This window comes from Novosphingobium oxfordense (genome assembly GCF_044029435.1).
Taxonomy (GTDB): Bacteria; Pseudomonadota; Alphaproteobacteria; order Sphingomonadales; family Sphingomonadaceae; genus Novosphingobium.
The window spans coordinates 2,730,469-3,176,490 of record NZ_CP147005.1 but is presented as its reverse complement, the minus strand read 5'-3'; the positions used below and the strand labels follow the sequence as shown (position 1 = coordinate 3,176,490).

At 65.1% G+C, this 446,022-nt stretch carries 453 protein-coding genes, 2 tRNA genes and 2 pseudogenes (2 of these 457 cut by a window edge); 244 read left to right on the top strand and 213 right to left on the bottom strand.

Annotation, left to right across the window (positions count from 1 at the left end; translation table 11 throughout):
• The 3 genes and pseudogenes from gltB to WBP07_RS15075 all read right to left on the bottom strand — a co-directional run.
• Positions 1–3,863, bottom strand: a pseudogene (gltB, locus tag WBP07_RS15085) (glutamate synthase large subunit); it reaches 776 nt to the left of the window's first position.
• 484 nt (positions 3,864–4,347) lie between these two features.
• Positions 4,348–6,447, bottom strand: coding sequence for a hypothetical protein (locus WBP07_RS15080; protein ID WP_395392281.1), 2,100 nt, complete (start codon positions 6,445–6,447; stop codon positions 4,348–4,350).
• Positions 6,448–6,495: 48 nt separating this feature from the next.
• The gene (locus WBP07_RS15075) at positions 6,496–7,737 is read right to left on the bottom strand and encodes a TIGR04063 family PEP-CTERM/XrtA system glycosyltransferase (protein WP_395392279.1); all 1,242 of its coding nucleotides are present in this window, start codon (positions 7,735–7,737) and stop codon (positions 6,496–6,498) included.
• A gap of 66 nt (positions 7,738–7,803) precedes the next feature.
• Here WBP07_RS15075 and WBP07_RS15070 point away from each other — a divergent pair, with 66 nt between their 5' ends.
• From WBP07_RS15070 to WBP07_RS15025, 10 genes and pseudogenes are all read left to right on the top strand, one after another.
• Positions 7,804–8,028 (top strand): hypothetical protein, encoded by a 225-nt coding sequence (locus WBP07_RS15070; RefSeq protein WP_395392277.1) that lies wholly within the window; start codon positions 7,804–7,806, stop codon positions 8,026–8,028.
• Entirely contained in the window at positions 8,021–9,418 is a 1,398-nt protein-coding gene (locus tag WBP07_RS15065; RefSeq protein ID WP_395392275.1) for a putative O-glycosylation ligase, exosortase A system-associated, read from the top strand. The genes WBP07_RS15070 and WBP07_RS15065 overlap by 8 nt, the downstream gene beginning before the upstream one ends.
• A 169-nt stretch (positions 9,419–9,587) precedes the next feature.
• On the top strand, positions 9,588–10,283 hold the full coding sequence (ctrA, locus tag WBP07_RS15060) for a response regulator transcription factor CtrA (protein ID WP_395392273.1): 696 nt from the start codon (positions 9,588–9,590) through the stop codon (positions 10,281–10,283).
• 240 nt (positions 10,284–10,523) lie between these two features.
• Entirely contained in the window at positions 10,524–11,693 is a 1,170-nt protein-coding gene (locus tag WBP07_RS15055; protein WP_395392272.1) for a PepSY-associated TM helix domain-containing protein, read from the top strand.
• Between the two features lie 43 nt (positions 11,694–11,736).
• On the top strand, positions 11,737–12,453 hold the full coding sequence (locus WBP07_RS15050) for a tRNA (guanine(46)-N(7))-methyltransferase TrmB (RefSeq protein WP_395392270.1): 717 nt from the start codon (positions 11,737–11,739) through the stop codon (positions 12,451–12,453).
• Positions 12,454–12,526: 73 nt separating this feature from the next.
• Positions 12,527–14,066, top strand: a pseudogene (locus WBP07_RS15045) (peptide chain release factor 3).
• A 119-nt stretch (positions 14,067–14,185) separates the two neighbouring features.
• Positions 14,186–14,890: an endonuclease/exonuclease/phosphatase family protein gene (locus WBP07_RS15040; RefSeq protein ID WP_395392268.1), complete on the top strand. Its 705-nt coding sequence runs from the start codon at positions 14,186–14,188 to the stop codon at positions 14,888–14,890.
• A 151-nt stretch (positions 14,891–15,041) separates the two neighbouring features.
• Positions 15,042–15,380 (top strand): P-II family nitrogen regulator, encoded by a 339-nt coding sequence (locus WBP07_RS15035; protein ID WP_021232713.1) that lies wholly within the window; start codon positions 15,042–15,044, stop codon positions 15,378–15,380.
• 29 nt (positions 15,381–15,409) lie between these two features.
• Entirely contained in the window at positions 15,410–16,711 is a 1,302-nt protein-coding gene (locus tag WBP07_RS15030; protein ID WP_395392267.1) for an ammonium transporter, read from the top strand.
• 183 nt (positions 16,712–16,894) lie between these two features.
• Positions 16,895–17,233, top strand: coding sequence for a P-II family nitrogen regulator (locus WBP07_RS15025; RefSeq protein WP_395392265.1), 339 nt, complete (start codon positions 16,895–16,897; stop codon positions 17,231–17,233).
• A gap of 14 nt (positions 17,234–17,247) precedes the next feature.
• Here WBP07_RS15025 and WBP07_RS15020 read toward each other — a convergent pair whose 3' ends face one another.
• On the bottom strand, positions 17,248–17,676 hold the full coding sequence (locus WBP07_RS15020; protein WP_395392263.1) for a TIGR01244 family sulfur transferase: 429 nt from the start codon (positions 17,674–17,676) through the stop codon (positions 17,248–17,250).
• 300 nt (positions 17,677–17,976) lie between these two features.
• Here WBP07_RS15020 and WBP07_RS15015 point away from each other — a divergent pair, with 300 nt between their 5' ends.
• The 6 genes from WBP07_RS15015 to queC all read left to right on the top strand — a co-directional run bounded on the left by WBP07_RS15015 (position 17,977) and on the right by queC (position 23,133).
• A complete protein-coding gene (locus WBP07_RS15015; RefSeq protein ID WP_395392261.1) occupies positions 17,977–18,720 on the top strand; it encodes a cold-shock protein in 744 nt (247 codons plus the stop codon).
• A 146-nt stretch (positions 18,721–18,866) separates the two neighbouring features.
• Positions 18,867–20,057: an aspartate aminotransferase family protein gene (locus WBP07_RS15010; protein ID WP_395392259.1), complete on the top strand. Its 1,191-nt coding sequence runs from the start codon at positions 18,867–18,869 to the stop codon at positions 20,055–20,057.
• Positions 20,057–20,983, top strand: coding sequence for an ornithine carbamoyltransferase (gene argF / locus WBP07_RS15005; protein ID WP_395392257.1), 927 nt, complete (start codon positions 20,057–20,059; stop codon positions 20,981–20,983). Before WBP07_RS15010 ends, argF begins: the two co-directional genes overlap by 1 nt.
• The gene (locus WBP07_RS15000; RefSeq protein WP_395392256.1) at positions 20,980–21,888 is read left to right on the top strand and encodes an Hsp33 family molecular chaperone HslO; all 909 of its coding nucleotides are present in this window, start codon (positions 20,980–20,982) and stop codon (positions 21,886–21,888) included. Before argF ends, WBP07_RS15000 begins: the two co-directional genes overlap by 4 nt.
• A gap of 54 nt (positions 21,889–21,942) precedes the next feature.
• Positions 21,943–22,395, top strand: a complete 453-nt coding sequence (locus WBP07_RS14995; RefSeq protein WP_395392254.1) for a DUF3617 domain-containing protein — start codon at positions 21,943–21,945, stop codon at positions 22,393–22,395.
• Between the two features lie 39 nt (positions 22,396–22,434).
• Complete coding sequence (queC, locus tag WBP07_RS14990; RefSeq protein WP_395392252.1) at positions 22,435–23,133, top strand: 7-cyano-7-deazaguanine synthase QueC; 699 nt, start codon at positions 22,435–22,437, stop codon at positions 23,131–23,133.
• A 153-nt stretch (positions 23,134–23,286) separates the two neighbouring features.
• Here the strand turns inward: queC and WBP07_RS14985 are convergent, their stop codons facing one another.
• The 19 genes from WBP07_RS14985 to WBP07_RS14895 form a co-directional block, all read right to left on the bottom strand.
• Complete coding sequence (locus WBP07_RS14985) at positions 23,287–24,330, bottom strand: OmpA family protein (protein ID WP_395392251.1); 1,044 nt, start codon at positions 24,328–24,330, stop codon at positions 23,287–23,289.
• A 191-nt stretch (positions 24,331–24,521) separates the two neighbouring features.
• A complete protein-coding gene (locus WBP07_RS14980; RefSeq protein ID WP_395392249.1) occupies positions 24,522–24,980 on the bottom strand; it encodes a DUF2793 domain-containing protein in 459 nt (152 codons plus the stop codon).
• A gap of 45 nt (positions 24,981–25,025) precedes the next feature.
• Positions 25,026–27,218, bottom strand: a complete 2,193-nt coding sequence (locus WBP07_RS14975; protein WP_395392248.1) for a phage tail protein — start codon at positions 27,216–27,218, stop codon at positions 25,026–25,028.
• Positions 27,219–27,227: 9 nt separating this feature from the next.
• Entirely contained in the window at positions 27,228–27,620 is a 393-nt protein-coding gene (locus WBP07_RS14970) for a hypothetical protein (RefSeq protein ID WP_395392246.1), read from the bottom strand.
• On the bottom strand, positions 27,617–28,441 hold the full coding sequence (locus WBP07_RS14965; RefSeq protein WP_395392245.1) for a DUF2163 domain-containing protein: 825 nt from the start codon (positions 28,439–28,441) through the stop codon (positions 27,617–27,619). The genes WBP07_RS14970 and WBP07_RS14965 overlap by 4 nt, the downstream gene beginning before the upstream one ends.
• A complete protein-coding gene (locus WBP07_RS14960; RefSeq protein WP_395392244.1) occupies positions 28,438–30,780 on the bottom strand; it encodes a TIGR02217 family protein in 2,343 nt (780 codons plus the stop codon). The genes WBP07_RS14965 and WBP07_RS14960 overlap by 4 nt, the downstream gene beginning before the upstream one ends.
• Before the next feature lie 13 nt (positions 30,781–30,793).
• Positions 30,794–31,372, bottom strand: a complete 579-nt coding sequence (locus tag WBP07_RS14955; RefSeq protein WP_395392242.1) for a tail tape measure protein — start codon at positions 31,370–31,372, stop codon at positions 30,794–30,796.
• Positions 31,362–31,559 (bottom strand): phage tail assembly chaperone, encoded by a 198-nt coding sequence (locus WBP07_RS14950; RefSeq protein WP_395392241.1) that lies wholly within the window; start codon positions 31,557–31,559, stop codon positions 31,362–31,364. The genes WBP07_RS14955 and WBP07_RS14950 overlap by 11 nt, the downstream gene beginning before the upstream one ends.
• The gene (locus tag WBP07_RS14945) at positions 31,556–31,879 is read right to left on the bottom strand and encodes a gene transfer agent family protein (RefSeq protein ID WP_395392239.1); all 324 of its coding nucleotides are present in this window, start codon (positions 31,877–31,879) and stop codon (positions 31,556–31,558) included. Before WBP07_RS14945 ends, WBP07_RS14950 begins: the two co-directional genes overlap by 4 nt.
• The gene (locus WBP07_RS14940; RefSeq protein ID WP_395392238.1) at positions 31,876–32,283 is read right to left on the bottom strand and encodes a phage major tail protein, TP901-1 family; all 408 of its coding nucleotides are present in this window, start codon (positions 32,281–32,283) and stop codon (positions 31,876–31,878) included. The genes WBP07_RS14945 and WBP07_RS14940 overlap by 4 nt, the downstream gene beginning before the upstream one ends.
• A 177-nt stretch (positions 32,284–32,460) precedes the next feature.
• A complete protein-coding gene (locus tag WBP07_RS14935) occupies positions 32,461–32,850 on the bottom strand; it encodes a DUF3168 domain-containing protein (protein WP_395392237.1) in 390 nt (129 codons plus the stop codon).
• Positions 32,851–32,854: 4 nt separating this feature from the next.
• On the bottom strand, positions 32,855–33,037 hold the full coding sequence (locus WBP07_RS14930) for a hypothetical protein (protein WP_395392235.1): 183 nt from the start codon (positions 33,035–33,037) through the stop codon (positions 32,855–32,857).
• Positions 33,034–33,582 carry a hypothetical protein gene (locus WBP07_RS14925; protein ID WP_395392233.1) on the bottom strand — a complete coding sequence of 183 codons (549 nt, stop codon included), beginning with the start codon at positions 33,580–33,582 and terminating at the stop codon, positions 33,034–33,036. The genes WBP07_RS14930 and WBP07_RS14925 overlap by 4 nt, the downstream gene beginning before the upstream one ends.
• Positions 33,583–33,712: 130 nt before the next feature.
• Positions 33,713–34,852 (bottom strand): phage major capsid protein, encoded by a 1,140-nt coding sequence (locus tag WBP07_RS14920; RefSeq protein ID WP_395392231.1) that lies wholly within the window; start codon positions 34,850–34,852, stop codon positions 33,713–33,715.
• 74 nt (positions 34,853–34,926) lie between these two features.
• Complete coding sequence (locus tag WBP07_RS14915) at positions 34,927–35,349, bottom strand: HK97 family phage prohead protease (protein WP_395392230.1); 423 nt, start codon at positions 35,347–35,349, stop codon at positions 34,927–34,929.
• Positions 35,346–35,654, bottom strand: a complete 309-nt coding sequence (locus WBP07_RS14910) for a DUF6127 family protein (RefSeq protein ID WP_395392228.1) — start codon at positions 35,652–35,654, stop codon at positions 35,346–35,348. Before WBP07_RS14910 ends, WBP07_RS14915 begins: the two co-directional genes overlap by 4 nt.
• Positions 35,651–36,823: a phage portal protein gene (locus tag WBP07_RS14905; RefSeq protein WP_395392226.1), complete on the bottom strand. Its 1,173-nt coding sequence runs from the start codon at positions 36,821–36,823 to the stop codon at positions 35,651–35,653. Before WBP07_RS14905 ends, WBP07_RS14910 begins: the two co-directional genes overlap by 4 nt.
• 54 nt (positions 36,824–36,877) lie before the next feature.
• Positions 36,878–38,206: a DNA-packaging protein gene (locus tag WBP07_RS14900; RefSeq protein ID WP_395392224.1), complete on the bottom strand. Its 1,329-nt coding sequence runs from the start codon at positions 38,204–38,206 to the stop codon at positions 36,878–36,880.
• The gene (locus WBP07_RS14895; RefSeq protein ID WP_395392222.1) at positions 38,193–38,714 is read right to left on the bottom strand and encodes a hypothetical protein; all 522 of its coding nucleotides are present in this window, start codon (positions 38,712–38,714) and stop codon (positions 38,193–38,195) included. Before WBP07_RS14895 ends, WBP07_RS14900 begins: the two co-directional genes overlap by 14 nt.
• A gap of 342 nt (positions 38,715–39,056) precedes the next feature.
• Between WBP07_RS14895 and WBP07_RS14890 the strand changes: the two genes are divergently transcribed.
• The 3 genes from WBP07_RS14890 to WBP07_RS14880 all read left to right on the top strand — a co-directional run bounded on the left by WBP07_RS14890 (position 39,057) and on the right by WBP07_RS14880 (position 41,010).
• Complete coding sequence (locus WBP07_RS14890) at positions 39,057–39,695, top strand: YqaA family protein (protein ID WP_395392221.1); 639 nt, start codon at positions 39,057–39,059, stop codon at positions 39,693–39,695.
• Between the two features lie 69 nt (positions 39,696–39,764).
• Complete coding sequence (locus WBP07_RS14885) at positions 39,765–40,316, top strand: nuclear transport factor 2 family protein (protein WP_395392219.1); 552 nt, start codon at positions 39,765–39,767, stop codon at positions 40,314–40,316.
• Between the two features lie 145 nt (positions 40,317–40,461).
• Positions 40,462–41,010: an NADPH-dependent FMN reductase gene (locus WBP07_RS14880; protein ID WP_395392217.1), complete on the top strand. Its 549-nt coding sequence runs from the start codon at positions 40,462–40,464 to the stop codon at positions 41,008–41,010.
• On the opposite strand, the gene WBP07_RS14875 is transcribed toward WBP07_RS14880, so the two are convergent.
• The 4 genes from WBP07_RS14875 to WBP07_RS14860 all read right to left on the bottom strand — a co-directional run bounded on the left by WBP07_RS14875 (position 41,007) and on the right by WBP07_RS14860 (position 44,691).
• Positions 41,007–42,431: a PQQ-dependent sugar dehydrogenase gene (locus WBP07_RS14875; protein ID WP_395392215.1), complete on the bottom strand. Its 1,425-nt coding sequence runs from the start codon at positions 42,429–42,431 to the stop codon at positions 41,007–41,009. The two genes, WBP07_RS14880 and WBP07_RS14875, sit on opposite strands and share 4 nt — an antisense overlap.
• 305 nt (positions 42,432–42,736) lie before the next feature.
• Complete coding sequence (gene spt, locus WBP07_RS14870) at positions 42,737–43,975, bottom strand: serine palmitoyltransferase (protein ID WP_395392214.1); 1,239 nt, start codon at positions 43,973–43,975, stop codon at positions 42,737–42,739.
• Positions 43,976–43,986: 11 nt separating this feature from the next.
• Positions 43,987–44,226, bottom strand: coding sequence for an acyl carrier protein (locus WBP07_RS14865; RefSeq protein WP_395329981.1), 240 nt, complete (start codon positions 44,224–44,226; stop codon positions 43,987–43,989).
• A 102-nt stretch (positions 44,227–44,328) separates the two neighbouring features.
• The gene (locus WBP07_RS14860) at positions 44,329–44,691 is read right to left on the bottom strand and encodes a response regulator (RefSeq protein ID WP_395392212.1); all 363 of its coding nucleotides are present in this window, start codon (positions 44,689–44,691) and stop codon (positions 44,329–44,331) included.
• Positions 44,692–44,811: 120 nt separating this feature from the next.
• Here WBP07_RS14860 and WBP07_RS14855 point away from each other — a divergent pair, with 120 nt between their 5' ends.
• The 5 genes from WBP07_RS14855 to WBP07_RS14835 are packed head-to-tail and all read left to right on the top strand — an operon-like array spanning position 44,812 to position 48,055.
• Positions 44,812–45,045, top strand: coding sequence for a DUF3572 domain-containing protein (locus tag WBP07_RS14855; RefSeq protein WP_395395801.1), 234 nt, complete (start codon positions 44,812–44,814; stop codon positions 45,043–45,045).
• Positions 45,042–45,701, top strand: a complete 660-nt coding sequence (locus tag WBP07_RS14850; RefSeq protein WP_395392210.1) for an HAD family hydrolase — start codon at positions 45,042–45,044, stop codon at positions 45,699–45,701. The genes WBP07_RS14855 and WBP07_RS14850 overlap by 4 nt, the downstream gene beginning before the upstream one ends.
• Positions 45,698–46,171 (top strand): RidA family protein, encoded by a 474-nt coding sequence (locus WBP07_RS14845; RefSeq protein ID WP_395392208.1) that lies wholly within the window; start codon positions 45,698–45,700, stop codon positions 46,169–46,171. Before WBP07_RS14850 ends, WBP07_RS14845 begins: the two co-directional genes overlap by 4 nt.
• Positions 46,134–46,922 (top strand): glycerophosphodiester phosphodiesterase family protein, encoded by a 789-nt coding sequence (locus tag WBP07_RS14840; RefSeq protein WP_395392206.1) that lies wholly within the window; start codon positions 46,134–46,136, stop codon positions 46,920–46,922. The genes WBP07_RS14845 and WBP07_RS14840 overlap by 38 nt, the downstream gene beginning before the upstream one ends.
• A complete protein-coding gene (locus WBP07_RS14835) occupies positions 46,919–48,055 on the top strand; it encodes a GNAT family N-acetyltransferase (RefSeq protein ID WP_395392204.1) in 1,137 nt (378 codons plus the stop codon). The genes WBP07_RS14840 and WBP07_RS14835 overlap by 4 nt, the downstream gene beginning before the upstream one ends.
• A gap of 7 nt (positions 48,056–48,062) precedes the next feature.
• Here WBP07_RS14835 and WBP07_RS14830 read toward each other — a convergent pair whose 3' ends face one another.
• On the bottom strand, positions 48,063–48,398 hold the full coding sequence (locus tag WBP07_RS14830; protein ID WP_395392202.1) for a hypothetical protein: 336 nt from the start codon (positions 48,396–48,398) through the stop codon (positions 48,063–48,065).
• Positions 48,399–48,705: 307 nt separating this feature from the next.
• Between WBP07_RS14830 and dksA the strand changes: the two genes are divergently transcribed.
• The 5 genes from dksA to WBP07_RS14805 all read left to right on the top strand — a co-directional run bounded on the left by dksA (position 48,706) and on the right by WBP07_RS14805 (position 52,214).
• Complete coding sequence (gene dksA, locus WBP07_RS14825; RefSeq protein ID WP_132389811.1) at positions 48,706–49,164, top strand: RNA polymerase-binding protein DksA; 459 nt, start codon at positions 48,706–48,708, stop codon at positions 49,162–49,164.
• Between the two features lie 344 nt (positions 49,165–49,508).
• A complete protein-coding gene (locus WBP07_RS14820) occupies positions 49,509–49,874 on the top strand; it encodes a PilZ domain-containing protein (RefSeq protein ID WP_395392200.1) in 366 nt (121 codons plus the stop codon).
• Between the two features lie 124 nt (positions 49,875–49,998).
• Complete coding sequence (locus tag WBP07_RS14815; RefSeq protein ID WP_395392198.1) at positions 49,999–51,579, top strand: ABC transporter substrate-binding protein; 1,581 nt, start codon at positions 49,999–50,001, stop codon at positions 51,577–51,579.
• A gap of 69 nt (positions 51,580–51,648) precedes the next feature.
• Positions 51,649–52,038, top strand: coding sequence for a DUF4112 domain-containing protein (locus WBP07_RS14810; protein ID WP_395392196.1), 390 nt, complete (start codon positions 51,649–51,651; stop codon positions 52,036–52,038).
• Positions 52,038–52,214 carry a hypothetical protein gene (locus WBP07_RS14805; RefSeq protein ID WP_395392195.1) on the top strand — a complete coding sequence of 59 codons (177 nt, stop codon included), beginning with the start codon at positions 52,038–52,040 and terminating at the stop codon, positions 52,212–52,214. The genes WBP07_RS14810 and WBP07_RS14805 overlap by 1 nt, the downstream gene beginning before the upstream one ends.
• Positions 52,215–52,260: 46 nt before the next feature.
• Here WBP07_RS14805 and arfB read toward each other — a convergent pair whose 3' ends face one another.
• Genes arfB through pabB form a run of 4 tightly spaced genes read right to left on the bottom strand, consistent with a single transcriptional unit; the run spans position 52,261 to position 56,308 of the window.
• On the bottom strand, positions 52,261–52,677 hold the full coding sequence (arfB, locus tag WBP07_RS14800) for an alternative ribosome rescue aminoacyl-tRNA hydrolase ArfB (protein ID WP_395330003.1): 417 nt from the start codon (positions 52,675–52,677) through the stop codon (positions 52,261–52,263).
• Positions 52,674–53,327: an RluA family pseudouridine synthase gene (locus WBP07_RS14795; protein ID WP_395392193.1), complete on the bottom strand. Its 654-nt coding sequence runs from the start codon at positions 53,325–53,327 to the stop codon at positions 52,674–52,676. Before WBP07_RS14795 ends, arfB begins: the two co-directional genes overlap by 4 nt.
• 1 nt (position 53,328) lies before the next feature.
• Entirely contained in the window at positions 53,329–54,498 is a 1,170-nt protein-coding gene (locus WBP07_RS14790) for a pyridoxal phosphate-dependent aminotransferase (protein ID WP_395392191.1), read from the bottom strand.
• A 13-nt stretch (positions 54,499–54,511) separates the two neighbouring features.
• Complete coding sequence (pabB, locus tag WBP07_RS14785) at positions 54,512–56,308, bottom strand: aminodeoxychorismate synthase component I (protein ID WP_395392190.1); 1,797 nt, start codon at positions 56,306–56,308, stop codon at positions 54,512–54,514.
• A gap of 161 nt (positions 56,309–56,469) precedes the next feature.
• On the opposite strand from pabB, the gene WBP07_RS14780 reads away from it, so the two are divergent.
• A complete protein-coding gene (locus WBP07_RS14780; protein ID WP_395392188.1) occupies positions 56,470–58,068 on the top strand; it encodes a helicase HerA-like domain-containing protein in 1,599 nt (532 codons plus the stop codon).
• 76 nt (positions 58,069–58,144) lie between these two features.
• Positions 58,145–60,757, top strand: a complete 2,613-nt coding sequence (locus WBP07_RS14775; protein WP_395392186.1) for a M1 family metallopeptidase — start codon at positions 58,145–58,147, stop codon at positions 60,755–60,757.
• 195 nt (positions 60,758–60,952) lie between these two features.
• Here WBP07_RS14775 and WBP07_RS14770 read toward each other — a convergent pair whose 3' ends face one another.
• From WBP07_RS14770 to WBP07_RS14740, 7 genes are all read right to left on the bottom strand, one after another.
• Positions 60,953–61,717 (bottom strand): isocitrate lyase/phosphoenolpyruvate mutase family protein, encoded by a 765-nt coding sequence (locus tag WBP07_RS14770; protein ID WP_395392185.1) that lies wholly within the window; start codon positions 61,715–61,717, stop codon positions 60,953–60,955.
• Positions 61,714–62,799, bottom strand: a complete 1,086-nt coding sequence (locus tag WBP07_RS14765; protein ID WP_395392183.1) for a bifunctional transcriptional activator/DNA repair enzyme AdaA — start codon at positions 62,797–62,799, stop codon at positions 61,714–61,716. The genes WBP07_RS14770 and WBP07_RS14765 overlap by 4 nt, the downstream gene beginning before the upstream one ends.
• Positions 62,800–62,895: 96 nt before the next feature.
• On the bottom strand, positions 62,896–64,368 hold the full coding sequence (locus WBP07_RS14760) for an ATP-binding protein (protein ID WP_395392181.1): 1,473 nt from the start codon (positions 64,366–64,368) through the stop codon (positions 62,896–62,898).
• Positions 64,369–64,381: 13 nt separating this feature from the next.
• Positions 64,382–65,116: a response regulator gene (locus WBP07_RS14755; protein ID WP_395392180.1), complete on the bottom strand. Its 735-nt coding sequence runs from the start codon at positions 65,114–65,116 to the stop codon at positions 64,382–64,384.
• Between the two features lie 21 nt (positions 65,117–65,137).
• A complete protein-coding gene (locus WBP07_RS14750; RefSeq protein WP_395392178.1) occupies positions 65,138–65,911 on the bottom strand; it encodes an EF-hand domain-containing protein in 774 nt (257 codons plus the stop codon).
• 434 nt (positions 65,912–66,345) lie between these two features.
• Entirely contained in the window at positions 66,346–66,747 is a 402-nt protein-coding gene (locus tag WBP07_RS14745) for a cupin domain-containing protein (RefSeq protein WP_395392176.1), read from the bottom strand.
• Positions 66,748–66,813: 66 nt separating this feature from the next.
• Positions 66,814–68,646 carry an aminopeptidase P family protein gene (locus tag WBP07_RS14740; RefSeq protein WP_395392174.1) on the bottom strand — a complete coding sequence of 611 codons (1,833 nt, stop codon included), beginning with the start codon at positions 68,644–68,646 and terminating at the stop codon, positions 66,814–66,816.
• Positions 68,647–69,038: 392 nt separating this feature from the next.
• Here WBP07_RS14740 and WBP07_RS14735 point away from each other — a divergent pair, with 392 nt between their 5' ends.
• Together WBP07_RS14735 and WBP07_RS14730 are read left to right on the top strand one after the other, a co-directional pair.
• A complete protein-coding gene (locus WBP07_RS14735; RefSeq protein ID WP_395392172.1) occupies positions 69,039–71,123 on the top strand; it encodes a S9 family peptidase in 2,085 nt (694 codons plus the stop codon).
• A 157-nt stretch (positions 71,124–71,280) separates the two neighbouring features.
• A complete protein-coding gene (locus WBP07_RS14730) occupies positions 71,281–71,679 on the top strand; it encodes an acyl-CoA thioesterase (RefSeq protein WP_395392170.1) in 399 nt (132 codons plus the stop codon).
• Here the strand turns inward: WBP07_RS14730 and WBP07_RS14725 are convergent.
• Together WBP07_RS14725 and ald are read right to left on the bottom strand one after the other, a co-directional pair.
• A complete protein-coding gene (locus WBP07_RS14725) occupies positions 71,666–73,411 on the bottom strand; it encodes a diguanylate cyclase (protein WP_395392169.1) in 1,746 nt (581 codons plus the stop codon). The two genes, WBP07_RS14730 and WBP07_RS14725, sit on opposite strands and share 14 nt — an antisense overlap.
• 54 nt (positions 73,412–73,465) lie before the next feature.
• Positions 73,466–74,581 carry an alanine dehydrogenase gene (gene ald / locus WBP07_RS14720; protein ID WP_395392167.1) on the bottom strand — a complete coding sequence of 372 codons (1,116 nt, stop codon included), beginning with the start codon at positions 74,579–74,581 and terminating at the stop codon, positions 73,466–73,468.
• Positions 74,582–74,718: 137 nt separating this feature from the next.
• Here ald and WBP07_RS14715 point away from each other — a divergent pair, with 137 nt between their 5' ends.
• Complete coding sequence (locus WBP07_RS14715; RefSeq protein ID WP_395392165.1) at positions 74,719–75,174, top strand: Lrp/AsnC family transcriptional regulator; 456 nt, start codon at positions 74,719–74,721, stop codon at positions 75,172–75,174.
• A gap of 224 nt (positions 75,175–75,398) precedes the next feature.
• Here WBP07_RS14715 and WBP07_RS14710 read toward each other — a convergent pair whose 3' ends face one another.
• A complete protein-coding gene (locus WBP07_RS14710) occupies positions 75,399–77,153 on the bottom strand; it encodes a cation:proton antiporter (RefSeq protein WP_395392163.1) in 1,755 nt (584 codons plus the stop codon).
• A gap of 174 nt (positions 77,154–77,327) precedes the next feature.
• Here WBP07_RS14710 and WBP07_RS14705 point away from each other — a divergent pair, with 174 nt between their 5' ends.
• The gene (locus WBP07_RS14705) at positions 77,328–78,935 is read left to right on the top strand and encodes a M20/M25/M40 family metallo-hydrolase (protein WP_395392162.1); all 1,608 of its coding nucleotides are present in this window, start codon (positions 77,328–77,330) and stop codon (positions 78,933–78,935) included.
• 287 nt (positions 78,936–79,222) lie between these two features.
• Here WBP07_RS14705 and WBP07_RS14700 read toward each other — a convergent pair whose 3' ends face one another.
• A complete protein-coding gene (locus WBP07_RS14700; RefSeq protein WP_395392160.1) occupies positions 79,223–79,852 on the bottom strand; it encodes a LysE family translocator in 630 nt (209 codons plus the stop codon).
• Between the two features lie 9 nt (positions 79,853–79,861).
• Positions 79,862–81,346 carry a pyruvate kinase gene (gene pyk / locus WBP07_RS14695; RefSeq protein ID WP_395392158.1) on the bottom strand — a complete coding sequence of 495 codons (1,485 nt, stop codon included), beginning with the start codon at positions 81,344–81,346 and terminating at the stop codon, positions 79,862–79,864.
• 77 nt (positions 81,347–81,423) lie between these two features.
• On the opposite strand from pyk, the gene WBP07_RS14690 reads away from it, so the two are divergent.
• On the top strand, positions 81,424–81,735 hold the full coding sequence (locus WBP07_RS14690; protein ID WP_395392157.1) for a DUF1244 domain-containing protein: 312 nt from the start codon (positions 81,424–81,426) through the stop codon (positions 81,733–81,735).
• A gap of 185 nt (positions 81,736–81,920) precedes the next feature.
• Here the strand turns inward: WBP07_RS14690 and sugE are convergent, their stop codons facing one another.
• Positions 81,921–82,238, bottom strand: a complete 318-nt coding sequence (gene sugE / locus WBP07_RS14685; protein ID WP_395392155.1) for a quaternary ammonium compound efflux SMR transporter SugE — start codon at positions 82,236–82,238, stop codon at positions 81,921–81,923.
• 267 nt (positions 82,239–82,505) lie between these two features.
• On the opposite strand from sugE, the gene WBP07_RS14680 reads away from it, so the two are divergent.
• Entirely contained in the window at positions 82,506–82,742 is a 237-nt protein-coding gene (locus WBP07_RS14680) for a DUF2312 domain-containing protein (protein WP_142636167.1), read from the top strand.
• Positions 82,743–82,809: 67 nt separating this feature from the next.
• On the opposite strand, the gene WBP07_RS14675 is transcribed toward WBP07_RS14680, so the two are convergent.
• Positions 82,810–83,541 carry a type II CAAX prenyl endopeptidase Rce1 family protein gene (locus tag WBP07_RS14675; RefSeq protein WP_395392154.1) on the bottom strand — a complete coding sequence of 244 codons (732 nt, stop codon included), beginning with the start codon at positions 83,539–83,541 and terminating at the stop codon, positions 82,810–82,812.
• 181 nt (positions 83,542–83,722) lie between these two features.
• Here WBP07_RS14675 and WBP07_RS14670 point away from each other — a divergent pair, with 181 nt between their 5' ends.
• The 7 genes from WBP07_RS14670 (at position 83,723) to ruvB (ending at position 88,187) form a co-directional block, all read left to right on the top strand.
• On the top strand, positions 83,723–84,487 hold the full coding sequence (locus WBP07_RS14670) for a YebC/PmpR family DNA-binding transcriptional regulator (RefSeq protein WP_132468669.1): 765 nt from the start codon (positions 83,723–83,725) through the stop codon (positions 84,485–84,487).
• Positions 84,488–84,603: 116 nt separating this feature from the next.
• On the top strand, positions 84,604–85,068 hold the full coding sequence (locus tag WBP07_RS14665; RefSeq protein ID WP_395392152.1) for a hypothetical protein: 465 nt from the start codon (positions 84,604–84,606) through the stop codon (positions 85,066–85,068).
• Between the two features lie 4 nt (positions 85,069–85,072).
• On the top strand, positions 85,073–85,549 hold the full coding sequence (ruvC, locus tag WBP07_RS14660) for a crossover junction endodeoxyribonuclease RuvC (protein ID WP_147220699.1): 477 nt from the start codon (positions 85,073–85,075) through the stop codon (positions 85,547–85,549).
• 20 nt (positions 85,550–85,569) lie between these two features.
• Entirely contained in the window at positions 85,570–86,079 is a 510-nt protein-coding gene (locus WBP07_RS14655) for a nucleoside deaminase (RefSeq protein WP_395392150.1), read from the top strand.
• A 54-nt stretch (positions 86,080–86,133) separates the two neighbouring features.
• The gene (ruvA, locus tag WBP07_RS14650; protein WP_395392148.1) at positions 86,134–86,742 is read left to right on the top strand and encodes a Holliday junction branch migration protein RuvA; all 609 of its coding nucleotides are present in this window, start codon (positions 86,134–86,136) and stop codon (positions 86,740–86,742) included.
• Positions 86,739–87,149: a hypothetical protein gene (locus tag WBP07_RS14645; RefSeq protein ID WP_395392146.1), complete on the top strand. Its 411-nt coding sequence runs from the start codon at positions 86,739–86,741 to the stop codon at positions 87,147–87,149. Before ruvA ends, WBP07_RS14645 begins: the two co-directional genes overlap by 4 nt.
• Positions 87,150–88,187, top strand: coding sequence for a Holliday junction branch migration DNA helicase RuvB (gene ruvB, locus WBP07_RS14640; protein WP_395392145.1), 1,038 nt, complete (start codon positions 87,150–87,152; stop codon positions 88,185–88,187).
• Between the two features lie 499 nt (positions 88,188–88,686).
• Here ruvB and WBP07_RS14635 read toward each other — a convergent pair whose 3' ends face one another.
• From WBP07_RS14635 to WBP07_RS14625, 3 genes are all read right to left on the bottom strand, one after another.
• Entirely contained in the window at positions 88,687–89,172 is a 486-nt protein-coding gene (locus WBP07_RS14635; protein WP_395392143.1) for a hypothetical protein, read from the bottom strand.
• Positions 89,173–89,660: 488 nt separating this feature from the next.
• On the bottom strand, positions 89,661–92,333 hold the full coding sequence (gene acnA / locus WBP07_RS14630; RefSeq protein WP_395392141.1) for an aconitate hydratase AcnA: 2,673 nt from the start codon (positions 92,331–92,333) through the stop codon (positions 89,661–89,663).
• Between the two features lie 173 nt (positions 92,334–92,506).
• Positions 92,507–93,361, bottom strand: a complete 855-nt coding sequence (locus WBP07_RS14625) for a DMT family transporter (RefSeq protein WP_395392139.1) — start codon at positions 93,359–93,361, stop codon at positions 92,507–92,509.
• Positions 93,362–93,564: 203 nt separating this feature from the next.
• On the opposite strand from WBP07_RS14625, the gene WBP07_RS14620 reads away from it, so the two are divergent.
• The 4 genes from WBP07_RS14620 to WBP07_RS14605 all read left to right on the top strand — a co-directional run bounded on the left by WBP07_RS14620 (position 93,565) and on the right by WBP07_RS14605 (position 96,515).
• Positions 93,565–95,121: a L,D-transpeptidase family protein gene (locus tag WBP07_RS14620; RefSeq protein WP_395392137.1), complete on the top strand. Its 1,557-nt coding sequence runs from the start codon at positions 93,565–93,567 to the stop codon at positions 95,119–95,121.
• A gap of 243 nt (positions 95,122–95,364) precedes the next feature.
• On the top strand, positions 95,365–95,646 hold the full coding sequence (locus WBP07_RS14615) for a hypothetical protein (protein WP_395392136.1): 282 nt from the start codon (positions 95,365–95,367) through the stop codon (positions 95,644–95,646).
• Positions 95,647–95,677: 31 nt separating this feature from the next.
• Positions 95,678–95,977, top strand: a complete 300-nt coding sequence (locus tag WBP07_RS14610) for a hypothetical protein (protein ID WP_395392134.1) — start codon at positions 95,678–95,680, stop codon at positions 95,975–95,977.
• A gap of 127 nt (positions 95,978–96,104) precedes the next feature.
• Positions 96,105–96,515 carry a hypothetical protein gene (locus WBP07_RS14605; RefSeq protein ID WP_395392133.1) on the top strand — a complete coding sequence of 137 codons (411 nt, stop codon included), beginning with the start codon at positions 96,105–96,107 and terminating at the stop codon, positions 96,513–96,515.
• 12 nt (positions 96,516–96,527) lie between these two features.
• Here WBP07_RS14605 and WBP07_RS14600 read toward each other — a convergent pair whose 3' ends face one another.
• The gene (locus WBP07_RS14600) at positions 96,528–96,980 is read right to left on the bottom strand and encodes a YaiI/YqxD family protein (RefSeq protein ID WP_395392131.1); all 453 of its coding nucleotides are present in this window, start codon (positions 96,978–96,980) and stop codon (positions 96,528–96,530) included.
• Positions 96,981–97,087: 107 nt separating this feature from the next.
• On the opposite strand from WBP07_RS14600, the gene WBP07_RS14595 reads away from it, so the two are divergent.
• Positions 97,088–97,738, top strand: coding sequence for a glutathione S-transferase family protein (locus WBP07_RS14595; protein ID WP_395392129.1), 651 nt, complete (start codon positions 97,088–97,090; stop codon positions 97,736–97,738).
• A gap of 131 nt (positions 97,739–97,869) precedes the next feature.
• Here WBP07_RS14595 and WBP07_RS14590 read toward each other — a convergent pair whose 3' ends face one another.
• Together WBP07_RS14590 and recQ are read right to left on the bottom strand one after the other, a co-directional pair.
• Positions 97,870–98,316 carry a YiiD C-terminal domain-containing protein gene (locus WBP07_RS14590; RefSeq protein WP_395392128.1) on the bottom strand — a complete coding sequence of 149 codons (447 nt, stop codon included), beginning with the start codon at positions 98,314–98,316 and terminating at the stop codon, positions 97,870–97,872.
• A 21-nt stretch (positions 98,317–98,337) separates the two neighbouring features.
• Positions 98,338–100,125: a DNA helicase RecQ gene (gene recQ / locus WBP07_RS14585; RefSeq protein WP_395392126.1), complete on the bottom strand. Its 1,788-nt coding sequence runs from the start codon at positions 100,123–100,125 to the stop codon at positions 98,338–98,340.
• Positions 100,126–100,273: 148 nt separating this feature from the next.
• Here recQ and WBP07_RS14580 point away from each other — a divergent pair, with 148 nt between their 5' ends.
• A complete protein-coding gene (locus WBP07_RS14580) occupies positions 100,274–101,119 on the top strand; it encodes an SDR family NAD(P)-dependent oxidoreductase (protein ID WP_395392124.1) in 846 nt (281 codons plus the stop codon).
• A 65-nt stretch (positions 101,120–101,184) separates the two neighbouring features.
• Here the strand turns inward: WBP07_RS14580 and WBP07_RS14575 are convergent, their stop codons facing one another.
• A complete protein-coding gene (locus WBP07_RS14575; RefSeq protein ID WP_395392122.1) occupies positions 101,185–102,390 on the bottom strand; it encodes a cation:proton antiporter in 1,206 nt (401 codons plus the stop codon).
• Between the two features lie 275 nt (positions 102,391–102,665).
• On the opposite strand from WBP07_RS14575, the gene WBP07_RS14570 reads away from it, so the two are divergent.
• Positions 102,666–102,968, top strand: a complete 303-nt coding sequence (locus WBP07_RS14570) for a hypothetical protein (RefSeq protein ID WP_395392120.1) — start codon at positions 102,666–102,668, stop codon at positions 102,966–102,968.
• A 14-nt stretch (positions 102,969–102,982) separates the two neighbouring features.
• Here the strand turns inward: WBP07_RS14570 and metH are convergent, their stop codons facing one another.
• From metH to WBP07_RS14545, 5 genes are read right to left on the bottom strand one after another with little or no spacing between them, the layout of a single operon-like run.
• On the bottom strand, positions 102,983–105,607 hold the full coding sequence (metH, locus tag WBP07_RS14565) for a methionine synthase (RefSeq protein ID WP_395392118.1): 2,625 nt from the start codon (positions 105,605–105,607) through the stop codon (positions 102,983–102,985).
• Positions 105,608–105,640: 33 nt separating this feature from the next.
• Positions 105,641–106,177, bottom strand: coding sequence for a GNAT family N-acetyltransferase (locus tag WBP07_RS14560; protein ID WP_395392117.1), 537 nt, complete (start codon positions 106,175–106,177; stop codon positions 105,641–105,643).
• A 16-nt stretch (positions 106,178–106,193) separates the two neighbouring features.
• Positions 106,194–107,258: a homocysteine S-methyltransferase family protein gene (locus tag WBP07_RS14555; protein ID WP_395395800.1), complete on the bottom strand. Its 1,065-nt coding sequence runs from the start codon at positions 107,256–107,258 to the stop codon at positions 106,194–106,196.
• Positions 107,258–108,160, bottom strand: coding sequence for a methylenetetrahydrofolate reductase [NAD(P)H] (metF, locus tag WBP07_RS14550; RefSeq protein ID WP_395392115.1), 903 nt, complete (start codon positions 108,158–108,160; stop codon positions 107,258–107,260). Before metF ends, WBP07_RS14555 begins: the two co-directional genes overlap by 1 nt.
• Complete coding sequence (locus WBP07_RS14545) at positions 108,157–109,173, bottom strand: ArsR/SmtB family transcription factor (protein ID WP_395392113.1); 1,017 nt, start codon at positions 109,171–109,173, stop codon at positions 108,157–108,159. Before WBP07_RS14545 ends, metF begins: the two co-directional genes overlap by 4 nt.
• 167 nt (positions 109,174–109,340) lie before the next feature.
• On the opposite strand from WBP07_RS14545, the gene WBP07_RS14540 reads away from it, so the two are divergent.
• Positions 109,341–109,517, top strand: coding sequence for a hypothetical protein (locus tag WBP07_RS14540; protein WP_185928626.1), 177 nt, complete (start codon positions 109,341–109,343; stop codon positions 109,515–109,517).
• 416 nt (positions 109,518–109,933) lie between these two features.
• On the opposite strand, the gene WBP07_RS14535 is transcribed toward WBP07_RS14540, so the two are convergent.
• Positions 109,934–111,499 carry a S10 family peptidase gene (locus WBP07_RS14535; RefSeq protein WP_395392111.1) on the bottom strand — a complete coding sequence of 522 codons (1,566 nt, stop codon included), beginning with the start codon at positions 111,497–111,499 and terminating at the stop codon, positions 109,934–109,936.
• 158 nt (positions 111,500–111,657) lie between these two features.
• Between WBP07_RS14535 and gltX the strand changes: the two genes are divergently transcribed.
• The 4 genes from gltX to WBP07_RS14515 all read left to right on the top strand — a co-directional run bounded on the left by gltX (position 111,658) and on the right by WBP07_RS14515 (position 116,660).
• Entirely contained in the window at positions 111,658–112,989 is a 1,332-nt protein-coding gene (gene gltX, locus WBP07_RS14530) for a glutamate--tRNA ligase (protein WP_395392109.1), read from the top strand.
• 142 nt (positions 112,990–113,131) lie between these two features.
• The gene (locus WBP07_RS14525; protein ID WP_395392107.1) at positions 113,132–114,403 is read left to right on the top strand and encodes an MFS transporter; all 1,272 of its coding nucleotides are present in this window, start codon (positions 113,132–113,134) and stop codon (positions 114,401–114,403) included.
• Between the two features lie 105 nt (positions 114,404–114,508).
• Positions 114,509–115,579, top strand: a complete 1,071-nt coding sequence (locus WBP07_RS14520; protein WP_395392105.1) for a VOC family protein — start codon at positions 114,509–114,511, stop codon at positions 115,577–115,579.
• 103 nt (positions 115,580–115,682) lie between these two features.
• The gene (locus WBP07_RS14515) at positions 115,683–116,660 is read left to right on the top strand and encodes a nucleoside hydrolase (protein ID WP_395392103.1); all 978 of its coding nucleotides are present in this window, start codon (positions 115,683–115,685) and stop codon (positions 116,658–116,660) included.
• A 6-nt stretch (positions 116,661–116,666) separates the two neighbouring features.
• Here WBP07_RS14515 and WBP07_RS14510 read toward each other — a convergent pair whose 3' ends face one another.
• From WBP07_RS14510 to hisD, 7 genes are all read right to left on the bottom strand, one after another.
• Positions 116,667–117,653, bottom strand: coding sequence for an MBL fold metallo-hydrolase (locus WBP07_RS14510; protein ID WP_395392102.1), 987 nt, complete (start codon positions 117,651–117,653; stop codon positions 116,667–116,669).
• Between the two features lie 63 nt (positions 117,654–117,716).
• Positions 117,717–118,004 (bottom strand): antibiotic biosynthesis monooxygenase family protein, encoded by a 288-nt coding sequence (locus tag WBP07_RS14505; RefSeq protein WP_395392100.1) that lies wholly within the window; start codon positions 118,002–118,004, stop codon positions 117,717–117,719.
• Complete coding sequence (locus WBP07_RS14500) at positions 118,001–118,408, bottom strand: VOC family protein (protein WP_395392098.1); 408 nt, start codon at positions 118,406–118,408, stop codon at positions 118,001–118,003. The genes WBP07_RS14505 and WBP07_RS14500 overlap by 4 nt, the downstream gene beginning before the upstream one ends.
• On the bottom strand, positions 118,401–119,447 hold the full coding sequence (locus WBP07_RS14495) for a Rieske 2Fe-2S domain-containing protein (protein WP_395392096.1): 1,047 nt from the start codon (positions 119,445–119,447) through the stop codon (positions 118,401–118,403). The genes WBP07_RS14500 and WBP07_RS14495 overlap by 8 nt, the downstream gene beginning before the upstream one ends.
• A 59-nt stretch (positions 119,448–119,506) precedes the next feature.
• The gene (locus tag WBP07_RS14490) at positions 119,507–120,658 is read right to left on the bottom strand and encodes an alpha/beta hydrolase (RefSeq protein WP_395392094.1); all 1,152 of its coding nucleotides are present in this window, start codon (positions 120,656–120,658) and stop codon (positions 119,507–119,509) included.
• Positions 120,659–120,683: 25 nt separating this feature from the next.
• Positions 120,684–121,439 carry an SDR family NAD(P)-dependent oxidoreductase gene (locus WBP07_RS14485; protein ID WP_395392092.1) on the bottom strand — a complete coding sequence of 252 codons (756 nt, stop codon included), beginning with the start codon at positions 121,437–121,439 and terminating at the stop codon, positions 120,684–120,686.
• A gap of 2 nt (positions 121,440–121,441) precedes the next feature.
• Positions 121,442–122,773: a histidinol dehydrogenase gene (gene hisD, locus WBP07_RS14480; protein ID WP_395392091.1), complete on the bottom strand. Its 1,332-nt coding sequence runs from the start codon at positions 122,771–122,773 to the stop codon at positions 121,442–121,444.
• A gap of 174 nt (positions 122,774–122,947) precedes the next feature.
• Here hisD and WBP07_RS14475 point away from each other — a divergent pair, with 174 nt between their 5' ends.
• From WBP07_RS14475 to WBP07_RS14465, 3 genes are read left to right on the top strand one after another with little or no spacing between them, the layout of a single operon-like run.
• Positions 122,948–123,892 carry a fumarylacetoacetate hydrolase family protein gene (locus tag WBP07_RS14475; RefSeq protein ID WP_395392089.1) on the top strand — a complete coding sequence of 315 codons (945 nt, stop codon included), beginning with the start codon at positions 122,948–122,950 and terminating at the stop codon, positions 123,890–123,892.
• On the top strand, positions 123,889–124,437 hold the full coding sequence (locus WBP07_RS14470; protein ID WP_395392088.1) for a cupin domain-containing protein: 549 nt from the start codon (positions 123,889–123,891) through the stop codon (positions 124,435–124,437). Before WBP07_RS14475 ends, WBP07_RS14470 begins: the two co-directional genes overlap by 4 nt.
• Positions 124,437–125,186 carry an SDR family NAD(P)-dependent oxidoreductase gene (locus tag WBP07_RS14465; protein ID WP_395392087.1) on the top strand — a complete coding sequence of 250 codons (750 nt, stop codon included), beginning with the start codon at positions 124,437–124,439 and terminating at the stop codon, positions 125,184–125,186. The genes WBP07_RS14470 and WBP07_RS14465 overlap by 1 nt, the downstream gene beginning before the upstream one ends.
• A gap of 223 nt (positions 125,187–125,409) precedes the next feature.
• Here WBP07_RS14465 and WBP07_RS14460 read toward each other — a convergent pair.
• Positions 125,410–125,483: transfer RNA gene (locus WBP07_RS14460), tRNA-Gln, on the bottom strand.
• Between the two features lie 142 nt (positions 125,484–125,625).
• On the opposite strand from WBP07_RS14460, the gene WBP07_RS14455 reads away from it, so the two are divergent.
• Genes WBP07_RS14455 through WBP07_RS14445 form a run of 3 tightly spaced genes read left to right on the top strand, consistent with a single transcriptional unit; the run spans position 125,626 to position 128,260 of the window.
• On the top strand, positions 125,626–127,047 hold the full coding sequence (locus WBP07_RS14455) for a Ppx/GppA phosphatase family protein (protein ID WP_395392085.1): 1,422 nt from the start codon (positions 125,626–125,628) through the stop codon (positions 127,045–127,047).
• Positions 127,044–127,715 carry an RlmE family RNA methyltransferase gene (locus tag WBP07_RS14450; RefSeq protein ID WP_395392084.1) on the top strand — a complete coding sequence of 224 codons (672 nt, stop codon included), beginning with the start codon at positions 127,044–127,046 and terminating at the stop codon, positions 127,713–127,715. The genes WBP07_RS14455 and WBP07_RS14450 overlap by 4 nt, the downstream gene beginning before the upstream one ends.
• Positions 127,712–128,260: an RBBP9/YdeN family alpha/beta hydrolase gene (locus tag WBP07_RS14445; protein WP_395392082.1), complete on the top strand. Its 549-nt coding sequence runs from the start codon at positions 127,712–127,714 to the stop codon at positions 128,258–128,260. The genes WBP07_RS14450 and WBP07_RS14445 overlap by 4 nt, the downstream gene beginning before the upstream one ends.
• Before the next feature lie 99 nt (positions 128,261–128,359).
• On the opposite strand, the gene WBP07_RS14440 is transcribed toward WBP07_RS14445, so the two are convergent.
• On the bottom strand, positions 128,360–128,986 hold the full coding sequence (locus WBP07_RS14440; RefSeq protein WP_395392081.1) for a c-type cytochrome: 627 nt from the start codon (positions 128,984–128,986) through the stop codon (positions 128,360–128,362).
• Positions 128,987–129,107: 121 nt separating this feature from the next.
• On the opposite strand from WBP07_RS14440, the gene WBP07_RS14435 reads away from it, so the two are divergent.
• The 10 genes from WBP07_RS14435 to WBP07_RS14390 all read left to right on the top strand — a co-directional run bounded on the left by WBP07_RS14435 (position 129,108) and on the right by WBP07_RS14390 (position 138,264).
• Positions 129,108–130,016 carry a prephenate dehydratase gene (locus tag WBP07_RS14435; protein ID WP_395392079.1) on the top strand — a complete coding sequence of 303 codons (909 nt, stop codon included), beginning with the start codon at positions 129,108–129,110 and terminating at the stop codon, positions 130,014–130,016.
• 75 nt (positions 130,017–130,091) lie between these two features.
• On the top strand, positions 130,092–130,787 hold the full coding sequence (locus tag WBP07_RS14430) for a hypothetical protein (RefSeq protein WP_395392077.1): 696 nt from the start codon (positions 130,092–130,094) through the stop codon (positions 130,785–130,787).
• Positions 130,784–132,109 (top strand): DUF4350 domain-containing protein, encoded by a 1,326-nt coding sequence (locus tag WBP07_RS14425; protein ID WP_395392075.1) that lies wholly within the window; start codon positions 130,784–130,786, stop codon positions 132,107–132,109. Before WBP07_RS14430 ends, WBP07_RS14425 begins: the two co-directional genes overlap by 4 nt.
• Entirely contained in the window at positions 132,106–133,092 is a 987-nt protein-coding gene (locus WBP07_RS14420; protein ID WP_395392073.1) for an AAA family ATPase, read from the top strand. The genes WBP07_RS14425 and WBP07_RS14420 overlap by 4 nt, the downstream gene beginning before the upstream one ends.
• A gap of 4 nt (positions 133,093–133,096) precedes the next feature.
• Positions 133,097–134,437 (top strand): DUF58 domain-containing protein, encoded by a 1,341-nt coding sequence (locus tag WBP07_RS14415; RefSeq protein ID WP_395392071.1) that lies wholly within the window; start codon positions 133,097–133,099, stop codon positions 134,435–134,437.
• Positions 134,434–135,486: a stage II sporulation protein M gene (locus WBP07_RS14410; RefSeq protein ID WP_395392070.1), complete on the top strand. Its 1,053-nt coding sequence runs from the start codon at positions 134,434–134,436 to the stop codon at positions 135,484–135,486. Before WBP07_RS14415 ends, WBP07_RS14410 begins: the two co-directional genes overlap by 4 nt.
• Positions 135,483–136,424, top strand: coding sequence for an RDD family protein (locus tag WBP07_RS14405; protein WP_395392068.1), 942 nt, complete (start codon positions 135,483–135,485; stop codon positions 136,422–136,424). Before WBP07_RS14410 ends, WBP07_RS14405 begins: the two co-directional genes overlap by 4 nt.
• Positions 136,421–136,888, top strand: a complete 468-nt coding sequence (locus WBP07_RS14400) for a GNAT family N-acetyltransferase (RefSeq protein ID WP_395392066.1) — start codon at positions 136,421–136,423, stop codon at positions 136,886–136,888. Before WBP07_RS14405 ends, WBP07_RS14400 begins: the two co-directional genes overlap by 4 nt.
• On the top strand, positions 136,888–137,403 hold the full coding sequence (locus tag WBP07_RS14395; protein ID WP_395392064.1) for a GNAT family N-acetyltransferase: 516 nt from the start codon (positions 136,888–136,890) through the stop codon (positions 137,401–137,403). Before WBP07_RS14400 ends, WBP07_RS14395 begins: the two co-directional genes overlap by 1 nt.
• 9 nt (positions 137,404–137,412) lie before the next feature.
• Positions 137,413–138,264: a sulfurtransferase gene (locus tag WBP07_RS14390; protein ID WP_395392062.1), complete on the top strand. Its 852-nt coding sequence runs from the start codon at positions 137,413–137,415 to the stop codon at positions 138,262–138,264.
• A 69-nt stretch (positions 138,265–138,333) separates the two neighbouring features.
• On the opposite strand, the gene WBP07_RS14385 is transcribed toward WBP07_RS14390, so the two are convergent.
• The 5 genes from WBP07_RS14385 to WBP07_RS14365 all read right to left on the bottom strand — a co-directional run bounded on the left by WBP07_RS14385 (position 138,334) and on the right by WBP07_RS14365 (position 141,975).
• On the bottom strand, positions 138,334–138,879 hold the full coding sequence (locus tag WBP07_RS14385; RefSeq protein WP_395392060.1) for a glutathione peroxidase: 546 nt from the start codon (positions 138,877–138,879) through the stop codon (positions 138,334–138,336).
• A gap of 68 nt (positions 138,880–138,947) precedes the next feature.
• Positions 138,948–139,904, bottom strand: coding sequence for an NAD-dependent epimerase/dehydratase family protein (locus WBP07_RS14380; protein ID WP_395392058.1), 957 nt, complete (start codon positions 139,902–139,904; stop codon positions 138,948–138,950).
• A 4-nt stretch (positions 139,905–139,908) separates the two neighbouring features.
• Entirely contained in the window at positions 139,909–140,595 is a 687-nt protein-coding gene (locus WBP07_RS14375) for a glutathione S-transferase family protein (RefSeq protein WP_395392056.1), read from the bottom strand.
• Positions 140,596–140,617: 22 nt separating this feature from the next.
• On the bottom strand, positions 140,618–141,268 hold the full coding sequence (locus WBP07_RS14370; protein ID WP_395392055.1) for a CoA transferase subunit B: 651 nt from the start codon (positions 141,266–141,268) through the stop codon (positions 140,618–140,620).
• Positions 141,268–141,975, bottom strand: a complete 708-nt coding sequence (locus tag WBP07_RS14365) for a CoA transferase subunit A (RefSeq protein ID WP_395392053.1) — start codon at positions 141,973–141,975, stop codon at positions 141,268–141,270. Before WBP07_RS14365 ends, WBP07_RS14370 begins: the two co-directional genes overlap by 1 nt.
• Positions 141,976–142,063: 88 nt before the next feature.
• Between WBP07_RS14365 and WBP07_RS14360 the strand changes: the two genes are divergently transcribed.
• From WBP07_RS14360 to WBP07_RS14350, 3 genes are all read left to right on the top strand, one after another.
• Entirely contained in the window at positions 142,064–142,945 is an 882-nt protein-coding gene (locus tag WBP07_RS14360) for a LysR family transcriptional regulator (protein ID WP_395392051.1), read from the top strand.
• A gap of 128 nt (positions 142,946–143,073) precedes the next feature.
• On the top strand, positions 143,074–143,856 hold the full coding sequence (locus WBP07_RS14355; protein WP_395392049.1) for a universal stress protein: 783 nt from the start codon (positions 143,074–143,076) through the stop codon (positions 143,854–143,856).
• Positions 143,857–144,523: 667 nt separating this feature from the next.
• Positions 144,524–146,836 carry a CDC48 family AAA ATPase gene (locus WBP07_RS14350; protein ID WP_395392047.1) on the top strand — a complete coding sequence of 771 codons (2,313 nt, stop codon included), beginning with the start codon at positions 144,524–144,526 and terminating at the stop codon, positions 146,834–146,836.
• Positions 146,837–147,058: 222 nt separating this feature from the next.
• On the opposite strand, the gene WBP07_RS14345 is transcribed toward WBP07_RS14350, so the two are convergent.
• From WBP07_RS14345 to polA, 3 genes are all read right to left on the bottom strand, one after another.
• A complete protein-coding gene (locus tag WBP07_RS14345; RefSeq protein WP_395392045.1) occupies positions 147,059–147,826 on the bottom strand; it encodes a glutaminyl-peptide cyclotransferase in 768 nt (255 codons plus the stop codon).
• A gap of 41 nt (positions 147,827–147,867) precedes the next feature.
• Positions 147,868–149,004 carry a mechanosensitive ion channel family protein gene (locus tag WBP07_RS14340; protein WP_395392043.1) on the bottom strand — a complete coding sequence of 379 codons (1,137 nt, stop codon included), beginning with the start codon at positions 149,002–149,004 and terminating at the stop codon, positions 147,868–147,870.
• 238 nt (positions 149,005–149,242) lie between these two features.
• A complete protein-coding gene (gene polA / locus WBP07_RS14335) occupies positions 149,243–152,098 on the bottom strand; it encodes a DNA polymerase I (protein WP_395392041.1) in 2,856 nt (951 codons plus the stop codon).
• Positions 152,099–152,357: 259 nt separating this feature from the next.
• On the opposite strand from polA, the gene WBP07_RS14330 reads away from it, so the two are divergent.
• Complete coding sequence (locus WBP07_RS14330) at positions 152,358–152,681, top strand: hypothetical protein (protein WP_395392039.1); 324 nt, start codon at positions 152,358–152,360, stop codon at positions 152,679–152,681.
• A 106-nt stretch (positions 152,682–152,787) separates the two neighbouring features.
• Here WBP07_RS14330 and bla read toward each other — a convergent pair whose 3' ends face one another.
• The 4 genes from bla to WBP07_RS14310 form a co-directional block, all read right to left on the bottom strand.
• On the bottom strand, positions 152,788–153,825 hold the full coding sequence (gene bla, locus WBP07_RS14325) for a class A beta-lactamase (protein WP_395392037.1): 1,038 nt from the start codon (positions 153,823–153,825) through the stop codon (positions 152,788–152,790).
• Between the two features lie 342 nt (positions 153,826–154,167).
• Complete coding sequence (gene groL / locus WBP07_RS14320) at positions 154,168–155,811, bottom strand: chaperonin GroEL (RefSeq protein ID WP_395392036.1); 1,644 nt, start codon at positions 155,809–155,811, stop codon at positions 154,168–154,170.
• 46 nt (positions 155,812–155,857) lie between these two features.
• Positions 155,858–156,145, bottom strand: coding sequence for a co-chaperone GroES (groES, locus tag WBP07_RS14315; RefSeq protein WP_086492655.1), 288 nt, complete (start codon positions 156,143–156,145; stop codon positions 155,858–155,860).
• 186 nt (positions 156,146–156,331) lie between these two features.
• Positions 156,332–157,711 carry an MATE family efflux transporter gene (locus tag WBP07_RS14310; RefSeq protein ID WP_395392034.1) on the bottom strand — a complete coding sequence of 460 codons (1,380 nt, stop codon included), beginning with the start codon at positions 157,709–157,711 and terminating at the stop codon, positions 156,332–156,334.
• 165 nt (positions 157,712–157,876) lie between these two features.
• On the opposite strand from WBP07_RS14310, the gene WBP07_RS14305 reads away from it, so the two are divergent.
• The gene (locus WBP07_RS14305; RefSeq protein ID WP_395392032.1) at positions 157,877–158,308 is read left to right on the top strand and encodes a c-type cytochrome; all 432 of its coding nucleotides are present in this window, start codon (positions 157,877–157,879) and stop codon (positions 158,306–158,308) included.
• 100 nt (positions 158,309–158,408) lie between these two features.
• Here the strand turns inward: WBP07_RS14305 and WBP07_RS14300 are convergent, their stop codons facing one another.
• The 8 genes from WBP07_RS14300 to WBP07_RS14265 form a co-directional block, all read right to left on the bottom strand.
• The gene (locus tag WBP07_RS14300; protein ID WP_395392030.1) at positions 158,409–159,029 is read right to left on the bottom strand and encodes a hypothetical protein; all 621 of its coding nucleotides are present in this window, start codon (positions 159,027–159,029) and stop codon (positions 158,409–158,411) included.
• Positions 159,030–159,115: 86 nt separating this feature from the next.
• On the bottom strand, positions 159,116–160,063 hold the full coding sequence (locus WBP07_RS14295; RefSeq protein WP_395392028.1) for a GNAT family N-acetyltransferase: 948 nt from the start codon (positions 160,061–160,063) through the stop codon (positions 159,116–159,118).
• 177 nt (positions 160,064–160,240) lie between these two features.
• Positions 160,241–160,612 (bottom strand): 50S ribosomal protein L7/L12, encoded by a 372-nt coding sequence (rplL, locus tag WBP07_RS14290; protein ID WP_395392026.1) that lies wholly within the window; start codon positions 160,610–160,612, stop codon positions 160,241–160,243.
• Between the two features lie 87 nt (positions 160,613–160,699).
• Positions 160,700–161,212 (bottom strand): 50S ribosomal protein L10, encoded by a 513-nt coding sequence (gene rplJ, locus WBP07_RS14285; protein ID WP_395392024.1) that lies wholly within the window; start codon positions 161,210–161,212, stop codon positions 160,700–160,702.
• Positions 161,213–161,533: 321 nt separating this feature from the next.
• Entirely contained in the window at positions 161,534–161,794 is a 261-nt protein-coding gene (locus WBP07_RS14280; protein WP_395392022.1) for a helix-turn-helix domain-containing protein, read from the bottom strand.
• A complete protein-coding gene (locus tag WBP07_RS14275; protein ID WP_395392020.1) occupies positions 161,794–162,342 on the bottom strand; it encodes a DUF2975 domain-containing protein in 549 nt (182 codons plus the stop codon). Before WBP07_RS14275 ends, WBP07_RS14280 begins: the two co-directional genes overlap by 1 nt.
• A 25-nt stretch (positions 162,343–162,367) precedes the next feature.
• Positions 162,368–162,559, bottom strand: a complete 192-nt coding sequence (locus WBP07_RS14270; protein WP_395392018.1) for a hypothetical protein — start codon at positions 162,557–162,559, stop codon at positions 162,368–162,370.
• A gap of 226 nt (positions 162,560–162,785) precedes the next feature.
• The gene (locus tag WBP07_RS14265; protein WP_395392016.1) at positions 162,786–163,829 is read right to left on the bottom strand and encodes a hypothetical protein; all 1,044 of its coding nucleotides are present in this window, start codon (positions 163,827–163,829) and stop codon (positions 162,786–162,788) included.
• Positions 163,830–163,847: 18 nt separating this feature from the next.
• Here WBP07_RS14265 and WBP07_RS14260 point away from each other — a divergent pair, with 18 nt between their 5' ends.
• The 3 genes from WBP07_RS14260 (at position 163,848) to rpoC (ending at position 172,886) form a co-directional block, all read left to right on the top strand.
• Positions 163,848–164,057, top strand: a complete 210-nt coding sequence (locus WBP07_RS14260; protein ID WP_395392014.1) for a hypothetical protein — start codon at positions 163,848–163,850, stop codon at positions 164,055–164,057.
• A 296-nt stretch (positions 164,058–164,353) separates the two neighbouring features.
• Positions 164,354–168,505 carry a DNA-directed RNA polymerase subunit beta gene (gene rpoB, locus WBP07_RS14255; RefSeq protein ID WP_395392012.1) on the top strand — a complete coding sequence of 1,384 codons (4,152 nt, stop codon included), beginning with the start codon at positions 164,354–164,356 and terminating at the stop codon, positions 168,503–168,505.
• Between the two features lie 76 nt (positions 168,506–168,581).
• The gene (gene rpoC, locus WBP07_RS14250) at positions 168,582–172,886 is read left to right on the top strand and encodes a DNA-directed RNA polymerase subunit beta' (protein WP_395392010.1); all 4,305 of its coding nucleotides are present in this window, start codon (positions 168,582–168,584) and stop codon (positions 172,884–172,886) included.
• Positions 172,887–172,973: 87 nt separating this feature from the next.
• Here rpoC and WBP07_RS14245 read toward each other — a convergent pair whose 3' ends face one another.
• The gene (locus tag WBP07_RS14245; protein ID WP_395392008.1) at positions 172,974–173,123 is read right to left on the bottom strand and encodes a hypothetical protein; all 150 of its coding nucleotides are present in this window, start codon (positions 173,121–173,123) and stop codon (positions 172,974–172,976) included.
• A gap of 186 nt (positions 173,124–173,309) precedes the next feature.
• Here WBP07_RS14245 and WBP07_RS14240 point away from each other — a divergent pair, with 186 nt between their 5' ends.
• Positions 173,310–175,493, top strand: coding sequence for a putative bifunctional diguanylate cyclase/phosphodiesterase (locus WBP07_RS14240; RefSeq protein WP_395392006.1), 2,184 nt, complete (start codon positions 173,310–173,312; stop codon positions 175,491–175,493).
• 292 nt (positions 175,494–175,785) lie between these two features.
• On the opposite strand, the gene WBP07_RS14235 is transcribed toward WBP07_RS14240, so the two are convergent.
• From WBP07_RS14235 to hisS, 9 genes are all read right to left on the bottom strand, one after another.
• Entirely contained in the window at positions 175,786–176,313 is a 528-nt protein-coding gene (locus tag WBP07_RS14235) for a TIGR02281 family clan AA aspartic protease (protein ID WP_395392004.1), read from the bottom strand.
• 23 nt (positions 176,314–176,336) lie between these two features.
• Positions 176,337–177,074 (bottom strand): hypothetical protein, encoded by a 738-nt coding sequence (locus WBP07_RS14230; protein WP_395392002.1) that lies wholly within the window; start codon positions 177,072–177,074, stop codon positions 176,337–176,339.
• On the bottom strand, positions 177,071–178,204 hold the full coding sequence (gene ispG, locus WBP07_RS14225) for a flavodoxin-dependent (E)-4-hydroxy-3-methylbut-2-enyl-diphosphate synthase (RefSeq protein ID WP_395392000.1): 1,134 nt from the start codon (positions 178,202–178,204) through the stop codon (positions 177,071–177,073). Before ispG ends, WBP07_RS14230 begins: the two co-directional genes overlap by 4 nt.
• A 157-nt stretch (positions 178,205–178,361) precedes the next feature.
• A complete protein-coding gene (metK, locus tag WBP07_RS14220) occupies positions 178,362–179,579 on the bottom strand; it encodes a methionine adenosyltransferase (protein ID WP_395391998.1) in 1,218 nt (405 codons plus the stop codon).
• 41 nt (positions 179,580–179,620) lie between these two features.
• The gene (gene lnt / locus WBP07_RS14215) at positions 179,621–181,219 is read right to left on the bottom strand and encodes an apolipoprotein N-acyltransferase (protein WP_395395799.1); all 1,599 of its coding nucleotides are present in this window, start codon (positions 181,217–181,219) and stop codon (positions 179,621–179,623) included.
• 233 nt (positions 181,220–181,452) lie between these two features.
• A complete protein-coding gene (locus WBP07_RS14210; protein WP_395391996.1) occupies positions 181,453–182,316 on the bottom strand; it encodes a DUF4167 domain-containing protein in 864 nt (287 codons plus the stop codon).
• A 239-nt stretch (positions 182,317–182,555) separates the two neighbouring features.
• Positions 182,556–183,398, bottom strand: coding sequence for a peptide chain release factor N(5)-glutamine methyltransferase (prmC, locus tag WBP07_RS14205; protein WP_395391994.1), 843 nt, complete (start codon positions 183,396–183,398; stop codon positions 182,556–182,558).
• Positions 183,391–184,461, bottom strand: a complete 1,071-nt coding sequence (gene prfA / locus WBP07_RS14200) for a peptide chain release factor 1 (protein ID WP_395391992.1) — start codon at positions 184,459–184,461, stop codon at positions 183,391–183,393. Before prfA ends, prmC begins: the two co-directional genes overlap by 8 nt.
• Before the next feature lie 91 nt (positions 184,462–184,552).
• Positions 184,553–185,809, bottom strand: coding sequence for a histidine--tRNA ligase (gene hisS, locus WBP07_RS14195; RefSeq protein WP_395391990.1), 1,257 nt, complete (start codon positions 185,807–185,809; stop codon positions 184,553–184,555).
• Between the two features lie 298 nt (positions 185,810–186,107).
• Between hisS and WBP07_RS14190 the strand changes: the two genes are divergently transcribed.
• Positions 186,108–188,075: a M61 family metallopeptidase gene (locus tag WBP07_RS14190; protein WP_395391988.1), complete on the top strand. Its 1,968-nt coding sequence runs from the start codon at positions 186,108–186,110 to the stop codon at positions 188,073–188,075.
• Between the two features lie 205 nt (positions 188,076–188,280).
• The gene (gene ppa, locus WBP07_RS14185) at positions 188,281–188,826 is read left to right on the top strand and encodes an inorganic diphosphatase (protein ID WP_132388120.1); all 546 of its coding nucleotides are present in this window, start codon (positions 188,281–188,283) and stop codon (positions 188,824–188,826) included.
• A gap of 258 nt (positions 188,827–189,084) precedes the next feature.
• Here ppa and WBP07_RS14180 read toward each other — a convergent pair whose 3' ends face one another.
• Entirely contained in the window at positions 189,085–189,834 is a 750-nt protein-coding gene (locus WBP07_RS14180; protein WP_395391986.1) for an SDR family NAD(P)-dependent oxidoreductase, read from the bottom strand.
• 357 nt (positions 189,835–190,191) lie between these two features.
• A complete protein-coding gene (locus WBP07_RS14175) occupies positions 190,192–191,646 on the bottom strand; it encodes an NAD-dependent succinate-semialdehyde dehydrogenase (RefSeq protein WP_395391984.1) in 1,455 nt (484 codons plus the stop codon).
• A 180-nt stretch (positions 191,647–191,826) separates the two neighbouring features.
• On the opposite strand from WBP07_RS14175, the gene WBP07_RS14170 reads away from it, so the two are divergent.
• From WBP07_RS14170 to WBP07_RS14140, 7 genes are all read left to right on the top strand, one after another.
• A complete protein-coding gene (locus WBP07_RS14170; RefSeq protein ID WP_395391982.1) occupies positions 191,827–193,302 on the top strand; it encodes an aldehyde dehydrogenase family protein in 1,476 nt (491 codons plus the stop codon).
• Between the two features lie 39 nt (positions 193,303–193,341).
• Positions 193,342–194,142 (top strand): SDR family NAD(P)-dependent oxidoreductase, encoded by an 801-nt coding sequence (locus WBP07_RS14165; protein ID WP_395391980.1) that lies wholly within the window; start codon positions 193,342–193,344, stop codon positions 194,140–194,142.
• Between the two features lie 2 nt (positions 194,143–194,144).
• Positions 194,145–195,467: a cytochrome P450 gene (locus WBP07_RS14160; RefSeq protein WP_395391978.1), complete on the top strand. Its 1,323-nt coding sequence runs from the start codon at positions 194,145–194,147 to the stop codon at positions 195,465–195,467.
• 8 nt (positions 195,468–195,475) lie between these two features.
• Entirely contained in the window at positions 195,476–196,498 is a 1,023-nt protein-coding gene (locus tag WBP07_RS14155; RefSeq protein WP_395391976.1) for an NADP-dependent oxidoreductase, read from the top strand.
• Positions 196,499–196,528: 30 nt separating this feature from the next.
• Positions 196,529–197,557, top strand: a complete 1,029-nt coding sequence (locus WBP07_RS14150) for a DUF2889 domain-containing protein (protein WP_395391974.1) — start codon at positions 196,529–196,531, stop codon at positions 197,555–197,557.
• 283 nt (positions 197,558–197,840) lie between these two features.
• Positions 197,841–201,311 (top strand): indolepyruvate ferredoxin oxidoreductase family protein, encoded by a 3,471-nt coding sequence (locus tag WBP07_RS14145; RefSeq protein WP_395391972.1) that lies wholly within the window; start codon positions 197,841–197,843, stop codon positions 201,309–201,311.
• 90 nt (positions 201,312–201,401) lie between these two features.
• Positions 201,402–202,409 carry an LLM class flavin-dependent oxidoreductase gene (locus tag WBP07_RS14140; protein WP_395391970.1) on the top strand — a complete coding sequence of 336 codons (1,008 nt, stop codon included), beginning with the start codon at positions 201,402–201,404 and terminating at the stop codon, positions 202,407–202,409.
• Between the two features lie 59 nt (positions 202,410–202,468).
• On the opposite strand, the gene WBP07_RS14135 is transcribed toward WBP07_RS14140, so the two are convergent.
• Positions 202,469–203,329, bottom strand: coding sequence for a LysR family transcriptional regulator (locus WBP07_RS14135; protein WP_395391968.1), 861 nt, complete (start codon positions 203,327–203,329; stop codon positions 202,469–202,471).
• Positions 203,330–203,454: 125 nt separating this feature from the next.
• Here WBP07_RS14135 and WBP07_RS14130 point away from each other — a divergent pair, with 125 nt between their 5' ends.
• The 7 genes from WBP07_RS14130 to WBP07_RS14100 all read left to right on the top strand — a co-directional run bounded on the left by WBP07_RS14130 (position 203,455) and on the right by WBP07_RS14100 (position 210,101).
• Positions 203,455–205,056 carry a carboxyl transferase domain-containing protein gene (locus WBP07_RS14130; protein WP_395391966.1) on the top strand — a complete coding sequence of 534 codons (1,602 nt, stop codon included), beginning with the start codon at positions 203,455–203,457 and terminating at the stop codon, positions 205,054–205,056.
• Positions 205,057–205,061: 5 nt separating this feature from the next.
• Positions 205,062–205,373 carry a DUF3088 family protein gene (locus WBP07_RS14125; RefSeq protein ID WP_395391964.1) on the top strand — a complete coding sequence of 104 codons (312 nt, stop codon included), beginning with the start codon at positions 205,062–205,064 and terminating at the stop codon, positions 205,371–205,373.
• Complete coding sequence (locus WBP07_RS14120) at positions 205,370–207,214, top strand: acetyl/propionyl/methylcrotonyl-CoA carboxylase subunit alpha (protein WP_395391962.1); 1,845 nt, start codon at positions 205,370–205,372, stop codon at positions 207,212–207,214. The genes WBP07_RS14125 and WBP07_RS14120 overlap by 4 nt, the downstream gene beginning before the upstream one ends.
• Before the next feature lie 109 nt (positions 207,215–207,323).
• Positions 207,324–207,725 carry a hypothetical protein gene (locus tag WBP07_RS14115; RefSeq protein WP_395391960.1) on the top strand — a complete coding sequence of 134 codons (402 nt, stop codon included), beginning with the start codon at positions 207,324–207,326 and terminating at the stop codon, positions 207,723–207,725.
• A 55-nt stretch (positions 207,726–207,780) separates the two neighbouring features.
• On the top strand, positions 207,781–208,233 hold the full coding sequence (locus tag WBP07_RS14110; protein WP_395391958.1) for a MaoC family dehydratase: 453 nt from the start codon (positions 207,781–207,783) through the stop codon (positions 208,231–208,233).
• A 591-nt stretch (positions 208,234–208,824) separates the two neighbouring features.
• Entirely contained in the window at positions 208,825–209,601 is a 777-nt protein-coding gene (locus tag WBP07_RS14105; RefSeq protein WP_395391956.1) for a DUF4019 domain-containing protein, read from the top strand.
• A 182-nt stretch (positions 209,602–209,783) separates the two neighbouring features.
• On the top strand, positions 209,784–210,101 hold the full coding sequence (locus WBP07_RS14100) for a hypothetical protein (RefSeq protein WP_395391955.1): 318 nt from the start codon (positions 209,784–209,786) through the stop codon (positions 210,099–210,101).
• A 105-nt stretch (positions 210,102–210,206) separates the two neighbouring features.
• Here WBP07_RS14100 and WBP07_RS14095 read toward each other — a convergent pair whose 3' ends face one another.
• Positions 210,207–210,995 carry an IclR family transcriptional regulator gene (locus tag WBP07_RS14095; RefSeq protein WP_395391953.1) on the bottom strand — a complete coding sequence of 263 codons (789 nt, stop codon included), beginning with the start codon at positions 210,993–210,995 and terminating at the stop codon, positions 210,207–210,209.
• Between the two features lie 131 nt (positions 210,996–211,126).
• Between WBP07_RS14095 and WBP07_RS14090 the strand changes: the two genes are divergently transcribed.
• From WBP07_RS14090 to WBP07_RS14070, 5 genes are all read left to right on the top strand, one after another.
• The gene (locus WBP07_RS14090) at positions 211,127–212,728 is read left to right on the top strand and encodes an acyl-CoA synthetase (protein WP_395391951.1); all 1,602 of its coding nucleotides are present in this window, start codon (positions 211,127–211,129) and stop codon (positions 212,726–212,728) included.
• Positions 212,729–212,858: 130 nt separating this feature from the next.
• Positions 212,859–214,001 (top strand): MaoC family dehydratase N-terminal domain-containing protein, encoded by a 1,143-nt coding sequence (locus WBP07_RS14085; protein WP_132267982.1) that lies wholly within the window; start codon positions 212,859–212,861, stop codon positions 213,999–214,001.
• A gap of 96 nt (positions 214,002–214,097) precedes the next feature.
• Positions 214,098–215,138, top strand: coding sequence for an alpha/beta hydrolase (locus WBP07_RS14080; protein WP_395391949.1), 1,041 nt, complete (start codon positions 214,098–214,100; stop codon positions 215,136–215,138).
• Positions 215,135–216,343, top strand: a complete 1,209-nt coding sequence (locus WBP07_RS14075) for a CaiB/BaiF CoA transferase family protein (RefSeq protein ID WP_395391947.1) — start codon at positions 215,135–215,137, stop codon at positions 216,341–216,343. The genes WBP07_RS14080 and WBP07_RS14075 overlap by 4 nt, the downstream gene beginning before the upstream one ends.
• Before the next feature lie 49 nt (positions 216,344–216,392).
• Positions 216,393–217,313, top strand: coding sequence for an SDR family NAD(P)-dependent oxidoreductase (locus WBP07_RS14070; protein ID WP_395391945.1), 921 nt, complete (start codon positions 216,393–216,395; stop codon positions 217,311–217,313).
• A 201-nt stretch (positions 217,314–217,514) separates the two neighbouring features.
• On the opposite strand, the gene WBP07_RS14065 is transcribed toward WBP07_RS14070, so the two are convergent.
• Positions 217,515–218,135, bottom strand: a complete 621-nt coding sequence (locus WBP07_RS14065; RefSeq protein WP_395391943.1) for a TetR/AcrR family transcriptional regulator — start codon at positions 218,133–218,135, stop codon at positions 217,515–217,517.
• Positions 218,136–218,154: 19 nt separating this feature from the next.
• Here WBP07_RS14065 and WBP07_RS14060 point away from each other — a divergent pair, with 19 nt between their 5' ends.
• Both WBP07_RS14060 and WBP07_RS14055 read left to right on the top strand, forming a co-directional pair.
• The gene (locus tag WBP07_RS14060; RefSeq protein ID WP_395391942.1) at positions 218,155–218,871 is read left to right on the top strand and encodes an alpha/beta fold hydrolase; all 717 of its coding nucleotides are present in this window, start codon (positions 218,155–218,157) and stop codon (positions 218,869–218,871) included.
• Positions 218,872–219,069: 198 nt separating this feature from the next.
• Positions 219,070–219,507: a hypothetical protein gene (locus WBP07_RS14055; RefSeq protein WP_395391940.1), complete on the top strand. Its 438-nt coding sequence runs from the start codon at positions 219,070–219,072 to the stop codon at positions 219,505–219,507.
• Positions 219,508–219,902: 395 nt separating this feature from the next.
• On the opposite strand, the gene WBP07_RS14050 is transcribed toward WBP07_RS14055, so the two are convergent.
• The 19 genes from WBP07_RS14050 to WBP07_RS13960 all read right to left on the bottom strand — a co-directional run bounded on the left by WBP07_RS14050 (position 219,903) and on the right by WBP07_RS13960 (position 236,212).
• Positions 219,903–220,505 carry a response regulator transcription factor gene (locus tag WBP07_RS14050; protein ID WP_395391938.1) on the bottom strand — a complete coding sequence of 201 codons (603 nt, stop codon included), beginning with the start codon at positions 220,503–220,505 and terminating at the stop codon, positions 219,903–219,905.
• A gap of 172 nt (positions 220,506–220,677) precedes the next feature.
• The gene (locus tag WBP07_RS14045; protein WP_395391936.1) at positions 220,678–221,049 is read right to left on the bottom strand and encodes a flagellar protein FliS; all 372 of its coding nucleotides are present in this window, start codon (positions 221,047–221,049) and stop codon (positions 220,678–220,680) included.
• A gap of 1 nt (position 221,050) precedes the next feature.
• Positions 221,051–222,505 (bottom strand): flagellar filament capping protein FliD, encoded by a 1,455-nt coding sequence (gene fliD, locus WBP07_RS14040; RefSeq protein ID WP_395391935.1) that lies wholly within the window; start codon positions 222,503–222,505, stop codon positions 221,051–221,053.
• A gap of 72 nt (positions 222,506–222,577) precedes the next feature.
• Positions 222,578–223,714 carry a flagellar biosynthesis protein FlhB gene (locus WBP07_RS14035; RefSeq protein ID WP_395391933.1) on the bottom strand — a complete coding sequence of 379 codons (1,137 nt, stop codon included), beginning with the start codon at positions 223,712–223,714 and terminating at the stop codon, positions 222,578–222,580.
• 9 nt (positions 223,715–223,723) lie between these two features.
• The gene (gene fliR, locus WBP07_RS14030; RefSeq protein ID WP_395391931.1) at positions 223,724–224,506 is read right to left on the bottom strand and encodes a flagellar biosynthetic protein FliR; all 783 of its coding nucleotides are present in this window, start codon (positions 224,504–224,506) and stop codon (positions 223,724–223,726) included.
• Positions 224,503–224,793: a flagellar biosynthetic protein FliQ gene (locus tag WBP07_RS14025; RefSeq protein WP_395328988.1), complete on the bottom strand. Its 291-nt coding sequence runs from the start codon at positions 224,791–224,793 to the stop codon at positions 224,503–224,505. Before WBP07_RS14025 ends, fliR begins: the two co-directional genes overlap by 4 nt.
• Positions 224,794–224,797: 4 nt before the next feature.
• Positions 224,798–225,565, bottom strand: coding sequence for a flagellar type III secretion system pore protein FliP (gene fliP / locus WBP07_RS14020; protein WP_395391929.1), 768 nt, complete (start codon positions 225,563–225,565; stop codon positions 224,798–224,800).
• Positions 225,562–225,855, bottom strand: coding sequence for a flagellar biosynthetic protein FliO (locus tag WBP07_RS14015; protein WP_395391927.1), 294 nt, complete (start codon positions 225,853–225,855; stop codon positions 225,562–225,564). Before WBP07_RS14015 ends, fliP begins: the two co-directional genes overlap by 4 nt.
• A 7-nt stretch (positions 225,856–225,862) precedes the next feature.
• Positions 225,863–226,171 (bottom strand): flagellar motor switch protein FliN, encoded by a 309-nt coding sequence (gene fliN / locus WBP07_RS14010; RefSeq protein WP_395391925.1) that lies wholly within the window; start codon positions 226,169–226,171, stop codon positions 225,863–225,865.
• Between the two features lie 43 nt (positions 226,172–226,214).
• Positions 226,215–227,096 (bottom strand): FliM/FliN family flagellar motor switch protein, encoded by an 882-nt coding sequence (locus WBP07_RS14005; RefSeq protein WP_395391923.1) that lies wholly within the window; start codon positions 227,094–227,096, stop codon positions 226,215–226,217.
• Between the two features lie 8 nt (positions 227,097–227,104).
• Complete coding sequence (gene fliL / locus WBP07_RS14000) at positions 227,105–227,710, bottom strand: flagellar basal body-associated protein FliL (RefSeq protein ID WP_395391921.1); 606 nt, start codon at positions 227,708–227,710, stop codon at positions 227,105–227,107.
• A gap of 26 nt (positions 227,711–227,736) precedes the next feature.
• The gene (locus WBP07_RS13995; RefSeq protein ID WP_395391919.1) at positions 227,737–229,242 is read right to left on the bottom strand and encodes a hypothetical protein; all 1,506 of its coding nucleotides are present in this window, start codon (positions 229,240–229,242) and stop codon (positions 227,737–227,739) included.
• 8 nt (positions 229,243–229,250) lie between these two features.
• A complete protein-coding gene (locus tag WBP07_RS13990) occupies positions 229,251–229,688 on the bottom strand; it encodes a hypothetical protein (RefSeq protein WP_395391917.1) in 438 nt (145 codons plus the stop codon).
• A 4-nt stretch (positions 229,689–229,692) separates the two neighbouring features.
• Positions 229,693–231,015 carry a FliI/YscN family ATPase gene (locus tag WBP07_RS13985; protein WP_395395798.1) on the bottom strand — a complete coding sequence of 441 codons (1,323 nt, stop codon included), beginning with the start codon at positions 231,013–231,015 and terminating at the stop codon, positions 229,693–229,695.
• The gene (locus tag WBP07_RS13980; protein WP_395391915.1) at positions 231,015–231,701 is read right to left on the bottom strand and encodes a FliH/SctL family protein; all 687 of its coding nucleotides are present in this window, start codon (positions 231,699–231,701) and stop codon (positions 231,015–231,017) included. Before WBP07_RS13980 ends, WBP07_RS13985 begins: the two co-directional genes overlap by 1 nt.
• Positions 231,694–232,701 carry a flagellar motor switch protein FliG gene (fliG, locus tag WBP07_RS13975; RefSeq protein ID WP_395391913.1) on the bottom strand — a complete coding sequence of 336 codons (1,008 nt, stop codon included), beginning with the start codon at positions 232,699–232,701 and terminating at the stop codon, positions 231,694–231,696. The genes WBP07_RS13980 and fliG overlap by 8 nt, the downstream gene beginning before the upstream one ends.
• A complete protein-coding gene (gene fliF, locus WBP07_RS13970; RefSeq protein ID WP_395391911.1) occupies positions 232,701–234,476 on the bottom strand; it encodes a flagellar basal-body MS-ring/collar protein FliF in 1,776 nt (591 codons plus the stop codon). The genes fliG and fliF overlap by 1 nt, the downstream gene beginning before the upstream one ends.
• 6 nt (positions 234,477–234,482) lie before the next feature.
• On the bottom strand, positions 234,483–234,884 hold the full coding sequence (fliE, locus tag WBP07_RS13965; protein ID WP_395391909.1) for a flagellar hook-basal body complex protein FliE: 402 nt from the start codon (positions 234,882–234,884) through the stop codon (positions 234,483–234,485).
• Positions 234,881–236,212, bottom strand: a complete 1,332-nt coding sequence (locus WBP07_RS13960; RefSeq protein ID WP_395391907.1) for a sigma-54 interaction domain-containing protein — start codon at positions 236,210–236,212, stop codon at positions 234,881–234,883. The genes fliE and WBP07_RS13960 overlap by 4 nt, the downstream gene beginning before the upstream one ends.
• Before the next feature lie 271 nt (positions 236,213–236,483).
• Between WBP07_RS13960 and WBP07_RS13955 the strand changes: the two genes are divergently transcribed.
• Positions 236,484–237,302 (top strand): flagellin, encoded by an 819-nt coding sequence (locus tag WBP07_RS13955; RefSeq protein WP_395391906.1) that lies wholly within the window; start codon positions 236,484–236,486, stop codon positions 237,300–237,302.
• A 166-nt stretch (positions 237,303–237,468) separates the two neighbouring features.
• Positions 237,469–238,530 (top strand): class I SAM-dependent methyltransferase, encoded by a 1,062-nt coding sequence (locus WBP07_RS13950; RefSeq protein ID WP_395391905.1) that lies wholly within the window; start codon positions 237,469–237,471, stop codon positions 238,528–238,530.
• A gap of 343 nt (positions 238,531–238,873) precedes the next feature.
• Here WBP07_RS13950 and WBP07_RS13945 read toward each other — a convergent pair whose 3' ends face one another.
• The 13 genes from WBP07_RS13945 to flgB all read right to left on the bottom strand — a co-directional run bounded on the left by WBP07_RS13945 (position 238,874) and on the right by flgB (position 248,654).
• The gene (locus WBP07_RS13945) at positions 238,874–239,707 is read right to left on the bottom strand and encodes a flagellar motor protein MotB (protein WP_395391903.1); all 834 of its coding nucleotides are present in this window, start codon (positions 239,705–239,707) and stop codon (positions 238,874–238,876) included.
• 1 nt (position 239,708) lies between these two features.
• Positions 239,709–240,572 carry a flagellar motor stator protein MotA gene (gene motA, locus WBP07_RS13940; protein ID WP_395391901.1) on the bottom strand — a complete coding sequence of 288 codons (864 nt, stop codon included), beginning with the start codon at positions 240,570–240,572 and terminating at the stop codon, positions 239,709–239,711.
• Between the two features lie 84 nt (positions 240,573–240,656).
• A complete protein-coding gene (locus WBP07_RS13935) occupies positions 240,657–241,577 on the bottom strand; it encodes a flagellar biosynthesis protein FlgL (RefSeq protein WP_395391899.1) in 921 nt (306 codons plus the stop codon).
• Positions 241,578–241,596: 19 nt separating this feature from the next.
• Positions 241,597–242,934, bottom strand: a complete 1,338-nt coding sequence (gene flgK / locus WBP07_RS13930; protein WP_395391898.1) for a flagellar hook-associated protein FlgK — start codon at positions 242,932–242,934, stop codon at positions 241,597–241,599.
• 3 nt (positions 242,935–242,937) lie between these two features.
• The gene (locus tag WBP07_RS13925; RefSeq protein ID WP_395391896.1) at positions 242,938–243,285 is read right to left on the bottom strand and encodes a rod-binding protein; all 348 of its coding nucleotides are present in this window, start codon (positions 243,283–243,285) and stop codon (positions 242,938–242,940) included.
• On the bottom strand, positions 243,282–244,373 hold the full coding sequence (locus WBP07_RS13920) for a flagellar basal body P-ring protein FlgI (RefSeq protein WP_395395797.1): 1,092 nt from the start codon (positions 244,371–244,373) through the stop codon (positions 243,282–243,284). The genes WBP07_RS13925 and WBP07_RS13920 overlap by 4 nt, the downstream gene beginning before the upstream one ends.
• A 50-nt stretch (positions 244,374–244,423) precedes the next feature.
• A complete protein-coding gene (locus WBP07_RS13915) occupies positions 244,424–245,104 on the bottom strand; it encodes a flagellar basal body L-ring protein FlgH (protein WP_395391894.1) in 681 nt (226 codons plus the stop codon).
• Between the two features lie 2 nt (positions 245,105–245,106).
• A complete protein-coding gene (gene flgG / locus WBP07_RS13910) occupies positions 245,107–245,895 on the bottom strand; it encodes a flagellar basal-body rod protein FlgG (protein WP_395391892.1) in 789 nt (262 codons plus the stop codon).
• A gap of 13 nt (positions 245,896–245,908) precedes the next feature.
• A complete protein-coding gene (locus WBP07_RS13905; RefSeq protein WP_395391890.1) occupies positions 245,909–246,667 on the bottom strand; it encodes a flagellar basal body rod protein FlgF in 759 nt (252 codons plus the stop codon).
• Positions 246,668–246,681: 14 nt separating this feature from the next.
• The gene (locus WBP07_RS13900; RefSeq protein ID WP_395391888.1) at positions 246,682–247,494 is read right to left on the bottom strand and encodes a flagellar hook-basal body protein; all 813 of its coding nucleotides are present in this window, start codon (positions 247,492–247,494) and stop codon (positions 246,682–246,684) included.
• A gap of 25 nt (positions 247,495–247,519) precedes the next feature.
• Positions 247,520–247,882: a flagellar hook capping FlgD N-terminal domain-containing protein gene (locus WBP07_RS13895; RefSeq protein ID WP_395391886.1), complete on the bottom strand. Its 363-nt coding sequence runs from the start codon at positions 247,880–247,882 to the stop codon at positions 247,520–247,522.
• A complete protein-coding gene (gene flgC / locus WBP07_RS13890) occupies positions 247,879–248,304 on the bottom strand; it encodes a flagellar basal body rod protein FlgC (RefSeq protein WP_395391885.1) in 426 nt (141 codons plus the stop codon). Before flgC ends, WBP07_RS13895 begins: the two co-directional genes overlap by 4 nt.
• Before the next feature lie 2 nt (positions 248,305–248,306).
• Positions 248,307–248,654: a flagellar basal body rod protein FlgB gene (gene flgB / locus WBP07_RS13885; RefSeq protein WP_395328917.1), complete on the bottom strand. Its 348-nt coding sequence runs from the start codon at positions 248,652–248,654 to the stop codon at positions 248,307–248,309.
• 224 nt (positions 248,655–248,878) lie between these two features.
• On the opposite strand from flgB, the gene WBP07_RS13880 reads away from it, so the two are divergent.
• From WBP07_RS13880 to WBP07_RS13845, 8 genes are all read left to right on the top strand, one after another.
• A complete protein-coding gene (locus tag WBP07_RS13880) occupies positions 248,879–249,658 on the top strand; it encodes a MotA/TolQ/ExbB proton channel family protein (protein ID WP_395391883.1) in 780 nt (259 codons plus the stop codon).
• Positions 249,655–250,167, top strand: a complete 513-nt coding sequence (locus WBP07_RS13875) for a hypothetical protein (RefSeq protein ID WP_395391881.1) — start codon at positions 249,655–249,657, stop codon at positions 250,165–250,167. The genes WBP07_RS13880 and WBP07_RS13875 overlap by 4 nt, the downstream gene beginning before the upstream one ends.
• Positions 250,164–250,661 carry a flagella basal body P-ring formation protein FlgA gene (locus WBP07_RS13870; RefSeq protein ID WP_395391879.1) on the top strand — a complete coding sequence of 166 codons (498 nt, stop codon included), beginning with the start codon at positions 250,164–250,166 and terminating at the stop codon, positions 250,659–250,661. The genes WBP07_RS13875 and WBP07_RS13870 overlap by 4 nt, the downstream gene beginning before the upstream one ends.
• A gap of 152 nt (positions 250,662–250,813) precedes the next feature.
• Complete coding sequence (locus tag WBP07_RS13865) at positions 250,814–251,125, top strand: flagellar biosynthesis anti-sigma factor FlgM (RefSeq protein WP_395391877.1); 312 nt, start codon at positions 250,814–250,816, stop codon at positions 251,123–251,125.
• Positions 251,125–251,478 (top strand): flagellar protein FlgN, encoded by a 354-nt coding sequence (locus tag WBP07_RS13860; RefSeq protein WP_395391876.1) that lies wholly within the window; start codon positions 251,125–251,127, stop codon positions 251,476–251,478. Before WBP07_RS13865 ends, WBP07_RS13860 begins: the two co-directional genes overlap by 1 nt.
• Positions 251,479–251,685: 207 nt before the next feature.
• Positions 251,686–252,582, top strand: coding sequence for a lytic transglycosylase domain-containing protein (locus WBP07_RS13855; RefSeq protein WP_395391874.1), 897 nt, complete (start codon positions 251,686–251,688; stop codon positions 252,580–252,582).
• 77 nt (positions 252,583–252,659) lie between these two features.
• Positions 252,660–254,723, top strand: a complete 2,064-nt coding sequence (locus WBP07_RS13850; protein ID WP_395395796.1) for a flagellar biosynthesis protein FlhA — start codon at positions 252,660–252,662, stop codon at positions 254,721–254,723.
• Positions 254,720–255,475, top strand: a complete 756-nt coding sequence (locus WBP07_RS13845; RefSeq protein ID WP_395391872.1) for a sigma-70 family RNA polymerase sigma factor — start codon at positions 254,720–254,722, stop codon at positions 255,473–255,475. Before WBP07_RS13850 ends, WBP07_RS13845 begins: the two co-directional genes overlap by 4 nt.
• A gap of 254 nt (positions 255,476–255,729) precedes the next feature.
• Here WBP07_RS13845 and WBP07_RS13840 read toward each other — a convergent pair whose 3' ends face one another.
• From WBP07_RS13840 to WBP07_RS13830, 3 genes are all read right to left on the bottom strand, one after another.
• The gene (locus tag WBP07_RS13840) at positions 255,730–256,596 is read right to left on the bottom strand and encodes an SMP-30/gluconolactonase/LRE family protein (RefSeq protein ID WP_395391870.1); all 867 of its coding nucleotides are present in this window, start codon (positions 256,594–256,596) and stop codon (positions 255,730–255,732) included.
• A gap of 198 nt (positions 256,597–256,794) precedes the next feature.
• Positions 256,795–258,591, bottom strand: a complete 1,797-nt coding sequence (locus tag WBP07_RS13835; RefSeq protein WP_395391868.1) for an IlvD/Edd family dehydratase — start codon at positions 258,589–258,591, stop codon at positions 256,795–256,797.
• Between the two features lie 20 nt (positions 258,592–258,611).
• Positions 258,612–259,706, bottom strand: coding sequence for an aldose epimerase family protein (locus WBP07_RS13830; protein ID WP_395391866.1), 1,095 nt, complete (start codon positions 259,704–259,706; stop codon positions 258,612–258,614).
• 241 nt (positions 259,707–259,947) lie between these two features.
• Here WBP07_RS13830 and WBP07_RS13825 point away from each other — a divergent pair, with 241 nt between their 5' ends.
• On the top strand, positions 259,948–261,270 hold the full coding sequence (locus WBP07_RS13825; protein WP_395391864.1) for a sugar MFS transporter: 1,323 nt from the start codon (positions 259,948–259,950) through the stop codon (positions 261,268–261,270).
• A 332-nt stretch (positions 261,271–261,602) separates the two neighbouring features.
• Here WBP07_RS13825 and WBP07_RS13820 read toward each other — a convergent pair whose 3' ends face one another.
• Positions 261,603–262,355 carry a FadR/GntR family transcriptional regulator gene (locus WBP07_RS13820; protein WP_395391862.1) on the bottom strand — a complete coding sequence of 251 codons (753 nt, stop codon included), beginning with the start codon at positions 262,353–262,355 and terminating at the stop codon, positions 261,603–261,605.
• Between the two features lie 130 nt (positions 262,356–262,485).
• Between WBP07_RS13820 and WBP07_RS13815 the strand changes: the two genes are divergently transcribed.
• From WBP07_RS13815 to WBP07_RS13765, 11 genes are all read left to right on the top strand, one after another.
• Positions 262,486–264,012, top strand: a complete 1,527-nt coding sequence (locus tag WBP07_RS13815) for an aldehyde dehydrogenase (NADP(+)) (RefSeq protein ID WP_395391860.1) — start codon at positions 262,486–262,488, stop codon at positions 264,010–264,012.
• Between the two features lie 82 nt (positions 264,013–264,094).
• On the top strand, positions 264,095–265,099 hold the full coding sequence (araD1, locus tag WBP07_RS13810) for an AraD1 family protein (RefSeq protein WP_395391858.1): 1,005 nt from the start codon (positions 264,095–264,097) through the stop codon (positions 265,097–265,099).
• Between the two features lie 3 nt (positions 265,100–265,102).
• Entirely contained in the window at positions 265,103–266,029 is a 927-nt protein-coding gene (locus WBP07_RS13805) for a Gfo/Idh/MocA family protein (RefSeq protein ID WP_395391856.1), read from the top strand.
• 22 nt (positions 266,030–266,051) lie between these two features.
• Complete coding sequence (locus WBP07_RS13800; protein ID WP_395391854.1) at positions 266,052–267,629, top strand: alpha-N-arabinofuranosidase; 1,578 nt, start codon at positions 266,052–266,054, stop codon at positions 267,627–267,629.
• The gene (locus WBP07_RS13795; RefSeq protein ID WP_395391852.1) at positions 267,626–268,528 is read left to right on the top strand and encodes a 2-dehydro-3-deoxygalactonokinase; all 903 of its coding nucleotides are present in this window, start codon (positions 267,626–267,628) and stop codon (positions 268,526–268,528) included. Before WBP07_RS13800 ends, WBP07_RS13795 begins: the two co-directional genes overlap by 4 nt.
• Positions 268,525–269,157, top strand: coding sequence for a 2-dehydro-3-deoxy-6-phosphogalactonate aldolase (locus tag WBP07_RS13790; protein ID WP_395391850.1), 633 nt, complete (start codon positions 268,525–268,527; stop codon positions 269,155–269,157). Before WBP07_RS13795 ends, WBP07_RS13790 begins: the two co-directional genes overlap by 4 nt.
• A gap of 2 nt (positions 269,158–269,159) precedes the next feature.
• Positions 269,160–270,176: an arabinan endo-1,5-alpha-L-arabinosidase gene (locus WBP07_RS13785; RefSeq protein ID WP_395391848.1), complete on the top strand. Its 1,017-nt coding sequence runs from the start codon at positions 269,160–269,162 to the stop codon at positions 270,174–270,176.
• A gap of 98 nt (positions 270,177–270,274) precedes the next feature.
• Positions 270,275–271,717, top strand: a complete 1,443-nt coding sequence (locus WBP07_RS13780; RefSeq protein ID WP_395391846.1) for a family 43 glycosylhydrolase — start codon at positions 270,275–270,277, stop codon at positions 271,715–271,717.
• Positions 271,718–271,933: 216 nt separating this feature from the next.
• Entirely contained in the window at positions 271,934–274,765 is a 2,832-nt protein-coding gene (locus tag WBP07_RS13775) for a TonB-dependent receptor (RefSeq protein ID WP_395391844.1), read from the top strand.
• Between the two features lie 161 nt (positions 274,766–274,926).
• Positions 274,927–276,990, top strand: coding sequence for an MGH1-like glycoside hydrolase domain-containing protein (locus WBP07_RS13770; RefSeq protein ID WP_395391842.1), 2,064 nt, complete (start codon positions 274,927–274,929; stop codon positions 276,988–276,990).
• Between the two features lie 66 nt (positions 276,991–277,056).
• A complete protein-coding gene (locus WBP07_RS13765) occupies positions 277,057–277,212 on the top strand; it encodes a hypothetical protein (protein WP_395391840.1) in 156 nt (51 codons plus the stop codon).
• 20 nt (positions 277,213–277,232) lie between these two features.
• Here the strand turns inward: WBP07_RS13765 and WBP07_RS13760 are convergent, their stop codons facing one another.
• Together WBP07_RS13760 and WBP07_RS13755 are read right to left on the bottom strand one after the other, a co-directional pair.
• Positions 277,233–277,364, bottom strand: a complete 132-nt coding sequence (locus tag WBP07_RS13760) for a hypothetical protein (RefSeq protein WP_395391838.1) — start codon at positions 277,362–277,364, stop codon at positions 277,233–277,235.
• Positions 277,365–277,599: 235 nt separating this feature from the next.
• Positions 277,600–279,663, bottom strand: coding sequence for a protein-disulfide reductase DsbD family protein (locus WBP07_RS13755; RefSeq protein ID WP_395391836.1), 2,064 nt, complete (start codon positions 279,661–279,663; stop codon positions 277,600–277,602).
• A gap of 99 nt (positions 279,664–279,762) precedes the next feature.
• On the opposite strand from WBP07_RS13755, the gene WBP07_RS13750 reads away from it, so the two are divergent.
• Positions 279,763–281,442 (top strand): alkaline phosphatase family protein, encoded by a 1,680-nt coding sequence (locus WBP07_RS13750; protein ID WP_395391834.1) that lies wholly within the window; start codon positions 279,763–279,765, stop codon positions 281,440–281,442.
• Complete coding sequence (locus tag WBP07_RS13745) at positions 281,439–282,683, top strand: FAD-dependent monooxygenase (protein WP_395391833.1); 1,245 nt, start codon at positions 281,439–281,441, stop codon at positions 282,681–282,683. The genes WBP07_RS13750 and WBP07_RS13745 overlap by 4 nt, the downstream gene beginning before the upstream one ends.
• 294 nt (positions 282,684–282,977) lie before the next feature.
• On the opposite strand, the gene WBP07_RS13740 is transcribed toward WBP07_RS13745, so the two are convergent.
• From WBP07_RS13740 to hemC, 3 genes are all read right to left on the bottom strand, one after another.
• Positions 282,978–283,898 carry a hypothetical protein gene (locus WBP07_RS13740; protein WP_395391831.1) on the bottom strand — a complete coding sequence of 307 codons (921 nt, stop codon included), beginning with the start codon at positions 283,896–283,898 and terminating at the stop codon, positions 282,978–282,980.
• Between the two features lie 19 nt (positions 283,899–283,917).
• Positions 283,918–284,547 (bottom strand): uroporphyrinogen-III synthase, encoded by a 630-nt coding sequence (locus WBP07_RS13735; protein ID WP_395391830.1) that lies wholly within the window; start codon positions 284,545–284,547, stop codon positions 283,918–283,920.
• A gap of 68 nt (positions 284,548–284,615) precedes the next feature.
• A complete protein-coding gene (gene hemC, locus WBP07_RS13730; protein WP_395391828.1) occupies positions 284,616–285,569 on the bottom strand; it encodes a hydroxymethylbilane synthase in 954 nt (317 codons plus the stop codon).
• A gap of 60 nt (positions 285,570–285,629) precedes the next feature.
• Between hemC and tsaD the strand changes: the two genes are divergently transcribed.
• From tsaD to WBP07_RS13705, 5 genes are all read left to right on the top strand, one after another.
• Positions 285,630–286,664: a tRNA (adenosine(37)-N6)-threonylcarbamoyltransferase complex transferase subunit TsaD gene (gene tsaD, locus WBP07_RS13725; RefSeq protein WP_395391827.1), complete on the top strand. Its 1,035-nt coding sequence runs from the start codon at positions 285,630–285,632 to the stop codon at positions 286,662–286,664.
• Positions 286,661–287,674 carry an NAD(P)H-dependent glycerol-3-phosphate dehydrogenase gene (locus WBP07_RS13720; RefSeq protein ID WP_395391825.1) on the top strand — a complete coding sequence of 338 codons (1,014 nt, stop codon included), beginning with the start codon at positions 286,661–286,663 and terminating at the stop codon, positions 287,672–287,674. Before tsaD ends, WBP07_RS13720 begins: the two co-directional genes overlap by 4 nt.
• Positions 287,671–289,194 carry a lipopolysaccharide biosynthesis protein gene (locus WBP07_RS13715; RefSeq protein WP_395391824.1) on the top strand — a complete coding sequence of 508 codons (1,524 nt, stop codon included), beginning with the start codon at positions 287,671–287,673 and terminating at the stop codon, positions 289,192–289,194. The genes WBP07_RS13720 and WBP07_RS13715 overlap by 4 nt, the downstream gene beginning before the upstream one ends.
• Positions 289,195–289,236: 42 nt before the next feature.
• On the top strand, positions 289,237–289,956 hold the full coding sequence (locus WBP07_RS13710; RefSeq protein ID WP_395391822.1) for an OmpA family protein: 720 nt from the start codon (positions 289,237–289,239) through the stop codon (positions 289,954–289,956).
• Positions 289,957–290,125: 169 nt separating this feature from the next.
• Positions 290,126–290,776, top strand: coding sequence for a hypothetical protein (locus tag WBP07_RS13705; protein ID WP_395395795.1), 651 nt, complete (start codon positions 290,126–290,128; stop codon positions 290,774–290,776).
• 112 nt (positions 290,777–290,888) lie between these two features.
• Here WBP07_RS13705 and WBP07_RS13700 read toward each other — a convergent pair whose 3' ends face one another.
• The 4 genes from WBP07_RS13700 to uvrB form a co-directional block, all read right to left on the bottom strand.
• The gene (locus tag WBP07_RS13700) at positions 290,889–292,394 is read right to left on the bottom strand and encodes a S10 family peptidase (RefSeq protein ID WP_395391820.1); all 1,506 of its coding nucleotides are present in this window, start codon (positions 292,392–292,394) and stop codon (positions 290,889–290,891) included.
• A gap of 270 nt (positions 292,395–292,664) precedes the next feature.
• Entirely contained in the window at positions 292,665–294,149 is a 1,485-nt protein-coding gene (locus WBP07_RS13695) for an acetyl-CoA hydrolase/transferase family protein (protein WP_395391818.1), read from the bottom strand.
• A gap of 148 nt (positions 294,150–294,297) precedes the next feature.
• Entirely contained in the window at positions 294,298–295,266 is a 969-nt protein-coding gene (locus WBP07_RS13690) for a helix-turn-helix transcriptional regulator (protein WP_395391816.1), read from the bottom strand.
• A gap of 397 nt (positions 295,267–295,663) precedes the next feature.
• The gene (uvrB, locus tag WBP07_RS13685) at positions 295,664–297,850 is read right to left on the bottom strand and encodes an excinuclease ABC subunit UvrB (protein ID WP_395391814.1); all 2,187 of its coding nucleotides are present in this window, start codon (positions 297,848–297,850) and stop codon (positions 295,664–295,666) included.
• Positions 297,851–298,034: 184 nt separating this feature from the next.
• Here uvrB and WBP07_RS13680 point away from each other — a divergent pair, with 184 nt between their 5' ends.
• Entirely contained in the window at positions 298,035–298,571 is a 537-nt protein-coding gene (locus WBP07_RS13680; protein WP_395391812.1) for a DUF3617 domain-containing protein, read from the top strand.
• Between the two features lie 52 nt (positions 298,572–298,623).
• Positions 298,624–299,358, top strand: a complete 735-nt coding sequence (locus WBP07_RS13675; protein WP_395391810.1) for an esterase/lipase family protein — start codon at positions 298,624–298,626, stop codon at positions 299,356–299,358.
• Here WBP07_RS13675 and WBP07_RS13670 read toward each other — a convergent pair.
• On the bottom strand, positions 299,355–300,239 hold the full coding sequence (locus tag WBP07_RS13670; protein WP_395391809.1) for an EamA family transporter: 885 nt from the start codon (positions 300,237–300,239) through the stop codon (positions 299,355–299,357). The two genes, WBP07_RS13675 and WBP07_RS13670, sit on opposite strands and share 4 nt — an antisense overlap.
• A 519-nt stretch (positions 300,240–300,758) precedes the next feature.
• A complete protein-coding gene (locus WBP07_RS13665) occupies positions 300,759–302,267 on the bottom strand; it encodes a YifB family Mg chelatase-like AAA ATPase (RefSeq protein ID WP_395391807.1) in 1,509 nt (502 codons plus the stop codon).
• Positions 302,268–302,436: 169 nt separating this feature from the next.
• Here WBP07_RS13665 and WBP07_RS13660 point away from each other — a divergent pair, with 169 nt between their 5' ends.
• Positions 302,437–303,216, top strand: coding sequence for an alpha/beta hydrolase (locus WBP07_RS13660; protein WP_395391806.1), 780 nt, complete (start codon positions 302,437–302,439; stop codon positions 303,214–303,216).
• Positions 303,217–303,241: 25 nt separating this feature from the next.
• Here WBP07_RS13660 and WBP07_RS13655 read toward each other — a convergent pair whose 3' ends face one another.
• Complete coding sequence (locus tag WBP07_RS13655; protein WP_395391804.1) at positions 303,242–303,484, bottom strand: hypothetical protein; 243 nt, start codon at positions 303,482–303,484, stop codon at positions 303,242–303,244.
• A 240-nt stretch (positions 303,485–303,724) separates the two neighbouring features.
• Between WBP07_RS13655 and rpmH the strand changes: the two genes are divergently transcribed.
• From rpmH to WBP07_RS13610, 9 genes are all read left to right on the top strand, one after another.
• Positions 303,725–303,859, top strand: coding sequence for a 50S ribosomal protein L34 (rpmH, locus tag WBP07_RS13650; protein ID WP_039388288.1), 135 nt, complete (start codon positions 303,725–303,727; stop codon positions 303,857–303,859).
• Between the two features lie 148 nt (positions 303,860–304,007).
• A complete protein-coding gene (gene rnpA, locus WBP07_RS13645) occupies positions 304,008–304,394 on the top strand; it encodes a ribonuclease P protein component (RefSeq protein ID WP_395391802.1) in 387 nt (128 codons plus the stop codon).
• A 26-nt stretch (positions 304,395–304,420) separates the two neighbouring features.
• Positions 304,421–304,636 (top strand): membrane protein insertion efficiency factor YidD, encoded by a 216-nt coding sequence (gene yidD, locus WBP07_RS13640; protein ID WP_395395794.1) that lies wholly within the window; start codon positions 304,421–304,423, stop codon positions 304,634–304,636.
• Between the two features lie 72 nt (positions 304,637–304,708).
• Positions 304,709–306,475, top strand: a complete 1,767-nt coding sequence (gene yidC / locus WBP07_RS13635) for a membrane protein insertase YidC (RefSeq protein ID WP_395391800.1) — start codon at positions 304,709–304,711, stop codon at positions 306,473–306,475.
• 3 nt (positions 306,476–306,478) lie between these two features.
• On the top strand, positions 306,479–307,126 hold the full coding sequence (yihA, locus tag WBP07_RS13630) for a ribosome biogenesis GTP-binding protein YihA/YsxC (protein WP_395391798.1): 648 nt from the start codon (positions 306,479–306,481) through the stop codon (positions 307,124–307,126).
• Between the two features lie 437 nt (positions 307,127–307,563).
• Positions 307,564–308,700: a DUF47 family protein gene (locus WBP07_RS13625; protein ID WP_395391796.1), complete on the top strand. Its 1,137-nt coding sequence runs from the start codon at positions 307,564–307,566 to the stop codon at positions 308,698–308,700.
• A gap of 15 nt (positions 308,701–308,715) precedes the next feature.
• Entirely contained in the window at positions 308,716–309,717 is a 1,002-nt protein-coding gene (locus WBP07_RS13620) for an anion permease (protein ID WP_395328787.1), read from the top strand.
• A 225-nt stretch (positions 309,718–309,942) separates the two neighbouring features.
• Positions 309,943–310,605 (top strand): glutathione S-transferase family protein, encoded by a 663-nt coding sequence (locus WBP07_RS13615; protein WP_395391794.1) that lies wholly within the window; start codon positions 309,943–309,945, stop codon positions 310,603–310,605.
• Positions 310,606–310,613: 8 nt separating this feature from the next.
• On the top strand, positions 310,614–311,474 hold the full coding sequence (locus WBP07_RS13610; protein WP_395391792.1) for a S1/P1 nuclease: 861 nt from the start codon (positions 310,614–310,616) through the stop codon (positions 311,472–311,474).
• A gap of 189 nt (positions 311,475–311,663) precedes the next feature.
• On the opposite strand, the gene WBP07_RS13605 is transcribed toward WBP07_RS13610, so the two are convergent.
• A complete protein-coding gene (locus WBP07_RS13605) occupies positions 311,664–312,128 on the bottom strand; it encodes a cupin domain-containing protein (RefSeq protein WP_395391790.1) in 465 nt (154 codons plus the stop codon).
• Between the two features lie 70 nt (positions 312,129–312,198).
• On the opposite strand from WBP07_RS13605, the gene dapE reads away from it, so the two are divergent.
• Both dapE and WBP07_RS13595 read left to right on the top strand, forming a co-directional pair.
• Positions 312,199–313,356: a succinyl-diaminopimelate desuccinylase gene (gene dapE, locus WBP07_RS13600; RefSeq protein ID WP_395391788.1), complete on the top strand. Its 1,158-nt coding sequence runs from the start codon at positions 312,199–312,201 to the stop codon at positions 313,354–313,356.
• Positions 313,357–313,490: 134 nt separating this feature from the next.
• Positions 313,491–314,810: a dicarboxylate/amino acid:cation symporter gene (locus WBP07_RS13595; protein ID WP_395391786.1), complete on the top strand. Its 1,320-nt coding sequence runs from the start codon at positions 313,491–313,493 to the stop codon at positions 314,808–314,810.
• Between the two features lie 135 nt (positions 314,811–314,945).
• Here WBP07_RS13595 and WBP07_RS13590 read toward each other — a convergent pair whose 3' ends face one another.
• Genes WBP07_RS13590 through dapB form a run of 3 tightly spaced genes read right to left on the bottom strand, consistent with a single transcriptional unit; the run spans position 314,946 to position 316,738 of the window.
• Positions 314,946–315,338, bottom strand: a complete 393-nt coding sequence (locus WBP07_RS13590) for a hypothetical protein (RefSeq protein ID WP_395391784.1) — start codon at positions 315,336–315,338, stop codon at positions 314,946–314,948.
• Between the two features lie 15 nt (positions 315,339–315,353).
• Positions 315,354–316,013, bottom strand: a complete 660-nt coding sequence (nth, locus tag WBP07_RS13585; protein WP_395391782.1) for an endonuclease III — start codon at positions 316,011–316,013, stop codon at positions 315,354–315,356.
• Positions 316,010–316,738 (bottom strand): 4-hydroxy-tetrahydrodipicolinate reductase, encoded by a 729-nt coding sequence (dapB, locus tag WBP07_RS13580; protein ID WP_395391781.1) that lies wholly within the window; start codon positions 316,736–316,738, stop codon positions 316,010–316,012. Before dapB ends, nth begins: the two co-directional genes overlap by 4 nt.
• Positions 316,739–316,862: 124 nt before the next feature.
• On the opposite strand from dapB, the gene WBP07_RS13575 reads away from it, so the two are divergent.
• Together WBP07_RS13575 and WBP07_RS13570 are read left to right on the top strand one after the other, a co-directional pair.
• The gene (locus tag WBP07_RS13575) at positions 316,863–317,564 is read left to right on the top strand and encodes an NAD-dependent deacylase (RefSeq protein ID WP_395391779.1); all 702 of its coding nucleotides are present in this window, start codon (positions 316,863–316,865) and stop codon (positions 317,562–317,564) included.
• Positions 317,561–317,899 (top strand): GFA family protein, encoded by a 339-nt coding sequence (locus tag WBP07_RS13570; protein WP_395391777.1) that lies wholly within the window; start codon positions 317,561–317,563, stop codon positions 317,897–317,899. The genes WBP07_RS13575 and WBP07_RS13570 overlap by 4 nt, the downstream gene beginning before the upstream one ends.
• On the opposite strand, the gene WBP07_RS13565 is transcribed toward WBP07_RS13570, so the two are convergent.
• From WBP07_RS13565 to mutM, 6 genes are all read right to left on the bottom strand, one after another.
• Positions 317,878–318,687 carry a HesA/MoeB/ThiF family protein gene (locus tag WBP07_RS13565; RefSeq protein WP_395391776.1) on the bottom strand — a complete coding sequence of 270 codons (810 nt, stop codon included), beginning with the start codon at positions 318,685–318,687 and terminating at the stop codon, positions 317,878–317,880. The two genes, WBP07_RS13570 and WBP07_RS13565, sit on opposite strands and share 22 nt — an antisense overlap.
• Positions 318,684–319,085, bottom strand: a complete 402-nt coding sequence (locus WBP07_RS13560; protein WP_395391774.1) for a DUF983 domain-containing protein — start codon at positions 319,083–319,085, stop codon at positions 318,684–318,686. The genes WBP07_RS13565 and WBP07_RS13560 overlap by 4 nt, the downstream gene beginning before the upstream one ends.
• A 124-nt stretch (positions 319,086–319,209) precedes the next feature.
• On the bottom strand, positions 319,210–320,076 hold the full coding sequence (locus WBP07_RS13555; RefSeq protein WP_395391772.1) for a diguanylate cyclase domain-containing protein: 867 nt from the start codon (positions 320,074–320,076) through the stop codon (positions 319,210–319,212).
• 482 nt (positions 320,077–320,558) lie between these two features.
• Positions 320,559–321,995 carry a chromosomal replication initiator protein DnaA gene (dnaA, locus tag WBP07_RS13550; RefSeq protein ID WP_395395793.1) on the bottom strand — a complete coding sequence of 479 codons (1,437 nt, stop codon included), beginning with the start codon at positions 321,993–321,995 and terminating at the stop codon, positions 320,559–320,561.
• Between the two features lie 946 nt (positions 321,996–322,941).
• Positions 322,942–323,202 carry a 30S ribosomal protein S20 gene (gene rpsT / locus WBP07_RS13545; RefSeq protein ID WP_395328751.1) on the bottom strand — a complete coding sequence of 87 codons (261 nt, stop codon included), beginning with the start codon at positions 323,200–323,202 and terminating at the stop codon, positions 322,942–322,944.
• 145 nt (positions 323,203–323,347) lie between these two features.
• On the bottom strand, positions 323,348–324,160 hold the full coding sequence (gene mutM, locus WBP07_RS13540) for a bifunctional DNA-formamidopyrimidine glycosylase/DNA-(apurinic or apyrimidinic site) lyase (RefSeq protein ID WP_395391771.1): 813 nt from the start codon (positions 324,158–324,160) through the stop codon (positions 323,348–323,350).
• Positions 324,161–324,298: 138 nt separating this feature from the next.
• On the opposite strand from mutM, the gene WBP07_RS13535 reads away from it, so the two are divergent.
• From WBP07_RS13535 to dut, 6 genes are all read left to right on the top strand, one after another.
• Positions 324,299–325,201 (top strand): DMT family transporter, encoded by a 903-nt coding sequence (locus WBP07_RS13535; protein ID WP_395391769.1) that lies wholly within the window; start codon positions 324,299–324,301, stop codon positions 325,199–325,201.
• 61 nt (positions 325,202–325,262) lie between these two features.
• On the top strand, positions 325,263–325,994 hold the full coding sequence (locus tag WBP07_RS13530; protein WP_395391767.1) for a class I SAM-dependent methyltransferase: 732 nt from the start codon (positions 325,263–325,265) through the stop codon (positions 325,992–325,994).
• 8 nt (positions 325,995–326,002) lie between these two features.
• The gene (gene ubiB / locus WBP07_RS13525; RefSeq protein ID WP_395391765.1) at positions 326,003–327,571 is read left to right on the top strand and encodes a 2-polyprenylphenol 6-hydroxylase; all 1,569 of its coding nucleotides are present in this window, start codon (positions 326,003–326,005) and stop codon (positions 327,569–327,571) included.
• Complete coding sequence (locus WBP07_RS13520) at positions 327,535–328,770, top strand: hypothetical protein (RefSeq protein WP_395391764.1); 1,236 nt, start codon at positions 327,535–327,537, stop codon at positions 328,768–328,770. Before ubiB ends, WBP07_RS13520 begins: the two co-directional genes overlap by 37 nt.
• Before the next feature lie 37 nt (positions 328,771–328,807).
• Positions 328,808–330,433: a bifunctional phosphopantothenoylcysteine decarboxylase/phosphopantothenate synthase gene (locus WBP07_RS13515; protein WP_395391762.1), complete on the top strand. Its 1,626-nt coding sequence runs from the start codon at positions 328,808–328,810 to the stop codon at positions 330,431–330,433.
• Positions 330,417–330,887 carry a dUTP diphosphatase gene (gene dut, locus WBP07_RS13510; RefSeq protein ID WP_395391761.1) on the top strand — a complete coding sequence of 157 codons (471 nt, stop codon included), beginning with the start codon at positions 330,417–330,419 and terminating at the stop codon, positions 330,885–330,887. Before WBP07_RS13515 ends, dut begins: the two co-directional genes overlap by 17 nt.
• A 256-nt stretch (positions 330,888–331,143) precedes the next feature.
• Here dut and WBP07_RS13505 read toward each other — a convergent pair whose 3' ends face one another.
• The 3 genes from WBP07_RS13505 to WBP07_RS13495 form a co-directional block, all read right to left on the bottom strand.
• Positions 331,144–331,323, bottom strand: a complete 180-nt coding sequence (locus WBP07_RS13505) for a hypothetical protein (RefSeq protein WP_395391759.1) — start codon at positions 331,321–331,323, stop codon at positions 331,144–331,146.
• Positions 331,324–331,553: 230 nt separating this feature from the next.
• Positions 331,554–331,733: a hypothetical protein gene (locus tag WBP07_RS13500; RefSeq protein ID WP_395391757.1), complete on the bottom strand. Its 180-nt coding sequence runs from the start codon at positions 331,731–331,733 to the stop codon at positions 331,554–331,556.
• 185 nt (positions 331,734–331,918) lie between these two features.
• A complete protein-coding gene (locus tag WBP07_RS13495) occupies positions 331,919–332,596 on the bottom strand; it encodes a DUF4136 domain-containing protein (RefSeq protein WP_395391755.1) in 678 nt (225 codons plus the stop codon).
• A gap of 190 nt (positions 332,597–332,786) precedes the next feature.
• On the opposite strand from WBP07_RS13495, the gene WBP07_RS13490 reads away from it, so the two are divergent.
• The gene (locus WBP07_RS13490) at positions 332,787–333,467 is read left to right on the top strand and encodes an MOSC domain-containing protein (protein WP_395391753.1); all 681 of its coding nucleotides are present in this window, start codon (positions 332,787–332,789) and stop codon (positions 333,465–333,467) included.
• Between the two features lie 221 nt (positions 333,468–333,688).
• Here the strand turns inward: WBP07_RS13490 and trpS are convergent, their stop codons facing one another.
• The 3 genes from trpS to secB all read right to left on the bottom strand — a co-directional run bounded on the left by trpS (position 333,689) and on the right by secB (position 337,390).
• Positions 333,689–334,708: a tryptophan--tRNA ligase gene (trpS, locus tag WBP07_RS13485; protein WP_395391751.1), complete on the bottom strand. Its 1,020-nt coding sequence runs from the start codon at positions 334,706–334,708 to the stop codon at positions 333,689–333,691.
• Positions 334,709–335,087: 379 nt separating this feature from the next.
• Positions 335,088–336,656 carry a murein biosynthesis integral membrane protein MurJ gene (gene murJ / locus WBP07_RS13480; RefSeq protein WP_395391749.1) on the bottom strand — a complete coding sequence of 523 codons (1,569 nt, stop codon included), beginning with the start codon at positions 336,654–336,656 and terminating at the stop codon, positions 335,088–335,090.
• A 218-nt stretch (positions 336,657–336,874) separates the two neighbouring features.
• On the bottom strand, positions 336,875–337,390 hold the full coding sequence (gene secB / locus WBP07_RS13475; RefSeq protein WP_395391747.1) for a protein-export chaperone SecB: 516 nt from the start codon (positions 337,388–337,390) through the stop codon (positions 336,875–336,877).
• Positions 337,391–337,764: 374 nt separating this feature from the next.
• Between secB and WBP07_RS13470 the strand changes: the two genes are divergently transcribed.
• The 3 genes from WBP07_RS13470 to WBP07_RS13460 all read left to right on the top strand — a co-directional run bounded on the left by WBP07_RS13470 (position 337,765) and on the right by WBP07_RS13460 (position 340,404).
• A complete protein-coding gene (locus WBP07_RS13470; RefSeq protein WP_395391746.1) occupies positions 337,765–338,460 on the top strand; it encodes a Tim44/TimA family putative adaptor protein in 696 nt (231 codons plus the stop codon).
• 130 nt (positions 338,461–338,590) lie between these two features.
• The gene (locus WBP07_RS13465) at positions 338,591–339,826 is read left to right on the top strand and encodes a murein transglycosylase A (protein WP_395391744.1); all 1,236 of its coding nucleotides are present in this window, start codon (positions 338,591–338,593) and stop codon (positions 339,824–339,826) included.
• Positions 339,823–340,404, top strand: coding sequence for a Smr/MutS family protein (locus tag WBP07_RS13460; protein ID WP_395391742.1), 582 nt, complete (start codon positions 339,823–339,825; stop codon positions 340,402–340,404). Before WBP07_RS13465 ends, WBP07_RS13460 begins: the two co-directional genes overlap by 4 nt.
• Positions 340,405–340,504: 100 nt before the next feature.
• Here the strand turns inward: WBP07_RS13460 and WBP07_RS13455 are convergent, their stop codons facing one another.
• From WBP07_RS13455 to ahpC, 4 genes are all read right to left on the bottom strand, one after another.
• Entirely contained in the window at positions 340,505–343,324 is a 2,820-nt protein-coding gene (locus WBP07_RS13455) for a TonB-dependent receptor domain-containing protein (protein WP_395391740.1), read from the bottom strand.
• 369 nt (positions 343,325–343,693) lie between these two features.
• Positions 343,694–344,392: a spermidine synthase gene (locus WBP07_RS13450; RefSeq protein WP_395391738.1), complete on the bottom strand. Its 699-nt coding sequence runs from the start codon at positions 344,390–344,392 to the stop codon at positions 343,694–343,696.
• A 266-nt stretch (positions 344,393–344,658) separates the two neighbouring features.
• A complete protein-coding gene (ahpF, locus tag WBP07_RS13445) occupies positions 344,659–346,260 on the bottom strand; it encodes an alkyl hydroperoxide reductase subunit F (protein ID WP_395391737.1) in 1,602 nt (533 codons plus the stop codon).
• Positions 346,261–346,430: 170 nt separating this feature from the next.
• Positions 346,431–346,997 (bottom strand): alkyl hydroperoxide reductase subunit C, encoded by a 567-nt coding sequence (ahpC, locus tag WBP07_RS13440; RefSeq protein WP_395391735.1) that lies wholly within the window; start codon positions 346,995–346,997, stop codon positions 346,431–346,433.
• A gap of 197 nt (positions 346,998–347,194) precedes the next feature.
• Here ahpC and WBP07_RS13435 point away from each other — a divergent pair, with 197 nt between their 5' ends.
• Both WBP07_RS13435 and WBP07_RS13430 read left to right on the top strand, forming a co-directional pair.
• Positions 347,195–347,569, top strand: a complete 375-nt coding sequence (locus WBP07_RS13435) for a hypothetical protein (RefSeq protein WP_395391733.1) — start codon at positions 347,195–347,197, stop codon at positions 347,567–347,569.
• A gap of 176 nt (positions 347,570–347,745) precedes the next feature.
• Positions 347,746–349,428 carry a sulfatase-like hydrolase/transferase gene (locus tag WBP07_RS13430; RefSeq protein ID WP_395391731.1) on the top strand — a complete coding sequence of 561 codons (1,683 nt, stop codon included), beginning with the start codon at positions 347,746–347,748 and terminating at the stop codon, positions 349,426–349,428.
• A 49-nt stretch (positions 349,429–349,477) separates the two neighbouring features.
• Here WBP07_RS13430 and aroC read toward each other — a convergent pair whose 3' ends face one another.
• Positions 349,478–350,545 (bottom strand): chorismate synthase, encoded by a 1,068-nt coding sequence (gene aroC / locus WBP07_RS13425; protein ID WP_395391729.1) that lies wholly within the window; start codon positions 350,543–350,545, stop codon positions 349,478–349,480.
• Positions 350,546–350,639: 94 nt separating this feature from the next.
• Here aroC and WBP07_RS13420 point away from each other — a divergent pair, with 94 nt between their 5' ends.
• The 4 genes from WBP07_RS13420 to WBP07_RS13405 are packed head-to-tail and all read left to right on the top strand — an operon-like array spanning position 350,640 to position 352,411.
• Positions 350,640–350,954, top strand: a complete 315-nt coding sequence (locus WBP07_RS13420) for an antibiotic biosynthesis monooxygenase family protein (protein WP_395391727.1) — start codon at positions 350,640–350,642, stop codon at positions 350,952–350,954.
• A complete protein-coding gene (locus WBP07_RS13415; RefSeq protein ID WP_395391725.1) occupies positions 350,951–351,298 on the top strand; it encodes an ArsC family reductase in 348 nt (115 codons plus the stop codon). The genes WBP07_RS13420 and WBP07_RS13415 overlap by 4 nt, the downstream gene beginning before the upstream one ends.
• 25 nt (positions 351,299–351,323) lie before the next feature.
• A complete protein-coding gene (pnuC, locus tag WBP07_RS13410; RefSeq protein ID WP_395391724.1) occupies positions 351,324–351,905 on the top strand; it encodes a nicotinamide riboside transporter PnuC in 582 nt (193 codons plus the stop codon).
• Positions 351,902–352,411 carry an AAA family ATPase gene (locus WBP07_RS13405; protein WP_395391722.1) on the top strand — a complete coding sequence of 170 codons (510 nt, stop codon included), beginning with the start codon at positions 351,902–351,904 and terminating at the stop codon, positions 352,409–352,411. Before pnuC ends, WBP07_RS13405 begins: the two co-directional genes overlap by 4 nt.
• 176 nt (positions 352,412–352,587) lie before the next feature.
• Here the strand turns inward: WBP07_RS13405 and ubiG are convergent, their stop codons facing one another.
• Positions 352,588–353,337, bottom strand: a complete 750-nt coding sequence (gene ubiG, locus WBP07_RS13400) for a bifunctional 2-polyprenyl-6-hydroxyphenol methylase/3-demethylubiquinol 3-O-methyltransferase UbiG (RefSeq protein WP_395391720.1) — start codon at positions 353,335–353,337, stop codon at positions 352,588–352,590.
• A gap of 81 nt (positions 353,338–353,418) precedes the next feature.
• Here ubiG and WBP07_RS13395 point away from each other — a divergent pair, with 81 nt between their 5' ends.
• Positions 353,419–354,678 (top strand): aspartate kinase, encoded by a 1,260-nt coding sequence (locus WBP07_RS13395; RefSeq protein WP_395391719.1) that lies wholly within the window; start codon positions 353,419–353,421, stop codon positions 354,676–354,678.
• A 64-nt stretch (positions 354,679–354,742) separates the two neighbouring features.
• Here the strand turns inward: WBP07_RS13395 and WBP07_RS13390 are convergent, their stop codons facing one another.
• Positions 354,743–355,270 (bottom strand): DUF2239 family protein, encoded by a 528-nt coding sequence (locus tag WBP07_RS13390; RefSeq protein ID WP_395391717.1) that lies wholly within the window; start codon positions 355,268–355,270, stop codon positions 354,743–354,745.
• Positions 355,271–355,360: 90 nt separating this feature from the next.
• On the opposite strand from WBP07_RS13390, the gene WBP07_RS13385 reads away from it, so the two are divergent.
• A complete protein-coding gene (locus tag WBP07_RS13385; RefSeq protein WP_395391715.1) occupies positions 355,361–355,696 on the top strand; it encodes a GIY-YIG nuclease family protein in 336 nt (111 codons plus the stop codon).
• Between the two features lie 196 nt (positions 355,697–355,892).
• Here WBP07_RS13385 and WBP07_RS13380 read toward each other — a convergent pair whose 3' ends face one another.
• Positions 355,893–357,188, bottom strand: a complete 1,296-nt coding sequence (locus tag WBP07_RS13380) for an acetyl-CoA hydrolase/transferase family protein (protein WP_395391713.1) — start codon at positions 357,186–357,188, stop codon at positions 355,893–355,895.
• Between the two features lie 151 nt (positions 357,189–357,339).
• Between WBP07_RS13380 and WBP07_RS13375 the strand changes: the two genes are divergently transcribed.
• The 3 genes from WBP07_RS13375 (at position 357,340) to WBP07_RS13365 (ending at position 359,753) form a co-directional block, all read left to right on the top strand.
• Entirely contained in the window at positions 357,340–358,359 is a 1,020-nt protein-coding gene (locus tag WBP07_RS13375; protein ID WP_395391711.1) for an NAD(P)H-dependent flavin oxidoreductase, read from the top strand.
• A gap of 11 nt (positions 358,360–358,370) precedes the next feature.
• Positions 358,371–359,225 (top strand): formyltetrahydrofolate deformylase, encoded by an 855-nt coding sequence (purU, locus tag WBP07_RS13370; protein ID WP_395391709.1) that lies wholly within the window; start codon positions 358,371–358,373, stop codon positions 359,223–359,225.
• Between the two features lie 123 nt (positions 359,226–359,348).
• Entirely contained in the window at positions 359,349–359,753 is a 405-nt protein-coding gene (locus WBP07_RS13365; protein ID WP_395391707.1) for a VOC family protein, read from the top strand.
• A gap of 9 nt (positions 359,754–359,762) precedes the next feature.
• Here WBP07_RS13365 and WBP07_RS13360 read toward each other — a convergent pair whose 3' ends face one another.
• The gene (locus WBP07_RS13360) at positions 359,763–360,215 is read right to left on the bottom strand and encodes a hypothetical protein (RefSeq protein WP_395391706.1); all 453 of its coding nucleotides are present in this window, start codon (positions 360,213–360,215) and stop codon (positions 359,763–359,765) included.
• A gap of 97 nt (positions 360,216–360,312) precedes the next feature.
• On the opposite strand from WBP07_RS13360, the gene WBP07_RS13355 reads away from it, so the two are divergent.
• Entirely contained in the window at positions 360,313–361,188 is an 876-nt protein-coding gene (locus WBP07_RS13355) for a dienelactone hydrolase family protein (RefSeq protein WP_395391704.1), read from the top strand.
• A gap of 212 nt (positions 361,189–361,400) precedes the next feature.
• Here WBP07_RS13355 and WBP07_RS13350 read toward each other — a convergent pair whose 3' ends face one another.
• Positions 361,401–362,384, bottom strand: coding sequence for a CorA family divalent cation transporter (locus WBP07_RS13350; protein ID WP_395391702.1), 984 nt, complete (start codon positions 362,382–362,384; stop codon positions 361,401–361,403).
• 104 nt (positions 362,385–362,488) lie between these two features.
• On the opposite strand from WBP07_RS13350, the gene msrB reads away from it, so the two are divergent.
• Positions 362,489–362,887 (top strand): peptide-methionine (R)-S-oxide reductase MsrB, encoded by a 399-nt coding sequence (msrB, locus tag WBP07_RS13345; RefSeq protein WP_395391700.1) that lies wholly within the window; start codon positions 362,489–362,491, stop codon positions 362,885–362,887.
• A 170-nt stretch (positions 362,888–363,057) separates the two neighbouring features.
• Here the strand turns inward: msrB and WBP07_RS13340 are convergent, their stop codons facing one another.
• On the bottom strand, positions 363,058–365,307 hold the full coding sequence (locus tag WBP07_RS13340) for a transglycosylase domain-containing protein (RefSeq protein ID WP_395391698.1): 2,250 nt from the start codon (positions 365,305–365,307) through the stop codon (positions 363,058–363,060).
• Positions 365,308–365,481: 174 nt separating this feature from the next.
• Between WBP07_RS13340 and WBP07_RS13335 the strand changes: the two genes are divergently transcribed.
• A complete protein-coding gene (locus WBP07_RS13335) occupies positions 365,482–365,784 on the top strand; it encodes a YciI-like protein (RefSeq protein WP_395391696.1) in 303 nt (100 codons plus the stop codon).
• Positions 365,781–366,179 (top strand): nuclear transport factor 2 family protein, encoded by a 399-nt coding sequence (locus WBP07_RS13330; RefSeq protein ID WP_395391694.1) that lies wholly within the window; start codon positions 365,781–365,783, stop codon positions 366,177–366,179. Before WBP07_RS13335 ends, WBP07_RS13330 begins: the two co-directional genes overlap by 4 nt.
• Positions 366,180–366,186: 7 nt before the next feature.
• Here WBP07_RS13330 and WBP07_RS13325 read toward each other — a convergent pair whose 3' ends face one another.
• Positions 366,187–366,717, bottom strand: a complete 531-nt coding sequence (locus WBP07_RS13325) for a hypothetical protein (protein WP_395391692.1) — start codon at positions 366,715–366,717, stop codon at positions 366,187–366,189.
• A gap of 215 nt (positions 366,718–366,932) precedes the next feature.
• Between WBP07_RS13325 and WBP07_RS13320 the strand changes: the two genes are divergently transcribed.
• Complete coding sequence (locus WBP07_RS13320) at positions 366,933–367,301, top strand: hypothetical protein (protein ID WP_395391690.1); 369 nt, start codon at positions 366,933–366,935, stop codon at positions 367,299–367,301.
• A gap of 92 nt (positions 367,302–367,393) precedes the next feature.
• Here the strand turns inward: WBP07_RS13320 and WBP07_RS13315 are convergent, their stop codons facing one another.
• Entirely contained in the window at positions 367,394–367,684 is a 291-nt protein-coding gene (locus WBP07_RS13315; RefSeq protein ID WP_395391688.1) for a hypothetical protein, read from the bottom strand.
• Between the two features lie 342 nt (positions 367,685–368,026).
• Between WBP07_RS13315 and WBP07_RS13310 the strand changes: the two genes are divergently transcribed.
• Complete coding sequence (locus WBP07_RS13310; RefSeq protein WP_395391686.1) at positions 368,027–368,557, top strand: COG3650 family protein; 531 nt, start codon at positions 368,027–368,029, stop codon at positions 368,555–368,557.
• A 293-nt stretch (positions 368,558–368,850) separates the two neighbouring features.
• Here WBP07_RS13310 and WBP07_RS13305 read toward each other — a convergent pair whose 3' ends face one another.
• Both WBP07_RS13305 and WBP07_RS13300 read right to left on the bottom strand, forming a co-directional pair.
• Positions 368,851–369,279 (bottom strand): OsmC family protein, encoded by a 429-nt coding sequence (locus tag WBP07_RS13305; protein WP_395391685.1) that lies wholly within the window; start codon positions 369,277–369,279, stop codon positions 368,851–368,853.
• Between the two features lie 193 nt (positions 369,280–369,472).
• Positions 369,473–369,685 carry a DUF2061 domain-containing protein gene (locus tag WBP07_RS13300; protein ID WP_395391683.1) on the bottom strand — a complete coding sequence of 71 codons (213 nt, stop codon included), beginning with the start codon at positions 369,683–369,685 and terminating at the stop codon, positions 369,473–369,475.
• Between the two features lie 180 nt (positions 369,686–369,865).
• Here WBP07_RS13300 and WBP07_RS13295 point away from each other — a divergent pair, with 180 nt between their 5' ends.
• The 3 genes from WBP07_RS13295 (at position 369,866) to WBP07_RS13285 (ending at position 371,567) form a co-directional block, all read left to right on the top strand.
• A complete protein-coding gene (locus WBP07_RS13295; protein WP_395391681.1) occupies positions 369,866–370,258 on the top strand; it encodes a hypothetical protein in 393 nt (130 codons plus the stop codon).
• 231 nt (positions 370,259–370,489) lie between these two features.
• The gene (locus tag WBP07_RS13290) at positions 370,490–370,801 is read left to right on the top strand and encodes a hypothetical protein (protein WP_395391679.1); all 312 of its coding nucleotides are present in this window, start codon (positions 370,490–370,492) and stop codon (positions 370,799–370,801) included.
• Positions 370,802–370,982: 181 nt separating this feature from the next.
• On the top strand, positions 370,983–371,567 hold the full coding sequence (locus tag WBP07_RS13285) for a hypothetical protein (RefSeq protein WP_395391677.1): 585 nt from the start codon (positions 370,983–370,985) through the stop codon (positions 371,565–371,567).
• A 1-nt stretch (position 371,568) separates the two neighbouring features.
• Here WBP07_RS13285 and WBP07_RS13280 read toward each other — a convergent pair whose 3' ends face one another.
• A complete protein-coding gene (locus WBP07_RS13280; RefSeq protein WP_395391676.1) occupies positions 371,569–372,009 on the bottom strand; it encodes a cupin domain-containing protein in 441 nt (146 codons plus the stop codon).
• 126 nt (positions 372,010–372,135) lie between these two features.
• On the opposite strand from WBP07_RS13280, the gene WBP07_RS13275 reads away from it, so the two are divergent.
• Positions 372,136–372,933 (top strand): sugar phosphate isomerase/epimerase family protein, encoded by a 798-nt coding sequence (locus WBP07_RS13275; protein WP_395391674.1) that lies wholly within the window; start codon positions 372,136–372,138, stop codon positions 372,931–372,933.
• A 99-nt stretch (positions 372,934–373,032) separates the two neighbouring features.
• Here WBP07_RS13275 and WBP07_RS13270 read toward each other — a convergent pair whose 3' ends face one another.
• The 10 genes from WBP07_RS13270 to WBP07_RS13225 form a co-directional block, all read right to left on the bottom strand.
• Positions 373,033–374,619 carry a GMC family oxidoreductase gene (locus WBP07_RS13270; RefSeq protein WP_395395792.1) on the bottom strand — a complete coding sequence of 529 codons (1,587 nt, stop codon included), beginning with the start codon at positions 374,617–374,619 and terminating at the stop codon, positions 373,033–373,035.
• Between the two features lie 660 nt (positions 374,620–375,279).
• Positions 375,280–375,483, bottom strand: coding sequence for a hypothetical protein (locus tag WBP07_RS13265; RefSeq protein WP_395391672.1), 204 nt, complete (start codon positions 375,481–375,483; stop codon positions 375,280–375,282).
• Between the two features lie 138 nt (positions 375,484–375,621).
• Entirely contained in the window at positions 375,622–376,047 is a 426-nt protein-coding gene (locus WBP07_RS13260) for a DUF1810 domain-containing protein (RefSeq protein WP_395391670.1), read from the bottom strand.
• Positions 376,048–376,051: 4 nt separating this feature from the next.
• Entirely contained in the window at positions 376,052–376,315 is a 264-nt protein-coding gene (locus WBP07_RS13255) for a hypothetical protein (RefSeq protein WP_395391668.1), read from the bottom strand.
• A gap of 3 nt (positions 376,316–376,318) precedes the next feature.
• A complete protein-coding gene (locus WBP07_RS13250) occupies positions 376,319–376,588 on the bottom strand; it encodes a hypothetical protein (RefSeq protein ID WP_395391666.1) in 270 nt (89 codons plus the stop codon).
• 179 nt (positions 376,589–376,767) lie between these two features.
• Positions 376,768–377,604, bottom strand: coding sequence for a 2,3,4,5-tetrahydropyridine-2,6-dicarboxylate N-succinyltransferase (dapD, locus tag WBP07_RS13245; RefSeq protein ID WP_132388437.1), 837 nt, complete (start codon positions 377,602–377,604; stop codon positions 376,768–376,770).
• Between the two features lie 117 nt (positions 377,605–377,721).
• Positions 377,722–378,495 (bottom strand): hypothetical protein, encoded by a 774-nt coding sequence (locus WBP07_RS13240; protein WP_395391664.1) that lies wholly within the window; start codon positions 378,493–378,495, stop codon positions 377,722–377,724.
• Positions 378,496–378,601: 106 nt separating this feature from the next.
• A complete protein-coding gene (gene gmk / locus WBP07_RS13235; protein ID WP_395391662.1) occupies positions 378,602–379,270 on the bottom strand; it encodes a guanylate kinase in 669 nt (222 codons plus the stop codon).
• Positions 379,271–379,368: 98 nt separating this feature from the next.
• Complete coding sequence (locus tag WBP07_RS13230) at positions 379,369–379,878, bottom strand: hypothetical protein (RefSeq protein WP_395391661.1); 510 nt, start codon at positions 379,876–379,878, stop codon at positions 379,369–379,371.
• A 34-nt stretch (positions 379,879–379,912) separates the two neighbouring features.
• Positions 379,913–380,416 carry an SspB family protein gene (locus WBP07_RS13225; RefSeq protein ID WP_395391660.1) on the bottom strand — a complete coding sequence of 168 codons (504 nt, stop codon included), beginning with the start codon at positions 380,414–380,416 and terminating at the stop codon, positions 379,913–379,915.
• Positions 380,417–380,746: 330 nt separating this feature from the next.
• Here WBP07_RS13225 and hisB point away from each other — a divergent pair, with 330 nt between their 5' ends.
• The 19 genes from hisB to WBP07_RS13130 all read left to right on the top strand — a co-directional run bounded on the left by hisB (position 380,747) and on the right by WBP07_RS13130 (position 394,131).
• A complete protein-coding gene (hisB, locus tag WBP07_RS13220; protein ID WP_395391658.1) occupies positions 380,747–381,349 on the top strand; it encodes an imidazoleglycerol-phosphate dehydratase HisB in 603 nt (200 codons plus the stop codon).
• Positions 381,349–381,642 (top strand): YciI family protein, encoded by a 294-nt coding sequence (locus WBP07_RS13215; RefSeq protein ID WP_395391657.1) that lies wholly within the window; start codon positions 381,349–381,351, stop codon positions 381,640–381,642. The genes hisB and WBP07_RS13215 overlap by 1 nt, the downstream gene beginning before the upstream one ends.
• Positions 381,639–382,262: an imidazole glycerol phosphate synthase subunit HisH gene (gene hisH / locus WBP07_RS13210; RefSeq protein WP_395391655.1), complete on the top strand. Its 624-nt coding sequence runs from the start codon at positions 381,639–381,641 to the stop codon at positions 382,260–382,262. Before WBP07_RS13215 ends, hisH begins: the two co-directional genes overlap by 4 nt.
• A 144-nt stretch (positions 382,263–382,406) precedes the next feature.
• Complete coding sequence (gene hisA / locus WBP07_RS13205; protein WP_395391654.1) at positions 382,407–383,138, top strand: 1-(5-phosphoribosyl)-5-[(5-phosphoribosylamino)methylideneamino]imidazole-4-carboxamide isomerase; 732 nt, start codon at positions 382,407–382,409, stop codon at positions 383,136–383,138.
• Positions 383,139–383,146: 8 nt separating this feature from the next.
• A complete protein-coding gene (locus WBP07_RS13200; RefSeq protein ID WP_395391653.1) occupies positions 383,147–383,365 on the top strand; it encodes a hypothetical protein in 219 nt (72 codons plus the stop codon).
• On the top strand, positions 383,362–383,607 hold the full coding sequence (locus tag WBP07_RS13195) for a hypothetical protein (RefSeq protein ID WP_395391652.1): 246 nt from the start codon (positions 383,362–383,364) through the stop codon (positions 383,605–383,607). Before WBP07_RS13200 ends, WBP07_RS13195 begins: the two co-directional genes overlap by 4 nt.
• Positions 383,608–383,628: 21 nt before the next feature.
• Positions 383,629–384,390 (top strand): imidazole glycerol phosphate synthase subunit HisF, encoded by a 762-nt coding sequence (gene hisF, locus WBP07_RS13190; RefSeq protein WP_395391650.1) that lies wholly within the window; start codon positions 383,629–383,631, stop codon positions 384,388–384,390.
• 142 nt (positions 384,391–384,532) lie between these two features.
• The gene (locus tag WBP07_RS13185) at positions 384,533–384,766 is read left to right on the top strand and encodes a PEP-CTERM sorting domain-containing protein (protein WP_395391649.1); all 234 of its coding nucleotides are present in this window, start codon (positions 384,533–384,535) and stop codon (positions 384,764–384,766) included.
• 63 nt (positions 384,767–384,829) lie between these two features.
• A complete protein-coding gene (locus WBP07_RS13180; protein ID WP_395391647.1) occupies positions 384,830–385,174 on the top strand; it encodes a phosphoribosyl-ATP diphosphatase in 345 nt (114 codons plus the stop codon).
• Positions 385,175–385,191: 17 nt separating this feature from the next.
• Entirely contained in the window at positions 385,192–385,569 is a 378-nt protein-coding gene (locus tag WBP07_RS13175) for a histidine triad nucleotide-binding protein (RefSeq protein WP_395391645.1), read from the top strand.
• A gap of 178 nt (positions 385,570–385,747) precedes the next feature.
• Complete coding sequence (locus WBP07_RS13170; protein WP_395391643.1) at positions 385,748–386,248, top strand: YbgC/FadM family acyl-CoA thioesterase; 501 nt, start codon at positions 385,748–385,750, stop codon at positions 386,246–386,248.
• Positions 386,245–386,955 carry a protein TolQ gene (tolQ, locus tag WBP07_RS13165; protein WP_395391642.1) on the top strand — a complete coding sequence of 237 codons (711 nt, stop codon included), beginning with the start codon at positions 386,245–386,247 and terminating at the stop codon, positions 386,953–386,955. The genes WBP07_RS13170 and tolQ overlap by 4 nt, the downstream gene beginning before the upstream one ends.
• Positions 386,955–387,416 (top strand): protein TolR, encoded by a 462-nt coding sequence (gene tolR, locus WBP07_RS13160; RefSeq protein WP_395391641.1) that lies wholly within the window; start codon positions 386,955–386,957, stop codon positions 387,414–387,416. The genes tolQ and tolR overlap by 1 nt, the downstream gene beginning before the upstream one ends.
• 15 nt (positions 387,417–387,431) lie before the next feature.
• Positions 387,432–388,436 carry a hypothetical protein gene (locus WBP07_RS13155; RefSeq protein ID WP_395391639.1) on the top strand — a complete coding sequence of 335 codons (1,005 nt, stop codon included), beginning with the start codon at positions 387,432–387,434 and terminating at the stop codon, positions 388,434–388,436.
• Positions 388,433–389,872, top strand: a complete 1,440-nt coding sequence (gene tolB, locus WBP07_RS13150; protein ID WP_395391638.1) for a Tol-Pal system beta propeller repeat protein TolB — start codon at positions 388,433–388,435, stop codon at positions 389,870–389,872. The genes WBP07_RS13155 and tolB overlap by 4 nt, the downstream gene beginning before the upstream one ends.
• A 205-nt stretch (positions 389,873–390,077) precedes the next feature.
• Complete coding sequence (gene pal, locus WBP07_RS13145) at positions 390,078–390,566, top strand: peptidoglycan-associated lipoprotein Pal (RefSeq protein WP_395395791.1); 489 nt, start codon at positions 390,078–390,080, stop codon at positions 390,564–390,566.
• Between the two features lie 129 nt (positions 390,567–390,695).
• Entirely contained in the window at positions 390,696–391,232 is a 537-nt protein-coding gene (locus WBP07_RS13140) for a J domain-containing protein (protein WP_395391636.1), read from the top strand.
• Positions 391,233–391,545: 313 nt separating this feature from the next.
• Positions 391,546–393,486 (top strand): AAA family ATPase, encoded by a 1,941-nt coding sequence (locus tag WBP07_RS13135; RefSeq protein WP_395391634.1) that lies wholly within the window; start codon positions 391,546–391,548, stop codon positions 393,484–393,486.
• A gap of 123 nt (positions 393,487–393,609) precedes the next feature.
• Positions 393,610–394,131, top strand: a complete 522-nt coding sequence (locus tag WBP07_RS13130) for a GNAT family N-acetyltransferase (RefSeq protein WP_395391632.1) — start codon at positions 393,610–393,612, stop codon at positions 394,129–394,131.
• An 85-nt stretch (positions 394,132–394,216) separates the two neighbouring features.
• Here WBP07_RS13130 and infC read toward each other — a convergent pair whose 3' ends face one another.
• Together infC and pdeM are read right to left on the bottom strand one after the other, a co-directional pair.
• On the bottom strand, positions 394,217–394,738 hold the full coding sequence (gene infC, locus WBP07_RS13125; protein ID WP_395328535.1) for a translation initiation factor IF-3: 522 nt from the start codon (positions 394,736–394,738) through the stop codon (positions 394,217–394,219).
• A gap of 230 nt (positions 394,739–394,968) precedes the next feature.
• Complete coding sequence (gene pdeM, locus WBP07_RS13120) at positions 394,969–395,661, bottom strand: ligase-associated DNA damage response endonuclease PdeM (protein WP_395391631.1); 693 nt, start codon at positions 395,659–395,661, stop codon at positions 394,969–394,971.
• Positions 395,662–395,720: 59 nt separating this feature from the next.
• Here pdeM and hemF point away from each other — a divergent pair, with 59 nt between their 5' ends.
• Positions 395,721–396,587, top strand: coding sequence for an oxygen-dependent coproporphyrinogen oxidase (gene hemF / locus WBP07_RS13115; RefSeq protein WP_395391629.1), 867 nt, complete (start codon positions 395,721–395,723; stop codon positions 396,585–396,587).
• Positions 396,588–396,654: 67 nt separating this feature from the next.
• Here hemF and WBP07_RS13110 read toward each other — a convergent pair whose 3' ends face one another.
• A complete protein-coding gene (locus tag WBP07_RS13110) occupies positions 396,655–398,412 on the bottom strand; it encodes a transferrin-binding protein-like solute binding protein (RefSeq protein WP_395391627.1) in 1,758 nt (585 codons plus the stop codon).
• A gap of 215 nt (positions 398,413–398,627) precedes the next feature.
• On the opposite strand from WBP07_RS13110, the gene WBP07_RS13105 reads away from it, so the two are divergent.
• Positions 398,628–399,050: a hypothetical protein gene (locus tag WBP07_RS13105; RefSeq protein ID WP_395391625.1), complete on the top strand. Its 423-nt coding sequence runs from the start codon at positions 398,628–398,630 to the stop codon at positions 399,048–399,050.
• 40 nt (positions 399,051–399,090) lie between these two features.
• On the opposite strand, the gene WBP07_RS13100 is transcribed toward WBP07_RS13105, so the two are convergent.
• Positions 399,091–399,570, bottom strand: a complete 480-nt coding sequence (locus tag WBP07_RS13100; RefSeq protein WP_395391623.1) for a PilZ domain-containing protein — start codon at positions 399,568–399,570, stop codon at positions 399,091–399,093.
• A gap of 317 nt (positions 399,571–399,887) precedes the next feature.
• Between WBP07_RS13100 and WBP07_RS13095 the strand changes: the two genes are divergently transcribed.
• The gene (locus tag WBP07_RS13095; RefSeq protein ID WP_395391622.1) at positions 399,888–401,981 is read left to right on the top strand and encodes a RelA/SpoT family protein; all 2,094 of its coding nucleotides are present in this window, start codon (positions 399,888–399,890) and stop codon (positions 401,979–401,981) included.
• 101 nt (positions 401,982–402,082) lie between these two features.
• Here the strand turns inward: WBP07_RS13095 and WBP07_RS13090 are convergent, their stop codons facing one another.
• Together WBP07_RS13090 and WBP07_RS13085 are read right to left on the bottom strand one after the other, a co-directional pair.
• Entirely contained in the window at positions 402,083–402,403 is a 321-nt protein-coding gene (locus WBP07_RS13090) for a DUF1905 domain-containing protein (RefSeq protein WP_395391620.1), read from the bottom strand.
• Complete coding sequence (locus tag WBP07_RS13085; RefSeq protein WP_395391618.1) at positions 402,400–403,335, bottom strand: peptidylprolyl isomerase; 936 nt, start codon at positions 403,333–403,335, stop codon at positions 402,400–402,402. The genes WBP07_RS13090 and WBP07_RS13085 overlap by 4 nt, the downstream gene beginning before the upstream one ends.
• Positions 403,336–403,410: 75 nt before the next feature.
• Between WBP07_RS13085 and WBP07_RS13080 the strand changes: the two genes are divergently transcribed.
• The 4 genes from WBP07_RS13080 (at position 403,411) to WBP07_RS13065 (ending at position 406,840) form a co-directional block, all read left to right on the top strand.
• Positions 403,411–403,501 (top strand) — tRNA-Ser (locus WBP07_RS13080).
• A 114-nt stretch (positions 403,502–403,615) separates the two neighbouring features.
• Positions 403,616–405,106: a tyrosine-type recombinase/integrase gene (locus WBP07_RS13075; RefSeq protein WP_395391616.1), complete on the top strand. Its 1,491-nt coding sequence runs from the start codon at positions 403,616–403,618 to the stop codon at positions 405,104–405,106.
• Between the two features lie 229 nt (positions 405,107–405,335).
• A complete protein-coding gene (locus tag WBP07_RS13070; protein ID WP_395391615.1) occupies positions 405,336–406,247 on the top strand; it encodes a hypothetical protein in 912 nt (303 codons plus the stop codon).
• Positions 406,244–406,840, top strand: coding sequence for a hypothetical protein (locus tag WBP07_RS13065; protein ID WP_395391613.1), 597 nt, complete (start codon positions 406,244–406,246; stop codon positions 406,838–406,840). The genes WBP07_RS13070 and WBP07_RS13065 overlap by 4 nt, the downstream gene beginning before the upstream one ends.
• Before the next feature lie 10 nt (positions 406,841–406,850).
• Here WBP07_RS13065 and WBP07_RS13060 read toward each other — a convergent pair whose 3' ends face one another.
• The 4 genes from WBP07_RS13060 to WBP07_RS13045 all read right to left on the bottom strand — a co-directional run bounded on the left by WBP07_RS13060 (position 406,851) and on the right by WBP07_RS13045 (position 408,437).
• Positions 406,851–407,042, bottom strand: a complete 192-nt coding sequence (locus tag WBP07_RS13060; protein ID WP_395391612.1) for a helix-turn-helix transcriptional regulator — start codon at positions 407,040–407,042, stop codon at positions 406,851–406,853.
• Positions 407,039–407,815: a Bro-N domain-containing protein gene (locus WBP07_RS13055; protein ID WP_395391611.1), complete on the bottom strand. Its 777-nt coding sequence runs from the start codon at positions 407,813–407,815 to the stop codon at positions 407,039–407,041. Before WBP07_RS13055 ends, WBP07_RS13060 begins: the two co-directional genes overlap by 4 nt.
• On the bottom strand, positions 407,812–408,192 hold the full coding sequence (locus WBP07_RS13050) for a hypothetical protein (RefSeq protein ID WP_395391610.1): 381 nt from the start codon (positions 408,190–408,192) through the stop codon (positions 407,812–407,814). The genes WBP07_RS13055 and WBP07_RS13050 overlap by 4 nt, the downstream gene beginning before the upstream one ends.
• A 62-nt stretch (positions 408,193–408,254) precedes the next feature.
• Positions 408,255–408,437 carry a helix-turn-helix domain-containing protein gene (locus tag WBP07_RS13045; RefSeq protein ID WP_395391608.1) on the bottom strand — a complete coding sequence of 61 codons (183 nt, stop codon included), beginning with the start codon at positions 408,435–408,437 and terminating at the stop codon, positions 408,255–408,257.
• 114 nt (positions 408,438–408,551) lie between these two features.
• Between WBP07_RS13045 and WBP07_RS13040 the strand changes: the two genes are divergently transcribed.
• A complete protein-coding gene (locus tag WBP07_RS13040) occupies positions 408,552–409,193 on the top strand; it encodes a hypothetical protein (RefSeq protein WP_395391606.1) in 642 nt (213 codons plus the stop codon).
• Positions 409,194–409,554: 361 nt separating this feature from the next.
• Here the strand turns inward: WBP07_RS13040 and WBP07_RS13035 are convergent, their stop codons facing one another.
• The 4 genes from WBP07_RS13035 to WBP07_RS13020 all read right to left on the bottom strand — a co-directional run bounded on the left by WBP07_RS13035 (position 409,555) and on the right by WBP07_RS13020 (position 412,729).
• Positions 409,555–410,496 (bottom strand): hypothetical protein, encoded by a 942-nt coding sequence (locus tag WBP07_RS13035; protein WP_395391605.1) that lies wholly within the window; start codon positions 410,494–410,496, stop codon positions 409,555–409,557.
• Positions 410,493–411,254, bottom strand: coding sequence for a hypothetical protein (locus tag WBP07_RS13030; RefSeq protein WP_395391603.1), 762 nt, complete (start codon positions 411,252–411,254; stop codon positions 410,493–410,495). Before WBP07_RS13030 ends, WBP07_RS13035 begins: the two co-directional genes overlap by 4 nt.
• Positions 411,255–411,257: 3 nt before the next feature.
• On the bottom strand, positions 411,258–411,914 hold the full coding sequence (locus WBP07_RS13025; protein ID WP_395391602.1) for a hypothetical protein: 657 nt from the start codon (positions 411,912–411,914) through the stop codon (positions 411,258–411,260).
• Positions 411,915–412,102: 188 nt separating this feature from the next.
• A complete protein-coding gene (locus tag WBP07_RS13020) occupies positions 412,103–412,729 on the bottom strand; it encodes a LexA family protein (protein ID WP_395391600.1) in 627 nt (208 codons plus the stop codon).
• A gap of 92 nt (positions 412,730–412,821) precedes the next feature.
• Between WBP07_RS13020 and WBP07_RS13015 the strand changes: the two genes are divergently transcribed.
• The 5 genes from WBP07_RS13015 to WBP07_RS12995 all read left to right on the top strand — a co-directional run bounded on the left by WBP07_RS13015 (position 412,822) and on the right by WBP07_RS12995 (position 416,518).
• A complete protein-coding gene (locus tag WBP07_RS13015; protein ID WP_395391598.1) occupies positions 412,822–413,022 on the top strand; it encodes a helix-turn-helix domain-containing protein in 201 nt (66 codons plus the stop codon).
• A 95-nt stretch (positions 413,023–413,117) separates the two neighbouring features.
• Positions 413,118–413,828 (top strand): hypothetical protein, encoded by a 711-nt coding sequence (locus tag WBP07_RS13010; RefSeq protein ID WP_395391597.1) that lies wholly within the window; start codon positions 413,118–413,120, stop codon positions 413,826–413,828.
• 153 nt (positions 413,829–413,981) lie between these two features.
• Complete coding sequence (locus WBP07_RS13005) at positions 413,982–415,400, top strand: DnaB-like helicase C-terminal domain-containing protein (protein ID WP_395391595.1); 1,419 nt, start codon at positions 413,982–413,984, stop codon at positions 415,398–415,400.
• 29 nt (positions 415,401–415,429) lie between these two features.
• Positions 415,430–415,762 (top strand): hypothetical protein, encoded by a 333-nt coding sequence (locus WBP07_RS13000; RefSeq protein ID WP_395391593.1) that lies wholly within the window; start codon positions 415,430–415,432, stop codon positions 415,760–415,762.
• 87 nt (positions 415,763–415,849) lie between these two features.
• Positions 415,850–416,518 carry a hypothetical protein gene (locus WBP07_RS12995; protein WP_395391591.1) on the top strand — a complete coding sequence of 223 codons (669 nt, stop codon included), beginning with the start codon at positions 415,850–415,852 and terminating at the stop codon, positions 416,516–416,518.
• Here the strand turns inward: WBP07_RS12995 and WBP07_RS12990 are convergent.
• From WBP07_RS12990 to WBP07_RS12980, 3 genes are all read right to left on the bottom strand, one after another.
• Entirely contained in the window at positions 416,515–417,081 is a 567-nt protein-coding gene (locus tag WBP07_RS12990; protein WP_395391589.1) for a helix-turn-helix domain-containing protein, read from the bottom strand. The two genes, WBP07_RS12995 and WBP07_RS12990, sit on opposite strands and share 4 nt — an antisense overlap.
• A gap of 11 nt (positions 417,082–417,092) precedes the next feature.
• Positions 417,093–417,341: a type II toxin-antitoxin system RelE/ParE family toxin gene (locus tag WBP07_RS12985; RefSeq protein ID WP_395391587.1), complete on the bottom strand. Its 249-nt coding sequence runs from the start codon at positions 417,339–417,341 to the stop codon at positions 417,093–417,095.
• 152 nt (positions 417,342–417,493) lie between these two features.
• The gene (locus WBP07_RS12980) at positions 417,494–417,718 is read right to left on the bottom strand and encodes a hypothetical protein (RefSeq protein WP_395391585.1); all 225 of its coding nucleotides are present in this window, start codon (positions 417,716–417,718) and stop codon (positions 417,494–417,496) included.
• Positions 417,719–417,861: 143 nt separating this feature from the next.
• Here WBP07_RS12980 and WBP07_RS12975 point away from each other — a divergent pair, with 143 nt between their 5' ends.
• The 24 genes from WBP07_RS12975 (at position 417,862) to WBP07_RS12860 (ending at position 439,563) form a co-directional block, all read left to right on the top strand.
• A complete protein-coding gene (locus WBP07_RS12975) occupies positions 417,862–418,176 on the top strand; it encodes an HNH endonuclease (protein ID WP_395391584.1) in 315 nt (104 codons plus the stop codon).
• The gene (locus tag WBP07_RS12970) at positions 418,173–418,427 is read left to right on the top strand and encodes a hypothetical protein (protein ID WP_395391582.1); all 255 of its coding nucleotides are present in this window, start codon (positions 418,173–418,175) and stop codon (positions 418,425–418,427) included. Before WBP07_RS12975 ends, WBP07_RS12970 begins: the two co-directional genes overlap by 4 nt.
• Complete coding sequence (locus WBP07_RS12965) at positions 418,424–418,609, top strand: hypothetical protein (RefSeq protein WP_395391580.1); 186 nt, start codon at positions 418,424–418,426, stop codon at positions 418,607–418,609. Before WBP07_RS12970 ends, WBP07_RS12965 begins: the two co-directional genes overlap by 4 nt.
• Positions 418,610–418,765: 156 nt before the next feature.
• Positions 418,766–419,191 (top strand): hypothetical protein, encoded by a 426-nt coding sequence (locus tag WBP07_RS12960; protein WP_395391578.1) that lies wholly within the window; start codon positions 418,766–418,768, stop codon positions 419,189–419,191.
• Positions 419,136–421,001 (top strand): terminase large subunit, encoded by a 1,866-nt coding sequence (locus WBP07_RS12955; RefSeq protein WP_395391576.1) that lies wholly within the window; start codon positions 419,136–419,138, stop codon positions 420,999–421,001. The genes WBP07_RS12960 and WBP07_RS12955 overlap by 56 nt, the downstream gene beginning before the upstream one ends.
• Entirely contained in the window at positions 420,998–422,302 is a 1,305-nt protein-coding gene (locus WBP07_RS12950) for a phage portal protein (RefSeq protein ID WP_395391575.1), read from the top strand. Before WBP07_RS12955 ends, WBP07_RS12950 begins: the two co-directional genes overlap by 4 nt.
• Positions 422,302–423,000 (top strand): HK97 family phage prohead protease, encoded by a 699-nt coding sequence (locus WBP07_RS12945; RefSeq protein ID WP_395391573.1) that lies wholly within the window; start codon positions 422,302–422,304, stop codon positions 422,998–423,000. Before WBP07_RS12950 ends, WBP07_RS12945 begins: the two co-directional genes overlap by 1 nt.
• 11 nt (positions 423,001–423,011) lie before the next feature.
• On the top strand, positions 423,012–424,313 hold the full coding sequence (locus WBP07_RS12940; protein WP_395391572.1) for a phage major capsid protein: 1,302 nt from the start codon (positions 423,012–423,014) through the stop codon (positions 424,311–424,313).
• A gap of 106 nt (positions 424,314–424,419) precedes the next feature.
• Positions 424,420–424,710 (top strand): hypothetical protein, encoded by a 291-nt coding sequence (locus WBP07_RS12935; RefSeq protein ID WP_395391570.1) that lies wholly within the window; start codon positions 424,420–424,422, stop codon positions 424,708–424,710.
• A gap of 2 nt (positions 424,711–424,712) precedes the next feature.
• On the top strand, positions 424,713–425,276 hold the full coding sequence (locus WBP07_RS12930; RefSeq protein WP_395391569.1) for a head-tail connector protein: 564 nt from the start codon (positions 424,713–424,715) through the stop codon (positions 425,274–425,276).
• A 2-nt stretch (positions 425,277–425,278) separates the two neighbouring features.
• Positions 425,279–425,632 (top strand): phage head closure protein, encoded by a 354-nt coding sequence (locus WBP07_RS12925; RefSeq protein ID WP_395391567.1) that lies wholly within the window; start codon positions 425,279–425,281, stop codon positions 425,630–425,632.
• The gene (locus WBP07_RS12920; protein ID WP_395391566.1) at positions 425,629–425,946 is read left to right on the top strand and encodes a hypothetical protein; all 318 of its coding nucleotides are present in this window, start codon (positions 425,629–425,631) and stop codon (positions 425,944–425,946) included. Before WBP07_RS12925 ends, WBP07_RS12920 begins: the two co-directional genes overlap by 4 nt.
• A 116-nt stretch (positions 425,947–426,062) precedes the next feature.
• Complete coding sequence (locus tag WBP07_RS12915) at positions 426,063–426,509, top strand: HK97 gp10 family phage protein (RefSeq protein ID WP_395391564.1); 447 nt, start codon at positions 426,063–426,065, stop codon at positions 426,507–426,509.
• A 29-nt stretch (positions 426,510–426,538) separates the two neighbouring features.
• Positions 426,539–426,916 carry a hypothetical protein gene (locus WBP07_RS12910; RefSeq protein ID WP_395391562.1) on the top strand — a complete coding sequence of 126 codons (378 nt, stop codon included), beginning with the start codon at positions 426,539–426,541 and terminating at the stop codon, positions 426,914–426,916.
• Positions 426,916–427,110, top strand: coding sequence for a hypothetical protein (locus WBP07_RS12905; protein ID WP_395391560.1), 195 nt, complete (start codon positions 426,916–426,918; stop codon positions 427,108–427,110). Before WBP07_RS12910 ends, WBP07_RS12905 begins: the two co-directional genes overlap by 1 nt.
• A gap of 65 nt (positions 427,111–427,175) precedes the next feature.
• Entirely contained in the window at positions 427,176–427,652 is a 477-nt protein-coding gene (locus WBP07_RS12900; RefSeq protein ID WP_395391558.1) for a hypothetical protein, read from the top strand.
• A gap of 104 nt (positions 427,653–427,756) precedes the next feature.
• Entirely contained in the window at positions 427,757–428,206 is a 450-nt protein-coding gene (locus tag WBP07_RS12895) for a hypothetical protein (RefSeq protein WP_395391556.1), read from the top strand.
• Between the two features lie 68 nt (positions 428,207–428,274).
• A complete protein-coding gene (locus tag WBP07_RS12890) occupies positions 428,275–428,622 on the top strand; it encodes a hypothetical protein (RefSeq protein ID WP_395391554.1) in 348 nt (115 codons plus the stop codon).
• Positions 428,591–429,019: a hypothetical protein gene (locus WBP07_RS12885; protein ID WP_395391552.1), complete on the top strand. Its 429-nt coding sequence runs from the start codon at positions 428,591–428,593 to the stop codon at positions 429,017–429,019. The genes WBP07_RS12890 and WBP07_RS12885 overlap by 32 nt, the downstream gene beginning before the upstream one ends.
• A gap of 167 nt (positions 429,020–429,186) precedes the next feature.
• The gene (locus tag WBP07_RS12880) at positions 429,187–433,434 is read left to right on the top strand and encodes a hypothetical protein (RefSeq protein ID WP_395391550.1); all 4,248 of its coding nucleotides are present in this window, start codon (positions 429,187–429,189) and stop codon (positions 433,432–433,434) included.
• Positions 433,435–433,485: 51 nt separating this feature from the next.
• On the top strand, positions 433,486–437,844 hold the full coding sequence (locus tag WBP07_RS12875; RefSeq protein WP_395391548.1) for a beta strand repeat-containing protein: 4,359 nt from the start codon (positions 433,486–433,488) through the stop codon (positions 437,842–437,844).
• Between the two features lie 167 nt (positions 437,845–438,011).
• Positions 438,012–438,146: a hypothetical protein gene (locus WBP07_RS12870; protein ID WP_395391546.1), complete on the top strand. Its 135-nt coding sequence runs from the start codon at positions 438,012–438,014 to the stop codon at positions 438,144–438,146.
• On the top strand, positions 438,146–438,886 hold the full coding sequence (locus WBP07_RS12865) for a hypothetical protein (protein ID WP_395391544.1): 741 nt from the start codon (positions 438,146–438,148) through the stop codon (positions 438,884–438,886). Before WBP07_RS12870 ends, WBP07_RS12865 begins: the two co-directional genes overlap by 1 nt.
• A gap of 50 nt (positions 438,887–438,936) precedes the next feature.
• The gene (locus WBP07_RS12860) at positions 438,937–439,563 is read left to right on the top strand and encodes a hypothetical protein (protein ID WP_395391542.1); all 627 of its coding nucleotides are present in this window, start codon (positions 438,937–438,939) and stop codon (positions 439,561–439,563) included.
• Here WBP07_RS12860 and WBP07_RS12855 read toward each other — a convergent pair.
• A complete protein-coding gene (locus WBP07_RS12855) occupies positions 439,499–439,843 on the bottom strand; it encodes a hypothetical protein (protein WP_395391541.1) in 345 nt (114 codons plus the stop codon). The two genes, WBP07_RS12860 and WBP07_RS12855, sit on opposite strands and share 65 nt — an antisense overlap.
• Here WBP07_RS12855 and WBP07_RS12850 point away from each other — a divergent pair.
• The 7 genes from WBP07_RS12850 to WBP07_RS12820 all read left to right on the top strand — a co-directional run bounded on the left by WBP07_RS12850 (position 439,842) and on the right by WBP07_RS12820 (position 444,081).
• Positions 439,842–440,135, top strand: a complete 294-nt coding sequence (locus WBP07_RS12850; protein ID WP_395391539.1) for a hypothetical protein — start codon at positions 439,842–439,844, stop codon at positions 440,133–440,135. The two genes, WBP07_RS12855 and WBP07_RS12850, sit on opposite strands and share 2 nt — an antisense overlap.
• Positions 440,135–440,722, top strand: a complete 588-nt coding sequence (locus WBP07_RS12845; RefSeq protein WP_395391537.1) for a hypothetical protein — start codon at positions 440,135–440,137, stop codon at positions 440,720–440,722. The genes WBP07_RS12850 and WBP07_RS12845 overlap by 1 nt, the downstream gene beginning before the upstream one ends.
• 14 nt (positions 440,723–440,736) lie before the next feature.
• Complete coding sequence (locus WBP07_RS12840; protein ID WP_395391535.1) at positions 440,737–441,102, top strand: phage holin family protein; 366 nt, start codon at positions 440,737–440,739, stop codon at positions 441,100–441,102.
• Positions 441,099–441,488 (top strand): hypothetical protein, encoded by a 390-nt coding sequence (locus tag WBP07_RS12835; RefSeq protein ID WP_395391534.1) that lies wholly within the window; start codon positions 441,099–441,101, stop codon positions 441,486–441,488. Before WBP07_RS12840 ends, WBP07_RS12835 begins: the two co-directional genes overlap by 4 nt.
• Before the next feature lie 64 nt (positions 441,489–441,552).
• The gene (locus WBP07_RS12830) at positions 441,553–441,702 is read left to right on the top strand and encodes a hypothetical protein (RefSeq protein WP_395391532.1); all 150 of its coding nucleotides are present in this window, start codon (positions 441,553–441,555) and stop codon (positions 441,700–441,702) included.
• Positions 441,703–442,234: 532 nt separating this feature from the next.
• Positions 442,235–442,681, top strand: a complete 447-nt coding sequence (locus WBP07_RS12825; protein ID WP_395391530.1) for a BA14K family protein — start codon at positions 442,235–442,237, stop codon at positions 442,679–442,681.
• 776 nt (positions 442,682–443,457) lie between these two features.
• Complete coding sequence (locus WBP07_RS12820; protein ID WP_395391529.1) at positions 443,458–444,081, top strand: hypothetical protein; 624 nt, start codon at positions 443,458–443,460, stop codon at positions 444,079–444,081.
• Positions 444,082–444,125: 44 nt separating this feature from the next.
• Here WBP07_RS12820 and WBP07_RS12815 read toward each other — a convergent pair whose 3' ends face one another.
• Both WBP07_RS12815 and WBP07_RS12810 read right to left on the bottom strand, forming a co-directional pair.
• Positions 444,126–444,530, bottom strand: coding sequence for a hypothetical protein (locus WBP07_RS12815; RefSeq protein ID WP_395391527.1), 405 nt, complete (start codon positions 444,528–444,530; stop codon positions 444,126–444,128).
• Positions 444,531–444,664: 134 nt separating this feature from the next.
• Entirely contained in the window at positions 444,665–444,880 is a 216-nt protein-coding gene (locus tag WBP07_RS12810; RefSeq protein ID WP_395391526.1) for a hypothetical protein, read from the bottom strand.
• 794 nt (positions 444,881–445,674) lie between these two features.
• Between WBP07_RS12810 and WBP07_RS12805 the strand changes: the two genes are divergently transcribed.
• Positions 445,675–446,022, top strand: partial view of a tyrosine-type recombinase/integrase gene (locus WBP07_RS12805; RefSeq protein WP_395391525.1) — the 5' portion only. It continues 924 nt past the right edge of the window; the window shows 348 of its 1,272 coding nt (coding positions 1–348); its start codon is at positions 445,675–445,677; the stop codon falls past the right edge of the window.

Below are 446,022 nucleotides of genomic sequence, written 5' to 3'. Positions count from 1 at the left end.
GGGCGACTTCGCCCGAAAGCATGGCGCCGACGGTGCGGTTGACGTTGATCACCGGCTTTTCGATTCGCACCGGCTCACGCTTTTCCAGCGCGTCGGCGGCTGCTTCGATCAGCACGTTGTCCAGCGCATGCTCCAGACCGTGGTCCTGCGTCTGGCTCCAGTTGAGCGACGGGCTGTCACCCAGCGGGGCCTGATAGAGCACCTTGGACAGATCGACGCCCTTGGCCTTCCAGTGGGTGATCGCCTTCTTCATGTCGAGACGGTCGACGCGGCCGACCATCTCCGCGATCGTGCGGAAGCCCAGCTCCGCCATGATCGCGCGCAGCTCTTCGGCCACGAAGAAGAAGTAGTTGATCACGTGTTCCGGCTGGCCGGTGAAGCGCGCGCGCAGCACCGGGTTCTGGGTGGCGACGCCGACCGGGCAGGTGTTCAGGTGGCACTTGCGCATCATGATGCAGCCGGCCGCGATCAGCGGGGCAGTGGCGAAGCCAAACTCGTCGGCGCCGAGCAGCGCCGCGATGGCCACGTCACGTCCGGTGCGCAGGCCGCCATCGGCCTGAACCACCACGCGGCTGCGCAGGTTGTTGAGCAGCAGGGTCTGCTGGGTTTCGGCCAGGCCGATTTCCCAGGGCGAACCCGCGTGCGTCAACGAGGTCAGCGGCGAAGCGCCGGTGCCGCCTTCGTAGCCCGAGATCGTGATGTGGTCGGCACGGGCCTTGGAGACACCTGCGGCCACCGTGCCGACACCGACTTCGGACACCAGCTTCACCGAGACTCGCGACGTGGGGTTCACGTTCTTGAGGTCGTGGATGAGCTGCGCGATGTCTTCGATCGAGTAGATGTCGTGGTGCGGCGGCGGCGAGATCAGGCCGACGCCCGGCGTCGAGTGACGGGTCGCGCCGATCGTCTTGTCGACCTTGTCGCCAGGCAGCTGGCCACCTTCGCCGGGCTTGGCGCCCTGGGCCATCTTGATCTGGATGTCGTCGGCGTTGACCAGGTACTCGGTGGTGACGCCGAAGCGGCCCGAGGCAACCTGCTTGATCGACGAACGCATCGAATCGCCGTTCGGCAGCGGCTTGAAGCGGCTGGGATCCTCGCCGCCTTCACCGGTGTTCGACTTGCCGCCGATGCGGTTCATCGCCAGCGCCAGCGTGGTGTGCGCCTCCCACGAGATCGAGCCGTAGCTCATCGCGCCGGTGGCGAAACGCCGGACGATTTCGCTGGCGGGTTCGACTTCGTCGAGCGGCACCGAAGCGCCGGGCACGAAGTCCATCAGCCCGCGGATGGTCAGCAGGCGGCTGGACTGGTCGTTGATCGACTGAGCGAATTCGCGGTACTTTTCGGGCACGTTGCCGCGCACGGCGTGCTGAAGCGCGCCGATGTTCTCGGACAGACCAGGCATGTTCCTCACCGCGCACGCGCGATCCGTAGATGCCGCCGACGTCGAGCATGTTGGCGTAGACCGGATCGTCGCCATAGGCCGAAGCGTGGCGGCGAACGGTTTCTTCCGCGATCTCGGTCAGGCCGGCGCCTTCGATGGTGGTGGCGGTGCCGGTGAAGTACTTCTCCACGAAGGCGCTGGACAGGCCGACCGCGTCGAAGATCTGCGCGCCGCAGTACGACTGGTAGGTCGAGATGCCCATCTTGGACATGACCTTACGGATGCCCTTGCCGATCGCGTAGATGTAGTTCTTGCGCGCCTTTTCGGCGGTCACCGGCAGGTTCTTGCGGGTGCGGATTTCCTCGATCGTCTCGAACGCGACGTAAGGGTTGATCGCTTCCGCGCCGAAGCCCGCCAGCACGCAGAAGTGGTGCACTTCACGCGCTTCGCCGGTTTCCACGACGAGGCCGGTCTGCATGCGCAGGCCCTGGCGGACAAGGTGGTGGTGGACGGCAGCCGTCGCCAGCAGCGCCGGCATCGGGATGCGGTCCGGACCCTGTGCACGGTCGGACAGAACAAGGATGTTCTTGTCCGCCAGCACGGCCTCGGTGGCGGCCCAGCACATTTCCTTGATCGCCATTTCCAGGCCCGTGGCGCCGGCAGAGGCGTCCCAGGTCATGTCGATGGTCTCGGTACGGAAGGCACCGTCCAGCGCGGCTTCGACCGAGCGGATCTTGGCCAGGTCCTCGTCCGTGAGGATCGGCTGGCTGACTTCCAGACGCTTGTGCGAACCGGCGTCGTGACCCAGCAGGTTCGGGCGCGGACCGATCATCGAGACCAGGCTCATGACCAGTTCCTCGCGGATCGGGTCGATCGGCGGGTTGGTGACCTGCGCAAAGTTCTGCTTGAAGTAGTCGTAGAGCAGGCGCGAACGGTTCGACAGCACCGGAATCGGCGTATCGGTGCCCATCGAGCCGAGCGGATCGTCCGCGTCCACGGCCATCGGTTCGAGGAAGCGCGAAGTGTCTTCCTGCGTGTAGCCGAAGGCTTGCTGGCGATCGAGCAGGGTGCCGGTCGGTTCGGGGATCTGGGCCAGTTCGGGCTCGATCACGTCGAGGTCGGCGAGGTTGTACTGCGCCATCTCAAGCCACTTCTCGTAAGGCTCTTCGCCTGCGAGCTGGTTCTTGATTTCCTCGTCCTCGATGATGCGACCTTCTTCGAAGTCGATCAGCAGCATGCGGCCGGGCTGGAGGCGCCACTTGCGGACGATGTTGTCTTCCTTGATCGGAAGCACGCCCGATTCAGACGCCATGACGCAGAGGTCATCGTCGGTGACGAGGAAGCGCGCGGGGCGCAGGCCGTTGCGGTCCAGCGTGGCGCCGATCTGGCGGCCATCGGTGAAGGCCACGGCGGCCGGGCCGTCCCACGGCTCCATCAGCGCGGCGTGATACTCGTAGAACGCGCGGCGTTCCGGGGTCATCAGCGGGTTGCCCGCCCATGCCTCGGGGATGAGCATCATCATCGCGTGGCTCAGCGAGTAACCGCCGGCCAGCAGCAGTTCTAGCGCGTTGTCGAGGCACGCGGTGTCCGACTGGCCGTGCGGGATCAGCGGCCACATCTTGTCGAGGTCGGCGCCCAGCAGCTCCGATTCCATGGTGCGGCGGCGAGCGTTCATCCAGTTCACGTTGCCGCGAACCGTGTTGATCTCACCGTTGTGCGCCATGAAGCGGAACGGGTGCGCCAGCTTCCAGCTCGGGAAAGTGTTGGTCGAGAAGCGCTGGTGGACGAGGCCGAGCGCGGAAACGAACTCGGGGTTGCGCAGATCGTCGTAGAACGAGCCGACCTGGGTCGCCAGCAGCAGGCCCTTGTAGACGATCGTGCGGGTCGAGAAGCTGGGCATGTAGAGCTCGGTCAGCCCCGGCATGTTGTGCTTTTCGGCCATGGCCGTCAGCGGGTTCTGCGTCTGCTTGCGGATCGCCAGGATCTTGCGCTCGAACGCGTCCTGATCGGCGCAGTTTTCACCGCGGCCGACGAAGCACTGGCGGATCACCGGCATCGATTCGAGCACGGTCTTGCCCAGGCCGTCCAGCGTCACCGGCACGTCGCGCCAGCCGATCAGGGTTTGGCCTTCCTTGGCCACGAACTTTTCGAAGGTCTGCGTGATCAGATCGCGGCAGGCTTCGTCCTGCGGCAGGAAGCACATCGCCACGGCATAGTCGCCCGCCTTCGGCAGTTCGACGCCGGTGGCGGCCGCCCAGCTGCGGAACAGCGTATCGGGAAGCTGAGTCAGGATTCCCGCGCCGTCACCCAGCAAGGGGTCGGCGCCCACCGCACCGCGGTGGTCAATATTTTTAAGGATTTCCAGAGCCTGGGTAATAATGGCGTGGCTTTTGTTTCCTTTGATATGGGCGACAAAGCCCACACCACAGGCATCGTGTTCATTACGCGCATCATAAAGGCCCTGGGGCTTAGGAAATCCCATCGATAAAACCCATCCTGTCGTTGTCCGGGGTTCGCACCATGCGCCTCGCTCTGGCGCGCGCGAATCGCACGCGGCCAAAATCCGCCATGGTGTCCCCTAAGCGCCCCCATGACGATTACGGGACGGTTTTGCAACCGCGAACGCATGCTCTCGCGCAGATTTAGTGCGTTGACACGGTAAAAATGGGAATTTTGTTGTCCGTTTCGGATGCCCAAACGATGGCATCGCGTGATGGATCGCGGGATTTCGGCAGATTCCGGCGGATTCTTGCGACAGAAGCGGAAATGCTGCGATCGGTCCGCGAACGGAGAACGGCGACGGCCGGTTGGCAGGGCGGCTGCACCATGAATTGCGCCGTTACACCAAGCCCTCTTTTCACGATCTGCCGGATCGAACACCCAGTGCAAACGGCCGAGACGCCGTCAAAAGAGAAGAGGCGGGAGATCGCTCTCCCGCCTCTATCAACTCATCTACACGAGATGGCTCAGGCCGCGCCGCTCATCCGCTGGAGCGTGGCCAGTGCCGCGCGCAGGGCCTTTTCGGTTTCCACCGGATCCTGGTGGCCGGGCGGATCGAACAGGCGCGCGCCGGGAAGCGGCGACGGGGCGAAGGTTGGTGACGCTTCGTCGGTCACCGGCGAGGTGCGCTCTTCCGAGGCTTCACCCATTGGCATGGCCGAGGCGTCATCTTCCGCGGCATGATCAAGGCCGAGAAGGCCGGGACGCGTTTCGGTGCGGCGCTGGAGGTTCAGCAAGGACGAGTATCCTTCATCCAGCACGTCCTCCTCGACGATATCCGCACCGTCTTCGGCAAACTCTTCCGCGTCGCCGAACGCTGTCGGGGTGTCGGCCTCTTCTTCGTCCTCGTCTTCATATGGGGCGAAATCGTGGCCGCCGGCCAGACCCGCCATCGGACGGTCGCCGGCATCATCGGGCGTTTCTACAACGGCTGCAGGTGCAGCCGGCATGGCGATGCGGCGCGGCGGGATATAGCCGGGGACGGCATCGTCGTCATCGAAGGCAGTCAAGCCTACGGGGCGCAGCGCGGCCGGAACAGGGGCGGGCGCGTTCGGTTCGGTGCCGGTCTGCTGGCCGGTTCCGATCTGCGTTTCGGTCTCCGCAAGGGCCTCATCGCCATCCGACCAGCCGCCGATGGCGTTCGAATCGGTAGGCGCGTTCGATGCGAAATCCTCCACCGGCTGTACCGGCGCGTCGTCGGCATCGTCGGCGGCGTAAGTCAGGCGCGAACCGAAGGGCGGCGGGGCAAAAGGGGGTGGCGCAAAAGGCGCGCTGGTGCCGAGCGACGAAAGCCGTTGGAGGATCGGCGCGATGGGCGGAGCTGGGGGAGGCGGAGCTGCGGGGGACGGCGCCGCGGGAGAATGGTCGTCAGTACCGCTTTCAAGCCCGTCGTCATCGTGGATGGCATCGACGGTTTCCGGTTCCGAACGTGCAGGGCCCTGATGCGCGCCGATGGCTGCGGGCTTCTCGGCAGCGGCGGCCGCGAAAGGCACGACCGAAAGCGACGAAGTCTGAGCGAGCGCCAGCTTTCGGCGCTGCTCTTCCATTGCCATCGCCAATCGCTCCAGCAGTTCGACGTGCGAGAGGTCGTCCAGGCTTGCGGCAGCAATGCGTTCGGCGGCCGGCGACATGGCCGGCGTTGCCGTATCGAGAACCGTTCCCGTCGCGTCCTTCGCCTCGGTGGCCGACCCGCGCGCCGCGTGAGCGTCCAGACTGCGTGTATAGGCTTCGAAAAGGCGCGCGACCGGCGCTTCCGTGTCGTCTGCCACGTCATCGTCGACGTCTGCTTCGACTCCGGCGTCTGCCTCGACGTTTGGAACATGAACGGGATCGGCCCAGGCGGCGGGCGAGAAGGCATCGGCCAGGTGGGAGGGCGCCGTATGCTCGTCTTCGATCACGCCCGGCGCTTGCGGTGCAGTCTCCGCTTTTTGGGGGGCAAGGCGAGCTGCAATGTCGTGGAATTCGTCTTCTTCGCCGACCTCGGTTTCAGCCGGTTCGAATCCCAATTCGCTGGAGACGACGGGCGCCGCGAAGGCGTTGGGATCGAAATCGTCATCATCGAGGTCGGAAAGCTGGAAGATGCTCGATGCCGGAGCGGGGGCCATCGTGCCCGGTGCGGCGAACGATTCCGGTTCTGCTTGCTCGACGGTTTCGGTGGGAGCGACGAAGCCGCGACGGCGGTTGGGGAGGCGGCCGACGGCGGGTTCCGCCTCATCACCGTCAGCATCCGCGCTGCCAGTCAGGTCGTACATGGCTTCTGCGCGCGGCGCATTGCGGGCGGAGAGGCGCAGTCCGATCAGCACGCCGACCAGGCCGCCGATTCCCGTCAGCCCCAGTGCGACCAGCAGGCGTGCCGTGCCGCCCAACGGCGGCGCCGCCATCGGAATCGTCCTGGCAAGGCCGCTGGCGGCAACGACGTGTTCTATGCTGGCGGTGCTCAGCAGAAGACTGCCAAGCCCGAACAATGCGGCGAACCACAAGGCAATGATCGCTGGAAAAAGCGGATGGCGGGTGATCGGCTGGCTGCCACCCCGCTGCGGGTTGCGTTCCTGTTTCGCCACCTTCATCACCCCGTGCTAACCTGTGGTTTGCGACCTGGCCTTATCCGCGGACCATCAGGCCGCGGCATCAAGCCCATCTCGAACCTTATCGACTGGCAGGATTTGGTAAACGTCTCGATAACGACGGACATTGCAAGCCCAATCGTGACCGGACCGAACATGTTCCAACCCCGCCGCGCGCATCGCGTCCCAGCTTTCGCGATTGGAGAGCAGACTTGCAAGCGCCTTGGCGCAGGCCGCCGGGGCGTCGGGCGCGAAGAGGGTTCCCGTGACGCCGTGCTCGATCAGTTCGCGATGCCCGCCGACGTCGCTGGCGGCCACCAGCTTGCCTTGCGCCATCGCCTCCAGCGGCTTGAGCGGGGTGACGAGGTCGGTCAGCCGGCTTTTCTTGCGGGGATAGGCCATGACATCGCAAAGCGCGTAATAGCGATCGACCTCATGGTGCGGAACGCGGCCGATAAAGCGGATGGCCGCGGCGGCGCTGGAGGCCTCCGCCTGCGCGCGCAGGGCTTCTTCGCGCGGGCCGCCGCCAACTAGCAGCAGGCGGGCATCGGGTTGGCGTTCCAGCAGCAGCGGCATGGCGGCGATCAAGTCGTCCAGCCCCTCGTAATCGTAGAAACTGCCAATGAAGCCGATCACCGGGCAGGGCCGTCCACCGACCTCGAAGCCCAGTTCGCGGGCAAGCGCGGCGTCGCGCTGCAGCGGCTCGCCAAACAGCGTCAGATCGACGCCGTTGGGTGATACTGTGATCTTCCCGGCCGGCGTTCCGCGCGCGATGAGGTCTTCGCGCAGGCCCTGGCAGATGGTGACGACCGCGTCTGCCTTGACGACGACACGGTTTTCCAGCGCGCGAATCAGGCGATATTTAAAGGAGCCCTCGGTCCCGGTGCCGTTGCCGACGGCGGCGTCTTCCCAGAAGGCACGAATCTCGTAGACGCAGCGGATGCCGTGGCGGCGTGCCACCCGCAGTGCCGCGGCACCGCACAGCGCGGGCGAATGGGCGTGGATCACATCGGGGCGCCATTCGCGAACGGCGGCTTCGATTCCCTGCTCGAATAGCGCGATCTCGTGCCATTCGCGCCAAATCGGCGGGCCGCTGGCTCGGCCTTCGCTGCGATGGAAGGTCAGTCCGTCGAAATGTTCGCACGGGGTCGATCCGGCGTGGTAGCGGGGGCCGGTGACTCCGCGCACTTCCCAGCCCATGGCCTCCTGCGCCTTGAGGATGGCGCGGGTGCGGAAGGTATATCCGCTCTGCAGCGGCAACGAATGGTCGAGGACGTGGAGAACCCGGGTCATGGGCGGAATGCCTAGCGTAGAAGGCTTAACGCGGCGTCAACCCGGCGCTGGTAGCGGTGGTGGACCATGGTCGACATTTTCGCCCTAGTTTTGAGCCACGGCCTGTTGGCGCTGGCTGCCTGGCGCCTGTTACTGCGTCCCGATCTCGACGTCGAGAGTGCGGCGCCGGAGAAACGAAAGGCGGAGAAGCGGCCGAAGGAAGGTGCCCGCGAAAAGGAAGATCACCCCGGCTCCGGCCGTGCGGCGCGGCGGGGCATGATCTGGAACCGGGGGACGGGCGAGGATGCTTGACCTTGGCCTTACGGCCTTTCTCGCCACGTTCCTGGCGCTTGGCTTTCGGCGACCATTCATTTGGGTGCTGTGCTATCTCTACGTCGACATCGTCGCGCCCCAGCTCATTTCGTGGGGTATTCTTTCGCACATCCCCGTCTCGCTCATGGCTTTCGCGGCGGCCTTCGGCGGTTGGCTCCTGTTCGACGACAAGCGGGACACGCGGTTCAACGTCCGCCAGGCATTGCTGATCGCACTGCTGCTCTACTGCGCGGTCAGCACGCTGACGGCGGTCTATCCCGAGGCGGCGCAGGAGAAGTGGGCCTGGGTGTGGAAAGCGCTGGTCTTCGCGATCTTTCTTCCTTTCGCCTTGCGCACGCGGCTGCGGATCGAGGCTGTGGCGCTGGTCATGGTCCTGTCCGCCAGCGCACTGATCATCGACGGCGGCATCAAGACGGCGATGGGCGGGGGCGGCTACGGCTCGCTGCGGATCTTCGTGGAGAGCAATACTGGCCTTTTCGAAGGCTCGATCCTGTCCAGCGTTGCCATCTCGATCATCCCGCTGATTCTCTGGCTGGCGAAGTACGGCACGATCTTCCCGACCGACTGGCGCGTGAAGCTGTTTGCCGCTGCACTGATCTTCGCCTGCGCGCTGATTCCGGTCGGCACGCAGGCGCGTACCGGGCTTGTCTGTCTGGGCGTGCTTTGCCTGTTCTATCTGCGCACGGCAAAGCACAAGGTGTTGATTGCAGGAGGAATGGCGCTGGCGGTCGTGCTGGCGGTGCCATTCCTGCCGCCTTCGTTCCTCGCGCGCATGGGCACGATCGAAAACCACCAGGCCGACCAGTCCGCCAGCACGCGAATCGGCGTGTGGAAATGGACCTGGGACTATGTGAAGCAACATCCGATGGGCGGCGGTTTCGTGGTCAATATCGCCAGCAAGGTGTCTTACGACACCATCGCAACCAATACCGACGGCGGCAATACCACGATCACGCGCACCCGCGTGGTGGAGGAAGGCCGCGCGTTCCATTCCAGCTATTTCGAGATGCTGGGCGAGCAGGGCTTTCCCGGTTTCGCGCTGTGGATCGCGCTCCAGCTTTCGGGGCTGGTGCAGATGGAACTGATTCGCCGCCGCTGGAAGAATCGCAAGGATCCTGAAGATGCCTGGGCCGCGCCGCTGGCGGTGGCGTTGCAACTGGCGCAGATCGTCTATCTGATCGGATCGCTTTTTGTGGGCATCGCTTTCCAGCCCTTCATCCTGATGCTGGTTGGCCTGCAATGCGGGTTGTGGACCTACCTGAAGCGGATCGATCGGGCGGAGCCCGCCGGACGACGCGTCAAGGCCGAAATCCGGGCCGCGAAAACCGGCCGCGCCATGCTTGCCCAAGGACCTACGCAATCTTCCTGAGGGGCGCCTTACTTATGATCCATTGCTTATCGGAGCAGGGTTTGCCTTTTACGGCAAATTAACCTTTAACCTTCATTGCTCATATGGTTAATACACGGCAATGTCCGTTTAGGCCCGGTTAGCGTAGCGTTGGCGGAGGCGGACAGAGGGGCAAAAGGGGGGCAACCCAATGCGAGTGCTGTTGATCGAGGACGAACCTACCACGGCGCGTGCGATTGAGCTTATGCTCACCGCCGAGGGGTTCAACGTTTACTCCACCGACCTGGGCGAGGAAGGCCTGGATCTCGGTAAGCTCTATGATTACGACATCATCCTGCTCGACCTGAACCTGCCCGATATGCACGGGTACGATGTTCTGAAGAAGCTGCGCGTTGCCAAGGTGCAGACGCCGGTTCTGATCCTTTCGGGCATTTCGGAAATGGACTCGAAAGTCCGTTCGTTCGGCTTTGGCGCCGACGATTACGTGACCAAGCCTTTCCACCGTGAAGAACTGATCGCTCGCATCCACGCCGTCGTGCGCCGTTCGAAGGGCCATTCGCAGTCGGTGATCCGCACCGGCAAGCTGGTCGTCAATCTCGATGCCAAGACCGTCGAGGTCGATGGCGCACGCGTGCACCTGACGGGCAAGGAATACGCGATGCTTGAGCTGCTCTCGCTGCGCAAGGGCACCACGCTGACCAAGGAAATGTTCCTGAACCACCTGTATGGTGGCATGGACGAGCCCGAACTGAAGATCATCGACGTCTTTATCTGCAAGCTGCGCAAGAAACTTGCGCATGCCTGCGGCGGTGCCAACTACATCGAAACCGTCTGGGGCCGCGGCTATGTGCTGCGCGATCCGGACGAACTGGCCGACGTTGCGTAAGGCCTGATTTTCCGGTTGGGGGACCGGTACTGGATTGCGATCCCCTCGCAGTGAGTGAAAGCGGCCTGCCCTTTCGGGTGGGCCGTTTTTCGTTGTTCTGCTCGACGGCCTCATTGGACCCGTTCAATCGTATGATCTGGACGTTTCAAAGGGCCAGTTTGCACCGGAAACCCATGACCATGCTGGCAGGAGGGGTATAGGTCCGTCATGAAGTCCGTTCCGCGTTCACCCTGGATTATCTTGCATCGCTACCTGGGGCTGGTGGCGATCCCTTTCCTGTTCTTGGCGGCGGTCACGGGTTCGCTGCTGTGCTTCGTTCGTCCGATGGATGCCTGGCTCAATGCGGACCTGTTTCATCAGCCGGTGGCGATCGAGAAGCCGCCGGAAGTGGTGGGGATCATGGACCGCTTTGCGTCCGCGCATCCCGAATGGATCGTGCGCAGTTTCCCGATCGCTGTGCCGGGCGATTCGCGAATTCCCGTGAAGGTGCAGGCGGCGCCCGGTCATCGCGATTTGGGCATCGACCAGATTTTCCTCGACCGGGCGACGGGCACGATCGCGGGCGGCCGTTCGGCGGAGGCGGCGTTCGACCGGCGCGGCATGGCCGAATGGCTGGTCGATTTCCATTCGAAGCTGGTGCTGGGAACCTGGGGGCGCTGGTTGATGGGGGCCGTGGCGATCGCCTGGCTGGTCGGCCATCTGATCGGCTTCTACCTGACCTTCCCGCTGAAGAAGCCATTCTGGAAGGGCTGGAAGAAAAGCTGGAAAGTCAGCTTCCGGTCGCTGTTGGCGAAGTTCATGCTCGATTGGCACAAGGCGAGCGCGCTGTGGCTGTTCGTGCCGCTGACCGTGCTGGCGCTGACCTCGATCGGCTTCAACTTCTTTAGCGAAGCCTATGCGCCGGCGGTCGAAGCGCTGTTCGCCAAGGACAAGTCGGAACCTGTGAAGGCGCCGCCGCTGGCGCACGAAATGAACTTTGCCGATGCCGTTGCTGCGGGTCGTGCCGAAGCCGCGCGAGAAAAGATCGACTGGCAGCCGGCAACCGTGCTGGCCGATCCCAAGGAAGGCACCGTAGGCGTGACGCTGACCGACGATGGCCGGCTCAATTATCACGGGCTGGGGCCGATCTATTACTATTTCGACCGCAGGAGCCATGCTCTGGTGGAAACGCTCGATCCCTATCACGGGAACACCGAACTGGCCGGGTATCGCCTGCTCTATCCACTGCACAGCGGCCGCGTGGGCGGCAATTTCACGATCCTGCTCGTCTTCCTCTCGGGGTTGGCGACGGCGGGGCTTTGCGTCACCGGAGTCTATGTCTGGTGGAAGAAGCGGCAGTCTCGGGTAGCGGCGCGCAAAGCGCAGGCCAAGCGGGCCACGGCAATCGCGAGAGCAAGCCCGGCCGCCTGATCCTCGTTGACCTTGCGCGGCGTTGCTGTCAGTGCGCCGCGCCATGACGGCTCATAAATCCGGCGATCCGACCACGCTCAACCGCCTCTATGGCCGCGCCAAGGGCAAGCCCCTGCGCGCGGGCCAGCAGGCGCTGGTCGATACTCTGTTGCCGCGTATCGCGGTTCCGCTCGAAGGTCCGGTCACGGCCAAAGAGCTGTTTGGTGACGACCGTCCGATGCATTTCGAGATCGGCTTCGGCGGTGGCGAGCACATGGCCCAGCGCGCCGACATGCTGCCCGATCACGGCTTCATCGGCTGCGAACCGTTCATCAACGGCGTTGCCCAGGCCCTGACTCATGTCGCGGGCGACAACGGCGCGCATCCGCCCATCGGCAATGTGCGGATTCATCATGGCGACGCGCTGGAAGTGCTGGCGCGGATTCCCGATGGCTCGCTTTCGATGCTCTATCTGCTGCATCCCGATCCCTGGCCCAAGGCACGCCATGCCAAGCGCCGCATGATGAACGACGGCCCGGTCGACATGTTCGCCGCCAAGTTGAAGAAGGGCGGCGAATTCCGCTTCGGTACCGACCATGACGTCTATCTGCGCCATGCGTTGATGGTGATGGAACGGCATACCGACCAGTTCGAATGGCTTTGCGACAAGCCTACCGACTTCCAGGTCCGTCCCAGCGGCTGGCCGGAAACGCGCTATGAAACCAAGGCGCGCACCGTCTACGGGCATGAGGTCTGGTATTTCCGCTATCGTCGGAAGTAAGCGGCCGGCCTCCGGTCGTATGCGAATCGTGGGGGGAGTTGCGGGAGATCGCCTGCGCCACTAAAGCGCGCCGATGAGCAACTCTCGCCGTACTTTCGCGATCATCTCGCACCCTGACGCCGGTAAGACCACCCTGACCGAAAAGCTGCTGCTGCAAGGCGGCGCAATTCACCTTGCCGGTCAAGTGAAGGCACGCGGTGCCGCCCGCCGCGCGCGGTCGGACTGGATGAAGATCGAGCAGCAGCGCGGCATCTCGGTCACCAGCTCGGTCATGACGTTCGAGCGTACCGATGCCGACGGCAACACGGTCACCTTCAACCTGCTCGATACGCCGGGCCACGAAGACTTCTCGGAAGATACGTACCGCACGCTCACTGCGGTCGATTTCGGCGATCATGGTGATCGACGCGGCCAAGGGTATCGAGCCGCAGACGCGCAAGCTGTTCGAAGTCTGCCGCCTGCGTTCGGTGCCGATCATCACCTTCATCAACAAGGTGGACCGCGAAGGCCGCGCCTGCTTCGACCTGATGGACGAAGTGGCGGACATGCTGGCGCTGGACGTTTGCCCGATGTCCTGGCCGGTGGGCATGGGCGGATTGTTCGAGGGTATTCTTGACATCGCCACCGGCAAGATCAGCCGTCCCGAAGGGCCGAGCAAGGAATTCCTCGGCCATGTCGATGAGAACGCGATGCTGCCCGATGCCGTGGCGGAAGAACTGGAGCTGGCGCAGGCCGGCTATCCGGAATTCGATGTCGACGCCTATCGCGGCGGTGACCTGACGCCGGTCTACTTCGGTTCGGCACTGAAGAATTTCGGCGTGGCCGAACTGATCGACGCGATCGCCCGATTCGCGCCGCCTCCGCGCCCGCAGCCTTCGGAAGCGGGTACGATCGAGCCGGAGGACAAGGAAGTCACCGGCTTCATCTTCAAGGTGCAGGCCAACATGGACCCCATGCACCGTGACCGCATCGCCTTCATGCGGCTCGTCTCGGGCACGTTCAAGCGCGGCATGAAGCTGACGCCATCGGGTCTCGGCAAGCCAATCGCCGTCCACTCGCCGATCCTGTTCTTCGCGCAGGACCGCGAGATCGCCGACAGTGCCGAGCCGGGCGATATCATCGGCATTCCCAACCACGGCACCTTGCGCGTGGGCGATACGCTGTCCGAGAAGAATCAGGTCCGCTTCACCGGCCTGCCCAACTTCGCGCCGGAAATCCTGCGCCGTGTGGCGCTGAAGGATCCCACCAAGACCAAGCAGCTGCGCAAGGCGCTGGACGATCTTTCTGAAGAAGGCGTCATCCAGGTCTTCTATCCTGAAATCGGTTCGCAATGGATCGTCGGGGTGGTGGGGCAGCTGCAGCTCGACGTGCTGATCAGCCGCCTCGAAGCCGAATACAAGGTGGAGGCGGTGCTGGAAGGCTCGCCGTTCGACACTGCCCGTTGGATCAAGGGCAACGACAAGGCGCTGCGCGACTTCGGCGAGTTCAACAAGATGAACCTCGCCAAGGATCGGGACGGCGACCCGGTGTTCATGGCACGCTCGGCTTGGGACGTCAGCTACCAGCAGGAACGCAATCCGGATCTGACCTTCAGCGCCACAAAGGAACGCTGAGGAGAGCGCACGCGACGGGAACCGACCGTGGTTCTCGCGAATTGGATGCTTCACCGCCTTGGCATGGCCAAGGCGGTGAGCCTAAGCTTGCCAATTACAGTCCGTCGCGGAAGCCATCGTTGCAGATCACGTTCGCCAGCTACAACATTCACAAGGCCGTCGGGCTCGACCGGCGGCGCGATCCCGAACGTATTCTGACGGTATTGCGTGAGATCGATGCCGATGTGGTCGCGCTCCAGGAAGTGGACCGTCGCTACGGCCGGCGCATGGCGGCATTGCCGCTGGATGTGATCCATGGCGCGTCCGACTATGTGCCGGTGCCGCTGTCGATGAAGCCGGATAGTCTCGGCTGGCACGGCAATGCGATCCTTGTGCGCAAGGGCATCGAATTGCGCGATGCCGCACCTGTGCCGTTGCCGGTACTGGAGCCGCGCGGCGCGGTCAGGGCCGATCTGGAATTGGAGGGGCACCGCTTCCGGGTCGTGGGCATGCACCTTGACCTGTCGGGCCTGCGCCGCCGGTTGCAGGTGCGAAGTGTACTGGCTCATGTCGGCGAATGCGATGCCCATATTCCCACCGTACTGATGGGCGATCTCAACGAATGGTCGCATCGCGGCGGCTGTTTTCGTGAGTTTACAAAGCCATGGCACGTGCTTGCTCCCGGCCGAAGCTTCCCCTCACGACGGCCCCTAGCCCAGCTCGATCGCATCATCGTGTCCAACGAATGGGCAATCGTTGGAACAAATGTCCATCACAGCCCCCTTTCGGCGACAGGATCTGACCATCTGCCGGTGTTTGCCACGTTGCAGCTGCCTAAAAAATAGGCAGTTGCTCAGGAATCGAGCGACGATTCGTGCTGCATGTGCGAGCGTTAGATAAAAATCTCGCGCATTCGTGTCGTTTTGTGAACTGGCACGGCCCTTGCTTGACATGATTGCAGCCGGTGCTGGGGCCGGTGGCAAGCAGGGGATAGGCATGAAGTTCATCATAGCCATCATCAAGCCCTTCAAGCTCGACGAAGTTCGGGAAGCGCTGGGCGCGATCGGCGTCGCCGGCATGACCGTGACCGAGGTGAAGGGCTTCGGCCGTCAGAAGGGCCAGACGGAAATCTACCGTGGGGCCGAGTATTCGACCAACATGTTGCCGAAGGTGAAGATCGAGGTCGCCGCTCCGGACGATCTGGCGCCGAAGATCGTGGAAACGATCCAGCAGGTCGCCAGCACCGAAGCCATCGGCGACGGGAAGATCTTCGTTCTCGACCTCGCCTCGGCCGTGCGTATCCGCACCGGCGAATCCGGCGACACCGCGCTTTGACCGGCGCTTCCCACAGGAGGGATTTCACGATGAACCGCAAGTTTCTTTGCGGCGCCGGCGCTCTGGGAGCGTCGCTGTTCGCCGCCATGCCTGCCTGGGCGCAGGCCGCCGCGACGCCGACGATCGACAAGGGCGACACCGCCTGGATGCTGACGTCGACGCTGCTCGTCTTTCTGATGATTCTCCCCGGCCTTGCGCTGTTCTACGGCGGCCTCACCCGTTCGAAGAACATGCTTTCGACGATGACGCAGATCGGCGCCGCGGCCAGCCTGGCCATGCTGATCTGGGTGATGTGGGGCTACACCATGGCCTTTGGCGATGGCGGCAATGCTTTCGTCGCGGGCTTCGGCAAGGCTTTCCTCAAGGGCGTGACCCCTGATTCGGTTTCGGGCACCATCCCCGAATACGTCTTTGCCTGCTTCCAGATGACCTTTGCAGCCATCACCGTTGCACTGGTCCTCGGCTCGACCGTCGAGCGTATCAAGTTCTCGGCCGTGATGGTCTTCGCGGTGATCTGGCTGACGATCGTCTACTTCCCGATCGCGCACATGGTCTGGGCACCGACCGGCTACTTCTTCGGCCTCGGCGCGCTCGATTATGCAGGCGGCACCGTCGTCCACATCAACGCCGGTGTTTCGGCATTGGTCGCCGCGATCATCCTCGGCAAGCGCAAGGGCTTTCCGAATGAGCCGATGCCGCCGCACTCGCTGACGCTGACCTTTGTCGGCACCGGCCTGCTGTGGGTGGGTTGGTTCGGTTTCAACGCCGGTTCGGCTCTGGCTGCCAACGGCGCCGCCAGCCTTGCCATGATCAACACCTTCGTCGCCACCGCTTCGGCAGGCCTGTTCTGGATGCTCGCCGAGCGTCTGGCCGGCCACAAGGGCTCGGCTCTGGGCTTCTGCTCGGGTGTTGTTGCTGGTCTCGTTGCTGTCACGCCTGCTGCGGGCAACTCGGGTCCGTTCGGTGCGATCGTGCTGGGCGCCATTGCTTCGATCATCTGCTTCCTGGCCGTCAGCAAGCTCAAGCCCGCGCTGGGCTATGACGATGCTCTCGACGCTTTCGGTGTCCACGGCATCGGCGGCATCATCGGTGCGATCGGCACGGGCATCGTCTACTCGCCGGCACTTGGTGGGCCCGGCAAGGCGGACTTCGACATGGCGCACCAGCTGATCGTGCAGATCGAAGCGGTGCTGAGCACCGTGGTGATCTCCTCGATCGGCACCGTGATCGCGATCTTCATCGCCAAGGCAGTCACCGGCCTGCGCGTCAGCTCCGAAGTCGAACTGGAAGGTCTCGACATCGGCGAGCACGGCGAGCGCGCCTACAACTAAGTTTTTCGAGTTTGGCGGCGGCGGGACTTTCTCCTCTCCTCCTTCCCGTTGCCGCCTACCGGTGTTCCTCCTGCGAACACAAACTAAAGGGCCGGAGCCAGCCGCTCCGGCCCATTTTTCTTTGTGGTGGAGGGGGCTTTATGTGATGCTGCGTAGATCACTCACCCGGCCAGGGAGATGGGCGTGAAGTACATCATCGCGATCATCAAGCCGTTCAAGTTCGCCGAAGTGAAGGAAGCTTTGGCTAGCGCCGGAGTCTCCGGGCTGACGGTGTCGGAGGTGAGCGGTTTCGGTCGCCAGAAGGGCCAGACCGAAATCTATCGGGGCGCGGAATATGCCTCCAGCCTCGTGCCCAAGATAAAGCTGGAAATCGCCGTGTCGGACGCCTTTGCCGACACGGTCATCGAGATTATCGGCAAATGTGCCAGCACGGATGAAATCGGAGACGGCAAGATCTTCGTCCTCGATCTGGCGGACGTCTTGCGGGTGCGCACCGGAGAGCAGGGTGATATTGCTCTATAGGGTGCGCCGGGATTTCAGCCGCCGGCCGACAGCATCTCGATCAGTTGGCGGACAGGCGTCACGTCATAACCGGCAGCAGCGGCCTTGGACGCGATCACCGCCGGACTGTCGCCCGCCTTGGCGCGCGCAAGGGCCCACAGAAGCGTGGATCGCGTGCCCGACCGGCAATAGGCCAGCACTGGGCCATCCGCGGTATCCAGCGCCTGGGTCATGGCATCGACCTGCGCCTGGCTGAAGCCGGCGTGAGTCACCGGGATCGCCACGTAATCGATGCCGGCTTCGCGCGCGGCGGCTTCGATGGCGTCGCCGGGAATCTGGTCGTCGCTTTCCCCTTCGGGACGATTGTTGATGATCCGCACGATGCCGAGCGCTTTTGCCTCCGCAACGGCCTCAATCCCGATCTGCGGGCTGGCAAAGACGGATTCTGAGACCTGACGAAACATCTGAGAAAAGCTCCCTCGCAAAAGCGGCGGTTGGGTCGCGGTTGAGCCCGAAATTCACCTGCGTCAAGCACATACTTTTGGACAAGATGTGAACGCTCACCCAGTCAAAATGCGGCCTTTCGGTTACACCGTGGCAAAAAGAGGCGTAATTGTGTTCGCCTTGCCCGTACGACTCGTGTATGACTCGGCGTTGCAGGTGCTGGGAGAGCTGTGTCTCTTCCGCTTATCTGACGGTCGGCACGGTTCGTCCACGTGTCCGGGTGTATATTTTTGGGGCGCAGCGAAGGTACGTTCGTAGACATGGGTTTTGACAGAGGTCGTCGCGGAAGGGGACGCGACAAGCGCGATAGTTTTGGTGAGAACGAGTTCGATCCGTTCTTCGCCGGCCAGGATCGCTTCGGCGGCGGTGACCGCTTCGGTGGCGGCGGCGATCGCTTCGGCGGTGGCGGTGGCGACCGCTTCGGCGGTGGCGGCGGCGGTTCGCGCGGCGGCTTCGGCGGCGGCGGTGGCGGCTTCGGCGGCGGTCCCCGTGGCGGCGGCGGCGGCGGTATGCCGGCCCAGGTCGTTGGCCAGGGTAAGGGCGTCGTCAAGTTCTTCAACGGCGCCAAGGGTTTTGGCTTCATCCAGCGCGAAGAAGGCGGCGATGATGTGTTCGTGCACATCAGTGCGGTGGAACGCGCGGGTCTTGAAGGTCTCGCCGAAGGTCAGCAGCTGGAATTCCAGCTGGTTGATCGTGGCGGTAAGATTTCCGCCAGCGAACTGGTTATCCTTGGCGACGTGATCCCCGTCGAGAAGCGCGAGCCTGCCCCGCAGCGTCAGCTGACCGGTGAAAAGGCCAGCGGGACTGTCAAGTTCTTCAACTCTATGAAGGGCTTCGGCTTCATCACCCGTGATGATGGCCAGCCGGACGCTTTCGTTCACATCAGCGCGGTTGAGCGTTCGGGGCTTTCGGGCCTGAACGAAGGCGATCGCGTGGAGTTCGACATCGAGGTCGATCGACGAGGCAAGTACTCGGCGGTCAACCTGTCGGCGCTCCAAGGTTGATCTAGCCTGCATTCTCCCCGGTCGTTTGACCGGGGAACTGCAAACGCATAGAAGCGCGCAGATGGCGGTCCGGATAGGGCCGCCATTTGTCGTTTTTCGATTCCCGATCTTTTTCGCTTCACTGATTCGTTTCGAGGAATAACGTCATGTCGATCACTCCACTGATGCCTGTGTACCCCCGGTGCGGGGTTCGTCCCGTTCGCGGCGAACACTGCCACCTTATCAGTGAAGACGGCCGCCGATTCCTCGATTTTGCGAGCGGTATTGCCGTCAATCTGCTGGGGCATTCGCATCCGGGCCTGATCGGCGCGATCCAGGCACAAGCGGAAACGCTGATGCACGTGTCGAACCTCTACGGCAGCCCGCAGGGTGAGGCGATTGCCAAGCGCCTTGTCGATCTGACCTTCGCGGACACTGTGTTCTTTACGAATTCGGGCGCGGAAGCGGTCGAGTGCGCGATCAAGACGGCGCGTGCCTATCATCAGCACGTGGGCAACACCGAAAAGTACGAACTGATCACGTTCAACAATGCCTTCCACGGCCGCACGATGGCGACGATCAGTGCATCCAATCAGGAGAAGATGCACAAGGGCTTCCTGCCGCTGTTGCCGGGCTTCAAGTACGTAGAGTTTGACGATCTTGAAGCGGCCAAGGCGGCGATCGGGCCCAATACGGCGGGCTTCCTGGTGGAACCGATCCAGGGCGAAGGCGGCATTCGCATTGCTTCGCCCGAATTCATGACGGGCCTGCGCGCGCTTTGCGACGAACATGACCTGATGCTGGTGCTCGACGAAGTGCAGAGCGGCGTCGGCCGCGCCGGCACGCTGTACGCCTATGAGCAGTACGGCATCGTTCCGGATATCATGTCGACTGCGAAGGGCATCGGTGGTGGCTTCCCCGTTGGCGCCTGCCTAGCCACCGAAAAGGCGGCGCGGGGCATGGTGAACGGCACGCACGGTTCGACTTATGGCGGCAATCCCTTTGCCATGTCCGCGATCGGCGCCGTGCTCGACGCCGTGGCCAACGAGGAATTCCTGTCCGACGTCCGGGCCAAGGGCGAGCGGCTGATGGCCCGCCTTGAGCAGTTCATCGGCAATTACCCCGAGCTGTTCGAATCGGTGCGCGGCAAAGGCCTGTTCATCGGCATCAAGCTCAAGGTCGAGTCGCGTCCTTTCGTCGCCCACATGCGCGATAACCACAATCTGCTGACGGTGTCCGCTGGCGATAACGTGGTGCGCATTCTGCCGCCGCTGGTCATCGACGACAGCCACATGGACGAGTTCATGGAGAAGCTTTCCGCTGCCGCGGCGAGCTATCAGCCTGAAGAGGTTGCGTGATGGCGCGTGATTTCCTCAATCTGACAGACGCGGGCGGCAATGTCCTTGCCGCGATGATCAACGATGCCATCGATCGCAAGGCGGCCCGAAAGGGCTGGGCCAAGGCACGGCCGGACGCAGATGCGCCGCTGGCCGGCCATGTGCTGGCCATGATCTTCGAGAAGAATTCGACACGGACCAGGGTGTCGTTCGACATGGCCATGCGCCAATTGGGCGGCAGCGCGCTGATCATGGAGGCCGGCAGCACCCAGATCGGCCGTGGCGAGACTATCGCCGATACGGCGCGCGTGCTTAGCCGCATGGTCGACGCGATCATGATCCGCACCGACGATCACGCGAAGATCGAGGAACTGGCTCACTATGCCGACGTGCCGGTCATCAACGGCCTGACCGATCTGTCGCACCCGTGCCAGATCGTTGCCGACCTGCTGACCACCGTCGAACATGGATTTGCACTTCCCGGCCTGCAGATGGCGTGGCTGGGGGACGGCAACAACGTCGCCAATTCGCTGATCGAAGCGGCTGGCTTGTTGAAGTTCACGATCCGCATCGGCGGTCCGGCGGGTTACGAGCCGGACGAGGCCTTCATTGCCCGGGCCCGCGCAGCCGGCGGTGAAGTTGTTCTGACCCAAAGCGCGGAAGAAGCCGTGGCAGGGGCACAGATAGTGGTCACCGACACCTGGGTTTCGATGGGCCAGGCGGGCGGCGAAGTTCACGTTGCGGCGATGCAGCCTTATCAGGTCAACGGCGCGCTGATGGCCAAGGCCGCTCCGGGCGCGAAGTTCTTGCACTGCCTGCCGGCACATCGCGGCGAAGAGGTAACGGACGAGGTGATCGACGGGCCGAACTCGGTAGTTTGGGATGAGGCCGAGAACCGAATCCACGCCCAGAAATCGGTTCTTCTCTGGGCGCTGGGCAGGCTGTGACCGACGATATCCTCATCCGTACCGACGATACCGGTTTCGATCGCGTCCTTGCTTTTACCGTTCCCGTGCGCAATGCGCGCGGACGCGTTGTAAGGCTTGGGCCGGTGCTGGAAACCGTGCTTTCCGCGCATACTTACCCCAAGGTGGTGAAGCACGTCCTAGCTGAGGCATTGGTTCTATCGGCGCTGATGGGATCGTTGCTCAAGGATGAGGATGCGCAGCTGACCTTTCAGGCGCAGGCGGAAGGCGGGGCGGTGGACCTGCTCGTCTGCGACTATCGCAATGGTGAGCTACGCGGATATCTTCGCCACGATCCCGTCCTGGCCGAGCGGCTTGAGGATGATTGCTCGCTGGAAACCATTTTCGGAAAAGGCTTCCTGGCAATCACGTTCGATCTGGCGACGTCGGGGGCGCGCTATCAGGGCATCGTGCCGCTTGAAGGCGCTTCGTTGGCGCATGCCTGCGAAAACTACTTCGCGCAGTCCGAACAGGTGCCCACGCTTATCCGCGTGACGGTTCGATCCAGCGGACCTCGCTGCGTGGCGGGCGGACTTCTCGTTCAGCATCTTCCTGATGGTGAGGAGGGCAAGGAGCGTCTTCATGCCAAGGAGCAGCACCCGGATTGGGAGCATGTTGCGATCCTGGCTGGGAGTGTCCGGGAAGGGGAGCTGGTCGACCCCGTGCTCAATCTGGAGCAACTCGTCTGGCGTCTCTTTCACGAGGAGGAGGAAGTGCGCGTGGAGCCGCTCCTTCCGCTTCAACGCGGTTGTCGCTGCACCGTGGAATATTATCGGGAAATTCTGTCCCGTTTCCCAGAGACCGAGCGGGTGAACATGCGTGACGATACCGGGCTGATCCCTGTAGACTGCGCTTTCTGTTCGAAAATCCTGCACATTCCGGCCTGACCGACAGGGCTTCCTCGGTTGTGGAAGGCGGCCGGGATGCTCTAAGGGGAATCCATGGATAAGGCGGACGGTCTGGTGTCGAAATCGCGTGGTGCGCCCTTTTCGGGAAGGATGCTTAGGGCTGCCTTGTTCGGCCTGACCTCCATCGGGCTGGCGGCTATGCCATGGCCCGGTGTTGCGCAGAAGAAGCCCCTTGCCATGTTGGATCAGCTCGATCGTGGCAGTTGGGAACTTCGCGGGCTTGGAAATGCTGGCAAATTGTGCCTGCGCAGCGGCCATGAACTCATCCAGCTAAAGCATCCCGGCATGGCGTGCACGACCGTGATTGTGGACGACACGATCAACGAGGTTACCGTGCAATACACCTGCCCGGGGCAGGGCTACGGCCGTACCCATATTCGCCGTGAAACCGGAAACCTCATCCAGATAGACAGCCAGGGCATTGCGAATGGCCGGCCCTTTGTCTTTGCCACCGAAGGGCGGCGGGTCGGCAACTGCGGCGGCTGACGGTTGTCAGCGTGCGTGGGAAGGCCTAGCGCGGTGATCATGCAAGACACTTCTCCCCCCTCGGCGAGCCGGAAGGCGGTCGTTCTTCTTTCCGGTGGTCTCGATTCCATGGTCTCGGCAGGTATCGCGCGAGAGCAGGGCTATGAACTCTATGCGCTGACGATCGACTATAATCAGCGCCATCGCCGGGAAATTGACGCAGCGCGGGAAATAGCAGCCGAACTGGGCGCCAAGCGTCACGTCATCCTCCCTCTCGACCTTCGCCAGTTCGGCGGTTCGGCGCTCACGGACGACATCGCCGTGCCCAAAGAGGGGCTGGAGCCGGGCATTCCGGTGACATACGTCCCGGCGCGTAACCTGGTGTTCCTGTCACTTACCTTGGCCTGGGCTGAGGCGATAGAGGCTTCGGACATCTTCATCGGGGTGAACGCGCTGGATTACTCCGGCTACCCCGATTGCCGCCCTGAATTCATTGCCGCTTTCGAGGATATTGCCACGCTGGCGACGAAGGAAGGCGATGAGGGAACCAAGTTCCACATTCGCGCGCCGCTGCAGTTTTTGGGCAAGGCAGATATTGCACGCGAGGCGGCGCGGCTGGGGCTCGATGCCGGGATGAGCTGGTCTTGCTACGATCCGCAGCCCGATGGCCGCGCTTGTGGATCGTGCGACAGTTGCCGTCTTCGCAAAGCGGGCTTCGAGGAATCGGGACTTGTGGATCCGACCCCTTACTCAGCCTGAAAGCCGCTTGAAAAGGTAACAACAAAAAACGCCCCGCTCTGATTGAGCGGGGCGTTTTTTGTTGCTCATGCCCGTTTGGTAACGCCGACGGCAGGCAAAAGAAAAGGGGGCCGGATTGCTCCGACCCCCCAATCTTTACCGTTGCCGGTTCGCTTACATGCCCGAACCCGGACCGTAAGTGATTTCGACGCGACGGTTCTGCAGTTCGCGCACGCCGTCTGCGGTCGGAACGCGGGGCTGCGTTTCACCGAAGGCCTGGCTCGAGATCGCGCCATCCGGGATACCGTGGCTGGTCAGGTAAGCGCGGACCGAGTCGTTACGGCGAGCCGAAAGACCCATGTTGTACTTGGCGCTACCCGAGCGGTCGGTGTGACCGGCGAGCATGATCGGAACGCTGTTGCAGTTGCCGTATGCCGTGATCGCGCTGTCCAGAATGGTGCCGGCTTCCGGAGTGATGTCCGCCTTATCCCAATCGAAGAACACGATGTACGGGCCCTTGTTGCAGACCACCGGCGGAGGCGGCGGAGGCGGCGGGGGCGGCGGGGGCGGCGGGGGCGGCGGGGGAGGCGGCGGCGGAGCAGCCGGTTCGCCGAAGTTGTAGGCCAGCGTGGCGAGCAGCGAGTGCGAGCGCCAGCGGGTCTTCAGGTCGTCGCCAGCCGTCGTAACAACCTTGACGTTGTCGACGTTCATGAAGCGATACTTCAGGCCGACGTCTACGTGCGAGCTGAGCGGCGCGCGGATGCCGGCGAGAGCCTGCCATGCAAAGCCAGTGTCCGAATCGTCGACGTTGTCGAGATCGACACGAGCAACACCGGCACCACCGCCGACGAAGCCCTGAAGACCGTCATCCGGACCGAAGTCCAGAAGGCCGTTGACCATGAACGACAGGTTGCTGGCGTTGCCGGAGTGCTTCACCGGGCCAGCGGCATCGGTATAGGTGCCGATCTTGGCCTGACGATAGCTGGCTTCGGTTTCCAGACGGAAACCACCGAAGTCATAGCCGATCACGCCGCCGCCATCGAAGCCGGTCTTGAAGTCGTAATCGCCGGCATGGCTAACGCCATTGATCTTGGCGCTTGCGTCTTCAACGATCATGCCGCCGAAGTCGAGTTCCAGATACCAAGCGTCGTCGCGCGCGAACGCGGGCGTGGCGATAGCTGTAGAAGCCAGCGCCAGTCCGATGACGAGTTTCCTCATACGTTTCCCCTACTAAGAGATTTGGAGCCACCGAGTGCCGTAAGTGTCTACCCCCACAACAAACTGCGTGCAAGCGCACAATGACGACATGTGTTGCAAGAATGTCGCGTTTTCGGGGCCTTGGCGTCGTCTTGTGACTCCATTCTTCGAAATCGACGACATCGTATTGGCCCCGGTTGCATTGGCGCTGGTCACGCCGAAGGCAGGATACCCACGGCTTGCAGGGACGCCACCAAGTTGACGATGGCAGCCCGAGCTTCCCCATCAACGGTCGAGCCGCCGACAGGTTCCGCAAGGGGGGAAGCTTTTCTCCAATAACCGGAAAACAGCCGATCCTGACGAGTGCTGCCATCGAAAACGCGCATGCCGATGCGCGGCGCAATGAAAATCCATGCTCCATTCGCGCGAGAGGCCAGCATGCCATCCTTTCCGCTCCAGTCGCCGGAGGCCCCCGTGGCAATGATCCAAGTCGCGCCGTCGGTCGCATTTTCGGGTGGTGCGGTGGCTTCACCTTCCACGGTGCAGTGAAGGAGCGCGTCAGCGAGCGTGAAAGCCTCGTTTACGAAAACCTCCTTTTGCGCCTGCCCGGTATAAAGCAGCGGGAGCGCGAATCGCGGTGTGGTGCTGTCGAATGCAATAGGATCGGTCATGGGAAACCTTGCAGACAAGAGTTTGGAAAAACTGGAAAGATCGGCTCAGTCGAGCCGGACCAGGGGCAGGCTGGAAGACATTACATACGTGCCCTGATGGGCGACGCGGAGCCATTGTCCGGGCCCCTTGGCCGCCAGTTGCTCGCGCAGAACGGGCGACAGATCTGTCCAAGGGGTCTGGGTTGTCCACATGGCCAATGGCGCATCTGTGGGACCGAAGGTTACGAGATAGCTTTCCATTTCCTCGATCAGTGGAACGTCCACGCCATTTTGCCACGGCAGGGCGCCACGCGCTCGGCGGGTCCAGGCGATATGCCAGCTTCCGTCGGGCAATTTGGTGATGCGGGGATGGACCGGCGGCAGCGGACGCAAGGTAAGGCCCGAGAGGGCTGCACCGGCACGCACTTCCTCGATATCCCCGCGACCGATGGCGACCACGCTGCGTTCGTCCCCATTGCCGAGCAAGGCCGGATCGATGGCGATTGCCCTGCCATCGAGCTGGATGAATTTTTCTCCGACAGCATGGCCGACGACCCCCGCTTCGGTGCCGCCGCAACCCCGTAAGAACCCCTGGAGCAGCCAGGCCGCGTCGCCCAGCGACGTCGCTTGTGCGAACTGAACCAGCTCTTCGCCGACAAGCGCGAGATTGGCGCCCTCTGCAAGCTGGCTCGCGCTGACGGATGCGAGATGCATCGAGGGATCGGCCAATCGGACGATCAGCCGTGATGCTCGGTCGAACACCAGCGGACTGCAGGCTTCAAGAGCGGTGACAGTCGTGCCCATCGTGGCGCGTAGGCGGCCGCTCGGCCCGAGCGGTTGAAGCTGACCGTCGCCGCGATCCGCATAAAGCGCCGCTCCGCTCCAATTGGACTGGGCGGAGGAAACAGCGGCAAAAGGCCGAGGCTTGCCGGCGGCGCCGAAAGTTGGATCGTATGGCAGTTCGAATGCCGCGAGAAGGGTGGTCGCCACGGGCAGGTCGGGTTGCGGATAGCTTTGGCCGGGGTCGCTTGCGAGCACCGGCGGCGTGTCGGCACCAATGGGCGCGAGGCGAACCGCCGAAATTTCCACGCCGGTATCGCGCCATTCCCATTCCCGGACGCGCCATGTTCCCGGAAGATGGGGCACCGTGACATGGGTGCCCGGGGCGATCTGCGCGTCGAGTTCGGCTGTGCGCCATGTCAGGGTGTCGCGGCTCCAGTCCAGAGACCGTGAGGTCCGCTCGACCAGCGCGCGGGCATCGGCAGTTGCGAGCGCGGCGGGCAGTTCCAGAATGCGCGGCTGCCCTGGTGAGGGGCGGCCGGTGGCGTACTGAACGCCGGGCAGATAGTCCCGCGCGGGTTCGTAGTATCGCAGCGCTGCAATGGGCTGTTCCGGCATTGGTGCGCGGTGGCGGGCAAAGCCGGTGGCGGCTGCGAATTCGCCATCATCCACGGCCCTGGTCGCTTCGCTGAGAACGAAGGGCGCCGTTTGAAGCCGGTCGCGGCCGATCACCAGAATATCGCCAGCACAGTCCACGTCCAGCGGATCCACCTGATCGAGCAGCGCCAGCGTATCGGTCAGTGAACCCTCATTCGAGAAGCCTGCAAAGCCATCGAGCGCGACCGCGGCGTCCACGTCCTGGACCACATCCTCGATAATCTCGGCGAGGCCGAATGCATCGTCGGCGACGAGCTCGAACGTGAGCGATGGAATCCGGTTGTAGAAATCGGACAGGTCGAGATCCTCGAACACTACATAGGCAAAGTCGCGATGTGCGGGCGCATGGCTGCCCTCCGCCGCAAGCAGCAGCGGGTCGACCGCTTGGTCCCCTTGGCCCGTATGGATGCGCAGAGTGCCGGCAGTCTTGAGATCGCCTGCGGCGCCGCGCAGCAGCTTGCCGTCGGCCCATATCCGGCCGAGATCGATGATCGGGCGGCTGGAAAGCGCGACGGCGAAACTGGCGGTGTAGCTGTATTGGGTCACAGCAGCCGAGCCCTTGCCGCCGCCCAGCACTTCGCTGTGTTCGACAAGTTCCGCGGCCCAGATGATCTGCCCGGCGATGCGCATGCGTCCGAAATGCCGGGCGATCGGCTGGCCGTAGCTTGATGCGGTGACATCCAGTTCCTTCAGGCGTGCGCCTTGCCGGTTGGCTGGCCCGAACAGCGCGTCATCGAACTGGCTGCCGACCATGGAGCCGATCGCACCACCGATCGGGCCGGCGATCATGGTGCCGACCGTATTCAAAACGAGAGTTGCCATGTCGCTTCCTCAGGAATGAAGGCGCCAGTGATCCAGAACGGGCCAGCCGGACGGCAGTGGGCCGTGAACGACACGGCGCAGGCCAGCGTGGGCATGGACGATCATCCCGGCGCCGGTGGAGATGGCCAGATGAAGCTGGCAGGGGCCGGGGCGGAGCAACAGCGCATCACCCATTTCCGGATGTCCGCCTACCGAAACGAAGCCCAGCGATCGGGCCACGGCGGCCACGGCCTCTACCTGTCCGCCCTGCATGCGGTAGCCGTTGGGAATTCGCGCCGTCTGTCCCAGCGCGACGGCGAGAACGCCCACGCAGTCAAGGCCGATGCTGGGATCGCGTCCATGCAGCCGGAACGGCGCCCCGACCAGCGCCAGCGCAGCACCGGCCAGATCCTTTCCGGTCATGAAGACGGGGTGGGATAGCTGGCGAGCAGGTCGCTGCCCGGCAGAAAGGGCTCTCCGCGAAAGTTCACCGCGTTGCCGAAGCGCGTGGCACAACTGTCGAGTGTGTGATCGCAGCCTTCGCGCAGACGTACACGGGCACCGGCCGGGATTGCGATGTCCAGCGGGGCGTCGAGAAGCACGCTGCCGGCGGAACTGACGGAAACGATGCCCATCGTGGTGCCGGCCATCGGACCGTCGAGCCATCGCAAGGTGCCACCCGCGTGAGTCCCAGCGTCGGGCGTCTCGTCAAGCTGCACGGTGTTCGCGGTGACGTCCATCTGTGTCATCGCCATCTCCCGGGTGAAGACTGCCGCGTTCAGATTGCATCCCGGACCGCAGAATGCAGCGCGGCATGCAGGGCTTGTGCGCGGTATGGGATCGCGTTGCAGTTCTGCCTTTCGCGAGACCAGTTCGGCGGAAAACTGGCCATCCTCCGTGTTGATCGAGCCAAGCGTTCCGGCATGGAGCAGCAGCGTCTCGCGCGTTTGCCAATCCACCAGCCCGATGCGCACGGCGGCACCGTCGAACCGGCCGGACGCAAGGTCGGCCGCGGCGATGGCGTCATGGGTGAGCGTTCCCCGCACTTCGGCGCTGTCGGCCTCGAAGCCGGCCGACTTGCGGATGGAGGAGGGCACCATTCCTGGCGAGGCGCGATGCAGCACCCCGTCGAACCACAAGTCGGCATCGTGGGTAGTGAAGCCGAGTGTCACGCCGTCCCGCCGGATCAGGCGCCAGAAGGTGGCCACGGTCTCCAACTCGGTCGAGAACCATGTGCGGGTCATAACGCCTCCCGAATCTCGACGACGGGCACGCTGGGGGCCTCCCCGGCGGCGAAGGCGGTGCCGGCGATTTCCAGGCTGTCCTCGGCGAAGCGTACCGGCACGTCGAATTCGAACCCGGCCCGGATCACCGCACCGGCAGCGGGCGCGGCATCGAAGTGAATCACGCCCAGATCGTCGAGCGTCCAGTTGCCGACTTGAATCGCGCCGTCGATCGAAACGAGCAGCGTGGCGAAATCCGGTCGGGTAATGCGCCGGACCTGCACGGCTTCCCCGCTGCCGTAATGCTTCACCAGCGCAAAGGCGGAGAGGATGCCGTCGCCAGTGCCCAGTTCCTGATCGGTGGCGGCGGGCGCGCCGGTCATGCCGTTCGAACTGAAGTCGCTGGGGTCGCGCAGGCGGAAGCCGCGCGCCGGGCCCCGGCGGGCGCGGAAGAAGGCGATCAATTCGCCCAGTTCCGCGTCGGACCGCACGCCGGGGCCCACATCGAAGCGCAGCCGCGCATTCGACCACAGGCTGTTGCGACGCTCGAAACCCGATGCGGTGACCGAGATCGTCGTCGAGAATTCGGGGATCACGGTGGCATCGCGGCCCAGCGGGATCGGATAGAGCACATCGTCGATGGCCTGCATGGCGTCGCTTTCTGAACTGTCGGTCGGAGGGGGCAGGCGGACGAAGCCGTCGCGGGTGACTTGCGGAAGCGCCCAGACGACGATCTCATGAGGGGACCGGGAGAGCGCCTCGTCGATGCCGGCATCGATCCGGCGCCATTGAACGGCATTCGCGCCATCGAGCACGAAGCCGGCGAGATAGTCCTGTTCTTCGGGCGGATAGCCCAACCGCAGGTCGATCGTTTCGTAAGCCTTGCGGCGCTGTGCATCGGCGCCGGCGGTCAGCCAGTCGTAGTCCTCCACCTGCAAGCGATCGAAGGCCGGCGCAGCCCAGCCGACCGGCAGGTTGGCGCGCCGCAGTTCGGGCATTGTCGGATCGAGCAGGGTCGGCGTGAAGACCAGCGCCAGCGCCTCGACGGGCAGGGAGCCCGCTGCGGTTCGGACCGCTTTGACAAGGGCTGCGGTCGATTGTGCCAGCAGTGCCCCCGCCGCATCCAGAAGGGCCTTCTGGGCCGTGTCCAGGCCCGTGCGCATGTCAGCGATAGCGACGGGCGATCCGCCGAACGCCGCGCGAGCAGCATTGTCGTAGAGGCAGATGCGCCCGTCGGCGAAAGTCCACCACCAGGGCTCACCGACCTGGAAGCGGATCGGTGCACCGGCCTCCATCATCAGTCGCGCGGCAGCGGAGCCGACCGATTGCAGCCATGCCATCGCCTGCGTATTGGCCGGTGACAGCAGCGTGGAGGGTGGATCCCATCCGGTGAGCGCGGGATTGCCGTTGAAGTCGCGCTGTTTCCAATCCGCCGGGGCATGCTGGTCTAGAATTTCGTAGGAAAGTGAGGCGATGGGGCTCAGCCCGCGGTCGGCGCATTCGGCGAAGAAAGCGCGGTGCCATGCGCGCGTCGGCGTGTTGAGCGGGTCCGATCCGACGCCGGCAAGATAGCCGCCATCACCATGGGAGAGCCGGAAATAGTGGCTCATGCCAAGATAATGGACCACCGATCCGCGATAGCCGAGCTGGATCACGTTGCGGACCAGCCGTGCCGGTGTCTGCACGCCCTGATCGTCGAATCCCGTCGCGATGGCGAGACCGTGCGGCGGCACGATCACGTCGCCGATCTCCAGCATCGCCCGCCCGCCATCGGCGCGGATATCGCTGATCTCGACCCATCCTTCGGCTTCGACGGACAGCGGATCGGCGCTGCCGTCATAGCCGGGCGGGGCGAAGGAGATGAACAGTCGGTCGATCGCTTTCGGCCAGACCGGATCGGCCTGCGACGGCAGCATGAAGCCGCCGTCCAGCGCGGAAAAGCGCAAGGTGATCTGTGCGTCCTCACCCGTGCCCTGCGCGTAGTTCCAGAGGCGCACGTACCAGGTGCGCGCATTGCCGGCCTGATCGCGTCCCTCCACCGTCAGCGTCGGGCCGTAGACATCGCTCAGCGGCAGCACGCCGGAGGATCGCCAGCGAAAGCTGAGCGAGGTGTGCGAATAGTCGCGGTCGGTCTTGTAGGCGAGCAGCGGGTGATCGTGCCGGTCGGCGCTTTCCCAGATCAGGCCACCCAGATCGCCCTTGCGCAGGAACGCGGCGTCGACGCGCAGCGAATCCGGGCCGGTGGAGATCACTGTCGCCATCATCGGGCGCGGGAAGTTGACCGTCCAGAAACGCGGGTCGAAACGCTGGATCCAGTCGCTCGCCTGCCCCTCGCGCTTGGTCGCGAGCCAGAATGCCATGGGAATGCTCCGTTCAGCGGGTGGAGAGGGCGCGGCGAACGGCGCTGGCCACTTGGCGCGAGGAGCGCTGGAGCGACTGCGGCACGCTGCTTCCGCGCGGGCTGGTCAGGTTGATGGCGACACTGACGTTGCGGCCGCCGAAGCCAGTCCCGCCGGTCTCGATTCGCCCGGCCGAAGTCGGCACGAACATCTCCGGCCCACGCTCGCCCACCATGTAGCCGCGTCCGGGGGAGACATTGCCCCCCGTGGCGCGGCCCGGCAGGCCGAGCAGACTGGAGAACAGGCCCGACAAGCCCGCCGAGGCCGAGGTCGTGGTCGTTGAGGTTCCCCCGCCGAGCGACGCGAACAGGCCCTGCATCGATTGCGCCGCAATTTCGGAAAGGGTGCTGGTGGCCACGCGCTTGAGGTCGTCGAACCCCAGGTTGCCGCGCCGGATTGCGCTGGTCAGGCTCTTTTCCAGAACCTGTCCGGCCTGGGTGAAGCCGCCGACCAGATCGCCGTCGATGCTGGACCGCATCGTCGCGATGTCGCGTGCGAAGCCATCGGTGCTGGCGCGCACGTCCACCAGCAGGCTGTCGATTTCATCGCTCATGATCGTGCTCCATCATCTTTTCGAGCATCTGGCGGTCGATGCCGGCCGACGTACCATCGGCAGGCAGGCCCAGCGCGGCGGCGAGTTCGGCCGGGGTGGCGTTCCAGAATTCCTGCGGTCGCCACCCCAGCACACGCGCCGCAACGGGGCAGAGCGCCAGTGCGGCGCCCGCGAAGCTGCCGGTCACGCGGTGCCTTTGAGGATCTGGCCGAGCAGCGTGCGCAGCGGGGCCGTACAGGCGGCGAGGCCTTGCGCCACGACGGCCTCGCCCACGGTCTCCCGCGTCAGCCCTTCGCGGCGGACGAGGCAGTGCCAGAACAGTGTGGCCAGTTCGGACAGGCGAAGCTGCCCCGCTCCGGCCCGCTCGACGAGGGCGAAAAGCGGGCCAAGCTCCTCCTCAGCGGCGACCAGCGCGGTGAAGCTGGGGCGGAGGAGGTGCGCGGTTCCGCCGATCTCCAGCATGGCCTCGCCCCTCAGCGGATTGGCCGAAGGATTGTCGGGCGTCATGCCGAGGCGACCTTGCCCGAGCTTTCCAGCTGGAGCGTGTAGTTGCGCTCGCCATTGAAATCGCCCGCATAGTCCAGCCGCTGGACCAGGAACTTGCCGCGCAGTCTGTCGCCGTCCTCGAAGCTCAGTTCGTAGTCGTCGAGCGTGCCGGCCATGGCATTGGCGCGGATCTTCGCCTCGGCCACGCTGCCGAGGAAGATGCCCGCCGCGCTGACCGAGACGGAGCGGGCGCCGGCACCGGAAAGCAGTTCGCGCCAGCCGCCGCTGTCCTTGCTGGTGACCACCACGGTGTCTCCGCTCACCGACATCTGCGTGGTGCGCAGGCCGGCGACGGTCTGATAGGTGACGGGGGTGGCCCCGTCGCTGATCTTGAGCAGGAAGGCGCTGCCGTTCTGGGCGGGCATGATGAGGCTCCTTTAAGGTTTCTGTCCTCCCCGTGCCGGGGAGGTGGCAGCGCGAAGCGCTGACGGAGGGGAGTTTCGGCAGGGCGCGGTGGAGGGGGCGTGCGAGAGAGGTCGCGTCAGGCCGCGAGTCTCCTCCACCACCCTTCGGGCGGTCCCCCTCCCCGTGGCGGGGCCGACTTATTCCGCCAGCAGGCGGAAGCGGTATTCGAGCAGGACCGCGCGGCGGCTCTCGCCGCGCTGCTCGGCACGGGCGCGCAGGAACTGGGCGGTGACGATGCGGAAGCCAACCTGATCGCGCGGCAGGGCTTCCAAGCGCGCCTCGATCGCGGCGACGAGGTTTGCCGCCGTATCGGGCGCGTCGCCGCGACAGTGCAGTTCCAGGGCGACCCGCACTTCGCGGCCGGGCGCGGTCTTGCAGCTCCAGTCGGCACTGGCGCTGGAGGCGATGGCGAGCCAGGGCAGACTGGTGCGCGAAGGCGCTTCCTCCACCACCGCGTTGAGTTCGGTGCCGAGCACGGGATCGGCGGCCAGCCAGCCGACCAGCGCCGCGCGAAGGGCGATTTCCATGGGGCTATCCTTTCGCGAAAAGCGGCCAGACGAGATCGGGTCGCCGCCACCGGCCTTCGTCGTCACGCCCGGCAAGCGCCTGCGTTTCGGCCTGCGCGGTGGCGAGAGCGGCGGCGCGGGTCGCAAGGCGCCGGGCAAGATCGTCGAAAGCCGTGTCCGCCTCAGCGGCGATCATCGGCTTGCTCATGCCAGCCGCATCCGCCGCCAGGGTCGCCACAGCGCGCAGACCGAGGCGGGAGGCAGCGGCGATGCGCCCTCGCTCTCACGCTCGCGATGCTGGTGCGCGGCAAGGCGGATCATGCCGTGGCGCATGGCATCCGGCAGTCCGTCCCAGTCCGTCGAGAGCCCGGCGGTGAAGCGCACGGCGACCCGGCTTGCTCCGCTCGATGTCGACAGACGCACGCGCCCGCTGCCATCGGCACCAAGGTCGACTTCGTAAGCGGAGGCGGGCAATGCGAAGCGCGTGCCGTCGGCGGCGATCGCGTATAGCGCGGTGATCGCCTGCACTGGCCGGGTGGAAAGCGTGTTCCAGCCGGCATCGACAGTCAGCATTTCCTCGCATTCGGCGGCGAACGGCATCTGCCCGGTGAACGCCTCGAAAAGGTCGAGCGCGCTGGCAAGCAGGGCGGACAACGGCGCGTCATCGCGGGCGGTGGAAATTCCGAGCCACTGCTTGAGCTCGGCAAGCGCCGAGGACGGCAGCGCGGCCGGCGTAAGGATGACCCGGTTCATGGGTGTCTCCGATCTGGATGGGAATGAAGGCAGGGGACGGCCGGTGAGGGGCGGCACGAAACCGCCCCCTGCGCGAAAGCGGCGCGCCGGGAAGGAGGAAGGCAGCCTTCCCGGCGCATGTCCGCTTCCGTCAGGCCGAGATCTTGAGCAGCTTGATCGCGTCCGAATCGAGCACCTGCCCGCCGATCCGCTTCGTCGCGTAGAAATTGACGAAGGGCTTGTTGGTATAGGGATCGCGCAGGATCGAGGTGGTGCTGCGCTCCGCGATCAGATAGCCGGCGCGGAAGTTGCCGAAGGCGATGGGGAAAGCATTGGCGGCGACATCGGGCATGTCTTCCGCCTCGACCACCGGATAGCCCAGCAGGCGGTTCGGCTGGCCGTCCATCAGTCCGGGCTGCCACAGGAACGACCCGTCCGCCGCCTTCAGCTTGCGCACGACTGCCAGCGTCTTCGAATTCATCACCCAGCTCGCGCCCTGGCGATGGCCGCCCTTCAGCGCGTGGACCAGATCGATCAGCTTGAGTTCGGGCGCGGTGTCGAACCCGGTGGCATTGCCGGAGACGAGGAACTGCAGCGTGCCGAAAGCGCGCGCCGCATCGTCGGAGGCGCTGGTGGGCGCGGCCAGGAAGCCTTTGGGCTGGTTGGCGCCGGTGCCGCTGATGAAGGCCGCCCCTTCGGTGCGGGCGAATTCCATCGCGATCTCGTCCGCCAGCCATGACTGCACATCGAACATCGCATCGTCGAGCATGGCCTGGCTGGCCGCCGGATTGGCATAGAGTTCACCCGTGGGCGGGGCGATCTCGGCCAGGCTGGGCGTGGCGGTTTCGGTGCGCGCGCCGGTCTCGCTCACCCAGCCCGATGCGGTGCCGCCCACGTTGATCAGCTTGCGATAGCCGGCGGAGCCGGTCTGCACGACATGGGCGATGGCGCGGATCGGGCTGACGTTCTTGAGCCGGCTGGAGATCAGTGCATCGATCTCACGCGGGACCGCATAGCCGCCGTCGGAGGCGACCAGGCCGGACATCGATTTCAGCTCGGTCTCGCGGCCCATGCGCAGATAGCCGTCGACGAAGCCCTTCACCTCAATGCTGGGGGCTGGTGCGGCGCCTGCGATCAGTGGGCGCGCGGCGGCGCGGCTGACGCGATCGAGGCGGGACTTCACATCCTCGACATCGCCGCGCAGCGCGTCGACGGCGGCATCGGTGGCATCCTGACGGGCAACGAGATCGAACGAGGAGTCGAGCGCGTCGACCGGGGGCGTGATTTCCATGGGGCATTCACCTTTCGGGTTGGAGCCGTCTGCCAGACGGCAGAAAAAGCGGCAGAAGGAACGGCGGGAAGCAATCAGGAGATGAGATGCACCCGCGCGCCGTGCTGCATCGGGTGGGTGACCAGGCTGACTTCGAAGAGTTCGAGGTCGAGCAGTTCGCGGCCTTCGGCGCCCATGCGGCTGGATCGGACGCGGTAGCCGAACGACAGTCCGGTCACGGTGCCGCGCCGCAGGGCCAGACCGGCGGCGCCGTCAGGATTGGCCACCGCCGCGACCACGCGCAGGCCGCGCGCATCCTCGGCGACGGTTTCCACCCAACCGATGCGCAGTTCGGGGCGGTGCTGCCAGTAGAGCGGGATCGGATCGCGCCGCTCGGCCAGCGTGCGGGCAAAGGCGCCGGGCCGGATGGTGTCGCGCCCGGAATCGCGCAAGTCGAACAACGCGGCGTAGCCGGCGAAGCGAAGGAGGCCCTGGGGGCGCTCGCCCACAGGCATCATCGCAGCAGATCCGTCGTGCCGCAGCGCACGGCAAGGCCCAGCAGCAGCGCCGCCAGCACCGCACGCACCAGCCAGCCGATCGCAGCGGCTTGCGCGCTCGCCTTGGCATCGCGCCAGGCCTGGAGCAGTTCGCGCAGTTCGGAGAGGTCGTTCACCGCCGTGGCATCATCGAGGCCGATGCGCGTCAGCATCCGCCGTGCGCCGACTTCGCTGGCTTCCTCGACGATGGCGCGCAGCGTCACCAGATCGCTGCCTTCGAGGGCCGCCTGCGCAAGCAGGCCGGCAAGCATGTCTTGTTGGTTCATGATTTGTTCTCCAATTCCTTCGCGGCAGGCGCGCGTTCGGGCAGGCCGAGCAGGGCGCGCTTCTCGTCGGGATCGAGGAAATCGGCGGCACTGACTTGCGCCCACAGCCGCTCCCGGTCCTCCGAAAGCGCGGGCACGCGGTCGAGATCGATGGCAAGGCAGGCCTCGGGGAACCACGGCGCCAACCCCTCGCAGAGCGCGGCGAAGATCTTGCTGGCCAGCGGCAGCAGCGTCAGCCGCCAGAGCGCGCGGTTCGCCTCGCGGTAATTGGCGTAAGTCGCGTCGCCGGGCAGGCCCAGCAGCATCGGCGGCACTCCGAAGGCCAGCGCCACGTCACGCGCGGCGGCGGCCTTGAGCGTGGCGAAGTCCATGTCGGCCGGCGTCAGCGCGATCGCCTGCCACTTCAACCCGCCTTCCAGCAGCATCGGCCGCCCGGCATTGTGCGATCCGGCGTAGGCGTGGGTCAGCTCGGTCTTCAGCCGGTCGAACTGCTCGGTGGTGAGCGTATCGCCGCCGTCGGTTTCGTAGACCAGCGCGCCGGAGGGGCGGGCGGCGTTTTCCAGCAACTGGCGGTTCCACTGCGCGGCGGCATTGTGCGTGGCGATCGCCTCGTCGGCGGCGACAAGGCAGCCGGCGCCGTAGTGATCGTCCGCCGGGTGGAAATGCCGGATGTGGATCATGTTGGGTGAGGCATCCTCATCCAGCATCGGGATCGCCATGCGCCGCCCGGCAACGTCATAGGCATAGGCGGCGGGCCAGCCATCCTCACCGGCGACGATCGTCACCCGCTCTGGCCGCAACGCGAACAGCTCGACCGGCCGCCCGCGCGCGTCCTTCAGCACTTGCACATAGGCATTGCCGTGAAGCAGCAGGTGGCAGGCCAGCGTTTCCAGCAGCGACTGACCGGCGCTGGTTTCGCTCACCAGCGCGAGGAGTGCAGCATCGGCCTCTTTCAACGGCGCGCCGGCGATCCCCTCTGCCACCAGGCGCACCGCGCGCTGGGCCACGGGATTTTCGAGATAGGCCCGGCGCACGGCCGAGGCATATTCGAAGGGGGCACGCCCGCCGCCGCTATCGGCGAAGAACCATGGCGAAGCCGGCCCTCGCGCCAGAGGCACGCGAGCACTCTCGCCCTTGAAGGCGGCGACGAGCGTATCGATGAAGGACACTGGGGGTTCCTTTCAATGGGATGAAATTTCGCGGGTTCGTGCGAACCCGATTGTTCAAGGCAGTCTGACGCGCGGATCGACGGCCTTTCCAAGCATCAGCTCAGTCAGCGCCCAGACCAGCGCATCGGCCCGGTCGGGCGAGCGGCCCGGCCCCTGATAGGTGCCGCCGGCAACCAGCCCGCACATTTCGTCCTCCAGCGCCGGGAATAGACCGGCGTGGCGCACGCGTCCGGCTTCGTAGAGCGCGGCAACCGGCTCGGCGCGGGCGACTTTGCCCCGGCTGGCGTGGACCAGCCGCAAAGGCAGCGAAATCTCCGCCGCGCGCAGGACCGATCCGACCATAGCGCCGCCCTGGTTGGCCTCCGCAACGACACGGTCGGCATTCCAGGCCTCCGCCGCTTGCGCGACGGCGCGCGCCCAGCGTTCGGGGCCGGCTTTCTCCACCGAGGCGTCGGCCAGCACATGCGCGGTGCCGTCGGCAGAAAGCCCGACGACGACGATCCCGCAGGCATCGCCACCCGCAGAGGCCGGCGGATCGACGCCCACGACCACACGGTTGCACTCAGGCGCGGCATGTTCGCGGCGTTGTTCCAGCAAGGCGCGCGTCCACAGCGCGCCTTCGATATCGGCGATCAGTTCGCCGTCGATCTCCTGCCGGCCCAGCAGGCTGCGGCCGAAGCTGCGACGCATGGCCGAAAGGAAGCGCGCCGGCAGGTTCGCGGCATTGTCGAACGTGCTGCCCCGCGTGACGGCAACCTCGCCCGAGGCGGCATCGGCTATCAGCCGCGCCACCAGCGGCGTGCTGCGCGGCGTCGTGGTGGCGACCATGCGCGGATCGTCGCCCAACCGCAGGCCCATGAGCAGGTTGTCCCAGCAGGAAGTCGCCCGTTGCGCCGCATTGTCCCACTTGGCGATCTCGTCGCACCAGGCGTGGCTGTGCTGCGGGCCGCGCAGCGATTCGGGCTCGGCGGCGGAATAGAGCGTGGCCTGCGCGCCATTGGGCCAAGTCAGCCGCCGCAGCGACGGTTCGAACACCGGCCGCCGCCACGGCGCGCCGACAGAAAGCAAACCGCTCTCACCCTCGACCATCACCGCGCGCGCCTCACCCAGATTCGCGGCGACGAGGGCGATGCGCGCGTCCGGATTCTCCTCCGCCACCAGCCGGACCCATTCCGCCCCGCAGCGGGTCTTTCCGAACCCGCGCCCGGCCATCACCAGCCAGACGCGCCAGTCGCCCGCTGGCGCCAGTTGCGCGGGACGGGCGCGGATCGCCCAGTCCCACCGCCATTCGCGCCGTTCCTTGCAGCCCAGACCGGCCATGAACGCCTCGATCTCCGCGCCTTCAGCCTCGACCAGCCATTGCAGCGGATCAGTTTCGAACATGATCGGCCTCCTCTTCGGCGCTATCCTGGGGGGCTCTGCGCGCGGTGACCTGCTGGCGAAGCTGCGCCAGCTTGGCCTGGATGGAGGCACGCACGGCGCCGATATCCTCGTCCTCCCGCATCGCCCGTTCGCGCGCCACCGTCTCGCGGTGGAGGCCCAGCAGGCGCAGGGCATTGGCATTGTCGAACTTCACGTCGCCGTCCTTCGCCTCGCCGAAGCGCAGGCGCTGAAGCAGCTCCATTTCCAGATTCTCGTATCCTTCCAGCAGCGCGCCGCGCCATTCGCGGGCGAATTCGGGTTCCAGACGCCGCACCTTGTAGGGGCGTGTGGGGTGGACGCCGGCCGTCACGGCGGCGGCGGTGACGTTCGAGGTTTCGGCCAGCGCGGCCAGGAATTCGGCGCGCCAGTGGCGGTTGGACTTGTCCTCGCCCTTGGCGAGATCGGCATTGATCTTCGTCCGGGGTCTGCGCGGGGCAGCACCGGACGAAGCGCGCTTCGGCTCCACCATGCGGAAAATCCTGTTGTTATGGAGTCTGTCTGGAAAATGCCCGCAGGGGCATTTTCGTCCGGCACCGGCCCGCTCCCCCCACCCGACCACCCATCAGGATACACTCGTGGGTGGTCGGGTGGGGGAGCGGGCCGGTGCCGCGAAATTCGCTTTTACGCGAATTTCCAAACAGACTCTGAGGTTCGCGAGGGAGCCGCCGGGCGACTCGGTATTTCGCGATGTTCCTGATATGTACCCAATCGGCGTGACGCTGTCAATAGAAATAACCAAATGGGTTACAGGCTTGCCGCGATGCGGCCCCGCCCCTAAGCACGCGGCCGGGATCATTTTGCGGAGAATTCGATGCTGCGGCGCCTTTACGACTGGACCATGGCCAAGGCGTCGCACCGCCATGCGCAATGGTGGCTGGCGCTTTTCGCGTTCATGGAGGCCAGCTTTTTCCCGGTGCCGCCGCATCCGCTGCTGGGCCTGATGTGCCTGGCGGAACCGAAGAAGGCGATTCGCTTCGCGCTGATCGCCACACTCGCCTCGGTTACCGGCGGGCTGCTCGGCTATGCGATTGGCCATTTCGCCTATGCCGCTTTCGGCGAGGCATTGCTGCGCGCGCTGGGGCTGGCGGCCAGCTTCCCCAAGGCGGCCTGCTACCTGCGCGAATACGGCGCGGAGATCATCGTGGTGAAGGGGGCGACGCCGATCCCGTTCAAGCTGCTGACGATCACCGCCGGCTTCATCGGTATGAACCTGTTCGTGTTCCTGGGCGCCTCGGTGATCTCGCGCTCGATCAGCTTCCTGATCGTGGGCGTGCTGTTTCGCCTGTTCGGCGCGCCGATCAAGGCGGTGATCGACAAGCACCTGGGCAAAGTCACCGCCGCATTTGCGGTGGCGGTGGTCGCAGGATTCCTGGCGGTCGCCTTCCTCGGCGGCGGTGCGAAGCAGACCAACCAGAAGTGCGATGTGATCGCGGCCACGAATAAGGCCTGACCCGACTTATCGATTGGCGAAGGCCCGGCTAACCTCGCGCAACACGCTGCGCGCGAGGGGAGAGAGGCCATGACCGATCCTGCATCCAGCCCGATTGATTTCAGACTCGCCGAACTGGTCGACCGGCACGATATCCATCAGCTCCTGCTCCGTTACGCACGCGGGCTGGACCGGCTGGACAACGCTCTCGCCCGTTCCTGCTACTGGGACGATGCGATCGAGGATCACGGCCATTTCGTCGGCACGCCGGACGATTTCATCCCGTGGGCTGACGGCACCACGCTGCGTTTCGAGACGACGCAGCATGCGATCCTCAACCACGTCTGCGACCTGCAGGGGGATGAGGCATTCTGTGAGACCTACTATCACTTCTCCGGCACGACTGCCGAAGGGCCGCACTTCATGTCGACCGGGCGCTATGTCGATCATCTCCAGAGGCGCGATGGCAAATGGCGGATCGCCAACCGGGTGACTGTGGTGGAAGGCGTCTACGACGTTCCACGCGCTGCGTTCGCGCCCGATCCGTCCACGGCCTACACCGCCGATGCGCCGAGCCAGGCGCGGCGGGATCGCGATGACGTGAGCTATCACCGCCCGCCAGTGCCACGCCGTCCTGGCTAGCAGTGGGGGGACCGAGCACCCCAAATCCCGCAACGCGACCGCCCGCCAAGCCCTTGCCGCCAAGCCCTTGCGATCGCGGGGACTTCAAAGTGACTCCGTTTGCACCGATACTCCGGCCGACCGTCATCACTCTGAAGGAGTCGTCATGTCGAAGATCGTCGTTGTCGTCGGAAGCCTGCGCGCCGAATCGTTCAACCGCCAGTTTGCCGAGGCGCTGACACGTCTGCCGGCCGGCGCAGGGCATGAATTCACGTTCGCGGATATCGGCTCACTGCCGCTCTACGATCAGGATGACGATGGCGATCAGGCCGAATCGGTGAAGGCGCTGAAGGCGCTGATCCGCGGTTCGGACGGCGTGATCTTCGTGACACCCGAATACAACCGTTCGATCCCCGGTGTGCTGAAGAACGCCATCGACAACGCCTCGCGCCCCTATGGCGACAGCGCCTGGGCCGGGAAGCCGGCGGGCGTGATCGGCGTATCGATCGGCGCGATCGGCACCGCACTGTCGCAGCAGCACTTGCGCAACGTGTTGGCCTATCTCGACATGCCGACTCTCGGCGCGCCGGAGGCCTTCATCCAGTGGAAGGATGGCTTGGTGACGGCGGACGGCACCATCGGCGAACAGTCGGCGGGCTTTGTCGGCGGCTGGCTGGAGAACTTCCTCAAGCTGGTCGATCGCCACAAGGGCTAGGCGAGCACCTCGAACGGACTTGGCGCATCGACACGAAAGAGCTCTCCGTCCTCGTCTAGGATATAGAGGTCGCCAAGCGCATCTATGGCGAAGCCGACCGGTTTGTCTATCGAACCGGTATCGGGTTTGAAATCTTCGTCGCGGATTTCGATCGCGTTTGCCTGTAAAGTGCCCCCATCAGCCAACTGGGGCCATGGCGCGGTGAAGATGTGCCCGTCCTTGTCCGCAAAAAGATAGGTGTTGTTTATGCTTAAACGCGCTCCAGTGTAGAATAGACCCGCTACGATTCCTCGACTTTCGTGCGTACCGGTGCCCTTGGCTAGGATGAGGGCGGGTGTAACCAATCCCGGCAGAGCGGCTCCACCCGCATTGCGTTCTCTCAAGCCGTCGTAGAATGGCCAGCCGAAATTGTTGCCTTCGAAAGTTTCGGTGACCGAAATCTCGTCGAACGTTTCTCCTCGGTCCGCGACTGCAAGGCGGCTACCAGGCAGGGTGGTCAGCCCGGAAGGAGCGCGCACGCCGATCCCCACGACCCGTTCGTCGAAATAGTTCGGTGTCGAGCCTTTCAACGGATCGGGATCGAGCGGGTAATTGTAAATCTTTCCGTAGTGGGACGCGGCCCCGGTATCTTGGGAATGGGTGCCGTCCTTGTCCCCAATCGCCACATAGGCGAAGCCCTGATAGCGATTCAGGATGATCGCCGTACCGTCCGAAATGTCGGCAATGTCCTCTTCGACGACGTCCAGGTCGTGGCGCGAATACCAGCAGTGAATGCAGGCGATCGACGCTATTCCGCCCTTTTCCTTAAGAACATAGAGGCTCTTGTTGGGACCGAAGGTATAGGCGTAGGCAAGGCCCAGCACGGTAATGCCGTTGGCCGGACGCCCGTCGGCATCGGTGAAAACGTGAAGCACCGATGACTGGCCAGTGGCACCATTGACCTGAACGATGCCGCCGGCGGATCCACCGATGGCAAGCAGGTGCCCGTCTTCGAGGCTGGCAATTGCGCGCGATGCACCAAGAGTGGCCACGCGTTTGACCGCGATGCCTTCCCGGTCGTTGTGTACCGTGATCGCAAGCGCCTGTCTGCTGCTCAGTTTGCCGTCGCTCGCTTCGAGTAGAACCTCGTAGACATTGTCGCCATTGGCGTCGCTGTAGAGATCATAGTTCGGTGGCGTTCTGAAGTAGAGGTCGCCGGTGGTATCGAGCCAAAAGGCCGATGCGTCGGCGCCGCCGGCAATGCTGAAAGCGATGGTATTTGCTTGAGCATCGTTTGCACTGACGCGGAGGAGAGGCCCATTTGCGTTCTCGATGGTGCTGGCAGTGGTGGGCGAGGTGAACACCGGCGCGGTATTGGTGGCCGGGCTTGGGCTTTCGCCGTTTCCGGCGCTATCTCCGCCGCCGCAAGCGCTGAGCGCCAAACCGAACACAATGCACGCCGCCCGCCCGCGACGTGCGCCCCGTAGGGCCTCACCAAATATCACTGCATTTCCCCCCAAATCGCACCGAGGGGATGACTACTCGAATTGAGATCGATCGCAAGACATGGACTTGGTCGTTCGACTTATGACCGGGAACGTCATTGGAGCGGATGGCGCGGGCGCGCCGTCAGCCGGTGACCGCCCCGCGGGTCGCAAAGACCAGCCCCATAAGGAAAAGCCCGAGCACGACGGTGCGAAGGCGCACCACCATGCCCGGGTCTTCGCCGGATACGTTCAAGGACGTGTCAGCCGAGGATGCCGGCCGTCTTCCCCGCACGCGTGAACATGCCGATGATCTGCTGGACCTGCTCGGCCGAATGTTCGGCGCAGAGCGAGCAGCGCAGCAGGGTCATGTTCGCAGGCGTTGCCGGCGGACGCGCAAGGTTCACGTAGAGACCTTCGTGCAGCAGCGCTTCCCACATCATGGCGCCACGTTCGAGGTCGGGCATGATGACGGCGATGATCGCGCTCTGCGGTTCCTCGGTGCCGAGCTGGAAGCCGGCATCGGTCAGGCCCTTGTGCAGGACCTTGGAGTTTTCCCAGAGGTGCGCGCGCTTGTCGGCGGCGTGCATCAGCTTGCGCACCGAAGTGGCGGCCGTGGCGACGACGCTGGGCGGCAGGCTGGCGGTGAACACGTAGGGACGGCAGACGAGGCGCATGATCTCGAACTTCGGGTGGTTCGAAACGCAGAAGCCGCCGACGGTGCCGACCGACTTGGAGAACGTGCCGATCACGAAGTCCACGTCGTCAAGGCAGCCCTGATCCTCGGCCACGCCGCGCCCGTTGGGGCCGATGAAGCCCATCGAGTGCGCTTCGTCCACCAGGACCATGGCGCCGTACCTCTTGGCGACCGCGATCATTTCCTTGAGCGGGGCGATGTCGCCCAGCATCGAGTAGACGCCTTCGAGGACGACCAGCTTGCCCGCGCCCTCAGGAATGCGGCGCAGGCGCTTTTCCATCGCCTCGATATCGTTGTGCTTGAACGGCACGACTTCGGCGTCGCCCATCTTGCAGCCGTCCCAGATCGAGGCGTGGCTGTCGATGTCGAGGATGATGTAGTCACCCTTGCCGGCGATGGTGGAGATGATGCCCAGGTTGGCCTGGTAACCGGTGGAGAACACCATGGCGTGCTTCATGTCGTAGAAGTCGCAAAGCGCTTCCTCGACCGCCTTGTGCCCGGCGTACGTTCCGTTGAGGACTCGGCTGCCGGTGGTGCCCGAACCGAAGTCGTCCAGCGCCTGCTTGCCGGCCGCGATCACGTCCGGATCGAAGGTCATGCCCATGTAGTTGTAGGTGCCGAGCAGGATCGTCTCACGCCCGTTGCACAGGGCGACGGTGGGCGAGATCACCTTTTCCATGACGAGGCCGAACGGGTCGGTGACGCCGGTGGAGAGCAGGCCCTGGCGCATCTCGATCAGGGGATCGAACTTGCTGAACAGGTCGGTATGCGCTTGCGTTTCGTTTTCGCTGAGCATGTCGGTCATCGCGAAATCCTTCAGCCCTGGAGCTTGACCACGGCGTCTACGAGCTGGCCGTAGTTCTCGATCTCGGCCTGCTGGTTCATCGAGATGATGATGTCGAACTCGTCCTCGATCGCGGCGACGAAGTCCATGACGGTCAGGCTGTCGAACTCAAGGTCGTCGGTGAAGCGGGTCGCATCGGTCACGGCCACGCCCTTCTTGTTGAAGGGCTCGATCAGCGCGGCGATGCGGGTCGAGGTCTCTGCGCGGTCCATGGTTCTTCTAACTCCGGTAATTTCGGGCGGCGCTCTGGCCGATAATTGCGGCGCAAAAGCGGCGGCGGGGGGTAAAGTCAAGCACAGGCGCGCCGGGAAGGGTCACACAAGCGCCCGGACTGCCTGCATGAAGGGGCCGATCGAGACCGGCTTGGCAAGATATCCTTCGGCGCCGGCTTCGCGGATGCGTTCCTCGTCGCCCTTGCCGGCATAGGCGGTGACGGCAAGCACGGGGATCGTCCGCAGTACCGCGTCCTTCTTGGCCGCCTCGATCAGGTCCAGCCCGGAAACGTTGGGCAGCTGGATGTCCATGATGACCAGGTTCGGCACGAATTCGCGCGCCCTGTCGAGCGCGTCCAGCCCATCGGCCACCGGCTCCACAGTGAAGCCCTGGCTCTTGAGCACGTCGCAAAAGAGCTTCCGGTTGAGGTCGTTGTCCTCGACAACGAGGATTCGCTTTGCCATTCCGCGCCTGAACCCCATCTTGCGGTTGAATACCGCTCCAGATGAATACCGCTCTAGGACAGGCAAGCGAGGCTGACAATTCTAGGAAGTTCATCATCCTCATCGCACGATCCCGCGGCACTGGCGCTGAACGCGCTTGGCTGGGTACTGGTCGACGACGATCGCGCCGCGCGTTTCCTGGCCTTGACGGGGCTGACGCCGGATCACTTGCGCGCTTCGCTGGGAGAGCCGGGCACGCTGACCGCCGTGCTCGATTTTCTTTGCGCGCATGAGGCCGACCTCGTTTCCGCTGCCGATTTCCTGGGCGTTGGGCCAGAGGAACTGGCCGGAGCCCGCGAAAGGCTCAGCCGATGACGCGCCCGCTGCTGATCACCGATTGCGACGAAGTGCTGCTCTACATGGTCTCGCACTTCCGCGACTGGCTGGCCGAGGACGAGGGCGTGAGCTTCGACATGTCGCGCGGCGATTTCTCCAGCGCGATGCGCCGCACGGATTCGGGCGCCGTGCTCGAACAGGCGGAAATGTGGTCGCTGCTGAACAAGTTCTTCGACGGGCAGATGGATCGCCAGACGCCGGTCGATCACGCCGTCGAGGCGATTCGCGCGATCGGCGAACACGCCGATGTGGTGGTGCTGACCAACCTCATGGATTTCCGCCAGGATGCTCGTCGGCGCCAGTTGGCCGCGCACGGCATCGATGTGCGCGTCTATACCAACCAGGGGCCGAAAGGGCCTGCGCTGAAGGCGATCCTTGACGAATACGCGCCCAGCCGCGCGGTCTTCATCGACGATCTGGCCCAGCATCACGGTTCGGTAGCCGAGTTCGCGCCGGATATCGGCCGCCTTCACCTCTGCGCGGAGCCGCTGCTGGCCCCGCATATTGCCTGCGCTCATGCGGCCGGGCACGCGCATGCACGCATCGACGACTGGAAGACAGCCACGCCGTGGCTGCTCGACTGGCTGACCAAAACTGACGCTAACCCAAATCTAGAGGGAACTGCCCCGTCATGACTGAGATCGAAACCCGCCTTGCCGCCCTTGGCCTGACCCTGCCGGAGCCGGCGGCCCCGGTTGCCGCCTATGTGCCGGTGGTGATCGCCGGCGACATCGCGCATGTCTCGGGCCAGCTTCCCTTCGTCGACGGCAAGCTGGTGACTGGCCGGCTGGGCGAAGACGTCAGCCTGGAAGCCGGTGTCGAGGCGGCGCAGGCCTGCGCGGTGATGATCCTGGCGCAGCTCAAGGCCGTGCTCGGCTCGCTCGATCGGGTGGAGCGGGTGGTCAAGCTGGGGGCCTTCGTCAACTCGGCCGGCGATTTCACCGATCAGCCCAAGGTCGCCAACGGCGCTTCGGAACTGATGGTCGCGGTTTTTGGCGATGCCGGCAAGCATGCGCGCAGCGCGGTTGGCGTGCCCGTGCTGCCGCTGGGCGCCGCCGTCGAAGTGGATGCCATCGTGGCCCTTCGTGCTCCTCGCCTCGATTGATCGATGGCTGGCGCCGGCCCCCGACCCCAAACGGGTCGGGTGGATCGGCGCGCGCGACTATGCGCATCGGGGCCTGCATGGCGTGGGCATCCCGGAAAACTCGCTGGCCGCCTTCGACGCGGCGTTGCGCGGCCAGTTCGGTATCGAGCTGGACGTGCAGCGCGCGGGCGACGGCACGCCGGTGGTGTTCCACGATTCGACGCTGGATCGCCTGACCGGAGAAACCGGCCCGGTATCGCGCCGCAGCGCCGCCCAACTGGCGGCCGTGCGGCTGACGGGTAGCGAGGAAACCATCCCCTCGCTGCGCCGGGTGCTGGATCGCGTGGCCGGCCGGGTGCCGGTGCTGATCGAGATCAAGTCCAGCCGCAACGCACGCGTTGCCGCCCTCTGCCTGGCGGTACGGCGCGTGCTGGAGGGCTATGCCGGCGACTATGCGGTGATGAGCTTCGACCCGCGCGTCGCGCATTGGTTCCGCGTCCATTCGCCGCTGACCGTGCGTGGGTTGATCGTCAGCGAGGGGGAGGATCGTGCTCTACCGGGCACGATTCGCCGCCACGTGTCCTTGTGGAAGGCGCGCCCCGATTTCCTCGCCTACGACGTGCGCGACTTTCCCAGCCGCTTTGCTCGCAGCCAGCGCGAACGCGGGTTGCCGGTCGCGAGCTGGACGGTGCGGACCGATGAACAGCAGGACCGTGTGCGCGAACACGCCGACGCCGCGATCTTCGAACAACTGGCAGAGACGGCGGAATGAGCGAAGGCGAATTCACCGCCCGGATCAACGGCAGCGTCGCCGCGCTGTCGGCGGATGAATGGGATGCGCTGTCGGACTGCGGAAATCCCTTCGTTAGCCACGCCTTTCTTTCCGCGCTCGAAACCTCGGGCAGCGTCGGGCGGGGAACCGGCTGGAGCCCGGTGCCGATCACGGTCGAGGGGCCGGACGGGCGGCTGGCAGCAGCACTTCCGGCCTATCTCAAGGAGCACAGCCAGGGCGAATACGTGTTCGACCATGCCTGGGCCGATGCCTGGCACCGTGCGGGCGGCTCCTATTATCCCAAGCTGCAGATCTCGGTTCCCTTCACCCCCGCCACCGGCCCGCGCCTGCTGACGCCGCATCCCGAATTGCGGCTGCCGCTACTACGCGCGGCGGAAACGCTCTGCCGCGAACATGGCCTCTCCTCCGCCCACGCGACTTTCATCGAGCCGGAGCAGGTGCCGGTGTTCGAAGCGGCGGGATGGCTGCTGCGCGAGGATATCCAGTTCCACTGGGAGAATCGCGACTACACCAGTTTCGACGAATTCCTGGCCGCCCTGTCGTCACGCAAGCGCAAGGATATCCGCAAGGAGCGCGAAAAGGCCCAGGAAGGCGTGGAGATTCGCAGCCTCACCGGCGCCGACTTGCAAGAGGAGCATTGGGACGCGTTCTGGGCGTTCTACCAGGACACCGGTGCGCGCAAATGGGGTCACCCCTACCTCACGCGTGAGGCGTTTTCACTGCTGGGGGAGGCGATGGCGGACCGCATTCTGCTGGTCATGGCCCATGTGGATGGCGAGCCGGTAGCTGGCGCGCTGAATTTCATCGGCAAGCAGGCGCTATACGGCCGCTATTGGGGCGCCGTGGTGGAGAAGCCGTTCCTGCATTTCGAGCTGTGCTACTATCAGGCCATCGATGCGGCGATCGCGCTGGGCCTTTCGCGCGTGGAGGCCGGCGCCCAGGGCGGGCACAAGCTGGCACGCGGTTATGAGCCGGTGCGCACGATTTCCGCGCACTACATCGTCCACGACGGGCTGCGCGCGGCGATTGCCGACTATCTCGAACAGGAGAGGGCGGGAATCGCGCAGGACCAGATCTGGCTGGGCGACCGCACTCCCTTCCGCAAGAGCTGAACGCCGATCAGGCGGCCTTGCGGCTGCTGGCGGCCAGCCACTGGCGGGCGCGGCGCTGTGCTTCGGCAATTTCGCGCGCGGTCATCTCGTCGGATACTTCGGCGCGGCAGGCAGGCGCTTCCTCGTGACCGGCAACGGCGGCAAGGTTGAACCACTTGTGCGCCTCGATCAGGTCGCAGGGCACGCCCTGGCTTCCGGTCGAATAGGCGACGCCCAGGTCGAAGTAGGCCGAATAGTCGCCCTGCGCCGCCGCGGCGAGCCGATCGGCGACCAGCAGGTTTTCGGCGTTGATATCGGCTTCACATGCGGTGATGCCGTGAACATTGATCCAGACAGTACCCATAGTAACCCCCTTCGTCCGACCGTTCCCGCGGCCTTCCGATGAGGTGAAGTTGCGCTTTCATGGTCAACAACCCGTTAACGACAATTCGAAAACCTCCCGCAGCGATCGGCCGTGTAGTTTCGGACACAGGTTTTTCGCTTATCGAACAGCGATTCAGGTTTTTTGTGGACGGTTTAGCTTATGACCTTGTGCAGCCGGAATGCCGGCCTTATAGGCCGCCGCACCACGGTTTGCCGGGAGGTCACTGGAAAAATCCGGGGCCGCAGGGCGTAGGCAGGCCGCGGGGATTCGTGCGGAGATTCTCTGGATGGCAACGGCCCTAGCTGACGAAATTGATGTCCTCGCCAAGGCCAAGCGCTTGCTTGGCGGTTCCTATGTTCCCGCTGAGAACGAGCCTTATATGTGCGAGGCTCAGCAGGATTACTTCCGGCGTCTTCTGCTCGCCTGGAAAAAATCGATCCTCGATGCCTCCGCCGGAACGCTGGCGCAGTTGCAGGACGGCCCGATCCGGGAGCCCGATCTGAACGATCGCGCCTCCAGCGAGACCGACTGGGGAATCGAACTGCGCACCCGCGACCGCCAGCGCAAGCTGATCGCCAAGATCGATTCCGCCCTGCGCCGGATCGAGGAAGGCGAATACGGTTATTGCGAAGTGACTGGCGAGCCGATCGGCCTTGGCCGTCTCGAAGCCCGCCCGATCGCGACGATGACGGTGGAAGCGCAGGAAGCGCACGAGCGCCGCGAAAAAGTCTCGCGCGACGATTGATCCGTGCACTTCGGGTGAACCGGGAGCGCGTCCGGCGCTGCCGGTAGCCCGTCTTGGCGAATCCACGGCATCGCAAGGGTGGCGGCAACGGCGGCGGCTTTGGTCCCGGCGCGGTTCAGTGCGTTGGCATTCAGCATTGCGGGCCCATCGCGGGGGCACAAAGGGTCGTGACCACATTTTAACCGTGTAAGAGCACGGCTGGGGCTGGTCCCGGAAGGGCATTAAGGCTTTCTTGGTGACTGCCCTTTAGAACGCATGGGCAATCGTGTTAGGCTTGCCGGGTGGCTGCGCCCGCTTTCATTGGCACGATGCCGGCGGACGCATCGAATACCGGACGAGAATGCATGAGCGAAGAGAATCGACAAATCGCACGCGACAGCCTGTTTCTGATGGCTGACCTGCGCGTCGATGGGCTGGAAGGCGAAAGCCGTATCAAGGTCCGCAATCTCTCCCCCGGCGGCATGATGGGCGAGGGAGCGCTGCGTATCGTGCGCGGCACCTCGGTCAAGGTCAACATCCGCAATATCGGCTGGGTGCCCGGTGCAGTGGCCTGGGTGCAGGACAACCGCTTCGGCGTGGCCTTCGGGGTGGAGATCGATCCGAAGCTTGCACGCGTCAATGTCGGGGCGGCGGAAGCCGATACCCCGCGCTTCGTGCGGACGCATGAGGCACTCTATTCTCCGGATACCTCCGCACTACGCAAGATTTGACGATTCGCGTCCGGAATGCGCGGCGGCACATCTCCCGGCGCTACCAAGATTCATCGCGGCTTTTTCTCCCCGATGGATGCACCGGCCATTTGCGGCCCCGCCGAAATCGACTAGTCCCAATGGCATGATCGGTTCGCGCACAGGTTTGCCCGCGTTTGCCTTTGCGGCCGCGCTCGCGCTTGCCGGGTGCGGTTCATCGAGCAATTCGGCGCTCAGCGTGGCAGTGATCGGAGAGGCCGGCGATCCTTTCGGCACCGGGCTGCAACGCCCCCTGGCTGGCCAGCTTACCCACGCCGCGACAACCGAAGGACTGGTCTCGTTCGACGAGAAGGGGCGGGTGATTCCCGCGCTGGCGGACCGCTGGATCGTCACGGATGACGGACTGAGCTACATTTTCCGCCTGCGCGACGGCAACTGGCTGACAGGGGATCCGCTGACCGCCCAGTCGGCCAAGCGCGCGCTCGATTCCGCGCTGGATGCCCTCAAAGATACGCCCCTGGAACTCGACCTTGCGGGGATCGACGAGACCCGGGCGATGGCCGGCCGGGTGATCGAGATTCGGCTCAGGCGGCCGATGCCTTACCTGCTGCAGCTGATCGCGCAGCCCGAACTGGGGTTGGTGCACAAGGATCGCGGAGCCGGCCCGATGCGGCTGGAGCGGGATCAGGCGATCGCGCGGATGGTGCCTATCGACCCCTCGCGGCTGGGCCTGCCGGCGATCGAGAACTGGGCGCGCCGTACCCGCCGTGTCGACTTGCGCGCGCTGGGCGGTCCGGCGGCGGTCAATGCCTTCAACGATGGCAAAGTCGATATCGTGATGGGCGGCGAGATCCAGGATTTCCCGCTTACCCGATCTGTCGGCATCCTGCGCGGCACGATCCAGCTCGACCCTGTGGTTGGCCTGTTCGGCCTTCAGGTGATGAACGACAAGGGCTTCCTGGCCGATCCCGCGAATCGGGAGGCCATTGCCATGGCGATCGATCGCGATGCCCTGATCGCGCCTTTCGGTGTGGGCGGCTGGACGGCGACGACTCGTCTGGTCACGCCCAGCCTCGACGGCGATCTGGGCACCATCGGTGAGCGTTGGACCAACCAATCGATGGACGAAAGACGCGGCGTGGCGGCGGCGCGGGTGCGGCGCTGGGAAGGCAACCCGGCCCCCGTTGCAGCACCGCTAGCATCCTCCGACGCGCAGCCGGTGCGGCTGGCGCGCAAGATATTCCAGCGCAGCCCGAAAGCGCCTGCCTCCACCAGCCTTGCCGAGCGCGCACCGCAGCTTGTGCTCTGGCTGCCGGGCGGGGAGGGCGCGGATACGCTGTTCGACAAGCTCTCGTCCGACATGGCCGCCATCGGCATTCGCCTGGTCCGCACACAGGACGCGGCGACTGCGGACCTTGCTCTGGTCGACGACATTGCCCGCTATCCGCGCGCGGCGTGGTTCCTCAACCGTCTCTCCTGCCGCGCGCGCCATGGCATCTGTTCGACGGAAGCCGATGCGCGTGCAGAGGAAGCGGCGGTCACGCAGAGCCCGGCGGAACGGGCGTCCCTGCTGGCGGAGGCTGAGGCGGAGCTGACTGCCGCCAACGTCTTCATTCCATTCGGAACCCCCATCCGCTGGTCGCTGGTGCGGGGCAGCGTGGACGGCTTCGCACCGAACACTTGGGGGTGGCACCCCTTGATGCCGCTGGCCTGGGTGCCCAAATAATCCAGACGGTGCTCATGCCGTTCGAGGAGTGTATCGACTTTGGCGACTGGACAGGCTTCTGCCCGCCGCATGGAAATGGACCTTCCGCTGGGGTCCGATCCGGTTTCCATCACCCGCCGCGTGGAAATAGTGGAGCGCGTTCTGGAGAACGCGTTCACGATCCCCGGTCTGCGCCGTAAGGTGGGGCTGGACGCGGTCGTCGGGCTGGTTCCGGTGGCGGGCGACGTGATTTCGGCGGTGCTGGGCATGTACTTGGTGTGGGAAGGCCGCAACCTCGGCATGTCGAAATGGCAGCTTGCCCGCATGAGCGCGAATGTCGGCGTGGACACGCTGCTCGGCGCGATTCCGCTGGTGGGCGATGCGTTCGACTTCCTGTTCCGATCGAACACGCGCAACCTCAAGATCATCCGCAAGCATATTGCGAAGAACCATCCCCATGCGCAAGTGATCGAGGGCTGATGAAGGCCCTGTTCCGACTTGCATTGGCGGCAGGTGTGCTGCCGCTGGCAGGATGCGGATCGTCGGCACCCGTTCCGGGGCCAGTCACCTCGGACGAGGCGCAGGCACTGGATCAGGCGGCGGAGATGCTGGATTCGCGACCTTCCGATGTGCCTTCGGATGCGGCGACGCCTTAGAGCGCTTTCTAATCAGGTGGAAACACCTGATGACTCGGAAACTGCTCTAGTCGAAGCTGACCTTGCCGCGCCCTGCCTTGACCGAGCCGCGCAGCTTCTTCCCCTTCAGCCGCTGTTCCTTGCCCACCCGGTTCAGGCGGCTCTTGGCGCGCTTCTCGGGCAGCTTGTGGGCATCGCGCAGCATTTCCGCCAGCCGTTCGCGCGCATCGGCACGGTTGGCTTCCTGCGTGCGGAAACGGCGGGCGGTGAACATCAGTTCGCCGGCCGCGGTCATGCGGCTGCCCGCCAGTTCCTTAAGCCGCGCGAAGACCGGCGGGGTCAGCCGCAGGGCATAGACGTTGATCCGCAGTTGGACCGCCGTCGCCACTTTGTTGACGTTCTGACCGCCCGGCCCGGTCGAGGCGATGAAACTCTCGCTCGCCAGGGCCTGGGCGCGGTCTATCGTGGCTTCAACCTCGCTCATTCATCGCTGAAGCCGAGCGCGGCGAAATCGCGCGGCAGCGGCGCCACGGCGACGATCGGCTCCTTGTCGCCACGCGGCACGGTCAGGCCGGCGGCGTGCAGCATCGTGCGCGGCGCGCCCTTGCTGGAACCGTAGACCGGATCGCCCAGCAGCGGGTGGCCGAGACCGGATGCCGCATGGACGCGAATCTGGTGGGTGCGGCCGGTTTCGGGGCGGAATTCCACCAGGGTCAGGCCGTTCTTCTCATCCAGCTTGCGCCAGTGGGTGACGGCGGGCTTGCCCTTCTTCGCCGGGATCATGCGCCAGCCGTCCTTGGCGGTGCTGACCTTGGAAAGATTGAGCGCGATCGTGCCTTCCTCTTCCGCCAGCGTGCCGGCGACGATGCCCAGGTAGCGCTTCTCCACCAGCTTCTCTTCGAAGGCGGCGGAATAGCGCTTTAGCGCCTTGGGATTGCGGGCCAGCAGCAGGCAGCCCGAAGTGTCGCGGTCAAGTCGGTGCACCGGCGCGGGGTGCCGGTGGAAACCGAGTTTCAGCTCGTCCAGCCGGTCTTCGAGGCTCGGCCCGCCGGCGCGCGGCGTGTCGAGCGGGAGGCCGCCGGGCTTGTCGATGACCAGCGCTTCGCCGTCCTCGAAGAGGATTTCCAGTTCCATGTTACGTCAATGCTTTCTCTATGCGCCGCAGCGCTTCTTCAAGCCGCGCTTCGTCCGCGGCGAAACTGATGCGGAAGCCGTCATGGCCGCCGAAGGCCGAGGCTGGGACCAGCGCCACGCCATGCTCCAGCAGATGCAGGGTCAGCTTTACATCATCTCCGCCGAAACGGTCCATCAGCGGCGTTGCGTCGATCATGCAATAGAACGCGCCGTCGGGCGTCGGCGTGGAAAGGCCGGGAATCGCGTTGATCGCCGAGACGACCATGTCACGCCGCTGGCGGAACCGCTCGCACCATTCGACCAGGAAGTCCTGCGGGCCTTCGAACGCGGCGACGGCGGCCGCCTGGCTGATCGAGCAGGGATTGCCCGAGGAGTGCGACTGGAGCTTTTCCATCGCCTTGATCAGCCATTGAGGACCGGCGGCGACGCCGATGCGAAAGCCGGTCATCGCGTGGCTTTTGGACACGCCGGAGACGGTCAGGATGCGGTCGGCCAGATCCGGGCAGAGGTTGGCCAGAGTCGCATGCGGGCGGCCCGTATAGTTGATCGGCGCGTAGATATCGTCGGACAGCACCATCACGCGCGGATGGCGGCGCAGCACTTCGCCGATGCCGCGCAGCATGTCTTCCGGATAGTAGGCGCCGGTCGGGTTGCCCGGGCTGTTGAGCAGTACCCAGAGCGTGCGCGGGCCGATCTGGGCTTCCAGATCGGCGGGGGTGAAACGGAAGTTGTCCTTGGCCGAGGTGCGCAGCGGCACCACTTTGCCACCGGCGAAGCGCACGATCTCCGGATAGCTGACCCACCAGGGCGAGGGCACGATGACCTCGTCTCCTTCGCCGATGGTTGCCAGCATGGCGTGGAAGATCGCCTGCTTGCCGCCGGCGCTGACCGTCACTTGCGAAGGCGGAACCTCGATGCCGAGGTCGCGCTTGAAGTGCAGTGCGGCGGCCTGCTTCAGCTGCGATGTGCCGCCGACCGCGGTGTACTTGGTCTGGCCCGCGTCCAGCGCGGCCTTGGCCGCCGCGATCACATGGGCTGGGGTATCGAAATCGGGCTCGCCCACCGAAAGCGAGATCACGTCGCGACCGGCTTCGCGCAGTTCGATCGCGCGGTCGGTCATCGCGGTCGTCCCCGAAGGGGCGATGCGGGCAAGGGCAGCAGAAGTGTGCATCAGGTAAGCGCCGTCACTTGAGGAGCTGGGCGGGCATCAGGCCGCGCAGCGCATTGCCGATCAGGAAGCCGTTCGCCAGATCGTCCAGCGTCAGGTCCGCCTCCATCGCGCGGCCCTGCTCGATCAGCGAGCGACGCAGCACGCCGGGCAGCAGCCCCAGCGCGGCGGGCGGGGTCAGCAGCATGCCGTCACGCTCGACGAACAGGCTGGTGAAGCTGCCTTCGGTCAGCAGGCCGTCATCGCGCAGGAACAGCACTTCCTGTGCGCCGGCGTTCGTGGCCACGGTAAGGCCGGCCTCATAGAACGCGCGGTCGCTGGTCTTGTGACGCAGGCGCCAGTCGCCGGTGTCGACCGGAAGGGGCAGCACGCCGACCGTTACCGGGCCGTCGAATGCGGCCGGCAATTCCGCCAGTTCCAACGCATAGGCACCGCTGCGCGCGGAAACGAGGCGCAGTTTGGCGGGCGCATCGGCATCGAAGCACAGCGCCTGGATCGCATTGCGCACAGCATGGCGGTCAAAACTGAAACCCAGCGTCTCGGCGCTGGTACGGACCCGCTCCAGATGGAGTTCGAGGAGCGGGATGCCCTCTTCGGGCGTGAAACGCATCGTCTCGACAAGATCGAAACTGGCGGGTGAAGTTGCCCCTGCCGAATCTCGCACGAAACCCCCTTTGACCAGGCATTCCCGCCATTCGGGAAGCGCTTGTGAATCGGCGACCACTGCCGAACCGACACCGAGTAAAGCTCGGCCTGCCGTTCCCTTGCCATCCGGCATCAGGCGTAACGTGCGGATTGCCACATTGAACGCGGCATCGCCAGTGGGTTCGATGAAACCGATCGAGCCGCAATAGGGCCCGCGTGCGTGGCGTTCCACCTCGGCGATCAGTTCCATCGCCCGGATCTTGGGGGCGCCGGTGATCGATCCACAGGGGAACAGCGCGCGCAGCAGATCCACCGCACCCATGCCCGGCATGAGGCGGGCGTGGACTGTGGAGACCATCTGGTGGACGGTCGGATAGCTTTCGATCGCGAAGGGCTGGTCCACGCGCACGCTGCCCGCCTCCGCCACGCGCGACAGGTCGTTGCGCATGAGGTCCAGGATCATCAGGTTTTCCGCGCGATCCTTGGTGCTGGTCGCCAGTTCCTCGCGCAGCCGCGTATCCTCGTCCGCGTCCCGTCCGCGCGGGCGGGTGCCCTTCATCGGGCGGACCGTCACGGTGCCTTGGTCCAGCGCGAAAAACAGTTCGGGAGAGAAGCTGAGCAGCCAATCGGTGCCATTGCAGATCGCTGCGCCATATCCGGCGGCGGCGGCCGGGCGGATCGCGGCGTAGAGCGCCAGCGGATCGCCCTGCCACGGGCCTTCCAGCGGCATCGTCAGGTTGGCCTGATAGATGTCGCCCGCCTCGATGGCGTCATGGATCGCATCGAAGGCGCGGGTGTAGTCGCCTGCGGAGATCAGCGGCTCCAGCGGACCGATTCCGGCCCGCCCCGGCCAAGCCTGCTCGACCAGCCAGTGAGGGACTTCGGCGGCGGGAACCGTTTCGAAGCCTTCGAACGCCCCGAACCAGACGAGCGGGCCGTCGGTCTGGCGCAGCCCGGCAAGGCGCGGTTCCAGTGCCTGCCCCGCTTCGTAGGCAAGGTATCCGGCAAGATGCAGCCCTGCGGCCACCAGCGTCTCGATCCGGTCGAGCGCGGGGCGCACCTCATGCTCGGCCTGCGCGACGACGATCTCCACCGGATCGCGGTAGACGCGTGCGTCGGCCGCGCCTTCTGGGCGGGCATCGTCGAAAAGAAGGAAGGGCTGGGGCATGTTCGCGCCTGCGCCTTTAGCGTCCGATGCCTGATGGCACCAGTGCACTTTACCGCAAGCCATTGTCCCCTCCGGGCGATCTCGTTCGCAGCACTGTAAAATCCCCCTCGCCCTTGCCCAAGGTGCGCTCTATCACTTTGGAACGGTGCAAGGAGGCATGAATGGAAGAGATTTTCCTGGGACTCGGTGCCAACGGTGAACGGCAGGTCCTGCGCCTTGGTCGCGCCAATCGCCACGGCCTTGTCGCGGGAGCGACAGGCACCGGCAAGACGGTGACGCTGCAGACCGTTGCCGAACAGTTTTCCGCTGCCGGGGTGCCGGTGTTCCTTGCCGATGTGAAAGGCGATCTTTCGGGCATTTCCATGTCCGGCAGCCCGCAGTTCAAGAACGCCGCGATCCTGGAAGCGCGCGCCAAGGAAATCGGCCTTACCGACTACACCTATTCCGATAATCCGGCGATTTTCTGGGATATCTACGGCGAGCAGGGGCACCCCATCCGCACCACGATCTCCGAAATGGGGCCGCTGCTGCTTTCGCGGCTGATGGACCTCAACGATACGCAGGAAGGCGTGCTCAACGTCGTCTTCCGCTATGCGGATGAGAAGGGGCTGCTGCTGCTCGACCTGCCCGACTTGCAGGCGATGCTGACTTTCGCGGCGGAGAACGCGGCGGAGCTTTCCACCAAGTACGGCAATGTCACCAAGGCCAGCATCGGCACGATCCAGCGCCAGCTCCTCGCGCTCGACAGCCAGGGCGCGGCGCAGTTCTTTGGCGAACCGGCGCTGGAAATTGCCGATTTCATCCGCTGCGACGACAAGGGGCGCGGCTACATCAACATTCTGGCTGCCGACAAACTGATGCGCAGCCCGAAGCTCTACGCCACGTTCCTGCTCTGGCTGCTGTCCGAACTGTTCGAAGTGCTGCCCGAGGTGGGGGATCCCGAAAAGCCAAAGCTGGTGTTCTTCTTCGACGAGGCGCACCTGCTGTTCGACGATGCGCCCAAGGCCTTGCAGGACAAGGTGGAGCAGGTGGTCCGACTCGTCCGTTCGAAGGGTGTGGGCGTCTACTTCATCTCGCAGAATCCAATCGATATTCCCGAGGATATTGCGGGTCAGTTGGGCAACCGCGTGCAGCATGCACTGCGGGCCTTCACTCCGCGCGACCAGAAGGCGATCAAGGCGGCGGCGGATACCTTCCGCATCAATCCCGCACTGAATGTCGTGGAAGCGATCACCGAGCTGAAAGTCGGCGAGGCGCTGGTTTCCACGCTCGACGATGAGGGCGCGCCAACGATCGTCCAGCGCACGCTGATCGCGCCGCCGCGCTCGCGACTGGGGCCGGTGGATCCCAAGGAGCGGGCGATCATCCAGTCGATCAGCCCCTACCAGGGCAAGTACGACACCCCCGTCAACCGTGAGAGTGCCGAGGAAGTGCTGGCCGCCAAGGCCGCCGATGCGGCCGCAACCGCGCAGGAAGTGGCGGAAAAGGGCGCTGCCGAAGTGGGCAAGCAGGAGCGCAAGAGCCCCAGCCTGTGGGACGGGCTGGGCGGCAAGGTGGCCAAGGCGGCGGCGGGCGCGGCGGCGGCGAGTGCCGGTTCGATCCTGGCCCAGTCGATGCAGGGCAAGAAAAGCCGCGCGAATCCGCAGGCTTCGGCGGCCAGCGCGGCGGCGGGGACGATCGGCGATTCCCTTGGCAAGGCCATCGGCTTTCCGGGCCTTGGCCGCTTTGCGCGCAACCTTATCGGCGGGCTGATGCGCTGACTTGGTGGGCGTTTCCTGTCGTCTGGCCCAGATTTTGGCCATGCTTTTGGCGCTGCTTGCAGCGCCTGGTGGAGCCATGGCGCAGGAGGCGACCGTGCCCGTGGCGCAGCCCGCGCCGGACCTGCCGTTCGGCCGCCTGAGCGATGCGGTGCGCCCTACCGCCTATCGGATCGACCTGACGCTGGACCCGAAAAACCCACGCTTTTCGGGCCGGGTCGAGATCGACCTGAACGTGACCCGAAGTGCACCTAAACTCTACCTGCACGGCCGCAACCTCGACGTGGCGAAAGTTACCGCGCGGGTCGGCGGCGAAACGCTGACGGGCCAATGGCGACAGCTTGACGCCACCGGTTTGGCTCAAGTCTCTTTCGACCGGGACCTGCCTGCGGGACCCGTCACGCTGGCCTTCGATTACGCTGCTGCTTTCGCCGATGGCCCCTCCGGCCTGTTCCGCGTCAATGTCGAAGGCGACTGGTACGTGTGGAGCCAGTTCCAGTCGATCGACGCGCGTGCTGCCTTTCCCGGTTTCGACCAGCCCGGTTTCAAGACGCCCTTCACTTTGACCCTGCGCACGCCGCCCGGCCTCACCGCGATCAGCAATGCGCCGGAGTCGGGCGTGGCGCAGGTCGAGAACGGGCTTGCCGTTCATCGCTTCGCGCCTAGCCTGCCGCTGCCGACTTATCTGCTGGCGGTGATGGTCGGGCCTTTCGCCGCGCTGGAGGGTTCGGTGCCCCCTACGCCGGAGCGCGCTGTACCGCTGCCGCTGCGGATCGTCTCGACGCGGCAGAACGCCGCGAATCTGGCTTTCGCGCTCGACGGCAGCGCGCGGATCGTCACGCAGCTGGAGGATTTCTTCGGCGAGGCGTTCCCGTTTCCCAAGCTGGACCAGATCACCAGCCCGGTGCTGCCGGGCGCGATGGAGAACCCCGGCGCCGATCTCTATCGCGACGATATCCTGGTGATGGACGCCGCCGCCCCGGTCGAGCAGCAGCGCCAGTTCGGCACTATCGTCGGGCATGAGTTGGGCCATCAGTGGTTCGGCGATCTCGTCACCCCGGCGTGGTGGGACGATATCTGGCTGAACGAGAGCTTCGCCAACTGGATCGGCTATCGCATGGGCGACCAGTGGCGGCCCGATCTGGGCATTGCCGGCGATGCCCTGCAGACCGGGTTCGAGGCGATGGAGACCGACGCGCTTGTCGCGGGGCGTCCGGTGCGCCAGCCGATCAAGACCAGCGACCAGATCGATTCCGCCTTCGATGCCATCACTTATGGCAAGGGCGGGCAAGTGGTGGCGATGATCGCGGCGTGGCTGGGCGAGGATCGCTTTCGCGAAGGCGTGCGCCGCTACATCGCGGCGCATCGCGGCGGCAATGCCACCAGCGACGATTTCTTCGCGGCGCTGGCCGAAGTGGCCGGCGATCCCCGGCTGGTGCCTGCCTTGCGCAGTTTCGTGGAGCAGCAGGGCGTGCCGCTGCTGGCGATGAAGCAGCAGGGCGACCGGGTGGGTATCACCCAGCTGCGCTACACCACGGCCGGGATCGCGCCGCCGGAAGGGCGCTGGATCATCCCGATCTGCCTGCGTCGCGGGGCGGAGCGAACCTGCACGATCATGGACCGCCAGAGCCAGACGTTCACCGTGCCCGGCACTGGCCCCGTGTTCCCCAATGCCGGCGGCAGCGGCTATTACCGCTTCGAACTGGCCGCCGGGCACTGGCAGTCGCTGATCGCCGGGGCCGGCAGCCTGCCTGCCGGGGAGGCGCTGTCTCTGGTCGATTCGCTCGATGCCTCTATCCGGGGCGGGCGCGGCAATGTGTCGGAAATGGCGCTGCTGGCCCGGGCGCTGATCCGCCATCCCGATCCCCATGCCGCCGATGCCCCGTTCGAGGCGCTGTCGCGCTATGTCATGCAGGGCCTTGTCACCGGCCGTGGGCGGCTGGGCTTCAATGCTCTGCGCGAGCGGCTCTACGTGCCCCTGCTGAAGGAATACGGTTTCGATCCGCGCGCCGGCGTCTACGCGCACGAAGCGCCCGCGCGGATCCAGCGCCGCGTGCAGGTGGTGGAGGCGCTGCTGGCCACCAGCCGTGGCGGCAAGCTGCGCGACCAGTTGGCGCAGGCGATGGAAGCCTATCTGGGCGGTGACGCCGCCGCGCTCGACCCGGCGTGGATGGATCATGCGCTGGACGTCTACCTGTTCAAGCAGGGGGCAGATAAGCGGGGCGCCGATGCCGCGCGCGATCTGGTGGAGCGGGCGCTGTCCTCCGACGATCCGGTGTTCCGCCCCGCCGCGCTGGCGGCGGCGGCGCGGACCAGCGATCCCAAGCTGGCGACATGGCTGCTGAACCTTCAGGACAAGCGCCTGCGCGATGGGGAGCGGCTGAGCTTCCTGGACGGCGTGATGGCCCGCAGCGCCACGCGCGATATCGGTTATCAATGGGCGCTGACGCATATCGACGATCTTGGCGCGGCAAGCGGCGGCCTGTTCTTCGCCAAGCGCCTGCCGCAGATGCTGGGACGCTATTGCTCGGTCGACAAGGCGGCGCAGATCACCCACGATTTCGCGCCCAGCCTTGAAGGCACGCCGGGTGCGCTGGAACTCGCCCGCGCCAGCGAGCGAGTGCGCAATTGCGGGTTGCTGGACGATCTGGTGGGCGCGCAGATCGATGCGGACTTCGTGAACATGAAGTGAGGGGGTGTTTTGAAAATGCCCCAATGGGCATTTTTAGAGCGGCATCGGCCCACTCCCCCACACCGACCTCCCACTGGTGTATCCTTGATGGGAGGTCGGGTGGGGGAGTGGGCCGGTGCCGCAAAATGCGCCCTAGGCGCATTTTCAAAACAGAAGCCTCCGAGGCCGTCCGGTGTTCCGGACGGCTTTCTCACTCTAAAAGAACAACGCCGCGTCCCGCTCCAGATGGGCCGTCATCCGGATATAGGGCGCCGGGCCCAGGCTGATGCGGGAGACGCCGAGGGCGGCGATTTCGCGTGCCTCGTCCGGCTCGCCCATCACCATCACGTTAATCGGCAGCGTGGCCTGTTCGCATATCCGGCGGATCAGCGCCTTGTCCTTCAGTCCGGGCACGAAGAAGCCGTCCGCCCCCGCCTTGGCATAGGCCGCCTCGCGCGCCAGCGCTTCGTCCACCAGGCCGGCGTGATCCACATCGGGCGCCGCTTTCAGGAAGACATCGGTGCGCGCGTTGATGAAGGCGGGCACGCCCTGATCGTCCGCCGCCTTGCGCACCGCGCGGAGCCGGGCAACCTGATCGTCGATAGCGTGGAGGCCGGGGCCATCCACCACCTGGTCTTCGAAGTTCAGGCCGACGGCGCCCAATGCCAGCAATCGCCGCACATTCTCACCCACCAGCGCCGGGTCGGTGGCGTATCCGCCTTCGAAATCGACCGTGACCGGCAGGTCCACTTTTGCAACGATCCGGGCAGCGATGGCCAGAGCGTCGTCGAGTGAAATCTCTTGTCCATCGGTATGGCCCTGGGCGGCAGCGACGGACCAGCTTCCGGTCGCGATCGCGCGGGCCCCGGCGCGGGCAACGGCCACGGCGCTTCCGGCGTCCCAGACGTTGTAGAGCACGATCGGCTCGTTTGGCTTGTGCAGGCTGTGGAAGTGCCGGGCCGCGTCGATCTGCGATGTCATGCGATGGTTTCCTTCGCTTGGGTGGTTCCGGTGGATTTCAGTTGTCGCTCGATTTCGATCAGCCGCTGCTTGCGCCACAGTCCGCCGCCATAGCCGGTGAGCGACCCGTCGCTGCCGATGACGCGGTGGCATGGTATCATGAGTGCGATCTGATTGGCGCCATTGGCCCGCGCCACGGCCCGCGTGGCGGCCGGCCGGCCGATCCGGCTGGCAATCTGCGCATAGCTGCGCGTCTCCCCCGCCGGAATTTCGCGCAGCGCATCCCAGACTTCGCGGGTGAAGGCGCTGCCGGCCTGCGCCAGCGGCGTTGCGAAACGGGCGGAGCGCGCGGCGAAGTAATCGTCCAGTTCGACGGCGGCCTGTTCGGAAGGGGGCATGGCGCCGATGCCGATCCGTTCGTTCACCCCGGATTGCAGGCGCTTCAATTCCGCCGGCAGGCCCTTGCGATCGACGAATTCCAGCAAGTGCAGATGCCGCTTGCTGCTGACGGCGATCATGTCGCCCAGCGGCGTTGCGATCCAGGTTGCGCGCATCAGGCTCGCCTGCCGCAAATCGGCGGGCGGGCAGCCCAGCAGGCGGGCAAAGGCGGCGCGAAAGGCGCTGGGGGAATCGAAGCTGGCCTCATGCTGCGCGGCGATCACCTTGCCACCTTGCGCCAGGGTATCGAAGCCTTCGCGGATGCGGCGCTGCCGCGCCATCTCCAGAAAGGTCATCCCGAACTGGCGCTTGAAGCTGCGCCGCACGGTCGAAAGATCGAAGCCCAGTTGCTCCACATGCCGTTCGGACCACCGCTTTTCCGGCGATTCGTCCAGCGCCTGAAGCAGCGCGGCAATGGCGGGATCCGCCAGTGCCGCCGCTTGAAGCGGGTGGCAGCGGCGGCAGGAGCGAAAGCCGGCCTCTATGCATTCGCCGATGGTACCGAAGAACGTGCAATTCTCACGCTTCGGCTTTCGTGCCGGGCAGGTGAGGCGGCAGAACACGCCCGTCGACGCGACGCAGACGAATGCCTGCCCGTCGTAACGGGCATCGCGCTCCAGCAGGGCGGTATAGAGCGTCGCGTGGTCGGGCAGATCGAACAACATCCGACGCTTCTACTCTGCCTTGAAGCGCGATGCCGCCGATTTTCGGGCGTCTATTTTTTTGCCGCAGCGTCTTGCGTTAGCTGATGTCAGCCGATGTCAGCCGATCGGGATTGGCAGTTCCACTTTCGCGCGCAGACCTTCCACTTTGCCGTCCGCGCCCAGCCGGTTGGCCAGCACCAGCGCGCCGCCGTGCTGTTCGGCAATGGCGCGGGCGAGGGCCAGGCCAAGGCCGGCGCCGCCGGTGGCGCTGTTGCGCGATGGGTCGCCGCGCGTGAAGGGGTTCATCATCGCGTGGATCTGGTCGTCGGGAATGCCGGGGCCGTCATCGTCGATCACGATCACCGCATTGCGCCCCTCGCGCGTGTCTTCGCGTGTCAGGGAGACGCGCGCGCGTTCGCCATAGCGCAGGGCGTTGCCGATCAGGTTGCGCAGCGCGCGGCGGATCCAGGTGGGGCGCAGTTCCAGCGCCATGCGCGCGGTTTCGCCCACTTCCACCGGCTCGCCCATGTCCTCGTACTCTTCGATCACCGAGAACATCAGCGCGGAAAGTTCGGTACGTTCCAGCGGGTCGCTCGGGCGGCCGACGCGGGCGAGCGAAAGGATGTCGTCCAGAGTGCGGACGATATCCTCGATCGTCGTCGCCATGCGGCTGCGCTCGACATCGTCGGACACCGATTCGATGCGCACGCGCAGCGCCGCCAGCGGGGTCTTGAGATCGTGGCCGATCGCGCCCAGCATCACGTCCTTCTCGTCCAGCAGGGCGGCGATGCGCGATTCCATTGCATTGTGGGCGACGATCAGCCGCTGCATGTCCTCCGGGCCGGAGGGGGGAAGCTGGCCATCCACGTCCTGCGTCGCGGCAAAGCGTTCCAGCCGGCGGGTCAGCGCGGCAAGCGGGCGGGTGATGCGCCGCAGGATCAGCGTCACCGCCACCATCAGCACCACGTAGATGCTCAGGGTCTGGATCAGGATCGGCTTCAGCAGCACGTTTTCCGGGCGCGGCGCGCGCACGCGGGCGATGATCCAGCTGCTGTCCTCGCTCGTGCGCACGCCCACCACCATCAGGTTGGAGCGCATCAGGCCGTTGGTTTCGTCGTGCGACAGGCCATAGCTGGCCGCGCGCCGCATCAGCCCGCGCCGGGCATAGCGGTCGCTGCCGGCCGCGCGGTGGACGACCACGACATCGCGCACTGCAAAGTCCTGATCGGCCAGGATCTTGGCAAGGTCGGCCTCCGCCTCGGTATCGCGCGCTTCGCCTGCCATGGCCGGCGAACTGGTGCTGTATTCGAGGTGATAGCCCCTGGGCGGCGGGCCGGAGAGCGGGCCGGGCGGGTCGTTACGGGGGCCGTTCTGGTGGCGCATGATTCCGCGCGGACCGCGCGTTTCCATGATCACGCGGAAAACCGCGGCATTCAGCATGCCTGCCTCATACCCCTCACGCTGGGCGCGGTAGACGAGGAAAGCGCCAAGGCCTTGCACCAGCAGCAGCGCGGCGGCCACGGCCAGGAGCATCTGGCCCATCAGGCTGTGCGGGCGGGGCAGGCGCACGGGTAAGCGAGCAGACGTCATGATGGCAGCTTGCTCAGTCCGCCGGGGCGGTCATGCGGCGCACGTCGGCGGCGAGCATGTAGCCGCCGCCCCACACCGTCTGGATCAGTTGCGGATTGCGCGAATCGACCTCGATCTTGCGGCGCAGGCGGCTGACCTGGTTGTCCACCGCACGGTCGAACAGATGCGCTTCGCGCCCCTGCACCATGTCGAGCAGGCGATCGCGGTTGAGCACCTGGCGCGGGTGTTCGAGGAAGGCCATCAGCAGCCGGAATTCGACCGAGGAGATCGCCACCGAGGCGCCTTCCGAGTCAGTAAGGCGGCGCTTCAGCGGATCGAGCAGCCAGCCTTCGAATGCAAAAACCTCGTTCTCCGGCGCGGAAGTGGCGATGCGGTTGGCGCGGCGCAGCACGCTGCGGATTCGCGCGACCAGTTCGCGCGGCTCGAACGGTTTGACGACATAATCGTCCGCGCCGATTTCCAGGCCGACGATCCGGTCGGTCGCCTCGCCCCGCGCGGTCAGGAAGATCACCGGCACGTCCTGCGCTTCCACCAGATGGCGGCAGAGCGAGAGGCCGTCCTCGCCCGGCATCATGATGTCCAGCAGGACCAGATCGGGCTTCTCGTCACGCAGCAGGTTGCGGGCGTCGGCGGCGCTCTGGGCCTGTTTCACGGCGAACCCCTGGCGCGAGAGGTACTCGGCCAGGGGTTCGCGCAGGGCTGCCTCGTCATCGACGAGCAGCAGTCGGGCAGTTGCGGTATCGTTCATCGGTATCCGTTCAGGCGGCGCTTACTGCGCCGGAGTGGCGGCGGGCGGCGGGGGAGGAGCGCCCTCCGGCGGGCCGCGCCGTCCGCCGCGCATTTTCGGGTGGGCGGCCTGGCGTTCCGCCTTGGTGACCTGGCCGTCGTGGTTGGTATCCATCGCATCGAAGCGCTTCATCGCGGCGGCCACGAATTCGGCCTTGGAGATGGAGCCGTCCTTGTTGGTATCGGCCATGGCCATCATGTCACCGCGATCGCCGCCGAAGCCCCGGCCGAAGTGGCCGCGATCGCCCATGCGACGGTCGCCCTTTCCGGGGCCGCCGTCCTGGCCGGGAGCACCGGGAGCGTCGGGCGCACCGTCCTGGCGAGGAGCGCCCGGAGGCGGCGGCATGTCCGGGCGGCCTTCGGAGCCACGATCATGCGGGCCGCGCTTGCCGGGCCCGCCACGCGGACCACGGTCGCCCCAGCCTTCGGGGCCACGGTCTGCCATGAATTCGGCCTTGGAGATCACGCCGTCGTTGTTGGTGTCGAGGCGCTTGAACTGTTCCTCGCGCATCTGGGCGCGGCGTGCGTCGCGGTCGGCCTGGTCGAGCTTGCCGTCCTTGTTGACGTCGAGCCGGGTGAACTGGGCTTCGGCAGCGGCCTGCGCTTCGGCGCGGGTGATCGTGCCGCCGCCATTGGCGTCCATGCGGAAGGGATCTTGGGGCGGGCTGCTTTGGGGCGTCTGCGCGCAGGCAACGCCGCCGATGGCGAGTGCTGCGGCGGAAAGGCCGATGGCGAGCTTGGTCAGGCGGTTGGTCATGTTAACTCTCGACCTCTCCGGCAAAAAATGGGGCGTCAAAAGCGGCCCGTCGGCGATACGGCGCCGGTAAAAAGGCGAAAGCCACGGAGCAAGGGAAGGGAGGGGGAAGATATGCCCCGCGGCTTTCATGGCTTGTTCTACCGGGTGCTTGTCGCGCAGTTGTGCCGCCGTCCTGAATTATTGTCGTCAATTGTCACAAGTTTGGCACCGCGCTTACCGGGAGGCAAGCGATCTGAAGCTGTTCGAAAATCCGCTGTTGGCGGATTTTGGCGGCACCGGCCCACTCCCCCACGCGGCCACCCACGAGTGTATCCTGATGGGTGGTCGGCCCCCTCAGCGAAAAGGTCCCCCGGACCTTTTCGTGTTCTTCGGGACGGGAGTGGGCCGGTGCCGCACGCCTTCGACGTATGTCGAAGGCTTTGACAAACGGCGAATCAGCGCGGACGGTTCTGCGTGCCTTCGCCGGCCGTCACGAACAGCGCGGTCACCGGCCCGGAAACGTCGGCGGTGTGCCAGGCGCCGGGGGGATTGATCGCATATTGACCGGTGGTGAGCGTCACGCTCTGCTCCGTTCCGTCGCGCAGTTGCTGGTGCAGGGTGATCTCGCCGGAAAGGCAGACGACCAGTTCGTCGCCGGCGGGATGCATCTCCCACGAATCCCAGCTTTCGGAGAAATCGTACATCGAGACGAGCCGCCCTTCGGCGCCGTCCGCGGCGGTGCGCGCCGAGTAGGCGGCGTACCATTCCATGCCGGTGAAGGCCGGCTGCGCTTCGGCTCTGGCGCCGAGGCCGAGGTGGACCGGATTGGTCCTCAGGTCATGAACGGAATCGGTCATCGGCGCTTCCTTCCGGCAATGCGCTTGCCGGAAGGAAGCTACCGCTGTGGGCTCCTGCCTACAAGGTCAGAGAGGAGCGCACTGGGCTTCCAGCCACGCCAGCGTCGCCGCATCATCGGCGGCGGAAAGCTGCGGGCCGATCACTTGCAGCACGCGGGCGTGATAGGCGTTCCACCACGCGGTCTCGTCGGCGGTGAACAGCGCGGTATCGACCAGACGGCGTTCGATCGGCGCGAAGGTCAGCGTTTCGAAGCCGTAGTATTCGCCGTCCGCACCGGGGAACTCGCGCTTCACGACGAGCACCAGATTCTCGATGCGGATGCCGTATTCACCGGCCTTGTAGTAGCCCGGCTCGTCGCTGAGGATCATGCCGGGGATCAGGTCCTGCGCGGTGCCGGCCTGTCCGCCCGCCGACTTGGCGATGCGCTGCGGCCCTTCGTGGACCGAGAGGAAGCTGCCGACGCCGTGGCCGGTGCCGTGGGCGTAGTCGAGGCCGACCTGCCACAGGAACTGGCGCGCCAGCGCGTCCAGCTGGCTGCCGGTGGTGCCCTTGGGGAACACCGCGCGGTCGATGGCGATGGTGCCCTTCAGCACGCGGGTGAAGCGGTCCTTCACTTCGGCAAGCGGCGCTCCGTTCCCGATCCACACGGTGCGGGTGATGTCGGTGGTGCCGCAAGGATACTGGCCGCCGGAGTCGACGAGGTAGACGCTTTCCGGAACCAGCGTGAGGCTCGATTCTTCCGACACGCGGTAGTGCGGGCTGGCGGCGTTGGGGCCGGCGCCCGAGATCGTGTCGAACGACAGATCGCGCAAGTCGCCGCAGCGCTGGCGGAATTCCAGCAGCTTGGCCGCCGCGCTCATTTCCGTCACTTCGCCCTTCGGCCCTTCGACCGAGAGCCAGTGGAGGAAGCGGGTCATCGCCACGCCGTCGATCGCCTGGGCATCGCGCTGGCCCTGCTGTTCGACCGGGTTCTTCACTGCCTTGGGCAGGATGGTGGGATCGCGATTTTCGACCACGGTGGCGCCGGCGGCCTTCAGCGTTTCGAAGATCGCGGCCACGGCATTGTCCGGATCGACCGAGACGCGCATGCCGGCCAGCTTCTTCAGGCCGGCCACGAACTGGTCGCGCGAAAGCACGGTCACGGCATTCCCCAGATGCTGGCGCAGGTCCGGCGTCACCTTCTCGTCTGCGATGTAGAGGTCGGCGGTGCCGTCGGCATGGGCGACGACGTAGGACAGCGCGACAGGCGTGCGCTCCACGTCGGTGCCGCGCAGGTTGAGCAGCCAGGCGATCGAATCGAGCGCGGAGATCACCGTCGCGTCGAGGCCCTGTTCGCCCAGCCATTCGGACACGGCGGCGCGCTTGGCCTTGCTCGATTCGCCGGCGAACTTGTCATCGTGGACGATGGCGGGCGCGGGCGAGGGTTCGGGCTGGTCCTGCCACACCGCGTCGATCGGGTTGCCGTCCACCGGCACCAGCGTCGCGCCCCTGGCGGCGAGGGCAGCCTGCGCGGCCTCCACCCACTTGGATCCGTGGAGCCAGGCGTCGTAGCCGATCTTCGCACCCTTGGGCGCGTTCTCGCCCAGCCAGCGCGCGGGGCTGGTCTGCGGCACGCTTTCGTAGGCGTAGAACTTGCCGTCCACCTGCTCGCGCACTTGCAGCGTGTAGCGACCGTCCACGAACATTGCCGCCGCCGGGGAGAGTGTGGAATCGGTCAGCACCACGGCGGTGCCGGCCGAACCGCCAAAGCCGGTGAGCCAGGCAAGGCGCTGCGCATAGGCGCCGACATACTCGCTCATGTGCTCGTCGCTGATCGGGATCACGAAACCGTCGAGGCCGCGCGACTTGAGTTCCTGGCGCAGGGCATCGAGCCGCGCTTCATGGGTATTCATCAACATGGATCTGGTATCCGGCTTGCGGGGGTCATGGGGGCAACATAGGGCCTGTGCTGCGGAAGGGAAAGCATCGGGGCAGCGTTGCGCCCGGCGCAAATCCGGCGAAACAGCATGCGATCCCGCCAAGCGTCTCCATTCAACACCTCGTCGTCCCCGCGAAGGCGGGGACCCCGCTGCCTTCCTTCTCTTCGCGCTGGTTCTGCCGACGCCGCAAGAAAAGCGGGGCCCCCGCCTTCGCGGGGGCGACGGGGTTGTTTTGGGTAATATGGCTGTGGGTCGCAGTTGTGGATATTGTCCGAAAGCTGCCAGAGGCTGTGGGGACGAGCCTATCTTGCGGGTCCGTAACCACAACCACGATACTTCCACTTTCGCAGGACAGGCCCTAGATCGTGCCCATGGCAGATTCCACCCAGACCCTTTCAGGTCCTCCACAGGCGGCGAAGAAGCCGCATAGCTTCACCCGCCACGGCGTGACCGTCGAGGACGATTACGCATGGCTGCGCGATCCCGGCTATCCCGAAGTGACCGATGCGGAAGTGCTGGCCCATCTCGAAGCGGAAAACGGCTGGTTCGAAGGTCGCATGGCCGGACAGCAGGGCAAGATCGACCTGCTGTTCAAGGAAATGCGGGCGCGGATCAAGGAAGCCGATCGGTCGGTGCCGCAGAAGGACGGCGACTACCTCTACTGGATCGAGTTCGAAGAAGGCGCCGAGTACAAGAAGTGGTGGCGCAAGCCCGTCGCTGGCGGCCCTGACGAGCTGATCCTCGACGAAGTGGCACTGGCTGCGGGCAAGGAATACTTCAACCTCGGCGCGATCTCCACCAGCGCCAACGGCAAGCTGCTGGCCTATTCGGTGGACGACAACGGTTCCGAACGCTTCACCGCGCGGATCAAGGATCTGACCACCGGCGAACTGCTGGCGGACGAAATTCCCGGCACGCTCTCCGCGCTCGTCTGGGTCGCGAACGACACCGGCCTCGTCTACTCGCTCGCCAACGAGCAGTGGCGCACGGACAATGCCCGCCTGCACTGGCTGGGCCAGCCGGCGGACAGCGACGTTGAACTCTATCACGAGGATGACGAGGGCTTCCGCGTCGGTTCCTCGCTCTCCGCCAACGAGCAGTGGCTGCTGATCGGCACCAGCGATCACGAAACCAGTGAAACGCGCATGGTGCGCGCCGACGATCCGCTGGGCGAACAGATCCTGGTCAAGCCGCGCCAGAAGGGCGTGGAGTACGACGTCGATGAGCGAGAGGGCGTGCTCTACGTCCACACCAACGACACGCACGAAAACTTCCGCCTCGCCACCGCGCCGCTCACCAATCCCGGCGAGTGGACGACGCTGATCGAAGGCAGCGACGCGTTCTACCTGACCGGGGTGGACCTGTTCCGCGATTTCTATGTGGCCGAAGGCCGCAAGACGGCAGGCGTCGGCGCCGGGCTCGACCAGATCGAGGTGCGGTACTACGACGATCCCGCCCGCGTGGAGCCGGTTACCTTCCCCGAGGCGAGCTACTCGGCGGAACTGTCGAACAATCCCGAATGGCACGTGACGACGCTGCGGCTGACGTACGAATCGATGGTCAGCCCTTCGACCGTCTACGATTACGATGTTTCCACGCGCACGCTGGAAGTACTGAAGGTGCAGGAAATCCCCTCCGGCTACGACGCGTCGCTCTATGCGACCGAGCGGCTGGAGATTGAAGCGCGCGATGGCACGATGGTGCCGGTTTCGGTGGTCTATCGCCGCGATCGTGCCGGTGCGGGGCCGCTGCACCTCTATGCCTATGGCGCCTACGGCATCTCGATCGATCCGGGGTTCTCCACCGCGCGGCTCAGCCTGGTCGATCGCGGGTTCGCCTATGCCATCGCGCATATTCGCGGTGGCGACGATCTGGGCCGCGCCTGGTACAAGGCGGGCAAGCTGGATCGCCGCACCAACACGTTCAACGACTTCGTGGACGTGGCCAAGGGCCTGATCGCGCGCGGCTTCACCGAAGCGGGCAAGATCTCGATCTCGGGCGGCTCGGCAGGCGGCGAGCTGATGGGCGCGGTGGTCAATTCGGACCCGGATCTGTTCGGCGCAGTGGTGGCGCATGTGCCCTTCGTGGACGTGCTGAACACCATGCTCGACGATTCGCTCCCTCTGACGCCGGGCGAATGGCCGGAATGGGGCAATCCCATCGAGGACAAGGCCGCGTTCGAGCTGATCCTCGGCTATTCGCCCTACGATCAGGTCACGGCCCAGGCCTATCCGCCGCTGATGGTGACCGCCGGCCTGAACGACCCGCGCGTGACCTATTGGGAACCCGCCAAGTGGGTGGCCAAGCTGCGCGAGGTGAAGACCGACGGCAACGAGCTGATCCTGAAGACCAACATGGGCGCCGGCCACGGCGGCAAGTCGGGCCGGTTCGAAAGCCTTAAGGAAACGGCGGAGGAATTCGCCTTCATCCTCTGGCAGCTTGGTGTTGAAAATTGAGATGAGTTTGAAAATCCGGCCGTAGCCGGATTTTGCGGCACCGGCCCACTCCCCCACCCGACCTCCCACGAGTGTATCCTGATGGGTGGCCGGGTGGCGGAGTGGGCCGGTGCCGCACGGAAATGCCCGGATGGGCATTTCCGATCAGGAGAAAGACATGAGCGACCGGTTCTCCAAGACTTTCACGGCGACGGCCCATGACATTGACGTCATGGGCCACGTCAACAATGCCGTGTGGGTGCAGTGGATGGAGGCGATGGCCGTCTCGCACTGGGAGGCGGATGCCACGCCGGAGCAGGTCGACAAGTACGTCTGGGTCGTGACCCGGCACGAGATCGACTATCGCGGGAATGTTACCGAGGGCGAGAGCGTTTCGGCGGAAACCTTCATTCCCGAAGGCCCCACCGGCGCGCGCTTCGTCCGCCATGTCGATTTCCGCAATTCCGCCGGAAAGGTGATCGTGTCGGCCAAGACGACCTGGGCGATGATCGACAAGGAAACCGGCCGCATCATGCGCGTGCCGCCAGAAGTTAGCGCACGCTTCAGTGCAGGCTGACGACGTTCTGCTCTGGCTCTGACGGCGGCAGCCCGAGGGACGATGCGGAGGCAGAGAAAGTGTGCATTTCGGTGCGGTTCCGCCCGGCGGCCTTGGCTTCGTAGAGCAGGCGGTCGCACTTGCGATAGAGATCGGCAAAGCGCATCGGCGGCGCGCCGGTGACAAGGCCCATGCTGGCAGTGACCGGCCGGTCCAGCATCGGCACTTCGGCGGCGATGCGCGCGGGGATCGCCTGGCGGCGGCGCTCGGCCCGCTCCGCCCCGTTCTTGCCGCGTAGCAGCAGCAGGAATTCCTCACCGCCGATGCGGACGACCACGGTATCCTCGTCCGGCATCAGTGCCAGCGCCACCGCGCGCAGCACCGCGTCGCCGGTGGCGTGGCCGCGCGTGTCGTTGATCGACTTGAAGTGGTCGAGATCGAGCACCGCCATCGTGCTGAAACCATCGAGCACAAGGCGGGTATAACGCTCCTCGAACCCGCGGCGGTTGTAGAGGCCGGTCAGCGGATCGCGCTCCGCCAGGCTTTCGAGGATGCGCGCCTGCGTCAGCGCGCGGTCGCGCTGGTCCTTGATCGCCATGAAGCGGTCTGCCGCGCCCAGCGTCGTCACCAGCACTTCGAAGGCGATGGAGAAATGCTGCGCGCTCATCAGCCCCATCGGCGTGTCGGTCGCCCCCAGCATCGAGGTGATGCGCACCACGCCCATCGTGATCAGCGGCGCCCAGCCTATGATCTGGAACCATACCGTGCGGCTGCCGCGCATCGCCGCCGTGGCCATCGTCCAGGCAAGCAGGCCGATGAAGGGCAGGAACGATGCGTAATAGACGCTCGCCACGCTGGACAGCAGGGGGCCGCCGGCAAGGTTGTAGTAGACCGACCAGAACAGCACCCAGGGGATCACGCCCAGCAGCAACTGCTTCTGTCGTTTGCCCAGCATGCCGGGTTCCAGCAGATCGTCGAAGAAGCGCGAGGCGGCGATGATCGTCAGGCTCCAGCTCAGCGAGGAGAGCAGGCAGATCTGGTTCAGGGAAAGCGAGACGAAGCGGTTGACGATACCGCTGGCCACCGCCGTCTGCGTCAGCATCGCGAAGACGCCCAGCGCGTGCCACAGCGCAAAAGGTTGCCGCAGCACGCGGTAGATCGCGAAGTTCAGCGCCAGCGGCATCAGCATCAGGCCGCAGAGCGCGGCCAGAATCAGCTCGTCATCCCCCACCGCGCGCTCATCGGGGGCAGGTGCAATCTCCACGTCGGAGAGCAGGCCCTTGTGGCGCGCGCCGATCACTTTGACGACGTAGGCCTGCACGGCCGCCCCGCTTTCAAGCCGGGGCAACGGCATCCGCATCGTCCAGGACGTGGAGGCGAAGCGCAGATCGTCATGCGCGATCTCACGCGTGGCGGTGCTGCCGTCGGCGCCGATTGCGGTGATCCACAAGGCGCCGAAACGGGTGAGGCGGGTATTGAGCGTCTCGTCCGGAACGGGCGTCCCACCACGGGGGAGTCCGGTCATGTCGATTCGCACGAAGCTGGCGGCGTTTCCGTCGACGCGCCAGCGCGCGCCGTTGCACTGCCAGCGGGCGGGATCGCGGACGAGATTGGCTGCCGATTCGCTGTCCGGCGCCAGAATCGTGCACAGCGATCCAGGGGCAAAAACCGTTTCCGCTGAGGCCGGTAGGGCCAGCAGCGTCAGGATCGCCCCCGCAATCGTTATCAGGAAGTGCCGTGCCCCGGGAAACATGATTGTTCCCTTGATAGCACGGCACTCAAGATATGGTTAACTGCTAGGCAAAAATTACCCAAGCAGACTAGCTGTAGGGACGTATTCGTAGCCCAGCTCGGTCGCCACGGCTTCGAAAGTTACGTGGCCGGCATGGACGTTCAGGCCAGCGGCCAGATGCGGATCGGCCTTCAGCGCGGCCTTCCAGCCCAGGTTGGCAATGGCAAGGGCGTGCGGCAGCGTCACGTTGTTCAGCGCATAGGTGCTGGTGCGGGCGACGGCGCCGGGCATGTTGGCCACGCAGTAGTGCACCACGCCGTCCACCACGAAGGTCGGTTCGGCATGGGTGGTGGGGTGGCTGGTTTCGAAGCAGCCGCCCTGGTCGATGGCCACGTCCACCAGCACGGCGCCCGGCTTCATCGTCTTCAGCATCGCACGGCTGACCAGCTTGGGCGCGGCGGCGCCGGGGATCAGCACGGCGCCGATCACCAGATCCGCATCGGCCACGCTTTCAGCGAGGTTGGCGGTGCTGGAAAAGCGCGTCTTGGCGCGCGCCTCGAAATAGATGCCCAGGCGTTCCAGCACGTCCGGATTGCGGTCCAGAATCGTCACGTCGGCGCCCAGGCCGACGGCCATCTGCGCGGCGTTGAAGCCGACGACACCGCCGCCGATCACCGCGACCTTGCCCGGCATCACGCCCGGAACGCCGCCCAGCAGGACGCCGCGCCCGCCGTGGGCCTTTTCGAGAGCGGTGGCGCCCGCCTGGATCGACATGCGGCCGGCCACCTGGCTCATCGGCTTCAGCAGCGGCAGCTGGCCACCAGGGCCGGTGACGGTTTCGTAGGCGATGGCGGTCACGCCGGACTTCACCAGGTCCGCCGTCTGCTCCGGATCGGGCGCCAGGTGCAGGTAGGTGTAGAGGATCTGGCCTTCGCGCAGCATTGCGCGCTCATTGGCCTGCGGTTCCTTCACCTTCACGATCATCTCGCAGCCGTCGAAGATCTCCTTCGCGGTGTCGATCAGCTTCGCGCCCTGCTTGGCATAGGCTTCGTCGCTGGCGCCGATGCCCATGCCGGCACCCTTTTCGACCCAGACTTCGTGCCCATGGGCGACGAGTTCGCACACGCTTTCCGGCGTGAGGCCGACGCGATATTCGTGGTTCTTGATTTCCCGAACGGTTCCGACACGCATTTTTTTCGACTCCGCAAAAACTTTCCTGCCGACCGAAATACACCTGCCCCCGCGCAAAGTTTCACCGAATTGGGCTTTGCTTCACGCCGGAACAGGAATATTTCCCATGCTTGAAACAAACGGCAAGAGATTTTTCCATGGACCGGGCGGACCGCGCACTTCTTGAAGCGTTGCAGGCAGACTCCTCGCGCTCGATCGCCGACCTTGCCTCGCTGGTGAACCTGTCACCCTCCGCCTGCCACCGCCGCATCCGGGCGCTGGAGGAGCAGGGCCTGATCCTTGGCTATGCCGCGCGCGTCGATGCGCGAAGGCTGGGCCTGTCGGTGGAGGTCTTCGTGGAGATCACGCTGACCAGCCAGAGCCGCGAAGCGATGGAGCGCTTCGAACGCGCGGTGGGGGATTTCGACGATATCCTCGAATGCCACCTGATGTCCGGCGCGGCGGACTATCAGTTGCGCGTGGCGGCGGCGGATCTGGACCACTACGACCGCATCCACCGCGACTGCCTGGCCCGGCTGCCCGGGGTGTCGTCGATGCGGTCGAGTTTCTCGCTGCGGCGGATCAAGCGGTTTGAGGGGTATGCGGTGCCGTGAGGGGCGGTGCTGGCCCACCCCGCTGCGGCCAACAATTCCAACCGCCCGAAACACGCCGTCGCCCCCGCAAAGGCGGGGCCCCCGCTTCCTTGATCCACAGCGCGAGAGAAGAAAGAACAAGCGGGGTCCCCGCCTGCGCGGGGACGACGGAGTGGTTGTTTGACAGCGCAGAGTGCCGATCAGGCCTGTGGTGGGGCGGGTAACGGAACGAGGATCAACCTCCCTCAATGCGCGTCGCGCAGGTCCTGGGTGATGATGCGGTCCCGCGCGGCGCGGATGTCGCCGGTTTCGTACTGGATCGACAGCCGTTCCTTGTCGCTGGCGCGGTAGGTATTCTCCGCATTGTCGATCTGCTCGCCCGAAAGGCCAAGATCTTCCAATGCCTCGCGCGCCATGGCGACGGCCGATTCCATCACTTCGCGCACCATGAAGGTGACCGGCGCGTCCATCAGCCGGATCATCGTGCGCCGGTCGTAGACGCGGGCCATGATGCGGGCCTCCGGAAAAGCCTCGTGAACGCCTTGCAGGAAGCTTTCGGAAAGCTGGTCGCCGTCGATGCAGAAGACGATCATCTTCGCCTCGCCCGCGCCGGCCTGCCGCAAGAGGTCGATCCGGGTGCCGTCCCCGAACCAGACTTTCGCGCCGAAGCCGCCGGCAACGTCGATCATCTCGATATCGGTGTCGATCAGCGTCACTTCGACCTCGGCGGCGATCAGGACCTGGGCGACGGTTTGGCCGAAGCGGCCGTAGCCGACCACCAGCGCACGCGCGCCATCCTTGCGGGGCCCCTCGCGGGTTTCCTTGCTCGTCGGCATCTCGCGGATGCGCGCCGTCGCCATCATCAGGAACGGGGTGGTCACCATCGAGAGGGTGACGATGGCGCTGAACAGGCTTGCGGCGCTGGGGTCCACCAACCAGGCGTCCTTGGCCTGTGCGAACAGCACGAAGCCGAATTCGCCGCCCTGGCTGAGCAGCAGGCCCAGCGCCAGCGCGCTGCGCCAGTTCATGCGGAAGGCCAGGCCGATCAGGAAGATCACGCCGCTCTTCACCGCGATCAGCGCCAGCGCCATGGTGGCGACGAACATCGGCCGCTCGGCAATGGCGGAAAGGTCCAGCATCATGCCGACGGACATGAAGAACAGGCCCAGCAGCAGGGTGCGAAACGGTTCGACGTCGGCTTCAAGCTCATGGCGATAGGGCGTGTCCGCCAGCATCACGCCGGCAACGAAGGCGCCCAGCGCGGTGGAAAGGCCCAGCGACTGCATCAGCGCGGCCGAGGCGATCACCGTGAACAGCGCGGCGAACACGAACATCTCACGCTCGCCCAGATTGCCGATCAGGCGGAACAGCGGGCGGATCACGAAGCGGCCGGCCAGGATCAGGCCGGCGATGGCGGCCAGCGTCTCCAGCACCAGGATCCAGCCGGGAGGGCCTTCGGGCAGATGCGGATTGCGGTTCATCGCCGCAATGATCGTGATCAGCGGGATGATCGACAGGTCCTGAAACAGCAGGATCGCGAAGGACCGTTCGCCGAACGGGGTATGCAGGCGGCCCTCGCTTTGCAGCAGCGGCAGCACCTGCGCGGTGGAGGACAGGCCTAGCGGCAGGCCCAGCGCCAGCGAGGCGGCAATGCTGAAGCCGGTGGAGAAATAGATCACGGCGGTGATCGCAAGGCCGCAAAGCGTCACTTGCAAAAGGCCCAGCCCGAAAATTTCGTTCCGCATCCGCCAGAGCCGGCGCGGCGCCAGTTCCAGGCCGACGATGAACAGCAGGAACGTGATGCCCAATTCGGCAATGCCCAGCTTGTTCTCCGGATCGCCGACCAGGTTCAGGATGAAAGGCCCAAGGATCGCGCCCGCCAGCAGGTAGCCCAGCGTGGCACCCAGCCCCAGGCGGCGAAACAGCAGGACGAAGGCAAGCGCGGTGCCGAGCAGCAGCATGCCGTCGCGCAACAGGAATGCCTGGGAATGATCTTGCATCGGGTCCTTTCGGGGGCAGCGGGCCTCTCGGCTGGCCGTCAGGGTAGGGGGTTCGACGAGGAATTGTAAGGCCGCCGTTGGCATGGCTTGACCTTGCCCGCCATTCCCGCTTCCTTCGCCGCATTGTGGGGAGTGAGATACCCCATATTCAAGTGATTCTAGGGGGTTATCCGAATGCGCACAATCTTGCTGGCCGGGGCTGCGGCTCTGGCAACGCTGCCGCTGTCTATGGCCGGGGCGCAGTCCACCGATGCCCAGATCGACAAGGTCATCGCCGAAGGGCTCAGCCATAGCGGGGCCATGGCCAATGCGTCGGAACTGATGGACGGCATCGGCCCGCGCCTCTCGCACTCCGAGAACATCGAGCGGGCGCGCGATTGGGCCATCGCCAAGTTCAACGGCTACGGCCTTTCCAACGTCCACCGGGAGCCGTTCCGCTTCGGCGTGGCCTGGAATCTCGATTCCTGGTCTGCATCGATGGTCTCGCCCCGTCCGCTGGTGATGCGGGCGATCCCGGTGGCGTGGTCGCCCGCAACCTCGGGCATGCTGCGCGCGCCGGTGATCCTGGCGCCGATGAGCAAGAAGGAGCACTTCGACGCGTGGCGCGGCAAGCTGGCGGGCAAGATCGTGATGGTCAGCCTGCCGGGCACCGGCAGCGAGCCGGACAAGCCCGCCTTCCGCCGTCTGGAAGCGGCCGAGATCGCCAAGAAGGACCACTTCGACCTGCCGGCGGACGAGGACGACGATGACGCCCGCTTCGTGAAGCGCGTGCTGTTCGCCAAGGAGCTTTCGGAATTCCTGAAGTCCGAAGGCGCGGTGGGCATGGTCCGGATCAGCTATCGCGACGGCGGGCTGCTCCATGGGGAGGGTTACAACCTTTCGCCCGATCAGGGGCTGGCGCTGCCGTTCATGGAACTGGCGGCGGAAGACTACCGCCGCCTCGCGCGGTTGGAAGTGACCGGGAAAGCGCCGACGATGGAAATGGCCATCGCCGCGCGGTTCGACCGCACCAATCTGGACGACGCCAACGTCATTGCCGACATTCCGGGCCGCGATCCCAAGGCGGGCTATGTGATGGCAGGCGGGCACTTCGACAGCTGGATCGCCGCCGATGGCGCCAGCGACAACGGCGCGGGCAGCGTGGTGGTTATGGAGGCCGCGCGTATCCTGGCCAAGATGCCGAGGCCCCGCCGTACCATCCGCTTCGCGCTGTGGTCGGGCGAGGAGCAGGGCCTGCTCGGCTCGATCGCCTATATCGAACAGCACATGGCCACGCGCGGGCTGGATCCCAATGTCGCGGGGCTCGACCGCATGGCGCAGTGGACCGCAGCGTGGCCGATCACCACCAAGCCGGGCTATTCGGAAATGAAGGCCTATTTCAACCTCGACAACGGATCGGGCAAGATCCGCGGCATCTATGGCGAGGGCAACATCGCCGCGATCCCGACGCTGCAGAAGTGGCTGAAGCCCTTCGCCTCCATGGGCGCGACCGATGTGGTTGCGGGCAGGACCGGCGGCACGGATCACCAGTACATGCAGGCGGTAGGGCTTCCGGCTTACCAGTTCGTGCAGGATCCGCTCGATTACGGCAGCCGCGTGCACCATTCGAGCATCGATACCGTCGATCACATGAAGGTGGACGATATCCGTCAGGCCGCGACGATCATGGCGGGGATGTTGTGGCAGGCGGCCAACTCGGAGGTCGAACTGCCGCGTCCGCCGCTGCCGCTGAAGCCGGGCAAGGCGGATCCGTTCAAGGTGCAGGATCCGGACGACAACTAAGGGGTGAACTGTCCTCCCCGGTTCGGGGAGGTGGCAGCCGCAACGCGGCTGACGGAGGGGATTGGCGGCCTCAAGCGGCGCTGGCGCTGATGGCGAATTCCCTCCACCATCCTTCGGGCGATCCTCCTCCCCTTGCAGGGGAGGACGGGCATGGCATTCGCGCGGTTACGCCAGCGGGGCGATCCGCTCTACCTTACGCGGCCTGAAAATTCCCCGTCGTCCCCGCCTTCGCGGGGGCTACGAGTACCCTGGGGTAGGTGGTGCTGCGGATCGAACTCGCGACTTGATCAAGCCGCGCGGAACGCCAGCAGAGACAGGCCAAAGCCCGCGAACAGCCCGCCGGTCAGCCGGTTGAACACCCGCTTCACCCCGGCGCGGCCGAGGTGGCGGGAGAGCGCACGGCCGCTGCCGGCGTAGACCGAGTACCAGAACGCCTCGATCACCGCGAAGACTGCCACCAGAATGGCGAACTGCGGCGCCTGCGGGCGGGCCGGGTCGATGAACTGCGGCAGGAAGGCGGCGGCGAAGACGATCGCCTTGGGATTGCTGATCGAGATCGCATAGCCGCCCCGGAACAGCGCCAGCCAGGAGACTTCGGGCCGGACTGCCGACGTTTCGGCATCGTCCTCGCTCACCGGCGCGCGCCAGGCCTTTACCGCCAGGAACAGCAGGTAGCCGGCGCCGGCAATGCGCAGCGCGGTGAAGGTACCCGGCAGCGCGTGTAGCAGGGCGCCCAGGCCCACGGCGGAGGCGGTCAGCAGCGTCACGAGGCCCAGCAGGCAGCCCACCATGGTGGCCAAAGTGCGCTTCACACCCAGTTCCACGCTGCGCGAAAGCACGTGGAGCATGTTCGGGCCCGGCGTCGCGCTCAGCAGGAAGACCGCGACGGCGTAGATCCAGAGGGTGTGAAGCGCCATCGTCTTTCCTTAGTTTGGGGTGTCCAGCTCGTTGCCGGTCAGGGTGACGACATGAAGCAGGTTGGTGGAGCCGGGCACGCCGAACGGCACGCCGGCAAGGGCAACGAGACGGGTGCCGGCGGCTCCGAAGCCGTGGCGCAGGGCCATGCGCTTGCCTTTGGCGATCATCTCTTCGAAGCTGCCGATGTCCTTGGTGGTCACCGTGTGCGCGCCCCACAGCAGCGCGAGGCGGCGGGCGGTGGCCAGCGTCGGCGTGAGCACCAGCATCGGCGCGGCAGGACGTTCACGCGCCACGCGACGGGCCGAGCCGCCCGAGCCGGTGAAGACGATGATGCCTTCGATCGGCAGGGTATCGGCAATCGTCGCGCAGGAAGCGGAGAGCGCGTCGGCCGTCGTCGGATCGGGCGGGGTGGCGGCCAGGTGGATACGCTCACGATAGGTCGAATCGGTTTCGACCTTCACGGCGATGCGGTCCATGATCGTCACCGCTTCCACCGGCCACTGGCCCGCTGCGGTCTCGGCCGAGAGCATCACCGCGTCGGCACCGTCATAGACCGCGTTGGCAACGTCGGACACTTCGGCGCGGGTGGGCGAGGGGCTGGTGATCATCGATTCCAGCATCTGCGTGGCCACGACCACCGGCTTGCCGCTGGCGCGGGTCTTGGCGACGATGTGCTTCTGGATCGGGGGCACTTCCTCAGGCAGCAGTTCGACGCCCAGATCGCCGCGGGCGACCATGATGCCGTCCGACAGTTCGATGATCCCGTCGATCGCCTGCACGGCGGCGGGCTTTTCGATCTTCGACATCAGCGCGCAGGCTCCGCCGATCAGGCGGCGGGCTTCGGCCACGTCCTCGGGACGCTGAACGAAGGACAGGCCGATCCAGTCGGCGCCCTGGTCCACGGCGAAAGCCAGGTCGCGGCGATCCTTGTCGGTCAGCGCCGGCACAGGGACGATGGCGTCAGGCACGTTCACGCCCTTGCGGTCGGAAATCGCGCCGCCCACTTCGACGGTACACAGGATGCTGTCGGCATCGGCCTTGATGACGACCAGGCGCAGCTTGCCATCGTCGATCAGCAGGCGCTCGCCGTTCTGCAGGATGCCGAACAGTTCGGGGTGGGGCAGGCAGACTCGGTTTTCGTCACCCGGGGTGGGATCGCGATCGAGCGTGAAGTGCGCGCCGTGGCGCAGGAAGGCCTTGCCCTCGGCAAACGTGCCCACGCGCAGCTTGGGGCCCTGAAGGTCGCACAGGATGGCGATGGGGCGCATCGAATCCTTTTCCACCGCGCGGATGTTGGCGATGGTTTCGCGGTGCGTGTCGTGATCGCCGTGGCTCATGTTGACGCGGAATGCATCGGCGCCGGCTTTCAGCAGCTTCTCGATGGTTTCCTTGTCGCGGCTCGCCGGCCCGAGCGTGGCAAGGATCTTGACCTTGCGCTGGCGCTTGATGCCGCGATGGTGGGGCGAACGGCGGAACGGGGGAGTAGTTGCCAAGGTCAGTGTGCCTCTTCCTGTATCGGTGCGACCTATGGCAAAGGCTGTCGGACAAACCAAGGACCAAGCGACGCGCCATGCACGAAAACAACTCTATAGACGCTCTTGATGACGCGGCAGCGGCAGCGGCCTTCCGGCGCCTCGTCAAGCACTTGCAGCAGCGCCACGATGCCGAAAACATAGACCTGATGGGATTGGCCGGATTCTGCCGCAATTGCCTGGCCGACTGGATCCGTGACGCTGGTTTTGAAGGCGACAAGGCCGCCGCGCGCGAAGTGATCCACGGCATGCCGTTCGACGAGTGGAAGGCGAAGTTCCAGAGCGAGGCGACGCCTGAACAGCTTGCCCGCATGGAAGAAAGCCTGAAGAAGAACGGCGGCACGCACTGACGCGCCGCCGCGCGATCTGTCAGACAAATTACGGGTCTGTTTGAAAATTCGCTGAAGGCGAATTTTGCGGCACCAGCCCGCTCCCCCACCCGACCTCCCACGAGTGTATCCTGATGGGCGGTCGGGTGGGGGAGCGGGCTGGTGCCGCGCAAAAATGTCCATTCGGGCATTTTTCAAAGGACTCTTCAGGAACTGGCCAGCTTCATCATCACCAGCCCCGCCAGGATCAGTCCGGCGGCGGCAAGGCGCAGGGGGCTGGCCGATTCGCCCAGGAAGGCGATGCCCACGGCAAAGGCGCCCAGCGCGCCGATTCCGGTCCAGACCATGTAGGCCGTGCCCAGCGGCAGTCGCTTCATCGCCCAGGCCAGCAGCGCGAAACTGGCGAACATGGCGGTGATCGTGATCACGCTGGGCCACAGGCGGGTGAAACCTTCCGACTGCTTCATGGCGGAGGCCCAGACGACTTCGAACAGGCCGGCGATGGTGAGAACGATCCAGGACACGACTGCGGGCAACCTCCTTTACGTGGTTGCCGGGCCGTCCCGGTCTTGAACCTCCGCCCGGTGATGAAGGGGGGAGACGGGAACGTGGTCGCCGCAAGGGCCAGATAGCCAGCCGGGACAGGCGAGGCAACCGGCGGGAACTTATCCCGCAGTTATCCCGGGTTAGGCACAGGATTTCCACAGCCCCCCGCTTTGCCCGAATCCCCGGGAGCCGCTATCAGCGCCCGCCAATCAGATTCATCACGATATATTCCGGAGCTTTACCCGATGGCCGAAACCACCGACGATCGCCTGCGCCTTCTCATTGAACGCGTTGAGCGCCTCGAAGAAGAGAAGAAGGGCATCGGCGACGATATCCGCGACGTTTATAACGAAGCCAAGGCCGTGGGCTACGACGTCAAGATCATGCGCCAGATCGTGCGCATCCGTAAGATGAAGCCCGATGACCGTCGCGAGATGGACATGCTGCTGGACACCTACAAGACGGCGCTCGGCATCGATTGATGTTTGCTCCAGCCGAAACGGGCATTCGCCCGTTTCGGCGGCAAGCGGCTTACTCAAAAATCCAATTCTAACCGCCCAGATGCACCAGCAGCATGGTCGCCGCATTGGCGCCGGCGTGCTGAAGGATCGCGGCATGCAGGCCGATCCGCTGGCGGGTGAAGCCCAGCATCAGCGCGGCCCATAGCTGCGGCAGCACCATCGGCAGCATGAGTGCCGATACGCTGGGATAGTTCGACAGGTGAACGCCGGCGAACAGCAGCGCCACGATCCAGAATATTCCTGGATAGGCTGCGCGATAGAGCGATCCCGTATGCCGCTTGCGCAGAAGGACCCACCCGCCCAGCGCGGCGACGGCAAGCGCCACTAGCAGGGCGATCAGCGCCATTGGGGCGATCGCTTTCGCAAAGATAACCAGACCAGCGAACAGCATCGCGCAGGCAAGCAGCCATAGCGCACGGGGCCGCCCGGTCTGCCAGCCACGGAACACTATCTCCTCGGCCAGCGGTGCGATCAGCACCGTGAAGGGCAGTAGCCAGCCCGACGGCAGCTTGTCGAACGCATCGGGTGTCGGCAGGTGCATGGCCTGTTGCCAGAGCCCGATCAGCGGCAGCACCACCAGCATCAGCCCGGCGACATGGAGCACTTCCATCGCGCCCAGCGCCGCCCAGCCCTCCCGCCGGCGCAGGCCGATGGGCATCAGGACGGCGGGCCGCAGCAGGAACGCGGGCAGTTCGCGCAGCAGGCTGAGCGCGCGGTTGAAAGCGTGGGGCGTGGCGGCGGTGTCGATACGGGTGGCCATGTCCCTCTGCTAACCCGGCCTTGATTGAGAATTCGTTGTGCGGTGCGGGGACCGGAACGGGCGGTTGCCCTTGGGTGCCGGCCTGTTGTAAGGCCGCCCGCACATCATTCACCGGACCTCATTCTCCGGGCCTCGCGGACCAGTCCGCAGGCAGGCAGACGAGCGAAGCAAGAGCGGACCCATGGCAGGCCATTCCAAATTCAAGAACATCATGCATCGCAAGGGTGCGCAGGACAAGAAGCGCTCGGCACAGTTCAGCAAGCTCAGCCGCGAAATCACCGTCGCCGCCAAGATGGGCATGCCCGATCCTGACATGAACCCGCGCCTGCGCGCCGCCGTCAACGCGGCCAAGGCGCAGTCGATGCCCAAGGACAACATCCAGCGCGCGATCGACAAGGCCAGCAAGGGCGATGCGGAGAACTACGAGGAAGTGCGCTACGAAGGCTACGGCCCCGGCGGCGTTGCCCTCATCGTCGAGGCGCTGACCGACAACCGCAACCGCACCGCCACCAACGTGCGCACCGCCTTCTCCAAGAACGGCGGCAACCTTGGCGCCTCGGGCGCGGTTTCGCACGGTTTCGAACGCCTCGGCCTGATCGAGTATCCCGCCAGCGTGGGTGACGAGGACAAGGTCCTCGAAGCCGCGATCGAAGCCGGCGCCGACGATGTCGAGAGCGATATGGGCGATGGCGACGAGAACCCGGGCAGCCACCAGATCTGGGTTTCGGTCGATTCGCTGCACGAAGTCGCCCGCGAACTGGAAAAGGTCCTTGGCGAAGCCGAGGGCGTGAAGCTGGCGTGGAAGCCCAACCTCACGGTCGACGTCGATGCCGACACTGCCGGCACGCTGATGAAGCTGGTCGACACCCTGGAAGACGACGACGACGTTCAGACCGTCTGGGGCAACTACGAAATCTCGGACGAAGTGATGGAGAAGCTGGGCTGACCAGCTTTCCCGTCGGCATCGCGACCCCGGCGCTGGCTTTTGCCGCGCTGGGGGCTGCCTGGCTGGCGTTCGCGCCGGCTGGGCCGGCGATTGCCGAAAGTGGAGCCAAAAGCGGTGTGGGGCGATCGGGCCCGGCCGTCGCCAATCACTGCGCGGCGGATGAGAAGGTGCTCTATTCCTGCGTCTTCCCACGCGGCGTCGGTTCGCTCTGCACCGATGGCGCGGCGGTGCACTACCGCTTCGGGCCGCATGGCAAGGCGGATCTCGATCTTGTCAGCCGGCCGGACTGGTCCAACATCCATCAGGGCGACGTGCGCGGGCAGGGCAATGGCTATCAACGCCATGTCCGCCTGACCAATGGCCGTTTCCACTATGTCGTGTTCGAAGGGATGGACGGCAATCTGACCGACAACCCCGGCCGCACCTATTCGGGCATCGCTGTGCTGGAAGGGCCGAAGGGCGAGCGCGCGGTGTCGACATTGAACTGTCCCGGCCGCTCGGTTCACGATCTCGACGCGCGTCTGGTGCTGGAACGTGCCGGGGCCGAGGAAGAGAACGGCCCCTTCGACATGTGGTACTGACAACATGATCATCATCGGCCTCGATCCGGGGCTCACCTGCACCGGCTGGGGCATCGTCGCCAAGAGCGGCAGCCGCCTCAGCCATGTCGCCAACGGGCAGATCCGCACCGACGCCAAGGCCGGCATGGCCGAGCGTCTGGTGGAGCTGGACGCCGCGCTGACCGACGTGATCCTGCTCCATCGCCCCGATGCCGGCGCGGTGGAGGAAGTCTTCGTCAACGTGAACCCACAGTCCACGCTGAAGCTGGGGCAGGCGCGCGGCGTCGCCATGCTGTCGATCGCGCGCGCCGGGCTGCCGGTGGCCGAGTATTCCACCAAGGTCATCAAGAAGGCGCTGGTGGGTACAGGCGGGGCCGACAAGAAGCAGATCCAGCACATGCTGAAAGTCTTGCTGCCCGGCGTGAAACTGGCGGGCGAGGATGCCTCGGACGCGCTGGCCGTTGCCATCACCCACGCCAACATGCTGGGCAGCCATCGCTAGTCGCCCGCGTTGTTCATGCCATGGACGCGCGCGCTCATGAGGATCGGGACGAAGCCTGGATGGCGGACGCGATCCGCCTTGCGGTGCGGGAGAAAGGCATCGATCCCGCCGCCACCCCCATCGCCGCGCTGGTGGTGCGGGACGGCCGCCTGATCGCTTCGGGCGTCAACCGCACGCAGGAATGCTGCGACGCCACCGCCCATGCCGAGATCGAAGCCTTTCGCGCCGCCGGCAAGGCGTTGGGATCGATGCGGATCGAAGGCGCGACGCTCTATTCCACGCTCCAGCCCTGCGGCATGTGCACGATGGCGGCGATCTGGGCCGGCATCAGCCGCATCGTCTATGGCGCTGGGCGAGATGACGTGCATCCGATGTATTTCGAGGCACGCCACCTCTCCACCTTCGACTTCGTGGCCGATGCCTTCAAGGACGACCTCTCGCTGACCGGCGGCGTGATGGCCCGGGATTGCGCGGCGCTCTACTACCGGCCGTGGGACGATGTGCCGGAGGATCAACAAGCAAACACGTAACCGCTGTTGACGGGGGCTGGCGTGGCGGGAATGTTCCTGCCATAGGAACAAACCATGATCGCCAAGCTCACAGGTCTGCTCGACGACACCGGCCCGGATTGGGCCATTATCGACGTGAACGGGGTGGGTTATCTCGTCCACTGTTCGGCGCGCACGCTCGATCATCTCGGCATCCGGGGCGACAAGGTGGTCGTCCATACCGAGATGCAGGTCAGCGAGACCGATCAGCGCCTGATCGGCTTCACCAGCGGGGCGGAGCGCAACTGGTTCCGTCTGCTGACGGCGGTGCAGGGCGTGGGATCGAAAGTGGCGCTGGCGATCCTTTCGGCACTGACGACCGAGGAATTGCAGCGCGCTTGCGCCGGCGGCGATTCCGCCATGGTCGCGCGCGCAAATGGTGTTGGGCCGAAGCTGGCCAGCCGCATCGTCAACGAATTGAAGGACAAGGCGGGCGGCATGCCCACCGTGCCCGGCGCGCCGGGGATTGCCGCTGTGGCTGCACCTGCGGGCAATTCCAGCGCGGATGCCGTATCCGCGCTTCAGAACCTGGGCTTCAAACCGGCCGTCGCCAGCATGGCGGTGGGCAAGGCTGTCGAGGAACTGGGCGAGGATGCGGGGCTGAACGATCTAGTCCGCGTTGCGCTGAAGAGGGCGGCTGGGTGATTGGTCGCACCCACCTCGAATTTCGGGCGGACTATGCCAAGTCCGTTTCGCCGGAAACTGAACCTTCCGGCGAGGAAGTCATCGCCTTTCTTGTGAATGGCATCCGCCAGTCCGGAATTGCGGCGGCGGAACCCTTTGCTGAAGATTGGGGCTGGTGTTCCGTGTTGCACGTGGATGGTTTCCGCTTCCTGCTTGGGTGCGGCGACTATCTTGAGTACGAGGATGGCTGGCTTTGCTTTATTGATTTCCGGCAGGGTTTTCGCCGCTTTTTCAAACCGAACTCCGCCAGGCAGGCGCTTCGTCACGCTACCCATGCCATGCATGGCGCCGTGCAGGGGAACCCCCGTTGCCGTGATCGCAAATGGTGGAGCGATACGACCGGTGTCGGCGCAGTTGAAGAATGTTGAATGACCGATAATCCCATCCTCACCTCCTCCCGTCAGCCAGAGGACGCCGATGCGGCGTTGAGGCCGAAAACTTTGGCCGAATTCGTCGGGCAGGCGGCGGCGAAGGACAATCTTCGCGTGTTCATCGAAAGCGCCAAGTCGCGGCGCGAGGCGATGGATCATACGCTGTTCTTCGGCCCTCCCGGCCTTGGCAAGACGACGCTGGCGCAGATCGTCGCGCGCGAACTGGGCGTGGGTTTCCGCGCCACCAGCGGCCCGGTGATCGCCAAGGCCGGCGATCTAGCGGCGCTGCTGACCAATCTTGAGCACGGCGACGTGCTGTTCATCGACGAGATCCACCGTCTCAATCCCGTGGTGGAGGAAGTGCTCTATCCGGCGATGGAGGACCGTGCGTTGGACCTCATCATCGGTGAAGGGCCTTCGGCGCGTTCGGTGCGGATCGACCTGCCGCCGTTCACGCTGGTGGGTGCGACGACGCGGCAAGGCCTGCTCCAGACCCCGCTGCGCGACCGCTTCGGTATTCCGGTACGCCTGCAGTTCTACACCGTGGAGGAGCTGGAAAAGGTCGTCACGCGCGGTGCCAACCTGCTGGGCATCGGCATGGACAAGGGCGGCGCGACCGAGATTGCCCGCCGTTCGCGCGGCACCCCGCGCGTGGCCGGGCGGCTGATGCGCCGCGTGCGCGACTTTGCCCATGTCGCCGGATCGGACGTGATCTCGCGCGAGATTGCCGACGATGCGCTGACGCGGCTGGAGGTCGATTCGATCGGCCTCGACGCGCAGGACAGGCGCTATCTGCGGATGATTGCGGATATCTACAAGGGCGGCCCGGTCGGCGTGGAGACGCTGGCGGCGGGGCTTTCTGAGCCGCGCGACACGATCGAGGAAGTGATCGAGCCCTATCTGATCCAGCTTGGCCTTATCGCGCGCACGGCGCGGGGGCGTTGCCTGAACGATCGCGGCTGGGCCCATCTGGGCATGACCCCACCGCAGCAGCAAGGGCCGCAAGGCGGCCTTTTCGATTCGCAACCGGACTAGGGCGAAACCGGATTCGGGCAGCCAGAATGTCGGCACGGTTTACAAACCCGGCTTACAACAGTCCCGCTTCGGTACAGTCCTGATTTCAATCGTCAAAACCGGCCGAATTTAACCCTTTCGAAGGCACGAAACGGTGTTAACGGCATTGTTCCCTTAACCGCTCTCTGCGTTTTGTAGTGGCAAGTGGTCTCATGCGACGTCCGTCGCTGTCGGGAGGTCCCGAGGGAGCGAAGAGAAGCGTTATGTCGGTTCGGATGGCCTTGGCGAAACTCTCTGCCTGTGCGGCTGGGTGCGCGATCATCGGCGGTGGCGCAGTCCACGTTGCCGAAACGCAAGCAAGCGGCGTGGAGTATCACAAGCTGAAGCAGGCCAAGGTGGCGAAGGTCACCAGGAAGCCTGCGCGCCGCGTCATTCCGCCCCGCGTGCCCGAGCGTGAGCCGGTCCGCGCCCGCCGCGAAATTCCCCGTGCCGATCCGGTGTTCGCGTCTGCGCTGCCGGCTTATGTTCCGCCGGCGCCGGTCGCTGCACCCGTAGTTTCCGGTGGCGGCAGCGCAGCGCCGGTCGTGATCGGCGGCGGCGGTTCGAGCGGGGGCTTCGGCGGTGGTTTCTTCGGCGGCTTCTTCGGTGGCGGCGGCGGTTCTAGCGGCGGCAACGTCGTCATCAGTTCCACCTCCACCGGCGGTTCGACGTCGACCTCTTCCGGTGGGTCCAGCTCCAGTTCCAGTGGCGGCTCGACTTCCTCGTCCAGTTCGACGGGGGGGCTGACTTCCACGACCACGACCGGTGGCCTCACTTCGACGACGACCACGGGCGGAATCACCTCCACCACATCGACTTCGGGTGACGTTTCCACCAGCACGTCCAGTTCGGGCAACGTCACGTCGAGCACCAGCACGTCGTCGTCCACGTCGTCTTCGACATCCTCGTCGACGTCTTCGTCCACATCGACGTCCAGTTCGACGTCGTCGTCCACTTCGTCCAGCACCAGTTCGTCTACATCGGGCGGGTCTGGCGGTAAGCCACCACCGCCTCCGCACGATGTCCCCGCGCCGCCCATGCTGATCCTGTTCGGAGCCGCCGCCGCTGCCGTTATCGGCCGCCAGCGGTTCGCGAACAAAAGATCCGCCTGAGGGCGCGGGCCGGGCGAGAGCCGCCGCAAGGCGGCCAGCCTGGAGAAAGGGGTGAGCGTCGGGGGGCGCTCACCCCTTTTTCGTGTGTGGTTTTCGGGGGCGGATCCGTCCTCCTGCCTGTCATCCTCGTGCAGGCGGGATCCCGCTTATCTGGTCCGATGTGCGTAGAAGTAAGCGGGGCCCCCGCCTTCGCGGGGGCGACGGTGAGAGGTGTTGGGGGCGAGGCGTGGGCGCGAGCTTTGGGTTTGCGGAGTTTGAAAAACCGGCCATCCTGAAAGAAAAAACCCCGCCCCGCACGAGGCGGGACGGGGCTTCCTTCTTGAGCCGGTAAGGCTGGCCGGGTTTAGGCGGCCAGCTTGCGCAGCACGTACTGCAGGATGCCGCCGTTGTTGAAGTATTCCACTTCGTTGGCGGTATCGATGCGGCACAGCGCGGTGAAGGTGAAGGTCGAGCCGTCCGGACGGGTCACTTCCACTTCCACGTCCTGGCGCGGCTTGAGGCTGGCAACGCCCTTGATCGTGAAGGCGTCGTCGCCGGTCAGGCCCAGGGTCTGGCGGGTGTCGCCGTCCTTGAACTGCAGCGGCAGCACGCCCATGCCGACCAGATTCGAACGGTGAATACGCTCGAAGCTCTCGACGATCACGGCGCGGACGCCGAGCAGGTTGGTGCCCTTCGCCGCCCAGTCGCGCGACGAACCGGTGCCGTACTCCTTGCCGGCCACGACCACCATGGGCGTGCCCTCAGCCTTGTACTTCTGCGCCACGTCGTAGACCGGCAGAACCTCTTCACCGAAGCGGCTCATGCCGCCTTCGATGCCGGGGACCATTTCGTTGCGGATGCGGATGTTGGCGAAAGTGCCGCGCATCATGACTTCGTGGTGACCACGGCGCGAACCGTAGGAGTTGAAGTCCGCCTTGGCGACCTGGTGCTCCATCAGCCACTGGCCCGCCGGGCTGTCGGCCTTGATCGAGCCGGCCGGCGAGATGTGGTCGGTGGTGATCGAATCGCCGAGGATCAGCAGCGGCTTCGCCTCGATGATGTCGTTCACCGGCGCCGGGGTCATTTCGAGACCTTCGAAGTACGGCGGGTTGGCGACATAGGTCGAACCGGCGCGCCACGAGTAGGTTTCCGAACCGACGACGTTGATCGCCTGCCAGTGCTTGTCGCCCTTGTAGACGTCGGCATAGCGGGCCTGGAACATCGGGCGGTCCATGCAGGTTGCCATGGTTTCCGAAACTTCCAGGTTGGTCGGCCAGATGTCCTTCAGGAACACGTCGTTGCCGTCCTTGCTGACGCCGATCGGGGTGGTGGTGAAGTCTTCCACCACGGTGCCCTTCAGAGCGTAGGCAACAACCAGCGGCGGCGAGGCCAGGAAGTTCGCGCGCACGTCCGGCGAGACGCGGCCTTCGAAGTTGCGGTTGCCCGAGATCACGGCGCTGGCGACCAGGCCGTTCTCGTTGATCGCCTTCGAGATCGGTTCGGCGAGCGGGCCCGAGTTGCCGATGCAGGTGGTGCAGCCGTAACCGACCAGGTTGAAGCCGATGTTGTCGAGGTGCGACTGCAGGCCGGCCTTGTTCAGGTAGTCGGTGACGACCTGCGAACCGGGCGCGAGCGAGGTCTTGACCCAGGGCTTGGGCTTCAGGCCCAGCTCGTCGGCCTTCTTGGCGACGAGGCCGGCGGCGACCAGCACGCTCGGGTTCGAGGTGTTGGTGCAGCTGGTGATGGCGGCGATCATGACGTCGCCGTCACCGATGTCGAAGTCCTTGCCTTCGACGGGGACGCGCTGGGCCGACTTCTTGTAGGTCTCGGCCATGTCCTTGTTGAACACGTCGTCGACGTCGGGAAGGGCAACCCAGTCCTGCGGACGCTTCGGGCCGGCCAGCGAGGGCACGACGGTCGAAATGTCGAGTTCGAGGGTGGACGAGAAGATCGGATCGGCAGCGCCGGCTTCCATCCAGAAGCCCTGTTCCTTGGCGTAGGCTTCGACGAGGGCGATCTGCTCTTCCTCGCGGCCGGTGAGGCGCAGGTAGTCGAGCGTCTTGTCGTCGATGCCGAAGAAGCCGCAGGTGGCGCCGTATTCGGGGGCCATGTTGGCCAGCGTCGCACGATCGGCCAGCGACAGCGAGGCAAGGCCGGGGCCGAAGTATTCGACGAAGCGGCCGACGACGCCGTGCTTGCGCAGCATCGAGGTGCAGGTCAGCACGAGGTCGGTGGCGGTGACGCCTTCCTTCAGCTCGCCCGTGAACTTGAAGCCGACGACTTCGGGGATCAGCATGGAGACCGGCTGGCCGAGCATCGCGGCTTCCGCCTCGATGCCGCCGACGCCCCAGCCCAGCACGCCCAGGCCGTTGACCATGGTGGTGTGGCTGTCGGTGCCGACGCAAGTGTCGGGATAGGCAACCGTTTCACCGTTCTGGTCTTCGCTGGTCCACACCGACTTGGCGATGTTTTCCAGGTTCACCTGGTGGCAGATGCCGGTGCCCGGGGGAACCGCGTAGAAGTTGGCAAGCGACTTGGAGCCCCACTTGAGGAAGTCGTAGCGCTCCATGTTGCGCTGATATTCGATCTCCACGTTCTCTTCGAACGCCTTGGGGTGACCGAATTCGTCGACCATGACCGAGTGGTCGATGACGAGGTTGACGGGGACCAGCGGGTTGATCTTGCTGGTGTCGCCGCCGAGCTTGGCGATCGCGTCGCGCATCGCGGCAAGGTCGACCACGCAGGGCACGCCGGTGAAGTCCTGAAGCAGAACGCGCGCCGGGCGGTACTGGATTTCCTCACCGGTGGTGGGGTTCTTCTGCCAGTCGACCACCGCCTGGACGTGATCGGTCGAGACGGTGAAGCCGCCGTCTTCGAAGCGCAGCAGGTTTTCCAGCAGCACCTTCATCGAGAAAGGCAGGCGGCTGATGTCGCCAAGCTTCTCGGAAGCTTTCTTGAGCGAGTAGTAGGCGACCTGCTTGCCGCCGACGGTCATGGTGCTGCGGGTACCGAGCGTATCCTGTCCGACCTGGGTCATTTGGGTATTATCCCCTTCTGTATGGAGCCTGCCGCCAATAGCACGGCCCCCTTACGGAACCGAACTGGCCAGGTCCCGAAAAGGATCGCCGTGCTGCATCGCGACAAAGCGGAGTCTGCGGCCCCGCCGATGCGCGTTCCGGACCATAAGGTCAAGGGGGGCTGGGTACTGACCTACGATGCTTGAGTTGCGTTTCTTGCACCGATCCAGCAGCCGACAACGATCAGCAATGTGCCTGCAACAGTGGCGATGCCCAGCCGCTCTCCGAACATCAGCCAGCCCAGCAGCGCGGCCCAAAGGAAGCCGGTATATTCGATCGGCAGCAGCACTTGCGTCTCGGCACGGGCGTAACCCCATGAAAGGAACAGCAATGCGGATGTGGCCAAGGCGGCGCCGGCCACGATGAAGCCCAGGCTGCGGGGATCGGGAACGACCGTCAGCCACGGCGAAAAAACCAGGAAAATCAAGGTTACGCCAAGGTTCTGGAACATCGCCACTTCCACCGGCTTGGCCAGCAGGGCCTGCTTGCGCTGGAGCACGAGGTTCACCGCATAGAACAGGGAGGAGAGCAGGACCGCCACGGTGCCGGTCAAGGCTTGGTCCGAATACGCCCCCCCGCCCAGCTTTCCGGCCAGGATCACCACCACGCCGACCACGCCGAGCAGCGAGGCGATTACCGCCTGCGGCCGGATCGTTTCGCCCAGAAGCAGCGCCGCAAAGTAGAGCGCGATGATCGGCGAGACGAAGGAAAGGGCAATTCCCTCGGCCATAGGAATTCGTGCAAGGCCATAGAAAAAGAGTGCAGCCATCGCCGAAGTGATCGCTGCGCGCTGCATGTGCACTGCCAGCGCCGCGCGCGTCGGCTTGGGACGGCCGGCCGCCAGCCAGAGCGGGAAGGTCATCAAGGTGCCGAAAAGATTGCGCAGCAGCAGCGCCGTATAGACGCCCACAGCCAGCGAAGCGCCCTTGATCGTGGCGTCCATCATGCTGAAGGTGGCGATGCCGGCCACCACGGCCAGTACCGGCATCGTTTGCGAACGAGGGGAGGGCGCGGGCGCATGCATGACAGTTCGCCTGTCGTCGCCTGCAATCGGCGAAGCAAGCAATTCATCGCAGGGTCAGGCGAAATCCTTGAACAAGGCACTATATGGGGGCAAAGCGGATTTATCCGGCAGCCGGCTTTCTGCGGCTGCGTTACTCCTTGCACGATGACAGGCAGGTTCAGGACAAGATGGCGAGTTTGATGCGGTTCGGTTGCAGCGTGCTGGCGGTTGTCGCGGCAACGGGGCTGGTGGCGCAGCCGGTAGTGGCCCAGAAGACGGACACTACCAAGACGGACACCTCGGCCAGCGCGGCCAAGGCGAAGAAGACGCTTTCCACGCCGACCTCGATCCTGCCCGCCGCGCAGGCCACCTCGCAGCCGGCCGCGACCACGCAGCCCAAGGTGACGACGCAGCCCAAGGTGACGGCGCCCAAGGCCACCCCGTCTTCGACGCCGACCTCGGTCCCGACTTCGACACCGACGGGCACGCCGGCCAAGACGCCGACGGCAACGAGCAGCGGTACGCCTCCGGTCATTCCGCTTCCCGCGGCGGGCCACGATGCCCTGCTGGCGGAGCCGGTCATGTCGTGGTCGCTGGCGGACGCCAAGGCGCTGCTCCAGACCATCGGCTATATCGGCAAGGAAGGCCTGATCCCGGCCGACTATCAGCCCGCCGCGCTGAAGGCCGCGATCGCCAAGGGCGAGGGCGACGAACTCGACACCCTGGCCAGCCGCGTGTTCGGTTGGCTGATCGAGGATCTTCGCGACGGCCGCACGCCGATGACGGCGCGCGTGCAGTGGTTCGCGGTCGATCCCGATCAGGACGTGATGCCCACCGCGCAGATCATGGCGCAGGCGCTTTCGGACCATGACGTGGCCGGCGTCGTCGACAAGCTGGCGCCGACGAACCCGGACTATGCCGCGTTGAAGGCCGCGTACAACGCCACGCCGGTGACCGACAAGGCGAAGCGCGCGCTGATCCAGGCCAACATGGACCGCTGGCGCTGGCTCGCCCGCGATCTGGGCGACGTCTATTTGATGACCAACGTGCCGGAATTCCAGCTTCGCCTGGTGGTGAAGAACCGGATCATCCGCAGCTACAAGACCGTAGTCGGCAAGCCCGGCCGCACCGCGACGCCGCAGCTGGCCGAAACGGTGACGGCGGTTGTGTTCAACCCCACCTGGACGGTGCCGCAGTCGATCGTGAAGGGCGAAGGCCTTGGCGCGAAAGTGCTGAACAATCCGGGCTGGGCGAAGTCGGCCGGCTACAAGGCGACCAAGAGCGCGGATGGCGTGATCACTGTCGTCCAGCAGCCGGGGCCGAGCAATTCGCTGGGCCTGATGAAGATCGACATGCCCAACCCGCACGCGATCTACCTGCACGACACCCCGTCGAAGCAGTACTTCAACGCCGATGTGCGCGCGTTCAGCCATGGCTGCATCCGCACCGAGCGCGCGGTGGAACTGGGCATGACGATGGCGATCCTGGGCGCGCAGAAGACCGCGACCGAGGCGGCCGACATCTCGCGTTCGGGCCAGTACACCAAGGTGGAAATGACGCGGACCTTCCCGGTCTACATCGCCTACTTCACCTTCGCGCGTTCGATCGACGGACAGCTGATGGCGTTCAACGACATCTATGGCCGCGACAAGCCGGTGCTCGATGCCTTCGCCGCGCCGCGTCAGCTGAAGACCACCCAGCGCGCGAGCGAGGAAGAAGTCATCAAGCTGGACAACCCGCTGTAACCTTCGAAAATCCGCCGCAGGCGGATTTTGACGGCACCGGCCCACTCCCCCACCCGACCTCCCATCCAGGATACACTGTTGTGGCAGGTCGGGAGGGGGAGTGGGCCGGTGCCGTCGGTTCATCACGGCTACGATGAGCGCGTTCGCCCCACTCAACGCGCGGGCGATTGGCGGAACTCCGGCCTTGCCTAGCCCGGCACGGGTGGCCACCTAGGCGGACGTAATCTGCCGAGGAACCCGATCATGAGCGAGAACACCGACCGCATCGGCGAGGCGACCGCCCGGATCGTCGAACTCGAAGCCGAGCTGGAAGCATCGGGCACCACCACCCGCGCCGAAGCCGAACTGGCCCGCGCCAAGGCGCTGTTGCACGAATGGGTGGACAGCGTGGTGGCTGTGGTGGCGACGCCGGGCGTGGGCCGCGCCGTGCTGATCCACGATAATGGCAGCGAATCGCGCATCGCTTCTCCCGATCTGCCGTTCCGTCTGGCGGTGCCGGTTTCCTTCGACCGCGGGGAGAGCTAAGCCGTCGCTCGCCTCTAATGGGAGTGCGGCGATGGTCTGGGATTTGCGGCGTGCATTGCTGCGCAAGGAAGAGTTCGAATCGGGGCGCCTCACCGATTTCGAATTTCGCGAGACCGTTCGCACCCTGAAGCTGCTGGCCCGCGCGTTCGAGGCGGATGAGACGCCGGTTCTCGATGCCCTGATCGAGCATGGTTTCGAAGCCGCGCTCCACGGCTTCCCCGAAATGCTGGGCGAAGAGACGCGCGAAGCGGCCTCCCTGCGCCTGCGCAAGGAAGCGCGCCGGATGCTGATTAGCGAGCGCGGGGATCCGACGCCTTATCGGCTTGGATAGGGCACTGGCGTCATTGCGAATATTCCGTGCTGTGGAGCGTTTGGACAGATGATAACCATCTTCCATGGGACTAATCACAAATCGGCTGCTCTTGGCGTCAGGCGTGATCGCCCTTAGCGGGATACCCATGACAGCGCAGGCGGACGAATGTCTGAAGGGGCTTCGGCCTGCTCTGATTGCGGGTGATTTCTCCGGCTCGGTCGATTGCCTTCATGACAGCCTATCTGTCCGGAAAATCGGCACTCTGGGCGTGCGGGAGCGCGAGTTCACCGTCTACGACTATCGCTACAAACTTGCCCCCGTGTGCGATGACTGTTCCATCCACGGCGGGCAACGGGTCCTGATTTTCGATCGTGGTCGTTACCTGGGGCAGTACAAACCTTACAAGGTGCGCATAACGGTAGAGCAGGGGCGCCTTTGGCTTTGGCCGATCGATGAGCGGGAAGCTCCGCAAGCACCTGTGAAAGTCGTTCCGTCGTCGTCTGGCTTCCCGAACGAAATCCTCGTGGATGGCGAAGTGCTCAGCTTCTTCCGGTAAGATATCCGGGCATCAGCCCTGCCGCCGAAGTTTCACCAGCACCTGATCGAGACTTGAGAGAAACCGCGAACGGTCCTGCTTGCTGAACGGCGGCGGCCCGCCGATGACGTCGCCACCGGCGCGCAAGTCGGCCATGATCGCGCGAGTGGCGATGGCGCCGCCGATCGAGGCCGTGGTGAAAGGCTTGCCGTTCGGGGCGACGACTTCGGCGCCCAATTTCAGGCAGCGATCCGCCAGCAGGATATCGGCGGTGATGACCACGGTGCCGGGCGCGGTATTCTCGACGATCCAGTCGTCGGCGGCATCGAAGGCGTCGCCGACCAGCTTGCGCGAGATCAGCGGGTCCTGCGGCACGCGGATCGGGCTGTTGCTGACGACCACCACCGGCACCTTGTAGCGCGCGGCGACGCGGTAGGTTTCGTCCTTCACGGGGCAGGCGTCTGCGTCGATCAAAATGCGGATCATGCCGCTCCATAACGTCAAGGCAGGGACTTGGCGAACCGCATTGCGGTTTCCTGTTGCCGAACCATGGCCTTGCAGGACATCATGCGCCGCGAACGGGAGTTATGCCGATGCCCCCTGTCATTACCGCTTTCGCTCAATCGCCCGATCGCGGCCGGGGGCTGGCGCGGGACATGCCGGTCCGCTGGGCGCTGGAGGAAGTGGGCCAGCCTTACGAGGTTGAGCTGGTCTCGTTCGCGGAGATGAAGCAGCCCGTCTACCGGACGCTTCAGCCCTTTGGCCAGATTCCCACGTACCGGGAGGGCGAACTGGCCCTGTTCGAATCCGGCGCCATCGTTCTCTACATCGCGCAGGGCCACGCGGGCCTGCTGCCGAACGATGCCGATGGCCGGGCGCGGGCGGTGATGTGGATGTTCGCGGCACTGAGCACGATCGAGCCGCCGATCATGGACCGATCGATGGCCTTGATCCTGGAGCGGCAGGAAATTTGGCACGAGCAGCGCTTGCGGCTGCTGGAGGATCGTATCCGCACCCGGCTGGCGGACCTGTCTGCGCGGCTGGGCGATGCCGAATGGCTGGACGGGGCGTTCAGCGCTGGGGACCTGATGATGATTCAGGTGCTGCGCCGGCTGGCGGGATCGGAATTGCTGGAGGGGGACCGCAACCTGCTGGCCTATGTGGCACGCGGTGAGGCGCGCCCGGCGTTCCAGCGAGCCTTTGCCGCCCAGTTGGCCGTGTTCAACGACAGCGCGGGGAACTAGCGCGTAAGCTCATACATGGCACCATCGATGTTTGAGGCAAAATGGTTCGGCGCCCGGAAGGAAGGCGCCGGAATATGTCGATATTTCAAGACTTCCTGCCGCGGCGATGGTGCCGTTTATGAGTTTACGCCCTAGCGCAGGAACGCAACGAAGCGCCCGCTGAGCCGGCCGGCGACGGCACCATCGCGCGACAATTCGGAATGTACTTCGATCCGGGCGCGCTTCATCCGGGCCAGGGTCTTCGTGAAGGTGCTCCATGTGGCGGGATCGGGCAGGAAGCCGCGCGCGGTGAAGGGGCCCTCTATCGGCAGATCGTAATCCATGTGGTTGGACTGGATCACCACTTCGCTGCCCAATCCTTCATCCGCCAGCCGGGTATGGACCACGGCCCATGCCGCCAGGATCGCGACGGCCGAAGCGCTGCCGCCGAACACGGTGTGCTTGTGGTTGATGTTCGGTTCCAGCGGCGCGGCAAGGACCACGGCGCCCGGTTCGGCGGACATGACCGAAACTTGCATGGCCGCCGACAGCGGAATCTGCCGATGGAGATAGGCTTCCAGTTCGCGTTCCCGATTCATCGACGGTCCTCTGCGAAAGGTTCAGTGCTGGCGGATCACCGCCAGGAATTCCTCGCCATAGGCTTCCAGCTTGCGGGCGCCGACGCCGCCGATCTCGCCCATTTCGGCCAGCGAGGCGGGGCGGGCATTGGCCATCTCGCGCAAGGTGGCGTCGTGGAAGATGACGTAGGGCGGCACCCCGGCCTGCTGCGCCAGATCGCGGCGCAGCGCGCGCAGAGCCTCGAATAGCGGATGGCCGACAGGGTTGGCGCCACTGTCGCTTGATCCGCCCCGGCGCTTCTTCTCACGCTTGGGCGGCACGACGATGGCGACGGCCGCTTCGCCTTTCAGGATCGCGCGTGCATCACCGCCCAGCGACAGGCCGCCATGTTCGGTGGGCAGCAGGCTGCCCCGCGCCTGCAGCGCGCGGGCGAGCGATTTCAGCAGCGGCTTTTCATCCTCGGTCAGGATGCCGAAGACCGAAAGCTGATCGTGCCCGCGTTGCAGCACGCGGTCGTCGCTGATCCCGCAGAGCACCTTTTCGAGATGGCCCAGGCCATAGCTCTGCCCGGTCCGGTACACGGCCGAGAGCAGCTTGCGCGCCAGTTCGGTCACGTCGACCACGCCTGCCGGTTCAAGGCAGTTGTCGCAATTGCCGCAGGTCTGCGCGGGCGTCTCGCCGAAATGGCGCAGCAGCACCGCGCGGCGGCATTCGGCGGTTTCGACCAGCGCGGCCAGCGAATCCAGCCGCTGGCGCTCGCTCTGCTGGCGGCTGGGATCGACTTCGGACAGGCGCTGGCGGGCGCGGGCGAAGTCGTCCGCCCCCCAGAACATCACCGCGACCGAGGGGTCGCCGTCACGCCCGGCGCGGCCGGTTTCCTGATAATAGGCCTCGATCGACTTGGGGATGCCGGCATGGGCAACGAAGCGCACGTCGGGCTTGTCGATGCCCATGCCGAAGGCGACCGTGGCCACCATCACCATGTCTTCGGAGGCGACGAAGGCGGCCTGATTGCGCGCGCGCACTTCGGGATCGAGCCCGGCGTGATAGGGCAGCACGCGGCGGCCGGTGGCGGAGGCAAGGGTTTCGGCCAGTTGCTCGACACGGGCGCGGGTGGGGGCGTAGACGATGCCGGGGCCGGGGTTCTCGTCCATCACCGCCTTCAACTGCCGCATCGCGGTTTCGCGCGGGCGGATGGCGTAGCGGATGTTCGGCCGGTCGAACCCGGCGACGATCAGCCCTTCGTCCGGAATGCCGAGCTGGGCGAGGATGTCGGACCGGGTGTGATGGTCCGCCGTCGCCGTCAGCGCCAGGCGCGGGACGGTGGGGAAGGCATCGAGGAGCGGCTTCAGCAGCCGGTAGTCCGGCCGGAAATCGTGCCCCCATTCGGAAACGCAATGCGCCTCGTCGATGGCGAAAAGGGCGACGCGCGACTGTTCCAGCAGTTCGCGGAAATAGGGTTGGCTGGCGCGTTCGGGCGCGATGTAGAGCAAGTCCAGCTCGCCCGCGCGGAAGCGGTCCATCGTCTGGCCGCGATCGGCATCGGCGCTGGTCAGCGTGGCAGCGCGGATGCCGTTGGCCGTGGCCGAGCGAAGCTGGTCGTGCATCAGCGCGATCAGCGGCGAGACGACCACGCAAGTCCCTTCCAGCATGACGGCGGGAAGCTGGTAGGTGAGCGACTTACCGGCGCCGGTGGGCATCACCGCCAGAGTCGAGCGGCCCTCCAGCACGCGGGTGACGACATCCTCCTGCACGCCGCGAAACGCGGAAAAGCCGAAAGTGGCATGAAGCGCTTCGAGGGCATTTGGCAGAAGATCGGCAGCAGGCACGGCCGGGCTTATGGCAGAGGCAGGGGGTGGCTGAAAACCGCTTGGCCGATGATTTCCTCCGATTCCGCCCGTTCCGCTTGCGGTTTTGCCGGCGCGGTAGTCGAGTTCACGGCAGAAACAGCAAGTTGCAGGCCTAGGAGAGGTAAGCATGACCCAGCGCGTGGCGGTGGTGACGGGGGCGAGTTCGGGGATCGGGCTGGAAACGGCGCGCGCGCTGGCGGCGCAGGGTTTTCGGGTGATCGGCGTGGGCCGCGATGCCGCGCGGTGCGACGCGGCGCAGGCCGAACTGGGCACGGGCGTGGAGATGCTGCGCGGCGATCTTTCTCTGCTGGCGGAAGCGGACCGGCTGGCGGAAGAAATCGGCGGCAAAGTGGATCGCATCGATGTGCTGGTGAACAATGCCGGCGGCATGGCGCGCGAGAAGACGATGACCACCGAAGGGTTCGAGGCGAACTATGTCGCCAACTTCCTGGCGCCCTTTGCCCTTACGGCGCGGCTGCTGCCGCTGCTGCGCAACGCGGCGGCGGACGCGCCCGAGGGGAGCGTGCGCATCGTCAACACCGCGTCCGATGGTAGCGAGATGATCCCCGGCATCGATCTTGGCGACCTGCAGAACCTGGGCAACTGGAGCCCGGGTGCCGCCTATTGCAGCGGCAAGCTGGCCAATGTGCTGCATGCCCGCGCGCTGGCGCCGCGACTGGCGGCGGACGGAATCGTCGCCCACTCGGTCCATCCCGGCACCGTGGGCAGCAACTTCTTTACGCACACGCCGGACAGCGTGCAGGCCGCTTATGGCGATGCGCCGAAGCTGACCACGGAGCAGGGCGCCGATACGGTGATCTGGCTGGCGAGCGCGGCGGAGCCGGGGCAGTCCAGCGGCGGCTACTGGTATGAGCGCGCACCGCGCAAGCCCAACCCGCTGGTGGAGGATCCCGCCTTCGTCGAATCGTTCTGGACGGCGGCGGAGGCGCTGGCCGGGCGGCCGGGCGCCTGACGGAAAAGGAAGAGGCCGCGTCCGGGGATGTTCCGGACGCGGCCTCGATCATGCAGCGGCTTTGATCAGCCCTCGTTGAAATCGATCTTGGCGAGGCGCGGCTTGACGATCGGCACCGTCAGCATGGTGCTCATCACCGCCATCAGCAGCAGCGCGGTGAAAGTCTCCGCCGTGATGATCTTCTTGTCGAGCAGCACGTTGACGAAGATGATCATGATCAGCGCCTTGGTCTGAAGCATCCAGCCGATCACCGAGGCTTCGCCCTTCTTCCAGCGCAGCAGCTTCCCGGCGAGGTGCACGCCGGCCAGCTTGCCGACCACCGAAGCGACCAGGAACAGCAACGCCGCGCCGATCACGGCGATACCGCCCCCATTCAAGCTACCGGCGCCCCAATTGGTGCGCAGGCCGGTGCTGAGGAAGAACACCGGCATCACCGTCAGCAGCAGGAATTCGCGGAATCCGTCCAGCTTTTCGCGCGTGAACCAGTGCGCGTCGAGCACCACGCCGGCCAGGAACGCGCCGACCATGAAGTGCAGGCCCGACCAGTCCGCCGCGAAGCCCACGGCCGCCAACCAGATCAGCGAGACGTACCAGCGGTCCATCTCGTTGATGCGCTTGAACAGCGCTCGGATGACGAAGGAGGCGATCGCGAAGCCGACCAGGAATATGCCCTGCCGGCTGACCCGCTCCCAATCGACCAGGATCAGCGCCAGCACACCCCAGATCGCCACGTCGTCCAGGCTGGCATAGCGCAGCAGGCGCTGGCCGAAGGGCGTGCGGAAGATCTCCAGCTTTTCCATCAACAGCACCAGGATCGGCAATGCGGTCACCGCGCAGGCCATGCCGACGCCCAATACCGCCTGCGGATAGCTGCCGTTCGGTCCGATCCAGCCCGGCGAGCGGAGCAGGACGGCTGCCGCCGCCGCGCCGAACAGCAGCGGGGTCAGCAGCGCGCAGGCGGCGGTCAGGCTGGTTTCGCCACGCCGCTTCCACGCGTTCGAAAGGTCCAGTTCCACACCGGCGACGAACACGAACATCATCACCGCCCACCAGGCCACGCCGTTCAGCGCGGTCATGACCTGCGGATTGAAGACGAAGGCGTGAAAATCGGGTGCAGCGCGCCCCAGCACGCCGGGCCCGAGCAGGATGCCGCCGATGATCTGCACCACCACCAGCGGGGCCCAGTGCTCGGTGCGCAGCAGGCGCCAGACCAGATAGGGCGCCGCGAGAATCACCGTCAGCGCGATCAGATAGATTTCAGTCAGGCCCATTGCGCCCGTCTTCCCCCATGGTTCTTTGGGCGAATGCATGACGTGGCGGCGATGCTTTCGCAATGGGGGTACAAGGCTCCGCCCGCCGGACTTGTGGAAGCCTTTTCAAGATCATGCGCCGATGCCTGCGAAATTCCGTTGATCGCAGATGTTTAGGCTTTGCGCATTTTTACACAGAACGGACTTAGCGGCGCGTCTGCACTCATCCGGGTACTTGAAGTCGGGCGGCGGATACAAACGATTTTAGGTCCGCACTACCTATGGGAGAGCCTGTTATGGGACGGTACTTGCACGATGCGCCTGCCAGCCTTGAAGCCACGCTGGGCGCCAGCCCGAACGAATGCCGCGCGGCGATGCTGAGCGAGTTGGAATTCGTCGATACCGCGCGCGTCCTCAAGATGCTGGCGCGCGAGATGGGGCATGACGAAGGCGTCGTGGTCGATCGGTTGGCGCGGCATGGGCTGGACGCGGCGCTCGACCTGCTGTCGGGAACAGAGGGCCCCGCCGTCAGCGAAGCCTATCTGCGCCATCGCGCCTGTTGGCTGGGCGGCCGGCCAGCACGCGTCAAGGCGCACTGACCGGCACGCGGCGATCAATCGAGATTCGGGCGCAGCCAACGCTCGGCAGTGGCAAGGTCCACGCCGCGACGGCCGGCATAGTCCTCCAGCTGATCGCGGCCGATCCGGGCGACGCCGAAATACTGGCTGTCCGGGTGGCCGAAGTAGAAGCCGGAGACCGCCGCCGTCGGCAGCATGGCCTGGCTTTCGGTCAGGACGATTCCGGCGTTGTCGGAAGCCTTGAGCAGATCGAACAGGATCGGCTTCAGCGAATGGTCCGGGCAGGCCGGATAGCCGGGAGCCGGGCGGATGCCGCGATATTCCTCACGGATCAGCGCATGATTGGTGAACTGCTCGTCCGGCGCATAACCCCAGAGCGTGGTGCGCACGTGCTGGTGCAGACGTTCCGCAAAGGCTTCGGCAAAGCGGTCGGCCAGCGCCTTCAGCAGAATGTCCGAATAGTCGTCATGCGCGGCCTGGAAGCGTTCCAGATGCGGCTCGGTGCCGTGGATGCCCACCGCGAAGCCGCCCAGCCAGTCGTTTTCGGTATCGAGGAAGTCGGACAGGCAGAAGTTCGCACGGCCACGGCTCTTCTTGAACTGCTGGCGCAGGAAGGGCAGGCGCGTGCCGTCTTCGAGGAGGATGTCGTCCCCGTCGCGGTGCGCCGGCCAGAAGGCGCAGACGCCCTTGGCGGTAAGCCACTTTTCCTCGACGATCTTCGCCAGCATCGCCTGCGCATCGGCGAAGAGGTTGCGCGCGCTTTCGCCCACGATCTCGTCATCCAGAATGGCCGGGTAGGTGCCCGCCAGTTCCCAGGCGCGGAAGAACGGCGTCCAGTCGAACGTTTCGACCAGTTCGTTGAGGTCCCAGTCCTCGAACACATGGAGGCCGGGCTGCAGGGGTGCCTTGGGCTTGGCCGTGAAGTCCGGTGCGAAGGCGTTGGCGCGGGCGTCGACGATGGGCAGCAGTTCGCTCTGGCCCTTGCCTTCGCGTGCAATGCGCACCTTTTCGTACTCATCCGCCACCGAGGAGACGAACGGCACCGACTGCGTGTCGGACAGCAGCTGCGAGGCGACGCCGACCGCGCGGCTGGCGTCGAGCACGTGGACGACCGGGCCCTGGTAGGCTGGATCGATGCGCAGCGCGGTGTGGACCTTCGAAGTGGTGGCGCCGCCGATCAGCAGCGGGATCTTCATTTCCGCGCGCTGCATTTCCTCGGCCACGGTCACCATTTCGTCCAGCGAGGGGGTGATCAGGCCCGAGAGGCCGATGATATCCGCCTCGTTCTCGTTCGCGGATTCGAGGATCTTGCTCCACGGCACCATGACGCCAAGGTCGATCACTTCGTAGCCATTGCACTGGAGCACGACGCCGACGATGTTCTTGCCGATGTCATGGACGTCGCCCTTGACGGTGGCCATGATGATGCGGCCCTTCGCCTTGGTCTTGGCGTCCTTTTCCGCTTCGATGAAGGGGATCAGGTGGGCGACGGCCTTCTTCATCACGCGCGCGGACTTCACGACTTGCGGCAGGAACATCTTGCCGCTGCCGAACAGGTCACCCACCACGTTCATGCCGCCCATCAGCGGGCCTTCGATCACTTCGATCGGGCGGCCGCCGCGTGCGGCGATGGCGGCGCGGGCTTCCTCGGTATCCTCCACCACATAGGCATCGATGCCGCGCACCAGCGCATGTTCGATGCGCTTCACCACGTCCCAGCCGCGCCATTCCTCGGCCGCCTTTTCGGCGACGGCGTCCTTGCCCTTGAAGCCCTCGGCCAGTTCGATCAGCCGCTCTGTGGAGGTCTTGCCGTCCGCGTCCATGCCGGGGCGGCGCATCATGATGACGTCTTCGCACGCTTCGCGCAGGGCAGGGTCGATCTGGTCGTAGACGTCGAGCTGGCCGGCGTTGACGATCGCCATGTCGAGCCCGGCGGGGATCGCGTGGTAGAGGAAGACCGAGTGCATCGCGCGGCGCACCGGCTCGTTGCCGCGGAACGAGAACGAGAGGTTGGAGAGGCCGCCGGAGAAGTGGACGTGCGGGCAGGCCGCCTTGATCGCGGCCACTGCCTCGATGAAGTCCAGGCCGTAGCGGTCATGCTCCTCGATGCCGGTGGCGACGGCGAAGACGTTGGCGTCGAAGATGATATCCTCGGGCGGGAAGCCGATGCCGGTCAGCAGTTCATAGGCGCGCGTGCAGATCTCGATCTTGCGCTGCTTGGTGTCCGCCTGCCCGGTTTCGTCGAAGGCCATCACGACCACGGCGGCGCCATAGGCCATGCACTTGCGCGCCTGGGCCAGGAACGGCTCCACGCCTTCCTTCATCGAGATCGAATTGACGATCGGCTTGCCGGACACGCACTTCAGGCCGGCCTCGATCACGTCCCACTTGGAACTGTCCACCATCACCGGCACGCGCGCGATGTCAGGCTCGGCAGCGATCAGCTTGAGGTAGGTGGTCATCGCCTCGACCGCGTCGAGCAGACCTTCGTCCATGTTGACGTCGATCACCTGCGCGCCGTTTTCCACCTGCTGGCGGGCAACCTCGATGGCGGCGGGATAGTCGCCGGCCATGATGAGCTTCTTGAACTTGGCCGAGCCGGTGACGTTGGTGCGCTCGCCGATGTTGACGAAACGGGCGCCGGAAGCAGTCGAGGTCATGGGTGTTTCCGATTTTGAATTATTGGGCCCGGATCAACGGGCGGCCGCGGGCACGAGCGAGCGGGCCAGCACGAGGTCGTCGTAAGTCTTGCCGCCCACATCGAACCGGCGGGTGCCGATCTGTTCGAAGCCGTGCTTGGCATAGAAGGCGAGGGCGCGCAGGTTGTCGTCCTTCACGCCCAGCAGCAGGCGCTTGTGCCCTTCGGCCGCCTCCACCACCGTGCGCATCAGCGTGCCGGACATCAGCGAACCCTGGAAGCGGGAGAGCAGGTAGATGCGCTTCAGCTCCAGATCGCCGGCTTCCGCCTGTTCGAGTTCGGGTGTGCAGATCATCGCATACCCCACCGGCGCATCGCCCGGCTTCACTTCCGCCAGCCACGCCTTTGCGCCCTTGGCGAAATAGGCGCGGTAGGTGTCGGCCGAGTGGGCGATGCGGCAATGCTCGATGATGCCGGCACCGTCCACGGCGCCTGCGAAGGCTTCGAGGAAGGTTGCCGCGCCGACGAGCGCCAGCGCATCGGCATCGTCGGGCCCGGCCTGCCGGATGCGCCAGAGGGGTATGTCGTTCATGATCGGCCGCCCCGCCTCAGTCTGCCGGAACCGCGAAGGGTTCGAGGCCGGCCAGCCGGGTTTCCGGCTTCAGCGACGGAACGGGGCGTGGCGCCATGCCGGCAACCTTCCTGGCGATGGCGCCGATATGTGCCGGGGTGGAACCGCAGCAGCCGCCCAGAGCATTGACCTGACCGGCCACGGCCCATTCGCCGACGAAGCCCGCGGTCGTCTCGGGCATTTCGTCATAGGCGCCCAGCTCGTTGGGCAGGCCGGCGTTGGGATAGATCATGATCAGGGTGTCGGCGATTTCCGACAGCGTCTTCACATGCGGGCGCAGCTGGGTGGCACCGAACGAGCAGTTCAGGCCGATGGTAAGCGGCTTGGCATGGCGCACCGCGTACCAGAACGCTTCCACCGTGTGGCCGGAGAGGTTGCGGCCCGAAAGGTCGGTCAGCGTCATCGACAGCATGATCGGCACTTCGCGGCCCAGCTCGTCCTCAAGCTGGCGCACGGCCATGACGCCGGCCTTGGCGTTCAGCGTGTCGAACACCGTCTCGATCAGGATGAAGTCGGCGCCGCCTTCGACAAGGGCAGCGGCCTGTTCCTTGTAGACATCGACCAGTGTGTCCCAGTCGATCTCGCGATAGCCGGGATCGTTGACGTCGGGGCTGAGCGAGAGCGTCTTGTTGGTCGGCCCGATGGCACCGGCAACAAAGCGCGGCCTGATTATTCCATTCTTGGCATCTTTCGCCTCGAATTCATCAGCCAGACGGCGGGCGAGCTTGGCCGATTCGACGTTGATCTCACGAACCAGATGCTCGGCACCGTAATCGGCCTGGCTGATGCGGTTGGCCGAGAAGGTGTTGGTCTCGGCAATATCCGCACCGGCTTCGAAGTAGGCACGGTGAATCGCTTCCGGCACCTCGGGCTTGGTCAGCGCGAGGATGTCGTTGTTGCCCTTCTGCTCATGGCCGAGGCCAAGGCTGCCGGCATAGTCGGCTTCCGAGAGCTTCCAATTCTGGATCTCGGTACCGAAAGCGCCGTCGGTGACGAGGATGCGCTTGGCCGCCTCGGCTAGGAATTTGTCACGCGCGCTCATCATGCGCTCTCCTTCGGCCTCAGCCCGAGCAGCTGGCAGATCGCATAGGCCTGCTCAGCACGGTTGAGGGTGTAGAAATGAAAATCGCGAACGCCGCCTTCATAAAGGCCTCGGCACAAGTCGGCGGCGGCAACCGCGGCGACCAGTGCGCGCGGACCGGGGCGCTCGTCAAGGCCTTCGAACATGGCTTCCAGCCATGTCGGAATCTCGGTGTTGCCGGACATGCGGCGGATCGCGGCGAAGCTGGTCACCGGCATGATACCGGGCAGGATCGGTGCGCTGATCCCGGCGGCCAGCGCCTTGTCGAGAAAGCGGAAATAGGCCTCTTCGGAGAAGAAGAACTGTGTGATCGCGCGGTTGGCGCCAGCGTCGATCTTGCGCTTCAGGTTGTCCAGATCGCTCTGGGCGCTGAGCGCTTCCGGGTGGACTTCGGGATAGGCCGCCACGGAAATGTCGAAATCGTGCCGGGCCTTCACGCCTGCCACCAGATCGGCGGCGCTGGCATAGCCATCGGGATGCGGGGTGAAGACGCCGCCCTGGCTCGGCGGCGGATCGCCGCGCAGGGCGACGATGTGGCGCACGCCGGCTTCCCAGTATTGATCGACGATCTCGTCGATCTCGCCCTTGGTGGCGCCCACGCAGGTCAGGTGCGCAGCGGGGACGAGGCTGGTCTCGCGCACCAGGCGGGCGACGGTCGAATGCGTACGCTCACGCGTGGAGCCGCCGGCGCCGTACGTCACTGAGACGAACGAGGGGGCCAGCGGGGCAAGCTGGGTGATCGCGTCCCAAAGCTGCTCCTCCATCTTCTCCGTCTTGGGTGGGAAGAATTCGAAGGAGACGGAAATGTCGCCCGACAGACACCCGAATGCGGGGGTGTGGGTCGGTCGTTGAGCAGACGTCATGAGGTCGCAGTCTTTCTGTCGTTGGATTCGGTGTCGTTTGCGGCGGTCGTTTGCGGTGCCGGCTGGTCGGTGCGGCGGGCTGTCCAAATTTTAACCGTCAGCGGATCGCCGGGCAGCGTGACCGGGGCATCGGGCGTGAAGCCCGCATCCTCCAGCAGCGCGGCCATCTGATCGTCGGCGAAACCAAGGCGCGCGTGCGCGTGGCGCTCACGCAAGTCCTCGCGCTCGTGCGCGGCAAGATCGACCACGGCGATTCGCCCGTCCTTGCGGGTGACGCGCGCGGCTTCGGCCAGAACCGTGGCCGGCTCCTGCGCATAGTGCAGCACCTGGTGGAACATCAGCGTGTCGAACGCGCCGTCGGCGAAGGGCAGGGCGGTAAAGTCGCCCTGCACCAGCGAGAGCCGCTCCGGTGGCAAAGATTGCAAGCGTGCGCGCGCAATGCGCAACATTTCGGGGCTCTTGTCGAGCGCGGTCACGTGGCTGGATTTACCTGCCAGAAGCTCGGCAATGCGGCCGGTGCCGGTGCCGACGTCAAGCAGCGCGCCCAGCTTGTTGCGGCCCAGAGCGGACAGCAGCGCGGTTTCGACCGGCCCATCCGCACCGATGAGCTGACGCAGCGTGTCCCACTCCTCTGCATGGCGGGCGAAGTAGGCCTGCGCATTCGCCTCGCGCGCATCGCGAATGGCGGCCAACTGCCGGCGATCTTCTGCACAACGCGCGGCAAAAGCGGCATCGTCACGCTCGGCAAGCGCCAGCAGGCGCGCGGCGGCAGCGCCCATCGGCGGCTCTCCGCCCTCCTTGATAGCGCTACGCAGGAATACCCAGCTGCCTTCTTTGCGCCGCGCGGCAAGGCCGGCTTCGCACAGGATTCGGATATGACGGGAAACGCGCGGCTGGCTCTGCCCCAGCACTTGCGCCAGTTCGCCGACCGCCAGTTCCATATGCGCCAGCAAGCGCATCATCCGCAGGCGCGTCGGCTCCGAAAGGGCCCTTAGAAGCGGGTCGATTTGCATGGGAGGTCATATAAAGATATCTTTATATGTGTGCAAGCCTGAGGAATTCCGCCGGTTTTGGCCCCCTTACTTCCTATTTGCGTTGCACAAATGTCTCGTCTAAAGAATGCCCCGCAGGCTTGCCTGCAAGCGTTGGCCTGTGCGCCAAACAATGCAAGGGGATTCGCATGAAGAAGATTGCTTTTGCCGCGTTCGCGTCGGCTGCCGCTCTGTCGCTCGCTGCTTGCGGTGGCAACAAGCCCGCCGCAGACGCCACTTCGGAATCGGTTGAGACCGTTCCCGAAGAGACCATGGCCGCTACCACCGACGGTGCGACCGACGCTGCTACCGCGGCTGCCGAGTAATCCGGCCGGGGGCCCGGCAATCGCCGTTTCAGGCGAGGCGCCGGCCCCCAGTTGCTTTCCGCCCGAGGTTGCAAGCAGCCAAGGGACCAACGGAAAGTCCGTTGAAAGACGGAAAAAGCCCTCCCCGACGGGAGGGTTTTTTATTGCCTGCGCCGGGCGAATTTCCGGGTGCCGGCCGTAGTTGCAGTCGCAGTCGCGTCGGCGCGGCTTTCGCGAATCACGCCTGAGCGGCCTGGCCATTTTGCCGGGACGGGTTCTCGCGTGGAGGATGCGCGATTCGGATGCGCTGTCGCTGCGGCAATCGATCGCCGCGCCCTGCCGGCCGGGCGACATGCCCGGTTACCCAAGCTTGGAATAAAACCTCAGGATAAGACCCCGGGAAAACAAGGGCGGCGCACTGCACCGCCCCGTTATCGTCAGTGCGCGCCTTCGGCGTAGAAGCGCTGCATGTCGAGGCGCATCTGATGGAGCGCTTCGGGGTTCAGATAGACCATGTGGCCCGCCGGATAGTAGTGGAACTGCAGGTTCTGCTGCAGCGCCGCCGGCAGCATCATGTGCTTCAGGTCACGCTCGGTGGAGAAGAACGGCGTCGCCATGTCGTAATAGCCGTTGAGCGAGAGCACGCGCAGATGCGGATTGGTGCGCATCGCGCTGGACAGGTCCACCGTCACGTCGGCGACGTTCTGGTGGCGGCCATAGCCGGATGCAGGGCTTTCATGCGACCAGTCCCACTTGAACGCGCCGCCCTCGCTGGCGCTCAGGCGATAGTCGAGGTCGGTCTTGTAGCCCAGCTTGTTGCCCAGCATGTCGAGGAAGCTGCCGATGTAGAGGCCGCTGATCGCCGTGTCCGAAGCGTCGAATTCCGGACCTTCGCCCGCCGAATCGGCATCGACGCCCAGGTAGCGTCCATCGAATCGGCCCACCGTCTCGCGTTCGCCGCGCAGCAGTTCCTTGCGGAAGCGGTTGAGGTCGATCCGCAGGTTGGCCTGCTTGATGTAATCCACCGAAATGCCGGTGAAACGGCTCAACTGCTGGGCCACCGCGTCGCGTTCTTCAGGCGCGATGTCCTGCCCCTTGGCCAGCGCGCTGGCATAGGCGCCGTTGGCGAACTGGCGTGCCTGCTCGGTGAATTCGGCGACGGTGGCGGGGCGGTCCGCCACGCGGTTGTGGTACCAGGCGACGGCGGCGTAAGTCGGCAGATAGCCGACATAGACATTGTCAAAGCCCGACTGGCGCACGCCGTAGTTCATGATCGAGGAGAGCAGGACCACGCCGTTCAGCGCCATGCCGCGATCCTCAAGCTGGTAGGCCAGCGCGCCGGAGCGGGTGGTGCCGTAGCTTTCGCCGAAGATGTACTTGGGATCGCCCCAGCGGCCGTTCTTGGATACGTAGCGAAAGATCGCCTTGGCAAAGGCGTCGACGTCCTGGTCCACGCCGTAGAAGTCGGTCGGCTTGGCGTCGCCCAGCGGGCGCGAATAGCCGGCGCCGACCGCGTCGATGAACACCATGTCGGTGCTGCCGATCAGGCTGTCCGGATTGGGGCCGACATCGAAGGGCGCGGGGGCGACGGCGGTGGGATCCGTCGTGCGCACGCGTTCGGGGCCGAAGCTGCCCATGCGCAGCCACAGGCTCGCCGATCCCGGGCCGCCGTTGTAGAAGAACGTCAGCGGGCGGCGCTTACCCGGCGCGGTATAGGCGGTGTAGAACAGACTGGCGGTCGGCTTGCCCTGCGCATCGCGGATGGTCAGCGTGCCGGCGGTGGCGGTGTAGCTGATCGACTTGCCATCGACCGTGACCGAACCGTTGGAGGTCTTGACCGCTTCGTCCACGGGGGCGCTGGCCCAGCCGTTGGCGACGGCTTCGGCGGTCTTGGCCGCGTGCTGCTTTTCAGCGTCGGGCGTGTCGGTCTTCTGGGCGAGGACGGGTTGGGCGAGTGTCAGCGAGAGAAGCGAGGCGAAAGCCAGCTTTGCGGGAAGCCGCATGAGCAATCCTTTGATTTTGAAGGGTGCGAACCGGGGCGTATTGGTAATGCATCAGGGCTGTCGGGCAAGGGCATATGTTATACATTTCTGACAGTCCGGTACGGCCGCTGCGCGCAGAAAATTGACCTCTGCCGCTGCGCGCCGTAATCGCGCGGGCCATGACCGTCACCCGCTTCGCTCCCTCGCCCACCGGGCACCTTCACGTCGGCAATATTCGCACGGCGCTGCACAACTGGCTGCTGGCCAAACAGGCCGGGGGCAAGTTCCTGCTGCGCATCGACGATACCGATGCGGCGCGCTCCAAAGAGGAATATGTCGACGGCATCCGCGCCGATCTTGCTTGGCTGGGCATCGAATGGGCGGGTGAGGAGCGCCAGTCGGCCCGCTTCGCCCTCTATGAGCGGGAGTTCGAGCGGCTGAAGGCCGCTGGCCGCGTCTATCCCTGCTGGGAAACGCCGCAGGAACTGGAACTGAAGCGCAAGGTGCTGCTGGGGCGCGGGTTGCCGCCAATCTACGATCGCGGCGCGCTGAAGCTGAGCGAGGAGGAGAAGGCCGCGAAGATCGCCGCCGGAGATCTGCCGCATTGGCGTTTCCTGCTCGACCATGACGAGCCGATCACGTGGGAAGACGGTATTCGCGGCGCGCAGAAGTTCGATCCGGCGCAGATCAGCGATCCGGTGATCCGCCGCGCGGATGGATCGTGGCTCTACATGCTGCCCTCCGCCATCGACGATATCGACATGGGCGTCACGCAGATCCTGCGCGGCGAAGACCACGTTTCCAACACCGCCGCGCAAGTGCAGATGTTCACCGCGCTCGGCGCACCGGTTCCCGCCTTTGCGCACGAGGCGTTGCTGGTGGGCACCGAGGGCAAGCTGTCGAAGCGCCTCGGCTCGCTGGGCGTCGCCCATTTCCGTGAGATCGGCATCGAGCCGCAAGCAGTCGTCGCGCTGCTCGGCCGTCTGGGCACCAGCGATCCGGTCGATCCCGCGCTCGACGCGGCGGCGCTGGCGGCCGCCTTCGACCTTTCGCATTTCGGCCGAGCCCCGGCTCGCTTCGATGAGGCGGAACTGGAACGCGTCAATGCCGCCGTGGTTCATGCGCTGACTTTCGATGCCGTGCGCGCGCGCCTGCCCGAAGGCATGGATGCAGCGGGCTGGGACGTGGTGCGACCCAATCTTGCCCACGTTCACGAGGCGCACGACTGGTGGGGCGTCGTCACGGGACCGGTTGCGGCGCCCGCGCTTTCGGACGAGGACAAGGCCTTTGCCGTGCAGGCCGCCAAGGTCCTGCCGACGCTGGAATGGGACGAGGGTATTTGGAAGGCGCTGACCGGCGCGCTGAAGGATGCCACCGGCCGCAAGGGCAAGGCGCTGTTCCTGCCGCTTCGCCTTGCGCTTACCGGGATGGAGCATGGGCCGGACATGTCCGCGCTGCTGCCGCTGATCGGCCGCGATGCCGCGCTGGAGCGTCTGCGCGCGGCGGGCTGAGAAACCGCTCCTCGAAAAATGCGCGACCGGCGGGTGTACTTGGGCATCAATTGCCGTAAATCCCCGCCGAGTCGCAATTTTCGAAAAGGACGGGGCAAGTGACGGCAGATCGGGATACTCGCGCGAACGGGAGCGCGGGTTGATGAACGAATACCGTCGCAATGCGCGCATCCTCACCGCCAGCCTGGTCGGTACCGCGGTCGAGTTCTACGATTTCTACGTCTACGCCACCGCCGCCGCGCTGGTGTTCGGGCCGCTGTTCTTTCCTTCGCACTCGGCATCGATCCAGCAGCTCGCCGCCTACGCCAGCTTCGGCGTGGCCTTCGTCGCCCGGCCGGTAGGGGCGACGCTGTTCGGCCATTTCGGGGACCGCATCGGGCGCAAGTCCACACTCGTCGCCTCGCTGCTGCTGATGGGCGGCGCGACCGTCGCCATCGGCCTGCTGCCTACGTACGAGAGCGCCGGCTGGATCGCGCCGTTCCTGCTCTGCCTGATGCGCTTTGCGCAGGGCCTTGGCCTTGGCGGCGAATGGGGCGGCGCGGCGCTGCTGGCGGTGGAGAACGCCCCGCCCGGCTGGCGCGCGCGCTTCGGCATGTTCCCGCAATTGGGCGCGCCGGTGGGTTTTATTGCCGCTAACGGCCTGTTCCTGGTGCTGAGCCTGACCCTGTCCGAAGGCGATTTCGTGCGCTGGGGCTGGCGCATCCCGTTCCTGCTGAGCGCGGTGCTGGTCGGGCTGGGCCTGTGGATCCGCTTCCGCCTGACCGAAACGCCGTCCTTCGCAGCGATGCACGGAGAGCGGCCGAAATCGATCCCCATCGTCGAACTGTTCCGCACCCACATGCGCCAGACGCTGGCGGGCACGTTCGCAGTCGTCGCCTGCTTTGCGATCTATTACCTGACCACCGCTTTCGCGCTGGGCTACGGGACCAAGGAACTGGGCTACGACCGGCAGGCGTTCCTGGGCGTTCAGCTTTTCGCGATCCTGTTCATGGCGGTGGGCATCGTGCTGGCGGGCTATGCGGCGGATCGCTGGTCTTCGCGCGGCGTGCTGATCGCGGGCAGCGCCGGGGCCATTGTCGTCGGCCTGCTGATGGGGCCGATGTTTGCCGCAGGATCGCTGGCAGCGATTGCCGCTTTCCTTTCGCTCGGCCTGTTCACGATGGGCTTCGTCTACGGCCCGCTCGCATCGCTGCTGCCGCAGCTGTTCGACGCGCGGGTGCGCTACACGGGATCGTCGATCGCTTTCAACGTCGGCGGCATCTTGGGGGGAGGCTTCGCGCCGGCGATTGCGCAGGGGCTGGTGGACAAGGGCGGGGTGTTGTTCGTGGGCCTCTATATCTCGGTTGCCGCCGTGCTCAGCCTGATCGGCTTGCTCTGCGTGCCGCGCCATACCGAGGCGGCGTTCTCCGGCTAATTCCAATTCGGCGCGCTCGATAGCTGCGATCCGATTCCATGCGTTTTTCCTGCCTCTTCCAGCCGGTCATAACCGAGCCTAGGAAAAGTCAGGATTGAGACAAGCATGAGCATTCTGGGAGTTGAGAGCGTCCTGTTCGGCGTGGCGGACGTGGCCGAACATACGCGGTTCTGGACCGACTTCGGCCTGCCGCTGGAAAGCGCGAGTGCGGATGAGGCCGTGTTCCGCCTCGCCTCGGGCAGCCGGGTGATCGTGTTGCGCCACGGCGACGCCCGCCTGCCGAGCCCGGACCCGTTCCCGGGCGACGGGTTGAAGGAAACCGTCTGGGGCGTCGATACGGCGGAAAACCTTGAAAGCATCGCGGCCAGCCTTGCCGCCGAGGTTGCCGTAGCGCGCGACGCGGACGGCACCGTCCACGCCGTCTGCCCCGATGGCCAGCCAGTGGCGCTGCGCGTGTGGGACAAGCGTGCGTTCCATTCGGAGGCCAGCCCGGTCAACACCCCGGCCAGCTATCCGCGCTTCAACCAGCATCGAATCTGGCGCCAGAAGGCGGTGCCCAAGACGATCAACCATGTCGTGTTCTTCTCGCCCGACTATGTCGGCAGCTTCGAATTCTACGAACGCCACTTCGGCTTCCGCTATGTCGATCATTCGAAAGGCACCGGCATCTTCGCGCGCGCGGGCGGCACCTATGAGCATCACTCGATCTTCTGGGTGAACTGCGATCTTCCCATCGCGCCGAACCACTTCAAGTTCATGCACATCGCCTTCGGCATGGACGATATCGACGAAGTGATGCTGGGCGCCAACATCATGGAGAAGAAGGGCTGGAAGAACGAGAGCATGAACAGCTCCGGCGGCATCTCCCGCCACCGCATTTCCAGCGCGATCTATTACTACTGCGACATGCCCGGAAAGGCGGGCGAGGCCGAGTACCATGCCGATACCGACTATCTGGACGATAACTGGGTGCCGCGCGCCTGGGATTTCCGCTTCGGCTCGCTGCTCTGGTCGAACAATGCGCCGCCGATCTTCCGGGGCGACAACATTCCCTGGGACATGGCCTTCGACGCGGACCGCGCCAGCTTCGAACCGTTCCGCAAGGCCAAGCCCGGCAAACGGCCGATCGACGGCAAGCTCAGCGAACTGACGGAGGATGATGAGCACGCGATCTAGGCGGGTCATTCCATCGGGAATTCAACGATGCGGCCGGCGTGCGACTTGCACGCCGGCCGCAGTCGTATAAATTGGAATCATAATTCTTGATTGGGAGGGGCTGGTGCATTCACGCCGGAATTTCGTGGTGTCCTGCGGGGCGATTGTGGGCGGTGCGATGCTGCCGGGACTGGCCCGCGCGGCGGCCTATCGACAGATTCCGCAGCGCGCTTCGGCCCGCGTAATCATCGACAACGATTTCGCCGGCGATCCGGACGGTCTGGTGGCGCTTGCGCACCAGTTGCTGACGCCCAAGACGCGCACGGTGCTGGTCACATCCTCCGCGCTCGATCCGAAGTTGGTGGGCAACGTCCCCGTCGGAACCACCGCCGCTGCTGGACGTGCGACAGCGGAGGAACTGATCCGCCGCGCCGGGATCAAGACCCCGCCGCCGGTCAAGGCCGGATCGGAAGTGCTCGGTGCGGCGCAGCCCGAAGCGAGCGAGGCGGCGCGGGCGATCGTGGCAGAGGTGATGCGCGACGACCCCTTGCCGCTGTTCTTCACTTGCGGAGGGCCGCTCACCAATCTTGCGGCGGCACTGCGGCTGGAACCGAAGATCGCCGCGCGCATGACGGTGATCTGGATCGGCGGCGGCGCCTATCCGGCGGGTGGCTGGGAATACAATCTCTCCGCCGACATTCCTGCTGCCCGGGCGGTGATCGAGGAATCGAAAGTGCCGCTCTGGCAGATCCCGCAGGATGCCTATCGCCAGATGCAGTTCTCGGTCGCCGAACTGGCCGAGCAGCTTCGCCCGATCTCACCCTTCGGTGAATGGCTCTACGACAAGTTCACCACGCCGCCCTCGTTCGTGGACGTAGGCGGAAGCTGGCCGCTGGGGGATAGCCCCACGGTGCTGCTCAGCGCCATTTCGCAGGAGAGCAGCACGCATGTGGACCTGCCCGCACGGCGCATCAAACCCGACTGCACCTACGGCGAGGAGATCGCCGGACGGACGGTGCGGGTGTTCCGGACTCTGGATGCGCGGCTGACTTTCGGGGACTTCTTCGCCTTGATGCGCCTCCACGCGAAAGGCGAAGTCTGACTTTCGCTAGTCGAAGTCGGCCGCTTCCCCCGGCAGTAGAGGGACGAAGGCGGCCGGATCGATCCCGCGTTCCGCAAGGCCTGCGCGCAGGCGCTCCGCCGGGTCGTCGCGTGGTTCGTCGGTCAGCTTGAAGGTGCCCCAGTGCATGCCCACGGCGGCGCGGGCGCCAAGGTCGAGCATGATCTGGATCGCCTCTTCCGGATCGGTGTGCTGCGCGGCCATGAACCAGCGCGGATCGTAGGCACCGATCGGCAGCAGGGCGACATCCGGCGCGCCGAAATCTTCGCGCAGGCGGCGGAAGATATTGCCGGTGCCGTATCCGGTGTCGCCTGCGAAGTAGACCAGCCGTGCGCCGACACGCAGCATAAAGCCGCCCCACAGCGCCATCCGCCGGTCACCCATCCCGCGGGAGGACCAGTGGAGGGCGGGAACGATGTGGGCTCGCGCGCCGGGCGCGATGTCGAGCGCGTCGCCCCAGTCACCTGCGGAAATCCGCGCCGTGGGGATGTGGCGCAGGATGATGCCGTCGTTGCCCAGCGGGGTGACGATCAGCGGCTTGTGCCGGTCATGCAGCGCTTTGAGCGTCGCCACGTCGAGATGATCGTAGTGGTTGTGCGAGAGCAGGATCGCATCGATCGGCGGCAGGTCTTCGATGCGCACGCCCGGCGCGGTTACGCGCTTCGGACCGGCGAACTGCACCGGGCTTGCCCGCTCCGACCACACGGGATCGGTCAGCACGTTCAGCCCGCCGATCTGGATGAGCATGGTGGCGTGGCCGACCATGGTCACGCGCAGGCCTTCCACCCGATCTTCGGGCACTATCGGCGTGACGGGCACGCTTTTCGGCCATTGCGTCGACGGGGCGGTGCGCCGCCAGCGCAGGATATCGCGAAAGGACCGGTCGGTTTTCGGCTCGCCGGCGGGGTTGAGAAAGCGCGTGCCGTCGAAATGATCGGTGACGGGTCCGGTATAGTAGCGATTGCGATCTGGCATCTGAGGGCGACCTCCGCAGGCCATGTAGGAACGGCCTGCGGAAGTGCGAGAGTTGGAACCGCGTTAAATCAACGCGAAGTGCTCGACGGAGGGCGTGCCCACGAAAAACGGTCCGGCCAGCGCGCGCCAGGCCTGGAAGCCTTCGGACTCGCGGAAATCGACCATGTGCGCCTCCACGCTCTCCCACCCGACGACGAGGTGATAGCGCTCCGGGTTTTCCACCGAGCGATGCAGCGCGAAGGAGACGAAGCCCTTGGCCGCTTCGAAATGCGGCTGTGCCTCTGCCACGGTGGCTTCGAAATCGGCGGCGCGGGCGGGATCGATGGTGAGAGTGGCGACTTCGTGGATCACAGGTTCGGCTCCTCGACGAATTCGATCAGGTTGCCCGCGCAATCGCGGATGAAACAGCCTTTGCCGAAAGCCTCACGCACCACGAAGGCGATGTCCGCCTGCTTGGCTTCCATCTCCGTCAGGAATTCCTCCAGATCCTCCACGCGGAAGGCCACGTGCTTGTTGCCGTGGGTCTTGAGGTCGCGCGGGGGGAAGCGGCGGTCTTCGGGGAGGGCGGCGGCGCCCTCCACTTCGAAGATCTCGAACCGCAGCGGCCCTTTGCGGACCATGGCGGTGTGGGACTTTGCGGCTTCGATGTAGAACTTCTTCTCGACCTCGAAGCCCAGCACGCGGCCGTACCAGTCGATCGCTTCGTCAAGGCTGGGGACCGAGACGCCCCCGTGGTGGAAAGTGAATTCAGCCATGGCTCTTCTCTTCGGAGATGTTCTTCTCTTGTGCAATGAAGCGTTCCAGCAGCCGCCGCGCACGGGTGCCGCCCAGGTCGATGCCCAGCGAGAGGGGTTTCTCGCTCCAGAAATCGCGGCCTTTCACATTGGCGTAGGCGGCCTCGATCATTGGCTTGTCCTCCTGATCGAAGGCTTCTCCGAACAGCGCCTTGAGCGCGACGTCGGTCTCTTCGGAATCGAGATCGTCGTAGCGGGTGGAGGACCAGAAATAATGCGTTTCGTGCTCGTTCGCTGGCGTTAGGATATGCGCCTGTGGCACTTCGAAGCCGCTCTCCCGCCCCGTGCCATGCGGACAGACGCCGACCGTGAGCCGCATCGCGGCGGGTGCGTTCCAGCGCATGTCCAGCCAGTGGTCGACTTTCGCATCGGCGGGGAAATGCGGCCGCGCGACGGAGGGCGGCGGGATATCGGGCATCCACCAATTGGAATGGAGCGTGCGATCCTCAACCTCCACCGCGTGCTTGCCGGCGAAGATCACGCCTTGCCCGGCAAAGGTGCCCTTGTGGACGAACTCGATGTGGGAGAGGTCCAGCAGGTTGTCGGTGCCGTATTCGTAATTCGCCTTCATCAGCGTGTATCCGCGCACGGTGCGGCTGTGCGGGGTATCGGGCACGAAGGAGAAGTCTGGGATCAGCGCCGCATCGGCCGTATCCGGATCGCCGCCCCAGAGCCAGACGATGCCATCGCGTTCGGCGGCGGCGAAGCGCGGTATCGTCGATCCCGCCGGGATGCGGTCGGCAAAGGGATTGCGCACGCAGTGCCCGTCCGGCGCGAAGGCGAGGCCGTGATAGCCGCAGACCACCACGTCCCCCTCGCGCGATCCCTTCGACAGCGGCGCGAAGCGGTGCGGGCAACGATCCAGCAGGGCGGCCAGCGAACCGTCCTCCAGCCGGTAAAGATAGACCGGCCGGTCAAGGATACGGCGGGACAGGCCGGTTTCTCCGACTTCGTCGGACCAGCCTGCCATGTACCAGCAATTGCGCAGATATCGTTCCATTTCGCGGCCTCTCCCTGGGGCTCTTTAACAGGCCTTTCTTGTTCTTGAGGCAGGATGAGTCAGCCCATCTCTGCAAAAGTCTCCGCGCACCAGTCGGCGATGTAGTCGCGCATGCCGGTGCCGTTGTCGGCGCCGCAGTGCTCCACTTCGAAATCCTTTTTGATGAAGACTCGAAGCGTGCGCTTGGGGCTGTTCACCGCCTGATCGTAGCTGAGCTGGGCGTTGAAGGCGGGGATCTGGCGATCGTTCTCACCATGGGTGATCAGGAAGGGGACGCGGATCTTCTCCACCTGACCGTCCAGCGTGATCTGGTCCGCATATTCGAGGAAGGCATCGCGGTTATTGATGCCGAAAACCCACATGACGTGATCCCAGTAGTGCGGCACCGGGTTTTCGCCCTCATTGGCGACGCGTTCGCGTTGGCGGCGGCCCCAGACGTGGTTGGCGCCCATCACCGCGCATAGCGCATAGCGCGGCTCATTGGCGGCGATGCGCGGGGCGTGGTAGCCGCCGAAGGAGAGGCCGAAAATGCCGATCCGGTCATGGATCACGTCGTCGCGCGTCAGCAGGTATTCGAGCGCGGGCGTGCCCCAGCGTTCGCCGTCGAAAACGGCGGGAAGGCCGCGCTTGCGGATCGCTTCGCCAGTGCCGGGCTGGTCGACGAACAGGGTGTTCATGCCCCGCTCCAGATTCGAGTGGCCGTGGCCCGCCATGCAGACCTGCTCCTTCATCGAATCGAGCCCGTTGACCGAAACCAGCGTGGGGCGCGGCGTGCCGGAACCGTCGTGGACGAAGATGCCGGTATAGGCGCCATCTTCGTAGGGGATTTCCACCTTGTCGATGTGCAGCCCGCGCAGCTTTGCACCCTTGTGGAAGAGTTCCAGCCCCTTGTCGTAAGCCGCCCAGCGCGGGGCATAGTCGCGGCTCTGCATGCGCTCGGCAGCGAGGTAGTAGCCCGAGGCGCGAAGATACTTGGTGCCGGCGGAGAGCAGGTAGCCTGCCGCCTCGTCGGCCTCGGCATTGGCGCAGACCTGATCGGCGACGGCGATCCAGCTATCGAACATCTGCGCGGAGCCGGCATCGGCACCGGCCTTGCTGGCTTCCATGATCGGGCGGTTGGCCTCGTCGATCTCGCCATAGTTGCCGCCGCAGGCGAGCGCGAGGTTGGTGGCGAGGTTCCAGACGTAGTTTCCGGGAAACGGTTCGAACATGATCTATCCTGCGATTTTCAGATGATTATTCGGCAGTCCAGCCGCCATCGACGACGAGGCTGGTGCCGGTCATGAGCGCGGAAGCGTCGGAAGCGAGGAACAGCACCGCGCCCATCAGATCCTCCACCTGGCCGATGCGGCCCAGCTTGATCTTGGAAAGGACGCTGGCCTTGAAGGCTTCGTCTTCGAAAAACGGCTTGGTCAGCGGGGTCTCGATGAAAGTCGGGGCGATGGTGTTGGAACGGATGCCGTGGGGGGCAAGGTCCAGCGCCATGGCCTTGTTCATGCCTTCCAGCGCCCACTTGCTGGCGCAGTAGAGCGAACGGTTCGGCCCGCCGACATGCCCCATCTGGCTGCCCATGTGGATCAGGCTGCCTTGGGTGCCGGTTTCGATCATCCGCTTCACGCAGGACTGCGCCACGAAGAAGGCGGACTTGAGATTGAGATCGAGCACGGCGTCGTAATCGTCCTCGCTCACTTCCCACATCGGCTTGGGCCGGTTGGTACCGGCGTTGTTGACGAGGACGTGGAACGGCTCTCGGCTTTCGAAGAACGCGGCGACAGCGTCGAGGTTGGAGACATCCAGCGTCGCGGCCTCCGCGCCATTGCCGATTTCGACGGCGGCGGCCTCGATCTCGGCCGAGGTGCGGGCGACGAGCGTGACCTCGGCGCCCGCGGCAGCCAGCGCGGCGGCGGCGCCGAGGCCGATGCCCCGGCCCGCCCCGGTCACCACAGCCCGTCGTCCGTCAAGGCGCAGGCTCGGCGTCTGCGGGATCGCCATGATCAGGCCGCCGTTTCGGGTGTCGGCTCGGCCTGCCCGGCATAGGGCACGTTGCGGCCGCCGAAGCGGCGCACGCGGATGTTGGCCTGTTCGCCATGCCCCGCGAAGCCTTCCAGCGCACAGAGGCGTGAGCAGTATTCGCCGATCAGCGCCGACGCCTCATCGGTGGTGACGCGCTGGTAGGTGCAGGTCTTCAGGAACTTTCCGACCCACAGACCGCCCGTGTAGCGCGCGGACTTCTTGGTGGGCAGCGTGTGGTTGGTGCCGATCACCTTGTCGCCGAAGCTGACATTGGTGCGGTTCCCCAGGAACAGCGCGCCGTAGTTGGTCATGTTGTTCAGGAAGTAATCCGGATCGGCGGTCATCACCTGCACGTGCTCGCTGGCGATCTCGTCGGCGACCTTGACCATTTCCTCGTAGCTGTCGGTCACGATCACTTCGCCGAAAGTCTCCCACGCCTTGCGCGCATGGTCGGCGGTGGGAAGGATCTGGAGCAGGCGGTCGATCTCGGCCATGGTCGCGCGGGCGAACTTTTCGGAATTGGTCAGCAGCACGCCGGGGCTGTCCGGGCCGTGCTCGACTTGGCCGAGGATATCGGTGGCGGCGATTTCAGGATCGCAGCCGATCTCGTCCGCGATGATGAGGGTTTCGGTCGGTCCGGCGAACAGGTCGATGCCGACGCGGCCGAAAAGCTGGCGCTTGGCCTCGGCGACGAAGGCGTTCCCGGGGCCGACCAGGATGTCGACCGGGTCGATGCTCTGCGTGCCGATCGCCATGGCGCCCACGGCCTGAATACCGCCCAACGCATAGATCGCATCGGCGCCGGCCATGGCCTGCGCGGCGACGATGGCGCGTGCCGGCTGGCCCTGAAACGGCGGGGCGCAAGTGATGACGCGCTTCACGCCCGCGACCTTGGCGGTGATCACCGACATGTGGGCGGAAGCGAGCAGTGGATACTTGCCGCCCGGCACGTAGCAGCCCGCTGAATTGAGCGGGATGTTCTTGTGGCCCAGCACGACGCCGGGGAGCGTCTCGACCTCGACATCCTTCATCGAATCGCGCTGGATCTGGGCGAAGTTCTTCACCTGTGCCTGCGCGAACTCGATGTCCTTGCGTTCCTGCGGGGTCAGGCTGTCGACGCAGGCGTCGATCTCGGCCTGGCTGAGGCGATAGTCGTCGCGGTCCCAGCCGTCGAACTTGATCGACATGTCGCGCACCGCTTCGTCGCCGCGCTTCTCGATATCGGCGAGCGCCGCCTCGACGATGTCGCGGACCTTGCGGTCTGCGTCTGCCTTTGCCTCGGCAGTGGCGCCGCGCTTCAGCCAGATGGCCATGATATTCTCCCGATCCGGTGTGACGTGATTTTCATCGGACCTAGCGCCGGGGAGCGAGCGGGGACCATCGCATGTTATCGATGCCTTGCTATCGATCCTATGCCGTTGTTGCCGCACAGGGGCTTCGCTAGCCCGGTTCCCAAGCACAAGGCATTCTTGGGAGAACAAGGAACAATGCGCCTCGCCACTCTCGATGACGGCACCCCGGACGGGCACCTCGTTGTCGTTTCGCCCGAAGGCGATCGTTATGCCCACGCGCCGGTGGATACGCTGCAACAGGCGATGGAAAGCTGGACTTTCGTCGCGCCCGTGCTGGCCGAGATTTCCGAATTTCCCGAAGCGCTCGAGGCTGCGCTGCTGCGCGCGCCGCTGCCGCGTGCGTGGCAGTGGCTCGATGGTTCGGCTTTCGCCTGCCACGGGGAACTGATGGACAAGGCGCTGGGCGTGGTGCCGGTGAAGACCGGCAAGCCGCTGATGTATCAGGGGACTTCGGACAAGTTCTACGGTCCTGCCGAGGATGTGCGCTACCTCACCGAAGAGAACGGCATCGATTTCGAGGGCGAGTTCGGCGTGATCGTCGATGCCGTGCCGATGGGCACTTCGGCCGAGGATTGCCTGAAGCACATTCGCCTGATCGTGCAGATTAACGACTGGTCGCTGCGGAAGCTGGCCGGGCCGGAGATGAAGACCGGCTTCGGCTGGGTGCAGGCCAAGCCGCCGTGTTCGATGGCGCCCTTCGCGGTAACGCCGGAGGAACTGGGCGACCAATGGCGCAACGGGCGCGTCTGCATGGACCTGCTCGTGGACTGGAACGGCAAGCGCTTCGGCGCCGCCAATGGCGAGCCGATGGGCCATGGTTTCCACGAACTTGTCGCCCATGCCTGCGCCACGCGCGATCTGGTGGCGGGCACGGTGATCGGATCCGGTACCGTTTCCAACGAGAATTACCGCGAGATCGGCTCCTCCTGCATTGCCGAGCGGCGCGGAATCGAACTGGTCGATTTCGGTGAGCCGCGCACTGAATTCATGCGCTTTGGCGACAGCGTGCGCATGCAGGGAACCCTTGTCGACGGCCGCGCGCCGTTCGGCGTGATCGAACAGAAGGTTGTGAAGGCATGAGCGAGGTTCTTTCCGATTCCGGCCTGCCGCCGGTCCAGCGCGTCGTCACCGGGCATGACGAGAATGGCCGTGCCGTGTTCCGCTCCGAAGACGTGACGCCGACCAAGATGGTGCCCTCTGGCGATGCCTCGTTCCTGACGATCTGGACCACTGCCACCGTCCCGGCCGACAATAACGACGAGACTGAAGGCCGCGAACGCCCAACCGGCACGACGCTGGAAGGCGGCTCGGTGATCCGCGTTGTGGACATGCTGCCAGGCAAGCAGAGCCCGATGCACCGCACCAACTCGATCGACTACGGCATCGTGCTGAAGGGCGAGATCGAACTGGAACTGGAAGACGGCCGCAAGAAGACGGTGCGCGAAGGCGGCATCATCGTCCAGCGCGGCACCAACCACCTGTGGCGCAACACCACCGAGGAAGTCTGCCGCATCGCCTTCATTCTGATCGAAGCGCCCGCCTATCTCCACAATGGCGTGCCGCTGGACGAGGCCAAGCCCGAGCAGGTCGATCCCGTCTACAACGAGGCAGCAGGTAAAGCTTGATGTTCGACCTTACCGGCAAAAGCGCGATCGTCACCGGCTCCACGCGCGGGATCGGTCGCGCCATTGCCGAGGGGCTGATCGCCCAAGGCGCGCGCGTGGTGATTTCCAGCGAGGACGCCGGGGATACCGCGCGTGTCGCCGCCGAACTCGGCATGCCGGGCCAGCCTTGCGACGTGACCGACGATGCCGCGCTGGCCGCATTGGTCGACCGCGCGGTGGCGGAATTTGGCGGGCTGGACGTGCTGGTCTGCAATGCCGGGATCACCGGCAAGGCAGGGCCGTTCGCCGATCTCGACATGGCCGACTATGCCCGAGTCATGGCGATCAACCTCACCAGTCAGATTTCGCTTTGCAATCTCGCCCTGCCGCAGATCGCGGCGCGGGGCGGCGGCGCGGCGGTGTTGGTGTCCAGCCTTTCGGGATTGCGGGGCAATGGGCGAATCAACGCCTATGCGCTTGCCAAGGCGGGCGTTGCGCAACTGGCACGCAATCTGGCGGTGGAGTGGGGACCGCGCGGCGTGAGGGTCAATGCGATCTCGCCCGGTTTCATCGCCACCGAACTGTCCGGGCCACTGCTGGCGGACGAGGCTTTCATGGCCCGCCGCATGGCGATGACGCCGCTCCGGCGGCCCGGCACGCCCGCCGAAGTGGCAGGCGCGGCGGTGTTCCTGGCTTCCGATGCCGGCGCATTCGTTACCGGGCACAATCTCGTCGTCGATGGTGGAACGTTGATTACCGACGGCTCTTAGCGGGGCCGCAGTCGCGAATCGGTTCGCCGCGCCTCAGCCACAATTAACGCCGGGGCGAATGCCCGAACGCCCATGCTCGGGCCTGCGATGATCGATGATTCGCCGACGGCTTTCCGCATCTGCCGAACAGGCCCGTCCAGCCATGGGAGAGGGCGGCGCGCATCTGCGAAGTGCCGATGTGCATCAGGCAACGAACCCGCGATTTCAGCGATTTAGGGAAATTTGGATGCCCCGCGAGGATTCGAACCTCGATAGACGGAATCAGAATCCGTAGTCTTACCATTAGACGACGGGGCATCGGGAGGCGCCCCTCTAGTAGCGGTCGTGATTCGGGTCAACACCCTTTTTTACCGCCCTTGCTCCTTTGTCGTCTGGGCGTTAGCATCAGGGCATGTACCCGCCACGCATGGCGGCAGATTTTTTGAAGAGATTTTGAATCATGGCGGAGCACGATCCGCCGGCAGCAAGAGTCGACGTGTCAGGCCGCCCCAGCAGGCGGCGCAAGGCGAGGAGGGGCAAATCGCGCCCGTCCGGTCCCGGCACGGCCAAGGCGAAGGTGCAGGCCAGGAGTGGCGGCGCCGACGCGGCAGGCGGAGCGCCGCGCGAAGAATCCACGAACCCATCGTCGGCGCCACCACGCCGGGAGAAGACGCGCTCGGCCCGAAAATCGGGCAAGTCGCGTAAGCCCGGCAAGAAGACGGCGACCACGCAGGCACGTCCTGCCGAACCACGCCGCCCTGACGTGGCGGTGGTCGAGGCAGGGAATGCCGAATCGGGCACTCGCCCCGCCGAACTGCGTCCCGGCATCCGGGATGCGATTCTGCCACGGCAGCATCCGCGACAATCCTATGCGGCGATCGATCTTGGCACCAACAACTGCCGCCTGCTGATCGCGCGCCCGTCCGGCGAGAACTTTACGGTGATCGACGCCTTCAGCCGTGTCGTGCGGCTGGGTGAGGGGCTGGCGCAGTCCGGCCGTCTGTCGGACGCAGCGATGGATCGCACATTGGGCGCGCTGCGTGTCTGCGCGGACAAGCTGATGCGTCGCAACGTCTACCTCGCCCGCTCGGTGGCGACGGAGGCGTGCCGTCGTGCCGTCAACGGGCCCGAGTTCATCGAGCGCGTGCGCCAGGAGACCGGCATCGCGCTGGATATCATCAGCGCGCGCGAGGAAGCGCGGCTGGCGGTGCTGGGCTGCCATGTCCTGCTCGAATCGGGGCTGGGCCCGGCGATGATCTTCGACATCGGCGGCGGCTCCACCGAACTCGTGCTGATCGAGAGCACCGGCACCGTGCCGCGCATCCTCGACTGGCAATCGGTGCCCTGGGGCGTGGTTTCGCTCACCGAAAGCTGCCCGCCCGAAGGCACGACACTGGAAGAGCGGCTGACGCGCTACAAGCACATGCACGGACTGGTGGCCGATAGCTTCGCCGGTTTTGCAGAGCGTGTCGCCCCGGCGCGCGAGAGTGCGGCGCAGACCGGGCCGCTGCGCCTGCTGGGCACCAGCGGCACGGTGACGACGCTGGCCAGCCTGCATCTGGAATTGCCGCAGTACGACCGCCGCATGGTGGACGGGCTGATCGTTCCCGCCGAATCGATGCGCGACATCAGTTCGCGCCTGTCATCGATGTCGATCGAGGAGCGGCGCGAGTTGAACTGCATCGGCCGCGAACGCGCAGACCTTGTCGTTGCCGGATGTGCTATCCTTGAGGCGATTCTCGACCTCTGGCCGTCCGCGCGGCTGGGCGTTGCCGATCGCGGCATCCGCGAGGGCATCCTGCGAAGCCTGATCGCCTCGCACACTTCGAACAAGACCATGCTCGCCACGGCGGGCGCACAAGCATTGGAGGCCCGGCCGTGAGCCGATCCGGACGCGATCCCAAGGAGCGGCTTCGTACCGCCAAGAAGCGCACGACCAGTTCTGCGCGCTGGCTGACCCGCCAGCTCAACGATCCCTATGTGAAGAAGGCCAAGGCGGACGGTTATCGCAGCCGCGCCGCCTACAAGCTGATCGAACTCGACGAGAAGTTCGATCTGTTCAAGGGCGTGGAGCGCGCGGTCGACCTTGGCATTGCGCCGGGCGGCTGGAGCCAGGTGCTGCGCCTGAAGCGGCCGCAGGCGAAGATCGTGGGTATCGATCTGCTGCCCACCGATCCGATCGAGGGCGTGACCATCTTCGAGATGGACTTCATGGCGGACGAGGCACCTGCCGCGCTGGAAGGCGCGCTGGACGGCGCGCCGGATCTGGTCCTGTCGGACATGGCGGCCAACACCGTGGGCCACAAGCAGACCGACCACTTGCGCACGATGGGCCTGGTGGAAACGGCGGCCGACTTCGCGATCCAGTCGCTGGCCCCAGGCGGGACGTTCGTGGCGAAGGTTTTCGCGGGCGGCACCGATACCGAACTGCTGGGCCTGCTGAAGCGCCGCTTCACCAGCGTCAAGCACGCGAAGCCGCCGGCCAGCCGCAAGGATTCGTCCGAGTGGTACGTGATCGCCAAGGGCTTCAAGGGCCGCGAGGAAGCATGAGCGCCTATGTCGTCCTGCCGGGCATCGGCGGGTCCGGTCCGGCCCACTGGCAGACGCAGTGGGAACAGGCCGATCCGCGCATGCAGCGCTTCGTCCCCGCGAGTTGGGACGAGCCGGAACTGGACGACTGGATCGCCGCGCTGGACCGCGCGGTCACGCAGGCCTCCGAGCCGCCAGTGCTGGTCGCGCATAGCCTGGCCTGCCTGTTGGTGGCGCACTGGAGTGCGCGATCAAGCCTGCGGGTGCGCGGTGCGCTGCTGGTGGCGCCGCCAGACCCGGAAGGCAGCGCCTTTCCGGACGAGGCGCGCGGTTTCGCCAATCCGCCGACATCGCCCTTGCGGTTTCCGTCGATGCTGATTGCCAGCACTGACGATCCTTACGGCCCGATCGACTACGCGCGGCTGCGTGCCGGGCAGTGGGGGTGCCAGTTCGTGGAGGCTGGCGCGCTTGGCCACATCAACGGCGCCAGCGGCCTTGGCGACTGGGCCTGGGGGCGCGAGCGCCTTGGCCGTTTCGAGGAAACGCTGTCCATCGCGCAGCGCTGACGCCGGCCGCCGCGCCGATAGCGGATAACGAAAACGGCCCGCAGGCGACTCGGTGAAGCCCGCGGACCGTCTTCTGCCGACCGAAGCCGGATCTTGTATTTACTGCGCGGCCGCCGCGCTGGCGTCCGCAGCGGGTGCGGCCGAGGCATCGGCGGCAGGCGCAGCGCCCTTGGCCGGCGCGGCACCGGCAGCGGGTGCAGCCGGCAGCGGCAGGTTCGATCCCTGCGAATTGAGGTAGACGATCACGTTCGCGCGGTCTTCCGGCTTGGGAAGGCCAGCGAACGTCATCTTGGTGCCGGGGGCCATGGCCTTCGGGCTCTTAAGCCACTGGTTCAGCTTGTCGAAGTCCCACTTGCCGCCCACGCCCTTCAGCGCGTCGGAGAAGGCGAAGCCGCCCACGCCCTTGCCGATTTCCTCGCCCACCACGCCGTGGAGGTTGGGGCCGATGCCGTTGGCGCCGCCCGCATTGATCGTGTGGCAGGACTGGCACTTGGCGAAGGTGGCCTGGCCCTTGGCGGGATCGGCAGTGGCCAGCAGCGCTTCGATCGGCGGTTCGGCGGCGCCGCCCTCGGTAGTTTCTTCTACCCCCTCGATCGCATAACCCATGGTAGCGGGACGGTCATGCTTATCGGCGCGGAAGTAATGAGCACTGACGCTGGTAAGACCCAGACCGACGACGCCGGCGAACAGAGTCCACCCGGCAATGGTGTTGAAACGATCGTCCATGTCCTGACTGCCCCGGGTATTGTTATGATGATCCTCTTGGCTTCGAGGTCCTAATGTTGCCCGCAAGTTAGCGCAAGAGCCATTGCGGTTGCGCGCAATGCCGCTTAAGCGCGCGGTCGCTATGAATTCCTATCCCAAACCCGCGCTCGACCTTGTCTCCCGGATGGTGGAGGCTGCTGCCGCTGATCCCGCCCGGGCGATGGCGCTGCAAGGTGCGCCCGGATGCAATTCGCACCGCGCCGCGCTGGAGTACGATTCCGAGAGCCTGCCGCTGCCGTGCTTTTCGTTCGAGGATGCGCTGGATGCGGTGAAGGAAGGCCGGGCCGAGCGGGCGATCATCCCGATCGAGAATTCGCAGCACGGGCGCGTGGCGGACATCCACTTCCTGTTGCCCGAAAGCGGCCTGTCGATCGTGGGCGAGCATTTCATGTCGATCCACCACGCGCTGATGGCGCCGCCCCGCGAAGATGGGACGACGGGCCCGTTCTCTGCCGCCTACAGCCATCCGCAGGGCCTGGGCCAGTCGCGCCATTACTTGCGTGAGCGCGGGATCGTGCCGATGGCCTATGCCGATACTGCCGGCGCCGCGGCGCTGGTGCGCGAACTGGGCGATCCTTCGGCCTGCGCCATCGCGCCCAAGTTGGCGGCCGAACTCTACGACCTCAAGATCGTGGAAGAGAATGTCGAGGACGCGGCGGACAACACCACGCGTTTCGTCCTGCTGGCGCGCGAGCCGCTGGATCCCTTCGCTCTGAAGGGCGAAAAGGCGATGACCACCTTCATCTTCGAAGTGAAGAACATCCCGGCTGCACTCTACAAGGCGCTGGGCGGCTTTGCCACCAACGGCGTGAACATGACGAAGCTGGAAAGCTACCAGATCGGCGCCAGCTTCGCGGCGACGACGTTCTATGCGGACATCGAAGGCGCGCCGGGCGATCCGCGTGTCGATTCGGCGCTGCAGGAACTGGCTTTCCACTGTAAGTACGTGCGTCCGCTGGGAACCTATCGCCAGGCCCGTCCGCGCGGCTGATCCTGCCCGGTGCGCCGAAAATTCGGCGCACCGACAGATTGTTAACGCACAACGGCTTGTCTGCCGGGGCAGGGCATGCCAATCACCCCGGCCGTGGCAATTGGTGGGGGTCAACTGGCGGGTGCGACCGCGCCTCGAAACGGGGCAAGCGACGCTGCGGCCGACTGGGCGGCGGTGCGCGGCTCCGCAGATATCCAGTATGCCCCGCTGCCGCAGGTAAAGGCGCCGATACCGCACACGCCGGAATGGCTGCGCCAGCTTGGCGAATGGCTGGAGGCCGTGTTCAAGCCGATCGGCCGGATGCTCGGCATGTCGTGGCCGATATTCCAGTACGTTCTCATCGCTCTGGCCGTCCTGCTGGTGCTGTTCGTGCTGTGGCGCCTGTTCGGCCAGATGATTTTCGGCCGCGTGTCCCGGCCCGAAGAGGAAGCGGTGGAGCAGTGGGTGCCCGATCGGGCAGAGGCTGCCGCGTTGCTTTCGGATGCCGATCGCCTGGCTGCAGAGGGGCGTTTTGCCGAGGCGACGCACCTTCTGCTTCGCCGCAGCGTCCAGCAGATTCGCGCCCACCGTCCCGAATGGCTGCATCCCGCCAGCACCGCGCGCGAGATCGCAATGCTGCCCGCACTGCCGCCGCAGGGGCGCGATGCTTTCGGCACGATCGCCGGGCGGGTGGAGCGCAGCCGTTTCGCATTGCGTGAACTGGATGCGCAGGATTGGTCGGCCGCGAGGGCGGCTTATGCCGAATTCGCTCAAGTACGGTTTTCCGCATGAACGGCACCGATTTCCATCCCGAAACCGTGGAAGTGGGGGCGAACCCATTCTCGCGCTGGTCTGTCCTCGCCGTGGTCGTGCTGGGTTGCGGGCTGTTCGTCGCGCTGCTCTGGATGATCGGCACGGGCACGGGCTTCAGCGAAACCAATGACGGGCAGGCCCATGCCGATGGGCGCGGCCTCAACGGCTATGCGGCGATGGCCACGTACCTCGATCGTCGGGGCTACGCGGTGCACAAGTCGCGCAACGAAGGCGCGCTCGACAAGCCCGGGCTGCTGGTGCTGACGCCGCCGGCCTTCGCCAAGGGCGAGGATATCGAGAAGATCGTGTCCAAGCGGCGCTATGTCGGGCCGACGCTGGTGATCACGCCGAAGTGGTTTGCATCGCCCGCCACGCGTCAACAGACGGAGAAGGGCGCGCGGAAGGGCTGGGTCAATCTGGGCGAGCCTCAGCTGGCCCAATGGAAGGGCTTCCTGGACGACGTAGGCGTTGGGCATGATGCCGTCCCGGGACGTGCAAGACGCATGGGGTGGGCCGGCATGGGCATCGCCGGCGCGCTTCCGGGACGCACCGTGTCCTGGGGCGATGGCGACGATGTCGCGCCACTGGTGCGCGATGGCGCCGGGCACATCCTGGCCGGCTTCATCGCCGACGAAGGCGTCTACCCCGGGCTGGAGAAAGCCGCGGGCGTATCGTCCGACGCGGATGAGCCGGACGAGGAACTCTATCCCATCGTCGTGGTGTTCGACCCCGATCTGGTGAACAACTGGGGCATGGCGGATGTGCATTCCGCCCGGCTGATCGATGCGCTGGTCGCTTCCATAGGCACCAAGCCGGGCGATCCGATCACCTTCGATCTGACGCTGAACGGCTTTGGCCGCGCGCAGAACCTGCTGACGCTGGCTTTCACGCCCCCCTTCCTCGCCGCGACGCTGTGCCTGCTGCTGGCCGCTCTGGTGCTGGGCTGGCGGGCGTTCCTGCGCTTCGGCCCGCCGCTGGCGAGTGATCGCGCAATTGCCTTCGGAAAGCGCGCGCTGGTGGCCAATGCGGCGGGACTGGTGCGCCGCACCGGGCGCCTGCACCTGATCTCCAGGCCCTACGCCGATCATGCGCGTGAGCGGCTGGTCCGCGCGCTTGCCCTGCCGCGCACGCTGGACGGTGCGGAGGCCGATGCCGCCATCGACCGCGCCCTGCATTCGCGCGACCCTTCCGCCGAACCCTTTTCCGCGATCGCCGCGCGCCTTCGGCAGGCCCGGCGTCCGCAAGACCTCGTCAAGGCTGCGCGCGATCTCCACGCGCTCGAAAGGATGTTGACCCGATGACCGATGCCCAGACTGTCGATTTCGGCAGCGACCTTGCGCAAGTCGCCGCGATCGCGGCCGACATTCGCGAGCAGATCGCCAAGGCGGTCGTCGGCCAGACCGAGACCGTGGAGCATATGCTGATCGCGCTGATGGCGCGTGGGCACGTGCTGCTGGAGGGCCCTCCGGGAACCGCCAAGACTTTCCTGGCGCAGTGCTTTGCCGCTTCGCTGGGGCTGGAGTTCGGCCGCATCCAGTTCACGCCGGACCTGATGCCCGGCGATATCCTGGGTTCCAACCTGTTCAATTTCCAGACGAGCCAGTTCACGCTGACGCGCGGCCCGATCTTCTGCGACCTGCTGCTGGCGGACGAGATCAACCGCACCCCGCCCAAGACGCAGGCAGCCCTGCTGGAAGCCATGCAGGAGCGCCGGGTGACGCTGGACGGTACCGCCCACGCGCTGCCCGATCATTTCATGGTCGTGGCCACCCAGAACCCGATCGAGAGCCAAGGCGTCTATCCGCTGCCCGAAGCGCAGCTGGACCGCTTCCTGTTCAAGCTGGACGTCGCCTATCCCAGCCATGACGAGGAACTGCGCATCGTCACGCGCTTTGGTGAGAATCGTGGCGCGCCGACGCCGGCCGAATGCGGCGTGACCGCCGTGGCCAACCGCGCGCTGCTGGATGCGGCCACCCGCACGGTGTCGCAGGTCAAACTCGCCGAGAGCGTGGTGGACTACGTTGTGCGGCTGGTGCGCGCCACGCGCGAAAGCCCGGATCTGGCCAGCGGTGCCTCGCCGCGCGCGGCGGTGCTGCTGGCCGGCGCTGCCCGCGCCCGCGCCGCGCTGGACGGGCGCGACTACGTGGTGCCGGACGATGTGAAGGCGCTGGCCCCCAGCGTGCTGCGCCACCGCCTGCTGCTGAGCCCGGCGGCGGAGATCGAGGGCAAGCAGGTGGAAGCGCTGGTCGCCACGCTTGTCGAACAGACCGAGGCGCCGCGCTGATCCGATGAGCCTTCGCTTCGCTCCACTGGTGCCCACCGTGCGCGCGGCGGCGTTGCTGGCGCTGGCGGCGCCCGTTGCGCTGGTGATCGGCGCCACCCGGCCCGATGCCTGGGTGGCTGCGCCGGCAGTCGGGCTGGTGGTGCTGGTGCTGGTCTTCATCGATGCCCTGCTGGCCGGACGGTTGGAGGATTTCCGGGTGACCGTGCCCGGCGATGTCGAAGTGGGCGCGGAAGCGCTGCTGGAGGCGGGCGTGGACTTGCGCGGCGGTCGGGCATCGCGCGTGGAAGTGGCGCTGGCCTGCGATCCGCGGCTGGTTGGCGGTGGCCGTGCGACTTTCGGCCTGACGCGGGGTGAAGGCGAACAAGCACGGGGTTGGCGCGGGCAGGCACCCTTCCGCCCCTCGCGACGGGGCACGGGCAAGGTCAGCGGCACCTGGCTGCGCTGGACCGGCCCGCTGGGCCTGGGCGCAAGGCAGATTGCCGGAGATCTGGACGAGAACGTGCGCGTCTGGCCCAATGTTTCGGCGGTGCGTTCGCCGGCCTTGCAGATACTGCTCAAGAACGCGCAGTTCGGCGTGCTGGCGCGGCGCATTCGCGGTGAAGGTACGCAGTTCGAATCGCTGGCCGAGTATGAGCCGGGCATGGATCGGCGCCGGATCGACTGGAAATCGTCCGCCCGCCACGTTCATCTCTATGCCAAGGAATACGAGGCGGAGCGGAACAACCAGATCGTCTTCGCGTTCGACTGCGGCCAGTCGATGTGCGAGCCGGTTGCCGGGATGCCGCGGCTGGACCGGGCGGTTTCGGCGGCGCTGGCGACTGGATATGTCGCGCTGAAGGGCGGCGACCGGGTCGCGCTGTTCGGCTTCGCCTCGCGGCCAGAGGTTTCGACCCCGTTCGTTGCCGCTTCGCGTGATTTCCATCGCTTGCAGCGCGCCGCCGCCGGGCTTGAGTATCGTTCGGAGGAGCCGAACTTCACTCTGGCGCTGGCGACACTGGCCGCGCGGCTGGAACGTCGCTCGCTGATCGTGGTGTTTTCAGAATTCACCGACCCTACCAGCGCGCAATTGATGATCGAATCGATCGGCCGCCTTGTCGCGCGCCACCTGGTGCTGTTCGTCAGCATTGCCGACGAGGAACTGGAAGAGATTTCAGCCGCCGCGCCGGATGACATGCAGACGCTGTCCATGGCGGTTTCGGCAGACCTGCTACTGCGGCAGCGCGCGCTGGTGACGAGGCAGCTTCGCCAGTTGGGCGTAGAGGTGATCGAGGCGCCGCACGCGGCGATCGGCACCCGCCTGATCGACGCCTACCTTGCCATCAAGCGTTCGGGAGCGATCGGATGAACGCGATGTCCGCAACTGCCACTGCTGCCGAAACGCAGGCGATTGCCCGCGCGGCGCTGCGTTCGGATCGCTTCCGGCTGGAGCGGGAGCCCGACTGGCAGCGGCTGGAGGCGATCGTCACCAAGATGGAGAAGGACCGCCTCCGTCGCATTTCGGACGAGGACCTGCTGGCGCTGCCTGGCCTCTACCGCACGGTGGCGTCCAGCCTGTCGATCGCGCGCGAGACTTCGCTGGATGCGGCGACGCTCGCCTATCTCGAAGCGCTGGTGCAGCGGGCGTGGTTCGTCGTCTACGGGCCGCGTTCGTCCCTATGGGACTGGCTGCGCGGCTTCCTTGGCGGCGGCTGGAGCGCGGCGGTGCGCTCGATCTGGTTCGACGTGCTGATCGCGCTGGCGGTCATGGTCGCGGGAACGGCGGTGGGATGGCTGCTGGTCGCCCACGATCCCGAATGGTATTTCGCGCTGATTTCCCCGGAAATGGCGGGAACCCGCGTGCCCGGCGCCACGCATGAGGCCTTGCGCAATTCGCTGTTCGGGCAGTCCGACCAATCGGGCATGAGCGTCTTCGCCGCCGGGTTGTTCAGCAACAATGCGCAAGTCTCGATCCTGGCCTTTGCGCTGGGTTTCGCCTTGGGCGTGCCGACGCTGCTGCTGCTGGTGCAGAATACCGCCTCGCTAGGGGCGCTGCTGTGGCTCTACAACGGCAAGGGACTGCTGGTGGACCTGATCGGCTGGCTCGCCGTCCATGGAACCACCGAACTCTTCGCGATCTTGCTGGCGGGGGCGGCGGGCCTTCATGTCGGCCGTTCGATCGCCTTTCCCGGCAATCGGCCCGTCCTGCGCGCAGCGTCCGAGGCGGGGCGGCGCGCGGCGGTGGTGATGGCAGGCGTGGTGCTGATGCTGGTGGTCGCCGCGCTGCTGGAAGGCTTCGCCCGCCAACTTGTGGACGAGACGTTCGGGCGCATGGTGATCGGCGGTTTCATGCTGACCGCGTGGTGCGCCTATTTCTTCGCGTTTCGCGGTAACGCCAGTGGAGTGCGCCGGTCATGAGCCGCATGGCGACGCGTCATCGCCGTTCCACGCGCGATCGCCTGCTGGTGACGCCGGAAGGGATCACCCTGCCGATCACCGTGGCCAGTCGCGGTTCGCGCCTGGGCGCGCTGATCATCGATTTCATCGTGATGATCGTGCTCATTTTCGCGACGACCTGGGGTCTGATCCTGCTTGCCGGCGGCGTGGACCAGGTGGACCGCACGATGGAAGCTAAGAACGCGGCGGGCCATGCCATGCAGTTTCTGGCGATCGTCTGGATTCTGGCGATGTTCCTGTTCCGTAACGCTTATTTCCTGTTCTTCGAACTGGGGCCACGCGGGGCGACGCCGGGCAAGCGGCTGGCTGGCATCCGCATCGCCTCACGCGATGGCGGGCGGCTGACGGCCGAGATGGTGATCGCGCGCAATCTGCTGCGCGATGTGGAACTGTTCCTGCCGGTGATCTTCATCATGATGGCGGGCGCTGCCAGCGGCGCCGGCTGGCTGGCAGCGGCGGGGTGGTTCGCGATCTTCCTGCTGTTCCCGCTGTTCAATCGCGACAGCCTGCGCGCAGGCGACGTGATTGCCGGATCGTGGGTGGTCGAACGGCCGCGCCGCAAGCTGGAGGCTGCGCTTTCGGTGAGCTCGGCGCCCTATGTGGGCGAGGAGGAGGTCTTCGGCGCCTCGCCCTCGCGCGATTATCGCTTTTCCGAGAGCGAACTGGCGGTCTACGGCGAATATGAGCTTCAGGCGCTTGAACGCGTGCTGCGCGAGGGGCGGGAACAGGCGATCGAGAGCGTCTACCAGACGATCGCGCACAAGATCGGCCGCAACGACGGCTGGAACGATGAGCGGGCCTTTCTCGACGCCTATTACACGCAGTTGCGCGCCCGACTGGAAGCGGGCATGCGGATGGGCCGCCGCAAGGCGGACAAGCATTCCGGGGACAGTCGTTGACGCTTACGCTTACCATTATCGAGGACGATCTCACGGGCCGCGCCGTGCTCGACCTGCTTCAGTTTCACCTTGACGAGATGCACCAGTGGTCGCCGCCCGAAAGCGTCCACGCCATGCCGGCCGAGCGGCTGCGGCAGCAGGACGTGACGTTTTTTTCGGCGTGGGATGGCGAGCGGCTGGCCGGATGCGGCGCGATCAAGCACCTTGACGATACGCATGGCGAATTGAAGTCCATGCGCGCCGATCCCGCCTATCGGGGCAAGGGCGTGGGCAAGGCGATCCTTCTGCGCTTGCTGGATGAAGCGCGGGCGCGGGGCTACACGCGCGTCAGCCTGGAGACCGGCAAGCCCGAGGCGTTCCATCCCGCGCATGGCCTCTATCGTGCCAATGGTTTCGTGGAATGTCCGCCTTTCGGTGATTACGTGGCCGACGATTTCTCGATCTGCATGACGAAGGCCCTGTGATGAACGTGCGCCCGGCGACTGCCGCCGATGCCGCCGCGCTGGCCGATCTGGGCACGCGCAGCTTCGTCGCCAAGTTCGGCCACATGTACACGGCGACGGACCTCGCCAATTTCCTGGCCGAATCGCATAGCGAGGCCAAGATCGCCAAGGAGATCGCCGATCCCGACATGCGGGTGATGCTGGCAGAGGCGGACGGGCAGTTGCTGGGCTTCTGCAAGCTGGTCATGGCCTGCGGCTGGCCCGAACATGCGCGCGGCCAGCGCGTCATCGAACTCAAGCAACTCTATACCGATCCCGATGCCACCGGCCGGGGCATCGGTGCGGGCCTGATGGACTGGGCCCTGGCCACCGCGCGCGACCATGCGGCGGATGAGGTGCAGCTTTCGGTCTGGAGCGGTAACGACGGTGCGCAGAAGTTCTATGCACGCTATGGTTTCGACAAAGTCGCCGACATCCACTTCATGGTCGGTGAACAGCGTGACGAGGAGTTCCTTTTTGCGCGCCTGCTCGGCTAAGATACTGGCATGACTTACGAAACGCTCATTTCGGTTGCCGATCTCCACGCCCTGCTCGCCGACGGGGAGGATGTGCTGATCCTCGATTGCGAATTCGAACTGGGCGTGCCGGACAAGGGGCGAGAGGCCTATCGCGCGGGCCATTTGCCGGGCGCGCGCTATGCCCATCTGGATGACGATCTGGCCTCGCCGCCCGACGGAACCAACGGGCGCCATCCGCTACCCTCGCGCGTGGCTTTCGCGGCCTGGCTGCGTTCGGTGGGGTTGCGGCAGGGGCAGCAGGTGGTTGCCTGCGATTCCAACGGTGGCGCCTGGGCGGCGCGGGCGTGGTGGCTGTTGCGCTGGATGGGGCATGGTCCCGTTGCCGTGCTGGACGGCGGCAAGCAGGCCTGGGCAGCCGCAGGGCTTCCACTGGAAACCGGAGAGCCCGGCCCGGTGCTGCCCGGAGATTTCACGGCCGCGGATCCCCTGGTGGCGGCACCCGTCGATGCGGCGACGGTGCTGGCGAATATCGACGGCGGTGCTGCCCAAGTGCTGGATGCCCGCGATCCCGTGCGGTTTCGCGGCGATCCCAACCCGATCGATCCCGTCGCCGGCCATGTTCCCGGCGCGCGCAACCGTTTCTTTCGCGACAATCTGGGGCCGGACGGCCTTTTCAAGCCGGGGCCCGAACTGGCCGCCGATTTCGCGGCGCTGCTGGGCGACAGGCCGGCGATCCTTTCCTGCGGTTCGGGCGTGACCGCCTGCCACAATGCCCTGGCCATGGCCCACGCGGGCCTTTCCGGTGCGCGCCTCTACCCCGGTTCGTGGAGCGAGTGGATCGCTGATCCTGCCCGCCCGGTTGCGACCGGAGCGGAGTGATCGCATCAGGGCCGGTTGGGACGTCCCCACCGCCCCGATTGGCCGGGGCGGCGAGACGTCCTGGCTGGATTACTTCGCCAGCTGCGCTTCGATAGCGTCCACCAGCAAGGGATCCTGCGGCGCCGTCCCGGGGGCAAAGCGGCCGACCACCGATCCGTCGCGGGCGATCAGGAACTTTTCGAAGTTCCACAGCACTTCGGGATCGTCGTTCGGGGTCATGCCATAGCCCTTGAAGCGCTCCTTCATGCCGTCGACATCGCCCTGCTTGGTGGGGATGGCGCCGGTCAGTGCGGCGTAGAGCGGCTGCTTGGCATCGCCGGTGACGTCCGCCTTGGTGAAGAGCGGGAACGAGACGCCGTAGTTCAGCTGGCAGAACTCGACGATTTCCTCGTCAGTGCCCGGCTCCTGCGCGCCGAAGTCGTTGGCCGGGAAGCCCAGCACTTCGAAACCGTTGCCCTTGTAATCCGCGTAGAGCTTTTCCAGCCCTTCGTACTGCGGCGTGAGCCCGCACTTGGAAGCGACGTTGACCACGAGCAGAACATTGCCCGCGTGGTTGGCAAGGCTGTCGGTGCTGCCGTCGATGCGGGTCAGCGGGATCTGGGCGATATCGGACATGCGGGGCTCTCCCTGAGATTCGGCGTCGGAGACTGCGTCAGCTTGATGACGCGGGCAAGACGCCGCATTCAAATTGCCTGGCCAAGCACAGGCGATATCCATGCGGGATCATGGGCATAGGGCAGGGGATCGCCCTGGCGAAGCGCCGCCAGCACGCTGGCGAAGTCGGTCCGCGCGCGCCAGCCCAGCAGGCGCTCTGCCTTCGCGGGATCGTAGACGCGCTCGATCCGCTCGGGCAGCACCCAGCCTTGCCGGGCGTAGAGGTCCGCCGCGTCCGGGAAGTGGCGGGCGACTACCGTGCGGGCGTCCCGGGCGAGTTCCAGCGCCTCGTCACGCGTGAACGGTGGCGGGGCGGAGAGCACGAATGCCTCGCACCCCTCGATCCGATCCAGTGCCGCAAGGTGGGCGAGGGCTGCGTCTTCCACCGTAAGTCGCCGGTTCAGCAGTTCGTTCGCCTTGAGATTGGGGCCGGAGGGCAGGGCGTGGGTATCGTCGTCCTCCGGAAAGAACCGACCGGTGCGCAGGATCGCCACCGCCATGCCGCTGTCGCGCGAAACCACGCGGCACAGGTTTTCCGCTGCCAGCTTCGTTGCGCCATAGATGTTGCGCGGCTCCAGCGGGCCGAATTCTTCGTCCATCCACCACGCGCCCTCCGTGCTGGCGCCTTCACGGACATCCGCGCGGACCATCAGCGAGGTGGTGGAGGTGAAGAGGAAGCGTGCGTGTCCGGCTGCCACCGCCGCTTCCAGCAGGTTGAGCGTGCCGGTGACGTTGGTGTCTACGAAGGCTTGCCGTGGATTGCGGGCGATATCGGGCTTGTGCAGCGCGCCGGCGTGGATCACCGCCTCGATGCCGTGATGGGCGATCGTCTGGAACACCAGATCGCGGTCAGCCACTGAGCCGACGATCCGTGTATGCGTGCCGGGGGCGACATCCAGCCCCACCACGTCATGCCCCTGCGCGATCAGCAGCGGGGCAAGATGGCGGCCAAGCCAGCCTGAGGAGCCGGTCAGCAGCACCCGCATCGGATCAGCCTTGCGTGCGGTAGTCTGCGATCACGTCACCACATTCGGCGAGTTCCGCCTCGTGGCCTTCCTCGCGCCAGGTTTCGGCCAGGGCTTCGGCTTCCCACTGCTTCATTGCAGGGTGGTCGAGCACGGTATCGACCCACGACTGGCAGGTGCCGACGTCAAGGCCATACGTGCGGATGCGGAAGGCGACCGGCGCGAAGAAGGCATCGACGGCAGTGAAGCTTTCGCCCGCCAGCCACGGGCCGCCAAACTGCGACAGGCCCTCGCTGAAGATCTCGCGCAAGCGGGCGACATCCCGCACCAGCGCCGGGCGCATCGCCTTGGGGCGAACACGCACGCCGACGTTCATCGTGCAGTCGTTGCGCAAGGCGGAGAAGCCGCCGTGCATTTCGGCGACCGCGCACTGCGCGAAGGCGCGCGCCGCTTCGTCGGCGGGCCAGATGCCGGGATGGCGGTCCGCCAGATAGAGCGTGATGCCCAGCGAATCCCACACCGTGCGCTCACCGTCGATCAGCGCGGGAACTTGTCCGGTGGGGGAGAAGCTGCGGAACGCGTCGTAGTTGGCCGGGGCAGTGAAGGGCTCGATTCGATCGGTGAAATCGATGCCGAGCGCCTTCATCAATACCCACGGCCGCAGCGACCAGCTGGAGTAGTTCCGATTGGCGGTGATCAGGGTGTAAGCCATCCGGAACTCTCCTTTGCGGGCATCAGGTTATGTAATGCGCGGTTGTCTTAGCGGCGACTTCGTCGGCCGTCACGCCCGGAGCCAGTTCGATCAGCTTGAACGGGCTCTGATGATCGGGCCGCTGGAACACGGCGAGGTCGGTGACGATCATGTCCACCACGTTCTTGCCGGTCAGGGGCAGGGTGCAGGCCGGGATGAACTTGGGATCGCCGTTCTTGGCATTGTGTTCCATCACGACGATGATCTTCTTCACGCCGGCCACGAGGTCCATCGCGCCGCCCATGCCCTTGATCATCTTGCCGGGGATCATCCAGTTGGCGATGTCGCCGTTCTCGGCAACCTCCATCGCGCCCAGCACGGCCAGGTCGATATGGCCGCCGCGGATCATGCCGAAGCTGGTGGCGCTGTCGAAATAGGCCGACTGCGGCAGTTCGCTGACGGTCTGCTTGCCCGCGTTGATCAGGTCGGCGTCGACTTCGTCGGCGTAAGGGAAGGGCCCGATGCCGAGCATCCCGTTTTCCGACTGGAGCGTCACCGTCATGCCGCCGGGCACATGGTTCGCCACCAGGGTCGGAATGCCGATGCCGAGGTTCACGTAGAACCCGTCCTGAAGCTCCTTTGCCGCGCGGGCGGCCATGTCGTCCCGTGTCCAGCCTTTGATTTCTTGGCTCATCAGGCGGTCTCCCTCTCGCGGGTAGTCATGAATTCGATCTTCTTGTCGTAGGGCGCGCCGAGGACCAGGCGTTGGACGAAGACACCCGGCAGATGGATGCCGTCCGGATCGAGCGAGCCGGTGGGGACGATCTCCTCCACCTCGACCACGCAAATCTTGCCGCACGTGGCGGCGGGCACGTTGAAGTTGCGGGCGGTCTTGCGGAACACGACGTTGCCGCTCTCGTCCGCCTTCCACGCCTTTACCAGCGACAGGTCGGCGAAGATGCCTTCCTCAAGGATGTATTCCTCGCCCCGGAAGACCTTCACTTCCTTGCCCTCGGCGATCTGGGTGCCGACGCCGGTCTTGGTGTAGAAGCCGGGGATGCCTGCGCCGCCGGCGCGCATGCGCTCGGCCAGGGTGCCCTGGGGGCAGAATTCCACTTCCAGTTCGCCCGAAAGGAACTGGCGTTCGAACTCCTTGTTCTCGCCCACGTAGGACGAGATCATCTTCTTCACCTGCTTGGTGCGCAGCAGCTTGCCGATGCCTTCGTTGTCGATGCCGGCGTTGTTGGAGGCGAAGGTCAGGTCCTTCACGCCCGAATCGCGGACCGCGTCCAGCAGCCGTTCGGGGATGCCGCAAAGGCCGAAGCCCCCGGCGGCGATCAGCAGGCCATCCTTCAGCACTCCGTCCAGCGCGGCGGAGGCGCTGGGGTAGATCTTGTTCATGCCATTCTCCCGTCTTGGAACCGAACCTAGACAGCCCATCCCATTACGAATAGCGATTGTTTTTTATCGGAATCGATAAGCTGAAACTATGAAACGTATCGCCCTCTTCCACCTTGAAACGCTGATGTGGATCGATCGGCTCGGCACGTTCGCAGGTGCAGCGCAAAGACTCAATACCACGCAACCCGCGATCTCCGCCCGGGTGCGCGAGATCGAGGAACAGCTCGGCGTGCCGTTGTTCCAGCGCGATGGGCGGCGCATGGTGCTCACCGCGCGCGGGCGGCGGCTGGTGGAGGCGGCCGAACCGCTGCGGCAGGGGCTGGAACAGGTGCTGCTGGAAGCCAGCGACTTCGCGGGTGCCACCGGCAGCGTGCGGATCGGATCGGGCGAGATTGCTGCGGCAAGCTGCCTTCCCGGTTTCATCGCCGCCATCGAGCGGGATCGGCCCGGCGTCACGCTGGAAATCGAACTCGACCTCACCGCGCGCCTGCTCCAGCAATTGCTGGCGGGCACGCGGGACATCGTGTTCCTGGCGGGGCCGGCGGCGAGCCCGGGGATGCGCACCGCACCGATCGGCGCGGTCGATCTCGTCTGGGCGGCCAGTCCGGCCGTGGCGGCAGCGGGCGGGTTCGCCCGGCCCTTGCCGGTATGGTCGCTGCCGGACCATTCGCCGCTTCACGCCGTCACGTTGGAAGCATTCGCGCCGGGCGGGGTGTCGCCCCGATCGCTGAACACCTGCAACAACGTGCGTACCCTTATCGACATCGTCGCCTGCGGGCAGGGGGCGGCGGTGCTGCCCGAAACCATGGTGCGGGCGGAACTTGCATCGGGCACGCTGGTTGAGATCCTGCCCCGGCCCAAACGGCGCATCCATTTCGAGGCGGCCATCCGCTCGCAGGAGCGCGAAGCGGTAGTGCTTGACCTGTTCGAGCGGGCCGGACGCCTGTCGATTGACCGGCTGGCAAGCTGAACCGGGCCGAAAAGGTAGCGCCCTCAGGCGGATGCCGGAAAATCGGGCGGGGCGATTGGGGCTTTGATCTCGGTCATGGCGGCGGCATACCATTCCCCTAAGCTGGACCGGATAGACGGAGAAATGCCATGCGCTCGATACTCGTGAACGCCGACCGCAAGCCTGCAAGCGATGCCCGCGTCGATACCGCCATCGAACTGGCGCGGCAGCTTGGCGGGCATGTCACCGTGCTCGTCGATACGCCGGTCTCACGCTATATCGCGATGGACCCGATGGGCGGCAGCTATGTGATCAGCGAGGCGCTGGATCGCGCACGCGCGGACGACGATGCTGCCGCCGAGGCGGTGGAAACGCGGCTGGCGCGCGGCGACGTACCGTTTGAGGTCGTCCGCAGCGAGGACGATCCCGTCCCCGCTCTGGCCGCTGCAGCGCGTCTGGCGGATCTTGTCATCCTGTCGCGGTCGAGCGGGATCGTTGGCGAGGTGGCGCTCTCCGCGCGGGCGCCGGTGCTGGCGCTTCCGGACGACGCGAGCGCGACGCTTCCGATCCGCCGTGCGGTAGTGGCGTGGGACGGCGGCGAGCAATCCGCTGCGGCGCTGAAGGCCGCGGTGCCTCTGCTAGTGACTTGCCAACTCGTCAAAGTCGTATCGGTGACCGAGAAGCCCGGCGGTTTTCCGGCTACCCAGGCGCTGCGCTATCTGTCGCGCAACGGCATCCACGCCGAATTCGAGGAACTGGAGCGGCGCGGGTCGACCGAGGAGACGATCGCCACGGCGGTCCGGCAGGCCCATGCCGAACTGCTGGTGATGGGGGCTTACGGCAAGAGCCGCATGCGCGAGTTCCTGTTCGGAGGCGTCACGGCCTACATCCTTGCCGATGCCGGTGCGCCGGCGGTGCTTTTCGCACACTGATCCGGATTGATTGGCGAGAATGGCCGGCACCGTGGCAGCGGCGCCGGCCATTCGCATTTCCGGTGCAGAAGGCCGGTTACACGCAAATCGGCATTGCCCCCGAATCGGATCGCAAGTGCGATTGCGCGGTGGCAATGCCGGTGAAAATGCTAACCCAGGCAAGGAAATATCGCGCCGCAGCAGAAAATGCCCCGCCCGGGCGGTCGATGCATCGCCCAGCCGATTGCGATAACATCAATCCTGAAGGTCGATTCATTTAACAAATACCGGAAAATACGCCGTTTTCTGAGTTTACGCGGTGTAGTTCGACGTTTCGCAACACCGATTGCTAGTTTTGCAACCGTCTTTAGGCGATTTCGCACTTGCACAATGGATGGGCCCAAGGCATACAGAAACTGCCTTTCAGGCATCCTCTCCCAAAACTTCCACGGCCCGGTCGGCAACGATCGGGCCTTTTTTTTATGCCGCGCAGATCGGGCATGAATCCGCGAAATGGATGAGGTTGGCCTCGCTTTTCGATTTCTTCGCGCGTCATTCCTGTCGCCACCGGTTTGAAATCCTTCAGGCGCATACCTAGTTCCTTCAGCACGTTCCCATCGCGTCTGCCTTGCCCGCTCGGGGAGGTCGATGTGCCCAGGACCAGCATCGGGAACTTGAAAGGACACACATGGCGGAAGTCCCAACCCAGGTGGACGAACGGGTGGCCAAGCTGCAAGTCGCGGCCGCCCGGCAGGAAGAGAGCGGTCAGGGCATTGCCCGACTGTCGCGCGGATCGCTTTCGGCGATCGGGGCGCTGGAGGGCGACGTGCTGGAGATCACCGGCAAGACCGTCACCGTCGCGCGCGCGGTTCTTGCCTATCCGGAGGACGAAGGGCTTGAGGTGATCCGGCTGGACGGGCTTCAGCGCGTGAACGCGGAAGTCGGTTCGGGCGATCACGTCACGGTGCGCAAGGCGGAATCGCGCCCGGCGCAGCGCGTGGTCTTCGCGCCCGCGCAGAAGGAAATGCGCCTTCAGGGCCCCTCCGCCGCGTTGAAGCGCAACTTCTTCGGTCGTCCGATGGTGCAGGGCGATATCGTCGCCACCACCGGCCAGCAGCAGGTTGCGGACATTCCGCCCGAACTGCGCCGCATGTTCAATGCGCCGGCCTTCGCGCTGACGCAGATCCGCCTGAACGTGGTTTCCACCACCCCGCGCGGCATCGTCCATATCGACGAAAACACCGAAGTCGAACTGCGCGAGCTGTTCGAGGAAGCCGACGCCTCGCGCGGCGACGTCAATTATGACGACGTCGGCGGCATGGGCGATACCATCCGCCAGTTGCGCGAGATGGTGGAACTGCCGCTGCGTTATCCCGAACTGTTCACCCGCCTTGGCGTTGCCCCGCCCAAGGGCGTGCTGCTGCATGGCCCGCCGGGAACCGGCAAGACCCGGCTTGCACAAGCTGTTGCCAACGAGAGCGAGGCGAACTTCTTCTCGATCAACGGGCCGGAGATCATGGGATCCGGCTATGGCGAGAGCGAGAAGGCGCTGCGCGAGGTGTTCGACGAGGCGGCCAAGGCCGCGCCGGCCATCATCTTCATCGACGAGATCGACTCGATCGCGCCCAAGCGCGACCAGGTGCATGGCGAGGCGGAAAAGCGCCTTGTCGCGCAGCTGCTGACGCTGATGGACGGGCTGAACAGCCGCGCCCACGTCGTCGTCATCGCCGCCACCAACCGGCCCGATGCCATCGACGAGGCACTGCGCCGGCCCGGCCGCTTCGATCGTGAGATCGTGATCGGCGTGCCGGACGAAAATGGCCGCCGCGAGATCCTGGGCATCCACACGCGCGGCATGCCGCTGGGCGATCAGGTGGACCTGAAGGAACTGGCCCGCACCACCCACGGTTTCGTGGGCGCGGATATCGCCGCGCTTGCCCGCGAGGCGGCGATCGAGGCGGTGCGCCGGATCATGCCGCAACTCGATCTGGAAGCGCGCACGATCCCGTCCGATCTGCTCGAAAGCCTGCAAGTCATCCGCGAGGACTTCGTGGAAGCCCTGCGCCGCGTGCAGCCATCGGCCATGCGCGAGGTGATGGTGCAGGTTCCCGACATCGGCTGGTCCGACATCGGCGGGCTAGATGAGGCGCAGCAGAAGCTTCAGGAGGGCATCGAGCTTCCGCTCAAGAACCCAGAGGCGTTCCGCAAGCTGGGCATCCGGCCGGCCAAGGGCTTCTTGCTCTATGGTCCTCCGGGCACGGGCAAGACCCTGCTGGCCAAGGCCGTCGCCAAGGAGGCGGAGGCGAACTTCATCTCGATCAAGTCGTCCGATCTTCTCTCGAAGTGGTATGGCGAGAGCGAGCAGCAGATCGCCCGCCTGTTCGCCCGCGCGCGGCAAGTTGCGCCCTGTGTGATCTTCATCGATGAGATCGACAGCCTGGTGCCGGCACGTGGCGGCAGCTCGATGGGCGAGCCGCAAGTGACGGCGCGGGTGGTGAATACCATCCTGGCCGAAATGGACGGGATGGAAGAGTTGCAGTCGGTCGTCCTCGTCGGCGCGACCAACCGGCCGACCCTGGTCGATCCGGCGCTGCTCCGCCCCGGCCGCTTCGACGAACTGGTCTATGTCGGCACGCCGGACGAGGGCGGGCGCGTGCATATCTTGGGCATCCACACGGCGAAGATGCCTTTGGCAGACGACGTTTCGCTCAAGGATATCGCTTCGCGGACCGAGCGCTTCACCGGTGCCGATCTGGAAGACGTGGTACGCCGCGCGGGCCTGATTGCCATCCGCAAGCGCGGGGCCGACGTGGAATCGGTGAATCAGGCCGATTTCGACGAGGCTCTGGAAGACAGCCGCGCGACGGTGACCGAGGAAATGGAATCCGAATATGCGCGGATGAAGGGCGAATTGAAGAAGCGCGCCATGGAAGTGGTGCCGCTGGGCTTCATCTCTCCGGGGATGGTGGAGCCAACCCGGCCGAAGAAGCACGGCGAGTAACTGGAAGGCAGGGGGCGATCACCGTCCCCTGCTTTCTGCCCCTGTTTCTGCCCCTGTTTCTGCGGCCAATTCCGTTACCATAAACACGCCGTCGCCCCCGCGAAGGCGGGGATCCCGCTTGTTCGTCGCGCGCTTGGCAAAAGGAAGCGGTGCCCCCGCCTTCGCGGGGGCGACGAGGTTTGGTACGTTCGGCTTTGAAAGCCAGCGACGCCCGTCGGCGCCTCAAGGGCAAACGGGCGTGATCTGGTAGATGCCGTTCCAGTTCTTCCCCGTCACGAAGATGCGCTTCTTCTTTGCATCCCAGGCGATGCCGTTCAGCACCGCATCCATGCCGTAAGCGCCGTCCCCACGACGAAGGCCTGAGAAATCCACCCAGGCCTTCACATGCCCGGTGGCAGGATCGATCCGCGCGATGCGGTCGGTCAGCCAGACGTTCGCCCAGATCTCGCCGTCGATCCATTCCAGCTCGTTCAGATTGTCCACCGGCTTGCCGTCGGCCGTGACTGCCAGGCTGCCGGTCTGGCGCATGGTGGCTGGATCGCGCAGGCGCAGGCTGGAGGAACCGTCGCTCTGGTAGACCACGTCGCCATTGCGCGTCATGCCCCAGCCTTCGCCTTCGTAGCTGAACGTGCCGATCTGCTTCAGCGTCTTGCGGTCCCAGCGGAAGCCCTGCCCGCCGCGCCAGGTGAGGCTGATGATCTGATCCTTCCAGTCGATGATGCCTTCACCGAACAGCGCGGGATTGATCTGCGCCTCGGTTACCGGCTTGGCATCCTCCAGCGTGCGCACGACGATGCGGGATGCGCCTTCGCGGCCGGTGCTCTCGTAAAGCATGCCGTTCGAATAGAAGAGGCCTTCGGTAAAGGCAGTGGGGTCGTGCGGGAAGCTGGCGTCCACGCGGTACATGCAAGTCGGCACTGGCGCCGCCTGGGCGGGTACGGCTGCGGGGGCGAGGAGAAGGGCAAGCACGGCTGCGGCGGGACGGATCATGCGCTTGCGAGTGCCGCAGTCCCGCGCGTCTCGCAAGTGCTTTAGCGGGAAGCCCTGCGGTCGCCCAGATCGGCAACGGCCTCCGCAATCGACGGGCCGGCTGCCAACTCGACCGGCGCCACTTGCAAGGTGCGGCGGCGCGCCAGCGCCTCGGGCATTTCGCGCCGTATCCAGTCGAGCATGTGTTCACGCATGGCGCAGCGCAAGTCGAACAGCGTCGGCCCGTTGCGTGCGCTCATCAACAGGCGCACTTCCATGGCTTCGGCATTGTGGTCGGTCACCTGAAGAACCTGCGCGCGGCCGTCGAACAGCTGATGCCCGGTAACGGCACGGGTATATTCCTCTCGGATCGGGGCAAGATCGGTGGCGGGGTCGAGGTAGATCATCACCGTGCCCAGCAATTGCGAGGTGGTCTTGGTCCAGTTCTGGAAGGTATCCTCCAGAAAGCGCGTCGTGGGCACCACCAGCCGGCGTTGATCCCAAAGGTTCACCACCACGTAAGTCGTGCGGATTTCTTCGATCCGGCCCCACTCGCCGTCGATGATGACGACATCGTCGATGGTGATCGGTTCGGTCAGCGCCATCTGGAAGCCGCCGATCAGCGCCTTCAGCGCGGGCTGCGCGGCAGCGCCGACGGCCAGGGCGGCAAGGCCGGCGGATGCCATCAGCGTGGCGCCCACCTTCATCACCCCAGGGATCGAGAACAGCATCAGCGAGACCATCAGGAACACGATCACGAACGTCGCGATGCGGTTGACGATGGCCAGCCGCGTGCGACGGCGGCGGGCGCGGCGATTGTCCTCTACCGAGATGTCCGCCCGCAGTGTCATCGCGTCCACCAGCGAATGGAGGATGGCGATGGCGATCCAGCCCACCAGCAGCGGCATGACGAAGCCCGCCACGCGCTCCCAGAAATCGCTGAGCGCGGGGGTCTGGCGGGCGGCGAGGACGATGCCCATGGCCACAAAGGCCCAGCGCGTCGGCCGGGCGAGGCGGGCGACAAGAATGTCGTCGGACTGGCTGGCGCTGGATTGCACGATGTGCCGCAATATGCGGAACAGCACGGCATGGGCGACAAGGGCGATGGCGGCGCCGATGGTTCCGGCGATCAGGGCGATCAGGACCTGGGCGGCCCAGTCGGGCAACACGCCGACGTAGCGTTCGAGAAGCGCGATCATGGAGAAGGAACTATGTTGCAGTGCAACAGTTTCCTTCGATCGCTCATTTCGTCGGGGTTTTGGCCCGATTTACAGACTGCCATCGCCTAAATGCCTCGTCATCCCCGCGAAGGCGGGGATCCCGCTTGTTCTTCCGGCGAGTCAGAAGGAAGCGGGGCCCCCGCCTTCGCGGGGGCGACGGAGTGCTTTGTTTGGGTGAGGGGCTCGCCAAATGGCAGGCTTGCCTCACCCGATGTCTTTAATGGGCCGCGCCCCAGCTATCGCCGTGGCCGATTTCCACGCCCAGCGGCACGTCCAGCTTCACCGCTGGTTCGGCTGCGGTGGCCATGACGTTGCGGATCACTTCGGATGCGGCCGCCACGTCTCCCTCGGGCAGTTCGAACACCAGTTCGTCGTGCACCTGAAGCAGCATGCGGACATGGCCGAGGCCCGCGTCGGTCAGCGCCGGGGTCATGCGGGCCATGGCCCGCTTGATGATATCGGCGCTGGTGCCCTGGATCGGCGCGTTGATCGCCGCACGCTCACTGCCCTGACGCTCGGCCTGATGCTTGGAGCCGATGCGCGGGAACCACGTCTTGCGGCCGAACAGCGTTTCCGAATAGCCCTTGGTCCGCACGGATTCGAGCGTTTCGTGGATATAGCGCTGGATGCCCGGGAAGCGTTCGAAATAGCGGTCGATCATCGCCTGCGCCTCGTCCGCCTGGGTGCCCAGGCGGCCGGCGAGGCCCCAGCGCGAAATGCCGTAGAGGATCGCGAAGTTGATCGTCTTGGCGCGCCCGCGGGTATCGCGGTCCACGGTGCCGAACATTTCCATCGCCGTGCGGGCGTGAATGTCTTCGCCATTGGCGAAGGCTTCCTTCAGGCTCGGCACGTCGGCCATGTGCGCGGCCAGTCGCAGTTCGATCTGCGAATAGTCCGCCGACATCAGCACGTTGCCCGGCTCGGCCACGAAGCAGTGGCGGATCTGGCGGCCGAGTTCGGTGCGGATCGGAATGTTCTGCAGATTCGGATCTGTCGACGAAAGCCGCCCGGTCTGCGCGCCGACAAGGCTGTAGCTGGTGTGGACGCGCTGTGTCTTCGGGTTGATCGCGGCCTGAAGCGCCTCGGTATAGGTGGAGCGCAGCTTGGAAAGCTGGCGCCATTCCAGCACCTTGGTGGCGACTTCCTCGCCCTCGCCAGCCAGCTTTTCCAGCACCGACTGGTCGGTGGAATACTGGCCGCTCTTGCCCTTCTTGCCGCCCTTGTAGCCCAGCTTGTCGAACAGGATGTCACCCAGCTGCTTGGGGCTGCCGATGGTGAATTCCTGGCCCACCTTGGCGAAGATCTCCGCCTCCAGCGCGCCAATGGCTTCGGCGAACTGGCTGGAAAGGCCGGCCAGTTTCTCGCGGTCCACCTTCACGCCGTGGCGCTCCATCTGGGCGACCACGGGGATCAGCGGGCGATCGACCCGCTCGTAGATGCGCGTGCCGCTCTCGTCCGAAAGGCGCGGTTTCAGCAGGGCGTGCAGGCGCCAGGTGACGTCGGCATCCTCGGCCGCATATTCGGTGGCGCGGGCCAGCGGCACTTCGCCGAAGGGGATCGCCTTCTTGCCGGTGCCGCAGATTTCCTTGAACGTCAGCGTGGTGTGGCTGAGGTGGCGTTCGGACAGTTCGTCCATGCCATGGCCGCCGCCGATCCCGTCTAGCGAGCGCCCGGCGTCGAGGCAGAACGAGACGATCATGGTGTCGTCGATCGGCGTCACATGGATGCCGTGGCGGGCGAAGACATTGAGGTCGTACTTGATGTTCTGGCCGACCTTCAACACCGCGTCGCTTTCCAGCAGCGGCTTCAGCAGGGCGAGCGCCTCTTGGAGCGGCACCTGCTCCGGCTTTTCGGCGAACATGTCGGTGCCGCCATGGCCCAGCGGGATGTAGCAGGCGTCATTGGGGCCAAGCGCCATGCTGATGCCGGCAAGATCCGCCTGCATCGAATCGAGCGCCGAGGTTTCGGTATCGATGGCGACGACATGCGCGGCGGCGGCGCGGGAAATCCATTCCTCCAGCGCGGCCAGGGTGGTGACGCAGGCATAGGCGCTGCGGTCCACCGCCGGCCATTCCGGCATCGGCTGGCGCGCGGCGCCTTCGGCAGGGCCGCTGGCGGCGGTGACCGGCTTGGATGGGTTGAGCTGCGTGTTGCGTTCGGGGCTGCCGTGGCCGCCGTCCAGACGCTTCAGCAGGCTGGTGAAGCCATGGCGGCCCAGGAACTCTGCCAGCGGCGCGGGCGGAATGGCGTCCAGCTTGAACTGGTCCAGCGCCATCGGCAGCACGCAGTCTTCCTTCAGCGTGACCAGCACCTTGGATAGCCGTGCCTGCTCGGCCTGTTCGATCAGGCGTTCCTGCAGCTTCGACTTCTTCATCGAAGGTGCGGCGGCAAGCGCGGATTCGAGGTCGCCGTAGTCCTGGATCAGCTTCGACGCCGTCTTGGGGCCGACGCCGAAGACGCCCGGCACGTTATCGACCGAGTCGCCCATCAGGGCCAGCACGTCGCCCACCTTTTCCGGCGGTACGCCGAACTTTTCGACCACCTCGGGAATGTCGATCCGCTGGTTCTTCATCGTGTCCAGCATGTCGATGCAGCCGCCCTCGACACCGTCATTCGGCTGCGCGCATTTGCCGACCAGCTGCATCAGGTCCTTGTCCGACGAGACGATCGTCACGTCCCAGCCCTGCGCGGTGGCGGCGCGGGCGTAGGAGGCGATCAGGTCGTCCGCCTCGAAACCCGCTTCCTCGATACAGGGCAGCGAGAAAGCGCGGGTGGCGTCGCGGATCAGGGGGAACTGCGGGACAAGGTCCTCGGGCGGTGGCGGGCGGTTGGCCTTGTAATCCTCGTAGATGTCGTTGCGGAACGAGTGGCTGCCCGCGTCCAGGATCACTGCAAGGTGCGTCGGCCCGTCTGCCTTGTTCAGATCTTCGGCCAGTTTCCACAGCATCGTCGTATAGCCGTAGACCGCGCCCACCGGCGTCCCTTCCGGGTTGGTCAGCGGCGGCAGGCGGTGATAGGCGCGGAAGATGTAGGCCGAGCCGTCGACGAGATAGAGATGCTGCTTGGAATCCATGGACAACCCGTAGCAGCGCCTGCGCGGCGCGTCAGCATCGCACTGTGCCGGCACCCACTGCAATCTTCAGGGGGAATGTTCGCAGGGGCGGGGAACCGCGCGTCGATTTCGCCGTTTCGCTGCGAATGCTTGAAACGCGGCGTATCGCGGCTTAATCCTGCGCGTCCTGAACGGGAGCGAGATCGGCCCCCCACGCCGTGCCGTATATGCGGGCGGCATCCGGAATCGACGACTTCAGCAACGAGGGAAGACTGAAAACATGCGCAAGACCCTGATCGCCGTGACTGCCGCTGCCGCGGCCCTTTCGCTGGCCGCCTGCTCGCAGAAGACGCAGGACGCTGCCAGCGATACCGCGACTTCCGCCGCCGAAGACGTGTCGCAGGCTGCCGACGACATGGGCGCCGCGGTCGATAACGCCGGCGACAAGGCGGCGCAGGCTGCCGACGACACCAAGGGTGCCGCCAGCGAGGCCGCGAAGAGCGCCGAGAAGACCCTTGACGACACGGCCGCCGATGCCGCTGCCGCTGCCGCCGACGTCACCAATGCCGAGGGTGAGCCGCACGATTCGTCGGCCCAGCACTGAGGATGAAGGCCCGGGCTTCGGCTTCGGTCGGGGCCGGGCTTCTCCCTAAACGAAAAGGCCCGCCGGATCGCTCCGGCGGGCCTTTTCGTTTGGTTCCGCGCGTGTCTCAGCGAGAGGCGGAGGCAGTGCGGCGATAGCTGCCGGCATCGGCCAGATAGCCTTCGTAAACGGTGCGCGCGATGCTGGCGATGCGGGCTTCGCGGGCCGGGCGGCTGCCCTGTCCGGTGACGTAGATCGCAACCGCATAGGCGCGGCCGTCGGGGGTTTCGATAAAGCCGATGTCGCTAGACGTATTGTTCAGCGAACCCGTCTTGTGGGAGACGCTGACGCCGCTGGGCAGGCCGGCGCGGATGCGGTTGCGGCCGGTGACGCAGCGGCTCATGGCGCCCATCAGCACGCTGCGGCTTTCCGGGGTCAGCCACTTGCCCTGATAGATCCCGGTCAGCAGCTCCACCATGGCGAGCGGCGTGGCGCTGTCGCGCTTGTCGGCCACCTTGGCGGGGTTGATCGCGCCATCGTCGCGGACCAGCGTGGCGATGTCATGGTCGATGTGCCAGTCGTCGATCCCGGCACGGCGCACCCAGGCGTTGACTGCGGCGGGGCCGCCGACGACCTTGAGCAGCGCGTCGGTGGCATAGTTGTTCGACCGGGTGATCATCAGCTCAAGCAGCTGGCGCGCCGGCATGTAGGCGCCGGGGCGAACCGGGGCTACCGCGCTGGAAAACGGTGCGGAGGCGACCGGGATCATCAGCGGATATTCGCTGGAGAGGCTCCACTTGCCCTTGTCCACGCCTTCCAGGAAGGTCGCGGCAATGGCGACCTTGCTGGTGCTGGCCATCGGGAAGCGCTGGCTACCCATCACATCCACCGTACGTCCGGTGGAGAGGTCGACGGCGGCGACGCCGATGCGGCCCTGCGATCCTTCGGCGACGCTGGAAAGGCGCCGTTCGAAATCATCGGCCGGACCACGCGGTGCGCGCAACTCGGTGCCGAACACCGAATCGAACGAATCCTGCACGTCGTTGATATTGCCTGCGTGAGCAGGCGCGAAGGACACCGCGCCAGCGGCGACAATGCTTGCGACCTTGATGAAGCGCTGCGTGCCCACAAGGCACCGCGTCAGGAGTGTGTCTGCCCCGATCATGCAGAACCCGTCCTTACCTTTCTGATTTTCCCGCAGGGTTAACCCACCGGTGAGAATAATCCGAATTCGATAAAGCGCCAGCGTTGCGCGACGAATTGCATGGCCCATGCGGGCAATTGCGGGAACTCGTTCAATCCTATCGTCGCAAGGACCGATTCAGATTCGTTTGAATCAGTTTAAAAATGCACATTCGACGATTTCGTCACCGCGCCATTCCAAGATTGCGCGGGCCTGTTCTTGCCGGAAACGGGGGAGGGGCAGGGGGCGCTGCCGCAATAACGAAAAGGGCCGGAAGGATCGCTCCTTCCGGCCCCAATTCGCGTTGGTGACGCGGGTGGCTTTTTAGAAGCCGCCCATGCCGCCCATGCCGCCCATGTCGGGCATTGCCGGCATGGCGGGCTTGTCGTCGGCCTTTTCGCTGATCGCCGCTTCGGTGGTGATCAGGAGACCGGCGACCGAAGCCGCATCCTGCAGCGCGGTGCGCACGACCTTGGTCGGGTCGATAACGCCGGCGGCGACGAGGTTTTCATAGACGTCGGTCGCGGCGTTGAAGCCCAGCGATTCGTCCGAACCGTCAAGCAGCTTGCCGGCGACGACGGCGCCGTCGTGGCCCGCGTTCTCGGCGATCTGCTTCAGCGGGGCGGTGATCGCCTTGCGGACGATGTCGACGCCGCGCGTCTGGTCGTCGTTGATGCCGGTCAGACCTTCGAGGGCGCGCGTTGCGTAGAGCAGCGCGGTACCGCCACCGGGGACGATGCCTTCTTCAACGGCAGCGCGGGTCGCGTGGAGAGCGTCGTCGACGCGGTCCTTGCGCTCCTTCACTTCGACTTCGGTCGCACCGCCGACCTTGATGACGGCCACGCCGCCAGCAAGCTTGGCCAGACGCTCCTGGAGCTTCTCGCGGTCGTAGTCGCTGGTGGTGACTTCGATCTGGGCACGGATCTGCTCGACGCGGCCCTTGATGTCGTCCGCCGCACCGGCGCCGTCGACGATGACAGTGTTGTCCTTGTCGATGGTGACCTTCTTGGCCTGGCCAAGCATGCCGAGCGTGACGCTCTCAAGCTTGATGCCGAGGTCTTCCGAGATCATCTCGCCAGCGGTCAGCGTGGCGATGTCGCCCAGCATGGCCTTGCGACGGTCGCCGAAGCCCGGAGCCTTGACGGCAGCGATCTTCAGGCCGCCACGCAGCTTGTTGACGACGAGCGTGGCCAGAGCCTCACCCTCGATGTCTTCGGCGATGATCAGGAGCGGACGGCCCGACTGCACCACGGCTTCCAGGATCGGAAGCAGCGCCTGGAGCGACGAGAGCTTCTTTTCGTGGATGAGGATGTACGGGTTTTCGAGTTCGACCGTCATCTTCTCGGGGTTGGTGACGAAGTAGGGCGACAGGTAGCCGCGGTCGAACTGCATGCCTTCGACGACGTCGAGTTCGAATTCGAGACCCTTGGCCTCTTCGACGGTGATGACGCCTTCCTTGCCGACCTTTTCCATGGCTTCGGCGATCTTCTCGCCGACTTCGGTGTCACCGTTGGCCGAGATGATGCCGACCTGGGCGATTTCCGACGAACCGGCAACGGCCTTCGAACGGCCCTTGATGTTCTCGACAACCTTGCCGACGGCGAGGTCGATACCGCGCTTCAGGTCCATCGGGTTCATGCCGGCGGCAACCGACTTCATGCCTTCGCGCACGATCGCCTGGGCGAGAACGGTCGCGGTGGTGGTGCCGTCACCGGCTGCGTCGTTGGCCTTCGAAGCCACTTCGCGCAGCATCTGGGCGCCCATGTTCTCGAACTTGTCCTTGAGTTCGATTTCCTTGGCGACCGAGACACCGTCCTTGGTGATGCGGGGAGCGCCGAAGCTCTTCTCGATCACGACGTTGCGGCCCTTGGGGCCCAGGGTCACCTTGACGGCGTTGGCGAGGGTGTCGACGCCCGACAGAATGCGTTCGCGCGCGTCGCGGCCGAACTTTACGTCCTTGGCTGCCATTTTGAATTCCTTCTAGAAAATCTGGAAAATGCAGAAATCAGAATGCTCAGCCGATAACGCCGAGAATGTCCGATTCCTTCATGATCAGCAGGTCTTCACCGCCGACCTTGACTTCGGTGCCGGACCACTTGCCGAACAGCACGCGGTCGCCGACCTTGACGTCGAGGGGGGTGATGGTGCCGTTTTCAGCGCGGGCGCCGGTGCCGACGGCGACGATTTCGCCTTCAGCCGGCTTTTCCTTGGCGCTGTCGGGGATGATGATGCCACCGGCCGTCTTTTCTTCGGCCTCGACGCGGCGCACGAGAACACGGTCGTGCAGCGGGCGGAAAGTCATGGGATTCTCCCTTATCCTACGAACTAAAAGGGCAAGAAACTGGAATTGGCACTCGAATGGTTAGAGTGCCAACGGCCGGGGATATGGTTCGGCCCGGGGGGCTCGTCAAGCGATGACCCGCCAAAAAATTTTCAAGCCGGTGTAGGAGCGGGATGAGACGAGTGCGTGACGGTCTCGTATCCAACCTCACATCGGGGCGAGGTGGAACCGCTCGCGCCAGTGCCAGCGAAGCAGCAGCAGGATGGCGGCGGCGGTCAGGCCCACGGCCAGTCCGATCCACACACCCACACCCGCCAGCGGCGTGAACAGCCCCAGCGCTGCCGAAGTGGCGAAACCGGCGGCCCAGTAGCCGAACAGCGCGATCATCATCGGCACCCGCGTATCCTGGATGCCGCGCAGGGCCCCGGCGACGACCGCCTGCAGGCCGTCGGTCAACTGGAATATCGCGGCCACGAACAGGAATTGCAGCGCGAAGGCGACCAGCACCGCGTTCTCCGGCGCGCGCACGTCGACATAGGCCGAGAGGATAAAGCGCGGGAAGATCAGCATGGTGGAGGCGGAGACGATCATGAAGGCCATGGCGATGGCGACCGCCGCATTGCCCGCATGGCCCACGCCGTCCTTGTTGCCGGCGCCGTAGTGATAGCCGACGCGGATCGTTGCCGCTTGCCCGACGCCGAAGGGCACCTGGAACGCGAATGCGGCGATCTGGAGCGCCACCGTATGCGCGGCAAGCTGCGCCTCGCCGATGCGGCCCATCAGGAAGGCGGCGCCGCTGAACAGGCCGCCCTCGGCAATCAGAGTGGCGGCGATCGGCAGGCCGAGCGCCAGGATCTGGCGCATCCGCTCAGCCTCGGGCTTCCAGAACCGGCCGAACAGATGGAAGCGCCGCAGCTTGCGGTCGCGCGAGATGGCAAGGGCATAGGCCAGCACGCTGACGCAGGCGGTAGTGATGCTGGACACGGCGGAACCGGTGAGGCCCAGCGCCGGAAAGCCGAAATGGCCGAAAACCAGCGTGTAGTTGCCCACCACGTTGACCAGGATCGACAGCGCCGTGATCAGGGTGGCGAAGACCGGGCGCCCCAGCGCGGAGACGAACGTGCGCAGCACGTTGGCCACGGCCATCGGCACGATCGCGATGGCCAACACGCGGATGAAGTGGCCCGACATTTCGATCACGTCCGGGTCCTGCCCGGTCAGTCGCATGAACGCCCCGCCGAACAGGCAGAGCGCGATGCAGGCAATGCCGACCAGAATTGCGATCCACAGCGCCATGCGGGTGGACCGGCGCACTTCGCGCACCGAGTGACGGCGGCGGCCGATTTCGGCGGCGATTAGCGGGGCGACCGCGCCGGTCACGCCGTTCAGCCCCATCGCCAGCAGCGCGACGATGGCGACCGCCAGGCTCGCCGCCGCCAGTGCCTGCTGGCCCAGGCGGGCGACGAACATCACGTCGGTGGCGAAGACCGCCATCTGCAGCAGGTTGGCAAGCGCCAGCGGGCCTGCAAGGCGCAAGGTAGCCGCCAGTTCGGCACGGAAGGTGGAGGGCAGGTCGCGTGTCGCCATGGTCGGTGGGCGATAGGCTTTCGAGCGTACGAACGAAAGCGCATTTGTCACGGCGTGAAAGACGGGGAGTTGCGCTGGATCAGTAACTTCCCTTCGGCGGCACGGCATAATACGAAGTGCCGCAACAAGAAGACAGGACGGGCCTGGGCCAGACGGAGTTCCCTGATGCATGTGAAATCGATGATTGCCGTGATACCGCTGGCGTTGCTCGCGGCCTGCGGCGGTTCGGGTGAAGAGAAGCAATCGGCTTCGCCCGCGTCGGCTACTTCGCCCGAGCCGGTGGCCAGTCCGGCGGTCGCGGCGGCCGATACGGCCCCGCCGGCCTTCGCCATCTGCCGTTCGTGCCATTCGGTGGAAGCGGGGCGCAATGGCGTCGGCCCCACGCTCCACGGCATCGTCGGCAGCAAGGCGGGCGATGTGGCCGGATTCCCGTTCAGCCCGGCGCTCAAGCAGTCCGGCATCACCTGGGATCGTCAGTCGCTGGATACGTGGTTGCAGGGGCCGATGAAGATGGTGCCGGGCACGCGCATGGTGATCGCGGTTCCCGATGCGGAGAAGCGCAAGGCGATCATCGATTATCTCGAAAAGCAGAAATAGGATCTGCAATGAAAAAGGGCGGCGCCGCGACATGGGAGCGGCGCCGCCCTTTCATCCGGCCTTCCGAGGGGATGGGGGTGTGGAAGGCCGGGAAAGAGGATCAGATCGTATTCGCGGGCGCGGCCTGCTTCGGCTGTTCGACAGGCTTTTCAACCTTGGCCGGGATCGCCTTGGTCGAGGGGGCAACCGCTTCGCACGAATCCGAAGCGGCCTGCGTCATCTTCGGCGCCGTGCCGGAACCGTCCGAACTGTAGGAGACCGAGCGGGTGCAGCCGTTGGCATCCGTGCTCGACGAATAGTAGGTCACATGCGCGCCCTTGGGCATGTCGCCGACCATGACCATGCCGGGCATGCCCTGCTGCCCATCGCCCTGTTGCCCATCGCCCTGCGCAACCGCCTGTTGCTGCATCTGCGCGGCATGGGCCTGCATCATCGCGGCCTGCTGCATCATGGCGTTCATGCGCGCGTCCATGATTGCGGAGATACGGTCCATTTCGGCAAAGGGATCGGCCATCACCGGGCGAGCGGCTTGCGCCTGATCGGCCGGAACGACCTCAATCCTGGGCGCGACATCGCCGGAATACTGCACCTGCACCACGGAACCGTCGGGGGCGTTGACGTTCATCGTGTGCAGCTTTGCCGTGGCCGCCTCGGCCACGCCCGCGCCCAGCACGGCCAGCGCGGCTGCGCCGAGAAGGTACTTTTTCGAAGGCATTCGCATGAGAGGGCAACCTCCTTCGTGACTCGTTGGCGGCAAGCTGCTCCGACGAAGCTGAACGCCAGATTACCCGTATCGCTTCACACGCTTCAGAGCGGATGGATCATCGCCACATCGCACCGCTCGTATCGGGCGCCGTAGCGCTCCATGATCCCGGCATCGTGGCGGAAGCCCAGCTTTTCATAGAGGTGGATCGCCGCCTCGCACTTCTTGTTGGTCAGCAGATAGAGCGGATCGGCGCCCATCTCGCGGGCACGCGCGATCATCGCGTCGAGCAGGAATTCGCCCGCCTTCAGCCCGCGCGCGGCGCTGCGCACGCCCATCTTGGTGAGTTCGAACGAGGTTTCGCCGGTCTTCTGCAGCGCACAAGTGCCGACCACGCCCAGCCCTTCCGCCTCGACGAAGAGGATCGTGCCGCCGGGATCGACGATCCGCGCGCGTGGGTTTTCCAGCACCTCGCGGTCGGTGGGTTCCAGGCGGAACATGGCCTCGATCCATTCGGCATTGATGTCGTGGAATTCACGCGCCAGATCGTCCGAGAATTCGCGGATCGTCAACCTGGGCTGGCCGAGCCGGGCATGACGTTCCACCATCGAGGATTCGGACAGCGCGCCCTCTATCCGGGTGATGTGGGCGAGCAGGTCGGCGGTGCCGCCATCGCACATCTCGTCCACCGCGCGGCCGACACCGGGCCAGACGTGCATCTTCACCCGCGCCATCGCCACCTTGCCCTGCGGAGTCATCGAGAGCAGGCGCTGGCGCAAGTCGGCGCCGGGCTTGGCTTCCACCAGGCCGAGTTCGGTCAGTTGCCCGATCGCGCGGGTGACGCCCGGCTGGCTGGAGCCCACCGCTTCGGCAAGCTGACCCACGGTCAGGTCGGCGCGATCAAGCGCGGTGAGCAGGGGGATCTGGCTGGGCTGCATGGGCAGGCCCGCATCTTCGATGATCCGCGCCGCGTCACCCTGAAGCCGTTCGGCCAGACGCTTCATGCGGCTGCCCAGCAGGATGCCGCCCAAGTCGGCGATGACGTCGCTCATTCGAATCTCCATATCACGTTATATATCGCGTTATGGAGTTTGCCGGTGCCCGTCAAGCGGCGCGCATGACGGGTATGAAAAACCGTGGAGGGTCGCGTCGAAAGCGCACAAACGAAAAGGGCGGCCTCTCGGGGCCGCCCTTTCCTTTTTCTGCTCGGAAGAACTCCGAGAAGAAGATTACTTGAGCTCGACGGTGCCGCCGGCTTCTTCGATCTTCTTCTTGATGTCTTCGGCTTCAGCCTTGTTGACGCCTTCCTTGACGGCCTTCGGGGCGCCTTCGACGAGAGCCTTAGCTTCGGCGAGACCCAGACCGGTGATGGCGCGGACTTCCTTGATGACGTTGATCTTCTTGCCACCGTCGCCGGTGAGGATCACGTCGAATTCGGTCTTTTCTTCAACAGCAGCGGCTTCGCCGGCCGGGGCAGCAGCCACGGCAACAGCAGCAGCGGCGCTCACGCCCCATGCTTCTTCGAGAGCCTTGGCGAGGTCAGCGGCCTCGAGGACGGTCAGCTGCGACAGTTCTTCAACAAGCTTGGCGATATCGGCCATGATAATAACTCCTGATCTGTGGTCCCGGGGTGCTGGATGCGATCCGCCGGGATAAATCGTTACGAAATGAATTGCTTAAGCTTGAACTCAAGCAGCCTTGTCGGCGTAGGCAGCGAAAACGCGCGCCAGCTTGGCCGCCGGAGCGGTCTGCAGCTGGGCGATCTTCGTCGCGGGAGCCTGAACGAGGCCGATGAGCTTGGCGCGCAGTTCGTCGAGCGAGGGCATCGAGGCGAGAGCCTTGACACCAGCAGCATCCAGAACCTGCGAACCCATCGCGCCGCCGACGATCTCGATCTTATCGGTCGTCTTGGCGAAATCGACGACGGCCTTGGCAGCTGCGACGGGGTCCACCGAAGTGGCGATGGCCGTCGGGCCGTTCAGGAAGTCGCCGATACCGACATAGTCGGTGTCCGCGATGGCAAGCTTGGCAAGACTGTTCTTCGCAACCTTGTAGGTCGCGCCCGCATCACGGATCTTGCCGCGCAGGGCGGTGGACTGAGCCACCGACATGCCGAGGTTGCGGGTGATCACCACCACGCCGACCTCGTTGAAGACCGCGTTGAGCTGGGCGACCGATTCGGCTTTCTGCGAACGATCCATGCCTTACTCCTTCACATGTGACCGCTTGGGATTTGCATCCCGCACGGCCGGCTACGTTTGTCCGAAGCGCTGATGCACTTCGGGCGAGTCCGTTGGCGATGGGGAAGGAGTTTTTCGTGCCGAAACACGAACCTGGCACCACATTCCGAAGGAATGCCGGGCCGGAAAATTTCCTGTTCCCCGTCTAGGCTGGAAATTAAGCCCCCGCAAATCGAGGGCACCAACTGTCTCGGACGGATGAACCATGGGCCGAGACCCATGTGGTTCGGCCGCGCCTTTGGCTGAAAGCGCGGCCGGAGTCAAGAATTGAGAGAAGGAATGTCAGGCCTCGCCCATGGTGGCCTCTTCGCTGGTGGCCGCGTCGTAGCCCAACAAGTCGCCCGGCTGGCAATCGAGTTCCCGGCAGATCGCTTCCAGCGTGGAGAAGCGGATCGCCTTGGCCTTGCCGGTCTTCAGGATCGAAAGGTTGGCCAGGGTGATGCCGATGCGTTCCGCCAGTTCGGTTAGCGTCATGCGGCGAGCGTAGAGCAGGTCGTCCAGCTTGACCACGATGTTGCCTCCTTCGGTGCTGTCGTCCCCCATCACACGGTTCCTTCCAGCTCGGCGCGCATCTCGGCACCCTTGCGGAACACGCGGGCCAGGATGAACAGGATCAGCATCAGCAGCAGGCCGTTGCCCGAGATGCCGCCCATGGTATCGAGATGGGTGTGGCCTTCGCCGATCTTGTTGACTGCCGCGCCAAGCCCGGAAAGCGGCAGGCCGAGCAACTGCACGACAAGGCTGAGCCAGGCCATCTGCGTCAGGCGCCGGGCATTTTCGGGTACGAACGGATCCCCGTCGCCCACGGTGCCGACGATGCGCTTCAGCAATTGGAAGATGCGGAACAGCACGCCGCAGAGGATGGCGGCGAAGACCAGGATGCCGCTGATCACCCAATAGAACTGCGGCAGCAGCAGCGGCATGTCCTTGGCCATTTCGGCTGAAATCTGATTCTGGAAGATCAGCATCACCGGGATCGCCACAAGGCAGGCGGCGATGGCGATGGCCATGCTGGCCATCAGGAACCACAGCAATCCCTTGGAAATCGCGAGCAGCGGGTCGCGGGTGATCGAGCGCATGGTGGAAGTCATTGTTCGGTGCCCCTCTGTCCTGAAATCACATCATGGCCGGCGCGACGGGCGCGGCGAGGATGATGGTCATGTGCGTGCCGGCTTCGACTTTCACCGGCGAGCGGTCGGCCGCCTGCGCCGGCGTGGATACCGTCGGCAGCCAGAAGGCGGTGGTGAAGACAACGGCCAGCGCCACGGCGAGCGGGCGATAGGCCTTTTGCATCTGGGACTGGGTCATTGTTCGTTCTCCGATATGCCTGATATCGATATTCAATAAGTTGATTCGGACTTATCGTCAATCAATAATATCGAAAAACAATATGACGCTGATCGTTTTGCGGAAAATGGGCGTGTCAGCCGGCGATCTGGTCAACCGCACACACAGAAAAGCGGGGCGACTCCGCTGGGAGTCGCCCCGCATTGAAGACCGGGTCGGCCGTGCAGGGGTTACGGCCTCTCCGGGTTTAGGCCTCGACCAGTGTTTCTGTGGGGGTGGGATTGGAGGGCCTGGTCGTAGGCCTGTAGGTGCGCCAGTCGAAGGGCTTGCCCTGCGTTTGCAGGTGCTCGCGGTGTTGAAGGATCAGTCGCGCGCGGCGCATGCGGGCCTTGCGTGAGGTGAAGGGGTTGGCCTCGTCCGGCTCAGCGGCAACCATGGCCTCAAGCAGTTCTCGGCGGTCGTCGCCCAGTGGCACCGGGCCGGCGGCAAGGGCTTCGCTCGAAGGGCCAAGGCGCGCGGGCGGATTGGTCGGCAGAGCCATCGGATCGGCCATGGCAATTGGGCTCGGCTCCGGCTCGGCGAAGTCGTCGACATAGCCTTCGACATATTCCTCTTCCGGTTCCTTGCGGCGGCGGCGGAGCATCACGGCAACGCCGGCGCCCGCCACGCCCAGTGCGGCAAGCAGACCGATCACGCCTTCCACGGGCAAGGTGTTATCCTTCGCCGGGGTGGAAACCGGGGTCGGAGCCGGAGTAGGAGCAGTGGCGACCGGCGCGGCCGGACCGGTTGTGCGCGGCGCTGCGGCAACCGGGGGCGGTGCGTCGCCACGGGCCAGCGCGCCGTCTCCCGCCGTGCCGACATCGGTGGCGGTGGGAACGCGGGCAGGTCCGGCATGAGCGGCCGTCGCGCGGGTCACGCGTTCGGTGCGCGGCGTGACCGGCTTGGCAGTCGCAGTGACGGCGGTCGGAGTGGCTGGGGCTGCGGCCTCGGTATCCGGTGTCGCCGGAAGCGTGGCGGCCGGCTGCTGCACGGTGGGGGTCTGCACCGGTGCGGGAGCCTGGGGTGCGGCATCCGTCGTCGGCAGAACGATGGACGGCGTGGCGGGCGCGGCGGAGGGCGGGGTAGACGGCGCGGCGGGCGGCGTCGCTACAGGAGGTGCCGGCGTGGCAGCTTCCGGGATGGCGGGCTGCGTTCCAGCTTCCTGAGCCAGCGCCGGAGTTGCGGCAAGTGCGAGGACGGCGGCAATCGCCGTAATGGCACGGGGCGAACGGGGGGCGATTATCTTTTCCATGCCCAACCAAAGCGCGGAATGCGACCCGGTTACCGTTTCATCCCCGAAAGCGCGGTCAGGCGAGCCAATTTTGCGGACGAACTGCCTTTCGGTGCAATTCGCGCCCAAAAAACGGCGGAAATCTGTCGATTTTACGACGATTTGTTCATTTGCGGTTCACCGCTGGAAGGCGGTTTCGGCGATGGCGGTCGCGGCGGGGCTGGTACTGCGAAGTCGACGCGTAAATGACGCGCAAATTGACACTGGGCACCCCGGCTCCTATATCGGGCCCTCGCTCGATAGCCTCGAGCAAGGCTGCCCATGCGCGGGGGCATGCCCGGGAAGGAGGCTTTCGGGATTTCATCCGATGCATCAGGCTGCTGGCCGCAACAGGCATTCCGCAAGGAATTCCGCGCGTGCCGGGCGGCCTTTTCGCGTTTCGGATGCCCTGTTTTACGGCAGGGAATACGTCCTCGCAGACGAGATTTTCAAGGGGCCGTTCATCGCGAATCGGTCCCGAAGCGAAGAGGCAAAAAGACCAGCTCATGGCCACCAAGCCCGCAAGCGTACGCTCTGCAAAGAAGCGCATCCGCAAGATCTTCGGCGACATCCACGAAGTCGTCCAGATGCCCAACCTCATCGAGGTCCAGCGCGAGAGCTACGAGCAGTTCCTGCGCTCGAACCCCGAGACCGGCTACGTTTCGGGCCTGGAAAAGACCCTGCGTTCGGTCTTCCCGATCCGCGACTTCGCCGGCACCAGCGAACTCGACTTCGTCCACTACGAGCTGGAAGAGCCGAAGTACGACGTGACCGAGTGCCGCCAGCGCGGCATCACTTATGCAGCCCCGATGAAGGTCACGCTGCGCCTGATCGTGTTCGAAGTCGATGCCGAGACCGAGACCCGCTCGGTCCTCGATATCAAGGAGCAGGACGTCTACATGGGCGACATGCCGCTCATGACCGAGAACGGCACCTTCTTCATCAACGGCACCGAGCGCGTGATCGTCTCGCAGATGCACCGTTCGCCGGGCGTGCTGTTCGACCATGACCGTGGCAAGACGCACTCCTCGGGCAAGTACCTCTTCGCGGCCCGCGTGATCCCGTACCGCGGTTCGTGGCTGGACTTCGAGTTCGACGCCAAGGACATCGTCAACGTCCGTATCGACCGCAAGCGCAAGCTGCCGGTCACCTCGCTGCTGTTCGGCCTTGGCCTCGATAGCGAAGCGATCCTGGACTACTTCTACGAAGTGGTGACCTGGAAGCGCGGTTCGGGCGGCTGGCAGCTGCCCTACCAGGCCGAAGCATGGCGCGGCGCCAAGCCGGCGTTCGACATCGTCGACGCCAAGTCGGGCGAAGTCGTGTTCCCGGCCGGCACCAAGATCAGCCCGCGTGCGGCCAACAAGGCCCAGAAGGACGGTCTTGAAGAGCTGCTGATCCCGACCGAGGAAATCTTCGGCCGCTATTCGGCGAAGGACCTGATCGACGAGTCGACCGGCCGCATTTACATCGAGGCTGGCGACGAAGTTTCGCCGGAGAACCTCGAAGCGCTCGACCGCGCGGGCATCGACCAGATCGAACTGCTCGACGTCGACGACATCAACACCGGTCCCTGGATCCGCAACACGCTCAAGGCCGACAAGGCCGAGAACCGCGACATGGGTCTGGAAGCGATCTACAAGGTCATGCGTCCGGGCGAACCGCCGACGAAGGAAACCGCCGAAGCGCTGTTCGACGGCCTGTTCTTCGACGCCGACCGCTACGACCTGTCGGCCGTGGGCCGCGTGAAGATGAACATGCGTCTGGGCCTCGATGCCGAGGACACCGTGACCACGCTGCGCGTCGAGGACATCCTCGCCGTGGTGAAGGAACTGGTGAACCTGAAGGACGGCAAGGGCGAAATCGACGACATCGACAACCTCGGCAACCGCCGCGTGCGTTCGGTGGGCGAGCTGCTCGAGAACCAGTACCGCGTCGGCCTGCTCCGCATGGAGCGCGCCGTGAAGGAGCGCATGAGCTCGGTCGACGTGTCGACCGTGATGCCGAACGACCTCATCAACGCCAAGCCCGCCGTGGCTGCCGTTCGCGAGTTCTTCGGTTCCTCGCAGCTCTCGCAGTTCATGGACCAGACCAACCCGCTGTCGGAAGTCACCCACAAGCGCCGCGTTTCGGCGCTCGGGCCGGGTGGTCTCACCCGTGAGCGCGCCGGCTTCGAAGTCCGCGACGTTCACCCGACGCACTATGGCCGCATCTGCCCGATTGAAACGCCGGAAGGCCCGAACATCGGTCTGATCAACTCGCTGTCGACCTTCGCCCGCGTCAACAAGTACGGCTTCATCGAAACCCCGTACCGCCGCGTGCTCGAAGGCAAGGTGACCAAGGACGTGGTCTACCTGTCGGCGATGGAAGAGCAGAAGCACACCGTCGCGCAGGCGTCGGCTGAGCTGAACACCGACGGTTCGTTCGTCGAGGAACTCGTCTCGGCTCGCCAGAACGGCGAATTCGTGATGAGCCCGCGCGACCAGATCACGCTGATGGACGTTTCGCCCAAGCAGCTCGTTTCGGTGGCCGCCTCGCTCATTCCGTTCCTGGAAAACGACGACGCAAACCGCGCGCTCATGGGCTCGAACATGCAGCGTCAGGCCGTGCCGCTCGTGAAGGCGGACGCTCCGTTCGTCGGCACCGGCATGGAAGAGACCGTCGCACGTGACTCGGGCGCCGCGATCTCGGCGCTGCGCGCCGGCATCGTCGACCAGGTCGACGCGACGCGTATCGTCATCCGCGCCTCGGGCGATATCGAACCCGGCAAGTCGGGCGTCGACATCTACCGCCTGCAGAAGTTCGAGCGTTCGAACCAGTCGACCTGCATCAACCAGCGTCCGCTGGTGAAGGTGGGCGAAATGGTTCAGGCCGGCGACACCATCGCCGACGGTCCGTCGACCGAGTTCGGCGAACTGGCGCTGGGCCGCAACGTGCTCGTCGCGTTCATGCCCTGGAACGGCTACAACTACGAAGACTCCATCCTGATCTCCGAGCGGATCGTGAAGGACGACGTGTTCACGTCGATCCACATCGACGAGTTCGAAGTGATGGCCCGCGACACCAAGCTGGGGCCGGAAGACATCACCCGCGACATCCCGAACGTCGGCGAGGAAGCCCTGCGCAACCTCGACGAAGCGGGCATCGTCTACATCGGCGCCGAAGTGCACCCGGGCGACATCCTGGTCGGCAAGATCACCCCGAAGGGCGAAAGCCCGATGACGCCGGAAGAAAAGCTCCTCCGCGCCATCTTCGGTGAAAAGGCTTCGGACGTCCGCGACACCTCGCTGCGTCTGCCGCCGGGCGTTTCGGGAACGATCGTCGACGTGCGCGTGTTCAACCGCCACGGTATCGAGGTCGACGACCGTACCCGCGCGATCCAGAACGAGGAAATCGAACGCCTCGCCAAGGACCGTGAGGACGAACGCGTCATCCTCAACCGCGCCACCTACAACCGTCTGAAGGACATGCTTCTCGGCCAGGTCGCCACTTCGGCGCCCAAGGGCATCAAGAAGGGCGTGGACATCACCGACGAGGTGCTGGACGAGGTTGAGCGTCACGAGTGGTGGAAGTTCGCGGTTGCGGACGACCACATGCAGTCGCAGCTCGAAGCGGTGAAGACCCAGTACGACCTCACCGTCAAGGCGATCCAGGAGAAGTTCGAGGACCGCAAGGAGAAGCTGGAACGCGGTGACGAACTCGCGCCCGGCGTGCTCAAGATGGTCAAGGTCTTCGTTGCCGTGAAGCGCAAGCTTCAGCCGGGTGACAAGATGGCCGGCCGTCACGGTAACAAGGGTATCATCAGCCGCATCCTGCCGCTGGAAGACATGCCCTTCCTCGAAGACGGCACCCCGGTCGACTTCGTGATGAACCCGCTCGGCGTGCCTTCGCGCATGAACGTCGGCCAGATCTTCGAAACGCACCTCGGCTGGGCCGCTCGCGGCCTGGGCGCGCGTATCGGTGAAGCTCTGGACGCATGGCGCGTGGCCAACCCGAACCCGGTTGCCGGCCAGCCGCCGGAAGCCGTTCGCGAGCTGCTCAAGGAGATCTACGGCGCGAACTACACCGCCGATATCGACTCGCGCACCGACGATCAGATCGTCGAGTTCGCCCAGTCCGTCCGCAAGGGCGTGCCGATGGGCTCGCCGGTGTTCGACGGCGCGGTCGAGAAGGATGTCACCGACATGCTCAAGCTCGCCGGTCTCGACGAATCGGGTCAGGTCAACCTGTACGACGGTCGCACCGGCGACTGCTTCGATCGCAAGGTGACCGTCGGCTGCAAGTACGTGCTCAAGCTGCACCACCTTGTCGACGACAAGATCCACGCCCGTTCGATCGGCCCCTACTCGCTCGTCACCCAGCAGCCGCTGGGCGGTAAGGCGCAGTTCGGTGGCCAGCGCTTCGGTGAAATGGAGGTCTGGGCCCTCCAGGCCTACGGCGCCGCCTACACCCTGCAGGAAATGCTGACGGTGAAGTCGGACGACGTGGTCGGCCGTACCAAGGTCTACGAAGCGATCGTCAAGGGCGACGACACGTTCGAAGCCGGCATTCCGGAGAGCTTCAACGTTCTCGTCAAGGAAATGCGTTCGCTGGGCCTCAACGTCGAGCTGACCAGCCACGACGACAACGAAGACGACGGCACGGCGCTGGCGGCGGAATAACGGGATCGGGCGGAGCCCCAGCGCTCCGCCCTTCCTTCCGACCGCACGAAGAATTCACCCCCAGAGGGATTGAACCATGAACGACCTGACCAAGTTCACCAACCAGATGGCGAAGCCCGAGACCTTCGATCAGATTCAGATCGGTCTCGCGAGCCCCGAGCGTATTCGCTCCTGGTCCTTCGGCGAGATCAAGAAGCCGGAAACCATCAACTACCGTACGTTCAAGCCTGAGCGTGACGGCCTCTTCTGCGCCCGCATCTTCGGTCCCGTGAAGGACTACGAATGCCTTTGCGGCAAGTACAAGCGCATGAAGTACAAGGGCGTCGTCTGCGAAAAGTGCGGCGTCGAAGTCACCGTCACCAAGGTGCGTCGCGAGCGCATGGGCCACATCGAGCTGGCCGCTCCGGTCGCGCACATCTGGTTCCTGAAGTCGCTGCCTTCGCGCATCGGCCTGCTGCTTGACATGCAGCTCAAGCAGCTTGAGCGCGTCCTCTACTTCGAGAGCTACATCGTTATCGAGCCGGGCCTGACCCCGCTTGAGAAGTACCAGCTCCTCACCGAAGACGAGATGCTCGACGCGCAGGACGAGTATGGCGAAGACGCCTTCTCGGCCGGCATCGGCGCCGAGGCGGTGAAGCACATGCTCATCAACCTCGACCTTGAGCAGGAGCGTGCGGACCTTCTCCAGGAACTTGAGACGACCAAGTCGGAACTCAAGCCCAAGAAGATCATCAAGCGCCTGAAGGTCGTGGAATCGTTCATCGATTCGGGCAACCGTCCCGAGTGGATGATCCTTGAAGTCGTGCCGGTCATTCCGCCGGAACTGCGTCCGCTGGTGCCGCTGGACGGCGGCCGCTTCGCGACGTCGGACCTCAACGACCTCTATCGCCGCGTCATCAACCGCAACAACCGCCTGAAGCGCCTGATCGAGCTGCGCGCGCCGGACATCATCGTCCGCAACGAAAAGCGCATGCTGCAGGAAGCCGTCGACGCCCTGTTCGACAACGGCCGCCGCGGCCGCGTCATCACCGGTGCCAACAAGCGTCCGCTGAAGTCGCTGTCCGACATGCTGAAGGGCAAGCAGGGCCGCTTCCGTCAGAACCTTCTCGGTAAGCGCGTCGACTATTCGGGCCGTTCGGTCATCGTGACCGGTCCGGAACTGAAGCTGCACCAGTGCGGCCTGCCGAAGAAGATGGCGCTCGAGCTGTTCAAGCCGTTCATCTACGCCCGTCTGGACGCCAAGGGTCTCTCGATGACCCTGAAGCAGGCCAAGAAGTGGGTCGAGAAGGAGCGCAAGGAAGTCTGGGACATCCTCGACGAAGTCATTCGCGAGCACCCGGTCATGCTGAACCGCGCGCCGACGCTTCACCGTCTGGGCATCCAGGCGTTCGAGCCCGTCCTCATCGAAGGTAAGGCGATCCAGCTGCACCCGCTCGTCTGCTCGGCGTTCAACGCCGACTTCGACGGTGACCAGATGGCGGTCCACGTGCCGCTCTCGCTGGAAGCCCAGCTGGAAGCGCGCGTGCTGATGATGTCGACCAACAACATCCTCTCGCCGGCGAACGGCAAGCCGATCATCGTTCCTTCGCAGGACATGGTTCTCGGCCTGTACTACCTGTCGATGGACCGCACCGGCGAGCCGGGCGAAGGCATGAAGTTCGCGGACATGGCGGAAGTGCACCAGGCGCTTCACGTCGGTGCCGTGACGCTGCACTCGAAGATCGAGGCCCGCGTGCCGCAGACCGACGAGAACGGCGAGCAGTACATGAAGCGCTTCGAGACCACTCCGGGCCGCATGCTGCTGGGCGAATGCCTGCCGAAGTCGCACACGGTGCCCTTCGACGTCGTCAACCGCCTTCTGACCAAGAAGGAAATCGGTGACGTCATCGACCAGGTGTACCGTCACACCGGCCAGAAGGACACGGTGCTGTTCGCCGACGCGATCATGTCGCTCGGCTTCCGCAACGCGTTCAAGGCGGGCATCTCCTTCGGCAAGGATGACATGATCATCCCGGATTCGAAGGAAGCCCTGGTGAACGAGACCAAGGAACTGGTTGCCGACTACGAGCAGCAGTACCAGGACGGCCTCATCACCCAGCAGGAAAAGTACAACAAGGTGATCGACGCCTGGAGCCGTTGCGGCGACCAGGTGGCGAACGCCATGATGGAAGAGCTGAAGGCTCAGCCGATCGATCCCGAGACGGGCCGCATGGCCCAGATCAACTCGATCTACATGATGAGCCACTCCGGTGCGCGTGGTAGCCCGGCGCAGATGAAGCAGCTTGGCGGTATGCGCGGCCTTATGGCCAAGCCGTCGGGCGAGATCATCGAAACGCCGATCATCTCGAACTTCAAGGAAGGCCTGACCGTTCTTGAATACTTCAACTCGACCCACGGCGCCCGTAAGGGTCTGGCCGACACCGCGCTCAAGACGGCAAACTCGGGTTACCTGACCCGCCGTCTGGTCGACGTGTCGCAGGACTGCGTCGTCGTGATCGAGGATTGCGGTACCGAGCGTGCGCTGGAAATGCGTTCGATCATTCAGGGCGGTTCCACCATCGCCTCGCTTGCCGAACGTATTCTGGGCCGCACCCTGGCCGAGGACATCGTCAACAAGGAAGGCACCGTGATTGCCGCCAAGGGCCAGCTCCTTGACGAAGCGGCGGTTGCCGCGATCGAGGCGACCGGTCTGCAGGCTGCCCGCATCCGTTCGCCGCTGGTCTGCGAAGCCCAGCAGGGCGTCTGCGGCAAGTGCTACGGTCGTGACCTTGCCCGCGGTACTCCGGTCAACATCGGTGAAGCTGTCGGCGTCATCGCCGCACAGTCGATCGGTGAACCGGGCACGCAGCTCACCATGCGTACCTTCCACATCGGCGGCGCCGCCCAGCTCAACGAAACCAGCCACCTGGAATCGCTGTGCGACGGTAAGGTCGAGTATCGCGACATCCCGACGATCGTCGACAAGCGCGGTCGTCGCCTGTCGCTGGCCCGCAACGGCGAGATCGTGCTGTTCGACAGCGAAGGTCGCGAGCGCGCAATCAACCGCGTGCCTTACGGTACGGTGCTGCTCCACACGGACGGCGCAACGGTGAAGGAAGGTGAACGCCTGGCAGAGTGGGATCCGTTCTCGCTGCCGATCATCACCGAAACCTCGGGTACGGTGAAGTATCAGGACCTTCTGGATACCCGCACGCTGACCGAGCATGTCGACGATGCCACCGGCATGACCAGCCGCGTCGTCACCGAGGACCGTTCCTCGCGCACGGCGAAGAAGAAGGAAGATCTGCGTCCGCGCATCACCCTTCTCGACGACAGCTCGGGCGAAGCCGCGCGCTACATGATGGCGCCGGGTACGACGCTCTCGGTGGAAGACGGCCAGACCGTCGAGGCCGGCGACATCATCGCCCGTGCCTCGCGCGAAGCCGCCAAGACCCGCGACATCACCGGCGGTCTGCCGCGCGTTGCCGAACTGTTCGAGGCTCGCAAGCCGAAGGACAATTCGATCATCGCCAAGGTTTCCGGCCGCATCGAGTTCGTGCGTGACTACAAGGCCAAGCGCAAGATCGCGATCATCCCGGAAGAGGGTGAGCCGATCGAGTACCTGATCCCGAAGAGCCGCGTGATCGACGTGCAGGAAGGCGACTTCGTTAAGAAGGGCGACAACCTGATCTCGGGCTCGCCCGATCCGCACGACATTCTGGAAGTCCTCGGCGTCGAGGCTCTGGCGGAATATCTCGTGGCGGAAATCCAGGAAGTCTACCGCTTGCAGGGCGTGAAGATCAACGACAAGCACATCGAGACGATCGTCCGTCAGATGCTGCAGAAGGTTGAGATCACGGCCGGTGGCGACACCACCCTGCTGCCGGGCGAACAGGTCGATTACGAAGAGATGTTCGAGATCAACAGCAAGCTTCCCGAGGGCAAGCAGCCCGCGGAAGGCAAGCCGGTGCTGCTCGGCATCACCAAGGCTTCGCTGCAGACCCGTTCGTTCATCTCGGCCGCGTCGTTCCAGGAAACCACCCGCGTGCTCACGCAGGCGGCGGTTGAAGGCAAGAAGGACACCCTGATCGGCCTGAAGGAAAACGTCATCGTCGGCCGCCTGATCCCGGCGGGTACCGGTGCCGGCATGAACCGCATGCGCGTGGCGGCCTCCAGCCGCGATGCCGCCCTGCGTGCGTCCTACCGTCGCATGCAGGAAGCGCTCATCGCCGCCAACTCGGCGGAAGAAGAGCATGCAGCCGAACTGGCCCAGGGCCCCGAAGCGGCGATCGGCAACGATCCGCTGGCCGCGGTCGAAGGTGAAACCCATGGTCTGGACGCCGATGCCGGCGATTACCTGATCAACGGTGACGACCAGGCCGAAGGCGGCGACGAAGCGTAAGCTTCCCGCCGCTGCCTGACAGGCACATGAAAAGCCCCGCCGGAGCGATCCGGCGGGGCTTTTTGCTGGGCTTACGGGAAGGGGGCGTTAGGCGGTCTTGCGCCGGGCGGCCAGATCTTCGGGGGAGGGAATGGCCTTTGCGCAGAACGGCATGACGGGATCGGCGTCTGACGTAAGGAAATCCGCCGGCTCCACAGTCTGCGCATTGGCAGTCTGGGCCTGGGCGCTGGTGGCCATAAGAAGGACGCCCGAAATCAGGGCGCCTGTTGTCGCACGCAATGTCACTTAATTCCCCCTTGTCCTGAGACGACGCGAGATAAGGTGAATTCCCGGGCGGTCGCGATGGCGGCGTAAACGTGGTTACGGGAAAGTAACCTTCATCCGACTAAGCACTTGTCCTGAGATACTGGCAGGGCAGGGTCGATGGCCTGGAATTTCGGACGTTCAGACAGGTTGGCTGCTCGGGCGGCATCACGGCAGGCGTCGCTGCTGGGGGCTGAGGAGGCACAGAGCTTCTGCCGCGCCGTGGAAGGGATCGACGGGATCGGCTTCTGGTCGTCCGACGAAGACGGGGCGATCCGCTACTTGTCCGCAAAGGCGCTGGCCCGGTTGCCTTCGCCCGATACCGTTCTGGGCCTGCCGCTGGGCGATATCTTCCAGACTTTCGACGACGGCGCGGGATCGGGGCGCAGCCTGCGCTTCGTGTTGTCGCGGCGATCGCGCTTCGAGAAGTTGCCGGTCTGTACCGGCGATGGCGCCCACCGGCGCTGGTGGCTGCTATCGGGAGAGGCGCAGTTCGACGAGGCGGGCCGGTTCGGCGGCTTCTGCGGCCTCTGCTCCGAAATCACCGATGATCGCCGCATTGCCGAAGAGAACTCGCGCGAGGCGATGCACGATCCGCTGACCGGGTTGCTCAACCGCCGCGAGATGGCACGGCTGCTCGATCGCACCCTGCGGGCCTACAAGGCGCAGGAGCGCCCCTGCGCCACGCTGCTGATCGATCTCGACCGCTTCAAGCAGGTCAACGATACGCTGGGCCACTCCACCGGCGACGCCCTGCTGCAGCAGGTTGCGGAGCGGCTGATCACCATCGTTGGCGAGGCGGAGCGGATCTGCCGGCTGGGCGGTGACGAGTTCCAGATACTCGTCCCCGATGTCGAGGATCGCGGCGACCTGGGCAATCTGGCCGAACGCATCATCGCCATGCTGTCGCAGCCCTACTCCGTGGAAGGCAATCGCTGCATCATCGGCGCTTCCGTGGGCATCGCCATTGCCCCGTTCGACGGCCAGGATGTCGACGAGCTAGTGCGCAATGCCGACCTTGCGCTCTACGCCGCCAAGCATGGGGGGCGCGGACGCTTCCGCTTCTTCTCGCGCGAACTGCTGACGGCGGCCGAGGATCGCCGCATGCTGGAGGAGAACCTCCATGACGCGTTGGCCCATGGCGAACTGGAACTGCACTACCAACCGATCGTCGCCGCCGGGACGGACGTGGTTTCCGGTGCGGAGGCGCTGGTGCGCTGGAATCATCCCAAGAAAGGCGTGATCAGCCCCGCACAGTTCATTCCCATCGCCGAGGAATCGACGATGATCTGCCAGATCGGCGAATGGGCGCTGCGCACGGCTTGTCGAGACGCCGTGGAATGGCCGGGCGCCCTGCGAGTGGCGGTCAACGTCTCGCCCCGCCAGTTCACCGATCCCGGCTTTCCCGCCGTCGTCGCCAACGCGCTGGCGGCTTCCGGCCTGCCGCCGGAACGGCTGGAACTGGAAATCACCGAAGGCGTGTTCCTGGCCGAAGGTGCCGACACCGATGCGCGGTTCCGCGCGCTGAAGGCGCTGGGTGTGCGGCTGGCGCTGGACGATTTCGGCACCGGCTATTCCTCGCTCGGCTACTTGCGCACGGCGCCGTTCGACAAGATCAAGATCGACCAGAGCTTCGTGCGCGGCACGGCGGAGGCGGGCGCGCGCAACAAGGCGCTGATCGCCGCGATCGTCGCCATGGCCAAGGCCATCGGCATGGAAACGACGGCGGAGGGTATCGAGACGCTGGACCAGCTCGCCATGCTGCGCGAACTGGGGGTCAGCCATATCCAGGGCTACATCTATTCGCAGGCGATCCCGGCCGAGGCATTCATGGAAGCGGCGGGCCAACCGGGCTGGGGCATCGCCCCGGCCGGCCCGGCCTTCCAGCGTGAGGACCGTGTCTCGATGTTCCGCTGGATCGGCGCGATCCATGAGGATCACTACTACCCTGCCGTACTGCGCAACCTGTCCGCCACCGGCGCGCTGATCGACGGGCTGGAGGATGTGCCGCTGGGCACGCGTTTCGTGCTCTACTTCGGCGAGGGACAGCTGGAAGTGGCGACGGTGCGGCGCACGATCGGCGAGCAGCTTGGCGTCGCTTTCGAGAAGACGTTGGTGAGCGACGGCAACGGCGGCCTCTGCACGCGCACGCGCATATCACCCTATGACCTGATCAATGCCGGGCTGCCGCCGGATTTCGAAGTGAGCACGATCCGCACGCCGATCGCCCCGCGCGACGGTCGGATCTCCATCCCCGCCTTTACCTCCACGGTTGGCCGCAAGGCGATCCAGGGCACCGCATAGCAGGGGAACGCCGGTCTCGACCGGCGGTTGACGTTTGCCGACCGGCGACATGGCCTCAGTCCGGAAAACCTCCGATAAGCTGCACTCCCCCGTTCCCACAAGGTTGTACGCAATGGACACCCCTGTTTCGAAAGTCGTCCGGGCCGCTTACCTCTCGGTCGCCGCGATGGCGGCTTTCGTCGTCTGGTGCAGCCTTGTGGGATTCGAGGGGGGACTTGTCGGGGTAGCCTAGAGATTTTGGTTTGCCCCGTTTTCCGAGTCATCAGGTGCCTCCACCTGATTAGAAAACGCTCTAGCTAGCGCCGCCGCCGATGCTCATGCGATCCCCTTCGATCCTGACGGAGCCCATGCGCGACAGGAACGATTGCCCCAGCAGCGAGACGTCCAGCCCTTCCGGCACGATCGCGGCCTGCACGTCGCGCGCTTCCAGCCCGCCCAGTTCGATCTTGGAGAGCGTTACCGGCACGCCGTAGACCGGGCCGGAGGCGCCTTGGCCGATCAGCCGCAGATCGGCATCGTTCCAATCGAGCCCGATGGCACGCGCGTCCGATCCGGTCAGCGCGACGATGGTGGCGCCGGTATCGACCAGAAAGTGTGTGCCGTGCTGCTCGACCTCGGCATCGGCATAGAAATGACCGTCGGGCGCGCGGGCGACCTCCGTGCTGCCTGCGAACCACGTTGCCCGTGCCGCGGCGTCCTGCGGATGGGCAGGGGGTGTCGGCGTGGTCGCATCGCCGTCATGACCGGCTTTCAGGCCGGGAGCGATCAAGGCCACCAGCCCGACCGTGACGACTACCAGAATGATAGGCCCCATCCGCATGGGGAGAGGTTAGGCGCGAAGGCTTAAGCGGGCGTAAAACCGGCCTCATCGGCCTCGTCATCGGCGGCATAGCCGTGATGCAGCCCGGTGGCGGCCAGCGCGGCCATGTGGCCCACGACCAGAGCGTCCCAGGCCATCAGGCCCCAGGCCAGCCACTGCGGTCGTTCCATCGCCGCGATATGGTCTGCGCGGTGCAGCGTCTGCAACAGCAGCCAGATCGGGCCGACATGCAGCAGGATACGCAGCGCCTTGGTCCAGCCGCTGCGGTAGATAGAGGCGAGGCTGCTTTCCCGGTCGCCGATCAGGCCGCCGGCCATAAGCACCAGGCCCGGCAGGCTGGCGAGCGCCAGCACCAGACCCAGCATGGCCCCGGACACCGGCGATAGCGGCAGGTTCAGCAGGCTGGGCAGCGAGACCACGATCTGGACGAGGAAACCCAGCAGAACCTGCTTCCAGCCGATCCCGGCAAGGCTCCAGCCGCGCAGGCCGGCCGCGCGATTGGCCCAGAAGCGGGCGCCCACCAGGATCGCGAGTGCCAGACAGGCGGCTTTCACCGCGCCGAACTGAAGCCGCGCCGCGTTCTCGGCAAGGGCGTTGAAAGCCTCATGGCTGGTGAACATGCCCAGCCGGATTTCCACCGCATGCTGCGCGAATTCGGGCAGCACCGCGATCAGCGGAACCAGCGGCGCAATCCGCCAGAGGTACAGCGAATCGCGCAGCGTCAGTCCGACGCGCGCGAGTTCGCGTTTCAGGCGGCTCATTCGGCCGCCTGCGCCTCCGCTTCGGCGGCATTGGCGGCTTCGATCTCGGCCGCCTTGGCCTCGACCAGCTTGACGATGTGATCGAGCATGTCTTCGGACTGGACGACATGGTCGGTCACACCCGAAAGGTAGACCATGTGCTTGCCGTTACCGCCACCGGTCAGGCCGATGTCGGTCTCGCGCGCTTCGCCGGGGCCGTTGACCACGCAGCCGAGGACGGAGAGCGAGAGCGGCGTCTTGATGTGCTGCAGGCGGTCTTCCAGCGCTTCCACCGTGCGGATCACGTCGAAGCCCTGGCGCGCGCAGCTGGGGCAGGAGACGACCCGAACGCCGCGCGTGCGCAGGCCGAGGGCCTTCAGCATTTCGAAGCCGACGCGCACTTCCTCTTCCGGCTCGGCCGAGAGCGAGACGCGCAGAGTGTCGCCGATGCCGGACCACAGCAGCATGCCCATGCCGATCGAGGATTTCACGGTGCCGCCGATCAAGCCGCCCGCCTCGGTAATGCCAAGGTGCAGCGGGCAATCCACGGCGTCCGCCAGCCCCTGATAGGCAGCGACGGCCAGGAACACGTCGCTGGCCTTCACGGCCACCTTGTATTCGTGGAAATCGTGGTCCTGCAGCAGCTTGATGTGATCGAGCGCGGATTCGACCAGCGCTTCGGGGCAGGGCTCGCCGTACTTTTCCAGCAGGTCCTTTTCCAGGCTGCCAGCGTTGACGCCGATGCGGATCGCGCAGCCGTTGGCCTTGGCGGCGCGGACCACTTCGGCAACGCGGTCGCTGGAGCCGATGTTGCCCGGATTGATGCGCAGGCAGGCGGCGCCGGCATCGGCAGCTTCCAGCGCGCGCTTGTAGTGGAAATGGATGTCCGCAATCAGCGGCACGCGCGCGGCCTGCACGATCTCCCGCATCGCCGCCGTGCTTTCCACATCGGGGCAGGAGACGCGGATCAGGTCCGCGCCGGCATCCTCGCACCGGCGGATCTGTTCGATCGTCGCCTTGGCGTCGGATGTCAGCGTGTTGGTCATGGTCTGCACCGTGATCGGTGCATCGCCGCCGACGGGGACATTGCCGACCATGATCTGGCGGCTCTTGCGGCGCTCGATATCGCGCCAGGGACGTACGGATGACATGGCGCTTCTATAGTCGTTCCCGGTGACGGTTTGAAGCGCGATTCCGGTCAGACCGGATCGATGGGGCGCAAAACCCAAAAGAGCCCGAAAAACGAAGAAAGGGGGACGAAACCTTGCGGTCTCGCCCCCCATTAATTCTTCACGCCGTGGCGCTGGCTCAGGCCAGAGCGGCCTTCAGCGCATCGACCAGATCGGTGCGCTCCCAGGGGAACAGGTCGCCCTCGGGCTTGCGGCCGAAGTGGCCATAGGCCGCGGTCGGGCCGTAGATCGGCTTGTTGAGGCCCAGGCCGGTGCGGATGCCGCGCGGGGTCAGGCCGCCCAGCGTGTCGGCCGAAACCTTGGCGATCGCCACTTCCAGATCGGCGTCCGAGAAGGAGCTGGTGCCGTGGGTGTCGACATAGAGCGAAAGCGGCTCGGACACGCCGATGGCATAGGCCACCTGGATCGTGCAGCGCTTGGCAAGGCCGGCGGCGACCACGTTCTTGGCGAGGTAGCGGGTGACATAGGCGGCCGAACGGTCGACCTTGGTCGGATCCTTGCCCGAGAATGCGCCGCCGCCGTGGGGCGAAGCGCCGCCGTAGGTGTCGACGATGATCTTGCGGCCGGTAAGGCCGGCGTCGCCGTCAGGGCCGCCGATCTCGAACTTGCCGGTGGGGTTGATGTGGAACGCGGTCTCTTCGGTGACGAAGCCGGCGGGCAGGATCTCGCCAACGACCTTCTTCACATAGGCCTTGAGTTCGGCGTCCTGCGCACCTTCGTGGTAGCCCGGCTTGTGCTGGGTGGAGACGACGACGGCAGTGGCTTCCACCGGCACGCCGTTTTCGAAGCGCAGCGTGACCTGGCTCTTGGCGTCGGGCTCCAGGAACGGCGCCGCGCCCGAGTGACGGTCGGCAGCCAGACGCTCAAGGATCTTGTGGCTGTAGTCGAGCGTGGCGGGCATGAGGTCCGGCGTTTCGTCGCAGGCGAAACCGAACATGATGCCCTGGTCGCCCGCGCCTTCGTCCTTGTTGCCGGTCGAATCGACGCCCTGCGCGATGTCCGCGCTCTGCGGGTGCAGGTGGTTTTCGAACACCAGATCCTGCCAGTGGAAGCCGGCCTGCTCATAACCGATGCGCTTCACGGTTTCGCGAACGACGGTCTGGATCTCTTCCTGCGCACCGTCTTCCCAGTGGCCGGCCGTATCGATCATGCCCTTGCCGCGCACTTCACCGGCCAGCACGACGCGCTGGGTAGTGGTGAGCGTCTCGCACGCGACGCGCGCCTCAGGGTCCTTGGACAGGAACAGGTCTACGATAGCATCGGAAATCTGGTCCGAAACCTTGTCGGGATGACCTTCGGAAACGCTCTCGGAAGTAAAGACGTAGCTATTGCGCATCTGGACACCACATATAAAGAAATCTTTATGTCCCTCTGCGTCTACCCTCCCCGGCGCCGGAGTGCAATGCCTGAAACCGCAATCACCAACAGAACTGCGGCAAGTGCCAGCGGCAAGCGGTTGCCCCAGCGCGCAAAAAGCGTGGCTTCGTGGGCGGGAGGGATCAGCCCGTCCAGCCGGCCGGCCTGGTGCCAGGGCACATGGGTGCGGACGATACCGTCGGCATCGATCACCGCGCTGATGCCGGTGGTGGTGGATCGCATGACCGGCAGGCCTTCCTCGATCGCGCGCAGGCGGGCCTGCGCCAAGTGCTGGGGCGGGCCCCAAGCGCCGAACCACCCATCGTTCGATGGGTTGAAGATGTAGTCCGGCCGCACACGGGGATCGACCACTTCGCCGCTGAAGACGATTTCGTAACAGATCTGCACGCCGACCTTGCCCCAGTCGCCGAAGTCGATGGTGCGGGGGCCCGGGCCGGGCCAGAAATCCAGCGCGCCGGGAACCAGGCGGGTGGCGCCCAGCGGTTCCAGCAGCCAGCGCAGAGCGAGGTACTCGCCATAAGGAACGAGGTGGGCCTTGGAATAGGAGGCAAGCAGATTGCCGTCGCCGTCGATCGCGGAGACCGAATTGCGCGCGGCCACTTCCTCGTCATCCTTCATGACCAGATCGACCGCGCCCGTCAGCAGCAGGCCATAGGGCCCGATCACCCGGCCGATGCGGCGACGGGACAGGACGGGATCGGCGGCGTAAGTGTAGATGCGATAGAGATAGGGCGGGTAGCCGTCGCGCACATAGTCTCCCAAGCCCGATTCGGGCCAGAAAACCACGCGTTTCTCGCCCGGTCGATTGGGAAACGAGAGCCGGGCCATCTTGACGAAATTGGGTTCGAAATTGCGCGGATCGTCGATGAATTCCTGCCGGATGTCGGGCTGGATCAGCGTGAAGCGCACCGCCCCTTCGGAACGATCGGCCCAGCGGTCCGGCAGCGTCATCAGGGCGCCGAGCGCGGCATAGATCGCGATCGCGGGCAGGGCCCAAACCCAACGCGCCACGGACTTGCCGTGCCGGATCACGCGGATCAGCAGACCAGGCAGGGCGGCCAGCAGCACCAGCAGGCCGGAGAGGCCGTATGTGCCCGTCCAGGGCGTAACCATGGCAAGCCCGCGGGTCTCGAAGCCGCCCAGCAGGGCAACGCCCAGCGGGTTCCACGCGAAGCCGGTGAAGACCCATGCGCGCAGCCATTCGGAAACGATCCAGCTTGCCGCGAAAGCGATGGCCAGCAAGGCGAAGGCAGCGGCGCCCCATTTGCCGCGGTCGAGCCTCAGCACCAGCCAGCCGCCCAGTGCGGCCAGCGCGGGATAGACGGCAAGGTAGAGCGAAAGCAGCACCACCGCGATCATGCCCAGCCATGCCGGCATGTTGGCCTGATAGGTGAATGCCGTGGCGATCCAGTTGTTGCCGAGCGTGAAATGGCCGAGTCCAAAGCACCAGCCCACGAAAAACGCCCGCTGCCAGCCGGGCGCGCGAACCGTAAGTTCGATCAGCCATGCGATGCCGAGCAGTGTGAGCGGCCACAGGGAAAGCGGCTGGAACCCGCATGCGGCGAGCATGCCGGCAAGGATCGCGGCAAGGCCGGTCATGAGGCGCGGATAGCGGGCCAGGGAATACCGGACCAGAAATCGGCGGCCGGGAAGGGCCTGTTCGGATGTCACGGCTGGGCCTCGCGGGGGAAGATATTCCACGAGCGACGCTATGTACGGTCCAGCCGCCTCGGCGCAAGCGATCTTGGCGGCCCTTCAGGCATTTAAAGCGGAACGGCCCGCATTCCGAAGGGAATGCGGGCCGTCTCTATCCGTATGAAAACGATGAAGGCTTACGAATTCATCGCTTCGAGCGTGCTGTCACCGGCTTCGTCCGCAGGCGGAGTCTTGCGGGTGCGGCGGCGGCGAGGCTTTTCTTCCGCCTTGGCGTCCTCCGCAGGGGTTTCCTCGGCGGCGGCCGGAGCGGCCTTCTTCGCGGGCTTGGTCGCAATCGCGGGCGGCAGCGCGGCTTCGAGGCCGGCGGGCGCTTCGATTGCTTCCGGTACAGCGACATTGCCGTTCACTTCGCCGGCATCGCCGTCTTCGCGGCGATCGCGACGGGGCTTGCGCTGCTTCAGGCCGCGGCTTGGGCTGCGAACGTCACGCACGAAAGGATTTTCGGCCGGTTCGTAGACCGAACGTTCGCCCTCGCCCTCGTTTTGGGCGGTTTCGACGGGCTCGTCCGCAGGCGCTTCGACGCGCGGCGCGCGTTCCTGGCGCTCGTAACGGTCCTGGCGGGGCTGGCGTTCCTGACGGTCCTCGCGAGGTTGGCGTTCCTCGCGGGGCTGACGCTCCTCGCGGGGTTGGCGCTCCTGTTGCTGGACGCGCTCGGGCGCAGCCTCGTAATCGCCGTAATCGTCGCCGTAATCGTCCGAATAATCGGGCGAACGGTCGTCACGGCGCGGCTGGCGCGCATCGTCCTGACGCTGCTTCTGATCGGCGATCACACGGAAATAGTGATCCGCGAACTGGAGGTAATACTCCTCCGTCACGCGGTCACCGTTGAGGTGCGCGTCGTGCGCCAGCTTCTTGTACTTCTCCAGCAACTGCGGCGCGTTGCCGCGAGCCCTGCTGTCGATACGATTGGTCTGCTGGCCGCCTTGTTGGCGATTGTTACCGCGGCCGCGCCGGCGGTTGTTACCACGATTATTATTCAAGGATATATTTCCTCAAAACCCTGGGTATCGGCCGGATCCCGTCGGGCCGAACTGCCGTACGTCACATGATCACGGAGCGCCCCCGCGTGCCGTGACTTCCATCCTCGCCGTGCCGAGCAGACTAGCTGCAGCGACTGTCATGCAAATGATGGAGGTGAAGCGTCCGCATGGGAAATTTCATCCATGTGCCGCTTCGCCTTAATCCTTAGGCATTCCCGCGCCGAATTCCAAGCGGAATCTTACGCGGCTGTTGAAAACTCCAGCACGCGTGGGCGATTTCCAAGGTCGCGGTGCAAGCGACTGGAAAGTCCCGCTTCCTGCCCGATCGCGGCCACCGGATCGGCCTGTTGATAGCCGATTTCGACCAGCGCGACTCCGTTCGCGGAGAGTAGGCGGGGCAGTTGGGGGACAAGTATTCGATAGTCGTCCAGCCCGTCCTCACCCGAATAGAGCGCCCCGGCCGGTTCGTAGGCCGCCACCGATCGGTCAAGCGCCACGGTGGTTTCTACATAAGGTGGATTGGCCAGGATCAGGTCGAACGGTCCGCCTAAATGATCGTCCCAGCCGGGGGCATGCCAATCGGCTTCCTCTATGCGGGCGCGGGCGCTCAGTCCGAGCGCATCGGCATTGGCAGCAGCAATCGCGCGGGCGCCGGGCGAGCGGTCGATCCCTACCCCCTCTGCCGAGGGCAGGTTGGCCAGGACCGCCAGCAACAGCGCGCCGGATCCGGTGCCGCAGTCCAGCACGGTGCGGGCATCGGGACGCGCGGCGAGGGCGGCTTCGACCAGAACTTCCGAATCGCCGCGCGGGATCAGCACGTCCGGCCCGACGGTGAAGGGCAGGCCGAAAAATTCCTGGTGGCCGGTCACATAAGCGACCGGCTCATGCTCCGCGCGCCGGTCCACCAGCGCGGTAAAGGCTGTGGGCGCCGGATCGCGCATCTTCGAAAGCAGCATCGACGAGCGCGAGCAGCCCAGCGCGTGCGCCATCAGCACTTCGGCATCGAGCCGGCCCGTGTCGCTGCTCGCCGCCAGCCGCTCGGCCGCTTGGCGGATCGCTTCGCCGACCGTCCGGTCAGCCATCCATCGCCGCCAGGCGCTTGGCCTCGTCCTCGGCGATCAGCGCGTCGACCATTTCGGCAAGGCCCGGGCCTTCGAGAATCTCGGGCAGGCGGTGCAGCGTCAGGTTGATGCGGTGATCGGTCACGCGCCCCTGCGGGAAGTTGTAGGTGCGGATGCGTTCGGAGCGATCGCCCGATCCGACCATCGCCTTGCGGGCCTCCGCCTCGGCGCCATGGGCCTCTTCGCGCATCTTCTCATAGAGACGCGCGCGCAGGACCTGCATGGCCTTGGCCTTGTTCTTGTGCTGGCTGCGCTCGTCCTGGCAGATCACCACCAGATTGCTGGGCAAGTGGGTGATGCGCACCGCCGAATTGGTGGTGTTGACGTGCTGGCCGCCCGCGCCCGAGGCGCGGAAGATGTCGATCTTGAGGTCCTTGTCCTCGATCTGGACATCGACTTCGCTCGGCTCGGGCAGCACCGCGACGGTCGCCGCCGAAGTGTGGATGCGTCCGCCCGATTCGGTGACCGGCACGCGCTGCACGCGGTGGACGCCGCTCTCGAACTTGAGCTTGGCGAAGACGCCCGCGCCCGCGACGTTGGCGACCACTTCCTTGAAGCCGCCGAGGTCATTGGCGTTGACGCTGATCATCTCCACCCGCCAGCCCTGTTCGGCGGCATAGCGTTCGTACATGCGATAAAGGTCGGCGGCGAACAGGGCGGCTTCGTCGCCGCCGGTGCCGGCGCGGATTTCCAGCATGGCCGGGCGCACGTCCGCCGCGTCGCGCGGCAGCATGGCGATGGAGAGCTGGCGTTCGGCCTCGGGCAATTCGGCCTTGAGACGGATTACTTCCTCTTCGGCCAGCGCCCGCATGTCCGGGTCCGGATCTTCCAGCGTCTGGAGCATTTCCAGTTCGCCGCGCATCGACACGACTTCGGCAGCGACGCGCGCCACCGGCTCCAGTTCCGCATAGTCGCGGCTGGCGGTGACGAAGGCGTCGCCTTCCAGCGTGCCCGAGGCAAGGCGCGCCTCCAGCTCCGCGAAACGCGCGGCGATCTGGGCAAGACGAGCGTCGGAGACCGACATCAGGCGGCCTTCCTTGCGAGAAGAAGCGGGGCCCCCGCCTTCGCGGGGGCGACGGTAAATGTCGTGTGGGCCAAGAGGACGGCAGCCGAAATCACGGATGGACCGACTGAAGAACCTGCTCGACCGCGAGATACTCGGCAGTCGGCTCGGCCGCGCGCAAGTTGGCGACCGGCTGGCCGTCCTTGACGCCGAACGACACGAGCACGCGCGCGCCCATCTTCACAGCCTTGTCAAAGCGCTTGCGGGCGCTGCCGGTGGCGACCATTTCGGCATCCAGGCCCTGGAAACGCAGCGCGGTGATCACCTTCTGGGCATAGGCCAGCGCCGCATCGTCCTCGACCGCGAGAACCACGGTCAGCGGCGCTTCGGCCAGCGTGCCGGCATCGGCAACCAGCATCGCCAGACGCTCGATGCCCGCTGCCCAGCCCACCGCCGGGGTAGCCGGGCCGCCCAGGCTTTCCATGAGGCCGTCATAGCGCCCGCCGCCGAGCACGGTGCCCTGTGCGCCAAGACGGGTGGTGACGAATTCGAACGCGGTGTGGCGATAGTAGTCCAGCCCGCGCACCAGCGACGGTGCACGCTCGTAGGCGACGCTCGCGGCATCGAGGCCGGCCGTCACCGCGCCGAAGAAGTCCTGCGCCTCGGCCGAGAGGAAGTCGTCGATCTTCGGAGCGTCGGCCACGAAGACCTTGTCGCGCGCGTCCTTGGAATCGAGGATGCGCAGCGGGTTGCGCTCAAGGCGATCCTGCGAATCCTCGGACAGCTCCGCCTTGTGGCCACGGAAGTATTCGATCAGCGCGGCCCGCCAAGCATCGCGGCTGGCCACGTCGCCCAGCGTGTTGAGCTGCAGCGTCACGCCATCGGCTATGCCCAGTTCCTTCAGCAACTGGTCGGCCATGACCAGCAGTTCCACATCGGCCAGCGGCTCGGCCGAGCCGATCAGCTCGGCGTCGATCTGGTGGAACTGGCGATAGCGGCCCTTCTGCGGGCGCTCGTAGCGGAACAGCGGGCCGTGCGTGGCGATCTTGACCGGGGCGAACTGCTTCCAGCCGTTGGTCAGATAGGCGCGGGCGATGCCGGCGGTGAATTCGGGGCGCAGCGTCAGCGGGTCGCCGCCGCGATCATCGAACGAGTACATTTCCTTGGAGACGACGTCGGTGGTCTCGCCGATCGAGCGGGAGAATACGGCGGTATCCTCGAACACCGGCATTTCCGCGCGGCGGAAGCGGTAGAGCTTACGAATGCGCTCGAACGTCTCGACGACATGCGCGAAAGCCTCGGCGTCTGCGCCGAAGATGTCCTGGGTTCCGCGGATCGCCTGAGGCGTCTTAGTCGATGTGGTGCTCATGACGCGCGCGCTTAGCCCGATTGCGGCGGCGGGGAAAGTGGCTGCGGTTCGCGGGCGGGATTGAACGTGGAAATACCGGCGCTCAAAATTCCCCCCTGCAAGGGGAGGTGGCATCGCGGAGCGATGACGGAGGGGTGTAACGGGTCCGGTTGTACGCGACCGAGAGGCTGACACCCCTCCACCACCCTGCGGGCGGTCCCCCTCCCCTTGCAGGGGAGGACCTTTCACGTTGCTGCCCGCATCGCGCACGCGAATTGGATGGTTGCCAAACTCGGCAACAGCCGCAAAGAATGGCGAAATGAAATATCGTAACGCGGTCGTCACGCTCCTCGCCCTTCTTTCCGTTTCAGCCCCGGCGCTTGCGCAGGATTCTGCCCAAAGGGAGAATGCTCGGGGCAGGCCGATGGCGCCCGCGTTGCCCGACCCGCTGCCGGCCGCGCAGGACAAGCCCTATGCTGGCACGATCACGCTCGACATCGATGCCAGCGATACGGTGCGCGGCGTCTATAAGGTGGTGCAGCAGGTTCCCGTCGCCCCCGGTACCACCAAGCTGACGCTGATCCAGCCGAGCTGGCTGCCCGGCAACCACTCGCCCACCGGCCCGGCCGCGCTGCTGGCGGACATCCACTTCTTTGCCGATGGCAAGGAAATCGCGTGGCAGCGTGACACCGTGGCGGTGAACGCCTTCCATCTCGACCTGCCGGCCGGCACGCAGATGGTGACGGTAAAGCTTGTCCACACGTCTCCGGTGCAGGCCAAGGAAGGCCGCATCACGATGACGCAGGAAATGATCAACGTGCAGTGGGAGAAGATGAGCCTCTATCCCGCCGGCTATTACACCCGCGGCATCACCTTCAAGCCCACCGTGAAGTTCCCGGCGGGCTGGACGGTCTATACTGCGCTGGACGGCAAGGCCCAGCAGGGCAACACGGTGACCTGGAGCCCGATTGATTACGAGCGCCTCGTCGATTCGCCGATCTTCGCGGGCAAGTATGCGCAGAGCTGGGATCTGGGCCACGGCGTCAGCATGAACGTCGTCGCGGATGAGCCCAAGCTGCTGGGCATCAAGCCGGAGAACATGGAGAAGTACCGTAGCCTCGTCTCGCAGGCGCTGTTCACCTTCGGCGCGCGGCACTTCGACCACTACGACTTCCTGCTGGCGCTGACCGACCGCATGGGCGGCATCGGCCTTGAGCATCATCGTTCGAGCGAGAACCAGATGGAGCCCAAGGTCTGGACCGAGTGGGACAAGATGGACTGGGATCGCAACGTGATCCCGCACGAGTTCACGCATAGCTGGAACGGCAAGTATCGCCGTCCGGCCGACCTGTGGACGCCGGACTTCCAGCAGCCGATGCAGAACACGCTGCTGTGGGTCTATGAAGGGCAGACCCAGTTCTGGGGCTATATCCTGGCCGCGCGTTCGGGCGTGCAGACCAAGCAGACCATCCTCGACACGCTGGCCGGTGCGGTCGCCCGCTATGCCGAGGCGACGCCGGGCCGTGGCTGGCGTTCGGTGGAGGACACCACCCACGCGCCGATCCTGAACATGCGCCGCCCGCTGCCCTACACCTCGATCACGCGTACGGAAGACTATTACGTCGAAGGCGCGCTGACCTGGTTGGAAGCGGACCAGATCATCCGCCAGGGCACCAAAGGTGCCAAGGGGTTGGACGATTTCGCCAAGGCCTTCTTCGGCGTGCACGACGGCGACTGGGGCGAGCAGACCTATGATTTCGACGAGGTCGTGAAGACGCTGAACGGCGTCTACCCCTACGACTGGGCCAGCTTCCTGAAGACCCGCATCTATGCGAACAACCAGCCGGCGCCCGTGAAGGGCATCGAGATGGCCGGCTACAAGCTGGTCTGGAAGGACACGCAGAACGCCTATGAAAAGGGCCTGGGTGACTCGCGCAAGTCGTTGGACCTCAGCTACGCGCTGGGCGTGTCGCTCGACAACGACGGCACCGTCACGTCCACCGTGTGGGACAGCATCGGCTACAATGCAGGCCTCGTCGGCGGGGTGAAGGTGGTCGCGGTCAACGGCACCGCCTACAGCGCCGATGTGATCAAGGATGCGATCACGGCGGCGAAGACCGGCGGCGCAGCTGCCGGTGCGCCGATCAGTCTGCTGGTGAAGCGCGGTGATGCCTTCACCACCGTCTCCGTCGATTATCACGGTGGCTTGCGCTGGCCCTGGCTGGAAAGCACCACGCCGGGCAAGGTCAACGGGCTGGACCGCCTGCTGGCGCCGCGCACCAAGTAAAGACGAAATTAAGCGTGTCGAGAACGGGGCCGGGCTTTTCAGCTCGGCCCCGTTTCGTTTTAGCGACGGGCACGCGATCCTTGCACGGCAAGTGCGAGAAGGCGGTTGCGGTGGTTTAACCGTGCCGCTAAGCCCCGCCGTCAAAGTTCAAGGCGGCGCACGTTCAGTAGCGCCGCTCAAATCGTGCCCGTTGAAAAGGACCAACATGCGCATCGACATGATCCCTGTCGGCAAGAACCCGCCGGAGAGCCTGAACGTCATCATCGAGGTTCCCGTTGGCGGCGAACCTGTAAAGTACGAATTCGACAAGGATTCCGGCGCTCTGTTCGTGGACCGCATCCTGCACACGCCGATGCGCTATCCGGCGAACTATGGCTTCGTGCCGCACACGCTTTCGCCCGATGGCGATCCGCTTGACGCGCTGGTCGTTGCCCGCTCGCCCTTCGTGCCCGGCTCGGTCGTGCGCGTGCGCCCGATCGCAGTGCTGAACCTGGAAGACGAGCACGGCGGCGACGAAAAGCTGGTCTGCGTGCCCGACGACAAGACCTTCCCGTACTATTCGGACGTGCAGGAAAAGGGCGACCTTCCGCCGATCGTGTTCAGCCAGATCGAGCACTTCTTCACGCACTACAAGGACCTTGAGGCCGAGAAGTGGGTGCGCGTCGGCACCTGGGGCGGCGCTGACGAAGCCCGCCAGATCGTTGTCGAAGCGATCGAGCGCTACGAGGCTGACAAGGCCGCGAAGGCCTGAGGCCACACAAGTTCACACCCCATGTGAAGGAAGGGCCGGCGGAGTGATCCGTCGGCCCTTTTTGTTTGTTCTGGGCGGTGTTTCACGCCCCGATTTATTGAAACCTCGTCTACTTCCTCGTCGCCCCCGCGCAGGCGGGGGCCCCGCTTGTTCCTTCTCGCAACGTCGCAAAAAAGAAGCGGGATCCCCGCCTGCGCGGGGATGACGGATCAGGGTGTCCTCAAGTTCGGGGCGAGTGGCTCACACCAACCCTAAACGTCAGCTGACGACGCGGCCGCCGTTGACGCCGATGGTCTGGCCGGTGACGTACTGGCTGCGCTCGTCGCAGAGCCAGGCGCAGGCGTTGGCGATATCGTCGGGCTCGCCCATGCGGCGGACCGGGATGGTCTGCAGCAGCACTTCGGTCGGGATCTGGAAGCGTTCGCGGTTGGCTTCGGACATGATCGTGCCCATCACCGAACCCGGCGGGATATTGTTCACGGTGATGCCGAAGGGCCCGAATTCCTGCGCCATCGAACGGGTCATGGTCACCACCGCGCCCTTCGAGGACGAATAGGGGATCATGTTCACCGCGCCGGTCTGCGCGCTGGAGGACGAGATGTTGACGATGCGGCCCCAGCCGGCGTTCTTCATATCCGGCAGGCAAATCTGCGTCATGATGAACAGGCCGCGCACGTTGACGGCATAGATGAAGTCCCAGCGATCGTCGGTCAGTTCCTCGAACGGGGTGAAGTCGGTGACGCCGGCATTGTTGACCAGGATCGAGACCGGGCCGAGTTCCTCACGGACCTGCTCCACCGCCGCCTTCACGGATTCGCGGTTGGACACGTCTGCGCCCAGCGCGATGGCGGTGCCGCCGCCGTCGCGGATGGCCTTGACGGTATCGGCGCAGCGTTCGGCGTCGAGGTCGAGCACGCCCACGGCCACCCCTTCCTTCGCCAGCCGCTTTGCGCAGGCGGCGCCGATTCCGGCGGCGGCGCCGGTGACGATGGCAACCTTGTAGGACATCACGTTCTCCCGTTTTCGTCTGTCTGTCGACGCCCAATGCGCCTTGCGGCGCTGCGCGCCTGCTTGACGACTAGGGCTAGACGGAAATGCCGCTTGTCGGGAAGAGCAAGTTTGAACGGGAGTTCAAACTTCGCAGGGGCGTAGGAATTGGAGAGGGGGGAGGCTCGTCTACCCCCACCACCCATGCCGTCAACAACACTTCGTCGCCCCCGCGAAGGCGGGGGCCCCGCTTTTTCTTTTCGAGGTTGCGTGGAAGAAGAAGGAAGCGGGATCCCCGCCTTCGCGGGGATGACGGGGTCATTATTGAGGGTCATTGCTTGGACGACGCAGAGCCCAATCAACCCGCACCCGCCGCGATCACGCCGCCGGCTTGATCCCCATGCAGAGGTACTTCACCTCCATGTAGTCATCGAGGCCGTAGTGCGAACCCTCGCGGCCGAGGCCCGATTGCTTCACCCCGCCGAACGGTGCGACTTCGGTGGAGATCAATCCGGTGTTGATGCCCACCATGCCCGCCTCCAGCGCTTCCGCCACGCGCCAGACGCGGCTGAGGTCGCTGGCGTAGAAGTAACTGGCAAGGCCGAACTCGGTATCGTTGGCCATGCGGATGGCGTCGGCCTCGTCGGTGAAGCGGATCACGCCGGCCAGCGGGCCGAACGTTTCTTCCTTCGCCAGCTTCATGTCCGGCTTCACGCCCGCGACCACGGTGGGGTTGAAGAACGAACCGCCGCGCTCGTTGCGCTGGCCGCCGGCTAGTACCCTGGCGCCGCCGGCAATGGCGTCCTCCAGATGCTCCTCCACCTTCTCGACCGCCTTCTCGTCGATGAGCGGGCCGACTTCGGTGCCGGCATCCATGCCGTAGCCAACCTTCATCGCCGAAACGCGCTTGGCCAGCTTCTCGACGAACTCGTCATAGACGCCGTCCTGGACGTAGAACCTGTTGGTGCAGACGCAGGTCTGGCCGCCGTTGCGGAACTTGGAGATCATCGCGCCGTCGATCGCGGCATCGACATCGGCATCGTCGAACACCAGGAACGGCGCGTTACCGCCCAGTTCCATCGAGGTTTTCTTGATCGTTTCCGCACAATCGCGCAGCAGGTCGCGGCCAATCTCGGTGGAGCCGGTGAAGGTCAGCTTGGCGACCTTGGGGCTGGCGGTCAGCGCCGACCCGATCTGCCCGGCGCTGCCGGTAACGACATTGACGACGCCCGCCGGAATGCCCGCCAGCTCACAAAGATGCGCAATGGCCAGCGCCGAATAGGGCGTCGCCGAAGCCGGCTTGATGACCACGGTGCAGCCCGCCGCCAATGCCGGGCCCAGCTTGCGGGTGATCATCGCATTGGGGAAGTTCCAGGGCGTGATCGCGGCGACGACGCCGACGCCCTGCTTGATCACGACGATGCGGCGATCGGCGGCATGGCCGGGAATGGTGTCGCCATAGGCGCGCTTGGCCTCTTCGGCGAACCATTCGATGAAGCTGGCGCCATAGGCGATCTCGCCGCGCCCTTCGGCCAGCGGCTTGCCTTGTTCGCGCGTGAGCAGTTCGCCCAGATCGTCCTGATGCGCGATCATCAGGTCGAACAGCTTGCGCATCAGTTTGGAGCGTTCGCCGGCGGTCTTGGCGCGCCATGCGGGTAGCGCCCGCTCGGCCGCGTCGATCGCGCGATTGGTCTCGTCCGCACCCATCTTCGGCACGGTGCCGATGACGGCGCCACTGCCGGGATCGGTCACTTCGAACGTGGCCCCGGAATCGGCATCGCACCATTGGCCGTCGATGTAGCACTGCTGACGGAGGAAATCGGTGAAGGCCATGGTGTTGCGGGTCCTCGCTCATTTTCGCGCGTGGTGGCGCGGGCTGCTGCGGAGATAGGCAGCCCCCGGGGGCGAGGCAACCGCCCGTCGGCAGTCAGGTTCCAGCCAGCGCCCTCGCGATTGACGCGCTCCGTTTGCTTCGATAGTCTCTTTTGTGAAAAGAAATTCGCAAATACGAATTTGTATGGGAGAGAGCCGCTGGATCGTGCAGGCTTCATCGATGGCGCGTTCGTGGCCGGGCAGGGCGCGGCGTTCGACGTGCTGGACCCGTCTGACGAGAGCCTTGTGGCGCAAGTCACCGGGGTTTCGGCGGATCAGGTGGAGGCGGCGATTTCGGCTGCTCGCCGTGCCTTCGACTCGGGCGAATGGTCGGGCCTGACCATGAAGGAGCGCGGCGCGGCGATGCTGCGCTTCGCTGATGCCATGGCTGCTCGCGCGGACCGGCTGAAGGACCTGGCTGTGCGCGAGGCGGGCTGTCCGGTTTCCTCCACGGTCATGGGCGCGCAAGTCGCCTCGCCGCTGCGCATGGCGCGCGAGATCGTCGAGATGTTCCTGCGCCTGCCGGAAATCGAGGACAATGGCCTGCCGCTGCATGAGCGGGTCAACGCCCATTTCGCGGTGCAGAGCGTCAAGCGCTGGTCGCCGATCGGGGTAGTGACGGCGATCTCCGCCTACAACGTGCCGTTCTACACCGCGCTCTGGAAAGTCGTGCCGGCGCTGATGGCGGGCAACACGGTGATCCTGCGGCCCAATCCGCTGACGCCCCTGTCCTCGCTTGTCTTCGCCGAAGCGGCCGAGGAAGCGGGGCTGCCCAAGGGTGTGTTCAATCTGGTGATCGAGGCGGGGGTTGAGGGCGCGCAGGCGCTGACCAGCGACCGCCGTGTGGACATGGTGAGCTTCACCGGATCCTCCACCGTGGGCGTGGAAGTCGCCAAGCAGGCGGCATCGACGTTGAAACGGCTGGTGCTCGAACTCGGCGGCAAGTCGGCGCAGATCTATCTGCCGGATTCGGTGGAGCGCGCGGCCATGGCGGCGCTGTCGGTCTGCACCTCGCACGCGGGGCAGGGCTGCGTGCTCGGCACCCGCGTTTTCGTTCCGCAGGAGAGCAAGGCCGAGGTGCTGGAGGCGATGGCGAAGCTGCTGGCCGGCATGAAGATCGGCCCCGCGCGCGATCCGGCAACGCAGCTAGGTCCCGTGGTCAGCGCCGCCCAGCGCGCCCGGTGCGAGCATTTCGTCGCCGCCGCCGTCGCCGGGGGAGGCCGCGTAGTCTGCGGCGGCAAGCGGCCTGAGGGGCTGGAGAAGGGCTATTTCTTCGAACCCACCGTGCTCGACCTGCCCGACAACGCCAATCCCGCCGCGCAGGAGGAGATCTTCGGCCCGGTCGTCTCGGTGATCGGCTACCGCGACCTCGATCACGCAGTGGAAATGGCCAATGACAGCCGCTTCGGCCTCTCCGGCTGGGTCCACTGCAAGGACAAGGTCAAAGCGCTGGAAGTGGGCCTGAAGATTCGCAGCGGCGCGGTGAACGTCAACGGTGCACTCGCCTCCAGCCATGCCAGCGGCGGCGGCATCAAGATGAGCGGTATCGGCCGCGAGCGCGGCGTCGAAGGCCTGCGCGAATTCCAGATCATGACCACGTTGAACATTGGCGGCTAGCCAGCCGCGGGGAACATCGACGGGTGAGGGAGGACCGGGATGAAAAGACTGCTAGAAGGCAAAGTCGCACTGATTACCGGCGCCGGATCGGGCGTCGGCCGCGCGGCCTGCCTGCTCTTTGCCGAACACGGCGCGAAAGTGATCGCGGCAGATGTGAACGCCGACAATGCAGCGGAAACGGCTAAGATGGTCCGCGCCCAGAACGGTGAGGCCATCGCCGTTGGATGCGATGTTGCGGATCCCGCTTCGGTAGATGCCGCCGTGGCGGCGGGCGTCGAGGCTTATGGACGGCTCGACTGCATCTATAACAATGCCGGCATCACCATCAGCCCAATCCCCGGAAAGGGCCTGCGCAGCCTGACCGAATGCGAAGGTGAGGATATGCGCCGCGTGGCCGAGGTCAACGTGATGGGCGTCGTCCACGGTTGCCAGTCGGCGATCCGGCAGTTTGAAAAACAAGGCGGCGGAGGGGCCATCGTTTCCACCGCCTCGGTCGCCGGGCTGATCGGCTATGGCGGCGTGTTTTACGGCGCCACCAAGGGCGCGGTGGTCCAGCTGACCCGCGCGCTCGCCATCGAAGTGGCGGACAAGGGCATCCGCGTGAACGCGGTCTGCCCGGCGGGCATGCTCACCCACTATGCCGGGATGGATCCGGACAGCGAGCACCGCGACCGCATTCTGGAAGGCATGGGCCGCGTCCACCCGCTCGGCCGCGCGATCGACCCGCGCGACACCGCTTCGGCGGCACTGTTCCTCTGTTCCGATCTCGCAAGCAACGTGACCGGCGTGAACCTTCCCGTGGATGGGGGGCTCTCGGCCGGCCGCAAGGTAGGAGGCTGACCATGGCGACCTGTCCCTATTCCGGAAGCGAATCCCGCTCGAACGCGCTGGCATCGCTGCTTTCGGACAATCCGCGCTATGCCGAGATGTTCGATGTCGACAAAGTGGACGCCAATTCCGGCGTCGACCCCAGCCGCGACTATACCTGTGACATGAATGCCTTGCGCGAAGCGGGGGCGGTGCACAAGGGCACCCTGCGCGAACTGCTGGGCGTGCCGGAAATGGTCTCCATGCTGGGCGCGCCGCGAGAGAACATGACGTTCTTCTCCTACCGCGCTTGCGAGATCGGCTTTCGCGAGAACCAGCTCTATTCCTCGGAAGGCTACAACGAAAGTGCGGGCGTGCGCACCTTGGGCACCACGATCCTCTCGATGGTTGGTAAGCCGCACAAGCGCCTGCGCTCCGCCGCGCAGCCGCTATTCAAGCGGCCCAAGGTGCTGGACTGGTGGAACAAGCGCTGGATCGAGGAGACGGTGGACGTCCTGCTCGACCAGTTGCTCGATCGCGAAACTTCCGATCTCAACGGCGACCTCTGCGCCCGCCTGCCGATGGCCACCGTCACTCGTGCCATCGGGCTGGAGGGCGAGGACGTGATCGAGTTCCGCTACCAGCTCAACCGCGCGACGTTCGGCGCCCGCTATCTGAAGCCGGAGGAAGCGGCCGAGGCGCGCGCCTGGGTCGATGGCACCTTGCGCCGCCTGATCGCGGAGAACCAGCGCGAGCCGGGCGACAACCTGATCGCCGGGTTGATCGGCTGCGAGATCACGCACGAGGACGGCTCCAAGCGCCCGCTCACCGAGGATGAGCTGTTCGGCTACTGCAAGCTCGCCATCTTCGCGGGCGGTGGCACCACCTGGCGGCAGTTGGGCATCACTATCGACGCGCTGATGAACCACCGCCACTTCTGGGAAGCCTGCCGTGACGACCGCAGCCTGATCGACCTCGCCGTGGAAGAGGGCCTGCGCTGGCGCGCGACCGATCCGGTGTTCATGCGGCTCTGCATGGAAGATACCGAGATGGAGGGCGTGAAAGTCCCCGCCGGCACCCGCATCCACTTGTGCCTCGGCGCTGCCAACCACGATCCCGACGTGTTCGACAAGCCGGAGGAATACGACATCTTCCGCCGCAAGGAGCACCACATGGGCTTCGGCTTCGGCCCGCACCGATGCCTGGGCATGGATGTTGCCCGGCAGGAGATGGTGGTGGCGATCAACGGCTTGCTCGACCGTTTCCCGAACATGACGCTCGATCCGGACAAGCCCAAGCCGGAATATCGGGGCCTCGACCATCGCGGCATGTCGGCGGTGACGGTGAAGCTGCGGTGAGCGGCACGATGAAACAAGTCGTGCTGGCCAGCTATGCCAGCGGCAATCCGAAGCCATCGGACTTCCGCGTGGAAGATGCCCCGATCCCGCAGCCGGGCGAGGGCGAGGTGCTGCTGCGGACGCTCTGGCTCGGCCTGGACCCGCTGATCCGCTTCGCCATCGACGAGAAGCGGCTTTCCGGCGTCACCCAGGTTCATCCGGGAGAGGTGATGTACGGGCCGACCGTCAGCGAAGTCGTCCGGTCCAACCACCCTGGTTACGCGGTGGGCGACGTGGTGGAGGATCGCACCGGCTGGCGCGAATATGCCGTGGTCGCGCCGGACAAGGCCGACTGGCGCGGTCCGCCGCGAAAGCTCGATCCCGCACAGGCACCGGTCTCCACCGCGCTGGGCGCGCTGGGGATGCCGGGGCAGACCGCCCACGCCTGCGTCATCGGCATCGGCCGCGTCGCGGCGGGCGAGACGGTGGTGATCTCTGCAGCGGCAGGCGCGGTGGGCAGCCTTGCCGGGCAGATCGCAAAGATTCGCGGTGCGCAAGTCGTCGGTATTGCCGGTGGGCCGGACAAGTGCCGGGGCCTACTCGACCTCGGCTTCGATGCCGCTGCCGACTACAAGGCCCCGGACTTCGCCGAACAGCTCGCCAAAGCGCTGCCCGAAGGCGCAGACGTGTTCATCGACAATGTCGGCGGTGATGTGATGCTCGCCGTGCTGCCGCACCTGAAGCGCGGCGCGCGCATGCCGGTCTGCGGGTTCATCGCCTATTACGGCATGGGCATGGAAGGCCCGGGGCCTGACAAGCTGCCCGGCTTCTTCCGCACGATCATGTCCAAAGGCTTGGAGATCAAGGGCTTCGGCGGCTTTCTCGTCGGCGGTCAACAAGCGCTGGATGACATCGCGGGCTGGATAGCCGAGGGGCGCATCCAATGCCCCGAATCGGTGGTCGAGGGGCTGGCGGCTGCTCCAGAAGCCTTCGCCGGGGTGTTTTCTGGCAACAACCATCTAGGCAAGCTGCTGGTGAAGGTGTCAGGCTGATCGGCGAAAACAAAATCGCAGGATGCCGCCATGACCACGCAGATTCCTTCCGCGTCCTACCCGCCGCCGCCCCGCCAGACGGCCAACCCCGCCCCGCCGCGCCCGGCGAACTCGCTGCGCCGCACCTCCAGCATCGACGTCGCCTGGCCCGATGGTCCCGAAGGCGAGCGCCTCTTCGTCGGCCGCGCGCGCGATTACCTGACCGGGCAGGACGGCCATGGCCGCACGCTGACCGAGGGCGAATTCAGGCTGCGGATGAGCGAGGACAAGACGATCACCCAGATTGCCGCCGATCCCGCTCCCGCCGGAATCGGCCAACTGGTGGGTGCCCGCGCGGGCGGCCACTTGCGCATGCTGCTGCGCGAGGTCGTGCCCGAACTGATCCAGCGCGCGGACCCGCTCTACCTCGTGCTCGACGATCTGTCCGGCACCGCGCTCGTTTCCGCCTTCGCCTGGGGCCAGTGGTTTCCGGAGCGTATGGAACTGCTGCGCCAGCGCCTTGGCGCGGCGGATGGTGCCTCGGCGCTTGCCCAGCGCGCCAATGTCTGCTGGGGTTTGCAGGAAGGTAATAGCGGTGTTTCCGGCGATGCTCCGCTGGACAAGGTAGCCGACGCCGATGCGGGCCAATTGCGCAATGCCGCTGATCCCGGGGGCTGGCACCCCTTCCTCGAACACGAAGGCCCGGGCTTCCGCCGCGCGCGCCGTATCGACGTGACTCGTGACGGCGGCTTGATCCACATCGATTCCGCCTTTCAGGATAGCGCCAAATTGCGCGAGGGCGGCCGGGTCGCGATCCACGAATACAACCTTGCGGCTACGGTCGATGCCGAGACGTTGGAAGTGCTGAACCTCTCCCCCGAGGCGCGCATCCTGCCGTTTCGCGAATGCCCGGGTGCCGTCCACAATGTTGCGCGCCTCGTCGGCCGCAATCTCGGCCAAGTGCGCGAGAATGTGCTGGAAATGCTGCGCGGGCCGGAGGGCTGCACCCACCTCAACGACGCCCTGCGCGCACTGGCCGACGTACCGCGACTGGTCGAGGAACTGCGCCAACCGGCCTGACTAATAACCCATCGCACAAAACACTTCGTCATCCCCGCAAAGGCGGGGATCCCGCTTGTTCTTGAGAGGTAGCGCAGAGGAAGCGGGGCCCCCGCCTTCGCGGGGGCGACGAAGCGTTTTGTGCGATGGGGCTTCTACCGGTTGATCTCACTCAGCGCGGCAGAGCCGCCCAACCCCAACCGCACCCCCAATTGACCCCCACGGCGCACCCCGCGCTCCCCGCTTGCGCCTACGCCCACCTTCTGAAAGGCCGCGAGAAAGGACAGGAAAACCGGGGATCCGAGTGACCAAAACGGTCGTCACGCTGGAAGACAAGTACAGGCAAAGCGGGGGGCAGGTGATGCTCTCGGCGCTGCAGGGCGTGGTGCGCCTGCTGCTCGACCAGTCGCGGCGAGACCGCGCGGCGGGGCTGAACACGGCGGGCTATGTCACCGGCTACCGCGGCTCGCCGATCACCACGCTCGATGCGCAGTTGTGGGCGAGCGAAAAGCTGCTCACCGAGCACGCCGTGCGCTTCGAGCCGGGACTCAACGAGGAACTCGCCGCCACCTCGGTACGCGGCACCCAGCAACTCGACTGGTACGGCAAGCCCAGTGTCGATGGCGTCTTCGCCCTCTGGTATGCCAAGGGCGTCGGCGTCGAGCGCGCGGGAGAGGCCATCAAGGCTGCCAACTTCGAAGGTACGCACCCCAAAGGCGGCGCGCTGCTGCTCTGCGGCGATGACCATGCGGCCAAGTCCTCGCTGACGGCGCACCAGTCCGAACATGTTTTGATCACCGCGATGGTGCCGGTGCTCTACCCGGCGACCACTGACGAGATCCTTGCGTTCGGCCAGTTCGGCTGGGCGCTGTCGCGCGCCAGCGGGCTCTACGTGGCGATGAAGGCGGTGACCGATACGCTGGACCTCACCACCACGGTCACGCTGCCGGGGCTCGCCTTCCCAATTGCCCTGCCGGAGATACCGCAAGGCTCATCACCCAACTTGCGCATCGCGATGTCGGCGCTGGAGCAGGAGCGGATGGTGATCGAGCGGCGCCTGCCGATCGTGCCGCTGTTCACCGCGCGCAACCGCATCGATCGGGTGAGCCATCCCGCGCCTAACCCCCGGTTGACCGTGGTGAGCGGGGGCAAGGCCTGGCTCGATCTCTGCCAGGCGCTGGCGGACCTGGGGCTGGACGAAGCGGGATGCGCGGCGCTGGGCCTCAAGGTGGTGAAGCTGGGCCTCGTTTGGCCGCTCGATGTCGCGTTCGTGCGGCAGACCTGCGGCGGCAGTGCCGAGGTGCTGGTGGTGGAGGAAAAGCGCCCCGTCATCGAGGACCAGATCGCCCGCCTGTTCTACGGCCGCGCCGATGCCCCGGCGCTGTCCGGCAAGACGACGCCGGACGGCGCGGCGCTGCTTTCCGAGATCGGCGTGCTCGATGCGGCGATGGTCCGCCGCGCGCTAATATCGCGCATGGCCGCGCTCGGCATGCTGCAGGGCGATCTTGCCGCGCGCGATGCCATGCTGCGCGAGCGGGAGGACTCTGCTGCCGCGATCGAACGCACGGCGATCCGGCCGGCCTATTTCTGCTCGGGCTGCCCGCATAACACCTCTACCGTGGTGCCCGAAGGCTCGGCGGCGATGGGGGCGACCGGGTGCCACGGCCTTGCGCACTACATGCCGGAGCGCAACACGATGCAGACCGTGTCGATGGGGCAGGAGGGCATGCCCTGGGTTGGTGCGCAGCATTTCGTCGATACGCCGCACATGTTCCAGAACCTGGGCGACGGGACCTATACGCACTCCGGCCTGCTGACGATCCGCGCGGCGGTGGCGGCCAAGAGCCGGGTGACGTTCAAGATCCTCTACAACGATGCCGTCGCGATGACCGGGGGGCAACCGGCGGAGGGAGCGCTCAGCCCCGAGCAGATCGTGCGCGAACTGGTGGTGGAGGGCGTGAATCCGGTCGTGCTGGTGAGCGAGGACCCGTCGCGCTTTTCCGCCTCGGACTTGCCCGCCGGAACCCCCGTGTTACACCGCGACGAACTGGACGCAGTGCAGCGCGAATTGCGGGAAAAGCCGGGCACCAGCGCGATCGTCTACGAGCAGACGTGCGCGAACGAAAAGCGCCGCCGCCGCAAGAAAGGCGCTTATCCCGATCCCGATCGGCGACTCTGGATCAATCCGGCGGTCTGCGAGGGCTGCGGCGATTGCTCGGTGCAGTCGAACTGCCTGTCGGTGGTGCCGATCGAGACAGAATTCGGCCGCAAACGCGCCATCGACCAATCGAGCTGCAACAAGGATTTCTCTTGCATCAAGGGCTTCTGCCCAAGCTTCGTGGAAGTTTCGGGCGGCACGCTGCGGAAGCGCAGCATGGACGATGCTGCATTGGCGCGCATGGTCGCGGCGCTGCCCGAACCGGCGGTGGCGGACTTGTCCGGCGGTGCATCGGCCATGCTGGTGGCGGGGATCGGCGGGACGGGGGTGCTCACGGTCGGCGCGGTGCTGGCGATGGCGGCGCAATTGGAAGGCAAGGCCGCCAAAGTGCTGGACCAGACCGGCATGGCGCAGAAGGGCGGCGCGGTGGCCAGCCATATCCGCATCGGCGCCGATGCCGCCGCGATCCCCTCCGCGCGGCTGGGCGCGGGCATGGCGGACCTGGTGATCGCCTGCGATCTGGTGGTCGCCTCCTCGCCCGAAGTCATGGCGCTGGCGCGGTGCGATACGCGGGTTCTGGCGAACGAGGACGTGGTGCCGACTGGTGAATTCCAGCGCAACCGCAACCTCGACCTCACCGCTAGCCGCTTCCTTAAGGCCGTGGCCAAGCGCGTCGATCCGGCGATGATCGCCTCGCTGCGCGCGGGTTCGCTGGCGACGCGGTTGCTGGGGGATTCGATCTTCACCAATCTGATGATGTTGGGCTTCGCGGCGCAGAAGGGGCTGCTGCCGGTGCGGCTTGCCTCGGTGGAAGAGGCGGTGCGGCTGAACGGCGTGGCGGTGCGCGCAAACCTTGCAGCATTGTCGCTGGGGAGGCTGGCGGCAGCGGGCGATGAGGACCTCTTCGCGCTCGCCGATGCTGCACCTTCTGCGCCCGAAGCACCGCGCGATCTTGCGGCGATTGTCGAGAGTCATGCGCGCTTGCTGACGGACTGGCAGAACGCAGGTTATGCTGGCGAATACCGCGCGTTTCTCGATGAGATCACCGCCACTCTTGATGCGCGCGGACTGGCCGAAAGCGAGCCGCTGCTGCGGGAAGTCGCGCGGCAACTCGGCAAGCTGATGGCCTACAAGGATGAATACGAAGTCGCCCGCCTCTACAGCGCACCAGCCTTTCGCGAGGGGCTGGCGGATGCGTTCGATGGCACACCGCGCCTCAGGCTCCATCTCGCGCCGCCACTGCTGGCTTTCCGCAAGGATCGCAAGACGGGTCGCCCGCGCAAGATCGCCTTTGGAAGCTGGATTTTACCGGTATTCGGCATGCTTGCCAAAGCCAAGGGACTGCGCGGAACCTGGGCGGACCCCTTCGGCTACACCGCCGAACGCCGCATGGAACGCGCGCTGATCGGCGAGTATCGGGCTCTGGTGCGGGAAATCGCCACGAAGGTGGAAGAGGAGACGATGGAAGCTGCCATCGAACTCGCCGCCGCGCCCGCGTTGATCGCGGGCTATGGCCCGGTGAAGGAAGCCGGAGTCGCTGCCTACCGCGCCCGCGTTGTCGAACTCCGGCCGCGTCTGGAATTGCGTGCGAAAGTGGCGGAACTGGTCCCGGCCTGACCGCCCGGGCGGTATCTCCCTCGCCAGATTTGCCGCAGGCCGGCGATTGCCGCACCAACTGCCGGGTCATTGCCGGAGGGGAGAGAGGCCGTGCAGAACATCCGCATCCACGTTTCGTTCGACATGCGCTCGCCCGACTGGGCGACACCCACGCACGAACTCTACCGCGCCGCGATCGAGATGGCGGCGTTCGTCGACAAGATCGGGGCGGACCAGATCGGGCTGATGCAGCATCACGGCTCGGACGACGGCTACTTGCCGCAGCCCTTCACGCTGGCGGGCGGCATGGCGGCGGTGACCGATCGCATCCGTTTCGTGCTCGGCGCGGTGGTGCTCCCACTGCACGATCCCCTCGAATTGGCCGAACAGATCGCGGTTGTGGACCAGATGTCTAACGGGCGGCTCAATGTCATCTTCGGTGCCGGCTATGTACCGTTCGAGTTCGCGATGTTCCGCAAATCCCTGAAAGACCGCGCGCGGCTGATGGACGAGGGGCTGGAGATCATCCTGCGGGCGCTGCGGGGCGAGAAGTTCGAGTTCGACGGCCGCCCGATCTACGTCCGTCCGCTGCCGGTCCAGGCGCCGGAGGATATCGTCATGGTCGGTGGCGGCGTGCCCGCCTCGGCCAAGCGAGCGGCGAAGTTCGGCGTCGGTTTCGGGCCGATGAAGCCCGAACTGGTGGATCTCTATCTTGCCGAGTGCGAACGGCTTGGCCATGCACCGCGCACCTATTTCCGCCCCACGTCGGGGATGCCGCTGGCGGTCCATCTTTGCGAGGATCCGGACGCGGGATGGGAAGCGATCGCGCCGCATGCAGTCCACGTCATCACCGAATATGCGAAGTGGGCCGAGCAGGAAGGCGACGGCACCAATTCGCCGTTCAAGGGCCTTACCGATCCCGCCGTGCTGCGCCACGCGGGCATGTTCGTGGCCTGGACGCCGGACCAGTTGGTCGAGAAAGTGCGCGCCATGGGCGGGGTGGGGCACATCGGATTCCAGCCGCTGCTGGGCGGGCTTTCTCCTGAAGAGGGCTGGAAGAGCCTTAAGCTGCTGGAAGCCACGATGCAGCGCCTGAAGGCGGTGACGGCTGAGGCCTGAAGGCAGGAACGCGGGCTTCTGGGGGGTGATCCTCAGACCCGCAGAATGCTCGCGGCGCGCTATCCTTGCTGCCGGTACTGCGCCCGCAAGATTTCCAGAAAAGCGCTCGGCCGCAAACCACCCGCGTGCAGCAATCCCACCTCGCGCGTCAGTTCGAAGTCGCGCACGGGCACGAACCGCACGGAACCGTCGGCAAATCCCTCGGGCATCATGCCGATCCCGGCGCCGCTTCGGATCACCGAGAGAACGCGCTCGTCGCTGGTGGTCTTGAGCACGAAGCGGGGGCGCACGCCGCGCTGGGTGAAGAAGCGGTTGATCTCGGGCAGGGCCTCGCAATGGCGGCGCAGCGCCATGCGGTCTTGGGCAAGCTGTTCGGCGAGGACTTCGCGCTCGCCAGCCAGCGGATGATCGGGCGGCAGCACCATCATGTAGCGCTCGCGGGACAGCACTTCGGGCTGATAGCGCGCGTGATGCGGGCGCACGGCGGTCAGCGCCACGTCGATCCGGCCGCGTTCCAGGCGTTCGGAAAGGTCGCGCTCGCTGCCGTCGAGCAGTTCGAGCGCCTCGCCCGATCCTTCGGCACTGTGTCTGGCCAGCGCTTGGCCGATCAGTTGCGTAGGAATGGTGTTCAGCACGCCCACGCGCAGCAGGCTCGGTTCGGCTGGTTCAGCCAGTTCGACCAGCGCATGTTCGTACTCAGCGGCGATGCGGCGGGCGCGGACCAGAAAGCGGCTGCCGGCCGGGGTCAGGGCAACGCGCTGGCGATCCCTGTCGAACAGGCGCGCGCCGAGTTCTCGCTCCAGCTTGGCGATGCCCGCCGAAAGCGTGGGCTGGGTAACGCTGACCGCCCGTGCCGCCCGGCTGAAATTGCCGGTTTCGGCCACCGCGAGGAAGTAGCGCAGCAGATATTGATCGATCATAGATGCGATCTATTACGAAGGGCGGCAACTTTCAATTTCCGCTGGCGTTTCGGCTTGTCTACATAGTCAGGACAAATCACTCCAACTTGGGAAGCGGCCCCGATGGCCCGACCGGAGAAGCAAGCATGAGCGCACCGGTGCTCCATACCAGCCTGAATCTCGACAGCCCTGAAGCGCAGGCGCGGGACCGGCACAATCGTGCGCTGGTGGCCGAACTGCACGCGAAAGTCGCGAAGGCGGCGCTCGGCGGGAACGAGAAATCGCGCGAACGCCATGTCGCCCGCGGCAAGCTGTTGCCGCGCGAGCGTGTGGAGCGCCTGCTCGATCCCGGATCGCCGCTGCTGGAGCTGGGGCAGCTCGCTGCGGAGGGTCTCTACGAGGACGATATTCCCGGTGCGGGGCTGATTACCGCCATTGGCACCGTTTCCGGCCGTCAGTGCATGATCGTGTGCAACGATGCCACCGTGAAAGGCGGCACCTATTACCCGATCACTGTGAAGAAGCACGTCCGCGCGCAGGAGATTGCGCAGCAAAACAACCTGCCGTGCATCTATCTGGTCGACAGCGGCGGCGCCAACCTGCCGCACCAGGCCGAAGTCTTCCCGGACCGCGATCACTTCGGCCGCATCTTTTTCAACCAGGCGCAGATGTCATCTAAGGGCATCCCGCAAGTCGCCTGCGTCATGGGAAGCTGCACCGCCGGCGGTGCCTATGTGCCGGCGATGAGCGACGAATCCGTGATCGTGAAGGAACAGGGCACGATCTTCCTGGCCGGTCCGCCGCTGGTTCAGGCGGCGACGGGCGAGGTGATCTCGGCCGAAGACCTTGGCGGCGGCGATCTCCACAGCCGGAAGTCCGGCGTGACCGATCACCTTGCCGACAACGACGAGCACGCGCTGACCATCGTGCGCGATATCGTCAGCCACCTTGGCCCGCTGCACCACCACGATCAGCCGCTGCGCGAACCGCGCCCGCCCAAGTACGATCCCGAGGAACTCTACGCGATCGTGCCCGAGGACGTGCGCGCGCCTTACGACGTGCACGAGGTGATCGCCCGCATCGTCGATGGCAGCGAATTCCACGAGTTCAAGGCGCTGTACGGTACTACGCTGGTCTGCGGTTTTGCGCATATCCACGGCCAGCCGGTGGCGATCCTGGCCAACAATGGCGTGCTGTTTTCCGAGAGCGCGCAGAAGGGCGCGCACTTCATCGAACTGGCCTGCCAGCGCCGTATTCCGCTGCTGTTCCTGCAGAACATCTCGGGCTTCATGGTCGGCGGCAAGTATGAGGCTGAGGGCATTGCCAAGCACGGCGCCAAGCTGGTCACCGCCGTCGCCACCGCTACGGTGCCGAAGATCACCGTGTTGATCGGTGGCTCGTTCGGCGCGGGCAACTACGGCATGTGCGGGCGCGCCTACGACCCGCGCTTCCTGTTCACCTGGCCCAACGCCCGCATTTCGGTGATGGGCGGCGAGCAGGCGGCCTCCGTCCTGGCCACCGTCCACCGCGACGCCGCGAAGTGGTCGCCCGAGGAGGCTGAGGCCTTCAAGGCGCCGATCCGGCAGAAGTACGAGGACGAGGGCAACCCCTACTACGCAACCGCCCGCCTGTGGGACGATGGGGTGATCGATCCGGCGCAGACGCGCGATGTGCTGGGGCTGGCGCTGGCCGCCTGCCTGGAGGCACCGATCCCCGAAAAGCCGCAGTTCGGCGTGTTCAGGATGTGATGGCGATGGCCAAGGATACTCTCTTCGTGCTCGACACCGACTATGCCGATCCGGCGTTCGGCGGCGAGCGGCGCTTCTACTGCAAGGACTGCGTAACGGTCGAAGGCCTGCTGGCGCTGTTTCCCGAACGGGCGGCCAATATCGACGTCGTCCGCGTCGGCTGGCCGCGTCCACGTGCGGCGGTTGTCGCGGCCTTGGGCGAGGAAAACCAGAATCTTCCCGCGCTGGCCTTTGCCGAGGGCGGTTTCGCCAACGATATCGAGGGCGTCCTTGCGGCGCTGCACACCCGTCACGGTTTCCCGGAGCGTCACCCATGATCCAGTCGCTGCTGATCGCCAATCGCGGCGAGATTGCCTGCCGCGTCATCCGTACCGCGCGGGAACTCGGCATCCGGACCGTCGCTGTCTATTCCGACGCCGATGCCGACGCGCTGCATGTGCGCGAGGCGGACGAGGCGGTGCATATCGGCCCTTCCGCCGCGCGTGAGAGCTACCTCGTTGGCGAGAAGATCATTGCCGCGGCCAAGCAGACCGGAGCGGAGGCGATCCATCCCGGCTACGGCTTCCTTTCCGAGAACGCCGAGTTTGCGCAGGCCGTGGCGGATGCCGGCCTCGTCTGGGTTGGGCCCAAGCCTTCGTCTATCACTGCGATGGGCCTCAAGGACGCTGCCAAGAAGCTGATGGCGGCGGCCGGGGTTCCGGTAACGCCCGGCTACATGGGCGAGAACCAGGAGCCGGCATTCCTGGCCGAAGAGGCCGCCAAGATCGGTTATCCGGTGCTCATCAAGGCCGTTGCCGGCGGCGGCGGCAAGGGCATGCGGCTGGTCGAGGCGGCCGAGGATTTCGTCGACGCTCTGGCATCGTGCAAGCGCGAGGCGGCGTCCTCGTTCGGCAACGACCATGTGCTGATCGAGAAGTATATCGCCAGCCCGCGCCATATCGAGGTGCAGGTGTTTGGTGACAGCCACGGCAACGTCGTCCACTTGTTCGAGCGCGATTGCTCGCTCCAGCGCCGCCACCAGAAGGTGATCGAGGAGGCGCCCGCACCGGGCATGGACGCGGCGACGCGCGACGCGCTCTGCGCGGCGGCGGTGCGCGCGGCCAAGGCGGTCGACTACGTCGGCGCCGGCACCATCGAGTTCATCGCCGACGGTTCGGGCAAGCTTTCGGCCGATCGCATCTGGTTCATGGAAATGAACACCCGCCTGCAGGTCGAGCATCCGGTGACCGAGGAGATCACTGGCGTCGATCTGGTAGAATGGCAGCTTCGTGTCGCCAGTGGCGAGCCGCTGCCGCTCAGCCAGGAGGACCTCACCATCGACGGTTGGGCGATGGAAGCCCGCCTCTATGCCGAGGACCCGGCCAAGGGCTTCCTGCCCAGCATCGGCAAGTTGGAACTGCTGGAGTTCGGCGAGGCCGAAGGCGGGCGTATCGACACCGGCGTCTATCAAGGCGCCGAAGTCTCCCCGTTCTACGATCCGATGATCGCCAAGGTCATCGCCTGGGGCGAGGACCGCGAAGAGGCGCGCGAGCGACTGGGCGAGATGCTGGAGGACAGCGCCGTCTGGCCGGTGCGCACCAATGCCTCGTTCCTCGTCAAAGCCCTGCAGCATCCAGACTTCGCGGCGGGCAAGGTCGACACCGGCCTGATCGGCCGCGACGGCGAGGCTATGGCGGCGGCGCCCACTCCCTCTGACGAAGTACTGGAGGCGGCGGCCGATTCCCTCGTACCGGCCCGCGCGCTGGCCGGTTTCCGCCTCAATGCCGCACCGGTCCGTTCGGCATGGTTCTCGCTGGATGGCGAGAAGGTCGAGATCGCGCTGACCGGCGAAGGCAGCGACGAGCCCGACGATGCCGTGCTCGTCACCGAGCAGGGACAGGCCTGGCTGCTTACGCCGTGGCGGCGAGACGGCGTGCATGGCGGGGCCGACGCTTCGGGCGCGATCCTGGCGCCGATGCCCGGCAAGGTTATCGCGGTGGAAGTCGCCCAGGGGCAGGCCGTCATCAAGGGGCAGAAGCTGCTGACCTTGGAGGCGATGAAGATGGAGCACACCCTCACCGCCCCGTTCGATGGCGTGGTGGCGGAGCTGAACGCGGTCGCCGGGGCGCAGATTCAGGTCGAGGCGCTGCTGGCGCGCGTCGAACCGACGGAGGCTTGAGGCAAGTTACGGGCAAGGCCGAGGAATCCGCATTTCCAGTTGCTCCGGATCGGCCTAGCCCTCTCTTGTCCGCCGCGTTCGTGGCGGATTCGATACGAGGAGAATTCCCGTGAAGCTTTCGTATCTTCCTGCCTTTGGCGCGCTCGCGCTTGCATCCGTCATCGGTACCGCGGCGGCCGACGCCCAACCGCCTTCGCAATGGCGCACGCTTGCCTCCCGAAGCATTCGGATGGGCTCCACGCGAGACACCGTTCCGGTGAACAGCCGCAACCGCTATCGCCAGGTCCAGGTCTGCGTGCACAATGCGCCGCTGCGCCTCAACAGCTACACCGTGCGGTTCGATAACAACCGCGTGCAGACCGTGCGCGTCAATTCGCGCGTCAATACGGGTGCCTGCACCCGTGCGATCAGCCTGACCAGCGCGCCGCGCCGGATTACGCGCATTGACCTTGCCTACCAGCAGGTTCCACGCGGATCGCGTGCGCCGCAGGTTCGCGTAGTCGGACGCTGACCAATTCCATCCGGCCGGTGCCCCGCGCCGGCCGGACTACAGGGGAGAGAACACTTTGCCGGGCCGCTTTTTCGACGAATGGACCGTGGGCGACAGGATCACCCACCAGCCGAGCCGCACCGTTACCGAGACCGACAACCTGATGTTCTCGGCCATGACGCACAACATGCAGCCGCTCCACCTGGATGCGGAGTTTGCGAAGAACAGCGAGTTCGGCCAGATCCTGGTCAATTCCACTTTCACTTTCAGCCTCGCCGTCGGTCTGTCAATCGCGGATACGACCGTGGGCACGCTGGTCGCCAACCTGGGCTTCGACAAAGTGGTGACGCCCAAGCCGACCTTCATCGGCGATACGCTCACCTGCCATTCCGAAGTGGTGGAAATGCGCGAGAGCAAGTCGCGCCCCACGCAGGGCATCGTCGTGTTCAAGCACGAACTGACCAACCAGCGCGGCGAGATCGCGCTTTCGATGCTGCGCACCGTCCTGCTCAAGAAGCGCGACGCCTGAAGCCAGCCCAGTCAGGTTGACACAGTTGACACGGTCCAGAGGGAAAAGTCGCCTCTGGGCCGTGGAAAGTGTCACCTTGCGGGGGTGAAGCGTCACCTTGCGTGTTGGAACTGTCACCTTGTGAGCGTGCAAGGTGACACTCTCCGGAGCGCGGTGTCACTTTGTGGCCTGCCTGCCATCTACCTCACCATGTCAAAGACCATCGCGCGCGGAGGGTGGCAGCGCGGGCGCGTGTAGGAAAACGGTTTTGCGCGCGAGGCGGCACGACGGCGGGGCTCCGCAAGAAGGCACGGCTCCGGTGGCACCATGCGATCACGAAAAGCACTTCGTCGCCCCCGCGAAGGCGGGGGCCCTGCTTTCTTTCGCTCCGCCTGAAGAACCAGCGGGATCCCCGCCTTCGCGGGGAGGATGGGGATTTGCCGACATGTTGGGGATGTGCCGGTGGGAAGGTCCAGGCACGTGAAGACATGGACCGCTCTCCAAGGAGTGGGGCGAAACCGGGGTTCAATCGCGCAGGAAGTTGTCAGCCCTCAAGGTACAAACTTTTTGGGGTGGCCGCGCCCACGCCTGTTACCTTAGGTCTCGAAAGGTATGAACATGCCGGTACGAGACGATGCCTGGGGGCTTACCGAGAAGGAGAAGCAGACCCTTCGCCTGATCGTGCGCGGCCATGATGCCAAGTCGATCGCCCGCAGCCTCGACCTTTCGGTGCATACGATCAACGAGCGGCTGCGCGATGCCCGGCGCAAGATGACGGTATCCAGCAGCCGCGAAGCGGCGCGTCTTCTGCTGGAAGTGGAGGGCGATGGAGCAGCGGCGCCGACCCCCAAATTGCTGGGGGACGCAGCAATAGGGGCAGACGCGGCAAGGCACCCGATGGATCAGGAAAGCACGCCGATCGGCGGCGCGGGGCGGGGAGACCGCCCTTCCTGGATCATCATAGGAGCCTTGCTCATGACGCTTGCCCTTGGCCTTCTCGCCCTTGCCACCCTGTCGCAAGTCGATACGCCATCGCCGCCCCCATCGGCCGCCGAGGCACCCCGGTCCGAAGCGGTCGACACTGCCCGGCAATGGCTGGCGCTGGTGGATCAGGGGCGCTGGGACGATAGCTACAAGGCGACCGGCAAGTCGTTTCAGAAAATGAACACGGTGCAAGTCTGGGCCGAAACCTCCCGGAACGTGCGCGTACCGCTGGGCGCGGTACTCTCACGCACATTCGTCAGCGAGGAAAACCTCCCGGCGCCGCCTTACGGCTATCAGGTGGTGAAGTTCCGCACCAGCTATGCCAACAAGGCGAATGCTCTGGAGACGGTCTCGCTCGATCGAGAGGATGGCCGCTGGCGCGTGGTGGGCGTGACGATCGAATAGGCCCGATTGCCTGAAAGTCCCGCCTGCCGTGGCCAAATTCCATCCTGAATGATGGGCTGGTTTCGGCGGGCTGGGGCCGTACTCCAACGCCGCAAAGGTTGCTACGCCAGTCATTCCTAATAAGATTGTGGCAACCGTTTCCAACTACGACGCTGGCTCCATCCCTCACCGGACTTGCCGCAATGCTTTACGATGACCTCTCAGGACATGATGCTCTTTTTCAAGGCTTATCAGTCGACGCGGTTGATAAATCTGTCACTCTCAGTTTCCTCGCCTATCCATTTTTTGGAGCGAGCGAGCGGACAGCAATTGAGATAGAATTCCGCGACGTGGAAACCTTCTTATTGCAGGCGGACATGATTGCCATGGATGCGAACCGTTTCGCCGGCACGGTGAATCAATGGAAGATCGCGCAGGGAGAGGGCACGTCCTATTTCCAGCTCATCGAAGGCTACCTTACGATCAAATCGCGTGCCGCGCCGCGCCTCGTATACAAGTAGCGTCTATCGGCTGAGTGTCCGCTCAGTTGGCGTGTTCGGAACGGCATCTTTGGGTGAGAATGCAGCGCTTATGCGACGCTCAAGCCTCACCGGATTCTCGGGGGCTTAGCCCGCCAGATGCTCGCTGAGCGATCGCGCCGCGCTGACCAGCACCTGCTTCACTCGCTCCATCTCCCCGCGCAGGGTTGCGCCGATGCCGATGGCCACCAGCGCATGGGTAGGCGCGCCGGCTTCGCGGCCGCCTTTCCAGACGGGCGCGGCGATCACGGTGACGCCGGCGATGTAGTGGCCGTCGTCCACGGCGATGCCGGTGCGCCTCGCTTCGGTCACTTGCGCGCACCATTCCTCCCATGACGGGGCATCGTCCCAGCGCAGCGTTTCGAAGCGTGGGCGCAGTGCGTCGAGGTCCGGCGCGCCGAAGGCCGCGATGCAGCGGCCGGTGGCGGAAACGAGCGCGGGGAAGCGGCTGCCCACCTGGGTCGAAAGCTGGAAGGCCTCGCCCGATTGCGCCATCGCGGTGACGATGATGTGGTCCAGCCCGAAGACCTGCACGCCCAGCGTGGTGAGGCCGAACTCGCGCGAGATGCGGTCCAGCTGCGGCTGGGCCAGGTCGTTGAACTGGTCCCGTCGCAGCCAGGCGCGGGCGAGGGTGAGCACCCCGGCGTCGAGTGCGTAGCGCTTGGTGTCGGCGTCGAAAGCCACCAGTTCCTCGGCCACCAAGGCCCGCAAAACATAGAGGCAAGTGCTGGGCACGAGGCCCAGTTCGCGGGCGATGGCCTGCACGCCCATCGGTGTGCCGCGCTTGCCCAGCAGGCGCAGCACTGCCGCCGCCCGGGCGATGGCGGGGGCCTTGCTGGCGCGCACGGCGTCTTCGAGAGGGTCTGATCTGCTCATCGTTCAATATATAGAATAACATTCAATATTTACAAAACAAGCCCGCTTCATCACATTTGTTGAACACAAGGACAAACGGCGCGCGGCCGAGTCGTAGGGCGATTCATGTCGGGCGCGGAATGGGATGAGCGATGGTGAAGCTGACCGAACTGACGAGCTATGCCGATGCGCAGGCGCATGCCTCGTCGGCCGCGCTGTGGGAGCTGTTCGACGGCGACCGTGATGTGCTCAACATCGCGCATGAATGCATCACCCGCCATGCCGACGGTTCCGGCCGCCCGGCGGTTCGCATCGCCCACGCCGATGGTCGTGACGAGATCCTGAGCTTCGACCTGATCGCTGCCGGTGCCGCACGGTTCGCGCACTGGCTGGATGCGGAGGGCGTGAAGCCGGGTGAGCGCATTGCCTTCATGCTGGAACCCTCGCTGCCGTTCTACGTCTGCCTGTTCGGCGCGATGCAGACCGGTGCGATCTCGGTGCCGCTGTTCACGCTGTTCGGGCCGGACGCGCTGAAGCTGCGGATCGATGACTGCAAGCCATCGATCCTCGTCACCAATGCCGAAAAGGCGGACCTCGCGCGCGGTGCGGCGACCGCCGAAAACGGACTGCGCGTGATCGTTGCCGACGATGGGTTGTTGGACGAGATCGCGAAGTTTCCGGCGACTTACGAGCCGAAGACCAAGGCCGGCGACCTTGCCGTGTTCCAGTACACCAGCGGCACCACGCGTGAGCTGCCGGAGGCGGTGAAGCATACGCACAAGGCGCTGGTCACGCTGATGTTTGCGGCGCTCTACGGCACCGGCATTCGTCCCGGAGATGAGTTCTTCTGCCCGTCCTCACCGGCCTGGGGCCACGGCCTGTGGCACGGTACGCTGGCGCCGCTGGGCCTTGGCGTCACCACCGGCACTTTCGCTGGGCGCTTCGATCCGGTGCGGCTGATGCAGGCGCTGGACGATTACGGCATCACCAATATGTCGGCGGCGGCCACGCACTATCGCATGATGAAGAACAGCGGCGCGGCGGGGGATTTCTCGTTCCACTTCCGCAAGCTGTCCTACACCGGTGAGCCGATCGACCCGGCGACGCTGGAATTCATCGACGGCGCGTTCAAGGTTCCCGTTTGCTCGATGTACGGCACGACCGAGATCGGCGTGGTCCTGGTGAACTACCCCGGCGCGAACGACTTCACGGTGAAGCCCGGTTCGCTGGGCAAGGCGGTTCCTGGGCAGAAGCTGGAAGTGCAGCGCCCCGATGGCACGCCCACGGCTCCCGGCGAGATCGGCGAACTGATGCTCTGGCGTGCCAAAAGCGGTCAAGAGGGCGGTTGGATGACCACCAAGGACCGCGCGAAGATCGACGAGGAAGGCTACTTCTACCACTGCGGCCGTGCCGATGACGTGATCATCTCGGCGGGCTGGACGATGTCGGCGGTCGAGATCGAGAACACCATGCTGCGGCATGAGAACGTGCTCGAATGCGGCGTGATCGGCGTGCCCGATGCGCAGCGTGGGCAGGTGGTGAAGGCCTTCGTCGTCGCCAACCGTGCCGGCGACGATGCCTTCGTCAAGGAGCTTCAGGACTTCACCCGCGAACGGCTGGCCCAGCACGAATTCCCGCGCGTGGTCGAGTTCGTGGACGAGCTTCCCAAGAACCCGGCCGGCAAGGTCCACCGCAAGATGCTGCGCGATCGCGAGGCGGCGAAGGCCGCTGAGGCCGTTGCAACCGTGAACTGACCCTTACCGTCGTCCCCGCGAAGGCGGGGACCCCGCTTTTCCTGGCGGGCGCGGCGAGAAGGAAGCGGGACCCCCGCCTTCGCGGGGGCGACGAAAACAAATCACAGAATCGAATTTGAGGAGTACCGAAATGGCAACCACAGCAGAGCCCCAATCCAAGTTTCCCAAGATCACCGAGGCCGGTCTCGACGATCTGCGCGCCCGCATCGGCGTGAAGATCGAGAACACCGTCGAGCCGTGGAACTATGAAGCCACCCGCGACGCGATCCGCCACTATGCCCACGGCATCGGCGACGACAATCCGCTGTGGTGCGATCCGGAATATGCCGCGAAGACCAAGTACGGTTCGATCGTCGCGCTGCCTTCGTTCCTGTTCACCACCAGCCGCATCGTCTCGGGCTACTGCGGCGGTCTTTCGGGCGTGCACGCCATGTGGGCGGGTGCCGACTGGACCTGGCACAAGCCGGTGCTGCGCAACGACACCATCACCACGGTCGCCTATCTGAAGGATCTGGTTGAGCATCAGACCAAGTTCGCCGGCCGCTCGTTCCAGCAGATCTACCATGTCGACTTCTTCAACCAGAACGGCGAGCAGGTTGCCGGCGCGGATTCGTGGGTGTTCCGCACCGACCGTGACGAGGCGCGCGAGCGTGGCACCAAGTACACCGAGGCACGCGGCCGCGTGGAGCCGTTCACGCAGGAACAGCTGGACGAATTCTACGACATCTACGACCAGGAAGAGATCCGCGGCGCCACCCCGCGCTACTTCGAGGACGTGAACGTCGGCGACAAGCTGCCGCCGATGATGAAGGGCCCGATGACGGTCACCGGCTTCATCTGCTACGCGCAGGGCTGGGGCGGCCTCTACATTCGCGCCAACAAGCTGGCCTACAAGATGCAGAAGGCCCACCCGGGCCTGGGCATCCGCAACCGCTTCAACGTGCCGGACTGCCCCGAGCGCGTGCACTGGGACGAAGCTTTCGCCCTCGAAGTGGGCGCGCCGGGCGCTTACGACTACGGTCCGGAGCGCTGCTCGTGGCTGACGCACCACATGACCAACTGGATCGGCGACGACGGCTTCCTCACCAAGTCCGACTGCCAGATCCGCCGCCACAACCCGGATGGCGATGCCATCATCATCACCGGTGAAGTGACGCGCAAGTTCGAGGAAGGCGGCAAGAAGTTCGTCGAAGTGGCGCAGAAGGCGACCACCCATCGCGGTGAGCTTTCGGCTTTCGGCACCGCCGTTGCGGAACTGCCCAGCAAGGCCTGATCGCTAAGCGAGCCCGGGTCGCATACCGGCACGGCGATTTCGGCCCGGACCTTTGCAGAAGGTTCGGGCCGTGTCGTATGGTCGGCCGGATAAACGATGAGCGGAGTGGATATGGGACAGGATCAGGCGGCTAAGCCGCAGTTCGATGCCAATGGCGATGTGCGCGTTCCCGCCTTCGTCCTGCCCGTGTCCGGCCTGTTGAGCGAGGAGGCGGCCACCTTCCAGCGTGCCCGCGCGACGACGCCGATGTTCGATGCTGCGGGCCGGGATCAACCCGACATTGCCGCTCGGCGTGAGCAGATCAACGCCTATGCCGCCGCTGGCGTCGCCCGGCTGCGCGATAACTTCGCGGTGGAGATCGTGGCCAGGACGATTGGCGGCGTGGAAGTGCTGGACGTCACCCCCGCCGATGGCAGCCACGATCCCGAGCGTGTCCTGATCAACCTCCACGGCGGGGCCTTCACCGTGGGGTGGGACGGTATTGCGCTGATGGAGGCGATCCCCATCGCCGCGCTCGGCAAGTACCGGGTCGTCAGCGTCAACTACCGCATGGCGCCAGAGCATCGCCACCCGGCCGGGGTTGAGGATGTCGCGGCAGTCTATGCCGCATTGCTGGAGGACTATGCGCCGGGCCGGATCGGCATCTACGGCGGATCGGCGGGCGGCGCGCTCACCGCACAGGCGGCGGCATGGCTTCCCGCGCACGGGCTACCGCAAGCCGCTGCGGTCGGCATCTTCGGCGCCGGAGGTGTGCCGTTCGGCGCAGGGGAGTCGGCCTATGTCGCCGGCTATATCGACGGATCGTTCCCGCCGCCGCCGGCCGATGGCAGCGAGGGGCACGACATTACCTGCGGCTATTTCGCCGACTGCGACCCGCGCGATCCCAGCGCCTGGCCGGGGTATCACCTTGACGTCATGGCGACATTTCCCCCCACGCTGATCATCACCGGCACCCGCGCGATGGACCTCAGTCCGGCGATCTTCACCAATTCGCAATTGCTGAAGGCCGGCGTGCGCTCCACGCTGATCGTGGGCGAGGGGATGGGGCACTGCTATCACTACGGGCTGCACATGCCTGAAGGGCGCGATGCCGTGGCGGCGATCCTCTCCTTCTTTCGCGAGAACTTGTCCCGATGAATGCAAATGAACCTTGGGCGGGTCCTCTCGCCGGCGTGCGGGTGATCGATTTCACCCGTGTGCTTGCCGGCCCCGCCGCCAGCCTTGCGCTGGCCGACATGGGGGCGGAAGTGTTCAAGATCGAACCGCCCGGCACCGGGGACGAGACGCGCACTTTCCCGCCGGTCCGCGACGGGGAGAGCCACTATTACCTCGCGGTCAATCGCGGCAAGAAGTCCATCGTCGTCGACCTCAAGAGCGAGGAGGGGCTGGCGCTCGTCCGCGATCTGGCGGCCAAGTGCGACGTGTTGGTGGAGAACTACCGCCCCGGTGTGATGGACCGGTTGGGCCTTGGCTACGAGGCGATGAAGGCGGTCAATCCGCGCCTGATCTATTGCTCGATCTCCGGCTATGGCCAGACCGGGCCGCTGAAGGATCGGCCCAGCTTCGATATTGTGCTCCAGGCCATGTCCGGCGCGCTGTCGATGAACGGAGAGCCGGACGGACTGCCGACCAAGCTGGGCATTCCGTTGGGCGATCTGGTCGGCGGCATCAACGGGCCGATCGGCATCCTCTCGGCGCTTTACGAGCGTGAGCGGACCGGCGTGGGGCGGCATATCGACGTCAGCCTGATGGACGGGCTGATCGGTATGCTCGGCTACATCGCGCAGCTTGCTTTCTTCAATGGCACCGACCCGAGCCGGGTGGGGTCGCAGCATCCCAACCTCGTCCCCTATGGCATTTTCCCGGCGCGAGAGGGTTCGATCGTCGTCGCCTGCCTGACGCCGGGGTTCTGGAGCCGCATCTGCCGTTCCATCGAGCGGCCCGAACTGATCGAGGATCCGCGCTACGACACGCTGGAAAAGCGCCGCGATGCGCGGGCCGACGTGAACGCCATCGTCAGCGCCTTTACCGAGCGGCATACGGTGGACGAACTGGTGGCGATTTTCACCGCACACGAAGTGCCGCATGCGCCGATCCTGGGCGTCTCCGAAGCGCTGGCGCAGCCGCAGGCGGTGGAGCGCGGGATGGTGGTGGAAACGCAGCACAAGACATTGGGGGCGATCCCGATCGTGGGCCGCCCGATCCGCTTTACCGACGCGCCGCAGCCGGTTCCCACCGCGCCGCCGGTGCTGGGCGAACACACCGATTTCATTCTGGAAGACGTGCTCGATCTTTCGCCGGAGCGAATTGCGCAGCTCCGCAGTGCCGGAGTGGTTGCCTGAGCGTGCACATCGGGCAAGGCTAGGGACAAGAACTTGAGAGGATTTCCAGATGGCCGACCTGCGCTTCGACAATAGAGTCGCCGTGATCACCGGCGGCGGGCGCGGGTTGGGGCGGGCCCATGCGCTGCTGCTGGCGAGCCGGGGCTGCAAGATCGTGGTCAACGACCCCGGCGTGTCGATGGCGGGCGATGCCACCGAGGAAGGCCCCGCCGAAGCGCTGGCGGCCGAAATTCGCGCCATGGGCGGAGAGGCCGTGGCCAATACCGACAGCGTCGCGACGCCGGAAGGTGGCAAGGCGATCATCCAGTCCGCGCTCGATGCCTTCGGCCGGATCGATATCCTGATCCACTCGGCGGGCAACGTGCGGCGCGGCAAGCTGACCGATCTTGCCTATGAGGATTTCACCGCCGTCCTCGATGTCCACCTGAAAGGCGCCTACCACGTCGTGCGGGAGGCGTTTCCGCACATGATGGCGCAGGGCTATGGCCGCATCGTGCTGACGAGTTCGATCAACGGCCTCTACGGCAAGTCGGACAATGTGACTTATTCGCTGTGCAAGGCGGGTTTCATGGGTCTTTCCAACACCGCCGCGATCGAGGGCCAGCATGCCAATGTGAAGTCCAACCTGATCGTGCCGGCCGCCGTCACCCGCATGTCCGAAGGGATCGACACCAGCCAGTTCCCGCCGATGGAGCCGGAGCAGGTGGCGCCTATGGTCGGCTACCTCTGCCACGAAAGTTGCGAGGCTTCGGGCGAGATGTTCGTCGCCATGGGTGGCCGTCTGGCGCGCGCGAAGATCGTCGAAAACGAGGGGGCTTTCCGCAAGGACTGGTCGCTGGAGCAAGTCGCTGCCGATATCGGCGCAATCCGCGATGGCGGGGACACGCTGGCGTTTCCGCCGGTGCCGGACGGCCAGCTGGAGCATCTGCTCTATGGCTTCGGGATGATCCGCCGGGAAACGGCGGTTTGACGCGAAGGGAATAACGCCGCGACGTTCGGCCGAATGTTGGCCCTTCGGTCAGGGCGCCTTTGCGGTGGCTGCGCAAGCCCAGCCCCTCTCGCTGGCGGGAGGGGAGTGCCAGCGCAAATATCACCCTTCCGCCAGCGGGAGGGTCGCGAGACTTACGAAGCGCAGCGAAGTTAGTCGCAGCGGGGTGGGCAAGCGCAACGCCTATCCATGCAGTTCCTGCAAACTGCGCGCAAACCAATCTGCCACTTGCTTCCGTTCGCTCTCGCCAAAGCCGGTCAGCGGCAGATGGCGCAGGAAGAACACGAAGCCGATCGACAGGATCGAGATCTGCAACGCGCGGACGGGGCCGCTCTCTCCGCCGATCGCCTCCGCCAGCGGGGCGATGCAGCGCCGGGCGAAGACATCGGCGGCAATCTCCGCCGCGTCCGGTGCGCCCGATGCCATGGCGATCATCAGCATCGGCTGCACCGATTCCGCGCTTTGCAGCAGTTCGTCGGTGATGTGGCGGGCAAAGTCCTCCGGCGCGACGGCCAGCAGCGGATCGACCGTCATCGCGTGGTCCAGTGCCGCCTCGAACAGACCGGCCTTCGATCCGTAGTAGCGCAGCAGCAGCGGCGAGCTGATCCCGGCGCGCGCGGCAATCTCGCGGATACCGGTGTGCGAATAGCCGCTGGTGGAGAACAAGTGCTTGGCCGCGTCGAGGATGCGCGCGCGTGTCGCTTCGGCGTTTCGCGTTCTGGGCTGGGCGTTTTCCATCGCGGCAAGGCTATCGTCGGGATTGACAGAAGGGCAAGCGCGAACGAAGTTACCAGTCGATAACATAATTGTGGAGATGGATCGGATGGCGACTTTCGTTCTCGTTCACGGCGGCGGTCACGGTGGCTGGTGCTACAAGCCGGTGGCGCAGCGGCTGCGCGCGATGGGGCATGAAGTGCACGCGCCGTCGCTGAGCGGGCTGGGCGATCGCAAGCATCTGTTGAGCCCGGATATCGATCTGGACACGCATATCGACGATATCGCGCAATTGCTGGAGTACGAGGATCTGGCCGATGCGATCCTGGTCGGCCACAGCTATGGCGGCATGGTCATCACCGGCGCGGCGGATCGCCAGCCGGGGCGCGTCGGCCACCGTGTCTATCTGGATGCCGCTTACCCGCGTGACGGGGAATCGCTGCACGAACATGCCTTCGAGATGATCGATCAGGCCCGCCAGACGATGCAGCAAGTGGATGGTGTGGACGTGGTGCTGGAACCCATGCCCGGCTTCGCCGCCTTCTTCGGCGTGACCGATCCCGAGCTTGGCGCCTGGACCGATGCACGGCTGACCCGGCAGCCCTGGAAATGCTTCGCGCAGAAGATCGCGTTGGTTAACGAATCGGCCATGCGGGCGATTCCCGAGAGCCATCTCATCTGCACATCAACCATTCCGGGACGCGATATGGACCTGCTGAAGGCGCGTTCGGAGGGACGCGTGTGGGATATCGACACTGGGCATGATCTGATGCTGACAGAGCCCGATTGGGTGGCCGAACGGCTGGATGTCATCGCCAGAGGCTGAAAATAACTCGATTATGGAGTTACTTGTCGTCGAAAAGTGGCGATCGGTTTGGTGAATGCTTGCTTCACCAAATGCGGATAGTCTGTAGCAACCTGAAACGGGGTGATAAGCCACGTTGTTTGTGCGGATTGACAGCCGGGGCCACATGGGGACTTTGGCGCTATCCGCTCGAACGGGTTGCTAACGATGGCGAGTGCTTTGACCGATCACCTATCCGAATCCGACGTCTGGACAGCGCGACTGCGTGATTTCCTGCACGACTGCGCCGGCAGTGCCCCTGTGGAGGAACACGATCGCATTCGCGAAGCCGTGCTTCTGCTGCACACGCCCGATCGAAGCGCCGGCCCGATGTTCGACCCGGCCTTGATCGAGGCGATGCTAGCCTGTGGCGCAGCGGAAAGCGCGGTGCTGACGATCCTGGGAAGCGACATAAACTGCATGGTTTCGCGCGGGAGCGCGGGCACCTGTCTGGCAACGCTGGTTCTTCCCGATGGTTCGGAGGAAGTGATCTGCGAAGGCGCCACGCTCGCCCTGGCACTGTTGGCGGCTTATGTGTCGATGCTGCTGGCCGGGCTTGAGCGGGATGACGGCATATCGGCGCCCATGACCCTGCCGGCGGGCGCAAGATTGCATTGAGCGCAGCCTGAAGGGCATTCCCACGGTGCGTCCGTCCGGAGCCTTGGTTCGGGGCGTGAGGGTTCGGGGGGATCGAATGCCGTTCCGGCACCCGCAAAAACGGGACGACGCATCCGAGGGGTCGCACGAGTCCGGATGCGTCGCCAGTCAGTTCATCGAGGGTCCCGCGAAGCGTCGGCCGGGAGGGTGACTGGCCGAGCCGTTTTTCCGGTTCTTGCGTACCGGAACTGCGGAAACCGAATGCCGGCGGATATTGGGTGGCAGCCGGCTTGGACTGTTTAGCGCGGCGTGGACTAAACCTTCGTGCGCAACGCCTTAGGTTCTAATCCGGGCCTGTCGGGAAGGGATGAGTCGGATTTTCGCCGACCCACCCCAACCTTCCCCCCCATTCTTGTTCAATTGACCAGCGCAGCCTCGATCGCGATGCGGATGGCGTCCGAGGTATGATTGGCGCCCAACTTGTTGAGCATGTTGGCGCGGTGGATTTCCACCGTGCGCGGGCTGATCGAGAGTTTCTCGCCGATCAGCCGGTTCGAAAGGCCGCTGGCGACGCCTCCCAGAACTTCACGTTCGCGGCGCGTGAGCCGCTCTACCCGGGCGCGGGCCATGACTTCACGCAGCTTGGCATTGCCCACGCTTTCCGCGCGTTCGATGGCGCGGGACAGCGTGTCGTTGAGTTCGACCGCAGTGATCGGCCAGGCAATGTAGTCGATCGCGCCGTCCAGAATGGCCTCGACAATGCGGTTGGCCGATGGGGATTCGCTGAAAGCGATGATCGGAAACCATTCGCCGTGCCGTGCCATCGATTCGATCAGGTCGTCTATCGCACCGGCTTCGTCATGGATCAGGATCACGCCTGAACGCGGCCAAGTGGTGGACAGTTCGGATATGTTCTCGAACGGTTCGACATGGATGTTGCCGCTTGACAGCGCATGGCTGATGGCGGCGCGCCGTCGCATGTTATTGTCGATGAGGATGAGGTTCGAAATCCGCTCCACGGGTATCCTCCTTATTCGGCATCTGCCCTAAGGGAGATATCTCAGTTCCGTGAAAACGTGCCGGGAGACCTGATCCAAAACCGAACCAGTAGGCCAGGATTGGGGGAAAATGCCCATGTATCTGGCTCAAGACAGTAACCGAAATGGAACTAGCTGCGACGGTAACCCAGCGTTAGCCACCTTGAAGGGCGCGGCCGATTTCCTCGAAATCCTTGCGCAGCGTCCCAATTTGGCGCGAATCGAACGAGAGCGAGCAATCCAGCACCGTGCGGCGCGCCGCCGCGTAGAGGTGGTTGAGCGCATCGGCCATGCTGTTTTCCCCCGAAACGCCCAGTTGCAGCGCCGTGATCGCGGTGAGCGCGCGGGTGAGCGAGCGGCTGCGCAGGCCGTTGTCGTTGATGCGGTCGGCATGGATCGCGGTGCCCAGCGCGGCCACCAGATGTTCGTAGCACAAGTGGACGAGATCGGCGGGCCCGGCGCCGTTGACGCGGGCATCGAAGTCGACGCGGCGATAGGCTTCGTTGGGGTTCTGTTGGCGTAGCATGTCAGCTGCTCGACTTGTTCCACTGGGCGATCTGGCTTTGCAGCATGCTCAGTGTGGATTTGGAAATGCCGATCCGCGTTTCGGAAACGGAGAACTGCGAAGCCAGGCGGGCGCGCAGCTTTTCCTGCTGGTCGGCCAGGTCGCCCTGGTCGGTGGCCACTTTTGCAAGCTGCTTGGTGTAGCGGGCGATCGAACCGCCCAGCGATCCGGCGTCGGTGCTGGAACTGGCGGTGCGGTAGATCTTGTCGATCGTGCCGAACACGCCGTTGATGCCGTTGGTGAACATCGCGGCGACGCCATCGGGATCGGCGGCGATGGTGGCATTCAGGCGATCGGTATCGAGCGAGAAGGTACCGTCGCGCAGGGTCTTCAGCCCCAGGTCGGCCAGGGTTTTCGCGGCGCCGGTGGCATTGGGCATGATCGTGGTGCTGCCGAGCCCGGAAAGCGCGCGCTTGAGCGCGCGTGCACCACTGTCGTTGGCAAGATCGCCGCCGACGGCGGTTGCGGTGTTGAGCGCGCCCACCACTTCGTTCAGCGCATCGATCAGGTCCTGCATGGACGCTGCGATCGAGGTAGTGGGATCGGCAAAGGTGACCGTGGTGGCCGCGCCGACATTGGTGGCGGTCAGCGTCAGTTTCACGCCGGGGATCACGTCGGTCAGCGTGTTGGAGGGAGAGGTCATCGACAGCCCGTCGACCTTGAAGGCGGCATCGCCGGCGCTGGACAGCACCGTGCCCGTGGTCGACGCCGGGTTCCAGGCCAGGGCGGAGAGGTCTGATGTGCCGGAAGCGGGGGTGGCGTTCAGAACGAAGGCGTTGTTCGCGCCTTCGGCGCCCTTCATCACCAGCTGCGCGCCGTTCACCGTTTGCGCGACATAGGCGGTAACGCCCGAATTGCTCGCGTTGATCTTGGTGGCGACATCGGCCAGCGTATCGTCGTCGTCGATCTTGATGTCGACCGACGTGCGGGTGCTGTCCGCGGTGAAGTTGCTGCCCGATATGGAGCCGAAGCTCAGCGTCAGCGTGCCCGCGCCGACGAGGTCGCTCTTGGCCTTATAGGCCTTGCTGGCGATCTGCTGCGACGAGGCGAGCGTGCTCACTTCCAGCGAATAGCTGCCGGTGGGGGTGGTCGATCCCGTCAGGACGGCAGTCGCCACCGCCGGGTTGGCCACTTTCGGCGTGCGCGCCAGATCGCCGCTGCGCACCAGCGTGCCCAGCGAGGTGTCGATCGACAGCAGCATCGACTTGATGTTGGACGCGGTGGAGATCTGCGTGTTGAGCTGGTCCGACTTCGCCGTCAGCCGGTCTGCCCGGCTGGCGAACTGCGCGATGGCGAGGTTGTTGGCGAGGGCAGCCATGTCCACGCCGCTGCCACCACCCAACGCCGTTACCAGCGAAGTGGTAGCGAGCGAGGATGTCGCGCTCGTCGTCGAAGTGGTGGATGTGGTGGTGGTCATGCAGCGCAGGACGGCAGGAGCGACGAATATTTAAGGGGCCGTCAGGATGTCCGGCCGGTGGGCGGGCTGATGCTAAGTCCCCGTCCCCTCCAGCCGCCCGTCGGCATCGAAGCGCAGGGTGACCGGAACCGCCACTTCCGGCGCGGTGCGCTTTTCCCCGCGCTTCAACGACAGCACGAAGGCCAGGATCGCGGCGATGGCGACATAGTGTTCCTCGCGGATCATCTGCTTTTCGCGGGTGGTATAGAAGACCGAGCGGGCGAGCGTGGGATAGGCCAGCATCGGCACCGCATATTCGGCGGCCAGTTCGCGCATCGCCATCGCCTTTTCGCCGCGTCCCTTGGCCAGCACCACCGGGGCGGGGGCCTTGGCCGGATCGTAAGCCAGCGCGACCGAGAACTGGGTGGGGTTGGTGATCACGAACTGCGCTTCCTTCATCGCCGGGATCAGCGCGCCCATGGCGATCTGGCGCTGGCGCTGCTTGATCGCGGCCTTCTTCTCGGGCGCGCCTTCGGCATCCTTGTTCTCGTCCCGCACTTCCTGAAGCGTCATCTTCAGGCGGGAGAGGCGGCGAATGATCTGCACCGGCAGGTCGAACATGGCGATCAGGAACAGCCCGCCGGCCAGCCAGAACAGCAGCGTGGTGATGCTGTGCCATGCGGCGGAGACCTGCCCCATCAGGTCGCCGCCGCCCAGTTGCACCAGCCTCTCGATCTCTCCCCGCGCCCAGTACCAGCCGATCGTGAGCAGCAGGGTGACCTTGGCGATGCCCTTGCCCATTTCGATCCAGCCACTGGGGCCGAACATCCGCTTCAGGCCGGCGAGCGGATTGATGCGCGATCCCTTGGGCAGCACGTTGCTGCCAAGCCAGCGCCCCTCGCCAAAGCCGAGTTGGGACACCAGCGAGACCAGCAGCACCGCAAGGCCCAGCACCAGGATCGGCGGCAGCAGCTCGACGAGGACTTGCAGCAGGCGCTGGCCGGGGGTGAAATCGTCGATATCGGCGCGGTTCCAGGTGAAGCCGGTGGCCAGCGCGCGCAGCAGGCGGTCCATCACCCAAGGGCCGGCGAGGGCCAGCCACGCCCCGCCCATCGCTACGCCCGCCGCCGTTGCCATCTCGCGCGAGCGGATGACGTCGCCCTTCTCGGCGGCGTCCTTCTTGCGCTTGGCGGTGGGGGCGAAGCTCTTTTCGCCTTCCTGCTCGCTCATATTGGCGCCTTAGGGTTTGATAACCTCAGCCGCCTGCGTGATCGCATCGGCGGAGAGGCGGGTGACAAGGTCGGTCAGCACCGGCGCGCTGGCCAGCAGCGCCGCGATTCCGCCCAGCACGCCGGCAGGCAGGCCCAGCGCGAAAAGGTTGAGTGCAGGGGCGGAGCGGCTGAGCACCCCGGTCACCACTTGCACCACCAGCAGGACGAGGCAGGCGGGCAGGGCGATCGCCGCGCCCGTCGCGAAAGTGCGCGTGGCGAAGGAGGCGACCAGCGCGAAACGTTGCGCGCCCAGCCAGGTCTGCCCCGGCGGGAACGTGCGGTAGCTTTCCACCAGCAGCGCGAACCATTGCAGGTGCGCGCCCAGCGCCAGGAACACCATCGTCAGCACCACGGTGAAATACTGGCCCAGCGCGGGCGATTGCGCGCCGGAATTGGGATCGACCGAGACGGCCATGTTCATGCCCATCGATCCGCCGACGACTTCGGCGGCCAGGATCGGCGCGGCAAAGGCCAGTTGCAGCGCGAAGCCCAGCGCCAGCCCGATGCAGACCTCCCCGGCGACCGAGAGCATGCCCATCAGCGAGAACAGCGCGGGCGGTGGCTGTACTTGCGTCCAGGCGCAGACCATCACGGCGACGGCCCCGGTCAGGATCACGCGGGCCTGCGGCGGCACCCCGGCGATGCCGAACATCGGCGCGGCCAACAGTGCGGCGCCGATGCGGGTCATCACGAAAAGCAGCCGCCAGAATTCATGCTCTACCGGCCCGAACCCGAAGGTGAGGCTGTTCACGGCGCGACCTGCTCGGCCTGCCCGGTGCGGGCGATCTCCGCAAAGATCTCCTGCGTGAAGTCGCCGATCAGCGTCATCATCGAACTTCCCAGAACCACCAGCACCAGCGCCGTCACCGCCAGCTTGGGCACGAAGGTCAGCGTCTGTTCGTTCACCGAAGTTGCCGCCTGGATCACGCCGACGACGAGGCCGACCGCGAGCGAGGCGATCAATACCGGTGCGGCGACCAGCGCGGTCACCCACAGCATCTTGTCCGCCAGATCGAGCAGGGCGCCGATGTCTTCCATGACCCTACCCGAAGCTCGCCGCCAGCGATCCCATCAGCAGCGCCCAGCCATCCACCATCACGAACAGCAGCAGCTTGAAGGGGAGCGAGACCACCATCGGGCTCATCATCATCATGCCCAGGCTCATCAGCACGGAAGAGACGACAAGGTCGATCACCAGGAACGGCAGGAACAGCATGAAGCCGATCTGGAACGCCGTCTTCAGCTCGCTAGTAACGAAGGCGGGCAGCAGGATCGAGAAGGGCACGTCGGCCGTGTTGGCGAAGCGCGGAGCTTTGGCCATGTCCGCGAACATCGTCAGGTCCCGCTCGCGCGTCTGGCGGATCATGAAGGCGTGGAACTCGCGCCCGCCCGCCTCGATCGCCTGCTGGGCATTGATCTTGTCCGCCGCGTAGGGGGCGATGGCATTGGCGTTCACCCGCTCCAGGGTGGGGGACATGACGAAGAGCGAAAGGAACAGCGCCAGCCCGATCAGCACCTGATTGGGCGGCGATTGCTGCAGGCCGATCGCCTGCCGCAGGATCGCCAGCACCACCAGGATGCGGGTGAAGCTGGTCATCATCAGCACCAGGCTGGGCAGGATCGTCAGCAGCCCCATGATGAGCAGGAGCTGGAGCGACAGGCTCATGCCCGGTCCCCCCGGCCCCGATCCGGTGCCGCCGACCGAGCCGAGAGCCCGGTCCAGCGCGCCGGGGATCGCGGATTGAGCGTGGACCGCGAGGGGCAGCAGCGTCGTGCCCAGCGCCACCGTCAGGGAGAGGGCGCGCTTCATTGCGTTTCGTCCTCGACAGCAAGGGCCTGTTCGAAGCTTCTGGCGGGCGCCTCGGCTAACCGGGTCAGGCCCTGACGAGAGGCGGAAACCAGGATCTCCCGCCCGTGGAACTCGATCACGGCCAGCTTCATCGTGGGGGAGAGCATCAGCGTTTCCACGATCCGCACCGAGCGCCCGGTGGCCGGGCCGCCCACACGCTCCTGCATGCCCCGCGCCAGCCACAGGCAGGCCCAGATCATCGCCGCGATCAGCGGCAGCAGCAGCACCAGCTTGAGCAGATACCAGCCCATCGCCGTCTTACTCCTGCGTTTCCGCTTCGGGCCCGGTTTCAGGGAGCGCGGCCGGCTCCTTCGCGGTTTCGTCGCCCGTCATCTCGACGATGCGCAGCCCGAAGCGGCCGTTGTGCGCCACCACTTCTCCCCGCGCGATCGGCTTGCCGTTGACCAGCACGTCCAGCAGCTCGTCGGTCATGCGGTCGAGCACCACCAAGCTTTCGGGGCCCAGCGAGAGCACGTCGCGCAGCTTCATCTGGGTGCGGCCGAGTTCGACCGACAGCCGCACATCGACGTCGCGCAGGAATTCGAGGCTGCGGGGATGGATGCTCATGGACGTTCTGTTCCTCGGAAAAAGCGCGGGCTAGAAGGCGTGGTCAAAAGGCGTGGCCGATCTGGACCGCGACGCGGTCGTCGAGTTCGCCGACCGTTCCGGTGGCGATGGTCTGGCCGTCCACCTGCAACGGCACGCTGCGGGCGACGGCGACGGGCAGCACGTCGCCCGGCCGCAGCGCGGACAGGCGCGACATGGCGATGGGCATGTCCACCAGCACGGCGGTCACCTCGATCAGGATCGAGGCGAACGGCTCGCCGGTAGGGCCGGGGCGGGCGCGGCGCGGACGTGGCGGCACCGGGCGCGGCGCCGCCGTGGCGGCGGCCAGAGTGGTGACCGGAAAGGCCAGTTGCAGCGACCAGGGCGCAAAGCCCGGATCCTCTATGTCGAGCGAGAGCGACAGCAGTTCGGCGCTGGCCGGAAACGGGTCCAGCTGGCGCAGGCTGGTATCGCGCCGCACCGGGCGCACGCGCAGGTCGTCATGCCCGCCGAACGCCAGTCCCAGCGCGGTGGCCAAGGCCGCCTCGATCCGTTCCAGCAGCAGCAGCGCCGAAAGCGGCAGGGTCTCCGGGATCGTCTCCGGCATGTCGCCGCGGCCGCCGAAGGCGCGATCGACTATGCGCAGCACCGATCCCGCCTCGAACGTTGCCAGCAGCGGCAGGGCGGCGGGGCCGAGCACAAGCATGGTATGCGCGGCGGGGCCGTCCAGCTCGGACTGCAGCGATCCCAGCGTGCCGTCCATCGGCATGCCCACGCGTACCAGCGGCGCATCCCCGCCCGAAAGGTGCGCCAGCGCGGCGGAAAGCGTGCGGCTCAACCGCTCTGCGATCAGCGACAGTGCCGGGACCAGGTCCGTCAGCTGCGGCACTTTGCCCAGCAGTTCGGCCGAGTGCCTGGCTTTCGGGGACGGTGGGGAGGATGCCATCGCCGCGCTCACTGGATGATGAAGTTGCGGAAATAGACGTTGTCGACCCCGCCGAAGCCTTCCTTCTGGATCAGCACGCGGTTGATCGCATCGGTCATCCGCTTCTGCAGGCGCGTCTTGCCGTCGATGGTGTAGACGTCGTTTTCCGGCGTATCGGCCAGGATCGCCAGCATGGAGGAGCGGATCGCCAGTTCATGCTTCTTCAGCCATTGCAGCACCCGCCCGTCGTACCGGGTGGAGCACGCCAGGCTGAGCTGGATCATCGAATCCGAATCCTTCAGGTTCGACGTGAAATCGTCCGAAAAGGTGTAGTAGGCGGTGCGGTACGGATCGCCGCCATCGCCTTCGACATCGCTGGCGGCGGCATCGGCTTCTCCGCCCTCCTGCTTCGGCGCATAGGGATCGGTTTCGCCCTTGCGGATCAGCTGGGGGCGATTGTCTTCCTGCTTGTTCGCATGGCCGCCCAGCATTCCGGTGGCGACCAGCGCGAAAGCCGCGCCGCCGCCGCCCAGCACCAGCATGCCCACGCCCACCAGGATCAGGCCGAGCTTGCCCTTGGACTTCTTTTCCGCGCCGCCATCATTGGCGCCGTCTTTGGCTGCCTTGTCGCTCATCGTGTTCCCCTGAATGGTGATGCGGATCAGGCGTAGATGCCGCCGCGGTCGGCGCGGGTGGACCGCGCTGGACGGTCTTCATGGGGCATGGCGGGGCTTTCGCCGCGCGCGGCCTGTGCATGGCGGCGTTCGCCGTCCTGCCCGCCGGCGGCAGTGCCCGTCTGGGCCGAAGCCTGCCGCTGATCCTGCGAGAAATTGCCGCTGCCGGTCTGCGCCGCGCCATTACTGCCGGACGGTTGCCAGCCCTGACGGCCATCGCCGCGCGCGGGATCGCCCTGATCGCCGCTCATCTGCCCAGCCAGCGAAGCCGCGACGCCGGCGTGGACCGCCGTGTTGAACGAAGGATCGGCGCTGGCCATCGTCACCGAGAGGCCGCTGCCCTCCGGCCGGAACTGGAGCGAGACGGAGCCGAACTGCGCATGGTTGAAGGCCGTGCGGACCACTTGTGTCCCCGCCGCCTCACGCGCCTCGGCGATCCGGCTGACGAGTGTGGCGAAGTCCTGCGGGCCTTGCGGCACATCCTGCGGCGTGGCGCTGGTGCCGACGCTTGCCGGGGTGGCCGCAGCGTGGACGGTCTGCTGGGGCAGGGTGAGCGTCTGGCTGGTTTCGAGTGTCGCCGCGCGGGTGAGGGCGGGCAATTCCGGCTGCCGCTCGGCCGGCGCGGCCGGATCGGTGGTCAGCGGTGAGGGGGCAGGCTGGGCAGGCTGGGCGGGCTGAGCCGGTGCGGCTGCCGCAGGGGGCGTGCCCGGCGTAGCGGGCGTCGCTTTGGGCTGGGCGTCGAGAACGGCTGCCACGGGGATGGGCGCAGGCGCGGTGCTTGCCGGTTCGGCCTTGGACCCTGCCGCCGGCGAAACCTCGATGGAGGCGAGACGGACCTGTTCCACCGATGCGGCAACCTGCGCGGGTTGCGGCGATGTCGGGGTGGCGGGAGTCGCGATGGCATTTCCGGCATTTCCGGCATCGGCGGCAGGCAACTGCGCCAGCGCGGCAAGCGCGGTCCGCGTGGAGGCCGCCTTGGTAGCGGGCACAACGGCAGCGGGCATTGCTGCGGGCGTCGGCTGGGCGCTGACGGCCGGCGCGTTCTTTTCCGCGACCGCCGGGGCCACCGGGGCTAGCACGGCCAGCACGGCCATCAGCGTGTCGGCGGCATCGAGGCTGGTGGCATCGGTGGTATCGGATGCTTGCCCGGCATCCGCGTCGGTGTCGGTTTCGGGCGAAGTATCTGTGGCTTCATCGCTGTCGCCCGAGGCGATCCTGATCTCCGGGCTCAGTGCAGCGGCGGCAATGTCCGGCAGGGCTTTGCCGGGTGTCTTGCCGGGTGTGGCAGTCGCCGCTGCCTTGGCAGGGGCCGTCTTCTCGGCAGCCGCATCGGCCGAAACCACTGCAACGGCATCGGTTTCCGGCGCCGCCGCATCGCCCAGAATGGCCGCGAAGCCACTGCTTGGCGCGGTGGCGGACGCAGCGCCGGCGGCCTTGCCGGACGAAGCGGAGGCGGGGGAAGGAGCGGCGGAGGGGGAGGACGGGATCATCATGCCCGTCTCTATTCAAGACCCGTGCCAGAACCGGAGCCGGCAGGACGACGCGCGGTAAGCGCGGGCGTTTCCCCGGCCTTGGCGATCATGCGTTCCTGCAAGGCGGCGCGTTCCTCGATCGCAGCGCGGCGGCGTTCGGCGGCGGCAAGCTGGAGTTGCTTGGCATCGGCGATGGACTGGGCGCGCTGCGCATCGCCTTCGGTGGTCTGGCTGATCGCCTGCAACCCGCTGACGAAGCGGCCGACCTGATAGAGCGCGGCACCATCGGCCATCTCGCGGCGGCGGGCATAGTCCGCCGCCAGCGCGCGGGTGCGTTCGGACAGCGATTTCAGCTGGGTCAGCGTGCTTTCGGCCTGCGCTGCCTCCAGCGCGGCGGTCTGCTTGGCGATGGCACGGATCTTTTCGAGCCGCCGCAGCCGGATCAGGCGCTTGCGTTCGGCGTTCATCGCTTCAGCCGGACAGGAGCTGCGTCAGCCGCGCGGTGCTATCCGCAAGGTTCACCACTTCGCCCGCCGGCTGGCTGAGGAAGGCGGAGAGGGCCTGATGCATGGCGATGGCGCGGTCCAGTTGCGGATCGGCGCCGGCGCGATAGGCGCCCATCAGCACAAGGTCGCGGTTCGCCTCGTAACTGGCGGAAAGCGCGCGGAACTGGCGGGCCAGTTGCTCATGTTCGGGCGGGACGATGTCGTTCATCACGCGGCTGAGAGAGGCGGCGATATCCACCGCCGGATATTGCCCGCGCTGGGCCAGATCGCGCGACAGGACGATATGCCCGTCCAGGATCGATCGTGCGGTGTCCACCACCGGATCGTCTTGATTGTCGCCATCGGCCAGCACGGTGTAGAGCCCGGTGATCGATCCGCCGGATGCCGCCGAATTGCCCGCGCGCTCCACCAGCTTGGTGATCGTCGCCAGGGCAGAGGGCGGATAGCCGCGTGCCGCGCCGGGTTCGCCCAGCAGCAGGCCGATCTCGCGCGCGGCGTGGGCCACGCGGGTCAGGCTGTCCATGATCAGCAGCACCCGCTTGCCCTTGGACCGGAAATGCTCGGCCATGGAGGTGGCCAGCATCGCCCCGCGCAGGCGTAAGTTGGGGGCATGGTCGGCGGGCACTGCGACCACCACGGTCCGGTCCTTCTTGTCGGCATGCATGTGCCGCTCCACAAAGTCGGACACCTCGCGCGCGCGCTCGCCGATCAGGCCAACGACGATGACTTCGGCCGAGGCCCCGCGCGCGATCATGTCGATCAGTACCGACTTGCCGACGCCCGATCCCGCCATCACGCCGATACGCTGGCCGACGCCGAACGTGGTGAGCGCATTCAGCGCACGTACGCCGGTATCGAAAGGCAGGCGCACCGGGCTGCGGTCCAGTGCCGACGTGCGCACGCCGCCTGCCGGCCATTCCATGCGGCTGTGGATCGGAAAACCACCGTCGATCGGCAGTCCCTCGCCATCGACGGCGCGGCCCAGGAACGGCTCGCCCACCGGCAGCAGGCCGGGCCGGCCCTCCGCCCAGACACGCGCGCCGGGGCGCAGCAGGATCGTGTCGCCCAGCAACATCATCATCGTGCGGCCGTTGCGGAAGCCGATCACTTCGGCGGCGAGCGCCTTTTCCGGGCCGTGGGCGATACGGCACATCGCGCCCACCGGCACCGAAAGTCCGCTGACTTCCAGCAATCCGCCATCGCAGGCGGCGACCAGCCCGTAGCGGCGCGGCGCCAGATCGAGCGGTCCGGAAGCAAGATCGTCAAGGATCGATCCGTAGAGCTTCATCACTGCTGAAGCGCCTCGGTTATCGCGCGGCGCCAGCTTGCCGGGCCGTCCTCAACCCCGCCATTGGCGGTTTCGATCCGGACGGAGCCGCGCTCCAGCGTGCGGTCGGGCAGGATCTTCCATTCGCTGCGCAAGCGCGGCGAAATCAGGTCGAAATCGCGGGGGTTGAGCTGGATCACCCGGTCGTCATCGGCGCGGGCGAGCATGGAGACGGCGGTTTCTATCCGCCGCGTCAGCGCCACGGGATCGAGCGCGAGCGGGGCGATCGCGGCTTCGCACAGGGCGGCGACGGTATCGCGCAGGCGCAGGCGCAGTTCTTCCTCCAGCCGTTCGTCGATCCGCGCGAAGGACAGCGCCAGCCGTTCGCGCGCGGCGGCATCGGCGGCGGCGCGTTCGGCCGCAGCCTCGGCCGCCTGGCGGTGCCCTTCGGCAAAGCCATGCCCATAGGCTTCGGCAATCGGGTCCGGTGCTTCGGGTTCGGGCGGCGCCTCCGCCACGGGTTCCTGCGGTGCCGGGTCCGGGACGGGGGTAGTGGCGGTGAAGCGCAGATCTGGCTGGAATCGGGCAGGGCGGGACAATGTCTCGAACAGAGACGAGGCCGCCCGGCTGCGTTCGCCGCGATCGTTTTCATCCCGCTCCCACTGTTTCTGGCCGAAGCGGCCGAGCGAGAAGCCCAGATCAGACATATTCGTCGTCGCCCGAACCGAAGATGATCGCGCCTTCCGCCGCCAGCCTGCGGGCGATGGTCACCACTTCCTTCTGCGCGGCCACCACGTCGGCCAGCTTGGTGCGGCCGCGTGCCTCGATCTCGTCCTTCACGCCTTCCGCCGCGCGGGAGGACATGGCGCGGAAGAACACGTCGCGCTCTTCCTCGCCGATGCCCTTCAGCGCATCGATCAGCGCATCGTTGGGAACGTCGCGCAGCAGGGTACCCATGGCCTTGGGATCGAGCACGAAGAGATGTTCGAACTTGAACATCTCATCCTCGATCTGCTTGGCCAGCGCCTTGTCGCGGCGGGTGAGGTCGCCCATCACCCGCTTCTCGACGATGCGGTTGACGCCGTTGACGATGCCCGCCGCCTCGCGGATGCCGCCCACTTCGAACGGGCGCTGGCCGTGGAAATCGGAAATGCGGCGGGTCAGCAGGTCTTCCAGCATCTCGATCGCCTGCACCGTTACCGGGCCAAGCGTGGCGATGCGGTGGACGATTTCCGGCTGCACGCCATCGGGCAGCGCGTGGAGCACGGCGGCGGCCACTTCGGGGTCGAGCTGCACCAGCATCACGGCGATGGCCTGCGGATGCTCATCACGGATCAGTGGCACCAGCGAATCCGCCGTCAGCCATCGCGCCAGTTCGATGCTGGAATGGCGGGGAGCTTCGGGCCGGATGCGGCTCATCAGGTTTTCGGCCTTCACCTCGCCCACGGCGCGGGTGATCATCGTGCGGACCTGGCCGACGCGATCGTGGGCGACGATGCCCAGGGCCTCCGTCTTCTCGACGAAGCCGCTGATCGCCCCGGCAATCAGGTCCGGCCCGATCTCGCCCAGCGCGCACATCTTCTCACCCAGGCGTTGCAGTTCGTCGGGCTCCAGCTCGGCCAGGATGCGCGAGGTCTGCTCCTCGTTCAGAAGCATCATCATCACCGCCGCATTGTCGGCGGGGTGGAGGGGGGCGATCTCGCTCATCAGGCTGCCTTCGTCTCGCCCTCGACAGGGTCGTTGATCATCTGGCGCAGCGCGGCGACGGCGCTTTCGGGCTTTTCGGCGACCAGCCGCTGGGCAAGGTCAACCTGCCGCGACAGCAGGTCCGATCGGGTCACGTCGATATCCATGTCGATCGTGCTCTCGCTGGCGGCGGAGCGGGAGGATGAGGACGACGAGTGAGAGCCGAGCATGCGGCCGACGAGGCCGGTATGCACTTCTTCCTCCTCATCCTCGTCCGGGCCCATGATCTGGGCGACGGACTTGGCCTTGTCCTGTTTTTTGGAGCCGCGCTTGCCGGGCGGCGTGCGGTCGCCGCGGATCGCCTTCACCAGCGGGCGCACGCCGATCAGCAGCACCAGCAGCACGGCCAGCAGCGCCGCGCCGTTGCGCACCACCATGGCGAACCACGGCGTTTCGTAGAACGGCAGCTTGTCGGCACCGGTTGGCTCGAAATTGCGGATCACCACTTTTACCTGATCGCCGCGCTGGGTGTCGGCGCCGACGGCGGCGCTGACCAGCGACTGGATATCCTGGATCTCTTGCGCCTTGGCGCCCTTCAGCCCCGCATCGCTGACCGCCACGGCCACCGACAGGCGCTTGATCCCGCCCGGCCGCGAATTGGAGACGGAGACCTGACGGCCCAGCTCGTAATTCTTGCTGGACGAGGATTCGCCATTGGTCGGCGGGGTACCGCTGGCGGCAGCCGTGGGCGTGCCCTGCGGCGCGCCGGGGCGGGCCTGCGTGGGCGGCGGCGGCGAATTGGACAGCGCGCCGGGCACGCCCGCCGCCGGTCCGGCGCCGGTCGATTGCGACTGTTCCTGCGTCTCGCTGCGGACGACGCCGTCCTTGTCGTAGCTTTCGCGTGCCTGAGTCACGTCGTCCATGTCGAGTTCGACCTGGGCCTGCGTGGTGAAATTGGTTTCGCCCAGCATCGGCGTCAGCAACTGGCTGACTTGTTCGCGCAGCTTGGCCTCCATGCGCGATTGCAGGTCCAGCCGGTCGGTTTCCGGCCCGCCTTGCTGCGAAAGCAGGCGGCCGTGCTGGTCCACCACGCGCACCGCATCGGGGGAGAGGCCGGGGATCGAGGCGGCCACGAGATTGACGATCGCGGTAACCTGGCTGTCCGTAAGCTGGCGGCCGGCCTTCAGCCGCACCATGACCGAGGCGGACGGCGGCACATTGTCGCGCACGAAGACGGACTTCTCACCTTCGGCAATGTGTACGCGCACGCCGTCCACGCCGTCGATCTCGGCGATGGAGAGTTGCAGGTCGTGCTCGCGCGCGGCGCGCAGGCGTTCGCCTTCCAGCGTGCGGCTGGCGCCCATCGGCAGCTTGTCCAGCATCTGGTCGCCGCTTTCGGGCGTGGCCAGCGCGCCGTCGGACGCCACCAGCATGCGGGCGCGGTAATAGTCGCCCTCGCCCACGGTCAGCGCGCCGGAATCGTTGTCGATATGGTAGGAGATGCCCGCCTGCTCCAGCGCGGCGGCGACTCCGGCCCGGTCGGCATCGTCAAGCTGGGCATAGAGCACGCGCTGCGGCGAAGGGGCCAGGGTATCCCACGCCAGCAGCGCCCCGCCCACGGCGGCAAGGCCGATGAACACGGGCAGGAAGCGGCGCACTGCCGGCTGCGCGGTGAACGATCCGATGCGTGTGAGCACCGGGCCGCCCTGCGGGTCCGCGAAGGGCGCGAACAGCGAACGTGGGGCGGGCAGAGTGCCGGAACCATCGGGCATCGGGGGGGAAGCGGTATCGGCCATGGTCTATCAGAGCCCCATCCGCATGATGTCCTGATAGGCGGACAGCAGCTTGTTGCGGACCTGCAGCGTGGCTTCGAAGGCGACGCCCGCCTCCTGCCGCGCCAGCATGACTTTGGCGACGTCGGTCACTTCGCCCTTCTGGTAGGCATCGGTCACGCTTTCGGCGTTGTTCTGCACCGAATTGACGCTGTCGAGCGCGGTCTTCAGCGAATCCGCGAAGCCTTGCGCGGGCGGCTGGGCGCCGGTGGTGTCCGTCGTCGTCAGGGCGGAGGACTGCGTGGACGCCTGGGTGGAATGGATCTGCTTCAGCAGGTCGCTGCGATCGATGATCTGCTGGCGCATGGCCATGATCTGCTGGATGCCGCCACCCCCGTTGGAGGCGCCGACGATGCCGGAGATCGCGCTCATCGGAAGGCTCCCACGGCATGGCGGCCGATCTCGATCCCGGCTTCACGCAGCGAGGCGAGGCGGTACCGCAAGGTGCGCTCCGAAATGCCCAGCTCGCGCGCCGCGCGCACCCGGCTGCCGCCGCAGGCTTCCAGCGTTTCGACGATGGCGCGCGCTTCGGAAATCTGGACGATGCTGGAAAGCCGGCGCGGGCCTTCGTGATCGTCGTGATCGTGCGCCCCATGGGCTGCTGCCGGCGCCATTCCCGGAACAACCGGCGTGATCAGCCGTGCCGGGCTGTCGAACACGATGTGTTCGGGCGTGATCGTGGGCTTTCCGTGTGCCAGCAGCAGTGCGCGGCGCATCACGTTTTCCAGCTCGCGCACGTTGCCCGGCCAGGCGTGCAGCTTGAGCATGGCGATCGCGCTGTCGGAAAGGCAGGGCACGCGCGCCGGATCGGGCGCATGGCGCATGGCCATCGCGAAAGCGAGCGGGGCAATGTCGTCCGGCCGTTCGCGCAGCGAGTCGAGCGTCAGCGGGAAGACGTTTAGCCGGTAGTAGAGGTCGGCGCGGAAGCGGCCCTCGGCCACTTCGGTCGGCAGGTCGCGGTTGGCGCAGGCGATCACCCGGATGTCCACCTTGATCGGCTTGGTCGATCCGATGGGAACGACCTCCTGCTCCTGCAGCGCGCGCAGTAGCTTGGCCTGCAGCGTCAACGGCAGTTCGGCAATCTCGTCCAGCAGCAGGGTGCCGCCGTCGGCCGCGCGCATGAAGCCTTCGCTGGCCTGCGTGGCCCCGGTGAAGGCGCCCTTCTGGTGGCCGAACAGCAGCGCTTCCAGCATCGTTTCGGGCATCGCCGCGCAGTTGACCGCGATGAACGGGCCCCGGTTCCGGGCAGAGCGGGCATGGATGAAGCGGCTGAGCACTTCCTTGCCGGTGCCGGTGGGCCCGTTGATCAGCACGGGAATGTCGCTGGCCGCCAGCCGGTCGGCCAGGGCGAAGACCGCCAGGCTGGCCGGATCGGCCGCAATCGGCGAATCCGCGCCGGACAGCGCCGCCAGCACCATCGCCAGCGAGCCTTCGCTCACCGGATCGGCGTATGTCACCGCCACCGATCCGTTGGCCGCGCGCGAAAGGGCCGGAACGTTCCCGCGCGCCAGATGCACCACCCGAGCGGCCGTGGGCCCTTCTTTGCCCTGCTCTTTGCTTTCGGCGCCCTGCGGTTTGCTTGCGGCATCGCGCAGCACGACCGATCCCGGCTGGAGCAGGGACCCGGCGATGGCCGTCGCACGGCGCACCAGCGGACCGTGACGACGTTCAAATTCGGTGTCGAAAATTTCTTCGACCATGTCTCGATGTACCCCATGGAATTAATCTTCTTCCAAGGGGGCGTATGCCGTCCAAACGGCGAATCCTTCGAAAATTTAAGTCCCCGTAGCGACACCTAGTTTGGCCGTTTCAGGCCGCCCGTTTCAGCGTGTTCGAAGGGCCTTCCGGCAACATTCCGGCAAGGGGGCGGCTTAATTTTGCCGGGCCATTGCCGGTCTAGCTGCCGACGGTTGGGCCGGATGCGCCGGTTTCCGCCGTTCGGAACTCGGGATACCCTACGGGAGCAATTACATGTCTGTGATCAATACCAATATCAGCGCCATCCGCGCCGCAAATGCATCGAACTCCGCCAACAAGATGCTCGGCACCGCGATGGAGCGTCTTTCGACCGGCAAGCGAATCAACTCCGCCAAGGACGATGCCGCCGGCCTTGCGATCGCCACGTCCATGACCTCGCAGGTGCGCGGCATGAGCCAGGGCATCCGCAACGCCAACGACGGCATCTCGCTGGCCCAGACCGCGGAAGGCAGCCTGGACGAAGTGACCAACATGCTCCAGCGCGTTCGCGAACTGGCCGTGCAGTCGTCTTCGGGCACCTATCAGGACAGCGACCGCGATGCGATGCAGTCGGAAGTGACCGCGCTGACCAGCCAGATCAGCGACGTGCTGACGCAGACCAAGTTCAACGGCAACACGCTGTTCTCGACCTCGGGCTCGGACGTCACGTTCGACATCCAGACCGGCTCGAACTCGGGCGAGAAGGTCACGCTGACCTCGAACGTGATCGACGGTGCCAACCTGGGCACGGCGCTGGACGTTTCGACGTCTGCGAAGGCTTCGGACACCATCGATAGCGTCGACCTTGCCCTGGCGGACGTGAACTCCACCCGCGCCTCGCTGGGTGCCGGGCAGAACCGCCTCGAATCGGCGATCAACAACCTGACCAACAACGTGACGAACCTGTCGGATGCACGTTCGCGGATCGAGGATGCCGATTATTCGACGGAAACCACGGCGATGGCCAAGGCCCAGATCCTGAGCCAGGCGTCGACCGCAATGATCGCGCAGGCCAACCAGAGCCAGCAGAACGTGCTGTCGCTCCTGCGTTAAGACCTGACGCGCAAACGGCCGCGCCCTTGGGGCGGCCATGCGGGCCCGGCGGGCTTTCCCCAGCCGCCGGGCCCGTTTTTGCGTCTCCGCTCCCGGGCCTCTCATGGTATTCTCCGCCGCAAGGGGCGATCCACGACGATAGCGACTCGGTGAGAGGGGATCCGCGATGTCAGATCATATCGACGAAGCGAAGCTTCACGCGTTCATCGGCAAGATGCTGGGCGATCTGGGCGGCGCGATGAGCGTGCCCACGGTGCGGATCGGGCTGCGGCTGGGGCTGTTCACCGCCCTGGCGCAAGGCCCGGCGACGGCGGAGCAACTGGCGGCGCGTGCGGGTGGCCTCCATGCCCGCTACGTCCGCGAATGGGCGCTGGCGCAGGCGGCCAATGGCTATGTGGACTACGATCCCGCCGCCGGCACCTTCAGCCTTTCGCCCGAGCAGGCGATGGTCTTCGTGGTGCCGGACAGCCCGGTCTACCTCGCCGGGGCCTACGAACTGGTGGCGGCGATGATCGAGGCCGAGGGGCGGGTGGAGCAATGCTTCCACGACGGCAGCGGGGTGCGCTGGGGCGACCATGCGGGATGCCTGTTCTGCGCGACGGGCGCGTTCTTCCGTCCCGGCTACGTCAACAATATCGTCCAGAACTGGATCCCTGCGCTGGACGGCATGGAGGCGAAGCTACGCAAGGGGGCGAAAGTGGCCGATGTCGGCTGCGGCGTGGGCTTTTCGACGATGCTGATGGCGGAAGCCTACCCCGAGAGCCTGTTCATCGGATACGATTTCCACGAACCTTCGATCAAGGAAGCCCGCCGCCATGCCGAGGCGCATGGACTGGGCGAGCGCGTACGGTTCGAAGTCTCCCCCGCCAAGGCCATCGACGAGGACGGTTTCGATCTGGTGACGATGTACGATTGCCTGCACGACATGGGCGATCCGCGCGGCTGCGCGGCGCATATCCGGCAGATGCTGGCGCCGCACGGACGGTGGATGGTGGTGGAGCCGGTTGCCGGGGACGCGCCGGGGCAGAACTTCAACCCGGTCGGGCGGCTGTACTACAATGCCTCCACCATGATCTGCGTGCCGACCTCGCTCGATCAGGAAGTGGGTGAGGGGCTGGGCGCGCAGGCCGGTGAGGCGCGGCTGTCGGCGATCATGCGGGAGGCTGGGTTTACCTTCGTGCGCCGGGCCACGGAGGGGCCGTTCAACATGGTGTTGGAGGCGGCTTGATTGTCGCGGGGTTGCGCTGGCTCACCCCGCTGCGACCAGGACTTGCGAGTCTCGCTGCCCCTCCCGCTTGCGGGAGGGGGAAACAGGGCAACGGACCGAGCGAGCCATAATTCCGCCCTCCCGCAAGCGGGAGGGCCGCGAGGCTTGGTGAGCCGCAGGCGAGCCTAGCCGCAGCGGGGTGGGCCTGCGCAACGCTCTGCAAAGGAAGCGGGGCCCCCGGCTTCGCGGGGCGACGAAGTTTAGGGACTGACGTTCAGGTCTTTACGTCGGTTGGCGGTTTCCGAAGTTCTCGCCGCATAGCATCGCGCCGGAACCTGACGGCTCGTGAGAACAAAGCTCGTCCCTAATTCGCGATCGTGATCGAAATCCGGCGGTTCCTCGGGTCATGCGGATCCTGCGGGATCAGCAGTTCCTTGTCCGCAACGCCCTCGATCCGCTTGAAGCGATCGTCCGGCACGCCGTCGCCGATCAACTGCTGGCGGGTCGCCTCGGCGCGGCCGGCGGAAAGGGACCAGTTGTTGCCCGGCACGCCGTCGCGATAGGGCACCGCGTCGGTATGGCCGCGCACGGTGAGCGGGCCGCCGTCCTTGCCGATCGCCTCCGCAATCGCCTTCAGCAGCTCCTGCGCCTGCGGCGTCAGGATCGTGGTGCCCAGCCGGAACATGGAGAAGTCGGCATCGTCCACCATGTCGATGCGGATGCCCTCGGTGGTGTCCACCATGCGGATCTGCTTGGCCAGCTTGCGCAGTTCCGCCGTCGATTGCAGCTTGCGGTTCAGCGCTTCCCGCGCAAGCGAGGTGCGCTTGATCGGGGTTCCGCCCTCCCGGTTGCCGCCGGTGGTGTCGCGCGGGATGGTGATGGTCTTGGTGCCGGTGCCGCCCGCGTGGGGCAGGTTGTCCTTTTCCGTCAGCGAGGATCCGCCCAGCAGTCCGTTCGCCGATCCCGCACTGCCCTGCCGCGTCTTGACCAGGGTGGGGGAGAAGTAATCGGCAATGCCCTTGCGCTGCTTTTCGGTGGTGGCGCCCACGATCCACAGCAGCAGGAAGAAGGCCATCATGGCCGTCACGAAGTCCGCATAGGCCACTTTCCACGCACCGCCGTGGTGGCCGGCTTCCACCACCGTCACTTTCTTGACGATGATCGGGCGCGGCGCCTCCTTCGGCTTCTTGGTCGCCACTTCAGCGGCCCCTCATCGCGTCGAGCAGTTCGGAAAGGCCGGGGCGGAAGGCATGGCCAAGGCCGGACCGTGCCGATTCCACCACCAGCGGTTGCGGCCAGCCGTGCAGACTGGCGATGATGACCTGCTTCACCGCGTGGAAAATCTGCTCGTCCTGCTCGTTGATCTGCTTCATGCGTCCGGCCATCGGGCCGACGATGCCGTAAGCCAGCAGCACGCCCATGAACGTGCCGACCAGCGCGGAGCCGATCATGCCGCCCAGGATAGACGGCGGCTTGTCGATCGAACCCATGGTCTTCACCACGCCCAGCACGGCGGCGACGATGCCCAGCGCCGGCAGCGAGTCGGCCAGGTTCTGGAACGCGTGCTGCGGTTCGTGCAGTTCGTGGAAGTGGGTCTTCATCGAATTGTCCATCACGTCCTCCACTGCGTGGACTTCCAGCGTGCCGGACGAGACGACGATCAAGGTCAGCGTATCGCAGATCAGGTGGACCAGCGCCTCGTTGGCCAGCAGGCGGGGGAATTCGGCGAAGAGCGCGGAGTTCTGCGGCTCATTCACATGGCTTTCCAGCGCCACCGGGCCTTCGGAGCGCAGCAGCTTCATCAGCCGCACCGTCAGGATGATCGCGTCCACATGATCCTGCTTGTTATGGCGCGGGCCCTTGAAGACTTTGCCCAGGCCTTTGCCCAAGGCCTTGATCTCATGCATCGAATTGCCGGTGACGATGGCACCCAGCGCGGCGCCGCCGATGATGAGCATTTCGTGCGGAATCGCCTCCATCACCGGGCCGAGCGCGCCGCCGGTGATCGCGAAGCCGCCGAACACCATCACCAGCAAGATGACGACGCCGATCACTGCAAACATGGTTAACGCTCCCCGTGGTGTTGAAGACCGGCCGCTGCTCCCTCAGGGTGGCCCCTCAGGCTGGAACGGCCGGTTTTGGGCGGATCAGCTGATCGCGTTGAACAGGCTGAGCGAGGCGAGCTTGCCGAACGTGGATTGCGCCGCTTCCAGAACCGTCATGGTTTCCTGAAGATTGGCGATCGTGGTGGCGGGATCGGCGCCGCCAATGTCCGATTCCTCGGTGGAGCGCAGTTCGGAAAGGTTGGTGCGCCGGTCGTCCACCACATCGATCCACGCAAGGCGGGTGCCGACCACGGTCTGTCCGGTGGTCAGCGTGTCCAGCCCGGTCTTGAGGTCGGTCAGCGCGGCGGATGCGGCGCCGGTCGGGTCGGTGCCGCCCTTCAGGGCATCGGCAAGCCCCTTCACCACGGCAAGCAGGTCGGTCTGGTTGCCGCTGGAATTGGTGAAGGACAGGAATTCGGGCCCGGTCATCGAACGGGTGACGCTCTGCCCGTCGCCCAGCGGCAGGCTGTCCGTGCTGGCGGTGCCGACATAGACCGCGTTGCCCGCGGAATCGAGCGAGTAGGCATCGCCGGCGCTGGCCCCGCCGAACAGCGCATGGCCGTTGGAATCGCGGGCGTTGGCGAGGGCCAGCAGATTGCTGAAGACCTGGTCCAGCTGGGTGCCGATCGAGGCGCGCTGATCGTCGGTAAGCGTGGAATTGGCCGCTTGCGTGGCCAGGTCCTGCACCTGCATCAGCGCGTCCGACATGTCCGACATCGTTGAATCGGCCAGCGAAAGATCGGCGTTGGCGCGGCTGGCGTTGGTCTTGTCGATGCCCGAAAGCGCTTCCTGCCGCGACAGGTTGCGCAGGCGCGATGCCGCCACCGGATTGTCCGACGACCGGTCGAACTTCAACCCGCTGGACATCTGCGACTGATAGTTTTCCGCCTGCGTGCGCAAGTTCTTCATGTCGTTGCGCGACCTCTCGAAAAAGGCGCTGGTGCTGGTCGAGACGATAGTCATGGGAAAGGCTCCGGTCGGATCAGCTGATCGAGAGGATGGAATTGAAGATGTCGGAGGCGACCTGCATCACCCGGCCATTGGCCTGATAGGCCTGCTGGAACAGGGTGAGGTTCACCGCCTCCTGATCGAGATCGACGCCCGCCTGCGCTTCCAGCGCGACTTTGGCGTTGCTGGCGATCGATGCGAGCGAATCGCGCGTGACCGTGCGGCCGGCGACGGCGCTGGAAATGCCGAACAGCAGCGAATCCATGTCTCCGGCGGGGTCCGCCGCATCGAGCGCGCTGCGCATCGATTCCAGATTGGAAGCATCGCGGCTGTTGGCACCGGCACCCGCCGGGGCCGTGGCGATCTGGCTGCCGCTGGTGAGCGAGAGCGACATGCTGGCCGCATCGGTGCCGGAGAACATGGGCTGCCCGGCCGTGCCGTTCAGGTCCACCCCGGCGGTCTGCGCGCCGTTGATCGCGGTGATCACTTCGGAGGCAATGGAATCGAGCTGCGAATGGACATTGGCCAATTCGGACAGCGCCTGGTTCTTGCCCGCGACCGAGCCGGAGGAGATCGTGGCGGCATTGCCATCCAGCGTGAAACTGAGCGTGCCGTCGCTTTCGGTATTCGCCGCCAGGGTGGAAGCGGTGCCGCCATTGACCAGATCGGGGCCGGTGGCGCCGCCCAGCCGCACTTCCACCGTGCCGTCGTCCCCAAAAGTAGTGGAGATGTCGACATAGCCGCTGATCTTTTCCAGCAGCGAATCGCGCTGGTCCAGCAGGCTGGACTGGTCGCTGGAGGCATCCGACGAACGGGCAAGGCGCAGGTTAACGCGCGCCAGTTCGGTGGACAGCGTGTTGACCTGATCGACACCGTCCTGCGCCTCGAACCGCAGGCCTTGCCCGGCGGCGTCCAGGCTGGAGGCGGCGGTGTTCATCGTCTGCGCCAACGTGCGGCCCTGTTCCAATGCGGAGGCGCGCAGCGATCCATCGGTGGGATCGGACAGCAACTGCTTCAGCGAAGCTTCGAAGCTGACGACGGAATCGTAGACGCCGGTCTGCTCCACCGCGCTCTCGACGTTTTCCAGCCCCTGCACTTCGGCATCGGCGCGCGCCGCATCGGCCCCGGTGCGGCGCACTTCGGACTGGCGGAACATGTCCGCATTGCGCGTGATCCCGTTGATCCGCACGCCCGCAAGGTTGATGGCCGTGGGGGAGGAACTGACCGAGTTGATCGCCAGTTCGGACAGCGAGACGCTGCGCCGCACATATCCGTCGGACGAGGCGTTGGCGATGTTCTGCGCGGTAACGTCCAGCGCGGCCTTGGCGGCGCGGGCGCCCGAGTTGGCGATCGAGATGAGGTTCGAGGCCATGGCTTAGGCAGGTCCCTTCGATGGATTGGCGGCGCCGGTGTTCGCGGCGTTTCCGGCAGCTTCGTCGGCAGGCAGGAAGCGCTGCATCTGCGCTTCCAGGATGGAGGCCAGGCCCAGCACGCCGCTTTCGGCCGTCACGTCGGCGAAGTGTTCGTCCTGCATCTGGTTGAAGGTATCCATCGCCTGGCTGCCGAACACATTGTCCCCGCCGAAGTCGGTCTTGCGCGCGGCGGCCAGCATCTGGCGCACCAGCATCGATTCGAACTGCTTGGCAGTGGCCTTCAGCTTTTCCCGATCGGTGGCGCCGGGGGTGATGGTCATGCCGGGAAGGGCGGTATCGATCGTGCTCATATCACCACCATCTCTGCCTTGAGGGCGCCCGCCTGCTTCAGCGCTTCCAGGATCGCCACGAGGTCGGACGGGGTGACGCCCAGCAGGTTCAGCGCATCGACCACGCGGGCCAGCGAGGCGCCGCCCTTGAACAGCATCACCGCGCGCTTCTCCTCCTCCACGGCCAGGGTGGAGTTCTGCTCCACGGCGGTGCGGCCCTGGCTGAACGGTCCGGGCTGGACCACCATCGGCCGTTCCTCCACGCGCACGGTCAGCTTGCCGTGGCTGATCGCGGCCGGGGCAAGGCGCACGGCGGAATTGATGACCACGGTGCCCGTGCGGCTGTTCACCACCACGCGGGCGGGGGTTTCCGCCGGATCGACCTCGATCATCTCGATCGCGGCCATCACGCTCGCGCGGGTGTCGGGCTCTGCCGGCAAGTGCAGCGCCAGCGTCACGCCGTCCTCTACCGAGGCAGTGCCGGGAAGACGGTTGTTGATCGCATCGCGCACGCGGGCGGCGGTGAGGAAATCGGCGTCGAACAGGTTCCAGCGGAGTACCGCGTTGCTGTCGAACCCGGTCGAGACTGCACGCTCCACGCTGGCGCCTTCGGCAATGCGGCCGACGGTGGGGATGTTGACGGTGACGTTGGAGCCGTCCTTGCCGGAAATGCCCAGACCGCCGACTGCAAGGTTACCTTGCGCCATGGCATAGATCTGCCCGTCCGCACCGTAGAGCGGCGTCATGATCAGCGATCCGCCGCGCAGCGACTTGGCCTTGCCGATGGCGGAGACGGTCACGTCGATCCGCTGGCCGGGCTTGGCGAAGGCGGGCAGTTCGGCCGTGACCATCACGGCGGAAGCGTTCTTCAGGCCGGGCGAGACGCCGGGCGGCAGCGTCAGGCCCATGCGGCCGGAAACGCCCTTCATCGCCTGCGTCGTATATTCCAGATTGTCGTCCCCGGTGCCGGGCAGGCCGACGACGATGCCGTAGCCGGTCAGCTGGTTCTCGCGCACGCCCTGGAACTGGCCCAGATCGCGCACGCGCTCCGCATGGGCCTGGACCGGAGCCAGGAACACGATCAGCGCGATCATCGCGATCAGCAGCATGCCCAGGATCGCGTCGGTCACCCGGTGGATCAGAAGTTGGCGATTGCGCATCAGAACGGCGAAATCATGTTGAAGAACTGGCCCAGCCAGCCCTGGCGGCCCGAACGCATGATCGCGCCCTTGCCGGTATATTCGATCTGCGCATCGGCAACGCGGGTCGAGGCGATCTGGTTGTCCTCGTCGATATCGGCGAGGCGGACGATGCCGGAAAACCGGATCCATTCGTCGCCCTGACTAACCAGCATTTTCTTTTCTCCTTTGACGAGCGCGGTGCCGTTGGGGCGGACTTCCGCGATGGTGACGGCAAGGGTCGAGACCAGCGTACTGGTCTGCGCCGCATTGCCCTGACCATTGAACGTCGAGGAACTGCTGGCATTAAGCGCATCGGCCTTCAGGAACGACAGAGGGCCCTTGGTGGGCGGCACGATGGCGGCGCCGCCGCCCTTCTGGCTTTTGGAGCTGACGGTCTTGGCTGCCGTGGTGCTTTCCACCAGCACGATCGTCACCGCATCGCCGACATGCGCGGCGCGCGTGCCACCGTGGAGCGGGGCATAGCCGAGCGAGACGTTGAAGATGCCGCCGGTCGGCTGGGCCTCCGGCGCCGGCGCGGGCAGGGGCACCGGCAGCGTCGGTTCGAAGCCGGACGGTTTCGGCGGCTTCTTCGCAAGCGCGGGCGTGCCGGAAAGGACCGCCAGTGCCGAAGCCGCCAGCAGGAGGGGGCGCGTCGCCATCGTCACAACGTCTGGTTCGCGTTGCGCAGCATCTCGTCCACGGCGGAGATCATCTTGGAATTGATCTCGTAAGCGCGCTGCGTCTCGATCATGTCCACCAGTTCCTCGACCACGTTGACGTTCGAGGCTTCGAGCATGCCCTGCCGGATCTGCCCGCGCCCGTCCTGCCCGGCGATGCCCAGCTGCACCGGGCCACTGGCGGCGGTTTCCAGCAGGAAGTTGTCGGCACCGGCCTGAAGCGCGGAGGGGTTGGTGAAGTTGGCGACGGTGATCTGGCCCAGCTGCGAAGGGTCCGACTGCCCGGCCAGTTGCGCGGAGACGGTGCCGTCCTGCGAGACGGTGACCGAGGTTGCCCCCTCTGGCACGGTGATCGGCGGCTGGACGATATAGCCCTGCGTGGTCACCAGCTGTCCTTCGGACGAGCGAGTGAAATTGCCCGCGCGGGTATAGGCCAGCTGGCCGCCGGGCAGGCTGATCTGGAAATAGCCGTCCCCGTCCAGCGCCAGGTCGAACGTGTTGTTGGTGGTCTGCAACGTCCCCTGCGTGTCGATGCGCGAGGTGGACTGGATCGATACGCCGGTGCCGAGGTTCAGCCCGGTGGCGTAGACCGTTTCGTTGGAAGACTGCGCGCCGGCGACGCGCGCGTCCTGATAGGCCAGCGTTGCGAAATTGGCGCGGTCGCGCTTGAACGAAGTGGTCGATACGTTGGCCAGGTTGTTGGCGATCACGCGCATGCGCGTGTCCTGCGCCTCAAGACCGGTACGGGCGACCTGTAGTGCGGAACTGGGCATTTCTTGTGTTTCCTCAGCTATCTATGCGCATGAGCCGGACGCCGCCTTCGTCGACCTGACGCGCGGTCTCGACCAGTTTGGTGCGCATCTCGAACAGGCGCTGGGCCGAGATCATGTCGGTCAGTACCTCCGATGCGTTGACGTTGGACTGCTCCAGGGCCCCGGGAATTACCTGTGCGTTCTCATCCACCGGCAGGGCGCCGGGGGGCTGGCCATTCGCCGTGACCACCCGGAACGTGCCGGAAAGGTCCTTGGCGATCTGGCTGCCGGTGGCGCTGACCAGCCGCAGCTTGTCCACCCGCTGCGGCGGTTCGTCCGGGGTGGTGGGATCGGCCACCAGGATGCCGCCATCGTCGGCGATGGTGACGGTGCCGCCCGGCGGCACCGTGATCGGACCGGCATCGCCCAGCACCGGCAGGCCGTCGCCGTTCTGGAGCACGCCTGTCGAAGTGACCGAAAGGTCGCCCCGGCGGGTGTAGACTTCCTGCCCGTCACTGGCCTGCACCGCTAGCAGGGACTGGCCTTGAAGCGCCACGTCCAGCGGATTGCCGGTGCGAGCGATCTCCCCCTGCTTCATCGAGGCGCCGATGACCCCGCTGCTGGAAAGCGCGCGCACTTCCAGCTGGGGGCCTTCCAGCGTCGTCGGCGCGGCCTGCAGCACTTCGGACTTGAAGCCGGTGGTGTGCGTGTTGGCCATGTTGCTGGCGATCACGCGCTCCCGGTTGAGCGAGGCGTTGAGGCCGGAAACGGCGGTATAGATCAGGCGGTCCATGGTTCAGCCGCCGCTTAGGTCCGCAGGTTGATGATGGTCTGCGAGATCTGCGAGGCGGTATCGATTGCCTTGGCATTGGCTTGGAAATCGCGCTGCGCGGTGATCAGCGAGACGAGTTCTTCCGCCAGATCGACGTTCGACCGTTCGAGCGTGCCCGAGAGCAGCGAACCGAACTGGCTCGATCCCGGCTGGCCGTAATTGGCCGCGCCGGAAACGCCGGTGGCCTTCCAGCTGGCATCGCCCATCTGCTTCAGTCCGGTAGGGGCGATGAACGTGGCAAGCGCGAGTATGCCGATCGTCGTGTTGGTGCCGTCGGCATAAGTCGCCACGACCTGGCCGGTGGAGCTGATCGTCACGCCTGCGTATTCGGCGCCGGCCGCATTGGTCCCAGGAATCTGTGCATCCTGCAGCGTGGTGGAGCTGATCGCGCCGCTGGCATCGACCGGGAAGACCTGCAGCCGCGCGTCCTGATCGGTCAGGATGTACCCGCCGCCGCCGACCGAGAAGGCACCGTTGCGCGTATATTCGGTCTGGCCCGAGGTGGGATCGACGACGGTGAAGAAGCCTTCGCCGTTGATCGCCACGTCAAGCGCGGATCCGGTCTGCTCCGTCGGGCCCAGCGCGAAATTCTGCTTGATGGAGGAAACGCGCGCACCGATGCCGACGGTCAGCTTGGGATCGGTGAGGACCGAGGCCGAGACGATGTCGGCGAACGAGGCGGTGCTCTTCTTGAACCCGTTGGTTTCCGAGTTGGCGATGTTGTGAGCGATGACGTCAAGGTCGGTCTGGGCGTTCTTCAGCCCGGTGATCGAAGTGTAGAAGGACATGGGAAAGCTCCTCGAAAAAGGGGGATCAGCCGGCGGTGCTGCCGGTTGTGTCCGAAGTTTCGGTGGTGCCGGACGCGCCGGTGACCGCGCTGACCAGATCGGCCAGCGAGTTCTGCGAAGCCGTCTGCGCGGAGACGAGCGTATCCAGCTTGGACGAGATCGTGCTGAGCGTGTCCGACATCGTGGATGTCGCCGCGAGCGAGGAGAACTGCGCCATCTGGGCCAGCATCTGCGTCTGGTCGACCGGATTGAACGGATCCTGCTGCTGCATCTGCGTGATCATCAGCTTCAGGAAATCGCCCTGATCGAGATCGGCGAGCGAACTCTTCGTCTTGCTGGTGGTGGACGTAGTGGTGCTGCTGGTGTTGTTGACGTTGCTGACGGTCATTTCATCCTCACAGTGTCGAGCATGAGCTGCTTGGCGGTCGAAAGGGCCTCGACCAGGTTCTGGTACTGTCGGGAGGCTTCGAGCATCTCGACCATCTCGGCGTTCTCATCGACGGGGGCGACCCAGACGTCGCCGTTGGCATCGGCCAGCGGGTGGCTGGGATCGTGCTGCCGCACGGCGGCCGCCTGTTCGCGCTGCACGCCTTCGATATCGACCGAGGCAAGCCCGCTTTCGCGGTCCAGATCGGTGGCGAAGACCGGGCGGATCGGCTTGTAGGTGCCGTCCTCGCTACCCGCGACCGAACCGGCATTGGCCAGGTTCGATGCGGCCGCGTTCATCCGCACCAGCTGTGCCGACATGGCCCGCTGGGCGAGGCTGAACATCGTCATCGGCTGTTGGTTGCCCAAGGGATCTCTGGCCATCGTCATTCGCCCTTCAGTGCGCGGGTGACGGAATTGACCCGGGCGCTGATGAACTGAAGCGTGGCGGAATAGCCCACCGCATTCTCGGAAAAGGCCACCTGCTCGTTCTGCATCTCCACCGTGTTGCCATCGAGGGAGGGCATGACGGGGATGCGGTACTGCGTGGCATCGTCGGCGGCGGCATCGATGTTGCCCCCACGCTCGGCGGATTTGAGCGCGGCGGTGAAATCGATGTCCTTCGCCTTGTATCCGGGCGTGGCGGCATTGGCGATGTTCGAGGCGATCAGGCCCATCCGGCGGGAGCGAAGCTCCAGCGCCTGGGCGTGAATCCCGAACAGATCTTGCGACATCGTTCTTGGCTCCGGTTGAAGGGGCTCCGGTTGAAGGGGCCCCGGTTGAGCGGGCATTGTCGCTTTCGGATAGCAAGGGGTGTGCCAATCGCGGTTCGGGCCGGATGGCGGGGGTGTGATCGCGGCGCAGGCGGCAATCGCTTGCCGGAAAGCGGCAAATCGCGGCCTCCGCCTGAAAGCCTGGGCGATCCGCCGTTCTTGTCCTGAAAAAGGAGAAGGACCGCGTGATCGATCCGCGTACCCTGTTCGACGGCACCAGCGCCGTCATCGTCGTTGGCGGCACCCTGCTGGGGACGATGCTGCGTTGTGGCTTTGCCGATAGCCGGCTTGCCGGCGCCTCTGTGCGCGAGTTGATGCGCCCCCGCTTCCGCGCGGCGCGCGCGAAGACGGCGCTGGCCGTCCACATCCAGGAGATGCAGCGGGACGGAGTGATCCGTGCCCAGCCGTTCAATTCGGGCGATCCCGAATTCGACGAGGCGACCGGCCTGTTCATCGCCAGCCGATCGCTGGATGCCCTGAACATCGCCCATAGCGCGCACAAGCAGCGGCGCGGGGAACTGACCGCGCGCGAAGTGCGCACGCTGCATCAGGCGGCGGACCTTTCCCCGGTGTTTGGCCTCGCCGGAACGTTGATCTCGCTGGCGCAGATGCCGGGGGGCGATGCGGCGATGGACGATTTCACCCGCGTGATCTCGCTGGCGGTGCTGACCACGCTTTACGGCTTGCTGCTGGGCAATCTGGTCTTCGCGCCGCTCGCCCGCGTAGTGGCGCGCCGCGCGTCGGATGAGGAGGCGGAGCGCCAGAAAGTGATCGACTGGCTGGCGGGGCAAGTGGTCGATGCCCTGCCGTCCGACCTCAAGCCGCGGCGCATGGCGATCCCGCGCGATGACGATCATGGGGCGCCGGATCATGTCGATGCCCGGCGCACCGACGCCGCGCAGCACGACCCGGCCGATACGGTTCTGGACGAGAGCGAGGACTGGGGCCGGGGAGGCAATTGGTGAGCGCCCGCACTGCCGTCAGCTGGCAGACCTCGCTGGCCGATCTTTCGCTGATCCTGTTCATGATCACCACGGCGGCAGTGACTCACCGGCCGCCGGCGAAGCACCAACTTGCGCGTCAGGCCGAAACGCCGGCGCCCGTTCAACCATCGGCTGGCCCGTCGGTTCGGGGCGAGGCGATGGCGGTCTATATCGCCGCGCCCGACGCGCCGCCGCTGGCGCGCTGGCTCAGCCAGCAGCCGCGCGACCCGCGCCAGCAACTGACCATCACCGTCGCCTATGCCCCCGGCGCGGAGGCGCAGGCGCTGGAAACGGCCGCGCGAATGCTGCGGGAGGCCAAGGCCGGCGTTCCCGACCTGGGCGGACCAAGGATCGTCGTCGAGCCCGGCGCGCGGCCGCCGCGTGCCGAACTGGCGTTCGATGCGCCGCTCCCCCCTACGACTAACGAAAGCGTGGCACGAAGCTTGCGTCCATCCGGGCAAGCACTCAGCCACGGACATATGCCGCAATGATTCCTGCCCTGCTTATCCTCAGTGCCTCTGCCTCCAGCCCGTTTGCCGATCTCGATGCGATCGACCGGCAGGTGGCCGCCTTCACCGGCGCGCCGGTGGGGGAGATCGGCGGGGCGCTTACCCCGGTCGATCGCAGGCTGCGGCTGGCCCCGTGCCGCAGCGGGCTGGCGCTTTCCTGGCGTGGCAATGGGCAGGACAGCGTGGTCGTCCAATGCGGCGATCCGGGCGGCTGGCGGCTGTTCGTGCCGGTGCGCCGCCCGGCCACCATGGCGCAGGCCCCGGTCGAGCAAGTGGTGAAGCGCGGCGATGCCGTGGCCATCTCGGTCGCGGGGGAGGGGTTCACGGTAACCCAGCCCGGCATGGCGCTGGAAGGCGGGGCGGAAGGAGACTGGATTCGCGTGCGCCCATTGTCCGGCGCGGGCCCCACGAACCGCACGCAGGAGTTGCGCGCGCAGATCGTCAGCCCCGGCACTGTTGCCGTCCCGCTGCCTTAACCCTTCTTCGCCGCTGATTTTGCGGGATTCCTCCAACTTCCGGCAAAATCCCGAGCAGAATCTCGCCGCGATCCTTAAAACTTTCCGCGCCGCACCGTCCTGAAGGGCAAGACTTGAGCCCGATGGGCACGATTTTAGGAAGGAGCGGCACAATGCCACCTATCGAAGTGGGAGCGACCAGCGCGGTCAGTGCACGGCCTGCCCGCACGGCAGGCGGTGAAACCTTGTCCGGCGCCAACGGTGTTACCGTCAGCGCGGAATCGAGCGAGGCGCGGTCCACCGCGGCCCCTGCCAGCACGGCTGTCGAAGCCTCTGCGGCGCTCGATCCCGGCCAGGTTCCGGTCGACAGCGACCGCGTGGCCCTGATCCGCAAGGCGGTGGAGAACGGCACGTACCCGGTGATCCCGACCCAGATCGCGGACGCCATCATTGCGGCGGGCATGCTGCTCAGGAGCCACGAGTAATGACGCAAACGAATCCGGCCGGCAGCGGTAGCGAATTGCACGAAACCCTGCGGCAAATGCTTGCCGTTCTGGAAAGCGAGCGGCAGGCCCTTGCCGGTCTGGACCTCGACGCGATCGTGTGCAGCACGCTGGCCAAGGATCATCTCTGCGGCGCGCTGGAAGGCGCGACGATCGACGATCTGGACGACGAATGCCGCGGCATGGTCGAGACGGCGAAGCGGCTGAATGAAGTGAATCGTCAGGTTCGCAACATCATCGCCGCCAATGTCGCCAAGCGCCTGGACGTTCTGACCGGTACTTCGCGGCTCTACCGGGCCGGCACGAATTACGCCCTGGCGGCGGGCCGGAGGTAAAACCAACCGGTCTTTGCCGAGGTTCTCACGCTACAATTCCATCGTCATTGCGAGCGTAACGAAGCAATCCAGGGCGGTTCGTGCCGCCCTGGATTGCTTTGTCGTTTCTGCCTCCTCGCGCGGTGCGGTTTTCCCATCGAGGCGCACGGCGTCTGGCACGGCTCTTGCTGAAGATCTCCCGAAACGATCCGGATCGGGAGCGAAGTCTTGAGCGAAGGACAAGTTGCGGGCGCCAGCGGCGCGGGCGCGACGAATACGGCGGTAAGGGTGCAGGGCGCCATCGCCCGCGCCGCGCAGGCGACGGGGGTGGATTTCCGCTACCTGCTGGCGCAGGCTAAGCTTGAATCGAGCCTGGACCCCACCGCGCGCGCTTCAACCTCCAGCGCCACCGGCCTTTTCCAGTTTACCGATGGAACCTGGTTGCAGACCTTGGGCCGCCACGCGGCGGACCACGGCATGGCCTGGGTTCAGCAGGCGATCGCCGGCGGGCAGATGACCGACCCCGGCATGCGCGCGCAAGTCATGGGCTTGCGCTACGACGCCGATGCCTCGGCCATGATGGCCGCCGAACTCGCCAGCGACAACAAGGCCGGGCTGACCGCGCAATTGGGCCGGGAACCCGACGCGACCGAGCTTTATCTGGCGCACTTTCTGGGCGTGGGCGGGGCGAACCAGTTCCTTTCGGCGCTCTCCGCCGACCCTTCGCAAAGTGCCGCGTCGATCCTGCCGCGCGCGGCGGCGGCCAATCCCACGATCTTCTATTCGGGCGGCGGCGCGCGCAGCCTTGGCGACGTGATGTCGCTGATGCGCGGCAAAGTCTCCACGGCGATGGGCGGGGCCGACGGTCTGCCGTCGATCGACATGCTGGCCAGTTCGGCCAGCCCGCGCATCGCCTATGAGTCGGTGGCCCAGCAGCCCGAGATGCCGATGGGCCCGGTCGCGCGTGCATTTCACCGCCGCGCCGGGGACGCGCCGCAAGCCGCCCAATCGGGCGGCGGCGGCACCATGGCTGAGGCGCTGCAAAGCATGTTCAACACCACTGGTACTGCCGCGCCCGCCAATGTGCGCGCTGCTTATGCCCGTCTTGCGGGGCTTGGATTGTGAACCGGAACCTCCTCACCCGCTTCGGCAATCCGGCGGCAGCGGCGCTGCCCGCAGGTATCCTGACGCTTATCGTGCTGATGATCGTGCCGGTGCCGGCCTTCGTGCTGGACGTGTCGTTCGTGCTGAACATTGCGCTCTCGCTGGCAGTGCTGATGGCCGCGATGAACGCGCAGCGGCCGCTGGACTTCTCCTCGTTCCCCTCGGTCCTGCTGTTCGCCACGCTGCTGCGCCTTGCCCTCAATGTCGCTTCCACCCGCGTCGTGCTCGTCCACGGGCATGAGGGCGAGGCGGCGGCGGGCAAGGTGATCGAAAGCTTCGGGCGCTTCCTGATCGGCGGCAACTTCGCGGTCGGCATCTTCGTCTTCCTGATCCTGATCATCATCAACCTTGTGGTGGTGACCAAGGGCGCCGGGCGCGTTTCGGAAGTGTCCGCGCGCTTCACGCTGGATGCCTTGCCCGGCAAGCAGATGGCGATCGACGCCGATCTTGCCGCCGGGCTGATGACCGCCGACGAAGCGCGCGCCCGCCGCCGCGAAGTGGCGACCGAGGCCGATTTCTACGGATCGATGGACGGTTCTTCCAAGTTCGTGAAGGGCGATGCCATCGCGGCGCTGCTGATCTTGGGCGTCAACATCGTCGCCGGGTTCTGCCTGGGCATGATCAGCCACGGGCTTTCGGCCAGCGAGGCGGCGCAGACCTACATCACGCTGGCCATCGGTGACGCGCTGGTGGCGCAAGTTCCGGCGCTGCTGCTCTCGATCGCCGCCGCCGTGATCGTCACCCGCGTGTCCGACGACCGGCTGGGTGAGGGGCGCGACCTTGCCGCCCAGATCGGCGGCCAGTTCGCCTCGCCCGCCACATGGCTGCCGGTGGGCGTGGTGCTGGGCGCCATCGGCATGATCCCGGCGATGCCGCAGACGGTGTTTCTGCCGGCGGCCGGCTTGGCCTTTTGGATCTGGCACAGGATGCGCCAGCGGCAGGCACTGGCGGCCGAGCCGGTGATGGAAGCGCCGCCCGCCGCCGACCCGTCGCGCATCGATCTTGAGGATGTGTCCGACCACACGCTGGTCACCATCGAGCTGGGCTATGGCCTTGTGCAACTGGTGGACGAACGGCGCGGATCGCCGCTGGTCAGCCGTGTTACCGGCGTGCGCAAGCAGTTGAGCCAGGCCTTCGGCTTCATCATCCCGCAGTTCCGCGTGCGCGACGCGCTGGACATGCCGCCGCACGAGTACCGCGTGACCTTGGGCGGCGTGAATCTCGGCGGTGCCGTGATCCGCGCCGACCGCGTGCTGGCCATAGACGCCGGAGAGGCGCGGCCCGGCCACACCCTACGCGGAGAGGCGACGCACGATCCCAGCTTCGGCTGCCCGGCGCTGTGGATCGACCCAGCCTCGCGCGATCACGCCATCGCCGAGGGTTTCCTGACGGTGGATGCCGGCACGGTGATCGCCACGCACCTCAACCAGCTATTGTCCGAACGCCCGCAGGATCTGCTGGGGCCGGACGAGGTGAAGGCGCTGGTCGATTCACTGAAGGTCCATTCGGCAGGTCTGGTGGAGACGGTGCATCCGCAGCCGCTCTCGCTCGCCGCGTTGACCCGCCTGCTGCGCGCATTGCTGGAGGATGGCATTCCCATTGCCCATCCGCTGCCGATTTTTGCCAGCCTTGGCCGCGCGCTTCAGCAGACGGTGGAGCATGACCGGCTGGTCGATCTGGTGCGCGCCGATCTGGGCGCATTGATCGTCGGCCGCGTCTGCCCGCCAAGCGAGCGGCTGCCGGTGCTGACGCTCGACGCCGGGCTCGAATCCGCGATCATCCAGGGCATGCAGGATCCGAGCACCGGGCAACCGGTGATCGAGCCCGACCTTGCGCGCATGATCGGGGAGCGGATTGCCGCGCTGATCGCGGCGCGCGGCACCGGGGCGACGCCGCTGGCCCTTGTGGTCCAGCCCCGCGCGCGGCGGGCCTTGGCGGCGCTGCTGCGGCTGCGCGCGCCAGGCTGCCTGGTGCTTTCCATCGCCGAACTGCCGCCGACCCAGCCGATCGAGGTGATCGATGTCGTCGGCGCGCCGGTTGCCGCTCCGGGCCTGCCGCATCCCGATTTCGATAACGACCAAGCTGAAAGCATGGCTGCATGAAACAGGATCAAAGAGGCTTCAGCGTTCTTGGAGCCTATGGCGCCCGCGTGGCCGGGGCCTATCAGGGCGACGTTGCCGACCGGGTGCGTCGCTTCCTCCCGATGGTCCGGCGCCTCGCCTGGCATGTGCAGGGCTCCGGCCGGCCGGGGATCGAGGTGGAAGACCTTATGCAAGCGGGCCTCGTCGCGCTTACCGAATGCGCGCAGAAGCACCAAGGGCCGGGCGAGGATGGTTTTGCCGCCTATGCCAAGATGCGCGTGCGCGGGGCGATGGTGGACCTGATCCGCCGCACCGTGCCGATGTCACGCGGGGCCAACGAGCGGCGGCGGCAACTGGCGGAGAAGGAGCGCGACTTGCGCGGCACCCTCGGCCGCGAACCTCATGCCCATGAATTGGCAGAGGCGATGGGGATCGACGAGGCGGAACTGGCCGGCCTTCGCGATTCCAGCCAACCATTGCGCTTCGATTCGATCGACGAGACCTATTCGGACCAGAGCATGGCCTTTGCGGATGACCGGCCGGACAGTCTGGAACTGTTGGCGGACGAGGAACTGCGCGGCGCGGTCGTCAGCGCGATCGCCGAACTGCCGGAGCGACTGATGCTGGTGGTGCAGCTCTACTTCGTGGAGGAGCTGAATCTGGCCGAGATCGCGCAAGTGCTGCAAGTCTCGATCCCGCGCGTGCATCAGTTGAAGGCGCAGGCCTTGGGCAAGTTGCGGGAGAGTTTGGAGGGCGTGGCGGATATTGTGTGAGGGGGCGTCTCGCGCCGCTGGATTGCTTCGCTACGCTCGCAATGACGAAGGATGGGGGGCGGGAGGTGCACGCCCTAACCGCCAACTTCTCGTCGCCCCCGCGCAGGCGGGGGCCCCGCTTCCCTTTCGCCACGCCGCAAGAACAAGCGGGGACCCCGCCTGCGCGGGGACGACGGGGTTTGTTGGGTTAGGTCCGTTTTCTAAAAGGCATGTTGGTTTGGGGCGGCAGAGCGCCCCAAACCTCAGCGCAGATATCAGCCCAGATAAACGCCCGCCGGATTGCCGGTCACACCCGATTCCACTTCGAACAGCGCGCCGTCGAATTCCGATTCCGGCAGGCCTTTCGACGCCGAAGTCACGAACATGCGGTCGAGGTTCTCGCCGGCGAAGGCGATGTTGGTGATGCGCTTGGCGGGCAGTTCGATCGAACGCTCCCGCGTGCCGTCGGGGGCGAAGCGGGTGATCTTGCCACCGTCCCAGTGGGCGACCCACAGGAAACCCTCGGCATCGGTGGTCATGCCGTCCGGATAGCCGTCCTCTTCTGAGAAGCGGATGAATTCCTCGCGCTCATGTTCGCTGTGCGGGGCGCCGTTCTCGTCCAGCTTGAAGCGGTAGATCGTGCGCAGCGCCGAATCTGTGTGGTAGAGCCACTGGCCGCAGGGCGAGAAGGCCGGGCCGTTGGGCACGATGTAGCCGGAATCGATCACCTGCCAGTCGCCGCTGGGCGAGAGGCGGTAGAGCGTGCCGATTGCGTTCTCTTCCGCCATTTCCAGGGTGCCGCACCAGATCGCGCCGTGGCGGTCGGCCTTGCCGTCGTTCATGCGGTTGCCGGGCAGGTGCGGTTCGGGATCGTTGCGATCGGAAATCGTCAGCGGATCGAGCGTGATATTGGCGACGCCGTCCTGGAAACCGCCGATCAATCCGCCTTCCGCACGCGGAGCGACCCAGCCGAGGCGGGCGGGCATGTCCCAGCGGGTGACGGTGTTGTCGGATAGGCTCAGGCGGTTGAGCGCGGGGGCCAGGATGTCCACCCAGTAGAACGCGTTGTCACGCGCGGACCACAGCGCGCCTTCGCCCAGCGTATCGCGGACGTCGCGATCGATCTTGCGCCAGAGTGTCATCCCAAGTCTCCCAAATCGTCGGTTTGCTGATGTGAATTGTGGGGCAGATACGGTTCCGGCCCACTCTTCCACCAGCCCCCTGCCTTATGCAGACTCGGTGGCAGGACCAGTGGGAGAGTGGGCCGGGACCCGCCCGGAAATCCGGGCAATTCGGTGCAGTGTCCGGGCCGAAGCAGAGGCTTCGGCCCGGAACAAGGCTTAGTGGTTGTCGCGCGGAAGGCCCTTGGTCTGGGCGATGCGCTGGTACTTCTCGGCGCCTTCGAGGATCGCGCCGGTGTCCATCTGGCCGACGACCGAGCGCTGGATTTCCTGCCACGGGGTCTGCGAAGCCGGGTAGGCATAGCCACCCTTGGCTTCCAGAGCCGCACGACGCTCAGCGAGTACTTCGTCGGAAACGAGGACGTTCACCACGCCCTTCTTCAGATCCATGCGCACGCGGTCGCCGGTTTCCAGCAGGGCCAGACCGCCCATCGCCGCCGCTTCGGGGCTGGCGTTGAGGATCGAGGGGCTGCCCGAAGTGCCGGACTGGCGGCCGTCGCCGATGCACGGAAGCGCGGTGACGCCTTCGGTGATCAGGTAGGCCGGCGGACGCATGTTCACGACTTCCGCCGCGCCCGGATAGCCGATCGGGCCGGCGCCGCGCATGAACATCAGGGTGTCGGGCGTGATGCCGGTGGCCGGATCGTCGATGCGGTGGTGATAGTCCTCGGGACCGTCGAACACCACGGCCGGGCCTTCGAAGGCATCCGGATCTGCCGGGTTCGACAGGTAGCGGTCGCGGAACTCCTTGGAGATCACGCTGGTCTTCATGATCGCGGCGTCGAACAGGTTGCCCGACAGGACCAGGAAGCCCGCTTCCTCGACCAGCGGCTGGTCGAAGGTCTTGATGACGCGCTCGTCCTCGATCGTGGCATCGCGGCAGTTGTCGCCCATGGTCTGGCCATTGACGGTCATCGCGCCCTCATGGATGAGGCCCTGCTTGATCAGCTGCGCGACCACGGCCGGCACGCCGCCGGCGCGGTAGTAGTCTTCGCCCAGGTATTCACCGGCAGGCTGCAGGTTCACCAGCAGCGGGATCTTGTGGCCGATGCGTTCCCAGTCCTTCAGCGGCAGTTCCACGCCGATGTGGCGGGCGATGGCGGCAAGGTGGATCGGGGCGTTGGTCGAACCGCCGATGGCGGCGTTGACGGCGATGGCGTTGTGGAACGCTTCCAGCGTCAGGATGTCCGAGGGCTTCAGATCCTCGTGCACCATGTCGACGATGCGCTTGCCGGTGCGCCATGCGCATTCCTGGCGGTCACGATAAGGCGCGGGGATCGCGGCCGAACCGGGCAGCATCATGCCAAGGGCTTCGGCGAGCGAGTTCATCGTCGTCGCCGTGCCCATGGTGTTGCAGTAGCCGGTCGAGGGGGCCGAGGACGCGACGAGCTTGATGAAGCCCTCATCGTCGATCTCGCCCGCCGCCAGCATCTGGCGGCCCTTCCACACGATCGTGCCCGAACCGGTACGCTCACCCTTGTGCCAGCCGTTGAGCATCGGGCCGACCGAAAGCGCGATCGCCGGGATGTTCACGGTGGCCGCCGCCATCAGCAGCGCCGGGGTGGTCTTGTCGCAGCCGGTGGTCAGCACCACGCCGTCCAGCGGATAGCCGTAGATCGCTTCGACCAGGCCGAGGTAGGCCAGGTTGCGGTCGAGACCGGCGGTCGGGCGCTTGCCGGTTTCCTGGATCGGGTGGACCGGGAATTCGATGGCGATGCCGCCGGCTTCGCGGATGCCTTCGCGGATACGCTCGGCCAGCACCAGGTGGTGGCGGTTGCAGGGCGACAGGTCGCTGCCGGTCTGCGCGATACCGATGATCGGCTTGCCCGAGCGAAGCTCTTCCAGGCTGAGGCCGAAGTTCAGGTACCGCTCCAGATAGAGCGAGGTCATGTCGATGTTTTCGGGATTATCGAACCACGCGCGCGAGCGCAGCTTCGGTGCAGTCTTGTCGGTCATGGGGGCGTCTTTTCGTTCTATCAGCGCGAGGCCGTGGATACGCGATAGATCATGACATGCTTGTAGGGCTTGCCGGGATCGACGCGGGTGGAGGGGAAGTTCGGGTGGTTGGGCGAATCCGGGAACTTCTGCGGTTCCAGTGCGATGCCGTCACCCATGCGGTAAAGGTGGCCGTTCTTGCCGATGAAGGTGCCGTCCAGGAAGTTGCCGGCATAGAACTGCACGCCGGGTTCGGTGGTCAGCAGTTCGAGCACGCGGCCCGAAACCGGGTCTTCCAGGCGGGCGGCCAGTTCCGGCGTCTTCGTCACGCCCTTGTCTAGCGCGAAGTTGTGGTCGTAGCCGCGGCCCATGACGATCTGTTCGTCACGGCCATCGCGGATACCTTCGGCGACGACGCGCGCCTTGCGGAAATCGAACACGGTGCCGGTCACGTCGCGCAGTTCGCCGGTCGGGATCAGCTTGTCGTTCACCGGGGTGTAGTGGCCCGCCGGGATCGTCAGCAGGTCCTGGATCGCGTCGCGGGGCGAACCTTCGCCGGCCATGTTGAAGATGGCGTGGTTGGTCATGTTGATGACCGTGGGCTTGTCCGTGGTCGCCTCGAAGACGATCTGCAGGTTGCCCTTCTCGTCCAGCGAGTAGGTCACCTTGGTCTTCACCGTGCCGGGATAGCCCGAATCGCCGTCGGGGCTGACGAGCGTGAAGACGGCCGTGGCGACGGGGCCGGACTTGACCGATTCGACCTTCCAGTTCTGCACGTCCCAGCCCTTGCCGCCGCCGTGCAGCGACTGGCCGTGGTCGTTCTGGGGAAGCTGGAAAGTCTTGCCGTCCAGGCTGAACTGGCCGTTCGCGATGCGGTTGCCATAGCGGCCGATGGTGGCGCCCCAGTAGTTCGGGCGCTTTTCGTAGCTGGCGATGTCGTCATAGCCCAGCAGCACGTCGGCCACCTTGCCGTCGCGATCGGGCGCGTTCAGCTTCCAGAGCGTGGCGCCGAAGCTGAGGATCGTGGCGGAAACGCCATTGCCGGCCTTCAGTGTCACGGCGGTGACGGCGCTGCCGTCCGAAAGCGTCCCGGCAGGGGCTTGCGAGGCATCGGCGGCGAAAGCGACAGCCGGCATTACGCAGGCAAGAGAAAGCGCAGAAGAAGTCACAAATACCTTGCGCAGAATCCCCATTCCCTTAGCTCCCAATTTGATTTCTGTATGCGTGCGAATCTCGATGTGAATGGCCCTCGCCAGGCGCGAGAAGCCATTGACGGAGACCTTCTGCGCATATAGTCCGACAAATAGAAAGAGCGCAAGCCGGTTTGCCCCAGATAGGACAATCACAGGCCGGCAGTTCTGTAACGAGAGGATAGACATGCCCCCAGTGGTATCATCTGCCGATGCCCCCGTGGCGCACGCGCCGCAGGCGGGCGTCCGCTACGGCCCCGCGCTGGCGCTGCTTGCCAGCCTTTTCTTCATGTGGGGCTTCATCACCGTCATCAACAACACGCTGCTGCCGCATCTGCGCGCCGTGTTTTCGCTGACCTACACCCAGACGACGCTGATCGAATCGGTGTGGTTCATCGCCTATTTCTTCGCCTCGATCCCTTCGGCAAAGCTGATTGAGCGGATCGGCTACCAGAAGTCGCTGGTCACCGGGCTCCTGATCATGGCGGCCGGCGCGCTGGGCATGATGCTGGCCGCCAGCATCCCGTCCTACGGCGTTACGCTGGTTATGCTGTTCGTGATCGCCAGCGGCATCACGCTGCTTCAGGTCGCCGCGAACCCCTACGTCGCCGTCGTCGGCAAGCCCGAAACCGCTTCCTCGCGCCTCAATCTGGTGCAGGCGCTCAACTCGGCGGGCACCATGCTTGCGCCGATGTTCGGCGCCTACCTGATTCTCGGCCGTTCGAAGAGCGGTACGGCAGCCGCCGGCACCGTGCTGACCGAGGCTGAGCGCATGGCCGACGCGCATTCGGTGATCCTGCCTTATGCGCTGGTCGCCGTGGTGCTGGTGATCCTGGCCGTTGTGATCGCCAAGTTCCCGCTTCCGGCGATGAAGTCTTCCTCGCCCGCCGACAAGGCGAAGCGTTCGGGCCTGATCAATTCGGAACTGTTCAAGCACCGCAACCTGGTGTTCGGCGTTCCCGCGATCTTCATCTACCTGATCGCGGAAATCGGCGTTGCGAACCTTTTCGTGAACTTCGTCAGCCAGCCGGATATCGCCAACCTGACGCATGAGCAGGCCGGTAACTACCTCAGCTTCCTGTGGGGCGGCATGATGGTCGGTCGCTTTGCCGGTTCCGCGATCATGCAGCGTTTCGACGCAGGCAAGGTTCTGGCGTTCTTCTCGGTCGGTGCGTTCGCGGTCATGATGATCACCGTCTTCGCGCACGGTCCGGTTGCCATGTGGTCGCTGATCCTCGTCGGCCTGTTCCACTCGATCATGTTCCCGACCATCTTCACGCTCGGCATCAAGGGCCTAGGCCCGCTGACCGAGGAAGCTTCGGGTCTGCTCGTGATGGCGATCGCCGGTGGCGCGCTGGTGGTGGTGCAGGGCTGGCTGGCCGATACTTACGGCCTGCAGAACTCGTTCCTGCTGACCGCGCTTTGCGAAGTCTACATCCTGTTCTACGCGCTGTGGGGCAGCAAGACCACGCATGCGGAGCCGGATCTGGTGCCGGCTGCAGCCGAGTAACCTTACGCTTCGAGCGATAACGAAAAGGCCCCGGCGAGCGATCGCCGGGGCCTTTTTCTATGGGTTGGTGGAGCGTCACTCCGGCTTGCCTCATCCGGTCCCGCCTCGCCGAAGCTGCTTCGCGCGACCGAACCCACTTTGCTTAGCCTAAAACACCTCGTCGCCCCCGCGAAGGCGGGGGTCCCGCTTCCTTGAGGCGAAGTGCTGGGTATCAAGGAACAAGCGGGATCCCCGCCTTCGCGGGGATGACGGGATTTGTTTGGCTGTCTCGGTATTGGCGCGTGGGCCTCTGGTCGTGCGGCAGTTAGGTGTCAGGCCGCCAGACCGAAGACTTATTCCCCCTCGGCCGATCGTTCCATCGCGCTGCGCGTATCCTCCAGCGCCAGATCGACCAGCACGTTCATGGCCTCCGCCGCGCCTGCCGCGTCACCGGCCGCGATGGCGTCGTAGACGCGCACGTGGTCGGGGATCGGGTTGCGGGGCAGGGCGCGGGCGCGTTGCTTGAACTGGGTGGTCCAGTTCACCGCCGCCCCGATCGAGGCGCTAAGCACCAGCAGCGCGTCGTTGCGCGTCGCCTGGAGAATCGCATTGTGGAAATCGCGGTCCGCTGCGCGACCGGCCTCTGTGGTGAGGGTGTGCCGGCGCATGGCCGCCAGCGCATCCTTCATCGTTTTCAGGTCGTTCTTGTCACGGCGCTGCGCGGCAAGGCGGGCGGCGGCGGGTTCGACGATGGCGCGCAGTTCGAACAGGCTTCGCACGAACTCTATGTCCGGCTCCCCCGCGAAGGCCCAGCCGAGCACTTCGGGGTCCAGCAGGTTCCAGCGATCGCGCGGCAGAACGCGCGTTCCGGCCTTGGGGCGGCTTGCCACAAGACCCTTCGCGGTCAGCACTTGAATGGCTTCCCGATAGGCACTGCGCGAGACCTGGAGCTCTTCGGCGAAAGCAACTTCACCAGAAAGAATGTCTCCAGGCGCATATTTGCCGGACAAGATTGCCGTTCCCAGTTTATGGGCGATTGCACCGTGCAGGCGGCGGCCCGGACCCCGGGCCTCGTCGGCCGGCCTTGCACTTTCTTCATCGTTCACGAAATTGGCTTCTGACACTGTTATTGGCACCTCCCGAAAGGAACCTAACAGCCCTTTCAGCGTGAAGGAACGACAAACATTGCGTTTCCTGTGCGCTCGGAATATGTCGGAGTAAATAGGGAGACCCCAAATGACCGAATTCCGTTCCATCGTGGCCGAAACCGGCGAGCCCCAGGGCGAACCGCTGGCCGTGAACGGCACTGCCGATGTGGCCGCAGCCTGCGCCGCAGCCGCTGCAGCCTTCGATACCTATCGTGCTACCGACCGTGAAACCCGCGCTTCGTTCCTGGAGCGAATCGCTGACGAGATCCTCGCCATCGGTGAGCCTCTGATCGAAGCCTACATGGCTGAGAGCGGTCTGCCGCGCGGTCGTGGTGAAGGCGAGCGTGGCCGTACCATGGGCCAGCTGCGCATGTTCGCGGACGTCGTCCGCAAGGGCCAGTGGCAGCAGCTGCGCATCGATCCCGCCATGCCGGATCGCGCCCCGCTGCCCCGTCCCGACCTGCGCCTGCGCATGATCCCGGTCGGCCCGGTTGCCGTGTTCGGCGCATCGAACTTCCCGCTCGCCTTCTCGACCGCCGGTGGTGACACCGCTTCGGCGCTGGCCGCCGGTTGCCCGGTCGTGGTCAAGGGCCACCCGGCCCACCCGATCACCGGCAGCCTGATTGCCGCCGCGATCGCCAAGGCGGTCAAGGACGCCGGCCTTCCCGAAGGCGTGTTCCAGCACCTGGTAGGTCCGTCGAACGAACTCGGCGCCGCGCTCGTGCAGGATCCGCGCATCATGGCGGTCGGCTTCACCGGTTCGCGCGGTGGCGGTCTCGCTCTCGCCAAGCTGGCGCAGGCCCGCGAAGTGCCGATCCCGGTCTATGCCGAAATGTCGAGCATCAACCCGGTCGTGCTGCTTCCTGAAGCGCTCAAGGCGCGCGGCGAAGCCCTCGGCACTGCTTTCGTCGGTTCGCTGACGATGGGCGCCGGCCAGTTCTGCACCAACCCCGGCCTGATCCTGGCCGTCGAAGGTGAAGGCCTGGACGCATTCGTCGCTGCCGCCACCGGCGGTGTGTCGGAAGCCAAGCCGCAGACCATGCTCACCACCGGCATCGCCGCCGCTTATGCGAAGGGCGTCGAAGCGCTTGAAGGCAATGCCGGCGTTGAGACCATCGCCAAGGGCGAAGAGGGCAGCAAGACCACCGGCGGTGCGATCCTGTTCCAGACCTCGGCCGCGCAGTTCCTCGCCGACAAGGCGATCGGCCACGAAGTGTTCGGCGCTGCGTCGATCGTCGTGCGTTGCAAGGACGAAGCCGAACTCGCCAGCCTGCTGGAAGGCCTGGAAGGCCAGCTGACCGCCACCCTGCACATGGACGCCGCCGACGAAGCCGCCGCTTCGCGTCTGCTCCCGGTGCTGGAGCGCAAGGTCGGCCGTATCCTCGTCAACGGTTGGCCGACCGGCGTCGAAGTGTGCCATGCGATGGTGCACGGCGGCCCGTTCCCCTCGACCTCCGACCCGCGCACCACGTCGGTCGGCAGCATGGCGATCGACCGCTTCCTGCGTCCGGTCAGCTACCAGAACTTCGCCCAGGGCCTGCTTCCGGCAGAACTGCGCGACGCAGCCTTCGGTGACGGCGCCCCCCGCCTGATCGACGGCACGCTTACCCTCTAATCAGTCCAACCCAATCCCCGCGGCGCGCTCCCCCAAGAAGGCGCGCCGCGGATCGGGCTACGAAGCCCCCCGGGAGAGATCCATGACCTACCTTCGCCTGCTTCAGCATCGCGCGCCTGATGGCGTGCGCTCCGTCATCCTTGCCGATGGCGATGCCGCCCACTTCCTTCAGGGCGTCACCACCACCCGCGAACTCGCGCTGCGCGCCATTGCCGAAGGCGTGACGCTGGCCGATGCCGCCAAGGCTTGCGGTGCGGGCGAAGCGGTCGACATCGCGGCCGAATTCGCGGCGGGCAACCTGCTCGCCCCGATCGACCACGACGATTCGGCCCACCTGCTGATGACCGGCACCGGCCTGACGCACCTTGGTTCGGCCGAAGGCCGCAACAAGATGCACGCCGCCGCCGCCTCGGGTGAGCACGTTACCGATTCCATGCGCATGTTCCTTGAGGGCCTTGAAGGCGGCAAGCCCGCCGCGGGCACCGAAGGCCAACAGCCGGAATGGTTCTACAAGGGCGACGGCCAGCTGCTCGTCGGCCCCGGCGAGGCGCTGACCATGCCTGCGTTCGCCAAGGACGGCGGCGAAGAGCCCGAACTGGCCGGCATCTACATCGTCGGCGAAGACGGTAACGTCTACCGCCTCGGCCTCGCGCTCGCCAATGAGTTCTCGGACCATGTGACCGAGCGTCACAACTACCTCTGGCTCGCCCACTCGAAGCTGCGCCAGGCCGCACTGGGCCCGGAACTGCTGCTCGGCACTCCGCCGGAGAAGATCGAAGGCACCAGCAAGATCGTGCGCAATGGCGAAACGATCTGGGAAAAGCCCTTCCTCTCGGGCGAGGCGAACATGTCGCACACGTTCGCGAACCTTGAGCACCACCACTTCAAGTACGACCTGTTCCGCCGTTCGGGCGACGTGCACGTCCACTTCTTCGGCACCGCCACGCTCTCGTTCAGCGACGGTGTGACCACGCAGGAAGGCGACGTGTTCGAGATCTCGGCCGCGCCGTTCACGCTGCCGGTGGCCAACCCGCTCGCCCGCGCTGCCGCACCGGCCGCGGCGACGACGACCGTGAAGGCGCTCTGAGCCATGGATCCGATCCGCATTGCCATCGTTGGCGTGGGCAAGATCGCCCGCGACCAGCACATCCCCGCGATCGAGGGCAACCCGAACTTCAGCCTGGGTGCCACCGTCAGCCCGCATCATCGCGGCCCTGAAGGCATCCCGCACTTCAGCAACCTGGAAGACCTGATCGAGAACGGCCCGGCGATCGATGCCGTGGCGCTCTGCACTCCGCCGCAGGTTCGTTACGATCTGGCCGCGCTGGCGCTGTCGAAGGGCATGCACGTGTTCCTCGAAAAGCCGCCGGGCGCCACGCTGGCCGAAGTGGCCGCGCTGGAAAGCCGCGCCGAGAAGGTGGGGGCGACCCTGTTCGCCTCGTGGCACTCGCGCTACGCCGCCGGCGTCGCCCCGGCGCGTGCCTGGCTGGCCGAGCGTACCATCCTCAGCGCCAAGATCATCTGGCGTGAGGACGTGCGCGTCTGGCATCCGGGCCAGGACTGGATCTGGGAGCCGGGCGGCCTTGGTGTGTTCGATCCGGGCATCAATGCCCTTTCCATCGCCACGCACATCCTGCCGCGTCCGTTCTTCCTGAAGGAAGCGACGCTCAGCCTGCCGGCCAACCGCGCCGCGCCGATCGCCGCCGATATCGAGTTCCGCGATACCGCCGGGGCCGAAATCCACATGGACCTCGACTGGCGCCAGACCGGCCCGCAGTCGTGGGACATCGTGGTGGAAACCGACGCCGGCACGCTGAAGCTGGCCAACGGCGGCGCCGTGCTCACCCTGCCGACCGGCACCGAGCATGCCGAGGACATGGAATATCCGGGCCTCTACGCACGCTTTGCCAATCTGATCCGTGGCGGCCGCAGCGATGTGGACATCGCGCCGCTGCGCCTCGTGGCCGACGCATTCCTGCGCGGTAAGCGCGAAGCCGTCGAAGAATTCCACGACTGATATTTCCGGGAGAGGACAAGAAATGTTGAAGGCGATTCGCCGCACCACCGCTGCCGTCCTGCTGAGCGCCACTGCGCTCGCAGGCACGGTTTCGACGGTGGCCCATGCCGATACCAACGGCCAGCCGACCACTGCCACGATCGAGGCGGACAAGCCCGGCCCGGTCTACCACAAGGAAGTGTTCACCCAGTTCGCCGAGCACCTTGGCACGGGGATCTACGGCGGCCTGTGGGTCGGTAAGAACAGCAAGATTCCGAACACCAACGGCTTCCGTAACGACGTCGTCACCGCGCTGCGCGAACTGCAGGTTCCGGTGATTCGCTGGCCCGGCGGCTGCTTTGCCGACGAGTACCACTGGCGTGAAGGCATCGGCGCGCCGAACAAGCGCCCGGTCAAGGTCAACACCCACTGGGGCGGCGTGACCGAACCCAACGCGGTGGGCACCCACGAATTCTTCGAACTGCTGCGTCAGGTTGGTGCGGAAGCCTACATCGCCGGCAACGTCGGCGACGGCACCCCGCGCGAAATGGCCGAGTGGGTCGAATATATGACCGCGCCTGCCGGCTCGCTGGCCGATGAGCGCGCGCGCAACGGCCACAAGGAACCGTGGAACGTCGCCTACTTCGGCGTCGGCAACGAACTGTGGGGCTGCGGTGGCAACATGCGTCCCGAATTCGCGGCCGACGAAACGCGCCGCTATGCGACGTTCGTGAAGGCGCCCGCCGGCACCAAGATCATCAAGGTCGCCTCGGGCGCCAACGTCGATGATTACAACTGGACCGACACGATGATGCGTGTCGCTGCCGGTAGCGTCGACGGCCTCTCGCTCCACTACTACGTCCACCCCGCCGGTGGTTGGCCGCCGCGTGCGCCTGCCGTCGATTTCGACGAGCATGGCTGGGCCGATGCGCTGAACGGCGCACGCCACATGGACGAGCTGATCACCAAGCACTCGGCGATCATGGACAAGTACGATCCCGAGAAGAAGGTCTTCCTCGCGGTCGACGAATGGGGTGCCTGGTACGCCCAGGATCCGGGCACGCATCCGGGCTTCCTGCGCCAGCAGAACACTCTGCGTGACGCGCTGATCGCCTCGGTCCACCTGGACATCTTCGCCAAGCATGCGGACCGCGTGCGCATGACCGCCATCGCCCAGATGGTGAACGTGCTGCAGGCGATGATCCTGACCGACGGCAGCAAGATGGTGCTGACGCCGACCTACTGGGTCTTCGACATGTACAAGCCGTGGCAGGATGCCACGGTGCTGCCGATCCAGATCAAGTCGCCGTGGTATGCGAAGGACGAATTCACGATGCCGGCCGTCAGTGGCTCGGCGGTGAAGGGCAAGGACGGCAAGATCCACGTGGGTCTGTCGAACCTCGATCCCAACCAGTCGAACACCGTGACGATCAAGCTGGACGGCGTTTCGGCGGGTGCGGTCTCGGGCAAGATCCTGACGGCCCCGGCGATCAACTCGCACAACACGTTCGACGCACCCAGCGTGGTGAAGCCGGAAGCGTTCTCGGGCGCGAGCGTGCAGGGCGGCAATCTTGTCGTTACCCTGCCGGCCAAGTCGGTCGTGGTGCTCGAACTGCAATGAGCGTGAAGCACGTCCCCAGTCCCCGGTTCGTCTTGGGCGACTGGGGCACTACTCGCCTGCGGCTGTTCCGTATGGACGGCGGTGATGTCGACGCCCGGCTCGATGGGCCGGGCGCGCTCGCCGGCAATGCCAAGGACGCGCTGGCCGAACGGCTGGACGTCTGGAAGGCGGAAGGCCCGCTGTCCGAGGTCGTGCTCTGCGGCATGGCCGGCGCTCCCGGTGCGCTCGTCGCGGCAGGCTATGCGGCCTGCCCGGCGGACGCCGCCCACTGGCTGTCCTCGCGCACGCGGCTGGAAGTGGCCGGCATCCCGGTTTCGGTTCTGCCGGGGCTGAGCTGCAAGGATTCCGAAGGCGTGCCGGAAGTGATGCGGGGCGAGGAGGCGCAAGTCTTCGGCGCCCTCGCGCTCCATCCCGAACTGGCGGTGGGCGAGCATCTGATCGCGCTGCCCGGTACCCACTGCAAATGGGTCTCGGTGGTGAACGGCACGATCGTCGGCTTCCGCACCCATCCGACCGGCGAACTGTTTGCGCTGCTGGCCGGCCAGTCGACGCTGACCGGGCCGGACACGCCGGGGCAGGGCAGCTTTGACGACGGTTTCGCGCGCGGTCTCGACCGCTGCGAGGAGCCGCTGACCGGGGCGCTGTTCGAGGCACGCGCAGCGCGCATGCTCGACGGACGCTCGAAAGACTGGTCGCGCGGGTATATCTCCGGCCTGCTGATCGGCGGCGAAGTTGCCGCACAAGTTCCGGCAGGCATCTCGGTGGTGCTGATCGGCGACCCGGCGCTTTCCGCGCTCTATGATCGCGCGCTGGCGGCCCGTGGCTGCACTTCGCGCAAGATCGATGGCGATGTGGCGGTCCTCGCCGGGCTCGCCATCGCGAAAGGACAGAAGGCATGAAGATCGAAGACGTTCTGGCCGCAGGCCATGCTCCCGTCGTGGCGATCCTGCGCGGCATCCAGACCCATGAAGCGGTCGAAATCGGCGAAGCGCTGGTCGAAGCCGGCGTGCGCATCATCGAAGTGCCGTTCAACTCGCCCGATCCGGCGGGTTCGATCGGCGCCATGGCCGAAGCGCTGGGCGACCGCGCGGCGATCGGCGGCGGCACCGTGATCGGCACCGATCTGGCCGAGACGCTGGCGGGCGTGGGCGGCACCTTCATGGTCTCTCCCAATGTCGATCCGGCCGTCATCAAGCGTTCGATCGAACTGGGCATGGACGTGCTTCCCGGCTTCCTGACCCCGACCGAGGCTTTCGCCGCCGTGGCGGCGGGCGCCAGCGACCTGAAGCTGTTCCCCGGTTCGGTGCTGGGCAGCAGCTACATCAAGGCGATCCGCGAAGTGCTGCCCAAGCACAGCCGCGTCTGGGCCGTCGGCGGCGTGGGCGCCGCGAATGTCGCGGAATACCGCGCGGCCGGCGTTTTCGGCATCGGCGTGGGCGGCAGCCTCTACAAGCCCGGCTTCGATGCCGCGACGGTCGGCGCCAAGGCGGCCGAGATCATCGCCGCATGGAACGCGGCCGGGGCCTGAGCATGATCCGCAAGTTTTCGTTTCTGCTCGGTCTCGCTGCACTGGGCTTGACCGGCAGCGTCGGTGCCCAACAGACCGATGGCGCACCGACGCTGAACTCGCAGATGTCCGGGGACCTTGTGGTCCACGATCCGGTCATCATCCGCGAGGGCGACACCTACTACATCTTTTCGACCGTGGGCCGCTATGTCGGTATCAAGACGTCGAAGGACCTGAAGCACTGGACCGACGCCGGTTCGGTCTTTGCCGAGATTCCGGCTTGGGCCAAGCAGGCGGTGCCGGGCACCGAGGGCATCTGGGCGCCGGACATTTCCTATGTGAACGGCGAATACCGGCTCTACTACTCGGTCTCCACCTTCGGTTCGAACCGTTCGGCCATCGGCCTGGCGACGAGCAAAACGCTCGATCCCAAGGCCAAGGGCTATGGCTGGAAAGACCAGGGCCTGGTCGTCATGTCCACGCATGAGGACGACTTCAACGCCATCGATCCGAACTTCGTGGCTGACGATCAAGGCCGCCAGTGGCTCTCGCTCGGCAGTTTCTGGACCGGGATCAAGCTGTTCCCGCTCGATCCGAAGACCGGCAAGGTCGCGCCGGGCACCGAGCCCTATTCGATCGCCCGCCGCCCCGCTCCGGCAGGTGGCCCGGCCCCGATCGAGGCGCCGTTTATCATCCCGCACGGCGGCTGGTACTATCTGATCGCGTCCTACGACTATTGCTGCAAAGGCGTGAACAGCACCTATTACACCGTCGTTTCGCGATCGAAGAAGATCACCGGCCCCTACAAGGGCAAGGACGGCAGCGACATGATGCAGGGCGGCGGCACGATCCTGCTGCGCGCCGATCTGGAGGAGAAGCAGCGCTTCCGCGGCCCCGGCCACGCAGGCGCCTTCACCGACAAGGACGGCACCACCTACCTGGCATACCACGCTTACGACAAGACCGCCGAAGGCCGCCCGACGCTGCGCATCGCGCCGATCGTCTGGGGCGCCGACGGCTGGCCCGTGGCGCAATACTGAGACCCACCAGCTGACACCCCGGCTTTCGGGCCGGGGTGTCCTTTTCCCCGGAGCGATCCGGGCCGAACACCCCCAACGATAACTCTGGAGAGGACACCATGAACTTTTCCATGTCACGCCGCGCTTTTGCCGCTTCGGCCGCGCTGCTGCCGATCGCTTGCTCGAAGGCGGGCAAGGCCACCGGCGACGCCACCTCGGAAGCCGCCGATCAGGCTGCCGCGCCGGTGCCGATCAATCCGCTGGTGAAGCAGCGCGCCGACCCTTACGTCCTGCGGGCCGAGGACGGCTGGTACTACATGACCGGCTCGGTGCCCGAATACGATCGCCTGGTCCTGCGCCGCTCGAAGACCGTCGCCGGTCTCGCTGATGCTGAGGAGCGGGTGCTCTGGCGCCATGAGAAGACCGGCCCGATGTCCGGCTTTCTCTGGGCGCCTGAACTGCACTACGTCGATGGCCGCTGGGTCATCTACTTCGCTGCCGGCCCGAGCGGCGGCGGCGCCGATGTGTTCCGCATCCGCACTTATGCCGTGGTCTGCGATGGGCAGGACCCGATGGCCGGCAAGTGGACCGTGCTGGGCGAACTGAAGACGCCGTGGGACAGCTTCAACCTCGATTCGACCTCGTTCCACCACAAGGGCGTGCGCTACATGGCCTGGGCGCAGCGCGAGCCGGGGATCGAGACCAATTCGAATCTCTATCTCGCGCCGATGAAGGACGCGCTGACCCCGGCGGCCAAGGCGATCCGCTTGACGGTGCCGACGCTCGACTGGGAAATCCAGCAGTACAAGGTTGCCGAAGGTCCTTCGGTGATCGTCCGCAACGGCAAGGTACTGATGACCTATTCGGCCAGCGGCACCGGCGCGGTCTATTGCATGGGCCTGCTCAGCGCCGATGCCGACGCCGACCTCATGGACCCGCACGCCTGGACCAAGTCCCAGAAGCCGGTCTTTACCACCAACGTCGCAACCTCGGTCTATGGCCCGGGCCACAACAGCTTCACGGTGGACGAGAAGGGGCGCGACCTTCTGGTCTACCACGGCCGCGACTACGAGAAGATCGAAGGCGACCCGCTCCTGAACCCGGACCGCCACGCCCGCGTGCAGCGCCTGTACTTCGACGAGAAGGGCGCACCTGACTTCGGCGTGCCGGTGGGCAACGGTCCGCTGCCGGAACGCTTCATCTCGGTCGCCCGTCCCGGCACGTACATGGCGCATGAGGGCAGCAAGACTGTCGCTGCCAAGGTGCCGCTGCCGCAGACGCAGTTCCGCTCGCTGGATGCGGGCGACGGCACGGTGATGCTCTCGCCGATCCTGCTGCGCGACCACTGCCTTGTCGCCAAGCCGGACGGTTCGGTGGCTATCGCCCCGATCAAGGCGACCGGCGCGCAGCCCGGCGCGGAGAAGTTCCGCCGCACCGATGCCGGCGGCGGCGCCGTGCGATTCGCCACCGCGGGCGAACCTGCGAAGTCCGTGGCCATCGCCCCCGATGGTCTGCGTATTGACGGCGCCAAGGACGCCGCAAGCGCCTGGAAGGCCGACTAATACCCGCATAAGTCTGACAATGTTTCCCGTCCGTTGCGGTATTCCGCAACGGACGGGCGCAGGCTTTCGATAGCCTGAGGCCATTGTGCCACACTTGTTTCAGCTTTTTTACACCAGGATCGCTTTTCCGCTTGCGCCCGATTAGTCGGACTAATAATTAGTCTGAGTAATCGAAGGGGCATGGTATGGGCCAGCCCCACATGGGAGGGTTGATCCATGGCGCTCAAGCCATTTGCTTTCTGTACGGCATCCATTCTCGCGCTCGGCCTCGCCAGCGTCGCTCACGCTCAGGACACCGCCCCGCAGACCGTCGCCGATGATTCCGCGCCGAATGCCGAAGACATCATCGTTACCGGCGTTCGCGCCTCGATCGTTGGCGCGATCAACAGCCGCAAGAACAACATCCAGATCGTCGATTCGATCGTTGCCGAAGACGTGGGCAAGCTGCCCGACAACAACGTTGTCGAAGCGCTTCAGCGTGTTACCGGTATCCAGGTGACCGACCGCGCCGGCGGCGAAACCGCCACCATCACGATCCGTGGCCTGTCCGATCCCGTGACCACCTGGAACGGCCGCAACATCTTCACGGCCGCCGGCACTTCGTTCGCGCTGCAGGACGTTTCGGCAAACCTCGTCAAGAAGATCGACGTCTACAAGACGCGTGCGGCTGACCAGCTGGAATTCGGCCTTGCCGGCCAGATCGACGTTGCTACCCGTCGCCCGTTCGATTTCGACGGTTTCACCATCTCCGGCCTTGCCCGCGGCGTTTACAGCGAGCTGGCCGACAAGTTCAATCCGAACGTGTCGCTGCTGGTCAGCGATCGCTGGGAAACCGGCATCGGTGAAATGGGCTTCCTGATCAACGGCAGCTACACGCGCACCAAGTATCGCAACCAGAACGTCCAGGCCGGCGCGCTGGTGCCGTTCGCCACTGAAAACCCGCCTTCGGACACGTGGCTGACGCCGCTGCAGCGCATTTTCCCGAACACCGATCCGAACAACCCGTATTGGACGCCGGGCCTGAACGCGGGCCTGCCCACCACGCCGGGTTCGACGCTGAGCATCGACGGCGTCGATGTGCCTTACTACCTGTCGCGCGACGCGGTCATCAGCTCCGACCTTTATGGCAAGCGTGAGCGTCCGTCGATCAACGCGGCGTTCCAGTGGGCACCGAACGACCGTTCGACCTACACCGCCGAATTCTACTATTCGGGCTTCCGCGGCACCACCTTCAACTCGATGATGTTCAGCTACGTCGACTGGTGGGGCAACCTGGGCGCCAATCCGGGTTCGACGTTCGAGCTGTACGACGGCACCAACATCATCAAGTCGCGTCAGGTCGGCGCGGTGGCAGGCTTCAACAGCGCCGATTACGCGACCAACAAGACCGATAGCTACGTCTACGCCCTGAACGCGGACTGGGACGTGGGCGATCGCGGCAAGATCACCGCTGACCTGACCTACCAGGACAGCAAGAACCAGACCTCGTTCTTCGCCATGCGCACCAATCGCGGTCCGCTGGACGTTGATGTCGACTTCAACGCCGGCGGCGGTATCCCGTCCTACAGCTTCAGCACGCCCGAAGTACTGACCGATCCCAATGCCTGGACCATTGGCGACCTGTTCGACAATGGCAACAAGAGCACCGGCAGCGCCTGGACCTTCCAGCTTGACGGTCACTACGACTGGGACGAAGGCTTCCTGCGCCGCATCAAGGCGGGCTTCCGCTACGATAACCGCAGCGCCAGCACTTTCGTGCGTGAACAGAGCGCTGGCGGCCTGGGCACCACGCTCGCTTCGCTGGGTGAGGGCTACTCCTTCACCAACAACGGGTTCTTCGATGGTCAGGCGGACGTTCCGACCAGCTGGGTGCTGGCCAATGGCCCGGCGCTGTACAAGAACGCCGACGCTATCCGTTCGATGTATCAGGCGACCAACCCGAACCTGCTGCTGTCCGACCAGATGTCGTTCGGCCGCGTCTTCGACATCAACGAAGTCACGCTGGCTGCATACCTGATGGCGGACGGACAGATCGATATCTTCGGTCGTCCGCTGATGATCGAAGGCGGCGTGCGCCTTGTCACGGTCGATACCGATTACGACTACTTCGATCGCTATAACGACTATGCCCGTACGGGTGTTTCGACCGGCCAGGTAAAGTTCCTGCCCAGCTTCACCGCTCGTTACGAGATCACGCCGAAGCTGCGCCTGCGCTTCAACTACGGCGAAACCCTGCGTCGTCCGGCGTTCGGTGATCTTAATCCGAACGTTTCGCTCACGGGTGACCTGTCGGGTCTGGGCTTCGGCACGGGTAGCGCTGGCAACGCCAACCTGCGCGCTACGACCTCGAAGAACTACGACATTGCGCTGGAATGGTACTTCGAACGCAACAGCGCGATCTACGTCACCGGTTTCCGCCGCGAAATCCAGGGCCTGGTCGTTCCGCTCACCACGCTGGAATACATTCCGAACAACACGATCGTCGGCAGCACCGCGACCGACTACTTCCAGGTTACCCGCCCGACCAACGCGTCTGACGGTGTGCTGAAGGGCGTGGAAATCGGTCTGACCTACTTCCCGACCTACCTGCCCAGCATCCTCAACGGCCTGGGCTTCCAGGGTAGCGCGACGGTGCTGGATTCTTCGCAGACGATCCCGGATACCGATACGGCAGGCAACATTGTCTACACGAAGTCGGCATTCTTCGCGGTTTCGAAGTTCTCGTATAACGCCACGCTGGCTTATGAGCGCGGTCCGATCGGTGCACGTCTGTCGTACGTGTGGCGCAAGGGCTTCCTCAACAACAACGAAGCCCGCGCGTTCGCCAACCCGATCGGCATGTGGCGCAAGCCTGAGAACAGCCTCGACATGCAGATCACCTGGGCCATCACCAAGGACATCGGTCTGACCTTCGACGCGACCAACCTGACCAAGTCGAAGCAGCAGAACTACTACAAGTACGACACTGCGGGCGGTCCGGTGACGATGAACTCAAGCACGCTGCTGATCGACCGTACGTTCGCGGCCGGCGTCCGCTTCAAGTTCTAATTGCTATCGGCAGCCCGCGACGCACCGCCATTCCGCGTCGTGGGCTGCTTCGGACGGCCGGTTCCCGGGGATTCCTCTCCCAACACACCCCGGGGACCGGCCGCTCTTGTTTTTTCTAGGAAATTGCTGCCTGACGCACGGGAGACCATGAAGGGGTAACGATGCGCGGAAATCTACGGACTGTCCTTGCCACCGCGGCGCTTCTTGCCACGGCGGCCAGCCCGCCCGCTGCCGTTTCCGCCCCGTCTTCTGCTGCCGTCCGCGCCGAGCCGAAGCTCGACATCGCCGCGATCGCGAAGGCCCGCTTCGGCAACGACGCTGCCTGGTATCAGCAGCGCATACCCTTCTTCGAAAGTGCCGATCCCAAGATCGATGCGGTCTACTACTACCGCTGGGGCCTGTTCCGCGCGCACCAGCGCGACCTGGGCGCGCAGGGCTATATCACCACCGAATTCGCGGACGATGTGGGCTGGCAGCGCGAACCTTTCGCCAGCCTCAACGACGCCAGCGGCTTCCACATCGCCGAAGGGCGCTGGCTGAACGACCGCCGCTTCACCGACGACTACGTCAATTTCATGTATGAGGGCGGGAACGACCGCCACTTTACCGACTACATGGCGGACTCGGTCTGGGGCCGTTACCTCGTCGATGGCGACAGGCAGGCGCTGCTCGCGCACCTGAAGACGATGCGCCACGTATACCGCCTGTGGGACGAGAAATTCGATTTCTCCAAGGGCCTCTACTTCGTGGAGCCGCTACTGGACGCGACCGAGTACACCGTCTCCTCGATCGACGCATCGGGCGGCAAGGACGGGTTCCGAGGCGGCGATTCCTTCCGCCCTTCGGTCAACAGCTACATGTTCGCCAATGCCCGCGCGCTTTCGAAGATGGCGGAACTGGCCGGCGACACCGCGATGGCCAAGGAATATGCCGACCGGGCGGATGCGCTGAAGGCGCATGTGCTGCAGGACTTGTGGAACCCCGCGCTGGGCCACTTCGCCGATCGCTACCAGGTCGACAACGAATTCGTGAAGTACTGGGCGCCGATCCGCAATCGCGAGCTGGTCGGCTACCTGCCATGGATGTTCGACATGGTGCCGGACGACGGCAAGTACGCCTCGGCATGGTCGCACCTGCTCGATCCCAATGCGCTGGCCGGCAAGGCGGGCATGCGCACGGTCGAGAAGGGGTACGAGTACTACATGCGCCAGTATCGCTATCTGGGCGATGCGCGCGAGTGTCAGTGGAACGGGCCGATCTGGCCCTACCAGACGACGCAAGTGCTGGCGGCGATGGGCAATCTGCTCGATCACTACGACGATCACGGCCCGGTGACCCGCAGCGACTATATGCGGATGCTGCGGCAGTATACGCAGCTGCACTATCAGGGCACGCGATTGGATCTGGAAGAGGACTACGATCCGGAGACCGGCAAGCCGATCGTCGGGCTGGACCGCAGCCATCATTATTTCCACTCGGGCTACGTCGATCTGATCATGACCGGCCTGGTCGGCATCCGCCCGCGTGCGGACGACGTGCTGGAGGTGAACCCGCTGCTACCCGCCGCGAGCGATGCGCAGGCGTTGGGCTGGTTCCATGTCGAGCGCGTGCCCTATCACGGGCACGAGGTTTCGGTGACCTGGGACGTGGACGGCAAGCGCTATGGCCGCAAGGGGCTGACCGTTGCCGTCGATGGGAAGGAAGTGGCCCATCGCGACGATCTTGGCCGTGTGGAAGTGCCGCTGGCGCGCAAGGCCAATGCGCCGATCGCGCGGGAGACCAATCTGGCGGTGCAACTGGTGCGGCGTAACTTCCCCAAGGCCTCTGCCTCTTCGGGCGGCGAGGCGGAGAACCTGCACGATGCCGTCGACGGCCGCGCGTGGTTCTATCCGGAGCTTCCCAATGGTTGGGACTCGGCGGCTGGCAAGGCGGACCAGTGGTACGCGGTCGATTTCGGCAAGCCGGTCACGCTGGGCAGCACCGAGCTGGCGTTCTTTGCCGACGGCGCGAAGTTCGCCGCGCCCCGCAAGGTCGTGGTCGAGGCGTGGATGGATGGTCGCTGGCAGCAGGTTGCGGCACCCACGGCCGCGCCGCTGGCCAATGGCGTGACGCGGCTTGCGTGGTCGCCGGTTACGGCCGAGCGCCTGCGCGTGACGATGACGCCGAACAGCGGCAAGGCGATCCGTCTGGCCGAGATCAAGGCCTTTGCAGGTGGAAAAATTTAACCTTACCTATGCGTAAACCCGGCACTTCAAACCGGAATTAACCGCGTTTGAGGCCTATATCCGCGCATGTCGCACGGATATCCATTCGCATCGCTCGTCGCAGGGGCTTCCTGCTATGTCGACCTTTCCGCACTGATGCCGATGTGGCTGGCCGGCGTGGTGGCCGTCCACGTGGTCTGCGCGGTATTGTTCATGGGCCTGTTCAAGCACGAGACGCAGTAGGCGCTCGGCGTGGCGCCGGTTCAGAAAACCAGTGCGGCAAGTCCTGCCCAGCAGATCGCCGAGAGCCCGGTTGCCAGCGCCAGTCCCAGCAGGGGGCGGCGCCGGATGGCCTCGTATTCGCCGGTCGCGACGCGATTCACGGGCTTTGCCACTTTCCGGTCAGCCGGCGTCGCAGAAGAGGCGCGGAAATGGGGAACGCGGCAAAGGGCTTCGATTCGGTTCGGGGGGATGGGGATTGCGGCATGATACATGGGCCAAATTCCTCGATCAGTTTTCACAGGTCGACTTGGAATACGTCCCTGAATGCCTCCATTTTATCTCAACTCATTTGGTAGACAATACGGTGAGGGCCCTAGTGGCGAAATTTCGCCGCTTCCGGTGTCCGGCTTACCGGCCAGCCGCGCTGGCCAGCAGGTCCGGCGTCAGCACTTGTGGCAGTTGCATGGACTTGCCGTCGCGCCCGTACCAGACATAGAGCGGCACCCCGGCGGCACCTTGCGCAGTGAGGTAGCGGGTGATCTCCGGATCGCGGCGCGTCCAGTCGCCACGCAGCACGACGACGCCGGCCTTGTCGAACGCCGCCTTGGTCTCGGCGCGTTCGATGGCGACTTCCTCGTTCACCTTGCAGGACAGGCACCAGTCGGCAGTCATCCAGACGAACACCGGCTTTCCGGCGGCGCGGGCATCGGCCAGCGCTTTCTCGCTGAAGGGCTTGGCCCCCAGGATGGAATCGGCGGCCGCGACGGGGGCAACTGGCTGCGGCAGGACGACCAGCGCAAAGACTGCGATGGCAAGGGCGATGGCCGCTGCCGGGCGCGCTGAGCCGCCCTTACGCTGGGTGCGGCCCATCACGAACAGGGCGGCAAGCACGAGGGCCAGGCCGATGAGGGCGCTACCGGCGAACCACGGCCCGCCCACCTTCCAGGTAAGCCATGCCAGCGCCAGCGCGGTCAGGCCCATCGGCACGGCCAGCCAGCGGCGGAACGTGACCATCCATGCACCGGGGCGCGGCATGCGTCGGCGCAGCGGCGGGATGAAGGCGATCGCCAGGAATGGCAGCGCAATGCCGATGCCCAAGGTTGCGAACAGCGCCATCGCCGGCAGCACCGGCAGCAGCAGCGCCGCGCCCATCGCGCTGGCCATGAAAGGCCCGGTGCACGGCGTCGCCACGAAGGCGGCCAGCAGGCCGGTGATGAAGGCCCCGCGCGTGAAGCTGGAGGGTGATCCGCCGGAGACGAAGCCCGGTACGGTCAGTTCGAACAGGCCCAGCAGGTTGGCAGTGATCGCGGCGGCCAGCAGCAGCAGCGCGACGACGACCAGCGGCTCCTGAAGCTGGAAGGCCCAGCCCACTTCCTCTCCGCCCGCGCGCAATGCCAGCAGTGCGCCGCCAAGCCCGAGGCAGGCGACGACGACGCCGGCAGTATAGGCCAGCCCCTCGACCCGGGCATGGGCCTCGCTCTCGCCCGCGCGGGCAAGGCTCAGCGCCTTGAGGCTGAGGATCGGGAAGACGCAGGGCATGACGTTCAGCAACAGCCCGCCCGCGAGTGCCGCCAACAGCAGCAGCGGCAGCGATGCTAGCGCAGGCGTCGGAGTGGCATCGGTGGCGAGCGGCGTGCCCCCCGTCGGCACTGCGCCGGGCTTCGCCGAGAAGGCGATGCCGTTGCCCTCATTGTCCAGCCGCAGCACACCGGTCAGCGCGCTCGCGTCGCGCGCGTCCAGCTTGGCGCGCGGGATGGTGACGATCAGCTTGTCGCCGTTCCAGGCGAAGACCTGGGTGGCGGCATAGTCCACCAGCTTGTCTTCGCCGATGAAGACGTGCGGCGATGCCAGCGGCGTTGAGGCGGGCAGGGGGATGGCAAGGCGCAGCGCCTTGCCATCGAGCGCGAAAGTGCCGCTGGCGTCCAGCGGGGCGGGCAGGCGGCGCGTCCATTCGGCAAAGCGCGCGTCCGGCGCGGCGGTTTTGGCGACGACCGGGATTTCGACCGCCAGATCGGCCTGTTCGGGCACGCAGATCTGCTCCGTACAGGCCAGCCACTGTGCGGCGACGCGTATCGGCAGGCGGCTGCCCGGCGCGGCATTGGCGGGCAGGGTGATCGGCACCAGCACGGCGTAATCATGCTCGAACACATGGTTCATCAGGCCGGACACCACCAAGGTCTGCGGCACCGGATATTTCGGCGTACCGGCCTTCGCGCCGGTCGGCAGCGTCCAGTCCAACTGCATGCCCAGCCCGGCGTCGCCGGGGTTCGACCAATAGCCGTGCCAGCCCTTCTCCGGCGTCATGTGGATCGCTACCGTGGCCTCGCCGCCCGGCGTGGCGGGGGGGGCGACCAGTTCGGCGGCGATGTGCGGCGTCGCCCCCGGTTGCGCATGGGCAACGAGGGGCAGCAGAAGCAACGCCAGCAATTGCCACAGGACTGTCATGGAGAGGCGATAGCGGCGCGTTTTCATGAAACTCCCGAGCGTTGATCGTGGGTTGCGTCGCTCTCGCGATCCGATCAAGCCAAGCATCTGCGCCCAACCCGTCCAGATTTCAAGGAAGACCCCCCGATGCGCTTTCTGACCTGCTCGCTCGCTTCGATGGCCATGGCTCTGGCTGCGCCGGCCATGGCGAAGGAGGCGCCCGCTGCTGTGCCGGCAATGCCGGCGGTGACCGAGCAGGTGCCGGCCGACGCGCCCAAGCTGATCGTCGCGATCTCGGTGGATCAGTTCTCCGCAGACCTCTTTGCGCAATACCGGGAGCACTATGCCAAGGGCTTCACGCGATTGCTGCAGGGCGCCGTTTTCGCGCAGGGCTTCCAGTCGCACGCCGCGACCGAGACGTGCCCCGGCCACTCCACGCTGCTGACCGGCGTACATCCGGCGCGCACTGGGATCACGGCCAACTCGTGGTTCCTGCCCGGGATCGCCCGTGCCGAAAAGGAAGTCTATTGCGTCGAGGATGAGACCGATCCCAAGTCCTCGCCGGACAAGCCGGTGGTGACGGCCCGGCACCTGATGGCGCCGACGCTGGGCGACCTGATGAAGAAGGCCAATCCCAAGACCATCAACGCCGCCGTTTCCGCCAAGGACCGCGCAGCAGTGATGATGAGCGGCCACGATACCGACGCGGTCTACTGGATCGGCGACAACGGTTTCACCACCTTCGCCAACCGCCGCATCTCCAAGGCGACCGAGGCGGAGAACGCCGAACTCACGCGCCGTATCGCTGCCGGCGACGGTCCGCTGCCGGTGCCCGGCTGGTGCGGCAATGTCGACCGCGCGACGCCGATCGGCGATTTCACCATCGGCACCTGGCGCTTCCCGGTCGCGGCTGGCGACTACAAGACGTTCGTGAACGGCCCGCGCGTCGATACCGCCACTGCCGAGATGGCCGTGCGCATGGTGGATGAACTGGGCATGGGCAAGGACGCGGTGCCGGACGTGCTTTCGGTCAGCTTCTCCGCCACCGACAAGGTCGGCCATGCCTATGGCACCGAAGGCGTCGAGATGTGCGTGCAGATGAACGTGCTGGATCAGGCGCTGGGTTACCTGTTCGATCAGCTGGACGCGCGCGGGATCGATTATGAAGTGGTGCTCAGCGCCGACCATGGCGGTTTCGACGCGCCGGAGCGTCAGCAGCTTCGCGGCAATCCCGATGCCCGCCGGATCGATACGGCGCTGATCGCCAAGGCGCTGGCTACCGCCGTCTCGCAGGATACTGGGGTCACCGTGAAGAACGGCCCGCTGTTCTATGGTGCGGGCGAATCGGGCAGCGTCTGGCTCTCCGCCGAACTGACCGATGCTGACAAGGCCAAGGTGATCCCGGCGCTCGTCGCCCGGCTGAAGGCCAATCCGCAGATCGCGGCGGTCTACACGCAGGACCAGATCATGCAGTGGCCCGAACCCAAGGGCAATCCGCAGGACTGGACGATGGAGCAGAAGGTGCGCGCCTCGTTCGTGCCCGGCCGCTCGGGCGAAGTGCAGATGCTGACCAAGCGCGGCGTCGTTCCCGGCAAGGCTTCGCCCGGCAAGGTCGCCACCCATGGCAGCCCGTGGGATTACGACCGCCGCGTGCCGATGCTGTTTTGGCGCAAGGGCATGACCGGGTTCGAGCAGCCCACGCCGGTGGAGACGGTGGACATCGCGCCCACCCTGGCCGCAACGGTGGGTTTGTCCGCGCCTGCGGGCACTTGGGACGGAAGGTGTCTCGACATCGACGCGTCGGAGGCCGATAGCTGCCGTCGATGAACGACTCGGCAGCAAGGCTCGATACAGCGGCGGATCGCCGCGACCTGATCATCCTCGGCGGCGGTCTCGTCGGCATGACGCTGGCGCTGGCGGCCGCGAGGGCGGGGATCACCAGCCACGTGATCGACCGTGCCGATCCGGCGGACCTGACGGCAGAGGGCGCGGATGGCCGCGCCTCTGCCATCTCGACCGCAAGCTGGAACCTGTTCAGCAACATCGGCCTCGCGCCGGCGCTGACGGGCCTTGGCTGCCCGATCGATTCGATCGCCGTTACCGACGGGATGAAGCCCGGCCGCATCGACTTCACGCCGAAGCCCGACGAAGGCACGCTGGGCCGCATGTTCGCCAACCGCGACTTGCGCATCGCCCTGTTCGATGCGGCGAAGGGCGAGCCGAATATCGCCTGGCATGTGAAGACCGAAGCCGTTCGCCGCGACCGTGGCCCGCACGGTGTGGAAGTGGAACTGAGCGACGGGCGCGTGCTCAAGGCCAGCCTCTTGGTCGCTGCCGAGGGGCGCCAGTCGCCCACTCGTGACGAGGCCGGTTTTGCGCTCGCCAAGTGGGACTACAAGCACCGCGCGATGGTGACGGGGCTGTTCCATACAAAGCCGCACGACAACACCGCCTGGGAAATCTTCTACCCGGCCGGGCCTTTTGCTTTGCTGCCGCTGCTCGACGATGTGCAAGGCCGCCACCGCAGCGCGCTGGTCTGGACGGTGTCCGAAAAGGACGCGGCCGGCGTGATCGCCATGAACGATGCGATGTTCGTGAACGAGGTCGAAAGCCGCATGCAGGGCGTGCTGGGCAAGATCTCACTCTCGGCCCCGCGCATGAGCTATCCGCTGCGTTTCCATCATGCCGGGCATGTGATCGACGAGCGTCTCGCTGTCATTGGCGACGCCGCGCACGGCATGCATCCGATTGCCGGGCAAGGCCTCAACCTTGGCCTGCGCGACGTGGGTGCGCTGGTCGAAGTGCTGACCGAGGGCATGCGGCTGGGGCTGGAGCCGGGCGACATGCAACTGCTCAAGCGCTACGAGAAGTGGCGCAGCCTCGATGCCTTCATGGTCATGTCGGTGACCGACGGGCTGACCCGTCTGTTCGGTATTCCGGGGCGCCTGCCGAGCGCGGTGCGCCGGTTGGGCATGGGCGCGGTGCAGCGTCTGCCGACGCTGAAGCGCTTCTTCATGGATGAGGCGCGGGGCATGTCGGGCAAGCTGCCGGAACTGCTTCAGGGCTGAAACTGCGCGCGGGTTGCGCGGGTAGGATTGGACGGCGCAGTTTAGCGGCGAACATCCAAAGCCCGCTATGCGACCGAAGCTAACTTGGACACCCAGCCAACTTAGGCACCCAGCTATCAACATAACACTCGTCGCCCCCGCGAAGGCGGGGGCCCCGCTTCCTTTTGCCTTGCCGATAGAAGAACAAGCGGGATCCCCGCCTTCGCGGGGATGACGGGGTTTGTTTTGCGGGTGTAGGTGGTGGTAGCCGGTATCAGCAATCGGGAGCGACGGGGTGGCCGCAAAGCTCCGCCCTCACTCCTCGCCAGTCGGCTCCGGCGTCGGCATGGGCTCCGTGCCCGGCGCTGCCAGCGGGCTCTGTTGGTTGACGGCGGTGCCGTTCGAATCCTGCAAACGGCGCGGTTCCAGCATCGCGGTGGTTTCCAGCAGATCCAATGCCTTCTGCACATCCTGATAGCGGCGCGCGTCGGCGATCCAGGTGTCCGCCGCCTGCGCATTCGGCAGACGCTCTACTTCGCTGATGGCGTTGGAAATGCGGCGTGCAGTCACCATCAGCCGGGCACGGTCGATGCGCGCGGTAGGCGAAAGCAGCGTCGAGGAATCGCGGTGCACCGTAAAGAAGCTCGACAGTTCGGCGCGCGCCTTCTGCCACAGGCTCTCGTCGCTCTGCTTTTCGCTCAATTCGGGCGAAAGCGCTTCGAGGCGGGCGGAAAGCTCGTCCAGCGTTACCGGGTTCTTGGCGAACTCGATCACCGTCTCCACCGCCTGCGGCTGGGCATTGGTGAAGCGCAGGCGCAGTTGGTCGGCCACGTAGCTGAGCGGTTCGCCCCGGTCGATCATGCGGCGGGCGGCGAAAGCGATCAGCAGGCCTTCGGCGCGGGCGGCATTGCCGGAAGCGGCGTCGGTCTGGAAATCGATGCGCGACAGGCGATCCTCCAGCAGCGCGACGCGGCCCTCCACCGAAGTGAGCGCGGCCATGTCCTGCGGCCTGGGCTTGCCGGTCACGATCGGTGCGGGGGCAGGCGCCACGGCCACCGGTGCGGCCGGCGGGTTCGCCTCATGACCGGGCAGCAGGCGATCGAAATAACCCTCCTGCGCGCCCCACAGCGCCAGCGCGCCGCCCAGCAGGAAGGCGAGCAGCGCAACGAAGACCGCCCCGGCGCGGGAGCGCGGGCGGTGCGGCATCAAGGAAGGCTGCGAGGTCAGGTCCTGCATCACGCTCGTTTCTGTAAGATCACGATCCCGGCGTAAAGCCTTGGCACAAGTCGCGGGCCAAGGCCAGCAATGCGGCATCGTTGGGTTCTGGGGCAATGGCGATGGCGGCCCAACCGCTGCCGGCAGCATCGGCGATGCGCGGACCAAGGGCGGCAAGGCGAATCTGGGCGCGGTCGATCCCGGCTTCGGCGCAGGCGCGTGCGAAATGGGCGGCAGCTTCGCCGGAATGGAGCAGGACGACGGCAGGTATCGCCAGCAATGCTTTCAGCCCGTCCGGCAGGGGCAGCGCCTCGCTGGCGTAGACTTCGCGAGTGGTGATCGAGAGGCCAGGCGGAACGTCCAGCACGATCCGCTCGCGCCCGGCCAGGCGCAGCAGGCGGCGATGGGCCGGATCGATGCGGCCCAGCACGCCCTGCAATCCCCCGCAGCCGGTGAGGATCACGTCGAGCCCGGCCTTGCGCGCGGCTTCGGCGGTGCGCTCGCCCACGGCATAGGCGGGCAAGCCGCGATAGCGTTCCAGCGCCGCGCCGCCGTGGCGCAAGGCGTTGGCGCTGCCCAGCAGCAGCGCGTCGACCGCCTCGCGCGCCACCGGCTCCCAGTCGCGCGCGCGGATCGCGAAGAGCGGGAAGGCACGGGCGTCGAGGCCCATTTCGCCCGCCGCCGCGCATGTCGCGCGCGCGCCGGGCTCGGGCCGGATGACGATGAGGGGCAGGCCGGTCAGCTCTCCGCTCCGACCCCGGCGAAGTGAACGGCAATCGCCGGAACCGCGCGCGCCAGCAGATCGGCGGCGAGCGCGGCGGGGCCTTGCGCGTCGCCGGCGGCGAAGCGGGCCTCGCCCTCCACCTTCTCGGCGCCATCGGGGCTGTAAAGCGCGGCGCGCATGAACAGGTCGTCGCCTTCGTGGCGCGTCAGTACGGCGATCGGGCTGTGGCAATTGCCGCCCAGCCCGGCGAGCAGCGCGCGTTCCGCCTCCACGGCGGCGCGGCTGGGCATGTGGTCGACGGCGGCGAGGAAGGCCTTCGTGCGCGCGTCATCGGCGCGGCACTCGATCATGATCGCCGCCTGCGCGGGGGCGGGCAGCCAGTCGTTCTCATCCAGCGGATGGCCGGTGCCGCTTTCGCCAAGGCGCTTGAGGCCGGCAGAGGCGAGGAACGTGGCATCCGCCTCCCCGGCTGCCAGCTTGGCGAGGCGCGTGGCCACATTGCCGCGGAAAGTCACCACCTTGCAATCCGGCCGGGCGTGGAGCAGTTGCGCGGCGCGGCGCGGGGCGCTGGTGCCGACCACGGCACCTTGCGGCAGCGCGCGGATCGATTCGGCGCCCACCAGCACGTCGCGCACGTCTTCACGCGGCAGAATCGCGCCGATTGCGAAGGCATCGGGCCGGATCGTCTCGACATCCTTGGCCGAATGGACCGCGAAATCGATCTCTCCATCGGCCAGCCAGGCGTCCAATTCCTTGGTCCAGAGCGCCTTTCCACCGATTTCGGCCAGCGCCCGGTCCTGGATGCGATCGCCGCTGGCGGTCACCGCCACGATCTCTATATGCGCTGCATCGATTCCATGCGCGGCGGCAAGCCGGTCGCGCGCTTCCTCGGCCTGCGCCATCGCCAGCGGCGAACGGCGGGTGCCGAGGCGGAAATGGGTTTCATGCGTTTTGGTTGGCGTCGTCATCGGCGGGTTGTGCTACCCGCCAATGTCGTTCAGTGGAAGGCTGTTCAGGGTATTAAAAAGATGAGCACGATACTGGGCATCGAAAGCTCGTGCGACGAGACTGCGGCAGCGCTGGTAACCAGCGACCGCACGATTCTGGCACAGCGCATCGCCTCGCAGGACGAGGCGCACCGGCCTTATGGCGGTGTCGTGCCCGAAATCGCCGCGCGCGCCCATGCCGAACGCCTTGCCCCGCTGATCGAAGCAACGCTGGCCGATGCCGGCATGACGCTGGACGATGTGGACGCCATTGCCGCCACTGCCGGGCCGGGTTTGATCGGCGGGGTGATGGTTGGGCTGGTCACTGCCAAGGCGCTGGCCATGGCGACCGGCAAGCCGCTGATCGCGGTCAACCATCTGGAAGGCCACGCCTTGTCGCCGCGTCTTGCCGATGGCGATCTGCAATATCCCTATATGCTGCTGCTCGTTTCGGGCGGCCACTGCCAGATTCTGCTGGTGGAAGGCGTGGGCAAGTTCCGCCGTCTGGCCACCACCATCGACGATGCGCTGGGTGAGGCTTTCGACAAGTCCGCCAAGCTGTTGGGCCTGGGTTATCCCGGTGGCCCGGCGATGGAGCGACTGGCGCTGGAAGGTGACGCGAAGAAAGTGCCGCTGCCGCGCCCGCTGAAGGGTTCGGATGAGCCGCACTTCTCGTTCGCCGGGCTCAAGAGCGCGGTGATGCGCGCCAAGCAATCCGGCCAGTACAGCGATGCCGATATCGCCGCCTCGTTCCAGCAGGCGGCGATCGACTGCCTGATCGACCGTGCGCGCAGGGCCTTGGCTTCGGTTGGCAAGGTGAACGCACTGGTCGTTGCCGGTGGTGTTGCGGCCAACAAGGCGATCCGTGGTGCGCTGGAGGCGTTGGCGGCCGAGCACGACCTCGATTTCGTGGCGCCGCCGCTGGCGCTCTGCACTGACAACGCGGCGATGATTGCCTGGGCCGGGGTGGAGCGCTTTGCACTCGGCCAGTCCGATCCGTTGGACGTTGCCGCGCGGCCGCGCTGGCCGCTCGATCCCGAGGCCGGGGCCGTGCGCGGTGCGGGGGTGAAGGCATGAACGCGCCTCTTGGCGTGATCGGCGCGGGCGCCTGGGGCACCGCACTGGCGCAGGCCGCTGCCGGCGATGGCAGCGAAGTGCTGCTCTGGGCGCGCGAGCCGGAGCTTGCCGCGCGCATCAACGAAACCCGCCACAACGACGTTTATCTACCGGCCGCTACTCTGGCGCCGAGCATCCGCGCGACATCCGACCTTGCCGAACTGGCGGCGCTGCCGGCGCTGCTGGCCGTCGTGCCCGCGCAGTTCCTGGGCGGCGTGCTGGCGCGTCTTCCGGACCTCGGCTTTGCGGGCGGGGCGCGCGATATCGTGCTTTGCGCCAAGGGTATCGAGGCCGGCACCGGCCGCCTGATGGCACAAGTCGCGGCGGAGGCGGTGCCCGGTGCCCAGATCGCCGTGCTTTCCGGCCCGACTTTCGCGCATGAAGTGGCCGCCGGCCTGCCCACCGCGGTCACGCTCGCCTGTTCGGGCGGACGCGCGCAGTGGGAGCGGCTTTCGCCGCTGATCGCGCGGCCGGCACTGAGGCCCTACTATTCCGACGACGTCATAGGCGCGGAAGTCGGCGGGGCGATCAAGAACGTGCTGGCGATTGCCTGCGGCGTGGTGGAAGGGCTCAAGCTCGGCCAGAACGCGCGCGCCGCGCTGATCGCGCGCGGCTATGCGGAAATGTTGCGGTTCGGCCTGGCGCGCGGTGCGCGGGCGGAAACGCTGTCGGGCCTTTGCGGCCTTGGAGACCTTGTGCTGACCTGTTCGTCCACTTCCAGCCGGAATTTCTCACTCGGCCTTGCGCTGGGTCAGGGACAGACCGCCGCGCAGGCGCTGGCCGGCAAGGCCACCGTGGCCGAAGGCGCGGCAACGGCGCCGGTGCTGGTCGATCTGGCCAGGCGTGGGGGTATCGAGATGCCGATCGCGGATGCGGTCTGCCGCCTGCTGGAAGGCAAGGCCCCCGCCCGCGACGTGGTGAGCGACATTCTCGCCCGCCCCCTGCGCGCCGAGCAGGAGCCGATTCTTTGACCGACGGCATCGTTGCCCGCGACGAAGGCGTGCGGGCGGAAAAGGAGCGCGACGATATCGCCGCCCTCGCCAAGGGCGGGCGGACGAACCTGTTCGGCTTCTTCCTGCGCCTGGCCGCGCGCATCCCGTTCCTGTTCATTGCCGGCCGCGCCTCCGTCTACGGGCCGGCGGCGCTGGGCCGCTTCGCTTCGGCGCTGGTGGTGATCGAGCTGACCTCGATGATCTGCACGATGGGCGAGAAGCGCGGATTGGCGCTGCGCCTGTCGAACATCGAGGGGCAGACCCACCCGGCGAACGTGATTGCGGACGGCACGATCCTGGCCCTGATCGCCAGTTTCTCGGCCGCGCTGTTCTTCTATTTCGTGCCGGCGCCGATGTTCCCGGGCGGGCACTACACGGAAATCGACCGGCTGATGGTGATCGCCATCCCGCCGCTGACGATGACCGAAATCTGGCTGGCGGCGCTGGCCTATCGCCTGCGAGTGACTCCCACGGTCTGGTCGCGCGCCATCGTGGAGCCTTGGACGATCTCCATCCTGGCCGGGGCGATGATCTGGATCGCACCGCATAGCGGGCTTTCGATCGCCTATATCGGCTCGATCTTCGCGGCGGCGTTGACCGCGTTCATTCCCTTCGTGCGCGAATACGGCATGCCGCGCGGCTGGCGGCCCAAGCCGCGCGAAATGCGCAAGCTGGCGCTCCGCTCGGCGCCGATCGCGCTGGCCGACACTATCGAATGGGGCACGCGCCGCGTCGATCTGTTCCTGCTGGGCTTCCTGGCGCCATCGTCGGCGGTCGGCGTCTATTACGCCGCGCAGCAAGTAGCCAGCCTGCCGCAGAAGCTGAAGACCAGCTTCGAACCGGTGCTGGGCCCGGTGATCACGCGCAACCTGAAGGAAAAGGACTATGCCGCGATTGCCCGGCAGGTCTGCCAGGTGGGCTTCTGGATCACCGCCGCGCAGGCCGGCATTGCGCTGGCACTGGGGCTTCCGGGCGAGGGCGTGATGGGCCTTGTCGGGCGTGAATTCGTGGGCGGCACCGGCGCGCTGGCGTTCCTGCTGGCCGCCGAAGTGGTGGCGGCCACCGCCGTCGTCAGCGAGGCGGCGCTGATCTACGTTGCCAAGATGCGCAACCTGATCGTCTCCATCGTGACCATCGGCGTGCAGGCGGTGCTGACCTTCGGCGGCATCCTGCTGATGCAGCGCCTGGGGTACAATTCGCTCTATCAGGCGGCGACGGCGGCGGCGGCGCTGATGGTCTCTCTGGGCTTCGCTTCACTGGTGAAGTCGCACATGCTGGCGAAATTCCTGGGGGAACCGATCAACAACTGGCGCTGGGCGCTGGTATGGGCGGCGGTGCCGGCGGTGGTCATCGGCTATCTCGCCACCGAATTCCTGCCCGAGTGGGCGGAACTGGCCTTCGGCATTCCCGCCATCCTGGGCTCCTATTTCCTCGTGATCTGGAGGAAGGCATTCGGTCCGGAGGATCGGAAGCTGTTCCAGAAGGCAAAGACGGCCTGAGCCGCCTTTCCAGTCCGGTAAAAGTTCGTCTAGGCTAGCCATATGAATCCTCGCCGCGCCTCGATCGTCGCCGTGGGCGCTGCAATCAGCCTTGCCCTGTCCTTCATTGCTACCCGCGTGGAGGGGCCGGATTTCGTGCGGGGCCTGGAACAGGAGGCCATTGCCGTCCGCGATGCGGCGGGCGGGCGCAGCGTCGTTCTGCGCTTCCGCGATCGCTATGGATGGATTACCCGCCACCCGATCCTCTCCGGCGGGCAGGGGCTGGACGATGCCACCCGCACGCGCGTGGCCGCTGCCGTGGCCGAAGTGCCCGGAATCGGCGGGATCAGCTGGGCCGGGCAGGACACGGGATCGACCAAGCTGCGCTGTCAGGACGATGTCGAGGCGATCCTGGCCAGCCGCTCGATCCGCTTTACAGAGGCGAGCGCGCAGATCGATCCGGCCAGCGTGCGCTTGCTGGACGAAGTGGCACAGGCGCTGCGGCCTTGCGTGGGCAGCATCATCGCGGTGACCGGGCATACCGACGCCGGCGGCATCCCGGAGGCCAACGTCGCGCTCTCCCGCGCGCGGGCGGAGGCGGTGCGCTGGGCGCTGATCGGGCGCGGCATCCCCGCCGATGGGCTGCGCGCCACCGGCGTAGGCTCCAAGCGACCGATCGAGGGGCTGGATCCCAACGATCCCGCCAATCGCCGCATCGAATTTTCCGTGATCGCATCGGCGCCCGTGAAGCCGACGCCGATCGATACGCCCGGGCCCAGTTGATGGCTCAGTTGATGCCCCAGTTGATGCGTCCGGGCCTCGGAAAGACTATGAAAGGAGCTGCCCATGCCGCTATGGCTTGAAATGGCCGTTTCGGTGCTGCTGACCTACTTTGCGGGGTTCGGCATCGGCTGGCTTCTGTGGAACCGGAAGGGATAGTTTCGTGCTGCAAATGATCCAGGCCAACTGGCTGGTCTTCATCGCCGCCCTGCTGATCGGCATCATCGTCGCCTACTGGCTGTTCGCCCGGGCGTCGAAGCCGGCACCGCGCGACCGCCGTCCGGACGTGCTGGACGAAGGCGCCGCGCCCGCGCAGCGTAATCAGGCCCTGATAGACGATGCGCCGCCCGCCGCGCAGTTCACCGCGCCCGTTCACATCGATCCGCCGGCGATGGCGGGCCTGATGGCCGGGATCGGCGAAGTGATCGCGGTGGCTGCGCAGGAGGAAGTGGACAACGCGGTACCGCCGCAGACCATCGCCGCCGAGCCCGAGACGCCGGCCCCCACACCGGCCCCCCCACCGGCCGCCGCGCCTGCTCCGGCACCCGTTGCCGCGCCGGTCACGCCTGCTGCCGCTACCGGCGGGGACGACGATCTGCGCAAGATCAAGGGGCTCGGCCCCAAGATGCAGACGCTGCTGACGTCGCTGGGGATCACTCGCTTCGCCCAGATCGCCGCGTGGACCGATGCCGATCTGGACGATCTGGACGGCAAGCTGGGCGCCTTCGCTGGCCGCCCGCGTCGCGACAACTGGGTGGAGCAGGCCAAGCTGCTGGCCAGCGGCGATACCGGCGATTACGAGGCGAAGTTCGGCAAGCTCTGATCGATCGGGCGCCGAACAGAAAAGGGGCCGTGCCTTCGCTGGCACGGCCCCTTTTTCGTATCCGGAAGGGGGCGGTGCGATGACCAGCCCCCGATACCATCACGCAGAACCGTCAAGCCCCGGCGCGATAGCTTTCCATGATGTCGCGGCGCAGCGCCGCGCCGCTGTCGGTGCGCGAATAGAACATGTGCCCGCCGGGGTACATGTGCAGGTGCACGCGGTCCGCACGGCCGAATTCGGGCATTTGCGAGACGATCAGGCGCGAACCGAAATAGGGGCACGAAAGGTCGTCCCAGCCGTGCACGATGTCCACGGTCATCTTCGGGTCGATCGAGATCGCCTGGCGCAGATCCTTCACCGGGTTGTCGCTGTTGTCGCGGTCCCACACCTCGTTCACTTCGTTCGATAGCGCGTTGTAGCGGGCATCGACCTTCCAGCCGACCTGACGCGTCACGAAATCGACCATGGCGGACGTGGTGGGCGCGATCAGCGTGGTCAGCAGCGGGTCGCCGTACTTGGGGCGGGCGCTGGCGGGGAAGGGATCGAACGCGGTGAAGTTCGAATCGTAGACCGATCCGATCAGCCCCTGATCGCGGCGGATTTCGCGCAGATAGGTGCCGATATCCACGCGGCCGTCCATGCGGCGGACCAGTGCTGGATCGAGCCCGGTGATCTCTGCCACCTTGGCCGAAAGGCGGTCGGTCGCGGCCTTGTCCTTCGGGCCGGCCAGGAAGTCGGCCACGAATTCGGTCTTCAGGTACTGCTCGATCGGCGCCATGTTCTCGGCGCTCAGCTTGCCTTCGCGCTCCAGGTGGCCGGCCGCCATCGCGGGCAGGTTGATCATCCACGGCAGCGGCGACAGCGCATCGTCCTCACCGATGGCCGGCGGGTCGAGGTAGGGCGAAACCATGGTCATGCCGTTGATGCCCACGCCCATCTCCGTCTGGAGATAGTAGGCAAGACGCGGCACGCGATAGCCGCCGTAGCTTTCGCCGGCCAGGTACTTGCGGCTGGTCAGGCGGCCGTTCTGGTTCAGCCAATCATAGACGATGCGGCTGAGGTACTTGATGTCGTTCTCGGACGTGTAGAACGCCTTCTTGGTCGCCTCCGCATCGACGCGGCTGCGCGAGAAGCCGGTGCCGATCGGGTCGATGAAGACGAGATCGGTGAAATCCAGCCACGAATTCGCGTTGTCGCGCAGCACTGCCGAATCGGAGGGAGCGTCGCCCTGCGCGCCGAACTGCACGCGCTTGGGACCGATGGCGCCCAGGTTCAGGTAGACCGATGCCGCGCCGGGGCCGCCGTTGAAGGCGAAAGTGACGGGGCGCGTGGTGGGCGCGCCGGGCACGGTATAGGCGGTGTAGACCACCTCGCCGATGGTCTTGCCTTTCTCGTCCTTGACCGGAAGGGAACCGACGGTGGCGACGTAGTTCACCGTCTTGCCGCCGATCACTGCCGACTGCTTGATCGACTTCGCTTCGGGGAAGGGGGCGAGCTGGGTGTCGTCCTTCTTCTCATCCTTGGCTTCGGGGGCAGGCTTGTCGGCCGCGTAAGTGGCGGCCGGGCCTGCGGCGAGGGCGAGCGAAAGCGCCACGCAGGCGAGGGAAACGGTACGCATCGGGAAGTACGACCCCTTGTTGAGTGCGCCCGCGAGCGGGGCGCCGATGGGGCCGATGCTTAGAACGGGTAAATAGTATACGGCAAGAGTGTGACTACCTAAAATGCGACACGGGCGATGTGCCTTGTTTGAAGCTCGTCACATCCGTGACGAGCTTGCGGCACCGGCCCACTCCCCCACCCGACCACCCATCAGGGTACACTCGTGGGTGGTCGGGTGGGGGAGTGGGCCGGTGCCGCCAAAATCCGCCTGCGGCGGATTTTCAAACAATCACATCATCATCGTGCCCGTCTCGATGAAGCGCTGATGCCACGAAAGGGCCTCACCCGGCAGTGAGGGCGACTGAAGGCCATAGGAATCCTTCAGCGCGCGGGCGTAGTAGTCTTCCAGCATCGGGCGGTAATCCGGATGCGCGCAGTTGGCGATGATCACCGTGGCGCGCTCCTTGGGGCTCAGGCCGCGAAGGTCGGCCAGGCCCTGCTCGGTGACGATCACCTGCACGTCCTGATTGATGTGGTCGACATGGCTGGCCTGCGGCACGATGGCCGAGATCTTGCCGCCCTTCGCGGTGGAGGGCGTCATGAAGATCGAGATATAGGCGTTGCGCGCGAAGTCGCCCGAACCGCCGATGCCGTTCTGGATGCGGGATCCCATGACATGGGTGGAGTTCACCGCGCCGTAGATGTCCGCCTCGATCAGGCCGTTCATGGCAATGCAGCCCAGGCGGCGGATCAGTTCGGGATGGTTGGAGATTTCCTGCGGGCGCAGGATCATCTTGTCGCGATAGCGGCCCATGTCCGCATTGACGCGCGCGGCGGCCTCCGGGCTGAGCGAGAAGGCGGTGGCGGAGGCCATGCGCAGCTTGCCGGAGTCCAGCAGGTCCAGCATGCCGTCCTGGATCACTTCGGTGTAGGAGGTCAGGCTGTCGAACGGCGCATCGACCAGGCCGGTCAGCACGGCATTGGCGATATTGCCCACGCCCGACTGGATCGGCAGCAGCGCCGAAGGCAGACGGCCCAGCTTCACTTCGTGCTGAAGGAATTCCAGGATGTGACCGGCGATCGCCTTGGCCTTCTCGTCCGGCGGGCTGAACGGGGCGTTTCGGTCCGGCCGGTCGGTCTCGACCACGGCGACGACTTTGGCGGGATCGACCATCAGGTAGGGCGAACCGATGCGATCATCGGGCTTCACCAGCGGGATCGGCACGCGCGCGGGCGGCAGGGCAGTGCCGTAATAGATGTCGTGCATGCCCTCCAGCGCCTCGTTCTGCCACGAGTTCACTTCCAGGATCACCTTGGAGGCGCGATCCAGCCAGGTCTTGTTGTTGCCGACCGAGGAAGAGGGGATCAGACTGCCGTCCGGGCGGATGCCGGAGACTTCGATCACCGCGGTGTCCAGCGGGCCCAGGAAGCCCTGCCATGCCATCGGTGCCACCTGCGACAGGTGCATGTCGAAATAGTTCATCTCGCCCTTGTTGATGCGTTCGCGGGCGATGGGATCGGAATTGTAGGGCAGGCGGAATTCGATGCCATCCGCCTTGGCCAGCGCGCCGTCCAGTTCCGGCCCGGTAGAAGCGCCGGTCCACATGCGGACGCGGAACTGGCGTCCGGCGGCATGCTCGGCCTCGATCTGGGCGGCAAGGGCAAGGGGGACGGCCTTGGGGTAACCCGATCCGGTAAAACCGCTCATGCCGACGGTGGAACCGCTCTCGATAAGGCGGGCAGCCTCCTCCGCAGGCATGATCTTGGAACGCATTTCGGGGCATTCGATCCGCATGGCAACCTCTTCGCTTGTGACTTTCCGTAGCGGCCAGTCGCGCCGACGGGCCCTCGCGTACAGTGCAAAGTGTACCGAAGCGATTGCGGCCGGCGCATGACAAGTAACACGGCAGGCGCAAACTGTTCTAGCGTGGACCCATTTCCATGACGGCGCGTGCAAGCGCCACGAGTTCGGCCTCACGATTGACGCCGCACTTCTGGAAGATCGTGCGCAACTGGCTGATGACTGTCTGCACGCTGACGCCGCGCAAGTTGGCGACCTGTTGGCGCGAATGACCGTGGGCCAGCAGCGCGACGACTTCGCCTTCCGCCAGCGTCAGCCCCAGTGCGGTGCCGATCGTGCGCGCCTGCGCCTGCGCGGGGCCCAGCGGCGCGCGCAAGGTTACGATCACGCGGGGTGAGAAGCCGAAGCTCCAGTCCTGCCGGGGCAGCGTGCGCACGTCGACCAGCAGCAGCCCGTTTTCGGACCGCAGCCAGAGGTCGGCCGGCTCACTGTCCTTGCCGGCCAGCGCGGCGGAGATGCGGCCTTGCAGCAGGCGGTCCAGATCGGGCCGGTGGGCGCGCAACATGCCGCCGCGCACTTGCAGGGTGCCGGGGCCGAGCAGCCCGCGCGCCGATTCGGTTGCATCGCAGACCTTGCCCAGCGCATCGAGCAGGATTGCCGGGCTGTGGAACGCTTCCAGCGATCCGCGCAGCAGCGCTATGCCCTGATGCTCGATCGCATCCTGCATGCGGATCGCGGCCAGCACATCGGGGGCGACGGCTTCCAAAATGTCGCGCTGGGCCTCGGTCGTGCGTCCTTCCGCCGGCCCGTGAAGCACCGCGAGGCCGAAGAGCACCCCGGGCCGCTGGCTGAGCACGATCTGGGCGCCGAACTCGGCATCGTACTTGCGCACATGGTCCAGGTAGGCCTCGCTTGTCCCATTTTGGCGCACCTGATCATAATGCGCCTCCCAGGTCATCTCCATCGGGGCGCGGGTGGCCCCCACGCGATAGTTAACGTCGGGACGCAATCCACCGGCGGCCACGAACTCCGCTTCGTATTCGGGAGGGGTGTCGGTCGCCCAGTTGAAGGCCTGGAATCGCGTGCCCAATGCCAGCAATTGCGCCCGCGAAGACCCTGTAGCATCACGCAAAGCCTGGAGTGCAGTGTCCCACCCCCCCTTTTCGAAGGGTGCACGCGCGAAGAGGCTGCCCACCACTTCCGCGTCGCTGCGGAATTCCCTGTTTCCCGGCACAGAACCTTCATGGCGTCTGTAGAACTACTTAACAAGTACTGTTAACGCGCACTCGTGCTCAGAGCGGCTACCACGAACATGGTATGTTGAGGGAAGGGATTACGTCCACAACGGACTTGCGACCCGAGGGATCGGCGAAATGCGATCCTGAGACTGGCCCGGGGCCCGCTTCGGCAGGCCCCGGGCGTCTTGTTTTTACGGGAAATATCCGAATCGGACGGGTCGGCAATCGGGCGTCACAGTCAGCGCCCGATCACTTCCCCCACTTCTTCTGCATCTTGCCATAGCGGGTCTTGCGGGTACCCGGCTTGCCTTCGTTGCTGCGGCCGACGATCGGGGCTTTCCGGTGTTCGTCCGGGATGCCGAGTTCGCTGGCTTCCAGTTGCCGGATCTCGTCGCGCAGGCGGCCGGCTTCCTCGAACTCCAGGTCGGCGGCGGCGTTGCGCATCTTCTTTTCGAGATCTTCTATATAGGCGCGCAAGTTGTGGCCGACGAGGTTGTTCTGACCTTCGGCGTCGATGTCCACCAGCACGCCGTCGCGGCTGGCGGTGTCGGCCACGATGTCGGCGATGCGGCGCTTGATCGTCTGCGGGGTGATCCCGTGCGCCTCATTGTATTCCTGCTGCCGGGCGCGGCGACGGTCGGTTTCGGCAATGGCGCGTTCCATGGAGCCGGTCATGCGGTCGGCATAGAGGATCACGCGGCCATCGACGTTGCGCGCGGCGCGGCCGATGGTCTGGATCAGCGAGGTTTCGCTGCGCAGGAAGCCTTCCTTGTCGGCATCGAGGATGCAGACCAGCCCGCATTCGGGAATGTCGAGGCCCTCACGCAAGAGGTTAATGCCCACCAGCACGTCGTAGACGCCCATGCGCAGGTCTCGGATCAGTTCGATGCGCTCCAGCGTCTCGACATCGCTGTGCATGTAGCGCACGCGCACGCCGGCCTCGTGCATGAATTCGGTCAGGTCCTCGGCCATGCGCTTGGTGAGGGTGGTGACGAGGGTGCGATAGCCCTTCTCCGCCGTCGCCTTGCACTCGACGATGCAGTCCTGCACCTGGTCCTCGACCGGGCGGATCTCCACCGGGGGATCGATCAGGCCGGTGGGGCGGATCACCTGTTCGGCAAAGACGCCGCCCGATTCGTCCATCTCCCAATGGCCGGGCGTGGCCGAGACGGCGATGGTCTGCGGGCGCATCGCGTCCCACTCGTTGAAGCGTAGCGGGCGGTTGTCGATACAACTCGGCAGGCGGAAGCCGTATTCGGCCAGCGTGATCTTGCGGCGGTGGTCGCCCTTCGACATCGCGCCGATCTGCGGCACCGTCTGGTGGCTCTCGTCCACGAAGAGCAGGGCGTTGTCCGGCAGGTATTCGAACAAAGTCGGCGGCGGCTCGCCCGGCATGCGGCCGGTCAGGAAGCGCGAATAGTTCTCGATCCCCGCGCAGGAGCCCGTGGCGGCGATCATTTCGAGATCGAAATTGGTGCGCTGTTCCAGCCGCTGGGCTTCGAGCAGGCGGCCCTCGGCCTCCAGTTCCTTCAGGCGCTCGGTCAGTTCGAAGCGGATCGCCTCGCTCGCCTGCTTCATCGTCGGGCCGGGGGTGACGTAGTGCGAGTTCGCGTAGACGCGCACCTTTTCGAGTGCGGAGCCCTTCTTGCCGGTGAGCGGATCGAACTCGGCAATCTCCTCGATCTCGTCCCCGAAGAACGAGATGCGCCAGGCGGTGTCCTCCAGGTGGGAAGGGAACAGTTCCAGATTGTCTCCGCGCACGCGGAAGGTGCCGCGCGTGAAGGCGGCGTCGTTGCGCTTGTACTGAAGGGCGACCAGCTTGCGGATGATCTCGCGCTGGTCCTGCGTGTCCCCGGTCTTCAGGTCGAAGATCATGGCCGAGTACGTCTCGACCGAGCCGATGCCGTAGAGGCACGAGACCGAGGCGACGATGATCACGTCGTCCCGCTCCAGCAGCGCCCGCGTGGCCGAGTGGCGCATGCGGTCGATCGCCTCGTTCACCGAGCTTTCCTTCTCGATGTAGGTGTCCGACCGGGCGACATAGGCTTCCGGCTGATAGTAATCGTAGTAGGATACGAAGTATTCGACCGCGTTCTCCGGGAAGAAGTCCTTCATTTCGGCGTAGAGCTGCGCCGCCAGGATCTTGTTCGGCGCCAGGATCAGGGCGGGACGCTGCAGGTGTTCGATCACCTTGGCCATCGTGAAGGTCTTGCCGGAGCCGGTGACGCCCAGCAGCACCTGCGTCTTCTCCCCCTCTACGGCGGTGGAGACGAGATCGGCGATCGCGGTGGGCTGGTCACCATTCGGTTCATAGTCCGAAACGACGGTGAATGGCCGGCCCGGCATCGACTTGTCGGGCCGCGCCGGCTTGTGAGGGACGAACGTGCCCGAAGTGTCCGGTTCCTCAAGGCCCCGGCGAATGATCAGTTCTGCCATGGGAGAACATATGGGGTATATGCGGCGTGCTCGCAACGGGGCTCTGAGATTCCAGCGTTGCCCCATTGCCGCGAAAATCCGTCAATTGCGGATTCGCGAATATGATTCGTGGCGGCTTCCGCGTGTCGATGATACTTCGTCTCCCTTTGGGAACGGTGCGAAAGGTCTCGATTCTATGAAGCGGATGGCGGCGATTTCGATGGTTTGTCTGGCGGTTGCCTTGGCGGCTTGCGGCTCGAAGGAGCAGAACAAGGCAGGCGAATCGAAGTCGATGGACGAGGTGAAGCAGGAAGCCGCGCAGCTCCAGCGTCCAAAGCCGGGCCAGTACAGGCAGAAGGTCGAGATCACGAAGATGGAAGTGCCCGGCATGCCTAGCGAGGCCGCCGAACAGATGAAGACGATGATGGCCAAGGGCCAGATCAACGATTTCTGTCTGACCCAGGCCGAAGCCGACAAGGGCTACCGCGACATGTTCGACGGTATCGGCAAGGGCAGGGAATGCACCTATTCGCGGTTCGAGGTTGATGGCGGCAAGCTGGATGCCCAGATGGAATGTACGTCCGGCGATCAAGGGCGGGCGGTCATCCAACTGGCCGGCACGGTGACCGATCAGGGATCGGACGTCAGGGTGAACATGGATATGTCCGGCGGCCAGGGGCCGACGGGCCAGATGACAATGGCAATGCACATGACCACGGAGCGCGTGGGCGATTGCAAGTAAGTACGACAGGTAAAGGATCGAAGTGAACGGACCGGCCACGCGACAATTGGACATGATGCGCAGCGCCATCGCGCGCCGCGCGGCATTGGCGCGCGAGCCGCATCCCGAAGGCGTGAGCAAACCCTCGCTGCGCCTGTTCCTGGCCGAACTCGCCTCGCTGCGGCGGGGCGGGAAGAAGCCGATCACGGTCGAAAAGGCGCGTCATCCCCAGCCGGTGATGCTGCTTCCCGGCTTCGGCGCGCATCCCAACCGGATGCGGCCGATGGCGGAAGCGCTGGCGGAAGCGGGGCATCAGGTTCACGAATGGGGTCTTGGCCTCAACCTTGGCCCCAATCAGCAGAACTTCACCTTCCTGATGCGGCGTGTCGGCGCGCTGGCGCGCCAGCACAAACGCCCGATCGCGCTGGTGGGTTGGAGCCTGGGCGGCCTGTTCGCGCGTGAGATCGCGCGGCGGGAACCCGATTGCGTGTCCAAGGTGATCACCATGGGCACGCCGTTCTCGGGCGATCCGCGCGCCAACAATGCCTGGCGCGCCTATCAGATGGTGACCGGGCACTCGGTCCACGCGCCGCCGATCGATTGCGACTTCACGGTGAAACCGCCGGTGGCGACCGTTGCGCTGTGGAGCCCGCGCGATGGCGTGATCCATCCCCGATCGGCCTGCGGCTGGCCCGGTGAGCGTGACCGGGCGGTGGCCGTGCGCTGCTCGCACCTTGGGTTCGCCAGCGATCCGCGCGTGGTGCGGGAAGTGCTGCGCCAATTGGATGTAGAGGAAGCGGTCGCTTAAGCCATGACGTCTTCGCTGGGGCGGGACACTGGCGGCCGCGTCGCCAGCGAGCAGCCGGCGCTGGCGGAGATCAGCATGGCGACGGCCAGCCACTGCAATCCGCTCAACCGTTCGTCCAGCACCAGATAGCCGACGATGGCGCCCAGCGCGGGGGCCATGCTGCTCAGCAGGCCGACGATGCGGCTGGGTAGCTGCCGCATGGCCCGCATTTCCAGCACATAGGGCAGCGCGCTCGACAACACGGCCACCACCGCCCCCAGCGCCAGAGCGTGCAGCGGCAGGCTGGCCGGAGCGGAGGCGAGGCCGAACGGCACGGTGACGCAGCAGGCCACCACCATGCCGACCGACACCGCGACCGATCCGCCGACTTCCGATGCACGCCGCCCGCACAGGATATAGAGCGCCCAGCATGTCGCCGCGCCCAGCGCAAAGACGATGCCCAGCGGGTCGAGCGCGTGCGTGCTGCCTTCCCACGGAATCAGCAGCGCCATGCCGCCCAGCGCCAGCGCCAGCCAGAGGAAGTCCTTCACCGAACGCGATGTCGCCAGCACCAGACTGAGCGGCCCGCAGATCTCGATGGCGACGGCGATGCCGATGGGGATGCGGCGGATCGCCCAGTAGATCATCAGGTTCATCCCGCCCAGCACCAGCCCGTAGAGCAGCAGCCACTTCAACTGCCGCGCAGTGATCGGCACGCGCCACGGGCGGGCGATGGTCAGCAGGATCAGCGCCGAGATCGTCGTGCGCAGCGCGGCGACGCCCTCCGGCCCGGCGATTGGAAACAGGCTTTTGGCGAAAGCCGCCCCCAGATTGATCGAGGCTTGCGCAACGACGATCGAAAGGCCGGCGAAAAGGGCGGTGCGGTCGGTCGTCGAGGTCATGCCGGGGCGATGCCCGCGCTGTGCGCGTGGGGCAAGGGAGAAAAGCGCGCGGTACTTTGCCGGGGTTGGATGCAAGCCAGCGCGTCGCCATCAATTCGATCAAGCTTCTACGCGGATCAAGGCGCTATGATCGTTTCTCACATTCCGTCGTCCCCGCGAAGGCGGGGACCCCGCTTGTTCTTGCGGCAAGGAAAAAGGAAGCGGGGCCCCCGCCTTCGCGGGGGCGACGAGTGTATTGGATGGAGTGTTGTCCAGGGAACGGACCGAGGTAAAGGCTCCTGAAGTGACCGTCTCGTCCAGTTACGGCCTGAAAAGATCACCGCGCCCGCTTCACCAATTCCAGCGCCAACATATCTACGCTGTTGTCGTCGTTCGGAGGCGCCAACATCATTATGTGCACTCCAAATTACCCGAGCGACTTTGAGCCAAGAGGATCCAATAAGGCTTCTCGTATCTGCATGTCCGACGACAAGCCAAACGTCCTCCGACGTTCAGTCTGAAATTCCGGCGAAGCCTGCGCTACCTAACCGGCGGACGCCGCCGATAGCTCAGCGCCTCGGCAACATGCATGCGCCCGATCTGCTCGGCGCCCGCCATGTCGGCGATCGTCCGCGCGACCCTCAGAATGCGCGTATAGCCGCGTGCCGAGAGGTGCATGGCCTCGGCCGCCTGCATCAGCAGTTTGCGACCATCTTCGTCCGGCGTCGCGTGCGCTTCGAGCAGTTCGCCGTCGAGTTCGGCATTGGTGCGCTTGCCGGTGCCGTGAAGCCTTGCGGTCTGCACCTGTCGCGCATGGGCGACGCGCTGGGCGACTTCGGCGCTTCCCTCTTTGGGCGGTGGCAGCGCGAGGTCCACCGCGCGGACCGGATCGACCTCCACATGCAAGTCGATGCGGTCGAGCAGCGGGCCGGAAACCTTGCTCTGGTAGTCCGCAGCGCATTTGGGCACGCGTGAGCAGGCGAGCGCGGGATCGGCAAGATGTCCGCACCGGCAGGGATTCATCGCCGCCACCAGCTGCACGCGCGCCGGGTACGTCACATGGGCATTGGCACGGGCGACCGAAATCTCCCCGGCTTCCAGCGGCTGGCGCAGCGAATCGAGCACCGCGCGCTGGAATTCCGGCAATTCGTCCAGGAACAGCACGCCAAGGTGCGCCATCGAGACTTCGCCCGGCCGCACGCGCAATCCCCCGCCCGTCAGCGCCGCCATCGAGGCGGAGTGGTGCGGCGCGCGGAACGGGCGGGCGCGGCTGATGCGTCCTTCGTCCAGCGTTCCGGCGACCGAGGCGATCATCGAGACTTCCAGCGCTTCGGCCGGGGTCAGTTCGGGCAGGATGCCGGGCAGGCAGGAGGCGAGCAGCGATTTGCCGGCCCCCGGCGGTCCGCTCATCAGCAGGTTGTGCGATCCGGCAGCGGCGATTTCCAGCGCGCGGCGGGCCACTTCCTGTCCCTTGACTTGCTTCAGGTCCGGCCCGCGCGCCGGCGGATCGGCGCGGCCCAGTTCCGGCAGGGGCAGGACTTGCGTGCCTTTCAGGTGGTTCAGCAGGCTGATCAGGTTCGGCGTTGCCACCACCGGCACGCCTTCCGCCCACCGTGCCTCGGTCCCCTGCGCGGCGGGGCAGATCAAGCCCTTGTCCAGCGCGCTGGCATGGAGCGCGGCCAGCAGCACGCCGGGGGAGGGGATCACTCGGCCGTCCAGCGCCAGTTCGCCCACGGCGACGAAATCGCTCAACTGTTCGGCATCCACCACCCCCATCGCCGCCAGCAGGGCTAGCGCGATCGGTAGGTCGTAGTGCGATCCCTCTTTCGGCAGGTCCGCCGGCGAAAGGTTGATGGTGATGCGCTTGGGCGGCAGCGCCAGCCCCATGGCCGTCAGCGCCGCGCTGACGCGTTGCCGGCTTTCGCCCACTGCCTTGTCGGGCAGGCCGACCAGCGTGAACGCGGGCATTCCCGGCGCCACCTGGCATTGGACTTCGACCGGACGCGCCTCCAACCCCAGGTAGGCGACGGTCGAAATGAGTGCGACCACGAAGGACCCTTGGCTCTCAGGATTATTACTACGGAAACTCGGTGTTTCCTTGGAATGACACTGCCCCCCGGAGCTGTCGATATCCAAACCGCTACCCAGGCTAATGGTTACATCGTTTTAACCGCAAGTCTCACGGCTTGGGTAAGGACTTGCGGCGCAGTCTTGCTGCATGCGTTCACTTGTCGCTGCCCTTTCCGCATCGCTATTGGCCCTGCTGCCGCTGGGCCCCGCGCCCGTCTGCGCGCAGGAGGTTGCCGCTTCGGCCAATCCCACGCTCGCCTACGAAATGGTGATCTTCGAAGAGCCGGGCTACGTCCAGCAGCCTGTCGCGATGATTGCCGACGAGGCGGCTGCGGTGGTGGGCGGCGAGCGACTGGTCGATAGCGGCTGGCAGCAGGCGCAACCCGCGCCGATCCCGGCCGGGCTGGCGCGCTATGGTCCGTTCCGGGTGGTCGATGCCCAGCATGTCGCGCTGGTCGATGTTACCGATTCGCACAGCCCCGCGCAGTTCGCCGCGCTGCTGCACGACTGGCCGACCATCGCCGAGATCGAGATGATCGAATGCCCCGGCACCGAGGACGACTTTGCCAACTTGCGGCTGGGCCGGATGATTCGCGAGCGCGGCATCGCTACCCATGTGCCCGATGGCGGGTCGGTGCGCTCGGGCGCGGTGGAGCTGTTCCTGGCCGGCACGCGCCGTTACGCCGATGCCGGCGCGGAATTCGCGGTCCATTCGTGGATCGACGATTCGGGGCACGAGGCAGGCGATTTCGCTGCCGATTCGCCTGAGAACCGGCGCTACCTCGATTACTATCGCCAGATGGGCATGGATCCGCAGGAGGCGCGCGCCTTCTATGCCATGACCAACTCGGTGCCGTTCGAATCGGCGCTGTGGTTCGGCGCGGCGGAAATGGGGCGCTGGGTCCGGCTGGACCGCGAAGGGGCCTGAAACCGCCCGCCCTGAGGTCCTGACTCTAGCCGAAAAGGCGGCCGAATTGGCCTTGCGGGCGCCTTGGCGGAGAGGTTCCGCTGATCTCGAACAAGTGGTTGGCCAGCAGCGCGGCCTGATTGCGCGTCATGAAGATTCGCGTGACGTCGGGTTCTTCGCCCGAATGCCAGGTGGATCGTTCGTAGTTCTGGATGTCCAGAATCAGATTCGGTCCGAAAGTCTGCGAAGACCAACCCACCAGCACGCCGACCCGATCGTCCTCTTTCATCGCAATTCCCGTATGCAGCCGCCTTGGGGCAGCCTATCACGGCGGAAGGGGCGGCACTTGCGACCCCTTGGCTATCCGCGCCCGCCCTTATGGGGTAGGGCGGCGCGATATTCGGCGGTTCGCGGCCGAAACGAAGCGCCTTTGCCTTGACTCTGTTCGGACGCTCCAGTATCGGCGCGCTCTGCTTTGCGGTCGTCCAAGTGCGGGCGGCTTCTTTTATTCGGATTTTCGAGGAACGTCATGAAGCGTACTTTCCAGCCCAGCCGCCTTGTCCGCGCCCGCCGTCACGGCTTCCGCGCCCGCACGGCGACCGTCGGTGGCCGCAAGGTGCTTCGTGCGCGCCGCGCTCGCGGCCGCAAGAAGCTCTCGGCCTAAGAACTCTTCCGGCCTCACGGCTGGATGCGGCACCGGCCCGTGCCGCCATCCGATCTCTCGCCTGCCCAGCGCGTGGTGAGGAATCGGGTGGCGGCACGGGCCGAGCCCGTTTGTAGTCCGCGCGCCTGATACCTATCTCCCGGCTGACATGACCGCCGCCTATTCCACGATGACCCGCCGGGCCGACTTCGTTGCGGCCAATGGTGGCCTTCGCGTGGCGCGGCCGGGCTTCGTGCTTCTGGCCAAGGGCAACGATGGGCAGGGGCAGCGGGCAGGCATCACCGTCACCAAGAAGATCGGCAATGCGGTGGTGCGCAACCGCATGAAGCGGCGCTTTCGCGCGCTGCTGCGCGAATTGCTGCCCGAACACGGCCTTGCCGACACCGATCATGTGTTGATCGGCCGCGAAGGCGGCGTGGAGCGCGATTTCGCGCTGCTGCGGGACGAACTGGTGGCGGCGCTGGGCCGGGCCCATGCCGGCAAGGGCGATCCGCCCCGCAACCATCGCGGCCGCAAGGGCAAGCCCCGCAAGTGAAGCGCCTGTTCGCCTTGCTTGCGCGCCTGCCGGGCCTGCTGTTGATCGGCATCGCCCGGGCGTGGCAGCTGGGCCCTTCGCAAGTGCTGCCGCCGTCCTGCCGCTATTCGCCCTCGTGCTCGCAGTATGCGATCATCGCGGTCCGCAAGCACGGTGCGATTAAGGGTGGCTGGCTGGCGTTCAAGCGTCTATTGCGCTGCCAGCCTTGGGGTGGGCACGGCTACGACCCGGTGCCGGACTGACATTGAATTGAGGCAGTGGTCGCGCCATCGCGCTGCCGCCGCCTTCGACGGGATTACGACAGGAAAGCCTTCGTGAATAACCAGCGCAACATCATTCTGGCGGTCGTGCTGACCGCGCTCGTGCTTTTCGGATGGGAAGCCGGCGTCAGCCACTTCTACCCGAACGCCAACAAGCCCGCGAAGGTGGAGCAGACCGCGAATACCGCGCCTGCCGCCAACGGCGCCAAGCCCACCCGCGAGGGCGGCCTGCTGAACGCGGCCGACGTCGCGCTGGAACAGCAGGACCTCAAGACCGCGCTGACCCATGGCGGCCGCCTGCCGATCCAGGCGCCGGGCGTATCGGGCTCGATCAACCTCAACGGCGCGCTGCTCGACGATCTGGTGCTCAACCGCCATCGCGAGACGGTGGAGAAGAACTCGGGCCCGGTCCGCATGTTCTCGCCCTCCGGCACGCCGGCGCAGCACTTCGCGCAGTTCGGCTGGGTCGGGCAGGGCGTCAACGCGCCCAACGCGAACACCGTCTGGACCGCGCCCGCCGGCGCCAAGCTGACGCCGACCACCCCGGTCACTCTCACCTGGGACAACGGCCAGGGCCAGACTTTCGCGCTGACCTTCAAGGTTGACGACAACTACATGATCACCGCCGACCAGAAGGTGATCAACAAGGGCCCGGCACCGGTCACGGTGCAGCCCTTCGCTTTCGTGAACCGCACCAACCGCACCGCCGCGGCCTATGCCTGGACGCTGCGCACCGGCGGCATCGGCGCGTTCGACGGCTCCGTGGTGTTCGGTCCCAAGTACGACGATCTCCTGAGCTCCGGCGCGCAGAACCAGGCCGGCAAGGTCGACTGGATCGGCTTTACCGACGTCTATTGGATGTCGGCCGTGATTCCGGTCAACGGCAAGGCCACCGGCTCGTTCCGTTCGCTGGGCAACCAGCTGTTCCGTGCCGACGCCGTCTACGAGCAGACCGTGGTGCAGCCGGGCCAGGCGCTCAGCCGCCAGACCATGCTGTTCGCCGGCGCCAAGGAGCACGCGGTGCTCGACGCCTACGAGAAGGCGGGCGTCGCCAACTTCGGCCTCGCCATCGACTGGGGCTGGTTCCGCTGGTTCGAAAAGCCGATCTTCTGGCTGCTGGTGAAGCTGTTCGCCATCACCGGCAACTTCGGCGTCGCCATCATCCTGCTGACCGCGATCGTGCGCGGCATCATGTTCCCGGTCGCCCAGCGCGGCTTCGCCTCGATGGCCGCGATGCGTGCGATCCAGCCGAAGATGAAGGCGATCCAGGAACGCTACAAGGACGACAAGGAGAAGCAGCAGCTTGAAATCATGAAGCTGTACAAGGAGGAGAAGGTGAACCCGCTTGCCGGCTGCCTCCCCATGTTCCTCCAGATCCCGGTGTTCTTCGCGCTGTACAAGGTGCTGAACCTGGCGATCGAAATGCGTCACCAGCCGTTCGTGCTGTGGATCAAGGACCTTTCGGCACCCGATCCGCTGCACATCCTGAACCTGTTCGGCATGCTGCCGTTCACGCCCCCGGCCTTCCTTGGCATCGGCGTGCTGGCACTGCTGCTGGGCGTGACCATGTACCTGCAGTTCAAGTTGAACCCGCAGCAGATGGATCCGGCGCAGCAGCAGGTCTTCGCCCTGATGCCCTGGTTCATGATGTTCATCATGGCGCCGTTCGCCTCGGGCCTGCTGGTCTACTGGATCACGTCCAACCTGCTCGCCATCGGTCAGCAGAAGCTGCTCTACGTCATGCACCCCCAGTTGAAGGCGCAGGCGGACAAGGAAGCCCAGGACAAGGCCCGCGCCCGCGATCGCGAGAAGAAGGCCTGATCGATGACTGAGGAATTTGAGAACGACGAACTGGTCGAGCAGGCGCGGAAACTCTTTTCAGGGCCGGTGACGTTCCTGAAGAGCGCGCCCGCGCTCAAGTTCCTGCCCGAATCGGGTGAGCCGGAGATCGCTTTCTGCGGCCGCTCGAACGTCGGCAAGTCGTCGCTGCTGAACGCGCTGACCGGCCGCAAGTCGATTGCGCGTACTTCGGTCACGCCGGGGCGCACGCAGGAACTGAACTTCTTCGACGTGGGCGAGCCGCTGCAGTTCCGCCTGGTCGACATGCCCGGCTATGGCTTCGCCAAGGCGCCGCCCAAGGTCGTCGAGACCTGGCGCCGCCTTGTGCGCGACTATCTGCGCGGCCGCGTGGAACTGAAGCGCACGCTGTTGCTGGTCGATTCGCGCCACGGCGTGAAGGCTGTCGACGCGGACATGATGAAGATGCTGGACGAGGCCGCCGTCGGCTATCGCATCGTCCTGACCAAGGCCGACAAGATCAAGGCGAGCGAACTGGAAAAGGTTCACGCCGAAACGATCGCCGAGGCGCGCAAGCACCCGGCCGCCTATCCGGAGGTGCATGTCACTTCTTCGGAAAAGGGTCTCGGCATCGCCGAGCTGCGTGCAGCGGTTCTGGCCGATTCGCTGATCTGAATTTGATCCGGGCGGGCGGGGCAATCTCGCCCGACCCGGTTTCATATTTCAACCCCGATCCCTCGTTTCCAATCCCCGTCATCCCCGCGAAGGCGGGGATCCCGCTTGTTCTTCGGGCGCGCGGAGGCGGAATGAGGCGGTCTTCCACCCCTCCGCACTAATCGAAAAGGAAGCGAGGCGCCCGCCTTCGCGGGGGCGACGAGGGGGAAGAGGCACGGCCGGGTTTGGCATCGTGCTTTCCGTTCCACTCTAGCCACTTACGTAACGTCCGGCCCTTTATCCGTCACGATAGCGTCGCATGCGTCTGTCGTAATGGCGGCTCCGAAATCCGATCCGTGCCGGAACACTCCGGAAAACCGCATATGTGACGATTGCGTGACCGGCTCGCTTCCCCTAGGGGCACGCGGTCGCGCGTCAGAGAAGAAAGGAGACTCGCCATGCGCCAGATCGCCGTTCTTCCCTATCGCACAGTCGGCCCCGCCGTCGATGCGCCGATCCAGATCCTGCTGATCACGTCGCGCAGCACGCGCCGTTGGGTCATCCCCAAGGGTGGCCTGATGAAGGGCCTGCTGCCCCACGCCGCTGCCGCTGCAGAGGCGGAGGAAGAGGCGGGCGTGCTGGGCGCGGCCTGCCCGATCCCGCTGGGTTCGTATCGCTATCGCAAGCAGCGTGCTTCCGGTGCATCGGTATGGGCGGATGTGGATGTATTTCCCTTCGCCGTTACCGAAGAACTTGACTCATGGGACGAACAGCATCAGCGCGAACGCCGCTGGTTCTCTCTCGCCGACGCCGCTAAGGCGGTCGACGAAGAGGATCTTCGCGCGCTGATCCGGTCCTTCGGTGCGCGCGAGTTCCGCGCTGCGGCCAGCCCCGCGCGCCTGATCGGCGCGATGGCTGACCGCATGGCCGACAAGACAGGGATCAATACAATGTTTGCCTGGTTCCAGAAGCTGCTTCCGCAGCAGGGCAATTTCTTCGATCTGTTCGAGCAGCAGGCTGCGACGCTAGTCGCCGGTGCCGACGCGTTGGCGCGTCTGGCACAGGGCGGTTCGGGCCGCGCGCAGCACATCCGCGAGATCGAGGAGCGTGAGCACGACGCGGACAATATTACCCGCGAAGTGCTGCAGACCGTGCGTCGCACGTTCCTGACGCCGTTCGACCGTTCGTCGATCACCAGCCTGATCACGACGATGGACGATGCCATCGACGAGATGCAGCAGGTGGCCGGCGCGGTGAACCTTTACGAAGTCAGCGAGTTCGAGCCCGAGATGATCGACATGGCGGCGATCATCGTCGACGCCGCGCGTCTCACTGCCGAAATCATGCCGCTGCTGCGCAAGATTGCCGACAACGGCCATCGCCTGCATGAACTGACCGAGCGCCTGGTGCGCATGGAAGGCCACGCGGACGAGATCCACGCCCGCGGGCTGAAGCGCGTGTTCAAGGAAGACAGCGGAAAAGACGCGCTGCACTTCATCGTCCGCCAGGAGATGTTCAAGCGCCTCGAACGCGTGGTCGACCGCTTCGAGGATGTCGCCAACGAGATCGACGGTCTCGTCATCGATCACGCCTGACGGTCGCATTTTCCCATGGATCACACGCTTGCCCTGCCGCTGCTGATCGGCCTCGTCGCGCTCGCGCTCGCGTTCGACTTTCTTAACGGGTTGCACGACGCTGCCAACGCCATCGCCACGGTCGTCGCCACGCGCCTGCTCTCGCCGGTCGTCGCGGTGCTGTTCGCCGCTTTCGGTAACTTCGCCGCCTACTGGATCATGGGCCTCCACGTCGCCGAGACGGTGGGCAAGGGCATCATCAACAAGGATGCGGTGACGCCGGCGGTGGTGTTCGGCGCACTTGTCGGCGCGATGTTCTGGAACGTGCTGACCTGGATCAAGGGCATTCCCTCATCCTCCAGCCACGCGCTGATCGGCGGCCTGTTGGGCGCCGGCATCGCGGCGGCCGGGCCAGGCGTCGTCGAATCGGACGGCACGGTAAAGACGGTGATCGCCATCGTCGCCTCTCCGGTGCTGGGCTTCCTGATCGCGATGCTGATGATGCTGGTGACGTCCTGGTTGTTCCGGGGCACCACGCCGCGCCAGTCCAACAGCGTGTTCAAGACGCTGCACTTGTTCTCGTCCGCCGCCTATTCGATCAGCCACGGCGGTAACGATGCGCAGAAGACGATGGGCGTGATCGCGGTGCTGCTCTATTCCACCGGCCACATGCAGGGCGCCTTCCACGTGCCCGAATGGGTGGTGATTTCGTGCTACCTGGCGATTTCCATCGGCACGCTGTCCGGCGGTTGGAAGATCATCAAGACGATGGGCTCCAAGCTGACCAAGCTGAACCACCATTCCGGCTTCTGCGCCTCCACGGCGGGGGCGATCGTGGTGTTCGGGGCGAGTGCGATGGGCATTCCGGTTTCGACCACCCATGCGATCACCGGCTCCGTCGTCGGCACCGGCGCCGCCCGCCGCGCCAGCGCCGTGCGCTGGTCGGTGGCCAGCCGCGTGATCGTGGCGTGGTTCGTGACGATCCCGGCCAGCGCCATTGTCGGCGCGCTGTTCTACGAGATCACGCGACTCTTTTGATCGGTGCGCCATTCGCGGATGCGAATGGCTTGCGGCACCGGCCCACTCCCCCACCCGGCCACCCATCAGGGTACACTCGTGGGTGGCCGGGTGGGGGAGTGGGCCGGTGCCGCTTTGGCCGTCAGGCCGAACGAAAGACTCACCGTTCATTCTCGACTTGGCGCGCCTGAACCGATAGGCCCCGGGTTTAGACCTGGGACTTGGACCTATGGGGAATCCGCGTAAGTGAAGCTGATCATCGGCAACAAGAACTATTCCAGCTGGTCGCTTCGCGGCTGGCTGGCGTGCAAGCAGTCCGGCCTCCATTTCGAGGAGATCACCGTCCCGCTCTATGGTGACGAGTGGGACGTGCAGCGCACGTCGGACGATCTCGCCCCCAGCCAGGGCAAAGTGCCGATCCTGTGGGATGGCGACGCGGTCGTGTGGGACAGCATGGCCATCGTCGAATATCTGGCCGACAAGGTGGGCCGCGACCGGTTCTGGCCCAAGGCCGACGATGCCCGCGCGATGGCGCGATCGATGGTTGCCGAAATGCATTCCAGCTACTTCGCACTGCGCCGGGCCTGCCCGATGAACATCCGCATGCGGGTGGAAGGCGCAACGCTGGGCGAGGACGTACGCGCCGACATCGTCCGCATCCTCACCCTGTGGGCCGAAGCGCGCGCGCGGTTCGGGCGCGGCGGGCCGTTCCTGTTCGGCACCTTCAGCGCGGCGGACGTGTTCTACGCCCCGGTCGTCAGCCGTTTCCTGACGTACGGCATCGGCGTCCCCGGCTTCGCACAGGCCTATATGGAGGCGGTGTGGGAACACGAGTGGATGCAGCAATGGATCAACGCCGCCCAGACCGAGCAATGGGTCATCGAACAGTACGAAACACCGATTAAGTGACCTCCCCCATGAAGAAGATCGTAATGACGCTGGCCGCGATGGCCGGCCTGGCCGCCTCTGCGTTTGCAACCCCTGCCATGGCCTGGGGCGCACTGGGCCACCGGACCGTGGCCGCCATCGCGCTGGAGAACGTGAAGCCCGCCACCCGGGCGCAGATCGCGGCGCTGCTGCGCCATCAGGGCGAACTGGACACGCCCGAATGCAGCGCGAAGACGTTCGAGGATGCGGCCGTTTGGCCGGACTGCATCAAGAACAAGGATGAGCGCTGGCGCTTCGCCTTCATGTCCTCATGGCACTATCACGACCAGCCGGTCTGCGGGACGTTCGACCTCAAGAACGACTGCCGCGACGGCAACTGCGTCACCGCGCAGATCGATCGCAATGCCCGCCTGCTGGCGGACCGCAAGCTGGCCCCCGCGATGCGGCTTGAGGCGCTGATCCTGGTCACGCACTTTGTGGGCGACGTGCACCAGCCGCTCCATGTGGGCGAGAATGCCGACCAGGGCGGCAACAAGGTGGACAGCGGCTATGGCGATGTCACCGGCTTCAACCTTCACGCGGTGTGGGACGGCCTGCTGGCCGAACGCGCGATCAGTTCGGCCAATCCGCCGCTGGTGCGCCGCTATTCGGCCGAGGAGAAGGCCCATCTCGCCACCGGCAAGACCGAGGACTGGGCCCGCGAATCGTGGGAGATCAGCCGCGATGTGATCTACCCGGCTGCCTACGGCGGCAAGCTGCCCTGTGATGTGAAGGACGCCAAGGCGACCTGGAACGAGGCTGCGATCGAAGCGGCGATCCCGATCGTGGACCAGCGCATCCAGCAGGCCGGCCTGCGTCTGGCCAAGATGCTGGACGAAGCGCTCGGCTGAGTTTGATTTGGACAGGCGCATTCATCTCCGCCGGTCCGCACTCTTCAGTTACCCAAAACACCTCGTCGCCCCCGCGCAGGCGGGGGCCCCGCTTTGTTGAGCCGCAGCGCTGAGCCGCGAAGAACAAGCGGGATCCCCGCCTACGCGGGGATGACGGGGATTTTGGATAGGCGTGTGGGTTTTGGCCTCTTAGCGCAGCCTGTCCGTCGGATAGGGCGTACCGTCCTTGTGGAAGTAGCCGGGCCCCTCGAACTTCATGTCGATGTCCGAATAGGCGCCGGATCCGTCCTGATTGCCCGCGCCGATCGCCACGAACACGCAGTCGGCATCGCTCTCGTTGATCAGGTGATGGCCGTTCGTCACGCCCTTGGGCCAGGCGCAGATGTCTCCGGCGCGGAGCACGGTGCGGCCATCGTCCTCCACCAGCACCGCCTCTCCCGAGAGCATCACCAGCATCTCGTCCTCGTCATCGTGCCAGTGGCGCTGGCTGGACCAGGCGCCGGGCTTCAGCGTGACATGGCTGGCCCCCATCTCGGTCAGGCCGCTCGCCGGGGCCAATCGGCGATACCAGCGGCCCGCCACCGGCTGGTCGAACGGGGCCGGATAACCCGTGCGGTTGGACGGGGTGATCGCGTCGATGTCGATTTTGGGCATACATGCTCCCACGCTGGCCGATATGCCGAGGCTATGGTCTTGCGTGCCGACCTGTGCAATGGCCCGCAGCATGACCGAAGCCGTCCAGACCCGCCCGAGCGTCGTCGCGCTTGCCGAAGCCCTGATCGCCTGCCCCAGCGTCACGCCCGCCACCGGCATGGTGTTCGACTGTCTGGAGGCGCAATTGGCACCACTCGGCTTTGATGTGCATCGCGCGATCGCCGGCGAAGCGCCGGACGGCCCGGTCGAAAACCTGTTCGCGATCCGCAAGGGCCCCGAAGGCTCGCGCCACTTCGCCTTCGCTGGCCACCTGGACGTGGTGCCGCCGGGTGAGGGCTGGTCGAGCGGGGCCTTCGCGCCCGAGATCCGCAAGGCTCCGGGTGGTGACCTGCTCTACGGGCGCGGCGCGGTGGACATGAAGGGTTCGATCGCCGCGATGGTCGCCGCTGCCGCGCAGATCCCTGCCGATGCAGGCACCATCAGTTTCGTGATCACCGGGGACGAGGAAGGCCCGGCCCGCTACGGCACGCTCGCGCTGATCGACCACATGCGCGAAGTGGGCGCGATTCCCGACCTCTGCCTCGTGGGTGAGCCTACTTCGGTCAGTCGGTTGGGCGACATGATGAAGATCGGCCGCCGCGGATCGGTGAACATCTGGCTGGAGGTTGAGGGCGTGCAGGGTCACGTCGCCTATCCGCATCTGGCCGACAATCCGATCACCAAGCTGGTCGCCATGCTGGCCGAACTGGACGCCATCGTGCTGGACGAGGGCACGGACTGGTTCCAGGCCAGCAATCTGGAAGTGACCGACCTCACCGTCGGCAACCCCGCCACCAATGTGATCCCGGCCAAGGCATCGGCGCGCATCTCGATCCGCTTCAACGACCTGCACACGGGCGAGAGCCTGTCTGCGCGGGTGACCAAGATTGCCGAGCGCCACGGCGGCACCGCGCGCCCGGTGATCTCCGGCGAGGCGTTCCTGACCGAACCCGGCGATTTCTCCACCCTGCTGGCCGATGCGATCCGGGCCGAGATCGGCGTGGAGCCGGAACTTTCGACCAGCGGCGGCACGTCCGACGCGCGCTTCCTGAAGGACCTGTCGCCGGTGATCGAATTCGGCCTGTGCAACGCAACGATGCACAAGCGGGACGAGGCGGTTGCGGTGGACGATCTGGAAGCGTTGGTGCGCATCTATCGCCGCGTGACGGAGGCGGCTCTGGCCGTTTGATTCGGAAATGTCCGTAAGGGCATGAGCCTTCCGCGCCCGATTTTGGCGGACAACGTCAAGAATAGGGGCGCCCCCGGCGTTGACCGGGCGAGTCACGCTGTTAGTCTCGCCAGCAATTTTATTGCGAGGTGGGAATGGGTCGGCGGCTGACGCTCTATATCATTATCGGCATGGTGCTGGGCATCGCCGTGGGCTGGTTGCTGCATGCGACCCTGCCGGCGGACGATCCGCGCCTGGTCCAGTGGGCCGATTACTTCAAGCTGCTGCCCGATGTCTTCCTGAAGCTGATCAAGATGATCATCGCGCCGCTGGTCTTCGCGACGATCGTCACCGGCATTTCGGGCATGGGCGACAGCGCCGCGCTGGGCCGCATCGGCGGCAAGGCGCTGGCCTGGTTCATTTCGGCCAGCCTGATTTCGCTGGCTCTGGGCCTCGTGCTGGTCAACCTGTTCCAGCCGGGCGTCGGCGTCGGGCTGGAAACCGCCAGCGATCTGGGCAAGCTGGATGTGGCGGAACTGACGCTGCGCCACTTCATCCTCGAAATCTTCCCCAGCAGCGCCGTCGATGCGATGGCGGAAAACAACATCCTGCAGATCTTGGTGTTCTCGCTGTTCGTCGGCGTCGGCCTTACCGCCATTGGCGAAAAAGGCGCGATCATCGTCAAGGTGAGCGAGGCGCTGTCCGAACTGATGCTGCAGATCACCGACTACGTGATGCGCTTTTCGCCCTTCGCGGTGTTCGGTGCGCTTGCCAGCGTGATCGCGCAGCGCGGTCTCGGCATCGTGGTGACGTACGGCGTGCTGGTCAGCGAATTTTACTTCGCGATGCTGCTGCTGTGGCTGCTGCTGTTCATTGTCGGCGGAATATTCCTGCGCGGGCGCGTGGTCACGCTGTTCCGCTATATCCGCGAACCGCTGCTGCTCTCGTTCTCTACCGCGTCGTCGGAGGCGAGCCTGCCCAAGCTGTTCGAACAGCTGGACCGTTTCGGCGTGCCGCGCCGCATTTCGGGCTTCATCCTGCCGCTGGGCTACAGCTTCAACCTCGACGGCTCGATGATCTATATGAGCTTCGCGTCGATCTTCATCGCGCAGGCCTATGGCATCCATGTGCCGATCGGCACGCAGATCCTGATGCTGTTGACGCTGATGGTCAGTTCCAAGGGCATCGCCGGTGTGCCGCGCGCCAGCCTGGTGGTGATTGCGGCCACACTGTCGCAGTTCGGCCTGCCGGTGGAAGGCATCGCGCTGCTGCTGGGCATCGATACCTTCCTGGACATGGGCCGCTCGGCCACCAACGTGGTCGGCAATGCGGTGGCGACCGCCGTGATCACCCGTAGCGAAGGCATGCTCCAGCCGCTGGTCGATCCTGACGAGCAGATGCCCAAGGCGCCCGCGCATTCGTCCTCGGAAGGCCGCCGCGGGCTGAATATCGATCCGGAACAGTACGACAGTTGAGGTCGTAAACTCCTCCCCCTTAGGGGGAGGTGGCAGCGCGAAGCGCTGACGGAGGGGTATCCACGCCAGCGGTGATACCCCTCCACCGCCTTTCAGGCGGTCCCCCTCCCCTTGCAGGGGAGGATCACGTGGAAGTTACTGCGCCAGCTTCACCGGCACGAACGGCGCCAGTCCGCAGCCGCCACCACGCTGGAAGCCACTGCCGACGCGCATCAGCGGAAAGATGATATCCTGCCGGCACAGCTGCGAGAGTGACGTGGCGTAAGTGAAGCTGTCGGCCGACCGCAGGCCGGAGCAGCGATTGGGCAGCGTTACGCGCCATACGCGGTTGCCGGCGCCGCTCATGAAATCGATGGTCCAGTCATCACGAATACGCGTGCTGGAAAACTGGCTGAGCGGCAGGCAATCCTGCGCGGGGCCGATCGCTTCGGCAGCGGGGCTGACCGGCGGCGGCGGTTTTGCCTCCTGGTCGCTACAGGCCGCGAGAGCGAGCGGTGCGATGGCGAATGCGATGTGACGACGGAGCATTGGGCATCCTCCTGATCAGGCAGCCTTGCGCGCGGCTCCCTTCTCCAGAACCTTGTCCTTGTAGTCGCATAAGTCAACGACCGGGCAGCGCCAGCACTCCGGCGTGCGCGCCTTGCAGATGTAGCGGCCGTGCAGGATCATCCAGTGGTGCGAGCCGACGCGGAAGGGCTGGGGCACGCGCTTTTCCAGCTGCTTCTCCACCGCCAGCGGAGTCTTGCCCTTGGCGATGCCGGTGCGATTGCCGACGCGGAAGATATGCGTGTCCACCGCGAAGGTCTCCGCCCCGAACGCGCAGTTCATCACGACATTGGCGGTCTTGCGGCCGACGCCGGGCAGTTCGACCAGCGCATCGCGATCCTCCGGCACTTCGCCGTTATAGCGCGCGACCAGAATCTCGGAGAGGGCGATGACGTTCTTGGCCTTGGAATTGAACAGGCCGATCGTCTTGATGTGTGCCTTCAGGCCTTCTTCGCCCAGCTCGACCATCTGCGCGGGCGTCTTCACCTCGCGAAACAGCGCGCGCGTGGCCTTGTTGACGCCGACGTCGGTGGACTGCGCGGACAGGACCACGGCAACCAGCAGCTGGTAGTTGTTTCCGAATTCCAGTTCCGTCTCGGGCGAGGGGTTAAGCTCGGCCAAGCGGCGGAAGAATTCGAAGATTTCGGCCTTGTTCAAAGGTCCAGCACCTCGGGCATGGTGTAGCGACCGGCGGGCTTGTCCTTCAGCCACTGCGCCGCCTTCACCGCGCCCTTGGCGAAGATCGTGCGGTTTTCGGCCAGGTGGGAGAACGAGAGGCGCTCGTTGTCGCCCAGGAAGTGGACGGTGTGATCGCCCGCCACGGTGCCGCCGCGCAGGGCCGCGAAGCCGATGGTGCCGCTCTCGCGCCTGCCGGTGATGCCGTCACGTGCGCGGACGGCGGCGTTGGACAGGCTGACCTCGCGGCCCTTGGCGGCAGCTTCGCCCAGCAGCAGCGCGGTGCCGGAGGGGGCATCCACCTTCATGCGGTGGTGGGTCTCGACGATCTCGATATCCCAGTCCACGCCCAGCTTGCTGGCGGCTTCGCGCACGAGGTGGGCCAGCAGGGTGACGCCCAGCGATGTGTTGCCGGTCTGGAGTACGGGAATGTGCTGCGCGGCCGAATCGATCAGCCAGTGGTGGCGTTCCTCAAGCCCGGTGGTGCCGACCACGATGGGAATGCCCGCATCCACCGCCGCATCGAGGTTGGCTTCGAGCGCGACGGGGTTGGAGAAATCGATCAGCACGTCCGAATGGGCTGCCAGCGCGCCGATGTCGCCATCGCGGTCCACGCCGCCGGAAAGGTCCTCGCCCGCCGCCGCAATGGCCTCTGCGATCGCGTGACCCATGCGACCTTCGCTGCCGATAATTCCGATTCGTGCCACTTGCCGTCTCCACAAGCCGTCATGCTGAACTTGTTTCAGCATCCATCGTGCTCCAAAACTCAGGGCAGCGAATGGCGCACAATGGACCCTGAAACAAGTTCAGGGTGACGAGAAAGGGCAAGTGGTGTCGGCAATCCGCAACATCGTCATCCTCACCGGCGCGGGCGTAAGCGCCGAAAGCGGCATCGACACCTTTCGCGGGGGCGGCGGCCTGTGGGAACAGCACCGCGTCGAGGACGTGGCGACGCCGGAGGCTTTTGCCCGCGATCCCGACTTGGTGCTGCGCTTCTACGACATGCGGCGGGAGGCGATCCAGACCAAGGAGCCGAACGCCGCGCATCTCGCGCTGGCCAAGTTGGACCGGGAGTGGGAGGGCGAATTGCTGATCGTGACGCAGAACGTCGACGACCTGCATGAGCGGGCAGGGGCCAAGCGCGTGCTCCATATGCATGGCGAGCACCTCAACGCCTGGTGCACTGCCTGTGACGAGCGGTCCCCTTGGACCGGCCCCTTGCTCGACCGTCCCGCCTGCCCGCTGTGCGGAGAAGCGGCGCTGCGGCCCGATATCGTCTGGTTCGGAGAAATGCCCTACCGGATGGACGCGATTTTCGCGGCGCTGGAGCAAGCGGACCTGTTCGTCTCGATCGGCACTTCGGGTGCGGTCTATCCCGCCGCCGGATTCGTGCGCAACGCACGCGAATTCGGGGCGGAGACGCTGGAACTGAACCTGGAACCCTCGCAAGGCACGACTTGGTTCGACGAAGCGCGCCATGGTCCGGCCACCGAACTGGTCACCGCCTGGGTCGACGAGATGCTGTCCGCATGACCGTCCATCGGGGAAGCTGCCACTGCGGCGCGGTCACGCTGGAGCTGAACGACGAGCCGCACGAGGTGTGCGACTGCAATTGCTCGGTCTGCCATCGGTTGGGGACGTTATGGTCCTATCACAGTCCCGCGAAAGTGCGCGTCGCGGGCGATCTGGCCGGCTACCAAACCGGCGATAAAGTGCTGACCTTCTGGCATTGCTCCCAGTGCGGCTGCACCACGCACTGGAGTCCGGTCGATCCCACGCAGGACCGGATGGGGCTGAACATGCGTCTCTTCGCGCCTGATCTGCTCGCGCAGCTTTCGGTCTATACTTACGACGGCAGATCGGCCTGAAACGCAGCTTCCCCGGTGGCTGGCACCCCGCAGGCGCGGCAGCCGGGATCCTTGGCGATCCTGAGCGGCCGCATCGAAGGGGCCAAGCCGTCGATCAGTTGCAGGGTGCCGTACTGGGGCACGCCCAGCGCGGCCTTGCCGTCCAGCAAAACCCGCATGGCGTGCATCGCGGCGAAGGTGCCGACCATGCCGACCATCGCCCCCAGCACGCCATCGGCCGCGCAAGTATCGCAGTCCTGCGCATCGAAGGCGTCGCCCACGAAACAGCGGTAGCAAGCCTGATCGGGCAGGTGTCCGGCAAAGTTGGCGACCTGCCCCTGGAAGCGACCAACTGCCGCGCTTGTAAGGGGAATGCCGAGTTTTACACAGCAATCTGACACGAGCAGCCGAGTCGCGAAGTTGTCACACCCGTCCAGTACCACGCTCGCGCCGGAGAGAATCTCTGCCACGTTGTCACCCCCGAGACGCGTAACGTGCGGCAGGATCTCAAGGCCAAGATCAAAGCGCCGCACCCATTCGGCTGCCGCTTCCGCTTTAGGCTTGCCGATATCCGATGGCGCATAAATCGTCTGGCGTTGCAGATTGCTGACGTCCACCGTGTCGTCGTCGATCAGCGTCAGCCGTCCTATCCCGGCTGCGGCGAGATACTGGAGCGCAGGGCTGCCGATTCCGCCGCAGCCGACCAGTACGACATGGGCATCGGCCAGCGCCATCTGGCCGGCGCCACCCACTTCCGGAAGCACGATATGCCGCGCGAATCGCGCCAGGCGTTCGGGAGGAAGCGTCATTCGCGCTCCGCGCCGTCGGCCTGCGGCACGCGCTCCCGCACGAAGCCGTGCATGCCGAACCACCACTGCGTGGCGATCACGCCGCCCTTGGCGGGCTGGAGCATGCCCAGCATCATCACCAGCGCCAGCGGCACCACGATCGCGAACATGCCCAGGGGCCCCATGGCGAAGTCCTTGGAGAGCATGATGATGATCGGCGCCATCAGGTGGCCGGTGACGAGCATGGCGATATAGGCGGGAAAGTCGTCCGCGCGCTGGGGCGTCAGGTCGAGCATGCAGGCGGGGCAGCGGTCCAGCGGCTTCAGCCACTTGCGGAACAGCCGGCCCTCGCCGCAGCGCGGGCAGTGGCAGCGAATGCCGCGCAGCGCGGCCTGCCCATAATTGGCGGGAAGCGTCATGGCCCTGCGCCTACAGCATCGGGCGGTCCCCGGCCAAGCGCAAAACTCGCAGTGCGAAACGAAGATGCGGGAGCGTCCGGCCAAGGGGGAAGGGGGAGCCCCCGCATCAGGAGAAGGGGGCAGGTCAGCCGTTGCCGGCGATCCGCACCCGATTGCGGCCGCCATTCTTGGCGGCATTCAAGGCGGCGTGGGCACGATGGGTGGCGTCTCCCAGATGAGAGAAGGCGCGCACCGGCGCCAGTCCGCAGGAAAAGGTCACCGGCCAGGCATTGCCCGTGCTTTCCGGCCCCAGCAGCGGATCGAGCGCGACGCTGGCGCGCAGACGTTCCAGCACCAGCCGTGCCTCGTCCAATTGGGTATCGGGCAGGAGCACGACGAACGCCTCTCCGCTCCACCGCGCGGCCAGATCGCTGCGGCGGATTCCGCGTTCGAGCCGGTGACCCACGGCGCGGAGCAGGGCGTCGCCGGCGGCGCGGCCGAAGCGGTCGTTAATCGATTGGAAGTGGTCGATATCGATCAGCGCGATCACCGAATTGCTGTCGCCCGACAGAACCTTTTCGGAAAGGTCCAGAAAGCCGGGGCGGCTGTGCAGGCCGGTCAGGGCATCGTGATCGGTGTCCGTGGACAGGGTTGGGTTACGGATCGCGCTGCCGTTGGCGGCCACGGCAACGGCGCGCAGCAGCTGCCCGACCAGATCGTCTCCACCACGGGGCAGGGGCGGCACGGCCTCGCCGCGATGGATCGCGCCAAGCGTTGCCGTTGCCCGCGCGACCGGCGCCAGCAGCGCCCGGATGGCCAGCATGCCCAGTCCGGCGGCGACAAGCGACGCCGCGAACAGGCCCAGCAGGAGCGAGGGTTGCCATGCCCCGGTCGCCCATTGGTACGTGGCCAGCGCCAGCAAGGGTGAAAGGACGGCGGCAAAGCAAGCCAGCAGGATGCGCCATTCGTAGTGGCGCGGGAACAGGAAAGTCGTGGCCCGGTAGAAGCGCATGGGGGGAGGCTCCTCTCGTGCGGCCGGAAATCCCGGCCTGAAGTCAGGCTATGGGAAGAGCCTTATCTAATGGTTAAGAATTTCCCATTCGTCGCGGAATCCGCACTTGCTGTCGGCATCTTGTCTTGCCGGGGTGGCAGTATTGAATGACGATTACAAGTAATGTCGAGTAGATGAACGGGCAGTTCATTTTGGAAGAATGCTATTTCCGAGATAAAATCCGGCACTATTGTTGGATTTTTCAGTGGGGAATAGTGCGTGGGGCGGCGCGTGAATATCTCCTGGAAACAGGGAGATGAATGCCGCGTATGAAGCGAGAAAATCTCGAAACCGGTATTCTGGGAGAGCGCTTGGAAAGGGTTTCGCCGGGCCCAAACGATGTCGCGCGCGAGAACCGAAGTTCTCGCGCGCGATCAGGTGCGACCCTGTGGGCAAACGTGTGGATGGCCCGTTAAGTTCCCGGGGAAACCCCCGGGAAAATGTCAGGATTCGAGCTGGCGGAGCAGCGAACGTACGTCGCCGTCCATGTCGGCATCGCGCGTGCGCAGTTCCTCGATCAGGCGGACGGCGTGGATCACCGTCGAGTGATCGCGGCCGCCGAACTTGCGGCCGATTTCCGGGTAGGAGCGCGGCGTCAGCACCTTGGCGAGGTACATCGCCACCTGGCGCGGACGCACCACCGCGCGGGCGCGGCGCTTGGAACTCATCTCCGTCCGGTCGATCCGGTAGAACTGGCAGACCGTGCGCTGGATCTCGTCGATCGTGATGCGGCGGCGGTTGGCCGAGAGGATGTCGGTAAGCTGTTCTTCTGCCAGCTGGAGCGACACGGCCTGGCCGGTCAGCTGGGCATAGGCGATCAGCTTGTTCAGGCCGCCCACCAGTTCGCGCACGTTGCGATTGATGGTGCGGGCCAGGAACTCGATCACGTCCGAAGGCACGTCCACCGAGGCGAAGCGGCCCAGGCGGTTTTCCAGGATCGAGCGGCGCAGTTCGATGTCCGCCGGCAGGATGTCCGCGACGAGACCCATCGACAGGCGCGAGAGCAGGCGCGGTTCGACGCCGTCGAGCGCCTGCGGCGCGCGGTCGGCGGCGAAGACCAGTCGCTTGCCTTCCTGAAGCAGCGCATCGATCGTGTAGAGCAGTTCTTCCTGCGCCGATGCCTTGCCGATGATGAACTGGATATCGTCCACCAGCAGCAGGTCGAACCCGCGCAGGCGCGACTTGAACTCGATCATCTGGTTCTGGCGCAGCGCCTGGACGAATTCGACCATGAAGCGCTCTGCCGAGCAGTAGAAGATCCGCGCGTGCGGGTGGTGCTGCAGATAGGCGTGGCCGATCGCGTGCAGCAGGTGCGTCTTGCCCTGGCCGGTGGCGGCCTTGAGGTAGAGCGGCGAGAACTGAGGCGTTTCCGTGGCGGCCATGCGCTGCGCGGCATTGCACGCCAGCACGTTGGACTGGCCGGTCACGAAGCTGGAGAACGTCTGCGAGGCATCGATGCCGGCCGGGCCCTGGCCCAGCGCGGCGAACGAATCGCCCGACAGCGCGGCCGAGATCGGATCGGGCGTGCCCTGTGCCGAATCATTGGCCGGCGCGCTGGAGGGACGACCACCGCCGCCGCCCAGGCGTAGTTCGGGAAGCTGGCGGCGACCGGGATGCACGAGGATGCGCACATGGCGCACGTCGGGCCGGGCGATCTTCCACGCCAGCGAGAGACGGTCCGCAAAACGGTCCGACACCCAGTTCGCCGAGAATTCCGTGGGCAGGTACAGATCGAGCGTACCTGTTTCCTTGCAATAGTTGCCGGGCTGAATCGGCTTGATCCACTGGCTATGCGCCTGTTGACCGAGGTCCTTGCGCAAGCCCTGGCTGATGTCCGCCCAGTCGGCCGCCAGATTCACGGCTTCCTGATCCTCTTCCATCACCAATTTTACCGCCTTCGATTTCTTGCTCACGCCGTTAGCGCCCTGACCTGCAGATGTACCTGACATTAGACCAACCCCCCTTGTTGGCTGCTGCCCCGAACGGGCTGTCGCGCAACCGGATAGGCACCGTCGCCACACGTAAAAAATCCCCCAACCGCAAACGCATGTTTGCAGCAGGTGCTTCGTCGCTGTCGATGTTCCCCGGCCGGTTCCGCAACGGCCGAGGACCCTTTTAGAAACGGGTTTGGTCGCGGTGCAATACGCTCCTCCCCAAATAAAAAAAATTATGCCTGTTGACTCGCCCCCGAGTGCCCAATTTCCGTCATGAATAGATTTTCATGAATGAAATCAGCAACTTGGCTGACGGTCGCAAATCCGCCTCACGCGAATCGCACGGTTTCCGCCGATTCATCGCACGGCCCTGTCTGCGCGCACCTGAACGGGGCCCGAGAGCGTAACGCATGGGCGCCAGCTTCGTTCCTGTTCCGTACTTGGCAGCGGTGTCAGCGTGGAGAGGTTCGCGAGGCGAATCGGAATTCGACTCAGGAACGGCTCTCCGTCCGGCGGTTCAGAAGCGGCGAATCGGGATGCCCGAACAGCGCCGGCATGGCTCCTTCGCGCCTGTCCCTTTTTGCGACACCGGGTTGCAGCCGGGCGCAGGCAATTCGCAGGTCACGCGCTGGCTGCACGGGATCCGGAATCGCCAGAGAAGGCGTGGTGAAGGCAGGTGTCGTTCGAAGGGGCAGGGCGGTGGCGGGAGATGCAGAGCGATCTCCTGAAGCAGACGGTCTGAACCGACGGCGCCACTGCCAGCTTGCCCTTCACAGGCCCTGAAACGCCATCGGCCCAAGCTTTCCGCCCGGTTCCCGCCTGGGGCGGGGTACGAGCGGCAGCTTGGGCCGAAGCATCAGCCCAGCCCTATGGCCGGGCTGTCAGGCCGGGCTCAGAGAGCCGAGACGGCCTTGGTCAGGCGCGAGAACTTGCGCGCAGCCGTGTTCTTGTGAAGCACGCCGCGGGCAACGCCGCGGGCCAGCTCGGGCTGGGCTTCCTTGAGAGCGGCCGCAGCGGCGCTCTTGTCACCACCGGCGATCGCGGCTTCCACCTTCTTCACGAAGGTACGGATGCGGCTGACGCGGTTGGTATTGATCTCCGCACGGCGATCGTTGCGACGGATGCGCTTGCGGGCTTGCGGCGTATTGGCCATCGAATTTCCTCTGTCTGGCCCCCCACGCAGCGGTGATGGCGGCCCAATGCCTAACGAATCTGCTTGGCGAGCGGACTCGCCGGAAAGCGCGCCCCTTAGCGGTGTGACGCTATTCCGTCAACCCGCGAGGCGCCTCCGAAACCGCCTATTTCTGGCATTTCGGGCACCAGAACGTACTGCGTCCACCATGAACGAAGCGCCGAACGGTGCCGCCACATAGGCAAGGCTGGCCTTCGCGTCCATAGACCTGCCACGAAGTTGCAAAATAGCCCAGTTCTCCGTTGGGTTGGGCGTAGTCGCGGATGGTCGATCCACCCGCTGCGATCGATTCGGACAGCACTTCGCGAATCGCCGGCACCAGCTTGTTCAGCGCAGGCAGGGTGACGCGGCCCGCTTCCTTGTCCGGCCGGATGCCGGCGCGGAACAGCGCCTCGCATACGTAGATATTGCCGAGTCCGGCTACCACCTGCTGGTCCAGCAGCATCTGCTTGATCGGGGCGATTCGCCCGGCAAGCTGCGTCTTGAGATGCGCGGCGGTCAGCCCTTCGCCCAGCGGTTCGGGGCCGAGCGCCGCGAAAGCGCCCCACGAATCGAGCGTTTCGGTCGGCACCAGGTCCACGGAGCCGAATCGCCGGGCGTCGTTCAAGGCCAGGACATGGCCCGATCCGGTTTCGATCACGAGGTGGTCGTGCTTCTCCGGCTTTTCCGGCTCGATGCGCCAGCGGCCGGACATACCCAGGTGGAACACCATGGTCTGGTCGCGGTCGGTATGGATGAGGCCATACTTGGCGCGCCGGCCCATCGTGGTGACGCGCGCGCCAGTCAGAACTTGCACCAGATCGGGTGGAAAAGGCCGGCGCAAGTCCGCGCGGTTGAGCGTCACGCGCGCGATCCGCTCGCCTTCGAGATAGCGGGCAAGGCCGCGGACGGTGGTTTCGACTTCGGGAAGTTCTGGCATCGTGGTTGACGAGATAGGATGTCCCGATCGCGTTGGGAAGGAAGCGGATCGTAGGGCCGAGCGATCGGGGGCCATCCAATCACGTTTGCGGCCGTGCTGTGCCTCGCCACGATCGAATCATCCGGCTAAGTGCCTCGCATGGAAGAGAACCGCTCCCAATATCGCGCTTTTGCCATGCTCGGCCTCGTCATGCTGTTCTGGGCGGGGAACTCGATCACCGGGCGGGCGGTGCGCGACGACATTCCGCCCTTCACGCTTGCCTTCGGGCGCTGGCTGATCGCGGTGATCATGCTGCTACCGTTTGCCCTCGGGCCCTTGCGGCGCGAATGGCGCGCGGTCGTGGCGGGGTGGCGCTGGATTCTGGCGCTGGGCGTGCTGGGCGTCGCCTGCTTCAACGGCTTTCTCTACAAGGGCCTGCATTATACGACCGCCGCCAACGCCTTGCTGCTGCAGGCCTCGATCCCGGCGGTGGTGACCGTGCTGGACCGGGTGCTGTTCGGCGGGCGGCCGGGAAAGCTGCATGGGCTGGGCGTGCTGGTTTCGACGCTGGGCGTGATCGCCATCGTCTTCAAGGGCGATCCGGCGGCGCTGATGCAATTGCGCTTCGGCGCGGGTGACGGGCTGGTGTTCTGCGCGGTGGCGGCGTGGTCGTTCTACACGGTACTGCTGCGCAAGCGGCCGCCGATCCCCCCGGCCGTGTTCCTGTTCCTGACTTTCGTGCTGGGCGCGCTGGCCATGGGCCCGCTGGCTGGCTGGGAGGCCGCTCAGGGACAGGCGATCAACTGGAGCCCGCATGTGCTGGCGGCTTTTGCCTATGTCGGCATTTTCCCCTCGGCCCTGGCCTACTTCATCTACAACCGCGCGACGGCCGACCTTGGCGCCGCGCGTGCGGGGCAGGCGATCACGCTGATGCCGCTGTTCGGTGCGCTGCTCTCGGCCTTGCTGCTGGGAGAGCGGCTCATGCCCTACCACCTTATCGGCATGGCACTGATTCTGGCCGGGATCGTGCTGTCCGCCCTGGCCCTTCGGAACCGCGGATAGGACAAATCGACTGCAAAACTCCGGTGGCGCCCGCGCAGCCGTACCGCTAGAGGACTGCGCCATGAGCGAAACGGTTTCCTTCGGCTACGAGGATGTGGCCACCGAGGAGAAGGAGGCGCGCGTTGGCGCGGTCTTCTCCAGCGTTGCACGCAAGTACGACGTGATGAACGATGCCATGTCGGTCGGCATGCACCGGCTCTGGAAGGACAAGTTCGTGCGCCGCGTGAAGCCGCATCGCGACGAACAGATCCTCGACATGGCCGGCGGCACGGGCGACATCGCCTTCCGCATGGCCGCGCATGGCGCCTCCGTCACCGTGTCCGACATCAATCAGGACATGCTGGACGTCGGCATCGAACGCGCGATGGAGCGCGGCCTCGATGGCCTGGTCTGGTCGCGCCAGAATGCGGAGGAACTGTCGTTCCCCGCGCGCCACTTCGATGCCTATACGATCGCCTTCGGCATCCGCAACGTCACCCATATCGACAAGGCGCTGGCCGAAGCGCACCGCGTGCTGAAGTACGGCGGACGCTTCTTCTGCCTGGAATTCTCGACCACCGAATGGCCGGGCTTCAAGGAAGTCTACGACGTCTATTCGCACCGCCTGGTGCCCAAGATCGGGCAGGCTATCGCCGGTGATGCCGAATCGTACCGCTACCTGATCGAATCGATCCGCCGCTTCCCGCCGATGCCGGAATTCGAAAAGATGATCCGCGAAGCCGGTTTCAAGCACACCAAGGTGGAGCCGATCATGGGCGGCCTTGTCGCGATCCACTCGGGCTGGAAAGTGTAACCGGGCACGTGACGGGTTCGACGACGCATATCCTGCGGCTCCTCAAATGGGGCCGCGTCCTCGCACGCCATGGGGCGCTGCGCGGAATCGAGAATGACCGCAATGCACCGGCGCAAGTAAAGCGCCTGTGCCGGATCGCCCGCTTCGGTGCGCGCCAGCCGGCGGAGCCGGACTATGCCGGCGCGTTTCAGGAAATCGGCCCGGCCGCGATCAAGCTGGGGCAGGCGCTGGCCACCCGGCCCGATCTTGTCGGCGAAGGCCCCGCGCGCAACCTGCTGACCTTGCAGGACAGCCTGCCGCCGGTGGCATTCTCCGAAATCCGCCGGGTGATCGAAGGCAGCTTCGGCCGCCCGCTGGAGCAGATCTTCGCCTCGATCGACGAGAATCCGGTGGGCGCCGCCTCGATCGCGCAAGTCCATCGTGCGGTCACGCCCGATGGCCGCGACGTCGCGGTGAAAGTGCTGCGCCCCGGCATTCGCGAGCAGTTTGCGCGCGATGTCGAGACCTACGAATGGGCCGCCGCGCATCTTGAGGCGCTGGGCGGAGAGGCTGCGCGTCTGCGCCCGCGCGCGGTCGTCGCCAATCTGAAGCGCTGGACCCTGCGAGAGCTGGATCTGCGGCGCGAGGCGGCCTCTGCCTCCGAACTGGCCGATGCCATGCATGGCATCCACGGCTACCGCGTGCCCGGCATCGAATGGGATCGCACCAACGGGCAGGTGCTGACCGTCGAGTGGATCGGCGCCACCAAGATGAGCGACATCGAAGGCTTGCGCGCGGCCGGGCACGATCTGCCCAGGCTGGCGCACAAGCTGGTGATCACGTTCCTGACGCAGGCGATCTCGTCCGGATTCTTCCATGCCGACATGCACCAGGGCAACCTGTTCGTGGAGGCGGACGGCACCATCGTCGCCATCGATTTCGGGATCATGGGCCGCATCAACCGGCAGGCGCGGCTGTGGCTGGCGGAGATCCTCTACGGCCTCACCACCGGCAATTACCGCCGCGTGGCCGAAATTCATTTCGAAGCGCAGTACGTGCCCAGCTACCACACGGTGGAAGAGTTCGCGACCGCGCTGCGCGCCGTGGGTGAGCCGATGCGTGGCAAGCCGGTGTCCGAACTCTCGGTCGGCCAGATGCTCGACGGGCTGTTCGCGATCACCCGCGATTTCGACATGGCGGTGCAGCCGCACTTGCTGCTGCTGCAGAAGACCATGGTCATGGTCGAAGGTCTGGCCACCGCGCTCGATCCCGGCATCAACATGTGGGACGTTTCGGCGCCCTTCGTGAAAAGCTGGATTCGCGACGAACTGGGGCCGGAGGCGGTGATTGCCGACCGGCTGCGCGAAGACCTTGGCACCCTGTTCCGCCTGCCCGCGCTGGTGCGGCGGATCGAGGAGAAGTTCCCGCCCAAGGGCGGCGCGCCCGAACAGGCGCCGCTGCCCGATGTCGACCTGATCTGGTCGCCAAATGGCGAGCGTAAACCCGAAAGTAACCACTGGGTGGGCTATGGTCTGGCGGCAATCCTTGGGGGTGTTGCTGCATGCGCGCTGACGTACTGGACATTGCTGGGCCATTGAGCCCTGCCGCAAGCAAAGCCGAGGGAGGGGGCGGAGCGCCTGCCTCCCCGGCATCAACGCGCTTTGCGAACTGGCCTGTCTGGCTGGCGCGGCTGGCGCTGGCTTTGCTGGCGGCGCTGCTTGTCGCCTCGGCCATGGTGCCGGTGGCCAAGTCGGGCAGCCGTTCGCCATGGGACGGGCCGGTGGAAGGTCCGATCTCAACCGCCGGCAAGCCCGGCCTCGCCCAAAAGCCCTATGACGAGGACATTGCCCTTTACGAAGTGGCCATTGCCCGCATCGCCAAGGGCGAGAATTACTACCACTTCATCGTGCCGGAACAGCGCGCGCGCCACTATCCGGTGAATCCGGCGATTGCGGTGCGCCTGCCGACGCTTGCCTATCTCGATGCGTGGCTGGGGACGGCCGGGCAGATCGCGGCGGCAATCGTGCTGATGGTGGGCATTGTCATGGCATGGTGGCACAAGCTGGGGGAGGCGGGCATTTCGCCGCGCCTTCGCCGCATGGCGACCGCGTTGGTCTTCGTGGGCGCTTCCCTAGCGCTGAACCGGCATTACTTCCCGCTGCACGAGCTTTGGGCCGGGGGCCTGATCGCTCTTGCGCTGGGTCTCCACCGTATCGGCCGTTCGGGAGAGGGCGGCCGCTGGCATGCCGCGTTCGCCGCCGCCGCGCTGGCGCTGGCGATCCGCGAGCCTTCGCTGCCCTTCGTCGCGCTGATGGCGGCGACCGCGCTATGGCAGCGCAACTGGCGGGAGGCGGCGGCATGGACCGCGCTGATCGCCGTGTTCTTCGCCGGCCTTGCCTGGCACCTCTCGCTGATTTCGCAGCAGGCGCTGCCTACCGACCCGCACGGCCCGCCCTGGCTGGTGCTGCGCGGGCTGTCCGGTTGGCTCTCCAACGTGATCCAGTCCAGCAACTTGCGCTGGCTGCCGCACTGGCTGGCGGGCCCGGCGGTGGTGCTGATGACGTTCGGCTGGCTGGGCTGGAACCGGGCGGAGGGCGTGTTCGCCTTCCTGCTGGCAGCGGGCTACGGCGTGCTGTTCATGGCGGCGGGCCGGTGGGACAATTTCTACTGGGGTGCAATGATCGCGCCGGCCATGTTCGCGGGCATCGCCTTTGCGCCAAGGGCGCTGGCAGGCCTTGCGATTGCGGCAAGGCTCTCCAAATCTCCCGGCCAAACCTCCGGGGAAACCCTAAATTGATTGCACGCCCATGAACGCTGTTGCACAAGCCCGGACCATGAGTGGTCCCCGTATTCTTCTGGTCATCGGCGGCGGTATCGCGGCCTACAAGGCCTGCGAACTGGTGCGCCATATCCGCAAGGAAGGCGGCGAGGTAACTTGCGTGCTGACCGAGGGCGGATCGCATTTCGTCACCCCGATGGCATTGGCGGCACTGTCCGAACGGCCGGTCTTCACCTCGCTCTGGGACCTCAAGAACGAGGTCGAGATGGGCCATATCCAGTTGAGCCGAGAGGCCGATCTGGTGGTGGTCTGCCCGGCGACGGCGGACCTGATGGCCAAGATGGCCTCCGGAATTGCCGATGATCTGGCGACGACGATGATGCTGGCGACCGACAAGCCGGTCATGGCCGTGCCGGCGATGAACGTGCGGATGTGGCAGCATCCCGCCACCGTGCGCAACGTGCAGATCCTGCGCGACGCCGGCGTGGACGTGATGGAGCCGGACGAGGGCACGATGGCCTGCGGCGAGTTCGGCCCCGGCCGCCTGCCCGATCCCATCGCGATCTGGCAGCGGATTGCCTGGGCGCTGGGCCTTGGCCCGGTGGAAGTGGCTCCGTTGCCAGGTTCGGTGCCTTCATTGCCGCAGCCGGAAATGGGTCTGGACCTTGCCAATCCCTTTCCCTGGCAACCGCAGTTCGCCGCCCCGGAACCGGAACCCATTGCCGACGAAAGCCCGGCGGATAGTGACAGTTTCGGCCTTGGCGGCCTGACCGGATCGATGATCAGTCGCGGGCTTCAGAAGGCCAAGCGCGCGATCAGCTTCGGCGCGCCCGACGATGATGGCGCGACTTTCGACCCGCTTGCGGATGGCGGCGCGATTGCCGATCCGGCGGCGGGTCTGCTGGTGGTGAAGAAGGGCGGCGCACGCTCTGCTCCGCCGACCGATCCCGACGCGATCAACCACAAGATTTCGCAGGCCTCTGCTCCGCAGCCGTTCGGCGCGGCGCCCGAAGTGCCGTTCGAAAAGCCCACCGATGGCCCGCTTTCGGGCCGTCACGTGCTGGTGACCGCAGGCCCGACGTGGGAGCCGATCGATCCGGTGCGCTACATCGCCAATCGTTCTTCGGGCAAGCAGGGCTTCGCCATCGCCGCTGCCGCCGCCAAGGCCGGCGCGCGCGTCACGCTGGTGGCTGGCCCAGTGCACTTGCCCACCCCGCCGGGCGTGGACCGGGTGGACGTGGAAAGCGCGCAGCAGATGGCCGATGCGGTGAAGCAGGCGCTGCCCGCCGACATCGCCGTGATGGTTGCCGCCGTGGCAGACTGGCGCACGATCAGCGTCGCCAAGGACAAGCTGAAGAAGCGCGGTTCGGCCCCGCCGGCGCTGCTCCTGACCGAAAACCCCGACATTCTCGCCAGCGTCGCCGCGCGGCCGGACCGGCCGCCGCTGCTGATCGGCTTCGCCGCCGAGACCGAGGACGTGATCCGCTACGCCAAGGAAAAGCGCAAGCGCAAGGGCGCGGACTGGATCATTGCCAACGACGTTTCCGGCGATGTGATGGGCGGCGATGCCAATGCCGTGCATATCGTGCGCGGCGACGACGTGATTTCCCTTCCCGAAATGCCCAAGGAGGAGGTCGCGCGCCTTCTCGTAGAAAGGTTCGCAGATGCACTCCCCCGCTGAAGTCCCGGTTGCCGTAAAGATCCTTCCCCACGGTGAAGGCCTGCCGCTGCCGGTCTACGCCACCGATGGCGCGGCGGGGATGGACGTGGTTTCGGCCGAGGATGTGACGCTGGCCCCCGGCGGCCGTCATGCCGTGGCCACCGGGCTGTCCATGGCGATCCCGGCCGGTTTCGAGATCCAGGTGCGCCCGCGCTCCGGCCTTGCGTTGAAGCACGGCATCTCGGTGCCCAATTCGCCCGGCACGATCGATTCGGACTATCGCGGTGAGTTGAAGGTGATCCTTATCAACCACGGCGCCGATGCGTTCGAGATTCGCCGTGGCGACCGCGTGGCGCAGCTTGTGCTGGCGCCCGTCACCCGCGCATCGTGGCTGCAGGTCGAGGAACTCGACGAGACCCTGCGCGGCGAGGGTGGCTTCGGTTCGACCGGCGGCGTGGTGGCGCTGGGGAACTGATCCTTCGGCGTCTATGAAAAGGCGCCGAGGACCCACAAGAGCAGCATGACGAGCGCCACGAGGCCAGACGTTACGGTGAGGCATCCAATCGGGCCCCATCGGCGGTGAACCTAGTCGGTCGCCGTCTCCATCGCGGCTTCCGCGACACCGCCGGCGATTTCTCCAAGAATGTCGTCAATCATCGGCGGCTTGTTCTGTCGGATGATATGCTTCGGCAAATGAAAGCGTCGTAACTGCTTGCGCGCCTTGGCGGAGTTCAGGCGCGTGAAAAGGCGCCGAGCAGCCACAGAGCCAGCAACGCGACCACAGCCAACGCCAGAAGGACCATCAGGCAGCCTTTGCAGCCCCATTTGCGATGGACGGTGTCCACTGTGTCTACGGCATCGATGACGTCGGTGACGGTGTCGACTGCATCCAGGATATGGTCGAGAGGCATCGCCGCCCACTCTCGCCGCCAAACCGTTCAGGCAAGTGAACGGTATGAAATTCCCACAAGCTTGCACCTCCCCCAACCAACGTCGTCATCCCCGCGCAGGCGGGAATCCTGCTGTTGATGCGGCGCTTGAGTGGTGGAGTGTGTGGTGGAGCAGCGGGTGTGACGAAGATGGATTTGGCCGGAAATTGACTGGGAGAGCCCGGCCTCAAGCCGGCTACTGCACCCCGAATTCAATCCTTGCGGTCGATTCGCGCGCGGCGTTCGCGGTGGTATTTGAACCCGTACCAGCCCATGCCGCCGATCCCGACAATGGCCACCAAGCCCTTGGCAAGGGCGGAGAAGGCCGATGTCAGCGCTCCTACGGTCACCCCCCAGAAGAGCTGCGACATGATGGCCATGAAGGTATTCATTCAGCGGGGGCTATATCCGGGTGAGCCGGCGGGAGATACCCACAATGCGGCAGGGCGAAGGATGGTGTGTAAACCACGGTCGTTAAACGGGCCGTCCCTAAAGCAAAGAACGGGCCCGCCGGTTCCCCGGTGAGCCCGTTCCTCGGTGTCTCCCGCCTCAAAGGGCGAGGAGCGCCCTGTTCAGATCACTTCTTTTCCGGTGCGATCGAGATGCGCACGGTCTCGCCCGAGTTGCCCGGGAAGTTCGTGAACATTGCCTGGATCAGGTTCGGGACAAGGTACTGCAGGCGGTTAGAGGTCGAAACCGCCTCGGCCTTGCCTTCGAACAGGCGCTGGTTGTCCACCGCGCGGTCGATCTTCAGCGAAATGCCGCTGGTGAAGACGGTGTAGCTGTCGATGCCGCCGTCGAAGAACGGATCATACCAGCCCATCGCCCAGGGGCCGCCGCCCCAGCCGCCCCAACGGGGGCCATAGAAGCCGCGACCGTAGAAGCCGGGGCCGTACCACGGGCTCCAGAAGCCGCCCATGCCGGGGGAGGAGCGAATGCGTTCGCGGCCGCTGTCCACGCCATAGTCGAAGCGCACGATCAGGGTCGCCTTGGCGGGATCGTCCACCGGGGTGAAGCCCTGCTTGGCGATCTGGTCGCGCACCAGTGCGGCGTAAGTGGCGAATTCCAGGCCGCCGGCAAGCTTGGGATCATCGGCGACGACGACGAAAGTCTGCCCTTCCGGCGCTGGAAGCTGCGTCCGGAAGCGAGAGACGTTGGCGTTGAAAGGCGTGGCGCAGGCGGCCAAAGCCATGAGGAGCACGGCGACGGCTGCGACCCTTAGCCTGCCGAGGTGCGTTCCGGGATGTTCTGTCATTGGTTTCACTCCATGAACCCGTAGGCCCGAAACGCCCTTCCCAAGCGTGGCCCGCGATTCCTTGCGACTCTGCCTTATTATCAATGCCCTGAATAGCGGTTGAATGGTGGCATAACCGTGATGGGCCGTTGCCGCGTTCAGCCACCGATCATGACTTGAGCTTCGGCATCGGATGTAGGAATCCTTGGGCATGAACGCCAGAGGCAAAGCCACTTTCTTGGTGCCGATTCGCTCCGTTCAGCGCGGAAAGGTACAGCCCTTTCGTGGGGTTGCGGAACCCAGCGCGATCGGCAAGCGCCCGGTGGAAGGGCCGGTGCGCGTGCATCGGTTGGGGCTGGAGGGGGACGCGCAGGCCGATCTTGCCGTCCACGGCGGGCCGGACAAGGCGATCCACCATTACCCGCACGATCACTATGCCTTCTGGCGCGGTGTGCTGGGCGATCATCCGCTGCTGGAGGATTTCGGCGCCTTCGGAGAGAACATCGCGACCGATGGTCTGACCGAAGATGCGATCTGCATCGGCGACCGCTGGCGGCTGGGCACCGCGCTGGTGGAAGTGAGCCAGGGCCGCCAGCCGTGCTGGAAGCTGGACCACCGCTTCGACGGCGCGGCGGTCAACGCCGGCGTGGTGAAATCGCGCCGGGCGGGCTGGTACTACCGCGTGATCGAGGAGGGCGAGGTTGCCGCCGGCGACATGTTGGAACTGATCGCGCGGCCCAATCCCGATTGGAGCGTGCGGCGCGTGTTCGGCCTGCTGATCGCCGGAGAGCACAAGAAGGACCCGGCCGGGCTGGAAGCGCTGGGCGAGGTTTCGGCGCTGGCCGCACCCTGGGTACGGCGACGCGCGAAGCTGCTGGGGCTGGAAGGCTAAGGGGCCGGCGGTCGGATGGGCGCCGCCGGATTCGACCTTACCTTCCCGTCAAAATTCCCGTCGCCCCCGCGAAGGTGGGGGCCCCGCTTCTTTGCGGCATGAGCCAAGGGAAGCGGGATTCCCGCCTTCGCGGGGATGACGAGGTGTTTTTGTGAGACGCCGGTTTGGAAGCCAGCGAATGCGGATGCGAGGGAGCCGGGCTCCCCCGCATCCACCAATCATTACCCGCGAACGAGGCCCAGCGCCTCGTACGTCTTCTCCAGCGTCGGGATCGCCAGCGCGCGGGCCTTTTCGGCGCCCTTGCGCAGGATCGCGTCGAGCGCGGCGCGGTCCTGTCGCAGTTCGACGAAGCGCGCGTTGATCGGCGAGAGCTTCTCGACCAGCAGTTCGCCCAGCGCCGGCTTGAACGCGCCGAAGCCCTGGCCGCCAAACTGCGCCAGCACCGCGTCCACCGTGGTGCCGGCCATGACGGCGTAGATCGAGACGAGGTTGTTCGCCTCCGCACGGCCTTCCAGACCGGCCTTTTCCGAAGGCAGTGGCTCGGGGTCGGTCTTCGCCTTCTTCACCTTCTGCATGATGGTATCGGCATCGTCGGTCATGTTGATGCGGCTCATGTCCGAAGGATCGGACTTGCTCATCTTCGAGGTGCCGTCGCGCAGGCTCATGATGCGGGCGGCCTCGGGCGGGATGAAAGGCGCGGGCAGCGTGAACAGCGGCGCGTCTTCGGCGCAGAAGTCGTTGTTGAACTTCTGCGCGATGTCGCGGGCGAGTTCGAGGTGCTGCTTCTGATCCTCGCCCACCGGCACGTGGGTGGCCTGGTAGATCAGCACGTCGGCAGCCTGGAGCACCGGATAGGTGAACAGCGCGACCGACTGGCCTTCGCGGTTCTTGCCGGCCTTGTCCTTCCACTGGGTCATGCGGTTCAGCCAGCCCATGCGCGCGGTGCCGTTCAGCAGCCACTGCATTTCGGAATGCTGGGGGACCTGTGCCTGGTTGAACAGGATCGAACGGTCGGGATCGATCCCGCAGGCGACGAGGGCGGCCACCATCTCGCGCGTGTTGGCCGAAAGGTCGGCCGGGGTGTGCGGCATCGAGATCGCGTGAAGATCGGCGAGGAAGTAGAGGCACTCACCACCGCTGGCCGTGGCGTCGTCCTGCATCGAGACCCAGTTGCGGATGGCGCCCAGGTAGTTGCCGAGGTGCAGGTTGCCGGTGGGCTGAATGCCGGAGACGATACGCATGGACGCGTCCTTCGCGATTTATGGGTTGTCGGATGTGTGGTTTGGGTGCGCCGGTTGGGGCGCGCATGCAGGCAGGGTCAGCGCGCGACGCGCGCGACACTCCGCCATCGCCACGAGAGGCGACGGGTTTCGGCAGACTTCGTGTGCGAAAGGTCCTGCATGGGCAGGGCTCATAGCACAGTTGCGCGGGGAGGGAAGAGCGCCGGTCAAGAGATCGGAAATCGCCCCACCCACTCCGTCATCCCCGCGAAGGCGGTGATCCCGCTGGTTCTGGCGGGTATGATGAAGTGCGTGGGGCGAAAAGGAAGCGGGGCCCCCGCCTGCGCGGGGGCGACGGGGCTTTATGGAAAGGCTGTCGAGCAGTCCCATCCCGTGTGTTCTAAGCCGCCTTGCGACGGCGCAGCAGGGCCAGATCGTCGCGCGTGAAGGCGCCCGTCACCAGCGTTGCCAGCGCATAGACCACGCCGCCTGCCGAAACGAGCACGGCCAGTGCCAGTCCGCGCACCAACCAGGTGCCGTGGAGGTAGGGCGTCAGCATGTCCTGCCCGAACCACAGCACCACGCCCATCGCGATGGCGGCCAAGGTCAGGCGCGGGGCGCGGCGCTTCAGGCGGGCGTCGACCTGAAAATGGCCGCGCTTCACCAGAGTCCAATAAAGCATGGCGACATTGACGGTGGAGGCGATGGCTGTCGCCAGCGGCGGGCCCATATGCTGCAACGGCAGAATCAGCGCGAGGTTGAGCACCAGGTTCACCGCCATCGAGATCATCGCGTAACGCACCGGCGTCCGCGTATCCTGCCGGGCGTAGAAGCCCGGCGTCAGCACTTTGACGAGGATGTAGCTGGGCAGGCCGACCGAGAAGGCCGCCAGTGCCTCTGCCGTGCGGGCCACGTCGCCCGCGTCGAACTTGCCGTAGCCGAACAGCGCGGCGGCGATCGGCTGGCCGCAGACGATCAGCGCGACGGAGGCGGGCAGGGTGAGCAGCAGCGCCAGTTCCATGCCGCGGTTCTGCGTGTCCATTGCGGCGGCATGCTCGCCCCCGCCAAGCTGGCGCGAGATGGTGGGCAGCAGCACGGTGCCAAGACCGATACCGATCAGGCCCAGCGGCAGCTGGTTCAGCCGGTCCGCCATGTAGATGTAGGTGACCGAGCCGTGCGCCAGCAGCGAGGCGGCGAGCGCGGTGGAGATCACGAGGTTGATCTGCACCGCGCCGGCACCGGCGGCGGCAGGCAGGATCAGCTTCATCAGTTGCTTCACGTCGGCGTTCCAAACCGGCATGCGCAGGCGCATCGACACGCCGTTGGCGCGGCAGGCCCACATCAGCCAGAGCAGTTGGAGTGCGCCCGATATCGAGACGCCAATGGCCTGATTGCGTGCCGTCACCAGCGCGTCGGCCGAATGGAAGCCAAGCAGCGCTACGATCAGCGTCAGGTTCAGCAGGATCGGCGCGGCGGCGTTGACCCAGAACTTGTTCAGCGAATTGAGGATGCCGCCCAGCAGCGAAACCAGGCTGATGAGCGCGAGATAGGGAATAGTGATCCGGCTGAGCTGCACGGCATAGGCGAACTGTTCGTGGCTAACGCCATTGAACTTACCGGAAAGCAGGAAGGTCACCGGCCAGGCGAAGACTTCCAGGATCACCGTCATCGCCAGCAGGATTGGCAGCAGTACCGACAGCGCCTGTTCCGCAAAGAAGATGCCGGCGGGAAGCCCTGGGCCGTCCTTGTTAGCCACCTTCTGATTGAACATCGGGATGAAAGCCGAAGCGAAGGCCCCTTCCGCGAACAGCGCGCGGAACATGTTCGGCAGACGGAAGGCGATCAGGAACGCGTCGGATGCGAAGCCGGCGCCCACGAAGCGCGCGAACAGGCTGTCTCGCACCAATCCGAGCACGCGGCTGGCGAGGGTGAGGCCGCCGACACTGGCAAGCGCCTTGGTAAGATTCATCCCCGAACGGGTCCCTGAAAAGTCTGAAGTCTATCCATTCCGAACTTAAGCATCAGCCTGCTCTCGTCGCCTCCGCCACGCGGGGACGACGGATAGGGATTTGCCCATTCCAAACAGGATGGACCGAAGTCACAAAAAGCAAAAAGGCCCGCCCGCGCCCGTCGCCATTGCTGGCAGGGTGCGGACGGGCCTGAATGTCATTGGCTGTAGCGCGCGCCTCAGGCGTGGCCGGCCGGTTCGCCCATGCCTTCGGCTTCGGCCTGCTGGCGGGCGGCGAGCTGCTGGAAGTAGAGGCCGTTGAAGTCGATCGGCTCCAGCATCAGCGGCGGATAGCCGGCATCGCGCACGGCATCGGCCACCACGCGGCGGGCGAAGGGGAACAGGATGCGCGGCGCTTCGGCGTAAAGGAAGGCGTGCATGCTGGGCTCGTCCAGGTTGCGCATGCCGACGAGGCCGCAGTAGCTGAGGTCGACGACATAGGCGGTGCCTTCGTCGGCCTTGGCGGCAACGGTGATCTTCAGTTCGACTTCGTGGACTTCGCCGTCGATCGGGCGGGCGCCGATGTTGAACTGGATGTCGACCTGCGGCTGGTTCTGCCACGAGAAGCTCTGCGGCGCATTCGGGTTCTCTACCGAGAGGTCCTTCACGTACTGCGAGATGATGCCGGCGACCGGCGCATTGTCGTCGCCATTGCCCAGGTTGATATCGGAGATGACGTTGCCTTCGTCGGCCATTTCGATGCTGTCCCGTCTATAAGAATACGGATGAAAGTCTGATTTGAATGTCAGGGGCGCGCGTAAAACATTTTCGCGGGCTGTGGAAGGCGCGTCGCGGAATTTGTTGCGGGCGTTTTTCTGCGCGCGCCGGGCAACTGGAACGGGTTATGGGCGTTCATCGATGGTAGCGAACGGAATGGCAAAAAAATCCCTGATCCGGCCGCTCACGCGTTGTTCATTTGTAAACTGTACCTATCTGAGGTTATGATGACGCTTCCGGGCGCGTGCCCGGCCTCTATGCGGATGCGGGCGATTCGCCCCTTGCCCGCACTTTTCTGAGGCTTCGCACCACCCGAAATTGATGCGTCCAAGCAAAGGATGGACAAAGGAACGTGACACCGGAAATCGTGATCCTGGCCATGATCGCAGCCTTCCTCGGCCTGCGGCTCTATTCCGTTCTCGGCCGTCGTGCCGAGCATGAGGAAGAGCCGATCCAGGGACGCTTCGAAGGCCGCCAGGGCCAGCCCGGTGCGCCGCGCGTCCCCGTGCAGCCAAAGGCCGAGGCAAAGCCCGAAGGCAAGCCGGCCGAACGGCAGCCCTTCGCGCAGCGCCAGCGGGAAATGCCCCTTGCGCCGCCTTCGGTCGAGCGTGGTCTTGCCGAAATCGCCAATGCAGACCGTCGCTTCGATGCGTTCGCGTTCGTGGAAGGTGCGCGCAGCGCGTACCGCCTGATCCTCGAATCGTTCTGGAAGGCCGACAAGGCGGAACTGCGCGCGCTGTGCGACGGTGACGTCTACGACAGCTTCAGCGCCGCCATCGATGCGCGCCTGGCGGCCGGCGAAACGCTGGACAACCGCCTGATCCGTATCGAGGAAGCAGCGATCATTACCGCCGGTGTCGATCACGGTCTGGCCCGCATCACCATCCGCTTCCGTTCGGACATTGCGGCAGTGACGCGCGATGCCGAAGGGCACGTGATCGCCGGTTCGCTGGACGATGCGATCGAGGCGGTGGACATCTGGACCTTCAGCCGCCGCGTCGATGCCGTCGGCCCCGACTGGCTGCTCGACGAAACGGACGCGGGTTAAGCCGCACGGATTGAATCGCCGCGAGAGCGGTTGATTTCAACGACCTGATCCCACAAGGATCGATAGGCCGGGCCTCAAAAGGGTCCGGCCTTTGTCTTGAGTGCGGAGGACGATCTTGCAAGCAGCAGTGATGGCGCGACGGACGGGTCTGCCCGCCCGGATGATGGCACTTATGGCGCTGGTGCTGCTGGCAGGCTGCGTGCGGATGATCCCCGGCGGCACCGGGACCGGCACGGTCACGCCACCTTCGCGGCCGTCCCAGCCCTCCCAACCTTCGCTGCCGCCGCCGCCCGCCAATGCCGTGGCGCTGGGCGTGCGCGCCGGGCCGCCGATCGCCACTTTGCAGGTCGGCGCGGCCGATGGCGCCGCTGCGCTGGCGTCCTTCCGCGAAAGCTGCCCCAGCGTTTCCAAGCGCACCGATGGCAGCGGTCTCACCCGCCCAACCGACTGGCAGACCGCCTGCGCCGCCGCGAAGACATGGCCCAACGGTTCGGCCACGCAGTTCTTCCAGACTTATTTCGAGACGGTGAAGATCGGCGACGGACGCGGCTTCGCCACCGGTTATTACGAGCCGGAGATCGCCGGTTCGCGCCAGCACCTGCCGGGCTACGACGTGCCGATCTACGGCATGCCCGCCGATCTCGTCCGCGCGCAGCCGGGCGATGCGGTGGCGAACGCCAAGGGACAGATGCCGCTTGGCCGCTATGACCAGAGCGGGCAGTTCGTGCCCTACTACGATCGCGGCGCGATCGAGGACGGCGCGTTGGCGAACAAGGGGCTGGAAATCGCCTGGGCCCGCGACGCGGTGGAAGTGTTCTTCCTGCAAGTGCAGGGTTCCGGCCGCCTGCGCGCGCCGGACGGGACGGTGATGCGCATCGGCTATGCCGGGCAGAACGGCTGGCCCTACACCGGCATCGGCGCGGTCATGCGCGATCAGGGGCTGGTGGGCACCGGGCCGGGCCAATATCCGGGATCCATGCAGGGCATCATGCAGTATATCCATGACCATCCGGTCGAGGGCGATGCACTGATGCGCCAGAACCAGTCCTGGGTGTTTTTCCGCGAACTGACCGGCGACGGTCCGCTGGGCGCGCTGGGCGTGCCGGTGCGCGCGCATGCCTCGGTCGCCGCCGATCCCAAGTTCGTGCCGCTGGGCGCGCCGGTCTGGTTGTCGCTGGATCGCAGCGAAGCCTCCGGCGTGTGGATCGCGCAGGACACCGGCGGCGCGATCAAGGGCGCCAACCGTTTCGACACTTTCTGGGGTGCCGGAGATCAGGCACGCGTGACCGCCGGCGGCATGAGCGGGCGCGGGGAGGCGCTGGTGCTCGTCCCCAAGGGCACGCTCGCGAAGTTGAAGCAGCCGTGAGAAGACCGGGCCGACGACTGACAGCGGAAGAGGCACAAGTCTGGGCGCAAGTCGCCCGGACGGTGACGCCGCTGGAAAAGCGCCGGTCCAAGGCGGAGGCAATTGCTGCCGAGCCCGTACCTGCAAAGGCGGTGGTCTCGCCCCCCGCGCAGCCACCGAAGAAAGTGAAGGGCCGCGTACCGCCGCCGCTGCCGCCCAAGCCCGTCGCCGCTAAGCCGCAGGCGGATTCGCAGCTCCAGCTGGATGGATCGTGGGAGAAGCGCATTTCCAAGGGCACGTTGGTACCCGACTTCAGCCTGGACCTGCATGGGTCCAGCCTCGATCAGGCCTATGTCCGACTGATGCACGGCTTGACGCAGGCAAAGTCCATGGGTGCGCGCGTAGTGCTGGTGGTGACCGGCAAGTCCCGCCCGGTGGATGCCATGGATCGTGGCACGGCGCGCGGGGCCATTCGCGCCAAGATCGCCGACTGGCTGGCCGCCAGCGAGCATTCCTACGACATCGTCGCCATTCGCGGCGCGCACCGCCGTCACGGCGGGCAGGGTGCGCTTTACGTGGTGCTGAAGAAGCGGCGGTAAGCCCCGCCAGCCCTCGAACCTTTCATTATCATTGCGGGGGTAGGCGGGCAGGCCGCCCGTGGTTCCGGCGCGGAACCTCCGCGCCGGAACCGGGTCGTGCTTACATCTTCACAGAGACGCGCAGATAGCCGAACTGGCCCGGCACATCGTACGTGGTCGGGTCGTAGTTCGGGCCGGTGCAGGTGTTGCACGGCGGCGGATCGGTGTTGAACACGTTGATGACGCCCAGGGTGAACGTGAAGGCGCTGTCCATGAAGCTTGGCGTATAGCCAAGCTGGACGTCGCCGTAGAAGCGGCTGTTCATCTTGTGGCCGTCGCTCTCGGTCACGCTGTCGATATAGCGGCCGGTGAACGAGGCATCGATGCCGCGATACGACCACGAGAGGATGCCGGTGCCCTTGAACTTCGGATAGGACTGGTCCGGGAAGCCGCGCGTGGTGCCTTTGTAGCTGATCGTGGCCGTTCCGTCCGCGGTCGGGAACGTTTCAGTATACTTGAGCAGCCGGTTGGCGTTGAACGACAGGCCGAAGATTCCCGCCCCGGTGTCGGGTGAGGTGTAGTTCAGGCTGATGTCGATGCCTTGCGTGCGGATGCTGCCGATGTTCTGCAGCAGCCCCACCACGCGCGAGATGATGCCGCTGGGCGTGCGGATCACGTTGGCGCAGGCGCTGGGATCGCCCAGTTCGGCGCAGCGTGACAGCGTGACCTGCGGGTTGATCGCGGAGACCGCGTTGCTCACCTTGATGTCGTAGTAATTGACTTCAAGGCTGAGGTTGCGGGCAAAGCCGCCGCGGGCCCATGACGGGCTGTAGACGCCGCCGAACAGCCAGGTCTTGCTGGTTTCGGGCTTCAGTTGATCATTGCCACCGGTCAGCGTGCCGATCTGGCCGCCTTGCGGTTCCTGATAGCTGCCGCTGGCGGGAACGCCATTGGCGATACAGTTGGTGCGCACCGTGGCGGAACTCTGCCACAGCGAACCGGCAACGTTGGTGCAGGGATCGTCGATCGGTGCGTCGGCGCGGGACTGGGCGCCGAACAGTTCGCCGATCGCCGGGGCGCGGAAGCCTTCGGCATAATTGGCGCGCAGCAGCAGGTCCGAAACCGGCTTCCACAGGCCGGTGGCGGTGAACGTCGTGCTGGATCCGCTGGTCGAATAATCGGCGTGGCGCACCGCACCGTTGGCTTCGAGCAGTTGGAAGAACGGCGTGTCCTTCAGGATCGGCACGCGCAATTCGCCGTAGAATTCGTCCGAATTGTAGCTGCCAGCCGCTGCCTGCGCGGGAATGTCGGCGCCCAGGCCTGCCTGGATGATGGGATCCGGCGTGAACGATCCGAACTGGTACCGATGTTCGTAACCCACCGCCATGCCCACCGGGCCGGCCGGTAGGTCGAACAGATCGCCGGAGAGGTTGGCGGTATAGTCCTGCATGCGCTGGCTGGACCGGTCATGCTCGGTGAACGAGATGTAGTCGAGCATGGCCTGCGTGATAGAGCCTTCGCCGCCGAAGATGTTCAGCGGCACGCAGGCCCCGGTGCAGTCCGCCAGCGGGCCCAGCGCCTGCGCCACCTTGGCGGCGTTGACGTTGCCGGTGAAGGTCTGCTTGGCGTCGTTCCAGCCGAAGGCGGCATTGACGTCCCAGTAGAACTTGCGCGACCCCACCTGGAAACTGCCGTCCAGCGAGGCGTTGGCGGTCATCGTATCGACATGCTGGGTGTAGGTACGCTGGCCTGCTTCGACCAGGCGTCGGGCGATGAAGCTGTAAGTCGCCGGTTCGCCGTTGGCACCGGAATTGAGCGTGATGCCGAAGGGGTTGTAGGGGTTGGTCACGTCGACCGAGACGGTATCGAGCAGATTGCCGTTGCCGGCGTCAGGCCCGATGAACAGCGGCAGGAAGGCCGCCTGGTTCTGCGAATTGCGATGGTTGTAGACCATCTTGGCGCGGAACGTGATGTTGGAAGTCAGCTCCTGCTTGGCGCTGACCCAGAAGCCGTAGCGCTCCTGCGGCGTCAGGAAATAGTTGTAGGGTGAGAAGTTGAAGCGATCCGCATCGGTGAAGGCGCGGAAATCGCCGCCGACCAGCGTCGGATCGTAGACGCCCTGCGTCGTCAGCGGAGGGTTGCGCGGCGTGATGCTGCCGCCGGCCGGCAGCGAGGGATTGCCTTCGTTGAAGACGATGCGCCCGTTCACTGCGGCCGACGAACAGCCGCCGCGCGGATCGAGGCAGCTGGTCTGACCGGGATTGGGGAATTGCGAGATCGACCGGTCGGCGGTGCTGACCTTGTCCTGCTTCACATAGCTGGCGCCGAACACCACCGAAGTGGTCGGCCCTTTCACGCCATAGCTGACGTTGTAGTCCTGCGTGTGCCCGTCACCCTGCCGATAAGTGCCGAACTGGCCTGAGGCGCGCAGCCCTTCCTGTTCGGACTTGGTGATGATGTTCACGACGCCGGCGATCGCGTCCGATCCGTAGAGCGGCGACTGGCCCGATTGCAGCACCTCGATCCGCTCGATCTGGCTGGCGGGAATGGTGTTGAGGTCGACCGTGGAGGGAATGCCGCTGGCGGCCGTGGCGTTGACGTAGCGCATGCCGTCCACCAGCACGAGCGTGCGCTTGGCCAGAAGGTAGCGCAAGTCGATCTCGCTGGTGCCGGCGCCCACGCCGCCGCCATCCTGCGGATTGCCGATATTGCCCGAATTGTTGACCTTGGTGTTCAACCCGCCCGCGGCGCTGGGCAGACGTTGCAAAACGTCGGCGACGGAAGAAAGTCCGGTCTTGGCGATATCCTCGTTGCTGACGGTCACGACCGGGCTGGGATTATCGAGCGGATTTTGGCGGATGCGCGATCCGGTGACGATGATGGCATCGGCCGAAGCATCTGTGCCGGTATCGCCTTCCTGCGCTTGGGCGGTGGCGGGCATGGCAAGTGCCCCGAGAGTGATTGCCGCAATGCTGCAGTGCAAATGGAAGTTACGCGTATTCATGTAACGACCCCCTCAAGAATGTACCCGAAATCGGGTACTTAGGGAGGGTCACTCGGAGCATGTTGCTGCGCAACAGAATTCTGCAACAATGCGGATAAATTGACACATTAGTGTAATGTTGTTGCGCGCGAGCAACAATAATGTCGTGGGAAGGGTTCCCCTGAACCCGCTCTGCGAGAAATTATATAAACTTTAGAATGTCTTAGGTGGTTTCTGACTGCGAGCCAAGAAGGGTGCGGCCTTTGGCGCCCGCTCTTCTTGGCCGGATATATCCGTTTCGGACGGATTGCTCTGCGAGGTGCCCGGCTACTTGCCGGTTTTCTGGTCGGGGGTCTTTTGGGCGAACCAGATCACGTGGCCATACCCGCTGCCACCCGGCTTGGCTTTCACGGCCACTTCCGAAACCTCGAACCCGGCTTTGCGCAAGCGGGCGGGGAAGGCCGTATCGCTATCGGCGGACCAGATCGCCAGGATGCCGTCGGGCTTCAGCGCGGCCTTTGCCGCCTGCAGGCCGCCGGGGCCGTAAAGCTGGTCGTTGATCCGGCGGGTGAGGCCCTCCGGCCCGTTGTCGACATCGAGCAGGATGGCGTCATAGCCGCCGCGCGCGGCGTCGATCAGCATGGCGATGTCATCGTGCACCAGCGTCACGCGCGGATCGTCCAGGCAGCCGGCGGTGAAGCGCTGCATCGGGCCCAGCGCCCATTCGATGATCTCCGGCACGATTTCGGCCACGGTGACGCTGGCGTCGTCGGGCAGGGCCGCCAGCGCCGCGCGCAGGGTGAAACCCATGCCGTAGCCGCCGATCAGCATTTCCGTGCCCTTGCGCGCGCCCAGCCGTTCGCAGGTCATGGTGGCTAGCGCTTCTTCGGAAACGCTGGCCTGGGTGCTCATCAACTCGGTGTCTTCAAGGACGATGGTGAAATCGTCGCCATGCTGGAGGAGCCGCATTTCCACGCCCTCGGGAACGTGGGCGATACCGATCAACTCGTCTTCAGTTTCCGTCATCGTGATTCCCGTATGGCGGATCGCGGGTGAGCGATCCGAAGAATGCGCCGGAGCAGTGGGGAGAGGGCAATCGCGGCGCTGAGGGGAGTCGGAAAGGACAAGCCGGCGCGCCAGATACCGGCGGCGACATCAGCAGGCACGGCCCTAGCACGGATCGGGCGGGCAACCTAATCGCGTTCCGCCGTCGGGGCAGCGAACGGCGGACAAACGAAAACGGGCGGGAGCCTTTCGGCGCCCGCCCGTTTCGCTCGGGGGTCTTGCTATTCTCAGGCCGGTTCGAGAACCGCGACCGGCGCCTCGTTACGGATCAGGTAGTCGAACGCGGACAGTGCCGCCTTCGATCCTTCGCCCATGGCGATGATGATCTGCTTGTAGGGCACCGTGGTCACGTCGCCCGCCGCGAACACGCCGGGCAGGTTGGTGGCCGCCTTGTCGTCGATCACGATCTCGCCACGCGGCGAAAGCGCGACGCCGCTGTCCTTCAGCCACTCGGTGTTGGGCACCAGGCCGATCTGGATGAACACGCCTTCCAGTTCCACCTTGCGCTCCGCGCCGCTTGCCCGATCCTTGTAGAGCAGGCCGTTCACCTTCTCACCGTCACCGGTGACTTCGGTGGTCTGCGCGCTGGTGAGGATGTCCACGTTCTTCATCGAACGCAGCTTGTCCACCAGCACCTGGTCGGCACGCAGCTTGTCGTCGAACTCGATCAGGGTGACGTGGCCGACGATCATCGCCAGATCGATCGCCGCTTCCACGCCCGAGTTGCCGCCGCCGATCACCGCCACGCGCTTGCCCTTGAACAGCGGGCCGTCGCAGTGCGGGCAATAGGCCACGCCTTTGTTCTTGTACTCCGCTTCACCGGGCACGCCCAGGTTGCGCCAGCGGGCACCGGTGGTCAGCACGAGGCTGCGCGCCTTCAGCGAAGCGCCGTTGGCGAAGACCACTTCGTGATAGCCGCCCAGTTCCTTGGCCGGGATCAGCTTTTCGGCGCGCTGCAGGTTCATCACGTCGATGTCGTATTCGCCAACATGCGTTTCCAGTGCGGCGGCCAGCTTGGGGCCTTCGGTGTAGGGGACCGAGATGAAGTTCTCGATGCCCATGGTGTCCTGCACCTGGCCGCCGAAGCGTTCCGCGGCGATGCCGGTGCTGAAACCCTTGCGGGCGGTATAGATCGCGGCCGAGGCACCGGCGGGGCCACCGCCGACCACCAGCACTTCGAAAGGCGCCTTCTCGGCCAGCTTCGCAGCCGCCTTGGCATCCGCGCCGGTGTCGAGCTTGGCGAGGATTTCCTCCACGCCCATCTTGCCCGAACCCCACATCTCGCCATTCAGGAACACGGCGGGCACGGCCATGACGCCGCGGCCTTCCACTTCGTCCTTGAACGCGCCGCCTTCGATCAGGGTGGCGTTCACATGCGGGTTGTTGAGCGCGATCAGCGTTAGCGCCTGCACCACGTCGGGGCAGTTGTGGCAGGAGAGCGAGAAGTACATCTCGAACTCGTAGCTGCCTTCCAGCGCGCGGATCTGCTCCAGCGTCTCGTCGGAAACCTTGGGCGGATGGCCACCGGTCCACAGCAGGGCGAGGACGAGCGAGGTGAATTCGTGGCCCAGCGGCAGGCCGGCGAAGCGCACCCAGGCGCTGGCGTCAGACGCGCGGCGCACGATGAAGCTGGGGCGGCGCGCGCCCGCATCATTTGGGTCGCCGTCGAAAGTGGCGGTAACCTTGTCCGAAAGCGAGGCGATGGTGGTCAGCAGTTCGCGCGTTTCGGCAGACTTTGCATCATCGCCCAGCGAGGCGACAAGCTCGATCGGCTCGCGCAGCATGGCGAGATATTGCGAGAGCTGTTGCTTCAGAGTGGCGTCGAGCATGAGTCAGGTCCTTTGAAATCAGGGTGATGAAAGGGGCGGCCCGGGGACTGGTTCCTCACCGGCGCGCCATGGCTTGGGGGCACAGGGCGCGGCACGGGGGAGGGAGACCCCGGGCCGCGCACCTTCAGCACGCGACCCGGTCGGCGATTGGCCGGTAAGTCGCGTAGTTTTTAGAGCTTGCCGACGAGGTCAAGCGAGGGAGCGAGGGTTTCCGAACCTTCTTCCCACTTGGCCGGGCAGACCTGGCCGGGGTTGGCGCGGACGTACTGGGCAGCCTTGATCTTGCGGACCAGTTCGACAGCGTTACGGCCAACGCCTTCGCAGGTGATTTCCATGATCTGGATGACGCCTTCGGGATCGACCACGAAGGTGGCGCGGTCGGCCAGGCCCGAATCTTCGCGCAGAACGCCGAAGGCTTCGGTCAGCGCGTGGTTCTGGTCGCCCAGGAACGCGTACTGGATCTTGCCGATCTTGTCAGAGGTGTCGTGCCAGGCCTTGTGGCTGAAGTGCGTGTCGGTCGAAACGCCGTACACTTCCACGCCCATGCCCTGCAGTGCGGCATACTGTTCACCCAGGTCTTCCAGCTCGGTCGGGCAGACGAAGGTGAAGTCGGCGGGGTAGAAGAAGAACACGGCCCACTTGCCGGCGATGTCGGCGTCGGTGACGTCGAAGAAGTCCTTGCCGGCCTGGAAAGCGGTGTTCTTGAACGGCTTGATGGTGCTGCCGATGATACCCATGGTGTATTCTCCCTCGATGGGTGTTGAAACTGACGAAGCCGAGATAGGCCGCCCGTATGACGATGTGTAGGGCCTTGATCCGATTGGGTTGATCGGATCGCTCGATAAGTCGCGATGGACTGAACGTTTCTGTCGATAAAACGTGTGCGCCCGCGAAAAGTCGTGCGGCGCTGCGGCAAGTGGGGCAGAGAGGGGCGATGAAAACGATCCGACTTGCGCTGCTGGCAGCCGCCTGCGCATCGCTGGCCGCTTGCAACAGCTGGCCCACTTCGCTGGACAACCGGGCGCAGGGCGACATGAAGTTCCGCTATCACCATCGCCTTTACGATCAGTGGTCGTTCTGGGCGCCCGTGAAGCAGGGCCACGCCGTTATGTTCGCGCACGAACACCGCATCCGCGACATTTCCGGCTTCGAGATTACCGAGGGCAAGCTGACCTACCGCTACGGCGCCCGGGCGCTGGCCCCGGTCCAGCAGTTCTGCGCGGGCAGCGCGAGTTGCGTGCTGGTCTATCGCGGCGAAGGCAGGCTGGAGGCACGGACGGCGCCGCTGGCGGACGCGAAGCTGGATTGAGAGTGGGGCCGCAGGCCGTTTTTTGACGGTGACGGATATCCATGAAGGCGTTACGGCAAAATTAAGCAATATTAATCGCGATTTCGACAAGTCACCTATTTGATATTTCATTTCCGAACATTAAGCGGCTTGCGGCGGGGGCGAGCGGCGGGGCGATGTTCAAGATATTTCTCATATTGGCGTATCTAGTCTGCGATTACAGCGCAGTGCTGGAGCGTTTTAGGCTTGCGCCCGGCATCGCGCTGCTGGCTGTCTTTGCCATATTGTACGGGATGCTTGCGGCGGGGCTGCTGGCGTCGGCATTCATCGGGCGCCATTCAGCGCGGATCGTATTGGCGATGCTGTTCGCGGCGGCTTCGATGCTCCAGCTTTCGTTCGAATGGACGACGGCCGGGCCGATGACGTACGAATCCTTCGTCAACCTCTACCACGCTAGCGGGCAGATCGATCAGGCGCTGGCCCAGCATGGGCCGACGCTAGCCCGGGCTCTGGCCTCGTCCTTGCTGTTGTTTTTCGGCGTGGCCCTGCCGCCGCGGCGGTGGCGATTGCCGTTGCGCTGGGGCATGCCGGTGCCCTTGCTTGCGCTAGGGGTACTTTCGGCGTTGCTGTTCGTTCGCGGCGGTGAAGGATCGCGGGCGCTGCCTTCTGCCTTCCCCTCGATCGCCTTTGCCGGACTGATGGCGGGAGAGGCGCTCGCTTCCGAGCCGAAAGTGCGCGCGGCGCCCACTCTGCCGCACCGCGATCCGCCGCTGACCGAAGATATCGTGCTGCTGGTGGACGAGAGTATCGCCGGCAACTACCTGGACATCAACAATCCCGCCGGCGTTCGCAGCGGTTTGGCCAAGGCGCGTGCGGGCCTGCGCATCACCAACTTCGGCTACGCCGCATCGATCCACAAGTGCAGCGCCAATTCCAATGCTGTGCTGCGTTTCGGCGGAACGCCGGATAGCTATCGCGCGGCACTGGCCGGATGGCCGTCGATCTGGAGCTATGCGAAGGCGGCCACGCTGCGCACCGTCTACATCGATGGCCAGTCGACCGGCGGGCAGCTTCAGAACATGATGACGGCGCAGGAGCGCCGGGAGATCGACGATTTCGTCCAGTTTGACGGGGTTGCGGTGGCGGATCGGGATATGCGGATCGCCCAGGCCCTGGCCGCCCATATCAATAACGGCCGCCGGGAATTCATCTACGTGAACAAGGTTGGCGCGCATTTTCCGATCGCGAACAAATTCCCTTTGGCCAGGACGCTCTATCGCCCGATTCTGCCGCGTGATTCCGAACCGCTGCTGTCCTGGACAAGCGATCGTTCCGGCTTCACCGGAACGCCCGGCGAATGGGTCCGCTACCGCAATTCGTACCGCAATACGGTGGAATGGAGCGTGGGCATGTTCTTCGATCGGCTGCTGGCCACACCGGGGCTGGAAAAGGCGACGATCGTCTATACCTCCGATCACGGGCAGGATCTGCATGAGCGTGGTAATCCGGGCAACAACACCCACTGCGGTGCCGACAACGCGGCGCAGGAGGAGGGCCTGGTGCCGCTTGTGATCATCGGGAAGGCCGGGCCTTCGCGGTTGGACTGGTCCCGAAATCTTGCCGCCAACCACGACCGGTCAAGCGCGTTCCGCATCTTTCCCACGCTGTTGGTGCTGATGGGATACGATCGTGAAGCCTTGCGCCTGCAGTACGGCGCCGCGTTGGACGAAGCCGGGCATGACCGGTTTGCCTACAATGTCGATTTCGCGCCCTTGCTGGGGAAGAAGCCGGGCTTTCGGGACATGGACGTGCGCAGCGTGATCGCGCCGCCCGCCTCGGACTACACCGCGTCGGATTACAGAGTAACGAGGCTGCGCTGAAGACGTCGCCGTCCCGCTCGGGGCGGAGGGCGACGTCAGCCAGGCTGCATCAGCCGCATTGGCCGCGATGGAGCAACTTGTGATCGGCCAGCACCAGCGCCATCATCGCTTCGACCACCGGCACGCCGCGAATGCCGACGCAGGGGTCGTGGCGGCCCTTGGTGAACAGTTCGGTCGCCTCGCCGTCGCGGGTGATGGTGGGCTGCGGGGTGAGGATCGAACTGGTCGGCTTGAACGCCACGCGCACCACCACCGGCTGGCCGGTCGAGATACCGCCGGCGATGCCGCCCGCGTGATTGGCGCTGAATTCGGGGCCGCCAACGCCCGGATGCATGGGATCGGCATTCTGCTCGCCGGTCAGGCGCGCGGCGGCGAAACCGTCGCCGATTTCCACGCCCTTCACCGCGTTGATGCCCATCATGGCAGCAGCCAGGTCGGCATCCAGCTTGCCGTAGAGCGGCGCGCCCCAGCCGGCGGGAACGCCCGTGGCCACGCATTCGACCACCGCGCCGACCGAGGAACCGGACAGACGCGCATCGTCGACGATCTTTTCCCAGCGCTTCGCGGCTTCCGCGTCGGGGCAGAAGAACGGATTGTTGCCAATCTCCGCCGCATCGAAGTTCGTTTTAACGATCGCGTCGCCGCCGATCTCGGAGACATAGGCCAGGATCGTCACTTCCGGGATCACCAGTCGCGCCACGCCGCCGGCCGCCACGCGGCTGGCGGTTTCGCGCGCGGAGCTGCGCCCGCCGCCGCGATAGTCGCGGAAGCCGTACTTGGCGTCATAGGCATAGTCGGCATGACCGGGGCGATAAGCCTTGGCGACTTCCGAATAGTCCTTCGAGCGCTGGTCGACATTCTCGATCATCAGCGAGACGGGGGTGCCGGTGGTCTTGCCCTCGAACACGCCGGACAGGATGCGGACCTGATCCGGCTCCTGCCGCTGGGTAGTGAACTTCGACTGGCCGGGGCGGCGCGCGTCGAGGAAGGGCTGGATCACGCCCTCATCGATGGCGAGGCCCGGCGGGCACCCGTCGACGACGGCGCCGATGGCCGGTCCGTGGCTCTCGCCCCAGGTGGTGAATCGCAGAAGACGGCCGAAAGTGTTCACGCTCATGCCTCGCGCCTTGGCGCGCAATCTTCGGATTGTCCAGCATTGGCGGCGCGCCACATGCTTGCGGAATGGTCCGCGAAGGCCCATGAGCGCGGCCATGTTCCTGGTAGTCTTCCGCAATCGCAAGCGCGCCGATATCGACGCCGCCGCCTATTCCGCCGATGCGGAGGCGATGGATCTGCTCGCCCGCGCGCAGCCCGGTTTCCTTGCCTTCAAGAGCTACACCAGCGAGGATGGCGAGGTGATCGCCATGTCCGAATGGGCGGACGAAGCCGCCGCGCTGGCCTGGCGCCGCGTGGCCGCCCACGCCGAAGTGCAAGGCAAGGGGCGCGAGCATTACTATCAGAGTTACACTGTCTTCGCCTGCAACGAGCCGCGGGTGCGCCACTTCGAAAGGGAAACCGAATCGTGAGCCTGGAATTCTACGGCATCCCCAACTGCGACACCGTGAAGAAGGCGCGTAAGTGGCTGGAGGCGCGCGGCAGCGACTACACCTTCCACGACTACAAGAAGGAAGGCGCCGATGCGGCGCGCCTTGAAAAGTGGATCGAGCAGGCCGGCTGGGAAAAGCTGCTGAACCGCGCGGGCACCACGTTCAAGAAGCTGCCCGATGCGGACAAGCAGGACCTCGATGCCGCCAAGGCCGTGGCGATCATGGTAGCGCAGCCCAGCACCATCAAGCGACCGGTCGTCGAGTATCCGGGCGGGCTGTTGGTGGGCTTCAAGGAGCCCGAGTGGGAAGCCGCTTTGGGCTGATCCGGGGAAATAAACAGGGGCGACAATGGATCCGGTAGAATGGATCGCGGCGGGACTAGGGCTCGCCAATATCGCGCTGCTGGTGCGGCGCAGTGTGTGGAACTACCCGTTCGGCATGGCGATGGTGGCGCTGTACTTCGTGGTGTTCTGGCAGGCCAAGCTCTATGGCGAGGCGGGCCTGCAAATCTTCTTCTTCGCGGCGCAGGCCTGGGGCTGGGTGCTCTGGGTGCGCGCGGGTGGCGGTGACAGCCGGGTGCCGGTGCGCCGGCTGGACGGATTCAGTCGTGCACTCTGGCTGGTGGCGACGGCGGCGCTGACGCTCAACCTCGGCTGGGTGATGCACAAGTTCACCGATGCCTCGCTGCCCTACGCGGACGCTGCGATTGCCGGTGCCTCGATCGCCGCGCAGATCCTGCTGGCGTTCCGTCGGATCGAGAACTGGGTGCTGTGGATCGCCATCGATGTCGCTTCGATCGGGGTCTATGCCTACAAGGACCTGTGGCCGACGGCGGCGCTTTATGTGGTGTTTCTGGTGATGTCGGTACTGGGCTTGATCGAATGGGCCGCGGCGGAGCGGGCGCAGAAGGGGCCGCTCAAGCCGGCATGATCACGGTTTGCCTCCACGGTGCGGAAAGCACGGGAAAGTCGGTGCTGGCCGCGCGGCTGGGGCTGCCGTGGGTGCCCGAATATGGCCGCACGTATTGCGAGAAACGCGGGACCGACCTGACGATGGCGGATCTGCTGGCCATTGCCGAAGGGCAGGCGGAGGAAAACCGCAAGGCCATGGCTTCGGCGCCTCCGGTGCTGCTGCTCGATACCGATCAGTTGATGACGGCGGCCTGGGCGGAGATGCTGTTCAGTGAAGTGCCCGAGGTGCTGATGGGCTATCCCAAGGCCGATCACTACCTGCTGTTCTCGCCCGATGTGCCTTGGTGCGATGATGGTACGCGGTTCTTCGGAACCGATGAGGCACGGGCTGACTTTGCCGCGCTGGCGGAAGAGATGCTGGTGCGGGCGGGCGTGCCGTTCACGCGGATCGGCGGGGCTTGGGAGGAGCGTGAGGCGCAAGTGAGGGCGGCGATTGCCGGGCTTGTCGCGAGCGGTTCGGTTTAGCGACCGAAGCGGTCGACGAGATCTAATAAGTCAACGAGAACATCGCCCCCCAAACACCTCGTCGCCCCCGCGAAGGCGGGGGCCCCGCTTGCCTTTAGCTACGTCGCCAAGAACCAGCGGGATCCCCGCCTGCGCGGGGATGACGGGGTTTTAGAGTGAGGGCTTTGGCCGGCGCGTCAGGCCTTGGTGGCGGTGACGATGTAGTTCAGCGAAAGATCGTCGGACAGGTGCAGCCCGCTCGTGGGCGACCAGGCAATGCCCTTGGGCTGGCCCAGCGTGAGGCCCGCGCCTTCGGCCAGTTCGCGCAGTTCTTCAGGCGTGGGGAACTGGTGCCAGTCATGCGTGCCGCGCGGCACTTTGCCCAGCCGCTCGGCCGCCTCGACCAGCAGTAGGCGCGAGGCGGGCGTGCGGTTGGGGCAGGAGAGGATCATCAGCCCGTCGTCCGCCAGCGCATCGGCGAGCTGGCCGATGAACAGCGCCTTGTCGGTGACATGCTCGATCACTTCCAACGAGCAGACGAGGTCGTAGCCCGAGAGGCCCAGCGCCCCCAGCTCGCCATGTTTGTAATCAATGGGAAGCCCCATGGCCTCGGCATGGGCACGGGCCGCCGCAATGTTCTCCGCCGCCGCGTCCACGCCTGTCACCGCCCCGCCAAGCCGGGCGAGCGGTTCGCAAAGCAGCCCGGCGCCGCAGCCGGCATCGAGCACGCGCTTGCCGGCCAGCGGCTTCAAGCTACGGGAATCGCTGCCGAAATACCGGTCGATCTCGCTCCGGATGAAGCCCAGACGCACCGGGTTCAGCTGGTGAAGCATCGCCGAAGAGCCCTTCGGATCCCACCACTCGGCTGCCAGCGCGCCGAAGTGAGCGGCCTCCTTCGGATCGATTGTTGCGCCGAAAGGCGTGTTCGAAGCAGTTGCATTATCCATGAGTCCCCCCTAACAGCCCGCCGAACTCTTATCCACACGCGCATCGTTCATGCGCACAATCTCACGGGGAGCAACGGCACCTTGGCACGTATCGTGATGAAATTCGGCGGCACTTCGATGGCCGGGACCGAGCGAATCCGGCGCGTGGCGGGTATCGTTAAACGCCAGCAGGAAGCGGGCCACGAAGTCGCGGTCGTCGTTTCGGCGATGGCGGGCGAGACCGACCGCCTCGTGAACTTCTGCCGTGAGGCGAATGCGCTTTACGATCCCGCCGAATACGACGTCGTCGTCGCTTCGGGCGAGCAGGTCACTTCTGGCCTGCTGGCGCTGACGCTGCAGGCGATGGGCTGCAAGGCGCGTTCGTGGCTGGGTTGGCAGCTGCCGATCAAGACCGACGATGCCCATGCCAAGGCCCGTATCGAGGATTTCGATTCGGAAGCGCTGCTGGCCTCGATGGCCGCGGGCGAGATCGCGGTGATCCCCGGTTTCCAGGGCGTCTCCCCGGACAACCGTATCACCACGCTGGGCCGTGGCGGCTCTGACACTTCGGCTGTGGCCGTGGCGGCTGCGGTGAAGGCCGACCGCTGCGACATCTACACCGATGTCGACGGCGTCTACACCACTGACCCGCGCATCGTCGCCAAGGCGCGCAAGCTGCCGTTGGTGACGTATGAAGAAATGCTCGAACTGGCCTCGGTCGGTTCGAAGGTCCTGCAGACCCGCTCCGTCTCGCTGGCCATGAAGGAAAAGGTGCGCGTTCAGGTGCTGTCCTCGTTCATCGACGAGAATGCGCCTGCCGCCGATACCCTGCCCGGCACGATGATCGTGAGCGACGAAGAACTGGAAGGAAGCGACATGGAACGCCAGCTGATCACCGGCATCGCCGCCGACAAGAACGAAGCCAAGGTTACCCTTACCCGCGTGCCGGACCGTCCGGGCGCCGTGGCCGCGATCTTCGCGCCGCTGGCCGAACAGAACATCAACGTCGACATGATTATCCAGAATGTCGCCAAGGATAAGGGCGAAACCGACGTCACCTTCACGGTGCCGCAGGCCGACCTCGTCCGCGCGCAGGCGCTGCTGGAAGAGCGCAAGGACGCCATCGGCTACTACCGCATGATCGCTGACAGCAACGTGGCCAAGGTCAGCGTCGTCGGCGTCGGCATGCGCAGCCACGCCGGTGTGGCGTCGACCATGTTCAAGACGCTGGCCGATCGCGGCATCAACATCATCGCCATCTCCACCAGCGAGATCAAGGTTTCGGTCCTGATCGACACCGATGAGACCGAACTGGCGGTGCGCGTGCTGCACACGGCTTACGGGCTCGACGCAGCGGCCTGATCGGGCGCGATAGCGGGAATTAGGGAAAGGCGGCGCGGTTAGCGCCGCCTTTTTCGTTTCCGCCTCAGTCTTCCGGTGACGGCTGGGCCAGTTCGAGGACATGGTCGCGCAAGTCGGCGGGCCACGTCCCGATGGCATCCGCGAATTCGGCCAGCTTGTCCGCGAAGAGCAGGCGGCTGGCTTCCTCGAACCCCGGCAGGTCGCCGCCAAGCGCGGACATAACGCGATAGGCGCGTTCATGCGCTGTGCGGCGGGCCGTGCGGCCGCCATCGGCCTTGCGCGCTTCGTCGACGAGCCGGCGCAGCGCCTGCGAGGCACCGCCGGGTTGCTGTGCCAGCCAGTCCCATTGCCGGGGGAGCAGCGTCACTTCGCGGGCGGTGACGCCCAGCTTCGGGCGCCCGCGACGGCGGGGTGCCTCGGTCTCGTCCGTCTTTGGCGCAACGCCGCGCCAGTCGAGATCGACCGCGCGTCCGGTCGTATCGTCGAACACGAGCACGCCCTGTTCACGGCCGCGCAGGGTGGCGATCAGTTCGTCCGGAGTGCCGCGCGCCACACGGGTGGTGCCTAGGAAGGCGGTGCAGGTTTGGGTCATTGAGTTGGTCCTGAAGATATTTTTATCCGGGTAAATTGAAATTTTGGGTGAGTCAATTTATCCGGGTAAAAATATCAAGGGAATCGAACTATGGAACGTAGTGACCGCAAGGCGGCCATTGCCGAATATCGCGAACGCAAGCCGGAGCCGGGTATCTACGCGATCCGCTGCGAGGCGAGCGGGGAGGTATGGGTCGGCCGAGCGCCGAACCTGCCGGCCATCCGCAATCGCGTGTTCTTCACTCTGAGGCTAGGCTCGACGCCGCAGCGTTCGTTGCAAGAGGCCTGGAACACACATGGGGAGGAAGCCTTCGCGTTCGAGGTACTGGAAGTGCTGGATGTGGAGAAGATCGGCCTCGGGTGGGAGCGCGAACTCAAGAAGCGCCATGCGGATTGGGTGGAGCGGTTGGGCGCGGTGGCAATCTAGGTGGCAGACGGGCTTGAGCGCCCTCAAAGCCCACAAGGCAAACCGATCCCATCAACCCTCGTCATCCCCGCGAAGGCGGGGATCCCGCTTTTCTTCTGGCGTGGCGCAAAGAAAGCGGGGCCCCCGCCTTCGCGGGGGCGACGGAGTGTCGTGGGCGAGATTCGCTTAGGAAGGATGGGGAGGCAGCGAAGGGAGCTTAAAGCACCTTCGCCAGTTCATCGCGGAACCTGGGATCGGCCAGCCCGATCAGCAGTTCCGCCCGTTCCCGCAAGGTCTTGCCGCGCAAGTTCGCCGCGCCGTGCTCGGTGACGATCCAGTGCACATCGTTGCGCGGCGTCGTCACCGGCCCGTCCAGCTTCGGCACGATGCGGCTGACCGTCCCGCCCCTGGCCGTCGAACGACAGGCGATCACCGATAGCCCGCCCTTCGACCCATAGGCGCCCCGCACGAAATCGACCTGTCCGCCGGCCGCCGAGTGCTGGTGCCCGCCCATGAATTCCGAATTGCATGCGCCTTGAAGATCGACCTGGATCGTCGCGTTCACCGAGACGACCTTGTCGTTCCGCGCGATCACGGCGGGGTCGTTCACCACGTCCACCGGCATCGAATAGACATGCGGATTGCCGTCCATCCAGCGGTAGAACGGCTCGTCCCCCATCGCGAAAGAATAGACGCTGAGGCTGGTTTCGGTCGTCTTGAAGCGATTGGTCACGGCACCCTGCTGGGCCAGACGGGCCAGCGGCGGCGTCAGCAGTTCGGTGTGGATGCCCATGTCGCGCCGGTTGGCGATGCGCCGGCAGACCGCGCCGGGCAGGTTGCCGATGCCCATCTGCAGGCAGGCGCCGTCGTCGATCATCTCCGCGATCAGCGTGGCGATGGCCTCGTCCTCCGGCGCGGCGTCAGCCTCTCCGAAGCTGAGCAGGGCCACGTGATTCTCGACGATGGCGGAAACTTGCGAGACGTGCAGCGGGGCCGGGCAAGCCACGCGCGGCATTGCCGGGTTCACCTCCACGATCACCGTTCTGGCGCTGTGCGCGACGACCGAGGTGTAGTCGTTGGCGACGCCGAAGCTGAAATAGCCGTCCGCATCCATGGGGGAGACAGTGAGCACGCAGGCATCCATGCCCACCTCGTCACGCATCACCCGGGGCGATCCACTGAACGCGGTGGGGACGAAGTCGATCAGCGCCTCGGCTGCGGGATCGGCCTTGATCAGCGCGCGCTCCACGCCGCTCATGAAAAGGCATTGCGGGCGGATCGGGCCGAGCAACTCGCGGCGGAAAATCGTCGATCCGGCATGAACTTGTGATAGCAAATACCACACGCGTAACTCGGTGAGCGTCCCCGCTTCCGCCCGCCGCGCAATGGCGGCCAAGATCGCGGGCGGCTCTGCCACGGCCATGCCCATGGCGAGGTCGCTGTTGCTGTCGATCGCCTGCACCGCCTTGTCGGCGGTCGTCAGCTTGGCTTCGTAGAGGGTTCTGACATCCATCACCGCATGGGTCTCATTCCCGGCGATGGAGATCAAGTTTCCCGATGTTGCTCGGTTTCGCAGGCCCGGCGGGCAACACCGCTGCTTGTGCGGCGCGTTTCCTCATCCTATGGCGCAGGCTGATTTATGAATGCGGGCTATGGGAGCATCAATGGCCGCCACCAATAAGACCTCCGCGCTGATGGCGCGGGGCTGCGAATTTCTCGGCAGCGAATATGCGATCCTGTGCGGCGCCATGTCCTGGGTGTCCGAGCGTAATCTGGTTTCCGCGATCAGCAATGCCGGCGGCTTCGGCGTGATCGCCTGCGGGGCGATGAACCCCGAACTGCTGGACAAGGAAATCGCCGCGACCAAGGCGCTGACGGCCAAGCCCTTCGGCGTGAACCTGATCACCATGCACCCGCAGCTGTTCGATCTGATCGAAGTCTGCGCGAAGCACAATGTCAGCCACGTGGTGCTGGCGGGCGGCATTCCGCCCAAGGGCAGCGTGGAAGCCATCAAGGAATCGGGCGCCAAGGTGATCTGCTTCGCGCCGACGCTGGCGCTGGGCAAGAAGCTGCTGCGCTCCGGCGCGGACGCGCTGGTGATCGAGGGCATGGAAGCCGGCGGCCACATCGGCCCGGTTTCCACTTCCGTTCTCGCGCAGGAAATCCTGCCGGCACTCGCGGCCGACAATCTGGTCTTCGTCGCCGGCGGCATCGGCCGTGGTGAGGCGATGGCCGGCTATCTGGAAATGGGCGCGGCCGGCGTGCAGCTGGGCACGCGCTTTGCCTGCGCGACCGAATCGATCGCCCATCCGGACTTCAAGAAGGCCTTCTTCCGCGCCTCGGCCCGCGATGCCGTGGCTTCGGTGCAGGTCGATCCGCGTCTGCCGGTGATCCCGGTGCGTGCGCTGAAGAACAAGGGCACCGAGGAATTCACTGCCAAGCAGATCGAAGTGGCGCGCCTGCTGGACGCCGGTGAGGTCGACATGGGTGAGGCACAGCTGAAGATCGAACACTTCTGGGCCGGCGCCCTGCGCCGCGCGGTGATCGACGGCGACGTGGAAAACGGTTCGATCATGGCAGGCCAGTCGGTCGGCATGGTCAGCAAGGAAGAGCCGGTGACGGATATCATCACCGCGCTCATGGCCGAATCCGAGGCCGCGCTTTCCAACCGCGCCGCTGCCTGAGGACGAACCGGATGTCTGAATCGCTGATCCTCGCGCTGTCCTGCGCCGATCGCCCGGGCATCGTCGCCCGGGTGACCGGCTACCTCGCGCAAGCGGGGGGCAACATCATCGAGGCGCAGCAGTTCAACGATCTGGATGAAGACAAGTTCTTCATGCGCGTCGCCTTCGATCCGGGCAGTGCCGATCGCGAGGAAATCCGTGAGGGCTTCGGCCCGATCGCACACGAATACGGCATGGCCTGGTCGATGATCCGTCGCGACCGGCCGCGCCGCGTGCTGCTGATGGTCAGCAAGTTCGACCACTGCCTGGCCGATCTGCTCTATCGCCTGCGTATCGGCGAACTGCCGATGGACGTCGTCGGCATCGTTTCCAACCACCCGCGCGAGGCGATCGATTCGGCGATGATCGGCGATCTGCCGTTCCATCACTTGCCGGTGACCAAGGGCAACAAGCCTGCGCAAGAAGCGCAGATCCGCGCGCTGGTAAACGAAACACGCGCCGAACTGGTCGTGTTGGCGCGCTACATGCAGATCCTGTCGGACGAGATGGCGGCGTTCCTTTCCGGTCGCTGCATCAACATCCACCACTCGTTCCTGCCCGGCTTCAAGGGCGCCAAGCCGTATCACCAGGCGCATGCGCGCGGGGTGAAGATGATCGGTGCCACGGCGCACTACGTCACGGCGGACCTCGACGAAGGGCCGATCATCCATCAGGATGTGGAAGCCGTGACTCACGCCGACACGCCCGAGGACATGGTGCGCAAGGGCCGTGATATCGAGCGGCGCGTGCTGGCCGAAGCGGTGCGGCTGCATCTTGAGGATCGCGTGCTGCTGAACGGTGCGCGTACGGTGGTGTTCAGGGGTTAGAGCAGTTGATCCGATTGCATCGGATCAACTGCTCAAAGATTTTGGTTTGCCGGGTTTTCCGAGTCATCAGGTGATTCCACCTGATTAGAAAACGCTCTAAAACCCCGCGTTGGGAGAGGTTTCATGCAGGTCACCGGTATCGATCACGTCAATGTGCTGACCGACGATCTGGAGGCCACGGCGCGTTTCTATGAAGACGTGCTGGGGCTCACCCGCAGCGCCAATTCCACCGTCGCCTCGCACATTGCCGGTTACTGGATGCGGGATTCGGCGGGCAACGCGATCGTCCATCTGGTGGACCGCACCACCGCGCCGGGTCGCTACGACGATTACCATCCCGGATCGCCCACCAATGCGCTGCATCACGTGGCGCTGCGCTGCTCTGGCTATGAAGAGACGCGCGCGCGGATCGAAGGGCTGGGCCTGCCGCACCGTGCGATGGAGCATCCGGCGCTGGGGTTGGCGCAGATCTTTCTGGTCGATCCCAACGCGGTGAATCTGGAACTGAACTTCAACGGCGCGGTGTAAGCGCCCGATCTAACCGGCGATGAAGCGGGCCCAGGCGGGCGCATCCTTGTTCTCGCTGGTTTCCGGCTCCCACTGTTGGCGCATCAGCGCCCGGGCGTCGGCTTCCGCCATGCCATGGGCGCGGTTCCAGCGGTAGACGAAGGCCGAAACGCGCCAGTTCAGGATGCAGTGGACGTGGACCGGCGCGCCATCCGCTTCCGCCATCGCGGCCGTGAAGGCGGCGAAGTGGCTGTCATCCGGCGCGTCGAACGGCACCGGGATATGGACGTAATCGATCCCGGCGCGGGCGAACCGGCCGGCTTCGTCGGGCAGAGCTTCGGGATGGCTGGTGAGCGCCAGATTGATCACACGGCGCACGCCCAGCGCGGCAAGCTGCTCCGGATCGCCGTCCACCAGCTTGCCCGAAGTCGTCACCCGCGCATCGATGCGCTGCCAGCAGGCGATCTGTTCGGGGTCTGTCATCGTTTCTATCCCATTTGTGCAAGGAGGGACTCGCCATGGCGCGGCCTCCCCGCTAGCCTGAATTTCGCCTCCAAAACAACAGCGGAACCCCGGTTCTATGTGTGACGACTTCACCGCCCTGGCCGAAGACGGCAATCTTGCCCGCCGAGGCCTCGATCGCCGCACGTTCGCCGCGCTGGGCGCCAGCGCGATGCTGGCCGGTTGCGCGAACGGCTTCACGCCCAACAAGGGTAGCGCGGACGTGAAGGAGAAGATGGTCTCCATCACCACGGCCGACGGCGTGGCGGATGCGTTCTTCGTCCATCCCGCGAAGGGCGCGCATCCCGGCATCATCATGTGGCCGGACATCGCCGGCCTGCGGGAAGCGATGAAGATCATGGCCCGCTCGCTGGCGGCCGAAGGCTATGCAGTGCTATGCGTGAACCCCTATTATCGCGGCGGGCCGGCGCCCACGTTCGAGAGTTTCTCGGACTATCGCACGCCGGAGGGGCAGGCCAAGGTCGTCCCGCTGCGCGGCGCGTTGACGCCCGATGCGATCACCCGCGATGCCAAGGCCTATGTCTCCTTCCTGCGCGGCGATGCGGCGGTGGACGGCAAGCGCGGCATCGGTAGCAACGGCTATTGCATGGGCGGCCCCTTCACCGTGCGCGCTGCGGCGGCCGAGCCGGACCATGTGCGCGCGGCGGCGGCGCTGCACGGCGCGGGCCTTGTGACCGACGATCCCGACAGCCCGCACCGTCTGATTGCCAAGACCCAGGCCTCGTTCCTCTTCGCCATCGCCCGCAACGACGATGCCAAGCAGCCCGAGCAGAAGACCGAGCTGATAAGGGCGGCGGAGGCGGCGAACCGTCCGGCCGAAGTGGAGGTCTATCCCGCCGACCACGGCTGGTGCGTGCCGGATTCGCCGTCCTGGGATCCGGACGCGGCCGACAAGGCGTGGAAACGGATGCTGGCGCTTTACGCAACGCTTTGAGGACGGACCGGCGTCATATTCCATCCCGTCATCCCCGCGAAGGCGGGGATCCCACTTCTCTTGACGGGCGTGGCAAGAAGGAAGCGGGGCCCCCGCCTTCGCGGGGGCGACGGGTGGTTTTGGGCTATCTAGGTTGACGAACGGTAAGGGGGTCGCCGTTCCCCGCCTCTCGTTATTGGGATCGAGGGAGAGGGCTCACATACCAACCACCGTCAGCGAAAGAACCCGCGTCCCCGCAGGAACACAAACGTCGCCAAAGCACACCCCGCCGCGATCACGGTAGCGCCGATGGTGCCGCCATGGCCGGTCAGCGGCAGATCGCCGGTGTTCATGCCGAAAATGCCCGTCACCAGCGTGGTCGGCAACATCAGCGCGGTCATGACCGAGAGCAGGTAGAGGTTCTGGTTGATCCGCTGGTTCGACTGGTCGTTGATCTCGTCCCGCACCGAACGCAGCTGGTTCAGCACGCTGACGATATCGCCATCCACGCCCTGCACCCGCTGCGACAGCTTCTCCACCGTGGGCAGCAGGTCCGCCGGCAGGTCGCTGTCGAGTTCCAGACGGCGGAACACGCTCTTCATTCCGTCCAGCATGCGGTGGAGCTGCGCCAGGCGGCGACGCACGTCCATCAGGCGGTGGCTGTCCGGCGCCTGGCGGTCCTCCACCAGCGCATCCTCCGCGGCCTGCACTTCGCCGGAGAGGCGGGCGATCACGCGGCCGAAGTTTTCCAGCAGCGCGCTGGCCATCAGGTCCAGCGCGCGCGGGCGGGTCATCGCGTTCTGGCCGGCGCTAAGGCGGCGGTAGACGATGTCCGCCGAACCGATCGGATGGTGCCGCGCGGAGACGATCAGGTTGTGCGTCAACGCCATATGCAGCGCGCCGATGCGGCCGGTGTCGTCGCTGTCGAAGTCCCGCTCCAGATCGTGCAGCACCCAGGCGACCGTGGTGGGATCGACCAGTGCGCGCTGGTGGCGATCCTGCGACAGCAGCACTTCGCGTGCGGCGGCGGGCAGTTCGGGCGTCGTTTCCACCCACTTGCGGGTGCCGTGATCGGCCAGGTTGAGGTGCAGCCAGCGCAGCCGATCCCCGTGCGGACTGTCGCAGTCCTCCACCGGGCGACTGCCCTCTGCCGTGAATTCGAAGCCCCAGATCAGCCCCGGTCCCAGGGCGGGCGATGTTTCATGCGCTTGCCGCATCGGCAATTCCCCGAACGATTCCAGCTTCGTTCTAGCACGCCCAGACTGCACCCGTATGGCGGCTTGCTGGAAACGCGCCCGGTGCGGCACCATATCCAATGGCGATGCGGGACAAGATTCATCTGACCGAAGCCGAATGGCGCCGGAAGCTGACGCCGGAGCAGTATCGTGTCCTGCGTGAAGCGGGCACCGAACGTGCCTTCACCGGCAAGTATGCGCGCAACCGGCAGGCGGGACTCTATGCCTGTGCCGGGTGCGGGACGGCGTTGTTCTCATCCGCCACGAAGTACGATTCGGGTTCGGGCTGGCCGAGTTACACTGCGCCGGTCAGCGAGGGCGCGGTGGATGCGTATCGGGACCAGTCGCACGGCATGGATCGCACCGAAGTGCGCTGCGCCCGATGTGAGGGGCATCTGGGGCACCTGTTCCCCGATGGGCCCGGCGGCCAGCGTTACTGCATCAACAGCGCCGCGCTGGCTTTTTGGCCAGAGGGCGACGGTTGAGCGCGTAGGCCTGCAAGCCCACGCCGCCTAGCCATACCCATCCCGTCGCCCCCGCGAAGGCGGGATCCCCGCCTTCGCGAGGACGACGAGGGTGAGTGGGGCGGCGAAGCGTAGGGCACGCAACAAAAAAGGGACCGGAAATCCGGTCCCTTTCTCGTATCGGCTGCCGCTCAGTTCCCCGGCGTTCGCACCGGAGTGGGCGTGCGCGTGGCGTTGGGGCGTGGGGCGGACGGATTGGTCGCGCCTGGTCCCCGTTGCTGGCCCTCGTCGGACGTGGAGCGCCCGGTGGCGCGGTTGAGGAAGTCGTCGCTGGCGGCCGGCGGCGCTCCATTGGCCGGTGTGCGCTGGGCCGGACCGCCGCCCGGACCCGGCGCCGCGCCGGGGCCGTAGTCCGGCATCTGCGGCGCGCCCGGACCGGGGCCGGGGCCGACGCTGCCGTCTTCGTAGCGCGGCTGGCCATCGCCCTGATCGCCATTAGAGCCGGGGTGGACCACGTTGCCGTTCTCATCGACGTAATAGTAGTCGTCCGGGCTGCCCTGCATCGCTTCGTCGTCGGGCTCCAGCTGCCATTCGGGCAGCTTCACTTCGGTCTGGAACTGTTCGACCGGGCGGGTGGAGACGGCGACCTTCATGTAATCGGCAAAGGCGCGCGCCGGGGCGTGGCCGCCGGAGAGGCCGGGCACCGGCTTGGCATCGTCGCGGCCCATCCACACGCCGGTGGTGATGCCGCTGGAGAAGCCCAGGAACCAGCCATCCTTGTTGGAGCTGGTGGTGCCGGTCTTGCCCGCGACCGGGCGGCCGATCTGCGCGGCGCGGCCGGTGCCGGTGGCAACGGTGGTCTGCAGCAGGTCGGTAATGCCGGCGGCGACGTTCGGCGGCACCAGAACCTGGCCGCGCGCCGACTTGTGCTCGTAGAGCGTCCGGCCCGAAGTGGTGGTGACCTTGACGATGCCATAGGGCTCGACCGAAGTGCCGCCTGCGGAGATCGCCGCGAAGGCGCGCGTCATGTCGATCACGCGTACTTCGGACGTGCCGAGGACCATCGCCGGCTTGGTGTTGATCGGGGTGGAAATGCCGAAGCGACGCGCCATGGAGGCGACCGTGCCGAAGCCCACTTCGTTGCCGAGCTGCGCGGCCACGGTGTTCTTCGAATAGGCGAAGGCGGTGCGCACGTCGATCTGGCCCGCGAAATTGCGGCCATCGTTCTGCGGGCTCCACCCGTCGATGGTGACGGGTTCGTCCATCACGCGGTCGTCGGGCGTGTAACCGGCTTCCAGCGCGGAGAGGTAGACGAACAGCTTCCACGCCGAACCGGGCTGGCGCACGGCATTGGTGGCGCGGTTGTAGTTCGAATTCACGTAGTCCGTGCCGCCGACCATCGCCAGAACGGCGCCGTCACGGTCCAGGCTGACCAGTGCGCCCTGCGCGCCCTTGGGGGCGTTGGCGGCGATCGAGCTGGTTGCGGCCTGCTGCATCTTCGGGTCGAGCGTGGTCCAGACCTCGATCGGCTCGTTGGTGTCGGGCAGCAGCATGTCGAGCTGGGGCAGCGCCCAGTCGGTGAAGTAGCGGACCGAGTTCTGGCCCTTCTCATGGTTCACCGCGACATCGGCGATGTCGGCCCGATCAGCCTCTTCCTGCGTGATTGCGCCGTTCTTGACCATCAGGCCCAGCACCACTTCGCCGCGGCCCTTGGCAGCATCGAGGTCGGCGGTGGGCGAATAGTTCGAAGGCGCCTTCACCAGACCGGCGATGATCGCGGCTTCGGCGGTCGACAGTTCGGTGGCGGGGTGGCCGAAGAACTTGCGGCTGGCCGCGTCGATGCCATAGGCGCCGCCGCCGAAATAGACCTTGTTCAGGTAGAGTTCGAGGATCTGATCCTTGGTGAACTTGCGTTCCAGCGCCAGCGCCAGCACGGCTTCGCGGGCCTTGCGGCCCATCGAGCGGCTGTTGTTCAGGAACACGTTGCGCGCAAGCTGCTGGGTGATCGTGGACGTCGCCTTGGCGCGGCCGCCGGTGGTCAGCGAGACGTAGACCGCGCGGAACAGGCCCAGCGCGTCGACGCCGATGTGATCGTAGAAGCGGCGATCTTCCACGGAGACCATGGCGCCGCGCATGACGGGCGGAATTTCGTTATAGGACAGCCACTTGCCATAGCTGGGCCCCAGTGCCACGAGTTCGCTGCCGTCGCGTGCGCGCACGACGATCATCTGGCCGTTCTGGCTGCTCTTCAGCGCATCGTAGGCGGGTAGTTCGTTCATCGTCACGACCACGGCGGTGCCGAGGCCGATAGCGGCGAGCAGCGTCAGCGCTCCGCCCCAGATGAGAACCCGCCGCGCGAGGCGGCCCAGGAACGACGATTCTTTCGGATTCGAGGAGGAAGGCCCGCCGGGCGAGCGGCTCCGGCCGGTATTCTTGGCCATTTTCTAGGTGCAGATCCCTTTAGCGGACCGGACGGTCCGAGCGCTCTCTACCCCATGGGCGCGGGATTTGTAACCCGCGCTTAACGGGGGGCGTCTCTATTTGCTGGGGATGTGGAGGAAGCCGGGAATTCCGCCGCACTGGAAACACGGCCGGGCCGATGGCAGAAGATGGGGATGGCCCATTACCTGCTCACCTATCATGTCGCCGCCGATTACCTGGAACGGCGCCCGCAGTTTCGCACCGAACATCTCGCCTTGGCGTGGATTTTCGCGGGCAGGGGCGAACTGGTGCTGGCCGGCGCGCTGGAAGACCCCGTGGATACCGCTTGCCTGCTGTTCGCCAGCGAAGGCCCGGAAGTGGCGGAAGCGTTCGCCAAGGCAGACCCTTATGTCCGGGAGGGGCTTGTGGAGCGCTGGACGGTGCGGCGCTGGAACACCGTCGTCGGCGAACTGGCCGCCAATCCGGTGTATTCGTGAACCTGCCGGTGAATGCCGCCGCCGAACTGGCGATCCGCACCCGCCGCGCCGAGTTCAACCGCGCGATTGCGGAGGGCGATGCCGCCACGATCGGCCCGATCCTCGCGCGTGACTGCGTGATGGTGACCGGCAGCGACAGCGCGGTGATCGCCGGGCGTATGGCGCAAGTGAAAGTGTGGAAGCGCGAATTCGCCGCCGCCGGGCGCATGGCCTACACCCGCACGCCGGAGCGGATCGAGGCTTCGGCCGTGGAGCCCATCGCCATGGAATATGGCGCGTGGGAGGGCCTCGCCCCCGACGGGGCAGCGCTCGCTTCGGGCAGCTATGTCGCCAAGTGGCGCGAACTGGGCGGCGCCTGGGTGATCGAGGCCGAAGTCTTCCTCACCCTGCGTTGACCGGGGATCAGATGGTGCCGCGCTCGGCGGCGGTGACATCGGCGGCGGCGGCACGGGCACGCTCGGCCGCGGCGGCGGCGGCATCCTGCGGCGGCGCGGCAGGGGCAGCCATGCGCGGCGGAGCGGAGGGGGCGTACTGCGGCGTCGGCACGTAGATGCGGGCACGCGGAGCGTTTTCCGCATAGTCGCCATCGTCCGCGTCGCTGCGTCCGTCGTCATACCCCCAGCCGGGCGCGTGCAGGATCACCACCTGGCCGGGAGGAGTAGGGCGGAAGTCCGGTTCGGGCGCATAGGCGAAATCGCCGCCGTCGTTGCCCTGCAACGGATAGCCTTCCTCATCGCTGTATTCGTGAGGGCGCATACGGGCCGGCGCGGCGTCACCCGTGCCTGCAAAGGCGACCAGGTTCTGGTCCCCGGATTCATGCTGGCCGAAGCGTTCGGCCCACTGGCGCATTCCGCCGTTCGCCAGGTTGGCGGCACCGACGCCAATGCCCACGCCCGCCACCAGCATGAACACCATCCACTTACCCGCACTCATCGTCACACATCCCGAATCGATTCCGCCGCTTCCCGCGCGTCGCGTAGGCATCGGGCCCTGTCCGGGTGGTGAACGGAGGCCGACGCTTGCACACCGGGTCTCGCGTATTTTCCCTGAGGGCGCCGGTAACCACTCGGCAATCGGGATTGTGAGACGGTTAAGCCTAATCCATGAGAGTATTTTAGCAGATGTATACGCGCCGCGATTCCTTTGCGATGACGCCCTGCTGGTACCGGGGCGCGCATCAGCCGACAGGGCAGCGCCGGCGAGAGGAGGACGGATCGATCCTCTGCACCTGCCGGCACTGCCGCAAGGAAATCCGATCGAACGAGGGCAAGACCTGGCGACTGGCCGAGGGGCTGGACCTCGACGCGCTGGCGGCATCCTGCATGTCCAGCCACTTCAGCGTGGTGGATGTGTTCGATGGCATGGTGCTTGCCCGCTATCCGCTGCCCGAAGGCGCCGACGAAGAGGCCATCGCTGCGCTGCGCGATACCATCGCGGAACGGCACGACATCGTTCCCGGCGGGGACCTGGAGGTTCGCCTGGTCAGCCACGAGGCGATCCTGGACAAGCGGCACTGACGGCATACAGACGCGAAAAAGGGCGCCGTCCCGGTGGGATGGCGCCCTTTTCGCGTTCTGGCCGGACCGCAGCCCGGCCATCCCAGTTTCGATTACTGGGCGCTGACGGCCTGTTCGACGGCCAGTGCATTGCGCGCATCGGCCAGACGGAAGTCGACGTTGCGCGAGTTGTAGGTGCCGGTCACGCGGTTGCCGCTGACGTAGAGGCGGAACGGAACCTGGCCCGAAGCGGTACCCTGGATCACGGTCACCTTGCCCTTCTGGGCAGTGGTGTAGTTGTAGTGCACCCCGTCGTGCGAGAAGCTGCGGGCATCTTCAGCCTGGGCCGAAGTGGCGAAAACAGCGGCAAGAGCGGCGGCGCCGACAAAGACAGTCTTGAACATGGCAAAATCCTTTTTTCAAGAAGCAGGAGATTGCCTCGGGGCATCTCTTATCTTGTTGCATTGCAACATGGTTGGATGTCCCCTTATTCGCAATGGCAATAGATGCCACCGGTGTTGCGGAAAGTGCAATTATCGCCGAAAAGCTCAGCTTGCTAAGTAGTTAGCGCTAAACCAGCGTAAATCTCCCTATTTTGGATAAATTTCCGGCTTGCAAATGCGCCCGAGGGCCAGCCGAACGGGGTGCGGAAGGTGCAATTCAGCCATCTTGCGGGGGGTGTTGACCCCGGTTACCCTGCCAAGATGCCAATGCATTCCGTGACTTGCACGCCCCGCCGCCTTCGGATGCGATTTGCCGCGATCGCCTTGCCGATTCTCGCACTTGCAGCATGTCACGGCAGCAACGATCCCGGAAAGGCGGTTCCGGGCGATCGTGACGATCACCAACCGTGGAGCGGCATTGCCACGGCGGAACGGATTCGGGTGAGCGGGACCGAACCGTTCTGGAATGCGGAAGTGCGCGACGGCCTGATCACCTATCGCACGCCGGAGCGGCCGGGGGGTGACCAGACCACCGTGACGCGGTTTGCCGGGCGCGGGGGCGTTTCGTTCAGCGGCACCCTGGCCGGGCGCGACTTCACGCTGGCGATCGGGCCCGGTCCGTGCAGCGACGGCATGTCGGACCGCCATTATCCCTACAACGCCTTGCTGAAGATCGGTGGGGAAGTGCGCAAGGGCTGCGCGTGGAGCGACCGCCGGCCGGCGCGCCTCGCCAACGGCAAGGACGCGACCGAATCGGCGGCCGAATCGGGAATAGTCGAAACTTACGGAGCCATGGGCACCGGCGAGCCGGATCCCGCTTCGCCCGCGCCGTGATTTCCAACTTCAGCGAATGAAGGGGCCTGATTGCGCGCGTTTTCGGCGCGCGCAGGAGAGGGTGGCACCGCCTTGAGGTGATCGTTGTCGCGCGCAAGGCCGGTGGGCAGGCACGCGCCCGCCAGTATGCCGATGGCAATCGCCCCGGCCACGGCGCCGATCACGCTGGTCGATATCGGTGTGCGTCTTGGCAAAGCGTCCTCCGCTTACCCCGTCCTGATCGATCAACGCGTTGGAAGCAGGCCCTGTTCCCTTGGGCCTGCTTCTCCGAGAGCCTGAGCGGCTGCGTTGGCTCAGCCTTCGAGCGACTTGTCGAGCGTGATCTCGCAATCGAGCAGCTTGGAGATCGGGCAGTTCTTCTCCGCCTCTTCGGCGATGCTGGCGAAATCTTCGGCAGAGATGCCGGGAATCGCGCCCTTCAGCACCAGTGCCGATTTCGTCACCTTGAAGCCGCCATCCGCTTGATCCAGCGTGATGGTGCACTGGGTGTCCAGCGTGCCGTCGCTGAAACCGGCCTTCGCCAGCCCGAAGCTGGTGGCCATGGTGAAGCAGGCGGCGTGGGCGGCGGCGATCAGTTCCTCCGGATTGGTGCCGGGCTGGCCTTCGAAACGCGTGCCGAAGCCATAGGGCTGGCCGGAAAGGACGCCCGAACGCGTGGTGATGGAGCCTTTGCCGTCCTTGCCAAGGCCTTCGTAGCGGGCGGAAGCGGTATTGGTGGTCATCGGGGAGGTCCTTTGCTGCCCCGCGCCGGAGCGGGCAGGACGCTTCGCCCGGTTCGCGGTTATGGAACGCGTGCCGGATCGGCGCGCGGATGGGATGTCTCGCACGAAACCGGGACCGAGTCATGACAATGTGGGGCAGGGGTAGGGGCGGGAGCGCAGGCGAAGCCGTTGCGCGCGCCGGGATGGCCCGCTGTCAGGCCGGATGGAGCGCGGACGGCGACGCGCGCCCTTCCACGCGGCGCCATGCGCGTTCGTGAAACCAGAAGGCCACGGCATTGATGCAGGGCTCCACCAGCGCGATTCCGCCGGCCAGGGCCAGCGATCCGGTCATCACATAGGCCACCGTGAAGCCCACCGTCAGGTGCAGGCAGAGATAGGTCAGCGTTTTTGCAATATCGCGTCGCATTAGCAATTTTTCCCGGTGCCGCGCCGAACCACTCGCTGGATCGTCCGGCAGTGCCAGGGATCGCCGGAACGCTGGTGAAAATCCAACGAGCGCTTTCGATTTCGATGATCGCCTGTTATGGTTTCCGAACAATCAAGGTGGGTCGCGAAGACGGCACTGCCATTGGAAGAGGATGGTGTCATGAAGCAATTCCTGACAGCATTTCAGGCATGCTTCGTGGCTGCCGTACTGGTCTGTCCCGGCCAAGGCCGGGCGCAGGATGTGGCGGGTCTGCCTGGATCGACGGATAGCGTTATTGCGCCGGGCCCTGCGTCGGATGCCGGGCTGGATGCGGGCGCGATGACCGGTGCCTATTTCATGCGCGATACGCTGGTTCCCCGGGCGGACGATGTCGCGCTGATCCAGCGCAAGCCGGCGCTCTACCTGTCCAGCTTCAACGATGGCATGGCGACGGTGGCCTATTCGCTGGAGGGAAGGCGGATCGTCTATCGGGTGGTTTCGGGAACGGTGAATGCCGCCGCGCGGGATGCGATCGACCGCGCGCTGGCGAAGTTGCAGCGCAAAGTCGCCTGACAGGCAGTTTGATGTGCTGCCCCGCAAGAACGGGCAGCAGGCCGAGGGAAGGGAGAAGTGCAGGGCGCGACGGTCCCGACCGTCGCGCCCTGTTGCATCCGGAAGGCCTTTCCCATCGGGATCACGCTCTGCCGGCATTACGCTCCGTCAGGGTTACACGCTGTCAGATTACACAGGGCTGAGACGAGGCGGACTGGACCGTCATGCTGCCTTGCAGCATAAGTCCACGTCATGGATTTCGTTCACCATTATGAGCGCGCGATCGACTGGATCGTCTCGCTGTGCCCCCAGCCGGACAAGTTCGCGCATACTTATGCCGGCCTGACGATCTGGCTTGTTTCCGCGATCCTCCTGCGCCGCAAGCTCAGCTCGCCATGGCCGGTTTTCGTGGTCTTGCTGTGCGAAGTGGCGAACGAATTCATCGACCGGCTCGCCCACGGCTCCTGGAACTGGCCGGACACGATCGGCGATGTGATCGCCACGATGTTCTGGCCCACCGTCATCATGCTGGCGCTGCGCTGGAAGCGGGAAATCCGGGGCTGACTTCCGGGCAGGCATGATGCGGGGCGGGGCATGCGCTAGACAGGGCATGATGCTGGACAGGCGCGCAGCGGCGCAGGCATAGTTCCGGCGCGCCGGGATGGGCTACCGTCGGGAGCCGAATGGGATCGGCGACGTTTTCCGCCCATGGCGGACAGCCTTCTCTCGGACAGGAGACGATGCGATGCATGATCCCGATTGGCAGCGGTGCAACCGGCGGAACTGGGCGGCGATGGCGATGCTGCTGCTGGCGGCGGGCTGTGGAAGCAAGCAGCCGACCGCCGTCGAAACCACCACTGTCGAAACGACCACCGTGGCAACCGAAGCCGTCGCGACGGATGCAGGCGTGCCGGCGGCGATGGAAACGGGATCGCCCCCGCCGGCAGCCGGCGGCAAGAGTGGCAATTCGCCCGATCTTTCAGTCTATGTCGGCAAATATCCGCTGGACAAGGTGGGCGCGCATGCCTTCTTCGACGATCCCGTGGTCGTCTCGGGCGTGGCTGCTGCCGTTACCGACCCCAAGGCGGCGGCGGCCATCGCCGCGATGAAGGGCCCGGTCGGCCCGGTGAAGCGGATCGATGGCGAGATTGCCGCCTCGCGCTGCGAACTGCACAACTGCGGCGGCCACAACTATGCCGTCCATGTCGACGCGGCGACCAACCGGGTTTCCTCGGTCTGCTATTATGACGAGAAGGCCGGCCCGATCGCCACGTGGTTCCGGCCGGACGGCACCAAGACCAGCGAAGGCGATGGCTGCTCGATAGGGTGATTCACTGCTGAACCGGCTCTCCGGGCGACCAGCCGGGAGGGGCGAGTTCGAAGCCGCCGAAATGGAAGCCCGGCGAAACCACGCAGCTGACCAGGGCCCAGCCATCCGTGGGTTCAGCCGCCTGCCAATGCCCGGCCGGCACCAGCGCCTGCGCGGCTTCACCCGCCAGCACGCGCGCGCCCAGCAGGGTGCGGGTGACGGGTCCGGTATCGTGCGGCGCGGTGGAAAGCGTGATCGGCGCCCCGGCGTGCCAGAACCACAGCTCCGCGGCGTCCACGCGGTGCCAGTGGGAGCGCTGGTGCGCTTCCAGCAGGAAATAGATCAGCGTTGCCGTCGGCCGCTCCCCATCCGCAGCCTCCGCGCACCAGGTCTGGCGATACCATCCGCCTTCGGGATGGGGCGCCAGGTTCAGGCCAGCGATGATCTCGGCGGGATCGGTCATGAGGTCCTTTCAACCGTGCGCTTGGCTTTCCCGCGTGCATTGGGACTGCCGCCGCGATATTGGAGGCAAACGCAGCCCCTCATCAAGTTTACAATCTCAGGTTTCAAGGGACGAGAGGATCCGATCATGCCTCATCCACTCGGTATCGAGTCGCGCACGCTCGCCGGTATGGGGCCGGTGGAGCACGTCAGGCTGGCGGCCGACCTCGGCTGCACGCGCGTCTCGCTGGGGCTGGAGCAGCAGTCGGGCGGCAACGGCGGCTATCCGGCGTGGTCGCTGCGCGAAGATGCGGCGCTGCGGCGCGAGGTGAAGGCCGCGCTGGCGGATACCGGCATCTGCATCAAGCTGGGCGAGGGGCTTGCCGCTTCGGACATGATTGCCCCGGCCGATCGCGCTGCGGATTTCGACCTTTTTGCGGATCTGGGCGCCAAGCGGCTGGGCGCGCACGACAACGGGCTTGAGCGTGAACAGGCGCGCGACCAGTTGGCAGAGCTGGCGACGATGGCGCAGCAGCGCGGCATGGACCTTTCGATCATCTTCGCCCCGGTGCTGACCACGCGCAGCCTGCCGGAGGCTCTCGCTCTCGTGCGGGAGATTGGCGAGGACAAGGCCAGCCTGACGATCGATTCGCTCTATTTCTTCCGCACCGGCGGTTCGGTGCGCCAGATCGCCGATCTGGACGCGGCGCTGATCGGCCATGTGCGGATCTGCGACGGCGCGCTGGGCGATGGCGAGAGCGATACGCGCAGCCCGCGCCTCATCCCCGGTGAGGGCGAACTGCCCTTGCGCGAATTCGTCGACGCGCTGCCGCGCGGCAAGACCCTGGGGATCGACGTTACCCTTCCGCAAGCGGCGATCGGGTTCGAGGCGGCGAAGGACTACGTGGGGGAAATCGTTGCGCGCACGCGGGCGCTGCTGGCCTAGAGCAGTTTCCGATCCGATTGCATCGGATTTACTGCTCTAAGTTTTTGTTTTTCCGCGTTTTCCTAGTCATCAGGTGATTCCACCTGATTAGAAAACGCTCTAGCGCCGCGCGTCCGCCAGCAGCATTTCCGCGCCCTTTTCCGCGATCATCATCGTCGGCGCATTGGTATTGCCGGACGTGATCGTCGGCATGACAGAGGCATCGATTACCCGCAGCCCGTCAAGCCCGCTCACCCGCAGGCGTGCGTCGACCACCCGGCCCATGGCGGCAGTGCCGACCGGATGGAAGATGGTGGTGCCGATCGCCCCCGCCGCGCGGCGCAATTCCTCCTCGCTCTCGAACGCGGGGCCGGGGCGCAGTTCCTCCGGCGCATAGCGGGCCAGGGCGGGCTGGGCGACGATGGCACGGGTCAGCCGGATGGCCTGCGCGGCAACGCGCAAGTCCTCCTCCGTGGAGAGGTAGTTGGGCCGTATCGCCGGCGGGGTGGAAGGATCGGCGCTGGCGATGCGCGTGGTGCCCCGGCTCTCCGGCCGCAAGTTGCAGACGCTGGCGGTGAAGGCGGGAAAGGGGTCGAGCGCTCCGCCGAACGCCTCAAGGCTGAGCGGCTGAACGTGATATTCCAGATTGGGCGTCGCATAGTGCGGATCGCTGCGGGTGAAGACGCCCAATTGGCTGGGCGCCATCGCCATCGGGCCGCTGCGGCGAAGGGCATATTCCAGCCCGATCAGCGCCTTTCCGAACAGCGTGGCCGCCCGCTGGTTGAGCGTGGAAACCCCGGTGACGCGCCAGGCGCAGCGCAGTTGCAGATGGTCCTGCAGGTTGCCGCCGACTTCCGGCCGGTCCAGGCGCGCGGTTACGCCCAATGCCGAAAGGTGCGCCGGATCGCCCACGCCGCTGCGCTCCAGGATCGCCGGGGAACCGATCGCGCCCGCCGCCAGCACCACTTCGCCATGCGCCCGCGCCTCGCGCGGTTCGCCGCCGATCGAATAGGCCACGCCCACGGCGCGCGCGCCGTCGAGCAGCACGCGGTCCACCAGCGCGCCGGTTTCCACCTTCAGGTTGGCGCGGCTGCGCACCGGTTTCAGGAAAGCGTCGGACGCACTCCAGCGCCAGCCGCGGCGCTGGGTCACCTGGAAGAAGCCGGCGCCATCGTTGTCGCCAGTGTTGAAATCGTGGCTGGCGGGAATGCCCTGTTCGCCGCAGGCGTCGCGGAACGCTTCCAGGATGTCCCAGCGCAGCCGCTGCTTTTCCACCCGGATCTCGCCCCCGGCGCCGTGGAAGTCGCTGGCGCCGTCATAGTGATCTTCCGCAAGCGTGAAGTAGGGCAGCACGTCGTCCCAGCCCCAGCCCGGATTGCCTGCCTGCCGCCACTGGTCGAAGTCGCTGGCCTGCCCGCGCATGTAGATCATGCCGTTGATCGATGAGCAGCCGCCCAGCACGCGCCCGCGCGGATATTTCAGGCTGCGCCCGCCAAGGCCCTGCTCGGCATCGGTGGCATAGCACCAGTCCGTCCGGGGATTGCCGATGCAGTAGAGGTAGCCAACGGGCACGCGGATCCAGATATAATCGTCCTTGCCCCCCGCTTCGAGCAGGAGCACGCGGTTTCGCGGGTCCGCGCTGAGCCGGTTGGCCAGAACGCAGCCGGCACTGCCGCCGCCCACCACGATGTAGTCGAACTCTCCCATTTCCAAGGGCTAGGCCGCCGGGAAAAGGCGATCAAGCAGCACGGTGAAACGCGGCCCGGCATCGCCGGGGCGGGCGGCGCCAATGCAAAACCATGGATAAGGTTCCAGGTTAAAGTAATTTAATCCTCTGGGGAGCTTGCGACAAATCCGTAGTGATTTAACCAAAGAGCAAGAGAACTAACCTATGCGTCAAGCCATAGGGGATGGCGATGAGTCGCCATTTTTACGGGAGCCGTCGGTGCTTGGCTGGTGTGGGACGTCGGGGGGCGAACCAGACCGGCAGGGCAGAACGGGCACGAGCAAGAGGTCGCCTCACGTGCCCCGCCTTCGCCGACGGCTCTTTTTTCCCGTCTCCCGCGCGATCATCCTGATTTTCCGGTACGCCTGCACGCGTGCGCGCGCCGATACCGGCATATCCTGCGGCGGCGCGAAGGATGGCGGAAGCCTTCGTCGCCCACCATGGCGACGATCCGGCCATAGTATCGCCGGTCATCTTCTGAAATCGGGCCGCTGAAATCGGATACGCCCCCGGCAGGCGACGCCGGCCGGAATTTCCATGCGTCCATTGTCCTACGAATGGCGCATCGGAAAAGCCGGCCGGCGCTCCACGAAGGCGTTCACGATCGGATCGATCGCGTTCGCCTTCTGTCTGGGCGGGCCTTATCCGCCCAGAGCGTGCTCCTCCGCCGTGACTGGATCGCCCTGCCGTGGCTGCTCGTAGATCGCGCGACTGATCCAGACTGCCGACATCGCCAGAATGGCCAGCATCAGTCCGAACATCAGTACCCAGCGAACCACATGCGGCGTGCTGCCCGAACGGGCTTCATCGTCGTCCAGGTGAACTTCTTCGCCAAAGCGTTGCATCCAGGCTCTCCCGCAGGCCAGCGGATTTTCCTAACCGCTTACATGGGGCAGAGGGCCAAAATGGCCACAGTGCATCACGGGCCATACGGTTAACGCCTGAATCCGCTTCCGGTTCCCGGGAAAGTACCGAGGCCGCGATCAGGGTGCTTGTCGGGCGAGCAGGTGCAACGTCCGTTCGTCGCGTTGGCCGCTGCAGAAGGCATCCAGCGCGCGGGAAAAGCGCTCTCCCCCGCCCGCCTCCTCGAACAGCGTCATCGAACTGCGAAACTTCATCGCATCCACTTCGCCCAGGATGGCGGCGGCGCTGCGCTCGCCCGCCCAGCCCAGCATCGTATCGGTGGTTTCGTCCAGGTGGGCGCCCAGCAGCGGATGCGCCAGATAGGCCCGCGCCTCTTCCAACCCTGCAATCGCGTAGAACTGGGCGGTTACGCTCAGTCCCAGGCCGGCCATTTGCGGGAACACGAACCACATCCAATGGCTTCGCTTGGCCCCGTCCTCCAATTCGGCCACGACTTGCGGATAGATGGCCTCCTGGGCATCGATGAAGCGCTGGAGCGTGGCCATGCCCTTACCCTGCCGCCGGCTTGCGGCCGGCCAAGCCATCGCCGGGCGGCGGCCCCGTCTCGACCGAGTGTGGAAGGCGGCTGGGATTCTGGATCGCCCGGAAGATCCCCAGCAACCCCAAGGTGACGATCGATGCCGCGAAACCGAGCAGCAGGACATTGCGCACCGCGACCGGAATGCCGTCCGGCGGCGCTTGGCGCTCAATCGTTCGTGTCCCGGGATCGGGATGCGGGGCTGGAATATCGGAGGGGCGGGGCGGTTGGGGCATGACTCAGTGACCGCCCGGGGGCGCCGGTGGAGGCGGGCTCTGCATTCCGGGCTGGGTCTGCGGGTTGGCGTCGCCCTGCTCCACGGCGCGGCGCGTATCGGCAGCGCCGCCGGTATCCTTGGGCGCCTGCGTCGCCGGCACGATCCAGATCAGCGACAGCGCCGCGATCGCAAGAATCAGGCCTATCAGCAGGACATACCGGACGACGCCCGGTGTGGCGCCGGCACGCGCTTCCGTCTTGTCGAGGTGTACTTCCTCGCCGCGGGTTTCCATTTCGCTCTCCCGAATCTGATCGACCGCGAAGGACTGTCTTGGGAGGGTCAACGCACCGGGGCGAAGGGCGTTCCGGCGAAAGGTTTGCGGAGGGAGTTGGCCCGCGAAAGAAGGGGCACGAAAAAAGGGGGCCGGATGCGCTGGCATCCGACCCCCCTTCGAATAGGTCTGCGGACCGATCAGTCGCGCAGCAGTTCGTTGATGCCGGTCTTCGAACGGGTCTGCGCGTCCACGGTCTTGACGATCACGGCGCAATAGAGCGACGGGCCGGGGGTGCCGTCGGGCAGCGGCTTGCCCGGCAGCGAGCCGGGGACGACCACCGAGTAGGGCGGCACCTTGCCGATGTGGACTTCGCCGGTCGCACGGTCGACGATCTTGGTCGATGCGCCCAGGAACACGCCCATGGAGATCACGGCGCCTTCACCGACGACGACGCCTTCGGCCACTTCCGAACGGGCGCCGATGAAGCAGTTGTCCTCGATGATGACCGGGCCGGCCTGAAGCGGCTCAAGCACGCCGCCGATGCCGACGCCGCCCGAGATGTGGACGTTCTTGCCGATCTGCGCGCAGGATCCGACGGTGGCCCAGGTATCGACCATGGTGCCTTCGCCCACATAGGCGCCGATGTTCACGAAGCTGGGCATCAGCACCACGCCCTTCGAGATGAAGGTGCCGCGGCGAGCGACGGCGCCCGGAACCACGCGGAAGCCGGCCTTGCGGAAGTCTTCGTCGGCCCAGCCGTCGAACTTCACCGGCACCTTGTCGAATGCGGGCGCACCGCCGGCGCCGTGGGCGACGGGGGCATTGTCGTTCAGGCGGAACGAGAGGAGCACGGCCTTCTTCAGCCACTGGTTGACCTTCCAGCCACCATTGCCGTCCGGTTCGGCGACGCGGGCGGCGCCCGATTCGATCAGGCCCAGCGCTTCGTCGACCAGCTTGCGCACGTCGGCGCTGGCGGGGGTGACGGTGTCGCGCGCATCCCAGGCGGCTTCGATCGCGGTTTCGAGTTCGGACATGTTCGCGTCTCCAGAAAGTCTGCCGGTATTATGTTCGTCCGCGCGCCTAGAGGGTGCGGGCGGGCAGGACAAGCAGGAAGGGCGCAGGAGCTATAAGCGAAGCGTCGGCAGGCGGCCCTAGGGCGCCGGGGCGAGCTTGGCCGAATCGATGTGCCAGCGCAGTTGCGCGGCGGAGGCGCCGTCCACGTCGTTCACCCGCCGCACCACGTAAGTGCCGCGAAAACGCTGGTGCGTGCCATTGTCCAGCGTGGCGTCCACCGTCACCGGAACCGGCTGGTAGATCGATCCTGCGCCGGCATCGCCCGGTTGCAGCGCCCCGATCACGACATGGGTGGCGCGGGTATGCGCGAAGCCGGCACGGAATTTCTCCGGCGTCTGGTTCGGGGGGCCGTTCTCGCCCCATTGCTGCCAGGCGGTGTCGAAATCGCGGGCATTGAGCGCGGAATAGTAGCGCTGCACGACGGCGGCGGCGGCTTCCTTGCTGCGCGGATCGGGCTTGCAGCCGGCCATCGGCTTTTCGTCGGGGCCGGTCATCGCACAGCTTCGGGCGATCTCATCCTCGATCATCGCGCAGCTGTTGGCGACGTTGCACGGCGGGTGCGTGGCGGGCGAGACGTTGCGGCACAAGTCCGCACGCTTCTGCGCGGCGGTGGCGCCGATCTCGTCCGCGCAGGAGAGCGGGCCGGTTGCGGATGCGAGCGTGGGGGCGGTCTGGGTGGCTTCGGGCATCGCGCTGGCGACTTGCTGCGTTACAGCCTCGGTCGTGGCTGAATCGTCCGGCTTGTCCGCCGCGGCTTGCCGATCGCGCGAAGGGCCGCAGGCCGCGATGGCCAGCAGGCCGAAGGCGGACAGTGCGCAAGCGAAAGGTCTGGTCTTGCCGGTCAATGCCATCTCCCCGTCCCGAATAGGGTCGGGGGCGGCTGGCTGGTGCCGCCCCCTTGCCGGACTCTACGCATGAAACGCGCGCAGGTGCCCGGCAAGGGTGCGAAAAATCGATTCAGGGGGCCATCAGCCCACGAACGAAGCCGATCAGCCCGGTCTGGCGGGCGCGGCGCATGCGTTCGGCGGCCAGGATCTGCTTCACCTTTTCGAAGCAGTGATCGATGTCATCGTTGACCACCACGTAGTCGTAGCCGTCCCAGTGGCTGATTTCGGAGCGGGCGCGCTCCATGCGCGCGGCGATCACCTCCATCGAATCGGTGCCGCGCCCGGTCAGGCGGCGGCGCAATTCGTCGATGCTGGGGGGCAGCAGGAATACGCGCACCACGTCGCGCTCCAGCTTCTGATAAAGCTGCTGGGTGCCCTGCCAGTCGATGTCGAACAGATAGTCCTGCCCGTCCTTCAGGCCCGCCTTCACTTGCGCCTTGGGGGTGCCGTAGGAATTGCCGAACACCGTCGCCCATTCCAGGAATTCCTCGGCTTCGACCATGCTGTCGAACTGCGTCTGGCTGACGAAGTGATAGTCCTTGCCGTCCACTTCGCCGGGCCGGGGCGGGCGGGTGGTGCAGGAAACCGAGTTGCAGATATGCGGATCGTGTTCGAGCAGCATGCGCGAGATCGTCGTCTTGCCCGCGCCTGAGGGCGAGGACATGATGAGCATCAGGCCGCGCCGGGCCAGCGTTCCCTCTGAGGGATCGAGAGCAGGAATTTCGGAAGAGTGGACCATGCGCCCCGATGCCGATGCATGGCGCGCAAATCAAGAGGGCAGGTGCCGATCGCGGGAAAGTGCTTAGGCCGAGCCGAGGCTGGCCGGCGGGTTCCGCCCTACCAGTCCTTCGTGCCGTCGTCCGCCATATCGTCGAGCTGCCGCTGGCCCTGCGCCTTGGCCTTGCGCGCGCGGGATCGATCGTAGAGCGTCTTGGCGGCGAGCCCGCCGACCACCACGATGGCGCCGGGCACCGATGTCAGCGCCACGCGGGCGAGCAGGCCGTGGGCCAGCGATTCGCCCAGAGAGCGGCCCTTCAGGATCGCGGTGGCCTTGCGCGGGGCGTAAGCCTTGCCGAGCAGGGCATGCTCCACCGCGCGCCGCGCGACGGCCGCCCCGCCGCGCAGGGCGATATCGGCGATGAACAGATTGGTTGCGGAATTGGGGCTGGGGCCGTGCAAATCGGCGGCCTTGCCCTTTAGCCGGGCCTTTACCTTGGCGGCACGCCCCTTGGGACGCTTCGTTCCAGCAGCTCTCGGATCAGGCAGCGCAGGAATGGCGGCTTCGGCCATTTCGGCAAGCCGCCCCTGTTCTTCATCGATCGCGCGCTGGAACTTGCCCGAGGCCATGGCCTTTCCGCTTTCCCGGGCCGTTCGTGCCCGCCTACTTCTTTTTGCCGAAATCGACCGAAACGACGTTCGATCCATCTTCGCTGGGAGTAATGCGCGAGGAGACGTCGCGTTCCGCGTCGTTACCCGGCTCGGCAGCGAGTTCTTCTTCCAGTTCGTCGTCCGAAATGGCCTGGAACTGAAGCCCGAAGTCCACCGCCGGATCGACGAAGGCAGTGATCGCGGAGAACGGGATCACCAGGTTCGACGGGCGCTGGTTGAAGCTGAGGCTGACGGAGAAGCCATCTTCCCCCACCGAAAGATCCCAGAACTTGTTCTGGAGCACGATCGTCATCTCGTCCGGAAAGCGGGTGCGCAATTCGGCGGGAATCGACACCCCCGGCGCTCCGGTCTTGAAGGTGATATAGAAGTGGTGGCCGCCCGGCAGGTTGCCGCCGGTGGATTCCACTTGGCCCAGAACACGGCCCACGACGGCGCGCAGGGCTTCCTGGACGATCTCGTCGTAGGGGATCAGGCTGTCTTGAGGCGTATCGTTCATCGCGCCCTAGGTGCTTGTGCAAGACCTGTCGGTCAAGCGGGTTCGGCGATAAAATAGCATGACCGGGCGTGTTTTCCCTAGGTCGTTTTAACGGAAATGGGGTTTGAAAATGCGGCTGCAGCCGGATTTTTGCGGCACCAGCCCACTCCCCCACCCGACCACCCATCAGGATACACTTGCGGGAGGCCGGGTGGGGCAGTGGGCTGGTGCCGCTCTAAAAATGCGCCTGCGCGCATTTTTCAAACAGACTTTACCTCGCACAAACATTGCTTGCCGCGCCTGCCACGCGCACAATTGATTCCGCGCGATAGAGGTCTATAGGCCCTTCCCATGCGCACCGCCTCGATCAATCGCAAGACTCACGAGACCGACATTGCCGTCTCGGTCAACCTCGACGGCACCGGGACTTACGACGTCTCGACCGGAATCGGTTTCCTCGATCACATGATCGAGCAGTTTTCGCGCCATTCGCTGATCGACATTACCTGCCATATCAACGGCGACCTCCATGTGGACCAGCACCACACGACCGAGGACAGCGCCATTGCCATCGGCCAGGCGATCAGCCAGGCGCTGGGCGACAAGGCCGGCATCGGCCGTTACGGCGATGTCCATTCGCCGATGGACGAGGCGCTGAGCCGCGTCTCGCTGGACATTTCCGGCCGCCCCTACCTGGTGTGGAAGGCCGCGTTCACCCAGCCCAAGCTGGGCGAGTTCGATACCGAACTGGTGGAACACTGGTTCCATTCGATTTCGCAGGCCGTGGGCATCACCCTGCATATCGAGCAGCTCTACGGCACCAACAACCACCACATCTGCGAAGGCATCTTCAAGGGCTTCGCGCGCGCCATGCGTTCGGCGGTGGAACTGGACCCGCGCAAGGGCGGGGCCATCCCCTCGACCAAGGGCATTCTGGGCGGAGACACGTTGTAATGGCACTCTTCATCTTCTCGCTTCGCTACATCGCCCCGGTCGAGCAGGTCGACGCGCTGCTGGACGCGCATGTCGAATGGCTGCGCACCAACCATGCCGCCGGCCGCTTCGTGGGCTGGGGACGCAAGGTTCCCCGTGACGGCGGGATCATCCTGGCCAAGGGCGACAGCCGCGAGGCGATGGTGGCGCTGGCCGCCAGCGATCCCTTCGTGGCCGGTGTCGTCGCCGAAGTCGATGTGATCGAATGGGCGCCGGGCTTCCTGGACGATAGCGTGGCCGGTCTCGCCGGATGACGTTGGCGCTGATCGACTACGGCGCGGGCAACCTGCACTCGGTGGCGAACGCTCTGCGCGCCGCCGGGGCCGAAAATGTGGCGATCACCGCAAATCCCGATGTCGTGCGCGCGGCGGACCGCATCGTGCTGCCGGGCGTCGGCTCGTTCCGCGCCTGTGCCGAAGGGCTCTGGGGCATTTCCGGCATGGTGGAGGCGATGAACGAGCGCGTCCACGTGGGCGGCGCGCCGTTCCTGGGCATCTGCGTGGGCATGCAACTGCTCGCCACGCGCGGGCTGGAACATGGCGTGACCAAGGGGCTGGACTGGATCGGCGGGCAAGTCCAGCTGATCGAGCGCACCGATCCCGCGATCAAGATCCCGCACATGGGCTGGAACGATGTCTCGCTGGGCCGCAAGGACCCGGCGCAGGGCCTGATCGATGCGGGAGAGGCCTATTTCCTGCATTCCTACCACTTCCAGCCCGATGACGGCGCGCACGTGGCGGCGATGACCGACCATGGTGGCGGCCTGGTCGCGGCGGTGGCGAAGGACAATGTGGTGGGCGTGCAGTTCCACCCGGAAAAGAGCCAGGCTTACGGCCTTGCGCTGCTGTCGCGGTTCCTGGAATGGAAGCCGTGAGCGGCGCACGCTGCCCTACCACCCAATTCACGTCATCCCCGCGCAGGCGGGGATCCCGCTTCCTTCTGCCCTCGTCCTGCCCTGCCGCCAGCGGGGCCTCCGCTTTTGCGGGGGCGACGAAGTAATCTACGTCAGGATCGCCAGATGATCGTATTCCCCGCCATCGACCTCAAGCAGGGTCAGGTCGTGCGCCTTGCCGAAGGCGACATGGATCGCGCCACCGTCTACGGCGACAACCCGGCCGCGCAGGCGATGCTGTTCGCCGAAGCGGGTTCGCAATACCTCCACGTCGTCGATCTCGATGGCTCCTTCGCGGGCCGGGCCGAGAACCGCGAGGCGGTGGAAGCCATCCTCGAAGCGTTCCCCGGCCACGTCCAGCTTGGCGGCGGCATCCGCACGCGCGAAGCGGTGGCGGGCTGGTTCGAACTGGGCGTCAGCCGCGTGGTCATGGGCACCGCAGCGCTGAAGGACCCGCAGTTCGTCAAGGATATGGCCAAGGAATACCCCGGCGGCATCGTTGTCGCCGTGGATGCGCGCGACGGCATGGTCGCGACCGAGGGCTGGGCGGAAGTGTCCGACGTCTCGATCGTCGACATGGCCCGCCGGTTCGAGGATGCGGGCGTTGCCTCGCTGCTGTTCACCGACATCGGCCGTGATGGCTTGTTGAAGGGCGTGAACATCGACGCCACTGTCGATCTCGCGCGCCGCACCGACCTGCCGGTGATCGCATCGGGCGGCGTGAAGGGCCTCGACGACATTCGCCTGCTGGCGCTCCATGCCCGCGACGGCATCGAGGGCGTCATCACCGGCCGGGCGCTCTACGACGGCCGTCTCGACCTCGCCGCCGCCATCCAGATGGCTGAGCGCGAGGGATGAGCGGCGGAATGCTGGGGGCGCTGTGCCTGACCATCGGCATCCTTGGCATTGTGCTGATGGTAAAAGAATTTCTTACCGGTGAAGCCAGTCTCGTCTGGGGGACTTTCAGCCGTTTTAGCGCCCGCCGCACGGTTCAACCTAGGGCGTTCTGGGCCATCAGTCTTTGGAATGCTGCCCTGCGCATTGCCTGTATCGCAGCGGGTCTTGCGTTCGTGAGGCAGCCTTGAACGAGAATCGCCTTGTTGCGGTTCTGGCGCTGGCCGTTCTGGTTCCGAGTGCGCTCTGGGCGGTGCGCGACTTTCGTGAAGGCAAGGCGCGGCTGCTGCTGTTCAGCCGTGCGCGGTCGAAAGTCGAAACGACGCTGGCCGAAAATCCGCGCAAGTTCTGGGGCTATTCGGCGTTCAACCTTGCCGTTTGCCTGGGGCTGGGCGCATTGTGCGTGATGCTGTTCTTCAAGCCGGTAGAGTGAAGTTATGCCAAGGATCTTGAAATGACAGTTCGTGTCCGCGTGATCCCCTGCCTCGACGTCCGTGACGGGCGCGTGGTGAAGGGCGTGAATTTCGTAGACCTGATCGACGCCGGCGACCCGGTGGAACAGGCGCGCGCTTATGACAAAGCCGGCGCGGACGAGCTGTGCTTCCTCGACATTTCCGCCAGCCACGAAGGCCGCGGCACTTTGCTCGACGTGGTGCAGCGCACGGCGGAAGTCTGCTTCATGCCGCTGACCGTGGGCGGCGGCGTGCGCACGGCGGAGGACGCCCGCGCGCTGCTGCTGGCCGGCGCGGACAAGGTGGCGGTGAATTCCGCCGCCGTCTCGCGCCCCGAAGTGGTGGCGGACATTGCCGAGAAGTTCGGATCGCAGTGCATCGTCGCCTCGGTGGATGCGCGCCGGGTGGCGCCGGGCAAGTGGGAGATCTTCACCCACGGCGGCCGCAAGGCGACCGGGATAGACGCTCTGGAACACGCGGTGAAATTGGCGGACTATGGCGCCGGCGAACTGCTCGTCACCTCGATGGACGGGGACGGTACGCAGAATGGATACGATCTGGCGCTGACCCGTGCGATCGCCGAATCGGTGTCGATCCCGGTGGTTGCCAGCGGCGGCGTCGGCAATCTCGACCACCTGGTGGCGGGCGTGACCGAAGGCAAGGCGAGTGCGGTGCTGGCGGCATCGATCTTCCACTTCGGCAAGCATTCGATCGCCGAAGCACACGCGGCGCTGCGCGCGGCAGGGTTGCCGGCACGGGGCTGAAGCGGCTCATCGCAAGGTTTGGCGAAACATCTGGCCCGTAGCGGGACGATGCCTTATGGCCGCTTGCCGGAGAGGAGCACCTGACCCCAAGTCGCGGTGAACCTTGTCGGATTCACCGGAGTTGCCCCCCTTGCTGCCGCTGATGCTGCCCCAGACCCCGCGCCCGATCCCGCATCTGCCGGGAATGCCGATCCGAATCGCGGCGCTGGCGGCGATCGCGCTGGTGCCGGCCCCAGCGATCGCGCTGGTGCCGGCCCCCGCATTCGCGGCCGACGCGGCCGTGCTTCCGGAGCCGAGCGGGCTCATGCTCTTCGGCATCGGCGTGGCCGGCGTGTGGCTGGGGCGGCGGTTCTCGCGCGGGAAGAGCAAGGACTGATTCCCGCCACGCTTGACCGGCCACGCTTGACCGAACGCGCGCGCTTGCGCATGGCTGCGCGCGATGAGCACTTCCGAGACGCCCTCTTCGCAAGAGACCCTGGCCCGCCTTGAGGCGACGATCGCCACCCGGCGCGATGCCGATCCCGCGACCAGCTACGTCGCGAAGCTCCACGCCAAGGGTCTGGGCAAGATCGCGCAGAAATTGGGTGAGGAAGCGACCGAGACGATCATCGCCGCGCTCTCCGAAGACGAGAAGGCGCTGACCGGCGAGGCGGCGGACCTGATCTTCCACCTGATGGTGCTGCTGGGTGCCCGCAATGTACCGTTCGGTGCCGTTCTGGCAGAGCTTGACCGGCGCGAGGGCGTATCGGGCATCGAAGAGAAGGCGGCTCGCCCTCAAGACTGAAAAACGCGGAGATTTTGATGCCGATCGACCCCAGAGAACCTTACGACGACAACAACATCTTCGCGAAGATCCTGCGCGGCGAACTGCCCTGCGGCAAAGTCTACGAAGACGAATTCGCGCTGGCTTTCAACGATATCCGCCCGCAGGCGCCGGTCCACGTGCTGGTGATCCCCAAGGGCCGCTACGTGTCGTGGGACGATTTCACCGCCAAGGCCGACGATGCCGAAATCGCCGGTTTCATGCGCGCGGTGGGCAATGTCACCCGCCAGTTGGAACTGGACGGGCCGGGATACCGCCTGCTCGTCAACATGGGCACCAACGGCCACCAGGAAGTGCCGCATCTGCACGTTCACATCTTCGGCGGACGCCAGTTCTTCCAGATGATCGCGGATTGAGGCCCCAAGTCGGGTGCGGCGCAATCCGCCTGCACCCGATTTACCGGCAAATCACCCAGTTTTTGGGGGATAAACGCGGAATTCGCCCCGGTTCCGCGCCGTCACATCGGCAATTGTCGCCCTCAGGGCCAGTGCAAGGGTTTGCACGCCCCGTCGCTGCCGTTACACAACCCGCGCAATGAGCGACGACCTACTCTCCACGGATCCCCGGCCCCAGAGCGGCAGCTTCGACGGCCCGGTCCACCGCTATGCGCTGCGCGTATTCTACGAGGATACCGACGCGGGCGGGGTGGTCTATCACGCCAATTACATCCGCTGGTTCGAACGCGCGCGGTCGGACCTGCTCGACATGCTGGACATCGACCAGCGCGCCGCGCTGGAATCGGGTGAGGGGCTCTACACCGTGGCGGAGGTCAATATTCGCTACCTTTCGCCCGCCCGCCTGGGCGATGCGGTGGTGATCGAGACCGATGCAATTCAGATCGGCCGTGTCAGCTGCACGCTGCGTCAGGTGGCCAGACGGGGAAAAACCCGGCTGGCCGAGGGCGTGGTAAAGGTCGGGTTCATCAGTCCTGAAGGACGACCGCGCAGACAGCCGGAGGCCTGGCAACGGGCCTTCCACACCATCCTCCAAAGCTCCTCGCAGGACCTCCAGCCCGGCCCGGAAGGACAAGAATGACTTTCGAAATGCTCGCCTCCGCCATCTCCATCGGCAGCGATTCCAATCACCTGAACCCGATCAAGCTGTTCCTCGACGCCGATATCGTCGTGCAGGCGATTATGGGCGGGCTGCTTCTGGCCAGCCTGTGGGTCTGGACGATCATCATCGGCTTCACCCTGCGCATGGGCAGCGTCTCGCGGACTTCCGAGGATTACGAGGAAGGCTTCTGGGAAGCGCAGAATTTCGAGGCTTACCAGAAGGATCGCCGCCGCGCCGAAGTGCCGATGGGCAAAGTCGCCGGGGCCGGTCTTGCCGAATGGCGCCGCAATGCCGCGATGAAGCAGATCGATCCGGAAGGCGCACGCGAACGCATCGCCCTGGCCATGAGTTCGTCGGTCGGCGAAGAGGCGGACAACCTGTCGAACCGCCTGAACTTCCTGGCGACCGTCGGCTCCGTGGCGCCGTTCGTGGGTCTGTTTGGCACCGTCTGGGGCATCATGAACAGCTTCTTCCAGATCGGCCAGCAGCAGAATTCCTCGCTCGCGGTGGTTGCGCCCGGCATTTCGGAAGCGCTGTTCGCCACCGCTATCGGCCTGTTCGCGGCCATCCCGGCGGTTATCGCCTACAACCGCTTCTCGCACCGCGTGAACCTGTTCGAATCGCGCATGCAGCGCTTTGCCGACAAGCTGCACTCCGCCCTCACGCGTGAGCTGGAGCAGCGCTGATGGGCATGGGAATGTCCGGCGGAGGAGGTAGGCGGGGAGGCCGTCGTGCAGGCGGCGGCCGCACGCCGATGGCCGAAATCAACGTGACGCCGCTGGTCGACGTCATGCTGGTGCTGCTGATCATCTTCATGGTCACCGCGCCGCTGATGAAGGCGGCCGTGCCGATAGACCTGCCCGACAGCCGCGCCAACGCGACCAGCGAAGAGAACGACCAGATCACCATCTCGGTCAAGCGCGACGGTACCGTCTATTACGAGCAGGATGCCCTGGCCGCCGGCGAGCTGGCCGAACGTCTTGCCGCCGTGCCGGCGGACACCGATGGCAAGAAGCCGCAAGTAACCCTGCGCGCCGACAAGGCGCTGGATTATGGCCGGGTGATGGAAGTCATGGGTGAGCTGAACCATGCCGGGTTCACCCAGATCGCGCTGGTGACGGGTGTCAGCGGCGGTTCAGGCAACTGAGCTAGGCTGATCACGATGGCAACTCAGGGACTACGCAAGGAAGAAGGCCTGGGCCTCGCGGTGGCGCTTGCGCTGCACGCGGCGGTTCTGGGCGCGCTTCTGACGCACCCGGCCAAGGCGCCCCTTGTCGAGCCGCCCAAGCGGATCGAAGTGACGTTGAGCGACGATGTGGGCCTGACCTCTACTTCGCCCAACCCCAACGAACAGGCCGCGCCCGATGTGGCGCCGCAATTGGGCGAAGCGGCCCCAGCTCCCGCCCCCGCGCCGGAGCCTGCGCCCGAACCGGCGCCCGAGCCGCCGGCGCCGGCCCCCAAGCCGATCCCGCAGCCCAAGCCGGTTCCGCCCGCGCCTGCACCGAAACCCATCCCGAAGCCGGTGCCGAAACCCGTACCGAAGCCAGCGCCCAAGCCGGTCCAACAGCCTGCACCCAAGCCTGCGCCGAAGCCCGCCCCGGTTCCGCCGGCCAAGGCACCGGCAAAGCCTGAGCCGAAGCCGGCCGCGAAGCCCGCAGCGCCAACTCCGCCGCGTAAGAGCCCGATCGACCAGATCCTGAAGGGCATGGACCGTTCGGCCAACACCGCAGGCAAGGCGGCAACGCCGCCGAAGCAGGCGGGCGGCACACGCGTCGGCGCGGACTTCCTGTCGGGTGTTTCCGGCGCGACGGCCAATCAGGGCAAGGGTACGCCCGCCGCGGCGATGGGCCCGCAGGTCCGTTCCGCGCTTTCGGGCGCGATCACGCGCCAGCTCAAGCCGCACTGGAATCCGCCAGATGGCGCCGATGCCGATCAGTTGGTGACGATCCTGTCGTTCAACCTGAACCCGGACGGCAGCCTGGCCGGTCGCCCGACCGTGGTGCGCCAGATGGGCATCACCGACGCCAATCGCGCGCAGGCGCAGCGCCATGCCGAACAGGCGATCCGCGCGGTGCAGCTCGCTTCACCTTTCAATCTCCCCTCGGAATACTACGATGCGTGGAAGCGCGTTTCGTCGTTCCGCTTCGACCTGAGGCTTTCGCAATGACTTCTCGTCCTCTTACGCTCGTCCTGTCGTTCGCTCTGGCTTCCACCGCGCCGGTCTATGGGGCCTATGCCCAATCGCAGCCGACGCCCGCGCAATCGGCCCAGCCTGCACCCGCGCAGGGTGGGCAGGCCGATCAGGCCGACCAGGGCGGCCTTGAGGCGGACGATGGCGGCTTGACCGGCTCGGTCTCCGCAGACGGCGCCTGGCAGGACCTGGGCATCGCGATCACCAATTTCGCCACCGACAACGATGTGCCCACGCAGACCAACGCTGGATCGACCGGCGCGCTGGGCCGCGCCGTGTCGCAAGTGGTTGCCTCCGACCTTCGCAACAACGGCCTTTTCAAGCCCTCCGGCCCGGACGGTTTGCCGCAGCCGGGCTACCCGCAGGTCCAGTCGCCCGAATATCCCATCTGGTCCGCACGCGGCGCCAACATGCTGGTGCAGGGCTACGTGCGCGCGGGCGCCGATGGCAACCTGACGATCGGCTGCTATCTCTACGACGTTCAGCTGAAGCAGCAGCTGGTGAAGGGCGGCTGGCAGGTCGGCCCGGCCGACTGGCGCCGCGCCGCGCACAAGTGCGCCGACATGGTCTATTCGCGCCTCTCCGGCGAAAGCCCGTTCTTCGATTCGAAGATCGCCTACATTGCCGAGACGGGCCCCAAGGACCACCGCATGAAGCGGCTGGCGATCATGGATTCGGACGGCGCCAACCACCGCTACCTGACCAGCGGCCAGGCCACCGCGCTGACCCCGCGCTATTCGCCGGACTATTCGAAGATCCTCTACCTGTCCTACCTCAACGGGCAGCCGAGCATCTACGTCTATGACCTTGCCAGCGATTCGCAGAAGCTGATCGCCCGCACCGGCGCGCCGACGATGGCGCCGCGCTGGTCGCCGGACGGCAAGTGGATCCTCTATTCGATGTCCAGCGGCGGCAATACCGACATCTATCGCATCTCGTCCAACGGCGGCACGCCCACGCGGCTGACCAACACGCCGGGCATCTCGATCGGCGGTTCCTACTCGCCCAACGGTTCGCAGATCGTGTTCGAGAGCGACCGTTCGGGATCGCAGCAGGTCTACGTGATGAACGCGGACGGTTCCAACCAGCGCCGCATCAGCTTCTTCGGCGGCCGTTCGGCCACGCCGGAATGGAGCCCGCGCGGCGACCAGATCGCCTTCACCCATATCGCCGGCAACTTGCGCATCGCGGTGATGAGCCCCAGCGGCGGCAACATGCGCTACCTGACCAATTCGTGGCAGGACGAGGCGCCCACCTGGTCGCCCAACGGCCGCATCGTCCAGTTCTTCCGCACCGAGAAGACCTCCGGCAAGTCGACGATCTGGCAGGTGGACCTTACTGGCAAGAACGAACGCAAGCTGCCGACCCCCGTCGGCGCTTCGGATCCGGCCTGGGGCCCCGTTCGCCCCTGAGCCGTCTTTTTCGCTGCAATCTGAGCGTTGTCTTCCTAATGGTCGGCAATCGTTCAGGTTGACAGTGTTTACAATTACACGGAACCTCAACAGACGCAGGCCATTTAACTGGCTGCGCACCACAGGAGATTGCCTCATGCCTGCCCTCATGTCCGCCATGCCTATGCGACGTGGCAAGACCGGATACGTGAAGACCGGAACGACGATGCTCCTCATTGCCGGCGCGCTGGCGGTTTCGGCCTGCGGCACCAAGGCGCCCAAGCAGCTTCCGCCCGAGCCGGGCCCGGCAACCACCACTCAGGGTCCTGAACAGCCGAGCGGTCCCGTCGCCGGCAGCCAGGCCGACTTCGTGGCCAAGATGATGGGTTCGGACACCATCCACTTCGCGCTCGACCGCTATGACATCGACGCCGAAGACCAGGCTTCGCTGTCCAAGCAGGCGCAGTGGCTGATGCAGTACCCGAACAAGCGCGCCACGATCGAAGGCCATGCCGACGAGCGCGGCACTCGCGAATACAACCTTGCACTGGGTGAGCGCCGCGCCAATGCGGCCAAGAACTACCTCGTCAGCCTGGGTGTGGACGCCGCGCGTCTCAACACCGTCAGCTACGGCAAGGAACGCCCGATCGCACTGGGTTCGGACGAAGCTTCGTGGGCGCAGAACCGCCGCGCGGTTACCGTCACGATCGACTGATCGCGGTCTTTCCAGCGATTTTCGGGGCCCGGTTCGCATGTGCGAGCCGGGCCTTCGTTTTTTGACGCTTATGCCGCCGCCGGAGAACGGGCTTGCAATGGCTTCGATTCGGCAGGTATCGGCGGTCGAATGAGTCGGGCTGGTCGTTCCATGGACTGGGGGTTTCCGCGCTGGCGCAGCTATGGCAGCTCGCGCGAGGCGGCACAGGTGCGCCTGTGTGACCGGCACGGCTGCAACGAGCCGGGCGATTGCCCCGCTCCCAAGAGCCCGAACAGCCCCGATCGCTGGTATTTCTGCCAGAAGCACGCAGCGGAATACAACGCCGGGTGGGACTATTTCGCCGGCCTCGATGCCGAGGAAGCCGCAAGGCGGGAGGCGGAGGAACGGTCAGAGGCCGAAGGCTACAAGGAATCGGCGCACTATGGCTGGGCCGGTTCGGGCGACGGCACCCGCAGCCGTGACGAGTTGCGCGCGCTGGAAGCACTGGGCCTGGATCCCGATGCGGACTTCGATGCGGTGCGCAAGGCCTGGCGCATGAAGGCCAAGGAAGTCCACCCCGACGTGAAGCCCGGCGATGCCGAGGCGGCCAAGGCCTTCCAGACCTATCAACTGGCCTACGAAGTCCTGCGCGCGGCGGAAGAACGCCGCGAGTGGAAGGGCCGCTGAGCGCACCTATGGGCCGGCAATGCGCCTGCCTTTTGAATAATCTTGAAAAATCAGCGCGAATCCGATAAAGGGGCGCGCGTCGCCGGACTTTTGCCTGCGACTGATGGAGTAACTGGATTGCTTGACCACGCGCCTTTCATGGGCCGGGTCGGCATTATCCGTTCGCTTCCGTAAAACGCTCGGGCATCTGAGCGTTGCTGCGGAAGCCGGCCGGATTGAGCCGCCCGCAGCCTTTTCTACGGACAAGTGCAATGCATGCCCCTTGCTGTGCATGCGTGACACGTGGCGCGCTGTTCGCGCGAACGGATGATTTATGGACGAATGGACGATCGTCCGCAGCATGGCGCTGCGGATCGAGCCGGCGGGCGACTTGCGCCTGCGCCGCGCACTCGACGGCTGGGCGGAAACCCATGCCGAATGGCTGGGGCTGGGCGAAGACAAGGCCTGGGGTGACGCGCGCGCCGCCCTGGGCGGCGAACGCGTGGGCGAGCCGGCGCCGCATGTGGTGGCGGTTGCCGAGGTATTGGCGCAGGCCCTGGCGCTTGACGCTTTCGATGCGGAACTGTTGCGTCTGCTTGTCGCGGTGGACCGGCTGCCGCGCGTGGCTTCGCTGGCGGCGGTGTGGAGCGCGCACGGGCGCGACCTGCCGACTTTCCTGGGGGAACTGGCCGGCGCGACGCCGCTGGATGCCGACCGGGCAGTCCGGCGCAGCGCCGCGCTTCGCCTTGGCCTTGCCGCCTTCCGGGCGAACCGCCAGGGCGTGGTGGAGGTCGACTTGCGCTGGTCGTTAGAACGACTGGTGGACCGGGCGGCGGCGGAGCGGGAGTCGGTCATCGCGACGCTGGTCGGCGCGCGGCAGCCGGCGCGGCTTGCGCTTGGTGACTTCGGGCATGTCGTCGATGCCGATTTTCTCGTTCAACTGCTCGCCGGAGCGAGCCGGGAACGGGCAGAGGGCATCAACGTGCTGATCTACGGACCACCCGGCACCGGCAAGACCGAGTTTGCGCGAACGCTTGCCGAAGCGGCGGGCCTGGCGCTCCATGGCGTGGGCGAGGCCGATGAAGACGGGGACGAGCCGACGCGGTGGGACCGTGTCACCGCGCTTCAGCTTGCGCAGCGCATGATGGCGCCATGTGGCGGCGCCGTGCTGCTGTTCGACGAGATGGAGGACCTGATCGGCGATACCCGTCCTTCGGGTGGAGACTGGGTGACCGGGCGGCCCGGTAGCAAGGTCTTCGTCAACCGCATGCTGGAAACCAACGCGGTGCCGGTGATCTGGACCACCAACGCGCTTGGCAATGTCGATGCCGCGATCATCCGGCGGATGAGCTTCGTGCTGCGGCTCGATTTGCCTTCGCCGAACGCAGCGCGCCGGATGCTGGAACGGATTGCCGAGGAGGAGCGGGTCCGCGTCGGCGACGAGGAGGAGGCGCTGCTGCGCCGCGTGCCCGAAACGGCGACCGTGCTGCGCATTGCGGCGCGGGCAAGCCGGCTGGCGGGGGATGCCGGCGGTGCCGCACGTTCTGCCGCCGCGCTGGTAAAGGCGCTGCGGGGTAGCGAGTTGCCGCCGGACATGGGGGATGCGCTCGATCTCGACCTGTTCGAGACCGAGCCCGCCATCGGGCCACTGCTGGCCCGGCTGGAAGCGGAGGGGGCGGAAGATATCTCGATGCTGCTCACCGGTCCGCCCGGCACTGGCAAGACCGCGCTTGCCTATCACCTGGCGCAGGCGGTGGATCGTCCGCTGGTGGTCAAGCGGGCTTCGGATCTGCTCTCCCGTTGGGTGGGCGGGACCGAGGCAGCCATTGCGGATGCCTTTGCCGAGGCCCGCGATCGCGGCCATGTCCTCCTGTTCGACGAGGTGGATTCGCTGCTGTTCGACCGCGCGACAGCCAGCCAGAGCTGGGAGGCCGGGCAAGTGAACGAGATGCTTACCTGGCTCGATCGTCATCCGTTTCCGGTGATCGCGGCGACCAATCACGCGCAGCGCCTCGATCCGGCGGCGTTGCGGCGCTTCGCTTTCAAGATCGATCTGGCGCCGCTGGGCCCCCAGCGTGCGGCACGCGCGTTCGAGACGTTCTTCGGAATGGCGGCACCGGCCGCGCTTGGCGCAGTTGCGAACCTGACTCCCGGCGATTTTGCCGCGGTGCGACGGCAGCTTCGGCACAGCCCGGCACGCGATGCGGACGATCTGGTGGGACGTCTGGCGCGCGAGTGCGGTTGGCGGCCTGCCCATGGGCGCATGGGCTTTTGAGGGCGGGGGGAGGAGGCGGCTCTCCTCCTCCCTCGCCAAGGATCGCGGTGTGCGGGCAGGCGGGCGTTGCCCGCGCGCCCAACGCCGTCTAGGCATTCGGCCCCGCCCTTCAGGAGCCCGATCATGCAAATCCGCCTTGCCGCTGCAACCGACCTGCCCGCGCTGCACCCGGTTATCGAGCGCGCCTATCGCGGGGACAGTGCGCGGGCGGGCTGGACGTTCGAATCCGACTTGTTGGATGGTGAGCGGACCGATCTGGACGAACTGGCCGCCATTCTGGAAAGCCCGGCCGACCGGCTGCTCGTCGCGCTGTCGGACGAAGGGGCGCCCGTGGGATGCGTGCAGGTGACCGACCGGGGGGCGGGGCTTTCCTATCTCGGCCTGCTTTGCATCGATCCGCTGCTGCAGGCGGGCGGCATGGGCAGGGCGATGATTGCCGCGGCGGAAAGCCTGGCGCGAGACGTGTTCGGCGCGCGTACCATGGAAATGACGGTGATCGACAGCCGGCGGGAACTGATCGCCTACTACGAACGGCGCGGCTACGCACTGACCGGTGAGAAGCGCCCGTTTCCGATCAAGCTGGATCCGCCATTGGCCATGGTGGTGCTGGCAAAGCCGCTGCTGCCGGAAAGCATCGCCGGATAGGCGCCCTTGGTGCATCGGCCGATACGACAAAGGGCGCGCCGGATGGCGCGCCCTTCGTGTATGGCCATACGATGTGCCGCTGCGCTTACTTGGGCGACAGCACCATCAGCATCTGGCGGCCTTCCATGCGCGGGTAGGCTTCGACCTTGGCGATTTCCGCCACGTCTTCCTGCACGCGGCGCAGCAGGTTCATGCCCAACTGCTGGTGCGAAAGTTCACGACCGCGGAAGCGCAGGGTTACCTTCACCTTGTCACCGTCCTCGATGAAGCGGCGGACGTTGCGCATCTTCGTATCGTAGTCGTGGTCGTCGATGTTCGGACGCATCTTGATCTCTTTGATCTCCTGCGTCTTCTGGGTCTTGCGCGCGGCATTGGCCTTTTTCTGGGCCTCATACCGGTACTTGCCGACATCGAGGAACTTGCAGACCGGCGGATCGGCGTTGGGCGAGACTTCGACCAGGTCGAGGCCGACTTCGGCCGCCTGTTCGATTGCCTGGCGCGTGTACATCACGCCGATGTTCTCGCCGTTTTCATCGATCACGCGGACCTTGTCCGACTGGATCATGTTATTGAAGCGCGGTCCACTCTTGACCGGGGGCGTCATCATACGCCGGGGTGGGGGTGCTATATGCGTTCTCCTGAATCGTTTCTGTCAATCGGGTGCAAGTGCGGGCGTCATTAATGCGAATCGCATCGACACGCAAAGGCGGATTTCATTGAAATCTACAGGACGCCGCTACCGTATGAAACGGTCCATCCGGATATAGGGATTCAGAGCCTGCTTTGAAATGCCCGAATGGGCATTTTGCGTGCGGCACAGCGAATTTTCAAACGGGCTCAGGCGGCCGGTCGCCAGAGGGGATAGCGTACGAGCTGGTCCCTCGCGGCGACCAGCGCGTCGATTTCGTTGGTGGGTTGCAGCGCTTTCAGGATGACCGGATCGGCGGCGTCCATTCCGCCCGTGAGCGCGCCGAAGGCCGGCAGAATCAGCCGGTTTCCGCCATGGACCACGCAAGGACGAGCGATCCGGCGGCCGCGCGCATGGACGATCAGGCGGGGGTGGTAATGGCCGGAAAGTTCGGGCTCCGCCGTGCCCGGCTTTGCCTCATGCCGCAGCATGATCCCGGCCACCGAGATTTCCTCCACCCGCGTGCCGCCCGCCTGGCTGCCGAGATGGGGGTCGTGATTTCCGGTGATCCATACCCAGTCGAGCGCATGGGTAAGCGCGCTGAGCATACCGGCGGTGTGCGGATCGAGCCTGTCCGTCCCCGCGCTGTCGTGAAAATTGTCCCCCAGGGCATAGACGCGCCGCGCGCCGGTCTGCCGTACCGCCAGGGCAAGCCGCTCCAGCGTTTCACGGCTGTCGTAGGGGGGCAGCATCTGGCCGGTCTTCGCGAAAAAACTGGCCTTTTCCAGATGGAGGTCCGCCACCAGCAGCGCCTGTTCGCGCGGCCAGTAGAGCGCCGCACCGCGTCCTGCCGGAGCAGGTACGAGGCGCATCTCCTGCGCGCAGAACGAAAAGGGAACCATGGCTTTCCCTTGCCGCAGGCCGTGGGTTTTGGCAAGCGCCCCGCTGAAGGGGAGATTGCATGACCGACTGGACCGCCCAAACCGAACGCGCCCGCGAATGGTTCGAAACCCTGCGCGACCGGATCTGTGCCGAGTTCGAGGCGATCGAGCGTGAGGCAGGCTCGTCGGCGGCATTCGGCTACACGCCGTGGAAGCGCGCGGCGGTCGAAGGCGGCGAAGAGGGCGAGACCGGAGGCGGCACGCGCGGGCTGATGAAGGGCAAAGTGTTCGAGAAGGTAGGCGTCAACATCTCCACCGTGGTCGGATCGCTTGCCAAGGACTTCGCTGGCACCATCAACGGCGCCTCTGCCGAGCAGAACGCCTTTTCGGCAACGGGCATCAGCCTCGTCGCCCACATGGCCAATCCGCACGTGCCGGCGGTGCACATGAACACGCGGTTCCTGACGACGACCAAGGCATGGTTCGGCGGCGGCGCCGACCTGAATCCGCCAATCCCCTACGACGAGGATACGGCCGAGTTCCATGCCGAGCTGAAGGCCGCCTGCGATGCCCACGGCGCGGACTATTACCAGCGCTACAAGGCCTGGGCGGACGATTACTTCTATATCCCGCACCGCAAGGTCCATCGCGGCGTCGGCGGCATCTTCTACGATCACCTGGAGTGTGCGGACGAGGCGGCGTGGGAAGCGAACTTCGCCTTTACCCGCGCAGTGGGAGAGGCGTTCCTGGCGGTGTTCCCCCGCCTGGTGCGCCGCCGCATGGGCATGGAGTTCTCGGAACAGGACAAGGCCCGCCAACTCGAATGGCGCGGCCGCTATGCCGAATTCAACCTGGTTTACGACCGGGGCACGCTGTTCGGCCTCAAGACCGGCGGCAATATCGACGCCATCCTGATGAGCCTGCCGCCCGAGGCGACCTGGAGCTGACTAGTCTGAGCCGAGTGATTGGCCGGCCACTGTGCGACAGAGGCCGGCCGGGCATATTCTTCTTTGATTATTTCCGCACGGCCGCGGCAACGCCCGAGATGGAGACGGCCTCGTTCCCGACTCCGCCGTTGGGCATGTTGACGTGGAACGGAGCAACGATTTCCTGACCGTCCGGGCCATAGAACGTTGCGGCAATGCCGCCATACGAGCCGTCGGCCCGACCGACATTGCCGGTCATGCCCCAGTTCCACGATGTGATCGTGCCGTTGATATCGAACTTGCCGAAGTCCAGCGCTGTGCCGGTCGTCTGTTCCTTGCCATTCAGCGCCAACGCACCGCCGAAGGTCATGGCATCGAAGTTGACGGTGAACTGCGATGACCCCTTAACGTCATAGCTGGTCCCGGTATTGATGTTGCCGCCGGTACCATAGGCGACGCCTTGATAGCTTGCAGAGCCGGTCTTGGCGCCCAGCAGGCCGGCAGGCGTTTCGAAGCCATAACCGAAATATTCATCGATATCGGCTCGGCCGACACCGCTTGGAATGGACGTCGACCAATGGCCGAAGCTGGCATAGCTTAATGCCAGTTCAGTGTTGGCCGGTCCCGGTTTGTACAGTTCCAGCGTCATCTCTTGACTGTCGTAGGTACTGGAAAATGTCTTGCGATAGGTGGTGAAATTGGGGTCGGCGCTGGCGACCTTGTCGTTAATCGTCAACTGCCCGCCATAGAGCGCTGAAGTGGACGGGCCGACGTCCAGCGTTTCCGAGTTCTGCCAGGTCAGGTGACCCACACCGAATTCGTAGCGGGTATAGAAATATTGCTGGAGATGCATGTCGGTCAGCGACAGGTTCTCTGTCGCCGCGCCGCCGGTCGCCCCGCCGATGAAGGCACCGCTGGCAGAAAGACCGGCGCCGTCTTCCGCCTGGAACGTGCCGCCAAGCTCTTGACCGTTAGGACCGTAGAAGCGTCCATCGACCGTTCCGCTCGAACGGCCGTAGGAACTGCCCAGAATGGCGTTGCCCGAGAACGTGCCGTCGCCCGAACCGAGCTGACCGGCGGTGATCAGTTCGATGCCGCCGCCGGAAACACCCGCGTCGCTGACGAGGCTGTATTCGTTCAGCCAGGTATGGCTGGAGAAGATGCCTTCGCCGAAATCGACGTTGAACGTGCCGCTTCCCTGCGTGCTCATCGGCTCCTTGCCAGGCTTGGTGACGAGGCCGAACACGTCGATATCGTATGCGGCCGTGCCGGTGCGGGGGACTGCCGAGGCGGGCGTAGCCAAGCCATAGGTGAACGTGGTGAAGTCCATGTTCTGGCGGTCGCCGCTAGTCGCGTTGTGCTGCCAGTAGCCAAGGCCCACGTAAGTCCGGGCTGTGGAGCTGCCATAGCCTGTGCGCGTGAGTGTCAGGAGATCGGAACTGTCGGTATCGCGTTTGGTATAGACCGTATCGTAGCCGTTCTGCGAGGTAATGTCGGTCGGCAGAAACGTTTGTGCACGGCCGTTTGAACTGACGGTATAACCGTTTGTCTTGGCGTCGTATGCGATTGCCAGCGTCGCCTTATCGGCGGAATCGCTGATCCCGGTCTTGGTGACGAGGTCGAAGACGGCATTCGACATCGATGCGTCATTGACGAAGCTCTGGCTGGCCTTGAGATCAGTCAGCGTGGTGTTTGCAGGTGTCGGCGTCGGCGTCGGCGTCGGTGTCGGTGTCGGTGTCGGAGCGGGTGTGGGCGTCGGCGTGCTGCCGACTGAGCCTCCGCCCCCGCCACACGCAGACAGCATCGCCGCCAGCGCCGCGCTGGTCAGCAGCATCCGGTATTTCATGTAAAAATGCCCCCAATTCAACGTAGTCAGGACCAGCTATTGGAAGTGGCCCGCCCACGGTCAAGGCGGGAAATGCAACTTTCGGATGGAGGCTGGTTAAAAGTCTGCAGCAATCGTTTTCGTAAATAGCGGCCCTTTGCCTAGGGGCTTTTCCCCCGGCCGCTGCGGGCTGCCCCCAATGGGCCGGCAGCCGATTCGCCACCATCGTCGTTATTATGATGCGCCCGCGCGATGGCGGGCAGGAGATGGTGATGCACGATCGGGCGTGGAAGCTGTTTGCAATTGCCAATGCCTTCGTGATCGGCATCGCAATGGTGTCCAAGGCGTGGAGCCAGGATCCTTCGCTGCCGCCTGCGCCCGTGGCTTCCGGCCATATGGCGGCTTTGCATGCCGATGGCGGGGATCCGGTTGAGCGGGCCTGCGTGGCCGAAGCCAGGAAACGCGGAGCCTATTTTGGCGCCGTCGACGTCCGCCTGCGGGAGATTCTGGGCAGGGACCAGAAGAGTGCGGAGGACGTATCCTTGCGCGCAAGAGTCGAGGCAACGGTCCGCAAGAAGAACGGAAAGACGAAGATCAAGCGGCTGAAGTTCAAGTGCGACACCCGTAGCGCCGTTGTAACGGCATTCACCTACTACTGACGAAGCGCCTAACCGGTCGGGCCGAATCGGTCGGCAGGTTTCAGCACGGTCGCAGTGCAGCGGTCGGTCGGGCCCGGATGGTGGCGCCCACCGGGGGCGTGCGCGGCGGCGCCTCGTACCGGTCGGTCACTACCAGGGCATCGACATCCAGTTTCTCGAACAGCTGGACGCCGCAGGCCCGGCCGTCGCTCCAGCGCACTTGTGCGCGATATTCCTGATGCGAAGGCAGCCGAACGATCACGATATCGCCCGCGTGCGGCGCGGTTCCACGCAGGACCAGGCACATGCCGCGTTCCGAAACGTTGCGCACCAGCGTCGTTTCCTCGGCCGGTGGTGCGTCGGTTTTGAGCTTGTCCGCCGTAGTTCGGTTCGCCGCGACTACCGTGGCGCGGATCAAGGTGCGCATCCGTGGTGCACGCGGATGCTGGTTGGCTTCCGGAAGGAACGAGGCGGTGATCAACTCATCGTCGCTCATTCCCAGGATCGCCGCGTAGACCGCCATGTCCAGGTCTTTCCCCATTACAGCCTCCTCGCAGAGCGGGTGCCGGAATGGTTGGCCATTCGCACCCCACTCTGCGATCATCGCCGGCCCCTCTTTAAGCGGGTTTAAGGCAGGCCTCGTGGTATCCCTCATGCAAACGATTGCTGGTGGATTCTGCGTGGCGATCGGCGTTAGAGTCCGCGCGTTGGGATGCAAGGTACTGGTAAGGCACCGGCAAGACCCCGGTATACAGGGCTCCGTGTTGCACTTTCGCCGCAGGGCTGGCGTGCAAATGTTGCATGTGCAGCATCTGCCCCTTGCCGCGCCGCAAAAAATCCTGACATGCTCTGGTGGAAATGCTGCGCCAATACGAACTCGTCGAACGCGTCAAGGAATACGCGCCCCAGGCCGATGAGGCCTTGCTCAACCGTGCCTACGTTTACACCGTACAGAAGCACGGAACCCAGAAGCGTGCCTCGGGCGATCCCTACTTCAGCCACCCGGTGGAAGTCGCCGGCCTGATGACCGAGCTGAAGCTGGACCAGCAGACGATCATCACCGCGCTGCTGCACGATACCGTGGAAGACACGCTGGCCACGATCGAAGAGATCGAGAAGCTGTTCGGTCCCGATGTCGCGCGGCTGGTGGACGGCGTCACCAAGCTCTCCAAGATCGAGGTGATGACCGAGAACGAGCGTGCGGCCGAAAACCTGCGCAAGTTCCTGCTCGCCATGAGCGAGGACTTGCGCGTGCTGCTGGTGAAGCTGGCGGACCGCCTGCACAACATGCGCACCCTCCACTACATCAAGAAGGAGGACAAGCGCCGCCGTATCGCTCGTGAAACCATGGATATCTACGCTCCGCTGGCGGAGCGCGTGGGCATGTACGAATACATGCGCGAGATGCAGATGCTTGCTTTCGAGCAACTGGAACCCGAAGGCTATGCCACGATCACCGGCCGCCTTGCGCAGATCCGCAGCCAGGAAGGCAGCCAGGTCGACGCGATCGCGCTGTCCATCAAGCAGGCGCTGACCGAGGCGGGGCTGAACGTCGAAGTTTCCGGCCGCGAAAAGCATCCCTATTCGATCTGGCGCAAGATGGCGGAGCGCCACGTCACCTTCGAGCAGATTACGGATATCATGGCCTTCCGCGTGCTCACGGACGATGTGGAGGAGTGCTACAAGGCGCTGGGCGTGCTGCACACCACGTGGCAATCGATTCCGGGGCGCTTCAAGGACTATATCTCGACGCCCAAGTCGAACGGCTACCAGTCGCTGCACACCTCGCTGATCTACGAGAACTCGATGCGTGTGGAAGTGCAGATCCGCACCAAGGACATGCACCGCCTGAACGAGTTCGGCCTCGCGGCGCACTGGGCCTACAAGCAGGGCGGCTCCCGGCCGGACGGGCAGGTGGGCTGGCTGCGCGACCTGATCGAGATCGTGGACGCCAGCCACGACGCGGAAGAACTGCTCGAACACACGAAGATGGCGATCTACCAAGACCGCATCTTCGCCTTCACCCCCAAGGGCGCGCTGTTCCAGCTTCCCAAGGGGTCTACCGCGGTCGACTTCGCCTATGCAGTGCACACCAATCTCGGCAATGCTGCGGTGGGCGTGAAGATCAACGGCCGGCACATGCCGCTGCGCACGCGGCTCGCCAATGGCGACGTGGTGGAGATCATCAAGAGCCCCGGCTCCGAACCGCAGCTTTCGTGGCTGGGCTTCGTGGTCACTGGCAAGGCGCGTGCTTCGATCCGCCGCGCGGTGCGCGCGAAGGAACGGGCCGAAGTCGCCGAGATCGGCGCCAAGCTGCTGGACGAGATCGCCGGGCGCCTGCCCGCGCGCGTGGGCAAGAAGGCGATCGACGCCGCGATCCAGCGACTGGACATGCGGGATGAGGAAGACCTGATGTTCGCCATCGGCTCCGCCCGCCTGACCGACCGGCAGGTGATGGAAGCGCTGATGCCCGGCAGCACCGCCGAACTGCCCGACGAGCCCGAATGGACGCGGGCGGAGCGGGCGATCTCGATCCGTGGTCTGACGCCGGGCATGGGCTTCGAATTGGCTACCTGCTGTCACCCGGTCCCCGGCGACCGTATCGTTGGCCTGCGCCGCCCCGATCACAAAGTGGAAGTCCACACGATCGACTGCCTGACGCTGGCCAATGGCGTCGATGCCGACTGGCTCGATCTGTCATGGGGCGAAACGACCACCGGTGCGGTGGGCCATTTGCGGCTGGTGCTCTACAACCGTCCCGGCACGCTGGCGGATGTGACGCAGATACTGGCGTCCAACAGGGCCAACGTTACGAATCTGCAAATGATCCAGCGTGATGAGCCTTTCGGCACTTATGATGTCGACATCGAAGTGAGCGATCTTGCCCACCTGACGCGGATCGTCGGCGCCTTGCGCGCCAGCGAGGCCGTGGCGGACGCCCAGCGCATCTGAGCTGGGCGTCGTGCCTGATCCTAATCCTGTCCTCTACTAGCCGTCATCCCCGCGAAGGCGGGGATCCCGCTTCCTTCTTGTCTCTCTGTCCCGGCGCAAGGTCAGAATTCCAGCGAGACCTCAACCTCATCGCCCTCGGCCAGCCCCTCGGCGCGGCGAACGCTCGCCTTCACCGGCAGCAACCAGCCGCCGTCGGACTTGCTGGGAAATACCGAAGTGGCGAACACCGTATCGCCGATTTGCGCCTTCACCTTCAGCGATCCGAACCCACGCGAAACGCCCTCCAGCTTGCGCATCAGCGCCGTTCCCGAAAGCACCTCTCCGGCGGCGCCGTCGATAGTCAGGAAATGCCAGGTGCCGTTGTTCGCGCCGCCCGTCCAGCGCCAGAGGCGGCCGGTGTAGGCGACATGTTCGCCGCTCATTTCGCGATCCGGATCGGCACTGGAATGTTGCACACGTCCGCCCCGCCGGCCGGCTGGGTGTAGAAGTCGTCCCTGCGGTTCTCGCGCTTGTTCAGATAGGCGGCAAAGCTGGTGCTCTCGGTCGACAGATATTCGTACCCCGGCAGGCCCGCCACTTCGTTGCCCATCCGCACGGAGACGATCCCGATGCGCTGCGCCGGATCCTCGTAGAAGCCCAAGGGCCCGGTGCCGCGCGGCAGGGCGGAGAGGTTCTCGATCCCCTCGATGACGCGGCCCACCACGGCCACGTTGCGGTCCAACTGGCGGGGGGCATGCCCGATCACTGCGTAGAGTTCCGCGCCCGTCCCGGCATCGGGCGCCAGATTGCGGCCGACGCCGACATAGCCGTAGCAGTGGATTGGCCAGACGGCTCCGGTGGACTTCGCATAAGGCCAGCCATCGCGGAACGAGGCGACGGAGGCATAGTTGTCGCGGATGGCGAGCGGCCCCGGCTTCACGGCATATTTCGCGACGACGGATTTGTCGGCTGCCGCATAGTCGCGATCGGTCATCACTTTCAGCCCGGCAGGCAGCGGCCTGGCCTTCTTCGCATCCTCCCCATCGGGATCGCCCCATTGGACGACGTAATTGTCCTGCACCCGGACCACGGCGATCCCGTCGTACCAGTGCGAGGCAACGAGCTTGCGGATATTCTCCACCCAGTCTTGCGAGAACGGCGCGGAAATCAGCTGAATCACCACCCGGCGCGGCTTGCCTGCCGCATCAGGGGCCAGGTCCATGACAAGGAGATTGTCGGGCGCGATCCGCACCCAGTCCGAAGCGGGCGCTGCGGCCACGATATCGCTCGGCGTGGCGGGCGGAGCGGCTACGGTTGCAAGCAAAGGGGCTGAAAAACTGGCGGAAAGCACGGAGGCCAAAAGGAATTTGCGCATTCTTGTGTGATGGCACGCTGGGAACGCTTGCGAAAGCCTTTCGCGCACGCTAGGGCGCGCGTCTCCAGTGCATGCGGAGCGGTGGCCGAGTGGTCGAAGGCGCTCGCCTGGAAAGTGAGTATACGTCAAAAGCGTATCGAGGGTTCGAATCCCTCCCGCTCCGCCAACTGACCGTCTGAGACGGTCCATACTGGTCTACCAACCCTTGATTTTCTGCCAGTTTTAGCCCCATCTGGGGCAGCCATGGTCTCGCGTTGTCTACAGGCGTCAACTCGATACCATGGTACTCGACGTGGTATCGGACCCGTCGATCCATGGTATCGGGATCATGCTGAACGACGCGAAGGTGAAAGCGGCCAAGCCGCGGGACAAAGCTTACAAGCTTGCAGATTCGGGATCGCTCTATCTCAATGTGAGCACGACGGGTGTTCGCTCCTGGCGAATGAACTACACATTCGGCCGGAATGAGAACGGCAAGCCCCAGCAGAAGACGCTCACCTTCGGCACGTATCCTGCGATGACGCTGGTCGCCGCCCGCGCCAAGCGCGACGAGGCCAAGGGCATGCTGGCGGATGGGCGGGACCCGGCCGTCGAAAAAGTCGTCGCCGCGAAGGCTAAGGCGCTGGAGCATTCGAACACGATGCGATCGGTGGGTGACCGGTGGTTCGAACTGAACAGCGGCTGGTCGCTGGAAAAACTGAATGCCTACCGCGCAGATCACGAGGGCAAGTGGTCGCACCGGACGGCGCGGCATTGGACGGTGCACCGCGCGCCGTGGTCGCCTGTCCACAGCGCTGACGTGCTGACCAGCCTCGAGCGGGACATCTACCCTGCGATCGGCGATCTGCCGATTACGACCGTGAAGGCGCCCAAGTTGCTGGAGGTCCTCCAGAAGGTGGAGAAGCGCGGCGCGATCGAGACGGCCCACCGGCTGCGCCAGCGCTGCGCAGGCATCTTCGCGTACGGCATCGGTGCCGGCATGTGCGAAGCGAACCCGGCGGCTGGCCTCACGGCAAACCTGAAGGATAAGCCCAAGGCGCGGAAGCAACCCTCGATCGTCGACGGTAAGCGCGGGCCAGAGGAGCAGCTGGCGGCGCTCAGGCAGCTCATGGTCGATTGCGAAGCGGAGCGCTGTCGCGCCTCGACGAAGTTCGCCCTGCGCTTCATCGCGCTGACCGCCGTCCGGCCGAACGAGATCCACGGCGCTCGATGGGACGAGTTGCACGACCTAGACGGCGATGATCCGCGCTGGGTGATCCCGGCCTCTAGGATGAAGGGCGATGAGGATCGAAAGGCAGAGGAGGATGGTGATCATGTCGTCCCGCTGTCGCGCCAAGCGCTGGAAGTGATCGAGGCAGCGCGGCAGCTGACAGGCCATTTCCCGCTGATCTTCCCCAGCGAGCGTAATCCGTTCAAGCCGATGTCAGAGAACACTTTGCGGGCGCTGCTGATTCGGGGCGGGTATGGTGGCCGGCATGTGCCGCACGGCTTCCGCGCCGCATTCTCGACGATCATGAATGAGAGGACGGACCGGGGGTGGCGCGCGACCGGCCATACCGGCGCGTCGCCGGACCGAGCGATCATCGACTTGATGCTGGCCCACGTGCCCGAGAACAAGGTGGAGGGCGCATATAACCGCGCGTCCTATCTCGACCGTCGGCGCGAACTGGCGCAGGAATGGGCCGACCTACTGACCGCCAATTTCTGGGAGCCGACAATCCACCTTGGCCAGCCGATCCGATATGCTGCCAATGCGAAGATCCGCGCATAGAATTGTGATAATTCTACTTTTCTCGAACATTGCTCGTCGAAATTTAGCGAATTTGCACGATTAGTCTCGACACAGCTACGTAGGTCGTGTGTGATCTTTGTTGATTCGTTTGGGGGATTTAGTGTCGGAAGCAGTAGTTCGGAAGGTGCGCGTTCACTACCGTCGAGCCACCTTAGTAGGAGTTGGGCAACCTCAGTTCACTTTACAAGAGCGCCTTTCAAGAGTGCTAGTGGGTCATCTCGGCAAGGATGCGCGTGAACGAATTGTAGCCATTACAGAAGACGAGCAACACAAGGGATGCTTGAATTTCTCTGCAGTTCGGGACCACGCACTCTTCGCGGATGTAATGCATCTTGACGGACGTAGCGCGCTGCCCACCTGGATTCACCCTACAGAGCCTCGGCCGGTTGCTGAAGTCGTGCCGCGGCAACTAGCGAAAGGGGAAGCATCGCTCGGAGAGCCGGTCTACCTTATGGTGATGGGTAACCATGTCGCCGCCATCGAGAGGTTGGGATTCAGAACGGTCAATTTGGCAAGTTACCTGAACGGGCTATTAGCTCGCGGAGGAGAGCTCGAGGCTGACGCACGGTGGACGCTTGTCCCGAAAATCGAGGTGCAAGGCTCAATCGCTAAAGGCGGAGGCGTAAAAAAAATCATCGTGAAGCCATACGCCGTCGTCGCAGGAGAAGGCCCGAGCCAAGCGCCGGTTGACCCTGGAAAACGAAAATTGAGCCGCGCGGCGTCTCGGTTCGAGGGACTTATGGTTCACGGACATCGTGTCATCGAAATGCTGAAGGCTGCGGGAGCCGATGAAGCCAAGCTTGAAACATTAAGGGACGGGATGAGTTCGGACCTTATCTTAAAAGCAAAACTTGAACTTACCGTTCAAAGCCTGAAAATGAAAAGCAAGGCAGAGATCGATTCCGACACGGTCCACCAGGCGTTAGCCGAGCTGGCCGTCGACGGGAGCGTGAACATTGTTGATGAGAATGGCAATAACGACGGCAAGCTGGTACAACTTGTTCACCAAGCTGAGGTACTCGAAGCCGGCGGATTGATCGATTGGGAACGGGCGTCCCAGGCCTTGGTTTCAGCCATGTCGGCTTGGGCCGCGAAGGGAGCGATTGAGTTAACGCCATGAAAGGCATAGTGCGTACGGGACTGGCTGCTATCCTCGGGGCGGCTCTCTTTTACGCATTACCGCGCCCTGGCATCCTGGCGGCCACTCAAGAGCTAATTGGTTTCCTCGCATTACTCATGGCGGGGCTGTTGCCCGCGATGACCCTGACAGCGACAATTCTGCGCGGTGAGGGTATTTCTGCTCGGAGAGTAGAAGAGTATGCAGGGGCGCTTCGGTTGCAGCTTCGCTTCTGGGCAGTGTTATTCGCGGCTTCGGCAATAGCGACGGCTGCAATCTCCTTTGCAAAAGTCTTTTCCGCTACAGGTGTGAGTTTCTCATGGTCGATAAGAAGCCTTCATGTGACTGAAGGCTCTATAGTCGGCCTCAGTCTTATACTTGCAGGAGCAAGCATCGGCGTAGTTCTGCAAAGGCTTTATCCTGCGTATCAGGGGCTGCAATCACTGCTTACGCTGAACGTAAATATGGCAAAGTCTGAAGCAATGAGCCGCGATCGTGCACTTAGAGACGGGCTGTCACTCGGCTTGGACCTCATCCGTAACCCGCCCGAATACGGCGAACGGCCGATGCCCGAGCCAACCGGCACGCCTGTATAAACAGCGAGCGTCATGCGGCACCGCGCTGCCGCTCAATCCAAAGCTTAACCTCTACCTCGCTCCACCGGCTGGCGTACCCGCCAGGTTTGTACTGCGTCGGGAAACGCTGCTGGCCGATCAGCCTGTAGATCATCGCCTTGCTCAGCCCGGTCATCGCGGTGACCTCGGGCATGCGAATCAATCGATCGGCGGCCTTGCTCATGGCTTCACCAGCCGGAGCGAACCTTGGCCCTTTCGTTTGGCAGCGTAGTGATCAATCTCAAACTTGCCGCCCTCCATAAGCCAGCGCCGGGCCACTGCCTCGACGTAAATCAGGACATTAGACGAACCGTGAGGCGTCCGATGGGGCAGATGGCCTCGATCCTCGTGATATCTGCGGAGCTTCCGAGTGATGAACTGCGTCAAGCCGCGGGGGCGGAGACCCGTCGGGTATCCGGCCATCTCGGCGACCTCCAGGGCGCTCACCCCTTCGACCAGCTTCCGGCGGCCGGATGACATGAGGCGCTCGCCGACCATTCGTTCCAGCATTGGTTCGACCAGCGCAGGAAGCATTTGGCCGAACATCGCTTCCATCTCTGCGTGGGTGACCCGCTTCACGATGCCGCCAAGAGTCAGCTTCGCGGCTGGCGCGAAGCTGGTGACGGTACCCTCGGACGCATAGGAGCCCGTCCTGATGACGGTCGGGAGCACCTCCTCGAACATCCAGCGTTCCATGCGCTCAGCTTCCGGTAGGTTGCTGCTGGCGATGAGGCGAAGCACATCCGGCATGAATAGTATACGAGCCTTCTGTATGCCCCCAGCCGTTTGAATGGGGTGGCGTTTCACCACCCCCTTGCAATGTTGTTTCATCGCGTTGGTCGGATCGAGATAGCCCAGCCTTCGGCACACATCTTTGCCGACAAAGCCAGGCTCGGCGTCGATGATGACGGACCGGATCTCAGATCCTTCGAAGCTGAGTTTCATGATGGCGGTCATCGGGCCGGTCTCGCAACATCGAGGCCGATGATCTTCGCGACACGATCCGCCCGCGTTACCTTGCCTGCCGCTATTTCAACTTGCTCTAATATTTTGGCGCATGCGTCGGCTTGCTCTATCAGCATTTCCATGAGCGAGGAAATTGCAGCCCACTCACGCTTGTTCGTGTTCGGGACTTCAATAGCGTCGTCAGTCGCCGCTGCACCTTTACGCAATATCACCTCGTGCGAAACACTGTCGAGCGCCGCGCTGATCGCAAAGGCGAGGCCGTTAATGCGCTCGACGGCTACAGTTCCTTCCCATGCCGTCTCACGGATTTCTGTGATAACTTCTGGCGCGACAGCCATGCTCAGTGCCGCTATATCGATCTTGTTCATGAGCTTTCCTTACTGAACAAGGTCGGGGAAGGCGGTTGCCGCCGCCTCCTCGACCGCATTGCTTACGCCGACTGCGGTTCCGAGCGAAACGCTTCTTCGAGCTCACTTTTCCGGAAGTATAGGCGCCGTCCCTTACGAATGGCGGGAAGGTGGCCTTGCTCGACTAAGTGATAGACCGCGCGTGGCGCCAGGCCGACATATCGAGCAGCTGCGGGCGCGCCCGCGATCAAATCGTCCGACAGCATCTCCGTTAACTCCATAGTAGTACGTTTGGGATACAGATGTATCCCTATCCCTCTATCTTCTTGCATCGTCTCGGTGTCAAGGGATAGAGGCGTATCTCTATCTCAGGGGTGAATATGCAACTTTCCTACAGCCAATTGGAAGTTATCCTGACTGCCCACTTCCAGATTCACCCGGATAAAGTCGGGACATTCCGTGCGAGATTAAAGCAGCTCCAAAGGCTCAGTTTTCCGCCAGGGGTGAATGTCGGCCGGGGGACCAAGATGGCCTATGGCGCAGAGCATTTGTTCCAACTCGTAACTGTTTTGGAGCTTATCCACATCGGGCTTCCAGCAGCGACCGCCGCTACCATTGTGACTAAGCATTGGCCTCACTTCGCTGCCGCATACGCGTGGGCGCAAGCATCCATCTATAGAAACCAGTTGCGTGATCGTTTCTACGCACGAGTTCTACATTCTTCGTTTAAAGAATTTAGATCAGAGAACGAAATTTCGGATGGAGTCTATGTTGAAAACAAAGAGTCTTTGTTGAGGGTATTGGATATAAACTCGTCTCGTAGCATGTATTGTTATCCGGTGATTTGCGTCTCGGACGTTTTTCAGAGTGTTACAGAAGCCGCCGAAAAAATTGCCCGGGTTCAGGTCCTGTCGTGGCTGGACGAAGTAAACGGTTGGTTTGTTCGACGGTCCGCAGACACCCACTGGTTATTTCCCTACCTGCCAATGGATAGGGTGCCTGGTAAGATTCCGGGCGAATAAGGTCGTTTTGATTTTAGACCCGTGCATCGCGCGATGATATAAGCTTGCCACATTCAGGCCGCTTTCTTTCGGTTCGAACGAATGGAGGTCCCGAGGACAATGCGTACCGCGGCTGGCAGGCCGGGGGTGTCGACCAGCTCCGCCAGGAGCACGGTGGCGCACTCCTCGTCGGCACACCCGATCTCAGGATGGAACCATGGCTGGAGCCGTCCGTCGGTGCCTATCGTCACAGCGCCGCCGATGCGGCCCCACGCAAGGAGCCAGGATTGTGCCAGCAGCGGCGGGGCCGGGGGGCATTGAACCCCACCGCTGCTGACACTCCCACCCGGGGGGACGGCGGGAAGACTGAATGGCTGGAAGGTCATGCCGCTGCTCGGGCGGGCGCATGCAATACGCAGTCTGGCCGGCGCTCTTTCAGATAGTTGGCAAGCAACTCCCACCGGACGTCATGTTCGAAAGACATGATGCGCTGAAGGCGACGCTCTTCGCGGCGCAAGCGCTCGTCGTCGGTCTCCACCATACCGCGCGCGACGCCTTGCCGGCCATTCGGCTGGACGACGAGCGTGACCGGCATGCCGATCCGATCTGCGGCTAACATCCATTCTTCAGGGTCGAAATGAATAGTGCCGCAAGAGAGGAGGCACGCTCCGAGGTCACAGTGATCAAGGTCATCGTAGACCGAGCGGTAGTGCTTGTCAGTGATCAAGCTGTCGCTGTTGATTTCGCTCAGGTCGACGTCAAACAGGTTGCCTGTGCCGGCCCGGCGCGGTCCGGCCGTGTTGGTATGGCCGGCGTGCCAAAGCAAATTGACATAAGCTTTGACCATGAAGTCGCCGGCGGTGGCGCAGGGAACCCGAAAGATGGACTCCATCGCCGACACCATGATGTCATGTAGGCGGTCGGCCTCATCGTCCTGCCGAGTTTCGGAGAGATCATAGACGCTGGTATCCCACCATGCGGTGCGCCACACTTTGAATGCCGATCGCATGTCTGGTCCCGGCTCGGGGCGAGCCGTTGCCTCAATGTCACGTTCGATCTGCCGCCAACCGAAACCACGGTCATCGTCATCGACGTGATCGAGCATCACCGATAGTTTTTGAACGATGTCATGACTGGTGACCGCTCGGGCCTTGAGCACTGCGTCGGCCGATTCCAGCATGTTGCCCTGCAATACCTTGGCCTCTTCAGGCGTGAAGCTCAGGTCGTTCTTCCATTCAGGGTGCTGGATCCAAGCATCCTGAAGACGCTCATATTCGGCAAGGGCTGCAGAGAAAGCGAGGGTGCTACGAATGCGCATGATCAAGCGTCTTTCAATTCGGGATCGTGGGCCGGAAGGGCCGTCCAAGCGGCGGTAGACTCGAGCAAAGGGAATTCCCCACTGAGGTCATCGCCAGGCTCACCAGCGATGCCGAGCAATCGGCGCGCCTCGGCGCATAGCTCATTGGTGTAGCCGTTCATGTCCCGGTCGCAGTCGAAGCAGATGAGGAACTTGATGGCCCATTCAGCGATGGACGGCGCCGGCGTTCGGAGGAGGCATTGCTCAGCAACGCTTCGCACCTCTAACAGCCGTTCGGATTCCTCGATGATCGATGGCTCGATGTCATGGCTGCCTGCGGCCAGATAGGCCGGTCGGTAAGTGCGACGATCATGCTCATGCTCGACTACGACCGCCGCGTGATAAGCGCGCCTCGCGGCATCCCAGCCTTTTGGGAGCTGGGCATAGAGCTCACCCAAGATTGTCGCCGCCAGCTCGATTGCTTCGGGGCCTTTGCGCGCACTTTCGACGATGATGAGGTCACCGGTCTCGCTAAGGCCGCGGTGGTCGAAATGAAGCTGATACACGACCTTGGCGATCACATCTGGCAGGCACCGGGCCTGAAATGCCTTGAGTTTCGCAAATGCCTCTTCATCAGCCTCATCTGGGCCGCATTTCACAGCATTCGCGTAGACACCGATCAGTTCATAGAGCTGGTAACTGACCCCAGCGGGGAGATCGGGCAGATAATACGCCACGCGAGCTGCGTCGCCGGAGGCAGGGTGAACCTGGAATTGGAAAGCCATGTGTCAGCCCTCTTGGACATCGGCGAGTGCTTGGGCAGCTTCACTCGGCAGCAGCGCCTCAAGATCCCGCTGCAGAGCGGCCATGAACTCGTCGCTGCGGAAAAGGCCGGTTCCGCGTGCGAGGGCACACTTCTCGACAACGGCTTCCACGGTCGGGGCAGGCGTTTCGATCATTGATGACCACAGGTCGCCAGCAGCCGCGATGAGATCGTCGGCCTGCTGCCCGTCCACGGGCATTGGTTCGGCTTCGGCCGCGCGCCAAGCATCGACCGTAGCGCGCCAACGCTCTTCGGCGCGGCGTAAAGTAATGTGACGCCGTATCGGCGGCTGGTCCGCAAGGGCTGGTGTCGGTAGGTCGGGGAGATGCGAGGTCAGAGCGTCAACGACGCCCCTGCACATCGCAAGCTGGCGGGCCAGCGTCGACGTAAGAGTTACGACGCTATTCCCGGCCGCGACGATATTCATCGCACCGCGAGCGTCCGCCTTGTTGATGATATCGCAGACAATCAGCGCATCTAGCTGGTGGACGGCGGCGATGCTCTCTTCCAGCCATTCTGCGACGTCCGCCGCTGCGCTGGAAGGCGATGTAATGGAAACCCCGAGCTCGACCCCGGAGACGAACGGTACGTCGAAACGACTGAAATGCGTTTGCTGGCCCATAGGAACCCTCCTGCGATGGTGAAGCAGGAGGTTGGCGGATGCTGGCCCGAGTATCCGGCGGCCGAGCGCGTTTCCCTACCTGCGCATCGGAGGGTCAGCGGCCCGAGGGCGATCGTCTCCGATGCCCTCAGGGTATGTCCAAATCGGAAATGATGTCAACGATCTTAATTTCCGATTTGGAAATTTCATCATAAGGGTACAAATGCACCTTTAGCCATTCCGATAATGGTGAACTGCTCGCGGCCCAGACTGATCGGCTGGTGCTCTGGGTTCGATGAGCAGGGCTCCAGCCGTGCTGGGTCCGAACGGAACAGCTTGATAGTCGTCTCGCCTTCGGAATTCATTACGGCGTAAACCTTGCCCTCGCGCAGGTCCGCCTCATAGGGGTCGATCACCACATACCCGCCGTCCGGGATGATCTTGTCCATGCTGTCGCCGCGGGTGCGCAAGGCGAAAGCTGCTTCGCTGAGGCCCTCCACAGGTGGGAAAATCATATCTTCTCTATGCTCAATGGCTTCGCGCCAATTTCCGGCCGCGATCTCGCCGACCAGGGGGATCAGGAACGGGTTTTTGGGAAGCGATGGCTCCTGGCCAATGAGGGCGCTTTCCGAAATATCGAATGCGGCGGCAAGCCGTTCAATCCAGGCGAGATCGAGCCGGCGCTGCGACTTCTCAAGCTTCATGATTTGCGGCGCGGTTGTCCCGGCGCGCTCAGCCAGCTCTGCCAAGGACCAGCCGCGCTCGGCGCGGAGAGCGCGCACTCGGTTCGGGATCGCTTCGCTTAGGTTCGACATCAACAGTTCCTCGTAAGACATCTCCTTGTATCCAATACGGATATTAAGAAATAGTGCACAAAATGGACACGCCACGCCTTGCCGTATGTCCAAATAGGAAATATCATGGGTTCATGCAGCTCAAAGACTATCTCGTCGAGGCAGACCTCACCTATGACGAATTCGCCAAGCAGATAGGCGCCGCGAACGCGGGCGTCGTTGCGAAGTACGTCGCTGGGCGGCGTGTGCCCCGACCCCAGTTCATGGCCGCCATCGCTAAGGCGACGGAGGGTAAGGTCCAGCCGAACGACTTCTTTCCGGTAGAGGTCGCCTGACATGCTCGCGAACGTAGAGGCCGAAGCGGCCCTCCTCGGCGCGCTCATGCAGGGCGGAGCCATTCGTGACTGATTGGGTCCGCCTTTGGCACGACATGCCTACCGATCCCAAGTGGCGCGTCATAGCCCGGAAGAGTGGTCAGCCGCTCCCATGTGTCATCGCCGTGTTCAACCTGATGATGGTCAACGCCAGCGGCAATGCCGAGCAGCGCGGGACGCTCTCTGGATGGGACGACGAAGACGCAGGTGCCGCGCTCGACATGGATGCCGCCGATGTGGAAGCGATCCGAACCGCAATGCAAGGCAAGGTTTTGGATGACGACCGGCTAACTGGCTGGAGCAAGCGGCAGCCGAAGCGCGAGGATGGAACGGCCGCGCAGCGGAAGCAGGCGTGGAAAGAGCGTGAAGCCGCGAAGAACGGTGCGGAGCAACGCTCTGGAACGCATCGGAACGCTAGCGGCACGGCGTCGGAACGCTCTGGAACGCATCGGAACGCGCCAGAGACAGAGACAGAGACAGAGACAGATATTCCGTTCTCTAACGAGAACGGGCCTGCGGCCGTCGATCCGTCGAAGATCATGTTTGACGCGGGCGTAGCGCTGCTCGCGCAGTCCGGGAAAGCCGAAAGCACAGCCAGAGCCTGGCTGGCTAAGGCGCGGAAAGCTCATGGGGCCGAGGCTGTAATCGCAGCGATCGGCGCCGCCAAGCGTGAGGGCGCAATCGATCCAATCTCGTTCATGGAGGCGTCCCTGCGAGCAAGGGGCCGGACCCATTCTGGCGAGCTTAGCTTCACCGGGCCGTGCTGATGGACTGGCGGCCGACGAAACCCGGGAAACACATATGCCCGTGGTGCAGTGCTGGTCGCCGCAATAAGCGCGACCGGTGCATGAGCGTCACCTTCGACGGAACCACAATCCTTTTCCACTGCCACCATTGCGGCGAGAGCGGAGCGATTTTCGATGATGCACGACAAGCACAAGGCGTGGATCGAGGCACGCGGTCTAGATCCCAAGCTTGCCGAGGCGTTGGGCCTGGAAACGGTTGTCATGGCAGGGAAGGCGTGGCTCTCCGTGCCGTACACGCAGGGCGGCGAGATCATCAACCACAAGTACCGGCTGACCAGCGAGAAGGATCATCGCATGGACGCCGGCGCGCCGCTTGCCTTGTGGAACGCGGATTGCCTCAGCGATCCGAAAGTACGCAGCGGGCAAGCGCCTGTCGTGATAGCGGAGGGCGAGTGGGACGCGATGGCGGCGATTCAGTCGGGGTTCGCGTTCGCGGTATCCGTTCCAAACGGGGCCCCTTCCTCTGAAACCAAGAACCTCGATCATGCAAAGCGGTATGACTGGGTCGATCGGCATGCGGAGGACCTTGCGCAAGTCCGTGAGTTCATCATCGCCGCGGACGATGATCAGGCAGGGTACTATCTACGAGCTGACCTCGTTGCGTTGCTGGGTGCTGATCGTTGCCGGTTCATCGATTACCCATGGCCATGCAAGGACCTGAACGAAGTTCTGGTCGATTTCGGACCCCAGAAAGTCGTCGACTGCATCAGCACCGCGCGCCCGTTTCCGATCCAAGGGCTCTACAAGGTCGATGATTTCCCCGAGCGCGGACAGGTGCGGGCATACGATGTCGGGGTCGAGCCGATCCGGGATATGTTGTCGATCGTTCCGGGCACGCTGACGGTGGTCACCGGGTACGCGAACATGGGTAAATCTACCTTGATGAACGCGATAATTGGGAATGCCCTCATCCGCCATTTCCCGGTTTGTGTCGCTAGCTTTGAGACCGACGTGAAACCGATCCTCGTCGACGGACTGAGGGTGGCAATGCTGGGGTGCGGCAAGCACGAACTCGGCGCCATCGACAAGTCGGAGATCGATCAGATCATTCGGGATCGGCTTAGCATCATTAGCCAGGCGGTCGATGAGGACATGGAAATGGACCTCGAGAAATTTCTTGAACTTTCACGTGCCGCCGTGCTGCGGGAAGGCGTCAAAATGATCGTGCTCGATCCCTGGAATGAGCTTGAGCATAGGCGCAGGCGGGATGAGAGTGAAACGGATTACATTGGCCGGGCCATCCGAGCCATCAAGCGATTTGCCAAGCAGTACGACGTGGCCTTCTGGGTGGTTGCGCATCCGACGAAGCCGCAGCCTGGTGTGAACAAGATTCCCGGTCTCTATGACATCAGCGGATCGGCACACTGGGCCAATAAGGCCGATTACGGCCTTGTGTACCATCGTCCGAAGTTCGACGTGAACGAAGCGGATATCGCGGTGACCAAGGTCCGGATGGGGCTCCCGGGGCGCCGAGCCAGCATCAAGGCAACATTCGATTTTCGCGTCAGCAAGTTCGTCGAACTCGCGGCGTGAAAGGCGGACACGAGCAAAGGAGATTAATCATGAACATGACCGACGAAGCCCAGCAGCGGCTGGCGCAGGAAGTTATCGCGATCTGGACGGCCATTCGGGATGAACCTCGGTGGCGGAGCGGTGACAACACCATGAGGCTCGGTGATGTTGAAGATCGCGTCTCCGGCCTGCTGTTCGCCATCCGCCAGATCGGCATGACGCTCTACCTCGCTGGGGGTATCCCACTGTATTCGAAAATCATCGCCATCGTCGAGGATGCGCTGGACGACGTCGAAGCGGCCGTGTTCCTCAACCGTTGGTGGGGTGAGGTTCGACACGAATTGGAGGGCGAAGCAATCCGCGCATCGCGGCTTAGGCAATAGTTCGCCAAAAAATGGCGCGCGTGTCATCGGCGAACCCGTCGATCGAAAAGCGCCCCCGCCGCCTTGCCCGAGAATTGGACGATACGAATGCCTAAGACCGAGACCATCGCCGCGCTCGCAGCGCAAACCAAGGCGCGCTCAAGCGCCGCGACAGCCACCAAACCGCGCAAGGCCCTACCAGCCGGGCCGACCCCCGAGCAGCGTCGGCACGCGACCTATGTTGAACAGGACATCGTCGACGTGAAGCTGAAAGGCCGTGTCACGATCGGGAAGGCGTACCGCAAACAGCCGAAGTTCGAGAAGATTGAGGGGCTCGGCAGCGAGCAATTGAAGGCGTTGCGCTTCTACCGCGCTGCCTTCGACGCCAGCGAAATGTCAGAGACCCGGTGTGCACTTGACGTGCGGCCGCGCGGCGCGTCTGGATCGGATGGCGCCATCACCGCCATCGAGGCTAGGGCGTTCGGGGCAACGACCCTGCGAGGCATCGAAAGGCATTTGGGCGCCATGGTCCACACGCTGCGCGATGTGGCTCTTTTGGACTTCACGTTCTCCGAGGTCGCGATGAAGCGCTTCGGTAGTCGCGAGGTTGACTGGATCGACGTGGGCAAGGGCAAGCGCAATCCGCGCTCGATCGTCAAGCTGGTCCCCAAGTCGGGCACGCACCGGCAGATCGTCCGCGATGAGTTCTTTGCTGGTCTGCGCGCCCTTGTTATGGCGGTGGAGCAGTATGTAGAACGCCGACGAGACTCAACCTAAACGTCGAGGCTCACCAACTCGGCTTTCGCACCAGCACGGACGAGCAAGCTGTACAGAGCATCAGGCAGGCGCTTGCTGAACTGCTTGGTATGAATCACGTAAGTGTCTCCGCTGATGGAATAGCTAACGATCTTGGCACCATCCAGAAGGTCATTGAGCTCGTCTCTAAACCAGTCGGGCTCGCCTTCGGGAAAGAGGATTCTGCTGCCCATAGATTCCTCAATGAGGAGATCATCTATCGGCACCCGAAGTGCATTAGCCAGCTTCTGCAGCGTCTGGATCGAGCCGCTCTGCCTGCCACCTTCGATCTGCGCAATCTGAGCACGACCGACGCCAGCCCTGTCCGACAGCGCGAGCTGCGTCAGCCCTCGATGTTCGCGCCAGACCCTTAGAGGGCTTTCGCCAGCGAGGATGCGGTTGACCAGTTCGGCTGGCACATACTCATCGTCGCCGCGCTCGACGGCCGCCTTCACGCGCTCCGAGGCGCGGATGTCTGCTAGATCTTCAGCCGCCTCCTTGAGCGCCTTGTACTCTTCGATCGGTATCGTAACCATCTCACCCATGTGAGCCTCCATCATTCGTAGATGCTGCCGCGAGGGCCAATCTTGATCACCGTCAGCACGACGCCATCGTTCATGATGACGCGCCAGTCACCGACCCGCAGACGAATGTCGTCGCTGCCTTTGAGGGCCTTGACATTGTTCGCCTGCGAAGCCGGGTCGGCGGCGTAAGCTTCAACCTTCGAAACGATCCGAGCCGCCATATTGGCGGGCATCGAGCGGAGCGTCTTGAGGGCTGAGCGGGTGTACTGGATCGGCTTCATGAGAAGCACTGTTACAGAGAGTAACATCGAGCGTCAAGCAAACGTTACTCTCTGTAACGTTTAAATTGCGGTTGCGCTGGGCACGAAAAAGTGCGACTGTTCAATCCTCATTAGTGCGTCCGCAGCCAACCTGGCGAGCGGACGTTTTGCTTTCAGGAGTGCGCCTTGCTCAGCAGCAGGGCTTTCGCGTGATAAGCCACGGCTCTTTCGCGGTGGGCATAGACGGCAGCGATAGAACGTCTGCGACGAAGCGCTTCCTGCGCCTTGCGAGCTTCCTTTCGCGCCCGGCATAGCAGGCGCTCGATTGAAGGTTTCATAACCGACTCCCGCACCTGGATGAGCGGGAAGTTATGGAGCTGGCCAGCAGTTTCAAACATGCGTCGGCAAAGCGCATTGATCGTGCGCCTAGCCGTTTCGTCACCAACGCCGCCGTAGCTCCAGCGGTAGAGCAGCCGTCTTGTAAGCTGATGATGCCGGTTCGATCCCGGTTGGCCGCTCCATTCTAGCTACGGGGTGTTCGATGCCAAGCAGGCCGCCCCGGATCAACAAGCGGCCCCGCGCCAAGGCGTGGCGCACCACGCGCAAGAGCAGGCAGGCGCGCGGCTATGGCCGGCAACACGAGATCATGCGGGCGATTGTCCTGCGCGAGGAACCGCTATGCCGGCCCTGCCAAGAGGAAGGACGCATCAGCGCCTCCACGATCGCCGACCACATCAAGCCGCTGGCCGAAGGCGGGACCGGCGACAGAGAGAACTATCAGGGCATCTGCGCACCGTGCCACCGGATCAAGACGGCAGCGGAGGCCAAGCGCGCCCAAGCAAGGAGGCCGAGATGATCGAGATCCCCTCGCGTTACTCCGTCGACCAAGAGGACTTTGATCCCGATCTCGGCCAACGCCTAGTCATCGCCTTGGACGGCATCGACCAGTACGGTCGCGTGCATTCGTACGACATCGAGGCTGGCACGGTGACACGGTGCAAGCGCGACGATAGCGGTCAGGCCTACGTCGGACCCGGCACGGACGACATCGCGATGGAAACCATTCATGGTGTTGTGTCTGTGACCCTGAAACCGGAAGGACAGTGAGCGTGGCATCCTCGACGATCAGCCTCTCTGCACCTGCGCTTGTCCAGTCGATCACGCTCCGGGTCCGGTTCCTGAGCATCTCCCGAGCTCGCTTGTGGCTGGCGACGCCGCTCATGCGCCTCGCCGCAGCCGTGGCGGGCTGCAAGGTCGAGATAGAGGTAGGAGACCGCGACGGCGCGTAACGATGTTGCGCGTGGACGCTACGAAGGGTGGGGGCGGGTAAAAAGTCAGGGGAGGCTGGCCTCAGGACCGCGCCCCGACCACTTTTTTTGCGCGTGCGGATTAAACTTCTGGGGTCGAATTAAATTTCGGCTGCACATTAAATTTCGGAGGTGCCCGTGAAGCGAGGGCCGAAGGCTGAAACGCCGTCCGCCAAGCTGGCTCGCGGCACATTCCAACCCTCCCGCGATGGCGGGAAGACCGAACTGCTGGCGCCCGGCGATCCGCCGATCATGCCGGACTACCTGACGGCCGGAGCGCAGGACGTCTGGATGGAGGTGCTCGGCCGCGTGATGTCGGCTGGTGTGACCGAGATCGATAGCGCCCTGCTCGCCCGATACTGCTCTCTGGAGGCACTCGTACGCCAGGCGTTCAATGCCGGCGGCGACCCACCTCCGGCCGCGTATCTCACGGTGCTTCGCCAGCATGAAGAACTGCTCCGCATAGCGGGGCCGAAGAGCCGCGTCGGCGGTGGCGGAGGTGCCGCGGATGTCTCAAAGCCGGGCAACCCGTTCAAGCGCAACGGACACCGGTCACGCTCGTGACTACGCCGCGATCGCGCTCGACTATGCGAAGCGCGCCGCGGCGGACAAGAAGCAGACCGCGCATTGCAAGTGGGTCCGGCTGGCTGCGCAGCGACACCTTGATGACTTGAAGCGCTCGAAAAAGAAGGATTTCGGGTACTACTTCGACCCGTGGCACGGCAACGACGTGTGCGACTTCGCCGAAAAGCTACCGCACGTCGAGGGTAACTGGTGCAAATGCCCGCGCGCCAAGGTGCTCGCGGGCGAGCACGACGAGCGTTGCGGCCTGATCGACCTGGAGCCGTTCCAGATCTTCATCCTCGTTGTCGTGTTCGGCTGGCGAGATAAGGAAGCAGGCCTGCGGCGGTTCACCGTCGTCTATGAGGAACTGGCCCGCAAGAACGCGAAGTCGACGCTCACGGCGGTGGTCTCGCTCTACTGCCTCGCTTGCGAGGACGAGCCAGGCCCGCAGATCCTGACGGCGGCGACCACGTTCGACCAGGCGAAGAAGGTCTTCCACCCGGCGAAACGGATGGTCGAGAAGACCCCGGCGCTTCAGGAAGCGTTCGGCCTCATCCCTTGGGCCAAGTCTATCACCTGCGCCGACAACGGCGGCTACATGCAGGCGATTCACAGCAAGTCGAAATCGCAGGACGGCCACAACCCGCACGTCGTCACGCTCGACGAGCTGCATGCCCACTCTGATCGCGGCCTGTACGACGTCATGGTTTCCGCTTTCGGCGCCCGGTTGCAGCCGCTGCTATGGATCATCACAACGGCCGGGTTCAACACGCTCGGCATCTGCTACGAGCAGCGGACCTTCGGGACCAAGGTGCTGGAGCGGTCGATCATCGCCGAGCACATGTTCGTCATCATCTACACGCTGGACGGACCCAAGGATTTCACGCCGGAGCGCAAGGAAGGGGATGACCCCTACGACGAGCGCACCTGGATCAAGGCAAACCCGCTTGCAGCTGCGGCGCCCTCGCTGCTGAAGGAGATCAGGAAACGCGCCATCGAGGCGAAGGCCAGCCCTTCCGCCGAAGGTAATTTCCGAACCAAGAACCTGAATCAGTGGCTTGGCGCCGCCTCGGCCTGGCTCAATGTCTCCCAGTGGATCGCTTGCGCCGACAACAGCCTCACCCTCGACGACTTCATAGGGCTGGACTGCTACCTCGGCGGCGACCTTTCCAACGTCGATGACCTTTCGGCATTGGTGTTGGCAGCGAAGACCGAAGATGGCCGCCTTCTGGTCAAACCGTGGTTCTTCTGCCCCGAGGCCCGGCTGGAGAGCCAGGACAACTCGCTGAAGCAGATCACCGATCTTTACAAGGAATGGGTCGCGTCCGGCGACCTGATCGCCACCGAGGGCAATTTCATCGACCATCGGGTCATTGAAGCAAAAATCCGGGAGCTGGAGCAAAAGCTGACGGTGCGCCGGGTAACCTTCGACCAATGGAACAGCGGGCTCGCGATGGCCTCCCGCCTCAATGAGGACTTCGATGACGGCGGCGAGCCCTTCGCCGTCCAGCTCTCGAAAAATGCGAACAACTACACCGACCCGGCCAAGGAGGTCGAGGCGCGCGTCAAGGCTGGCTCCAGCCAGCTCGCGCACGACGGCAATCAGGTGATGACGTGGATGATCGGCAACGCCGTCGTCACCCGCGGCGTGAACGGCTCCATCCTTCCGAAGAAGGAAGCGGCGAACAGCCCGAACAAGATCGACGGAGTGGATGGTTTGATCAACGCCATCGAGCCGATGATCGAGCCGCCAAGCGAGGAGGGAAGCATGGACGATTACCTCGCGGCGATGAAGGCGAAGGCTGCATGAAGCTCTCCTTCGGCCGGAAAATGATGCGCGGCCTGCGTACCGCACTGTCCCTGCTAGCACCGTCGGCTTGGAAAGGTGTGTTCGGTGCACCGTCGTACTCGGGCAAGACGGTCACGGCGGCCAACGCTCTTACGATTTCGACTGTCTGGGCATGCGTTCGCATTGTGTCGGGCACGATCTCCTCGCTCCCGTTCATGGTGTACCATGACCCCACGGGGGATAGTCGCAAGGTCCATAAGGCGCATCCGCTCTATGCGCTGCTGCATGACAGCCCGAACGCGGACCAGACCGCCCTCGATTTCTGGCAGTTCATGTGCGTCAGCCTGGAGCTGTGGGGCGATGCCTTCGCCCGCATAACTCGAGGGCGCGGAGGAAAGATCGTTGCACTGACTCCGCTTCGCGCGGAGGCGGTGCAGGCCCGTAGGGCAGCTGATGGTTCAATCAGGTACCGATTCTCGGAAGGCGGCAAAGCCTTCGATATCGGCCAGGACGAAATGTTCCATATCCGGGGGTTTGGCGGATCGCCCCTCGGCGGCCTCTCGACGCTCGCGTTCGGCCGGCACTCGTTCGGCCTTTCGATGGCCACGGACGAGGCTGCGGCGCAGATTTACAAGAATGGCCTCCGCCCCTCCGGCGTCCTGACGACCAAGGACAACGCGACGCTGAAAAAAGAGCAGCGCGAGGACATCTACAAATACGTCGTCGAGCCATTTGCCGGGGAAAACAACGGACGGCCGCTCGTACTAGAAGCGGGCCTGACCTGGCAGGCCATCGAGATCAATGCTGGCGACGCCCAGATGATCGAGAGCCGACAGTTCTCTGTCGAGGACGGCTGCCGGTGGTTCGGCGTCCCCCCGCACCTGGTCGGCCATACCGCCGGCAACACCCAATTGGGCAGCAGTATCGAGCAGCAGACCCTCGGCTGGCTCATGTTCGGCCTGCGTGAGCGCCTGAAGCGCATCGAGCAGGCCATTGCGAAGCAACTGCTCACGCCTGCCGAGCGGCTGACGATCACCGTCGAGATCAACATCGAGGGTCTTCTCAGGGCGGACAGCGCCGCTCGTGCGGCCTTCTACTCCCTTCTGGTGCAGAACGGCATCATGACCCGCAACGAGGTCCGCCGCCTCGAAAACCTGCCGCCGCTGCCAGGCGGTGATGACCTGACGATTCAGTCCAACATGATCCCGGTCGGGAAGCTCGGCGAGATCACGAGCACCGGCAGCGAAGCCGCGCGCCGGTCGATGATGGACTGGCTGTTCCCCGAAGGATTGCCCTCTTTGAAGCAGAAGGAAGACGCGTGATGCTGATGCACCACAAGCATGGTCAGCTGAAGGTCCGCGACTTCAGCCTGTCGATCAAGGCCAGCGATGTTGCCGACGACGGTTCATTCGAAGGTTACGGCTCCGTCTTCGGTGGCGACCCGGACAGCTACGGCGAGATCGTGGCAAAGGGCGCGTTCCTGGAGAGCCTCGCCGAACTCAAGGCGAAGAACCGTATCGTGCCGGTTCTCTGGCAGCATCGCACCGCCGAACCGATCGGCGTTTACGACTTCCTGGAGGAAGACGGCCATGGCCTGAAGGTCAAGGGTCGCCTGCTCAAGGACGACGTTGCCCAGGCCCGCGAAGCGCACGCGTTGCTGAAAGCCGGTGCCGTCACTGGTCTGTCGATCGGTTACTGGGTCCGCCAGTCCACTTACGACGAAAAGACCGGCGTCCGCACGCTCCACAAGCTGGATCTCGTCGAAGTCAGCCTCGTGACCTTTCCTGCGAAGGATGACGCTCGCGTCGAGGCGGTCAAGTTCAAGCTGGAGCGGGGGCAGCTTCCGACGAAACCCGAATTTGAGAAGGCACTGCGCGAGGCTTTTCCCTTCTCGAAGTCTCAGGCCGCGGCGATCGCCAGCCATGGCCTGGATCATCTGCTCCGGAGTGAGTCCGTGGGCGCCGGCGACATCAAATCCATTTCCGACGCCATTGCAGGCTTCGACCTGCCCAAGCTCTGAAGGACCTAAAAATGAAGCATCCCGCCATTCTGGCCGCGTCGAGCGCGGCTGCTCTCGCCATGGGCGGCACCGTCTCGCCGGAGTACCGACCGCCGGAATTCGGCCGCAAGGGCGAGGGCGACGACATCGACGTCAAGCAGCTCTCCCGCGACCTGAAGGCCGCCACCGACAAGGTGAAGGAATTCGCCGAGGACGCGAAAGGTCGTCTCGAAAAGGGCGAGCAGCTCACGGCCTCTGCCAAGCAGAGTGCTGACGAGGCGCTGGTCAAGTTCAACGAACTTTCCGCCACCATGACCGAGATCGAGCAGAAGCTCGCCCGGTCCGGCAGCAGCGACGGCGACAACGAGCGCAAGTCGGTCGGCCGTATGTTCACCGAATGCGAGGACGTGAAGTCGTTCATGGAACGCGCGCCGTCGAAAGGCGCCGTTCAGTTCGGAACCAAGGCGATCATCACTTCGCTGACCACCGATGCCAACGGCTCGGCGGGCGACCTGATCGTTCCCGATCGCCGCGACGGCATTGTCGCACCGCCCGAGCGGCGCATGACGGTGCGCGATCTCATCACGCCGGGCCGCACGTCGTCGAATGCGATCCAGTTCGTCCAGGAGACGGGCTTCGTCAACGCGGCGGCAACTGTGGGCGAAACCCTGCAGAAGCCGCAGTCGGACCTGAAGTTCGACCTGAAGACGCTCCCGGTCGCGACGATCGCCCACTGGGTGCAGGCATCGCGCCAGATCCTCTCCGACGCGCCGATGCTCGAAAGCTATATCGACGGCCGCCTGCGCTACGGCCTGGCCTATGCCGAAGAGCTTCAGCTGCTTAAAGGCGACGGAACCGGCACCAACCTGCTCGGGATGATCCCGCAGGCGGTCGAGTATGCCGCTCCTGGCGGACTCGTCGCCGGCAACATGTTCGATCAAATGCGCTACGCCATGCTGCAGGCGGTTCTGGCCGAATACCCGGCAACCGGCCATGTCCTCAACCCGATCGACTGGGCGCGCGCCGAGACGACCAAGAACGAAATCGGCGAATACATCATCGGCAACGTCGCCGACGGCGCACAGCCGCGCCTGTGGCGTCTGCCGGTCGTCGAAACGCCCGCGATGACCGTCAACAAGTTCCTGACCGGCGCTTTCAAGCTCGCCTGCCAGTATTTCGACCGCGAGGACGCCACCGTCGAGCTGTCGACCGAAGATCGCGACAATTTCATCAAGAACCTCGTCACGATCCTCGCTGAGGAGCGGCTCGGGCTGGCCGTGTACCGCCCTGAAGCGCTGATTTACGGCGAATTTGCCGACTTCAGCGGCTCCTAAAACGGGAGGGCGGGAGCAATCCCGCCCGAACGGTGGCTGGCGCTCGCGTCGCCGCGCAGGATTCGCCTGCGCCAGCCTCCCTTCGGCCCCGAATAGGAGAAACCTCATGCCGATCATCAAAGTGAAGCGCGATTATTGCGGCGCCGAGGGCGTCGATGCCGACAAGAACGTGCCCGAAGGTTCGGAGCACTCGGTCACGCGCGCCCGAGCCGCTGAGCTGAAGGCCGTCGGCCTCATCGAGATCATCAGCGACGAGGCCCATCCCGACGACGCGAAAGAGGACGCAAACGTGGCAGAAGAAAAGAGCGAACCCAAGCCCATCGCCAGCAAGCCGGCTCCGGCCCCGCGGAACAAGGCCGCCCCGAAGTCGTCGGACAAGACGTCCGGCCAGGCCTGATCATGCGAGTCCTCGTGGTTGCGCCGCCGGCGTCGGTGGTAGGCCTCACGGAAGCGAAGGCGCACCTGCGCGTGCGGCATAACGTCGAGGACACATTGATCGAGGCCTATGTCGCCGCAGCCACCGGGCATATCGACGGGCCGGATGGCTGGCTTGGCCGGGCGATCGGCGATCAGGTCCTGGAGGCATACGCCGACGTCTTCCACGATTGCATGCGGTTGCCGTTCGGCCCGGTGATCGAGATCGTCAGCGTGAAGTACCTCTCAGGCACTGGCGATGAGGTCACGGTTCTTCCGAGCGAGTACGAGCTTCGCGGCTGGCTCCTTGGTTCGGCCTTCGGCAAGCGCTGGCCGTCTGTCCTTTCTCATCCTGAGGCGGTCCGGATCCAGTACCGTGCTGGCTACGCCGATCTGCCGCCGCCGATCCGCGCCGCCATTCTACTGATGGTCGGCGACATGTATGCAAACCGCGAGACGGTGACCGTTGGTACCGGGACCGGCGCGACGAAGATCCCGATGTCGACCACGGTCCAGACACTGCTTTCCCCGTTCCGGATCTTCACCTGACCATGTCCGGCGGCAAGCGCGACACCTTCGTGATTTTCGAGGTCCGCCAGACCACGAAGGATCCGAATTACGGGACCACCGTCGAGGAAGGATGGGTCAAGGCCTCGGATGCTTGGGCGGAAGTGCAGGACGTGCTTCCGTCGCGCGCCGAGACAATCGACGAGAGCCTGACGATCCAGCGCCGCCCGGCGCGCATCCGCATCGACTACTTCGACGGCATCGACGTCACCGCCGACATGCGCATCGACATCGATGGCCGCAAGCTCCGCATTGTTTCCGGCCCGGCCGAGAAGGGCCGCCGGAAGGAATGGGAAATGATGGCCGAGGAACTGAGCACGGAGGGCCACGAGCCGTGAGTGACAGCGAATATCACATGGTCGAGTTCCGCCCGGCTGACGGCGGGCCGATGCAATTGGTCCGCGGCCGGAAGAAGACCGAAGCCGAGATGCAGGCCGATGCCGAGGCGGCGGCCGAGCAGGAAGAATCGCCGGCGCTGCTGGTCCGGATCGTCGGGGATTGCATCACGCCAAGCGTCAAGGCGATTTTGCTGTGCGACCAGCATGGCAACAGATTGCCAGGCCAGGTCCGCGCATCGCTGGATCAAACGGTCGATCGAACGGAGATCACCGTAACGTTCCTCATCGACGGTGCGGAGGTGAGCTTCGCATGAGCCGCAGTTCCCCCGTTTCCGGTGGCAGGGCGCTTGAAGCGGCGCTCAACGCGGTTGGCAAGCGCGTTGCAACGCAGGCTATCCGATCGGGGCTCACCGCAGCGGCAAATCCCGTCATGGCCGAGGCGAAGCTGCGGGCAAGCAGCTGGTCACCCAAGGTCGCCGCCGCGATCACCAAGGGATCGGCGCGGAAGAACCAGGACGGAACCTTCTCGATCCGGATCTACGTCGATGAACGTAAGCCTGATGGCTACCTCGGGTTTTTCGGCGAATACGGCGTGGCGCCGCACCTCATCGCTCGCACCGGCGCGAAGCAAGGGCGCGTTGCCGTTCGGAAGGCCGCCGAGGGTTCGGGCAATGTCACGCTGCGGCCGATGAAGATCGGCGATCGCTTCGTATCGGGCATCATTCACCATCCGGGCCACGCCGCACATCCCTTCATGCGGGTCGCGCTCGACACAACCGTGGATGATGCGATCGCGGCCTTTCGGACAAAGGTCGTCGCGGTGATCGAGAACAAGACCGGCTTTAATTCATTGGCCGGCATGGACGTGGCCGCCTGATGGATGGCGTTGCCGCTGTGCGATCAGTGATGGTCGCCAACGAACCACTCGTCGATCTCGTGCCGGGCGACGACATTGCCGCCGGTCCGCGACCGCTGGGCGGAACTCTTCCGTCCATTTCGTTGGCCAGTGTATCGAAGTTCGATCGCAACATCCCCGCGCCTGGCGAGTGGCGCCATGTTCGCGAGCGGGTGCAGGTCACGGTCCAGGCCCGCAACTATCCCGAGCAAAAGGCCATCCTTCGCGCCGTGCGCCGGGCCGCCGCCGACCAGCTCAACCCCGAAGTGCCAGGCATCAATGCTGTCACCATCCACACCGAGCCGGCCGGACCGGACTTTATGTTCGAGGATGCCTCGATCTGGTGCGGCACCCAAGACTTCATCGTCACCTATCTGGAGCCCCGCTGATGATTGACGCCATCGCTACCCGCCGCACCACGCTGAACGGCAAGACTTACGCCAAGGGCGCCCCCGTGCGGATGCCCGCCGCGCAGTTCGAAGACCTCAAGCCCACCAAGCGCTTCGAGCGCGCGCCTGTCGCCAAGAAGGCGACGGTCAGCGCCGCAGCTGCCGAATCCAAGTCGAGCGCCGCGCCCGACTGACCCGAGATTGCCGTCCCCGGCGATAGTCCGTCCCGCTTTCGGGGCATTTCTCATGGAGAACACATATGACGGTCTTCACTTCGGCCGGGACGAAACTGTTCCTGGCAAAAGCAGCCCCGGCAACCTTCGATGCGGCGGGTTACACCACCCTCAAGGCCACCGCGACCCAGATCGGTGAGGTCAGCGACCTCGGCGATATCCCGAGCCGCGTCTACGACGTAGTGACGTGGCGCAACATCGCCAGTCGGGGCGAAAGCAAGGCGAAGGGCGGTTACACCCTCGGCACCCAGACGATCACCGTGGGGATCGATCCCAGCGATGCCGGCCAGGACCTCGTGGACACCGCGACGAACGAGGACGATCCCTATTCGGTGTTCATCGAGCACCCCCGGCTGGGCACCATCTGTGCGCGTGCGCTCGTGATGGGTGGCACCAAGAACTATGGCGACACGAGCAACATCGCCACGCGCCAGATCGCCCTCGAATACACGATCGTCTCCGACGACGAAGACGGCCTCGTCTTCATTCCGCCGGAAGACTGATCTTCTAACTCGCCCCTGAGCCTTCGCCCCGCTTGCCGCGGGGTTTTTCATGCCTGCCGGTTGTCAGGGCTTCCGGCAGGCACCTTCCCTGAAAGGCATGCCTCATGGCTCTCAAGATCACCAACCTCCGCGTTGCGGATATTTCCGACCTGCCCGTCAAGAACGCTGACGGCTCGCCGCTCCGCGATCCGGACACCGGCGCCCCAATCACCGCTACCGTTTTCGGCCCCGGCACCAAGATCTGGCAGGCCGCCAACGCAACGAAGCAGCGCAAGGCCGTGAAGAGGTCGCGCGAGGCGAACGGCAAGTTCGAGGCGGCGCTGGACTTCAAGGAAGAGGATACCATTGAGTTCCTCTGCGCCGTTACCAAGCGTTTCAACGGCATCGAGATCGACGGCGCCCACACGGATCAGGAAACGGTCCGCGCCGTCTATTCGGACCCGCTGCTTGGCTTCATCCGTGACCACATGGACACCGACGTAAGCAACTGGGAAAATTTTATGAAGGCGTCGCAGTCGCTCTCGAACTTTGGGTCCGACAGCTCGCCTGGCTGAACACCGCTCCGCGGGCAGAGCACACCGGCAAGGGCAAGTCGCCCGAGCCGGTCACCCGCATCAATGCGATGAGGGGGCAGGGCCGCGAGCCGGTCCTGCCATTCAATCCCGCGCCGTATCTTACCGACTGGCTGCTGGAGATTGGTCCAGCAGCACCTGGCGGGGAATCCGCGTTCGGCTTTCACGAAATGGTGGCTTGGTCCCATCTGATCGGCGTCCACCTTTCGCCATGGGAGGCCCGCACGTTGCGTCGGTTGTCCCGGGCGTTCGTCAATCAGGCGGCCGAGGCGCGGGACCCAGCATGCATGGAACCGAGGCTAAAGGCCGATCAGGACAGCGCCCGCAAGCGCGTCGATGAGCAATTTGCCGGGCTGATTGCGGCGTTTGGCCAACGGCCTCGCCAGCGCGAAGTTTAGACAGTATCCGATGCTCTTTTGGGGAGCGGATTGGATGTTGAGAGTAGCGGCGGCCTTTCTTGCAGTGGCGCCCCTTATGGGGTGTCACGGCATCTACGAGCCCGGCATCGAGCAGTGCGAAAACGATTTGCTTGGCGACCTCAAGGCGCCGACGACGTACAGAAGAGTAAAGGCCGAGACACTTATATTTGATGCAGATATGGTCCGCTCAATTAATCAAGCCGCGAAGAAGGATGGCACTGTTGAAGCCAACCTCGATCCTGCTTCCGGATATCTATCGGTAAATATCGAATACGATGCATCAAATCCACTTGGAGTCCCCATTCGCGATACGCGAGAATGTAAATTTGCCTTAGTTAACGGCAAGCCTGACTACAGCCATGTTATAGACCATTAAACAAGCGGCCGCCTTGAACTGGCGCAACCCGACAAGTGACAGATTTTAAATGTAGGGCGGTCCTTCGGGTCCGCCCTTTTCTATGAGGTACTGGCATGGCAGGTGGCATCCCGGCGGGTCGTCTCTCGATTGAGATTGTGGCCGAAGTCGCTCGGCTCCAGGCTGATATGGACAAGGTAAAGCGCGCAGTCCGGGACGCCAGCGGCGACATCGCCAGGAACGCGAAAGCGGCAAACGACAACCTTGCCGGGATTGGACGCGGGGCCGGTGCGGGCTTGAAACAGTTCTCGCAGGAAGCCGAGCGCGCCAACGAATACCTCCGCAAAATCGCGCAGACCTCTGCGGATGTCGAAACCAGGGTGAATGCGGTGACCGGCGTCACCGGCGGCATGCGACGATCTGCGGAGGACTTCGCCGCCTACGGCAAGGAGCTCGATCGGCTCCGCGCGCAGTACAACCCGCTCTTCGCCGTGATCCAGAAATATCGCGCATCGGTCGAGGGCATCCGCCAGGCCTACTCCGTTGGTGCCATATCGGCGGAGGAGATGGCGGAGGCGATCAGCCGGGAGCGGCAGGCATCGCTGGAGTCCATCGCAGCACTCAAGGGCAGGACCACTGCGATAAAGGAGGCCGAGCAGGCCGCGCGCGCAGCAGCCCAGGCCGAAGAGGAGGCCGCCCGCCAGCGAGCCGCAGCGGTCGCATCTGCGGATAGCTACGCCGCGAAGCTCCAGGCCGAAGCGTCTGCGATCGGCAAGACGGCTACCGAGCTGCGCGACATGGAAGTTGCCCAGCGCGCCGCCGCTGCCGCCGCCGCCGGTATGCCCGACCAGGCGGAGAGGATCCGCGCCGCCGGTGCTGCGCTGTCGGAGGCAGAGGCGCGGGCGCGGGCGTATGCTGAGGAGCAGAAGCGCACGGCTGATGCCGCTAGGGCAGCGGCTGATGCCGAGGCCGAGTACGCGAAATCGATCGAGGATTTGAAGAAGCAAGCAAACCCAGCTGGCACTGCGCAGGCGCAGCTAAATGCGCAGATGGATCTGGCAGAAAAAGCTTTTCGAGAGGGCCGTCTCGCTGCTGACGATTACGCCAAGATCATCCATAATCTACAGACCCGCGTGAATCTGCTCAACACGGAAGGCTTCGGCCCTCTCGGCCATGGCGGTCAGGTTGCGGGACACCACATGCTCAACCTGAGCTTTCAGATGCAGGATCTTGGCATCCAGATGCTCGGCGCCGCGCAGAGTAGTGCGCCTTTGAAGCTGGCGTTCACAGCGTTGGCGCAGCAAGGGTCGCAGATTTACGGCGTCATCCAGCAGTCTGGTCTGGGCGTAAAGGCATTCGCCGCCGAGGCCTTGGTTGCCGCCGGAATCATCAAAACGTCTGGAGACGAAGCGATGATCGCAGCCGCGCGCCAGGCAGCGGCCCATGAAGCTGTCGTCGCCTCACTAGCCGAGCGCGCGGCGGCGAACGTGGCGACTGCCGACGCAGAGGTGGCGCTTGCTCGCACGCAGGTTGCCAATGCATCGACAGCCACTGAAGCAGCGGCCGCGCACGCACGACTGGTGGCGGCGGAGGAGGCATCCACTGCCGCCGCCGTAGAAGCGACAACAGCACAAGGTGCGCTTGCAAGAGCACAGGCAGCTTCGGCCGCAGCTACCGAAGCCGCTAGCGCATCTATGGCGACGGGTCTCGGATCCGTGGGAGCCGTGCTCCTGCCACTGGCTGCCGCAGCCGCGGTGCTGGCTGGTGGCATCGGCCTCGTTACCTCTGAGATCAACAAAAACTCGAAGGTCAGCGTCTCCTGGTCCGATACCCTGTTGGGTGCCTGGGATGCTTTGGTTTCCTACCTGCAGGATGGGCTGGCGGCCGCCTTTGACGCGTTCGGCATCAAGACGAGCGATGTCTGGAAGACGGTGCTTGGCTGGACCAAGTGGGCGGTGAACCGCATCATTGGCCTTACGTCGGTCGTCCCTCGTGCGCTGATGGATACGTGGAAGCTCATCCCCTCCGGCGTTGCGGACATATTCATCAGCGCCACAAACTACGCGATCGACGCGATGAACGGCCTGATCAAAAAGGCGGTGGACCTGATCAACGGCTACGTGAACCAGGCGAACACGATCCTCGATAAGGTTGGCTTGCACATCGGCGCCCTCGACACGCCGCACATCGACAAGCTGGAGAACAGCTACGCCGGCGCCGGCGCGAAGTTGGGCAACGCCCTCGTCAAAAGCTTGTCCGACACCATGCAGCGCGATTTCGTCGGCGAGTTCGCCGATGCCATCAGCCCGTTTGCCCAGAAGCGCGCGATAGCTCGCGCAAAGAAGGATGCGGAGAAAGCAGGGAAGGCAACTGGCGCAGCGGTGGCCAAGGCCACCAAAGAAGCGTTTAACATCGACGACTTTATCAAGGAATCTGGCGCTAAGCTGGCTGCTCTTGCGGCGAAACAAGCCCAAGCCAGCGCCGACAGCGAATGGGCCGAGTTTCAGCGCGAAGTCGACAACATGGGCCAGTTCTATTTCGATGAGCGCATGGACAATCTCAAGCGGGAGCAGGATGCGGCCGCGGCGCTGGAAGACCAGTACCGCGACCTGATCAACACGTTGGGCAATTTGGGCGGCGCCGGCGCGGGGATTGCCACCCTGTTGGGTCTGGTGACCGGAAATTCGACCAGCATTGGTGGGAAGCTTGGCAATCTGCTGAATGTCGGGATGGGCTTCGAAACAGACGATCAGGGGCAAACCGTTGTCGACAAACAGGGCCGCGCCATCGCGAAGACAATCGGCACCGAACTCACGAAGGTTTTCAAGAAGGGGGGCGAATTTGCCACGACGCTGACCAAGACGCTGCAAAGCGCAGGGCTGGGTGTGGCGGCCAGCTCGGCAATCTTCGGCAAGCAGTCGTCCACCGAACAGCTGGGGTCGGCCATCGGCGGCGCGCTTGGCGGAAAAGCGGGCGATATACTTGGTAAGACCCTGGCGAAGAGCAGCAGCAAGCTCTTGCAGGGTTTGGGCGATTTTGCCGGTCCGCTCGGATCGATCGTGGGTGGCGTCGTCGGCAACGTCTTGGGTGGCATGCTGACCAAGGTGAAGTGGGGCCGGGTCACGCTGACCTCGGAGGGCGTGTCTTCGACCTCCGGCAACAGCGGTTCCTCGGAAAAGGCTGCGCTCGCCGCCGGTAACAGCATCTATGGCAGCCTGACGGACCTCGCCAAGCAGTTCGGCGGTATCATCGGCGATTTCGGCAGCATTGCTGTCGGCGTGCGCCACGGCGATTATCGCGTCAACGCCAACGGCACCTCGCTGAAGGTCAAGAAGGGCGCGGTCGACTTCAACGATGATGCCGAGGCGGCCGTGGCCTATGCCATGAAGCTGGCGATCGAGCGCGGGGCCATCAACGGTATCCGCCAGTCGACCAACAACCTGCTGAAGTCGGGCGACGATCTGTCCGCGCAGATCGACAAGGCGCTGAGCTTCGAGGGCGTGTTCACCGACCTGAAGACCTACCTTGATCCGGTCGGCGCCGAGCTGGACAGCATCGACAAGGAATTCGCCAACCTGCGCTCGATCTTCGCCGAGGCGGGCGCCACGGCCGAAGAATATGCCCAGCTGGAGCAGCTGCTGAGCATCAAGCGTCAGGAGGCCATGAACAAGGAAACCGACGCCCTCAACGACATCAAGTCGCGCATTGCAGAAGCCCAGGGCGACGACGCGACGGTTACGGCCATCGCTCGAGCCAAGGAACTGAGGGACGCCACGAGCGACGCCCAGCGTGCCCTCCTGCAGCAGCTCTATGCGATCGAGGACGCCAACGCCGCACAGGAGGCCTTGACCGCGGCGCAGGAGGAGGCGGCCACGGCTGCCCAGCAACTGCAGCAGGCGTGGGAATCGGTCGGCGACAGCATCCTTGACGAAGTGAACCGCATTCGCGGCCTGAGCGGCGGCGACGATGCGGCCAGCTTCGCCACCCTGCAGGGCCAGTTCAATGCGGCCATCGCGGCGGCACGCGCCGGCGATCAGGATGCGGCGTCCAAGCTGGTGGACCTGAGCCAATCGCTGCTCGACGCTGCCGGCAACACAGCCACGAGCCGGCAGGAGTTGGAGCGTATCAAGGCGGAAACGGCGGCAAAGCTGGAAGGCGTGTATGATGCGATCCCGGGTCTCACGGGTTCGTCGTCGTCCTCGGCTTCGGCCACAGTGGATTCGGCGAGCGCTGCAGCGACCGGATCGACCAGCACGTCAACCAGCTCCACCACCGATGTCGGCGCGGCCATCATCAGCCTGACCGACAAGGTGGAGCAGATGCGGTCCGAAATGAACAGCGGCAACGCCGCCATCGTCAGCGGCGTCAACCGCTCGGCCAAGGTGCTCGAAAACGTCAGCCCGTCCGGCGACGCCATCAACGTCGCAAACGGCTGATCCGGCGCGGGGCCGCCCGGTCCGCGCCAACTCTTTACATCGAGGTGTTGAATGAAGGTCGTTCTCGACGGCGGCGAGGTCATTGACCTCGGCGTTACTGAGGCCACGCCCACGATCGGGATCGTCGACTATAGTCGCCGGGAGACCGACGACTATGGCGTGACGACCGTCGTGGAGCGCGGCTTCGCGCGGCGCATGTCCGTCAATCTGATCGTCCCGTTCGACCAGACCGACGCCTTGCAGCGCACGCTTGCGAAGCTACGGGCCACGCCTGCGCAGTGGGTTGCCGATGATCGGTTCGCTTGGCTGAACTTCCGCGGCTTCTACAAGGATTTCGAGATTGATCTCGCGATCCCACCGGTGAGCTATTGCACGCTGACGGTGGAAGCGCTGGTGGCGACGGAGGTCGTTGCCGATCCCGGCGGCGATCCGGCGCCAGTGGGGCAGCTTTCTTCGCTGCAACTGCTTCAGCCGGCCATCGTGGACGACGATACGCTGGCCGCAAGCACGGTGGCTGAGAACGACTATCTGCAGTGGTCAGCGTCCACGACATACGCGCTGGGCGATCGCGTAATCAGGGCCGGGACGCACCGGATATTCGAAAGCGCGGCGCAGAACAACACGGGCAACGAGCCGGAGGGAATTTCCGGAAAGTGGCGCGATATCGGTCCGACCAACCGGTGGGCGATGTTCGACCAGGCGCTGGGCTCTGTTACCACCGCCGCGGGCTCCATAACGGTTCTGCTGGACGCGGGCGCCATCGACGGCATTGCCTTGCTCGACGTGGTTGGTTCGGCCGTGCGAGTGCAGGCGGCCGGGTATGACCGGACGGCGGCGCCGAACGAAAGCGGGACGGTAACCTTTCTGGACCTCACCGGTTTGGCCGGCCCGATTTCCGTAGCCATCACGGGCCCGGGCACAGTTGAGGTCGGTACGCTGCTGGTCGGCCCGCTTGTCGCGCTTGGGCAGACCACCGATTCCCCAAAGGCTGGCATCACTGATTTCAGCCGCAAGGAAGCCGACGAGTTCGGCGATATCCAGGTGGTCGAGCGCGCTTGGGCGAAGCGCATGACCCTGCAGGCGAAAATCCGCACCGACGCAATCGACCTGGTTGCCAACCGGATCGCCAGCGTACGCGCGAAACCTTCGCTCTGGATCGGCAAGGAGGGCATGGAGACCCTCACCATCTACGGGTTCTTCAAGGATTTCTCGATCGCGCGCGACACGATGGTCAGCGATCTGTCGCTGTCGATCGAGGGCTTGAGCACGGCCGGCAAGGTCGACCCCCTCTCGGCGAGCGTAGATTGGCCGGACGTTGGCGATTCTGAAGGCACCAAGCCCGAAGACAATGCGACCGTGGGCGCGCCGGCGGGAACCGACGTGGCAGGAAAACCCGCCGAAGAGGTCGTCAGTCAGCTCGAAACTCAGGATACGAAGCTCGCCGCCCTTGAGGTCGCTGCCGCCCAGGCCGTGATCGATATCGCTGCGGCTATGGCTGCGGCAGAACAGGCTCAGGCTGATGTCGCCGCAGCAGTGACGCAGATCAACGGCGACATCGCAGTCATCAACGCCGAGGCGGCAACGATGCAGGCCGCCTTGGAGCACGCCCAAAGCGACATCACTCATCAGGGCGACGAGATCCTTGCGGCACAGGCCGATATTCTCGCGAACGGCGGCGATATTGCCACGTTGCAGACCATTCAGGGCACGCAGGCGGCACAGATCGGCACCCTACAAACGACCGCGGACAACCAGGCGGGGCAGCTCGCAACGCTCTCCACCACCGTCACGGCGCACGGCGCATCGATCGCGCAGAACGCAACGGCGATCACGAACGTGCAGGGCAGCGTTGCCACCCTCAGTTCGACCGTATCGACGCAAGGTGCTTCGATCACGGCCAACGCCAACGCCATCACCACCCTGCAGGGCAGCGTCTCCACACTGCAAACCACGGTGACGACGCAGGGTGCTTCGATCACAGCCCTGCAAACGGCGAGCAGCTCGCTGGCCGGCCAGTTGGCATCCCTCACGACGGTTGTGAGCGCCGGCGGCGGCCTCATGAACCTCAACGCTGATTTCAACAACTGGCCGACCGGGCAAACCCTGCCTACCAATTGGGCGCAAACGTCGGGGACGATCAACAAGGTTGCAGGCGAGACCAGGCCGACCGCGGTGCAGGGCGTCATGCCTGCCGGAAGTGATATCGTGTTGCTGCGCCAACGTGCCACGCCGAACGCGCCGTGGACGGTCAATGTCGGGAACTGGATCGTCATGGAGGCGGATATCCGCCTAGATGCTGGCTCGCTTGAGGCCTGCGCTTGCGTTGTATCGGGTGTCGGCACTGCGAACGGCCTGCTCCGGTTCGCCCTCGATCCTGACAGCAACAACGTCGTCCGCGGCGCCGGTGTCGTCGGCACCATCTACCGCTACCGCAAGCTGGTGCAGCTGGTCTCCGGGGCATCGACCGCGAACGATTTCTACTTCGGGCATTTCGTCTCGCAGGGCAGCGTTGCGACCGCGACGACGATCACCTTCTTCCGTGTCGGCTGGCGGCCCGCTTCCCAGCCTGAAATCGACGCCGGCCGCGTGGTCGGCATCGAAGCCAACGTCAGCACGCTCCAGAGTGCATCGTCGACCCAGGCAAGTCAGATCGCCACGCTGCAAACGACAGTGTCGACGCAGGGCGGCTCGATCACCGCCAACGCCAATGCGATCACTACCTTGCAGGGCACCGTCACCAGCCTGAGCACGACCGTCTCGACGCAGGGCGCATCGATCACCTCGCTCCAGACCGCCAGCACCACGCAGGCGGGCGACATCGCCACTCTCAAGACGCAGGTCGTGGCCGGCGGCGGCAACCTCGTAACCGACAGCGAGTTCACTGGCGGCACCGCTGGCTGGCCTTCGCTCACCAGTGGCGCCTACCCCATGGTCTTCACCCGCTATCAGGGTGGACAGGTTGGCTCGACGAAGGCCCCGGCCAATTGCAACGTCATTGAGATCAGCCAGACCACCGGCGACAGCGCGGGCTATGGCGAGATCGGCCAGTGGACCTCGGTCGAAGCCGGCAAGTATTATGACCCCTCAGCTTATTGGGCCTGCACGGGCTGCAACATGCAGCTCTATTTCCAGTTCTGGAACGACACGGCAGTCGTCTCCTCTCCTGCCTCTGTCATCCTGAACGGCAAGACAGGCGGACAGTTCATCGGGAACTGGGGGCGGGCGGGCTTTGCAGCGCCGCTGCTGGCCCCGCCAACGGCTACCCGCGCGCGGCTGATCCTGCGCAAGCACTTCACCAACGCTGGGGCGGGGACGAGCACCGGGTGGTGGATGCGTCCCCAGGTCAAGGAGACGACGGTCACGTCAGCCACGCCGCAACCTTACGCTCCCAGCAACTCGACCGCGACGGTTGAAAGCCAGGCGACCACTCTGGCGACGACGAACTCCACGCTTGCCTCGCTCTCCACGACGGTTTCGACGCAGGGCGCGTCGATCACCACGATGCAGACCAGCATCACCACGTTGACCACCAATCTGGCGACGCTGACCACGCAGGTGACCTCGGGCAACAAGAACCTGATCGTCAACGGCGGCCCAGAGAATGGCACCACCGGCTGGACTGCATCGGGTGGCACCATGTCGGTCAACGCAAGTGGTTCCGGCCCACTGCTGCAACTGACATCGACGGCGGCGACCTCGCTCATAAACTCGACCGCATTTTCTGCGGCCGCGAACACCACCTATACGGCGACCTGCAACAGCTACCTCACGGGCCCGACCGGATCGACGCTCTCACTCTCGCTGATCTGGCTCAACAGCAGCGGCACCGAGATCAGCCGCAGTTCTGTAAGGCGCCCGATCCACACCGCTTACAACCCTACGCAACCCAATCGACTTGCGAACATCATCACGGCCACTGCCCCCGCAGGGACGGTCACTGCGTTGTTCCAGGCGCAGATCAGCAACGCCTCGGTGGGCACCGCCGCGCTGATCCTGATCGGCCAGGTAAAGGTCGAAGTGGGAACCGTGGCAACGGCCTATTCGAATGAAGCCTCGGTTACGCAGTCCTTCACGTCGATCAGCACGCTCAACACGCAGTATGCCAGCCTTTCGACCACCGTCGCCACCCAAGGCGTAACGATCACCAGCCAGCAGACGGCGATCACCACCATTAACAACAACATCACAACGATCTTCGGCCAGTATGTGCTGAATGTCACAGCCGGTGGCCTGGTTGCGGGCATTAAGTTGGCGAACAATGGCTCCGCCTCAAGTCTCCGCTTCCAATCAGACGTTGTCACTTTTGAGAGTTCGAGCGGCACAGGCGAGCGCACCGAGTACAGCAACGGCAACTGGCGGGTCTACAACTCCGCGGGCACTCTGAAGGTCCAGTGGGGTGTCAACATCTGATGGGCGCCGGGGTCAAATTCTACAACGATGACGGCTCTCTGTACTTGGGGTTCACGACTTACGCAGGATCATTCTGGGGGTCTTTCTCCACAAACGGGCAGACCAGCGGAAGTTTCACCGATGCCAACATGATCGGGAAGACGCTTCTGAGTTTTTGCCCCACCGGAGTGAGTGTAAACGGCGCCGGATTCGGCGGCGTCAAGGTGACACTTAACAGCGCGACCGGCCTGATTTCCTGGTCGTACCCAGGCACTGCGCAGAGCAATGCCAAGAACGACACCGTCTTCTACGGGGGCTACTGATGGCGGCGGGTTTCATCTGTTACACCGATGACGGCCATTTGCAGATCACGGACAAGCAGGTCTATTTCCGGCTTGAAGCGAAAGCGTCGTTCGATGCGACAACGACAGGGTGGTCGCAGTACGGAAACCAAGGCGGATCCTATCGAGACATCATTTTTAACGGACCGAGTCTTACTGATGCTCCGATGCTGGCCCTCAGTTCCTCGGCCGGCACGTGGGCAAAACTGATCGCCTCGAGCACCGGTAGCCTAACCTATCGCATCACGCGAAAGTCGGCAGCGGTTGTCGACATGTACCTGTTCAGTGCCCGGAGGCCTCCTGCGACCGGAGGCTGTTTCAGGTTATTCGACGACAATGGTGTCTGCATCGTCAACGATGCATATCCGATCGCCCGTCCACTAGGGATGGTCAACGCTTCAGGCTATTCCGGCATCAGCCTATCTGGACGAAAGGCCGCTCACGTCCCGCAGAAGCAGGAGACGTCCAGCTACAACATCTACACGAGCCAAGGGCTAGGGAGCTGTACCTTCAATGGTCAGCCGGCTTACCAAATCACCAATACGACGGGATGGTCTGAGGGTCAGTGCATCGCCACCACCGGTTCCGCATCGGGAACGAACCTAACCTCCGTCGTCGGGCCCGTGAATTACCAGTGCATGCAGACCAATCAACCGCCGCTCGGCTCATCATATAGCTCTGCTGAGTGGAGCAGCCTGATAATCGACGTCACTGGCCTCTGACAGCGGCAAAGTAGCCGCCTTCCTACACACTACCCAAAAAAGGAAATGCAATGCACAACCTCGTGAAGCTGGTTCAGGCCAGCGGCAAAGCCCTTCTCGTGCCCGCCGATGCCATCTCGTCCGGCATCGTTCGATCGCTGTCCCGCAAGGAGCAGGACGCAAATCCGAAGGCGGCTTCGTTTCTTTGGGTGGTCCTCAATGGTATGGCGCAGACCGCGCTCGTACGCGAGCGCATGGGCTTCATTTTGAACAAAGCGGGCGGCAGCTCGTCCGAGCGCGAGGTGGTTGAAGGCGTCGATGGTGAACGCATCTCCATGCCGCGCGCCATATTCTCCTATGCGATCGAAGCCGAACGCATCACCGATGCTCGGGGCAACCTTGTTCCGCTGAAGGATGTGGCCTTACGTGAGAAGCGCGGCGAGGAGGTGATCAGGACCGACGCGACGGCACTGCATACCACGCTGAATAGCCCGGCCGGTCCGGTGTCGTTCTATGTCAAGGACAGCGCAGCAGATCTGTTCGACCTGTTCACCGCCGAGGTCTCGGAAGACGACGATGGTGAGGAGTATGGCGAAGATGGCACGCTGATCGTCAACTGCGATCCCGAGCCGGTCAGTCCTGCACCTCGCTCCAATTCGGCCCGTCCTGCACGCCGTAAGCGTCCATCAACTCGTTAATAGCGCTGCGCGGCTGTTCAAGCCGCGTGAGTTGCGTGCCTACCAAATTGACGTGCCCGCCGACATGATACGCATGGCCGTTGCTGTCCAGCAGCAGCACCACCATGCGGTCTGCCTTCAGATGCTTTGACAGATCGCCTTCGGGCACCGGCCCATTGGCCGGCGGCGCCCGGCGTGCCCAATCCTTCATCTGATCAACCGGGTTCGTCCGCTCTTCCGACATCAATTCGCTCCGCTGCTTCGGCGCGGAAGCATACCTGCACGAAAGGAAAATAGCCATGACAACCCCCGCCCAATTGCTGGCTCAGCGCAACGAGATCGATCGCCAGATTGCCATTGCCAACCTCGAAGGACTCAAGGCGATCCTGGCGCGGATCAAGAGCGGCGACGTCAGCACTCTCGCCGACGATCTCACCGCGTTGCTGCCTCAGCTGACGGCCGACAGCACAATGGGCTCTCCTTATCAGCAGGCCTTGGGGCTGATCTCGAACCTGCAGGGCAACGTCGGGTACTTCGACCGGGAGGTTGCGAAGAGCCAGGCGCTTGTCGACGCCCAGACCGAGCAGAGCTGATGCCCGGGCCCCGCCAGCCGATTTTCGACGCCGCGCGAACGGCCAAGGGCGCCGGCTTCACCCAGGAGCAGGTCGACACCATCAACTATGCCCTCGATCGGGCAGGAGTTCCCAGGGAGACGAATGTGCCCGAGATCCCCGACGATTACTGGCCGCTCCTCGCCAAGATCGAGAGCGGCAACCGCCCCTATATCAAGGCCAGCACCTCGAGCGCCTCGGGCCTCTACCAGTTCGTGAAATCGACCTGGCTGGGCGAAGGCGGCAAGTGGGGGGCCGACGCCACCAAGGCCTTCGGCGGGCTCACCCCGACCGAAGCAGAGCAGACGGCGCGCGCGAAGACGTTCACCGAGAAAAACGTGGCGATCCTGAAGGCCAAGGGCATCGCGATCAACAATGCCAGCCTGTACGCCGCCCACTTCTTCGGCGCAGGCATGGCCGCCAAGGTCATTAGCGCAGACACCTCCGCCCGTGCCGACCTGATCGCGGGGGATGCCGCGACCAGCGCCAACCCATCGATCCTCAAGAACAAGACTGTGGGCCAGTTTCTGAGCTGGTTGCACGCCAAAACCGGCGCTTGGGCCCGGTAGAAGAAAAGGGGCGTATGGAACACTTCTCTCTGTCCGACTGGATCACGTCGGCAGCTTACGCACTTCTGTCGGCCTTCGCCGGCGGCCTCGGCTACGTCATGCGCGAGAACGACAAGGGCAATCCGCTGAACGGCTGGCGTGCCCTGACCGAGATCGCCTCTTCCGGCCTGGTCGGCTTCCTCGTGATGCTGCTGTGCCAGGCCATGAAGATCGACCCGCTCTGGACCGGCTTCATTGTCGGCATCTTCGGCTGGCTGGGCGCGAACGTGTCCATCCGCCTGCTCGAACGCATCGTCTACGACCGCCTCGGCATCAAGCTGCGCGCCAACACCGACAAGCGCGTGGAAGCCGCCCGGGCACAAGAGGAGGATAGGCCATGAAGTGGCTCACCGCTCTGCTTACGCCGTGGAAATCCGAACTGTTCGCCATGGTGGGCGTGCTGGCGGTCTGCGGTATCGGCGCATCGATCGCCGGATATCTGCACATCCAGCGCCAGAACGATCAGATCGAGGCGAAGGATGCCCGGATCGGCGACTTGGTAACCGCGAACAAGGGATGGGCAGCGCACTCTGCCGAGCAGGACCGATTGCGCGCCCTCGATCAGAAGAACGTCCTCGCCCTGCAGGACAAGCTCGCCCTCATCGAGCAGCAGAACACCGCCGCCGCCACGCAACTCAAGGAATTGGAGGCCACGAATGCCGAGGTTAAGGAATATCTCTCTCGCCCTATCCCTGCTGACTTGCGCCGCCTGCTCGACAAGAAGTGAGATCGCCTCGGCGCCGCCTCCCGTCTATCAGGGCATTCCAGCCGGGCTGATGGAGCGCTGCATCGTGAGGGATGTCGAGTTGGTGACTACCGGCGACATCGTGACCAGCCGGAACCTCTACAAGGACGGGTTCGAGAAGTGCGCGGCGAAGGTCGATGCGATCAGAGACCATGACGCCGCAGCGCGGGGTGGCACTGCGGCGTCGGAGAGGTAGCTACGGGCCGGGCTCGATACCGGCTGACAGGCTGTTCCCACGCAACCTGACCCTTCCGCCGAAGCGGCACTTGGCGGGCACGCCCTTCCGTGCTGCCGTAGCAGAGGAAAAGGTATCACGTTGAACCCTGGGAACAACTCACCCTTACGAGATATTAATCGGGGCTGTCCCCAAGGCAGTCCCGGTGTGGGCACCCCACCCCCGACCACACCGAATTAGAGGCCGTTCCCTTCGCGGGGGCGGCCTCTTTCTGTTTGAGATACATAACCGCCTTGTTTACGGGCAGATCTAGAACTAATGCACACTCAAATTTTGCCCCGGCACGTTTGGTATATACCGATGGAAGCCCGGCAATATCGGCACCTCATCTAGCGGCACCTCCGTTTCCTGGATAACTGTAAGCCAGAGCCCGTCCTCGTTCGGGATTACGCCAACCTGGATGTCGGATGCCTCCGCAAACAGGGATAGGTCCAGCCCCTCCAGTTCGTGGCTATCCATAGAGGCGACGCGCTTTCGCTGAAGATGGATTCGCATGTTCGTGATTTCACGTCCTCCATTGGAGGAAGTCAACAAGGCCGGCGATGATTCGGACGTTCAGCCGCAGCCCCGATCGGCCGACCGCATCTTCAATACCGTCGGCCGCTTTGACGCAACCTACAGGACTTCGATCAATTTCCCTTCTCGCGACGACGAAAGCGAGGAGAAATCAATGAAGACCATGCTTTTAGGCACCGCTCTTTTCGGTATTATGCTGGCCGGGACCGCTCATGCGCAGCCTGGGTCGGACGGCTCGCCGCCACCTGCAATGCGACACGATGATAGGCGCGCGCCGCCGCCTCCACCACCCTCGCACTGGCGGCATTCACATGACCAATGGCAGCGGCATGTCGAGCGCTGCTCGGAACGTTATCGCAGCTACAATCCCCGTACTGACCGCTATACCTATCGCCCAGGTCATACGGCGATCTGTAAGCTGTGATCTCGAAAACCGCTGCCATTTAGGCGCCAAGGAGGCGTCGGCTCCTTGGGTTCGGGAAGCCGGCGCCTCTTCTTATATGGCATCGTCAACATCCTGGCGCTCGTGCAAACCGACGGTGTTGTAGAGGTAGCCGCTGGTGTTCTCGCTGATCGGGCGATGGGAAGGGCGCCTCCCCACTAGGCGGCGCAGATCGGCAGGTGGCGCCGAACCTCGGCAGTGCACACCCGCAAATTCGACGCCAGTTCATTATATGAGACGCGATGGCGAAATTGTCCTCTCTTGTCACGATCTGCAAAAAGGGCCGTCGAACTGTCGCCGGATCTTATTGTGGAACTTTCACCGAGAGTCGGAACTTATAGTGTCGGACTGCGGTACGGGCGGTCCACGTCCGGGTCTCACCCCGGTTGCAGGAAGGGGCCGCCGTCGCCGGCGGCCCCTTCTTTCCACGCCCGGCTCGGCCTGAGTATCGCAGCGTCGGCTGTCCGCGCCGACGATTGCTGAGATTAATCGTCAAAGTCACGCTGCTCGCCATCCAAGGGAAGCTTCGCTGGGATGCGCCCGCGCGCTGGCCTGGCCATAGGCGAGCCGTTTGCCAAGCCGAGTCGTAAGTCAGGCGTGAGCGTGGCTACTCAGCTTGTCGCCAATGGCATTCGGCTTTGGGATGAACCGGCCCATTCGCCTCCCCCGCTCGGCTGATCGTCACAAATGGGAGGAGACGATCCTCACGATCAGGCATCTGGTTTCGGCACGGCATGCCGCCGTCGAGGAGAAAACAGATGGAAAACCGCCTTTTAGAGCGTCGGACGCTTTACGACCGTGGATTGAGCGATGGCGAAATTAGCCGCATGCAGGGCGTCGATCCGACTGCCGTGTTGAGATGGCGGCAGAAGCAGGGACTTCCTGCCAACCACAGCAGCGGCCGCCCCGACAATGACCTTGTTCCAATGCGCCAGCTTCTTCACGCGATGGGTTGGGGCGTCAAGAGTATCGCTCGGTTCCAAGGCGTGAACGCGAGCACGGTCGTTCGGTGGCGCAAGTGTCGTGGCCTGGGACCTCAGGACTACCGACCACATTTCAGTCGACGACGCCAAGCTGCAGAGTTTCAGGCGTTGCAGGATCGCGTAGTCAAAGCCGTGGGCTGCCGGCTCCCGTTCGACATCGCCGCCGACGCCGCCGCGACCCTGATGCTGGATGTAATCGAGGGGCGAGTGGAGTTGAACCAGATCGAGCAAAAGGGGAGAGTTTACGGGAGCCGCGCTCTGCGGGAGTTCGCGAACCCTTTCACCACACGATCGCTTGATGCAGAGATGCCAGGAACAGATGGACTGCGCGAAATCGACCGGCTGGCTGACGATACTGCGTCAGCGTGGTTGGAGCGAATGGGGGCGACGGTGCACTGAATTAATCCACCTCGGCAACGACATACTTGCCGAGGTGCGACATGCTAGGCAGCGCAAGCGTGCTTCGGCGCTGTCGAGCTGCACTTATACGTCAGGTAGCAGCCAGTGTTGCCCAATTCTTTGTAGAAGTGGTTGAAACGGATCAACTGCGTCATGGCGCCAGTCAGCAGGGGTTTGATAACCTTTCGGTTTCTCAAAGCCTCGTCCATAAGACCGATCATCGCAAACATGTGGATTTGCGCGGTTTTTGCGTGTCCAGCGTGCGACAGCCGACGTTCGATCGCAATGCCTAGGTAATAGATGAGTTTAAACTCATCAAACGACTCCCGGGGCATCACTCGATAAAGATTCGAGTACCCGCTGATTCCAAATGCAGCCGCACGAAAAATGTCGTCCTTGTTGGCTGTGATGACGTCCTCGTAGATCTTGAGTTCGACGTCAAAATCCACAGGCCCGCTAACCAGCTTCGCGTATGCATGCGCGAAGCTGGCTACGTAAACTTGGACTAGCTTTCGGAAATCGTTCTTAAGCAGATTTTCAAGCGCAGACGACATTAACCCCCCAATACTACCGCCGTGACTTCTTACTGGGCGTTAGCGAGGAACGAGTCCGTCAAGTGCTTGCCGCTCACAAGATAATCGAGAAAATCGCGATCCAACGAGTTTGTGCCGGTCGCATCCTCTTTGTCAACGACCTGCAGGCCGAGATCGAGATGAGTCATATCACCAAGCGACTCGTAGGTGCGCTGCGCTGCGGTGCGTGCGGCCTCCACCCAGGCCTGCTCAGGCTGATTTGTCATATCTCGTTTCCCAACATAATAAGGCCCGCCAAGTCCCAAAAATGGAAACTCAACGGGACTCCAATAGCACAATACCCAACACTTGTTCCCACCGAGTTAACGCGAATATGCGTCTTTTCATCGAAACAAGCCCCCTTGGAGTTCCGCGTTTGCCGCGATTCTGCCAATTTGGCAATTGGGAAAATGCAGCACCTTGGCTGAACATGATGTGTATGATGATCGAACGTCAAGGCGATAGGCGAAGTGAGAAATGATTTCCGATCCGCTTGAGCGCGTGCCCGAGCCCTGGCAACCGCTAGGGAGAGGCGTTGGATGCCTTGCAGAAATGTGAATTCGAAAATCCGCATGTGACCACTGAAGGCAGCGAGGACGAAAGGGTCCTCAAGGCATTCAAAAGGCCCGGGCTTGTCGTCGCCGCCTTTGCCAATGGCGAAGTCACTTCATGCGCGCTGACGCAGACTGGAGGGCAGCACTTCAGCAGACTCCGACCACGTAGGTTCGAATCCCTATCGGACTCCAAACTAGAGCAAATTTTCAATCCATGGTATCAGGCATGGCATTGAAGAATTAGGCGTAAAAAATATGCAGCAATATCAGTTTATTAAATTCTTGATGTAGCTGCCTCCCGCTCCGCCAGCAACTGTTCCAAGCAGTTCCGAAGACTTCCACAACCCCTTTACAAATGGCTGATTTCAGCCAATTGGCGGGTGAAGTTGTTCCAATAAGTTCCAAGGAGTGCCAGCGCAAAGCGGGGGCATTCTTGGGGCACCGGAACCGGAATGTGGGGGCATCGGGTGCTTACGGATCAGCAGTGCAGATCGGCCAAGGCGGATGGCAAAGACCTGAAGCTTGCCGATTCTCAGGGCCTGCATCTGTACGTGACGAAGGCGGGCTACAAAAGCTGGCGGCTGAAGTATCGGTTCGGCGGCAAAGAACGCCGGATCGTGTTCGGCCCTTATCCCGAGATATCGTTGCGCCAGGCGCGAGATCTGAAGGACGATGCGCGCCGCGATCTGCGCGACGGGAAGGATCCAGGCGAAGAATACAAGCGCCGGGCGGCGCGACGTACTTCGGCCGTGGACGAGGAGACCACCTTCAAGGCTGTGGCGTTGCGCTGGCACGAGCTGCAGAAGCCGCAGTGG

Excerpts from the sequence above, each read along its gene's own strand:
- WBP07_RS15080 (WP_395392281.1), bottom strand. The coding sequence starts at position 6,447 with ATGAAGGTGGCGAAACAGGAACGCAACCCGCAGCGGGGTGGCAGCCAG.
- WBP07_RS15075 (WP_395392279.1), bottom strand. The coding sequence starts at position 7,737 with ATGACCCGGGTTCTCCACGTCCTCGACCATTCGTTGCCGCTGCAGAGC.
- WBP07_RS15070 (WP_395392277.1), top strand. The coding sequence starts at position 7,804 with ATGGTCGACATTTTCGCCCTAGTTTTGAGCCACGGCCTGTTGGCGCTG.
- WBP07_RS15065 (WP_395392275.1), top strand. The coding sequence starts at position 8,021 with ATGCTTGACCTTGGCCTTACGGCCTTTCTCGCCACGTTCCTGGCGCTT.
- ctrA (WP_395392273.1), top strand. The coding sequence starts at position 9,588 with ATGCGAGTGCTGTTGATCGAGGACGAACCTACCACGGCGCGTGCGATT.
- WBP07_RS15050 (WP_395392270.1), top strand. The coding sequence starts at position 11,737 with ATGACGGCTCATAAATCCGGCGATCCGACCACGCTCAACCGCCTCTAT.
- WBP07_RS15035 (WP_021232713.1), top strand. The coding sequence starts at position 15,042 with ATGAAGTTCATCATAGCCATCATCAAGCCCTTCAAGCTCGACGAAGTT.
- WBP07_RS15030 (WP_395392267.1), top strand. The coding sequence starts at position 15,410 with ATGAACCGCAAGTTTCTTTGCGGCGCCGGCGCTCTGGGAGCGTCGCTG.
- WBP07_RS15020 (WP_395392263.1), bottom strand. The coding sequence starts at position 17,676 with ATGTTTCGTCAGGTCTCAGAATCCGTCTTTGCCAGCCCGCAGATCGGG.
- WBP07_RS15015 (WP_395392261.1), top strand. The coding sequence starts at position 17,977 with ATGGGTTTTGACAGAGGTCGTCGCGGAAGGGGACGCGACAAGCGCGAT.
- WBP07_RS15010 (WP_395392259.1), top strand. The coding sequence starts at position 18,867 with ATGTCGATCACTCCACTGATGCCTGTGTACCCCCGGTGCGGGGTTCGT.
- argF (WP_395392257.1), top strand. The coding sequence starts at position 20,057 with ATGGCGCGTGATTTCCTCAATCTGACAGACGCGGGCGGCAATGTCCTT.
- WBP07_RS14995 (WP_395392254.1), top strand. The coding sequence starts at position 21,943 with ATGGATAAGGCGGACGGTCTGGTGTCGAAATCGCGTGGTGCGCCCTTT.
- queC (WP_395392252.1), top strand. The coding sequence starts at position 22,435 with ATGCAAGACACTTCTCCCCCCTCGGCGAGCCGGAAGGCGGTCGTTCTT.
- WBP07_RS14985 (WP_395392251.1), bottom strand. The coding sequence starts at position 24,330 with ATGAGGAAACTCGTCATCGGACTGGCGCTGGCTTCTACAGCTATCGCC.
- WBP07_RS14980 (WP_395392249.1), bottom strand. The coding sequence starts at position 24,980 with ATGACCGATCCTATTGCATTCGACAGCACCACACCGCGATTCGCGCTC.
- WBP07_RS14975 (WP_395392248.1), bottom strand. The coding sequence starts at position 27,218 with ATGGCAACTCTCGTTTTGAATACGGTCGGCACCATGATCGCCGGCCCG.
- WBP07_RS14970 (WP_395392246.1), bottom strand. The coding sequence starts at position 27,620 with ATGACCGGAAAGGATCTGGCCGGTGCTGCGCTGGCGCTGGTCGGGGCG.
- WBP07_RS14965 (WP_395392245.1), bottom strand. The coding sequence starts at position 28,441 with ATGACCCGCACATGGTTCTCGACCGAGTTGGAGACCGTGGCCACCTTC.
- WBP07_RS14960 (WP_395392244.1), bottom strand. The coding sequence starts at position 30,780 with ATGGCATTCTGGCTCGCGACCAAGCGCGAGGGGCAGGCGAGCGACTGG.
- WBP07_RS14955 (WP_395392242.1), bottom strand. The coding sequence starts at position 31,372 with ATGAGCGATGAAATCGACAGCCTGCTGGTGGACGTGCGCGCCAGCACC.
- WBP07_RS14945 (WP_395392239.1), bottom strand. The coding sequence starts at position 31,879 with ATGACGCCCGACAATCCTTCGGCCAATCCGCTGAGGGGCGAGGCCATG.
- WBP07_RS14940 (WP_395392238.1), bottom strand. The coding sequence starts at position 32,283 with ATGCCCGCCCAGAACGGCAGCGCCTTCCTGCTCAAGATCAGCGACGGG.
- WBP07_RS14935 (WP_395392237.1), bottom strand. The coding sequence starts at position 32,850 with ATGGAAATCGCCCTTCGCGCGGCGCTGGTCGGCTGGCTGGCCGCCGAT.
- WBP07_RS14930 (WP_395392235.1), bottom strand. The coding sequence starts at position 33,037 with ATGAGCAAGCCGATGATCGCCGCTGAGGCGGACACGGCTTTCGACGAT.
- WBP07_RS14925 (WP_395392233.1), bottom strand. The coding sequence starts at position 33,582 with ATGAACCGGGTCATCCTTACGCCGGCCGCGCTGCCGTCCTCGGCGCTT.
- WBP07_RS14920 (WP_395392231.1), bottom strand. The coding sequence starts at position 34,852 with ATGGAAATCACGCCCCCGGTCGACGCGCTCGACTCCTCGTTCGATCTC.
- WBP07_RS14915 (WP_395392230.1), bottom strand. The coding sequence starts at position 35,349 with ATGATGCCTGTGGGCGAGCGCCCCCAGGGCCTCCTTCGCTTCGCCGGC.
- WBP07_RS14910 (WP_395392228.1), bottom strand. The coding sequence starts at position 35,654 with ATGAACCAACAAGACATGCTTGCCGGCCTGCTTGCGCAGGCGGCCCTC.
- WBP07_RS14900 (WP_395392224.1), bottom strand. The coding sequence starts at position 38,206 with ATGTTCGAAACTGATCCGCTGCAATGGCTGGTCGAGGCTGAAGGCGCG.
- WBP07_RS14895 (WP_395392222.1), bottom strand. The coding sequence starts at position 38,714 with ATGGTGGAGCCGAAGCGCGCTTCGTCCGGTGCTGCCCCGCGCAGACCC.
- WBP07_RS14890 (WP_395392221.1), top strand. The coding sequence starts at position 39,057 with ATGCTGCGGCGCCTTTACGACTGGACCATGGCCAAGGCGTCGCACCGC.
- WBP07_RS14885 (WP_395392219.1), top strand. The coding sequence starts at position 39,765 with ATGACCGATCCTGCATCCAGCCCGATTGATTTCAGACTCGCCGAACTG.
- WBP07_RS14880 (WP_395392217.1), top strand. The coding sequence starts at position 40,462 with ATGTCGAAGATCGTCGTTGTCGTCGGAAGCCTGCGCGCCGAATCGTTC.
- spt (WP_395392214.1), bottom strand. The coding sequence starts at position 43,975 with ATGACCGACATGCTCAGCGAAAACGAAACGCAAGCGCATACCGACCTG.
- WBP07_RS14865 (WP_395329981.1), bottom strand. The coding sequence starts at position 44,226 with ATGGACCGCGCAGAGACCTCGACCCGCATCGCCGCGCTGATCGAGCCC.
- WBP07_RS14860 (WP_395392212.1), bottom strand. The coding sequence starts at position 44,691 with ATGGCAAAGCGAATCCTCGTTGTCGAGGACAACGACCTCAACCGGAAG.
- WBP07_RS14850 (WP_395392210.1), top strand. The coding sequence starts at position 45,042 with ATGACGCGCCCGCTGCTGATCACCGATTGCGACGAAGTGCTGCTCTAC.
- WBP07_RS14845 (WP_395392208.1), top strand. The coding sequence starts at position 45,698 with ATGACTGAGATCGAAACCCGCCTTGCCGCCCTTGGCCTGACCCTGCCG.
- WBP07_RS14840 (WP_395392206.1), top strand. The coding sequence starts at position 46,134 with ATGCCATCGTGGCCCTTCGTGCTCCTCGCCTCGATTGATCGATGGCTG.
- WBP07_RS14835 (WP_395392204.1), top strand. The coding sequence starts at position 46,919 with ATGAGCGAAGGCGAATTCACCGCCCGGATCAACGGCAGCGTCGCCGCG.
- WBP07_RS14830 (WP_395392202.1), bottom strand. The coding sequence starts at position 48,398 with ATGGGTACTGTCTGGATCAATGTTCACGGCATCACCGCATGTGAAGCC.
- dksA (WP_132389811.1), top strand. The coding sequence starts at position 48,706 with ATGGCAACGGCCCTAGCTGACGAAATTGATGTCCTCGCCAAGGCCAAG.
- WBP07_RS14820 (WP_395392200.1), top strand. The coding sequence starts at position 49,509 with ATGAGCGAAGAGAATCGACAAATCGCACGCGACAGCCTGTTTCTGATG.
- WBP07_RS14815 (WP_395392198.1), top strand. The coding sequence starts at position 49,999 with ATGATCGGTTCGCGCACAGGTTTGCCCGCGTTTGCCTTTGCGGCCGCG.
- WBP07_RS14810 (WP_395392196.1), top strand. The coding sequence starts at position 51,649 with ATGGAAATGGACCTTCCGCTGGGGTCCGATCCGGTTTCCATCACCCGC.
- WBP07_RS14805 (WP_395392195.1), top strand. The coding sequence starts at position 52,038 with ATGAAGGCCCTGTTCCGACTTGCATTGGCGGCAGGTGTGCTGCCGCTG.
- arfB (WP_395330003.1), bottom strand. The coding sequence starts at position 52,677 with ATGAGCGAGGTTGAAGCCACGATAGACCGCGCCCAGGCCCTGGCGAGC.
- WBP07_RS14795 (WP_395392193.1), bottom strand. The coding sequence starts at position 53,327 with ATGGAACTGGAAATCCTCTTCGAGGACGGCGAAGCGCTGGTCATCGAC.
- WBP07_RS14790 (WP_395392191.1), bottom strand. The coding sequence starts at position 54,498 with ATGCACACTTCTGCTGCCCTTGCCCGCATCGCCCCTTCGGGGACGACC.
- pabB (WP_395392190.1), bottom strand. The coding sequence starts at position 56,308 with ATGCCCCAGCCCTTCCTTCTTTTCGACGATGCCCGCCCAGAAGGCGCG.
- WBP07_RS14780 (WP_395392188.1), top strand. The coding sequence starts at position 56,470 with ATGGAAGAGATTTTCCTGGGACTCGGTGCCAACGGTGAACGGCAGGTC.
- WBP07_RS14775 (WP_395392186.1), top strand. The coding sequence starts at position 58,145 with ATGGCGCAGGAGGCGACCGTGCCCGTGGCGCAGCCCGCGCCGGACCTG.
- WBP07_RS14770 (WP_395392185.1), bottom strand. The coding sequence starts at position 61,717 with ATGACATCGCAGATCGACGCGGCCCGGCACTTCCACAGCCTGCACAAG.
- WBP07_RS14765 (WP_395392183.1), bottom strand. The coding sequence starts at position 62,799 with ATGTTGTTCGATCTGCCCGACCACGCGACGCTCTATACCGCCCTGCTG.
- WBP07_RS14760 (WP_395392181.1), bottom strand. The coding sequence starts at position 64,368 with ATGACGTCTGCTCGCTTACCCGTGCGCCTGCCCCGCCCGCACAGCCTG.
- WBP07_RS14755 (WP_395392180.1), bottom strand. The coding sequence starts at position 65,116 with ATGAACGATACCGCAACTGCCCGACTGCTGCTCGTCGATGACGAGGCA.
- WBP07_RS14750 (WP_395392178.1), bottom strand. The coding sequence starts at position 65,911 with ATGACCAACCGCCTGACCAAGCTCGCCATCGGCCTTTCCGCCGCAGCA.
- WBP07_RS14745 (WP_395392176.1), bottom strand. The coding sequence starts at position 66,747 with ATGACCGATTCCGTTCATGACCTGAGGACCAATCCGGTCCACCTCGGC.
- WBP07_RS14740 (WP_395392174.1), bottom strand. The coding sequence starts at position 68,646 with ATGTTGATGAATACCCATGAAGCGCGGCTCGATGCCCTGCGCCAGGAA.
- WBP07_RS14735 (WP_395392172.1), top strand. The coding sequence starts at position 69,039 with ATGGCAGATTCCACCCAGACCCTTTCAGGTCCTCCACAGGCGGCGAAG.
- WBP07_RS14730 (WP_395392170.1), top strand. The coding sequence starts at position 71,281 with ATGAGCGACCGGTTCTCCAAGACTTTCACGGCGACGGCCCATGACATT.
- WBP07_RS14725 (WP_395392169.1), bottom strand. The coding sequence starts at position 73,411 with ATGTTTCCCGGGGCACGGCACTTCCTGATAACGATTGCGGGGGCGATC.
- ald (WP_395392167.1), bottom strand. The coding sequence starts at position 74,581 with ATGCGTGTCGGAACCGTTCGGGAAATCAAGAACCACGAATATCGCGTC.
- WBP07_RS14715 (WP_395392165.1), top strand. The coding sequence starts at position 74,719 with ATGGACCGGGCGGACCGCGCACTTCTTGAAGCGTTGCAGGCAGACTCC.
- WBP07_RS14710 (WP_395392163.1), bottom strand. The coding sequence starts at position 77,153 with ATGCAAGATCATTCCCAGGCATTCCTGTTGCGCGACGGCATGCTGCTG.
- WBP07_RS14705 (WP_395392162.1), top strand. The coding sequence starts at position 77,328 with ATGCGCACAATCTTGCTGGCCGGGGCTGCGGCTCTGGCAACGCTGCCG.
- WBP07_RS14700 (WP_395392160.1), bottom strand. The coding sequence starts at position 79,852 with ATGGCGCTTCACACCCTCTGGATCTACGCCGTCGCGGTCTTCCTGCTG.
- WBP07_RS14690 (WP_395392157.1), top strand. The coding sequence starts at position 81,424 with ATGCACGAAAACAACTCTATAGACGCTCTTGATGACGCGGCAGCGGCA.
- WBP07_RS14680 (WP_142636167.1), top strand. The coding sequence starts at position 82,506 with ATGGCCGAAACCACCGACGATCGCCTGCGCCTTCTCATTGAACGCGTT.
- WBP07_RS14675 (WP_395392154.1), bottom strand. The coding sequence starts at position 83,541 with ATGGCCACCCGTATCGACACCGCCGCCACGCCCCACGCTTTCAACCGC.
- WBP07_RS14670 (WP_132468669.1), top strand. The coding sequence starts at position 83,723 with ATGGCAGGCCATTCCAAATTCAAGAACATCATGCATCGCAAGGGTGCG.
- ruvC (WP_147220699.1), top strand. The coding sequence starts at position 85,073 with ATGATCATCATCGGCCTCGATCCGGGGCTCACCTGCACCGGCTGGGGC.
- WBP07_RS14655 (WP_395392150.1), top strand. The coding sequence starts at position 85,570 with ATGGACGCGCGCGCTCATGAGGATCGGGACGAAGCCTGGATGGCGGAC.
- ruvA (WP_395392148.1), top strand. The coding sequence starts at position 86,134 with ATGATCGCCAAGCTCACAGGTCTGCTCGACGACACCGGCCCGGATTGG.
- ruvB (WP_395392145.1), top strand. The coding sequence starts at position 87,150 with ATGACCGATAATCCCATCCTCACCTCCTCCCGTCAGCCAGAGGACGCC.
- acnA (WP_395392141.1), bottom strand. The coding sequence starts at position 92,333 with ATGACCCAGGTCGGACAGGATACGCTCGGTACCCGCAGCACCATGACC.
- WBP07_RS14625 (WP_395392139.1), bottom strand. The coding sequence starts at position 93,361 with ATGCCGGTACTGGCCGTGGTGGCCGGCATCGCCACCTTCAGCATGATG.
- WBP07_RS14620 (WP_395392137.1), top strand. The coding sequence starts at position 93,565 with ATGGCGAGTTTGATGCGGTTCGGTTGCAGCGTGCTGGCGGTTGTCGCG.
- WBP07_RS14615 (WP_395392136.1), top strand. The coding sequence starts at position 95,365 with ATGAGCGAGAACACCGACCGCATCGGCGAGGCGACCGCCCGGATCGTC.
- WBP07_RS14610 (WP_395392134.1), top strand. The coding sequence starts at position 95,678 with ATGGTCTGGGATTTGCGGCGTGCATTGCTGCGCAAGGAAGAGTTCGAA.
- WBP07_RS14605 (WP_395392133.1), top strand. The coding sequence starts at position 96,105 with ATGACAGCGCAGGCGGACGAATGTCTGAAGGGGCTTCGGCCTGCTCTG.
- WBP07_RS14600 (WP_395392131.1), bottom strand. The coding sequence starts at position 96,980 with ATGATCCGCATTTTGATCGACGCAGACGCCTGCCCCGTGAAGGACGAA.
- WBP07_RS14595 (WP_395392129.1), top strand. The coding sequence starts at position 97,088 with ATGCCCCCTGTCATTACCGCTTTCGCTCAATCGCCCGATCGCGGCCGG.
- WBP07_RS14590 (WP_395392128.1), bottom strand. The coding sequence starts at position 98,316 with ATGAATCGGGAACGCGAACTGGAAGCCTATCTCCATCGGCAGATTCCG.
- WBP07_RS14580 (WP_395392124.1), top strand. The coding sequence starts at position 100,274 with ATGACCCAGCGCGTGGCGGTGGTGACGGGGGCGAGTTCGGGGATCGGG.
- WBP07_RS14575 (WP_395392122.1), bottom strand. The coding sequence starts at position 102,390 with ATGGGCCTGACTGAAATCTATCTGATCGCGCTGACGGTGATTCTCGCG.
- WBP07_RS14570 (WP_395392120.1), top strand. The coding sequence starts at position 102,666 with ATGGGACGGTACTTGCACGATGCGCCTGCCAGCCTTGAAGCCACGCTG.
- metH (WP_395392118.1), bottom strand. The coding sequence starts at position 105,607 with ATGACCTCGACTGCTTCCGGCGCCCGTTTCGTCAACATCGGCGAGCGC.
- WBP07_RS14560 (WP_395392117.1), bottom strand. The coding sequence starts at position 106,177 with ATGAACGACATACCCCTCTGGCGCATCCGGCAGGCCGGGCCCGACGAT.
- WBP07_RS14555 (WP_395395800.1), bottom strand. The coding sequence starts at position 107,258 with ATGAGCGCGCGTGACAAATTCCTAGCCGAGGCGGCCAAGCGCATCCTC.
- metF (WP_395392115.1), bottom strand. The coding sequence starts at position 108,160 with ATGACGTCTGCTCAACGACCGACCCACACCCCCGCATTCGGGTGTCTG.
- WBP07_RS14545 (WP_395392113.1), bottom strand. The coding sequence starts at position 109,173 with ATGCAAATCGACCCGCTTCTAAGGGCCCTTTCGGAGCCGACGCGCCTG.
- WBP07_RS14540 (WP_185928626.1), top strand. The coding sequence starts at position 109,341 with ATGAAGAAGATTGCTTTTGCCGCGTTCGCGTCGGCTGCCGCTCTGTCG.
- WBP07_RS14535 (WP_395392111.1), bottom strand. The coding sequence starts at position 111,499 with ATGCGGCTTCCCGCAAAGCTGGCTTTCGCCTCGCTTCTCTCGCTGACA.
- gltX (WP_395392109.1), top strand. The coding sequence starts at position 111,658 with ATGACCGTCACCCGCTTCGCTCCCTCGCCCACCGGGCACCTTCACGTC.
- WBP07_RS14525 (WP_395392107.1), top strand. The coding sequence starts at position 113,132 with ATGAACGAATACCGTCGCAATGCGCGCATCCTCACCGCCAGCCTGGTC.
- WBP07_RS14520 (WP_395392105.1), top strand. The coding sequence starts at position 114,509 with ATGAGCATTCTGGGAGTTGAGAGCGTCCTGTTCGGCGTGGCGGACGTG.
- WBP07_RS14510 (WP_395392102.1), bottom strand. The coding sequence starts at position 117,653 with ATGCCAGATCGCAATCGCTACTATACCGGACCCGTCACCGATCATTTC.
- WBP07_RS14500 (WP_395392098.1), bottom strand. The coding sequence starts at position 118,408 with ATGGCTGAATTCACTTTCCACCACGGGGGCGTCTCGGTCCCCAGCCTT.
- WBP07_RS14495 (WP_395392096.1), bottom strand. The coding sequence starts at position 119,447 with ATGGAACGATATCTGCGCAATTGCTGGTACATGGCAGGCTGGTCCGAC.
- WBP07_RS14490 (WP_395392094.1), bottom strand. The coding sequence starts at position 120,658 with ATGTTCGAACCGTTTCCCGGAAACTACGTCTGGAACCTCGCCACCAAC.
- WBP07_RS14485 (WP_395392092.1), bottom strand. The coding sequence starts at position 121,439 with ATGGCGATCCCGCAGACGCCGAGCCTGCGCCTTGACGGACGACGGGCT.
- hisD (WP_395392091.1), bottom strand. The coding sequence starts at position 122,773 with ATGGCCATCTGGCTGAAGCGCGGCGCCACTGCCGAGGCAAAGGCAGAC.
- WBP07_RS14475 (WP_395392089.1), top strand. The coding sequence starts at position 122,948 with ATGCGCCTCGCCACTCTCGATGACGGCACCCCGGACGGGCACCTCGTT.
- WBP07_RS14470 (WP_395392088.1), top strand. The coding sequence starts at position 123,889 with ATGAGCGAGGTTCTTTCCGATTCCGGCCTGCCGCCGGTCCAGCGCGTC.
- WBP07_RS14465 (WP_395392087.1), top strand. The coding sequence starts at position 124,437 with ATGTTCGACCTTACCGGCAAAAGCGCGATCGTCACCGGCTCCACGCGC.
- WBP07_RS14455 (WP_395392085.1), top strand. The coding sequence starts at position 125,626 with ATGGCGGAGCACGATCCGCCGGCAGCAAGAGTCGACGTGTCAGGCCGC.
- WBP07_RS14445 (WP_395392082.1), top strand. The coding sequence starts at position 127,712 with ATGAGCGCCTATGTCGTCCTGCCGGGCATCGGCGGGTCCGGTCCGGCC.
- WBP07_RS14440 (WP_395392081.1), bottom strand. The coding sequence starts at position 128,986 with ATGGACGATCGTTTCAACACCATTGCCGGGTGGACTCTGTTCGCCGGC.
- WBP07_RS14435 (WP_395392079.1), top strand. The coding sequence starts at position 129,108 with ATGAATTCCTATCCCAAACCCGCGCTCGACCTTGTCTCCCGGATGGTG.
- WBP07_RS14430 (WP_395392077.1), top strand. The coding sequence starts at position 130,092 with ATGCCAATCACCCCGGCCGTGGCAATTGGTGGGGGTCAACTGGCGGGT.
- WBP07_RS14425 (WP_395392075.1), top strand. The coding sequence starts at position 130,784 with ATGAACGGCACCGATTTCCATCCCGAAACCGTGGAAGTGGGGGCGAAC.
- WBP07_RS14420 (WP_395392073.1), top strand. The coding sequence starts at position 132,106 with ATGACCGATGCCCAGACTGTCGATTTCGGCAGCGACCTTGCGCAAGTC.
- WBP07_RS14415 (WP_395392071.1), top strand. The coding sequence starts at position 133,097 with ATGAGCCTTCGCTTCGCTCCACTGGTGCCCACCGTGCGCGCGGCGGCG.
- WBP07_RS14410 (WP_395392070.1), top strand. The coding sequence starts at position 134,434 with ATGAACGCGATGTCCGCAACTGCCACTGCTGCCGAAACGCAGGCGATT.
- WBP07_RS14405 (WP_395392068.1), top strand. The coding sequence starts at position 135,483 with ATGAGCCGCATGGCGACGCGTCATCGCCGTTCCACGCGCGATCGCCTG.
- WBP07_RS14395 (WP_395392064.1), top strand. The coding sequence starts at position 136,888 with ATGAACGTGCGCCCGGCGACTGCCGCCGATGCCGCCGCGCTGGCCGAT.
- WBP07_RS14390 (WP_395392062.1), top strand. The coding sequence starts at position 137,413 with ATGACTTACGAAACGCTCATTTCGGTTGCCGATCTCCACGCCCTGCTC.
- WBP07_RS14385 (WP_395392060.1), bottom strand. The coding sequence starts at position 138,879 with ATGTCCGATATCGCCCAGATCCCGCTGACCCGCATCGACGGCAGCACC.
- WBP07_RS14380 (WP_395392058.1), bottom strand. The coding sequence starts at position 139,904 with ATGCGGGTGCTGCTGACCGGCTCCTCAGGCTGGCTTGGCCGCCATCTT.
- WBP07_RS14375 (WP_395392056.1), bottom strand. The coding sequence starts at position 140,595 with ATGGCTTACACCCTGATCACCGCCAATCGGAACTACTCCAGCTGGTCG.
- WBP07_RS14370 (WP_395392055.1), bottom strand. The coding sequence starts at position 141,268 with ATGAGCCAAGAAATCAAAGGCTGGACACGGGACGACATGGCCGCCCGC.
- WBP07_RS14365 (WP_395392053.1), bottom strand. The coding sequence starts at position 141,975 with ATGAACAAGATCTACCCCAGCGCCTCCGCCGCGCTGGACGGAGTGCTG.
- WBP07_RS14360 (WP_395392051.1), top strand. The coding sequence starts at position 142,064 with ATGAAACGTATCGCCCTCTTCCACCTTGAAACGCTGATGTGGATCGAT.
- WBP07_RS14355 (WP_395392049.1), top strand. The coding sequence starts at position 143,074 with ATGCGCTCGATACTCGTGAACGCCGACCGCAAGCCTGCAAGCGATGCC.
- WBP07_RS14350 (WP_395392047.1), top strand. The coding sequence starts at position 144,524 with ATGGCGGAAGTCCCAACCCAGGTGGACGAACGGGTGGCCAAGCTGCAA.
- WBP07_RS14345 (WP_395392045.1), bottom strand. The coding sequence starts at position 147,826 with ATGATCCGTCCCGCCGCAGCCGTGCTTGCCCTTCTCCTCGCCCCCGCA.
- WBP07_RS14340 (WP_395392043.1), bottom strand. The coding sequence starts at position 149,004 with ATGATCGCGCTTCTCGAACGCTACGTCGGCGTGTTGCCCGACTGGGCC.
- polA (WP_395392041.1), bottom strand. The coding sequence starts at position 152,098 with ATGGATTCCAAGCAGCATCTCTATCTCGTCGACGGCTCGGCCTACATC.
- WBP07_RS14330 (WP_395392039.1), top strand. The coding sequence starts at position 152,358 with ATGCGCAAGACCCTGATCGCCGTGACTGCCGCTGCCGCGGCCCTTTCG.
- bla (WP_395392037.1), bottom strand. The coding sequence starts at position 153,825 with ATGATCGGGGCAGACACACTCCTGACGCGGTGCCTTGTGGGCACGCAG.
- groL (WP_395392036.1), bottom strand. The coding sequence starts at position 155,811 with ATGGCAGCCAAGGACGTAAAGTTCGGCCGCGACGCGCGCGAACGCATT.
- groES (WP_086492655.1), bottom strand. The coding sequence starts at position 156,145 with ATGACTTTCCGCCCGCTGCACGACCGTGTTCTCGTGCGCCGCGTCGAG.
- WBP07_RS14310 (WP_395392034.1), bottom strand. The coding sequence starts at position 157,711 with ATGGCGACACGCGACCTGCCCTCCACCTTCCGTGCCGAACTGGCGGCT.
- WBP07_RS14305 (WP_395392032.1), top strand. The coding sequence starts at position 157,877 with ATGCATGTGAAATCGATGATTGCCGTGATACCGCTGGCGTTGCTCGCG.
- WBP07_RS14300 (WP_395392030.1), bottom strand. The coding sequence starts at position 159,029 with ATGCGAATGCCTTCGAAAAAGTACCTTCTCGGCGCAGCCGCGCTGGCC.
- WBP07_RS14295 (WP_395392028.1), bottom strand. The coding sequence starts at position 160,063 with ATGAGCGACGTCATCGCCGACTTGGGCGGCATCCTGCTGGGCAGCCGC.
- rplL (WP_395392026.1), bottom strand. The coding sequence starts at position 160,612 with ATGGCCGATATCGCCAAGCTTGTTGAAGAACTGTCGCAGCTGACCGTC.
- rplJ (WP_395392024.1), bottom strand. The coding sequence starts at position 161,212 with ATGGATCGTTCGCAGAAAGCCGAATCGGTCGCCCAGCTCAACGCGGTC.
- WBP07_RS14280 (WP_395392022.1), bottom strand. The coding sequence starts at position 161,794 with ATGGGGGACGACAGCACCGAAGGAGGCAACATCGTGGTCAAGCTGGAC.
- WBP07_RS14275 (WP_395392020.1), bottom strand. The coding sequence starts at position 162,342 with ATGACTTCCACCATGCGCTCGATCACCCGCGACCCGCTGCTCGCGATT.
- WBP07_RS14270 (WP_395392018.1), bottom strand. The coding sequence starts at position 162,559 with ATGACCCAGTCCCAGATGCAAAAGGCCTATCGCCCGCTCGCCGTGGCG.
- WBP07_RS14265 (WP_395392016.1), bottom strand. The coding sequence starts at position 163,829 with ATGGAAAAGATAATCGCCCCCCGTTCGCCCCGTGCCATTACGGCGATT.
- WBP07_RS14260 (WP_395392014.1), top strand. The coding sequence starts at position 163,848 with ATGCGACCCGGTTACCGTTTCATCCCCGAAAGCGCGGTCAGGCGAGCC.
- rpoB (WP_395392012.1), top strand. The coding sequence starts at position 164,354 with ATGGCCACCAAGCCCGCAAGCGTACGCTCTGCAAAGAAGCGCATCCGC.
- rpoC (WP_395392010.1), top strand. The coding sequence starts at position 168,582 with ATGAACGACCTGACCAAGTTCACCAACCAGATGGCGAAGCCCGAGACC.
- WBP07_RS14245 (WP_395392008.1), bottom strand. The coding sequence starts at position 173,123 with ATGGCCACCAGCGCCCAGGCCCAGACTGCCAATGCGCAGACTGTGGAG.
- WBP07_RS14240 (WP_395392006.1), top strand. The coding sequence starts at position 173,310 with ATGGCCTGGAATTTCGGACGTTCAGACAGGTTGGCTGCTCGGGCGGCA.
- WBP07_RS14235 (WP_395392004.1), bottom strand. The coding sequence starts at position 176,313 with ATGCGGATGGGGCCTATCATTCTGGTAGTCGTCACGGTCGGGCTGGTG.
- WBP07_RS14230 (WP_395392002.1), bottom strand. The coding sequence starts at position 177,074 with ATGAGCCGCCTGAAACGCGAACTCGCGCGCGTCGGACTGACGCTGCGC.
- ispG (WP_395392000.1), bottom strand. The coding sequence starts at position 178,204 with ATGTCATCCGTACGTCCCTGGCGCGATATCGAGCGCCGCAAGAGCCGC.
- metK (WP_395391998.1), bottom strand. The coding sequence starts at position 179,579 with ATGCGCAATAGCTACGTCTTTACTTCCGAGAGCGTTTCCGAAGGTCAT.
- lnt (WP_395395799.1), bottom strand. The coding sequence starts at position 181,219 with ATGACCGGCCTTGCCGCGATCCTTGCCGGCATGCTCGCCGCATGCGGG.
- prmC (WP_395391994.1), bottom strand. The coding sequence starts at position 183,398 with ATGGCTGACCGGACGGTCGGCGAAGCGATCCGCCAAGCGGCCGAGCGG.
- prfA (WP_395391992.1), bottom strand. The coding sequence starts at position 184,461 with ATGTCGGTCTCCGACGCTCGTCTTGCCCAGATCGCCGCGCGTTTCGCG.
- hisS (WP_395391990.1), bottom strand. The coding sequence starts at position 185,809 with ATGAGCACCACATCGACTAAGACGCCTCAGGCGATCCGCGGAACCCAG.
- WBP07_RS14190 (WP_395391988.1), top strand. The coding sequence starts at position 186,108 with ATGAAATATCGTAACGCGGTCGTCACGCTCCTCGCCCTTCTTTCCGTT.
- ppa (WP_132388120.1), top strand. The coding sequence starts at position 188,281 with ATGCGCATCGACATGATCCCTGTCGGCAAGAACCCGCCGGAGAGCCTG.
- WBP07_RS14180 (WP_395391986.1), bottom strand. The coding sequence starts at position 189,834 with ATGTCCTACAAGGTTGCCATCGTCACCGGCGCCGCCGCCGGAATCGGC.
- WBP07_RS14175 (WP_395391984.1), bottom strand. The coding sequence starts at position 191,646 with ATGGCCTTCACCGATTTCCTCCGTCAGCAGTGCTACATCGACGGCCAA.
- WBP07_RS14165 (WP_395391980.1), top strand. The coding sequence starts at position 193,342 with ATGAAAAGACTGCTAGAAGGCAAAGTCGCACTGATTACCGGCGCCGGA.
- WBP07_RS14160 (WP_395391978.1), top strand. The coding sequence starts at position 194,145 with ATGGCGACCTGTCCCTATTCCGGAAGCGAATCCCGCTCGAACGCGCTG.
- WBP07_RS14155 (WP_395391976.1), top strand. The coding sequence starts at position 195,476 with ATGAAACAAGTCGTGCTGGCCAGCTATGCCAGCGGCAATCCGAAGCCA.
- WBP07_RS14150 (WP_395391974.1), top strand. The coding sequence starts at position 196,529 with ATGACCACGCAGATTCCTTCCGCGTCCTACCCGCCGCCGCCCCGCCAG.
- WBP07_RS14135 (WP_395391968.1), bottom strand. The coding sequence starts at position 203,329 with ATGATCGATCAATATCTGCTGCGCTACTTCCTCGCGGTGGCCGAAACC.
- WBP07_RS14130 (WP_395391966.1), top strand. The coding sequence starts at position 203,455 with ATGAGCGCACCGGTGCTCCATACCAGCCTGAATCTCGACAGCCCTGAA.
- WBP07_RS14125 (WP_395391964.1), top strand. The coding sequence starts at position 205,062 with ATGGCCAAGGATACTCTCTTCGTGCTCGACACCGACTATGCCGATCCG.
- WBP07_RS14120 (WP_395391962.1), top strand. The coding sequence starts at position 205,370 with ATGATCCAGTCGCTGCTGATCGCCAATCGCGGCGAGATTGCCTGCCGC.
- WBP07_RS14105 (WP_395391956.1), top strand. The coding sequence starts at position 208,825 with ATGAACATGCCGGTACGAGACGATGCCTGGGGGCTTACCGAGAAGGAG.
- WBP07_RS14100 (WP_395391955.1), top strand. The coding sequence starts at position 209,784 with ATGCTTTACGATGACCTCTCAGGACATGATGCTCTTTTTCAAGGCTTA.
- WBP07_RS14095 (WP_395391953.1), bottom strand. The coding sequence starts at position 210,995 with ATGAGCAGATCAGACCCTCTCGAAGACGCCGTGCGCGCCAGCAAGGCC.
- WBP07_RS14090 (WP_395391951.1), top strand. The coding sequence starts at position 211,127 with ATGGTGAAGCTGACCGAACTGACGAGCTATGCCGATGCGCAGGCGCAT.
- WBP07_RS14085 (WP_132267982.1), top strand. The coding sequence starts at position 212,859 with ATGGCAACCACAGCAGAGCCCCAATCCAAGTTTCCCAAGATCACCGAG.
- WBP07_RS14080 (WP_395391949.1), top strand. The coding sequence starts at position 214,098 with ATGAGCGGAGTGGATATGGGACAGGATCAGGCGGCTAAGCCGCAGTTC.
- WBP07_RS14075 (WP_395391947.1), top strand. The coding sequence starts at position 215,135 with ATGAATGCAAATGAACCTTGGGCGGGTCCTCTCGCCGGCGTGCGGGTG.
- WBP07_RS14070 (WP_395391945.1), top strand. The coding sequence starts at position 216,393 with ATGGCCGACCTGCGCTTCGACAATAGAGTCGCCGTGATCACCGGCGGC.
- WBP07_RS14065 (WP_395391943.1), bottom strand. The coding sequence starts at position 218,135 with ATGTTATCGACTGGTAACTTCGTTCGCGCTTGCCCTTCTGTCAATCCC.
- WBP07_RS14060 (WP_395391942.1), top strand. The coding sequence starts at position 218,155 with ATGGCGACTTTCGTTCTCGTTCACGGCGGCGGTCACGGTGGCTGGTGC.
- WBP07_RS14045 (WP_395391936.1), bottom strand. The coding sequence starts at position 221,049 with ATGCTACGCCAACAGAACCCCAACGAAGCCTATCGCCGCGTCGACTTC.
- fliD (WP_395391935.1), bottom strand. The coding sequence starts at position 222,505 with ATGACCACCACCACATCCACCACTTCGACGACGAGCGCGACATCCTCG.
- WBP07_RS14035 (WP_395391933.1), bottom strand. The coding sequence starts at position 223,714 with ATGAGCGAGCAGGAAGGCGAAAAGAGCTTCGCCCCCACCGCCAAGCGC.
- WBP07_RS14025 (WP_395328988.1), bottom strand. The coding sequence starts at position 224,793 with ATGGAAGACATCGGCGCCCTGCTCGATCTGGCGGACAAGATGCTGTGG.
- fliP (WP_395391929.1), bottom strand. The coding sequence starts at position 225,565 with ATGAAGCGCGCCCTCTCCCTGACGGTGGCGCTGGGCACGACGCTGCTG.
- WBP07_RS14015 (WP_395391927.1), bottom strand. The coding sequence starts at position 225,855 with ATGGGCTGGTATCTGCTCAAGCTGGTGCTGCTGCTGCCGCTGATCGCG.
- fliN (WP_395391925.1), bottom strand. The coding sequence starts at position 226,171 with ATGAGCATCCATCCCCGCAGCCTCGAATTCCTGCGCGACGTCGATGTG.
- WBP07_RS14005 (WP_395391923.1), bottom strand. The coding sequence starts at position 227,096 with ATGGCATCCTCCCCACCGTCCCCGAAAGCCAGGCACTCGGCCGAACTG.
- fliL (WP_395391921.1), bottom strand. The coding sequence starts at position 227,710 with ATGAGCGACAAGGCAGCCAAAGACGGCGCCAATGATGGCGGCGCGGAA.
- WBP07_RS13995 (WP_395391919.1), bottom strand. The coding sequence starts at position 229,242 with ATGATGATCCCGTCCTCCCCCTCCGCCGCTCCTTCCCCCGCCTCCGCT.
- WBP07_RS13990 (WP_395391917.1), bottom strand. The coding sequence starts at position 229,688 with ATGAACGCCGAACGCAAGCGCCTGATCCGGCTGCGGCGGCTCGAAAAG.
- WBP07_RS13985 (WP_395395798.1), bottom strand. The coding sequence starts at position 231,015 with ATGAAGCTCTACGGATCGATCCTTGACGATCTTGCTTCCGGACCGCTC.
- WBP07_RS13980 (WP_395391915.1), bottom strand. The coding sequence starts at position 231,701 with ATGTCTGATCTGGGCTTCTCGCTCGGCCGCTTCGGCCAGAAACAGTGG.
- fliG (WP_395391913.1), bottom strand. The coding sequence starts at position 232,701 with ATGAGCGAGATCGCCCCCCTCCACCCCGCCGACAATGCGGCGGTGATG.
- fliF (WP_395391911.1), bottom strand. The coding sequence starts at position 234,476 with ATGGCCGATACCGCTTCCCCCCCGATGCCCGATGGTTCCGGCACTCTG.
- fliE (WP_395391909.1), bottom strand. The coding sequence starts at position 234,884 with ATGAGCGCGATCTCCGGCATCGTCGGCGCCTCCAACGGGGGTGGCGGC.
- WBP07_RS13960 (WP_395391907.1), bottom strand. The coding sequence starts at position 236,212 with ATGGTCGAAGAAATTTTCGACACCGAATTTGAACGTCGTCACGGTCCG.
- WBP07_RS13955 (WP_395391906.1), top strand. The coding sequence starts at position 236,484 with ATGTCTGTGATCAATACCAATATCAGCGCCATCCGCGCCGCAAATGCA.
- WBP07_RS13950 (WP_395391905.1), top strand. The coding sequence starts at position 237,469 with ATGTCAGATCATATCGACGAAGCGAAGCTTCACGCGTTCATCGGCAAG.
- motA (WP_395391901.1), bottom strand. The coding sequence starts at position 240,572 with ATGTTTGCAGTGATCGGCGTCGTCATCTTGCTGGTGATGGTGTTCGGC.
- WBP07_RS13935 (WP_395391899.1), bottom strand. The coding sequence starts at position 241,577 with ATGACTATCGTCTCGACCAGCACCAGCGCCTTTTTCGAGAGGTCGCGC.
- flgK (WP_395391898.1), bottom strand. The coding sequence starts at position 242,934 with ATGGCCTCGAACCTCATCTCGATCGCCAACTCGGGCGCCCGCGCCGCC.
- WBP07_RS13925 (WP_395391896.1), bottom strand. The coding sequence starts at position 243,285 with ATGAGCACGATCGATACCGCCCTTCCCGGCATGACCATCACCCCCGGC.
- WBP07_RS13920 (WP_395395797.1), bottom strand. The coding sequence starts at position 244,373 with ATGCTGCTGATCGCGATGATCGCGCTGATCGTGTTCCTGGCTCCGGTC.
- WBP07_RS13915 (WP_395391894.1), bottom strand. The coding sequence starts at position 245,104 with ATGGCGACGCGCCCCCTCCTGCTGGCGGCTTCGGCACTGGCGGTCCTT.
- flgG (WP_395391892.1), bottom strand. The coding sequence starts at position 245,895 with ATGCCCAGTTCCGCACTACAGGTCGCCCGTACCGGTCTTGAGGCGCAG.
- WBP07_RS13905 (WP_395391890.1), bottom strand. The coding sequence starts at position 246,667 with ATGGACCGCCTGATCTATACCGCCGTTTCCGGCCTCAACGCCTCGCTC.
- WBP07_RS13900 (WP_395391888.1), bottom strand. The coding sequence starts at position 247,494 with ATGTCCTTCTACACTTCGATCACCGGGCTGAAGAACGCCCAGACCGAC.
- WBP07_RS13895 (WP_395391886.1), bottom strand. The coding sequence starts at position 247,882 with ATGACCGTCAGCAACGTCAACAACACCAGCAGCACCACTACGTCCACC.
- flgC (WP_395391885.1), bottom strand. The coding sequence starts at position 248,304 with ATGGCCAGAGATCCCTTGGGCAACCAACAGCCGATGACGATGTTCAGC.
- flgB (WP_395328917.1), bottom strand. The coding sequence starts at position 248,654 with ATGTCGCAAGATCTGTTCGGGATTCACGCCCAGGCGCTGGAGCTTCGC.
- WBP07_RS13870 (WP_395391879.1), top strand. The coding sequence starts at position 250,164 with ATGATTCCTGCCCTGCTTATCCTCAGTGCCTCTGCCTCCAGCCCGTTT.
- WBP07_RS13865 (WP_395391877.1), top strand. The coding sequence starts at position 250,814 with ATGCCACCTATCGAAGTGGGAGCGACCAGCGCGGTCAGTGCACGGCCT.
- WBP07_RS13860 (WP_395391876.1), top strand. The coding sequence starts at position 251,125 with ATGACGCAAACGAATCCGGCCGGCAGCGGTAGCGAATTGCACGAAACC.
- WBP07_RS13850 (WP_395395796.1), top strand. The coding sequence starts at position 252,660 with ATGATCGTGCCGGTGCCGGCCTTCGTGCTGGACGTGTCGTTCGTGCTG.
- WBP07_RS13845 (WP_395391872.1), top strand. The coding sequence starts at position 254,720 with ATGAAACAGGATCAAAGAGGCTTCAGCGTTCTTGGAGCCTATGGCGCC.
- WBP07_RS13840 (WP_395391870.1), bottom strand. The coding sequence starts at position 256,596 with ATGACACTCTGGCGCAAGATCGATCGCGACGTCCGCGATACGCTGGGC.
- WBP07_RS13835 (WP_395391868.1), bottom strand. The coding sequence starts at position 258,591 with ATGACCGACAAGACTGCACCGAAGCTGCGCTCGCGCGCGTGGTTCGAT.
- WBP07_RS13830 (WP_395391866.1), bottom strand. The coding sequence starts at position 259,706 with ATGCCGGCTGTCGCTTTCGCCGCCGATGCCTCGCAAGCCCCTGCCGGG.
- WBP07_RS13825 (WP_395391864.1), top strand. The coding sequence starts at position 259,948 with ATGCCCCCAGTGGTATCATCTGCCGATGCCCCCGTGGCGCACGCGCCG.
- WBP07_RS13815 (WP_395391860.1), top strand. The coding sequence starts at position 262,486 with ATGACCGAATTCCGTTCCATCGTGGCCGAAACCGGCGAGCCCCAGGGC.
- araD1 (WP_395391858.1), top strand. The coding sequence starts at position 264,095 with ATGACCTACCTTCGCCTGCTTCAGCATCGCGCGCCTGATGGCGTGCGC.
- WBP07_RS13805 (WP_395391856.1), top strand. The coding sequence starts at position 265,103 with ATGGATCCGATCCGCATTGCCATCGTTGGCGTGGGCAAGATCGCCCGC.
- WBP07_RS13800 (WP_395391854.1), top strand. The coding sequence starts at position 266,052 with ATGTTGAAGGCGATTCGCCGCACCACCGCTGCCGTCCTGCTGAGCGCC.
- WBP07_RS13795 (WP_395391852.1), top strand. The coding sequence starts at position 267,626 with ATGAGCGTGAAGCACGTCCCCAGTCCCCGGTTCGTCTTGGGCGACTGG.
- WBP07_RS13790 (WP_395391850.1), top strand. The coding sequence starts at position 268,525 with ATGAAGATCGAAGACGTTCTGGCCGCAGGCCATGCTCCCGTCGTGGCG.
- WBP07_RS13785 (WP_395391848.1), top strand. The coding sequence starts at position 269,160 with ATGATCCGCAAGTTTTCGTTTCTGCTCGGTCTCGCTGCACTGGGCTTG.
- WBP07_RS13780 (WP_395391846.1), top strand. The coding sequence starts at position 270,275 with ATGAACTTTTCCATGTCACGCCGCGCTTTTGCCGCTTCGGCCGCGCTG.
- WBP07_RS13775 (WP_395391844.1), top strand. The coding sequence starts at position 271,934 with ATGGCGCTCAAGCCATTTGCTTTCTGTACGGCATCCATTCTCGCGCTC.
- WBP07_RS13770 (WP_395391842.1), top strand. The coding sequence starts at position 274,927 with ATGCGCGGAAATCTACGGACTGTCCTTGCCACCGCGGCGCTTCTTGCC.
- WBP07_RS13765 (WP_395391840.1), top strand. The coding sequence starts at position 277,057 with ATGTCGCACGGATATCCATTCGCATCGCTCGTCGCAGGGGCTTCCTGC.
- WBP07_RS13755 (WP_395391836.1), bottom strand. The coding sequence starts at position 279,663 with ATGAAAACGCGCCGCTATCGCCTCTCCATGACAGTCCTGTGGCAATTG.
- WBP07_RS13750 (WP_395391834.1), top strand. The coding sequence starts at position 279,763 with ATGCGCTTTCTGACCTGCTCGCTCGCTTCGATGGCCATGGCTCTGGCT.
- WBP07_RS13745 (WP_395391833.1), top strand. The coding sequence starts at position 281,439 with ATGAACGACTCGGCAGCAAGGCTCGATACAGCGGCGGATCGCCGCGAC.
- WBP07_RS13740 (WP_395391831.1), bottom strand. The coding sequence starts at position 283,898 with ATGCAGGACCTGACCTCGCAGCCTTCCTTGATGCCGCACCGCCCGCGC.
- WBP07_RS13735 (WP_395391830.1), bottom strand. The coding sequence starts at position 284,547 with ATGGGCCTCGACGCCCGTGCCTTCCCGCTCTTCGCGATCCGCGCGCGC.
- hemC (WP_395391828.1), bottom strand. The coding sequence starts at position 285,569 with ATGACGACGCCAACCAAAACGCATGAAACCCATTTCCGCCTCGGCACC.
- tsaD (WP_395391827.1), top strand. The coding sequence starts at position 285,630 with ATGAGCACGATACTGGGCATCGAAAGCTCGTGCGACGAGACTGCGGCA.
- WBP07_RS13720 (WP_395391825.1), top strand. The coding sequence starts at position 286,661 with ATGAACGCGCCTCTTGGCGTGATCGGCGCGGGCGCCTGGGGCACCGCA.
- WBP07_RS13710 (WP_395391822.1), top strand. The coding sequence starts at position 289,237 with ATGAATCCTCGCCGCGCCTCGATCGTCGCCGTGGGCGCTGCAATCAGC.
- WBP07_RS13705 (WP_395395795.1), top strand. The coding sequence starts at position 290,126 with ATGATCCAGGCCAACTGGCTGGTCTTCATCGCCGCCCTGCTGATCGGC.
- WBP07_RS13700 (WP_395391820.1), bottom strand. The coding sequence starts at position 292,394 with ATGCGTACCGTTTCCCTCGCCTGCGTGGCGCTTTCGCTCGCCCTCGCC.
- WBP07_RS13695 (WP_395391818.1), bottom strand. The coding sequence starts at position 294,149 with ATGCGTTCCAAGATCATGCCTGCGGAGGAGGCTGCCCGCCTTATCGAG.
- uvrB (WP_395391814.1), bottom strand. The coding sequence starts at position 297,850 with ATGGCAGAACTGATCATTCGCCGGGGCCTTGAGGAACCGGACACTTCG.
- WBP07_RS13680 (WP_395391812.1), top strand. The coding sequence starts at position 298,035 with ATGGCGGCGATTTCGATGGTTTGTCTGGCGGTTGCCTTGGCGGCTTGC.
- WBP07_RS13675 (WP_395391810.1), top strand. The coding sequence starts at position 298,624 with ATGATGCGCAGCGCCATCGCGCGCCGCGCGGCATTGGCGCGCGAGCCG.
- WBP07_RS13670 (WP_395391809.1), bottom strand. The coding sequence starts at position 300,239 with ATGACCTCGACGACCGACCGCACCGCCCTTTTCGCCGGCCTTTCGATC.
- WBP07_RS13660 (WP_395391806.1), top strand. The coding sequence starts at position 302,437 with ATGCGTTCACTTGTCGCTGCCCTTTCCGCATCGCTATTGGCCCTGCTG.
- WBP07_RS13655 (WP_395391804.1), bottom strand. The coding sequence starts at position 303,484 with ATGAAAGAGGACGATCGGGTCGGCGTGCTGGTGGGTTGGTCTTCGCAG.
- rpmH (WP_039388288.1), top strand. The coding sequence starts at position 303,725 with ATGAAGCGTACTTTCCAGCCCAGCCGCCTTGTCCGCGCCCGCCGTCAC.
- rnpA (WP_395391802.1), top strand. The coding sequence starts at position 304,008 with ATGACCGCCGCCTATTCCACGATGACCCGCCGGGCCGACTTCGTTGCG.
- yihA (WP_395391798.1), top strand. The coding sequence starts at position 306,479 with ATGACTGAGGAATTTGAGAACGACGAACTGGTCGAGCAGGCGCGGAAA.
- WBP07_RS13625 (WP_395391796.1), top strand. The coding sequence starts at position 307,564 with ATGCGCCAGATCGCCGTTCTTCCCTATCGCACAGTCGGCCCCGCCGTC.
- WBP07_RS13620 (WP_395328787.1), top strand. The coding sequence starts at position 308,716 with ATGGATCACACGCTTGCCCTGCCGCTGCTGATCGGCCTCGTCGCGCTC.
- WBP07_RS13610 (WP_395391792.1), top strand. The coding sequence starts at position 310,614 with ATGAAGAAGATCGTAATGACGCTGGCCGCGATGGCCGGCCTGGCCGCC.
- WBP07_RS13605 (WP_395391790.1), bottom strand. The coding sequence starts at position 312,128 with ATGCCCAAAATCGACATCGACGCGATCACCCCGTCCAACCGCACGGGT.
- dapE (WP_395391788.1), top strand. The coding sequence starts at position 312,199 with ATGACCGAAGCCGTCCAGACCCGCCCGAGCGTCGTCGCGCTTGCCGAA.
- WBP07_RS13595 (WP_395391786.1), top strand. The coding sequence starts at position 313,491 with ATGGGTCGGCGGCTGACGCTCTATATCATTATCGGCATGGTGCTGGGC.
- WBP07_RS13590 (WP_395391784.1), bottom strand. The coding sequence starts at position 315,338 with ATGCTCCGTCGTCACATCGCATTCGCCATCGCACCGCTCGCTCTCGCG.
- WBP07_RS13570 (WP_395391777.1), top strand. The coding sequence starts at position 317,561 with ATGACCGTCCATCGGGGAAGCTGCCACTGCGGCGCGGTCACGCTGGAG.
- WBP07_RS13565 (WP_395391776.1), bottom strand. The coding sequence starts at position 318,687 with ATGACGCTTCCTCCCGAACGCCTGGCGCGATTCGCGCGGCATATCGTG.
- WBP07_RS13560 (WP_395391774.1), bottom strand. The coding sequence starts at position 319,085 with ATGACGCTTCCCGCCAATTATGGGCAGGCCGCGCTGCGCGGCATTCGC.
- WBP07_RS13555 (WP_395391772.1), bottom strand. The coding sequence starts at position 320,076 with ATGCGCTTCTACCGGGCCACGACTTTCCTGTTCCCGCGCCACTACGAA.
- dnaA (WP_395395793.1), bottom strand. The coding sequence starts at position 321,995 with ATGGAAGAGGATCAGGAAGCCGTGAATCTGGCGGCCGACTGGGCGGAC.
- rpsT (WP_395328751.1), bottom strand. The coding sequence starts at position 323,202 with ATGGCCAATACGCCGCAAGCCCGCAAGCGCATCCGTCGCAACGATCGC.
- mutM (WP_395391771.1), bottom strand. The coding sequence starts at position 324,160 with ATGCCAGAACTTCCCGAAGTCGAAACCACCGTCCGCGGCCTTGCCCGC.
- WBP07_RS13535 (WP_395391769.1), top strand. The coding sequence starts at position 324,299 with ATGGAAGAGAACCGCTCCCAATATCGCGCTTTTGCCATGCTCGGCCTC.
- WBP07_RS13530 (WP_395391767.1), top strand. The coding sequence starts at position 325,263 with ATGAGCGAAACGGTTTCCTTCGGCTACGAGGATGTGGCCACCGAGGAG.
- WBP07_RS13520 (WP_395391764.1), top strand. The coding sequence starts at position 327,535 with ATGCGCGCTGACGTACTGGACATTGCTGGGCCATTGAGCCCTGCCGCA.
- WBP07_RS13515 (WP_395391762.1), top strand. The coding sequence starts at position 328,808 with ATGAGTGGTCCCCGTATTCTTCTGGTCATCGGCGGCGGTATCGCGGCC.
- dut (WP_395391761.1), top strand. The coding sequence starts at position 330,417 with ATGCACTCCCCCGCTGAAGTCCCGGTTGCCGTAAAGATCCTTCCCCAC.
- WBP07_RS13505 (WP_395391759.1), bottom strand. The coding sequence starts at position 331,323 with ATGCCTCTCGACCATATCCTGGATGCAGTCGACACCGTCACCGACGTC.
- WBP07_RS13500 (WP_395391757.1), bottom strand. The coding sequence starts at position 331,733 with ATGAATACCTTCATGGCCATCATGTCGCAGCTCTTCTGGGGGGTGACC.
- WBP07_RS13495 (WP_395391755.1), bottom strand. The coding sequence starts at position 332,596 with ATGACAGAACATCCCGGAACGCACCTCGGCAGGCTAAGGGTCGCAGCC.
- WBP07_RS13490 (WP_395391753.1), top strand. The coding sequence starts at position 332,787 with ATGAACGCCAGAGGCAAAGCCACTTTCTTGGTGCCGATTCGCTCCGTT.
- trpS (WP_395391751.1), bottom strand. The coding sequence starts at position 334,708 with ATGCGTATCGTCTCCGGCATTCAGCCCACCGGCAACCTGCACCTCGGC.
- murJ (WP_395391749.1), bottom strand. The coding sequence starts at position 336,656 with ATGAATCTTACCAAGGCGCTTGCCAGTGTCGGCGGCCTCACCCTCGCC.
- secB (WP_395391747.1), bottom strand. The coding sequence starts at position 337,390 with ATGGCCGACGAAGGCAACGTCATCTCCGATATCAACCTGGGCAATGGC.
- WBP07_RS13465 (WP_395391744.1), top strand. The coding sequence starts at position 338,591 with ATGGCGCGACGGACGGGTCTGCCCGCCCGGATGATGGCACTTATGGCG.
- WBP07_RS13455 (WP_395391740.1), bottom strand. The coding sequence starts at position 343,324 with ATGCCCGCCACCGCCCAAGCGCAGGAAGGCGATACCGGCACAGATGCT.
- WBP07_RS13450 (WP_395391738.1), bottom strand. The coding sequence starts at position 344,392 with ATGACGGAAACTGAAGACGAGTTGATCGGTATCGCCCACGTTCCCGAG.
- ahpF (WP_395391737.1), bottom strand. The coding sequence starts at position 346,260 with ATGCTCGACGCCACTCTGAAGCAACAGCTCTCGCAATATCTCGCCATG.
- ahpC (WP_395391735.1), bottom strand. The coding sequence starts at position 346,997 with ATGGGTATCATCGGCAGCACCATCAAGCCGTTCAAGAACACCGCTTTC.
- WBP07_RS13435 (WP_395391733.1), top strand. The coding sequence starts at position 347,195 with ATGAAAACGATCCGACTTGCGCTGCTGGCAGCCGCCTGCGCATCGCTG.
- aroC (WP_395391729.1), bottom strand. The coding sequence starts at position 350,545 with ATGAGCGTGAACACTTTCGGCCGTCTTCTGCGATTCACCACCTGGGGC.
- WBP07_RS13420 (WP_395391727.1), top strand. The coding sequence starts at position 350,640 with ATGTTCCTGGTAGTCTTCCGCAATCGCAAGCGCGCCGATATCGACGCC.
- pnuC (WP_395391724.1), top strand. The coding sequence starts at position 351,324 with ATGGATCCGGTAGAATGGATCGCGGCGGGACTAGGGCTCGCCAATATC.
- WBP07_RS13405 (WP_395391722.1), top strand. The coding sequence starts at position 351,902 with ATGATCACGGTTTGCCTCCACGGTGCGGAAAGCACGGGAAAGTCGGTG.
- ubiG (WP_395391720.1), bottom strand. The coding sequence starts at position 353,337 with ATGGATAATGCAACTGCTTCGAACACGCCTTTCGGCGCAACAATCGAT.
- WBP07_RS13390 (WP_395391717.1), bottom strand. The coding sequence starts at position 355,270 with ATGACCCAAACCTGCACCGCCTTCCTAGGCACCACCCGTGTGGCGCGC.
- WBP07_RS13385 (WP_395391715.1), top strand. The coding sequence starts at position 355,361 with ATGGAACGTAGTGACCGCAAGGCGGCCATTGCCGAATATCGCGAACGC.
- WBP07_RS13380 (WP_395391713.1), bottom strand. The coding sequence starts at position 357,188 with ATGGATGTCAGAACCCTCTACGAAGCCAAGCTGACGACCGCCGACAAG.
- WBP07_RS13375 (WP_395391711.1), top strand. The coding sequence starts at position 357,340 with ATGGCCGCCACCAATAAGACCTCCGCGCTGATGGCGCGGGGCTGCGAA.
- purU (WP_395391709.1), top strand. The coding sequence starts at position 358,371 with ATGTCTGAATCGCTGATCCTCGCGCTGTCCTGCGCCGATCGCCCGGGC.
- WBP07_RS13365 (WP_395391707.1), top strand. The coding sequence starts at position 359,349 with ATGCAGGTCACCGGTATCGATCACGTCAATGTGCTGACCGACGATCTG.
- WBP07_RS13360 (WP_395391706.1), bottom strand. The coding sequence starts at position 360,215 with ATGACAGACCCCGAACAGATCGCCTGCTGGCAGCGCATCGATGCGCGG.
- WBP07_RS13355 (WP_395391704.1), top strand. The coding sequence starts at position 360,313 with ATGTGTGACGACTTCACCGCCCTGGCCGAAGACGGCAATCTTGCCCGC.
- WBP07_RS13350 (WP_395391702.1), bottom strand. The coding sequence starts at position 362,384 with ATGCGGCAAGCGCATGAAACATCGCCCGCCCTGGGACCGGGGCTGATC.
- msrB (WP_395391700.1), top strand. The coding sequence starts at position 362,489 with ATGCGGGACAAGATTCATCTGACCGAAGCCGAATGGCGCCGGAAGCTG.
- WBP07_RS13340 (WP_395391698.1), bottom strand. The coding sequence starts at position 365,307 with ATGGCCAAGAATACCGGCCGGAGCCGCTCGCCCGGCGGGCCTTCCTCC.
- WBP07_RS13335 (WP_395391696.1), top strand. The coding sequence starts at position 365,482 with ATGGCCCATTACCTGCTCACCTATCATGTCGCCGCCGATTACCTGGAA.
- WBP07_RS13325 (WP_395391692.1), bottom strand. The coding sequence starts at position 366,717 with ATGAGTGCGGGTAAGTGGATGGTGTTCATGCTGGTGGCGGGCGTGGGC.
- WBP07_RS13320 (WP_395391690.1), top strand. The coding sequence starts at position 366,933 with ATGACGCCCTGCTGGTACCGGGGCGCGCATCAGCCGACAGGGCAGCGC.
- WBP07_RS13315 (WP_395391688.1), bottom strand. The coding sequence starts at position 367,684 with ATGTTCAAGACTGTCTTTGTCGGCGCCGCCGCTCTTGCCGCTGTTTTC.
- WBP07_RS13310 (WP_395391686.1), top strand. The coding sequence starts at position 368,027 with ATGCGATTTGCCGCGATCGCCTTGCCGATTCTCGCACTTGCAGCATGT.
- WBP07_RS13305 (WP_395391685.1), bottom strand. The coding sequence starts at position 369,279 with ATGACCACCAATACCGCTTCCGCCCGCTACGAAGGCCTTGGCAAGGAC.
- WBP07_RS13300 (WP_395391683.1), bottom strand. The coding sequence starts at position 369,685 with ATGCGACGCGATATTGCAAAAACGCTGACCTATCTCTGCCTGCACCTG.
- WBP07_RS13295 (WP_395391681.1), top strand. The coding sequence starts at position 369,866 with ATGAAGCAATTCCTGACAGCATTTCAGGCATGCTTCGTGGCTGCCGTA.
- WBP07_RS13290 (WP_395391679.1), top strand. The coding sequence starts at position 370,490 with ATGGATTTCGTTCACCATTATGAGCGCGCGATCGACTGGATCGTCTCG.
- WBP07_RS13285 (WP_395391677.1), top strand. The coding sequence starts at position 370,983 with ATGCATGATCCCGATTGGCAGCGGTGCAACCGGCGGAACTGGGCGGCG.
- WBP07_RS13280 (WP_395391676.1), bottom strand. The coding sequence starts at position 372,009 with ATGACCGATCCCGCCGAGATCATCGCTGGCCTGAACCTGGCGCCCCAT.
- WBP07_RS13275 (WP_395391674.1), top strand. The coding sequence starts at position 372,136 with ATGCCTCATCCACTCGGTATCGAGTCGCGCACGCTCGCCGGTATGGGG.
- WBP07_RS13270 (WP_395395792.1), bottom strand. The coding sequence starts at position 374,619 with ATGGGAGAGTTCGACTACATCGTGGTGGGCGGCGGCAGTGCCGGCTGC.
- WBP07_RS13265 (WP_395391672.1), bottom strand. The coding sequence starts at position 375,483 with ATGCAACGCTTTGGCGAAGAAGTTCACCTGGACGACGATGAAGCCCGT.
- WBP07_RS13260 (WP_395391670.1), bottom strand. The coding sequence starts at position 376,047 with ATGGCCACGCTCCAGCGCTTCATCGATGCCCAGGAGGCCATCTATCCG.
- WBP07_RS13255 (WP_395391668.1), bottom strand. The coding sequence starts at position 376,315 with ATGCCCCAACCGCCCCGCCCCTCCGATATTCCAGCCCCGCATCCCGAT.
- WBP07_RS13250 (WP_395391666.1), bottom strand. The coding sequence starts at position 376,588 with ATGGAAACCCGCGGCGAGGAAGTACACCTCGACAAGACGGAAGCGCGT.
- dapD (WP_132388437.1), bottom strand. The coding sequence starts at position 377,604 with ATGTCCGAACTCGAAACCGCGATCGAAGCCGCCTGGGATGCGCGCGAC.
- WBP07_RS13240 (WP_395391664.1), bottom strand. The coding sequence starts at position 378,495 with ATGGCATTGACCGGCAAGACCAGACCTTTCGCTTGCGCACTGTCCGCC.
- gmk (WP_395391662.1), bottom strand. The coding sequence starts at position 379,270 with ATGGTCCACTCTTCCGAAATTCCTGCTCTCGATCCCTCAGAGGGAACG.
- WBP07_RS13230 (WP_395391661.1), bottom strand. The coding sequence starts at position 379,878 with ATGGCCTCGGGCAAGTTCCAGCGCGCGATCGATGAAGAACAGGGGCGG.
- WBP07_RS13225 (WP_395391660.1), bottom strand. The coding sequence starts at position 380,416 with ATGAACGATACGCCTCAAGACAGCCTGATCCCCTACGACGAGATCGTC.
- hisB (WP_395391658.1), top strand. The coding sequence starts at position 380,747 with ATGCGCACCGCCTCGATCAATCGCAAGACTCACGAGACCGACATTGCC.
- WBP07_RS13215 (WP_395391657.1), top strand. The coding sequence starts at position 381,349 with ATGGCACTCTTCATCTTCTCGCTTCGCTACATCGCCCCGGTCGAGCAG.
- hisH (WP_395391655.1), top strand. The coding sequence starts at position 381,639 with ATGACGTTGGCGCTGATCGACTACGGCGCGGGCAACCTGCACTCGGTG.
- hisA (WP_395391654.1), top strand. The coding sequence starts at position 382,407 with ATGATCGTATTCCCCGCCATCGACCTCAAGCAGGGTCAGGTCGTGCGC.
- WBP07_RS13200 (WP_395391653.1), top strand. The coding sequence starts at position 383,147 with ATGCTGGGGGCGCTGTGCCTGACCATCGGCATCCTTGGCATTGTGCTG.
- hisF (WP_395391650.1), top strand. The coding sequence starts at position 383,629 with ATGACAGTTCGTGTCCGCGTGATCCCCTGCCTCGACGTCCGTGACGGG.
- WBP07_RS13185 (WP_395391649.1), top strand. The coding sequence starts at position 384,533 with ATGCTGCCCCAGACCCCGCGCCCGATCCCGCATCTGCCGGGAATGCCG.
- WBP07_RS13180 (WP_395391647.1), top strand. The coding sequence starts at position 384,830 with ATGAGCACTTCCGAGACGCCCTCTTCGCAAGAGACCCTGGCCCGCCTT.
- WBP07_RS13175 (WP_395391645.1), top strand. The coding sequence starts at position 385,192 with ATGCCGATCGACCCCAGAGAACCTTACGACGACAACAACATCTTCGCG.
- WBP07_RS13170 (WP_395391643.1), top strand. The coding sequence starts at position 385,748 with ATGAGCGACGACCTACTCTCCACGGATCCCCGGCCCCAGAGCGGCAGC.
- tolQ (WP_395391642.1), top strand. The coding sequence starts at position 386,245 with ATGACTTTCGAAATGCTCGCCTCCGCCATCTCCATCGGCAGCGATTCC.
- tolR (WP_395391641.1), top strand. The coding sequence starts at position 386,955 with ATGGGCATGGGAATGTCCGGCGGAGGAGGTAGGCGGGGAGGCCGTCGT.
- WBP07_RS13155 (WP_395391639.1), top strand. The coding sequence starts at position 387,432 with ATGGCAACTCAGGGACTACGCAAGGAAGAAGGCCTGGGCCTCGCGGTG.
- tolB (WP_395391638.1), top strand. The coding sequence starts at position 388,433 with ATGACTTCTCGTCCTCTTACGCTCGTCCTGTCGTTCGCTCTGGCTTCC.
- pal (WP_395395791.1), top strand. The coding sequence starts at position 390,078 with ATGCTCCTCATTGCCGGCGCGCTGGCGGTTTCGGCCTGCGGCACCAAG.
- WBP07_RS13140 (WP_395391636.1), top strand. The coding sequence starts at position 390,696 with ATGAGTCGGGCTGGTCGTTCCATGGACTGGGGGTTTCCGCGCTGGCGC.
- WBP07_RS13135 (WP_395391634.1), top strand. The coding sequence starts at position 391,546 with ATGGACGAATGGACGATCGTCCGCAGCATGGCGCTGCGGATCGAGCCG.
- WBP07_RS13130 (WP_395391632.1), top strand. The coding sequence starts at position 393,610 with ATGCAAATCCGCCTTGCCGCTGCAACCGACCTGCCCGCGCTGCACCCG.
- infC (WP_395328535.1), bottom strand. The coding sequence starts at position 394,738 with ATGATGACGCCCCCGGTCAAGAGTGGACCGCGCTTCAATAACATGATC.
- pdeM (WP_395391631.1), bottom strand. The coding sequence starts at position 395,661 with ATGGTTCCCTTTTCGTTCTGCGCGCAGGAGATGCGCCTCGTACCTGCT.
- hemF (WP_395391629.1), top strand. The coding sequence starts at position 395,721 with ATGACCGACTGGACCGCCCAAACCGAACGCGCCCGCGAATGGTTCGAA.
- WBP07_RS13110 (WP_395391627.1), bottom strand. The coding sequence starts at position 398,412 with ATGAAATACCGGATGCTGCTGACCAGCGCGGCGCTGGCGGCGATGCTG.
- WBP07_RS13105 (WP_395391625.1), top strand. The coding sequence starts at position 398,628 with ATGATGCGCCCGCGCGATGGCGGGCAGGAGATGGTGATGCACGATCGG.
- WBP07_RS13100 (WP_395391623.1), bottom strand. The coding sequence starts at position 399,570 with ATGGGGAAAGACCTGGACATGGCGGTCTACGCGGCGATCCTGGGAATG.
- WBP07_RS13095 (WP_395391622.1), top strand. The coding sequence starts at position 399,888 with ATGCTGCGCCAATACGAACTCGTCGAACGCGTCAAGGAATACGCGCCC.
- WBP07_RS13090 (WP_395391620.1), bottom strand. The coding sequence starts at position 402,403 with ATGAGCGGCGAACATGTCGCCTACACCGGCCGCCTCTGGCGCTGGACG.
- WBP07_RS13085 (WP_395391618.1), bottom strand. The coding sequence starts at position 403,335 with ATGCGCAAATTCCTTTTGGCCTCCGTGCTTTCCGCCAGTTTTTCAGCC.
- WBP07_RS13075 (WP_395391616.1), top strand. The coding sequence starts at position 403,616 with ATGGTACTCGACGTGGTATCGGACCCGTCGATCCATGGTATCGGGATC.
- WBP07_RS13065 (WP_395391613.1), top strand. The coding sequence starts at position 406,244 with ATGAAAGGCATAGTGCGTACGGGACTGGCTGCTATCCTCGGGGCGGCT.
- WBP07_RS13060 (WP_395391612.1), bottom strand. The coding sequence starts at position 407,042 with ATGAGCAAGGCCGCCGATCGATTGATTCGCATGCCCGAGGTCACCGCG.
- WBP07_RS13055 (WP_395391611.1), bottom strand. The coding sequence starts at position 407,815 with ATGACCGCCATCATGAAACTCAGCTTCGAAGGATCTGAGATCCGGTCC.
- WBP07_RS13050 (WP_395391610.1), bottom strand. The coding sequence starts at position 408,192 with ATGAACAAGATCGATATAGCGGCACTGAGCATGGCTGTCGCGCCAGAA.
- WBP07_RS13045 (WP_395391608.1), bottom strand. The coding sequence starts at position 408,437 with ATGCTGTCGGACGATTTGATCGCGGGCGCGCCCGCAGCTGCTCGATAT.
- WBP07_RS13040 (WP_395391606.1), top strand. The coding sequence starts at position 408,552 with ATGCAACTTTCCTACAGCCAATTGGAAGTTATCCTGACTGCCCACTTC.
- WBP07_RS13030 (WP_395391603.1), bottom strand. The coding sequence starts at position 411,254 with ATGGCTTTCCAATTCCAGGTTCACCCTGCCTCCGGCGACGCAGCTCGC.
- WBP07_RS13025 (WP_395391602.1), bottom strand. The coding sequence starts at position 411,914 with ATGGGCCAGCAAACGCATTTCAGTCGTTTCGACGTACCGTTCGTCTCC.
- WBP07_RS13020 (WP_395391600.1), bottom strand. The coding sequence starts at position 412,729 with ATGTCTTACGAGGAACTGTTGATGTCGAACCTAAGCGAAGCGATCCCG.
- WBP07_RS13015 (WP_395391598.1), top strand. The coding sequence starts at position 412,822 with ATGCAGCTCAAAGACTATCTCGTCGAGGCAGACCTCACCTATGACGAA.
- WBP07_RS13010 (WP_395391597.1), top strand. The coding sequence starts at position 413,118 with ATGCCTACCGATCCCAAGTGGCGCGTCATAGCCCGGAAGAGTGGTCAG.
- WBP07_RS13005 (WP_395391595.1), top strand. The coding sequence starts at position 413,982 with ATGATGCACGACAAGCACAAGGCGTGGATCGAGGCACGCGGTCTAGAT.
- WBP07_RS13000 (WP_395391593.1), top strand. The coding sequence starts at position 415,430 with ATGAACATGACCGACGAAGCCCAGCAGCGGCTGGCGCAGGAAGTTATC.
- WBP07_RS12995 (WP_395391591.1), top strand. The coding sequence starts at position 415,850 with ATGCCTAAGACCGAGACCATCGCCGCGCTCGCAGCGCAAACCAAGGCG.
- WBP07_RS12990 (WP_395391589.1), bottom strand. The coding sequence starts at position 417,081 with ATGGGTGAGATGGTTACGATACCGATCGAAGAGTACAAGGCGCTCAAG.
- WBP07_RS12985 (WP_395391587.1), bottom strand. The coding sequence starts at position 417,341 with ATGAAGCCGATCCAGTACACCCGCTCAGCCCTCAAGACGCTCCGCTCG.
- WBP07_RS12980 (WP_395391585.1), bottom strand. The coding sequence starts at position 417,718 with ATGTTTGAAACTGCTGGCCAGCTCCATAACTTCCCGCTCATCCAGGTG.
- WBP07_RS12975 (WP_395391584.1), top strand. The coding sequence starts at position 417,862 with ATGCCAAGCAGGCCGCCCCGGATCAACAAGCGGCCCCGCGCCAAGGCG.
- WBP07_RS12970 (WP_395391582.1), top strand. The coding sequence starts at position 418,173 with ATGATCGAGATCCCCTCGCGTTACTCCGTCGACCAAGAGGACTTTGAT.
- WBP07_RS12955 (WP_395391576.1), top strand. The coding sequence starts at position 419,136 with ATGTCTCAAAGCCGGGCAACCCGTTCAAGCGCAACGGACACCGGTCAC.
- WBP07_RS12950 (WP_395391575.1), top strand. The coding sequence starts at position 420,998 with ATGAAGCTCTCCTTCGGCCGGAAAATGATGCGCGGCCTGCGTACCGCA.
- WBP07_RS12945 (WP_395391573.1), top strand. The coding sequence starts at position 422,302 with ATGCTGATGCACCACAAGCATGGTCAGCTGAAGGTCCGCGACTTCAGC.
- WBP07_RS12940 (WP_395391572.1), top strand. The coding sequence starts at position 423,012 with ATGAAGCATCCCGCCATTCTGGCCGCGTCGAGCGCGGCTGCTCTCGCC.
- WBP07_RS12935 (WP_395391570.1), top strand. The coding sequence starts at position 424,420 with ATGCCGATCATCAAAGTGAAGCGCGATTATTGCGGCGCCGAGGGCGTC.
- WBP07_RS12930 (WP_395391569.1), top strand. The coding sequence starts at position 424,713 with ATGCGAGTCCTCGTGGTTGCGCCGCCGGCGTCGGTGGTAGGCCTCACG.
- WBP07_RS12925 (WP_395391567.1), top strand. The coding sequence starts at position 425,279 with ATGTCCGGCGGCAAGCGCGACACCTTCGTGATTTTCGAGGTCCGCCAG.
- WBP07_RS12915 (WP_395391564.1), top strand. The coding sequence starts at position 426,063 with ATGGCCGAGGCGAAGCTGCGGGCAAGCAGCTGGTCACCCAAGGTCGCC.
- WBP07_RS12910 (WP_395391562.1), top strand. The coding sequence starts at position 426,539 with ATGGTCGCCAACGAACCACTCGTCGATCTCGTGCCGGGCGACGACATT.
- WBP07_RS12905 (WP_395391560.1), top strand. The coding sequence starts at position 426,916 with ATGATTGACGCCATCGCTACCCGCCGCACCACGCTGAACGGCAAGACT.
- WBP07_RS12900 (WP_395391558.1), top strand. The coding sequence starts at position 427,176 with ATGACGGTCTTCACTTCGGCCGGGACGAAACTGTTCCTGGCAAAAGCA.
- WBP07_RS12895 (WP_395391556.1), top strand. The coding sequence starts at position 427,757 with ATGGCTCTCAAGATCACCAACCTCCGCGTTGCGGATATTTCCGACCTG.
- WBP07_RS12890 (WP_395391554.1), top strand. The coding sequence starts at position 428,275 with ATGAGGGGGCAGGGCCGCGAGCCGGTCCTGCCATTCAATCCCGCGCCG.
- WBP07_RS12880 (WP_395391550.1), top strand. The coding sequence starts at position 429,187 with ATGGACAAGGTAAAGCGCGCAGTCCGGGACGCCAGCGGCGACATCGCC.
- WBP07_RS12875 (WP_395391548.1), top strand. The coding sequence starts at position 433,486 with ATGAAGGTCGTTCTCGACGGCGGCGAGGTCATTGACCTCGGCGTTACT.
- WBP07_RS12865 (WP_395391544.1), top strand. The coding sequence starts at position 438,146 with ATGGCGGCGGGTTTCATCTGTTACACCGATGACGGCCATTTGCAGATC.
- WBP07_RS12860 (WP_395391542.1), top strand. The coding sequence starts at position 438,937 with ATGCACAACCTCGTGAAGCTGGTTCAGGCCAGCGGCAAAGCCCTTCTC.
- WBP07_RS12850 (WP_395391539.1), top strand. The coding sequence starts at position 439,842 with ATGACAACCCCCGCCCAATTGCTGGCTCAGCGCAACGAGATCGATCGC.
- WBP07_RS12855 (WP_395391541.1), bottom strand. The coding sequence starts at position 439,843 with ATGGCTATTTTCCTTTCGTGCAGGTATGCTTCCGCGCCGAAGCAGCGG.
- WBP07_RS12845 (WP_395391537.1), top strand. The coding sequence starts at position 440,135 with ATGCCCGGGCCCCGCCAGCCGATTTTCGACGCCGCGCGAACGGCCAAG.
- WBP07_RS12840 (WP_395391535.1), top strand. The coding sequence starts at position 440,737 with ATGGAACACTTCTCTCTGTCCGACTGGATCACGTCGGCAGCTTACGCA.
- WBP07_RS12835 (WP_395391534.1), top strand. The coding sequence starts at position 441,099 with ATGAAGTGGCTCACCGCTCTGCTTACGCCGTGGAAATCCGAACTGTTC.
- WBP07_RS12825 (WP_395391530.1), top strand. The coding sequence starts at position 442,235 with ATGTTCGTGATTTCACGTCCTCCATTGGAGGAAGTCAACAAGGCCGGC.
- WBP07_RS12820 (WP_395391529.1), top strand. The coding sequence starts at position 443,458 with ATGGAAAACCGCCTTTTAGAGCGTCGGACGCTTTACGACCGTGGATTG.
- WBP07_RS12810 (WP_395391526.1), bottom strand. The coding sequence starts at position 444,880 with ATGACAAATCAGCCTGAGCAGGCCTGGGTGGAGGCCGCACGCACCGCA.